This is a genomic window from Streptomyces sp. NBC_00316, from assembly GCF_036158715.1.
In the GTDB taxonomy this organism is placed as follows: domain Bacteria; phylum Actinomycetota; class Actinomycetes; order Streptomycetales; family Streptomycetaceae; genus Streptomyces.
On record NZ_CP108023.1, the window covers coordinates 8,210,099 to 8,666,252 of the forward strand.

The window sequence follows — 456,154 nt, forward strand, 5'->3', positions numbered from 1 at the left end:
CCATCGCCTCCACACAGGTCCGGGTGACGTTGTTGAACACGTCCTGCGCGGTCAGCGACCATCCCGATGTCTGCGAATGGGTCCGCAGCGAAAGGGACTTGGGGTTCTTCGGCTCGAACTCCCGGACCAGCTTCGCCCAGAGCAGGCGGGCCGCCCGCATCTTCGCGATCTCCATGAAGAAGTTCATGCCGATCGCCCAGAAGAACGACAACCGCGGTGCGAACGCGTCCACATCGAGACCCGCGTCCCTGCCTGCCCGCAGATACTCCACCCCGTCGGCGAGGGTGTACGCCAGCTCCAGATCGGCCGTCGCACCCGCCTCCTGGATGTGGTAGCCGGAGATGGAGATCGAGTTGTAGCGCGGCATCTTCTGCGAGGTGTACGCGAAGATGTCGGAGATGATCCGCATCGAGGGCTTCGGCGGATAGATGTAGGTGTTGCGGACCATGAACTCCTTGAGGATGTCGTTCTGGATGGTCCCGGCCAGCTTCTCGGGCGGTACGCCCTGTTCCTCGGCGGCCACGATGTACAGCGCGAGTACGGGAAGCACCGCGCCGTTCATCGTCATCGACACCGTCATGCGGTCCAGCGGGATGCCGTCGAACAGCTGGCGCATGTCGTAGATCGAGTCGATCGCCACACCGGCCATGCCGACGTCGCCGGTCACCCGCGGGTGGTCGCTGTCGTAGCCGCGGTGGGTCGGCAGGTCGAAGGCGACGGAGAGGCCCTTCTGCCCGGCCGCGAGATTGCGCCGGTAGAAGGCGTTGGACTCCTCGGCCGTGGAGAACCCCGCGTACTGACGGATCGTCCAGGGCTGGTTGACGTACATCGTCGGATAGGGGCCACGCAGATACGGGGCCATGCCCGGATACGTACCGAGGAAGTCGAGCCCTTCCAGGTCACGCCCGGTGTACAGCGGCTTGACCGCGATGCCCTCCGGGGTCTCCCACAGCAGCTCGCCGTCCGAGCCGCCGGTGGACTCCTTCACCGCTGTGCGCCACTGGTCCTCGGATCCCTCGGCGCCGGTTCCCGGCCCGAGTTCGATGTCGGAGAAGTCGGGGATCCGCATTACGCCACACCCATACGGTCGAGAACGGAGGAGAGCACGGCCACCACGTCGCAGCCCGCGAAGACGTACGCGTCGACGTCGGGGTACTCGGCGGGCCGGCCCGCGAGGAACACCCGCTGCGCGCCGGCCGCTTGCAGCGCCGAGGCGACGGCCCCGGCCTGCTCGGCGTAGAGCGCGTCAGCGGAACAAAGGCACGCCACCGTGGCGCCACTGGCCGCGAAGGCTTCGGCGGCCGTCGACGCGTCCACCGACAGCGGGTCGTGCACGGGCTCGATGCCGCCCGCCTGGAACAAGTTCGAGGCGAACGTGGCCCGCGCGGTGTGCGCCGACGCGGGGCCGAGCGCCGCAAGGAACACCCGCGGCCGTCGGCCCGTCTCCGCCAGATGGGCGTCCGAACGGGCACGCAGCGCCTCGAACGCCTCGTCACGACGGACCACGGGCAGACCGCCCGACGCGCCACCGGCGCCGGGCACCGCCTCGCGCTCCACCGGGCGCTCCGCAAGGTGTGGGAACTCGCTGACGCCGGTGACCGGCTCCTTGCGCCGCGCCAGATCCTTGCTGCGCGCCGCCCAGACCGTCGCCAGCCGCTCACCGATCAGGCCGGAGCCGAGCGCCGCGGCCTGGCCTCCCGCCCGCTCGATCTCCTGGAAGAACGCCCAGGCGGCGTCGGCGAGTTCGGTGGTCAGCCGCTCCACGTACCAGGAGCCGCCCGCCGGGTCGATCACCCGGGCCAGATGCGACTCCTCCAGCAGGATCGTCGACGTGTTACGGGCGATGCGGCGGGCGAACGCGTCCGGCAGCCCCAGCGCGTGGTCGAACGGGAGCACGGTGACGGAGTCGGCGCCGCCGACCCCCGCACCCAGACACGCCAGCGTCGTCCGCAGCATGTTCACCCACGGATCGCGCCGCGTCATCATCACCGACGACGTCACCGCGTGCTGGCGCTGCGCACCGGCGCCCGCGGCGCCGCACACCTCGGCGATCCGCGCCCACAGCCGGCGCGCCGCCCGCAGTTTGGCGATGGTCAGGAACTGGTCGGCGGTGGCCGCGTACCGGAACTCCAGTTGGGCGCAGGCCGCCTCGACCGAGAGCCCTGCCCCGGTCAGTGCCCGCAGATAGGCCACACCCGTGGCCAGCGAACTGCCCAGCTCCTGGGCGGCCGAGCCACCGGCCTCGTGGTACGGCAGCGCATCCACGGTCAGCGCCCGCAGCCCGGGATACTCCTTCGCGCACAGCTCGGCCCAGTGCACCGCGGCCGTCAGGTCCGGTGCACCGCCGGTGCGGGCCGCTCGTCCCAGTGGATCCGCGCCGAGAGTGCCGCGCGCCGATGCGGCGGCGACGCCGCGCTCCTCGTACAGTCGCAGCAACTCCGCGGCGGCGGCGTCGAGTTCACCGCCCGCGTCGAGCACGACCGGGGCCAGATCGAGAAAGACTCCGTTCAGCGCCCGCGCCAGACCTGAGACCGGTACGCCCGCGTCGCCGCCGACGGTCAGCCACAACGAGGTGGCACCGTTCTCCAGATCGGCGAGCACGGCCTCGTTCAGCCGGGCCGGGTCCGTCAGGCTGTGCCGCTGCCGTACGTCCCAGCCGCCCGCCGCATTCCCCTCGGCCCTGGAGCCGCGGGTGAACGGGGCGAAGCCCGGGAAACCGGCATCGGGCGCGTCATCGCGCGAGGTGTACAGAGGCCGGGTGATGAGCCCGTCCTCCACTGTGGTGGACAGCGCTTCCTCGGCGGCCGAACCCGTCACTTCCTTGCCCGACTTGCGCAGCACGCCTTCGACAAGGCTCTGCCACTGCTCGTGGGCTGGGTGAGGGAAATCGGCGGCCAACGAAAGCCCGTCAGCAGGCAGGACCGTCATGCCTGGATGCTAGGCCACGGCTCAGATGAGCAGCAGGGGCGCTGCCTGTGACCTTGCCCTCTCCGGGTGCACTTGATCCAGTACGGACGGTGGCGTAGCAGGGAGGGCGATCGGCGTTTCGGCGTTTCGTCCAGCCGGTCCGGCCTGGCGGGATGAAGGCCCGGCGAGATTCTTGCGTCACTCGATCGGACCAGCCGCAGCCCCGCCGCGGCGGGGGCGGTCGGCGAAGTCGGTGCGGGGCGGCCTCGCACCTCGTCGTTTACGGGTGAATTGCCACAGTGCAGCAGCAAATGACCAAAGTTATGCTGCAGACAATTCCATTCCCTCAGGAGAGGACGCAGCCGTGGCTGTGGGACCTGTGGAGTACCTCGTCGTCGCCTTTCCCGGCAGCCGTTTCACCGGGGCGATCGCGCCGGCGCTGGCCGAAGCGGTCGCCTCGCATGCGGTGCGGATCCTCGACCTGACATTTGTGTACCGCGCCGAGGACGGCACGCTCGAGTCCGTCGAACTGGAAGACCTCGATCCCGATGACCTGGTGTCGTTCGAGCCGGTCGAGGGCGTGGTCAGCGGCCTGCTGAACAGCGAGGACATCCGAACTCTCGGCGAGAGCGTGCCGCCGGGCAGCTCCGCCGCGCTGATCGTGTGGGAGGACCTGTGGGCGGTGCCGCTCACGGCGGCGGTACGTGCCTCGGGCGGCCAGGTGGTCGCGCACGAGCGGATCCCCGCCGACGTCGCGGAAGCGGCCGTGGCCGCCACCGGGGCCTCCGGCTGACCGCGCCCGGCCTGCAGGGCCGTCATCGCAGCGCACGCACCGCACAGGAAGGGGCGCACATCATGCCGATTTTCCGAGGACCGGGCATGAACCGTCGAGGACCGGGACTGCTGGGCGCCGTGGCGCGCACGGCTGTCGTCGCCGGAACCGCATCGGCGGTCAGTGGCCGGGTCCAACAGCGCCAGCAGCAGAAGTGGGGAGCCCAGCAGGAGGCCGCTCAGCAACAGGCAGCCCCCGTGCAGGCAGCGCCTCCCGCGCCGCCGGCGGACGACCTCATCGACCGGCTGGAGCGACTGGCCGAACTCAAAAAACAGGGAATTCTGACCGACGCCGAATTCGAGGTGCAGAAGGCGAAGATTCTGGGCGGCTGATCCGGCCGAACGAACCGCATCGATTCATCACTCGTCCGGGTTTCGTCGTGTCCGGAGCTCAGCCGCGTCCGGAATGAGGGGAAGAGCATCGTGCAAACCGCCAGGCCCGTTCCCGCTGCCACCGTTGTCAATCTGCGCGACCTGGGGGGTATTTCGCTGGGCCGCGACCGCTGCGTCCGGCCCGGCGCGGTACTGCGTTCCGGTCAGCTCAGCGGACTCGACGCGGCGCGCGACGCCGCGGTGACGGCCCTTGGTATCCGTACGGTCGTCGACCTGCGCACCGCCGACGAGCGTTCCGCGGCGCCCGACCGGCTGCCGCCCGGGGCCAGGCTGTTCGTCGCCGACGTCCTCGGCGACAACCCGGGCGTGGCACCCGCCCGGCTGCGCGCGCTGCTCGCCGATCCGCCGGCCGCGCAGCAGTTGCTCGGCGGCGGCAAGGCTGAGGAACTGTTCGCGCAGACCTACCGGAAAATCGTGCTCTCGCCGGGCGCATCCGCCGCGTACCGGGCCTTCATCGAGACGGCCGCGGACGACCGCGCCCGTCCGATGCTCTTCCACTGCACGACGGGTAAGGGCCGCGCCGGTTGGGCCACCGCACTGCTCCTGCTGATCGTCGGGGCGTCGCGCGAGGTGGTACAGGCGGAGTTCCTCGCCGTGAATCCGGTGGTGCGGACCACCTTCCGCCCCTCTGTCCAGGGCTTCCTCGACGCGGGCGGCGACCCGGAGATCGCCGCCGCGATCATCGAGGTCCGCCCCCGCTATCTCGCCATGGCGCTGGACGCGATGGACGAGCGATGGGGTGGGCTCGACGGGTATGTGCGCGACGGACTCCGGATTCCCGAGCCCGTCTTGGAGCGGTTGAGAAGCCAACTCGTGGTTGCGGCCCGTCCCGAGCCGGTCACGGGCGGCCGTTGACCGGCGCATCGGTCATCGGCGGGGACTCATGAGTCCTTCGGGCTCCGTCTGCGGCCGGCCGCCTGACCCCCGGAGTGCTTGCGGAGTGCCGGAGAGGAACGACGGACCGGTACCCCCAGGGCAGTCGCCTCCGGGTGCCTGGAGTGCCGCCCCTCGAGCGGGAACGCAGCCTCGGTCGGCTCCGCACTTCCGCGCGCCGAGGCCGTTTCCATCCCGGTTCGGCGAGCGAAGAGGCCCCCCGGGTCGCTCACTTGCGACGGCCGTGAGAGCCGGTCAGGCGTTCGTGTGTGACAGGTGCTCGGGGAGGTCGGTGAGCCGTTCGATGCGGAGCACCGTCTCGTCTGCCGTCGGCGATGGTCCACCGGTGACGAAGTCGACGCCGCGGTCAAGCCAGATGCCGGTGAGCCCGGCGAGGGTGGCTGCGTGTACATCGCTTTCCAGCATGTCGCCCACGTTGACCGCCTGCGCGGGGTCCGTTCCCATCCGCCGGCAGGCGGTGGCGTAGGCGACGGGCTTGGCCGCGCCGAGCTCGGTCGGGGTCAGGACGTCTTCGAAGTATTCGAGGAGGCCGAAGCGAGCGAGCTTGGCGCGCTGCATCTCGGGGTCCCCGTTGGTGAGAACAGCCAGACGTGGTCCTCGGGGAAGCCGTTTCAGGGTCTCCAGGCACGGCTGGACATCGGGATAGCACCGCCAGGAGTCCTCGAACACGGTGAGGTAGCGCTCGGCGATCCAGGCGTCCAGATGACTGGGACTTTCAGGAACCGGCTCGCCGAGCATCGGCAGGAAGGAACGGAGCCTGCGTCGGTGGTGCTCAGCGAAGGAGCACTGACCGGCCAGGTATTCCCGCATATGGCGCGCCTCCAGCGTCCACCACCACGCGACCAGCTCCTCCGGCGGAGCCGTCGCGTTCGGCGCGGCCCGGACGATCTGGCCGATCGTGTCCAAGACCGCGCTTCGATGATCGACAAGGGTGCCGTCCAGGTCGAAGAAGATCACATCTGTCACAGGATGATCATCTCGTGGTGCCTGTCCCTGACGCCAGAAGGCAGGTATCGCAGGGTGGTTGTCCAGGTCGCATGGCGGGGGACATGGAAGGTGTGAGCGCGGTTCGCGATCCTGCGGGCTGAGCAGGGAGTCCGCGGGCGACGTTCATCCACGTACTCGGGCGAAGCAGCGCTCCAGGTGTTCCTCGATCAGGTGCGTGGTCTTGTGGGGTGCTTCGGCCTGGGGGAAGTGCTTGACGTCGCGCCGTACCTCCAGGCGGGAGTCGGGCAGAAGCGCCTCGGCTGCTGTGGCACACGGTTCGACCGGGGTGGCCACGTCGCCTTTGCCGTGCACGATGAGGGTCGGGACGGTGATGTCGGGGTAGCGCTCGCTGATGTCGTAGGACACGTGGGCCTGTGTGTTCGCGGCGAGCGCGTACAGCGGCCACTCGCATGTCCCGTGGACCGGGCGACGCCCCTGCCCAAGCAGCCCACGATTCCCTTCCCGAACCCCCGTGGGCCATATGGCGGTACATCCCGCTTGTCGGGCAGCGGTCCAGCCCGCAGCAGGGAGAGACATCGGGACCACCGCCCGTCCCACGATTTTCCTCCCCGGCCAGGCTCGTCGCACGCCGGCCAGGTGCACTTGCGGTCGCCCCGGGGCACCCTGAACAGATGAAAGCCCCGATAGTCGTGCACTGCACTGCGCCGACCGGTGGACGGGCGGTCACGATCAACGATGAGCTTGCCGGCCTCATCCACGATGACCGCGACCTGATCAAACTTCTCCGGCAGGCCGGAATCTACGACGCCGAGCATTGCCTCGACGACCCACACTGGATCGAATGGCGCGGCAGCCCGGCCCACCGGTACGAAGCGGCTTGACGAGCGGGCGTCAGGCGGGTTCCGCGGGCCTGAACGTCGGCGTATTCTTCGCCAGCCAGGGACGGCGGGGGCGCTACCAGCCCCTAAGTGTTCTGGGTCTCACGGAACCGGTCCCGGGACCGCATGGCGACGAGCCCGCACGTCGGGGCGGCCCGGCAGTTCGGCGCCGTGGGCGTCCGCCCCTTCACCAATAGTGGCGCCGCCCGCCGACGGAGCGGCCGACGGCACCGAGGATCCAGAGGATCGCACCAATCACAACAAGGGCGACGCCGATGGTCCACAAGATGGAAATGCCGAACAGCAGCCCGAGCACAAGCAGGATGACACCGAGGACGATCATTGCATCCTCCAATCTTTCAAGGGCATTTCCGAGTATGCCCTTGTGCGCTGCTCCCGGCATTCGCCGGAACGCACGGATGTCCCTCTTCGGAGCCGTGGATCTTGAGGGAGCCGAACACGCATCGAGGGGTCTCGGAAGAGGGCGGTCCGCGCTCGCGTCGAGCACATCCCGCATGAAGATCTGGAAAACGCCCGCCTGTGCCCCCTCAACTCACAGGATGAGCCAGGGCCGCCCGTCCTGATGGCGTCCACCGTCGGCATGTTCAAGACTGGGTTGATCAAGCCCCCAGCGATCCTCCGGAAGACCCTCGCCCCTCTACTCCTCGGGAGCTCGCGTCGACGGACGGACAGGCGGCGAGCAGACGTCACCGCAGCGGATCCCCTCGCTCGGTGCGTGCCACCTCGGGCCGTCGAAGTCGTGGATGCGGTCTTTGACCAGGGCCCGGCTCGCCGATTGGAACGAACACCGTCGACTCTTCGTCGGATCTCGGATCGCAGGGCCGGGACGGGTCCGCTGGGCCCCGCGCCTGAGGTCCTCACACGAGGTGGGTAAACCGTGCTCGGCGAGGTTCAGGCCGGGGAGTAGTCCAGAGGAATCAGTGCATCACTGCATCAGTGTGCAATAGATGCCTAAATGTTCGATTTGGCTAACCTTGGAGGTGGCTCGTTACGCATCCGCGAGGGATCGCGGAGACATGAAAGGAAGGCCGATCATGCCGAAGAACGAGAGGTCGTCCCAGCCCTCGCACGGCGAGGGGCCGAGTCGCCACAAGGGCACCCACCAGCATGGCTGGTCGTCCGACGTGGACGAGTCCCACCAGGAGCCCAACGACAGTGCGCGCCGGTCCTTCCATCCGGACGAGTACGCGCCGAAGTCCGGGCCCGGCAGGAAGATCTCCAAGGAGGAAACCGAAGAGGTCCCCGGCGACGCAGTCAAGAGCACACATCGCCGGGGTGAGGAACAGGCCAAGAAGTCCAGCGATAGCGGAATGCACGACACCGGCCCCAGAGGCCGGTCCCAGCGCCCCAGCGGTACCAGGGACGCCTCGGCATCCACAGGAGTCGACCCTCAGGACCCGCCCTCCAACTCCAGCTGACACCGATCCCGAACGGCGGCGTCCGTCCCAAGCCGAGGAGCCGGCGCCAACCGTGCGACACACCAAGCGCGAAGGAGCCATGTTGGTGCGCAGTTGCCTCTGATGACGATTCTTGAAAATTCAGGGAGCGTCATCAACTCCGGTTGCGAGCCGGTCGCGGATCGTGGCGATGTCATCGGTCCCGCACCACCCGCTCTATACAGGGGGCAACAGTCTTCTGCCGCCACAACGGCGCAGGTGGTTGCACCGGGCCGCAGACATCGCATGCGCAATCGGCCTCATCGTGATCGACGTCATCTCCCCCTTCATCGCGTTGGTATGCGGACTCGACGCTGCCGGGTACCAGAAACTCGTCGTCTTCGACAACCACCGCCTCGGCATGGTCGAGTTGGAGCAGGAACAGGCGGGACTGCCTGAGTACGGCACTGTGCTGGACAACCCGGATTTCGCCGCGGTGGCCACCGGCATGGGCATCACCGGCATCCGTGTCACGGACCCCGCCGAACTGGAGGAGTCGGTACGACGCACTTTCACCACACCTGTACCGGTCCTGCTCGACGTACTGACGAACCCTGACGAAGTCGCCATCCCGGCCAGACCGACGGTCGGACAGGGTTGGGGGATCGCCGTCGCCAAGGTGAAGGAGGCCGTACGGAGTCACCGCAGGACCGGCTCGCACTGATCCGGGCACCGCCGGCTCCGTCATTCCGTGTCAGGAGTTGCCGGCACCGCGGTGCACGCCCCATCATCAGCGACGCCGGGGTGACGGCTGGGCCGACGAGGTGCTGCCACAGCGCTCAGCGGTCAGTGACGGCGGCGGGGTGGAGCGTGATTCGATCGCATCGACCGCATCACCATGTGATCGATGCGAAACGGTCTAACGTGCGCGGGCGCCGGTGTGAGTGGTGAAACGGTACTCGACGGTGACGGGGAGGGTGTCGAGGTCGAGTGCTTGACGGAGCCGGGGCAGCCCACGGGTGTTGAGTTGATGGTTGATGGTGGTCAGATCACCGCCTTGTTCGGCGCTGATCACCATTGCGAGGGTGGGTTTTTGGCGGGTTCCGGCGAGCGTGGCGCGAGCGTGGTGGACGCCGGAGTAGGCATTGACTTCATCGAGGAAGGGGGCGGTGGCAGTGTTCGCGGCCAGTTCGGTGCTGCCCTGCCCGGCGTTCTGCTCAAGGTGCCAGGTGTGGGTTTTGGGGCGCCGGGCGAGTTGGGCGGCGATCCAGCGCAGGACGAGCAGCCCCAGACAGATGGCGGTGGCGGCGGCAATCCAAAGTGCCCAGGTGGGAAGGTCGACGGTGGTGGGAGTGAGTGTGGCGTCCGAATCCATGAAGGTGAGTTGGCGGAAGTGGGCTGCCAGGGCGACGGAACCGGAGCCGAGCAGGAGCACGCCGAACATGGCGAGCAGGGTGCGGTTGAGGCGGGCTGGGCGGTTAAGGCTCGTCATGGTGTGTCCCTGGCGGCGCGGAGCTTGATCTTCATGGCCGGACGGGTGAGCGGGGCGACCTGGTCGAGGCGCTGATCCAGGGCGGCGCGGACGGCATCGGTAAGCCCCGCGGTGTTGGTCCTGTGGGTTCGGATGCGGGCGACGATCTTGCGGCGGCCCAGTTTCAGCTTCACCCTGCTGACCCCGTCGACACTCGCGGCTGTGTGCTGCAGGGTGTGGCGCAGGCTACGCCTGGCGACGCCGGCGTCCACGTCACCGGTCAACGGCAGAACGGTCGGTTTCCCCGGAAGGAGTGCCGCGAGCAGCAGGAGCAGCCCGAGCAGGACGAGTGTGCCGCCGGCGATGAGGACGATGGTGTCGTTCCAGTGGGTGCTGTGCAGGGTGTCGGTGACGGAGCGGTAGGTGATGAGCGGGCTCTGACCAATGATCAACTGAATGGCGACGACGGCGAGCAGGACGCAGGCGGCGAGCAGGACCAGCGCGGTGAGAGCGGCGGGAAGGGTGCGGCGGGGCCGGCGTTTCATCGGACTCTCCTGGTGGGTGAGTCGGGAGCGCGCAGTGAAGTGACGGTGATGTCGACACGGGTCACGGTCAGACCGGTCAGGTCCGCAACGCGGCGCATCAAGCGTGCGCGGGCGTCCTCGGTGGTGTGGGCGACGGAGTTCGGATAGGCGACGGACAGACGAACATCGAGCGCCGCAACTGAGTCGCTGCTGACCTTCGCGGTGACCCGGGCCGAGTCGTCTGGGTGCCCCCCTGGGACCGCTATGCCGAGCACCCGGCCTGCTGCTCCGCCGATGTGCTCGACTTCGGTCAGTACCCGAGCGGCGATGCGTTCCACGGTGCGGTCGGAGATCGTTGTGCTGCCTCGCTGCGTCGCGCCGGTCTCTGCTTCAGCTGACGTGGTGGTCGCGGTGTCCATGGAAGTTGTCCCTGTCCCGGCCGGTAAGTTGGGCGAGGTCGAGTTTGCCGTCGAGGTAGCGCCCTGCCAGCAGCCCGACCGTCCCGAGAACGAGGACGATGAGGAAGGCGTCGAAACCGCCGAATGCGGCGGCGAGGCCGAGGACGAGCCCTGTCAGGAGTCCCGTCTGAGTGGACGTCATGTCACTTCTCCTTGGTGGCGTCAGTTGCCCTCACAGTGACCGTGCGGCATTGAGTCGGGGTGTGCGAGGCCGCAGAGATGGACCCTTCAGCTGTATGGATCCCGTGGTGAGCTCTCGTACGCACTGCGGTTGATGTACGGCTCGTGCAGGCGCCGGAACCCGGGAGCGGCTACTGGACACGGTCGCCCGTGCCTCGGTCGTCGGTGTCACTGTCGTCAGCGGGGATGTGTACGTCATTGACGCCGATGTTGACCTCGACGACTTCCAGGCCGGTCATCTGCTCGACGGAGTCGATGACGTTGTTGCGGACGTCCTTGGCCAGCTCGGGTATGGATACTCCGTACTCGACCTGCATCTGCAGGTCCACGGCCGCCTGCTTCTGACCGACCTCGACGGAGACGCCTTGTCCGGCGCTGGCGGAGGCTCCGGGGATCCGCCCCTTGACTGCGCCGAACGCCCGTGCCGCTCCTCCACCCAGCTCATATACGCCGGGCACCTCACGTGCAGCGAGGCCGGCGATCTTCTGGACGACGACGTCGGCGATGGTGGTGGAGCCCTGGCCTGAGGCTTGTGCAGGGGAGGCTTCCGGTGTGCTGGTGGCGTTCTTGTCCGCGTCACCTGCGGCGAAAGTGGAGTGCTCGGCAATATGCGTGGTGGCTGGATTGGTCATGGTGCTCTCCTCGGTTTCCTGGCTCCGGACGAGGCGGCTTCACGCTCGTCACACCTGAACGACCCGTGCCAGGGGAGAACGTCATGGCCTCTCAGGCACCCGCGTCACTCGCATGATCGACAGGGGTGAAGGCGGCCGCATCGATGTCGGTGACGATCAGGCGCAGCCGAGCGTCCTTCCAGCGGGTCTCTTCGAGCGCCGTGTGCAGGGCGGTCTCGGCTTCGCGCAGGATCGGAGGAAGGGGGAGGGCGAGGGCGACGACGCGGATCTCGATGAGTTCGTCGTCGATGCCGACGGCCAGGGTGTCGAGGTTCCACGGCACGCGTGATCCGACGTGGGTGGTGGAGGGGCTCGCCGGACGCAGACCGGGGATTCTTCCTAGAACAGCGAGGAGCGAGCGCGTCAGCTCTGATCTCGGAGTCACCACGCACCGGTCCCGTACGAGTCGATGTCCATGATCGACACCACGACGGCCTGCGGCGTGAGGCCCGTGGCATCGGCGACTGCACGCGTGACCTCGCGCTGAACGGCCCGTCCCACGGCCCCGGCCTGGTCATGCCCGGAGGCGACCATGTCGACGGACACGTGCAGGCTCGATGGCACGGCTGAGCAGTCGACCGTGACTCTCACACCCTCGCTCGGGGCCGGGGCAAGGCCGTTGATCTTCTGGCGTACCGAACGCGCCACCTGGGAGGCGAGCCCGGTCAGGCCGGGTTCGAGCCGCACAACACCAGGGACTCCGACAGCGGCTCGGGCGGCAACTGCGGCAATCACGGGCTCGGCGATCACCGACTGGGCGCGGGGAACCCGTATCTCGTCGTCCGGCACGGGCGTTGCCATTGCGGGCACCGTGTCCATGTGCTTCAGCCTCTCTCAGCGGTCTGCTGCCCGATGCTGGGGGTGTCATGCGTCGTAGAGGTCTTCCACGGTCAGGTCCAGACGCACCAGGAGTATCCCGACCCGTGCTGCGGCAGCTGCCCGGACCCTCTCGCGCACCTCGTCGACAGCGTCGGCGGAAAACCTGCGGTAGGCCACCGCGAGGCTCATTTCCACCTCCACCGCGCCCTCCCTCTCCGTGCGGGCGATCCGGCAGCGCCGTGCGCGCACACCGTCGACGGAATCGGCAGCGCATCGCAGCACCGCAGCGACCACTTGTTCGCTGATCTGCACCCCTCCCGGCTCCGCACTGGGCAGCGCGAGCATGTGGTGACGGCGAACCTCTGCTCGCACCGCGGACATGATCCGTCCGGTCAAGCCCCACGGAGGTCCGGTCTCTTCCGAGACGAGCTTGCCGGTCACCTCCTGCAGGACCACCAGGCTTCGCCGAGCCGCAGAGCAGTACTCGCAGGTGAGCTCATGAGTGTCACCCAGGTCAGTGTCGACCGGATCGAGCCGCTCCCACACCGTCTCCATATCGCGGCCGCAAGGCGGCATGTAGCGCTGAGTGTCGCTCATTTCCATGGAGCCATCGCCTCCGCCAATTGCGCTCGAGCGCGCGCTATGCGTCCACGCACCGCAGTACAGGTCGTGCCCGTGGCCCCGGCGATCTCCTGATAGGAGCGCCCGTGAACCTCCCGCAACAGCCAGCATGCCCGCTGCTCGGGCGTCAGCCGCTTCAAAGCGGCCGCGAGCGCCATCAGCTGCTCGCTGACCTGTGCCGCCCGCTCCGGGGATCCAGCCCCCGCGGCGGATTCGCGACAGTCCAGGTCAGCCTCCGCGACGGGTCTGCGTGCCCGGATGATGTTCAGGCACCGGTTGGTCGTCGTCCGGTAGAGCCAGCCCACGAACGCTGCGTCGTCCCGCAACTGACCCAGCCGCCGCCAGGCAGTCAGGAACACCTCTTGCACCACGTCCTCGGCGTCGCCACGGCTGGCGAGCATATGCAGTGCCAAGCGGTACATCGGCCCCTGATAGCGGCGTACCAGCACCTCGAAGGCGCGCATGTCCCCGTCACGGGCGCGGACCACCAAGGTGGCGTCATCCAGTACCACCTCCCGGGCGGGGGAGGCAGGCTGTGAACCGGCACCGGCAGACGACGTCACCTGCACAACCTTCCTGCGCCAGGCATACTCTCGGGCCAATCCGGCATACCGGCCGAACCTGCCATGCAGTAGAAGGACACAACAGCCGCGCCCTCGTCACGGCACATCAAGTATCTGCCGCTTGCGGGGCCGCCGAGTGTTCGGTGCTGAAGCCGGTGACCGGCAACCGCGGATCCCATAGCGGCCCGCCTCCGCAGCACGAGGCAGAGCCTCTCAAGATGCGGCTGACACGATTCGGGCGAGACTGGTGGCAAGCAGAACCGGCATCGAGCGATGACTTTGGTGCCGAGACGACCGTGCCACGTGCCGGAATCGCCGGGCGCGGGCCGGTCCGCCCGAAGGTAAATGGAATATCCATCGAGTTCGAAGAAGAGGGATGTGAGTGTCGTGGCCAAGGATGAGAAGGCCAAGGCCAAAGTGGAACAGATCAAGGGCAAGGCGAAGGAGGCCGCCGGCCGCACGGTGGGTAACGAGGGTTTGACGACCAAGGGTCGCGCCGAGAAGGCAAAGGGTGACATGCGTCAGGCAAAGGAGAAGACGAAGGACGCCTTCAAGCACTGATATGGCTCCTCAGGCTGGACGTGGCGGCAAACTCCGCCGGTATTCATGCCTGGCCGTCCACCAGGTTCTCGGTGTCCCTCGAAGGATGCTCGGCCTGCAAGGCCGAACAGGTCAGGACGCCGTGCCCGGCCTTGCTGGCCGGGATCCCAGGGCAGAAGGGTGAGGAGCCGTTCGCCGGTTCCCATGCCGGCGAGTCCGCGCGTAGTCCAGGAAGATTGCGGCGCGCCTTGCCTGCTCAAGCCGCAGCGCTTCCGCCCCGCAGCCAGCCGTACCCGAGCGAAGCGGTGAGGTCAGGGCTGTGTGCCGGTGGGGAAATCCAGATGGTCTTCGCGCAGTATCTGGGTAGAGTCAGGCCGTGCCTGAGCTGAAGCGGCTGCATGCCGGCGATTCCCCTGCGGTACTGGCCTTCGAGGTGGCGAACCGCGCCTACTTCGCTGCCTCGATCTCCGACCGCGGCGACGAGTTCTTCGAGCAGTTTGCCGACCGGTACAGCGCCTTGCTGGCCGAGCAAGAGGCGGGCATCGGGGCTTTCTACGTGCTCGTCGCAGAGGATGGCTCGGTTCTGGGCCGGTTCAACCTGTACGACTTCGAGGACGGCACTGCTGTGCTCGGGTACCGGGTCGCGCAGCACGTCGCCGGCCGCGGCATGGCGACCGCGGCCGTCCGGGAACTGTGCCGGCTGGCGGCGGCGCGGCACGGGCTACGCAGTTTGCGGGCGGCCTCCTCCCACGACAATGCCGCGTCCCAGAGGGTCCTGACCAAGTCCGGATTCATTCCGGTCGGCCCGGCTGCCCCGGCGGACCTTGGCGGTAAGCAGGGCACCTGGTATCAGCGCGACCTGGTGCTCCAGCCGTAAGACGCGACCTTGCCGGTGGATCGGCCGCGGAAAGGCTGCGACCATCGCTGATCATCGTGAGCGCGTCGGCCGCCCCACGGGCGACGGACCAGGAGCGGTCGAAGCCCGAAGCCACTGGTCAGCTACGGTGACGGGATGACCGGGAACCTGCCCGCCGACATAGCCGACGTGCTTGCGTTCGTACTGAACACGGACGAGCCGGTTCACGTCGCGCTCCGAAAGCAGATCCCACACCTCAGCGTGCGATCCCGCTGCGCATGCGGGTGCGGCACCGCCTACTTCGAACTCTCCACCAGCGAGGTGGAGCCCGCGCCCATCGGCCCCGGCACTGTCGTGGCCGCCGATGCACAGCTCGTCACCGAAACCGGCGAGTGCCCTGGTGAGGTCCTGGTCTTCGCGCAGGGCGGCTACCTGTCGTGGCTGGAAGTCTGCTCATGGAGCGACGACATGGAGGTGAACCTGGCCGCCGCCCGTCAATGGCTGCACCCACCTTCTTGATCACGAACCGTCGGCGCCGGGCGATCTCTGATCCGGACGTCACCACGATCCGACCGGCCGCACGAGTTGAGCTTCAGCAGCCGTCCACGGAGCTGTGCCTGCCGTCCCCCGGGTGCCCGTGGAGCGAGGACCACGGTGCAAAAGGGGCGCGGCTGAGAGAAGGTGGAGGTATGGCCATAGCACTGAATCCCCCAGGGGAGACACCACCTGCCGAGGGCTCCATCAGTGAAGCCCATCAGGAACGCGCGGACGGAGGCATCTGGGAACACCCCGCCCTTTGGGCAGGACTGGTCCTGCTCGGATCGGTCATCTTTGCCGCGTACTTCATCGCGCGGATTTTCGGATACGGATGACCAACCGGACCCGGCGATGACCGGTGACCAGTCCGCCGCCGGAGCCGACGGCGATGAGCGTTGGACAAGTGGCACCGGTTGTCCCGTGGGCACACCCGGGCGGCCCGGATGCGAGCCGCCCGGTCCGGCGTCAGGATCGGTGTACGGGCGGTGGTCCGGGTGCCCCGGCTCTGCCGGTACTCCCTGGCTGGCGGCCGGACCGCCTCCCGACAGTCTGGGTCTCCTGAGTGGTACGCATGCCCGCCACCGTCCGGGCCGGTGCGATTTCGTCGGGCCCGGTCACCCTCGCTGAACCAGTGCCCGCCGATGGCGGTCGCGCTCGGTGGTCACGGGGCGTTGACCCTGCATCCCGCGAGCCGATGGCCCTCCTCTCGACGGCAGGGGTCAATCGGAACCGGCGGAGCAGCTCCGAGTTCGCGCCGCCAGCTGTTGACGTTCACGCGCGGCCGGTGAGCTGCGCGCCGTCCAGCAAACCGTGCTGCACCACTTCGCCGTCACCGCCGGCGCCCCCTCCGGCGATCGACATACAGGTCTCGGTACGGTCGTTCGAGCCGCTGGACGCGTTCCGGGTGCCGCTCGAGGCCATCGGTTTCGTGTACCGGGCGGAGAGTCCGGAACGGACGAAGCGCTACTTCCGGGAGGCTCCCGGCCGACGCCGGACCCACGTGCACGTGCGTCGTCTCGGCAGCTTCTCGCAGCAGTTCTCGCTGTTGTTTCGCGACTACCTTCGGTGCCATTCCGCTGCCATAGCCGAGTACGCCGCGGTCAAGCGGCGGTGGGAAGCCGAGTTCCACGACGACAGCTACGGCACCTCGCCGCGTTGTCGGAACGCCCGTATACGCCCAGTATGCGGATGTCCCTCCGCCTTGCGATGCACCGCATCTGACGCCGCGCGCTGATCCACCAGGGATTACGGGACAGCCCTTAGGCTGTCACCGCTACAGAAAGGCGGTGCCATGGATGCTGACTCCCGGACCAGGACCGCGATCGAGGAGCATTGGCGGGCATCGGAACGCGGAGACACCGAAGCCGAGCACGCCATCTACGCCACGGACGCGATCCTGGACTACCCGCAGTCAGGTGAGCGGTTCCGGGGCCGCACGACGATTTCGGCCCAACGCGGCGGGCACCCGGCCGACCGGCACTTCAGCGTCCAGCGGATCACCGGCCATGCGCATCTGTGGGTGAGCGAATGCGTGATCACCTACGACGGTGTGCCGTCGTACTCGGTGAGCATCATGGAATTCGCTGACCAGCAGGTGGTACACGAGACGCAGTACTTCGCCGAACCCTTCGGTGCGCCGACTTGGCGGGCCGCGCTCGGGGAGGCGATGCCGGGCCGAACCATCGCCGGAGCCTGATTCTTGGCCTGATTCGGGTCAGCCGGCTGACCCGCCTGTCACTGTGACGGAAGTTCTGAGAGCTGCCCCGTAGTCCTGGTCCCGGAGCTGGTCAGCGTGCGGAAACTCTGTAGCTGAACTCCAACGCGGCAGGCGCACAACACGCCCCACCGGCAGGTCCGTGCCGGTCGGGGCTCACGGTTCCTGAGGGGTGCTCCCGCGGGAACCCCACGGCGGGCTGAAGCGCCTCAGAGCCGGCCGGGACGGGTGGTTACGGGCCCACAGCGCTGAGCGTTCGCGCAGGTCGGAGGCGAACTGCGGGTCAGGCCGCGGTGAGGTGCTCTGCCGCACTGATCGCCGGGACCGGCCCTCGGTATCGTGGGAGCACGGAACCAGAGGACTTCCGAGAGGGGTGCACGTTGACCGAACGCAAACCCGCCGGCGTCAGCTTCGAATCATGGGTCGACAAGCAGATCCGTGAATCCGAGCAGCGTGGCGACGTCTCGCAGCTTCCGGGTTTCGGCAAGCCGCTGCCCGATATCGACCGTCCGTACGACGAAACCTGGTGGATCAAGAAGAAGATGCAGGCCGAAGGGGTGTCGATGCTCCCGCCGGCGCTGGCCCTGCGCAAGGAGGCGGAAGACGTCCGCGCGGCCGTCTCCGAGGCCCGTTCGGAGGCCGAGGTGCGCCGGATGCTCTCCGAGGTCAACGAGAAGATCGAGGCGGCGATCCGGCGGCCGCCGCCGGGACCGCTGCTGAATCTGCGGCCGTTCGACATCGACACGGTGGTCGAGGACTGGCGAGCAGGGCGTCATTCGGCATAAGCGGGGCGTCGTCCGACATGGGCGGGGCGGCGGGCAGCGGGAAGGCCGGGCGGATGCCCGGCCTTCCGATGCGTAATACTCCCTGTATGACATCGAGTGTTACGGATCCGGCGGGTGGGGCCGGTCGCCGGACCGTACTGATCCGACGGGCGACCGCGCGTGACGCCAAGCGTCTCACCCGGCTGGTCAGGAACTCCCGCGCGTACGAAGGCCCGTACGCTCCCATGGTCGCCGGATACCGGGTGGGGCCCGACTACATCGAGACCCACCGGGTCTTCGCGGCCGTCGAGAGCGACACCGGCCGGCTGCTCGGCTTCTATGCGCTGATCCTCGACCCGCCGGAACTGGACCTGATGTTCGTCGCCGACAGTGCCCAGGGGCTCGGCATCGGGCGACTGCTGATCGCGCATCTGCGCGACGAGGCGCAGCGAGCCGGGCTCTCCGGTGTCCGCATCGTCTCGCATCCGCCCGCCGAGGGCTTCTACCGCAGTGTCGGAGCCCTGCGGACGGGGACCGCCGCGGCGTACCCGCCGGCGGTGATGTGGGACCGGCCTGAACTGGTGCTTCCGATCGCCTGACGGCCGCACGAGGTGTCGGGCCGGGACCCGGTGACCCGGATCCCGGCCTCTGGGTACTCCTACGGAACCTGCCGGGCGGCCTGATCCGACCGAAGGCCCGAACCCCTCGTGCGAGGGGTCCCGCTACGAGGTGAAGCCGCCGTACGGGCGCGTGATGATCTCCATGGCGTGGCCCGCGGGATCGAGGAAGTAGATGCCCCGGCCGCCGTCATTGTGGTTGATCTCGCCCGGATGCTTCTGATGCGGATCGGCCCAGTAGGTGATCCCGAGCTCCTTGATGCGCGCATATGACGTATCGAATTCCGCCTCCGAGACCAGGAAGGCGTAATGCTGCCCGACGATCGACTCGTCGGGGATGGTCGCGAAATCCAGTGTGACCCCGTTCGCGGTGGCGACCGCGATGAACGGGCCCCATTCCGCGCCGATCTCGAGACCCAGGATGTGCGCCAGGAATTCGGCGGATGCCCGGTTGTCCCGGGCGTGAATGATGGTGTGGTTCAACTCGACTGACACTGTGGAATGCCTCCAACAGGCATCTCACGGGCACCTCCACGCCTCACCCGGCCGGTGACCGACGCGCGATGCCGTACTCAAGATCGTAGGCGCGCCGGGCACCGGACGTCGAGGGCATGGCCGACGAGGTTCCGGCTGCCGGCCCGCCGGGCGGTCCCTACGGTGGGGGAGAGGGTGACGCGACGTACGGAGCGGCTACCGCGGACGGAGGCTCACGGTGAACCCGACGCACGGCGGGGACGGCGGCGCGGACAGGTGTCAGGAGGGCGACGGCGACACGGGCCGCCACGAGACGGCGGAGGAACGGGCGGACCGGCTGTGGTCCGATCTGCTCCAGGAACTGCGCGTCGCCCAGACCGGTGTCCAGATCCTGTTCGGCTTTCTGCTCGCCGTCGTCTTCCAGCCGCGGTTCGTCGATCTGTCGGCAGCCGACCGCACCATCTACGTCGTCACCGTCATGCTGGGATCGGCCACGGCCGCTGCGCTGATCGGGCCTGTCTCCATCCACCGGCTCCTCACCGGGCGCCGGCTGAAGGTGCAGACCGTCGCATGGGCATCACGTCTGACGATGCTCGGACTCGTTCTGCTGTTCTGCACGATGTGCTCCACACTGCTGCTCATCCTGCGGGTGGCCCTGCAGAATGCGCTCGCCCTGTGGCTGGTCGGCGCGATGGCGCTGTGGTTCCTCGTCTGCTGGTTCGTGGTCCCGGCCTGGGTGCTGGCCCGCTCGTCGTCGGAACGCGGCAGGTGAGCCCGGGCCCGCAGCCCTGACGCGGCGGGCGGACCGGGCGGCTCGGACCCGTGGCCTCACAGGGCTTCGGCGATCGGGCTCCGGATGTCCGTGACGGTGAACAGCCCGCCGTCCGGATCGAGCAGCGTCGCCTCGGCTCCCTGCCCCTGGGCCCGCTGCTCGACGACCGAGCCCCCGTGCTGCCGAGCCGCCGAGACGGCTGCCGCCACATCGACCACCGGGAAGTGGACCTGCCAGTGCGGGCGGACCAGCGGATCCGGTGCGGCCTCGACCGCACCGGAACTGATCCGGGCCAGTCGCCGCCCACTGCAGTGCACGACGACCTCGTCCGTCTCGTACGACACCTCGCAGCCACCCGGGTGTCCGCTCGCCCAGTCGAGCACCTCGCCGTAGAAGATCGCAGCTTCGAAAGCGTCCCTGGTGCGCAGCCGGAGCCAGGCGGTCGAGCGGTCGTCCGGCGCAGGGGGCGACGTGGCCGGCTCGGTGCGCTCCCAGATGCCGAACACCGCGCCGTCCCGGTCCGCCGCCAGGGCGCCGCGCCCCTTGCCGAGGGCCAGCGGCCCCACCGCCACCGTGCCGCTGCGCTCGCGGATGCGGGACGCCGCCACATTGGCGTCCTGGACGGCGAAGTACGGAGTCCACCCCACGGCGACGCGGAAGTCCTTCGCCACCGCGGCGATGCCGGCCACCGGCACGCCCTCGCATCGGGCGACGGAGAACTCCTGGCCCAGCTTGCCGGGCCGGAACGTCCAGCCGAGCGTGGCGTTGTAGAACGCCTGCGCCGACTCCAGGTCCCGGGTCATGAGATTGACCCAGCAGGGCGCCGACGGTCCGGTCAGCGGTGCCGAGAGGGGCGCTGCCTTGGGTCTGCTTCCCGTCATGATGCTGCTGCCTTCATCGGTTCTGCGGCACATTCATGCCGTGGCCGTCGGGCCTCTCCCAGCCTCACGTCGGTCGGCCGCTCCCGCAACACGCGCCGGTGCGGACGGCTCACCTGCTCAGTCGCGCGTCTCGTCGGTCTCGTGGCGGATGGGCTCGTTCCCGTGGTCACCGAGTTCGTAGGGGGACAGTCCCCGCCCGTCGGCCGGGAAGCTGTCGTCGCCGTGGACGTCGCGCTCCTCGACGTGGGCCCGGTGGTCCGGCTGGTGCGGCTGCTCGTCCGGCCGGGGTGGCGGCAGCTCCTGGGCCCGGCGCAGCCGTCCCAGCCAGACGGCGCCGATCAGCACGCCCACCAGGGCCACGCCGACGATCGCCATCACCACTCCGAGCGCGCCCCGCCCGTCCGCGAGAGTGACGGCCAGGGGATTGAGGGCTCCGTTCGATACGTCCATGCATGCCGGATACCCCGAGGAGAGGCCATCACTCGGTTATGACCGTCAATTCATGTTTTAAGTGGATATAAGGAGAAAAGCGTTTCATTACCAGTGGCCCCCTTCATGTCGCCGACACCCGGCGGTGGGGTGAGCCTGGAGAGGGAGCAGTGCGAGCGGAAGGAATCCCGGTGAACAGCGCACAGGTGCAGACGGAGGAGAACCGGTACGGCCGGGAGGTGACGGTCGCGATCAGTGGATGCGCGAAGGGCGATGCACGGATGGTCTTCGACGTGCTGCGGGCCGCCTTCACCACCGACCGGGCCTCGGTGGACGTACCGCAGGACGTGGCGGGCAAGCGGCCCACCGTATGGACCGCGACCGTCGACGTGTCCGAGGCGAGGGTGGTCTCGGGGCCCGTCACGCTCGACGCGCCCGTGACGGTCGATGTGCAGGGTGGCTACTGGGCGGTCGACGAGCTCAGGAAGCACCTGGCGGACGCCTTCACGGTGCGGGTCGTCGGAACGGTCTCCGGTGACCAGGAGGAGGAGGTGCGGCTGCGGCTGGAGAGCCGATGAGGTGCGGACGCGTATCCGTGGTGGGCGAAATGAGCCGGAAGAATCGCGAATATCTGGTACAAAACAGCCCGAAGCCATAGCTCTGGACGTCACAGCTCCGAGAGGTGCGAACGAGTGGACCACGCGAGCCGGCGGGAGGACGGTGCCGGGGAGCCGGCCCTTCACCGTTCCACCCTGACGTTGCACATCAACGGGACCGAACGGACCCTGTCGCTCGACCACCGCACGACTCTCCTGGACGCGCTGCGCGAGCACCTCGGCCTCGCCGGGACGAAGAAGGGCTGCGACCACGGCCAGTGCGGGGCGTGCACCGTCATCGTCGACGGCCGGCGCGCCAACAGCTGTCTGCTGCTCGCCGTCGCACACGACGGGGCCGCCGTGACGACCGTCGAGGGTCTCGCCGACGGTGACCGGCTGCACCCGGTTCAGGAGGCATTCCTGGACCGGGACGCCCTGCAGTGCGGCTACTGCACCCCGGGCCAGATCTGCTCTGCCGTCGGCATGCTCGGTGAAGCGGCGGACGGCTTCCCGTCCCACGTCACCGAATCCGGCGCCGCCCTGGCCGCGCTCACCGCGCCCGAGGTCCGTGAGCGGATGAGCGGCAATCTGTGCCGGTGCGGCGCCTACCCCCGCATCGTCGAGGCGATTTTGGACGTGGCACCGTGAAACCGTTCGGATATCTGCGCGCCCGCACCACCTCCGAGGCGGTCCGCGCGAGCGCCGGCCGACCGGGGGCCGTGTTCCTCGCGGGTGGCACCAACCTGGTCGACCTGATGAAACTCGGTGTGACCGCCCCGGATCTGCTCATCGATGTCAGCCGGCTGCCGCTGGACCGTGTGACGGAGACCGCGGACGGGGGACTGCGTATCGGGGCAACCGTACGCAACAGCGACCTCGCCGCCCATCACGCGGTGCGCACCCGCTACCCCGCGCTGTCGCAGGCCCTGCTCTCCGGAGCGTCCGGGCAGCTCCGCAACACCGCCACGACCGGCGGAAACCTGCTGCAGCGCACCCGCTGCCCGTACTTCCAGGACATCTCCAAGCCGTGCAACAAACGGGCACCGGGCACCGGATGCCCCGCCCGGGAAGGTGCCCACCGCGAGCTCGCCGTCCTCGGCCACTCCGACGGCTGCGTCGCTACCCATCCGTCGGACATGGCCGTCGCCCTGGCCGCCCTCGACGCCACGGTCCAGCTGCACGGACCGGACGGCGAACGCTCCGTGTCCGTCACCGACTTCCACCGGCTGCCGGGGGACACGCCCGACCGTGACACCGAGATCAGGCCGGGCGAGCTCATCACGGAGGTGGTGCTGCCGCCGCGTCCCGACGGCGCCGTCTCCCTCTACCGCAAGGCGCGCGACCGTGCGTCGTACGCTTTCGCCCTCGCCTCCGTCGCCGCGGCCGTCACCGTCCGCGACGGCCGGATCGAGCACGCCGCACTGGCCTTCGGCGGGCTCGCCCACCGTCCTTGGCGCGCCCGCGCCGCGGACGAGATCCTGCGCGGCGCGACCGCCACCCACGACACCTTCACCCGGGCCGTGGACGCCGAACTCGCGGCCGCCCGGCCGCTGCGCGACAACGCCTTCAAGGTGGACCTCGCCCGCAGCCTCGCCGTCGACACGCTGGCCGAACTCACCGCCCGCACCTGATGACGTGAGGACTCCCGCCATGAGCCAGACCCCCCAGCCGCTGGGCGCCCCCGTGGTCCGCCGCGAGGGCCGGGACAAGGTCACCGGCGCCGCCCGCTACGCCGCCGAGCACACCCCGCCGGGCTGCCTGTACGCCTGGCCCGTCCCCGCCACCGTCGTACGCGGCCGGATCACAGCGGTCCACACCGCCGAGGCGCTGGCCCTGCCCGGCGTGCACACCGTCCTCACCCACGAGAACGCCCCGAAGCTGAACCGGCCCGACGACCCGGTCCTCGCCGTCCTCCAGGACGACCGGGTCCCGCACCGGGGCCGGCAGGTGGCCCTCGTCGTGGCCGACACCCTCGAGTCGGCCCGCGCGGGAGCCGAGGCCGTCACCGTCGAGTACGAGAGCGCCGGACACGACGTCCTGCTCACCGAGGACCACCCGGGCCTGTACACACCGGAGACCGTGAACGGCGGCTATCCCGCGGTCCGCGAACGCGGCGACTTCGACCGGGCCTTCGCCGAGGCGCCCGTACAGGTCGACGCCACGTACACCCTCGGCGCCCTGCACAACCACCCCATGGAGCCGCACGCCTCCACGGCCCTCTGGACCGACGACGAGCGGCTCACCGTGTACGACTCCAGCCAGGGCGCCGGCGCGGTCCGCGACGTGCTCGCCGCGATGTTCGGACTGAGGCCCGAACAGGTCACGGTCATCTCCGAACACGTCGGCGGCGGCTTCGGCTCCAAGGGCACCACACGCCCGCAGGCCGTCCTCGCCGCCATGGCCGCACGCCACACCGGACGCCCCGTCAAACTCGCCCTGCCGCGACGCGAGATGCCCGCCGTCGTGGGCCACCGCGCTCCCACGGTCCAACGCGTCAGACTGGGTGCGGAACTCGACGGCACCCTCACCTCGATCGCCCACGAGATCATCACCCACACCTCCACGGTCAAGGAGTTCGTGGAACAGGCGGCCGTGCCGGCCCGCGTGATGTACGCGTCCCCGCACAGCCGTACCACCCACCGGGTGGCCGCGCTGGACGTGCCCAGCCCTTCCTGGATGCGCGCACCGGGTGAGGCCCCCGGCATGTACGCACTGGAATCGGCCATGGACGAGCTGGCCCTGGCTCTCGGTGTCGACCCCGTCGAACTGCGCCTGCGCAACGATCCGGCCCACGAACCCGACACCGGTCACCCGTTCAGCAGCCGCGGCCTCGCCGCCTGCCTGGAGGACGGTGCCGCACGGTTCGGCTGGTACGACCGCGATCCGCGCCCGGCTGCGCGCCGGGAAGGCCCCCTGCTGCTCGGTACGGGCGTCGCCTCCGCCACATACCCCGTGTACATCACCGGCTCCAGTGCATCCGCCCATGCCGCCGCCGACGGCACCTACCGCATCAGGATCAACGCGACCGACATCGGCACCGGCGCCCGCACCGTCCTCGCCCAGATCGCCGCGTCCGTGCTGGACACCCCCGTGGCCGGCGTCCGGATCGACATCGGCTGCAGCGCCCTGCCCGAGGCGCCCCTGGCCGGCGGTTCGACGGGGACCGCCTCCTGGGGCTGGTCCGTGCACAAGGCGTCCACCGCCCTGGCGCAGGAGCTGCGCAAGCACACCAGTCCGCTGCCCGACGCCGGCATCACGGTCACCGCCGACACCGCGGAGGAGACGGCCGCGACCTCCCCGTACGCACGGCACGCGTTCGGCGCGCACTTCGCCGAAGTCGCCGTCGACACCCGCACCGGTGAGGTCCGGGTGCGCCGGATGCTCGGCGTCTTCGCCGCCGGACACATCCTCAACTCCCGTACAGCACGCTCCCAGTTCATCGGCGGCATGATCATGGGGCTCGGCATGGCACTGACCGAGGGCAGCACGATCGACCCCGTCTTCGGCGACTTCACCCAGAACGATCTCGCCTCCTACCATGTGCCGGTCTGCGCCGACGTCCCGCAGATCGAGGCGTACTCGATCGACGAGGACGACGCGCATCTCAACCCGATGGGCAGCAAGGGCATCGGCGAGATCGGCATCGTCGGCGCCGCTGCCGCCCTCGGCAACGCGGTGCGGCACGCCACCGGTGCCCGGCTGCGGAGCCTCCCGCTCACGCCCGACAAGCTGCTGCCCTATCTGCCCTGACGACCGGTGGGGATGGGTGTACTGGCCCACGTGTTGCGCACCCGGTCCTGCGGGGTCACCCTTTGGAGTGACCTAACAGTGACATCTGCTCACACTTCGTATTCGGGGGTCGTTGGTTCAGCAAGGTGAAGCAGGTGGGCCTCGATGTGAGGAGCCTCGACGATGACCGTTCCAATCGACCGGCACTATCTGGTCGAACTCCAGGTGTCGGAAGAGCGCATATCGCAGCTGCGACGAATCGTCGCCGCGCATCTGCGCCACTGGAGTCTCGAACTCCACATCCGGCCTGTGTGCCGGGGTGTGGAGGAGCTGCTGACCAATGTCCACCGGCATGTCGGTGACGACAACAAGAGCGTCGTCGAACTCCGCTGGTCCGGACGGCACCTCACGGTCTCCGTCGCCGACAACAGCCCCCAGATGCCGCGGCTGCTCAGCACGGGGGGCGGTGGCCTCAGCCGGGTCATGGCCCTGAGCCACAGCTGGGGTACCTGTCGCACCCTCGACGGCAAGGTCGTCTGGTTCACCCGCTACGCGGAGGCCCCGCGGAGCACCGATCTGCTGCCGCGCGCCCCGCTGCCCGGCGCGCGCGAGTTCCTGAAGTCGCCGGTCTCCGAGCCCGTCCTCGTCTGACGGGGCCCCCGCCGTCGGACCGGCGGCCGGCTTCGGCCACAGGGGCGGCGGGGATCCCTATCCGGACCGGCACCCGAGTCCGTACGCGAAGAAGTCTGCCCTGCCCACCGGCGCGGACGGCGTGCACACCGCACGCGTCGTCCGCGCCGGTCGGGTGTTGCACCGGGCCCGCGTTGCGCGGCACGGCGTGGCGCGGCACGGTCGAAGAATCCGAGGCAAGGAGAGCACAGTCATGCCCATCGCGACGGTCAACCCCGCGAACGGCGAGACCATCAGGACGTTCGACGCCCTGGGGGCGGCGGAGATCGAGCAACGGCTCGCGGCCGCGGAAGCCGCCTTCCGGGAGTACCGCACCACCGCGTTCGGTGAACGGGCCCAGCTGATGAACCGGGCCGCCGACCTCCTCGACGAGGACCAGGAGGACATCGCCCGCACCATGACCACCGAAATGGGCAAGCCCGTCAAGGCGGCCCGCGCGGAGGCCGCCAAGTGCGCCAAGGGCATGCGGTGGTACGCGGCCAACGCCGAGGAACTTCTCGCGGACGAGCACCCGCCGGCCGACGACGTGCGCGACACCGGAGCATCCCGTGCCTATGTCCACTACCGGCCGCTGGGCCCGGTCCTCGCCGTGATGCCCTGGAACTTCCCGCTCTGGCAGGTCGTACGGTTCGCGGCCCCCGCGCTCATGGCGGGCAACGTCGGGCTGCTCAAGCACGCGTCGAACGTCCCGCAGACCGCGCTGTACCTCGACGGCCTGTTCCGCCGGGCCGGCTTCCCGCCCGGTTGCTTCCAGACGCTCCTGGTGGGATCGGGGGCGGTCGAGTCGATCCTGCGTGACCCCCGCGTCGTCGCCGCCACCCTGACCGGCAGCGAGCCGGCCGGTCGCTCGGTCGCGTCTATCGCGGGCGACGAGGTGAAGCACACCGTGCTGGAACTGGGCGGCAGCGACCCCTTCCTGGTCCTGTCCTCGGCCGACGTACCGCGGGCCGCCCGTACGGCGGTGACCGCCCGGGTGCAGAACAACGGGCAGTCCTGCATCGCCGCCAAGCGGTTCATCGTGCACACCGATGTGTACGAAGAGTTCGCCGAGCGGTTCACCGCGGGAATGCGCGATCTGACGGTCGGCGATCCGCAGCAGGAGTCCACCGACGTCGGCCCGCTCTCCAGCGAACAGGGCCGCACCGACCTGGAGGAACTGGTGGACGACGCCGTGCGGCAGGGCGCGACCGCGTTGTGCGGGGGCAGCCGGCCCACGGGGCTGGGTGCGGAGCTGGAGGGCGGCTGGTTCTACGCCCCCACCGTCCTTACCGGGATCACCCCCGACATGCGGATCCATCGCGAGGAGACATTCGGACCGGTTGCCACGCTGTACCGCGTCGCCGACCTGGACGAGGCCCTGGCCCTCGCCAACGACAGCCCGTTCGGCCTCAGCTCCAACGTATGGACGCGCGACGCCGACGAGGGACGCCGGTGCGTGCGTGACCTGCAGGCCGGTGGCGTCTTCTTCAACGGCATGACCGCATCCCACCCCGCGCTGCCGTTCGGCGGCGTGAAGCGCTCCGGCTACGGGCGCGAGCTCGCCGGGCACGGCATCCGTGAATTCTGCAACGCCACCACGGTCTGGTACGGCCGGGACGGAGACGGCCCTGCGTAGCCGCCCCACCGGGCGCGGAACGCGCCCGGTGGGGCGGGGGCTCAGCGGCCGACTGCCTTGGCCAGCTCGGCCTTTGTCATGGTCGAGCGGCCCTTGACGTTCTTCTTCCTGGCCTCTTCGTAGAGCTGGTCGCGCGTGGGACCTTCGGCCCCGCTGTGGGAGCGCAGTCCGCCGCGCCGTGAGGACGACATGTCGTGGATCGACGTACGGCTCGCCGTCATCGACTCTCCGGAGCGGGCGCGTTCCTTGTTCACCGTACGCGCCGCGATCTCCTCGGCCCGTTCCTCGCTCACTCCACGCTCCTGCGCGCTCTCCTTGATGTGCTCGTACTGCCGTTCGCGCTTGGCACTGAATCCGCGTGGCATGGTGCGGTCACTCCCTCTCCCTGGGCTCCGTGCCCGTGAGGGACGGTCCGGGGTGCTCTCCCCATTTTCCCAGCAGCTCCCGGCACCCGCATCGGGCACGGCGGCTGGCGGGCGCCGGGGCAGGGCATCCGCGCCCCTCGTTCCCTCCCGGGCGTACGCGCCCACCCTCGTGCAGAGCGGGCGATGCGATGTGAATCGGTGTGATTCGACAGGTAAATTCATACCGTTTGATCCTAATATGGGCGAGCTGATGAGTTCCGGAGTCCGGAGGTATGCGCGATGTCCACGCTCACCGTGTGGAAGTTCCAGTCCGCCGAGGGTGCGGAGGACGTGGAGAACACGCTGAAGGCCCTTCAGAAGGAGGGGCTGGTCAAGATCCTCGACGCCGCGGTGGTCAGCTGGCCGGCCGACAGGACGAAGCCGAAGACGAAGCAGTTGCTCAATCTGGTCGGTGCAGGCGCCCTGAGCGGCACGTTCTGGGGAATGCTCTTCGGGCTGATCTTTCTGATGCCGCTGCTGGGTGCGGCCATCGGCGCGGCGGCCGGGGCGCTGGGCGGAAAGCTGGCCGACGTCGGCATCGACGACGACTTCATCGCGGAGGTCAAGAAGCAGGTGACGCCCGGAACTTCGGCTCTGTTCCTGCTCACCACGAACGAGGTGCCCGACCGGATCAGCGAAGCGCTTCCGGGCGACGGCGCCGAGCTCCTCCACAGCAACCTGGACACCCTCAGCGAGGCGCGTCTGCGCGAGATCTTCGGCGAGGACGCCGAGTGACGCGGTGTGTCGCGCCGGTACAGCCGTATCCCCTTGACTCACTTTCCCGAACAGACCCGGAGTGTCCGTGAACCAGCCCAGCCCTCAGCGGCGCGCCCTCGGCGGCCGCACAGTCCGCCGTCTGACCCCCGCCGTGCTGGCCGCGGTCATCGTGGCGGGAGCCGCCGCCTGCGACAACGACACCTCGTCGCCGGGAACGGCCAGGAGCACCCGGACGGTGTCCGCGGAGCCCACCGAGTCGCCGTCCCAGAGCGCGTCGCCGCGCACCCAACGGGACTTCGAGGCCTCGGTCAACGCCGCTGTCGAGCGCAACCGGCAGATGGCCGTCAAACAGCTCGCAGGGGTCCAGGGGAAGGGCAACGCGGTCAAGGACGTCTCGGTGAGCGGGGTGCCGGTCGCCCAGGGCGAACAGTTCCGCAGCGCTCTGGTCCGCGTCACCAACCCCACCGACAAAGCCGCCTTCTACGCTGTCCGGGTGGAGTTCGTCGATGCGTCGGGGAAGGTGCTCGACTCGGTGGTGCTCGGCATCGCGGACGCCCCGCCCGGCCGGACGATCAGCGAACACGCGAACAGCCGCAAGGCGGCGGGCGTCAAGTCGTTCCCCCGGATCGCCCAGGCAGAGCGCAGCTGACGGCCGGAGGGACGAGGTGAGCGCCGCGGCCGATGCGGTGACGGATGCGCTGCGCGAACTGCGCTCCCGATTCGCCGGGGTGCGTGACGGCGCACTCGCCGACTACATCCCGCAACTGGCCGTGGCCGACCCGGAAGCCTTCGGGCTGGCCCTGATCAGCATGGACGGCCATCGCTACAGCACGGGCGAGGCCGACGTCCCGTTCACCATGCAGTCCGTGTCCAAACCGTTCGTCTACGCCCTCGCGCTGTCCGTCCTCGGTGTCGACGAGGTGAGCCGGTGGGTGAACGCCGAGCCCAGCGGCGAGGCCTTCAACGCCATCAGTCTGGAACCCGGCACCGGGCGGCCGGACAACGCCATGGTCAACGCCGGTGCGATCGTCACCACCGCGCTGATCCCCGACGCTGCCGACGCCCCGAGGTTCGACCGCATCCTCGACTGCCTGGGCCGCTTCGCCGGCCGGCAGCTGGACGTCGACGAGGCGGTGTACGCCTCCGAGGTCGCGACCGGCGACCGCAACCGTGCCCTCGCGTATCTGATCCGCAGCGCCGGACCGCTGCCGGTCGACCCGGTGGGAGCGGTGGAGACCTACTTCCGGCAGTGTTCGGTACGCGTCACCGCGCTGGATCTCGCCGCCATGGCCGCGACACTCGCGAACGGCGGTGTGAACCCGCTCAACGGTGACGTGGTCGTCGACGAGCCCGTGGCGGCGCAGGTGCTCGCCGTGATGGCGACCTGCGGCATGTACGACGGCTCGGGCGACTGGCTGCTGCGGGTGGGGCTGCCCGCCAAGAGCGGGGTGTCGGGCGGGCTGATCGCCGCGGGACCGGCCAGATTCGGGCTGGCAGCGTACAGCCCGCTCCTCGATCCGTCCGGTACATCGGTCCGCGGGCGCATCGCTCTGGGGGCGCTGTCGGAGCGGCTCGGTCTGCATCTGATGCACAACCCGGCCCTGGCCGCTTCGACCGTCACCCTGGTCACCACGGCCGACGACCTGCCGTCCGCCCCGACGGGCGAGCAGGAGCGCGCCCTGCGCGAACGGGTGGCGGTCGTCGCCGCGCAGGGCGCCATCGACTTCACCGCGGCGGAACGCGTGCTGTACGCGCTCGACGAGTCACGGCCGGACGAGACGGCGTCCGTGGTGCTGGATCTGCGGCAGGTGACCGGCATCGACACGGTGGCCCGGGCGATGCTCCGCTCCGGACTGGCCCGGCTCACCGAGGGCGGCCGGCGTACCGCCGTGGTCGACCCGGCCGGCCACCTCGGGGTTCGGGGCGGCGATCCGGCGGCGCCACGGCGCTTCTCCTCGCGCGAGGAGGCCGTCGATCGCTCCGCACGGGACGCGGAACGCCCGACGACCTGACCGGCACGGGACCGCGCCGCTACCAAATGGCCTCGACCCATTCGGGGTGGTCGATGAACGGGTTCCTGTTGTGCTGGTACTGGTTGTATATGACGTCGTTGCGCCGCTTCTCGAAGGTGTCCGGCGGGTCCTCCTGGCTCCACTGCTTCAGTACCGAGAGCCTGCCGATGTGCGGCGCGGAACCGTTGTCCACCTCGTCGTTCGGTTCGAGGTCCGCGAAGGCGTCGTCGCCCTCGTACCGCACCGCCATGTAGAGGATCATGCGGGCGACGTCACCCTTCACCGCGTCGCGCGGTTCGAAGGAATCGCTGTCGGTGTAGTTGCCCGGAGCGCCGCTCACCGCGCTGCCGCCGTTGTCGAAGTCCTTGTTGTCCCGCACGGAGTTGACCGTGACGTCCTCCGGGCGCAGATGGTGGATGTCGGTGCCGGGGCCGGTGACCGTGCCGAAGTCGCCGTGGGACTTGGCCCAGACGTGTTCGCGGTTCCACTGGCCGACCGATCCGCCGTTGTCGCTCTTGGGCTCGGACCGCCCGGTGTACAGGAGGATCACGTTGGAGGAGTTGGCCGGGTCCTGGTCGGTGTCCTTGAGTGCGTTCCAGACCTGGCTGTACGAGATCTTCGTCTGCACGCTGATGATCGAGTGGAGGGTGCTCTTGAGCTGCGTTCCGGTCTTTCCGAGCGCGTTCCGGTAGTACGTGTCGTCGAGCGTGGCGAGCGGTGTCGCGGCCACCGGGGAGGTCCGGGGCGCGGCCGGCGCCGCCGGTGCGGCGGCCCCGGTACCGGCGAGCACCGCGAACGCGGCAAGGGTGGCCGGCAGGAGTCGCCGGTGGTGAAGGTGACGACGGGACATGTGGGGTGTCCTCTCCGGAAAAGCAGCCACCGCGGCGCCGTCACGGGGGTGGGAGCCGGCTCCGCGGTGTCCGTGTGGGTACGTGGTCAGCGGGAGCCTTCCACACGCACGGTGACCGAGGTGTGAACGCTGCGTACCTATCATGTGCAGGTCAAGTGGCGCCTCGGATGCGGTCCCGGAGCCACCGGGCGAGAATTGCCGCAAGGACGAGGAGGCGGCATGAGCGAAGAGCCCGAATCCGTACCCGTATCCACGGCTCGGGGCGTGACCCCGGACAGCCTGTTGCACACCGGCGGGAGCGATCATCCGTCGGCCGAAGATCTGGTGCTCGCCTCCGGGCGGGACCTGACTCCGCAGAATCTTGAGTGGGCGCAACGCCGGCTGGCACGAGAGGGCCGGGCGGCCATGGAGAAGCAGCTGCCGTAGGCGACCGGCGCGGCGGGGAGTGTGTGGGCGCCCCCCGCCGCTCGGCTAGCCTGAGTGCACAATGAACCGTTTGACGACGTCACAGGGCGGGTTCGAGCTCGCCCGCTTCCCCGAGAACCCGCGCGACGCGTTCCGCGCCTGGGACGCTGCCGACGAATATCTGCTGCGGCAGCTGGAGGGGACCGAGGAGGCCGCGCCGGTCGACCTCTCCGGCGCCGTGGTCGTGGTGGGCGACCGCTGGGGTGCGCTGAGCACCGTGCTGGCCGAACACCGCCCCGTACAGATCACCGACTCGTACCTCGCGCAGCGCGCGACCCTGGCGAACCTCGCCCGCAACGGTCGCGACGAGGATGCCGTACGTCTGCTGTCGGCCAGGGACACGCCGCCGGATCGCATCGATGTCCTGCTCGTACGCGTTCCCAAGAGCCTGGCGCTCCTGGAGGACCAGCTGCACCGGCTCGCCCCCGCCGTGCACGCCGGCACCGTCGTCATCGGCGTCGGCATGGTGAAGGAGATCCACACCTCCACCCTCAGGCTGTTCGAGCGGATCATCGGCCCGACCCGCACCTCCCTCGCGGTGAAGAAGGCCCGGCTGATCTTCTGCACCCCCGACCCGGCGCTGCCCCGCACCCCCAGCCCCTGGCCGCACCGGTACGAGCTGCCCGACGGCATCGGCGCCGTATCCGGCCGGACTGTCGTCAACCACGCCGGGATCTTCTGCGCCGAGCGGCTCGACATCGGTACCCGCTTCTTCCTGAACCATCTGCCCGAGCGCAGTGGCCAGGACCACGTCGTCGACCTGGGCTGCGGAAACGGCGTCGTCGGCACCTGCGCCGCGCTCGCCAACCCCGAGTCGACGGTCACCTTCATCGACGAGTCGTACCAGGCGGTCGCCTCCGCCGAGGCGACGTTCCGCGCCGGCCTCGGGGCGGACGCCGAGGCCCGCTTCCTGGTGGGCGACGGGATGGCGGACGTGCCCCCGGGAAGTGTCGACCTGGTACTCAACAACCCGCCGTTCCACTCGCACCAGGCGATCACCGACGCCACGTCCCGCACCATGTTCCAAGGGGCGCGCACGGCGCTTCGCCAGGGCGGCGAGCTGTGGGTCGTCGGCAACCGGCATCTCGGGTACCACACCCAGCTGCGCCGCACGTTCGGTAACTGCACCACCGTCGCCGGTGACCCCAAGTTCGTCGTGCTGCGCGCGGTCAAGCGCTGACCGACGGCCGGTGTCTCACGGCCCTTCCGGATTCTTGCAACACGTTCTACTGTGTGCGCCGCCGCACACGGGCGACGCGACCGCGAGACTCCGGGAGGGGCCGTGCACCTCGAATACACGCCTGAGCAACAGCAGTTGCGCGCCGAGCTGCGCACGTACTTCGCCGGACTCGTCCCCGACAACGCCTACGCCAGGTACGGCGACCCGGCCGCCCAGAAACGCTTCTACCGCGAGACGATCCGCCGTCTCGGCGCCGACGGTTGGCTCGGCGTCGGCTGGCCGACCCGGTACGGTGGACGGGGCCTGTCCCCGGTGGAGCAGTTCATCTTCTTCGACGAGGCCGCCCAGGCAGGCGTCCCCCTGCCACTGATGGCCCTCAACACCGTAGGCCCGACGATCATGCAGTTCGGCACCGAGGAACAGAAGGCGTACTTCCTGCCGAAGATCCTGTCCGGCGAGATCGACTTCGCGATCGGCTACAGCGAACCCGACGCGGGCACCGACCTCGCCGCGCTCAAGACCCGTGCGGTACGCGACGGCGACACCTACACCGTCAACGGGCAGAAGATCTGGACGACCAACGGGGACACCGCCGACTGGGTCTGGCTCGCCGTCCGCACCGACCCGGACGCCCCGCCCCACAAGGGCATCACCATGCTGCTCGTCCCCACGAGCGACCCCGGCTACTCCTGCACGCTGATCAACACCCTCGCGTCGCACGACACCACCGCCAGCTACTACGAGAACATCCGTGTGCCCGTCTCCCGCCGCGTGGGCGACGAGAACAAGGGATGGCGGCTCATCACCAACCAGCTCAACCACGAACGCGTCACCCTCGCCGCCCACGGCACCATGGCCATCCGCGCCCTCCACAACGTCCAGCGCTGGGCCACCGGCACCGAGCTCGCCGACGGGCGCCGGGTCATCGACCTCGGCTGGGTGCGCACGCGCCTCGCCCGCACCCACACCCGGCTCGACGCCATGAAGCTGCTCAACTGGCAGATGGTCTCCGCCGTCCAGCAGGGAACCCTCACGCCGCAGGACGCCTCCGCCGTCAAGGTCTACGGTTCGGAGGCACGCCGCGACGCCTACGCCTGGCTGATGGAGATCGTCGGTTCGGCAGGACCGCTCAAGGAGGGCTCGGCGGGCGCCGTCCTGCACGGCGAACTCGAACGCGGCTACCGGTCAGCTGTCATCTTCACCTTCGGCGGCGGCAACAACGAGATCCAGCGGGAGATCATCTCGTGGATCGGCCTCGGGATGCCGCGCGTGCGGCGCTGAGCGTCTGTGACGAGCAATTGTAGTTGGCACAAAACAGGGATACTTGGCGCCATGATCGCTGGCTGTCTCCGGCATGCCGCAAGCCGGCGTCAGGCCGCAAACAGTGAGTTTGGCGGAGTGTGACCAGGCTGGTGAGTCCCTACCTGTCGCTGCCGCGTCGCACAGCATGGGCGTCGCGTCCCGCCGGCGGCCGACGCAGCACTGTGAGCAGGGGCGCCTGCCCGGGGCCGTAACGAGCAGGCCCCGGTCAGCGGGGGCACTCGATGAGCTGCTCGGACCAGATCGTCTTGCGGTTCTGGCCATGGCGGCAGCCCCAGCGCCGGCCGAGTTGGGCGACGAGGAACAAACCGCGTCCTCCCTCGTCGGTGGTGTGGGCGCGCCGCAGGCGAGGCTGGGTGCCGCTGGAGTCGGTGACCTCGCACACCAGGACGTCGTGGCGAATCAGACGGAGGCCCATCGGCGCACGACCGTAGCGGATGGCGTTGGTGACCAGTTCGCTGACGATGAGTTCGGTGGTGAAGAGGAGGTCCTCGAGGCCCCACGCGGTGAGTTGGTGGGTTGTCCATTCTCGGGCTTTGGAGACAGCGGCAGGGTCGGCCGGGATTTCCCAGTGAGCCGTGTCCTCCGCCGGGATGGCGCGGGTACGGGCCAGGAGCAGCGTCGCGTCGTCGCGCGGCGCTTGGTCTGTCAGGTCGGCGAGGAGAGCCCGGGCGGTTTCGTCCAGAGCGCGATCCGGACGGCAGGACGCGGCGAGGGCATCCGTCAGGCGTCGCAGGCCTTGGTCGATGTCGCGGTCGCGCTGTTCGACCAGGCCGTCGGTGTAGAGGGCGAGGACACTGCCCGGCTCGAGGTCGATCACGGTGGTCTCGTACGGCATGCCGGACACGGCGAGTGGTGGCCCCGGGGAGATCGCGACGACTTCGGCGGTTCCGTCGGGCCGGACCAGGACGGGTGGCGGGTGCCCGGCACTGGCTATGGCGCATCGTTGGGTGACCGGGTCGTAGACCGCGTACAGGCATGTGCCGCCGATGATGTCGTGGTCGCCGAGTGGGGCTTCGGCCGCGAGGCGCTGGACCAGGTCCGCGATCCGGGTGAGCAGCTCGTCCGGTTCGAGTTCCAGGTCCGCGAGCGTCTGGATGGCGGCGCGCAGGCGGCCCATCGTGGCGCTTGCAGACATGCCGTGGCCGACGACGTCCCCGGCGACAAGAGCCAGCCGGAGCGAGGGAAGAGCAATGGCGTCGTACCAGTCGCCGCTGATTTCGGCTCCGCCGCCTGCGGGCAGGTAGGCGCTGGCGGTCTCGGCTGCAGGGCTGTCGGTCGTGGCCGGGGGGAGGAGGCGCTGCTGCAGCACGACGGCCGCCCTGTGCTCGCGCGTGTAACGGCGGGCATTGTCGATGGCGAGCGCACCCCGTGAGGCGATCTGTCTCATGAGATCCGCCTCGTCCTCGGTGAAGGGGTCGGATCGGTCGCATCGCCAGGCCGATATGGCGCCGAGCGTGAGCCCGCGGGCATGCAACGGCGCCACCATCACCGAATGGGCGTCCTTCGGGACGAGATACTCGACCAGCTGCGGGTCGCTGACCATGGCGATGAAGTCGTCACGGCCGAAGACGACCGTCTCGCCGTGTCGGAAGCTGCGCAGGAGGGGGTGGTCGGGAAGGGGCGGGACGGGGTCGCCGCGATTGATGCCAGCGGGCCACACTGCGGTGGCCGGCGCAAGGGCCGCGTTGTCCATGTCTCCGCCTCTCAGCTGCTTCGAGGGCTCTTCCCCGTCGAATACGGAGTGCGCAAGGTCGACTGCGGCGAGATCTCCGAACGCGGGTACGAGAACGTCTGCAAGGTCCTGCGCAGTGCGCACGACGTCCAGAGAGCCTCCCACCTGCTCGGCCACCTCGCGGGCGAGATCCAGATGACGGCGGGCACGCAGATCGTCGGCACTGTCGATGTACAGCGCTGCGACCCCCGTGGGGCGTCGTCGAGCGTCCTCCAGACGGAAGGCGGACAGAGACAGCACGTGCTGCCGCGCCGGATCGTGCCGCCAGCTCACTTGCAGGTTTCTGCGGACCGCCGGGACACCGATCTCGAGTACCTGGCGCAGTACTGCCTCGAGGTTCTCGGCGTCCTCGGCACGTAGCACGTCGCACAGCCGAGTGCCGGGTGCCACTGGACGGCCGTCGAGAGTGCCCGGCGTGGCGTTCGTTTGCACAGTGGTGAGATCCGTGTCGTGCAGAGCGATCGTGATGCGGTTCTGTGCGGACAGTGCGCGCAGGAGCGTTGCGCCCTGCTCGTGGGCGGCGACGTGGTGTGTAGGTGCGACCAGGACGAGGACCTCCGCCGAGCCCTCCACCCTTGTGGTTCGGAACGTGACATCGATGGTGTTGCCGCACTGGTGCCACAGCCGTACCCGGCCGGATTCCGGTATCTCCGTGGCGCCGCGCAGGTTCCCGGGAAGGTCGACCACCAGTTCCTGCACGGGGCGGCCGCAGACCTCCTCTGCGCGGAACCCCGTCAGGTCCTCTGCCGTCGCGGTCCACCCCACCACCGCGCCTCGATCGTCGAGCACGGCGGCTGCCAGGCCGTCAAAGGCGTATCCACTGCGGCCGGGACCGGTACCGGAGACGCTCGCCGCTCCTTGGGAAACGCCTGTCGAGTCGATGTTTTCAACATTGGCTGCATTCATTCTTCGACTTCCTTTGCGAGGGCCTGTGGTTACGAGAGATCGACATCCTGTGGCGGCCGCACCCTGGGCAGGCGGCGCGTCACACGGCTCCGGCCGTGAAGGGCAGGTCTTGCTCGGCCGGACGACCTTGCCGTCCGCCCCGAGCGGGCCCCACCTGCGCGGCAGCTGAGCGGATGACCGTCGGGGTGGCGGACGGCCACGGTGCCGGGCCAGTCACCCTGGGCACGGGCCTCCTCGCCGTACGCCGAAGCCCGCGGGGCGTCGTCGGAGGCCCGCCCCCTCGGCATCGATCATTGCTATCGCCGCGTCGGGCATCTCCCTGGGCTCACCGGCTCGGCGAGTGGCGTGTGATCGGTGTTCGTCATCCGGTTCATCCCATCGGGGTGCAGAGGGGCTGAGAGCGTCGAACCTGGCGCGGCAGGTGCACTTCCTTCATTCCTGATGAAATCATCAAATACGAGACCTTCATCGGTCAAGTGCCCTGAAGGGTGATGAAACCCTCAAATCTGAACAAATAGGACATACGTTCTTACGTCGCGCGTCGGTCAGGGCCGCGTCGAACAGGTCCGGCTTTGGACGTGGGGTGGTTGTAGAAGGAGCTGGCGGCTCAGCGCAAACGTCCACGAGTCGAACCTTGAGATGGCATCTGGGGACGCGACCGTGAGGCAAGGGACTGGCTCAGGTCCCCCTCACCGCCGACGAACTGCGCCGCCTCGTTCCTCCCGAAACACACTGGCTGGAGGACTGCTCGGAACCGGCGCCACCTCGACACTGCGGCTGGACTCGCAGGCCGAAACACGCGGGGAATGGCCGCGCTCACGCAGCACCGAGAAGGTGCCGGGATCTCCGGTGCGATCCCGACGAGCCAGGACCTCGCATCACAGCTGGACGGGCAGGTGGCGCGGCCCGCGGAGCATGGCGTTCTGCCGGTAAGGCGGCGGGTCCTGGACCGGGCGTGCCGTGCCGAGGTGGGGGAGCAGCGCGCCCAGTGCGGCCTGAGCTTCGAGGCGGGCGAGGGGTGCGCCGTAGCAGAAGTGGATGCCGCTGCCGAAGCCGAGATGCTGGTTGTCCGGGCGGGTGGGGTCGAACCGGTCGGGCTCGTGGAACCGCCTGGGATCGCGGTTGCCCGAGGCCAGCGCCAGAACGACGGGGGTACCTTGGGCGACCGTCGTGCCGGCGATGTCGATGTCGGCGAGTGGGATGCGCTCGCGCATGTGGACCGGGGGTTCGTAGCGCAGTAGTTCCTCCACCGCTTGCGGCAGCAGGTCGGGGTCGCGGCGCAGCTGGTCCAGCTGCTCGGGTTGGCGCAGCAGTGTGAGGACTCCGTTGGCGATCAGGTTGACCGTGGTCTCGTGTCCCGCGATGAGGAGCAGTACGGCCGTTTCCGCGAGTTCCTCCTGGGTGAGCCGCAGGGCCGGGTCCAGCTCGTTGACGAAGGCGGAGAGCAGGTCGTCGCTCGGCTTGCCGCGGCGCTGCTCGGCGAGGTTCACCAGGTACCCGCCCATCTCGATCCGCGCCTGGTCACCGGTTTTGTCCGTCTCGGTGGTGTCTTCTCCGGGTCTGACGTCGGCGGCTGCGACCAGAGCGTCGGACCAGGCCCGGAACAGCGGCTCGTCCTCGCGGGGTATGCCGAGCAGGCGGCAGATCACCGTGACGGGCAGCGGGTAGGCGAAATCGTCGACGACGTCGAGCTGCTGGCCCGCCTCGAAGGGCTCCATCAGTTCCTTGGTGATCTGGTCGATCTCGCCGCGCATGGCATCGACCCGGCCCGGGCTGTGCGGCGGGCCGAAGGGCCGCATGGCCAAGGTGCGCAGCCTGTGGTGCTCGGGGTCGTCGAGTCGCAGGAACGGCGGCTTGTGTGTCACCTCGCCACGGGTGCGGGGATAGACACTCATCCGCGGGTCGTGGAGCAGAGCGGCGACCTCGTGGTAGTTGCCGACCAGGTAGCTGCCGTCTGCCTGCCGCACCACGGGACCGGCCTCGCGCAGTTCCGCGTACAGCGGGTAGGGGTTGGGGCGGTTCTCGTAGTCGGTGATCCGTGCCAGCAAAGTCTCGGAGTCCATGGTGGCTCCTCGTGTTCGGGCGGGACGTGGGTCAGCCGGTGGGTTGCACCACGGTCAGTCGGCGATCGGGCAGGTAACCGGTGAGCGCCACAGTGGGGCCGTGGGACAGCCCCTTCGGATCCGGCACGTCTGAGGGAAGCGTGATGTCGGCCGCGATCGCACGGTCTGCCGAGCCGGGCGGGGGTGGGAACGGAGCGGCTGTCTCGATCAGGTGCTTGTAGTAGTCGAGCGACTTGGCCATGTCGACCGTGACCGCGGCGGTGACCCGTCCTTGGAAGCCGTAGACCATCGCCAGACGGCGCGCCTCCAGAGAGCCCTGGGCGATGACCACGTGGTCGGAATAGGTGGGTACGCCCACCGACTTGATGTTGAGCCCGAACTGGGTCGACCAGAACGACGGGACGGCCAGGTGCGGGCGCTGCAGGGGCCCCGGGTTGACCATGTTGTGTGCCGCCACCTCGGCCTGCTCGACCGCGTTTCCCCAGTGTTCCAGGGAGAGCAGCTGGTAGCCGAACAGCGGGTGGGGGAAGCGGGAGACGTCCCCGGCCACGAATATGTCGTCGGTGACGATCCCGTACATGTTGAAGGCCCGGCAGCCGGCGTCGCAGGCGATCCCGCGCGGGCCTGCCGCCAGCCCGGACTCCGCCAGCCACTCGACGTTGCGGACCGCCCCCAACGCCACGACGCACACGTCCGCGTCGACACGGCTACCGTCGGACAACTCCGCACCGGTGAAGCTACCGTTCCCGAGCAGGGCGGTGACCGTCACCCCGCAGCGCAGGTCCACGCCGTGGTTGCGTTGCATGACAGCCGCGAGCTTGGACAGGGTGCCACCGAGCGCGCCCACCAGGGGTGCGGGGCCGCGTTCGGCGACCGTGACCTCCAGTCCCCGTTCCCGGCAGGCCGAGGCGATCTCCGAGCCCGTGAAGCCGCCGCCGATCACCAGCACGCGCTCCGGCCCGGCGGCCAGCCGCTGGGCCAGCCCCCCGGCGTCCTCTCGGGTGCGCAGGGTGAACACCCCGTTCAGGGCGGCTTCCTCCGGGTTGGGCCAGGGCCGCGCGCGGGTCCCGGTGGCGATCAGTAGCCGGTCGTACGGCAGTGACTCGCCATCCTCCAGCAGCACCTGTTTCGCGAGCTGGTCCACGCCGGTGGCGCGCACGCCCAGCCGCCAGTCGGCGTTCGGGTCCTGGCGCATCGGCAGCCCGGTGGTGTCCGCCGTCGCCTGGCCGAGCAGTACCTGTTTGGACAGTGGTGGGCGGTCGTAGGGCGGGTGGGGCTCGTCCCCGACCACGGTGAGTGATCCGGTGAAGCCCTCCTCGCGCAGCGTCTCCGCGGCCCTGAGTCCGGCCAGCGACGCGCCGACGATGACGATGCGGCCGTCCTTGAGGTCACCGGGCACCGGCGCTCACCTCCTCACCGAGGAGGATCGCCTGCACCGGGCACGCCGCCGCGGCCTGGCGCACGCGCTCGACCTGGTCGTCGGGGACGGCCGTGGCGTACAGCAATCCCTCTTCACCGTGCAGCTCGAATACCTCTGGCGCGAGGAATGCGCATTGCGCATAGCCCTGGCAGCGCGTGAGGTCCACAACGGTCTGCATCCCCACCACTCCCTCCGTTGTCCCACCCCCTCGTTTCCAGCATGGGGCCGGACCCGGGCGCCCGCATGCCACCGCTCCGGAGACGGAAATCCCGGGCAGCTCGTCCCTCAGGGGCGAGGGTTCAGCCCACGACGTGGTCGAGTCCGAAGGCCGCGCCGATGCGGAGAAGACGAATGAACGCCGGGGGTGGCTGGCAAGTGGTTCGCCGGTGTGGCTGATCTCCTCGGTGCAGAGCCCGAGACAGTCGGTTCGGGTGAGCATCTTCTCGAAGGCCGGGCGGACTTCGTCCAGGCGGCAGGCGCGGTCTGGGCGAGGACGGCGACCTGTCCATGCCCCTGTCGGCCGTGCGGGCCACTTTCGCCGTCTCGACAGTTCCATACGTCGTATGGTAAACCTGGGAGGGTACTTCCGTACGTCGTATGGAAGGGATTGCTCGGATCGTGCCAGGCGCCGCACATCGCCTAGATGTAGCCGATGGCACCAATCAGGAAGGAAAGGTCATGAAAAATCTCACGAGGTGTGTTGCTGCCGTCACCGCTTCCTCCGTGGCGTTCGTGAGTGCCGCTGTTCTTGGCGCCGGGATCACCACGTCGGTCGAGACTTCTGCATCCGCGCACGTCCAGCGCCCGACCGCCGGCGTCAGCGCCGGCGACTACCGCCGAGTCGGCTACCTGCTCGAGCAGCGCTACTCCCGGGACGAGATCCGTGGCTCGCGCCACGACGGCCGGGATGAGATGAGCCGCGCAGTCGAGGTGGAGACACCTTGGAGTGAGAAGGTGATGGAGTCTTTGGAGACCGTGATATAGGCGTTGGCTGTGGAGCCTGTCATCTCGTGCACCAACTCGCTGTCCAGGTGCATGAGTCTGCGTTACGAGCCCACCGATCCCCACGTCGTCCGTGCCGTCTTTCTCACCGTCACTGAGGAGCCGGCCGATTGGGTCCTGAGGCCTGATCTTCTGGCCGATGGCCTGAGAGGTTCCGCAAGCAGTGGGGACAGCCGGATCTGGCCGGCCGTTGGTCGTGGTGGCGAAGCGATGTGCATCGCCCTCGGGTCTCCCGCGGACGCCGCCTTGCTCGAGTTTCCCGTGCGGGACATCAGGACCTTCCTGGAGCACACGGAGGCGCTGGTGCCGCGGGGTACCGAGTCCGGACACATCGACTGGAACCTCGAACTGGCGAACCCGTTCGCGAAAGGCTGAGAGAAGCTTCCCAACTGGCTTGCGGATGGGGGACTTTTTCCCGCGCCACGGAAGAGAAGGATTGAGAGTTCATGTCCCGGTACCAGCTTCGTGTCCACACACTGCGCAGCCCTGAGGCGCTCGTCGCCTACGAGACCATCTGGGCCAAACGCATTCCCGGTGTGGCCAAACACAGGGTCTCCACACACGGCGTCTGGACCGTGCCCGCGGGTTCCGAGAGTGTGACGCCCCAGCTGTACGCCCTCGTTTCCTTACCGGGACGCCGACGACGTTCTGGAGCGGCTGGGGGCGTACCTGTCCAGCCCCGAATTCCGCGCGGACATGGAGGGTTTCGATATCAGCCAGATTGTCGGCGTCGCCGAGTCCGTGCTGACGCCCACTGCCGCCTCACCCTTGCGGTGACAGGTACTGAGCCGCTCGAAGTCTGCGACGACCTTCTCGTACGTGTCAGAACGCTGCGTAACTCCGCCGAGGCGCTCGCCGGACGGCAACGGGCATGGACGAGATCGGCGAGGTCGGGGGACGGCTGCAGTTGCCGAAGACCCGGTTGAGTGCCCGTCATTACGGGTGGCCGACGCCCGGTGACATGGAGGCCCGGCCGACCCGGGGGTGAACACGTACCGGCGGCACCGTGCGCCAGGCCGCTGCCGCATCTGCAGCTCGGCCCACCCAGTCATGCGCAGGGTCGTCGTCCGCAGTGCGAGCGAGCCGCACGGCAGCGTCCAGGCCCTGGCCACTGCCGGACGCTGCGGTTCCTCGGACCGCACGAGATCAGGGACCACGCACACCATCCAGGCGCGAACCAGCAGCAAGACTGAGCGCGAGGTGGCGTGGGGCAGGGTGGGCCGTGGAGCGCGCACGCGGATCCGCCGACGGTGTAGCCATCAGGTCGCCGCCCACGGTGCGGTCTGCAGCAGCCGCGTGAAGAAGGCCATCTCGGTATCTGATGGGCGCCTCCTCATGCGCGGCAGCCTGCGGCCGCCCGACCACGGGCCGGCCCCAGGCTGCAACGCTTCAGGACTGCAAATCAATGGCCGGCGCCCCGGCGCCGTCACCAGCGGCAGCGAGTCGGCTCTCCAGACCCGTGATGATCGTGTCCAGCGCCAGGCGGAAGATGCGGTTCTCGTCATGGTCCGGGTGGGTGAGCCCGTCGTCGCCGACAATGGGGGGTTTGAGGCTCGACCACTGGTGGAGCGCGCCGTTGAGCTCGGCGGTGAGGACACCGGTGATGACGGCGCATACGAGAGCGGCGACCTGCGGGAGCTCGGAGTGCGGCACCCCAGCGGCGTCCAGGATGGCTGCGAGCGAAACCCAGAACGGGTCTTCGGGCTGGATGAAGTCCGCCTGGTGGCTGAACGAGTAGGCCATGAGCTTCGGGTGGCGGTGCGCCAGCGTCCGGAAATCCGTGGCGAGTAGGCGCATGCGCTCCTGCCAGGGAGCGTCCTCCAGTGTCACGGTGCGGAACTGGGTGCCGACCATTCTCGCCACGCCGCGCAGTACGGCGTCCTTGTTCGGCACGTGGTGGTAGAGCGACATCGGGTTCGCATCAAGCACGGTCGCGAGTTTGCGCATGGTGAGCGCATCGACCCCGTCCGCGTCGATGAGCCGCAGGGCGGCGACATAGATCCCGGCCTCGGTCAGAGGCACCTCTCTCTTCCTGGTTCCCCGCGGGGGACGCTTCGCCTTTTCCATGCGCCCTACGGTATCAGTTTCGTACAGCGTATGGAAGCGAACTCGGCCACGCGGTGGTGTGGCGGTCGCTCTCGCGGGTTGGCTGCAGTCGACGTTCCATACGTCGTATGGTACTACTTTCATACGGCGTATGTTTCGGTGATGCACCGCGGCATCGATTGGCGCCCTTGCCCATCCCCTCCCTGCCCTAAGGAGCAAGCCATGAGCACACAGTCCAAGAACGACCTGCGACCCATTCGGTCTCCGCGCGGGGTTCCCTTCCTCGGCCACACGCCGCAGATCCCGAGCACCAACCCGGTGGAGTACTTCGGCGAGCTGTCCAAGCAGTTCCCCGAGGGCCTCTACGGCATGGAGATCGCCGGCATCGAGCAGGTCTTCGTCTGGGACCCGGACCTGGTGGCCGAGGTCTGCGACGAGACGCGGTTCTACAAGCAGATCGACAAGACGCCGCTGGCCCATGTCCGGGACTACGCGGGAGCCGCCCTGTTCACGGCCCACCAGCACGAAGAGGAATGGGGCATGGCGCACCGGGTCCTCCTCCCGGCCTTCAGCCAGCGGGCGATGAAGGGCTACTACGGGCAGATGCTGGAGATCGCCCAGAATCTGGTGGGTAAGTGGGAGCGCAGGGAGGGCCAGCCAGTCAATATCACCGATGACTACACCCGGCTGACCCTGGACACCATCGCCCTGTCGGGGTTCGGTTACCGGTTCGACTCCTTCGCCAAGGAGGATCTGCACCCCTTCCTCAACGCGCTGCTGGAGGCCCTGATCGAGTCGCTGCGGCGCTCGCAGGAGCTGCCGATGATGACCAAGATGCGCAAGGCCGATGACAAGAAGTACCGCGCGAACATCCAGCTGATGCGGGACCTGGTCGAGAGTGTGATCAAGGAGCGACATGAGGGGAAGGGCACCGGTGAGGATGACCTGCTGGGTCTGATGCTGGATGCCACCGACCCGGAGACCGGCAAGGGGCTGGAGGACGACAACGTCCGTGACCAGGTGCTGACGTTTCTGATCGCCGGTCACGAGACCACCAGTGGTCTGCTGTCGTTCGCCACGTACTCGCTGATGCGTAACCCGCAGGTGCTGGCCCAGGCCTACGCCGAGGTGGACCGGCTGCTGCCGGGCGACACGGTCCCGGACTACGACACGATCATGCAGATGGACGTGATCCCGCGGATCCTGGAGGAGACCCTGCGCCTGTGGGCTCCCATCCCGATGATCGGCAAGTCGCCGATCGAGGACACCGTCATCGGCGGCTGCTACGAGCTGAAGAAGGGAGCGCGGGTCAACCTCCTCGAGGGCCCGCTGCACACCCACCCCAAGGCGTGGGACCGGCCGGAGGAGTTCGACATCGAGCGGTGGCTGCCGGAGAACCGGGTCAACCACCACCCGCACGCCTACAAGCCGTTCGGTAACGGCGTGCGTGCCTGCATCGGCCGGCAGTTCGCGCTCACCGAGGCCCGTCTGGCCCTCGCGCTGGTCCTGCAGAAGTTCAAGTTCGCCGACCCCAACGACTACAAGATGGACGTCAAGGAGGCGCTGACGCGCAAGCCCGGTGGCTTCGAGCTGAAGGTGCGGGCCCGTCGGGAGCACGAGCGGACCGTGTTCGGTGCCGTGGACCTGCAGACGGACGACACGCAGATGCAGGCCGCGGTCAGTGGTGTGGGTGTGAACCTGACCGTCGCGTACGGCTCCAGCCTGGGCTCGTGTGAGGACCTGGCGCGCACCATCGCCGACCGCAGTGAGCGCTCCGGGTTCGGCACCACCTTGGTCGGCCTGGACGAGCTGGGTGACAACCTGCCCACCGAGGGCCTGCTCGTGGTCGTGGCTTCCAGCTACAACGGCAAGGCCCCGGACAACGCGCAGCGGTTCGACGAGCTGCTCGCCGCGGGTCTGCCGGAGGGTTCGCTGTCGAACGTGCGGTTCGCGCTGCTGGGTGCCGGCAACACCCAGTGGGTGGCGACCTACCAGGGCTTCCCCAAGCGGATCGAGGCAGGCCTGCTGGCGGCCGGGGCCACCCCGGTGGTCGAGCGGGGCATCGCGGATGCGGCCGGTGACTTCGACGGCATGGCGTCTCGCTGGATGGACACCCTGTGGACCACCCTGGCCGAGGAGTACGCCGCCGACACCTCCCAGGCGAGCGGCCCGCGCTACCAGGTGCAGCTGCTGACCGAGGCAGACGTGCGCCCCGCGATCGTCTCCGAGCAGGCCTACTCGCTGACCGTCGTCGCCAACGAGGAACTCGTCAGCGACGCGACCGGGCTGTGGGACTTCAGCATCGAGCCGCCGCGCCCGGCCGCGAAGTCCATCACCATCGAGCTCCCCGACGGCGTCACCTACGACACCGGCAACCACCTGGCCGTCTTCGCCAAGAACGAACCGGCCCTGGTCAACCGCGCCCTCGCCCGCCTCGGCGTCGACCGCGACCAGGTCCTGCGCCTGGACCTGCCGGCCGGCGGCCGCACGCACCTCCCGGTGGGCACCCCCGTGACCGCAGGCCTGCTGCTCACCGAGTTCCTGGAGCTGCAGGACGTGGCTACCCGCTCCCAGATACAGACGCTGGCCGAGCACACCGAGTGCCCGTGGACCCGGCCGCAGCTGCAGGCCTACACGGCCGACACCACCGAATCCGAGGAGCGCTACCAGACTGAGATCCTGGGCAAGCGGGTCTCCGTGCTGGGCCTGCTGGAGCGCTTCCCCGCGGTCGAGCTACCGCTGGCGGTCTTCCTGGAGATGATGGGCCCGATCCGTCCCCGCTTCTACTCCATCTCCTCCGCCCCGCTGGCCAACCCGCGCCAGGTGCGGCTGACCGTCGGCCTGCTGGAAGGCCCGGCCCTGTCCGGCGACGGCCAGTACCGCGGCACCTGCTCCTCCTACATCGCAGGCCTCAAGCCCGGAGACGTCTTCTACGGCTACGTGCGCGTGCCCTCCCCGACCTTCGCCCCGCCGGCCGACCCCGCCACGCCGCTGATCCTCATCGGCCCCGGCACCGGCATCGCGCCCCTGCGCGGCTTCCTGGAGGAGCGCGCCTCGCAGCAGGGGAACGGCATCGAGGTGGGCCTGTCGCAGGTCTTCGTCGGCTGCCGTCACCCGGAGCACGACTACTTCTACCGGCAGGAGATGCAGGACTGGGAGCAGACCGGGATCGCCCAGGTCCACACCGCCTACTCCGCGGTGACCGGCCACCTGGCCCGGTTCGTCCAGAACGCCATCGCCAACGCCGCCGACACCGTGTGGCAGGCCATCCAGGACGGCGCGTACCTCTACGTCTGCGGTGACGGCCGCCGCATGGCACCCGCGGTGCGCGAGGCGCTCTCCGCGATCTACCGCGAGCGGACCGGCAGCGACGACGAGGCCGCCCAGCAGTGGCTCGCCCAGCTCGAAGCCGACGAGCGCTACCAGCAGGACGTCTTCGCCTGATCCCCCGAACTCCGGGAGGCGTGCGGCGGACCTGTTGCCCCGCGCGCCTCCCGGCCACCCCTCACCCCGAGTCACCACATGGCACCCATCGGCCCTACCTGCCGGGATGCCGCTCTCAGAAAGCAGATCCTCATGGACACCATGCTCGCCGGACGCTTCCACCTGGACAGCAAGAAGTTCGCCGTGGAGGAGGTCCCCGTCCCCGTTCCGGGCCCGGGTGAAATCCTGATCGAGGTGAAGGCCGCAGGCGTCTGCCTGTCGGACGTTCACCTGCTCGACGGCTCCCTCGTCCCGCTGTTCGCCACCTCCGACACGGTCACCGTCGGCCACGAGGTCGCCGGTGTGATCCACACCCTCGGCCCCGACCTCAAGCGCGGCCTGACCGTCGGCACCCGCGTCACCCTGGAGGCCGGCAAGACCTGCGGCCAGTGCGCCGGCTGCGTGCGCAGCCGCCCCTGCACCCAGATGCGCACCGCCGGCATCGACTACGACGGCGGCTGGGCCCAGTACACCGTCGCCCGCGAGGACACCCTCATCCCCATCCCCGACAACCTCCCCTTCGATCAGGCCGCGATCATCCCCGACGCGGTCTCCACCCCCTACGCCGCCGTTGTCACCACCGCGGGCGTACGCCCCGCCCAGTCCGTCGGCGTCTGGGGCGTGGGCGGTGTCGGCGCGCACAACGTACGCCTCGCCCGCCTGGTCGGCGCCGCGCCGATCATCGCCGTCGACCCGCTGCCCAGCGCCCGCGAACGTGCCCTGGCCTTCGGCGCGGACTTCGCCCTCGACCCGGCCGCCGACGACTTCGCCGACCAGGTCCGCGCGGCCACCGCCGGACGAGGCCTCGACTTCGCCTTCGACTGCGCCGGCGTGCCCGCCGTCCGCGAGCAGGCCGCCGCCGCACTCGGCCTGGGCGGCTCCCTCATCCTGGTCGGCATCAGCCCCAGCCCCCTCACCATCACCGAGGGCCTGACCTTCAACTACCTGGGCAAGCAGGTGCGCGGCCACTACGGCGGCAGCCCCGAGTCCGTCACCGAGCTGGTCCGGCTGGCCGGGGTCGGCCGTCTCGACCTGGCCCCCTCCATCACCGACCACATCCCGCTCGCCGAGGCCGCCGACGCGGTCAACCGGCTGGAGAACAAGATCGGCGACCCGATCCGCCTCATCCTCGTCCCCTGATAACTGAACAGAAAGTTCATCAAGATCACCTCGGGCAGGGGTGAGTGGGCGCCGGTGCCTGAGGGGGCACCGGCGCCCACGGCTTCCCGGTATCCAGGTCTGGCGCATACCGACTCCGGGGCAGGTGAAGTCGGGCAACGCGAGCCACCTCTGGGCGGGCCGCACCGATGTACGGGCCGCCGCGGGAGGAACGGAACGCGAGGTTTCCCGGTGAGCGCCACGCCGAAGTGGAGATTCAGGTGACTCCTTCCGCTGCGGACTGCGGGGCCGCTGCTGACGACCCGTACCCGGGTGTCAGAACCGGCTTCTCTGAAGCAGAACGGAGCACGTGAGCAGGACAAGGTCATGTGGAACGACCAGGCCTCCGGGATCCCGATGTGGGCGAGGATCTTCCCTCCCCCGGTCGACCGGGGCCTGTGCCCCGGGGACGACTCGAGCCTGCGGTGAGGCCGGCCACCGGGACTGATGCCCAGCTTCTCAGCGATGCGGGGCCGGGCCTCGTGCGATCAGCGGCGCGACCTCATTCACCATCGGCCGAGGGCCAGGTCCGCACGGCCCGGGCGGGGCAAAAAACCTCGCGATCGTCTCGGCGGGCCGGGGGAGTTGATGCTCATACGACCTGAGGAAGACCCTCCACGTCCAGTGCTGCCGCGTTCGAGAAGAGCTCCGGCGTGCCCGGGGCGCACTCCGCCCAGACCGTCTTGCCACGGCGGGCATGGCGCGTTCCCCAGTGCTCGGCGAGTTGGGCGACGAGGAACAGACCTCGCCCGCCCTCGTCGAAAACACGGGCCCGGCGCAGGTGCGGCGTCGTGCTGCCGGCATCCGCGACCTCGCACATGAGGGTGCGATCGTGGATGAGACGCAGCTGGATGGGAGGCCGGCCGTAACGGATGGCGTTGGTGACCAGTTCACTGACGACCAGTTCGGTGGTGAAGTCGAGTTCCTCCAGTCCCCAGGTGGTCAGCTGTTCGGAGACGCTCGCTCTGACCCGGGCGACCTCGGCCGGGTCGGCATCCACGTCCCAGGTGGCGACCTGGCTGTCCCCGAGGGTGTGGGTGCGGGCCAGGAGGAGTGCCACGTCGTCGTGCGGTCGGTCTGCGGGCAGCAGCGTTTCGAGGACGGTGTCGCAGGTCGCTTCCAGGGAGGTGGAGGACTGCGCGAGGGCGTGGCGCAGTCGGGTGAGGCCCGCCTCGATGTCGTGGTCGAGGGCCTCGATCAGGCCATCGGTGTAGAGGGCGATGAGGCTGCCCTCGGGCAGGTCGATCTCCGCCGACTCGAACGGCAGGCCGCCCAGGCCGAGTGGCGGGCCGGCGGGCAGCTCGAGGATGTCGGCGGTGCCGTCCCGGGTCATCACGGTGGGCAGCACGTGGCCCGCGCGGGCGAGGGTGCAGCAGCCGGCGACGGGATCGTATATGGCATACAGGCAGGTGGCCCCGATGTCACCCGCGGATTCGGTGTCCGTCTGGTCAGAGACTTCGGAAGAGACTTCGGCGGACAGGCGGATGACGACGTCGTCCAGGTGGGTGAGGAGTTCGTCGGGCGGCAGGTCGATGTCGGCGAGGGTGCGCACGGCGGTCCGCAGCCGGCCCATGGTGGCGGAGGCGTGGATGCCGTGGCCGACCACGTCGCCCACCACGAGTGCGACCCGGGCACCGGACAGCTGGATGACGTCGTACCAGTCGCCGCCCACGCCGAGCTCGGCGGCGGCAGGCAGGTAGCGGCAGGCGACCTCCACCGCGGACTGCACAGGTGTACTACGCGGGAGCAGACTGCACTGGAGGGCGAGGGCGGTGGCGCGCGCGTGCGTGTATCGGCGGGCGTTGTCGATGGCCACCGCTGCCCTGGCTGCGATCTCCTGGGCGAGGAGCAGGTCCTCGTCCCCGTACGCGTCGGGCTTGTGGTGACGGAAGAACTGAGCGACACCCAGCGTGGCGCCACGGGCGCACAGCGGTACCAGCAGCATTGATGCGGACGGGCCGAGGTGGTGCCGTGAGGGCCGGCCGGTGACCAGGGCGCGAGCCGTTGGGGATCCGTCCGGATACCTGTGGAGCTGCTGCGGCGGAACTGACGATTCCCCGTAGATCGCTTCCGGGTAGGCCGTCTCCGGGAAACCGACCATCACCGACCGCTGGGCGACCCGGTGGACCACGAGTGCGCCCTTCGCAGGAGGCTCCTCACCGGAAGACGTGTCGAGGAGGTCGACCGTGACGGCGTCGGCGAGGTGCTCGGTGGCCAGGTCCGCCAACTCCTGGGCGGTGCGGGCGATGTCCAGGGTCGTTCCGACGCGTACGCTCGCCTCGTTCACCACCGACAGCCGCCACTGCACCTGGCGATCCCGCTGCTCCTGGAAAGCCAGGACGCCCGTCTCCGATGTGTGGTCCGTGTACTCGGTCGACAGTGCGATCAGCTTGCGTGTCGCCGCGGTGATCGGCTCTGCATCGCTGGTGAGCCGGGGCAGCTCTTCGAGTAGCCGATCGAGGATATGGCCCTGCGCGAGCCGGAAGGCGCGCAGCATCGCTGTGACCGGCTTCCCGCGCTGAGCCAGCCGACGCACGCGCTCTGCGTCGCCGGCCGGCGGATCGATCCGCCTTGGCTCGATGTCGTGCTCGATACCGAAAAGCATGGTGATGACGTGCTCGGCGACGTTCTCACGCGTCATCCGTGCGATGTCCGGTTCGTCCCACAGCTCGGGGACCTCGCGCCGCAGGCATTGCTCTACGTCGTGGATCACCTCGTCCGCTCGCGGGCTGAGTTCATGCGCAGCGCGGGACAGGAGACTGTCCGCGGTGAAGTCCACAGTGACGACGTTACGCCGTCCTGGTGGACCGCGAAGCCTCAGCCGGCCGCATCTGGCCGCGCGGTGTCCGGGAGGAGCCCGGCCTCACGGGCTGGTCGAGGTCGAGGACGACGGTCCGCGCGGCCACCGGCGGACGGGGTGGCGCCCGGCGCTTTCCGGTGTCCACGGTCCTGGCGCAGCCGGTGCTCCGGGTCAACTGAGGTCGGGCAGCGGCCGCCGGGTCACCTGGTGGGCGTCGTCCGGCGGGACGCCGAGCATGCGCAGGACCATCTCGGCCAGGTCCGAGGCGGCCTCGTCGCCATCGACGTCGGGGCGGGCCAGCCGCAGCGCCACGAGGGACAGCAGGGTCCCGCCGAGGGCGGACAGGGCGGTGGTCGGGTTGGTGCAGGTGAAGCGGCCCGAGGCGATGCCGGTCTCCAGGTCGCGCAGGGCTCGAGGGGCGAGGCCGCGGTCGGTGTGGATCTGGGCCAGACCGCGGTCACGCAGGATCCGCATGAGCTCAGGGTGGGAGTCGGCCATCTGGGCGGTGAGCCGGAAGCCCGCCGCGACGAGCTCGGCCGGGTCGTCGATTCCTTGTACGCGCTCGTCGATGACCTGCCCGAACTCGTCCAGGGCGTCTGTCACCGCGGCGTCGAACAGCTCCGTCTTGGACTCGAAGTGGTTGTAGAAGGAGCCGAAACCGACGTCCGCGCGCTCGGCGATGGCTTGGATGCTGGCGCTGGTGTCCCCGGTCTCCGCGAGGATCTGCCGGGCCGCACGGACGAGCGCCTGACGGGTCTCGGCACGGCGCCGCTCGAAGCGGTTCTTTGACGGGGCTGACGTCGGCATACGGCGAGTGTAACAACCGCCGCGATGAGTCTGCCATTACTGATGAGATCATCAATTATTTGACTCCACTCTATTGACGATGGTTCCGGCAAAGTTGATGATTTCCTCATTACAGCAATGTTGCTTGGAGGACACCATGTCCCACACCCCCGTTAACAGGGCCGCCCCCCAGACGCCCCACCAAGACCTCCACAGTGAGCTGGGCGCCCTGCGCGGAGAGCGCCCCGGACGTTCTCGGAATCCCGTGATCAAGGTGGCGGATCTGGCGTGGCTGGAGTTCGAGAAGCCCGCCCTGGACCGGGCCGAGGTCTTCGCCCGTGACTTCGGCTTCGCGATCGCCGCCCGCACCGAGCACGAGCTGTGGTTGCGGGGCACGTTCGCCGGCTCACCGTGCATGGTGATCCGCAAGGGGTCCACGTCCCGCTTCATCGGACCGGCGTTCCGCGCGACCGAGCGGGCCGACCTCGACCGGCTGGCCCGCGCTACCGGCAGTACCGTCCGGGACATCGAAGTACCGGGCGGTGGGCAGTCGGTCGCTCTGCTTGATCCCTCGGGTCTGCCGGTCCGGGTCGTGCACTGCACCGAGCAGCTGCCCGCGCTGCCCGAGCAGGAGCCGCTGATCCTCAACTTCGGTACCGATCACCGCCGTACGAACGCCACCCAGCGTCCGCCCCGTGAGCCGTCCCGTATCCAGCGGCTGGGCCATGTGGTGCTGGAGACAAGCCTTTTCGCCCGCACCCTGGACTGGTACCTGGACACCCTCGGGATGATCGTGTCCGACTTCCTGTTCCTGGACGGGCAGCGCGGGCGCGGGCCGACGATGGCGTTCATCCGGTGCGACCAGGGGAGCGTGGCCGTGGATCACCACACGCTGGCCCTGCACCTGGGGCCCGGAGCCGGCTACGTCCACTCCGCCTACCAGGTCACCGACCTGGACGCGATCGGCGCCGGCGGAGAGTACTTGGCCGAGCGCGGCTACAAGCGCAGCTGGGGCATCGGCCGGCACATCCAGGGCAGCCAGCTGTTCGACTACTGGCGCGACCCCGACCACTTCATGCTGGAGCACTTCGCCGACGGCGACCTGTTCTCATGCGACCTGGAGCCCGGCTGGGCCCCGATGTCGGCGAGCGGCCTGGCCCAGTGGGGCCCGCCGGTCACCCGCGACTTCCTGGGCGCCACCCCGTCCCCCGCCAAGCTGCGCGAGGTCATGACGGCCCTGCGTGGCGACAACGAACTCGATCCCGCACGCCTGCTGGGCCTGATGAAAGCGATGAGCTCATGAGCACCAATGTTCTGCGCACCACCGACGGCTGGTGGGTCGTCCGGGACGAACGCGCCGTCCGCGTCGAGACCAAGGCGGCCACCACCGCCGAGCTGCTCGCCGACCGGGACGCGGTCCGCGAGGCCGCCGCCTCCGCCGAGAGCGGCACGCCCGTCGCCGACCTGGTGGCGCTGCCTCCGGTAACCACCCCCTGCCGGGTGGTCGCCCAGATGGTCAACTACCGCAGCCACGCCAAGGATTCGGGCTTCACCGGCGACATCCCGCCCACCTTCTTCCGCAAGGCGTCCGGCTCGGTCAACGGCCCCCATGACGCGATCATCCGTCCCGTGCACGTGAAGTTCCTCGACTACGAGGTGGAACTCGGCCTCGTCATGGGCGCCACCCTGCCCGTGGGCACCGTCGTCGACGAGCAGGACCTGCCGCGCTACGTCGCCGGCCTTGTCCTGACCAACGACGTCAGCGCCCGCGACGTCCAGCTGACCAAGACCCAGTTCTACGAGAGCAAGTCCTATCCGACCTTCACGCCGACGGGGCCGTACCTGGCCCTGCTGGAGCCCGAGGACTTCGCCCATCTGCTGAACCTGCGGCTGCGGCTGTCGGTCAACGGCGTGTCGCGCCAGGACCGCACGCTGGCCGACATGATCGTACGGCCCGCAGAGGCGCTCACCCTGCTCGCCCGCTTCCAGACCCTCGACCCGGGCGACCTGCTGCTGACCGGCACTCCCGGCGGCACGGCCCTGAAGGCCCCGCCCAAGGCGGCCGAGAAGATCGCTGCGCTGCTGCCGCCCGCACTGAAGTGGAAGGCGTTCTTCAAGGGCCAGGCCAAGAACCCCCGTTACCTGCGCAACGGTGACCTCATCACCGCCACGATCGCCGCCCCGGACGGGCGGATCGACCTCGGCGAGCAGCGGACCCCCGTTACGGACGCATCATGAAGGCCGCATCCCGGCGACCGGTGGTGATCATCGGTGCGGGACCCGTGGGGGTCATGGCCGGCCTGCTGCTCGCCCAGCACGGAGTGCGCAGCTTGATCCTCGAACGCCACCGGGACATCTACCCCCTGCCGCGCGCCGTCGTCGTGGACGACGAGATCCGCCGGATCCTGCAGAGCGTCGGTGTCCACGAGGAATTCGCCGCCCTCGCCCGCCCGGCGCCCGGGCTGCGGCTGCTGGACGCCCAGCGCCGCGTGATCACCGAATTCCCGCGGTCCATGCACGGACTCCACGGCTTCCCACAGCTGAGCATGTTCAACCAGCCCGAGCTGGAACGCCTGCTGCGTGACGCCTTGGCGCGTCGCCCGGAGTGCGAGCTGTGGAGCGGGGTGGAGGCCGTGTCCGTCACCCAGGACGCGGACGGAGCGAACGATCCGCCGGGTCCGGTCCGGGTCACCTTCCGTCGCGACGGCAGCGACGAGGAGGAACACCTGTGGGCCGATGCCGTCCTCGGCTGCGACGGTGCGGGCAGTCTCACCCGTGACGCCATCGGCACCGACTGGGAGGACCTGCACTTCGAGGAGAGCTGGCGGGTCATCGACGTGCGCACCAGCCTCCCGGTGCGCACCTGGGAAGGCGCCGAGCAGATCTGCTCCCCTACCCGGCCGGCCACCTTCATGCGCGTCGGCGAGGACCGCTACCGCTGGGAGTTCCGGCTGGCCGACGACCAGAACCTGGACGGCCCGGACGGATGGGAGCGCCTGCGCGAGCTGGTCGCCCCCTGGGTGGACCTGCCGGCCTCGCAGGGCGACGACTTCGAGGTGGTACGGCAGGCGCAGTACACCTTCCGGGCCCGTCTCGCCGACCGGTGGCGCAGGGGGCGTGTCTTCCTGCTGGGCGACGCCGCCCACCTCACCCCGCCCTTCGTCGGGCAGGGGCTGTGCGCGGGCCTGCGCGATGCCTACAACCTCACCTGGAAGCTCGCCGGCGTTCTCCAACAGGGCGCACCCGAGGGGCTGCTGGACACCTATGAACGCGAGCGCAAGCCGCACGCGCGCCATGTGATCCGCGTGGCGGTCGCCGTTGGCTGGGCCATGACCGGCGGGCAGGACCGCGCTGCGGCGTTCCGCCGGGCCGTGGTGGGCGCGGTCTGTCGCATCCCTGGCGTGACCGAGGCGGTGAGCCGTGACCTCAGCCCCGCCCTGACCGCCGGTCCACTCGTACGGCGCCGCCCCAGGCTGACCGGCCGCGTGCTGGCCGGCACCTTCTGCCCGCAGCCCTGGGTACGGCACGACGGCAGGCGAGTGCGCCTCGATGACGTCCTCGGGGGCTCCTTCGCCGTCCTGACCGCTGTGCCGCCCACGGCGCAGATGACTGCCGTGGCCACGGCACTGGGTGCCCAGACGATCCACGTCGACGACCTGGGCGACGACGGCACCGTGGCCGGCTGGCTGGCACGCGGCCGTGCCGGCGCCGTCCTGCTGCGCCCCGACCGCGTCGTGATGGACACCGTCCCGGCCGGCACCGGCGACTTCACGGACACCGTCGCCTGGGCCCCCCTGCTGCACACGGCCCGCCGCAGCGCCGACGTCCCGCCCGTCCCCTGACGAGGAGCACCACACCATGACGAGCCAGCACCTCGCGCCGTACCCGGAACCCTTCTTCACTCCCGACCCGCACGTGGCCGCCCGCAGCCGCATTGCGGACTTCGCCGGATGGGCCGCCCGGCACAAGAGCGCCGACGGCGTTCCCGACCCCACCGACTACCAGGCCCTGCACCGCTGGTCCGTCACCGACCTGGAAGGTTTCTGGGCGGCGGTGTGGGAATACTTCGACATCCACGCGGCGACTCCGTACGAGCGGGTGCTGGACGAGGAAACCATGCCCGGGGCCCGCTGGTTTCCCGGCGCCACCCTCAACTACGCCCACCACGCGCTACGCAACCTGCAGCCGGATGCTCCCGCCATCACCGCGCTGGACGAGACCGGAGCCGGCTACGAGATCACGGGCCGGAAACTGGGCTCCCGGGTCGCCTCCGTCGCCGCCACCCTGCGCGACCTGGGCGTCGGACAGGGCGACCGGGTGGTGGGCTATCTGCCCAACACCCCCCACGCCGTCATCGCCTTCCTCGCCACCGCCAGCCTGGGCGCGGTGTGGTCGGTGTGCGGCCAGGACTACGCACCCAAGGCCGCCGCCGACCGGTTTGCCCAGCTCGAACCCACGGTGCTGATCACGGCGGACGGCTACCTCTTCAACGGAATCACACACGACCGCCGTGCCGCCTCGTCCGAACTGGCCACCGCCCTGCCGACGTTGAAGGCCACGGTGATCGTGGAGCACGTGGGCCTTGCCTGGCCCGAGGGCGGGCACCCGGGTCTGACGGTGTCCTGGGAGGACGCGGCCACCCGCACCGAGGACCTCTCTTTTGCCCCGGTGCCGTTCGACCACCCTCTGTGGGTGGTGTTCTCCTCCGGCACCACCGGCCTGCCGAAGGGCATCGTCCACGGGCACGGAGGGGTCCTGCTCGAACACCTCAAGATGCTCGGCCTGCACACCGATCTGGGCACCGGGGACCGCCTGCTGTGGTACACCACCACCCACTGGATGATGTGGAACCTGGTCGTCTCCACCCTGCTGACCGGTGCCACCACCTGCACCTACGACGGCAGCCCGGCACCGCAGGCGCGTCCGGACGTCCTGTGGGAGCTGGCGGCCCGTCACAAGGTCACCGTCTTCGGCACCAGTCCTCAGTACCTGCTGGCCATGGCCAAGCTGGGCATCGAACCCTCCGTGCACGACCTGTCGGCCGTCCGCGTCATCGGCTGCACCGGCTCCGCTCTGCCTGCTTCCGCCTACCCCTGGGTCCGCGACCATGTGGGCGCAGGCATCCAACTGGCCTCCACCAGCGGCGGCACGGACATCGTCTCCGGCTTCGCCGGCAGTGCCGCCACGACCCCGGTCCGGGCGGGGGAGTTGTCCGCCCCCGGCCTGGGAGTGGCGCTGGCCGCCTACGATGCGACGGGCACCCCAGTCCTCGACCAGGTCGGTGAACTGGTCGTCACCCGTCCCATGCCGTCCATGCCGCTGTACTTCTGGAACGACCGCGACGGCAGCCGCTACCGTGACGCCTACTTCGGCGCCTACCCCGGTGTGTGGCGGCACGGCGACTGGATCACGCTCACCGCGCACGGCTCGGTGATCGTCCACGGCCGCTCCGACGCCACCCTCAACCGCAACGGCGTGCGCCTGGGCAGTGCCGACATCCACGACGTCGTCGAACGCCTCCCCGAGATCGGCGAGGCCCTCGTCATCGGTGCGGAGGAACCCGACGGCGGCTACTGGATGCCGCTCTTCGTGGTCCTCGCCGACGGGGTCGGCCTGGACGACTCCCTGCGCGACCGGATCCGAGACGCGATTCGCGCCGGCGTCTCACCCCGCCACGTCCCCGACGAGATCATCGCCGTACCGGCTCTCCCGCACACGAAGACCGGCAAGAAGCTCGAGGTTCCCGTCAAGCGCCTGCTCCAGGGGGCCCCCGCCGAGCAGGTCCTGAACCCCGCGGCGGTCGACAACCCCGACCTGATCGCCTACTTCGCCCGCCTGGGCGCGGAGCGGAACAAGCGGTCGACACACCACCCATGACGTCGGACAGGGGGCCACAGGCCCACGTGACAGCAACGGGTCCTTGTGCCCCGCCCGGCTCCGCAAACCCCGTCCCCACGGGGTGGTGCCGGGGCGGTCAATCCGCCCCGGCACCACATACAACCGAAGTAAGAGAGTAATGATGAGCATGACCGACCGCGAACCGCAGGCCCTCGATGTCCTCGACGACGCCGGACGAAAGGTGCTGTTCACCGAGGCCCGCACCGCGAACACCTTCGCCGAGGTGGCCGTTGCCGACGACGAACTCGCCATGATCTGGGAACTCGCCCGCTGGTCGCCGAGTGCCGCCAACGGCCAGCCTCTGCGCGTGCTCTTCGTGCGTACCCACGAGGGCAAGGAGCGACTCGCCCGGCATCTCGACGAGGGCAACAGGGCCAAGACGCTCAGTGCGCCCGCCGTGGCGATTCTGGCGTACGACGTCGACTTCCATGAGCAGATGCCGACGGTCTTCCCGGCCCGTGGCGACATGCTGCGAACGGCGTTCGCCGGCCAGATCGACGCACGCGAGAGCATCGCCGTATACAACTCGGCACTGCAGACCGGGGTCTTCCTACTCGCGGTGCGCGCAGCGGGGCTTGCGGCTGGTCCCATGGCGGGCTTCAACAAGGCCGGCGTGGACGAGGAGTTCTTCGCCGGTACCAGCTGGCGTTCGCATCTGGTGGTCAACATCGGTCACCCCGGTGCCGACCCGTGGTTCCCGCGGCTGCCCCGCGTGCCCGTCGAGGATGCCGTCGCCTATGCCTGACCGCACTGCCGCCGCCTGGTCGCGCGGGATCCGAAGTCCGGTCACCCGTGAGCAGGCGGCGTGTAGGTGAGAGGTGCCATGCCGTGGGCGCCGGTGCTCTCCTGAGTACCGGCGCCCACCTCTTTCACCCCTGCCGAGGTGGTGAAACCGACGAACTGCGGCTCGCGAACGGACGGAATGCGGGACCGTTGGTACCGCTACTGCCGCCACCGCCCGGATACTCGGCGTCCGGCAGATGTGGTGCCCGTACCTCACATGTGTGGCCGTCATCCTCGGCGAACCGCCGCCGGCCGGTCCCTGCAGGTGCGCCGCGCCTGTGCTCCGAGTGTCTGACCGGCGACGTCTTCGGCTCGGCCCAGTGCGACGGCGGCCCCCAGTTGTGCGAAGCGGTCGAACGCATCGTCGGCCGTGGGGGTGTCCTGCTCTATCTCCGCCAGGGGGGGCGTGGCATCGGCCCCCCCTGGCCATGCGGAGTGTCGGCCGGCCCGGGGCCGGATTTCCGGCGCCGCGTCGCCGTCATCGCGAGTGACAGGTAGGTCTCCTCCTGTAGCACCCTTCGACTTTCCATGCGACGTATGGTATCAATGAAGAGGGTTCCGTACGTCGTATGGAATCTCGGGGTATCGGCGCAACGGCACCTCTCTCGCGTCCGGTGACGCGGCACGGAGTCGACCGACGCCCAGGAAGCAGAGCGGCCCGTCCTGCTCCGTTCGAATTCCGCCCCACGAATTGCATCCGTGATCTGAGCGCCCGTTGCGCTGACGAGCGCTCTGAGCCGAAGGGAAAACCTGTGAGTAACTTTTCGAAGCGCATGCCTGTCGCCATCGCCTCCCTGGCGGTGGCCGGTGGAGCCGTTCTTGGTGCCGGGAGTACTGCGTCGGCCGCGACGGCGACGCCAGAACATGCCCAGCGCCCGGCCGTCGGCTTCGAGACCGACGACCACCGCTGGGGCGGCGACCGTGATCACCGCTGGAGCGGCGACCACGACTACGGCTGGTACCGCCTCAACGACTACCGCTGGGACTACGGCATCAGCTACCTGTGGGAGGGGCGCCGGTACAGCGATGACTGCTGCAGCGTCGGTCGGACACGAAGGTTGCCTTCGTCTGGCAACTGATGCTGGTGGCATCCAGCACTGGGCGTCGCAGTACCGCTTCTCCGTTCATGCCTCGCTCGTTCGGACGACAGAACTTCCGATGGCGCTTGCCCCTCCCTTGTGACTCAGCACCTCGAGTGAGAGCAATGAAGTCGTTGAAACCCGTGATTCGGGGGCTACCTGTACAGCTCGTCGTTTCGCACGAGATGTCCTTGTCCGTGAGCACGAGGTGCGGTACGAGCCCAGCGATCCCCATGCTGTCCGCGCGTATTCGACGTTGTCGGCAGCGACGAGACGGTGGCACATCGACTTGGACGATTTGCCGGCGCACCTCGTCGCCGAAGGACGAAGGAACCCAGCTGCTCCGCACCGAGAGGCCGGGCTGCTCAAGGGCCCCGCGTCACCGAGTTCTGTTAGCGTGCGCACCCTGGGGCTGGCACACTGAAATTGTGCTTCCCTTGATGGTCGCTGCAGTTCAGGATGCGTCTCCATCGATTCCTGGCGCTGGCTTCGTGTCGGTTTGCGCGTTGATCTTTACCGTCGCGTCCTTCTGGTGGATCAACGCCAGGCAAGGGCACCTGAAGTCCTGGGAGCCTCATTCCTTTGCTGCGATTGTCCACCGCTCCATGGCTCGCCTGCGGCTTCCGCTCGTCCTTCACAATACTGGTGCCAAGCCGATAGTCGTGCAGGATCTCAGGTTGTCCTTCCCTGATGAGCCCGCCTCCCATCTGCCGCTCCTGTGGATGTCTTCACCGTCTCGTCTCCAACCCGGGCCGGAGGACGAGCCGAAGTTGCCAGCCGGATTCGCCGTGGCCGGCAGAGAAGCGCAACAACTCCTCATCGAGTTCGAGGCACCGTTTTCCGGATTCGTTCCGGAGCCCCGCGATTACAAGGTCCAGCTCCAGGCGAGGGTCGGCCACCGCAAGGGGTGGCGCACCCTTCTGACGTTCACCTTGAGGGCCGCCAACATCAGCGATCCCGACCGGTACACCGTCTACAGCAACGCAACTCTCGAACTGACGAAAGAGGACAAGCAGAGGGCAGACGCCGCGCTCCTGAAGTTGCTGGACGAGCAAGAGGATCTTTCTGCTCCGGGTGAGGGGAAGCAGCGGGACTCTTCGGATGACGACGGCAACACCGGCACAAATCTCTAGACTCGCGCTTTCGCGGGTGTGAGTGTCCCAGCCTCGGGCTTTCACGAGTCGCTGTCCGGTAGAAGGTTGCGGTAGCTGCTGCTGCCCATGGTCGTGGCGTCGGCCGGGCGCTGACCGCTGCCTTGATCGCGGACGCCCGGGAGGAGGGTATCGAGGTCCTCACCCTGGACGCCCGTGGCGACAACACCAATGCCCTGCTCCTCTACCGGTCGCTCGGCTTCACCGAATACGGCCGTCTGCACGGCTTCGTCGCCGTCTGCGAACGCCGGTACGACAAGGTCTTCTACATGCTGGACCTCCGCCGGCAAGGCTGACCCCTGCCGCACACGAAGGCCCAGCGGCGATCCGCCGGCGCTTCACGATCTTTCATGCCGTCGACCCGCACCAGGTCCTGCTGCTGCCTCCGTCGCTGGACGACCGGCTGCCCGAGGACCACCTCGTCCTATGCGCCGCCGACCTGTCGATGAGGTGCTCGAGGACGTCTTCTTCGGGTCTAACCTGGCTCCGTGACGCAGCAATTGAGCACGGTGGTGCTGATGTGTGGTCCTCCGGGGGCGGGCAAGACCACCTACGCGATGGAGCTGGTGCGACGCGGGTACGTTCGGCTCTCGATCGACGAGGTGGTCTGGCAACGACTGGGGCAGCGCGATGCCGGCCTGGTGCTGGAGGCGGAGGCGTTCGACCGGTTCAAGGAAGAGGTCCGCCGCGAGCAGCGGCAGGAACTGGTCGAGCTGATGTCGGCCGGGCGCGATGTGGTGGTGGACTACAGCTTCTGGAGTCGTGCCGCCCGCGATGATTACAAGGCGCTGATCGAGTGCCACGGCTGCCGTTGGGAACTGGTCCACCTCAAGGCCGATCGGACGACGCTGGAGCGGCGCCTCGAAGTACGGAATGGCGAGGAAGGCGCCGACTCCGTCACCGTGGACGAGACGCTGTTCCACCGCTACCTGGCCAACTTCGAGGAACCGAACGGTGAGGGTGAGCACGTCATCATGCAGCCCTCGACGTGAGGACCTGAAACCGTTCGGCGGGGAGGGGACGCCCGCCCCGGCGGATGCCTTTCTCGCTGCGGATCCGCGCACGCTCACGGCGTTGGGCTGCCGGCACGTCGTGGTGGTGTGCGTTGACGTCGCGCCGCGTGGGTAGGCGTGCAGTGCGCGGGTCTGCACGGTGTGGTTGCGGTGTGTGGGTCCACCTCGACCACACCCAGCAGGGCATCGGTTCGCAGTCCTGCGGGCCCGGGGACGCTGCGGCGATACCGGCTGAAGGTCGCACCGGCCGAGTTCACGTTCACGTGCACGTTCCGCGAGACGACGTGACGGTTACCGGTAATCGCGAGGTGGGCGGCCCGGCCGTCCTCGACGCGGAGCCGCGTCTCATCACCAGGTGAGATGCGTGCCCCTCGCACCGACTGTCCTACGGCCCAGTGCTATACCTGCCTCAGCTCATGAAGAATCGGTGGAGGGGGCCGGCGATGGCAGAGCGGGCGTGGGCCACGGCGGGCAGGAAGGGCAGTCCCGACCGGAAGTCGCCGGGCCGGGCGCGGCTCACGGGCGTGGCGCTGATCGCGCTGTCTCTGATCTGGGCCGTGCTGAGCTACCTGGCGTTCACGGTGTGGATGCCAGGCCAACAGGAGCGCTACGAGGACTACCGGGCGGCCGCGCCATGCTCCGAGCAGGCGACCCCGCAGGAGGTGACTGCGAAGGACTGCCTCACCACCTGGCACACCACCGTCACGAGGACCGAGTCCGCGATCAGAGGAAAGGTCAGGGTCTACGAGGCGACCCTCAAGGACAAGGGCGACGACTCCTCGCAGAGGGTCGTGCCGTTCAGCGACTCCGGGCCGCTCTTCGACAAGCTGCATCGGGGCGACGAGGTCACCGCCACCGGGTGGCGCGGCGACATCGTCGTCCTCAGCAAGGACGGCGTCCGCCAGAACACCTCCGATGCACCCCGCGACGAGCACCAGGGAAACGCCGCCATAGGCGTCCTCGTCGCACTCCTCGCGGCCGAGTCGCTCGTGTTCGGCGCGGTCCGCCTGGCCAGGCCGACCGCCTACGAACACTTCGTCTGGGAGCCGTACGGCAGGTGGCTGGCCTTCACCAGCATCGGCGTCGGCGTGGGCGTGGGGGTCGCGTCGACGTGGCTCGGCATCCCGTGGTGGACGGTGCTCGTGACCGTGCCGGTCGTGGTGTGCGCGGTGATGGTATGTCTCCTGCGCCAGCGGCGGCGCGCGGCGGCGTCCTCGGCGAAGGTGCGGCGGCCGAGGCGGCAACAGGACTCGCGAGTGAGTTCGCGATAGGACGCAGCGGGGGCACCCACCGCCGTCGATCCGGTGTGCGCCGCCGGTAGTGACGGGCGACGCGCGTGCGGTTGCCGCCGGCCGCTGTTGTGTTGCGCCCACGCTCTCCGAGTCCGGGGCCGGGACGCCGTGGAGGGAGGCGTGGGCACTGCAGCCGGGCCGCTGATCGAAGGGGCTCGTCCCATGCAGCGGGTCACCGGGCCTGGAGAGCCTGCCGGCGGAGGCCGATGAACTGGAGCGTGTGCGGCGCCTGGAGTTTCTCGCCGACCTGATCGCGGCGGTGCCGGAGAAACCGGTCGACGTCACCCGAGCGTCCAAGCCGGCTCTGACCAGCGAGAACCTCATCCAGCCGTGGGTCGGAGGAGAAACCGCTCGTGTTTCGCCGCAGCTGGAGCCCGGACGCGGGCCTCCAGGCTCATCGTTCACTGGAAAGCCTGGTCACAGCGTTCGGTGCGCGATCACGCGCGCCCTCAGCCGGAGGCCGTCCGGACCTTGTCGCTGTCCTCGCCGTCTCGCTTTCGGCGCACGCACATCTGTCCCGGTTGCGCCGTCGCGGATCGGCGAAACCCTGGAAGAGTCCGCCGTCGGACCTGAGGCGCCGGGACCGTCATCCGCCCAAGCCCGGGTGGACCGTACGGCCGCTGGGCGCGCTGCTCGTGCCGGGTCGGCCCGACGGTGAGCCCTACCGGAAAAGAGACAGGAAGAAGGCCGACGCCATGAAGGCACTCGTCTTCCAGGGACCGGGGCAGACCGCGTGGACGGACGTGCCGGATCCGAGCATCAAGGATGCCGCCGACGCGATCGTCCGTGTCGACACCGTCACCATCTGCGGTACCGACCTGCACATCGTCAAGGGGGACGTACCCGAGGTCACCCCGGGCCGCGTGCTGGGCCATGAAGCCGTGGGCACGGTGGTGGAGACCGGCGGAGATGTGCGCACCGTCCGGCCCGGTGACCGCGTGCTGATCTCCTGCATCTCGGCGTGCGGCCGGTGCCGGTTCTGTCGCGAGGGCCGCTACGGCCAGTGCCTCGGGGGCGGAGGCTGGGTTCTGGGCCATACCGTCGACGGAACGCAGGCCGAGTACGTACGGGTGCCTTTCGCCGACCTGTCCGTCCACCCGCTGCCCAGCACGGTCGACACCTACGACGCGCTCCTTCTCGCCGACATCTTCCCCACCGCGTACGAGGTGGGCGTGGTCAACGGCAGGGTGCGCCCCGGCGACACGGTCGTCGTGGTCGGTGCGGGTCCGATCGGTCTGGCGGCGATCGTGACCGCGCAGCTGTACAGCCCCGGCCGGATCATCGCCGTGGACCTCGCCGAACCACGGCTGACCGCGGCGCGCTCGCTGGGAGCGGACGCGACCGTTCGTGCGGACGAGGGACCGGAACGCCTGGTCGCCGACCTGACCGAGGAGCTCGGCGCCGACGTCGTCATCGAGGCGGTGGGGGTACCGGAGAGCTTCGAGATGTGCACACGCATGGTCCGCCCCGGCGGCCGTGTCGCCAATGTGGGAGTCCACGGCGAGCCGGTGACCCTTCACCTGGAAGACCTGTGGATCAAGGACGTCACGATCACCACCGGACTGGTCGACGCGTACTCGACGCCGATGCTGCTGCGGATGATGGCCGACGGGCGGTTGCCGGCCGCCTCGCTGATCACCCACCGCTTCGAGCTCCGGCAGATGGAGGAGGCGTACGACGTCTTCTCCCACGCCGGCGAGACCAGCGCCCTCAAAGTGGCCCTCGGCGGCCCGCAGCACAACGCCGTCACGGTCGCATCCCAGGTGTGAACGCGAAGATGGGGAGCATCATGACCAGGATCACCGGGCGGACAACGCCCCCCGAGGTGTCGACCGGCCGTACGGACCTCGGCCGGCGGCTGGCGACGCGGCGTGTGGAACTCGGGCTCACCCGCGAGGCAGTGGGCCGGCGCTGCGGGGCGGAGGCCTCGTACATCGCCTACCTCGAAGAACACGCTGCGGCGCCCGAGATCGGAACCCTTGTCCGTCTCGCCGACGCGTTGGGGACGACCGTTTCCGAGCTGACCGGCGCGACCGCCGACACTCCCCCCGGCAGGGCCACGGCCCGGCGCGACACGGACCTCGTGGCGCTCACCGACGAGGAGTGCAGGGAGCTGCTGTCCACCCATGGAATCGGCAGAATCGCGGTCGTCACCCCTGACGGCCCCGCGATCGTCCCGGTCAACTATGTGGTCGCAGGGGACGAGATCGCGTTCCGGACCCATGGAGAGGGGCTGCTGGCCCGGGCCGCCGGCACCGAGGTCGCCTTCGAGACCGATCGCATCGACGACGCCGTGCGGCGGGGCTGGAGCGTCCTCGCGGTCGGGGAGGCCGCGGGCGTCACCGACGCAGCGGCCGTCCAGCGGCTGGACGCCGTGGCCCGTTCCCTGCCCTGGGCAGGCGGTTCCCGCAGGTACTGGATGACGATCACACCCACCCGGATCACAGGCCGCCGCGTGGTGCATCAGTGAGCATGCTGCGGGCCGTCGTCCTCGACACCGACGGAGTGCTGCTCGACTCGGCGGCGCTCCACGCAGCCGCCTGGAAGCGCGCCTTCGACGGATGCCTGGACGCATGGGCCGAAGGCGGTGGAAAGCAGCAGCCCTTCGACACCGACCGTGAGTACCGGGAACTGATCGACGGGAAGCCACGCCACGACGGAGCGCTGGCCTTCGTGTCCGCTCGGGGCGTACGCCTGCCGCCGGGCGCACCCGGAGATCTGCCGGGCTGTGACACCGTGTGGGCGGTCGCCGCCCGCAAGGAGGAGGCGTTCACGGAAGTCCTCAGGACGAGGGCTGTCGACGTCTTCGCGGATGTGCGGCCCGCCGTGCGTGCTCTGCGGGCGGCGGGCGCGCGGTGCGCCGCCGCATCGGCGTCCCGGCATGCCGGGCCGCTGCTGGAAGCGGCGGGAATCCACGGGCTGTTCGACGCCGTGGTGGACGGAACGGACGCGGCCAGGCTGGCACTTCCAGGGAAGCCGGACCCTGCGCTGTTCCTGGAAGCTGCCGTCCGGCTGGGTGTCGTGCCCGCCGCCGCGGCGGTCGTGGAGGACGCCCTCGCGGGGGTGGAGGCGGGGCGGCGGGGGAACTTCGGTCTGGTCGTGGGCATCGACCGGACGGGCGACCCGGCCATCGCGCCGGCTCTGCTGGCTCACGGCGCCGACGTCGTGGCGGCAGACCTGACCGCACTGCCCGGGCTGGTCCGCGGAACGCGGCCATGATCTCCCCCTGGACATGGTCGTACGACAGGTACGAACCGAGGACGGAGCGGGTCGTCGAATCCCTGTGCACCCTCGGCAACGGCAGGTTCGCGACCCGGGGAGCGGCGCCCGAGACCGCGGCCGATGCGGTCCACTACCCGGGCACGTACGTGGCGGGCTGTTACGACCTGCTCGTCTCGGACGTCGCCGGAAAGCGGGTCGGCAACGAGGACATGGTCAATCTGCCCAACTGGCTCCGGCTGCGCTACCGCTGTCTGCCGGACGACGGTCCGCCGGGGGACTGGCTGACCCCGGACTCGCGGTGCCTGCGCCATTACCGTGTCGTACTCGACCTGCGTGCCGGCACACTCGACCGGCGCATGGAGTTCCAGGACGGACACGGCCGCCGCCTCGGAGTCACCCACACCCGCATCGTGCACATGGCCGACCCGTATCTCGCCGCCCAGCGGAGCACGTTCCGCGCGTACGGCTGGACGGGTACGGTCGAGGTGGAGTCGCGCCTCGATGCAGCGGTCACCAACGCCGGCGTCGAGAGGTACCAGGACCTCGACGGACGCCACCTCACCGGCCACCACTGCGGTGTCGAGCCGGACGGTGTGGCATGGCTGTCGTGCCGGACTTCCTCGTCGCGGATCGGGATCGGCCTCGCCGTCAGGACGGTGACCCGGCCTCTCGTCGTCACCCGGGCAAGCTGCACGGACACCGGCACCGTCCAGAGCTACCGGCTGCCGCTCGGTCCGGACCACCGCGCCACGGTGGTGAAGACAGCTGCCCTGTACACCTCCCGGGACCGCCCGGTCGGCGACCCGATGCCCCTTGCCGTCGCACACGCGCAAGGCGCTCCGGCCTTTCCGGTCCTTCTCGCCTCCCACCGCGCCGCCTGGGAACGGCTCTGGAGTCAGGGTGAGTTGCACGTCGTCAACGGCGACATGGGCCGCCTCCTGCGGCTCCACCTCTTCCACGTGATGCAGACGCTCTCCCCGCAGACCGCGGAGCTCGACGTGGGCGTGCCCGCGCGGGGGCTGCACGGGGAGGCGTACCGCGGCCACGTCTTCTGGGACGAGCTGTTCGTGCTGCCGTACGTCACCCTGCACTTCCCGGAGGTGGCACGGGCCCTGCTCCTGTACCGCCACCGGCGCCTGCCCGCCGCCCGGGCCGCGGCCCGGGAAGCCGGTGTGCGCGGAGCGATGTTCCCGTGGCAGAGCGGCAGTTCGGGCCACGAGGAGACGCAGTCGCTGCACCTCAACCCCCGCTCGGGCCGATGGCTGCCCGACCACTCGCACCTGCAGCGGCACGTCGGATCGGCCATTGCCCTGAACGTCTGGCGCTACGGGCAGACCACCGGGGACACCGGTTTCATGCACGGTCAGGGAGCGGAGCTGCTGCTGGAGGTCGCCCGCTACTGGGCCGGTGCCGCGACGTACGATCCCGCGCACGAGCGCTACCGCATCCGTGGCGTCCTGGGCCCGGACGAGTACCACGACGCCTACCCCGAGGCGGCCGTTCCCGGTATCGACGACAACGCGTACACCAACGCGACCGCGGCATGGGTCATGGCCCGCGGCCTCGAACTGCTCGACGACCTGCCGGCTGCGCGGCGCCGGGAACTCTGCGTCCGGCTGGAACTCGACAGCGAGGCGCTCGACCGCTGGGACGCCATCTCCCGCCGCCTGTACGTGCCCTTCCACGCGGGCGTCATCAGCCAGTTCGAGGGGTACGGCCACCTGGCCGAGCTGGACTGGGAGTCGTATCGCGCCCGCTACCACGACATCCGCAGGCTCGACCGGATCCTGGAGGCGGAGGACGACACGGTCAACCGTTATCAGGCCTCGAAGCAGGCCGACGCCCTCATGCTGGGCTATCTGTTCGGCCCCGCCGAGCTGCACGCCCTCTTCGCCCGGCTCGACTACCGGCTCGACGACGACCTGTGGCGTGCCACCGTCGCGTACTACCTGGGGCGGACCAGTCACGGTTCGACGCTCAGCAGCCTTGTGCACGGCTGGGTCCTCGCCCGCCAGAACGCGAAGGACGCCTGGCGTTACTACGAGGAGGCCCTGCTCAGCGACGTGACCGACATCCAGGGCGGCACCACCGGCGAAGGGATCCACCTCGGGGCCATGGCAGGCACCGTCGACCTCGTCGAGCGCGGCATCACGGGGCTGGAAGCGGGAGCGGAGGGGCTACGGATCGCCCCCTTCGTGCTGCCGGAGATCGCGCACTCCTCGTTCACGTTCTGCTACCGGGGTCACTACGGAGTCCGCATCCGGCTGGTTGAGGGGAGGCTGGGCGTGAGCCTGCCCCCCTGCCAGGACGGCGATGTGACCCTGATCCTGCCCGGAGAGCGGCGGGTCACCGTGGCCGCGGGCGAGGAGCACTGGTTCCGCATCGCCTCTTGCTGACCGTCGCCAGGAGCGGCGGCCGGCCGGTGCACCGGCCACGCACCGTGAACGACGTGTCCGTGTCCGACGGGAAGCCGGGCGGGGGCGACGGCTACCGTGGAAGTGCGACTGCGCGTCGCGTCCCGCACGGCCGCCGGAGGTGTTCATGGGCGGAGACGGCCCGGAAGCCGCAGGGAGCAGCGTCCCGCGGCTGCGGCTGGACGAGCTGCTGGACGAGCTCCAGGTCCGCATCGACGAGGTGCGTGGCACCCGGGACCGGCTGAACGGACTTTTCGAGGCGGTCATGTCCGTGGGGCGGGGGCTGGACCTGCCCCAGGTGCTCCGTGGCATCGTCGAGGCAGCGGTCGTGCTCGTAGACGCCGAGTACGGAGCCCTCGGCGTCATCGGCGACGACAAGAAGCTCGCCGAGTTCCTTCCCGTGGGCATCAGCGACGAGCTGCGTGCACGGATCGGAGACCTCCCCTCGGGGCACGGCATCCTCGGCGAGCTGATCCGTCATCCCGAGCCGCTGAGGCTGTCCGAGCTGTCCGAGCACCCCGCCTCGTACGGATTCCCGGCCAACCACCCTCCGATGCACTCCTTCCTCGGTGTTCCCATCCGGGTCGGGGACGAGGTGTTCGGCAACCTCTACCTGACGGAGAAGCGGGACCGTGCGGACTTCGACGCCGAGGACGAGGCCGTTCTGTCGACGCTGGCGGTCGCGGCCGGCATCGCCATCGAGAACGCCCGCCTCTTCGAAGAGGTCCGCCTGCGCGAGCGCTGGCTGGCCGCGAGCACGGACTTCACCCGTGCCCTGCTCTCCGGCTCGGCCGAGACGCAGGTGCTGGAAGGGATGCTGGAGCGGGCCCGCGCCATCATCCGGGCCGACCTGGGCGTCTTCTGCCCGGTCGGCCGCAACGGTGAGCTGTGCGGATCCCTGGCCGCGGGGGAAGGATCCGAGGCGCACCGCGGGATCGTGCTGCCCAGCGGCGAAGGAACGCTCGTCGCCGCCGCGATCACCGAGGACGGGCTGGTCACCGTCCAGGACGTCGGGACCGACGAGCGGGTCACCGTACAGCCGCAGGGCTGGCAGGGCTTCGGGCCCGCGGTGGCCGTGACCGTCGGCACCAAGGAGAAGCTGAGCGGTGTGCTGATCGTGGCACGGCGGCGCGGCAGGCCGCCGTTCGGGGCCGCGGAGGTCGCCGCACTGCCGGGCTTCGCCGGACAGGCCGCCCTCGCGCTGGAACTCGCCGACCGCAGGCGGGACGCCGAACAGATGAGCCTGCTGGAAGACCACGAGCGCATCGCCCGCGACCTGCACGATCTGGCGATCCAGCGGCTCTTCGCCATCGGGATGACCCTCCAGAGCGCTCAGCGCTTCGTCGAGCACCCGCAGGCGTCCGAGCGGTTGGCGCGGGCCATCGACGACCTGGACTCCACCATCAAGATCATCCGGTCCACCATCTTCGGTCTTCGCGCACACGGGACGACGGGAGCGGCGCCGAAGCTCAGACTCCGGGTCGTGCAGGCGATGGACGAGGCGGCCTGCGCACTCGGCTTCGCACCGGCCCTGCGGATGGAGGGCCTGATCGAGACCGATGTCCCGGCGTCGACGGCCGACGAGGTGCTCGCCGTCCTCGGCGAAGCCCTGACCAACGTGGCCCGCCACGCCCGGGCCACATCCGCCGAGGTCGCCATCACCGCTCTCGATGGTGTACTGACGGTGTCGGTGAGCGACGACGGGACCGGAATCACGGAAGGGGGCCGTCGCAGCGGGCTGCGCAATCTCGCGGAACGGGCAGCACGGCTGGGCGGCGAGCTCACGGTATCGGCGCGCGGCGGGGCAGGCGAGGGAACGCGGCTGGAGTGGCGGGTTCCGCTGCCCGCGGCGACCGCCTGATCGGGGGCGCCGACAGGCGGGTCAGTGATCACCTCTGTCGTGCTCGCGGACCTCGGCGGCGATGACCGCCGCCTGGACCCTGCGCTCCACGCCCAGCTTTCCGAGCAGCCGGGAGATGTGGTTCTTGACCGTCTTCTCGGACAGGTACAGCTCCTCCGCGATCTGCCGGTTGGTGAGCCCCTCCCCGATGAGCTCCAGGACCGACCGTTCCCGCTCGGAGAGAACGGCCAGCCGTGCGTCCTGCGGAGCCGCCGCCTCCGGATCCCGCAGCGAGTGCAGCAGCCGGGCCGTGGTCGCGGGGTCCAGCATCGACTGACCGGTCGCGACCGTCCGGACGGCGGACACGAGATCGGCCCCCTTGATCTGTTTGAGCACGTAGCCGACGGCACCCGCCATGATCGCGTCGAGCAGGGCGTCCTCGTCGTCGAACGACGTCAGCATCAGGCACGCCAGCTCCGGCATGCGCGAGCGCAGTTCGCGGCACACGGTGATGCCGTCGCCGTCGGGCAGCCGGATGTCGAGCACGGCCACGTCCGGGCGCAGAGCCGGCCCGCGGGCCACTGCCTGTGCGGCGGTCGAGGCCTCGCCCACCACCTCGATGCCGGGCTCGGCGTCGAGCAGGTCGCGCAACCCCCGGCGGACGACCTCGTGGTCGTCCAGGAGAAAGACCCTGATGGGCGCCTCCGCGGAGGCAGCCGCTGCATCGGTCATCCACGCCTCTGGGGTCGGTCCGGGTCCACTGTTCGCGCGTCTCCTGTGAATTATCTCAGGGAGGCGGCGGACACACCCGACGGCACGGGGAGCCGGACCTCGGAGAGCGACGGCCCGGAGGGGCTCCGCTGCCGTGGGGCAGGGACCACCGGCCCCTTTCCGTGCCCCGTCCGGCTCCGTGCACAGGGCGCTCGTGAGGTCTCGCTGCGGTACGAGAGCGCCAAGTAGAGTTTCTGGCGGGAGGGTTTCCGTGGGCCCGCAGGGCGTCCTGGCCGGCGCATCCTGTGTGCGCGCGGGTACGTACACCGCCGAGCGGGAGGTACGAGCAGACATGGCGCACGCCGACCCCGGGCTCTTCGGGCCCGAGAGCGTCACCTGGCAGCTGCACGGCGACCCGATGATGTGGGTCGGCGGCGTGCGCGCCCTCTACCTCCAGGCGCTGCACCCGCGCGCCGTCCGCGGCGTCATGCAGAACTCCGACTTTCGCAAGGACGCCTGGGGGAGGCTGATGCGTACTGCCGGCTTCGTCGGCACCGTCACCTACGGCACCACGGAAGCCGCCGAGAAGGCGGGCGCCCGGGTCCGCAGGATCCACCGGCTCCTCAAGGCCACCGACCCGGCGACCGGCGAGACGTACGGCATCGACGAACCCGAGCTGCTGCTGTGGGTGCACTGCGCCGAGGTCGACTCCTATCTGCAGGTGCAGATCCGCTCCGGTCAGCCCCTCACGGCCGCCCAGGCCGACCGTTACATCGACGAACACCGCACCGGCGCCCGCCTGGTGGGCCTCGACCCCGACAGCGTGCCCGCGAACACCGCACAGCTCGCCGCCTACTTCGCACGGGTGCGGCCCGAACTCGCCGCGGGCGCAGAGGCACTCGACGTCGACGCCTTTCTCCGCCGACCACCCGTCCCTGCCCTGCTGGTCCCGGCGCGCGAACTGCTGTGGCGGCGCGTCGCGGCACTCGCCTACCAGTCACTGCCCCCGTACGCCCACGAGCTCTACGGCAGGGCCGCACCGCCTCCGCGCACCGTCGACCGGCGCCTGCGCGCCACCGGAACCGCCCTGCGCTGCATCCCTTCGCGGCTGCGCTGGCGACTCCCGCCCGGTCACATCGTGCAGGCGATGGAACGACTCGGCCCCGGCAGCCGCCCCACCCCCTCCAAACTCCGCGGCAGGACAGCCATACTGGACGCGCCGGGGAGGGCGCAGCAGTAGGCGAAACAACGGGGGCGACAGCACGCGATGGCGGAGACCAGGCTGATCCAGAGCCGGTACCGGCTGCTCGATCTGATCGGGCGCGGAGGCATGGGTGAGGTGTGGCGCGCCCGCGACGAGTCGCTCGGCCGCCAGGTGGCCGTCAAGTGCCTCAAGCCGATGGGCCCGCAGCACGATCAGTCGTTCACCCGGATCCTGCGCGAGCGCTTCCGCCGCGAGGCCCGGGTGGCCGCCGGCCTCCAGCACCGCGGCGTCACCGTCGTCCACGACTTCGGCGAGCACGACGGCGCCCTCTACCTCGTGATGGAACTCCTCGATGGCCGCAACCTCAGCCAGCTCCTGGAGGACAACGAACAGCATCCGCTGCCGGTACCCGACATCGTGGACATCGCCGAGCAGGTCGCCGACGCCCTCGGCTACACCCACCAGCAGGGCATCGTGCACCGCGACCTCAAGCCCGCCAACATCATGCGGCTGGCCGACGGCACGGTGAAGATCTGTGACTTCGGCATCGCCAGGCTCGGCCACGACATCGGCTTCACCTCCCGCCTCACCGGTACGGGCATCGCCATGGGCACCCCGCACTACATGTCGCCCGAGCAGATCAGCGGCGGCCATGTCGACCACCGCAGCGACCTCTACTCACTGGGCTGTGTGCTGTACGAGATCGCCACCGGAGTCCCCCCGTTCGACCTCGAGGACGCCTGGGCGGTCCTCGTCGGGCACCGCGACACCCAGCCCGAACCGTTGCGCACCCACCGCGCCGAACTCCCCGGTTTCTTCGAGCGGATCGTCCTGGAGCTGCTTGCCAAGACCCCGGAGGGGCGACCCGTCGACGCGGGGGACCTGCGGCGGCGGATCGCCGTCGGACGCACCGGCGAACAGCCGCACCTCCCAGCCGCCGTGGACGGCCGGACGGCCGGGCATCCTCAGCCGTCGGGGCAGGTCCGGCTCGCCCCACCGGTCCCGGTCCTGCACCCCGGCCGGCAGCCGTCCGGGCCCGGGCCGCAGCTGCCCTCATGGACCCGCGGCATGACCATCGGACATAAGGTGTCCGGGGCCGCGCACCTCGGCCTCGCCCCGCCCGACCACTCCGCGGGCCTGACCGGGGAGTGGACCACCGGTACCGACCTGCGGGCCCCGAGCGCAGGCGTTCCGCTCGTCCGGCCCGAGCGGCCCACACCGTCGCCGGAGCTGCTCTCCACCCTCGCCAACCGGCACAGCGCAGGCCTCAACCTCGGCCGGCTCGGCCACTGGGAGGAGGCCGGCGAGGTGCATCGCGCGGTCGCCGCCGAGCGTGAACACGCCCTCGGTCCCGACCACGCCGACACCCTCTCCAGCCGTTTCGAGGTCGCGTTCACCCTCAGCCGCACCGGACGCGCCGCGGACGCCCTGCGCGCGTTCGACCGCGTCGCCCAGGGCCGCGAACGCACCCTGGGCCCCGACCACCCGGAGACGCTCGCCGCCCGGCAGGAGATGGCCTTCGTGCTCGGCCAGCTCGGCCGCCACTTCGAGGCCCACCAGGTCTACGCCGCCGTGCTCGCCTCCCGGGAACGCTCGATGGGCCCCGAACACCCCGACACCCTGCGCTGCCGGCACAACCTCGCGTTCAACCTCAGCAGGCTCGGCCGGCTGGAGGACTCGTACCGGATGGCCCGCGACGTGGCGCACGCCCGCACCCGGGTGCTCGGCGCAGGCCACCCCGACACCCTGGTCACCCTCTACGAAGTCGCCTACGCCCTGGGTCAGTTGGGACGGTGGCCGGACGCCCTGCAGACCTACCGGCACGTCGCCCAGGCCCGCGCCGCCACGCTCGGCCCCGACCATCCCGACACGCTTGCCGCCCGGTACGAGGTCGGCATCAGCCTCGGCAGGCTGGGCCGCAGCGCGGAGGCCCTGGAGCTGTACCGCGCCCTCGTCGACGACCGGACCAGGGTGAGCGGCCCCGCCGACCCCGAGACGCTCCGTGCCCGCCACGGACTCGGCGTCAACCTGGGGCGGCTGGCCCGCTGGGAGGAAGCCCTCGTCGAGTCGCGCGACGTGTGCACGATCCGGGAGCGCGTCCTCGGCCCTGACCACCCCGACACCCTCGTCAGCCGCCGCGAGGTCGCGGTCGGGCTCGGCTGGCTGGGCCGCTGGGCCGACGCCCTCACCGTCTACCGGACGGTGGCCGAGGCCCGTGAACGCATCCTCGGCGCCGACCACCCCGACGCACTCGCGAGCCGGAACGACGAGGCGCACTGTCTCGAGCAGCTCGGGCGCGGCACGGAGGCGGTCGAGCTGTACCGCAAGGTCGCTGCGCTGCGCGGGCAGCGTGGCGCGGAGCCGCCGCACTGACCTGGAACTTTCGCCCCGCCGCCTCTGGCCAGGGGCGATGGCCACGTGCTACCAAGGGCCATGCCCGCACCTGACACGTATGACGCAGTGATCGTGGGCGGCGGCCACAACGGACTGGTCGCCGCCGCCTACCTCGCCCGCGCAGGACAGTCCGTCCTCGTCCTCGAACGCCTCGGCACCACCGGGGGAGCGGCCGTCTCGACCCACCCCTTCGACGGGATCGACGCCCGGCTGTCGCGCTACTCGTATCTGGTGTCCCTGCTGCCACAGAAGATCGTCCGCGACCTCGGACTGAACTTCGCCGTACGCAAACGGACCGTCTCCTCGTACACCCCGACCGTGCGCGACGGCCGGCCCACCGGACTGCTCGTCGGCCCGGACACCACCCGGGAGTCCTTCGCGGCGCTCACCGGCGGCGAGCGCGAGTACGCGGCCTGGCAGCGCTTCTACGGCATGACACAACAGGTCGCCGAGCGGGTCTTCCCGACCCTCACCGAACCCCTGCCCAGCCGGGACGCGCTCCGTGACCGGATCGGTGACGCGGACGCCTGGCGGATGCTCTTCGAGGAACCGATCGGCGTGGCCGTGGAGGAGAACTTCGCCGACGATCTCGTACGCGGCGTGGTGCTGACCGACGCCCTGATCGGCACGTTCGCCGACGCACACGACCCGTCCCTGCTCCAGAACCGCTGCTTCCTCTACCACGTCATCGGTGGCGGCACGGGCGACTGGGACGTCCCCGTCGGTGGCATGGGCGCGCTCACCGACGCCCTCGCACAGGCCGCCCGGTCGGCGGGCGCCGAGATCCGGGTGCGGCACGAGGCGACCCGGATCGAGACCGACGGGACACGGGCCGAGGTCACGGTGGTCTCACCCGACGGCGAACACCGGGTCGCCGCCCGGCGGGTCCTCGTCAACGCATCGCCGCAGGCCCTCGCCGCACTCCTCGGCGACGAGCCGCCGGCCCCTGCCGAGGGAGCACAGCTGAAGGTGAACATGCTGCTGCGCCGGCTGCCCCGGCTGCGCGACCGCTCCGCCGACCCGCGTCAGGCGTTCGCCGGCACCTTCCACATCGCGGAGGGGTACGGGCAGCTGGCCGATGCCTACCGGGACGCGGCAGCAGGCAGGCTGCCCACGGCGCCCCCGTCCGAGATCTACTGCCACTCGCTGACCGACCCGTCGATCCTCGGCCCCGACCTCGCCGCCCGCGGTTACCAGACCCTCACCCTCTTCGGCCTGCACACGCCTGCCCGGCTCTTCGCGGCGGACAACGAAGCGACGCGCGCCGCTCTGCTGAAGGCGACGCTCGCCGAACTCGACGCACACCTGGACGAGCCGATCGCCGACTGCCTGGCCGTCGACGCGAACGGCGAGCCGTGCATCGAGGCGAAGACCCCGCTCGACCTCGAACGGGATCTGCGGCTGCCCGGCGGCCACATCTTCCATCGCGACCTCGCATTCCCGTACGCCACAGCGGACACCGGCCGCTGGGGCGTCGAGACGGCGCACGCCAACGTCCTGCTGTGCGGGGCGGGCGCGGTGCGCGGCGGCGGGGTCAGCGGCGTTCCCGGCCACAACGCCGCGATGGCGGCGCTGGGCCGGTGACCCGGCACCCGTACACACAAGGGTGACCCGGAGCCCGTACGGACACAGAGGAGCGGGGCGCGGCGATCGGGTGATCGCCGCGCCCCGCTCGTCATCGACGAACGTGGTTCAGGAGGCGGTGCAGGCGCCGACGGAAGGCGTCGCCGAGCTGCCGTTCGCCGTGACGGTGAACCCGAAGGTCGTGGATGCACCTGCAGCCAGGCTGCCGTTGTACGTCGGCTTCACGGTCATCACGTTGCCGCTGGAGTCCCAGCTGGGAGTGCCGTTCCAGGTCGCCGAGACCTTCTGCGGCGAGCTCAGCGTCACCGGCACCGACCAGCTGCTGATCGCGGAGCCGCCGGCCTTCACCGTCACCTGGCCGTTGTAACCGCCGTTCCAGGAGGCGGTGGTGGTGTAGGTGGCCGTGCAGGTGGCACCGCCCGTGCCGCCGCCGGGCGGTGTGGTGCCACCGTCGCTGGTACCACCGAGCGCCGCGAGCACCGCGTCGTAGGCGGGCTTCTTGTTGTAGTTGCTGTCGAACAGCAGCGGGGTGCCGCCGCTGCGCCACGAGTACTTGTCGGGGATGCCCCACACGGTGATGCCGGTGCAACGTGAGACGGCGAGACAGGCCTTGACCACGTTGCTGTAGTTGGTGGCCTGGGCCGAACCCGAGCCCTCGATGTCCAGCTCGGTGATCTGCACGTCGACGCCGAGGTCGGCGAAGCGCTGCAGATTGGCCTGGTAGTCGCTGGGGACGGGGGAGTTGCTGTTGAAGTGCGACTGGAAGCCCACGCAGTCGATCGGCACGCCGCGCTGCTTGAAGTCCTTCACCATGTTGTAGACCGCGTTGCTCTTCGCGTTCTGGCCATCGGTGTTGTAGTCGTTGTAACAGAGCTTGGCGCCCGAATCGGCGGCGCGAGCGGTGCGGAACGCCTCCTCGATGAATCCGTCGCCGAGCTTGTCCTGGAACGGCGAACTGCGCCGGGCGCCGCTGCCGCCGTCCTGGTACGCCTCGTTGACCACGTCCCAGGCGTAGATCTTGCCCTTGTAGTGCGTCATGACCTGGGTGATGTGGTTGTTCATCGCCGTGCGCAGGTCGGCCGCGGCGAGGCCGCCGACCCAGCCGGGGAGCTGGGAGTGCCAGACCAGCGTGTGCCCACGGACCTTCATGCCCTTGCCCTGGGCATGGCTGACGATCTGGTCGGCGGCGGAGTAGTTGAACGAGTTGCGGGTGCCTTCGACGGCGTCCCACTTCATCTCGTTCTCCGGCGTCGCCGCATTGAACTCGGTGTCCAGCGTGGAGGCGTACTGCGCCTCACCGAGGTGGTTCGCGGCCACCGCCGTGCCGAAGTATCTGCCCTTGGCGGCGGCCGAGGCTCCGAGCGTGCCGGCGGCGTCCGCGGTACCGGCGAGCGAGAGGACGCCGGCGGCGGCCAGGACGCCGGCCGATCCCATGACGAGTGCCTTGCGGAACCGGGCAGTTGCACGGTCATGGAACCGGGGGCGTACGGATACGCCGTTGCGGGGGGAATTGTCGATCACTTGTCAACCTCTACTTCCGATTGCCGGACGGAATGAACGGGCCACCCGGACACAGGTGGGCGGACCGCTCCGGGCTGTGCGTCCCACCTCGGGGCATGCCGACGAAACGCGTTTCTCCGGTGGGGAGTTGATCGGTGAAGCAAGGGAGCGAGGGAGAGTATGCGCCGGATGGTGGTCGGCGTCAACGGAGTGTTTCCGAAACATTTCGAAGCAGTTAAGTGTGCGGGGCGTTCTTCATGGTGCTCTGACCTGCAGATATTCGGTCCCTGCGGTGATGGTCAGGGCCTCTGCTTGGAATAGTGCATGCAGGTACATCCGATGGTTACGAAAGTCTTCCGAAATGAGAGGTGTGATCCGGGCGGTGAAGGCGCTGTGGTCTGTGGATCTCTCCGGTCAACCGTGACGCAGTCCGGGACATTGTGTGTCTTTCGGTGAATTGCGGCCCGATCTCGGCACGAAAGCGGGCCTTGATGGAGTCGAAATATTTCGAGATCGATAGGGCTCGATCGAATCGAAAGCTGCTCCGGGTCCGTGACCGAGGCGGGAAGGTCTTCAGTAATGCTCGTTTCGTGGCGGCGCAAAAGCCCGAGATCTGAAATGCGGGGAGCTTGGAGTGCGCGCTGGCGTGGCAGCTCGAGCCCTACTTCGGGTGCTGTCAGGTGGCCGCTGGGCGCCTGATGTGCCCGTTACCGAGATGTAACGAGCGTTACAGTAGAGCGAATCAACGAGTGATGTGTAACGTGCGGGAAGTTCGTCGGCGGTGAACCAACCGCACGGCGGTTCCGCGAGAAGGGGTCCGTGTTGCACACTCACCCATGCCGCCGCACAGTTGCGGCCGCTGCACTGTTGATCACAACGGCCACGGCGCTGTCCGGCTGCGGAGGCGACCCCGGTGCCGGTGGCCCCGCTGCTCCCGCGGCCGACGTCACCGTTGCCGGTGTACACATCCACCGTGATGCGAAGCTCCATGCGGCCCTTCCTGCCGCCGTGAGATCCGCAGCTGTGGTCAGGGTGGCCACGGACGTCCCGTATGCCCCGTTCGTGATGTTCGTGGCCGAGGGCAAGCCCGAGTTGACCGGCCTCGACTACGACCTGGGGCAGGCGCTGGGAGCCAAGCTGGGGGTGCGATTCGCCTTCACCGCGCAGAAGTTCGACGGCATCGTGCCGGCGATTCAGGCCGGCAGGTTCGACGCGGTGATGTCGGCCATGACCGACACCGAGGAGCGTCAGCAGGTCCTGGACTTCGTCGACTACTCCGTGTCCGGTTCGGGCATCCTCGTCGCCAAGGGGAACCCGGATCACATCACCCGACTCGACGATCTGTGCGGCAAGCAGGTGGGTGCGGAGGCCGCCACCCATCAGTTGGACGTACTCAAGGCCCATCAGACCGCATGCACGGACGCCGGCAGGAAGCCCGTCTCCATCCAGACGTTCCCGAAGGACTCGGATGCGCAACTGGCCCTGCGGTCGCGGAAAGTCGTAGCCGATCTGTTGACCAAACCCGCAGCAGGCTGGACCGCCAAGACCGCCGACGGCGGACGGGCCTTCGAAGTCGTCGATGACCCCGAGGCGGCCGGCGGCTACGAGGCCACCCCCAACGGGATCGGCGTCACCAAACGCCTGCCCGGCCTCACCGGCGCGATCCAGAAGGCCGTGCAGGCGCTCATCGACGACGGGACGCTCCGCAAGATCTGCGCCAAGTACGGTGTCGCGTCCATCGCGGTGCAGGAAGCCACCAAGAACGCGGCGGTGTCCTGACATGACAGCCACGACCCCCGCCGGGACCATGAAGAGCCCGCCCGCACCGGCCGCGCCCGCACCGGACACCCTCACCGCCGTGCCGGTCCGTCACTGGGGCCGCTGGATTGCTGCAGCGGCAGCCGCCACCGCCCTTGTCGGGCTCATCGGCTCCCTGGCCGGCAACAGGAATCTGCACTGGGACATCGTCGGGCGCTACGTCTTCGCCGACCTCGTGTTCAGCGGGCTGGTCACGACTCTGTGGCTGACTGCGGCCGCCATGGCGATCGGGCTCGGACTCGGTGTCCTCGTAGCGGTGATGCGGCTGTCGTCCAACCCCGTCCTCCGCGCTCTGGGCACCGCATTCGTCTGGATCTTTCGCTCCACACCCCTGCTGGTACAGATCATCTTCTGGGGATACGCGGGAGCGCTCTACCAACACGTGCTGATCGGCGTCCCGTTCACCCACATCACCTTCCTGCGGGCCGACACCAACGCCCTGCTCACCCCCACGGTCGCCGCGCTGCTGGCGCTGGGGCTGAACGAGGCGGCGTACGCGAGCGAGATCGTCCGTGCCGGGATCCAGTCCGTCGACCCGGGCCAGACGGAGGCAGCGCACTCGCTCGGCATGCGTCCCTCGCTCACCACCCGGCGCATCGTGCTGCCCCAGGCCATGCGGGTCATCATCCCGCCACTGGGCAACGAGACCATCAACATGCTGAAGATGACCGCACTGGTGTCCGTGATCTCCGCCCACGACCTGATGTCCAACATCCAGGACGTGTACGCGCAGAACTACCAGGTCATCCCCATGCTCGTGGTCGCCTCCATCTGGTACCTGATCCTCGTCACGGCACTGAGCCTGCCGCAGTCCTGGCTGGAGCGCCGGTACGGGCGCGGCCTGGCCCCCTCCGCTGCCGCCGGACCGCTGCAGCGCCTCGTCGCCGGGGCCCGGCTGAGCCTGTCCCGTACCGCCCCCGCCGCGACCGGCCCGAAGGGATGACCCCTGTGGAGACACCGATGGTGCACGCCGTGGGCGTGCGCAAACACTTCGGGAAGGTCGCCGTGCTCCAGGGCATCGACCTGACCGTGGAACGTGGCCAGGTCTGCTGCCTGCTTGGTCCTTCCGGTTCCGGGAAGTCCACGTTCCTGCGCTGCATCAACCACCTGGAGAAGCTCGACGGGGGCAGTCTCTCGGTCGACGGTGCGCCGGTGGGCTATCGGCAGCAGGGCAACCGGCTGTACGAGCTGAAGGAGCGCGAGATCGCCCGCAGTCGCCGCGACATCGGGATGGTGTTCCAGCGGTTCAATCTCTTCCCGCACATGACCGCGGAACAGAACGTCATGGAGGCGCCCATGAAGGTCGCCGGCGTCGCCAGGCACGAGGCCCGCGCGGACGCCCGGCGCCTGCTGGACCGCGTCGGCCTCGCGGATCGGGCCGACCGTTACCCGGCTCAGCTGTCCGGCGGTCAGCAGCAGCGTGTCGCCATCGCACGGGCCCTGGCGATGAAGCCCAAACTCATGCTCTTCGACGAACCGACGTCCGCCCTCGATCCCGAGCTGGTCGGGGAAGTACTGGACGTCATGCGACAACTGGCCTCGGAAGGAATGACGATGGTGGTCGTCACCCACGAAATCGGGTTCGCCCGCGAAGTCGCGGACACGGCCGTCTTCATGGACGGCGGCGTAGTGGTCGAAGCGGGCGCCCCGCTGCGGGTACTCGGCGACCCCCAGCAGGAACGCACCCGCACTTTCCTGTCTAAGGTCCTGTGAGCGCCCCCGCACGGGCCCGGGGCACGGCGGCACGCACCGCGGCCCTGCTGCTCCCGGACGCCGTCGCCCTGCACGACCGCTATCTGTCGGACCTGCAGCACCTCGTCTCGATCGACTCCGGCTCGTACAGCCCCGACGGGGTCAACAGGGTGGCTGCATGGACCGTGCAGCGACTGACCTCCCTTGGCTTCGCCGTCGAGCGGAAAGCCGTCACCGCCGAGGGCAGCGACAACCGGTTCGGCGACGTGGTGGTGGGAAGGCTGCGCGGCCGGCTGCCTGTGGAGCGCGGTGGCCGGCGCATCCTGCTCGCGGGGCACATGGACACGGTGTTCGACGACGGGACCGCGGCGGACCGGCCTTTCGGTCTGAACGGCCCACTCGCGCACGGCCCCGGAGTCAGCGACGACAAGGGCGGGCTCCTGGCCGGGCTGACCGCAGTGGAACTGCTGCTGCACCGGCGGATGCTGGACTTCGCGGAGATCGTCTTCCTCGCCACCCCCGACGAGGAGATCGGCTCACCGGCCAGCCGCCCGGTGACCGCTGCACTTACCGATGGCATCCATTACGCGCTGGGGCTGGAGTGTGCCCGGGAGAACGGCGACCTCGTCGTCGCCCGTAAGGGCGTGGCGGACTTCGTGATCACGGTGACGGGAAGGGCCGCGCACGCCGGAATCGAACCGGAGCGCGGAGCGAACGCCGCACTGGCCGCCGCGCATCTGCTCATCGACTGTCAGAAGATGAACGGGCGTTGGGGAGACGTCACCGTCAACGTGGGCATGGTCAGAGCGGGCAGCCGCATCAACATCGTCTGCCCCGAGGCGGAGCTCCACGTAGAGGTCCGGTCATCGACCGAAGCCGGCATCCAGCACGCCCGAACGGCCATCGAGACAGCCGCCGCGCATCTCCGCGTACCCGGCACCACCGCCACCGTGCGGCGGACCGAAACATGTCCGGCGATGGAGGACACCCCGGCTGCCCGCGCGATGCTCGCCCACGCCGTGGAGGCCGGCAGGGAACTCGCGGTCGAACTGGGCGCCGCGGCGACCGGGGGCGTAGGAGACGCCAACACCATCGCCGGAGCCGGTGTCCCCACCCTGGACGGGCTCGGCCCGGTCGGCGGCGGCGACCATGGCCCGGACGAGTGGCTGGACGTCACGACCGTGCCATCGCGCGTGGCCCTGCTGGCCGCCCTGATCGCGGCGCTCGGGTCCGCGGGCGGCAGCTGACCGGCCCCGGCATGACCCGTCGACGACGAGGGCCGGGCCCCGCGTAATCTGAACCCTTTGGAAAGGTGGCCCGGCCCATGTCCTCACTCGCCGAAGAGATCCGGCACCGCATCGGTGACCTCAGCCCCGCCGAACGCAAGGTGGCGCGGGTGCTCCTCGCGGGCTATCCGTCGGCAGGTTTCGAGACGGTGGCCACGCTCGCCGAACGGGCCGGGGTGAGCGCCCCCACGGTGATCCGCTTCGTCAACAGACTCGGCTACAAAGGGTTCCCCGACTTCCAGGCGGCGCTGCGCGAGGAACTCGACGAACGCAGCGCCTCGCCGCTGGAGCTGTACAGCACGCGCGGCTACGGCACTGCTTCGACACGACCGCAGGACGAGGACGGGGCCGGATCCGGACGAGCCGAAGGGGGCCAGGACGTGTTCAGCGCCGAGGTCGCCCGTACCCTGCGCGAACTGCCTCCGCACGACGTGGAGGTGGCCGTGGCTCTGCTCTGCCACCCCAAACGCCGGATCGTGCTGGTCGGCGGCCGCTTCACCCACCTGCTGGCGCAGTATCTGGGCCTGCATCTCATGCAGCTGCGGGGTGACGTGATGGTTCTGCCCGACCGGGACGTCGAGCGGACCGCGGTGCTCGCGGGGCTGGGCAGGCAGGACGTCCTCGTGGTGTTCGACTACCGCCGCTACGAACCGGACAAGGTCGTCATCACCGAGATGGCCAGGCAGTGCGGCAGCAAGATCGTGCTGTTCACCGATGCCTGGCTCTCGCCGGTGACCAATCTCGCCGACGTCGTCCTGCCCAGCCGGGTGGCCGCGCCGTCGCCGTACGACAGCATGGTGCCGACGCTGGCCACGGTCGAGACGGTCCTCGCAGGCGTACTGGGACGGCTCGGCGAACAGGGACGTGTCCACCTGGAGCACAGCGAGGACGTCGCCCGCCGTGCCGGGATCCAGCCCACCGACCGGGCGCCGGACGTTCCGTAACCGTCGGGTCCGGTCCCGGCCCGCCGGCTACGGGTTCGCCGGCCTCCGGGCCATGAGGCAGGCCTGAGGGCCGGCCTCGTTCGTGCCCGCCTCGCGTACGAGCCGGGCGTCGACGACCAGCCCGGCCCGGTTCAGCAGCTCCGCCACCCGCGCGGGTTCCAGCCAGTAGACATCGAGCGCCAGGGGATGTCCGTACGCGTGCTCCAGGTGCCGGATCTCGTCACCGGCCTTGAAGGCGAGCAGTAGATGGCCGCCAGGGGCCAGTACCCGGTGGAACTCGGCGAACACCTCCGGCAGCAGCTCCGGCGGGGTGTGGATGATGGAGTACCAGGCGACGATGCCACCGAGGCTGCCGTCGGCCAGATCCAGGGCATTCATCGAACCCACATCGAACCGCAGGTCCGGGTAGGTCCGGCGGGCCACCGCGACCATCTGCGGCGACAGGTCGATGCCACGGGCGGTCAGGCCCATGGACCGAAGGTGCCCCGTCACCCGTCCGGGGCCGCAACCGATATCGGCAACGGGTCCGGCATCGGCGGCCCGTACGAGCTCGACGAACGCGGCGAGCATCGCCCGGTCCAGCGGCTTCTGCCCGAGCTCCGTCCTCAGGAGCTCTGCGTAGTCCTCGGCGACGGTGTCGTAGGACGCCCTGGTGGTGCGTACGTAGGTGGGTTCGGTCATGAGCGACGAGCGTACTGACTGGTGCGCGTCGCATGACAGGCGGCGGGACCTTCGCGCAGGCACAGGGCGGGTCCGTACCCAACGGGGCTCCTCTCACCGGCAGTTGGTCCGCATCATCGCAGGCCGGAACGACCGCAGGCTTCCGCGACCCGCGCGAGCGCGATGCCGCCGGCCCCGGCCCGCGAACGGGTCGGTCCGAGCGGCCGCCACCGGCTGCGCTCGAATTGCCTTGCCCGCGCACCCCCGGTGCCCCCACCATCTGCTCATGAACTCGATCAACGCCTCCATGCCGCTGTCCCCTGCCACCCGACCGGCGCGGCTCCAGCAGCAGCCCGGCAGGCCGCGGAGGCCAGCGCTTCTGCCCGCATGACCGCCGCCCTGGTCGCGGGGCTCCTGGCCGGCTTCGGTATCGCCATGCCGATCGGGGCCGTCGGGGCCTATCTGGTGACCCTCACGGCACGGACGTCCCTGAGGACCGGTTCTGCAGCCGCGCTCGGCGTGGCGACGGCGGACGGCCTCTACGCGCTGATCGCGGTCGTCGGAGGTGCGTCGCTCGCACATGTCATCGAACCCGTCGCGCTGCCCCTGCGCTGGGCCTCCGCGCTGGTGCTCGTCGCGCTGGCGGCCCGGGGCGGAGTCACGGCCGTCGGCCAGTACCGCGCGCGGCATGCGGAGCGCCGGACCGACGCGACCCCCCTCGGCCCCACACGGGCCTACCTGGGGCTGCTCGGGATGACGATGCTGAACCCCGCCACCGTGATCTACTTTGCGGCGCTCGTGCTCGGCAGCCGGACGGCCGACGCGGATCCGGACCACATGGCGCAGTCGGTGTTCGTCCTCGCCGCTTTCGCCGCATCGGCCGGCTGGCAGCTTCTGCTCGCAGGCGGGGGAGCGCTGCTCGGCCGGATGCTGATCAGCAGCCGCGGGCGGCTCGTCACCGCACTGGCGTCCTCCGCCCTGATCACCGGGCTCGCCGTCCATCTGCTCGTCACGGCGTCCTGACCGTGCAGCGCTCCGCCGAACCGGCTGCTGCCGGCCGGTCGCACCGGCCGGCAGCAGCGCTCAGTCCGCGGAAACCGTCCACCCGTTGGCCTCGATGCGCCCGGCGTCGCCGGACCTGCTGTCGTCGAAGACCGCGCGGCCGTCGTCCTCGACCCGGATGCCGTCCACGTACGCCCCGCGCCCGACATACAGCTGGTCGGTGGTGTACCGCCACCGCAGCCGTATCTCCGTGTCCCGCCAGGAGGCAAGGTCCGCGTCCAGCCGGTGCCAGACCCGGCCGGACCAGCCCGTGACGGAGCCCGCCGGATGCGGTTCGGGCTCCGGCCGGTGCTGCCCGGCCGTCGTCGGTACGGTGGTGAACGGCACGGGCTGCCAGGTCGCCCCGGCGTCCGACGAGGCCTCCAGGAACAGGAAGTCGGAGCCCGGCTCGGTGTCCCACCACAGGGCACAGCTCAGCGCGGCGCGCGACGACACCGGACGCAGCGCAGGCAGTGTGAGCGTGGCGGAGGCGGCGCTCGCCATGCCGGAGAACCAGGCGGTACGGCCCCGGGCCGGGCGCACCGCCACCGCTCGCGCCAGCTGGTTCGCGGTGGCGACCCGCGGTGCACTGCCGGAACGCCAATTGCGCACCGGGTGGACCGAGTTGCCCAGCACGATCAGGAACGAGTCGGTCGTCGGATCGAGGACCAGGCTCGTGCCCGTGAAACCGGTGTGGCCCGCGGTGCGCGGGGTGGCCATCGCTCCCATGTACCAGTGCTGGTAGAGCTCGAAGCCGAGCCCGTGCGCATCCCCCGGGAACGCGGTGTTGAAGTCGGTGAACAGGAGGTCCACCGACTCGTCGGAGAGGATCCGCGCGTGCCCGTACGCGCCGCCGTTGAGCAGCGTTCGGGCGAGGATCGCCAGGTCCCAGGCGCAGGAGAAGACCCCGGCGTGGCCCGCCACGCCGTCCAGGCTGTAGGCGTTCTCGTCGTGCACCTCGCCCCAGACGAGGCCGCGGTTCAGGCCGGACCACGGCAGCCGGGAGTCCTCCGTCGCCGCGATCTTCGGCTTCCAGGCCGCGGGCGGGTTGTAGCGAGTGCGGTGCATGCCGAGTGGAGCGGTGATCTCCTCACGGAGCAGGACATCCTCGGTGCGGCCGGTGATCTTCTCCAGGACCAGCTGCAACGAGATCAGATTGAGGTCGGAGTAGAGATAGACGGTGCCGGGCGGATTGGCCGGGACTTCCTTCCACAGCAGCCCCAGCTTCCCCTCCCGCGTCGGCTCCTTGTAGAGCGGGATCCAGGCGCGGAAACCCGAGGTGTGCGTCAGCAGCTGACGGATCGTGATGTCCTGCTTGCCGCCACCCGCGAAGTCGGGCAGATACGAGGCGACTTTCGCCTCCAGCTCCAGCGTCCCGCGCTCGATCTGCTGCACGGCCAGGATCGAGGTGAACAGCTTCGACACCGACGCCAGGTCGAAGACCGTGTCCTCGGCCATCGCGATCTGCTGGTCCGCGGGGAACTCCACCCCGGTGTCGGTCTTCTCGTCGTATGCCGCGTACCGCACGGCCTTGCCGATCGGCCGGTGCAGCGCCACTGTGCCGCCGCGTCCGGCGAGCAGCACCGCGCCCGCGTACCACGGGTGTTTGGGGGAGGCGGCCAGGAACTTCTCGGCATCGGTGACCAGTTGGTCCAGTGGGCCCTGCAGGAGCCCGGCGCGGGCGGCGGAGCCGCGGCGCAGCGTCGGCCGCCCGTGTGCTCCGGGCGCCCCCGGGGAATCGGCCCCGGCCGGTCCCGTGCCCGATGTCCCTGCTCCCGACGATCCCGTCCCCGACTCCATGGCCGACGCCGCCTCCGCGAACGGAATCGGCGCCAGTGCCAGCGCGCCGCCCAGTGCCAGCATCCCGCCGCTCAGCCTGCGGCGGCTGATCCCTCTGCCGGTCGCGTCCTCGGTCATCCGGAACCCCTTCCTCGCGGGTGAAAGTTACTTTCGTCATCCAGTCCTGCGATGAAACTTCCTGCCGCGGCAGAGATTACTGTCACGCCTGCCGTCGCGGAGGCCCCTGGCGTCACAAAGAATCTGACACGGCATCAGAAAATCTCTTCCTTCGTATGTCCGACTGCGGCATCCTGCCGCCCATGGAGACGGAGCTGAGCAAGAAACTGGGAGTCGAGCACGCCATCTTCGGTTTCACGCCGTTCCCGGCGGTGGCCGCGGCCATCACCCGGGCCGGCGGGTTCGGCGTACTCGGCGCGGTCCGTTACACCGCCCCCGACGACCTCGCGCGCGACCTCGACTGGATGCAGGAGCACACCGACGGAAAGCCGTACGGTCTCGATGTCGTCATGCCCGCCAGAAAGGTGGAGGGGGTGACCGAGGCCGATGTCGAGGCGATGATCCCGGCCGGACACCGCCAGTTCGTCCAGGACACCCTCGCCAAGCACGGCGTCCCCGAACTCGCCGAGGGCGAGGCCTCCGGATGGCGGATCACCGGGTGGATGGAGGAGGTCGCCCGCAGCCAGCTCGATGTCGCCTTCGAATACCCCATCAAGCTGCTGGCCAACGCCCTCGGTTCGCCACCCGCCGACGTCGTGCAACGCGCCCATGACGGGGATGTTCTTGTCGCCGCACTGGCCGGAAGCGCCAGACACGCCCGGCACCACGCCGACGCGGGCATCGACATCGTCGTCGCCCAGGGGTACGAAGCGGGCGGCCACACCGGGGAGATCGCCTCCATGGTGCTCGTCCCCGACGTCGTCGACGCCGTGGGGCCGCTCCCCGTTCTCGCCGCCGGCGGCATCGGCAGCGGGGAGCAGATCGCCGCCGGACTCGCGCTCGGCGCCCAGGGCGTCTGGCTCGGCTCGCTCTGGCTGACCACCGAGGAGGCCGACCTCCACTCCCGCGCGCTGACCCGCAAACTCCTTGCCGCTGGCTCCGGTGACACCGTCCGCTCCCGCGCCCTCACCGGCAAACCCGCACGCCAGCTCCGTACCGAATGGACCGATGCCTGGGACGACCCGTCGGGGCCCGGCACGCTCCCCATGCCGCTCCAGGGGCTGCTGGTCGCCGAGGCCGTCTCCCGCATCCAGAAGTACGAGACGGGCGCACTGCTCGGCACCCCCGTCGGGCAGATCGTCGGCAGGATGAACACCGAACGCAGCGTGCAGGCCGTCTTCGACGACCTGACAAGCGGCTTCGAACGCGCCGTGGACCGGATCAACCGCATCGCCGGACGGAGCGTCGAATGAACCAGCCGCCGAACGGTTTCTGGGCCCAGGCCACCGCCGACCCCGACCGTAAGGTCCTCGTCGCGCCCGACGGGGACACCTGGACGGCGGGACGGCTGCACGCCGCGGCCAACCGTCTGGTCCACGGGCTGCGCGCCGCCGGGCTCCGGCAGGGCGACGCGTTCGCGGTCGTCCTCCCCAACGGCGTCGAATTCTTCACCGCCTACCTGGCCGCCTCCCAGGCCGGCTTCTACCTCGTCCCCGTCAACCACCATCTCGTCGGCCCCGAGATCGCCTGGATCGTCTCCGACTCCGGCTCCAAGGTGCTGATCGCGCACGAGCGGTTCGCCGACGCGGCGACGGCCGCGGCCGACGAGGCGGAGCTGCCCGCGAGCCATCGGTACGCCGTCGGCGCGGTCGACGGCTTCCGGCCGTACACCGAACTGCTCGACGGGCAGCCGGACACCCCGCCCGAGGACCGCACGCTCGGCTGGGTCATGAACTACACCTCGGGCACCACCGGCCGCCCGCGCGGCATCCGCCGCCCGCTGCCCGGCAGGCTCCCGGAGGAGAGCCATCTCGGCGGCTTCCTCGGCATCTTCGGCATCCGACCGTTCGACGACAACGTCCATCTGGTCTGCTCGCCGCTCTACCACACCGCCGTGCTCCAGTTCGCGGGCGCCGCCCTGCACATCGGGCACCCCCTGGTGGTGATGGACAAGTGGACTCCGCAAGAGATGCTGCGGGTCATCGACGCCCACCGATGCACGCACACGCACATGGTCCCCACCCAGTTCCACCGCCTGCTGGCCCTGCCCGACGAGGTGAAGGAGCGATACGACGTCAGCTCGATGCGGCATGCCATCCATGGCGCGGCCCCCTGTCCCGACCACGTCAAGCGCGCCATGATCGACTGGTGGGGGCAGTGCGTCGAGGAGTACTACGCGGCCAGCGAGGGCGGCGGGGCGTTCGCCACCGCCGAGGACTGGCTGAAGAGACCCGGAACCGTCGGGAAGGCCTGGCCGATCAGCGAACTCGCCATCTTCGACGACGAAGGCATCCGCCTCCCGCCGGGCGAACTGGGCACCGTGTACATGAAGATGAGCACCGGCGGCTTCAGCTACCACAAGGACGAGACGAAGACGAAGAAGAACCGCATCGGTGACTTCTTCACCGTCGGCGACCTGGGCATCCTCGACGAGGACGGCTTCCTCTTCCTCCGTGACCGAAAGATCGACATGATCATCTCGGGCGGGGTGAACATCTACCCCGCCGAGATCGAGGCCGCCCTCCTCACCCACCCCGCGGTCGCCGACGCCGCCGTCTTCGGCATTCCGCACACCGACTGGGGCGAGGAGGTCAAGGCCGTCGTCGAACCGGCCGAGGGGCACGAGCCGGGCGACGGCCTCGCCGCCCGGATCCTCGCCCACTGCGCAGGGCTGCTCGCCGGATACAAACGGCCCAGGAGCATCGGCTTCATCCAGGCGATGCCGCGTGACCCCAACGGCAAGCTGTACAAGCGGCGGCTGCGCGAGCCGTACTGGGAGAGCCACCATCGGCCCCTGTGACCGGCCGGACCGGTACCCCGCCTCGGGCGGACGGGGTACCGGCGCGGACTACCGGTGTTCGTGCACCCGCACCACCCGCAGCGCCGGCGAGCGCGCGATGTCCTTCTCGCAGAACCGGGACGTCACCCAGCGCTCACCCGAGTACAGCTCGGTCTGGTCGCTGAAATGCGATGACGTGGGGTTCGAGGACTGGGAGTATGTCAGCAGCGTACGGGCCACCGGGCATTTGGACCCGTCCCAGCCGACCGCCTGGATATAGCTGGAGCCGGCCGAGACCTCTGTGTAGCCGCCGCCCGCCGCGTCCCACACCGGCTCCGTCTTGTTCCAGATGCCGAGGGACTCCGTACCGCCGCCGACCGGGATGCGCTTCCCGTTCCGAACGACCCCCTGGTACGCACCCAGCGGTGCGTCCAGGGCGATGCCGGCCGCCCGCAGTTCGGCGACCGCATCGGCGAGCGCCGTGAGGACGCCCGGCGCCGAGGTGTCGAGTGTGTTCGGGGTACGGACCGGGTCCGCGGGGGAGAACGGCACCTTCCACAGCTGGGCTGCGGGCACCGCCGTGGCCCTGCGCCAGAACCGGTCGAAGAGCAGCGCACCCCGGCTGCCGGTGTCGACCTTCCGGTCCCAGCGTGCCAGTACACCGCACGCCGCCGACACGTCGACCGCAGTCCCGGTACTGCCGACGGCGTGTCCGCCGGGCAACGCGGCGCAGGCGCGCGCGAGGTCGGCCGCGGCCAGGTCTCCGGCCGGGGCGCGGTCCGCGTACTGCTGGTCCTGCAGGTCGCCGACGGTCAGCCGGCCCTTCGCCGCCATCGCCGACACATCCTCGATCGCGCCGCGGGTCCGCATCGAGCGCGGTGTCGCGACCGTACCGAAGACCCGCTCGAAGCCGCTCAGCGGCGCGGCGGCGTTGGTCAGCCAGGCGCTGTCGTTGGAGTTCTCGACGTACGGCGCGTCCTTGACGGTCGGCATCCGGCCAGGCCCGAAGATGCCGGGCTGCACAGCGTCCGGGTCCGAACCCAGCGCACAGTCGCTCTTCGACCCGTCCAGCACCGCGAGCCCCGACGACGGGTACGTCGCCCGGCCGAGCGGGGTGGAGCACCGCTGCGCGAGCTCGTCCGTGATCCTCGGCAGCACCTGCGACTGGGAGAAGAACGAATGCCCCGACGAGTCGGCGGCGATGGTGTTCACCCACGGCAGGCCCTGGGTACGGCGCAGCGCGGCCTGGATGTCCGCGGTGCTGCGCGCCCTGCTGAACCCGAGTCCGGTGTCCGAGGACCGCAGATTCGTGGCGTTCGGGTCGTTGAGCGCGTACGCGGTCGTCGCCGTCCAGGGCAGCGGCAGCCCGGCACCGAGCGAGGTGACGACCGGCCCGTACCGGGTCCACCACTGGGCGCGGGTCACCGCGGGACCGCCCTTCACCGCCACCGAGACGGTCCGCTTCACCATCCGCTCCGGCTTGCCGTCCACCAGGTACACGGTCGGATCCGCCGGATCGAGGGTCAGCTGATGCAGATTCAGGGTGACACCGGTGGCGACCGTGTGGCTCCACGCGATGTCCGAGTTGTGCCCGATCGACACCGTCGCCGAGCCGAGCAGCGAACCGCCCGCCACGTTCAGCTCGCCGGGGATGGTCTGCTGCGACTGCCAGAACCGCCGCCCGCCCTGCCAGGGATAGTGCGGATTGCCGAGCAGCAGGCCACGCCCGTTCGCCGTCGTACTGCCCCGGAACGCGACCGCGTTGGAGCCCATGTCCGCGTTCTGCGTGGACAGCAGCTGCTGTGCCGCGTGCGCCGCTTCGCTAGGCGGCACACCGGGCGAGGCCGATGTGCCGGTGGGCGGCTGCGCCGCTGTGATGCCGTCGATACCGCGGCCCTGACCGCCCAGCACGGAGAGCGCGAAGGCGCGCGTCGCGACATCAACGGTTGTCACCGGTCGCACCCAGTCGGCGCCCCGGCAGGCCGGATCCGTGATCCGGTTCTGGGCCAGCCACGCGTTGTACCCGGCCGCCCAGCCGCGCTCCAGCTCCTTCACTTCATGGCTCTGCCCCATGGGGGCAGGCACCTTCAGCAGCTTCTCCACGGTGCCGCTGTCACGTATCCCGCGGAAGTAGAGATCGCTGGAGAGATTCTTCGTCGCGGAGGACAGCGAGCCGTCCGGCGCCGCGTCCGGACCGAAGTACCTGGAACGGTCGCCGCGCAGCGTCACGAAGCCGTCGGCGAGCGTGCACACCTGGTCGGCAGCCTGCGCCCAGCCGTTGCCGAAGCCGAGGTTCGCATAGTCCCTGGCCACGATGTGCGGGATGCCGAATTCGGTGTAGCGGATCACGGCGGACAGACCGCCGCCCGACGGATGCCGGGGGTGCGACGCCCCGGCCGCGGCCGAGGGCAGGGACGCCGATACGGTGAGCAGCGCGAGACCGGATACCGCGAGAAGTCTCAGACGGTTTCGGAGGGGCAACGGTCCTCCCAACTGTGCGGGTGCGAAAGGCGGTTGCTCGGACGTCCCGAGACACCACGCGCAACTCAGCCAGCACCCGCGTACCCCTGTCAACAGCGAGGCCGGTATCCGGACCCTTGACCACCGGGCCCCGGCCGCCCAGGATCACGCCATGACAGGTGTACGCAGCTCCACAGTCGACGGTGTCGTGACGCGCAGCGCCCGGCGCACCCCCGAGCGCACCGCCGTGCGGTACGCCGACCGGTCCTGGTCCTACCGGGAGCTCGACACGGCCGTCGGCACCGCGGCCGCCGTCCTCGTCGCCGAACACGGCCTGCGCCCCGGCGACCGGGTCGCCTCCTACGCGCACAACTCCGACGCGTACCTGATCGCCTACCTCGCCTGCGCCCGCGCCGGTCTCGTCCATGTGCCGGTCAATCAGAATCTCACCGGCGACGACCTGACGTACATCCTCCAGCAGTCCGGCAGCGCCCTCGTCCTCACCGACCCGGACCTTGCCGACCGCATCCCGGACGGGTTCGCCGTGCGTCCGCTGCGCGACGCACCGCAGTCCCTCCTCGGCGAACTCGCAACCCCGCGCCCCTTCACGCCCGAGCGCGAACCCGCTGCCGGGGACCTGGTGCAGCTGCTGTACACCTCGGGCACCACCGCGCTGCCCAAGGGCGCGATGATGACGCACGGCGCCCTCGTCCACGAATACGTCAGCGCCGTCACCGCCCTCGATCTGCGCCCCACCGACCGGCCTGTCCACTCGCTGCCGCTCTACCACTCCGCGCAGATGCATGTGTTCCTGCTGCCCTACCTCGCGGTCGGCGCGGAGAACACCATCCTCGACGCGCCCGACGCGGGCCGGATCTTCGACCTCGTCGAGGCCGGGCAGGCGGACAGCCTGTTCGCGCCGCCGACCGTCTGGATCGGCCTGGCCAACCACCCGGAGTTCGCCACCCGCGACCTCGGCGGACTGCGCAAGGCGTACTACGGCGCGTCGATCATGCCGGTCCCGGTGCTGGAGCGCCTGCGCGAGCGGCTGCCCGCGCTCGCCTTCTACAACTGCTTCGGGCAGAGCGAGATCGGACCACTCGCCACCGTCCTCGGTCCCGACGAGCACGAGGGCCGGATGGACTCCTGCGGCCGGCCGGTGCTCTTCGTCGAGGCACGGGTCGTCGACGAGAACGGCAAGGAGGTGCCGGACGGGACTTCGGGCGAAGTCGTCTACCGCTCCCCGCAGCTCTGCGAGGGCTACTGGGACAAGCCGGAAGAGACCGCCGAGGCGTTCCGCGACGGCTGGTTCCACTCCGGCGATCTCGCGGTCCGTGACCCGGAGGGCTTCTTCACCGTCGTCGACCGGGTGAAGGACGTCATCAACTCCGGCGGCGTCCTCGTCGCCTCCCGACAGGTCGAGGACGCCCTCTACACCCACCCGTCCGTCGCCGAGACCGCTGTCGTGGGGCTGCCCGACGAGCGCTGGATCGAGGCGGTCACCGCCGTCGTGGTGCTGCGTGAGGCCGCGACCGAGCAGCAGCTGCTCGACCATGTACGGGAAAGGCTTGCCCACTTCAAGGCGCCGAAGAAGATCCTCTTCGTGGACGAGCTGCCGCGCAACGCCAGCGGGAAGATCCTCAAGCGAGAGCTACGGGACCGGTTCGCCTGAGATCTCTCCCGCAGGTCGTTCTCCGGATCAGGGAAAGGGCCGACGGGGTGGGCCGCCGGGCGGTGCAACAGTCCGGCGGCCAGGAAGCCCCATGACCGGAGCGAGAGCCGCGGATCCCCGGCCGGCACTCAGCGTTCGCCGCGGTCGTCCACGATCCGCCTGAACTTGCCGACCGACCGCTCCAGCGTCTCCGGGTCCACGATCTCGACGCCCACCGAAACCCCTATCCCGTCCTTGACGGCGGCGGCGATCGCGAGCGCGGCGGCCGCGCGCTGGTCCGGCGTCGACTCCGCGCGTGCCTCGGCCCGCACCGTCAGCGCGTCCAGCCGTCCCTCGCGGGTCAGCCGGAGCTGGAAGTGCGGCGCCACCCCCGGCGTACGCAGCACGATCTCCTCGATCTGTGTCGGGAAGAGATTCACCCCGCGCAGGATCACCAGGTCGTCGCTGCGCCCGGTGACCTTCTCCATCCGCCGGAACACCCGGGCCGTGCCGGGCAGCAGCCGGGTCAGATCCCGGGTCCGGTAACGGATCACGGGCATGGCCTCCTTGGTGAGCGAGGTGAAGACGAGCTCACCCTCCTCACCGTCCGGCAGTACCTCACCGGTCAGCGGATCGACGACCTCCGGGTAGAAGTGGTCCTCCCAGATGTGCAGCCCGTCCTTCGTCTCGACGCACTCCTGGGCGACACCCGGGCCGATCACCTCCGACAGCCCGTAGATGTCGACCGCGTCGATCGCGAACCGCTCCTCGATCTCCCGGCGCATCTCCTGCGTCCACGGCTCGGCACCGAAGATCCCGGCCTTCAGCGATGTCGTACGCGGATCGATGCCCTGGCGCTCGAACTCGTCGAGCAGAGTGAGCATGTACGACGGAGTGATCATGATGATGTCGGGCCGGAAGTCCTGGATCAGCTGTACCTGGCGGGCGGTCATGCCGCCCGACGCGGGAATGACCGTGCAGCCGAGCCGTTCCGCGCCGTAGTGCGCCCCGAGGCCGCCGGTGAACAGTCCGTACCCGTACGCCACATGGACCTTCTGGCCCGGGCGGCCGCCGGCGGCCCGGATCGAGCGGGCGACCACATCCGCCCAGGTGTCCAGGTCCGCCTGGGTGTAACCGACGACGGTGGGGCGGCCCGTCGTCCCGCTGGACGCATGGATGCGCCGCACCTGGTCCTCGGGTACCGCGAACATGCCGAACGGGTAGTTGTCCCGCAGGTCGGCCTTGGTCGTGAACGGGAATCGGGCCAGGTCGGCGAGCGTACGGCAGTCGTCCGGGTGCAGCCCCGCAGCATCGAACGCCGCACGGTAGAAGCCGACATGGTCGTAGGCATGGTGCAGGGTGGCGCGCAGCCGCTCCAGCTGCAGCGCCTCCAGCTCCTTGCGGCTGAGCCGTTCCGCCGCGTCCAGCAGAGCCGTCATCCCGATCTCCCTCGTCCCGAGCGGACGACCGATCATTCGGTCGATTCCTGTGGGAGCAGTAATTCAGGATGATCCACGGCCTGGCAAGGGGCGCGACGCAATCGCGCGTCCCACCTCGTCCAGCAGCGCGGATACGCTCACACCGAACACCGCTGCAACCCGGTGCGGGCCCTGTTTGTATGGCGTGCATGCCGATTTTCCACGCATACGACGGGACCGAACTCGCCTATCGACTCCATGGCCGGGGCGAGCCGCTGATCTGCGTCCCGGGAGGGCCGATGCGGGCCGCTTCCTACCTCGGTGACCTGGGCGGACTCTCCGACCACCGGCAGTTGGTACTGCTCGATCCGCGGGGTACCGGCGGCTCCGCGGTGCCCGACGACCCCGCGACGTACCGCTGCGAGCGCCTCGTCGACGACATCGAGGCGCTGCGCGCACACCTGGGCCTGGAGAGCATCGATCTGCTGGGCCACTCCGCCTCCGCCGACCTCGCCGCACTTTATGCCGCCCGGCACCCGCAGCGGCTGCGTTCGCTCACGCTCGTCTCTCCGGCCACCCGGGCCGTCGGGGTGGAGACGACCGACCAGGACCGGCGCGGCGCCTTCGCGCTGCGCAGCGGCGAACCCTGGTACGCCGCCGCAGCCGCCGCGCTCGAGGAGATCCGGGCCGGGCGCGGCGGGCGCGAGCAGTGGGCGGCGATCGAGCCGTTCGCCTACGGCCGGTGGGACGCCGCCGCACAGGCGCACGCTGCCGCGGCTCCGGCTCAGCGGAACGCCGCGGCAGCGGCCGTCTTCCACCGGGACAGCGCCTTCGGCACGGCGGCCACGGTGACCGCGCTGCGCAGTCTGGCGGTGCCGGTGCTGGTCCTCGCGGGGGAGTACGACGCGGGACCGACCCCGGACCGCGCCGCCGAACTGGCCGCGCTGTTCCCGCAGGGCGAATTCGTCGTGCAGCGCGGTGGCGCCCACTACCCGTGGCTCGACGACCCCGGCGCGTTCACGCGCACCGTCCGCGCGTTCCTCGATCCCGAGGTGCACAGCGTGCAGGCCGGCGGCATACGGCTCGCGTACCGCGTCTGGGGCGACCCGTCCGCGCCGCCCGTCGTCCTCGCCCATGGGCGCGGCGGCGACAGCCGTACCTGGACATGGATCGCCGGACGACTCGCCGCCGACCACCGGGTGTACGCACTCGACTTCCGTGGCCACGGCCTCAGCGACTGGCCCGGCCGGTACTCCTTCGAGCTGTTCCGCGACGATCTGCACGCGTTCATGGAGGCCCGCAATCTGTCCGGCGCCACCGTCGTCGGACATTCGCTGGGCGGCGCCGCCGCATGTCTGCTGGCCGAGCAGGAACCCGGGCTGATCGGCAGACTCGTCATCGAGGAGGCCCCGCCGCTCATCCCGCTCGACCCCCCGCGCGGGCCCGCCGAACGTCCGGACGGGGAGCTCGACTTCGACTGGCCGGTCGTCCCGTCGATCGACGCCCAGCTCAACGACCCCGACCCGGCGGCCCGCGAGCGTCTCGGCGAGATCACCGCTCCGACCCTGGTCATCGGCGGAGGCCACAGCAGCCAGATCGCACAGGACCAGCTCGCCTCGATGGCGGAGCGCATTCCCGACTGCCGGTTCGTCACCATCGAGGCGGGACATCTCGTCCACACCGCCCGACCGGAGGAATTCCTCTCGGCCCTGCGGTCGTTCGGCATGGACTGAGACATCAGCAGGGCCAGGGCCCCTGTGACCCGGCCGTCAGTTCCGGCTGAGCACGGTGGCCAGTACCTCGTGCAGGGTGGCCTCCGGGTCGGCCACGGAACCCGTGGACCGCCAGGCGACGAAGCCGTCGGGGCGCACCAGCACCGCGCCCTCGGCGCTCGTGCCGTGGGCCTCGGCCCAGTCCGCCCCGTTCTCCGGCTCCAGATCGGAGCCGGGGCCGACACCGAAGGCGTCGAGCCGCACCGACAGCCGGTCGGCGACGCGCGCCGCAGCCCGGCGCCAGGCCACATCCGCACCGTCGCAGAGCAGCACGAACGACCGCTCGTACAGATCCAGTGTCGACCTGCGCTCGCCCGACCGGCGGACCCACAGATGCGGGGCGCGCGAGCCGGGTTCCCCGTTCAGCTGCATCCCGTGCGGCACCACGGGCTGTTCGGTGTCCGCGCCCATCACGGCACCACGGAGATAGCGGTAGCCCAGCGCCACCGGCAGCATGCCGCCCTGCTTCCCGCCGCCCACACCCGGAGCCGGGACATAGCCGGGGTGGCTGTGCTCGGAGGAGCGAGCCGAGGCCCGCGCACTCGTCGCCCTCGCCACGGGCAGCCGCTCCGCCTCGTACGTGTCCAGCAGCCCCGGACCCGCCTCGCCGCGCAGCACCGCGGCGAGCTTCCAGGCGAGGTTGTGTGCGTCCTGGATTCCGGTGTTGGAGCCGAACGCCCCGGTGGGGGACATCTCGTGGACCGAGTCGCCGACGAGGAACACCCGCCCGGATCCGTACCGTTCGGCGACCCGCTCCGCGGCGTGCCACGGGGCCTTGCCGGTGATCTCCACATCGATGTCCGGCGCACCGGTCGCCCGCCGGATGTGCTCCGCGCACCGCTCGTCGGTGAAGTCGTCGAGAGTCTCGCCCTGTTCGGGCTTCCACGGCGCGTGGAACACCCAGTCCTGCTTGTTGTCCACCGGCAACAGGGCGCCGTCCGCAGCCGGGTTGGTCAGGTAGCACACGATGAAGCGCCGGTCGCCCACCACATCGGCAAGCTTACGGGACCGGAAGGTGATGCTCACGTTGTGGAACAGGTCGCCGGGTCCCGACTGGCCGATCCGCAGCTGCTCCCGGACCGGACTGCGCGGACCGTCGGCGGCGACGAGATAGTCGGCGCGGACGGTCAGGTGCTCCCCGGTCTCCCGGTTCTTCAGTACCGCGTCCACCGCTGACCCGTTCGGGTCAAAACTCAGCAGCTCGGTGGAGAACCGCAGATCGCCGCCCTGCTCGCGGGCCTGGGCCAGCAGCACCGGCTCCAGATCGTTCTGGCTGCACAGGCACCAGCCGCTCGGGCTGAACCGGGCGAGCCCGCCGCCCGGGTCGATCTCCTTGAACAGCCACTCCTGGTCGTCGCCGGTCAGCGACCCCGCCTGCAGGATGCCGTGGTTGTCCGCGAGGACCGAGGCGGCCGCCCGGATCCGCTGCTCCACCCCCGCCGTGCGGAACACCTCCATCGTCCGCACGTTGTTGCCGCGCCCCCTCGGGTGCGTGGAGGTGGCGGCGTGTTTCTCGACCAGCAGATGCCCGATGCCGAGCCGGCCGAGGAAAAGTGACGTGGACAGGCCCACCAGGGAGCCGCCCACGATGAGGACTGGTACGTGGTGGTCGACGTTCTCGTTCATCAGTTGCTCCAGTAGGACGCCGTACAGATGCACTGTCCATGCCCTTGCGGGAGCCGATCGGACGGCAGCCGGAGTCCTGCTCACCTGAACGGTTCATAAATCTCGCGTCAGGCGGACCAGCGTTTCACGATCGGTCACGGAGAGATGCCCGCGCTCCGGGGGCGGACCGTACACATCCGCCGGGAGAAGCCCCGCTCCGATTCCACTCGACAACCGACGGCCGGCGGTCGGCCCACCGGTCCGGTCACCCCACCGTCTCGAAGGAGAGCGCAACATGACCACCCTCTCGGAACGGATCTCGCAGTCCGCCTTCGACGGCTCCAGGCTGCGGATCGTTCTGCTGCTCGATCTGTACGACGGAGCCCAGAAGCAATTCCTGGAGGCGTACGAGGACATGCGCAACCAGGTGGCATCCGTCCCCGGCCACATCAGCGACCAGCTGTGCCAGTCGATCGAGAACCCCTCCCAGTGGCTCATCACCAGCGAGTGGGAGAGCGCCCCGCCCTTCCTCGCCTGGGTCAACAGCGAGGAACACGTCAGGACGGTCCAGCCCCTGCACAGCTGCGTACGCGACACCCGTTCGCTGCGCTACAGCATCCTGCGCGAGACCGGCAAGGCCTTCGAGAACCGGCCGGCGCCGGCCAAGGGCGGCCTCCAGTCCTCACCACGCCTCGGCGACGGCGTTGTGCGCCACGCGCTCACGTTCACCGTCCGGCCGGGCACCGAGGAGATCGTCGCCAAGATCCTCGCCGACTACGACGCACCGCAGTCACGGGTCGACGAGCACACCCGGCTGCGCCGCACCTCGCTGTTCATGCACGGCAACCGGGTCGTACGGGCGGTGGAGGTCGAGGGAGACCTCCTCGCGGCGCTGCGCCACGTATCCCGGCAGCCCGAGATCAGGGCCGTCGAGGAAGCCATCAACCCGTACCTGGAGCAGGACCGGGATCTCAGCGACCCCGACTCCGCCCGGATGTTCTTCACCCGGGCCGCGCTGCCCACGGTCCACCACGTGACGACGGGCCGGCACGAAGCCGCCGAGATCCGCCGCCACGCGCTCTTCTACCAGGCCAAGGAGGGCTGCGGCATGGCGCTCGCCCGGCTCCTCGCCGGGCACGACGAGGAGGCCGCCGACGACCGGACGAGCCAGATCGCCAGCAGCACCATCTTCCAGCGCGACGACATCGTCGTCCGGCTCCTCGAGGCCGTCGGCCCGCTCGACGCACAGGCCGCGCAGGCAGTCGGGGTCGACGGTCCCGGCAAGGTGGCCAGGCTCGGCCGTCTCCTCGACGAGGACGCCAACGCCGTCCCCACGAACGACCGGGAGATCTCGCGCTTCATCAAGCACGCCGAGATGACGCTGATCACCGATCGGCGGGCCGCGGAGTCCTGAGCCGCGCGTCAGCACCCTGGGGGGTTCTCGCTCAACCCGTCAACATCACGCGCACTGCGCCAGGAGGAAAGCAGTCATGACCACGCACCGGCCACGCATCGTGGACCTCAGTGAGACTCAGCCCAACCGCAGGCGCGGAGGCGATCTGCGCGCCATGCTCACGCCGACGGCAGTGGGAGCCACCAGCGGCTTCATGGGGCTGGCCATCGTGCAGCCCGGCGACCGCATCGGCGAGCACTACCACCCGTACTCCGAGGAATTCGTCTACGTGGTGAACGGTCTCCTGGAGGTGGACCTGGACGGTGAGGCACACGCCCTGCGACCCGACCAGGGTCTGCTGATCCCTCCGCATGTACGTCACCGGTTCCGCAACGTGGGCGACGTGGAAGCGCGCATGGTCTTCCACCTCGGCCCGCTCGCCCCGCGCCCGGAGCTCGGCCATGTGGACACCGAGCACACCGAAACCGCCGACCGGGCGGCGCCGCCAGAACGAGCCGAGGCCGCTTCATGACCCGGCGCGTGGCGGTCACCGGGGTGGGTGTAGTGGCCCCGGGCGGAATCGGAGCACCGGCCTTCTGGGACCTCCTGGCGAGCGGGCGCACCGCGACACGCGGCATCACCCTGTTCGACCCGGCCGGGTTCCGTTCCCGGATCGCGGCCGAGTGCGACTTCGATCCGGCGGCGCACGGCTTCGACGAGGAGGAGATCGCACGCGCGGACCGGTACGTCCAGTTCGCGCTGGTCGCCGCCCGCGAAGCGATCGGCGACGCCGGTCTCGATGTGGAGAAGACGGATCCCTGGCGGATCGGCGTGTCCCTCGGCACGGCTGTCGGGGGCACGACCCGGCTGGAGCACGACTACGTGGCCGTGAGCGGCAGCGGGGCCCGCTGGGACGTCGACCCCCGGCCTGCCGGTCGCCACCTGGAGCGGGCCTTCTCACCCAGCGCCCTTGCCTCGGCGGTGGCCGAGGAGGTCGGCGCGCACGGCCCGGTGCAGACCGTCTCGACGGGCTGCACCTCCGGGCTCGACGCGATCGGGTACGCCTTCCAGTCCATCGAGGAGGGCCACGTCGACGTCTGCATCGCCGGCGCGTCCGACTCGCCGATCACCCCCATCACGGTGGCCTGCTTCGACGCGATCAAGGCGACCTCGGCGAACAACGACGACCCGGAGCACGCCTCCCGGCCGTTCGACGCCCGCCGGGACGGTTTCGTCATGGGCGAGGGCGGAGCCGTGCTCGTCCTGGAGGAGCTGGAACACGCCCGCGCCCGCGGCGCGACCGTCTACTGCGAGATCGCCGGCTACGCCACCTTCGGCAACGCCTACCACATGACCGGGCTGACCCCCGAAGGACTGGAGATGGCCGAGGCCATCAACCGGGCTCTGGCCCATGGCCGGATAGATGGCTCGCAGATCGACTACGTCAACGCGCACGGTTCCGGCACCAAGCAGAACGACCGGCACGAGACGGCCGCGGTGAAACGGGCGCTGGGGCAGCACGCCTACAAGGTGCCCATGAGCTCCATCAAGTCCATGGTCGGTCACTCGCTCGGAGCCATCGGCGCCATCGAGATCGCCGCGTGTGTGCTCGCGCTGGTCAATCAGACGGTGCCGCCGACGGCGAACTACGAGACACCCGATCCCGAGTGCGACCTCGACTACGTGCCGCGTACCGCACGGCCCCTGAAACTGCGCAGCGTCCTGTCGGTCGGCAGCGGCTTCGGAGGATTCCAGTCCGCGGTGGCCCTGACCAGAACAGGCGGGAGGACACGATGAGCACCCGAGAGACCCGGCGCACCGTCGTCACGGGCATTGGTGTCGTTGCCCCCAACGGCACGACCACGGAATCGTTCTGGAAGAGGACGCTGGAGGGCCAGAACTTCCTCGGCCGCGTCACCCGCGAGGGCTGCGAACATCTGCCGCTGCGGGTCGCGGGCGAGGTCAGAGGCTTCGACCCGGTGGACCTCGTCGAAGAGCGCTACCTCGTACAGACCGACCGGTTCACCCACTTCGCCATGGCCGCTGCGGACCTCGCCCTCGACGACGCCCGGCTCGGCCGGGCCGACTACGAGAGCGCCCCGTTCGGCGTGGGAGTGGTGACCGCCGCCGGGTCCGGCGGCGGCGAGTTCGGCCAGCGCGAACTGCAACGGCTGTGGGGGCAGGGGTCCAAGTTCGTGGGCCCCTACCAGTCCATCGCCTGGTTCTACGCCGCCAGCACCGGCCAGATCTCCATTCGGGGCGGCTTCAAGGGGCCGTGCGCCGTCGTCGCCAGCGACGAGGCGGGTGGCCTGGACGCGCTGGCGCACGCCGCGCGGACCATCCGCCGAGGCGCCGACGCGGTGGTCGTCGGCGCGGCCGAGGCGCCGCTGGCCCCGTACTCGGTCGTCTGCCAACTCGGATACCAGGACCTGAGTGTCTGCGACGACCCCGCTCGGGCGTACCGCCCCTTCACCGCCGAAGCCTGCGGCTTCGTGCCGGCCGAGGGCGGCGCCATGCTCGTGGTCGAGGAAGAGGGAGCGGTACTGCGCCGCGGCGCCAAGGTCCGGGCCGAACTGGCGGGCCATGCCGCGACGTTCACCGGCGCGTCCCGGTGGGCGGAGTCCCGGGAGGGCCTGTCCCGGGCGATCAGCGCCGCGCTGCGGGAGGCCGGCTGCGCGCCGGAGGAGATCGACGTGATCTTCGCCGACGGGCTCGGCGTGCCCGCGGCCGACCGCGCCGAGGCGCTGGCCATCGTCGACGCGCTCGGTGCGCACGGCCGGCGCGTACCGGTGACCGCGCCCAAGAGCGGTATCGGCAGGGCCTACTGCGGTGCGCCGGTGATGGACGTGGCCTCTGCCGTACTGGCCATGGAGGACGGTCTCATACCGCCCACGCCCAATGTGGTCGACGTGTGCCACGACCTCGACGTGGTCACAGGCCCGGCGCGCCCCGCGGAGCTGCGGACGGCGCTCGTTCTGAGCCGCGGCCTCATGGGCTCGAACGCGGCAATGGTGCTCCGGCACCCCACCGACACCCACGCCTGACAAGGAGAAGCCTCTCATGACCGATCCACTGACCTACAACGAGCTGGCCGCACTGATGAAGAAGGGCGCGGGAGTCTCCGTCGACCCGATGGAGATGGAGAACCGGCCCGCGTCCGGCTTCGACGAGTTCGGCCTGGACTCGCTCGGTCTCCTCGGCATCGTCGGCGTGCTGGAGAACCGGCACGGCCAGGCGCTCCCCGCCGACGCGGACCGCTGCAAGACGCCTCGCGAATTCCTCGACCTGGTCAACAACACCCTCATGACAGGAGCCTGAAGTGTCCGGACACACCGAGAACGAGATCACCATTGCCGCACCCCTGGACCTGGTCTGGGACGTGACGAACGACCTCGAGAACTGGCCGCGGCTGTTCAGCGAGTACGCGGCCGTCGAAGTCATCGAGCGCGACGGCGAGCGGACGACGTTCCGGCTGACGATGCACCCCGACGAGAACGGCAAGGTCTGGAGCTGGGTCTCCGAGCGCACCCCCGACCGCGCCGCACGCACCGTCGTCGCCCGCCGCGTCGAGCCCGGCCCGTTCCAGCACATGGACATCCGGTGGACGTACTCGGAGGTCCCCGGTGGCACCAAGCTGCACTGGGTCCAGGACTTCGCGATGCGGCCCGACGCGCCCGTCGACGACGCGTGGATGACCGACAACATCAACCGCAACTCCCGCGTCCAGATGGAACTCATCCGGGACAAGATCGAGCAGCGCGACCGTGAGCGCCGTACGGCCCCGGTCAGCGCCCGCTGACGCTCCGCCCGACCACGCCCGGCCACCTCGCCGCACGGCGGGTACCAGAAAGGCATCCTCCCGATGCACCATGCTCTGATCGTCGCACGTATGGCGCCGGATTCCGCGCCCGACATCGCCGAATTGTTCGCGGCCTCGGACGGCAGCGAACTGCCGCACCTGGTCGGCGTGAACCGGCGCAAACTGTTCCAGTTCGGCGACGTCTATCTGCATCTGATCGAGTCCGACCGCCCGCCGGGCCCGGAGATCGCGAAGGTGCACCAGCACCCGGAGTTCCAGGACCTCAGCCAGAAGCTCACCGCGTACATCAGTCCGTACGACCCGGAGACCTGGCGTGGTCCGAAGGACGCGATGGCGCACGAGTTCTACAAGTGGGAGCGCGACTCCACCGCCTGAGCGAGCAAACGATCGCCCCGGGTGCGGCCCAACGGCCGGACCCGGGGCGATTTCACGGACCGGAGGAGGGAACGGGTCAGCTCGGCACGACGCATTCGAACGCGTGCAGATAGGAGTTGACCGGACTCATGTCCCCGACGATCAGCCCGGCCTCCGTCATCCGGTCGACCAGGCTCTGCTTGGTGTGCTTCGCGCCGCCGACATTGAGGAGCAGCAGCAGGTCCATGGCGGTGGTGAACCGCATCGAGGGGGTGTCGTCGACCAGGTTCTCGATGATCACGACCCGGGCGCCCGGGCGGGCGGCCGCAATGACATTGCGCAGCGTCCGGCGGGTGCTCTCGTCGTCCCATTCCAGGATGTTCTTGATGATGTAGAGGTCGGCCTCGACCGGGATCGCCTCGCGGCAGTCCCCGGCAACGATGCGGGCCCGTGCGGCGAGCGGACCGGCGTCGCGCAGCCGGGCATCCGCCCGGGCCACCACGCCCGGCAGATCCATCAGCGTGCCGCGGACCGCCGGGTGCTTCTCGAGCAGGCTGGCGAGCACATGTCCCTGACCGCCGCCGATGTCGGCGACCTCGGACACCCCGGTGAGGTCGAGGAGTTCGGCGACATCCAGTGCGGACTGCATGCTGGAGGTGGTCATGGCCCGGTTGAAGACATGGGCGGACTCGTGCGCGTCCTCGTGGAGGTAGTCGAAGAACTCCTTGCCGAACACCTCGGGGAAGACGCTCGCGCCCGAGCGCACCGCGTCGTCCAGGCGCGGCCAGACCTCCCAGGTCCAGGGCTCGGTGCACCACAGGGAGATGTACCGCAGGCTGTTCGGGTCGTCCTCACGCAGCAGCCGGGACATGTCGGTGTGGGTGAAGTCGCCGTCTGCGGTCTCGGCGAAGATCCCGTAGCAGGACAGGGCGCGCAGCAGGCGCTTCAGCGGCTGCGGCTCGGTGTTCAGCTTCGCCGCGAGCTCCGCCGCGCCGGCGGGCGTCTCGCCGAGCGCGTCGGCGACGCCCAGCCGGGCCGCCGCGCGCACGGCGGCGGCGCAGGCCGCGCCGAAGACGATCTCACGCAGCCGCATCCCCGGCTGCGGGGTCTGCAGGGGAGTGGTGGCGATGGGGGTGGTGGTGGGGGTGGTGCTCACGGTGGTCATAGCGTCTCGCTTCTCCTAGTGCGGGGGGACTTCGGTCAGCACATCCCGGCCGGTGCGGACGTCGCGCATACGTTGCCGGTGAACTTGTTGCCGTTTCCGGTTTCCTGGTTGGTCAGGTCCGCGGGCCGGTTGCCCGATGCCCGGTTGTCGCTGACGGTGTTACCCGTGTTGTGCGCGCCCACGAAGCTCTTGAAGAGCACGATCCCGCCCGAGAGCGGCGTGGCGCCCACGTTGTTGTCGACGGTGTTCGAGCGCACGATGGTGTCCACGGTGCCGGTGAGGATGATTCCGGATCCTTGGATGGCGGGCAGTCGCTCGGTCTTGACGCAGAACTTGTTGTTCTTGGTGACCCGGTTGTGCTGGATGGTCATCGCACCGGCCTGCGGCTTGCCCTCGTCGCCCACGACGAACACACCGCTGCAGTTGCCGGTGAGGGTGTTGTCGTGGATCGAGAGGTTGCGGAGCCGGCGGACGGTGAGGCCGATCCGGTTGTCCGTCATCGTGTTGTCGCGCACTTCGGTGCCCCGGGTGTCGGTGGCGCCGCCCTCCTCGCTCACGGTGTTGGCGACGAAGATGCCGGCGTCGCCGTTCGCGCGGGCGGTGTTGCCCCGGAATTCGCCGCGGGTGGACCGCTCCTGGGCGATGCCCCAGATGCCGTTCGAGCGGGAGGTCACCTTCCGGACCGACAGCTTGTCGGTCCAGGTGGCCCAGACCCCGTTCTTCTTGAATCCGGAGACGGTCAGCGATTCGAGGCGCACACCGTCGACGGTGTGGCCCTTCTTGCCCTGGACACAGATGCCGTTGCCGGCCTTCGCGCAGGCGTTGGCCGCCTTGGTCCCGGCCGCGGCAGGCATGATCACTGTGCGGTCCGGGGTGCCGCGCAGGGTCAGGCGCGCCTTCGTGATCAGGACGCTCTCGTGGTAAGTGCCGGGCTTGACGACGATGGTGTCACCCGGCCGGGCGGCGTCCACCGCGGCCTGGATCGACTTGCCCGCGTGTACTTCGCGTACGACAGGGGAATCCGCGGAGCCCGAGGAAGCCTTCGAGCCCGAGGAAGCTGCGGTACAGGCCGGCACAGTGACGCCCACCGCGGCCGTCGAGACGGCCGCGAGGCAGATGAGCTGTTTGTAGCTTCGTTTCTTCATGAGCCGAAGCTATGGGCGATACCCCCCTTGTGCCACGCAGGGTGAGCGGTTGGACACATCACGTGCCCGAATGGCTTACGCGCGGACAGTCGTCCCGCGCAAGTGGTGGATGCGCGGCGGCGCACTCGGGTGAGACCTGACGGCTCGGTCCGGTGCGCGCACCGGGGCCGGTGCGGGGCAGGGGACGGCGGTCAGCCCTGCGGTCATCCGCGGTCCGGCGCGACGACCGACCGGGCCCACCGGTAGTCGGCCTTGCCGCTCGGCGAGCGCTGGATCCGGGGGGTGATCACCAGCTGCCGGGGGATCTTGTAGCCGGCGAGACGGCTCCGGCAGTGGGCCTGGATGTCCGCGAGCGAGGGTTCGGCAGCACTTTCGCGCAGCTGTACGACCGCTGCGACATGGTTGCCCCACCGTTCGTCGGGCACGCCGGTGACCAGGGCGTCGTACACGTCCGGATGGGCCTTGAGCGCCTGCTCGACCTCCTCCGGGTACACCTTCTCGCCCCCGGTGTTGATGCACTGCGAGCCCCTGCCGAGGACGGTGACGACGCCGTCCTCGTCGACGGTGGCCATGTCGCCGAGCAGTACCCACCGCTCCTCGCCCCTGCGGAAGAACGTCTCCGCGGTCTTCCGGGGGTCGTTGTAGTAGCCGAGCGGTACATGGCCCCGCTGCGCGATCCTGCCGGTCCGGCCCGGTGCCACCGGTTCGTACGTCGCCGGGTCGACGACCGCCGTACGGGAGTTGACCTGGATGCGGAACCCGTTCCCCGGCCCGGAGTCGGCCGTCGCCGTGCCGTTGAAACCGGACTCGGACGAGCCGAAGTTGTTGAGCAGCATCACGGTGGGCACCAGGGCCTGGAACTCCGCGCGCACCGAGTCGGACATGACCGCGCCCGAGCTGGAGACGGAGAACAGCGAGGAGCAGTCGGTGCCCGTCAGCGGCCCGTTCAGCGCGTCGATCAGCGGTCGCAGCATCGCGTCGCCCACCAGCGACACGCTGGTGACCTTCTCCTTCTCGATCGTACGGAGCACCTCCTCGGGCACGAACTTGCGGTGGATGACGACCCGCTGCCCGAAGTTGAAGCCGATGAACGCGGTCAGTGTCGAGGTGCCGTGCATCAGCGGGGGAGTGGGGAAGAACGTGATGCCGTCGCCGCCCGCCGCCACCCGCTCCGCCAGCTCCTGCGGGGTCTTCACCGGCTCACCGGTCGGGGCGCCGCCACCGAGGCCGGAGAAGAAGAGGTCCTCCTGGCGCCACATCACGCCTTTGGGCATGCCCGTGGTGCCGCCGGTGTAGATGATGAACTGGTCGTCGGCCGTTCGGGGTGCGAACCCGCGTCCGGGGTCCCCGGCCGCCTCGGCGTCGGCGAACGCCACGGCGTCCGGACCAGGGGCGCCCGCCACCGGCGTTCCGACCCGCAGGAGATGGCGGAGTGCCGGCGCCTTCGGTGCGGCAGTCGCGACCCGCTCGTCGAACTCGGCGTCGAAGACCAGGGCAGCCAGATCCGCGTCCCGGTAGAGGTAGACCAATTCATCTTCCACATACCGGTAGTTGACATTGACCGGGACAATGCGCGCCTTGAGGCAGGCCAGTACGGTCTGGAGGTACTCGATGCCGTTGTAGAGGTGGAGCCCGAGGTGCTCGCCGGGGGTCAGACCCGCGTCGATCAGATGGTGGGCGATCCGGTTGGCGGCGCCGTCCAGCTCTGCATAGGTGAGCCGCCGCTCGGCACCCGTACCGGGATGGTCGAGATACACGAGCGCCTCGCGATCCGGGACCGCGTCGACGACCGACTCGAACAGGTCGGCAAGGTTGTACTCCACCGTTCCTCCTGACCCCGGATGCTGAGTGGTCCGGCGGTCATTAGAGCGCCGACCGGTAGAACTGGGAAGAGGCGCCGTAGAAGAAATCTGACTGCCTGTCAGAAAACTATTGAACTGGACACCCGCCTACTGCAACCTGTTCTAGATCTGGAGACGGGAGGCAGGCAATGGGTGGTACGGAACACCTCACCGTGCAGCGCGAAGGCGCCACACTGGTGCTCACCCTGAATAGGCCGGAGGCGAAGAACGCGCTCTCGCTGCCGATGCTGGTCGGGCTGTACGACGGCTGGCTGGCCGCGGACGAGGACGACGGGATCCGCTCCGTCGTCCTCACCGGCGCAGGGGGCTCCTTCTGCGCCGGCATGGACCTCAAGGCCCTCGCGGGCAAGGGGATGGAGGGCGAGCAGTACCGGGACCGGATGACGGCCGACCCCGATCTGCACTGGAAGGCGATGCTGCGCCACCACAGGCCCCGCAAGCCGGTGATCGCCGCCGTCGAGGGGTACTGCGTGGCGGGCGGAACCGAAATCCTGCAGGGCACCGACATCCGTATCGCCGGATCGAGCGCCACCTTCGGGCTCTTCGAGGTCAAGCGCGGCCTGTTCCCCATCGGAGGCTCGACGGTACGGCTGCCCCGGCAGATCGCCCGCACCCACGCCCTCGAAATGCTCCTGACCGGACGTCCCTACAGCGCCGACGAAGCGGCCGGTATCGGACTGATCGGCCGGGTCGTCCCCGACGGCACCGCACTGGAGCACGCCCTCGACATCGCGGAGCGGATCAACGCCTGCGGCCCGCTCGCCGTCGAGGCCGTCAAGGCCTCCGTGTACGAGACCGCCGAGATGACCGAGACCGACGGGCTCGCCGCCGAACTCAAGCGCGGCTGGCCGCTGTTCGCGACCGCCGACGCCAAGGAAGGCGCCCGCGCCTTCGCCGAGAAGCGCCCGCCCGTCTACCGGCGCGCCTGAGCCAAGGAGACAACCGTGCCCGACGTCCTCAGCGCCCCGCTGGTGGTCGAGTTCCCCTTCACCCGCTCCCTCGGCCCGGTCCAGAGCGCCTTCCTGACCGGGCTGCGCGAACGGACCGTGCTCGGCGTGCGGACCGCCGACGGAAAAATCCTGGTCCCGCCCGTCGAGTACGACCCCGTCACCGCGGAGGAACTGCGCGAACTGGCCGAGGTCGCCACCACCGGCACCATCACCACCTGGGCCTGGAACCCGGCTCCGCGCCGCGATCAGCCGCTGGCCACCCCGTTCGCCTGGGTGCTGGTGAAGCTGGACGGGGCCGACACCGCCCTGCTCCATGTCCTCGACGCGCCGGGACCCGAAGCCGTGCACACCGGTCTGCGGGTCCGGATCCGCTGGGCCCGGCAACGGACCGGTGCCATCACGGACATCGCCTGCTTCGAACCGTACGAGAGCGAGGACACGGCCGAAAGTACCCCGCACAGCGGCGAGTTCGCCGACCCCGTCACCGGCATCGTCACCCCGGCCCGCCTCGACTACACGTACACCCCCGGCCGCGCCCAGAGCGCGTACCTCAACGCCCTCTCCGAGCAGCGCACCGTCGGCGAGCGCTGCCCGTCCTGCCGCAAGGTGTACGTCCCGCCCCGCGGCGTCTGCCCCACCTGCGGCGTCGCCACCGCCGAACAGGTCGAGGTCGGCCCGCGCGGCACCGTGACCACGTACTGCATCGTCAACATCAAGGCGAGGAACCTCGACATCGAAGTCCCGTACGTCTACGCCCACATCGCCCTCGACGGCGCCGACCTCGCCCTGCACGGGCGGATCGGGGGCATCCCGTACGACCAGGTGCGCATGGGTCTGCGGGTCGAGCCCGTCTGGACCGAGGGCGGCCGCCACCCCGACCACTACCGGCCCACCGGCGAGCCGGACGCCGACTACGACGCGTACAAGGAGCTGCTCTAGATGCGAGACGTAGCGATCGTCGCCTTCGCGCAGACGGACCATCTGCGGCGCACCGACGACCTCTCCGAAGTCGAGATGCTCATGCCGGTCCTGCACCAGGTCCTCGACACGACCGGCCTGAGGGCGAGCGACCACGGCTTCACCTGCTCGGGATCCAGCGACTACCTCGGCGGCCGCGCCTTCTCCTTCACCATGGCCCTCGACGGCGTCGGTGCCCACCCGCCGATCTCCGAGTCCCATGTAGAGATGGACGGCGCCTGGGCGCTGTACGAGGCCTGGGTGAAACTCCGCACCGGCGAGGCGGACACCGCACTCGTCTACGCCTACGGGAAATCGTCGCCCGGCGAACTGCGCGACGTCCTCACCCGCCAGCTCGACCCGTACTACGTCGGTCCGCTGTGGCCCGATTCCGTCGCGCTTGCCGCACTCCAGGCCCAGGCGCTGATCGACGCGGGCGACACCGACGAGACCGCCCTCGCCGCAATCGCCGCCCGCAACCGCACCGCCGCCGCGGACAACCCGCACGCACAGCTCACAGGTCCCGTCCCGGCCGGCGACCATCTCGTCCTGCCGCTGCGCGTGGGTGACTGCCCGCCGGTCGGCGACGGCGCAGCCGCCGTCGTCCTCGCCGCCGGTGACACCGCGCGCTCCCTGTGCACCCGCCCCGCCTGGATCCGCGGCATCGACCATCGCATCGAGGCCCACAGCCTCGGGGTGCGCGATCTGACCGACTCGCCCTCGGCCAGGCTCGCCGCCGAACGTGCCGGCGCCTTCGAACGACCGGTCGACACCGCAGAGCTGCACGCCCCGTTCACCTCCCAGGAGGTCGTGCTGCGCAAGGCCCTCGGGCTCGACGACAGCGTCCGTGTCAACCCGTCCGGCGGGGCGCTCGCCGCCAACCCCGTCATGGCCGCCGGGCTGATCCGGCTCGGCGAGGCCGCGGCCCGCATCCACCGCGGTGCGTCGGACCGCGCACTCGCGCACGCCACCTCGGGACCCTGCCTGCAACAGAACCTGGTCGCCGTCCTCGAAGGGGAGACCGCCCATGCCTAAGGAGCCCGTCGCCGTCGTCGGCATCGGCCAGACCAAACACGTCTCCGCCCGCCGGGACGTCTCCCTCGCCGGCCTCGTCCGCGAGGCCGCCGTACGCGCGCTGGAGGACGCCGCACTGACCTGGGCGGACATCGATGCGGTCGTCATAGGCAAGGCCCCCGACTTCTTCGAGGGCCTGATGATGCCCGAGCTCTATCTCGCCGACGCCCTCGGAGCGGTCGGCAAACCGATGCTCCGCGTGCACACCGCGGGCTCGGTGGGCGGCTCCACCGCGCTCGTCGCCGCCGATCTCGTCGCCGCGCGGGTGCACCGCACGGTGCTCACCCTGGCCTTCGAGAAGCAGTCCGAGTCCAACGCCATGTGGGGCCTGTCGCTGCCCATCCCGTTCCAGCAGCCGCTGCTCGCGGGCGCCGGCGGCTTCTTCGCCCCGCACGTGCGCGCGTACATGCGCCGCACCGGGGCGCCCGATACGGTCGGTTCCCTCGTCGCCTACAAGGACCGGCGCAACGCCCTCAAGAACCCCTACGCGCACATCCACGACCCGGACATCACCCTGGAGAAGGTGCAGGCCGCCCCGATGCTCTGGGACCCGATCCGTTACTCCGAGACCTGCCCGTCCTCGGACGGCGCGTGCGCGATGATCCTCACCGACCGGGCCGGCGCGGACCGTTCACCGCATCCGCCCGCCTGGGTGCACGGCGGCGCGATGCGCAGCGAACCGACCCTGTTCGCCGGCAAGGACTTCGTCTCACCGCAGGCGGGCAAGGACTGCGCGGCCGATGTGTACCGGCAGTCCGGGATCACCGATCCGCGCCGGGAGATCGACGCCGCCGAGATGTACGTCCCGTTCTCCTGGTACGAGCCGATGTGGCTGGAGAACCTCGGCTTCGCCGACGAGGGGGAGGGCTGGAAGCTCACCGAGTCCGGCGTCACCGAACTCGACGGGGACCTGCCGGTGAACCCCTCGGGCGGTGTGCTCTCCACCAACCCCATCGGTGCCTCCGGCATGATCCGCTTCGCCGAGGCGGCGCTGCAGGTACGCGGGCAGGCGGGCGAACACCAGGTGCCGGACGCACGCAAGGCGCTGGGCCACGCGTACGGCGGTGGGGCGCAGTTCTTCTCCATGTGGCTGGTCGGAGCCGAGCCTCCCCGCACCTGAGGCGAGCCCCGTCCCGGACCGGCCGAGCAAGCCTAGCCACCGCGGCCTGTCCGGGACCGCCCGCGGTGGCTAGGCTTTGGCCGGGACGACTAGTGGGAGGAGCCGACGTGGCGGAGAGCACCACCACCCGACAGCCCTTTGCCGGCTGGGACAAGCCGGACCTCGACCTCAGCAACGCCGACTGGCAGTCGGGCACACAGGGGGCCGGGGACGTCCAGATCGCCTTCGTCGAGGGATTCATCGCGATGCGCAACGCCGGGAAGCCCGGCAGCCCTTCGCTGATCTTCACCCCGGCCGAATGGCGGGCCTTCGTGGTGAACGCCCGCGACGGCGAGTTCGACCTCACGTGAGGCGCGGGCCCGCGCGGAACGGACTCAGCGCCACAGCAGCTCGCGCACCCAACCGGGCTCCGTGACACGGTAGTTGAGCCGGGTGTGATTGCGCCGTCCGCCGCCCTGTCGGAACTCCACGGCGGTGTGCGGCCGCACCGAGTGCAGCGTCCATCCCGACGCTACGGGATCCGGCTCCCGCTCCACCCGGGCCGGCGACTCCCGCACCGCCGCGTCACGCACCGCGCGATCCGTCAGCGGGCTGGCCTGCCGTCCGAGCAGCGTCTGCGCCCCGGCCTCCGCGCGACCTGGGCGCCCCGGAGGGACTGACCGCCCGGGTGCGCGAGCGGCCCGGCCTGCTCGGGCACGTCCCGGGAGCCGACGGCCGGGCGGCCGGCTCCGCGCCCGCCGCTGCCCGGACGGCGGATGCCTGGGTGGCCGACGAGGCGAGCCTCGCTGCCATACGGTCCCGGCGCGCCGCCGTCCGGGCGCGCATCGCCCACGCCGTACGCCCTGACGAGCCGAGCCCCGCCGAGGCCCGGAACCTGATGTCCGCACCCGGGGCACCCGAACGGCTCAATGCCGCGGCCGCAGCTGTCCCGACCGTTCCCCGTCCGGGCCGGCCGGACGACGGCGCCCCATCGCCTGCACACCGGGCGACCGGCGCGGCTCATGGATGCCCTGCCCGCCGCCCTGGTGCCTGCCGCGATCGGCTTCGTAGTGCTGTGACCGGAAGGGTTCACCGGCTCGCGGCGTCCGGCACGGCACCTCGCCGCGTTGTCGCATCACCCGAGTACATCCAGTACGCGGGCGATGCTCCGCCTTGCGATGCACCGCACCGGACGCCGCGAGCTTCCCGGCAAACCCTTCCGGTCACAGCACTAGCCGGACCGGAAGGCGCTGCACCGCGCGCCTGCCACGCCCCGCGGTGCGTGCGCTGCTTCATCGAGGAGCACCCCCGCCAGGAGGGGTGCAGGCCGTGCTGCGGACGCGCACGGGTGGCCCGCCACCACGAGCGGCACCGCTCATCGCTCCCGTGGCCGGGGGAACCGCCGGTAGCGTGGTGATCATGACTGGCGAGCGCGACCTGCGAACCCTGCTGAGCGGCATGCGGCCGGAGCTGAACGCCGGCCGGTACGTCTTCACCACGGTGCCCGACGGCGTGGCGCCCACCGGTGTCGCACCCGTGGTGACGGTCACCGAGCGCGAAGGGCTGACCCTGGTGGTCCCGGAGGAGGAAGCCGTTGCCGCAGGGCTGACGTACGACTTCGTAGCGGCTTGGATCACCCTCCGCGTCCACTCTGCGCTGGACGCCGTGGGGCTCACCGCCGCCGTGGCACTCGCCCTCACCGACGTGGGGATGAGCTGCAACGTGGTGGCGGGCTACCACCACGACCATCTGTTCGTCCCGCACGGGCGCGGCGCCGAGGCGGTGCGCGTGCTCGAGGCGCTGGCCATGGAGTCCGGCCAGGACTGACCGGACACGCTTCGGCGCGGAGGCCCGGTGGCCCGGCCTGCGCGGGCCCGGCTCCGCAACGTGAGCCGGCACACGTAACATGGCTGCATGTCCTTCCTCCGCCGCCGTAGCGCCGCCACACCAGCGGGCCCGGATTTCGACGTCCTGGCCATGGACCCGGGGGACTGGCCCGGAAACCTCGGCGCCGGTCTGCTGCCCGCTCCCGACGGGAGCTGCCAGGGTGTCTTCCTGCGGTACGACCTGTTCGGCGGCCGCGGGCCCGCGATGATCATCGGCAATCTCCCGGAGGGCTCGCCCGCGCGCGACACCGAGGAGGGCCAGGTGCCCTTCGAGGTGGCCCAGCTGCTGCTCGCCCTGGAGAACGACGAGCCGGTCGAGGTGACCGGTACCGACGACATGCCGGTGATGCAGGGCGACAACCTGCTGATCGTCCGCCGCGTGAAGCTTTCCGAGACCCGGATCTCCTGCGTTCAGTTCGACCGCAGCGACGGGGTGCTCGTCACCATCGCCAGCTGGGACCGGCCGATCACCGACGATCTGTACACCTTGCTGAAGCCGCTGCCCGCCGAGCTGTTCCAGCAGGGCTGAATCGCCCCTGCCGCGGCCGTCCGCACCGATCCGGACGGCCTCGGGACACTTTTGTCCAACCCTGCGCAGCCTCTGCCCAAAGAGGCTGCTTTGTCATGTACCTGATCCGACCAGCCGTCGGATCTTTGGCGTCGTGCGCCACGACACCCGGACGGCTCGACGCACCACAGTGAAGACAGCCGTCGGCGCAACAGGTGCCCTGGCGCTGGGAGTTCCGACACTGGCTGGACGAGTGGCTGCCGCAAGTAGCTCCGATGAATCGCCCGGATTGCCGGGCCCGGAGGGGGCCAGGCCCCTGGTGGACCCGGTGCTCCGGTACCACACCCCCGCCGCCGGCTGGGAGCGCGAATCACTGCCCACCGGCGGTGGCGCTCTGGATGCGGGTGTCTACGGAACGCTCGCTTCCGAACGGCTCACCTTCAACGAGAAGACGCTGCGGACCGGCGGTCCGGGCTCCATCCGGGCGTACGACTTCGGCAACTGGACCGCCCCCGGACCGGGTGTGTTCACCGCGGCGCAGCAACGCCTCGACCACAAGGGCGCGCTCGACCCCGACACGGTCGCCGCCGAGCTCGGCCAGGCGCGCCGCGGCTACGGCGCCTATCAGGTCTTCGGCGACCTGCTGCTCGACCTGCCGAACGCGCCGGCCGCCCCCGGCTCCTCCTGCCGACGGGCCCTCGGCCTGCGACCGCGACCGCCGCCGTCGCCTGCACGCACCAGGACGCCCACCACACCCGGGAGTTCTTCGTCTCGCACCCCGGGGACGTCATGGCCGGCCGTCTTGGCGCGGACCGCCCGGGCCAGGTACGGCCGGCTGGATGGTGCACAACGACACCGACCCGTACGGCTTCACCGGTGTGCACGACTGGTCTGCGCGGCGACGGCGGCACCGGCTGGTCCAAGGCATGGAAGATCAACTTCTGGGCGTGGCTGCGCGACGGCGACCACTCCCACAGGATGCTTGCGGAACACCTGAAGAGCTCCACCCTCCCCAACCTCTGGGACACCCACCCGCCGTTCCAGATCGACGGCACCTTCGGTGTCACGTCGGGCATCGCCGAAATGCTGCTGCAGAGCCAGTACGACATGATCGAGATCCTTCCCGCCCTCCCGACCGGCTGGCCGGAGGGATCGGTCCGCGGGCTGCGGGCCCGTGGAGGCTTCACCGTCGACATCGAGTGGGCCGCGGGGCAGGCCCGCCGTGTGGTGATCACGGCGGGCCTCAGCCGCGAAGTGACCGTCCGCAGCTCACTGTTCGCACGCGGCGAGAGGACCTTCAAGGCCCGTGCGGGCGGCCGCTACACGCGGGTGGCGGAGGGCTGAGCGAACAGCGCGGTGATCCGCGCCGCCGAGACGCCGGGCCCCGTGGGACCACTGAGGTGCCACGGGGTGCCGGCACCCCGCCGCAGATCCTCTTCGCGATAGCGGCGGCAGCCCCGGTGCCAGATCAGGATGCCGGCGAGCCAGTCCCTGAGCTCCTCCACGTAACCCTCCATGATCTCCCTGGCCTCGGCGTCCAGCCCGAAGTCGTCGTACAGGACCGGGAGTTCCTGCTCGGCGACATGGAGGAACTGGCGCAGCCGCGAGTTCATCAGGTCGTGCACGATCGACACCGCGGTCGGATAGTCCACCCCGAAGAAGTTCTCCACGACCAGGACGCCGTTGTGCACCTCACCCTCGTACTCGATCTCCTTCTGGTACGAGAACAGGTCGTTGAGCAGCGCGGCATAGTCCGACGCCGCGTTCTCCAGGGAGCGCAGCGGGCCGCTGCGGTAGATCTCCTCCGGCACCTTCTTGCCGTGACCGAGCCGGCACAGACTCATCGTGAGGTCCGAACCGAACGTCAGCCGCCGCATCTCGATGTAGTCCACCGGGTCCGGGATCCGGTTCTGCGCCTGGTTGGCCAGCTCCCAGAGCCAGCTCGCCGTCATCGACTCGATGGCCGTGCGCAACGCGCGCCGTGCGCGGTCGTCCATCGGGGCCGTCGTGCGCTGCCAGAGATCGGACAGACCGCGCTCCAGCGCATTGACCGGCTCCGGAGCGGCGGTGCCGTCCAGTGGCATGAACAGCGAGAGACGCGCATCGGCCAGCCGCGCCCCGGCCAGGTCCCTTGCCCGCCCGTGCACCACCGGGAACCAGTCGTCGCCGTAGGTACCCCAGGCCAGCCACCCCGAGGAGAGATCCAGCTCGTCCGCCGTCGCGTCCGGGTGCAGACCCGCCGCGCACAAGGGCAGGTCGATCGCGACGAGCCGCTCCTCGTCCCAGATGTGCGAGCCCGGCACCCCCGGCTGCGCCTCCAGGATCCCCATCCGGCGCGCCCAGTCGACGAGCCTGACCCGCGCCCCGTCCAGATGCGGACTGAGTGTGGTACCGAACGGCAGGTCGAATGCGGGCAGCAGCGACGGGCCGACGTGCCGGTAGGGCACGTGGGTGTGGCTGCGCAGCCTGGCCCGCTCCGAGCGTGGGGTGAAGCGGATCGACGCGGCGGACATACCGAAGCCGAGGGCGGCCTCGCCCGCCCCGCCGTCGTTCATGTAGCGGCTGGAGCGCATGTGCCACTCATGGCCGCCGGACTGCCAGTCCTGCAAACCCTTGACGTACGTGAGAACCGCCGCGGTCTCCGTCGGATCGAGTCCCTTCTCCAAGCACAGTGGCCCGAGTTCGGTGAGCGCGGTGTTCTCGAACTGCTGGAGCCGCGAGGTCAGCAGATCGTTCACCGCCTCGGCGGCCTCCTGGGTGGAGCAGTTCAGAAACCTCTCCAGTACCAGCACACCGTTGCTGTTCTCGCCCTCCTCCTCGACCTCCCGCTGGTACGAGAACAGGTCGTTGCGCAGATGCACACCATCGGAGAAGGCGTCCCGCAGCACCCGCAGCGCCCGCTCGTCGGCCACCGAATCGGGGACCTCGGCGCCCGCCGCGTACTCCACGAGCCCGGCCGACCAGGGCGCGCCGCCTACCTTGCGGCGCATCTCGATGTACTCCACGGGGTTCGCGATGCGGCCCTCGTTGATATTGGCGAGTTCCCACAGCGACTCGTTGAGCAGGTTCTCGGTCGCCTCCGCGAACCGGGCCCGCCAGGCGTCGGACATGTTCGGAACCGTCCGCGCCCACAGATCGGCCAGCCCGGCCTCGACCGGGTTGGCCGGCTCGGGCGTCTTCGCTCCGCGCTCCATCGGCATGAACGCGGGCAACCGGTCGAGGTACTGCTTGGCGCCCTCCCGGTCGGGGGTGCGCTTGAACAGCTCCAGGAAGTGGTCGTCGAAGAAGAACACCCACACGTACCAGTCCGTGACCAGCGACAGAGCCTCTGCCGAGCAGTCGGGGTGGGTGTACGCACACAGCAGCGCGTAGTCATGGGAGTCGAGGTCCTCCTCCTCCCAGATGCCGGAGCCTTCCACCATCCCTATGCCGCGGGCCCAGCTCTTGGTGTGCTGCCGCGCCTGCTCGACATGGGGGTTGAGCCGCGCCGGATACGGAACGTAGAAGTCCGGCAGGGTGAAGGGCTGTGCCATGTGCGTCCGGCCTTTCCGAGAGCTTCCGCGCGGTCGCGCGGACCGGTGGTGTCCGGCCGAGCACTACCCTTCGGCCGTCCGGGGCACGCACACCAGGAATTAGTCACACAAAAGGTGCGGGTGAGGGGGTGCCGCCGCGTCGAGGTGCATACCCGGCCGTTCCGTAAAACTCAGGTAACAGACCACCGCCACGGAGACGTTGCTTCTTTCTCATCGCAGGTCAGAGCCGCTGCCAGTGGTCTGGTCCAGTGGCTCGTCCGGCCATCCCCTTTGTGCCCTTGACGCGCTATCACCTCAGGTCACAGAGTGTGCGCCCATAGCCGAACAGTGATATCGGGCCGTTTACCACTTTCGAAGCACACAGCTCCAAGAAGGGTTGTCATGACGTCCAAGCAGAGGACCAGACTCACGCTCGCCCTGACCACCGTCAGCGCCCTGAGTCTCGCGCTGCTCGCTCCCGCGGCACAGGCCGGCGCGGACGGGGTGCGACCGGAGTGTCCGCGTGGCCTCGACTGCGACTGGGTCCCTGCGGCCTACCAGCAGACCGGCGACCCGGCCGACAAGGAGACGTACGGCAACTACGACACCGCGGACCGGCCGCACAGCAACAAGATCAGGTTCATTGTTCTGCATGACACCGAAGAAGACTTCGACACCACCCTGAACATTTTCAAGAACCCCCTGAAGCAGACCTCCGCCCACTATGTGGTGCGCTCGGGCGACGGTCATGTCACCCAGATGGTCAAGAACAAGGACGTCGCCTGGCAGGCGGGCAACTGGTACGTCAACACCCACTCCATAGGCATCGAGCAGGAGGGGGTCGCCGTCGAGGGCGCCAAGTGGTACACGCCCGAGCTGTACAACTCGACGGCGGAGCTGGTGCGTTATCTCGCCGCCAAGTACGACATCCCGCTCGACCGGCAGCACATCATCGGCCACGACGGCGTGCCGCCCACCAGCGCCGCCGGTACCAAGAACATGCACTGGGATCCCGGAACCTACTGGGACTGGAACTACTTCATGTCCCTGCTCGGCAAGCGGACGACCGAGCCCAGCGCCCCCAAGAGCAGCCCGCTCATCACCGTCAGCCCTCGGTTCAAGGACAACAAGCAGGCGTTCCGCGACTGCGAGAAGGGCGTCGACCTGCCGGTGCAGGGCAGCAGCGCAGTCCCGCTCCACACCGAACCGTCCACCGAAGCACCGCTGTTCTCCGACCCCGGCCTGCACACCGACGGTTCGCCCGGCACGAACTGCGCGGCCGACTGGGGCAGCAAGATCAGCGCGACTCAGCAGGCGGTCGTCGCGGACCACGCGCCCGGCTGGACGGCGATCTGGTGGTACGGCAAGAAGGCTTGGTTCCAGACTCCGGCGCACACCCGGACCACCGTGCCGACCGCCGGCTACGTCGTACGGCCCAAGGCGGGCCGCACCGAGGTGCCGGTGTACGGGGTGGCCTACCCGGAGGCGTCCGAGTACCCGGCGGACTTCGCCGACAAGCGGGTGGGCACGGCGCTGCCGTACACCATCAAGGCCGGGCAGTCCTACCCCGGCGGGGGCGAGGCGCCGACCGGGTTCTTCTACGCGCCGACGATCGACGCGTCGCTTCCGCTGGACCACACGTACTTCCGCGGTGGGGAGAAGTACGTGACGGTGCAGATCGGGCACCGGATCGCGTTCGTGAAGACGTCGGACGTGGACGTGGTGCGGGTGCGTTGACGGCTCGGGGGCGGGGTCCTGCGGGGCTTCGCCCCCGAACCTCCGCTCCTCGATCGCCGGAGGGGCCGAGCATGTCGCAACAGCGCGCTGCGGACCCGGTGTGTCGGCACCGGGCCCGCAGCGCGCATCCCTCGGAGCCGCGTCAGCGAGTGCCGACCGCAGCACGCACGGCCCGCCGGGCCATGGAGCAGTCGTCGTGCAGGCGGCGCAGCAACAGCCGCTGTTCCTCGCCCGACGACAGCACACCCGGACGGTCCTGAACGCCGCCCGCAGGTGCGGTCTCCCGCATCGCCCGCTGCACAGCCGTCTCGTACGTACGGATCTCCCGCGTCAGTACGAGCATCAGGTTCACCAGAAACGCGTCCCGTGCCGCGGTACCCGAGGCCTGCGCGAGCTGGCTGATCTGGCGCCGCGCCACCGGCGCGTCCCCCAGCACCGTCCACAGCGTCGCCAGGTCGTACCCCGGGAGGTACCAGCCGGCGTGCTCCCAGTCGACCAGCACCGGACCCGTCGGCGAGAGCAGGATGTTGGAGAGCAGGGCGTCACCGTGACAGAACTGCCCCATGCCCTGCCGGCCACCCGCGTGCGCCAGGCCGTGGAGCAGCTTCTGCAGATCGCCGAGATCACGGTCGGTGAAGAGCCCCAGCTCGTGATAGCGGGCGATGCGCGAGGCGTAGTCCAGCGGGGCGTCGAACAGTCCGGCGGCCGGCCGCCAGGCGTTGATCCGGCTGATCGCGCCGAGTGCCGCCCGCAGATCGGCCCGGGGCGGAGCCTCCGACGGGTGTCTCGTCAGCGACGCCACCCGGCCGGGCATCCGCTCGATGACGAGCGTGCAGTTCTCCGGATCCGCCGCGATGAGCCGTGGCACCCGCACCGGCGGACGGTGCCGGACGAACGTCCGGTATGCCGCTATCTCATGACGGAACCGCTCGGACCACACGGGGGAGTGGTCCAGTAAACACTTCGCGACCGCTGTCGTGCGTCCGGTCGAGCCGACGAGCAGCACCGAACGCCCGCTGCGGCGCAGCACCTGGACCGGATTGAACTCCGGGCAGATCCGGTGGACCGAGGCGATCACCATTCTCAGCTGTGCACCCTGCGGGCCGGAAAGGTCCAGTCGCCCGCTGAGCGGTGGGGTACCCAGCCCCACCGGCCGCCGGGACCGGACCGTGCCGGGCGCCGACGGGGCGGCGTGCGGGGCGAGATACGGTCCGGCGCCCGCCCCCATGGGACGCAGCGGCCGGGGCGGGGCGGACACGGAGGACGATGCTGTGTACATGGGCGAGACAGATCCCTTCGTGCGCCGACAAGTTGCGTGCGCCGCCCCGGCCGGCGGCCGTTCGGCACCCTGGGGAGTACCTAGGGCTGCCGGGCGGGGTGGCGCTTTCCTACCTGACACCGTCGCGCGGGTGGCAGACCATCTGGCGGACCCTGGCGAACCCTGGCGAATAGTCGCAAGGCATCTGACAGGGGGTTACTGTCAACACAGCCGAGAACCTGGGGGCTTGACGTGACCGGAGAACCCAACACCCGCCTGTCGGATCTGTTCGGCCTTGCCGGATGGTCCAAGGGCGAACTCGCGAGAATGGTGAACAGGCAGGCGGCGGCCATGGGCCATCCGCAACTGGCCACCGACACCTCGCGCGTGAGGCGCTGGATCGACATGGGGGAGTCCCCCCGCGATCCCGTGCCCGAAGTGCTGGCAGCCCTGTTCACCGAGCGGCTCGGTCGTGTCGTGACCATCGAGGACCTCGGGTTCGGCCGGCGCGGGCGTGTGGGGAATCGGCAGGAAGTCGGGAAGGAACACAATCCCGACGGACTGCCGTGGGCGCCCGAACGGACGGCAGCGGTCCTCACCGAATTCACGGGAATGGACCTCATGCTCAACCGACGCGGCTTGGTGAGCGCGGGCGCCGCGCTCGCCGCAGGATCTACCATCACCGGCCCCATGCACGACTGGCTGCACTCCGACCCTGTGCTGGCGGCCGACGCTCCACGGATCGACGATCCCCTCCATTCGGACCCGGCCGGCTTCGACCGGTACGAGGCCGCCCCCATCGGGTCGGAGGAGATCGAGGCGCTCGAACGGTCCGTCGAGGTGTTCCGCGCCTGGGACGCCTCCCGGGGCGGCGGCCTCCAGCGCAAGGCAGTCGTGGGCCAGCTCAACGAGGTGGGCGGCATGCTCGCCTACCGCCACCCCGACCATCTGCAGCGCCGCCTCTGGGGCGTCGCCGCCAACCTCGCCGTACTCGCGGGATGGATGTCCCACGACATCGGCCTGGAACCCACCGCCCAGAAGTACTTCGTCATCGCAGCCCATGCGGCGCGTGAGGGCGGCGACCGGCCTCGCGCCGGCGAGGCGCTCTCCAGGGCGGCCCGTCAGATGGTCCATCTGGGCCGTCCCGACGACGCGCTGGACCTGATGAAGCTCGCCAAGTCCGGTTCCGGGGACATGGTGCTGCCCCGCACCCAGGCGATGCTGCACACCATCGAGGCCTGGGCGCAGGCGTCCATGGGCCGTGGCCAGGCCATGCGCCGCACCCTCGGCAAGGCCGAAGAGCTCTTCGTGTCCGACAAGAGCGATGTGCCGCCACCCAGCTGGATGCAGCTGTTCGACGAGGCGGATCTGCACGGCATGCAGGCCCTGGCCTTCCGAACGCTCGCCGAGCACGAACCGTCGGCGGCCGTCATCGCCCAGCGCCACGCCAAGCAGGCTCTGGAACTGCGCGCCAACGGGCGTCAGCGCTCCAAGATCTTCGACTACATCTCACTCGCCTCGGCCTGCTTCATCGCCGACGACCCGGAACAGGCCGACCGTTACGCACGGCTCGCCCTGGTGACGATGGGGGAGACCTCCTCGCACCGCACCTGGGACCGGTTGCGTGAAATGTACCGGCTGACAGGTCAGTTCGCCGGATATGCGAAGATCGAGGACCTGCGCGAGGAGATCAATCTCGCCATGCCGCAGAGCCAGGTCATCAGGCGGCCGAGGAGCTCGGAGATCTGATTCCTTGGCGCCGCGACGACGGGGCGCCGACATCCATCGTCCGGCTGTTCACCGACACGACCACTGCATGAGCAGCGGGCGGTCTCCACCGGTGTTCCTGGGCTGTTCAGCGCTGTGCTGCGCTGTGCCCGCGTGCCGCCTCGTTCCGCCCCGGGCTCACACCCCGACACGGGCGATCAGCACGCATGCGTCGTCCAGGCGCTCGGTGTCACCGAACTCCTCGACGACCGTCCGTACGCAGTCCTGTGCCGTGCGCGCCCCGGCGAAGCGGGGTGCCAGCGCCAGCAGTGGGTCCGGGCCCGCACCCCGGTCGCTGCGACGGGTCAGCCCGTCGGTGTGCAGTACCAGCACGTCGCCGGGGAGCAGGTGCACGGCGTCCTGCTCGTACGTGACCGCGGACGCGGCGCCGAGCAGCACTCCGTCCGGTGGTGGCAGGGGGCGTCCCGCTCCGTCGCGGAACAGCAGGGGGGCGGGGTGGCCGGCCTGCGCCCATGCGAGCGTGCCGGTCGAGGGGTCGAAACGGCAGCACACCGCACTGCCGAGGGCGGGCTGCACCGACGATTCGAGTAACTGGTTGAGGTGGCCCATCAGGGCGCCCGGCTCGATACCGGCCACGGCCATCCCGCGCAACGCTCCCAGCAGCATCGCCATGGCCGAGGTGGCAGGGATGCCGTGGCCGGTCAGGTCTCCGACCGAGAGGAGCGTCCTGCCGTCGGGCAGTTCCAGCGCGTCGTACCAGTCGCCGCCGATCAGATCGCTGGACTGCGACGGCAGATAGTGGGCAGCGACGTCCAGCGCGCCGGGTCCCCGCCGAGGGAGTCGCAGCGAGCCGCGCCACGGGGGAAGCACGGCCTCCTGCAGCTCGACCGCCATGCGGTGCTCGGTCTGTGCCATGTGCTGCTGACGCCGGAACGAGTCACTGGTCCGGCGCACCACGCGCTGGCTGCGCCGCAGTTCACTGACGTCCCGCAGCACCGCCCACATCGAGGCGGTGCAGCCGTCGGCGTCGAGAACGGGCTCACCCATCATGTGTAGGGTGCGCGTCCGGCCGTCGGTCCGCAGGATGCGGAACTCGCCGTCTATCGGTTTGCCGTCGACAAGACAGTCCGTCACCAGCGAGGTGAGCAACGGCTGATCCTCGGGAAGCAGCACGGACGGAAGCTCGTCCAGGGACAACGGACCTGCCTCCAGGGGCCGTCCGAAGATCTGAAACAGCTCCTCGGACCAGGTGACCTCGTCGGTCAGCAGATCCCACTCGGCGCTGCCCACCCGGCTCAGCAGCGAACCGCTCCGCGGCTCGCCGGAGTTCTCGGGGGCGAGGTCCTGCTGCGGTCCTTCCGTGCCTTCCCGGGCCTGCTCCGCAGTCCTGGGCGGCAGGCCTTCCCTCAGCTGTCCCAGATGCGTGCCGAGGTTGTCGAGGTGATGGACGGCCAGCTCGCAGAGCGCACGCTGCCAGCGCAGCTGGGGATCGTCCTCGTCGACCAGCACGGCGTCCCGCCGCACTGCCTCCACATCTCCGCGCAGCCGACGGGTCCGGTTGATCAACACGTCGACGGCATCGCGCTCGGGCGGCTGTGGGGCGGGGCGGTCCGCGGACAGATGGGACGGCATGTCGTACTCCGATACAGGCGCGGTACAACCAGGTCTGAAAGGTGGACCGAAGACGACTGTTGCACAGGCTGCGCAAGCCTGTAAGTGGTTTGGCAACACTCGATACGGTGTTGCTTCTGGCATATGCCACCGGCTGCTCGAGGTGTCGTCCCCTCGAACAGCCTTGCTTGCCACGGCTGTTGATGCAAGTCACCCGGCGTGCGCGACCTTCCGCGCGCCCGTGCGGGGTGTTTCTGCGCGGGCCCGTGCATCCGGGCCGGTGTGCAGGCGTCGGAACCTTGCTGCCGGGTCCATCGACCGGCGCATCGCCGCGGCTGTGCGGTAGGGGCGCCCGTGCGGCGCCGGGTGCTCCTCACGCCCGCGACGCGCTCCTCGGAGTGCGACTCCGTCCTTGATTCCGGTCGCTCCGCGCTCGTGTCCGGGACGGGAATGCGGTCGGACCGCCTCGTGTTACAGGACCAGAACGAAAACGACACCCATTCCCATAACGGGTACGGGGTCGCCGGAAAGCCACGGAGATGCCCATGGCACGCAGTGAAGCCCGCCCTGTCGTCACTCTGCGTTCGACTGCCGGAACCGGATCGGCATACGTGACGCGCAAGAGTCGCCGCAACAACCCCGACCGGCTGGTCCTGCGCAAGTTCGACCCGGCCGCCGGTCAGCACGTCCTCTTCCGCGAGGAACGCTGACCTGCCGGAACGGGCAGCCCGCACCCATGGCGGGCGCGCCTCCCCACCACGAGGAAGGAACGCACATGAAGCCCCGAATCCACCCCGTCTCCCGTCCGGTGGTCTTCCGAGACCGTGCCGCGGGGGTCGCCTTCCTGACCCGGTCGACCGCTGACGCGGATCAGCGCGTGGAGTGGGAGGACGGCAACAGCTACCCGGTCATCGATGTCGAGACCTCGTCGGCGAGTCACCCGTTCTACACCGGCACCAACCGGGTGCTGGACACGGCCGGGCGGGTGGAACGGTTCCGGCGCCGTTACGGCACCACGTCGCCCGCCGGGCGTTGAAGCTCCGTGCGACACATCACAGTGGACCGTACGGATTCGAGGGAACAGAGCCCGATGGTTTACGGTTCACCTATGTGTGGATGACGCGCTCAGCGCCCACGCAGTGAGACCGCCCCGGTTGGATTCCCCCGATCCGGCCGGGGCATCCTCCTGACCGCCCGTCCCTCACCCCCGTCGGGACGGGCGGTCGGGCATCACCTCGATGAGCAGGGCACCCGCCACAAGGACCGCTGCGACCACGGCAGCGGCGTCGGGCCGGAGCCGTAGCGTCAGCGCCGTCGCCGTCGCACCGGCCGCGACGGCAATCAGCCGCCCGGCCACCCAGCCGTCCTTGTTTCGCAGCGACCGCAGTGCGACCCGCCCGACGAACGCGGTCAGTGTGCCGGTGAAGTAGTTGGTCGGCGTCGCGCAGATCCGGCCCTGAATTCCTATGGCCAGGGCGATGACCGCCAGCAGACCCAGCCGGTTGCCGTCGGACGGGATCAGGTCCAGACCCCACAGCGCGGCGCCGGTCGCGAGCAGCACCACCTCGACGAGCAGTTGCACCGGCAGTCGCCACCGCAACCGCTCGCCCATCCACGCACCGAGCGCGACCCCGCAGCTGTACGCGGCGAGCGCGGTGACCACGCGAGACGCCACTCCGTGCTCCCCGACACCGGCGGCGGAACCACCCAGCAGCACCAGATTGCCGGTCATCACCCCGGCGAAGACCTGGCCGACGCAGAGGAAGGCGAACGCGTCCGCAGCACCGGACGCGGCGGAGAGAAGTATCAGCGCCCATTCGCTGCACGGATCGTGCGCGGAGTCCGCGCTGAGCCGGCCGGTGGGCACGGTGGGAGTGGACACGTCCGCCACCCTAAGGGCTGTGCCGTCGTCCCCTGACGGGACAGCCCTTAGGGTTTCGAAGGGTCAGCCCGTCGCGCGCGGTACGACCGTCGCGAGCACCTGAGTCAACGCATGCCAGTCCGCGGTGATGATGCTCGCGTTCCGTCCCGCCAACAGGGTGAGACGGTCGAGTGCCTGAGTCTGCGTCGGATTGGTGCCGTCGATGGCGGGCGCCACGTTGTGCGCGTCCGTCATGACGACGAGGTACTGGTTCCGGGCGTACCACCCCGTGTCGATGGACTCTCCGGCGTACGCGGAGGCGTCGCCGTCGAAGACCACGAACCAGGGCCGGATGCCCGCATCGGTGTATCGCCCCCGTGGGTCACCGGCCTCGGCCCGGTGGACCGCGGGGAAGGCGGCCGCGTCGCCCAGCCGCCCGGCCGCCGCGAGGTCGCGCAGATGGCCGGCGTACTCCCGGTCGGTCCACAACGAGTCGACCGGATTGCCCTCCTCGACGGTGCCGGGGATCAGTTCCACGATGAAGCGCCCGGCCAGCGCGGAGCGGGCGGGCCAGCCGTCGGCCCGCACCGCTTCGTCGAGTGTGGCGTGCCCACCGGCCAGATCCGCGGGGCGGAACAGCGCACCGCCGAGCTTCTCGGACAGCAGCGTGTCCAACTGCGCGGGGCCCCGGCCGTTGTTGGCCTGGAAACCGTCCTTGAGCTCGAGCTTCAGCACCACCGGCCGGTGCCCCGGATGCGCGTCGTGCCAGGTCCTGATGTCCGCGAGGCAACCCGCCAGATTCTGGTTGCGTGACTTGGTGCGCAGTTCGCCGGCGGTCGACGCGTTCACGCAGTTGTTGTCGTTGCCGATCGGGTTGCTGTGCGAGACCCGCCAGGAACTGCCGAAGACATTGGTCCACACGTCGAGTTCGAGGAGCGCCGCACCGGAGTCGAGTGCATCGGCGAAGTAGGGGTACGTGGCCTTCTCGTAGGCATTGTGCACACCGACGCCGGTGGTCGCGGAGTAGGCGGACTCATCCGTGCCGGCCGAGCGGGCGGTTCCCGCGGTCAGACCCACGGCGAGCAGACCGGCTGCCCCGGCCGTCAGCCCTCGACGCCATCCGCGTCCCGTGCGGTTCATGTATTTCACGGAGCCTCCCCCTCATCGTTGATGCGCACGCGTCAAACGACAAGCACGATAGGAGAGTTGGATGACGGGCGGGGGTACGGAATCCGGCCGTTCGGGTGCGACGGCGACGCCGGATCGTCATGCCCGCGGGGACGGCCGGGGCACGGGTGGCGAGGACCGTGCGTCCCGCCCCCATCCGGACGGGCCCGAATCGCAGCGGGGGCGCGTTCAGCCCGGTCGGGCGCGGCCCGGACGCGGGCACGACGACCCGATCGGCCCGCGGCCGATTGCGGGCCGGTCCGCGCGGCGCCAGCGTGGGGTGACGGTCGTATGTGCCGATGGCGTACGCGTCACCTGCCGAGGAGGAGCGAGATGGCCGGCGCCCAGTGGACAGGCCCCAGGGGAGCGGACATGGGTGAGTGGCTGCCCGTCCTGGACCTGATCGAACCGCCGAGACAGCGGCGGCTCACCGTCCTGCTGCGGCTCCTCCTGCTGATCCCCCACTTCGTCGTGCTGTTCTTCCTCCATATCGCAGCCTTCTTCACCGCCATCGCCGGCTGGTTCGCCGCACTGGTCATGGGGCGGCTGCCCGAACCGGTCTTCCGCTTCCTCGCCGGGTACCTGGGCTACCACGTGCGGGTGAACGCGAGCATGATGATGCTGATCGACCGCTATCCGCCGTTCGCCCTGACCCCGCCATCGGACTACCCGGTCCTGATCGAGGTACGGCCGACCGCGCTCAACCGGCTCGCCGTCTTCTTCCGGCTGATCCTGATGATTCCGGCGGCCGTCGTGCAGGGCCTCGCCTCGACAGGGTGGTGGGCGCTGTCCTTCGTCTGGTGGCTGATCACACTGATCCTCGGGCGGATGCCCGAACCCCTCTTCGAGGCCACGGCTGCCACGCTCCGCTACCACATGCGGTTCTACGCCTACTTCATGATGCTCACGCCGGCGTACCCCAAGGGATTCTTCGGCGACGAGGCCCTGTCCGTACCGGAGCACCAGACACGTTCCGCCACCCGGCCGCTTGTCATGAGCGGTGCGGGGAAGGCCCTGCTGGTCCTCTTCCTGATCCTGGGAGTGGCCGCCGACATCACCACCTCCACCACGACCGACTGGTCCTCGGACAGTGCCGACAACTGGTGAAACGCCTGGCGCACTCCAATGAACAACAGGCATGATCATGCGATGACATGGACAGCTCCTGAAGCCACCCGCACCCCCGGCTCCCTCGTCGCCGACGAGCGGGAGATGCTCACGGGATATCTCGCCTGGTTCCGCAGTACGTTGCTGCAGAAGTGCGCCGGCCTCACCGGCGAACAGCTCGCCGAACAGACGGTACCGCCGTCCAACCTCACCCTCCTCGGGCTGCTCCGCCACATGGCGAAGGTCGAACGCACCTGGTTCCGGGAGCGATTCGCCGGACAGAAGTTCGAGCCGATGTACGACCCGGCGAAGGGCAAGGATGCCGACTTCGAGGACCTGGACCCGGCTCGCGCGGCCGACGACCATGCGCGCCTGGTCGAGGAGTGCCGCCTCGCGGACGCCGTCGTGGCCGGTGCGTCGTTCGACGACACCTTCATCCACGGTGGCGAGGTCTACTCACTGCGCCTGGTACTTGTCCACATGATCGGGGAGTACGCGCGTCACATCGGCCACGCGGACCTCGTGCGCGAACGCCTGGACGGGGAGACGGGGGCCTGAGGCGCCGCAGCGTCGCCCGTTCCTCCCCCTCGCGTTCATCGTTCGCCACCGTGCCTCTCGAGCAGCCGCTCGACGCGGTCGAACCGTTCGTGCAGCGCATGCAGTTCCGCGTCGAACGCCTCCTCGCCCTGCCGGGCGCGGCGGCGCACGGCCCTGCCCAGATGCTCCGCATCCTGCTCCGCCTTGCTGACGAACCACGTCGCCATGGATGCGGTGACCATGCCGAACGTGGTGATCCCGGCCAGCATCATCACCGAGGCGATGACCCGCCCCCAGGCGGTCACGGGGTACAGATCCCCGTACCCGACCGTCGTCGCGGTCTCGATGGACCACCAGATGGCCTTGGGGAACGAGGTGATGTTCGCCCCGGGCGCGTCCTCCTCGGCAGGAACGACCAGCGCTGCTCCGGTCAGCAGCACCGCGACGGTGGCCAAGGACACCGACAGAGCGGCCCGGGCGTGAAACGTGCGCCACCGCCGGTCGCCCAGCAGACGACAGAGCAGGAACGCGAAGAACGATTGCTGCACAGGCAGAAACCCCCGGCTACCGGCAAACAGGAAGAGTGAGGGCGACGCTACCGTCGTACGGGCAGGCCGAACGGCCTGACACACGCCGGTCCCGGCCGGCGATGGCGTGGCGCGTGCCCGTAGGGCTCGCGCCTCCAAGCCGGGCGGCGGGGGCCACGTCCCCGTCGTCCCCGAGACCGCGCGTCCGGCGAAGTCCCGGCCGGCCGCTCAGCACGATCTCGCCCTCGGCCACGAACCACCCCGCCCTCACTGGAGCATTGGCTCGGCGAGGAGTTCACACAGCCATCGGGCCATGTCGGCGTCGCCCACCGCACCCACCTCACCGGGGTCCCCGTACACCCCGGGAAAGCGCCGGCCCCAGGAACACGCACGTCCGATCGCCCCGAGCCGGCAGGCCAGGCTCACCGCGCTCCGCAGCTCCACCGCCGAATGCCCCTCTCCCGTCCACGGCTCCAGATAGGCGTCCCGCAAGTGGGGGAGCACCTCGGGCCCGTACCGGGCACGCGCCGTCCGGGCTGTGACCAGCAGACTGGTGAAGGGGTGCGCGACGGTCGAGTCGCCCCAGTCGAAGAACGTGAAACGGCCCGCCTCCCGTGCGAAGAGCTGTCCCTCGTGCAGATCGGAATGGTCGAGTGAGTCACGGATGCCGGAGTCCGAGAGCTCCGTGCACCACTCCACGAACCGCGGCCGCAGGGCACGCAACGCCGCACGTTCGGCAGGTTCGAGAGCGGTGTTCGTGTCGACGAGCCGGTCGAAGGCGGCGGGCAGCGCGGCCGTACGCGCACTGGGCACGCCGAGCATGTCGAGCTTCTCCGCGTACGGGATCAACTCACGTTGCATGACGGCGTACTGGCGCAACGGCTCCTCCCAGGCGCGGGGGTCGGACGGGCCGTTGTGCAGTACGTCCCTGAACACCGTGCCGCCGTCCGGCAGGAGTGACCAGCCCCGGTCGGCGTCGACAGCGAGCGGCTGCAGCACGTGTTCCGGCACCCAGCCGGCCAGGGCCTCCCCGAGCGCCGCCTCGAAGGAACTGGCGGGCGGATTGGCCTTGAACCACACAGGGCCGTGACCCTGGACGGACAACCGCACCAGCACCGACCACGGCCGCACCCGCACCTTCCGCCGGCCCGTCGCGCGCAAGCCGTGGGCGGCCAGCCCCTGTTCGGCCCAGACGAGCGCGGCCTCCCGCCACGCCGGCTGCTCCCAGGGCGTCACCGCACCCTCGTACTGCCCCCGGTCCACGTCATCCGTCGAGTCCTGTTGCATCCGCCCATCTCAGCACCGCGCCCGGCCGCACCTCCACCGGATTTCGCCCCCAAGGGGTGACACGAGGTGCGGCCCGGTCCGGGCGGAATTCCGGTACTGGGGTACGGCGTGCGACGGCGCCGCACTCGCATCGGACACCACAGGAAGTAGTACATGTCACGTCCGGTCACCATCGTCACCGGGGGAAGCCGGGGTATCAGGGCCGCGACATGCCTCCGACTGGCCGCCGACGGTCACGATCTGGCGCTGGGGCACGTCGCGAACGAGGCGGCAGCCGAGGAGACCGCGACACCGGTGCGCGCGGCCCCGGCCGGCACAGCTGTCATCGACACGAGCAACCGATCCGTCGCCGACACGGCGGCACATCTCATCAGCGTATGGCTCGGCAGTACGGTCCTTCAGCCGTAGTGCCGTGGCCGGAAACGATCACGGGTCGGTGCCGGGCGAGTACCGGAAAGCGCGAGTGCCCGTACCCCTTCCCGCGGCGGCCCGACCGCTCTCACACCGTCAGATGTCTCCCTGAACGAGAGCGTGCAGATGCTGGTCGTGCCATCCGTCCGCGTGCAGCAGCGCGCTGCGCATGGTGCCTTCGAGGGAGTATCCGGCCTTGTCCGCCACACGGCAGGACGCCGGGTTGGCCACCGAGTGGCACAGGCGCAGACGATGCAGGCCGAGGTCGCTCAGCGCCCACCGGCTCACGCGCCTCGTGGCCTCGACCACGACACCGCCGCCGCGTGCCGGGGGCAGGATCCAATAGCCGATTTCGGCGCTGCCGCCCTTGAGATCGATGTCGCTCAACCCGGTGAGCCCAACGGGGGCGCCGCCCGGTGGCGCGATGGCCCAGACTGCGCCGAGCTCGGCCTGCCAGCGCTCGTGCATGCGCTCGATCCGCATGCGTGCGTCGTCGAGGGTCTCCACCCGCAGCAGGTTCCACTGGTGAATGGCCGGATCCTGGCCGGCGGACACCAGCACGCCGGCTTCGTCGAGGCGCCAGGGACGCAGCTCGAGGCCGCAGGGCAGGCTGAGTACTGGCTGGGCGTTGCGGGCCATCCGGCCTGCGGGAACGACCACTGGTATGGGCGAGCCGGAGATCATCGCGGCATCGTGCCACATCCTTCAGGCGTACGGAACCGGCTGTCCAGGACCGCGACAGACTCACTCCACGCCCTGTCGAGGGAGGTTGCGCCTGGGTGCCTGCGGCACCGCCCTGCTGAACGGCGGGCACCACCACCCGCCGGCAGGGGTCGCGCCAGGATCGACCGGCGGACACCCGCTCCCGGACCCACCGGACGAGCCTGCCCCTGAGCGCACTGTCTGCGCCGTCAACCGACCCGAAGCGCCAACACCTGTCCCGGCCAGGCGCCGGACAGAAAACGCTCGGTGGGAGTGAAACCGTTGCGCTCGTAGAACGCGACCAGTTCGCCCCCGCCGCCCGCCCAGCAGTCGACCCGCAGCAGCTCCACGCCGGCCCGCCGGGTCTCTTCGACGGCATGGGCCAGCAGCGCCGCCCCTATTCCCCGACCGGCGTACCGTCGGTCGGAGACCAGCAGCCGAACGTACCGCTCGTGTTCCTCGGCCGGGGCGATCGGCATCTGAGGACTGGGTCCGGAGTCCATCACCAGGGCTCCGACAGGTGTGCCGCCCAACTCCGCGATGTGTGGAGCGTTCTCGGTCAAGTACCCTTCGACCCTCGCCACCCCGCCGGGCTTCTTCGAGTACGGTGTCGTGCCCCACTGCTCGGTGTTGCCGCGATCGTTCATCCAGGCCACCGCGGAGTCGAGCATGTCCAGCACGGCCGGCGCGTCGGCCAGGTTGCCCGGTCTGATCCGTATGCCATGTGTGGTGTCGTTCACGGCGGAAGCTTAGTGGTCGGCTCCGTAAGCCCTTCGGGGGTTGACTCCAGAGCCGGTGTCGTGTCCCGCCTGCCGGAGCCGGTTGGGGGAGAGGCCGCCCGCGTCGCGCACCGGCACCTGCGCGGGGACGGCTGGCGGGGACCGAAATTCGGTAGAGGTCAGGGGATGCGAACCGGCACGGTGGGCTCATGGATGTCGAACTGATTGCCGTCTCTGCTGAGGACAAGCTCGTGCTGGCGAATCTCATGCAGTTGTACCTGCATGATTTCTCCGAGCTGGATGCCAGGGACCTGTCGCCGCACGGGACCTTCGACTATCCCTGGCTGGATTCCTACTTCACCAGCTCGGACCGCGAGGCGTACCTGATCCGCATCGGCGCTCGACCGGCCGGATTCGCCCTGGCGCGCTGTGATGTCGAGGGCGACGATGGTGCGTGGAATGTCAGCGAGTTCTTCGTCGTGCGGCGGCACCGCCGCCGAGGCGTGGCCCGAGATGCCGCTCGCCTGCTCTTCCAACAGCATCCGGGAACCTGGACGCTCTCCTATCTCCACCACAACGCACCTGCGGCTCGCCTGTGGCCTGCAGTGGCCGTTGCGGTGTCCGGCGGAGCCGTGCACCGCGTCGAAGAGCACCCGCCGACGGTCCCGGCTCCGAAGTCCCGCCTGCGCTTCGAGGTTCTGCCGAGCAAGTGAGCCGCTGCTCCAGGAAGGGCCTTTCGCGTCGCAGGGCGCGGATCGCAGGCGGCGGCCGCCTCACGCTCTTCGACTGTACCGGGGCACCGGACAGCGGCCCGCCGCGTCAGTCCAGCAGCAGCCCGGGATCGTACAGATCGAGCCAGACGGCCAGATCCAGGGTGCGCTCCAGTCCACGTCGCGATGCATGTGTGATCTGAGGGAGTTCACGGTGCGCGACCCGCTTCAGGCGGTCCCGGTCCACGAGTTCGAAGACCCGGTGAGAGGGCTGCGCCAGCAGGTCCTTGGCGTGTTCCTGCAGGGCGACGGCGTACTGCGGATCCTGTGTCGACGGATACGGGCTCTTCGCCCGGTCGTACACCGACTGGGGGAGTACGTCGCGGGTGGCCTCCCGTAGCAGGCTCTTCTCGCGGCCGTCGAACGACTTCATCGACCAGGGCGTGTTGTACACGTACTCGACGAGCCGGTGGTCGCAGTACGGCACGCGAACCTCCAGGCCGACGGCCATGCTCATCCTGTCCTTCCGGTCCAGGAGCACCCGTACGAAGCGGGTCAGGTGCAGATGGCAGATGCGCCGCATCCGGTACTCGAAGTCGGACTCGCCGTCCAGGCGGCGGATCCCGGCGGTGGCGACCGCGTAGCTGTCGCGGACGTACCCGGGCAGGTCGAGCGCGTCCGTCAGGTCGCTGCGCAGCATGTCGGCGTCGTTCCCGAAGTGCTCCGCCAACTTCACGAGCCACGGGAAGGTATCGGCGGCGCGGGCCTCCTCGTCGAAGAACTGGAGGTAGCCGCCGAACACCTCGTCGGCGGACTCGCCGGACAGGGCCACCGTGGAATGCTCACGAATCGCCTTGAACAGCAGGTACAACGACGCGTCCATGTCGCCCAGGCCCATCGGCAGGTCACGGGCCCGGATCACCCGTGCCCGTACGTCGGGATCGGCGAGGGCCTGGGAGTCCAGAACGATGTCGAGGTGCTCGGTACCGGCCGCCCGGGCCACATCGTGCACATACGGCGTGTCGGGCGTGGCGCGCAGCTCGTCCGCGACGAAGTTGTCGGTCTGCCCCACGAAGTCGACGGCGAAGCTGCGTACCGTTTCACCGTTTTCCGCGAGATCACGGGCGGCGATGGCGGTCATCGCGGACGAATCCAGACCGCCCGACAGCAGTGTGCAGCGCGGTACGTCGGAGACCAGCTGGCGGCGCACGATGTCGTCGAGGAGCGTGCGCACGCCGGCGATCGAGGTGGCCAGGTCGGCGGTGTGCGGCCGCGTCTCCAGCGCCCAGTAGGTGCGCCGGTGCAGCCCGTCGCGGTCGACGGTGACGACCGTCCCGGGTTCGACCTCGTGCATCCCGTCCCAGACGGCGTGCCCCGGTGTCTTCACGAAGGCGAACAGCTCACGCAGTCCGTCCAGGGTGACCGCACGCCGGGCGAGGGGGTTGGCGAGGATCGCCTTCGGCTCGGATCCGAACAGCACGCCGTCCGCGGTGGCGGCGTAGTAGAAGGGCTTGATGCCCATGCGATCACGGATCATCACCAGTTTCTGGGTGCGGGCGTCCCACACGGCGAATGCGTACATCCCGTTGAGCCGCTCGGCCACGGCGTCCTCCCACTCGAGGTAGCCGTGCAGCACGACCTCGGTGTCGGAGTCGGTGGTGAACCGGTGCCCGAGGCCGGCCAGTTCGGCTCTGAGCTCGGGGTAGTTGTACGCCTCGCCGGAGTACACCATGGCCACGGCGCCCTGCGAGGTGTGGACCGTCATCGGCTGGCGGCCGCCCGGCAGGTCGATGATGGCGAGCCTGCGGTGCCCCAGGCCGGCCGGGCCGTCGAAGAACGTGCCGCTGTCGTCGGGGCCCCGGCAGGCCATCGTCGCGGTCATCCGGTCAAGTACGGCGGACTCGGACCGCAGATCGCGATCGAAGGAGATCCAGCCGGTGATGCCGCACATAGACGCCTCCTGCTTCTGGCCCGACCTCGCGACGCCTTGCCGCGGATCTTCGCGTGCGCACCCTCACGGCAGCCGAACAACATGCATCCCACACTTACATATCGAGCGTGCGCCACACCGTTGCAATCGTCAACGCGACGACACCTGCCCGCCTCAGGAACCCCGCCCCCCGGCCCGCTCGGGCGAGCGGCGATCGGAATCATCGCCGGCGGTGGGCCGTGCTGCGCACAGATCGGGCGCGACCGGGTCGAGGTACCGGACGCGGCGATTCGGCCAGGCGGGAGAGCCTTGATCAGCTCTGACGCCCGCCATGTCCCTCGCGGAGCACCTGCTGAAGTTCGCCGGTGTGCTGCTCCACGAGTTCCGGGCGGTGGTGATAGGCCGCTGGAGTGTTCTGGAACAGCGCCACTCGCCACGATCCGGAACCGTATTCGGCGACCAGGGTCTGCACCGCGTTCACCGCCGGATTCGGTTCCGCCCGGCCCGGCGGCACCATCCCCGCGATGGCGCGCAGCATGGCCGCGCTGCCGCCCAGCGGCCGTACCTCCCGCACCTTCCACACGTATGCCGCGGTCGGATGGTCGGCAAAGATCGGCGCGAGATGGCCTTCCACCTCCGAGCCGCGCACCTGGCTTCCGTCGAACCCGATCATGGCGGCATCAGGGGCGAACAGCGCTGCATAGGCGTGGGCATCGCGTCGGTTCCAAGCACGGAGCAGCTCTTCGTAAAGGTCCTGCACGGCGCGTGCCAAGGACTCCTCGTCGGGGCTCTCGTTCATGGCGCCGATCCTGCCACGGCCCGCGCGGCTGGGGGACCGCGTCGACGGCTTGGCGCGCCGCGGCCGACCAGCCGCCCAAGATGCCGACGTCGGCCGGCGAGCCGTCCGGCCGACCGGGGCGCCAGTCGACGTCCCGCGGCCCGATTCTCTGAACTGCACGGGATTTCATGCACTGTTGCCCGTGTCCCGGGAGCCGCGCACCTCAAGTGGTCGGCCCTTGACGAAGCCCGCGATCGGCTGAGGCGGTCCCCGCCGACGCCTCTCGCCTGCCCTCGTGCAGTCGCATGTGTGCGCCAACTCCCACCGCATCAACGAACGATGAGAGTCCGTCAGCATCCGACACGGCGGCCGGTCGCGGGCAGGCCGTGCCCCGCCACGTCCCCGCATCTCGGTCGGGCAAATCTCCGAAACTTTCGACAATGCCGCCCGAATCCTGATCTCCGATCTGAGCCATTAGCTGGCCACTTTTCGACTCGGTGGGCAAGAAAGGGGCATTGAGCTGTGCCGATGCCTTCTCGGGAAGTGTATGTCCGGGACGAGACTTTCGTAGTCCTTGCCGAAACTGTTGACATCCCGATGGTGTCGGACCAACCTTTCGGCGTCGGCAGACCCCCACCACTGTCGATCCGGGTCGCCCGCACGGCCTGGTCCTCCGGTCGTCGACCGCATGTCGAGCGGCCAACCCCCTGCTGCGTTGCACGACGCCGACGCGTGGTCGGCGTCACCCCGGTCACCGACAGGTCGGTCGGGTCGGATCACGCTGCCTGGCCCCCACTGCCAGCCTTCACGAGGAGGAAGCATGAACATGGACAACGCCCCCGCCCAACCGATGAGCCGCCGAGGCTTCGTCGGCCGCGCCGGCGCTGTGGCGCTGGCCGCCACGTCCGGGCTGATGCTGCCCGGCACCGCCCACGCCGCCACGACCATCACCACGAACCAGACCGGCACCAACAACGGCTACTACTACTCGTTCTGGACCGATGGTGGTGGATCGGTCTCCATGAACCTGGGATCCGGCGGGAACTACAGCACCTCATGGAGCAACGTCGGAAATTTCGTCTGCGGTAAGGGCTGGAGCAACGGCGGGCGCAGGACCGTCAACTACTCGGGCAGCTTCAATCCGTCCGGCAACGCATATCTGGCTCTCTACGGGTGGACGGCAAACCCGCTCGTGGAGTACTACATCGTTGACAACTGGGGCACTTACCGGCCCACGGGAACGTACAAGGGCACCGTCACCAGCGACGGCGGTACGTACGACATCTACCAGACGACGCGCACCAACGCCCCTTCCGTCGAAGGCACCAAGACGTTCAACCAGTACTGGAGCGTCCGGCAGTCGAAGAGGACGGGCGGATCCATCACCACCGGCAACCACTTCAACGCGTGGGCCAGTCATGGAATGCCCATGGGCAGCTTCAACTACTACATGATCCTCGCGACCGAGGGATATCAGAGCAGCGGGAACTCCAACATAACGGTGAGCTGATGAACAACGGCGGCAACCGGGGCGTCCGGACCGATGGCTCCTCGATCTGACCGACGGTCCCCTGCCGCGCGAGCTGACCGTTGAAGACCCGAAGCACCGCACCTGTGGCGCGGCGGCCCATGGCCGCCGCGCCGTACTGCTGCCCGACCGCAGGTGCGGCACGAAGGACGCCGGACAACGTCAGGTCCAGCACCGCGCCGAGCGGGACCTGAACGCGGAGGCTGATATAGCCATGTGCGTTCGCAGGCCGGGAATCACCGCTCAGGCCGTTGCGAGAACCTCATCGATGACCCGCCACGAAGCCTCCACGATCACCGGGTTGGTCTCCAGGTAGTAGGGCAACGCTATGAGAGCGATGGACAGCGCCCAGCCGCGCCCGCGCTGCCAGGTCGGTTCGTCGATCGCGAGCGCGCCACGGAACGCGTCGCGGGCCTCTCCGGAGAAGAGGTTCCACGCCACGATCAGGTCGCAGGCGGGATCGCCGACACCCAGCGCGCCGAAGTCGATGACGGCGCGCAGCCGGCCGTTGCCGGCCAGGAGGTTCCCGGCGGTGAGGTCACCGTGGATCCAGACAGGAGGCCCGTCCCAGGCCGGGGCGTCGAGTGCTGCTTCCCACACGGTGGTGACCGCCCGGACGTCGATCCTTCCGCCCAGGGCGGCGATCGCCTCGCGGGTGGGGCGGTCCCGGGTGGACAGCGGCACACCACGGCCGGCGACCGGCCCGTCCGTGGGGTCGATCCGCTGCAGGGCTGTGACGAACCGGCCCAGGTCGGCTGCCGCCTCGTTCGGATCGGCGATGCGGTCGATGGTCGCGGGCTCGCCGTCGAGCCACCGGTAGACGGACCACTCGAAGGGATAGCCCTCGGCAGGCCGCCCCATGGCCAGCGGGACGGGGAGGGAGAGCGGCAGGTGCGGAGCGAGCCGTGGCAGCCAGCGATGCTCCTTCTCCACCTGCCCGACGGCCGAGGCGATGCGAGGCAGCCGCACCGCCAGATCCTTGCCGAGCCGGTAGACGGCGTTGTCCGTTCCCCACGGAAGGACAGGTTCAACCGGAAGACCCGCCCACTCCGGAAACTGCGCAGCAACCAATCTGCTGACGAGGAGCACATCCGTATCCACCTCGTCGGCGTGCATCTTCACCACAGCCACAGGCACCTTCTCCGCTCGGGACTACCGCCAGTCCTTGGTCTCTCCGTCCGGGGACAGGTTACGGATCTTCGTGCGGGGCCGGGGTGCGGAAACCGCAAGACGGAGAGCACACGCTCGCAGTGCAGTCCAGAATTCCCGGCACCGGCGCAACCGGGTGAGGTACAGTTCGAGGGTCCTGTTGTCTCTGATAGAGGTGGACGTTGCGCATCTGAGGTTCGCGATCATCACGCGGTACGGCCCGTCGGTCGTGCGCCTGTCACGCTGCAGCCGGCTTTCTTGCCGCCCGTGACCCCGCGTGGATGCGACCTCGGTGCATGAGCCGTCCTCCATTCCTCGGAATGCCGCACCCCCTTTTTCGTTCTCGGTTGGTCGCCGCGTGGTGCTCGCATACGAAGCCCCTGCCCACAGCGCTTGCGACTGCGAGATTCATCATGACCAACCCCACTGCGCCCAGCGCCTCCGTGACCTGCTCCGCCCTGTCCTTCCAGTGGCCTGACGGCACGACCGTCTTCGACGGGCTCTCCCTCAACATCGGCCGTGGCCGCACCGGCCTCGCCGGGGCCAATGGCACGGGCAAGTCCACCCTGCTGCGCCTGATGGCGGGCCGGCTGCGCCCCTCCCAGGGGTCGGTGACCGTGGCGGGCACCCTTGCCTACCTTCCTCAGGACATCACCCTCGACACGACACTCCGCGTCGACCAGGCCCTGGGCATCGCCGGGCGGCGTACCGCCCTGCGCGCCATCGAGGCCGGAGACGTGAGCGAGGAGCACTTCGACACGATCGGCGACGACTGGGACGTCGAAGAGCGGGCTCTGGCGACACTGGGTTCACTCGGACTCGGAGACGTCGAACTCGACCGGACCGTGGGCCGGATGTCCGGTGGCGAGACCGTTCTGCTGCGTCTGGCCGCGCTGCTGCTGGAGCGGCCCGACGTTCTGCTGCTCGACGAACCGACCAACAACCTCGACCTGTTCGCGCGCCGCCGGCTCCATGAGGCCGTCGACTCCTGGCGCTCCGGTGTGCTGGTCGTCGTCAGTCACGACCGTGACCTGCTGGAGCGTGTGGACCGCATTGCGGACCTGCGGTCCGGATCGGTGAGCTGGTACGGGGGCGGCTGGTCCGCCTACGAGGAGGCTGTGGCCACGCAGCAGGAAGCGGCCGGGCGGATGCTGCGGGCGGCCGAGGCGGACGTACGCCGACAGAAGCGTGAACTGGAGGAGACCCGGATCAAAGTGGCGCGCCGTCAGCGGCACAGCAAGAAGATGGACGCCGAGCGGCGGGCACCGAGAATCGTCGCCGGTGAACGCAAGCGGTCCGCGCAGGAATCGGCGGACAAGCTCCGCGGCTTGCAGGAGGACCGTCTCCATGAGGCGCGCGAACGGCGTGAGGAGGCCGCCGACGCCATCCACGACGATGCCGAGATCAAGGTGAGCCTTCCCCATACCGCCGTCCCCGCCGGCCGCACTGTCCTCGGTCTGCACGAGGTGAGCCTGCGGTTCGGCAAGCTGAGGGAAGGCAGTCTCCATGTGCAAGGACCCGAACGCATTGCCCTGGTCGGGCGCAACGGATCCGGGAAGACCACTCTGCTGCGCACCCTCACCGGGGAGCTCGCACCGCTGTCCGGCGAGGTCAGGACGTTCGTACCTCTGCGGTTCCTTCCGCAGCGGCTCGATGTGCTCGACGAGGAGCTGAGCGTCGCAGCGAACGTGAAACGCCTGGCTCCCGGCGTCACCGACAACCACATCCGCTCCCAGCTTGCGCGGTTCCTGTTCAAGGGGGCGCGGGCCGAACAACCGGCAGGCACGCTCTCGGGCGGAGAACGCTTCCGGGCCGCCCTGGCAGCGACCATGCTGGCTGCACCTGCCCCGCAGCTGCTGATGCTCGACGAGCCGACCAACAACCTCGACATGGCCAGCGTGCGGCAGCTGACGAGCGCGCTCGACTCCTACCAGGGGGCACTGGTGATCGCCAGCCATGACCTGCCGTTCCTCGAATCGGCCGGCATCACCCGCTGGCTGCTCCTCTCAGAGGAACTCCGGGAGACCAGCGCCGAGGAGGTCCGCGACCTGCTCCAAGCGCCCGAGGCCGACTGAGGGCCCGGTGAGCGGGGCCGCACTTCACCGGCCCTGTGACGGTACGGACGTGCCGCCGGTGTCCCCGCTCAGGTCGGGACGGACAGCTGCCGGTTCCGGCGGGCGCCGTGCCGGTGCCGCGGCCCGGTGCGCGCGCATCCGAAGCCGTTCCTGCGGTGGAGGAGCCGGGCTCCGCGTCGTACGCGACCCTGCGGGCGGTCTGCAGAGGCACACCGCCGCTGCAGACTTCCGCAGGGTCGCCCCGTAGGCGCTCGATGCCGGTGACGCGGAGCGACGGTCGGACACCCCGACGTAACTCCTTGCGCGGCGCCCGGCCCGCCCGATGCCCCGGTGTGACAACCGTCAGTTCCAGAGCTCGTATGTCACTTCTCTCGGCATGTGCGGGGGCTTGTGGTGAGTAAAGACGACATGGAGCTCGGTGTAGTGCTGTTGCCCAGGATGCTTCTGCCACGGCTTCGGGTGGTCGAGCCTGACCGTCACGGGGTAGGAGTGGAACGTGCCTGCGGCGCAGTAGGGGCGGCAGTCGTTCAGCACATTGAGTCCGCTGCCGACAGCGAACTTCGGCTTCCACTCTGTCCACCGCAGTGCGGTGAGAATGCTGTTTCCGTCCCCACAGGCAATCAGGAAATGGTTCGTGCGTACCTGAGGATGCGAAAAGCAGTCGACGACCACCACGTCGGCGGGTGACCGTGCCCCCGTGGCGGCGGACGCCGGGACGACTGTTGCTGCGAGCGATGTCGCGGCACAGATCAGGACCATTGCCTTCAGCTTGCGTCTCTGCATGTCCGCTCCCAGCCGTCGCTCAGCGGTCGTTTCAGTATCGACGCTACGACCGCGATCAGTGACGCACCACCCATACAGGTAACAAGTTAGCAAAGTAGTAAAAATACTCCCAGAGCGCCTCTTTCTGTCAGCCGTTGGCCACCGCCGACGGAGGCCTGCCGATGACCTCTTCCGTCCCGCGCGTGTGCTGCGCCCGCGACCGATGACGACCGGATTCGGGAACATGGATCCGGTTCTGATCACCGTGGTCACACGGATGGGCGGTCCCTCGCGTATGCAGCTTCACCAGGCGCCCAACTCGCTAACCTGAGCGCACAGTTGTTGTGCCGACTGGCCACGGCCTGGCCCGGGGGATCGGATGGGGGACCCGGAGTGCCGATGTACCTGCACCGCTCCAACCAGACCAAGCTGCTGCGCCGAAAAGGCTCGAGCACGTGCAAATACTGCGGTACCCCCATCGAGTGGTTCGACCGGTACGACGCGCTGACGATTCCCCTGACCCCGGAGTTCCCCAGCCGACGCATCCCCGCCGCACTGCGATGGCACGTCAACAGAGGGGTGGCCTACCCCGGTACCGATACCGACACCGGGTACTGCCGCATCCCGCACCCGTCGGTATGCCCGGCCGCGGACCATCCGGACCTGCCGAGCGAGCTTCAGGAAGTTGTACTCGTCCTGGCCGTCCGGATGCGTACGCTGATCGAGCAGGGCGAATTCGTGCCGTACACCGAGTCGCCCAGCGAGGAGGAAGTCAGCGGCCCGGACCCCGATGAGACCGAGGGGGCTCGGCACGTCATCAGTTACCACGGAGCTCTCCGCATCGCGCCGTGCGAGATCGACCAACTGCAATGCGTCGCAACCGACTCGAAGACCCGGCTGCGCTGCGAGAACGGCGTTTTCGACCTTGGCGAAGGCCATTGGGACGTCGTCGCCGTTCCGTACGTCCCCGGTCGGCAGGGGCAGTCGATCCTCTCGGTCACTGGCGGCCAGATGTGGGCCTGGGCCATCCCGGACTTCAACGTTCTCAGACGCTGGTGGGTGCAGCGCTGCCACGATCACTACGCGTCGCCGCAGCCGGACCACGTCAAGAACGAGCTCGTGCTCTTCAACCCGCTGCGCCACGGCGACTTCATCCTCACCGAGAAGCCGGACGGATACGAACGGCCGAAGCCCGAAGGCGGCGTCGTCGTCCACGACGGGCCGGGGAAGCGCACCACGTGCGCGACCCCCGACTGCTCGAATGCGACGCTGGCCAGCGTGCCGCATGGCTGGCTGTGCTGGCGCTGCGACAAGCTGGAGAAGCGCCGAGAGCAGGTGCGCCGGCGCTGGCAGCAGCCCGGCGACGGCGACGCCGTGCGCTGACGCCCGTGACGCAGTCCAAGCCCCTGACCCCGAGGCGGTGCTTCTCGCGTGAGGACAGTCATGGAAGCAGTCGGAGACGGCGATGACGAACGGGCGGACCTGTTTCCCTGCCTCTCCACTCCCTGGCCCCAGCTCGAGCCGCTGCTGCACTTTCGCCTCGGACAGCTCATCGGCATCGGAATGCCCGACGGCAGCGCGGAGGCGGCGATGGGCTTCGCTCTCGCACGGCACGTCGCTGCCGAGGGCACCAACGTCCTGGTCTATGCGCCCCACCTGCCGGCAGGTGATCCGACGCCGGGCCTGTCGCACCTACGGCGCCCGCTGACGACTGCTCAGCGCATCACGGACGACGTGATCTCGTTCGCCCACACCTCTCGGCCCGTCGGCCTGGTCGTCGTGGACGGCTTCAGCCAACTGCACGCCGAGGAAGGAGTTCGCCTGTCCGAGCCGGAGCAGGCCGAGGACGCCGGCCGACGGTTGAAGAGGCTCGCGGACGACCTCACGGTTCTGGTGACGGTGGGGCTGAAGCGACCGCAACCCGCCTCTCGGGCGCTGCAGCTGTCCGATCTGGGGCTCGCCGCCGAGCTCATTTACCACGCGGACGTGCTGGCCCTCCTGGAACGCACGTCCCCGTGCAACGTGGACGTCCTCATTGCCAAGGACCGCCTCGGTCCCGCTCCGTACAAGACCTCCGTGCCGTGGTGACCGCACCCCATGCCGCCCCCAGGAAATCCCCACCCCCGGCCCGCCGCGCCTGAGCGGTGGAGCGCAGTGGGGTTCCCGGACGGCTCCGGTTCCGCCGCCGTCCTCAGATGGCCGACGCCTTGGCGCGTGCTTCGAGCACGCGCTGCGCCGTCTTGCCCCAGCGGATGTTCTCCTCCTCGAAGGCGATGCCTCGTAGGAGGGTGAGGTAGGGGCCCACCCGGTGCGCCTGGGAGAAGAATTCGTCTTCGCCGCGCCCTTGCAGGAGCCGTTCGCGCAGTCGCTCGTAGCGTGCCAGCTTTGCCTGGGCCCACTCCACGCGCTCGGCGATCTGAGCGTGTACGGCGGTGATGTCGCCCATGTCTGCGCATTGAACCTTGACCAGGAGTCCGTCCCGGATCGCGGTGGGCCGGCCGTCCGGCTCGGCGGTGTAGACACGCAGTGCTGCGTGCCCCGATTCGGTGAGCGAGAAGACACGCTTGTCCGGGCGGCGTTCCTGTCGCACCACCCGGGCGGTGACGAGGCCCTCCCGTTCCATGCGGTCGAGTTCCCTGTAGAGCTGCTGGGGGGTGGCCGTCCAGAAGTTGGCCAACGAGGCGTCGAAGCCCTTGGCCAGGTCGTATCCGGATGCCTCCCCATCCAGAAGGGCGGCCATCACCGCGTTGCGCAGAGCCATCTCCCCACCTTGCCCCTCTCGTGAGTACTCGACGAGTTGCCTGTGCGGCATTCGCTGCGGCCCTGGACAGCCGCCTCGGCGAATCGTAGTCTCCGATGCACCTAGTCAACTTGTTGAGTAATGGAGTGACGGTTCATGCATCCCTTCCGCAAGGCTGTCGAGACCCGCGACGCCGACGCCATCGAGTCGCTCCTGGCCGAGAACGTCGTCTTCACCAGCCCCGTCGCTTTCAGGCCCTACCCCGGGAAGGCGATCACCGCCGCGATCCTGCGCGGTGTGATGCGCGTCTTCGAGGACTTCGCGTACGTCAGGGAGATCGCCGATCCGGACGGCAGCAACCATGCGCTCGTGTTCACTGCGACGGTGAATGGTCGGAAGATCCAGGGTTGCGATTTCCTCCACTTCGACGAGGACGGGAAGATCGACGACTTCACCGTGATGGTCCGCCCGCTCTCCGCCGCGCAGGCGCTGTCCGAGGCGATGGGCGCGCAGTTCGAGCGGATCTCGCGAGAGGCGTCCGCGGCGTGACGGACGTCGACATCGGCGTCCCCGGCGCGGGACGGGGGACCTCCTCGAGCCGGTGGACGACCATCGTCCGGCCGGCGTCGTGAGGACCTCGGCCCGCTGAGAGCGGCTGGCCGCCGAAGGCCCCGTGGTCCTCCGCTCCGTCCCACTGGTCACCTGCGCGGAGGGCCTGCCGCCTGATTGAACCTCTTGAACAGGTGATCTCCCTCCCCTCCCGCCCGCAGTCGATGCTGCCCGTGACGCCGTCTCACCACCTGCGGGCGCTCTGCAGCAGTTGGTTGCGCACGACCCGCCCGCCGTCCGGGTCCGCGGCGCCGAACCGAGGCCTTCGGTGGCCGGCGGTCCTCGCACTGCTGCTCGATCAGATGGCGGAGGCTGAGCGGCGGACCGTGGACACGGCGTGGATCCCGGATACGAACGCACGGCTGAGCTCTGCGGCGAGGCTGCGAGGTTCTTCGCCGACCCGGACATGCAGCTGGCCGCCTCCCGGTACGGCGAGGTGGCCCACCGCCGGGGCCGGCTGCGTCCGGATCGCGCCCTGACTCCTGCGGACCACGCTGTGCTCGTCGATGGCGCGCCCATGTGGTCGAGGGCCGATCGCACCGTGCACGACCTCGTCGCCGGGTTCGGCCCGGCATCGGTTGTCGTCGGCGGCCCGGACCCGCGTCGCCGCAAGACCCTCGGCTGCGCCGGCCGCGATCGTCGCGCACCCGTCGCGTCCTTCCACCCCGGCTCTGCACGAGCTGCAACCAGCTCAAGTTCCGTACAAGCGAGGCCACTTGGTGCGTCCCTGCTCGGACTCCGGGGCAGCGACGTGCTTTCGGCGGCCGGGAGATCACGCCGCACGGCGAAGCATTCCTGGTCGCCGGACCGGTGGAGGAATGTGCGGCCCACCGGTGTCGGGCGCGAGGGGGCGCCGCCCACCCCGGGATGACGGCCGAGGTGCAGTGGGCCCGGTCTCCGGCGGCCGCCCGGCGGGCCTGCCCGGCATCACCGGAGCCGCCCACCGCCGGCCGGCTGGGTCGGTCGAGGCGCGGAGCCCTCTCCGGGAGCGGTGAAGGCGGCGCGGTGGACGTCGCGATGACGGTCTGACAGGGCGGCGCGGGCCGCGCATGCGTCCGATCGGCCCTCTGTCGTCACTCCTTCGGTATGCCCGATATGACAGTTAAAAGAGGGATAAGTAGGTTCATCACATGTCGGCTTCCCGGCCGACGTCTCAGAGACAGGGAGAACACCATGACGACACGTACAGTCGCCCTGACCGCCGCCGCAGTGGGTGCCGCGGTCCTGGCCACGGGAGGCATCACCTACGCCTCGGCCGCCGGATCCACTTCGTCGGCCCAGCAGGCTCCTGCAGCTGTTGCACAGGCCACGGCGCCTCCTCAGCCGGGCGCCCCCGCGGCCGCGCCTGCCGAAAACGGTGGTCGCGACAACGGCGGCGGTGGCTTCGGCGGCGACAACGGCGGCCGTGACAACGGCGGCGACGGTGGCTTCGGCGGCGACAACGGCGGCGGCTTCGGCGGCGACGGTGGCTTCGGCGGCGACAACGGCGGCGGCGGTGGCTTCGGCGGCGGCGGCGGTGGCTTCGGCGGCGGCGGCGGTGGCAAGGGCGGCGGTGGCAAGGGCGGCGGTGGCTTCGGCGGCGGCGGTGGCGGTGGCTACGGCGGCGGCGGTGGCTACGACGACTACGGCTACGGACGGATCCAGATCAACGAGCGTTCGTACTCCGCCCGCTCCGAGGACGGCTGCATCACGGTGGTCAGCGGTCTCGGCTCCAGGACGTTCAACGTCCGTAACGACAGCCGCAGGACTGTTGAGCTCTTCCGCGGGGCCACCTGCGACAACGGCTCCCCGGTCGCCACGGTCGGACCGTGGAGCACCAGCAATGGCATCCATTCCCGCAATGTCCACGGTGGTGTCTTCGTTCACCACGGCGTCGTGGGCAGCTTCCGGGTAGTCAGGGACCACCACGGCGGGTGGTAACAGCGCGGCCCGCACAACACGGAAACTCCGGCCCGTCGGAATGGGGCCGGGGTTTCCGGCGTGTGTGCGTACCTCGCGCGGGACGTTCGGCTCCAGGCAGTTGTACGCCTGCAAGCCGGCACCACAACCCCGGTACGCGCTTCGTCGGGCCTGGTGCGCACGGCGGTGCCCCCGGTGTCGCCGTGGCCGGTCCCCTGCGGCTCCCACGCCGTTCGGCAGGCTGTGGGGGATGCTGCACGATCCGGCCGCACGGGCCGGTTCCCGGTGGGGGCGTGGCGATCCTCGGCGCACGCAACGTTGCTGTTGCCGTGCCGGCTACCACCCGACGCCGCGGCTCGGAAATGGCGGCCCGCCCGGTCGACGTGCGAAGGGCTCCCGGGCGGGCTCCACGTCCACGGTGCACCGACTGCCGGTGCCGGCGGCGTTGACGGGGCCGGTAGGTGAGCTGAACGGGTAAGCGGATGTCGGCTATTGGGCGCACACGCATACGCGCCGACGGCCGCCGGCGGCGACCGCAGGCCCCCGTCGGGACTCGGTCACCGCGAGGACGGCCCGGTCGGCGACAGGCGGGTCGGGGCGGACCGGCCGGACGCAGGCCCGCGTCGGGCTCCGGCCACGAGGATCTCTACGCGGGGTGGCCGGCCTCTTCTGCGGCGGAGGTGTTCGGGCACCGTACGGCGAGGGCCGAGATGTCGTCGTTGAGTTTCCCACTGCTGTGGCGGAGAAGGTCCCGGTGGAGCCGGTCGAGCAACTCGCGGGGCGGCTGGGGGCCCTGCCGTTGCATCCAGTCCGGCAGCGGGAAGAACGCGCCGGTACGGTCCCGGGTCTCCGTGACGCCGTCGGTGTAGAGCAGCAACTGGTCGCCCGGGGCGAAAGCGACGGACTCGATGCTGTAGTGGCCTCCGAGGAGCGCCGCGAGGTTGAGGGGCGGCGAAGGGGCGGACGGTTCCAGGGCGCGGATCTTCCCGTGGCGCATGAGCAGCGGCGGCGGGTGCCCGCAGTTGAGGAGGCTGACGCGGCCGGCGCCGTGCGGGATCTCGGCGAGAAGGGCGGTGGCGAACCGCTCCGGCAGATCCTGGGCGGGGAACGCGGCGCTGTGGCGGACGGTACTGGTCTCCAGCCGATGGATGACGCCTCTCAGATCGGGCTCGTCGTACGCCGCCTCCCGGAACGTGCTGACCACCGCCGAGGCCGCCCCTACCGCCGACAGGCCCTTGCCGCGTACGTCACCGATGAGAAGCCGGACCCCGTACGGTGTGTCGGCCGCCTCGTAGAAGTCGCCGCCGATCCGGGCCTGTGCCTGGGCCGCCAGATAGAGCGACTCGATCTCGACGCCCCCGATACTGCGCGGCAGGGGGCGCAGCAGCACCTTCTGGGCCGTGTCGGCGACGAGCCGGATCTGGACGAGGGCCTCCTCCCGCTGGATTCGGACGTGGCTCGAGTACACGGCCGCCGCGGTGACCGCGACGATCGCAGCCGCTGTGTAGGGCGTCCCCAGGTCGGCGTAGACGAGATTGAGGCCGACCATGATCATGAGACAGAACACCCCCAGCAGGGCGGTGGGGATCACGGGCCAGATGGAGGCGGCGAGGGCGGGGGCGGCGGGCAGCAGGCGGCTGAAGGCGACCTCTCTCGGTGTGGTGAACGCCAGGCAGGCGATGAGGGCAGTCAGGATCACTGGCGACAGCAGCGCAGATTGCCACGGGCCCCGGTAGCGAGGAGGACGGCGTCGCAGCCGTTGGAACGTGATCACAAAAGGCAGCATATCCGGGCATTCTTGCGCCGACTTCCGACTGCGGAGGCCGGCCGTTGCGTCGGCGGCCGACCGTTGTGCGAGGCCGATGTCTCCGGGCCGCCCGGCGGGCCCCCACTGTCCCTGCGCGCCTACTCGGGAAAGGGCTGCTCGGCCCAGATGGTCTTGCCTGTGCCGGTATGCCGCATACCCCAGCGCTCCGTGAGCTGGGCGACCAGCATGAGGCCGCGTCCGCCCTCGTCGAAGATGCGGGCACGGCGCAGGTGCGGTGCGGTGCTGCTGGCGTCGGAGACCTCGCAGATCAGTGTCCTTTCCTTGATCAGCCGCAACTGAAGGGGCGCGGAGGCGTAGCGGATCGCGTTGGTCACCAGCTCACTGACCACGAGTTCGGTGACATAGACCAGTTCGTCCAGCCCCCAGGCGTGGAGCTGGGCCGTCGTCAGAGAGCGGGCCTCGGCCACAATGGCCGGATCGGTGGGAAGATCCCAGACGGCGACATGCCCGCAGTCCAGGGCACGCGTACGGGCGATGAGCAGCGCGACGTCATCGGCAGGCTGTTCGGTGAGCAGTGCATCGAGCACGCGGTCGCAGGTGGTCTCCAACGACGGAACGGCGTGGGTCAGCGCCGTACGCAGAGCGTGCAGGCCGGCGTTGAAATCGTGATTGCGTGCCTCGACGAGGCCGTCGGTGTAGAGGGTCAGGAGGCTGCCTTCGGGCAGTTCGCGCTCAACGGATTCGAACGGCAGCCCGCCCAGGCCGAGCGGTGGGCCGGTGGGCAGTTCCAAGAAGTCCACCGTGCCGTCAGGGGTCACCAGAGCGGGCCAGGGGTGGCCGGCGCTGGCGAGCGAGCACTTGCGGGAGATGGGGTCGTAGACCGCGTACAGGCAGGTGGCTCCGAGTTCTCCGAAGGGCGTCTCTCCTCCGGACTCGGGCCCGGCACTGAGCCGGACGACGAGGTCGTCCAGATGTGCGAGGAGTTCGTCCGGGGCCAGATCGACGTCGGCGAGGGCGCGTACGGCAGTGCGCAGGCGCCCCATGGCGGCGGAGGCATGGATCCCGTGACCGACCACATCGCCGACCACGAGGGCGACGCGGGCACCGGAGAGCGGGATCACGTCGAACCAGTCACCGCCGACACCGACCTGCGAGTCGGCGGGCAAGTAGCGGCAGGCCACGTCGACGGCGGCCTGCTCCGGGATCCCCTGCGGCAGAAGGCTGTGCTGGAGGGCCAGAGTCGTGGCGTGTTCGCGTGTGTAGCGGCGGGCGTTGTCGAGGCAGACCGCGGCGCGCGCCGCGATCTCCTCGGCGATCTGCAGGTCGGCCTGGTCGTAGGGCACGGCGCACCCGCCCAGGCGGACGTAGAGCACGACGCCGAGGTTGCTGCCGCGGCCGCGCAGCGGCACCACCATCAGCGAGCGCGCGCGGTGCCGGCTCACCCAGTCGGTCCGGTCCGGGTCCTGGGCCAGCCACCGGGTGATCTCGGGGTCGCCGACCTGGTGCACGGTGCCGCGACCGGTGGCCAGGCAGCGGGCAACCGGTGAGAACTCCGGAAAGTGGGAAAACTCTCCGGCGGCGACGACGGCCTTTGCGCCGGGGCACACGGCCGTGCGCCGCAGCAGCAGGGGGCCGCCGTCGAGGTGGACCGGCGGAGCCTCGTCGCCGTGCAGTACGGCGTCGAGAAGATCGACCGAGACGAAGTCCGCGAGGGCGGGCACCGCGACGTCGGCCAGTTCCCGGGCGGTGCGGGTCACGTCCAGGCTGCTGCCGATACGCCTGCTGGCCTCATCGAGCAGCGCAAGACGTTCGCGGGCCGCGTACTGATCGGAGAAGTCGAGGGCGGCCAACTGCACGCCGTGCACGAGCCCGCCGGAGTCCTTGAGCGGCGTGAAGTGGACGATCCAGGCGTGCGCTCGGGGCTCTCCCGGTACCTTTCCGTAGTTCTCCATGTGTTCGGACTCGCCGGTGTGCAGCACGCGATCGACGGACTGCTCGGGGCCCTGGAAGGCGGGATCAGGCATGTGCTCGCTGATCCGGAGCCCGCGAAGATCCCGCTCCGAGGCATCGAGCTGCTTGGTCATGGGCTCGTTGACCCGCAGGAACCGGCCCCCGGTGTCGTAGATCGCCAGGGCGAACGGGGACTGGTCGAACGACCAGCGGAGCAGAGGGTCCATGTCGCGGTCGACCTCTTCCCACTCCCGGACGCCCTCCAGCAACCAGCCGGCCCGCTCGTCGCCCGTGGTCAGCGAACGCGCCCGCACCCGGCACTCGACCGCGCCGCCGTTCCGGTGCCGGAGCACCACCCGGCCGGTCCAGTCCTCCTGCCGGTGGAGACGCTCACGGACGTCAGCGGGGAGCGGTGCGGCAAGCAGCGCAGCCGCGAGCCGGCCGACGGCCTCACCGGCGGAGTAGCCGAGCAACTTTTCCGCACCGGTGCTCCAGCTGGTCAGCGTCCCATCCGGAGCCACCACGGCCAGAGCCGCGGCGGAGGTGAGGGAGTCACCGGGCAGGCCCGCCGGTGTGTCCATGGCCGATCTCCTCGCCTTAGAGCCCACTGCTGATTCAAGGATCTCTCGGTCCTGCCGCCAGATCGCGTCCAACGGGATCGCGCGTGCCGGGAGCAGGGAATCCGGCTCCAGCGGCACCGGTGAGGCAGCCGACGGTGACCATCCGTAGCGACTGCTCGCCGGGACGGTGCGACGACTGCCCTGCGCCGGATGTGCCGGACTCGAGGCGTGGGGCGGGACGTCACCTTCAGATCATCCGTCCTCGACGGTGTGGTGGCTCGGTGGCCCGAGGCCGGTGAGCGGACGCAGCTGTGTGGCCACCTCGGTGGGGGAGCTCATCGACGGGCTGTGCTGCGTCGACCGTGAGGACGCCACCGGCGACGTGCGCCGGTCTGCATGCGCGGTGACGCATATCGTTCCACGCATGCGAATGTCACCCAATGTGTATCACTCGTCCCATTGCGTGGTGGCGTTGGTGTCGCTCATGGCGCTGCTCGCGAGCATGGCGACGATCTCGCCGTACCCGGCCGACACCGAGCGCGCCCCGGTCGAGCGGGTGATCTACACCTACCGGTTCAGCCTCGGTTTTCACCCTTTCACCAGCCCCGGCGCGGTGCGCGAGCAACTGACCGACCACTTCTGGCTGTTTCCCGTGAGTGGTGACTGCCGCGGTCCACTGGAGCAGGGCAGGGAGTGCACGCTGACGGGCGGCAACCCGGTACGTGTCGAGTCGGTGGGCACGGACTGGTTTCAGATCGTCTCGTTGCGCGGCCACGCGGTCGGCGAGGGGCTGCACATCCGTTTCATGTTCGCGCGGATCCTGGGTCTGCATGTCCTGGCCGTCACAGCCTGGGCGTCGGCACGGACGGCGGACGAGGCCGGAGGTCTCGGCAACAAGGTGCTGGCCTGGACGCTCTGGCAGATTCTGGCCTGGACGCTCTCCGTCTCCGCCTATCTGTCCTGAGGACCTCGTTCGGGCATATCCGCATTCAGCTCTCCGCCGTGGGGTCCAGGCCCTTGATGACGCCGACGGTGACCAGCGCGTACGCCACGTGCGGAACGATGTCGGCGATCCAGTCCGACCCGGACCAGGTGCGCGGGTCGGTCACGCGCAGAACGGTCATGGGGCCATTGGTACCGATCAGCGCACCCACGGTTGCCGTAAGGGTCAGGACGGCGTTGCTCGGCCGCCATCCGCAGGAGAGGGCCAGGCCGAGCACGGCGCCCATGCCCACGCCCGCGGCCACGCCGGTGAGCGGACCGAGGCCCGCGATGCGGTTGCGGCGCACCTGCTCGTCGCCGGGGACCGGCACATGCAGGGTGTCCGAGAGGCGCTCCACGGTGACTTCCGGGGTGGTGCTCGCGGCGCGGCCCCGGAGGACCATGTCCAGGTACCCGACGGCGTCGAGGACCGTGGTCCCTGCAGCGCCTGCGGCCGCCCCGCACAGGAGGCCGCGCAGGGGGTGAGGTGCGTTGGCGTGGCCGGTCACGGGGCGCTATCCCTCCAGCAGGACGCGTTGCTGTTTCTCCCACGAGTGTCCGTCGAGCGGGTAGCCGTGGATCAGCACGATGGGCTGTCCACTGCCGTGGTCCTCGTAGTAGATGTCGATCGGTGTGCCGTTTTCCTGGCCCACATTGACGGTGGCCATGCGGTGCCTCACTTCTCCGTGCGGACGGCAGTGCGTTGTGGAGGCCTGGCCTCCTGAGCGCTCGTGTGCCGGCAGGAGGCGTGTGCTGTTCCAGTGAATACACCGGAGGGCGTACCTCGCCACCTGGGCGATACCAGGGGTGAGCGGATATCCCCGGCCTTCACGAACGCCGCCGACATGTGCCGGCCGGTTCCGTCAGGGCGACCCGGTCGACCTCACCGGAGCCGGCGAGGACGGCTGTCACCGGCACTTGAGGGGTGGCGCACAGCGGGCCAGGGGGAGCCGGTCCGACATCGCAGACCGGCCGGGCGGCGGGCAGGGAGAGCACCCGGACGGGTCGGGAGCGAGAACGCCGCGGCCTGCCGAGCACGTCGCCGACCGAAGAAGCTCGGCCTGCTCAGGCCTGATCGCCCTCGGGGCCGATCGGCAGGCAGACCAGGAAGCGGGTGTCGCCCGGTTCGGAGGAGACCCGAATGTCCCCATGGTGCTTGTTGACGACGATGCGGTAGGAGATGTCCAGCCCCAGTCCGGTGCCCTCACCGACGGGCTTGGTGGTGAAGAACGGCTCGAAGATCCGCGGTCTGATGTCAGCCGCGATTCCCGCACCCGTGTCGGCCACCTCCACGAACAGGGTCTCGTTCTCACGTCCCGTCCGGACGGTCAGCGTGCCCCCGCCGCGCATCGCGTCGACGGCGTTGACGATCAGGTTGGTCCACACCTGGTTGAGTTCGGCCCCGAACGCAGGAATCGGCGGCAGTTCGCGGTCGTAGTCCCTGACCACCCGTACACCGGACGGGATCTTCGCCTGCAGCATCGTCAGCGTGGCGTCGAGCAACGTGTGCACGTCCACGGTCTGCTGCGGCGCCCGGTCCAGCTGCGCGTACTGCTGTGCGGCGCCGACCAGTCCCGAGATGCGGGTCACGGCGTCATCGATCTCACCCATCAGGAGTTCCGCGTCGATGGTGTACGCCAGCCACCGCACCGTGGAGCCGAGATTGTCCTCTCCGATGGTGTCGGCCGCCGTGGTCAGCCACGGCACGCCGATGTTCGCGGCGACCAGAGTCGGTGCGAGATCCCAGGCCTCGGTGACCCCGTGCTCCTCGAGCCAGTCGCCGACGGCATCCTCCGCGTCCGCAGCGGCCAGCGCGGGCAGAGCGGAGGCCGCTGCGGCCTGTTGGACCGCATCGTCCTGCAGTTCCACGAGACGATGCAGCTCGGTTCCGTCCAGCCGGCCGTCAGCGATCATGGCGAGCTTGTGGCGCATGGCGGTCACCCGCTCCCGCAGCGCCGCGGTGGCCCGTACAGCAGCGGCCGCAGGATTGTTCAGCTCGTGCGTGAGGCCTGCCGACAGCGATGCCAGGGCCAGCAGCCGCTCGCGCTCATTGACGATGGCATTGGCCGCCCGCGTACCGATGAACAGGCCCTCCAGCAGGTGGAGTGCCATCGGGAACCACGTGCCCACCGCGCTCGCGAAGTCGTCGGCGGGCAGCACGAAGAACTCGGCATCGGTGACCGCCCGCAGGGTGTGGGGGTACCGCTGCTCGACGCGGTCACCGAGGTACGCGCGAGTCGCCCCGCTGTACACACCGCGCTGATCGGTGCGGGTGACCTCCACGTCGTCGCCGTGCAGCACACGGCTGAGCGCGATCGCCCCGCCGAGCAGCACGAAGAAACACGTGGCCGTCTCGCCCTCGCTGTACACCACGCTTCCGGCAGCCCATTGCTCCGTACGGCCGCGTTCGGCCAGCCAGTCGAGCTGCTCATCGCTGAGCTTGTCGAACAGGAACAGGGTCCGCAATTGCTCCGGTGACAGATGCGTTGACGTGGTCACTGCGCCTCCAGATAGCGGTGCACCAGCGCGACGGCCATGGCTCCCTCACCGACGGCCGATGCGACTCGCTTGACCGAGGAGGAACGCACGTCCCCCGCGGCGAAGACGCCGGGCACGCTCGACTCCAGGTGGTACGGATCGCGCGGCAGCCGCCATCCGGCCGGACGCTCTCCCTCGGCCACCAGGTCGGGTCCGGTCACCACGAATCCGCGCTGATCGCGGATGACCACCCCCGACAGCCATTCCGTATGCGGCTCGGCCCCGATGAAGATGAACAGCCACGACGCGGCAACGGTGCGCTCGGTGCCGGACCGGTTCTCACGGAGGGTCAGCTGCTGCAGGTGCCCCTCGCCGTCGGCACCGATCACCTCGGTGCACGGGTGGATGTCGATGTTGGCGATCGCGTTGATCTGGTCGATCAGATAGCTGGACATCGAACGGCTCAGATCACCCTGGCGGATCAGGACGTGCACACGCCGTGCGTAGCGTGAGAAATACACCGCCGCCTGCCCGGCGGAGTTGGCACCGCCGACGATGTACACGTCCTCCCCGGAGCAGCTGGGTGCCTCGGTGACGGCGGACCCGTAGAAGACCCCCGCCCCCGTGAACTCGTCCAGCCCGGTGGCGGCCAGCCGCCGGTAGGACACCCCGGTGGCCAGGACCACGGTGTGCGCGGCAATGGAGCTCTCCGGCCCCAGGTGCAGCACCCGGCCCGATCCCGCCACCTCCAGTGCGGCAGCCCGCTGCGCGCTGAGGATCTCCGCCCCGAACTTCAGCGCCTGGCGGCGGGCCCGCTCGGTCAGCTGGGAACCGGAGACGCCGTCGGGGAAGCCGAGGTAGTTCTCGATACGGCTGCTCTGACCGGCCTGCCCGCCGGTCGCCTGCTGTTCGACCAGGACGGTACGCAGCCCCTCCGAGGCACCGTAGACGGCGGCTCCCAGACCGGCCGGCCCTCCACCGACCACCACCAGGTCGTAGAAGTCCGATGCCGGAACGGTGCTGAGTCCGACCTGCTGGGCGAGCTCCTGCTCGGTGGGGCAGACCAGAGGCTTTCCGTCCGGGGTGATGACCAGCGGCACGTCGGCCGCGGACAGCCCCGCGGCCGCCAGCAGGCGCTCCCCCTCCGGCTCGTCGGACAACAGCCAGCGATAGGGCACGAGATTGCGGGTGAGGAAGTCACGGACCGCGAAGGATGGCGCGGACCAGCGGTGCCCGACCACGCGGGTCTGCAGGTCGGCCGGATCGGGTGTGTCGCGCCACAGGTCCAGCAGCATGTCGATCACCGGATAGAGGTGCTCCTCCGGCGGACTCCAGGGCTTGAGGAGGTAGTGGTCGAGGTCCACGACATTGATGGCGTCGATGGCCGCTTCCGTGTCCGAGTAGGCGGTCAGCAGCACCCGGCGGGCGCGCGGGTAGAGATCCATGGCCGCCTCGAGGAACTCGATGCCGTTCATCTGGGGCATGCGGTAGTCGGCGAGCATGAGCGCGAGCGGATCACCACGGAGCTTGAGCTCGCGCAGTGCCTCAAGGGCGTCGTGGCCGGAGAGCGCGCGCACGATGCGGTAGCGATCGCCGTACTGGCGCCGGATGTCGCGGGCGACCGCCCGGGAGACTGCCGGGTCGTCGTCGACCGTGAGGATCGTCGGGTTCGCCATGGTTCCATCATTCCCGCACGGGCGAGAAAACGGCGGCTGAAGAACCGAGCCCGCACTGCGGTGCCCGAGGCGGGCACGGCATGCTCACGGCCGGGCTCGGCGAGAGGCACGGGGCCCCGCCGAGCCCGCCGCAACACGCTGTGACGTCAGAGCGCGGTGCTGGTCGTCCGCTCGGCGGAGCGCACCGCAACCCCATGGCCCGGCAATGGCCGGCCCGCTCCGGCCTGCGGACCTCGGCGCCCGGAGAGCAGCGCCACGGCGCTCACCAGAGTGATCAGCTGCGTGACCACCAGGAGGGAGAGGCCCACGGTGAAGCCGTGTCCGCCGTCCATGGCGATCGCCGTTCCCATGAGCGTCGGCATGAACGCCGACACCAGGTTGCCGACCCCGTTGACCACGCCGTAGGCACTGCCGACACTGTCCGCCGGGGCGTGGCGCTGCACCAGGGTCGGGATGGCGGGCCCCTGCAGTCCCCAGAACCCACCGGCGAGGATCAGAGCGGCCGCCGCGACGGCGGCCGAGCTCGCGGACACGGCGAGCGCTGCGCACGCCCCCGCCCCGACACTCCCGACCACCAGCACCAGCGGGAGGCGCCGCTGGGGAACGCGGTCGATGAAGAGGCCTCCGAGCAGCCCCGAGCCGAGGCTGACAGCGAACGGGAGCGCGGCCAGCCAACCGGTCTGCGTCGCGGAGAAGTGGCGTGCCTGGAGCAGATACGAGGGAAGCCAGGATGCGGTGCCCCACAAGAAGGCCAGGGTGGCGATCTCGATGAGCAGGATCCAGCCGAGACGCGGTGTCCTCAGGGCGCGGACCAGGGTGGACAGCAGGATCCCGGGACCACGCGGGCGTTCAGCGGAGGCGATCGGTCCGCCCTCCGGCCCCCGGCCCGCGGTCCGCTCCTGTGCACGGTTCCGGCCCGACCGGCGATGGCCTGCACCCGGGGGACGGATGAACAACAGCACCAGCGGGATCCCGAGAACGGCGTTGAGCGCACCGAGGGCGTGGAAGGACGTGGCCCAGTCGGAATGCACGATCAGCAAGGTGACCAGCGGCATGCCCACGGCGGTGCCGAGGGAGACGCCCATCGAGCTGACCGCGTTCGGGCGGCCCAGCTCCGCGTCGGCGAACCGGTTCTTGACGTACATCGTCTTGAGCGAGAACAGCGGACCTTCCGCCGCGCCGAGCAGGCAGCGCACCGCCAGCAGCAGAAACAGGCTGCCGATCCACGGCGAGACGAAGGTGAGCACCGCCCAGGCGGCCACGCTCACCAGGAGTCCGCGCCGCACCCCGAGCAGGGTCTCGTACACCGGTGTGAGCACGAAGGCCGCGAGTCCGTAGCCGAGCAGGAAGACCGTCATGAGAGCGCCCTGCGCCACCCGGTCGCCGGCCAGCCCGAACCTGTCCAGGAAGGCGTCGTCGGTAATGAGCACCGACATGTTGACCCGGTCGACGTAGGAGATGGCCACGACGAGGGTGAAGGTGAGGACGCCGTACCAGCGCCCCGCCCGGGATCTGACGTCCGTGAGCTCCTGGTCGAGACCTCCCGGCCGCCCGAATGCCATGCGCCGCATGGGCACCGTCCCTTCACCGCGCGGGCATGACGCCCACTTATTTACCTTAGGGCTTAAATAATTGTGTCGCGGCTTTTTTAGCAGTGCGAGCGCGGCGCGGCAAGCGGCGGCCGAAGGCCCTCGACGGAGGCCGAACCGCACGTGCCGGGAACGTCACTACTGACTGAGTGTCAATTGGACATGCTGAAGCGCGAGTTGCTGATCCCGCCTCGGGCGGCCGTCGAGAGCGCAGGTCCGGTGCGGGTGGCCGCGCGGAAGCAGCGTGGCCACCCGCACCGCGTCGCACCACGGTGGGCCGCACCGGCACCATGCCCTCGGCAGCCGCGACCCGTCGGCGATCAGCCGACGGAGCAGGCATCGCCTCCGACGGTGAAGGCCGTCGGCTTGCCGTTGGTGCCCGGCGAGGTGCCGGTGAAGCCGAAGCCGACCGAGGAACCCGCCGCGACGTTGCCGTTCCAGTCGACGTTGGTCGCCGTGACCTTCGCCCCCACCTGCTGCGAGGTGGCGTTCCACATCTGGGTGACCTTCTGCCCGTCGGGGAACGACCAGCCCAACTGCCAGCCGCTGAAGGGCGTGTGGCCCGAGTTGGTGACCGTCACATCCGCCTGGAAGCCCCCGGACCACTCATTGGTGACCTTGTACGTCACCGAGCATGCGGCGTCCGCCGGCGGTTCCCCCGGATCGGGATCCGGATCGGGATCCGGGTCGGTGCTCCCGCCGTCGCCCTCGGGGGAGTTGCCGTACATGATTCCGCGTCCGTTGGTGGAGACGTACACCCGGCCGAAGACCCGCGGGTCCCCGGTGATCGCTGCGCCCGTCCAACCCCACTGGTGTGCATCGTCGTTGATCCTCGTCCAGCTCACTCCGGCGTCGGTGGAGCGGAAGATCCCGCGCACCCCGCCGATCTTCGCGCTGACGAAGAGCGTCTGGTACGGGGCACCCGTGGCGGCCTTGCCGAAGCCGACGCTGTCCGCCTGCTCCACGCCGGAGATCTTGCTGAACGTCGCACCCGAGTCGGTGGAGTGCCACAGACCGTACGCTCCCGTCGAGGCGCCGCCCGCCAGCCATACGTCGCCCTCGGCCCCGGGCAACGCCTTGAAGCGGACGTTCCCTTCAGCGGGCAGGCCGTTTGCCGCCGTCGCGGTGAAGGTGGCGCCACCGTCCGTGGAGACGTAGAAGGTGCCTTCCTTGAACCCGTAGAACTTCTTCGGGTTCCTGCGGTCGGACTCGACCGTCGCCCCGGCCGGGATCCCGGTGGAGGCGGTCCAGGAATTGCCGTACCCGGTCGTGCGGTGCACGCCCGCGCCCTCGGGGCTCCAGACGAAGCCGCTGCCGTCCGCGGCGGCGGCGACCGTCCCGCCACCGGTCACCCCGGAAGGCTCGGAAGCCTGGAACCAGTTGGCCCCGTTGTCCGTGGAGAAGCCGATGTGCGGGGCCGTATCGGCGTTGCCGACCCGTACGACCGTGCCGGGACTGGTCTCCGCGAAGTCCAGGCTGGTGGTCGAGTCGAGGTTCGGCGAGGTGAACATCAGAGGCGGTACGGCATCGAGATCGGTGTGCCGGAAGCCCCCGATGTCACCGAGGGCGCTCAGCAGCGGCGCGCCCGACGGCGGGCTCGCCAGATCGTTGACGGCCGTTTCCTCCAGCCCCTTCACCATGGGCGTGATCTTGATCTGGCCGCCCGAGTCCCAGGTCCTGAGGTTCTCTGTGCCGTAGACCGTCGCACCCGTGCCGTACATCATCCGGTTCGAGTCGAACGGGTCGATCTCCAGCGCCTCGGTCATCCAGCCGAGCTTGGGGGTGGTCTCTGGAGGGGAGGGGTTGGCGCCCCAGGACAGCCAGGGCACGGAGGAGATGTCCTGGGTGTAGCGGTTCGAGCGGTTCGGATAGCTCGTGTAGTCCCAGGCCTTCGTCCAGGTCGCCCCACTGTCCGTGGAACGGAAGATCTGCGTGTCGGGCCACCAGGAGCTGTAGGCCGTGGCCATCAGGGTGCCGGGCTGCTGCCGGTCGACGGACAGCCCGCTGAAGCCGTAGTACGTATCGGCCTCCGCGACCGGGCTGACGTCCGTCCACTCGCCGGAGGCCGTGTCGTAGCGCCAGATCCTGCCCTTGCCTCCGTCGTACGGGCCACCCGTATCACTGAGCGTCACATACAGGTAGCCGGTGGCGGAGTCGAGAACACCCTTGTGCGCCAGATAGCCGGTCGGCTGCCCCGCCAGCCGCGACCAGGTGGCACCGCCGTCGGTCGAGCGGTAGACGGAGTTCTGCTTGTCGGCCACCCCGACATAGATGTCCTGGGTGGCACTGCCCGCGCTGCCGCTGCGCTCGTCGAAGGTGACCCACACGATGCCCTGGTTGTCATTGGCGTAGCCCGTGGTGTCGGACGGGTCCTGTGCATAGTTCCCGGGGTTCGGGAACGCCGTCACCTCCGACCAGTTCGCGCCCGAATCGGTCGAGCGCCACAGCCCGTTGCCACTGGGCGCGCCCAGGTACAGCACCGAGTTCTTGTTCGGATCGACCGCGAGCCGCTCGCCCATGCCGCGCCCCGGCATGTTGCCGCCGAGCTTGAACGGAAGCGTGGACGTCTTCCAGGTGGCGCCACGGTCGGAGGAACGCAGGACCGCGCCGTTGGTGGGGTCCCAGCTGTTGGTGTACGTGCCGACCGCCGCGTACACGTTGTCCGGGTCGACCGTGTCGGAGGCGAGGCTGACCACCCCGGACCAGCCCCATCTGTCCCAGTCCACCCAGTCGAGCAGAGGGGTCCACTGCTTGCCGGTCTGGTCCCAGCGATACGCGCCGCCGATGTCGGTCCGGGCGTAGGCGAGGTTCTTCTCGGACCGGTTGAAGACGATGCCCGGCACGAAGCCGCCACCGTCGATCCGGACGTTCTTCCAGGTATAGGTGTCCGCTGCGATGGACACATCGGATGCTTCGGCGGCACTGGGGGAGTTGCCGGAGCGTGCTGCGGCGGGGGTGCCGGTGGCGAATAACCCGGCGGTCAGAGTGAGTGCCGCCAGCAGGGCGGCGAAGGGTCTTGCGCTTGAGCGCACGGAAAGGTCCTCTCCGAACGGGACCGCCACAGGTGGCGGTGCGGGGCCGATACAAAGATGGGAGCGCTCCCATGCGCAGGATGATGGTAGCGGCGCACCCCTTCGGGGAGAAGGGGTGGTGCACACGGTCATCGGATGACTTCCCGTGCTGGCTCTGTGACTCCTGCCGATCTGCGACGCACACCCGAAGCAGTGGCTTCGTGGGGTCCACCGAACCTCCCGCGGGAAAAAACCGGTTTCCCGCCCGGCCACGGGTTCCTACACTCCAGGAATCGCGCGCCGTCACGACGACGCAGCGCGCGCCGTGACGAGTGAGGGGAGACCAGCCGTGTGCCACCGCACCGCTGTTGTCGTTCCCCGGTCACGGTATGAGGTGATTCTGGTGTCTTCGTGCGCCCGGTGCCGGCTGCGCGGCCGGAACCGGATGTCCGTGACGAACACCTGACCCCTGTCTGCCCGGTGCCGAGATCAACCGGTCGGGACCATCCCGATGAGGTTGCGCCGGACCGGGGTCCCCCCGTGGCCTGACCGCAGGCCCGTTCGTCCGGGAATCGCGCTGCCCCGCTCCGGATCACCCCGAAAGGCCATGGGCCATGCGCACCGACCTGAACCGACATCTCACAAGTCCGCTGACCGGCGTCCGAAACCTCGGCGTCCTCGCTCACGTCGATGCCGGCAAGACCACGCTCACCGAGCGGATCCTGTACGCCACCGGGACCACGTACAAGCGTGGCGAGGTCCATGACGGGACGACCGTCACCGACTTCGACTCCCAGGAACGCGACCGTGGGATCACCATCTTCGCCGCCGCGGTGAGTTGTGTCTGGGCCGGTCACCGGATCAACCTGATCGACACCCCGGGCCACGTCGACTTCTCCGACGAGGTGGAACGCTCACTGCGGGTGCTGGACGGCGCGATCGCGGTGTTCGACGCCGTTGGGGGAGTCGAGCCGCAGAGCGAGTCGGTGTGGCGGCAGGCCGACCGGCACGGGGTGCCGCGGATTGCCTTCGTCAACAAGCTGGACCGTGCCGGTGCCGACCTCGACACGGCGGTCGAGTCGATCCGGACGCGGTTGCATCCGGCCCCGCTGGTGGTCCAGTTGCCGATCGGAGCGGAGGACGCGTTCACCGGTGTGGTGGATCTGCTGCGTATGCGGGCGCTGGTCTGGGCCCGCGACACGGTCGAGGAGGGCCCGGTGCCCGAAGTGCTGCGCGAGGAGGCGAACAGACGCCGCCGGCTGCTGGAGGAGGCGGTGGCGGAACTCCATCCGCTTGCGCTGGAGGAGTTCTGCGCGGAGTCGAAGGTCTCCGCGCAGACCCTGGCCTCCGCGCTGCGCGACCTGACCCGTACCGGTGACGGCGTGGTGGTGTTGTGCGGTTCGGCGTACCGCAACCGCGGGATCGAGCCGTTGCTGGATGCCGCCGTGGCCTATCTGCCGTCGCCGCTGGACGTGCCGGCGGTACGCGGCACCCACGACGGCGCGGTGCAGGAGCGGGCCGCCGACCCGGCGGCTCCGTTCGCGGCGCTGGTGTTCAAGGTGAGTTCGACCGCCACGGGGCGGCTGACGTACCTGCGTGTGTATTCCGGAACGGTCGAGAGGGGGGAAGCGGTGCTGGACGTCGGCGCGCGGCGCATTGAGCGCATCGGCAGGATTCTGCGCGTCCAGGCCGACCACCACGCGGAGACGGACCGGGCGGTGGCCGGAGACATCGTCGCGGTGATCGGGCTGAGGTCGGCCCGTGCCGGGGCCACTCTGTGCGTACCCGGAGCCCCTCTGGTTCTGGAGCCGCCGAGCGTCGCCGATCCGGTGGTTTCCGTGGCGGTCGAGGCCCGCAGGAGCACCGATGCGGACCGGCTCGTCTCGGCGCTGGCGCGACTGGTCGAGGAGGATCCCTCGCTTGTGGTCAGGACCGACTGCGAGACGGGCCAGACGGTGCTGTCGGGGATGGGTGAGCTGCATCTGGAGGTGGCGGTGGAGAAGATCCGGCGCGCCCATGGCCTGGACGTCGGCACCGGCCGGCCGAGGGTGGCCTACCGGGAGACCGTCGCGCGCGGCGTGTCGGGGCTGGTGTACCGGCATGTCAAGCAGGACGGAGGCGCCGGTCAGTTCGCCCATGTCGTGCTCGACACGGAGCCGTTGGAGTCCGCTCCGGACACTTCCGGTGACAACGGCACTGGCAGCGCGGTGGACTTCGTGTTCCGCTCGACCGTCGTCGGTGGCAGGGTGCCGCAGGAGTTCGTCCGGGCGGTGGAGGCCGGCTGCCGGGATGCTCTTGCCGAGGGGCCCCTCGGTGGTCACCCGGTGACCGGGCTGCGGGTCACGCTCACCGACGGAGCCACCCATGCGAAGGACTCGTCGGAGATGGCGTTCCGGACGGCCGGCAGGCTCGCACTGCGCGAGGCCCTGCGCGCCGGCGTCATGGTGCTGCTGGAACCGGTGGCCGAAGTCACGGTCACCGTCCCCGACGACGCCGTGGGCGGGGTGCTCGGCGATCTGGCGGCGCGGCGCGGACGGGTCTCGGGGTCGGTCGCGCGGGCAGGCACGGCGGTCATCACCGCGACCGTGCCGCTGGCCGAACTGTTCGGCTACGCGACCCGGTTGCGCAGCCGGACCCGGGGCCGGGGAACGTTCACCACCCGTCCCACCGGCTTCGCCCCGGCGCCCGCCGGGATTCCGTCCCGGTGACGTGACGGCCTGCCCCGCCCGGGACCGGGCGGGGCAGGCCGGACGGGAACATCCCCGAGGGCCGGTTTCTGTGCCGGACGGGGTGGCCGCGGCGCTGTCCGGGCTGTGGCAGGGCCGTTGCGGCGAGCCGAGGGCCAGGTGATCGCCCCTCGCCGCGATGGCGTTGCCTCACGTGCCGAAGACGGCAGGCGGCTCGGTTCCGTGATCGTTCAGATTCCTGTGCGGCCGTCGCCCTGTGCTGTGGCCGCCCGCCTCGCGCGCAGCGTCCGGGTGCGGGAGGCGAGGGGCACGGCCGACGCGAGGAGCCCGAGCGCAAGCGCGGCAGCCCCCCACGCGTAGCCGGACAGCCGGTCCATACCGAGGGCGGCGTCGAGCGACCAGGGCCCCGGCCCGGTGAAACCGAGCACCGCGGCGACGGCGCCGTACCAGAACGGAACCTCGCAGCCACCCCGTTGTGCCCAGAAGCCGTTGCCCGCCGTCGCGACGGTGGCCACCGCCATCGTGCCGATGACGATCGCGCAGCCACCGGGCGTCAGCAGCCCTGCGGCGATCGAGACCGCACCCGCGAGCTCCACCAGGCCGGCTGCCAGCGCCATCCGCGCACCGGGTGCGAACCCCCACTGTTCGAAGACGGCGCCGGTGCCGGCAAGACCGGCGCCGCCGAACCAGCCACGCAGCTTCTGTGTCGCATGGCCGAACAACAGGGCGGCGAGCAGCACCCGCAGCAGCAGCAGTCCCACGCTCATCGAAGTCACCTTCCGTTTTCACGACGGCCCGAGCCGCACCGAGATGTGCGAAGTCCCCCCAGCACCCGGCGTCCTCGGTGGCGCAGCACGCATGGACGACCGGAAGTACCTCCGGCAGACGTCGGTTCAGCGGCCGTGCGTCGTGGTGCTGCGGTAGTCGGTGTAGGTGTAGGGGTTGTCGAGGATCTTCGTCGCGGGGATGTCCGGGTTCATGCCCTTGCGCCACTCCTCCTCACCCATGGCCGACCGCAGGTGCTCGACGGTCTGCTCGACCTCGCGCCGTACCGCGGCGAGGTCGACTCCGAGCAGGCGATGCTCGTGCTTGACCACCCGCCCGTTGACGACCACGGTGTGCACGTCGCCGCGCTGCGCCTGGAACGCCACGTGGCCGTAGGGATTGAGCACCGGGAAGGAGACCGGCGAGTGGTCGTTCTTCAGCAGCACGAGGTCGGCCTTCTTGCCCGCCTCGATGCTGCCCAGGTCGTTCTCGCGGCCCAGTGCCCGGGCGCCGCCGAGAGTGGCCCATTCCACCACCTGATCGGCGCGCAGCGCGCAGTGCGTGACGGTTTCCCCTTGGGCGTGTGCCTCCAGATGCCCGCGCGCCCGGTCGGCACCCAGCGTGGTGCGCATGGCGGAGAACAGGTCCCCGCTCCACCAGACACTGGTGTCCATCGACAGCGAGACGGGGATGTCGTGGGACCGGATCGCCCACGTCGTCGGGTAGCCCTGTCCGGCGCTCTGCTCGCTCTCCGTGGACACCGAGATCGAACCGCCCGTCGCCGCGATGCGGTGGTACGAGTCGGCCGACAGGGTGGAGGCGTGCACGTAGACCGTCTCCGGCGTCATGAAGCCGTTCTCGTACATCAGCCGGATGCCGTCGTCGTTGGTGGCGCCCCAGACTCCGGCATGGGTGGTGACGGCGACGCCCAGGTCGCGCGCCACCTCGAAGGCCGGCTTCTCGGGGAACGCCGGGTCGCCCGTGACGTCGAAGGCGATCTGGAAGCCGAGCATGTCGTCACCGGTGATGCGGCGCCGCACGAAATCCCGGAACTGCGGGGCCGCGGTCCATTCCGCAGGAGCCTGCTGGATGTTGCCGTAGGCGAGGACGAACCGTCCGGGCACCGACTGCAGCGCGTCGACGGCGGCGTCCGCGTGATCGACCGTCTGGAGCCCGTGCGACCAGTCGACGACGGTGGTCACCCCCGCGTCGAGTGCCTCCACGGCGGCCAGCAGGTTCCCGGCGTGCACGTCCTCCGGCCGGAACGCCGTGCCGTGCTCGAGGTAGTACCAGACGAAGTACTGGCTGAGCGTCCAGTCGGCGCCGTAGCCACGCATCGCCGTCTGCCACATGTGCCGGTGCGTGTCGATCATGCCCGGCATCACGATCCCGCCGGAGGCGTCGATCTCGACCGTCCCGTCCGGAACCGCGAGCTGCGGACCGACCGCGGCGATCCGGTCGTCGACCACGAGCACATCCGTGTCGGTGAGCACCTGACGCGCACGGTCCATGGGCAGCACCGTGCCGCCACGGAAGACGACGGACCGTCCCGGCGGGAATGCGGTGGGTCGACTCATCACTGTTCTCCTTTGTGCTGTCGGTTCGGGGCGGCGAATTCGTGCTGTCGGTTCGGGGCGGCGAACGGCAGGCGACGCCGGATCGCGGTGCGGAGCGTGATCCGCTGCTCGTCGAGCCGGCCCGGACGAGACGCCTGCTGCGGACCCGGTGGAAGTCGCCGTTCTGCGCTGCGCGTGCGACCACGGCGTCCTCGGCCGACCGGGCCCACGGGAACCGGGGCGGGCGCAAGCACGATGCACTGGAGGAGCCGGGCGACGACTACGTCGTAGGAGTCCATCTCGCTCACTTTCGGACCAGCGTCCGCATGGCGGTCGTCTGCTGCCGAGTGATGATGATTCAGCCAAAAGGGGTTGTCAATACTCTGGTATCGAGAGCGCCGATGGTCGGCTGAGGGACCGGCTGTCCGCAGTGCGGTCGAGTTCGACGCCGACCGTGGGACCCTGCGTGCCATGACGCCCTCTGCTGCGTAAAGTGCCACCCTCAGGCTGTCCGCAGAACGGACGATCGTCGCGACTTCCTGATCATCGCCGCCACAACACACCCCGAGGAGAACCCATGCCCCGCGAAGGAACAGGGCCCGATTTCATCGAGGCGCTGGCCCGAGGACTGGAGGTGATCACCGCGTTCCAGCCCGGGCGACCGGTGATGTCGCTGACCGACGTGGCGAACGCGACGGGGCTGGCCAGGCCGACCGCGCGCCGCATCCTGCTCACCCTGGCCGAGCTGGGATACGTACGGCAGCAGGCGGGCGGGTTCGCGCTCACCCCCCGGGTGCTCGACCTGGGCGTCGCCTACGTCCGCTCGATGGGGCTGTGGGACGTCGCGCGGCCGCACCTGGAGTGGCTGGTCGAGCGCACGAACGAGTCCTGCTCGATCGCGCAGCTCGACGGCTCGGACATCGTCTACGTCTCCCGGGTGTCCGTGCCCAAGATCGTCGCGCTCGCCGTGCAGATCGGTACCAGGTTCCCCGCGCTGCAGACGTCTTTGGGCAAGGTTCTGCTGGCTGCACTTCCGCCGGACGAGGTCGCCCGGATCCTTGCCGAACCCAGCCGGTCCGGCCTGGCGACCGTGTGGCGGCCCGACCGTGCGGAATGGGAGGCGGAGCTGCGGGAGGTCCGTGCGCGCGGCTGGGCGATGACCGACGAGCAACTGGCGAGGGGCATCCGGTCGGTGGCGGCGCCGCTGCGCGACGGATCGGGGCGTGTCATCGCGAGCGTCAACGTCAACGCGCATGCCGCGGAGACTTCGGTGGAGGTGCTGCTCCACGACCATCTGCCCCTTCTGCTGCAGGCTGCGGGCGAAATCAGCGTGGACTTCGCCCGGCTCGAGTCCGCGCCGCACGTGATCCGGCCGGCGAGCGCGACTGCGACACCTTGACGCCCGAGCCGTCCGCGACTCAGAATCGCTGCAGCGGACACTTGTCCGCTGAACGGACGGGAAGAGGCAGGGTCGATGTCACAGAGCGCCACGCCCGCTCGCTCGGGTACTGCGGGGCCACTGTCCGGAGTGCTGGTGGCGGACTTTTCGCGCATACTCGCCGGGCCGTACGCCACGATGCTGCTGGCGGACCTCGGGGCCGATGTCGTCAAGGTCGAGGGACCCCACGGTGACGACACACGGACCTGGACGCCTCCCGTGCGGGACGAGGTCTCCACCTACTACCTCGGGATCAATCGCGGGAAGCGCTCGATGGCGCTGGATCTCCGTGACGAGGCCGACGCCCGGATCGCACGCGAACTGGCCCGCCGCGCGGACGTCGTGATCGAGAACTTCAAACCCGGCGGGATGGCGAAGTACGGGCTGGACTTCGACGCGGTCCGCCGCGACAACCCTGGCGTGGTCTACACGTCGATCACGGGTTTCGGCTCCGGTCCGGGGCGCCACGTGCCCGGTTACGACCTCATGGTGCAGGCCATCTCGGGGCTGATGAGCCTTACCGGCGACCCGGACGGGCCGCCCTACCGGGCCGGCATCTCCGTCTTCGACGTGATGGCCGGTAACCACGCCACGATCGGCATCCTGGCGGCTCTGCGCCACCGGGACACGACCGGGGAGGGGCAGCTCGTCGAGGTGAATCTGCTGTCCTCGGCTCTCACCGGACTGGTCAATCACAGTTCGGCCTTCGTCGCAGGCGGAACGGTGCCGTACCGGATGGGCAACGCGCACCCCAGTGTGTTCCCCTACGAACCACTGCCCACCGCGGACAACGACCTCATCGTGACCGCCGCCAACGACGGGCAGTTCCGCAAGCTGTGCGAGGTGCTCGGCATTCCTCGGGTCGCCGACGACCCGCGCTTCGCACGCAACGCCGACCGCACGGCCCACCGCGAGCAGCTACGGCCTCTCCTGGTCGAGCAGCTGGCCGAACGCGGTGCCGGCGAATGGTTCGAGTTGCTGGTCGAGGCCGGCGTGCCGAGCGGGCCGATCAACACCATCGACGGTGGGTTCGCCATGGCCGAGCGGTTCGGGCTGGAACCGGTGATCACCGTGGGGGAGGGCGAACGCGCGGTACCCACCACACGTCACCCGATCCGCTTCTCCGCCACCCCGGCCACCTATCTGCTGCCGCCACCGGAACTCGACGAACACGGCGACGTGCTCCGCACGTGGCTGTCCGGCCCCGAGGAGAAGAACCGTGACTGAGCCGCAGGCCCGCGCCGTGTATCCCACTGCCCTGGGCGCGTCCGACCTGAAGAACATCACCCTGCTCGGTCATGACCTGGCCGAGGACATCATGGGCTCGGTGGGCTTCGGCGAGCTGGCGTTCTGGCTGGCCACCCAGCGGCGGCCGAGCCCCGGCGAGACACGGGTGTTCGAGGCGGTGCTCGCTGCCTTGGCGGACCACGGGTTCACCCCGACGGCCATCGTCACCCGGCTGACGTACCTGTCCGCACCGGACTCCGTCCAGGGCGCCCTTGCCGCCGGCCTGCTCGGGGGCGGTTCGCGATTCCTCGGAGTCACCGAGGACACCGGCAGGTTTCTGCACGACGTCCTGCAGTCGCTGGGCGGCGCCGTCCCATCCGACGAGGCGGGCTGGGACGAGGTGGCGCTGCGCACGGTGCAGCAGCAGCGTGCGGCCGGGAAATTCGTTCCCGGGCTGGGCCATCACGTCCACAAGGCGGGAGATCCGCGGACGCCGAGACTGATGCAGATCGCGACGGAGGAGGGCCTGGTCGGTCCGCACCTGTCGCTGTTCGCGGCCATCGGCCGGGTGCATCCGGTCGTGCTGGGCAAGACACTGCCGCTCAACGGCGCGGGCGTCTGCGGCGCCGCGCTCGCCGACCTAGGACTGCCCCTGCCGCTGCTTCGCGGGTTCGCGCTGCTCGCCCGCACCGCCGGACTGATCGGGCAGCTCGCCGAGGAACTTCGCCATCCGGTCGCGCGTGACGTGTTCCTCTCCGTCGACCTCAACAACACTTCCGTCCCGGCGGACCCCTTCGTCCCCGAGTCGTTCCCGGAGGAAGGCCGCGACGGCTGACGGCGGCGTCCTGCGGCGGTGGGCCCCGGAACGGGCGCCTCACCTGCGCGTGTCGCCCGGCACCACCTGATCCGCGACGCGCCCACGGGCCGGCCCCGACGGCCGGCGAGAGGCGTGCACACCCGGATCGGCGCCAGCCATGCCCACCAGCCGCTCGACGGCAACGTGCAGGAACCAGCACCACAACGGCCGTCACCACACCCGCAAGGCACACCGAGGAGCAACCATGTTTGTCGACGAGGACAACATCACCGACCTTGCCGTCCAGCGCTGGGGCACTGCCCACCCGAAGCGCCTGTCGGAGCTGATGACCGCACTGGTACGGCACCTGCACGCGTTCGCCCGGGACGTTCAACTGACCGAGGACGAATGGATGGCCGCGATCGAATGGCTGACCGCGGCCGGTCAGATCAGCAACGAGAAGCGTCAGGAGCTGATCCTGACCTCCGACGTGCTCGGGCTGAGCATGCTTGTGGTGCAGCTGAACAACCGGTACGCGCCGGAGGCGACCCCCGCCACCGTACTCGGGCCGTTCCACATCGACGGATCGCCCGCTGCGCCGTACGGCTTCGACATGTCGGACGGCATTGCGGGCACTCCGCTGTTCTTCACCGGCAAGGTCACCGACGTCGAGGGCGAGCCCATTGCCCACGCCGTACTCGACGCATGGCAGGCCGACGCCGACGGCAATTACGAGTCCCAGATGCCCGACGTCGATGAGGCCCGGCTGCGGGCGAAGTACCGGACCCGGGAGGACGGCACCTACTGCATCCGCACCATCGCGCCGCGCGGATACGCCATTCCGATGGACGGCCCGGTCGGTGACCTGATCCGCAAAACCGACATCAGCTACTTCCGTCCCGCTCACGTGCATTTCCTCATCGACGAGCCCGGGCACCAGAAGCTGATCACCCACCTGTTCCAGGAAGGCAGCGAGTATCTCGACAGCGACGTGGTCTTCGGTACGAAGGACGCGCTGGTCGTACGGTTCACCGAACGGCCGGCGGGAGTCGCGCCCGACGGGAGCACTCTCGACGAGCCCTACCTGCATGCCGAGTACGACTTCGTCCTCCAGCCCGACTGACGCGGCCGTTCGGGAGCGGCAGCCACGAGCAGAGCGGTGCCCGCCGCACGAACGGCCCCGGCGGCATGGACCGCTTCGGCGCTGGAACCCGCGGGCGCAGACGTACCCGCGGTGCGGGCCGCTGCGGATCAGCGTGCGCGTGCGTCGTCGCCGGTGAAGGCCGCGGACCGGGCCCGTACGAAGTCGCTGAAGCGCAGCGGGGAGTGTCCGGTGATCAGCTCCACGTCGTCCGTCGCCCGGTCGTATCTGTTCTCGGCGTGGAGGCGCGCCATCTTGGCGAGGTGCTCGCCGATGTGATCCGGCAGGCCCAGCGGGGTGAGCCTGGTGCGCACCCACTCCTCGTGGGGGACATCGACGTAGGTGATGGTCCTGCCCAGCGCGTCGGTGAGCTCCTGCGCGATGGCTGTCATGTCGCGGGAGCGGTCTCCGGTCAGGCCGTAGGTGCGGCCCGCGTGGGTCTCCGGCGCGGCGAGGATGGTGGCCACGACCTCGGCCACGTCCTGGGTGGCGACCGGGGAGGTACGGCCCGATCCGAAGGGAAGCCGGATCGTGCTGTCCCGCGCGATGTCGGCGGCCATGATCATCTGGAAAATCGGGTTCTCCATGAACACCGTGGGCCTGATGTGGGTCACCGGGAGGCCGGACCAGTTGAGCGCCTGCTCGGCGAGCCAGTGCTGACGCTGTTGCCTGGACTCGCCGGAGCCGGCCAGTGTCATCTGGGAGACCGTCAACTGGGACATGTTGACGAAGATCTCGAGACGCCCTTGGTCCAGGGCCGCGGCTGCCGCGGTCATGGTCGCCTCCAGATAGTGCGAGGAGACGCCCAGTCCGAAATACATGCGGCGACAGCCGTCGAGTGCCCGGACCAGGTCGGCCGCCCGGGTCAGATCGCCCACGGCGATGTCCGCCCCCAGGGCGCGGAGCTCGGCGGCGCGTTCGTCGTCCCGGTGGACGAAGGCGCGCACCGGTAGACCATCGCCGCGCAGGCGTTCCACCACCATCCTGCCGACTCCGCCGGCGGCGCCGGTCACGAGAGTGAGGGCAGTGTGGGGAGAGGGGGTCGAGTGTCGGTGCGCCATGGGTGCGATCCTTCCCGATGGCGGCGCCCGGCTGTGGGATGCGCTGCCGGGCAGACCGGGATGGCGCAGTGGCGCAGGACGTCCGGCGCGCGATGCCGCGGTGCCCTGCGAGGAGGCCGGAAGGGGCCCTTTCGCGCAAGCCGGGCAGGTGAAGCTCGTCGCTGCCTTGCCGGCCACCGCGATGACGAGGGCCTCCGTGCAGAGGCTCCCACGGCGGTCCCGACTCGCCTGCGCGACAACACCCGTGCCCGCGTCATGTGTGAGAGGTGCCCGGCGCAGCGGCTTCCAGGTCGGCGACACTGCCCGACATGATCGTCCGCACGTGCTCGGTGATGTGCTCCGCAGGCCAGTCCCACCACGCCACCGCCAGCAGTCGGGCGACGTCCGGGTCGCTGTAACGGGTGCGGATGGGGCGGGCCGGGTTGCCGCCCACCACCCCGTAGTCGGGCACGTCCGCGGTGACCACGGAGCCCGATCCGATGATCGCGCCGTGTCCGATCCGAACGCCCGGCATCACCGTCGCTCCGTAGCCGAACCAGACGTCGTTGCCCACGACGGTGTCCCCGCGGTTCGGCAGGCCGGTGAGCAGATCGAAGTGCTCGGACCACGAGCCGCCCATCGTGGGGAAGGGGAAGGTCGACGGGCCGTCCATACGATGGTTGGCGCCGTTCATGATGAACCGCACTCCCGTGCCCAGCGCGCAGAACTTGCCTATGATCAGCTTCTCCGGCCCGTAGTGGTAGAGCACGTTGCGCGTCTCGAACGCGGCCGGATCGTCCGGGTCGTCGTAGTAGGAGTACTCCCCGACCTCGATCAACGGGGACTTCACCAGCGGCCTGAGCAGTACCACCCGGGGCTGCTCGGGCATGGGATGGAGCACTGTCGGGTCGGCAGGTACGGGCATGGCGAGCGATTCCTCGTGATCTCGGTGTCAGTCTCCCGAATCATGATCACGGTAATGCGCCTGCCGGAACACCGATTTACCACTTGCGAGAACACACACCCGCAGCCCGCGATCCCGGGGCAGTGCGCGATCGCGTCCTCCAGGAACACCCCGAGACAGCGGACCGGGCGGCGCCGGGACGCCTGACGGCCCGCCTGCCCGAGCGCTCTGCGGCGCGCCGACGCCCGGGCATGCACGGCACGCCGCTCAGGGGCGGGGCCAGGGGCGTCCGTCGAGGTGCTCGATGCTGGTGTTGAAGCGTCGCAAGTAGGCCGCGAAGTCCGTGATGTCATCGTCCGACCACTCGGCCATGACCTTGTCCAGGGCGCGCGTGATCACATCGCGCTCCTCGTCGAGCAGACGCGCACCCTTGTCGGTGATGCGGAATTTACGGGCCATGCCTCCCTCGGGGTCGGGGATGCGTTCGACCAGGCCGGTGCGCATGGCTGCGGCGGTCTGCCGATTGAGGGTCGACGCGTCGAGACCGAAGGCGTCACTCAGCTCGCTGATCGACATGGGGCCCTGGATGCGGATCCGGGAGAGCAGGACGTAGGCGCTGCGCTCCATCACACTGTCCTCGCTGCGGCCGCGCCGATGGCTGAGGACGTGGCGGCTGAGCAGCATCTGCTCGTATTCGACCTGGTGTGTCGGCCTGTCCATCCTGCTGCCTCCCGGTTACCGCTTGCTTCCGTCCGCCGGTCCTTCGAGGGGCGGACGCTGCCCCCATTCTGCTACGTCGCTGATGACGGCATGCACGGCGCATGGAACGTGCATGATGCATTGGGCATGTACGATGCACAAAATCATTCTGAGCAGATAGCCGAGGAAATCCCCTCATGGACGTCCCACAGCCTTCATCCCGCGCAGGCGGTGTAGTCGCCACGCTGGCACTTGCCGGCATCACGGCGGCGATCATGCAGACCCTGGTCACCCCGCTCCTCGCGGACCTCCCGAAGATCCTGCACACGTCGTCGTCCAACGCCGCATGGGTCATCACCGCCACCTTGCTGGTGGCAGCCGTGTGCGTACCGGTCTTCGGCCGCCTCGGCGACCTGGTCGGCAAACGCCGGATGCTGCTGGTGTGCTCCGTCCCGCTGGTGGCGGGCTCCGTGGTGTGTGCCCTCTCCTCCTCCGTCATCCCGATGATCATCGGACGGGGCCTTCAGGGCATGGGCATGGGCATGGTGCCGCTCGGCATCGCCCTGCTGCGTGACGTGGTCCCTGCGGAGAAGGTGAGTTCCTCCATCGCGCTGGTCAGCGCCTCCATGGGCATCGGCGGCGGGCTCGGCCTTCCGATCGCCGCAGCCATCGCCCAGTACGCCGACTGGCGCGTGCTGTTCTGGGGGTCCGCCGTACTCGCCGCGGCCGTCGCCGTGCTGATCTGGTTCCTGATCCCCGAGGTGCCGGCCGGCGCCAAGGGGCAGCGTTTCGACGCCGTCGGCGCGCTGGGACTGGGCATCGGACTGGTGAGCCTGCTGCTCGCCGTGTCCAAGGGGGCCGACTGGGGCTGGGCCTCGGCCACCACGCTCGGGTTGTTCGCCACCGCGGTCGTTGTGCTTGGCGCATGGGGCTGGTGGGAGCTGCGCACGAAGGACCCGCTGATCGACCTGCGCACCACGGCACGTCCCCGTGTACTCCTGACCAACGTCGCCTCGGTCTTCGTCGGCCTGGCCATGTACGCGAGCATGCTGGTCGTTCCGCAGCTGCTTCAGTTCCCCGAAGCCACCGGTTACGGTCTCGGGCAGTCCATGCTGGCGGCCGGTATGTGGCTGCTGCCCGGCGGAATCATGATGATGATCGTCTCCCCGCTCGGTGGCATGCTCACCAACGCCCGCGGGCCCAAGACCACCCTGATCTGCGGTGTTCTGGTGATCGCTGCCGGATACGCCGCCTCTCTGGCGCTCATGGGCACCGCATGGGGCCTGATGCTCTCCATCATGATCATCAACAGCGGTGTCGGTCTCGCCTACGGCGCGATGCCCGCCCTGATCATGAGCGCCGTCCCGCTCTCCGAGACCTCGGCCGCCAACGGGTTCAACGCCCTCATGCGCTCGCTGGGCACGTCGATCGGTGCCGCCGTGATCGGTGTCGTTCTCTCCCAGATGACCACCACCATGGGTGGCCACACCCTCATCTCCGAGGACGGCTTTCGCACCGGCCTGATGATCGGCTGCGGCATAGCTCTGACCGCCGCGGTGATCGCAGCCGCCATCCCGGCCGTACGGCGCACCGCGGACCCGGACACCGGGCAGACGACGCCCGCACCCGTCGCGGCCGAGCGCTGACGCTCTCGACGTTCCGTCCGCCGCGGGGCCCTGCGGCGGACGGACCTCGGGGCCCGGGTGTCTCGCACGCACCTCTCGATGACCGGCGTGGGCTTCGGTGAGCACCTGGCACGGCTCGCCGGGAAGGACCGATGACGGGAGGGAGACGCCCGCAGCACCTGCTCCGGACGAGCCGCACTTCTCCAAAAGATTTTCTTTCGCCGATGTAGAGATCCGCGGCCCCGTTCCGTCCCTAGGGTGAGTGCGTCGCACAGGACGCAGCGAACACGGGAGTCGGCATGCCGAAGTTCTTGCTCATGGTCAACCACGACGGTGGAGTCGTCGAGGAGCCCATGGACGAATGGGAGCCGGGCGACATCGCAGCGCACTTCAACTACTACGAGGTGCTGACCAAGGAGCTGACCGCCAGCGGGGAGATGGTCCAGTTCATGGCGCTGGCCGACCCCCGGCTGGCCAAGATCGTACGGTCCGACGGTGGTGCGGCGCCCCTGGTGACCGACGGCCCGTTCGCCGAGTCGAAGGAAGTCCTGGCCGGGTTCAACGTCTTCGACGTCGAGTCCGAGGCCCGCGCTCTGGAAATTGCCGCGCGGATCTCCGCCGTGCCCGGCCCCGGCGGGGTGCCGACCCAGCAGCCGGTCGAAGTACGGCAGGTGATGAGCGACTCCCAGGGCGAGCTGTGACCGGACACCCCGGCTTCGAGGACCTGCTGCGCTCTCTGGCGCCGCAGGTCCTGGGCGTGCTGGTGCGGCGGACGGGGGACCTCGACGCGTGCGAGGACGCCGTGCAGGAAGCCCTCATCGCCGCCGTCCGGCACTGGCCCGCGGACGGCGTACCGAGCAATCCCCGCGGCTGGTTGCTGCAGACCGCGACGCGGCGGTACGTCGATCAGGTACGCAGCGAGCAGGCACGGCAACGACGCGAGGAGCGCATGGCCCGGGAACCGGCTGCCGGCAGTGCCCCCGCCGGCGACGACACGCTCATGCTTCTGTTCATGTGCTGCCACCCCGCGCTCACGCCCGCTTCGGCGATCGCGCTGACGCTGCGTGCGGTCGGTGGACTGGCCACCACCGAGATCGCAGCCGCCTACCTGGTGCCGGAGGCGACCATGGCGCAGCGCATCAGCCGGGCGAAGCAGCGCGTCAAGGCATCGGGCCGTGGATTCGACGTGCCAGAGCCGGGGGTGAAGGACTGGGCGCCGCGACTGCGTTCCGTCCTGCATGTGCTGTACCTGATGTTCAGCGAGGGTTACACCACGACCCAGGGCCCCGCGCTGCACCGTGCCGACCTGTCGGGCGAGGCGATCCGACTGGCCGGACAGGTGCACCGGATCCTGCCGCTCGAGGCCGAGGCGACCGCTCTGCTGGCCCTGATGCTGCTGACCGAGGCGCGCCGCCCCGCCCGCACCGGCCCGGACGGGGAGCTGGTTCCCCTGGCCGAGCAGGACCGCACCCGCTGGGACCGCCGCCTGATCGGCGAGGGCGCCGCACTGCTCGCTGCCACGATCGGCAGCGGACCGCCCGGTGAATACCGGCTGCAGGCGGCCATCGCCGCCGTCCATGACGACGCGGCCCACGCCGCGGACACCGACTGGTCGCAGATCCTCGGCCTGTACGGGCTCCTCGACCACGTGGCGGGCAGCCCTGTCGTCACCCTCAACCGGGCGGTCGCACTCGCGATGGTCGAAGGCCCCGCCGCCGCACTTGCGCTGCTCGACGGACTCGACACGGAGGACGGGCCGCTCCACGGCCACCACCGTGTGCACGCCGTGCGGGCACACCTGCGCGAAATGGCAGGCGACACCGCGTCCGCACTCGTCCACTACCGTGCCGCAGCGGCCCGCACCACCAGCACACCCGAACAGCGCTACCTGACCACGAGAGCCGCCCGGCTGCATTATTCCGCACGCAGCTGAGCGAGCGTTCGGCTGAGCCGAAGGCCCGGTACGAGCGGGCGGTCCGCCGGTTCGGGCGGTCCGCCCGGTCGACGTGCGAAGGACTTCCGGGCGGACTCCGCTGTCCACGGTGCCCCGGCCACCGGCTCCGTCGCGGATGACGGGGCCGGTACGTGGGCCGGACAGGTCAGCCATTGCACCCTCCGCCCGGATGGCAGCATCACGAACCGAAAGCAAATGATTTAAGCTTCAACGAAGTGTGATGATGCAAGCGAGGGGCTCATCGGCTCCTCAAGCCGCGGAACGGCTGGGGCGCAGGTAGCCCGGGCCGCTGAACGATTGCTCGGGCAGGGAAAGGGAGAACGTGATGGCCGGTATGCAGGGAGTGAACTGGAACGAGCGGCGGCAGTATGCGCGCAGTCTCTTCGCATCCCAGCAGTACCGCGCGGCCTCACGGGTGCTCGCGGACCTGGTTGCCGCCACACCCCGCAACCTGGACCTCCGGGTACTCCTCGCCCGGTCGTACTACTACACGGCGCAGCTCGCCCCGGCCGAGGCGGAGCTGCGCGCAGTCCTGCGCGCCGAGCCCGACCACCCCTCGGCCCACCTCACCCTCGCCCGCGTCCTGGAACGCCAGCACCGCTGCTCCGAGGCCGCTCCGCACATGAGGTTCGCGGACAGGATGAACGCACGGGACCTCCTTGCCCTGCGGCACCCCGACGGTTCGTATCCCCGAGTGGCTGCCTGAGGTACGGGTCGCTTCTCCCGTCGGAGTTCCTGGGTCGTCGCAACGGGCAGCCGACTGCCGTGTGCCGGCCAACCGAATCAGGGGCAAATGACTGACGTGTCACAAAGTGCGGGCATGGTCGGTCGTACTGGGAAAGCCCGTAACCACAGAACGTCGATTCTCGATGGTTCTCGTGATCGACACGGGAGGGACCGGTGTTCGCGCCACCCTCACGTCGGCCATGGCAGGTCGTCTCCGAGTCCGGTCCGACAGCGATCATCAACCCCTGATCCGGGAATGCTCCTGATCATGATCGGCTCGGAAGTGAGTGGCGTACCCCATCCGCCAGTTCCTCACACGCTGTCATCCCTGCATCTGCGAGGAGACGCGACCGGGATCGTTCGTCATCCGGCCCTGGGCCCACGGAAGCGGGTACCGAGCAGCAGGAGAGGTGAGTCCGATGGCCCCGTACTCCCACAACCAGTCCGCGACCCCGTGCCCTTGCTCCGACGTGCCCGGTGCTCTGCCGAACACGTCCTCGGGTAGCAGGCCGTTCGGTATCCACGTCACGCGTATGCACGGCAGTGGCGTCGTCATTGCGGTGACGGGCGCCGTCGACTCGACTACCGTCGACGCGCTGAGAGCCGCCGCTCTGGAGGAAATCGCTGCAGGCGCCCGGAGATTGGTACTGGACCTCTCATCCCTGGACTTCTGGAACCTCAACGGCATGGGAGCTGTCGCCGCCGCGTACCGCAGCGCGACCCACGTCGGCGCGTCGGTCGCCCTTGCGGGTCTCTCACCGACGTTGGAGAAAAGGTATCGGCTGACGGGGATGGACAAAGTGGTGCCGCTCCACCGTGACGTGTGCGCGGCCCTTGCTCCATAGGACGGTTCGCGCTGCATCGGCCGGCGGCCCGGCACCTGAACCGCCCCACGAGCAGACCGTCGGCCACGAGTCGATTCCGACAGGCCACGCAACGGCCCCGAAGTCCGCCGTGAGAAGCAATGACCTCTTCTGCGCCCACGCGCAACCCTCTTGTGCCTCGAGGCTCGCCGACGCTGGAAGATCGGCCCTGACCCGACGGACGGATCGGGGCCGTCGCGACCGCTGCGAGTGCCTGCGGGGAGACGGCCGTTGCTTCCGGCGGCTCATGGAGGTCAGCCCCGGATCGCCGCCGGTGCGGCGTGGAAGCGTGGCGGAACGGGCAACGGATGTCACAACAAGGGCTCGTGCTCTGTCTCTACTGGTGGGACCAAGAGAACAGAGGACACCGTGCGTGAGATTTTGATAGTTGGTGGCGGCTACGCGGGCTTCTACACCGCCCGGGGCCTGGAAAGGAAGTTGCGCCGGGACAAGGTGCGCGTCACCGTCATCGACCCGCGCCCGTACATGACGTACCAGCCGTTCCTGCCGGAGGTCTTGGCAGGGTCGGTGGAGGCTCGTCACGCCGCGGTGTCACTCCGACGGCACCTGCACCGCACCCGGCTGATCTCGGGGACGGTGACGGAGATCCGCGACAGCGACCGCAGCGTCACCGTCCGGCCGGAAAGCGGACCGGACTATCGACTGAACTACGACATCCTTGTGGTCACGGCGGGGGCGGTCACCCGTACGTTTCCCATAGCGGGACTGAGCGAGCACGCCTTCGGCCTGAAGCACGTCGAGGAGGCCGTAGCCATCCGCGACCGGCTGCTGACCTCGTTCGACCGTGCGGCAACACTGCCTCGTGGCCCCGAACGTCGAAAGCTCCTCACCGTCACCTTCGTCGGGGGCGGCTTCTCCGGTGTGGAGGGTTTCGGTGAGTTGCTGTCGCTGTCATCCGCACTGCTGAAGCACTACCCGGAACTCGATGAGGGAGAAGTCCAGTTCCACTTGGTCGAGGCACGCGACCGGATTCTCCCCGAGGTCAGCGACCGGCCCGGCGCATGGGTGGTCCGCTCCCTGGAGAAGCGCGGGGCGCACGTGCACCTGAACGCCCAACTCGTCTCCGCCGAGGGCGGCCATGTCGTGCTGTCGAGCGGCGAGGAATTCGATTCGGAGTTGATCGTGTGGGCTGCCGGCAACGCGTCCAATCCCATCGTTCACAACCACACGGACCTTCCGGTCGACCAACGTGGTTTGCTCGTCGTACGTGCGGACCTGCGTGTGGGTACCGAGACGGACGTGGTGGCGGACGTGTGGGCGGCAGGCGACGATGCGGCCGTGCCTGACCTGGCGGCAGGGCGGCCCGGGGCGTACACGGTGCCGAACGCCCAGCACGCGGTGCGTCAGGGCAAGCGCCTGGCGAAGAACATTGTGGCGACGCTGCGGGGCCGGCCTGCCAAGAACTATGTCCACCACAGCCTCGGAGTGGTGGCTACGCTGGGCCTGGGGCGAGGCATCTTCCAGTACCGGGGCCTGGTCATCAAGGGCTTTCCGGCCTGGCTCATGCACCGCGGTTACCACGTGCTCGCCATACCGACGTGGGAACGAAAGGTCCGCGTGCTCGCCGTGTGGATCACCGCGGCACTGTACGGACGGGACGTCGTCTCCCTCGCCTCGGTGCAGCACCCCCGCGAAGCTTTCGTGTCCCGGGGAAACCCCCGTCACGGCGAGCAGCCGACCGACGCTCCGTCCCGTGAGTCGGTCCCTTCGTCCCCGCACGCCGTGGTGGGCGACGCGTGAACACAGACGGGGTCTGATCACGACGAGTGTTGCCTCGCACGACCGCCGCAGCGTCGGGGCGGCACCGTCTCGTTGCGGCGGCTCCTCAGGACTTCTTGGCGCGGTAGAGGCCTCGTCCGGTGCGGCGGATACGGGAGGCGCCGACCAGGCGGTCCAGGGTGCTCCTGACCGTGTTGATGGTGCCGCTGTCGGTGTCACGGCCGAGAAAGGCCGCCACGTCGCGGGCGCGGACGTCGACGTTGCCGACTCCGGCGAAGTACTCCAGGATCTGCTCGGTCAGTTTGCCGTAGCTCGTGTCACCGTCGGTGGCGGTCCGGGAACCGGTCGTTGCGCCGGCGCCGGCGCGGCCGGCTGGGGGAGCGGGCTTTCGGGCATCGGGCCGGCGCTCCGGCTGCCGGGCCCGGAGTGCGGGCGCGGCGTCCGGCCGATTCGTGGGCAGTGCGTCCGCCTGCGCCTCCGCGGGTGAGGGAGCCGTGCCGTGGTCGGCCTCTGCGGTGCCGGCCGATACCGCCTCACCCGTCTCGGACATCAACGCCTGGAGGGCGCCGAGGGCGCGCTGGACGGAACCGAGATGGGCGACGACCGCGGCCAGTTCCCTTTCCAGCGCCTGCCTTTGGACTTCCAGGCGGGCCAGGTCCTCCTGGAGACTCTCGGCGGTGATCTCGATGTTATGTGCCGTGCGGGCTGCGGAGACCATGTGTTCCTCTCGTCCTCAACCTTTCGCGTTCCCGCCTGGCTCACCTGCGATGTCACTCGAGCCGAACGCCGGGACGGGTCCCCCGAACATCATATGTCGGCGTGCTCGGCCCGTAGGCAGGTCACGCGCCGACCACACGTAGTTGTCCAGGTCTGCCGACCACGACACTGTGGCGATGCTTGGGACCATGCACAACGAGCATGGACGGTGTCTCGTTCCCTTGTGACTGTTGTCCCTCGGGAAGCGCAACGGGTTCGAGTCGGGCCGAAGGGAGCGAAGGAACGCTGCCCCCTGTGGCGGGCCGTCGGCAGGTGGGTGATTGACACCGTCTACCGGTCCCCGGGTGCCGATGGTCTCGTCGTCGGCACGGGTGGGACACTCGACTTGTCAGGGGTGGCTCGGTGGCATGTCAGGGGTGGCACGACGGGGAAGTGTCGAGCCACCCGAGGCCGGCGTCGTCCGCGTGGGGAACAGCACTGTTCCGGCCGGGGAATTCGTCCTGCTCTGCTTGCTCCTCGGCCCTGGCGGGGGACGTCGAGCCGTGCAGCCGGCGCAGTTCTTCGGAGACCGCCTCGATGCGTGCGTCGACCGTGTCGAGTGCCTCTTGGAGCATCCGCAGACGAGCCTCGAGCAGGGCGGCCTCCGCTGCCAGCGACACGCTGGCGGCGGCGGGATCGGAGTGGTGGTCACGGTCTTGAGGCATCTCGTGTCTTTTCTTCGGCTCGATCCGGGAGTCTTGCGAAACCCGTGATGTTCCATGCGGACCCTGGCTCTTCATCAGGCCCAGGGGACGCACCCGGTCGTGCGCCGCCCCCGCCTCGATACCGCACGTCGTTCTTCATTCCCCGGGTGCCGCGGGCGGGCCGGGCGGGTTCCACGAGCGCAGCTTGTCGGGGTTGAGGATGACCCAGACCTGGACGACCTGGTCGCCGGCGATGTCCAGGCTGATGACGGCTGCGACCTGGCGGTCGTAGCGGATGACGAGGCCGGTGCGTCCGTTGACGGAGTGGGTGTGCAGGGTGGTGCGTGGGCACCGGGCCATCAGAGTCAGCATGCTGCGGGCGACCTGCTGGTTGCCGTGGACGGGTTTGACGAGGGCCCGGACCTTGCCCCCGCCGTCGAAGAAGGCGGTGGCGTCGAGCGCCAGGAGGGCCGCCAGTCGTTCGGTGTCCTCGGCCGTGCAGGCCTGCTGTACCGCGCAGGCCACCACGTCGTGCTGAAGCGGCGTGGTGGACCGTGAGCGCCGGGCACGCAGACTGCGGCGGGCGCGGTCGGCCAGTTCGGCGCACTCCGGCTCCGGTCGGCCGACGATGTCGGCCACCGTACCCGGGGCCATTCCGAAGACGTCGTTGAGCACGAACGCCGCCCGCTCGGCTGGAGACAGGGAGTTCAGGGCCCTCAGCAGAACTTCACTGGTCTCCTGCTCGAGCATCCTGTATCGCTCAGCCCCGACCTCGCCGGTGTGTTCCTCGGCCGCACGGGAGCTCCTACGATCGGGCAGGCGCAGCCGGGTCAGGCAGATACTGCCCGCGACCCGCGCCAGCCAGGCACGCGGTACCGCGATCCGGGCCCGCTCCGCGTCGGACAGCCCGTACCACCGCCGGTAGGTCTCCTCAACGACGCCCTCGGCCTCACCGCGACTGCCCAGCATCCAGTAGGCGACATCCAGCAGATGGCGCCGCTCCTCCAGCAGCTCCGCGATGGGCACCGCGTCATCGGCACGGTCCATACGGCATCCTCCCTCTCGAACGGCACCCCGCGACACGGCCGTCGCACCGAGCGGCCCTGCCGGGGACCACACGGCTCCGGCGGATGCGTCGGCCGCGGGCAGACGTCCGCTCCGCCTCGGTCCACTCGATCATCAGACCGGACAGGCCCGGTACTTGTGACATCAGCGCGTCCGTGTCTGGAGAGGTGCGGTCCTCCTGGGCCGGCCTTGGCGCTGCACTGCCGTGGACCTGGCCTCTGCCCCCGCCTGTCGGCGAACGTCGAAGCCCTCGCACGGCCGCCCCTGGACCGGTCTCCGGAAGGCTGTGCCGCACTGAAGCCGGACGCGTACTCGGCGGGTGCGGCCAATCATCATGCGCACATCCCGTTCGGTGTCACATACGTGCGGGTCGCTCGGTCTTCTGTGCAAGAGACCGTGTCTCGCTTCATACGGCACCAGGAAAGATCGTGGGCGCAGTGCGCGGAGCCTTCGGACACTGCGGTCGTGAACAGCCACCGTGTACCGGTGCAATCACCGGTGACATGAATCGGCTTTCACGGGAGATGGGGGATCGGGCTCTTCGCGCGTGAGGATTCTTCCGCGCAGCGATCCGAGCCGTTGAATTCTTGTCCATCACTCATTGCAGGAGGTACTCCATGGACTGGCGTGAGATGGCGATCTGTCAATACGAGGATCCTGATCTCTTCTTTCCCATCGGAAACGTCACCAGTGGTCCGACGCTCATTCAGATAGATGAGGCGAAGGCCGTGTGCCATCGGTGCCCCGTGCTGAAGCAGTGCCTGAACTGGGCCATCAAGGTCGATCCGCTGGAGGGGATCTGGGGCGGCACCACCGAAGCGGAGCGCCGAGCGATGAGGGGCCGCACGGTGCGCGCGTCCCGGAACTCGAAGGAAGCAGCGGCCTGACCACCCCGCCATCCGCTCCGGTACGTCACATCTCCACGGTCCGGTCGGTCATATGAGGGAGAGCAGTTCGCGAATCCTGCCCAGGAGTTGCCGCGGCCATACGGAGGGTGACGGACACCCGTCACGCCGTGGTGCGCGTGCGACGCCTCATGTCGCGCATCGACCGTGCACGGCGACCATCGACCCGAGCCCATGGGGCTCGGCATTGCACCACACGGACGGCACCCCAGTACCTCAACCCGTCAGAGATCAACCCCGGTGCGCCGGTTCCGCACCTTCGCATGCCCGCGTGCGCTCAGTCCGGCGCGAAGACGTGGGCTGCGGTCGAGCGTGCAGATTGCGCGGCCTGCGAACTCGTTCGGTAGCGAGGCGCTGACAGCGATTCAGAATGAGTGAGGTAAATGGGAAACGAGAGCCGGCAGACCGAATCACGGCACATACGTAAAGGGGACCGGATAGCCGAGTGGGCCGATGCCCGGCTGGGCACCCGCGGCCTGGCCAAGACCACCATGCGGAGGGTCTTCCCCGACCACTGGTCCTTCTTGCTGGGAGAGATCTGTCTCTACAGTTTCCTCATTCTTGTCCTCACGGGCGTATATCTTTCGTTCTACTTCCACCCCTCGTCGGAACAGATGGTGTACCAGGGCGGCTATGAGCCCTTGCAGGGGCGGACGGTGTCGGCGGCGTTCGACTCGACCATGCACATCTCCTTCGACGTCCGTGGCGGCCTGCTGATCCGACAGGCCCACCACTGGGCGGCGCTGATCTTCGTCGCCGCCTTGTTCGTGCACATGATGCGGGTCTTCTTCACGGGGGCGTTCCGCAAGCCGCGCGAGCTCAACTGGGTCCTCGGCTTCCTGCTGCTGATCGTGGCCATGTTCGGAGGCCTGACCGGATACGACCTGCCCGACGATCTCCTGTCCGGCACCGGGTTGGCCGTCGTGAACGGCACCCTCCTGTCCGTGCCGATCATCGGCACCTACCTGTCGATGTTCCTCTTCGGCGGTGAGTTCCCGGGCGATGACCTGGTGGCTCGTTTCAACACGCTCCACGTTCTGGTGATCCCGGCCGCCATGGTGGTATTGATCGCTCTCCAGGTGGCTCTGTCCCTGCGGCACAAGCACATGCAGTACGCCGGCCCCGGACGCACGAACAAGAACGTCGTCGGCCTGCCGTTCCAGGTGTACGTGGTCAAGTCGGCGGGATTTCTCTTCATGGTCGCCGGAGCCGTCTTCGTCATGGCGGCGATCGCGCAGATCAACCCCGTCTGGCGGTACGGGCCCTACCGTGCCGATCAAGTGGCAGCAGGATCGCAGCCCGACTGGTACATGGGAGTGGCCGACGGGCTACTGCGCGTCATGCCCGGCTGGGAGATCAGCGCCTGGGGTCATACGCTCGCCCTCGACAACATCATCCCGCTGGTAGTGGGCCTCGGCCTCTTCCTCGTACTGGGCGTATATCCCTTCGTCGAGGCATGGGTGACCGGTGACGACGGTGAGCACCATCTCCTGGACAGGCCGCGCAACAGGCCGGTGCGTACGGCCTTCGGTGCCGCATGGCTGAGCTTCTACCTCATGGCGCTCGTCGGCGCCGCGAACGACCTGATCGCCACCCACTTCCACGTCTCCGTCAACACAGTGACGTGGGCGGTCCGCATCGGCCTGTTCGTCGCGCCCCTCGTCGTCTTCGTCGTGGTGAAACGGCTGGCCCTCGCTCTCCAGCGGAGTGACCGCGACAAGGTGCTGCACGGCCGCGAGACGGGCGTCATCAAGCGTCTCCCGCACGGTGAATTCGTCGAGGTGCACGAACCGCTCAGTCAAGAGCGACTGCACGCACTCACGGCGCACGAGCAGTACCAGCCCCTCACGCTCACCCAGGTGGGAAGTGCGAACGGCAGGCCCACCCGGACCCAGCGGTTGCGGGTCAGGATGAGCCGTGGCTTCTACGGGCAGGGGACGCAGATCGCCAAGCCCACCGAGCGGGAGTACCGGGAGATCACGGGCGGTTCGCGGTCACGATCTCATCAGTGATGCATCACTACATGTCACATCTTTGGTCGATGAATGGTCATAAGAGTGAAAGCTTCACTTGGGATCGCTACACGCTAGGAGAACGAAGTGGTGAACAAGCCGGTGCTTGAGTCTGCGGCTGGGGAGCTCGCGCGGGCGACGGCCAGTCCGCCGTTCTTGTACGAGTTGGGTCCGGAGGGTGCCCGGAAGGTCCTCGATGATCTGCAGGCGGCGCCCGTCGAGAAGCCCGAGGTGTGGGAGAAGTGGGTCACGGTGCCGGCGGAGGTCGGTGAGGTGGCGGTGCGGATCGTCAAGCCGGCCGGTGCCCGGGGTGTGCTGCCGGTGGTCCTGTACGTCCATGGCGGTGGGTGGGTGATCGGGAACGCGGGTACCCACGATCGTCTGGTGTGCGAGCTGGCGGTCGGTGCGAATGCGGCGGTGGTGTTCGTCGAGTACGACCGCTCCCCGGAGGCCAGGTACCCGGTGGCCATCGAGCAGGCGTTCGCGACCGCTCGGTGGATCACGGAGAACGGTGCCGAAGAGGGGCTGGACGTGTCCCGGCTGGCCGTGGCCGGTGATTCGGTGGGCGGCAACATGACCGCGGCGCTGACCTTGATGGCCAAGCAGCGCGGTGATGTGTCCTTCGTGCACCAGTCGCTGTACTACCCCGTCACGGACGCGGCCCAGGACACCGCGAGCTACCGGGAGTTCGCCGACGGCCCGTACCTCACCGCGAAGGCCATGGCCTGGTTCTGGGACTGCTACACCACGGACCCGGCCCAGCGGGCCGAGATCACCGCGTCGCCCCTGCGGGCGGGTCTGGAGGACCTGGAGGGTCTGCCGCCCGCGCTCGTCCTGGTCGACGAGAACGACGTCCTGCGCGACGAGGGCGAGGCATACGCCCGCAAGCTCACGGAAGCCGGCGTCCCGACCACCAGCATCCGCTACAACGGCACCCTGCACGACTTCATGATGCTCAACCCCATCCGGCCCACGAACGCGGCCACCGCCGCGATGCACCAGGCCATCACCACCCTGCGCAGCGCCCTGCACACCGACTGAGACCGAGCCCCTGCGGCAGCGTGCGAGCGATTCGCCCTGCCGGGCCGTGTACGAACCAGCCGCGCAGAACACCATCCACGCTGCAGCTTTCACCGTGCCCACGGGCGCGTTCCCGTCGGACTCGGTACGCGACAGCGTGCTGGCGCACAACTCCTGCCGTTCCGTCCCTGTGGACCCGGCTGTATCAATCCGCCTCGAAAGGCCCTGACATGAAACGACCCTCGTTCCTCCGGCGTGCCCGTACGCCCCTGTCCCTGGTGGCCACGGTGGGCGTCGCCGGCGCTCTGCTCGCCGTGTCGGTCGCTCCGGCGACCGCCGGCAAGGGACCGTCCTCGTCCGGCCCCAAGCCGACGGTGGTCCTCGTCCACGGCGCGTTCGCCGACTCCACCAGCTGGAACGCCGTCGTCAAGCGGCTCAAGCAGGACGGCTACCCGGTGGTCGCCGCGGCCAACCCGCTGCGCGGGCTGAGCAGCGACGCCGCCTACCTCAAGGACCTCCTCGCGGGCATCGACGGGCCCGTCGTGCTCGCCGGCCACTCCTACGGCGGATCGGTCATCAGCAACGCCGCCACCGGCACCGGGAACGTCAAGGCACTGGTGTACATCGCCGCCTTCCTGCCCGACAAGGGAGAGAGCGCGATCGACCTGTCCGGCAAATTCCCCGGCAGCACACTCGGCGAGGCCCTGCGCCCGGTCCCGATCACCCTGCCCGACGGCTCCCAGGACGCGGACCTCTACATCGAACAGGCCAAGTTCCACCACCAGTTCGCCGCCGACGTCCCGAACGACACCACCGACCTCATGGCGGTCACTCAGCGACCGGTGACCAACTCCGCCCTGCAGGAAGGCGCCTCCGAGCCCGCCTGGAAAACCATTCCGTCCTGGTCCCTCGTGGCCACCCAGGACCTCAACATCCCCCCGCAGGTCCAGAGGTTCATGGCCGAGCGCGCCCACGCGCACACGGTCGAAGTCCGCGCATCGCACGCCGTGAGCGTCTCGCGTCCCAACGACGTCGCCCACATCATCGAGGAGGCCGCGCGGACGGTCCACTGACCGACCGGCAGCCCGTCGAGGGCGGGGTGGCTCCCATGTGCCACCCCGCCCTCGACGCGTGCGTGCGGGACCGATGGGACTGCGTCCCGTTGTTGTTCATGCGCGTCCTGTTCGCCGTCGCGGGGCATCCAGGGTGTTGGTGCGGCCCTCACGCAAAATGGGTGACCGGCACGTCGGACGCCGGTCGTGGGGCCCGTGGGCCCACGACCGGCGTCCGACGTGCCGGTCTGCGTCCCGGCGTCAGGTGCCGGCGGGACGGTGGAAGACCTGCACCGCCGAGATGTTCAGGACCAACGTCACCACGTCGCCGACGAGGACGCCGCCCGTCTCCAGCGACGCATTCCAGGTGAGTCCCCAGTCGGAGCGCCTCAGGGCGGCCCTGCCCTCGAAGCCGACCCGGTTCTGCCCGTCGGTATCCCGGCAGGCGCCGCCGAACTCCACGTCGATGCCGATGGGGAGCTCGACGTCCTTGATCCTGAGGTTTCCGAGCACACGGAATGCGTCGTCTCCGGCCGGGACGATGCCGGTCGAGTGGAACGTCATCAGGGGAAACGTCGCGGAGTCGAGGAAGGAGGGGCCTCTGAGGTGCATGTCACGTTCCTGAGCGCCCGTGTCCAGACTCAGAGTCTGAACACTCATATACGCCTCGGACCGGGACGGCTGGGACTGGTCGAGCTTCAGCAGGCCTTCGAAGGTGTCGAATTTCCCGTGCACTTTCGAGATCATGGCGTGCCGGACGGAGAAACCCACCGTGCTGTGGACCGGATCGATGATGTAGAAACCGGTCAGGTCGTCGTACGGGTCGGCACTGGAGTTGATGGACCGATCGCGGATTTCGAGCATGACGAACCGCATTCCTCGCGCTGGTGACATCGGGTGAGGGCAGAATTCGGCGCGGCTCGGACGGGCCGTCGCACATCGACGGCCCTGCTTGTCCAGAGCGCTGCCGGCGAGGGGCGTCGGCATTACGACGCCCGGTACTCGGAGCGAAACCGGCGCGTCGTTCCGCCGTGCGGACCACTGGGCCACGTTCCGTGCGGTCAGGATGACCGGCTGGAGAGGTCCCGTGCGGTCAGGGACGAGCGGCCGGAGAGGTCCCGTGCGTTCAGGGGTGACCGGCCGGAGCGTGTGGGTGGCCCCTCGCGGGGCCACCCACGAGGACTCACTGCTGCTGTGCGAGCCAGTCGGCGAACCGGGTCTCAGCGATGGTGGCGCCGGACCCGGGGAGAAGGGTGGTCTCCTGCAGCACGGCATCGAAGTACGGAGCCTGCGAGTCCGTGACGACCGTGCGCGGGTCGTTCTTGGCGGCGAGGCCCTTGCGGATCAGTTCGTCCAGCTGGAACGTGTCGGGGCCGGCCACCTCCACCACGCCGTTGACGGGCGTGCCCACCGCCGTGCGCCCCACGGCGGCGGCCACGTCGTCGGAGTGGATGGGCTGAATCTTGGCGGGGGCCAGACGCACGGTGTCGCCGTCGGTCGCCGCGGCCGCGATGCCCTTCATGAACTCGAAGAACTGCGTGGCGTGGACGATGGAGTACGGAATTCCGGAGTCCTTGATCAGTTCCTCCTGCGCCTGCTTGGCACGGAAGTAGCCGCTGTCCTGGAGCCGCTCCGTGCCGACCACGGAGAGCGCGACATGGTGATTCACACCGGCGTCCGCCTCCGCCTTGAGCAGGTTGGCGGTCGAGGTACGGAAGAACTCCATGACGGCGTCGTCCTCGAACGAGGGAGAGTTGGACACGTCGACCACCACGGAAGCCCCCTGCAGTACCTCGTCCAGGCCCTCACCGGTGAGCGTGTTGACGCCGGTGTTGGGCGCGGCCGGCACCGCCTCGTGGCCGTGTTCGTTGAGCTTGCCGACCAGCTTCGAGCCGATGAGGCCGGTACCACCGATTACTACGACCTTCATTAAAGGGATCCTCTCGGAGGTTCTCCGAATGCGTGGCGGGCGGCCCCGGAACAGCCGCCCGCCGGCACCGGTTATTTTTGCTTGTACTAGAAAAGACAGGAAGGCGACTGTATTTGTGACAGGGCGCCCGGGCGGATCTCAGAGTTTCCGTCCATGAGCGTGGCGATCTCCCGCACAACGCAAGGCGTTGCACCATGCGTTGTGCGAGGTGATCGAGCGCACGCGGGCATCGCCGGGCACACGGCCGCGGGCGGTGTCACCGGAAAGCGGTGCTCAGGAGGTCACTCGGCGAGCTTGCCGTCGGTCGAGACGTCCTCCATCAGTGAGGAGATCTCGTCCGGGACGGGGGGAATGTTCTCGCGGGTGATTCCCGCGCTCGGGGACCACACGAGGTTGACCTGCAGAGCCGGGTCCATGTCGGGGTAGTCGCTGCGGTTGTGGCAGCCGCGGGTCTCACGGCGTTCGAGTGCCGCTTCGAGTGTGGCCCGGGCGGCCAGGGCGGCGGACTTGAGGTCGAAGGCGTGCGCGAGATCCTGGTAGCCGGCGATGTCGGGATGGACACCGACGTCCTGCATCCGCTTCTCGATTGCGTCGAGTTCCGCCAGTCCGGCGCGCAGCCCTTCCTCGTTGCGTACGACGCCCGCGTGTTCGGTCATGGTGGTGCGAATGGCGCGTTGCAGTGCGCGCACGTTCTCCGGCCCGTCCGCGGCGAGCAGGCCGTCGACCTCCGCCCGGGCCTCGGCCACCGCGTAGGCCGACCGCGGCTGCGCGGTCAGGGACTCGGAGTAGGCGGCGGCCGCCTGTCCGGTGATGCGACCGTAGACCAGCAGCTCGATGAGGCTGTTGCCGCCGAGCCGGTTGGCGCCGTGCAGGCCGCTGGACGCCTCGCCGATGGCATAGAGGCCGCGGACGTCGGTGCTGTGGTCCTCGGGCCGGACCCAGACCCCGCCCATCGAGTAGTGCGCCGTGGGCGCGACCTCGATCGGCTCGCGGGTGATGTCCAGCATCTGCAGGTCCAGGAGCGTCTGGTAGACCCGGGGGAGCCGGGTCATGATCGTCTGCCGGGGGAGGTGCGAGACATCGAGCCATACCCCGCCGTTGGGTGTGCCGCGTCCTTCCTTGATCTCCGTGAAGGAGGCCAGGGCCACACGGTCGCGGGTGGACAGTTCCATCCGCTCGGGGTCGTAGCGGTTCATGTAGCGCTCGCCGAGCGCGTTGCGCAGGATGCCGCCCTCACCGCGTGCGGCCTCGCTGACGAGGGTGCCGGCCGCGTTCTCCGGCTCGATGATTCCCGAGGGGTGGAACTGGACCAGCTCCGGGTCGCGCAGGCGGGCCCCGGCCTCCACGGCCAGCCGGAACGAGTCACCGGTGTTCTCGTCGCGGCGTGAGGAGGTGCGCCGCCAGATGCGGGTGTGGCCGCCGGCCGCGAGGATGACGGCGTCGGCGTGGATGAGGTAGCGGGTTCCGTTCGTGAGGTCGAAGCCGTAGGCCCCGAACACGGCACCGTCGTGGACCAGCAGCCGGGTGATGTAGACGCTGTCGAGCATGGGAATGTTCAGCTGGCCTGCGCGCCTGATGAGTGTGCGCTGGATCTCCAGGCCGGTGTAGTCGCCGGCGAAGGCGGTGCGCCGGAACTTGTGCGCGCCGAAGAACCGCTGGGAGATGCGGCCGTCCTGCTCCCGGGCGAAGGCCATGCCGTAGCGCTCCAGGTCGTCGATGCCCAGGGCGGCGCCCTGGGTGACGATCTCGGTGGTGCGGGGGTCGGCGAGCAGGTAGCTCTCCTTGAGGGTGTCGGCGGCGTGCTGCTGCCAGCTGTCCTCGGGGTCCATCGTGGCCAGGGCCGCGTTGATCCCGCCGGCGGCGAGGGCCGTGTGGGCGTCCTCCTTGGCGCGCTTGCCGACGGTGAGGACATCGATACCGGCCTCGGCCAGCTCGATCGCCGCCCGCAGGCCGGCACCGCCGGTACCGATCACCAGCACCATGGTGGAAAGACGTTGTTCGGTGGCTGCCACGATTGCTCCGATCGTTTGGTTGGTCATTGAGTACGACCGCGGCCTCGGGGTGTTTGTGACACCCGCTCCACGGACCTGACCTGCCCGGGCCGCACGCGCACCCACGTGTTCAGCCCGGCGGCAGGCAGGCCCGGGTGTCAGGGGAGAAGGCTGTCGAGGGCGACGGCGGGATCGGCGAGGAGGGTGTCGTCGACGTCCGAACCGGATTCGATCAGGGCACGGATCGAGTCGATGACGTCCCACACGTTGACACTCATCCCCGCCAGGACGCGGTTCCCCGACATCCAGAAGGCGATGAACCGCCGTTCGGCAACCTGGCCGCGGAAGACGACACGGTCGTAGCCGCCCGGTTCCGTGTACCCCGTGTACTCCATCCCGAGGTCGTACTGATCGGTGTAGAAGTACGGCAGCCGGTCGAACACGGCGTCCTCGCCGAGCATGCCCAGCGCGGCTGTGCGCGGCTGGTGCAGGGCATTGGCCCAGTGCTCGACGCGGAGGTGGCGTCCGAGCCGCGGGTGGTAGGCGTTGGCGACGTCACCCGCGGCATAGATGTCGGCCACCGAGGTCCGCAGGTGCTCGTCGGTGACGATGCCGTTCCGCACCTCCAGGCCCGCTTCCTGGGCAAGGTGCACATTGGGCGTGATGCCCACGCCCACGACCACGGCGTCCGCGGGCAGATGGGTGCCGTCGGCGAGCAGCACACCGTCCGCGTGGCCGTCGCTGCCGGTGATGCGTTCGACTTCGGCGCGGGGGTGGAGCCGCACGCCGTGGTCCTGGTGAAGACCGGCGAACACTTCGGCCGCCTCCCGCCCGAGGACCTTGAGCAGCGGCAGCTCGGAGTGCTCGAGCACCGTCACCTCGGCGCCGGCCGTTCGGGCGGCCGCGGCGGTCTCGAGGCCGATCCATCCGCCCCCGATGACAACGATCCGCGCTCCCTCGGTGAAGGCTGTCTTGAGCCGCTGGCTGTCCCCGACGCGGCGCAGGTACAGGACGTTGTCGAATTCCGCTCCGGGAACGGACAGCCGGCGCGGGGACGAACCGGTGGCCAGAAGCAGCTTGGCGTAGGGCACACGACGTCCGCCGTCCAGTTCGACCTGCCTGGCCCGTGCGTCGACAGCCGTCACGCTCGTGCCCAGGAGCAGGTCGACGTCGTGCTCGCGGTACCAGTCCGCGGGGTGCACGTAGATCGAGTCCCGTTCCTCCTTGCCGAGCAGGTAGCCCTTGGAGAGCGGCGGCCGGACGTACGGCCGATCCTGCTCGTCGCCGATGAGGAGGATCGGGCCGCGGTGGCCGTGCTCCCGCAGCGCCTCCGCCGCCCTGCCGGCGGCCAGGCCGCCACCGACGATGACAAAATTATTCACAGGGGACACGGCGTTCCTCGTCTCGATGTCGCGTGCTGCGAGCCATGGTGGGGCAGTCACTTCAACAGACCGTGTGCTCACACGGTCTGTGACACCTGAGGGCGAACCCGGACACACCGGCGGCGGGGCGCGGCACCCTGCCGGGCGCGCGGACTCCACGATGGTTTGTTGTCACAACATCACCGGTTCGCCGGTCATACGGCTGGCAGGACGAACTGCACCGGTCGGTCCCGCGGACGTCTCCGTGGATGGCGAAGGAGGAGAAGATGACGTACGTCATTGCGCAGCCCTGCGTCGATGTCAAGGACAGGGCCTGCGTGTTGGAATGCCCGGTGGACTGCATCTACGAGGGCGAGCGGACGCTCTACATCAACCCCGCGGAGTGCGTCGACTGCCACGCCTGTGAGCCGGCCTGTCCTGTGGAGGCCATATTCCACGAGGACGAACTCCCGCAGTACTGGGCGCATTACCTGACCGTCAACGCCGAGTACTTCGACCCGCCTTCCGGCGCGGACGGCGAGCCGCCGGCCACCCATGGAGACCACCCGCTGGTCGCCGGGCTGCCCCCGCAGAGTTCGTCCCACAAGAAGGACATCGCCGTGTTCACCATCCGCAAGGAAGAGGCCGCCGACGCCGACCTGTGGTTCCCGTCCTGACGGGCGGCGTCGCGTCAGACATCACCAGGAGCGAACAGGGGGTCGCTTCCCGCCGCCTGGAGTGTGAATCCAGGTGCGGTGCCCCCGATTGCCGGGTTGGGGCCGGTCGCGGTCGATGTCGAGGGTCAGGACATTTTCCAGACCGAGGGGATTCCCGGACTGTGCCCCGGTGACGAACGCGTTCCCCATCCGCCGATGGTCCGCCATGCGCGTTCCGTGGAGTTCAGCCCTTCCGAGGGCAGGCCGAACGAGCCGGCCGCCCCCCGAGCGGATACTCAGCCGCTCAAGGACGCCACGTAGGGCGCCAGCTTGGCCGGATTCAGCACCCACAGGATCCGGTCGATCCCATCCACGGACACGTCGACGCACAGCAGAGCCACGGCGTCTGCGCCGGCCGAGACGAGGACGGCAGGCTGCGCGTTGGCCTCCACCCACCGGATCTCGAGCGGGGGCCAGAAGCGTGGGGCGAAGGCCGCAAGGTACTTGGACACATGCAGACGTCCGACGACCGGGAACTTCGACGCTCCGCGCATTCCTCCGCCGTCGGTGTAACTGACGACGTCCGCCGCGAGCACACTCTCGAGCGCCGCCAGATCGCCCGTCCGCGCGGCGGCGAGAAAGACCTCCATCAGGCGCCGGTGGTCGGCGCGGCTGACGCGCTCCCTGCGCTCGGCGGCCACATGCTTGCGCGCGCGGCTCACGAGCTGGCGGGTGTTGGCCTCGCTCGTCTCCAGGATGCCCGCGACCTCCTTGTAGGGGTAGTCGACGGCCTCCCGCAGCACGTAGGCGGCTCGCTCCACCGGGTTCAGCTTCTCCAGGAGGAAGAGGACCGCCAGTCCCAGTGCTTCGGCCCGTTCCGCGCCCAGTTGCGGGTCCGGGCCGGTGTCAACCGGCTCGGGAAGCCATGGCCCGACGTACGACTCCCGCCGCATCCTGGCGGACTGGGCGAAGTTGATGGCCAGACGGGTGGTGACCGTGGTCAGGAAGGCCGTCGGCTCGACGATGTTCGCGCGGTCCGCGTTCTGCCACCGGAGCCACGCCTCCTGCACGATGTCCTCGGCTTCCACCGCACTGCCGAGCACGCGGTACGCCATGCCGAAGAGTTGCGGGCGTGCCGCGAGGAAGTCGCGTGTGGCCTCGTCGTGGGCGCCGCCTTCGGCCTCCGAGTGCATGGGTGTCCCCTTCAGGCGTCGTCGCCACCATGCTACAAGCCGCTGGAACGGCGTGCGTCTGCGGCCGGGCAGCGAGTCACACCGGTCACCGTCCACCGGACACAGTGTCACTCATTGTGCGCTCGGGGGACACGGGACGCGGACAGGTGCCCCGACCCGTGCCCGACGAGGCCCACGGCGAGCACCGTAGGATCGTCCCGTCCGGGCAGCGGAACGAATCCGTGCGCCTTCAGACCATCGATCACCTCGGCGCGGGACGTCGGCCACACCCAGAATGTCTCGGTGTGCTCACGCAGCACACCCTCCGCCCCGCACACCCAATAGTCGAAACGTGAGCGGATCCGGTTTCCGTCCGCCGACATCACCATGCGCCCGCCGTACTCGTGCCGGCCGACCCTCTGCGCCGGGAAGACCCTGACGATTTCCTCACCGGGAAGGCCGGCGGGCGGCAGCTGAAGGAGCAGTGAACCGCCGGGAACGAGCGCGCGGGCGATCGCCGGCCACAGGGCGCTCCGCGCGGCGGGATCCAGACAGGCGACCGTGTTGTGGCAGACGGCCACGTCCGCGACCTTGTGCAGCTCCGCCTCGTCCAGCGTCCCGGCGTGGATGGTGACCCGGGCCCGCAACTCCGGGGGCAGAGAGGCGAGGCGCGTCATCAACGGGGCACGCATGGCGCGGGCGGGCTCGACGGCGTGTACCCCGACTCGCGATTCGGCGAGGCTCATCAGCGTCACACGTCCGGTACCCGCTCCGACATCCAGCACCCCCGATCGGGCATTGCGTACGTCGTGGCCGTAGAGGTGACGGACCCTTGCCGCGTCCAGCGGGGCCTGCAGGACGTCGTAGAACTCGGCGCTGACCGCGTAGCCGGTCCGAGGCAGTCGCACCGTTTGCGATCCGGACATGACAGTGTGCATACCCGGTAAGACAGGTCATGCGTCGTTTCTGTGACAGACGTGCCGGGCTCGTTCGGCCTGCCCCAGGCGGTCTGCGTGTCACACGACGCACCCCTGATCTGTCTCTCTGTCTGCGGCCGTTGGGCGGTGCCCGGCGTTGTCCGCGACAGGAACACAGATCAGGAAGGGTGCGACAACGTGCCGAGAACTTGCCTCATAGTCGACTTCGGCGGTGTGCTCACGACGTCGCTCGGCCAAGCCGCGCGTGGTTTCGAAGCGCGCGAAGGACTTCCGGACGGCGCGGTCGATCAGACCTGGTACGCGAATCCCGCGATGGTCCGGCTCACCGGCGACCTCGAATGCGGCAGGATCACCCAGGGCGGGTGGAACCGTCGGGCGGCCCGAGTGCTGGGCGTGGACGACGACAATCTCCTCGGCCGGATCTTCGCCGACCTTCGCCCCGACGAACGCATGGTGGCCGTCGTGGCCAGGGCACGCGCCGCGGGGCTGAAAGTCGGCCTCCTGTCGAACAGTGTGGGCCTGGCGCCCTGGGACATGTACCGGGGAGTCGACCTCGGGACGGCGTTCGACGCTGCTCTCCTGTCCGAGCAGTGCGGTCTGCGCAAGCCGGAGCCGGAGATCTACGAAATCCTGCTCAAGATGCTCGGTGTCCCCGGCGAGGAGTGCGTCTTCGTCGATGACAACGAAGGCAACCTGCCGCCTGCCGAGGCACTCGGTATGGGAACCGTCCTGCACCGGGAGGCGGCACGGACGATCCCGCGGCTCGAAGAACTGCTCGGGGTGTCGCTCGGCGCCGGCCGTCGCCCGGGCGGGCCTCCCCCGGCCGCCCGTCGACGCATCTGACGGCGGTACGACGGAACCCCACCACCTCGTGCCGCGATGCGTCGCGGAAGTGCCGCGAACGGTACCGAACTGCGTGACCAGACCCGTCGGCCCCGGCGCGCAGACGCGATCAGGGCCGACGAACAGGTCCTTCTCCAGGGTGAATCCGGTGCGGCGCCGGACCGACTGTGTGACGGCGCCGCACCGACGCCCTCAGGAATCCCCGGCGGGCAACAGGTCGTTGGCGAATGCCGCGGTCTCCAGCAGCGCCTTGACCGCGGTCAGATAGCGGGCGGCGTCGGCGCCGTCCACCAGGCGGTGGTCGTACGACAGCGACAGGTGAACCAGGTCGCGGATACCGATCACCGTCTCCCCGCCGGCCTCGACGACCGCCGGGCGCTTGACCGTGGCGCCGATGCCCAGAATGGCGACTTGACCCAGCGGCACGATGACCGTGTCGAACAAGGCGCCACGGGAACCAGTGTTGGAGATCGTGAAGGTGGCGCCCACCACGTCGTCAGGGGTGAGACGGCCACCGCGGGCCCTGTCCGCCAGTTCCATGGTCGCCCGTGCGATGCCCGCGATGCTCAGGTCGCCCGCGTGCTTGATGACCGGCGTCATCAGCCCCTTCTCGGTGTCCACCGCGATGCCGATGTTCTCTTCGTCGAAGTACGTGATGGTGCCTTCGTCGTCGTTGATCCGGGCGTTGACGGCGGGGTGCGCCTTGAGGGCCTGGGCCGCCGCCTTGACGAAGAACGGCAGGGGCGACAACTTGACGCCTTCACGGGCCGCGAAGTCCTCTCTCGCCCCGGCGCGCAGCCGCATCAGCCTGGTGACGTCGACCTCGACGACGGTGGTCAGCTGGGCCTGCTCGAGGAGGGCCTTCTTCAGCTTGTCGCCGATGACCTTGCGGATGCGGGTCATCGTGACCGTCCGGCCCCGCAGCGACGACGCCTCCACCGGAACCTGCCGGCCGGAATCAGTGACGCCGGGACCTGGGGTGGCCGAGCCTCGCGTGGCGAGAACCGGTGGGGCTCCGAGGGGCTGAGGGGGCGCCACGGGGGCCGGAGCATCGTTCACGGGCGACTGGACCACCGGTTCGGACGGCGGCGCAGCGGCGTCGGGTACACCGATGACGGCGAGCGCGGCGCCGATCTCGGCGGTCTCGTCCTCGGCGACGGTGATCTCCAGCAGGACGCCGGCGACGGGGGAGGGGATCTCGGTGTCCACCTTGTCGGTGGAGACCTCCAGCAGGGGCTCGTCGACCTCGACGGTGTCGCCGATCTGTTTCAGCCAGCGGGTGACCGTGCCTTCGGTGACGCTCTCGCCGAGGGCCGGCAGGGTTACGGGAATTGCCATGATCTGGGGTTGCTCCTCACGAATCCGCAGGGCACCGCGGCGCCCTTGTCTCTGTCTGTGCGCAGGGGCTCTCCAGCGCACCGGGGGCTCCGCTCACCCCTGCCAGCCGTAGCGCTCGCGGGCCTGCCGGACCGTGTCCGGGCCGACCTCCCCGGCCCGGGCCAGCTGATCCAGGGCCGCCACGACGATCGACTCCGGGTCCACACGGAAATAGCGGCGTACCGCGTCCCGGGTGTCCGACAGACCGAAACCGTCCGTTCCCAGGGACGAGTAGTCCTGCTCGACCCACTGGCTGATCTGGTCCGGTACCTGCCGCATCCAGTCGCTGACGGCCAGCACGGGCCCGGGTGCTCCGGCCAGCGCGCGGGTGACGAACGGCACGCGTTCCTCGCCGTGCAACTGCGCCCGGTCGGCATCCAATGCGTCACGGCGCAGTTCCGTCCAGGACGTGACCGACCAGACGTCCGCGTGCACACCCCACTCGGAGGCGAGGAGGTCCTGGGCCTCCAGAGCCCAGTGGATCGCCGTGCCGGACGCCAACAGCTGGATCCGCGGCCCCGGTTCCCGGGGCTCCGCCCGGCGGAAGCGGTATATGCCCCGCAGGATTCCCTCTTCCACCTCCGGCCCTGAGGGCATCGCCGGCTGCCGCTTCGGCTCGTTGTACACCGTCAGGTAGTAGAAGATGTCCTGGGGCTGATCGCCGAACATCCGGCGGAGCCCCTCCCTGACGATCACCGCGATCTCGTAGGCGAAGGCCGGGTCGTAGCTCACCGCCGCCGGGTTGGTGGATGCCAGCAGATGAGAATGCCCGTCGGCGTGCTGCAGCCCCTCGCCGGTCATCGTCGTGCGGCCTGCTGTCGCCCCGATCACGAATCCGCGTCCCATCTGATCGGCGAGTGCCCAGAACTGGTCGCCGGTCCGCTGGAACCCGAACATCGCGTAGAAGATGTAGAAGGGGATCATGGGTTCGCCGTGTGTGGCGTACGAGGTCGCCGCCGCCGTGAACTCGGCCAGGGAACCGGCCTCGGTGATGCCCTCGTCGATGAGCTGGCCGTTCTTGGCCTCCCGGTAGTAGAGCAGTTGGTCGGCGTCGACCGGTTCGTACGTCTGCCCCTCGGGCGAGTAGATCCCGGCCGTCGGGAAGAGCGACTCCAAGCCGAACGTCCGGGCCTCGTCGGGGATGATCGGCACCCAGCGCTGCCCCGTCTCCTTGTCCCGCATCAGGTCCTTGACCAGACGGACGAGCGCCATGGTGGTGGCCACCTCCTGCTTGCCGAAGCCCTTCTGCAGGGCTTCGAAAGGCCGGGACGGCGGCTGTTGCAGCGGCTTGGCGACGACCCTGCGTGCCGGGGCGGGGCCTCCCAGGGCGGTACGCCGCTCCCGCAGATACTGCACCTCCGGCGAATCCTCACCGGGGTGCCAGTACGGCACCTGGTCCCCGCTCAGCGCGCTGTCCGGGACGGGAAGCTCCAGCGCGTCGCGCATCTGACGGAACTGCTCCGTCGTGAGCTTCTTCATCTGATGGTTGGCGTTGCGCGACTCGAAGTCCCGTCCCAGCGTGTGGCCCTTCACGGTCTGGGCCAGGATGACGGTCGGTTCCCCGCGGTGTTCCACGGCGGCCCGGTACGCGGCGTAGACCTTGAGCGGCTCGTGCCCCCCGCGCGAGTTGCTGAACATGTCGGTGAGCCGGGCGTCGCTCAGCCCCGCGGCGATGCCGGAGAGCGCGTCGCCGGTGAAGAAGTGCTTGCGTATGTAGGCGGCGTCCCGCGCAGCGTACGTCTGCATCTGGGCATCGGGCACTTCACCGAGGCGGTGGACGAGGGCCCCGGTGGTGTCCTCCCGCAGCACCGGGTCCCATGCCTCGCCCCACAGGGACTTCACGACGTTCCAGCCCGCCCCGCGGAACCGCGCCTCCAGTTCCTGCACGATCTTGGAATTGGACCGCACCGGACCGTCCAGGCGCTGCAGGTTGCAGTTGACGACGAAGGTGAGGTTGTCCAGGCCCTCACGTGCGGCGAGCGCCAGCGCAGCGGTCGACTCCGGCTCGTCCATCTCCCCGTCACCGAGGAACGCCCACACGCGGGAGCCGGAGGTGTCCTTGATACCCCGGTCGCGCAGGTAGCGGTTGAACCGGGCCTGGTAGATGGCGGCGAGCGGGCCGAGGCCCATGGAAACGGTCGGGAACTCCCACAGCCAGGGCAGACGCCGGGGGTGGGGGTACGACGGCAGTCCATGGCCGTCGGCCTCCCGCCGGAAGCCGTCCAACTGCCCCTCCGTCAGGCGCCCCTCGAGGAACACACGCGCGTAGATGCCGGGCGAGGCATGCCCCTGCATGTACAGCTGATCCCCGGAGCCGTCCCCGTCCTTGCCCTTGAAGAAGTGGTTGAACCCGATCTCATAGAGCCATGCCGCCGAGGCGTAGGTGGAGATATGGCCGCCGAGGCCCAGCCGGGAGCCTCGGGTCACCATCACCGCCGCGTTCCACCTGTTCACAGCGGTGATCCGGGACTCCATGGCCATGTCGCCGGGGAATGCCGGCTGGACCGAAGCGGGGATCGTGTTGACGTAGTCGGTGGACAGGAGCCGGGGCAGGGCAATTCCCGACCTGGCCGCGTACTCGTGCACGCGCCGCAGCAGGTACACCGCCCGTTCCGGCCCCGCGTTCCGCACGACGGCGTCGAGCGAAGCCTGCCATTCGGCGGTCTCCTCGGTGTCCGGGTCGGGCAGCTGGTCGAGTTCGCTTGTCGCAGGGGATTCGGTGGGTCGGGCCGGGTCACTCATGGCAGTCTTCCTGTTTACGGCATGAAATAGGGGAAACGCCGGCCGCGGAGGACGAACTCCGGTGCCGGACGGCAAAGGGTGGGTGTGGCGGCGGGCGATCGCCGGGACGCGGTCAGCGCCGCTCGAGCCACCGGGCGAGGGTTCTGTCACCCAGGTGGGCGGCCGGCCCGGGAAGCAGCGCCCGCTCCCCGAGTACCGCGCCGAAGAAAGGGGCGCGTGGGTCGGCGATCACTCCCCGCAGGTCGCCGCGGGCGGCCAGCAGCTTCGCGGTGAGAACGTCGAGACGGTACTCCTCGGGGCCCGCGACCTCGAGAGCGCCGAACAGCGGTACTCCCACGGCGACATGGGCGACCGAAGCGGCGACGTCGTCCGCCGACACGGGGCGTAGCAGCACCGGTGCGACGTGTACGCCGTCCGCATGCGCGTCCGAGCGCGACATGGCCTCCACGGACTCGAAGAACGGCGTGGCACGCACGAGGGAGTGGGGCATCGGCGAGCGCCGTGCCTGCTCCTCCTGATGCGCCTTGGCACGGAAGTAGCCCGCCGGTACGCGGTTGGCTCCCACGATGGACAGGGCCACGTAGTGTTCGGCGCCTGCCGCGGTTGCCGCCTGGAGGAGGTTGGCGGTCGTGGCGCCGAAGAACTCCGCACTCGTCCTCTCCGCGCGGGAGGGCGCGTCGGTGACATCCACGACCACCTCGGCGCCGCGCAGGGCCTTGGAGAGTCCTTCCCCGGTGACGACGTCGACGCCCGCGCTGCGTGATATCGGTACGACCTCCACTCCGTGGTCCCGCAGCCTCGCGACAGTCCTGGAACCGATCAGGCCGGTGGCGCCTGCAACAACGACTCTCATCCGGGTCTCTTCCTGTCGAGGGGGCACTGACCCCGTGGTGTCCGTGTGCGGGTGACGACAGCCGCTCACAACACTTAGGACAGAGCTCATGCCGTTGTTGTGACACGGCTCGGTGACATCCACCGGATCCCGGTGACGACGCAAGCGCGGCGGTGACCGCGTGTGTCACAGATCCACGTGGCACCCGGTCTTCACTACCAAACGGTCATGGAAGCGGGGACGCGCGACCACGCCACCGGTGCACGGTGTGCCGCCCGCCCCATGACGTCATGGACCTACGGAAGGTGCGACACAGTGTCGGACAAGGACTCAGCGCACGTGCACGGGACCGGCGGGCACGAGGCGTCGGCGGGCTGGATGACGGCGGCGACGATGCTCCAGGACGCTTCGCCCATCACCGTCCCCGAGGGGGCCTCGGCGATGACCATTCACGTCGAGTGGGAGCCGGGCGACCCCGGCACCCCGCCCCACCGCCACTCGGGGCCGGCCTTCGGGTACGTCATCGAGGGTGCGGTCCGTTTCGAGCTGGAGGGCGAGCCCGAGCGGGTGGTGGAGGCCGGCGGGACGTTCTGGGAGCCGGGCGGTGACGCGATCCACTACCAGGACGGCAACGCACTGGCGGACGCTCGTACGCGGTTCGTGGTGACGATGATGTGCGCGCCGGGCAAGCCCATGCTTGAGCTGGTCGACGAGAAGGAGCTGGCTCAGCGGGCCCACCTGCGCGCCCCACGGTCCACCGACTGATCCGTCCGCCCGATTGCACACGCCGGTTCCGGCCGGAGCCGGCCGGTTCCATGGGAGGTCGCGACACGGCATGAGTGCCCGCGATGTCGTGTACTGCCTGCTGACAGTGTTGTTCGCGGCCGCGGCGGTGCGCGGGCTGCGGCAGGGAGTCCTGTCACGAAGCCCGGGGCGGCGCCGGCGCGTCGACCAACTCCTGCACGCCGCCATGGCCCTGGCCATGGCGGCGATGCCCTGGACCTGGGGCGGGGTCCTGCCGGATGTGGCGCAGACGGTCCTCTTCGCGGCTGCCGCACTGTGGTTCCCGCTGACAGCCGTCCGCCGCCGCCAAGAGTCCGGACTGCTCGCGACGGCAAGAAGGATGCCCCACGCGGCCGGCATGGCCGCGATGGCCTGGATGGGCTGGATGGGCCATGCCACGATGGGCCGGTCGCACGAGAACCTGGCCGGAGTACTTCCGGCAACGCCGCACGCGGGGCATCTCGCGCATGCCGCGGGGGAACCGGCGGCCCGCGAAGCGGTCACCGCGGTGCTGGCGCTGTACCTGCTGGCGTGCGGGCTCCGGTCGCTGACCCGCCAGATGCTGCGCTCGGCCGCCGGGTTTGCGGAACCGGTGGACAGGCCCGCCCTTCGGGAGTCATACGGCCTCTTCTGGGACGGATTGATGTTCCTGGGAACGGCCGTCACGCTGCTCATGCCTCACTGAGCGCGTGCGGGCCGCCCTGCGGCACACGCAGGAAGTCGCTTCGTACGCATCGATCCACTCGGCGCCGTCGAAAGGACGAACGGGACCGTCGAGGATGCGGCTGAATCCGAAATCGATTGCTGGAAGCGGGACTTGGCGCCGTCCGCCGTCGCCTTCCGCTCGACTCCGCAGCGCCCGGACCCACCCCGGGTCGTCTCTGTGGTCGCCGGACGGTGAATGGCGTTCTCTCCGGCCTCACCGTTACCGGGTGGTGTGTTCACCGGACGGGAGACAGCGGTGAGGCCGCTGCTGTCTCCCGGCATACCTGTTGCGGGTACGACGTGTTCGACGTCCGTGGCCATGCGATCCACGTGCGCTCCCCCGGATGACCGGGGGAGCGCGGCTGCCTGTGACATTCGATGCCGGGCCGGAGAGGCGGCGGCGCTCATTTCCGGTCCCGTCCGCAATCGCGGACGGGACCGGTTGCTATGCCTGGGTCTCGGGCCGGCCGGTCCGAGACCAGTGGGTGTGAAAGCTGCCGGGACGGTCGGTGCGCCGATAGGTGTGGGCACCGAAGTAGTCGCGCTGTCCCTGGATGAGAGCGGTCGGCAGGTGCGCGGTGCGCAGCGTGTCGTACGAGGCCAGCGCCGCGGCGAAGGCCGGGACGGGAATGCCCCACCGCGCGGCGGAGGCGACCGTCTCGCGCCATGGCACCTGTGCGTCGGACATCTCCTCGGCGAAGTCCTTCTCGGCGAGCAGGCTGCTCATGCCCGGGTCGGCCGAGTACGCGGCCCGGACGCGGTCGAGGAAGGCGGCGCGGATGATGCAGCCGGCCCGCCAGATACGGGCGACGTCGGCGAGGTCGATGTCCCAGCCGAACTCGGTTGCCGCACGCTGGATCATCGCCCAGCCCTGGTCGTAGGCGATGAGCTTCGACGCGTACAGGGCGTGCTCGACCTGGGAGGCGAACCGGGCGGCATCGGTGCGGCTGAGCGCCGGCGTGGTGCCGCCCGGCAGTCCCCGGTAGGCGTCGCGCAGGTTGTGGCGGCCCGAGGCGGTGCGGGCGAAGGTGGCCTCGGCGATCGCGGTCACCGGCGAGGCCAGGTCCAGCGCGGTCTGCACGGTCCAGCGGCCGGTGCCCTTCTGGCCCGCGGCGTCATCGACCACGTCGACGAACGGTGCGCCGGTCTGCGCGTCGGTGTGGGCGAGGACCTCGGCGCTGACCTCGATCAGATAGGAGTTGAGCCGGCCCTGGTTCCACGTGCGGCAGATCTCCGATATCTCGGCGGGGGTGTATCCGGCCGCCCCGCGGAGCAGGTGGTAGGCCTCGGCCAGTAGTTGCATGTCGGCGTACTCGATGCCGTTGTGCACCATCTTGACGAAGTGCCCGGCACCGTCGCTGCCGAGGTGCGCGCAACACGGTTCGCCGTCGGCCTTGGCGCTGATGTCCTCCAGCATGGGGCCGAGGAGGGCATAGGCCTCCGCCGATCCGCCGACCATGATCGACGGCCCGTTGAGTGCACCTTCCTCTCCACCGGAGATCCCGGCTCCGACGAAGTGGATACCCCGTGCGCGAAGGGAGGCCTCGCGGCGGCGGGTGTCGGCGAAGTGTGCGTTGCCACCGTCGATGATCATGTCGCCCGGCTCCAGGAGTGGAGCAAGTTCGCCGATGACGGAGTCGACGGCCGCACCCGCCTGAACCATGATCAGTAGTTTGCGGGGGCGGTCGAGGGCCGCCACGAACTCCTCGGCGGTCAGCGTGGGCAGGAAGGTGCCCTCATGGCCGAACTCCTCCACGAGCGCGCGGGAGCGGTGCGCGGTGCGGTTGTGCACGGCGACGGTGTATCCGTGCCGTGCGAAATTGCGGGCCAGATTACGGCCCATGACGCCGAGTCCCGTGACTCCGATGTGTGCGGTTTCCTGCATGGTGATGCCGACTCCTAGGGCCGTGGGTGAAGGATGGCGGCGGATCCCGCCGAGCGTGCGAAGCGGCACCGCCCCGCGAAGGGAGCGGTACCGCCCCCCACCGGGAGGGAGAGGCGGGCCGGTCCGCCGGGAGGGCGAGCGAGCGCGGTGACTTTCGAACGACGTGTCACCTTGCGCGCACCGTCCGGATCCGGCGGCTCGGGCAGCCTCGACCCCCGTCATGATCAGGAGAGTTCGAGTCCTCCGTCGATCGTGAGGATCTGTCCGGTGACGTGGCTGCCCTGCGGGTCGGCGATCCGCAGGATCCAGTCCGCGACGTCCCTGGGATGGCCGAGCCGGCCCGTGGGGATGCGTTCGCGTTCGTTGGTGCGGATTTCGGTGACGGCGTCTTCGTCGAGCCCGGCCGCAGCGAGGACGTCGGTCTCGGTGGGACCGGGCGCGATGGCGTTCACCCGTACCCCCTCGGGGGCGAGTTCGAGTGCCCAGCTTCGGGTCAGCTGTTCCAGGGCGCTCTTGCTGGCGGCGTAGTGCGCTCCACCGGCCAGGGGTCGGTGGCCGTACGTGCTCGACACGTTGACGATAGAACCGGACGACTTCCGCAGGTGCGGCAGAGCCGCGTGAGCGAGCAGGCTCGGTGCCGTCACATTGACGTCGAACAGGTCGGTGATCACCGCGCGGTCCGTCTCCGCCAGCGGCATCAGGGCGGCGACACCGGCGTTGTTCACCAGGAGGTCGAGCCGGCCCCATCGATCCACGGCGGCGGTGACGATCCTGTCGGCGGCACCCTCCGCGCAGATGTCGGACGACAGGACCGCGATGTTGGAGTGCGCGCGAGCGGTCTCCTCCAGTGCCTCCTGCCGCCGTCCCACGCCGAGGACGCGTGCTCCTGAGGCTGCCAGGGCGACCGCGGTGGCCTGGCCGATGCCGGATCCCGCTCCTGTGACGATGGCGACGTGGTCCGTGAAGCGCAGGGCTGTAGAGCTGGGCATTGCATCCCTTTGTTCGATGTCCGTCCGAAATCGAGCAATGTGGTGGGCGCCTGAGTGACTTTGTGGCTGTGGAGCCTGTTCCACCGTGTTCGGGGATCGGAACGGTGTGTTTTCCGTCGGATGGGCAGCCGGCGGCGGCGACCGGCGCCGGTGCCGTCCTCGGGACGGGGAGTGACGCAGCGAAAGTGTGCGACCGGTTGGGGCCGGAGGTCCGTCTCCCCGTCGTTGGTCGGGGCGACGTGGAGACGGACGGCAGGTGTCCGGTGGCGGTGCCGGTGTGTCAGCCGAACTGGCCGGGCTGGTAGGCGCCGGCGGGCTGCTGGGTGAGGACGTTGATGCGGTTGTAGGCGTTGATGATGGCGAGGAGGGAGATGAGCGCGACGAGCTGGTCCTCGTCGTAGTACTTGGCGGCGTTCGCCCAGGCCTCGTCCGTGACTCCACCGGCCGCGTCGGCGATGCGCGTGGCCTGCTCGGCCACTTCCAGCGCGGCGCGCTCGGCGTCGGTGAAGACCGTGGCCTCCCGCCAGGCCGCCACCAGGTTCAGGCGCTGCTGGGTCTCTCCCGCCTGGGCGGCGTCCTTGGTGTGCATGTCGGTGCAGAAGCCGCAGCCGTTGATCTGGCTGGCGCGGATCTTCACCAGTTCCTGCGTCGCATGCGGCAGCGTCGAGTCCGACGCGACCTTGGTGGCGGAATTGATGTGCTTCAGCACCTTGGCTCCGAGCGCATTGCCGAAGTAGTCGAGTCGCGCATCCATGGTGTGATCTCCTTGCGGTAGTGCGGATACACAGTACTGACCGGGAGGGTCGGCGAACTGTGACAGGTCGGGGAGTGTGACGTGCTTCTCCGCTTGGTCTGCCGAGAGGTCCGACGAGAGGGCCACGCAATGTGAATACGATGTGACACGGTGTTGCTTTTCGGTGATGCGGCCACGAATGCGCTCCGCACACGGTTGCACGCGTTCTCGCTCCACGCGCCGAAGCCGACGGGACGCTGAACACCGGAAGCCGGTGGGTCGTTCACGGCCGGCTCCGCCCGGACGGTGCCATCGGGAGTTCCGCCGTCCACGACTCCGTACGGGTCAATCCTCCTGCGAAGGGCCGCTGATCAGGCCCGCGATTCTGATTCACGGCGTCCCGGCCTCCCGCATGTGTGGGCGGCGTTCGTCGGCACGTGTCCCGGTGACCGCTCGCGTCGCGTCCCTTCAGCAGGACCTGGTCCGTACGTGGGCCGGCGACAACGGACCGATCAGCGCCGAGCACGTCCGGCATCCTCTCGCCCGGGCCTGGCAGGACCCGGTCGCCGGCGACCGCTCGATGAGCGAACTGGAGCCGGAGACGTTCGACCATGGGCGCCGCGTGGGAACCGGCGCTGTGTGTCCGCGCCGTGCCTGGTGTGCTTGGGTGCGCTCGATCCCGCCTGCCGGATCGAGTTCGGTGAGAGGCTCGGTGCCACCCTGCGCGCTAGCGAGATCGTCAGGCTCGAATGCAATCACTGGACGGTCCTGCAACGGCCCGCCGAGGTCGCCACGGTCCTCGAGGCGCACTGGGGCAGGCACGCGGGCAGGTGGTGTGCGGCCGTCGCACGGGCAGATAGTGTCCGGGCCGTCGCGCGGGCGGCCGGGGCGTGCGGGACCGCTGCCCCTGCCGGATGTGCGTGGTGACGCCGTGCCCGACCAGGGTGGCCACGGCATGACCACGTACCACCACGCAGTCCCCACGGGGTTTCACGGGCGCGATCGGCTGCCCCCCTGCGCGACGTTGGCTGGAGTCACATCTCAGACCACCGACCCAGGCAACAGAGGAGCCGATTGTGTACACATATCTGGTCGAATCCGGACGGGCTTCGCGGGCAGCGGGAGCGACGGCCACATCGACGATGGGCGAACAGGAGGACGCGACGTCAGTGTTCCTCCGTGCCCGACCCGTACTGTTCAATATCGCCAACCAGATCCTTGGAGACGCGAGCGAAGCCGAAGATGTCATCCAAGAGGCGTGGCTCCGGTGGCATGGCACAGACCGCACGGTCGTCCTGAGCCCGCCGGCCCTGCTCAGGACGGCAACCGTCCGGCTGGCCATCAACGTGGTCCAGTCCGCCCGGAGACGTCGAGAATGCAGCGCCACGCCGTGGCTGCCGGAACTGGTCGATACCGCCACGACCCCGGAGGTGGCGGCCGAACAGCAGGATTCCGTCGAACGAGCGGTTCTCCGGCTGATGGAAACACTGACGCCGAGACAACGTGCCGCGTACGTGCTGCGGGAGGGGTTCGGCTACCCGTACGACCGGATCGCCGAGCTCCTGAGCCTGAGCGTCGCCAACGCGAGGCAGCAGGTCGCACGCGCCCAGGGGCGTCTCGCCACACCCCGTCACAGTCAGCCGACGGACTCGATCGCCCATCGCCGGCTTGTTCAGGCGTTCTCTGCGGCAGCCCGCTCAGGTGACCTCGCCCGCCTCGAAGAGGTCCTGTGCACGGACGCCGGCCACCGTCCCGAACGAGTGCCGCTGCCGCGGCAGGGCGCGCGAGCGACCCTGAGCAGGCCATCCCCGGGGTCTCCTTGATCATCGGACCCGCTGTGGCTCGGATCCTCTTCCGCGCCCCGGACCGCCGGGGCAGGAGCGCGTCTGCAGCGCAGGGACCGTGGTGTACGCGGGTGCTGGGCCGTAGAAGTGAGCGCCGGGCGCCGGACCGGTTTGCGGCTGACGTGCGGTGCCGGCGACGCCCCGGAACGAGGTCCCGGATCGCCTTCCGTGCCTGTCCGTGCGGGAAGCAACCGTGTGAGTGCCGGAGGACGGAGGGCTCCGTCGCTGAACACTGCTTTCTTCATGTCCCAACGTGTGTCGCCGGATGCAAACATTTGGTAGTGTCCTGGCAGTGTTCCGGAAGCCGGGCGTACTACCCCTACGAACGGTTATCGGAACGTGCCGCCTGCGAACAGTCGTTGCAGTCGGTGTTCCGGGTGCCCTGTAGTCCCACAGGCGAGTGGTGCCCGGGACCTCCCGTCGCTCGGCATCCGAATAGTGCACCACAACGTTGCCCGAAGGTTGTCTTTCCCACAGCATGAGCGGGACAGCCCGCAGGGCCCGTGGCGGCGTACCACTCGGTCACGTCCGTCGGGACGGTGTGTCGAAGGCACTCAGAACGTTGTTGTCTCAGGCAAGGGCTGTGGTGGGCGGTTGGTCGGGGAGCGTGGTGCGGAGTTGTTTTCGAGAGCTGATGCCGAGTTTGGCGTACACCTTCCGCAGGTGCCATTCGATGGTGTGCGGGCTGAGGAACAGTTGCGCGCCGATCTCGGGATTCGTCAGCCCGTCGCCGGCCAGGCGTGCTATCTGCGTTTCCTGAGGCGTCAGTTTCGCCCGGGTCTCGACCACGGGTTTGCGAACCGTCTCTCCGGTCGCCTGAAGCTCGCGACGAGCGCGTTCCGCGAACGCGTCGGCGCCCATCCGACTGAGCATCCGGTGGGCGGTACCCAGTTGGTTGCGTGCGTCAAGACTTCGGTTCTCGCGACGCAGCCACTCACCGTAAAGGAGCCGGGCCCGGGCAAGAACCGCGCGGACCTCGGTCCGGCCGAGCAGCTCGATCCCCTCCTGGTACAGGGCGTCGGCGGCCTCCCCGTCGCTCACCAACGCTCGCGCGCCCGCCAAGGTGCCCATGGCCCAGTCGGTGCCGCTGGCCTGTGCCAGCTCACTGAGACTCTGGACGGCCTCGGTGGCGCGCGCCAGCCTTCCGGTCCGCACCGCCGCCTCGACGAGCTCGACCAGCGACGAGAACGACAAGCCCATTTCCTGCGGGTTCTTGTACCCCTGCTCGGCCGCGATGTACGCCTCCTCGTACCGGCCGAGGCCGTTGTGGAGCACCGCGGTCGCCCACTGGGTAGCGGTCAGAACCTTTCCTTCGCTTCGAAGGAGCCTGTCTCTCGTGACTGCTTCGATCGCATGACGCGTTGCGGACTCGCGCCCCCTCCATGGTTCGAGTACCAAGGCTCCGTACTGCGCGAAGAAGCGGCTGCCTGTCGCCTCACCGATCGTCACCGCTTCGACGGCGAGCGAGTCCGCGCCGGCGAGATCGCCGGCGAAGACCCGGTTCGACAGGCGCAGGAGGAGGGACGGTGGCAGCACCGACAGGGTCCCCGTCTCGCGTGCCAGGTCGACCAACCGCGCGGAGAGCACGCTCCAGCTGTCGAAATCCCAGACATTGTGGGCCATGCGACATGCGAGCGGGAGCCAGCCGAGACCCTCTTCCCGGGAAACTCCTTCGGTTCGGAAGGCGGTCACCGCCCGTCTCAGCATCGGCGCTCCGGCGGCGTAGCCATCGGTCGCGACCACGGCGAGGCCCTCCAGGAGCTTGTCGGCGTGCCCCGGCTGGGGCGTCGGCGGTGCGGCAAGCACTGCCTGGGCAACCTCCACGACTCCACCGCTCGGCAATCGGCCCGCGGTGAGAGCCGCGTACAACGCGTCGCGATAGGTCTGGCGGGAAAGCCCGGGGTCGAGCGCCTCCAGGCGCCCGGCGGCTTCGATCAGCAGCGGCAAGCCCACGGCGGCGCCTCGGACGGCGAACGTGATCTGACCGCGCAACAGGATCGACCGGGCAAGCCCGAGTTCGTCGAGAGTGCTGAGTTCCGCCGCGTCCAGCAGTGCGAGCGCGGTGTCGAACGCGCCGGCCTGGTACTTGGCCCAGGCCGCGGCCAACGTCCGGACACCGCGACGTGTCGCGTCGGGGGTCAGTTCGGCTGCCCGGCCGAGGAACGCGGCTGCCGCCGCGACACCTCCGCGCGCCTGCGCACGGTTGGCCGAGTGTTCCAGTTCGGCCACGACCTCGTCGGGTCCCGCCGCGGCACGCGCGAGGTGCCACGCTCGACGATCAGGATCCGCCTGCCGGTCAGTGGCCTCGGCCAGGGCGCGGTGCACCTCGGTGAGCTCGGACGAGGTCGCGGTGCGGTAGGAGGCCGAGCGCACCAGCGGATGGCGGAACCGCACCCGCGTGCGCAACTCGACCAATCCCGCCGACAACGCAGGGGACGCCGCCTCCATACCGACCCCGAGGCTCTGCGCCGCACGTCTCAGCAGGACCAGGTCCCCGACCGGCTCGGCGGCTGCGACCAGCAACAGTTTCTGTGTCGACGGCGGAAGCGACTGAACCTGCCTGACGAAGCTCTGCTCGATCCGACTCGTCAGCGGCCGCGCATCCGGCGCGGCGAAACCGCCGGCCAAGTCGGCGGCAGTCAGCCCGAGGGGCAACTCCAGGAGGGCGAGCGGGTTCCCGCGTGCTTCGGCCAGGATTCTGCTCCGGACATGGTCGTCGAGCCTGCCCGGCAGCACCGAATCCAGGAGGGCCTCTGCGTCCCGATCGTCCAAACCCTCAACGGTCAGCTGTCGGAGTCCCTTGAGATCGCGCTCCTCGACCGGCTCGCGCACCGCAAACACCAAGCCGACCGACTCGGCGCGCAGTCGCCGTGAGACGAAGCCGAGAATCTGTGCCGAAGCGCGATCGAGCCACTGCGCGTCATCTATGAGGCATATCAGAGGACGCGCCGCAGCTGTTTCGGCCAGCCGGTTGAGAATTGCCAGCCCGAGCAGGAAACGATTCGGTGGATCCCCTTCCGACAGCCCGAATGCCACGCCCAGTGCTTCGCGCTGCGGAACAGGAAGGTGATCGATATCGTCGAGGGTCGGCCTCGACCCCGGCCGATCGGACGATTCGGCAATGGGTGGCGCGCGCCGACAGATAGTCCAACAGCGCGGTCTTGCCCACGCCTGCCTCACCACGCACGACAAGGACGCCGCTCTGACCGGCTCGAACGCCTGCCGCGAGCTGATCCAAAGCCTTGCACTCGTCCCGCCGGCCTCGCAGCTCCACCTCGGAACCCTTGCTCACAGTGACTACCCCCGGTATGAGCCTATGTCTCCCGTTGCACGCCATGCCACGCGTGATCGACATGCGGACACCGGCCGAAGATGTGACCTGGGCAGTCGTACGGTGCCTGCAGCAAGAGGGCCGTAGTCGTGGCGCTTGCCGGCCTGGAGCCTGTCCTGACTCCGGCGACGGGAGCAGGCGTTTTCGGTGACCGGCCCGGGGTGGGCCAGCGCGACGCAGCGGCGGCCATGTCTACGGCTGTGCGGCCGGCAGGGGGATGCCGCCGAGCGGCAGGACGATGTCCGTTCCTGTGAAGCCGCGGCGGACGGCGCGCTGTGCACGTGCCCGGGCCGTGAGTGCCTCGGCGACATCGCAGAGGTGGTGGATCGCGTCCCGGACCTCAGAATGTCGCATGCTGGCCAGGTGCGGCATCGACGGGCCTCCGATACCGGCGAGGGGCGCCACGTGTGCCTTGATGAGACGGTTCGGTCCGACGTGCCGCCGAACGTGCTCGCGGGCCGAGTCGCCGCAGCAGGTGAAGACCTTCTCTTCCTTGGTCATTTCTGCGTTCACCGCCCGTCGCGGGAGAGGACCCCCGCCTTGGTCGATTCGAGCGGCCGGAACCAAGCGGGAATTTCTGAGAGACCGCACTGAGCGACAATTCTTCGGAGACCGCTTCCGGATGGTGTGGGCGGAATCACGAATTGCGTCGCGCAGCTGTTACGTGGGACATAGCTATTTCATCGATTTCCTTTTTATCCTCGCGCCATGCCTCGAAATTCGTTCGCTCCGCTGGCCGTCGCATTCGTCCGGCGCCACCCGTCGCACTACGCCCTGGCGGCGCTCGCGCTCGCCATGACCGGCTGGGCGGCGTCGGGCGGCCTCGCCGACCCGGCCAGGGCCGACGAGCCGAGGACCGCCCCGCGGTCGGGCGCGATGGCCGGGCCGCTGCCCGGGATCGTCCAGCCCCGCGTGGTCCCTGCACTGTCGTCCGCGTCCGCCACGGGTGCAGCCTCGCCGTCGGTGACCGAGACGGGCCTGCGGACCGCCGGGACCGGTGTGGCTCCTGATCAGATACTGTCCCGGCAGCTCGCGCCGGTCGTGGCGGCCACCCCCGCCTCGCTCTCGGTGGCGGTGCTCGACCCGGCCGACGGGCGCGCGGCACGGTACGGCGTGCGGGCGGGGACGACATACGACACGGCGAGCATCGTGAAGGTCGACATCCTGGCGGCCCTGTTGCTCCAGGCCCAGGATCAGCACCGTGAGCTCACGGCGCAGGAGAAGGAGTCCGCCTCGCTGATGATCAGGATCAGCGACAACGCGTCCGCCAACGCGCTGTGGCGCGTGATCGGCGAGGCGCCCGGCCTGAACGCCGCCAACCGCAGGCTCGGCCTGACCGGCACCACCGGCGGCAGTGACGGGCACTGGGGGCTCACCCAGACCACCGCGACGGATCAGCTCGCCCTGCTGACTTCCGTCTTCGGCACCGACTCCCCACTGGACGCGGCGTCCCGGACCTACCTGCGCAGCCTCATGGGTGGCATAGAGGCAGGCCAGGACTGGGGGGTTTCAGCGGCCGGCCCCGCCACCGGACTGAAGAACGGCTGGCTGCAGCGGACCGCGACCGGTCGCTGGGACGTCAACAGCATCGGTCTCGTCCGGGTGGACGGTCACGACCGCCTGGTGGCGGTGCTGTCGCGGGGCAACGTCACCATGGCGGACGGCGTCACGCTGGTGGAGAAGGCGGCCAAGGCAGCGGTACAGGCCCTGGGGACGACCGCCTGACCCCGCACCGTCACCGCAGCCGCGCTTCCGTCGCGCGCCACGGCTTCGGCCCGGCCCCGGTCATGGCGGAGCAAGTCCCCCTCGTCCTGCTCCGAACCTTCCGGCTTCCCCATGGCGAGTACCTCGACTGCGAGGTCGCCGGCCGTCCCGCAGCGGAACCCGCTCTGTGGTTCACCGGCCATCCGCTGCCGGTTACGGCACCGTTCCGGTCTGCCCACGAGTCGCATATTGCCCGCGCGGGGCTGTGGCCGCCGGCCGACAGGACGAGGCCGGCCCGAGTCGGTGGGGGACTACTGGTACCAGTCGTCTCCGCCCTCGGCGAGCGAGCGTCCGAGGTAGTCCCGGAGGTCGCGGGCCACCCAGCGGCGGCTGTCGTTCTCGTGTTCCCAGACGAAGACGTCCGGCCTCCGGGGCGTCTGCACGAAGGCGAACTGGTCGCCGCCACCGTTGTCCCCGAAGAACAGGAGAGCGTCGAACGGCATGTACAACTGGGCGAAGGAGCTGTCCGACCGGAAGGAGAGGTTCCGATCGATGATCTGCTCGATGGTCCAGACCGTGTCGACGCTGGTCCACCCCATGATTCCGTTGCTCTCCAGCAGCAACTGCGCCAGCTCGGCCGGCAGCTCGCTTCCGAGCCTCCGCTCCGCCTCCGCCAGCATCGAACCGTCGGAGGGATCCCTGAAACCGGCATTCCGGTACGCGTCGAGCGCTACCTGTTTCCACATGCTCCGGAAGCGTAGCGATCTCCGTACGGGAAGCCCACGCAGGGTGAGTCGCGCTCAGTGACAACACGCGGAAGCATCTGGCCGGTGATCGTTGTCGGTCCGACCGGCATGGATCAGCATCACCCCGATATTCTGCACGGCATGATCAACTCCCTTGCAAGCGCTGACGATGCCGAGGTTGCGGTAGCTGCGGCACACGCCGGCGCTGACGTGGTGCGCACCATGTACGGCCGGCGGCTCACCCGCTTCGACAAGGGCGCCGGGGACTTCGCCACCGCCGCCGACGTGGAGGCCGAGAAGACGATCCTCGGCGTCATCCGAGCTGCTCGGCCCGATGACGCGGTGCTCGGCGAGGAAGGGGGGCAGCAGGGTGCGGCCGACGCTGTGCGCCAGTGGTTGGTGGATCCCTTGTGCGGGACGCTGAACTACGCCGTGGGGAACATGCTGGTGGCCGTCAACGTGGCGCTGCGCAACGGGGCGGCGGCGGTGGCCGACCCGTTCAGCGGCGAAATCTTCTTCACCGACGGTGACACCGCCTGGGTGCGGCAGGACGGGGTCGATGCGCAGCTGGCTCCCACGCCCGCCACCCAGCTGGTGGACGTCAACCTCGATCCGCCGTTCCCGAGCGCGCCCGGAGTGCGGCCCGTGGACCTGCTGGCCCACCCCGAATTCGGCGGGCGGTTCCGGCCGAGGGTCGTCTCCACGACGCTGGCGTTGGCCTGGGTCGCGGCCGGCAAGCGCGCCGCATACGTCACCGACGGCGGTGACCTGTCCGGGAGTGTGCATTTTGCCGCGGGCATCGCTGTGTGCCGAGCAGCCGGCTGTGTGGTCACCGGGATCGATGGTTTCCCGATCGGGCAGGCAGGCCGCGGGCTTGTGGTGGCTGCCGACGCCGAGACCCACGTTCTGCTGATGTCGATGATCCGCGGCCGAAGCCGGTGACTGCACTGCCGATCAAGGGTTGGGGACCCGGGCTCCCAGAAGTCGGGCCATTGCCGGAAGTTGCAGGTGGCCGGCCCACGGATGCGCCTGATGATGGGGGATAACCTGCCTTCATGGATACGGGCGAGGGGGCCGGGGCCACCGGTACAGATCGTGAGGGCCAGGGCTGGGGTGCTATGCGCGCCTGGGTGGAGAAGGGGCTGTCCGAGGCAGAGCGCGTCGAAGAGGTTGCGCGGTTGCGTGGCGGCTGGACGTCCGAGATGCGCCGTCTGGGCATCTGCGGTCCGGGCGGCCGACGTTCACTGGTCCTGCGGTCCTTCGTCAAGCCCTTCTTCGTTCGACACGCGGAAGGGCTGCTGACCCGCGAGGCGGCCGTTCTGCGTCTGCTCGGCGACACGGACGTGCCCGCGGCCACGCTGGTTGCTCTGGACGCAACGGCACAGTTCTGCGACCACCCCTCCTTGCTGATGTCCCTGCTGCCGGGAACCGTGCGCCTGGGGGATGAAGGGGCGGACCGGCGTGCCGAACTGCTGGCGCGTCAACTGCTCCGTATCCACCGGATGCCGGTGACCGCAAAGACGCGACCGCGCGCCTATCAGGCGTGGACATCTCCCGAGCGGGTGAGCCCGCCGGAGGACACGAAACGGCCCGACCTGTGGCAGCGGGCCGTGGACGTGATCCGCCGGGAGCCTCCCGACCACCAAGCCTGCTTCCTGCACCGGGACTTCCATCCCGGCAATGTCCTCTTCACGGGCAACGGCGACGCACTGCAGATCACTGGCGTCGTCGACTGGGTGGAGACCTCCTGGGGGCCGGCCGACCTGGACGTGGCCCACTGCTCGACCGCCCTGGCTCTGCTGCACGGGGTTCCCGCGGGTATGCACTTCGCCGACCGTTACGTCGCGGCGGGAGGAGTCCTGGCCGAGGACCGCGCCGCCCATCTCTACTGGCGTCTGCTGGACGCATTGGCCTTCGCTCCGGACGCCGAGAAGGTTGCCGTCCCCTGGCGTGAACTGGACCGTGGCGATCTGACCCGCGCCGTACTGACCCGGAGGTTGGAGGGATACGTCCAAGCGCTGTTCGACCGCTACGCCTGAAATCCGATCGGCGGCCTGTCGGCAGGAGCCCGGGAGAATGTGGCCTGCCCACAGATCGGACAAGGCCGTGCAAGCCGTTTGAACCACCGTCGCCGACGAGCTTCCGGCGAGGGCGCCGAGCGGACGTCCGGCCTCTCGGATCAGGCCGCGCAGACCCGCGACATCGCGCACGGGAGCTCAGCAGTCCGGCAGGCCGCCAGTGCTGTGACCGGAAAGGTTCACCGGCTCGCGCCGCCCGGCACGGCACCTCGCCGCGTTGTCGCATCACCCGAGTACATCCGGTACGCGGGCGATGCTCCGCCTTGCGATGCACCGCACCGGACGCCGCGAGCTTCCCGGCAAACCCTTCCGGTCACAGCACTAGCGTTTCGGGTGCTCGACGCCGTCCACCCCCACCGTGAGCTCCGCGAAGCGCATGATGGCGTCGGTGACGGAGTGGAATCGCATGGAGTGGAACTGGTCGAAGTTGTGCTGGGTTCCGGGTAGTTCGGCGTAGGCGACCGGCTGTTGGGAGACCGCGCGGAGCCGGTCGGCGAACCTCCGGGCGTCTTCGCGCAGGACCAGGGTGTCGAGTGCGCCGTGGACGATCAGGAAGGCAGGGGCGTCGGCATTGACGTAGGCATGCGGCGAGGTCGGCTCGGGGCCGGTGCGCTCGGCGTCCCCGTAGTAGCCGTAGAGCGCGATGACGCCGCTGACCTCGGCACCGGAGAGTGCGGCGGTCGCCGCCAGATGAGCGCCCGCCGAACCGCCGGCCATGAAGACGGTGCTCGCATTGCCGCCGTAGGTCGCCGCATGCGCGCCGACCCAGGCGAGGACGGCTCGGGTGTCGGCGAGCTGCTCCGCGTAACGCACCCCGAAGAGGCGATAGTCGGCGCTCACGCAGACCCAGCCCCGGGCGGCCAGCCGGTAGATCAGCGAGCGGGAGCCGAGCATCTTGCTGCCCGTGCTGAAGCCGCCTCCGTGCAGATACACCAGCACGGGGGCATCGGGGCGGCGAGGCCGGCGCGAGACATACACATCGAGGCGGTGTCCGCGCCGGGCCGGGCCGTACCGTCGGCTCCGGATCCGGCGTACGTCGGGCCGCCAGGCGACGAACGGCAGCAGTGCTGTCCGCCACCACGGCGGTCGGGTGTATCGGGGAGCTGCGCCGGCTCCGAAGGCGTCCTCGAGCGCGGCCGACAGCACCGGTCGGGCGGATCGGGCGCGTGACGCGATCAGCGCCAGTCCGAGCGCGGCGAGGGTGCTGAACCCGGTGGCAAGCCACCACAGCAGGCTGGTGAACTCCGGTCGGAGCCACGTCGCCGTCGTTCCCGACAGAAGCCACCACAGGGCCAGGAACGGCTGTTCGTTGATGAGGAACCCGAGAGTGAACTGGATGTTCCACGGCTCGCTGTGACGGGGGCGCGGTGGGCGCAGTGCGACCAGAGCGCACAGCGCCACCAGCAGCGAGGTGCTCAGCGCGCCGATCACGCGTCCGTCTCCGGAGCGGTCTCGCCGCGCAGCGGGAACGCCGACTGCCAGACCGACGCACGGCGGCCCCGGTCCCGATCCGGCTGTACAGCGCGCTGACCGTGGGCCGGTGCCCTGCTGCTGCCGACCACCGGTCCGACGCCGGCCGGACGGCCGAGGCGGTAACCGGCGGCCACACCCGTGTTGGAGTCGAGCTCAGCCACAAGCTCGCTCGCCGTCGCCGGGCCACCCCGACGCAACGCCCTCGGCAGCCAGGTTCGCAACGGGTGCGCAAGGCCCCTGACGGAGTCCGGCGTGAGCACCAGCACGGAGTCCGGCCCATCGGATGCCATGCATGCACATTATCTGTGCACAACTCCTGTGCACAGTGGCCCGCCGGGGGCGACCCTCGGTCCAGGAACCAGGGGTGGGTTGCACGCTCCGGGTACAAGCCGGGCCCGGTCCGTGCACGCAGTGCGCAAGTGCCGAGGCGCAAGGTCGAGCCGGAAGGCCTCGGCCGACGCGACGTCCGCCATCTGATCGTCCGCGTCCGCACCGAGCTCGGCGGACCGATCGTGCCGGTCGGGGATGACATCCACCTTCACCTGAGCTCCGGGACATACGAGTTGATCGCCGTGAGCGCGGGATGGCTGGGGCACCGTCGGCCACTGGGCCGCTCTCGGAAGCGGTGATCACAGCAGGTGGCTCCGCCAGTGGGCGCGGGATCGAGCAGGGCAGCAGCACGCAGGCGTGTCGGGCCAGGGGTCTCTCACGACCAGCTCCTGGAGCGCAGTAAGGTCCGTTCCGGGGAAAGGGGGGCGGCACATGGGGCGGGTGCGAGTCCTGCTGCTGGACGCGGCTCCTGGCCAGCTGCTCGACCGGGAGCTGGAGCGTCTGCTCTGCCACGGGCTGGCCGTCACGCTGAATCTCCGGCGGGTGGCCGACAAGGCCGGTGCACGGGCCACCTGGGCCGGCCGGGTGGACTTCACCGATTTCGATGCCTTCGACGAGTCGGCGCTGATCGCCGAGACCGTCCGGGACGGGCTCGGCTACCAGGCGGTCAAGTCCCGTGCGGGTGTCCCGCTGCGCGCCGTGTTCCTCGCGGCGGCGACGGACCACGCACTGGCCGACCGGCTCCGGGTGGTCGGCCGGGCCGGGGCGGGCACCGACCATGTCGAACTGGCCGCCGCGGCGCGTCATGGCGTTGCCGTCACCCACACCCCGGGCTCGAATGCGAACGCCGTCGCGGAGTTCACCCTGGCCCAGCTGCTCGCCCTGATCCGGCATCTTCCGATGCACAACGAGGCTGCGCACCAGGGCCGTTGGATCGCTCCGGTCGCCCCCGCGGTGGAGTTGTCGGAACTGTCCCTGGGGATCATCGGGTTGGGCCGGATCGGTCTGGCGCTGGCCGAGCGGGCGGCCGCCCTGGGCATGGGCGTCCAGGGTCTCTCGCGGCGCCCGGCCGAGACCCCGGTGCCGCAGGCGAAGTCCCTCACCGCTCTGCTGGCGACCAGCGACGTGGTCTCCTTGCACGTTCCGCTCACCCCGCAGACCCGTGGGCTGATCGGTCGGACGGAGCTGGCGCTGATGCGACCGGGGTCGATCCTGCTGAACACCGCCCGGGGTGGGATCGTCGACGAGCAGGCGCTGGCCGACGCACTGAGCGACCCGGCACATCCGCTCGCGGCGACCGCCGTCGACACCTTCGAGCACGAGCACGCCACCTTCGCCTCACCGCTCTTCGGCCTGCCGAACGCGCTGCTCACCCCGCATGTCGCCGGGATGACCAGGGGGGCCATGGCCACGGCGGCCATCCGCTGCGCGGACCACATCGCGGCCTTGCTCACCGGCCGCCCGGGCGGTGTGCCGGTAGTGACCGTCTGAGGCCCCGGTGCGCCCCGTTCGAGCCGCTCGATCGCGCGTTCCGCCGCGTGGCGCGGTCGGCGGACCTACTGGTCCGACGGGTACTCGCGCCGGCCGCGCACACCACGCCTGCGCCGCACAGGAGCTGTCCGGGCGAAAGTCAGGGCCACACGGAAACGGGTGCCTGTGTCTGGTCACCGGAGGGCCCGGCCGTGCAGGGAGGCCCTCACCCGCCGGGGGCCATGTTCGACGCCGCTCAGAGGTCGAGGACGACTTCCGTGGTGGGTGCGCTGCGGCAGACGAGGATGCTGCCGGGCTCGGGCGGTTCGAGGGGTTGGGTGGTGTAGGTGATGCCGCCTGAGACGAGGTGGGTGATGCAGGTGTGGCAGACGCCGGTGCGGCAGGACCAGCGGGTGGGGACGTCGCAGGCCTCGGCGAGGTCGAGGAGTGACGCATGGGCCGGTGACCAGGGGGTGGTGATGCCGCTGCGGGCGAAGGTGATGAGCGGGCCGGTGCCGGTGGGACCGGGTGGTTGGTGCGGGCGTACCGTGGCGGCCGGCGTGACGCCGGGGTTGATGGCGGGGAGGGCGCTGAATTGTTCCGTATGGATCCGCTCGGGGCGCAGACCGAGATCGCGCAGGTAGCCGCCGAGGTCGTCCATGAAGGCGGGCGGTCCGCAGATGTAGGCGTCGGCGGCGGCAGGGATGTCCATGGCCATGAGCGATCGGGCGGTCGGGCGGCCCTGGCAGATGTGGGACTCGCCGGGATGTGAGGCCGGTTCGTCGGATGCGGTGTAGTAGATCTGCTCATGGGCGTCGGGGAGCTGTGCCAGGAGTGAGTGGGTCTCGTCCGCGAAGGCGTGGTGGGCGCGGTCGTGGGCGGTGTGGATCCACCAGACGGGGCGTGGGTCCGGTGCGGCGGCGAGTCGGTGGAGCATGGCCAGCACGGGGGTGGCGCCGATCCCCGCGGAGATGAGGACGACCGGTGCAGTGCCTTCTTCGAGGACGAAGGTCCCGCGCGGGCTGGCGATCTCCACGAGATCCCCGGAGTGGAGGCTGGTGTGCAGGTAGCTGCTGACCTGTCCGTGGGGTTCGCGCTTCACGCTGATGCGGTAGGTGCTTCCTCCGGGTGCGGAGGACAGGGAGTAGCTGCGCACTGCGGGGCCGGCAGCGCCGACGTCGAGGCGGATGGACAGGTACTGGCCGGGCCTCGGTTCGGGCAGCGGTGTGCCGTCGGTGCTGTCGAAGTAGATCGAGGAGACGGCGGGGGCCTCGGGGACGATGCGGGCGACACGCATGCTCTTGAAGCCGGGCCACCCCGGTTCCTGGGTGGGCTGCTGGGCGCCGGCGAGTTCGCGGAAGGACTGTTGCCACCCGGGGCTGAGGGCGGGAATGTTCAGCGCTTTGTGCAGCTTCGCGGGGTCCCGGCCGGGGAGGTAGAGCAGCGCGTCGATGTCGGCGACGCTGAGTTGTTCCGGGCCCTTGCGGGTCAGGATGATGTCGTCGCCGGCTTGGACGTGTCCCTCGGTGATGACGCGCAGGTAGAAGCCGGGGCGGTGATGGGCGACCAGGAAAGAGGCCATGGCGGGTTCGCCCAGGCGCATGCCGACGCGGTAGCAGGTGACGCGGGGCTGGGTGACTTCGAATTCGGCTTCGCCGATGCGGTAACGGTCGCCGATGCACACTTCGTCGTCGGGCAGGCCGTCGACGGTGAAGTTCTCTCCGAAGATCCCGAAGGTCAGGTCGTCGCGGCCGAGTTATTTCTGCCAGTACTGATAGGACTGCAGTTGGTATACGAGGACGGCGCGCATTTTGCCGCCGTGTCCGGCGAGATCTCCTTGGCCGTCTCCGTCGATGTTGAGCCGGCGCACCATGCGGGGGCCCTGTACGGGGGCCTTCCAGGCTCCGGTGTGGACGGTCCTTCCCTGCCAGGAGACATCCTTGGGCATCCCCGCGTTGAGGGACAGCAGCGTCGCCATTAGGTTCTCCTGCACAGGTGGCCGACCGGGGCAGGCTTGGGGCGGCCGTGGTGGTCGCGGCCCCACGAGCCCTCTGTCGCAGCCGGCAAAGGACCTGTCATGCAACGTCTCACGCAACACGTCTTCAGCCTCGGTCCTCAGACCGTGCGCACCGCCCGCACCCTCGCGATGCAGGTTCTCGACTCCTGGGGCGGATGCCGACGCTGCCGGCACGAGGCCCACGCCTCCCGCCGCTCCCGCAAGCCCTGACCGGTCAACAACCCCCACTCGCCCCGGGGTTGCAGCTCTCACGCCGCACTCCGCATCCGGAAGGAACACGCCATGGGACTGTCCTGGCAGCAAGGGCCCCTTTCCGCAGGCGCGATCGGACACTTCCTCACCCCCGAACCCCTGCCCCAGCGCCTGCTGTTCGCCGAGTGGCTGCGTCGCCGCATGCGCGTGAAGTTCAACGACACCTGGATCGCCGACAGCGAGAACGTGATCGTGCTGCACGAGCCGGGCCGCTACCGGGACAGCCCTTACTTCCCGCGCGAGGACGTGGACGAGACGGCCCTGGTCCCAAGCGGCAAGATCACCCATCACAAGGACCTCGGCGACACTGCCTGGTACACGGTGCACGCCGGCGACCGCGCCACCGAACGCGCCGCCTGGGAGTTCACCTCACTGCCCGGGCACGCCGCCGAACTCGATGGCCGCATCGACTTCGCATGGCGCGCGATGGACGCCTTCTACGAGGAAGCCGATCGCATCCTGGGACACGCCGCCGACGCGTACCACCGCATCGACATCCGCAACACCGACCGCACACTGGAAGTCCGCGTCGACGACACCGTGGTGGCCCGCTCCGAGCATCCGGTCGTGCTCTACGAGTCCGGATTCGCCCCCCGCTGGTACGTCCCGCGCGCCGACATCGACGAGAAGCAACTGCGCCCCGTCGAGGACAGACCTTCTGTCCCTACAAGGGCCTGTGCGACTACTACGACATCGGCGACGCGCACCACGCCGCATGGACCTACCGCAACGCCTACGGCGAGGTCGCCCGGATCGAGGACATGGTGTCGTTCGAGCCGGACCGGGTCGAGGTGCTTCTCGACGGCAAGCGCCTGGAACCCGAGCCCGGGCAGCAGGTGATCGCCCACGGCGTCGATCGCGGTCTGAACGCCGAAGAGGTCAGGGCGCGCTGACCTGCCGAGCACCGCGTGTGCGCGGTGCTCACCGGCGCATCGGCCGTGCTGTCGCGCATGCCGGTGTGGGATCCACCGTGTCGTTCCCGGTGGCGTGCCGGTGGGCTCGGCGGGCGGCCCGCCGCGTTGTGGAGCTGCGGGTGCTCCCGGTGCCCTGCGCGCGGTCGTGTGCGCCGATCGGGGCGCGGTGGACCGTGCTCGAGGCCGGCCCCGACCGCGTCGTCGTGTTCACCGACGCGGACGCGGTCGGACACGTGGAGGCTCATCGACGTCTCGTTCACCGCGGTGCAGAAGGTGACTGCGGTGCGCGGGAGGCCAGTTGCAGCAGTTCGTCCACTGTCCATTGGTCGTAGGCGTGTTCGCCGTACTTCGCGGCCAGGACGGTGCCGTCGGAGGCGAGGAGGAAGTCCGCGGGGAGGCCGAGGCGGCCGTGCGGCTGGCGCCGGGAGGGCAGGCCTTCGCGTCCGCGGACGAGCATGGCTGTGCTGCGCAGGACCGCCCGCAGCACGTGGAGCCACACACGGGGGTCGAGCAGCGCACGGGGCGCCGACTCGACGCCGAACTCGGCGTACAGGCGCTTGCCGGGGTCGGCGACAAGGGCGAACGGGAGCGTGTCCGCGTACTGCCGCAGTTCGCCGGCGGGGGAGTGGAAGACAGCGATCTCGAGGATGCCCGCCGCCTGGATCTCCGGGTGCCGGACCGCCACCGACCGCAGATGCAGATTGCAGACGGGGCAGCCCGCGAATCGGCGGAACTGCAGATGGGTGAGGCCCTCGTCGGGCGCGGGGACGGTGAGCGGGATTCCGGTGACGGGGCTCAGCTCACGGGCGGTGATGCGGTCGCCCGGGCGCAGGACGGCGTGTTTTCGAGGCGTGCGGGACTGGGGCACAGGGTTCCCCCTCTGGTAGGCGTATGTCGTACACCTACGAGCGTAGGCGTATGCCCTACGCTGTCAACCCTCATGCCACGTCCACGTTCCCTCACCCCCGGGCGGATCTCCGCCGCCGCGCTGACCGTCATCGACCGCGACGGACTCGCCGGGCTGTCGATGCGCACGGTCGCCAAGGAACTGGGGCTGAGCACGATGGCGCTCTACCGGTACGTCCACGACCGCGAGGAACTCGAACGGCTCGTCGTCGAACTCGTGTTGGGTGCCGTCGACATCGAGCCGCCGTCCTCGGACGCGTCATGGCGCGAGCGTGTCGAGGTCATGGTGCGGCGCCTGCGCGACACCGTGGGTGCCCACCCGTCGGTCGTCCCGCTGACGCTCACCCACCGCCACCGGTCCCCCGGCGTGCTGCGCTGGTCGGAGACGGTGCTCGCCATCCTCACCGAGGCGGGCTTCGAAGGCGAGCAGCGGGTCATCGCGCTGCGCTGCCTGCTCGGCTACGTCATCGGGGCGATCCAGCTGGAGCACCTCGGGCCGCTGTCCGGCGAGGGGACGGTCGCCGTCGCCGCCCTGCCGCAGGACGAGTTCCCGTACATGGCCGAGACCGCGCGGCATGCGCGGAACGTCAGCGCCGACCAGGAGTTCCTCGGTGGGCTCGCCGTGCTGCTGCGCGGCCTGCGTGCATGACCTGCAGGTCACCGGACGTCCGTCCGCGACCGTGGGGCCCGGGCGCCGGGTGGGACGCGTCACCGGCGACCGGGCGGTATCCGTGGTGCGGGTGTGAGTCAGGGGGCTAACGACCCTGGTCCGCACCCACGTTCGGTGGGGTGGGGATCCGGTTGCCGAAGTAGTCGCGAGTGATTCCGTCGGCGATCGGGACTCCCGTGCCGCGTGCCGGGGAGCCCGCGAGCAGGCGGACGTCGCGCGCTGCGGTGGGGGAGGCCGAGGCGAAGAGCGGGTCGGCGGAGAGGGCGGAGGCGTCGCGGGGCTGGGCCGTGCGCCAGTAGAGGTTGTTCCCGTAGACGCTCTGGGTGTCGCTGATCGGGGAACCGCCGGCCGCCCCGACGAAGATGTTGTTGCGGAAGGTGACTCCCGTCGGGCCGTTGTCGGAGACCAGGGCCGTGTTCGCCCGGTCGGTGACGACGGTGTTGCCGTAGACCCGGGTGTCGGTGGTGGCGGCGCAGACGACCGAGATCACACCGTACGGGGACATCGTGTTGCGGTCGTTGACGCTGATGTTGTGACGGACGCGATTGCCGTTGGTGGTCATCCCGGCGCCGTTGCAGATCAGCAGGAAGCCGCCCTCGTTGTCGTGGCTGTAGTTGTACTGGTAGACGTTGCGGTTGTTGCCGCCGTCGATGTCGTACGCCATCGAGTCGAGTGTGCCGTGGCCACCGGTCACCTCGTTGTACTGGTAGAGCACGTCGTCCGAATTCCAGGCCCAGATACCGGCGTTGTAGCCGGCCGAGCGCATGTTGAAGCCGTTCACGTAATTGTGCTCGACCAGCGCGCCCTTCGCGGTCTGCACGACGATGCCGTCGCCGCCCACGTCGTACACCTTGTTGCGCTGGATCCGCAGACCGGTGATCGCCTCCCAACTGGTGCCTGGGCCGTTCGGGTGCTCGGCCCTCCGGCCCCAGGTGGAGCTGGTTCCGATGCCGGTCCGGTCGGTGTGGCGGACGGTCGAGTCCTCGATCCGTACGCCGTCGAAGCGGGTCGGAACGGCCGAGCCGGTGACGGAGAAGAGGATGCCGCCGCTGGGATCGGGGTCCTTGAAGTCGGCGCCGTCGACGTCGTGCACATCCACCCCGTCGACGACGTAGTGGCGGCCCACGCCGTGATCGGTGAGCCGCACGAGCAGTCCCGCGCGGCGGTCCGTCGTGGTGTGCGCGCCGGTGTTGGAGATGTCGAGGTTCCGCAGCTCCCAGCCCTCGACGTTGAGCAGGAACACGGCGGCCCGGGCGCCCCCGCCCTCGATGCGCGGCTTCGCCCCCTTCCCGTACGCGTCGATGGAGATCGGCTCCGCGGCCGTTCCGGAACCGGTCGGGGCGAGCACCCCGGCGCAGGTGCGGCCACGCCGCAGCAGCAGCCGGTCGCCCGGCTCGTACGCGCGCGAGGCCTTGGCGAGGGTGCGCCACGCCGTGCCGCTGTTCGTGCCGGAGGCCCGGTCGCTGCCGCGCAGACAGTCCACGTAGTGCGTGGTGCCCGACGTGCTGTGGGGTCTTTCGTGTGCGGAAGCGGCCGCCGGGAGGAGACCGGCCACGCTCACGGCGGCCGCGAGCGCGGTCGCGGCCGCCGTGCTGCGTATCAGGGAGATCGACATGGCCGGCAAACTAGCCAGGCCGTCGACACCCCAGCCATGGACGTACGCAGTCGGCACTTGGATCTCTTGCCGGATCTGCCGCCACGGGTGCCGCACCGGCCGAGTGCGTCCCCCTTGCCTCGTCCGCGCCGAGACACAGCTGCTCGGTAGCTCGCCGGACGGCGCTGAGCGCCCCGTGCGCCGATCGACGGGTGCCGCTTTCGGGCCGTCTGCGTGTCGTTCGGCCTTGATCGATACAACATCCGCAGATCAGCAGAGCGTGGGCGGCGAAAACAGGTGGAGGGGCTGCACGGGACGTTCCGGGTGAGGACGCCGTGCTGGGGCACGGCGTCCTGACGGTCCTGAGCTGGAACTGCTCCTATTCCGTGAGCGTTTCCCCGCCACGGGCGATTGCCGAACAGAGTCAGCTCGGGGTAGGGAGATCTGCCATCGATTGTCTGCGTTCGAGGCCGCGGGCGATGCGCTGTTCAAGCCCTGCCCGGCAGTTCGGCCACTCAGCCACGGTGATCGAAAAGATCGCGGAGTCACGGAGTCGACCGTCCTCGCCCGGAGCCCATGACCGGGACCAGTTCCGCAACACGCCCTCGAAGCGCGCACCCACCGCTTCGATCGCCGCCCGCGAACGGCTGTTGCGCGCGTCCGTCTTCAGGTCGAGGCGTGCCACCCCCCAGTTCTCGAATGCGTGCCGGAACAACAAGTACTTGGCCTCGGTGTTCAGCCCTGTGCCCTGGGCCGACGCGGCGAGCCAGGTGAAACCGACCTCGATGGCGTACAGACCGTCTCCTGTCGGCCACAGCCGCGGATCCCAGTAGGCCGTGACGCCCACCGCCCGCCCCGACGCCCGCTCCACCTGCGCGAACGGGAGCAGCTTGCCGGCGGCCGCACGGGCGAGTTGAGCGGCGATGTAGTCATCGACCTCGGCCGCCGCGGGTACCCACGTGAACCCGTACGAGCTCCGGTCCTCCTCCGCCGCCAGGACCAGGTCCACCGCGTGACGTTGAGCCAGTGGCTCCAGGCGTACGAGCGCGCCTTCCAACGGTGGCGCCTCAAGCGTGAAACTCATCGATCCCCATTCAACTGCCGGTACGGACTGTTCGTATCGGGCCGTAGGTCCGAGTCCGCAGCGTTCCAGAGCCGTCGCGTCATTGCGCGCGAATTCCACGGAGCGGGATACCGCGCGGCCAGGTGCGAACAACTCAGGACGTTCATCCGTGTGCGGCTGGGGAGCCAAGGCTGTGCGGCGACACCCGCATTCGGCAGGTCCACTGCTCGCACGACTGCCGTCGCGCGTCGGAGAAACAGCGCAACCGGATACGCGACGAAGTACGCGTACCGGGGACACTGCGGCTCAGGGGACGACCCTTTGTCCTCATGCGTCACTGCGGGCCGAGGTTGGCGTGCTCCCACCGCCCGGCTCTGACAGTGGTCCCGCGGGGGACGGCGTGGGAAAGGACGGCGAGGCGACGGCGGCAGGACCGATGCCGGGCGATGTCCCACCACCTGCGGTAGCCGGTACGTGGGCGTGACGCCGCCCGATGAGCAGGCGGTGGACCGCGGCCCCGAGAGCCGCTCCCAGGATCGGAGCGACCAGATAGATCGCGAGGTCGGTGGTCTGCCCGGAGAAGGTCGCAGGACCGAACTGGCGGGCCGGGTTGACCGAACCCCCGCTGAGGGGGCCGAAGAAAGCGATCACCAGCCCTACGGACAGTCCGATGACATACGGCAGCCGGCGGATGAACCCGGGATGGGCCACGAAGAACCCGACGACAAGGGTCAGGGCCACCATGCCTCCCACCTCGGCGAGAAAGACGGACGCGGGCTGCCAGGTGGGAGCGGGCCTGATCGCCGCGTGTGCGACCGACGGGAGGGACACCGCACGACCCCACGCCAGGCGCGCGAGACACGTTCCTGACGCGGATCCCGCGAGTTGGGCGAGCACGTAGGGCAGCACGTGACGGCCGGGGAAGGCGTCCATCAGCCACAGGCCGACCGTCACGGCGGGGTTCGTGTGTCCCCCGCTGCGTCGTCCGGGAGGGCTGAGGATCAGGCCGGTGAGGATGGTCCCGCTGAGAACGCCTATGACGCAGAGTGCGACGTTCAGGTCGGCGATGTAGAGGGCGGAGTCCGGGTCGCGCAGCCATCGGACGACCGTCACCGCCAGGAACAACAGGACGGTGGTGAGCACGAACTCGTCGGCGGCATGCGCCAGAGGCAGCCGACGGGCCAGAGAGGAAACGGTAGTCAACTTGATCTCCCAGTGTTGACGCCCCGGCCGTCGGGGCGATGCAGGGGTGCTCTCGAACACCGGATTGCTCTTGAACACCGGACGCAGGGGGTTGGCTCGTTCCCCGACGCGGGGACGGCTCGGACGATCCGTGCGGCGAACACCTCGTCAGGCGGGGTCGAGCCGTCCTCGTGACCGAAGGAGGCGACGCTCCCGGCGCTCGGAAGGGCGAGCGCCGGGAAGCCGGTGTCGCGGAAGACCGGGGCGCCGACCGCGTCCCAGGGCCCCGGCACGACGAGCGGGTCGCGTGCGGCCCTGGCGCAGGGCGCGGCAAGTGATTGCGCTCAGGCCACACACCCCGGAGTGCGGGGAAGGAGGCGCACGGCCCGGTCGGGACAGCCCTCAGGCGCTCGGTGTGTAGTGGCCGGGGACCATACGGGTGGTCACTCCGATGCGGTTGAACGCGTTGATCGTCACGATCGCGGCGATGAGGTGGGCGAGCTCGGTCTCGTCGAACTCCTCGGCGGCCTTCGCATACACCGTGTCGGGTACGAATCCGCTCGTGACGGCGGTGACCGCCTCGGTCAGCTCGATCGCCGCGATCTCCCTGGCCGTGTAGAAGTGCCTCGACTCCGTCCACGCGCCGAGCTGGATGATCCGATCCGCCGACTCCCCTGCGGCCAGAGCGTCCTTGCTGTGCATGTCCAGACAGAACGCGCAGTGGTTGATCTGGGATGCACGGATCTTGACCAGGTTCAGCAGAGCCGGGTCGACGCCCTGCCGCGCGGCCGTGTCAAGACGGATCATGGCCTTGAAGGCCTCAGGGGCGAACTTCGCCCAGTCCAGGCGCGGTGTGTGCTCCGGGAGACGTGTGGTGCTTTCGTGTGCTTCGTTCATCGTCATGCCGCCAACGCTACGTTCCCAGTGGTACCGGAGTAGGGTCCATTTACATGACAGATTCCCGGACCAATTCTGCGGCCGATCCGCCCCCGGCGTCCGGGGCCGACCTCCATCTGGAACTGCGCGGACCCGGGTTGCGCGCAGGGCTCGCCGGCGCCTTGAGGGAGGCCATGCGCACGGGGCGCCTGGCGCCCGGCACCCGCCTGCCGGCCTCCCGCTCGCTTGCCGCGGATCTCGGCGTCTCCCGCAACACCGTGGTCGAGGCCTACGCCGAACTGGTCGCCGAGGGCTGGCTCACCGCCCAGCAGGGCTCCGGGACCCGGGTGGCCACCCGGGTCGAGCCGCACAGGGCCGCGCCCGACGCACCCCCCACGAGGCCGACCCGGCATCGCCCGAGGTACGGCCTGCTCACGGGCTCGCCGGACCTCGCGGGCTTTCCCCGCACGCAGTGGGTCACCGCGGCCCGCAGGGCTCTGGCCGCCGCGCCGCACGATGCCTTCGGCTACGGCGACGCCCGGGGACGGGTGGAGTTGCGCACCGCACTCGCGGACTACCTTGCGCGGGCCCGCGGGGTGTACGCCGAGCCGGAGCGGGTCGTCATCTGTTCCGGTTTCCATCACGGTCTGGCGCTGATGGCGCAGGTGCTCAGGGCGCGGCGGGTGCGGGCGGTGGCCGTCGAGGCCTTCGGCCTCGACCTGTATCGCGACCTGCTGACGAACGCCGGTCTGCACACCCCGCCCCTCTACGTCGACGAACATGGCGCGCGTACCGACGACCTGGCGCGACTGCGCGCAGTGGGTGCGGTGCTGATGACACCGGCGCACCAGTACCCGACGGGGGTCGCGCTCTGCCCGGAGCGGCGCACGGCGGCCGTGGACTGGGCACGTGCCACCGGCGGCCTGATCCTCGAGGACGACTACGACGGGGAATTCCGGTACGACCGTCAGCCGGTGGGTGCCCTGCAGGGCCTCGATCCGCAGCGGGTGGTGTACTTCGGTTCCGTGAGCAAGTCCCTGGCGCCGGGGGTGCGGCTCGGATGGATGGTACTGCCGGAGGAACTCGTCCCGGAGATCGTGACGGCCAAAGGACACGGCGACTACATGACGAGCGCGCTGGAGCAGCTGACGCTCGCGGAATTCATCGCCTCGGGCGCGTACGACCGTCATGTGCGTGCGATGCGGCTGCGCTACGGGCGTCGCCGCGACCAGCTGGTCGCGGTCCTGCGGCAGAGGGCTCCCGGTATTCGTGTGGCCGGCATGGCGGCAGGACTGCAGACGGTCCTCGAACTCCCTCGTGGAACCGAGAGCTCGGTGCTCCGGGCGGCGGCACGGCAAGGGCTGGCGGTCAGTGGGCTGGCGCAGTTCGGCTACGAAGTGGCGGACTGCGGTTGGCAGTTGCCCGAGCGGGACGCCTTGGTGGTCAACTACGCGGCGCCCTCGGACAGTGCGTGGGCGGGTGCACTGGACGCGCTGTGCAGGGTGATGCCCTAAGGGCTGTCCCGTCATCCCTGGCGGGCGCGCCACGACAGTTGCGGCACCTCGCTGCGTTGTCGGAACACCGAATACGCCCCGTACGAGGACGCTCCGCCGCCTTGCGATGCACCACATCCGACGCCGCGCGCTGATCCACCAGGGATGACGGGACAGCCCTTGGCCGGGGCTCCGAGGCCGGAGCGGGCGCGCCTTCGTCCGGGGCGGGAGCCTATCCGCCGGGTGTCGAGGCACCGGGGCCGTCGGCCTCGAGTGCCCGCCACCCGCGACGGAGTACGCGCGCTCCCTCACGCGGACAGTCGTGCTGTCACGGTCCCGTCATTCGCCCCGACGGACTTCTGCAGGTAGGCGAGTGCGCCGGCGCCCGTGTCGGCGACGAAGACCAGTTCTGCAAAGGGCATCGGCAGGAATCCCTGCTCGTCCATGCGTCGGAGCTGGAGTATCAAACCGTCGTAGAAGCCCGCGGTGTTCAGCAGCACCACGGGCTTGTCGTACAGCCCGTGCTTCCTCAACTCCAGGACCTCGGCCGCTTCGTCCAGCGTGCCCAAGCCGCCGGGCAGCACCACGACGGCGTCGGATGCGGCGAGCAGCAGCGTCTTCCGTTCGGCGAGGTCCTTGGCGAACGTCATCTCGTCGGCGTCCTTCCTGGCCCACTTCCGGAGAAAGCCGACCGAGACTCCGGCGAGCCGCCCTCCCGACGCCCGTACTTCCTCGGCGACGACCTTCATCAGCCCGGTATCGGATCCTCCCCACACCAGGGTGTGGCCGCCCCTGCCGATGAGCTCCGCGAACTCGCGGGCCGGCCGGGTGTAGTGCTCGTCGAGGTCGCTGGCGGAGAGGAAGACACAGAGGTTCATCGGGTTGGGTGGTGTTGCTGTCATGACTCGACCGTATGCGCGCGCCCGCCCATGTGTGTGGACCATTGTCCGGGCAAAAGACCGGACCAATTCGCGCCGAACGGTCAGGTGGGCCCCTGGGCCCCGCGCAACTGATCGAGTTCGCTGCTGATCGCATCCCGCAACACATCGTGCTGCGGGCCGAGCCTGAACTGCTCGTCGTTCCACCGGTCACGCGGATAGAGCCACACCGGCGCACCCACCAGATCGGCCGGCTCCCACTCGAACCGCGGCCAGACGTGCGCATGCAGGAACGGGTCCGTGTTTCCCAGGATCTCCAGATTGACCCGACGGAAGGCAGGGTCCAGCCTTCGGCATGCCCGCTCGACCGCTTCGCCCAGCCGGTCCATGTCGGACAGGAACGACAGGCGCTTGGCCTTCGGCAGGTCGGACAGCCGTTGGACATCCGGTTCATCCACGAGGAGAACCGAATAACCCGGCAGGAACTGTACGTCGCCGATCACCGCGAACCCCGACTCGAGCCGTCGCAGCACGGTCGGGTTCCCGCCTCGCAGGGCAGTCCCTATGCGATCCATTCGCCAATCACCAGTCATGGCCGAGAACTTACCCGCAGTCGATCAAGGATTGCTCTGCGCGCCTCACTCTCCTCGCGCGGTGACGCGCACCCTACGCGTCTGCAGTGCGCAGTCGCGCGGCTGTTACCCGGCGGTCGGGCTGCCGAACGGTTGCGTCCCGGGTGGCGCACCAGGGCGCGGGGGAGCGGGCGGAGGCTTGCTCCCGGCTGCGGGGCGGATGCGTGCATAGGGCACTCGTTGTCCGGGGCATGTGTGAATGGGATGCGGGGTGTGCTAACCCCCAGAATGGCGCGTTACGGATATGTCCGGATTCGGTAACGTGGGTCGGTGCCTTCGCCGGTGGTGGGGGGAGTTGTTCCAGTCTGTGGTTCTCGGCCTCTGGGGCCGGGACTCGCATAGCGCAGTGTGGCCCTGACGGGGTCCTGTGCGCCTTACTTGAGGGGACGTCCATGTCTGCTTCTCGTATTGTCCGCCGTATTGCCGCTACTGCTCTGGCGGCCGGTTCCGTTGTCGCTGTGGTGGCGATGCCGGCGTCCGCCGACGGTGGTCATGGTCACGGCCGTCAGCACCAGACGTACGCGAAGGTCGTGCTCGGCCATGTCCAGTACGACAGCCCGGGTCGTGACAACCGTTCGGACCGGTCGCTGAACGGCGAGTGGGTCTCGGTCACCAACACCGGGCGGAGCTCGGTGAACCTGAGCGGATGGACGCTCTCGGGCCAGGACGGCAGCCGCTTCCGCTTCGGTTACCTGCGTCTGCCGGCACACGCCACGGTCCGGGTCCACACCGGACACGGGCGCAACACCAGCCGGGACGTCTACCAGGACCGCCGCAACCACGTCTGGAGCAACTACGCGGGCAAGGCGACCCTGCGCGACAACCGCGGCCGCACCGTGGACACCGAGTCCTGGGGCCACCGCCGCTGACCCCACCCAGCCCCACCACTGAGCTTTCTGACCAGGCGTGCTGCCACCCATCCAGGGTGGCAGCACGCCGCACTTATGTGGCGACCCGCCAGCCTCGTGTGTCCGCCCCCCGGCGCCGGTTCGACGGCGAGGGCCCTCGGAACGCGCGAGGGGCTGCTACCCGTAAGCTTCCCTGGCTGCGTGCCTTCTTCGGACAGATCTGGTGGTGGGTGTCACTTACTTCCTTGGTGACGCATTCCAGCGGGAAGGCGAGGCCTGTCGGCTCGACGGTCATGTGGACGCAGGTGCCGGCTTCGAGAACGGCGTCCTCGTCGAGCGCCACGCGCGGGTGGCGTGGTGAGTGGCCCCGACTCAGGTCACCGGGCGATCGACGTGGAACTCCAGATCGACCGGATCCGCACCACGGACACCGCCGAAGCAAACCTCATCGTGAGCTGCATCCGCGGACCGGTCTGCCGCGGCGCCCGCTTTCGCCAGATCCCCGGCGCAGTGGAAGCGATCGACGTGGAGCTGATACAGATCGCTATCTGCTGCCGCCCGGTTCAGGAACTCGATCCCGTCCATACCGCGCTGGTAACCCTTCCGGGAACGGGAACGCACCACCTCATGCCGGGCGGCTCGGCCGTCGGGTGGCAGATCATCGAGGGGACCAACCCGCCACTGTGACCGCGCCATCCACGGGAGTTGACACTTGCTCGCTGGATGGCAACCACGGTGACCTCAGGGAAGACGGGGCGCATGGATTCCGGTTCCAGCGCGCGGACGGGCGCCGAGTCTCCACGCCCGGAAGCGACGCCGGGGGTCAGAGGCGGACCACGACCACGGCTGTGTCATCGGTGGCGGCGCTCAGGGTGATCAGCGTTTCCGCCAGGTCCTCGGCCTCGTCCTTGCAGTGGCGGGCGAGGTGGTCGGCGAGACGCTGCAGGCCTTGATCGATGTCCTCTCCGCGGCGCTCGATCAGCCCGTCGGTGTAGAGGACGAGCGAAGCGCCATCGCGGTAGGTGGTGGTGACCTGCGGGCGGGGGACATGTTCGAGGCTGGCCCCCAGCGGCGGGTCGGTGGCCTGGTCCAGGAACTGCACGGTGCCGTCGGGATGGGCCAGGGCCGGCGGCGGGTGGCCTGCGCTGCTGTAGGTGATGCGGTGGTCGCCCGAGGAGATGACGGTTTGCACGGCGGTGGTGGACAGAGCGCCGTCAAGAGATCGTGCGTACATGTCGAGCCCGTCGAGTGCGGCTGCGGGTCCGTCCACGACGCGAATGGCGGCGCTGAGGGCGCTGCGAAGCTGGCCCATGACGCCGGCTGCCGCCAGGCCGTGTCCCACGACGTCGCCAACCGCAACGGCAGAGTCCCCGTCGGGAAGCTGCGTCACCTCGTACCAGTCGCCACAGACGTTGAGGGCGTTGACGGCGGGACGATAGCGCACCGCGGCCTGGTGATCGGCAAGCGGCTGAGGCGCAGGCAGCATCGCATCCTGGAGTGCAAGGGCCACCTGCCGCTCGCGGGCGTTGGCCTGACGTAGCCGTTCGTTGACCTGCTGCAACTCGCGGGACCGCGCGTACAGCTCGAGATCCATCCGCTGGTGCCGCTGATCGGAGCCGGAACTGCCGGCGCGGACGAGATCGGTGATTTCCTCGAGACGGTGCACGACCAGCACGACGTGTCCGTCGGAGTCCAGGACGGGGGCGTTGATCGAGCTCCAGTAACGCTCCGCGAGCACACCTGGCCGGTCCGATTCCTCCACGTCGTGGCGGATCGGGCCCGCGACGTCCTGGGCCCGCGTCTCCAGCACCCGTCGCAGCGACGCCTGTTGGTCGTCCGTGCCGTCGGGACCCTCCGGGAAGGCGTCGAATACGTACCGGTTGACGATCTGATGTCGTCTGCGGCCGATCAGGTCCTGATAGGACGCGTTGGCGTCCAGAATGACGAGTTCGGGAGTGAGCACCAGCATCGCACTGGGTGACGCCTCGAAGATGCTTTTGTAGTCGATCTCCGGTTCTTTCACGGCGCTTCCCACGCATGCCGGCGAGCAGTCATGTTTCGGCACTCCCTGTCTCTCAGTATGCACTTGGGCCGGTGTACTTGCCTGCCGGGGACGAGGCGCCGGACACCGGCAAGGACGCGCGTGCGGACGGCGCGTCGAAGCTCGGTCGCCTCGCCTCGCCTTGCTCTGCCGCCCGAGGGTCGCCGCGCCGCGCAAGGTCGTCCGGCCTCGACCTCGTCCCCGGCAGCCGCCCACTGCTGTTCCGCAGAGGCCGCGCCACGGGCGAACTCGCGTTCCACCGTTGCTGCTCGCTCGCCCCGCCGCGCTGACCACGCCGGTGAAGGTCGCCTGCAGCGGATGGCGCGTGGAAGCGACCTCGAGCTCTCTGAGAAGGGCGCCTTATGCCCGTGATGATGCCGTTGCGTGAGGCGACGGCCGACCGCGTCAAGCAGGTCTTCGACAGGACCGTTGTCGCCCCCGGTGTGTTCCCGTGCTGTCTTGAGTGGCGGGCGGGGAGTTGTGGGCGTAAGGGTAGGAGTGCACGCGGTGGCCCGGTGGGGGTGGTGCGCGGGGCGCGGGAATCGCCTTCCGGGCGGCCGCGCGCAGAGTGGGATGAGAGGGATTCGAGCAGCGACATCAAGGGAGGCGCCCGATGTCGTCAGGAATTGTCATTGCGATCATTGTCGCGGTCGTCGTCATCGTCCTTGTGATCGGTGTGTGGATGGCACTTCGTCGCCGCCACCTGCGGGACCGCTTCGGGCCTGAGTACGAACGCACGGTGGAAGCCGAGGGTAGTCGCACGGTGGCAGAACGCGATCTGCGCGCTCGCGAGGAACGGCACGACGACCTCGATCTGAAGCCGCTGGCTTCGACTGCCCGTCGGCAGTACACGCAGGATTGGAACAGTGTGCAGGAGCACTTCGTGGACCGGCCGCAAGAGGCGGTCGGTGAGGCGGACCAGTTGGTGACCCGGCTCATGAAAGAACGTGGCTACCCGACCGAGGGCTACGAGCAGCAGCTGAAGGACCTGTCGGTCGAACACGGACGCACGCTGGAGCACTACCGCTCCGCCCACGCAGTCAATGCACGCAGTGGTGGTCAGCAGACGACCACCGAGGAACTGCGGGGAGCGATGGTGCACTATCGCGCGCTCTTCGACGACCTGCTCACCAACGGCGACAGGCCGGGGCAGCAACGGGCCTGACCCTGCGCCCGCCTGTGCGGGCGGGCCGCCGATCGAGAGCCCGTCGAAAAACCTATTCGGACGAGGTGAACAAGCATGCAGCGCGAACACAGTGCAGCGGGCGACGCGGGCCTGAGCACCGAGGATTTCGCCCGGCCCCGGGAGGACCGGGACGCAGATCGTGGGACGCCGACTGCAGCGGCGGATGACGCTCCCCCGTCCGCAGAGGATGCCACTGAGGACGCGGCGCCCCCGGAGCGGGCGGCAGGCGCACCGCATGCATCGGCGCCGGAGGACACTCAGGAGTACGAGCCGCTTCTCGGGCCCGAGGAGGCCGAGGCCTTCAAGTCCAAATGGACGGCCGTCCAGACGGCCTTCGTCGACGATCCGCAGGATGCCGTCCGTGCGGCCGACGCCTTGGTCGCCGAGGTCATGCAGACGCTGGCCGGGTCGTTCGCGTCTCGCAAGGATGGGCTCGAAAGCCAGTGGGGCCGGGGCGAGGAGGTCCTCACCGAGGATCTGCGCATAGCACTTCAGCGCTACCGCTCGTTCTTCAACCGCCTGCTCAGCACCTGACCATCCGGCCTTTCCACGACCCGCGGAAAGGCCGGGCCCGGGATGCACGCGCGCATCCCGATCGGAGGCGGTCGAGTCCGGCCGGCGTCGTAGGACAGTCCCTTCACGGGTCGGCAGGATGTTCCTCGGACAGGCCGAGATGATCGTGGAGCGCTTCCCGTCCGGCGGCTGTGACGGTCACGGCGCGCGTGGTGCCGACGGGAACGATCCACCCCGAGTCGAACGCGTGGCGGCAGAGCGCGGCCCCCACGGCGCCCGCGAGATGGGGGCGGCGCTCGGTCCAGTCCAGGCAGGGGCGCACCGCCGGCCGACGATTGCCGGCCGGAACAGCGATCCCCAGTCCGCCGAGCCAGGCCGTCCCGTCGCCCGTGAGCTGCAGTCCCCGTTCCCAGTCCAGCAGCCCTCGGCCGGTCATCGCGTCGGTGATCGCGACCCCGAGGGTTCCGGCGAGATGGTCGTAGCACGTCCGCGCATGGGAGAGGGCCTTTCGGCGGCCGTCGGCCGACAGCGATGCGGCGGGACGCGGGCGCCCAGGGGCGAGTGCTGCGAGACTCTCGATCAGCTCGGCGACGTGGGGATCGGACAGTCTCACGTAACGGTGGCGTCCCTGCCGCTCCTCGGCGAGCAGATTGCCGCGGACGAGCGCGTTCAAGTGCTCGGTCGCGGTCGAGGCCGCCACGCCCGCATGCCGCGCCAGTTCTGTTGCCGTCCACGCCCGGCCGTCGAGCAACGCCATGCAGAAACTCGCCCGTGTGCCGTCGGCCAGAAGACCGGCCACGGCGGCCAGATCCGGGCCGGTACCGCGTGTCCGTCGCGTGTCCATGGTTCGATTCTCGCCCCGGGATCGTTCGGCCGCCGCCGAAGTGTCCGGAACCTACGCTCCCCAGCATGAACACCGCACCGCTCAGCACCATGCCCGCCCATGCGCCCGCCGACCACCTCGTCATCGAGCCGAGCATCCTGTACTTCGGAACGCCGGTCGTGCTCCTGTCGACGGAGAACCGGGACGGCTCGTTCAACCTCGCCCCGATGTCCTCCGCGTGGGCACTCGGACAGACGGTGGTCCTGGGTGTGGGCGCGGACGGACAGACCGCGCACAACCTCCGAAGCCGCCCCGATCTGGTGATCAATCTGCCCGAACCCACCCAGTGGGCCGCGGTGGAACGGCTGGCACCGCTCACGGGCCGCAATCCTGTTCCCGCGACCAAGGCGCACGGCTGCCGGTTCGAGCCGGACAAGTTCACCGCAGCCGGCCTGCGCGCAGAGCCCTCCCACCTGGTCCGGCCGCCACGCGTCGCCGAATGCCCCATCCAGTTGGAGGCCAGTGCCCAGCGGGTCCGGACGGATGTCTCGGGGGCGTTCGTCATCGTCGAGGCCGCCGTACGGAAGGTGCACGCAGCGCCGCAGATCGTCGTCCCAGGCACCCATCATGTCGACCCCACCGCCTGGAGCCCCTTGATCTACAACTTCCGCCACTACTTCGGCCTCGGCCCGGAACTCGGCCATTCCTACCGCACCGAGACACCCAGCGGCACCGTGTGATTCCGACTCCGACCGCTGAACCCGCCGGCGTCCTGACGGCAGTCTTCGCGCTGTCCAGGACCGGTGCCGCGCGTGTGAGTGCTTCGATCCGCGGATCGTCGAACCGGCCTGCCATCTCGTCGCCGAGCGCCACACGGGCGGTCGCCCTGGAGAGTGTCTCGCTCGATCCAGGTGCTCAGGACCCGGTAGGGGGTGGCCGTCGCGAACCCGTGAGTCGGGACCCCGCAGGTACGCGGCCCGTTCCGCCGTCGGGTCGTCCGGACCGCGGTCGGCTCGGGTGTGCAGTCGTCGTCGGTGCAGATCGTGGTCCTGTCGTTCACCGCAGCGACGCAGTCCGCACATGCAGCGGTCGGACCAGCGCGTACGTGATGAATCGACGAGGAGCCGCCGATGCGCTCCTGAAGCGCGGAGTGTTAACGTAACGAGTGTTGCGTAACCGACGTTACGTAATGCCGCCGGCCCGGCCGTCATCAAGGCGGTGCGGGCGGGGTGCCGTACCGATCGCCGGCTCGGTGCCGCATCCGATCGCCACGAAACATCCGTTGTGCACAAGGGGGAGTCATGCCCAGACAGGTCGACCACGCGCGGCGCCGTGAGGAGATCTCCCGCGCGGTGTGGCAGGTCGTTCGTGAACGCGGGCTGGACGGGCTGACCCTGCGCGCGGTCGCGGCTGCCGCCGGCTGCACCACCGGCATGGTCACCCATTACTTCAGCGGGAAGAGCGCGCTGCTGGCCCACGTCCGGTCGGACATGCACTGTCGGATGGCCGCCCGCATCGAAGCCCTCCCCGCTCAGCCGACCCCCCGCGAGACGCTGTACGCCGTTGCCGAGCAGGCGCTTCCGCTGGACGACGAGCGGCAGCTGGAGGCCGTCGTCTGGTCCCACTTCCAGCTTTCCACCCGTACGGACCCTGCCCTGCTCACCGAGCACACGGCCAGCCACGCCTCCTGGGTGCAGCGCCTCACCGTGCTGGTCCGTGCCGCGTGCCGGCAGCCGATCGCGCCCGGCGAACTGCGCTGGCGGACCCGGGCCCTGGTCGCCTGCCTGGACGGCCTGGCCCTCAATGCCGTGACCGACCCCGACGCCTACCCGCCCGACCTCCAACGGCGGGTCCTGAACGCCCAGCTCGACCTCGTCCTCGAAGGAGGCTGCGCCTCGTGACCATCGCCGCCCTGACCATCACCGACGCCGAGACCGATGACCCCAGGATCGGACAGCTCGTCCGCGAGCTCGACGCCGACCTCACCGCCCGCTACCCCGACGAGCCCTGCACCGGCGGCGCCCACATCGACCCCGCCATCCGCTTTCTTCTCGCCGAAGCCGACGGACGCCCCATCGGCTGCTGCGCCATCCAGCCCTGCTCCGACGGAGCCGCAGAACTCAAGCGCATGTACGTCATCCCCGAGGCCCGCGGCCGAGGTGCCGCCGCCCGCCTCCTGGCGGAAGCGGAGCGGACTGCCGCCGCTCTCGGCCACCCGCGGATCCGTCTGGAAACCGCAGTCCATCAGCCCGAAGCCATCGCCCTCTACACCCGCGCCGGCTACACGCCGATCCCCAACTACCCGCCCTACCGGCACAAACAGCTCAGCCGTTGCTACGCAAAGGCATTGCCGGGCCACGACGGAACTGCCTGAACGGCCGCCGGGGCGTTGCCGCGCCGGTCGACATGAGCACCTCGCTTCGGCGGCTGCGCGAGGCCGGGCGTCCAAGGCGCCGCCGTCCTTGCTGCGGCGCGCCCGGACGCCCGCGCCCGTACGCCGGCAACCGCATCGGCGGCCGGATGGTCGTCCCCCCCCGGCGCCTCGTCGAGGAGGCACCGGGGGGACGGCCACCGGTCGGGTGGTCCGTGTCAGCGGTGGGTGGCGTCTGCGATCACACTGTCCGTTTTCGCACCGTCGGTGGTTTCTACCGCCGCCGCGGCCCGGGACAGCTCGTTGCCCGTCAGGGCAATGTCCGAGGAGAGGGCCCCGCTGACCTTGAGATAGACATCGGTGCCGTGCGGGGCCCGTGAGCCGCTGAGGAAGGCGTCCCGGGTGTCGCGCAGATCCAGCAGGGAGGTGCCGGGGCCGGGGCCGGTACCGCCCAGCGTGTCCACCGAAAGATCCTCCACGTCGTCCGCGACCAGCAGCGGGCGCGGATCGGGCACCGTGGAGCGGATCTCGGTGCCGGAGATCCGTATGCCGCGGGCGTGGCGGACGTAGAGGCCGTAGGCGGGCAGGCGGCCGAACATCCGGGCCTCCGGATACTCGGCAACCTCCTCGGGGATGTCCCGCTCCACCCACTCGCGCCGGCCGCCCTCGTCCGTGTCGATGCGGATCCCCGAGAGGACGACGTCCTCGACGGGCTGCTCGGCGAGCCCGGTGATGGAGGAGGTGAGGATCGCTCCGGTGGCGTCGATCCCCGAGATGCGGACCCTCCGCAGCCGGCCCGGTACCGGGTCCGGCTGCCCCCATCCCCGGTTGCCCAGCCGAATGAAGAAGGGGGTGCGGGTGTTGCGCATCCGGATGCCGGAGACACTGACACCGTCGACCCAGCCTCCGTCGACCATCTCGATGGCGATGCCCGAGATGACGCGCTCGTTCAGTGGCACATCTCGGTTGTAGATCACCGAGTTGGTGAATGTGATGTCCTCGAAACCGCCCCGGGTCGCGGTGCCCAGCTTGAAGGCGTTGCAGCAGCAGGACAGTACGCAGTTGGTGACGACGACGTTCCGGGTGACGCGGAGGTCGCCGTAGGGGTTCTCGCTCTTCAGACAGATCGCGTCGTCACCGGTCTCGATGTCGCAGTCGGCGATGAACACGTTCTGGCAGGCGGTCGGGTCGATGCCGTCGGTGTTGATGCCGTCGATCGGATTGCGGATGACGATGCCGCGGATCATGACGGTGTCACAGGCGATCGGACGCAGCGTCCAGCCCGGGGAGTTGCGCAGGGTGACGCCTTCGATGCGCACGTTCCGGCATTCGGCGAGCTCGACCATGGGCGAGGGGCGGTCGTTGTTGCCGACCGGCTTCCAGTTGTGGGTGACGACATCGGCCCAGAACCGATCCGGTGGGGTGGGCGGCCGTCCGGACGGCTCCCAGAACGCCGGGCCCTGACCGTCGATGGTGCCTGCACCGGTGATGGCGATGTCGGTGGCGCCCCGGGCGAACACCAGGTGCCGCTGACCCGCGTCGCAGTCTGCGGGCGGTCCCTCGTGCGGCGGGTAGTCCGCGAGGTCCGTGCTGCCGAGGAGGACCGCCCCGGCCTCCAGGTGCAGGGTGACCCGGCTCCTGAGTTCGATGCCACCGGACAGATAGGTGCCGGGCGGCAGGTGGGCGACGCCGCCGCCCGCGGCGTAGGCCGCGTCGATTGCCGCCTGGATCGCCGCGGTGTCCTTCGTACGACCGTCGGCCACCGCCCCGAAGCGGTCCACGGAGAACACCGGCGGTCCCCCCGCCTGCCGGTGTTCCCGGACCGGCGGATGCGCCGTAGCGGCAGCTTGCTGGGACACGGTCATGCTGTTACCACCCTTGCCACCGCGGCCCCGAACGGTTCGAGCACGATCTGCTCGGTGAGATCCCGGCCGTCCAGAACGGCCTCCAGACGGAAGCCGGCCCCGTCCTGATCCGGATGGGCGGTGACCGTGTCGCCTGACACGTTGACCAGCCATGCGTACCGCTGCCCCGAGGAGTGGAGCAGTCCGTCGACGTGGACCCGGGCGTCGTCCACGGTGAGGAAGGGGCGCACGCCCGCCTGCGCCGCCAGGGCGCGGTAGAGGCGGTGTACGTCGTCGTCGCGGTGCGCGTCCGGTGTCGCGGAGCCGAAGAACTCCACGGGGTACGTGGCGAGATACACCGCGCCACTGCCGTGGTCGCGCCGCACCAGCGCCGGGCGGCCCCGTCCGTCGCGGGCGACCACGACGCAGTCGGCGCTCTCCTCGTCCAAGGGCAGCATGGCCCGGGCGTCGGCCGGTCCGGAGACCGGGAAGCGCAGTGTGTCACCGGCCTTGAGATTGCCCAGCGGCTCGGTGAACTCCCAGGCGACGACCGGATCGACCGGCTCGTTCAGACCGTACCGAAGTGTGTGCGAAGCGCCGATCAGCCGCTCGATGGGAGGCCACCAGGCACCGCGGTGGGAACCGCCGGCGCCGGCGAACCAGGACAGGTAGACGTGGCTGCCCTGGTTCGCCCATTCCAGCAGCAGGTCGAAGGTCGGAGCGGTCAGCAGCTTGTTGGACGGGACGAGTACCAGCCCGGTTCGACGCGGCGTGTCCAGTTCGCGGCTCAGGGCCGGGGCGAGATCGGCGGCCTTCGCCGAAAGGTACGCGTGGTGGCTGACCGTCGTGATCGCGGTCCGCTCCGCGACTGAGACCCGGGGATGCTCCTCCAGGTGGGACGGGATCAGGATCGAGGTCTCGGTGTCCGGGCGGGCGCAGTTGTCGAAGTCGACTGCGTCGAGGAGGCGCCGGAAGGTGTCGATCTCGGCAAGGGCGGGCTTCGGCGTGCCGTCGGAGCGGGTGATGCCGAAGCCCAGCTCGAAGGGGCGGTGCCGGTACGGGTCGACCGACTCCAGGGAGAAGTCGGTGTTGTTCCAGGCGAGCCAGCCGGTGGCTCCGGCGAGCAGCGTGTGGTGCAGCACCTGCCGGTAGTAGTGGGCGGCGTTGCGCTCCGAGGAGAGCGCCGCGGAGACGCCGAACTCCTCCATCACCACCGGCTTGCCGAAGTGACTCATCTCGCAGGCCCATGCCGCCGCGGTGTGCACCCGTACCTGGTCGTCGCCCATCGGGTAGGTGTGCGGGCCGACGAAGTCGACCAGGTCGTCCTGGCGCCGGATCCGGAAGCCGTTGTCCTTGCCGGTGGTCTCCATCGTCCAGGCGCCGTCGCCCAGCGACACCGGCAGCCGGGAGCCGCCGGCCCGTACGGCCTGGGTGCAGATCAGGCCCCAGGCCCGGACCTCGTCGGGAGTGGCCGGTCCCGCGAAGATCGGGAACTCGTTGCTGATCAGCCAGCCGGCGACCGCGGGGTCCGCGCCGATCCGCCGGACGATCTCCCGGATGAAGAACGCCTGCTGGCCCAGCATGAAACCGTTCGTGTAGAGGTTGCGGCCCTCCCGCCACGGCACGTCCCAGTCCTCGCCGGACATGTGTCCGACCAGGAAGGTGGGAATGGTGGGCATCCCCATCTCCGCGCTGGTCCGCAGGAATTGCCGGTATCGCTCGACGAAGTCCTCGTCGATCCGGTCGGGTTCAGGGTGGAAGTCCGGCCAGAACAGGAACGACCGGGTCACGTTGGTTCCGTGCTCGCGCAGGGTGCGCAGTTCCTCGCGGACGACCTCGTCGTCGTAGTCCCGCCACATGAAGAGGCTGCCGTGCCGTGACCAGTAGTTCGCTCCGAGCCAGAGGCCGGCATCGAGCCTGGGAGCCGGCCGTGGCACAGCGGTGCTGCTGCCGGCCTGGGGGGTGGGGCGGGAACTGGAGTCGGTCATCTGCTCTCCGTTTCGTTCACTGGGTGCCCGGCCCGGGGCCGTGGCGGAGGCGGCCGCCACGGCCCCGGGCGCCGGGTGATCGGGGTCGGGATCAGGCGGGCGGCGCCTGGAGGTGGACCGCCTCGATGCCGCGGTTCACCTCCCGCATGATGTCGGTCATGTCGTAGTAGGGCTGGTCCTGTTGGTTGGTCAGGCCGACGTTGAACGCTTCGGTGGCGCCCGGCTTGTGGGTCACCGCCTGGTCGTAGGCGGAGAACCAGGCGAAGCCGACGAAGGCCCGGCTCCCGGCCTGTGCCTCGACGAAGGCCCGGTACTTCTCCCCGCGGTCCCGCTGGCTGGTCGCCGTGGTCGCCGCGTTGGCCGCGGTCATTCCCCTCTCGGGGAACATGAAGGAGAACTCCAGGGTCAGGATCGGCTTGCCGTAACTCTCGTACTGCCGCAGATAGTCGACGCTGGTCGAGTACCAGTCGAAGGAGATGGCGTCGAGGTACTCGCGCCCGCCGACGTTCCACTCCGGACTGGTGCGCCAGGTGGGTACCAGGGAGCCGCCGAGGAACAGATGGTGCGGGTCCTGCTTGTGGATCGCCTTGCGTACCTTCTTGAAGTACGTCTTCGAGGCCAGCGTGATGAACGCCGTGACGTCCGCCGCGGGCACCCGGGCGATGCTGATCGGGACGTCCCCCAGGGAGTGGAAGGAATCCGCGTCGGTGCCGAGAATGACGTTGACCCGGTCGATGTCGTCCCCGTAGGTGTCGGCCAGGTACCGGACGAAGGCGGTCTTCGCCGCGAGAGTGGAGTCGCGCTTGACCACCTCGGCGACGACGTCACGGCTCCAGCCGCGCTCGTTCTCGAAGAAATACCCGATGAGCCACGGGTTTTTGCGGTTCCCGTGCAGATCGAAGGTGCGGTCCAGCTTGGCCGAGAAGTCGGGGTCGAACGGGTCGATTCCCCACAGCACCCGGATCACGTCGGGAGGTGTCGGCGCCTGAGCGAGGTATGGCATGACGACTTCGGTGTCGAGCGTCCACTTTCCCTGGGCGTTGAACCCCCAGTCGATCATGCGTTTAGCGACCGTCCTGCGCCACTTGGGCCGGTAGTCGTCCCCATACTTCCGCGCGAGGTTGGCCCTGAGGAAGCTTACGACGTGTCCCTTGTCGTCCTCGGTGTAGCAGGACGCGAACTGCACGGGGTCCGGCAGTTCCTCGAAGAGGTCGACGAGTGTGCCGTCCGGGTTCTTCCACCAGGTGCCGTACCCCCACTCCTCGGGGGAGAAGGCGTCCACGGCCTTGAGGATGAACAGATGGCCGTCCGGGGTGACGAACCACCACCGGCCGTCGATCTGCTCCAGCCGGAAGTAACCGGTGGCTCTGTGTCGTCCGAGCTCCTTCAGGCCGCCGTACCGGTCGTACCGGACCCGGTCCGGAGCGACGTGGGCCAGCCTGGCGGCCTCCTGCGCGTACTCACTGCGCAGTTGCTCGTCCGAAACGACCTTTCCGGGCCAGTCCTGGTGGAGGTACTGCCCGTAGCGGTCGACCAGCCAGGTGGCGCCTGCGAGTTGAGCCGGCGCGTCCGCGTGCGCGGGCGAGGCGAACTGGGACAGTGCGAGCGCGGAGGGAACGCCGCGTATCAGGGTGCGTCGCGAGATCATGAATCGAACTCCTTTGCTCAGTCCGGGCACACGGACTGGGTACCGGCGATGGGGAGGGGCGCATCCTGGTGTCGCTGTTCCAGCTCCTGGTGGGTCTGCGTCATGACGTTGGTCATGGCGGTGTAGGGCTGGTCCTGCTGGTTGACCAGGCCGAAGTTGAAGTTCTCACCGTCGGACGCGCGACCGGTGATGGCCTGGTCGTAGTAGCTGAACCAGCCGGACCCGACGAAGACCGGGCTCTCGGCCTGTCCCCAGCTGAACTGCTGGTGCATGGTGCCGCGGTCGGCGATGTCGTCGGCGCTGACGGAGCCGTTGATGCTGCGAAGGCCCCGGTCGTGGACGTTGAACGAGTGCTCCAGGTTGAGCACGGGCTTGTCGTACGGCTCGTACTTGTCCAGGTAGGTCGCGCTGTTGCTGTAGACGTCGACGGAGATGGCGTCCACGAACTCGCGCCCGCAGACCTCCCACGCCAGGGTGGAACGCCAGCCCGGCACCAGGGCGGAGCCGAGGAACAGGTGATTTCCGTCGTACTTGCTGAGCGCCGTCCGGACGGTCGAGTAGTAGGTCTTGGACGCCTCGCCGATGAATTCGGTGCGCAGGGTGCTGCCAGTGGGCACCTTCGCGGAGAGGTTCGTGATCTCCAGGGTCTCCTGTGTGGTGCCCGGGGGCATCCCCAGCTTGTTGTTGGTCTCCGTCAGGCCGTAGGTGTTGATCATGTAGGCGACGAAAGCTGCCTTGGCCGGAGACTGGCCGCCGGCGTCCGCCAGTACCTTGGTCATCACGTCGTCGTCCCAGCCCCGTTCGTTGTCGAAGAAGTAGCCGATCAGCCAAGGACTGTTGACGTTTGTCTGGACGATTCCGGTTGGGGAACCGAGCTGCTTGTCGAGCGCCGTGGCGAATGCCGGGTCGAACGGGTCGATGGCGTATGAGGTGATGTATTTCACCGTCTTCGAGTCCGGTGCCGTGATCTGGCCTATCCAGGGCATCTGGAGGCCCCCGTCGCGGGACCACTTGGACTGCGCGTTGAAGCCCCACTTGGTCAGGCGCTTCTTGGTGATGTCGCGCCACGGCGTCTCCCAGTCCGTGACTGGGTACTTGCGCATCAGGTTCGCCTTGACGAAGCTCATCTCCTTGCGGTCACTGCTGTAAGCAGCGGCGTAGGTTGCCTCGTCGGGCAGGGATGAGAATTTCCCGAGCTGCAGGCCACCGGAGTCCTTCACGACCGTGGCGTAGCCCCAGTCGGTGGCAGAGGTGGCGTCGATTCCCTTGAGAATGAACTTGTTGCCGTCGGGGGTGATGAACCACCACTTGCCCGTTTTGGCGTCCTTCTTCAGGCTGAAGTAGCTGGGGTGGTCTTCGGTAGTGCCGAGCGCCTTGACGCCTCCGTACTGGTCGTACTTGGCCGGGTCCAGCGTGACGCCGGCCAGCGCCGCGGTTTCGTCCGTGGCGTCCTGCTGCAGTTGCTGGTCGGAGGTCAGCTTTCCGGGCCAGGTCCCGTACAGGTACTGGCCGTAGATGTCTGCCAGCCGGGTGGGGACGGACACCTCCGCAGCCAGCTGTGACTGGTTGTACGGGGCGGGAGTCGGGTCGACGGTGCCGCTGCCGGCCGTGAAGATGACTTCGGAGAGCGGGAGGTGCAGGAACTGGTTGACGCGCGTCAGCTTGATGCGTACGAACCGGGCCTGCGTGTTGTTCATCGCGACGGTGCGCTGGTAGTCCAGCTGGCTGCGGTCCCAGGCTTCGCTGTGCGCGACGCGGTAGGCAGTGCCCGCTTCGGTCCGGTAGGTGACCTCGATCTCGTCGAAGCCCCAGAATGTGTTGTCCGCCGTACTCGTGATCGAGATGCTGCTGAGCGGGCGGTCGTACAGCAGGTCGAAGACGAGGGTCACGCTCTTGGGTGCGCCCGAGGAACCCTCCCATCCGACGCAGTCGGTGGTGCTGCCGTTGAAGAGCTTGCTGTCCTGGAACGCAACCACAGGATCGCTGCCCGCTTCCGGGTGCATCGACGTGGATGGGCTGCTGGCGTAGTAGTTCCCGTCGGTGACCGTTTCGGCCCGGGCGCGCTGAGCGCCCAGCAGCTGTACGGAGAGGAGCGTCAGCAGCAGCGCCAGCACCATGCGCAGCAGCCGGTGCCGCCGCAAGGTCATGCGTACGGTCATGGGGTCATCCCTTCAGACCGGTGAAATTGATTCCGCGGACGATGTGGCGCTGGAACACCAGGTAGAGCAGCAGCGGAGGGATGATTGTGATGAGCATCCCGGCGATGACCTGGTTCTGTTGCGTCGTCTCGGCGAGCCGTGGCAGCGCGACCGACAGTGGCTGTGCGTCGGGGTCGGAGATGACGATCATGGGCCAGAGGAATTCCTTCCAGGCGCTCATGACCGCCAGCAGGGACACCACCGCGACGATCGGACCGGACATCGGCATGACGATCTGCCAGAACAGCCGCCAGGGTCCGGCTCCGTCGACCTGCGCCGCCTCGTGGAGTTCGCGGGGCAGACTGTCGAAGAACTGCTTCATGATCAGTACGTTGAAGGCGTGCGCTCCGGCCGGCAGCCACACCGCCCAGGGGGTGTTGGCGATCGACACACCCGTGAGCGGTAGGTGGAGCACCACCAGGTAGAGCGCGACCAGCGAGGTGGTGCCGGGTATGAAGAGCGTGGCGAGCACGGCGTAGTAGACGACACGGCCGTACCGGGGGCGCAGCACCGACAGGGCGTATGCGCCGCAGGTCGCCACGAGCAGCTGGAAGAACCAGGAACCGCCCACCAGGACCGCCGTGTTGAGCAGGTAACGGCCGAGTCTCAGATTCTCCCAGGCGGTGGGGAGGTTGCCCCACTGCAGAACGGAGGGCCACAGCCGCAGTGGGTCCTTGAGGATCTCCTGAGTGGGGGACAGGGCGCCCTTGACCGTCCACAGGATCGGCCCGAGGCCGGCGAGCGCGACCGCCGCCAGAATGACGGGCTGGGAGATCCTCAGGGTCCAGCGCACGGAGGGGCGGCGCCGGTCGGCCGGTGAGATCACGCCGCGGGATCCGTCGTCGTCGCTCATGAAGTGCTCCACTTGCGGGTCAGGCGCAGGTAGACGGCGGACAGTACGGCGAGCGCCAGGGCGAGCAGCACGCTGAGCGCGGCGGCGGTCCCGTAGTCACCGTTGAGGAACGCGTACCGGTAGATCAGCAGCAGGATGCTCACGGTCGAGTCCTCCGGTCCGCCGTCGGTGAGGATGAATGGCTCGGTGAAGACCTGGAAGGTGCCGATGATCTGGAGGAGCAGCATGATCAGGATGACGCCGCGCAGTTGCGGGAGCGTCACGTGCCATATGCGCCGCCGGATCGACGCGCCGTCCAGCTCGGCGGCCTCGTACAGATCGGCCGGCACGCTGGACAGCGCAGCCATGTAGATCAGAGTGGTGCTGCCCGCGTGTGCCCACGTGGCTGACAGCACCAGGCTCGGCATCGCGGAGGCCGTCGACTGCAGCCAGGGGTACGGGCCGAGGCCGATGGAGCCGAGGACCTGGTTGAAGAGCCCGAAATCCGGGTCGTAGAACCAGCGCCAGAGCATCAGCGCGACCACCGGCGGGACCACCACGGGCAGATAGACCAGCACCCGGAAGATCCCGCCCAGCCGTCTCAGCTCCGTGACCAGCATCGCCAGCATGATGGGGACCGGGAACCCGATGACCAGGGACAGGAGGACGAACCAGGCGGTGTTGCGGAGTGTGGTCCACAACAGCGGGTCGGCGAACAGGAAGTGGAAGTTGTCCAGCCCGACCCAGGTGGGCTCGTTGACCAGATCGGTCTCCTGGAAGCCGAGGATGACGCTCTGGCCGATCGGCCACCATGCGAAGCAGCCGAAGAGCAGCAGCAGTGGCAGCAGGAAGAGCAGCGAGGCGAGGCCGAACCCCCGGCGGCCCGGCCTGCGCAACGAGGCAAGGCCCAAGGGGCGGCGGCCCGGCCGGGTGGTGCCCGGCTGCTTCGCCTGCGGGGGCGCGGGGGCGCCACGGGCCGGCTGGACGATGGTCATCGCTGGGCCCGCTCCAGTGCGGGGACGGCCTTCTTCTCCGCCTTGTCCAACTCGGCCTGGGGGTCGGCGCTCTTGCGGGTGAGCACGGCCGCCACGGCGGTGTCCAGGGCGGCGTACACGTCCTGGGCGGCCACCGCGGGCTCGACGACGAACTCCTGCTGCTTCACCCCGTTGATGAAGGGCTCGAAGTTCTCGAGCGGGACGGTGGCGTGCTCGTTTCTGGCCTCGTCGACGGGTCCGCTGACGGCGGGCTGGTAGAGAGGAACGGTCGGCGTGCCCACCGGGATGCCGTCGGCGGCCTCCGCCTTCGCCCGCGTGCCGGCTTCCGCCGCGTCGTGCTTCGCCCTGAGGTAGTAGTAGTCGATCCACTTCACCGCGGCTTCGCGCTGCGCGGCACTCGCCTTCGGATTGATCACGGCCATCTTGCCGCCCAGCATGGTGGCCGACCGGCTCGCCGAAGGCAGCGCGGCGACACCGTAGATCTTCGGGTCGCCGTTGTACTTGGTGATGTGGTCGACGTAGGTGCTCGGCGTGGCCATCATCATGCCGATACGGCCGGCCGAGAACGACTTCTGGATCTCGCCCGCGTCCCGGAGCTGCTGGGTGCCCATGGAATTGTCCTGCCAGCGCAGTGCCTTGAGCCAGTCCAGGGCCTGTCGCACCGGTGTGTCGTTGAAGGCCGCGACCTGCTTGCCTCCCTCTTCCTTCTCGATGCGGCCGCCGTACGTGTACGTCATGGCGGTCAGCGTCCAGCCGCCCGTGTTGTTCGTCGTCGGCTGCGCGTAACCGGGCAGGCCTGTCTTCTCCGAGATGGCCTTCGCGTCCTGCCGGACCTCGTCCCAGGTCTTCGGCGGGTTGTCCGGATCGAGTCCGGCCTTCTTGAACAGTTCCCGGTTGTAGACCAGGGAGAGGGCGAACTCGCTGGTGGGCAGACCGTAGTTGTGCCCCTTCGCGTCCGTGCCCGGTGCCAGCGCGCGCTTGTCGAACTGGTCGGCGCCCGGCAACGACTTCACCTGGTCGGTGATGTCCGCGATCTGATGGCGGTTGATCAGTCCCTGGGGCTCGGTGAGCGGCACGATGAACGCCGTCTCGAGCTGGCCGCCGGCCAGCCGGGCGGCGAAGGTCTTCGCATCCCACACCGCTTCACTCGGCTTGACAACGATGTCCGGATGCGCACGCTCGAAGGCGGCCACCTGGTCGGTGAACTGCTTGCGCAATGTCCCCTGGGTGGTCGGGGGCATGTCCGTCACCGTGATGGTCACCTTGCCGTCGGCGGCATCGCTGCTGGAGTCCGAGGACGAGCAGGCCCCTGCGGTGATCGCGAGCATCCCCGCGGTACAGCAGGCGGCAAGTCTGGACCATGGTGTTCTCATCTTGTTGACTCCCTGTCCTCGGCGCGCGGAATTTCGCAAGGGGATGCCCGCGGCGCGGGTGCGCAGCGGGTGTGGTGAAGGAGTGATGAGGCGGTCGCGACCGCGAGTACGTCGGACACGACTCCTTGCCCGTCTGCCTGGTGGCCGACCGGGCGTTGCCAGTGGTGCGGCTCCAACTCACACCGAAGTAAATCGGTTGAGCTGGGACAGTAGTAAGCGGGTTGCTGAGGGTCAAGACTTCCATCACCACGAATCCACACGCCCGTTGATGGGGTGTTATGACCGGGGTTCGGTGCAATCGGCGTACCCCACAGTCCACTTGACGGGGCATCAATTCACGTCGAATTCGGAAACCGGTATACCTGTTGGGGTCACTTGCGTGCGTCGGGCGCTAGCCTGAGACGCGTGACCGAAGAGCAGCAGGAGCTACGCCGGCGGCCGACGATCTCCGATGTCGCCACCCTTGCCGGGGTGTCCAAGGGCGCCGTGTCCCGGACGTTCAACGGGGGCAAGGGCATCAGCACCGCCACCATGGCAAGAATCCGGGCGGCCGCCGCCGAGCTCAACTGGACGCCGAGCACCGCGGCCCGCGCCGTCGGTGGCGGCCCCGCGCACGCCGTGGGGATGGTGCTGCGGCGGCCTACGGAACTCCTCGAACTCGACCCGTTCTTCCCCGCGTTCCTGTCCGGCGCGGAGAGCGCGCTCACCTCGGTGGGGTACGCGGCGGTGCTGCGGTTCGTCGACGACTCCCACACCGAGCGCGAGTGCTACGAGCAGATGGTCGGCGAACGCCGGGTCGACGGCTTTCTGCTGACCGACCTGCGCCACCGCGACCCCCGCTTCGAGTGGCTCAGCCGGCTGGGCACCCGGGCCGTGGTCGCCGGATCACCGGGCCGTACCTGCCCGTTCCCCTGGGTCAGTACCGGCGGCGCCGACCAGGTCCGCGAGCTGACCCGCCACCTCATCGCCCAGGGCCACCGCAACATTGCCCATGTCTCGGGACTCCCGAGCCTGCGCCACGCCCGCAGCCGTCGTCAGCTGTGGGAGGACACCCTGGTCGAAGCGGGTCTCCAGCCCGGCCCCGTGGTCACGGGCGACTTCACCACCGAGGGCGGCGCGCAGGCGACCCGCGAACTGCTCGACCGGTCACCGCGTCCCACGGCGATCTTCTACGCCAACGACCTCATGGCGATCGCCGGGCTGTCCGTGCTCGCAGAGAACGGAGTGAAGGTCCCCGACGAGATGGCCGTGGCCGGGTTCGACGACATCAGCCTGGCCAGCTACGTCACCCCGGCCCTGACCACGGTCCGGTGCGACTACCGCCGGATGGGGCAGATCGCCGCCCACACGCTGCTGGCGCAACTGCGGAACGAGGACGTGGCGCCCCAGATCACCATCGGCGGCGAACTGCGGCTGCGGCGCTCCACCGGCGCGTGACCGCTCCGGTCCTGGGCCCGTCCCACTCCGCTCTCCCATCCGGCTCGGCAGAGGAGCAACACCTCATGCACACAGGAACCACGGGCTTGGACCGATCCGTCGAGGAGGGACCGCGATGACCGGTGCCGGCCACCCCGTCGCACCGTGGCCGGCCCGGCGGCCGACCGTCGACGTGCCCTTGTCCCTCGGCGTCACGGGCCGAGTCACCGATGCTCCGGACAGCAGGCGCGGCGCCGTGGGCGCCGCAGGACCTCTGCCGTCCCCCGACGAGGAGATCGGCCGGCTCCCACGGCCGAAGACGGCACTGCGGTGGCGGGCCCGATGAACCACAACAGCACTGCCGATGAGCCCGCCGCCCCGGACGTTCACGCACCGTGCGCCCCCGCTCCCGATCCCGGCGGGCCCGGGCACCAGATCCCAGGCGGGCGGCATACCACCGACCTCGGGGGCATCTGGGAATTCACGACCGACCCCGACGCGGCCGTGTGGGACAGGCTGCCCGTGCCGGGCAGTTGGGACGTGCACGACAGGTACGCCGACCACCAGGGAGACGCCTGGTACCGGCGGACCTTCGACACACCCCGACTCGGCGCCGTGCAGGTCGCCCGGCTCCACTTCGAAGCCGTCTGCCACACCGCGACGGTCTGGCTGGGGGACACCCGGCTCGGCACGCACATCGGTGGATACACGCCCTTCGAGTACGACGTGACCGGGCTGTTGGCGACCGACGGCAGTCCCAACACCCTCACCGTCAGGGCCAACAACGACGAGGCTGTCGGCGCCGGCTGGCTCTGGGGAGGAATCTCCCGCCCCGTCACCCTCACCGTCGACCCGGCCGTGCGCATCGAACGGCAGCAGGTCATCGCCCACCCCCGACTGGCGGACGGCACCGCCGAGGTGACCACGGAGGTCACCGTGTCCAACGCCCTCGATCACGACCGGACCGTACGCCTCGGTGCCACGCTCACCTGCACGGAGGGCCGCGCCCTGCACTGCGGAGCGATGCGCCCCGAGCCACCCGCCGGCCGGGACCTCACCGTGCCGGCCCGCTCCACGAAGACCGTCCGCCTGACGACCGTCCTGCCCGCGGGTTCGTACGAACTGTGGTCCCTGGACCACCCGACGCTCTACCGTTCCACCGTCACCCTCAGCGAGGGCGACGAGCTTTCCTACGCCCTCTCCGACCGCTTCGGCATCCGCAGGATCGACATACTGCCGGACGGCCTGATGCTCAATGGCGAACGCGTCCGCACTGTGGGCTTCAACCGCGTCCCCGGCGACCGCGTGCACGGCGGCACCGAGCCGCCGTCGGTCATCCGCGCCGAGATCGGCCACATGAAGCGGGCCGGGGCGGACATGACCCGCATCCACCACGTCCCGCAGTCGCCCGATCTCCTCGACCACCTCGACGAGGTCGGGATGCTCAACATCGCCGAGATCTCCGTCTGGGGGCCGGAAGTCCGCCTCGACCCCGAGCGCTGGATACCCGAGCTGCGTGAGATGGTGCACCGGGACGCCAACCACCCCTCCATATGCGCGTGGTCCGTGGCGAACGAGATCAAGGGCACCGAGGAAGCGGGCCGGAACTTCGTCAGGGCGTTGATCGACCACACCCGCGCCGAGCTCGACGACTCGCGCCCCCTGACGTATGTCAGCAACACCTTCAGTGAGATCGAGGGCCCGCAGGACGAGGCCCTCCAGTACACCGACTTCATCGCGGTCAACATGTACCGGGACTACGCGGAGCGGCTGCAGCAGCTGCGCATCCACTACCCGGACAAGCCGGTCTTCGTCAGCGAGTTCAGCAGCGACGGTTACACCTTCACCCCCGACCGGGAGAGCCTCGAGCACACCTCACGCCATGACGGCGGAATCCCGGCGGAACTGTCCCGCCTGCCGTGGGTGATCGGTGCCTCCCGATGGACCTTCGACGACTACCGCAGCCGCTTCCGGGGGACCTCCGTCAACCAGCTGCGCGGGTGGGGCGTGCAGACCGAATGGGGTGGGCTCAAGCGCAGCTACGACCAGATGCGCGTCGCCTTCGCCCCGGTCGGAGGACTGTTCCTGACGTCAATGGGCGACGGCACCCGGATCACGGTCGTCCCACGGACCGCGGGCGAGCTGCCCAGCCGCGTTCTGCGCGACCACCGGCTGCACTGGCGTGCGGTGGATGCCTGCGGCGCCACCGTCGCCGAGCGGTGTCTCGCGCTGCCGGACATCGCCCCGGGCGCCGCGGCTTTCAGCCGGGACGTCGCATGGCGGACGGGCGGGTGGCAGGGCAAGGAGGCCATCTCCGAGCACGTGGGGCTGGTCGATCCGCAGGGGTACGAAGTCGCCGCCGCCGACCACGCTCTGGCCGCGCCGGCCACTCCCCGCGTCGCCCGGACCGTTGCGGCTGACGGCGCCCTGCGAGTGGTCTTCGACCATGTGACGGGAGCCGACCACTACCGTGCCGAGGCGGCGCAGGAAGGAACCGGCACGGCGTCCCTCTTCCGTACCGTCCACAAGGACGGCCACGCAGACATCACGGGACTGCTGAACCGAACTCCGTACCGGGTGCGTGTCGTCGCCGTCTGCGCGGCGGGCGAGACCCCCTCCGAGTGGAGGACCGGGCTCACCCCCCGGGCGGACGCCGGGCCGCTGCCGCCGGATGCGCAGGCACTGAAGCCGGTGCCGGGCGGCGCTGTTCTCCACTGGCGCGGCGCGGGCGCGGACCGGGCCTACGACATCGAGGCCGCCGATGCCCGCAGCGGTGAACCGATCCGCTCCTGGACCACCACGCTGCGCGGCTTCAGCCGAATCGAGGACCTGGGTTCCGGGCGCCAGGTGCGGGTCCGTATCCGTGCCCTGCGCGCCGACGGTGTGGCCAGCGCCTGGTCGGAGTGGATGGAGACAAGGACCTCGTAGGAAAGGGCTCGCCCGTGTGCCGTGCCCTGAGAACCCTCCGGGCACGGCACACGGGCGAGCCCGACCGGCCTGCGCCCGACCGGCCTGCGCCCGACCGGCCTGCGCCCGACCGGCCTGCGCGCGGCCGGCCTGTGCCCGAGCGGCTGCAGGCCGGCGACGGATCAGGCATAGGCGCGCAGCGCCACGATGCGCGCCTCCGGTGCGCCGTTCGTCGCCTCCACCACCACCCGCAGCGCGGTGGTCCGGAACGGGGCGAACCGGTGTATCCGGTGCCGGCGGCGGTTGCCGGTCTCCCGTGCGACCGGCGTCCAGCCGCCGCCGTCCTCCAGTGCCTCGATGCGGTAGTCGCGGACCAGCTCAGGCATGATCTCGAACTCCGTTCGATGCCGGTGGAGATTGTTGAGGTACTCGTCCACGTCGTCGTCGAGCACGAGGTGCACCGTGCCGATCTCCACCGGGGCGTCCCAGTCGAGCCGCAGCCACGCCTCGCCCCGCTCGCCCGCGTGCCACATCTGCGGTCCGCCGAAGGGCCGCTGGTAGCCGCCGACGGTCTTGTCCGGGCCGTACGCCCGGGTCGGTCCGGCGCGGAAGCAGAAGCTGCGCCGGCGCAACCCCCGGGCGACCCACTCGGCGACCGCCTGGCCGTTCTCCTCGGGGATGTCGTGGTCGACGCCCGACTCACCGGCGAGCTTGCGGGCCAGGCAGAGCACGCCCGTACGCCGCTGGTCGACGAGGTGCAGATACGCGTGCGGATCGGCCCGTACGATCACGACGGCGTTGCGCGGCACGTCCGGGTGCCAGGGCAGATGGGCGGACACCCACTGCTCCTTGCCTTCGGGGACGGACACCGTGCGGGAGATCAGATGGCGGGCGGGTACGGCGTTCTCGCCGCGCAGCGTGTCCCAGAGCTCGACGGTCAGCTCGGTGGCGGTGCGTACGTCGACAAGCAGTTCCACGTCGTCCAGGCGCGGATCGACGGGGAGCACAAAGGCGAGGTCACGGTCCAGCGGCAACGGCGTGGTGGTGGTGTCGGGCCCCGGCTCCACGGCGAGCCGGGTGAGCGTGCTGGAGGCGCAGGCGCGTGCCGCACGGGCCAGGTCGTCCGGGTCGGTGTTGCACACGCCCATCAGCGAGGCGTCCTGCCGGAGCAGGGTCTGCTGAAGGAGCGTCAGCCGTCCGTCGTGCAGCTCGCGGGGTGTCACGCCGAGTGCGGCACAGAGAGCCGCGCCCGTGCCTGCGGCCTCGCCGAGCGTGGCGCAGGTGGCCATGACCCGGGTGGATCCGAAGGCGATGTGGGTGGCGGAGATGTTGCGCCCGGCGAAGAGGAGGTTTCCGACGTTCCGCGAATAGATGCTACGGAAGGGGATGTGGTAGACGCCGTCGGAGTAGCGCTGACGGGCACCGGGTTCCTCTGCATACATGCCCTCGACCGGATGCAGGTCCACCGACCAGCCGCCGAACGCGATCCGGTCGTCGAAGGGATGCTGCGCCATCACTTCGGTCTGGGTCAGCACGTGGTCGCCTAGGAAGCGCCGGTACTCACGCTTGCCGGGAATGGCTCCGACCCACTCCAGCGTGAGATTGCCGGCGTCGAACCTGCCGCTGTTCTTGATGTGGTCCCAGATGCCGTGGACGACGGACCACAGCTCGTCGCGGATGCGCTCGTTGTCGTCCACCGTGTCGAGTTGGCCGCCCCACTCCACCCACCAGTAGTCGCAGCCGTTGTCGCCGGTACGGATCAACCGGTGCTCGGGAATGGGCGTGTCCAGGATGTTCTTGGCGAAGGACGGAGCCACGTACTTCACCGGGTGTCCGGCGTCCTTCGTATAGAACAGGATGGTGCTGCCCAGCAGTTGGCGGTCGGGCTCCGCCGGCGCCCACTCCTCGCCGTGCTCCGCGCGGGACTCGCGTCCGATGCGATGGTCGGCCCCCGCGAGATGGCCGATGAGGCCGTCGCCGGTGCAGTCGACGAAGACCGGCGAGAAGAACGTGGTCAGCCTCTCGGATCCCATGGTCCAACCGGTGACCGAATCGATCCGTTTCCCGTGTTCCGCGGTGATGTCACGGACATCCGTGTTGAGGAAGAGCTGCAGATTCGGCTCGGCGAGCACCGCGTCCAGCACGACCTGGTCCCAGTAATAGGGATTGCCCTCCGGATTGCGGTACTGGTTCTCCACGTACAACTCACCCATGATGCCGGTCTCGCGGGCCCAGCGGTGCACCCCGTGGGCAGTCGCCCCGCACACCCACACCCGCACCTCGCTGCTCGAATTGCCGCCCAGTACCGGTCGGTTGTGCACCAGGGCGACGGTGCGGCCCAGCCGTGCGGCGGCGATCGCGGCGCACACTCCGGCCAGGCCGCCGCCCACGACGGTGACATCGCTGTGGACGCTCTCCTTACGCATGAGGCGCTGGTTCCCTTCTGTCCGGAAAACGCACCCGCGGACCCGGGCACAGCCGGGCGGCGCGGGAGGAGACACTGAGCCCGCTGCCGGTGGTCGGCACTGCTCCGGGCGTGAACGAGGCCGCCCGAGTGGCGGAAGAGGCCACCGCTGCCGCGGCCCCCGCACTGCCGAGGCGCTGCCACGGACAGACGTGCCCCGCGGCCGTCACCACCGGGGGACCTTCCTTTCGTAACCGGGGTCGATGCGTTGCATGTAGCCGGTGTCGTCCCGGGTGCGCAGTCCGCAGGCCAGATATCGCTCGTGCAGCCGGGCCAGTGCGTCACGGTCGAGTTCGACGCCCAGCCCCGGGCCCTTGGGTACCTGCACCGATCCGTCCGCGAACGACAGGGCCCCGGCCTGGACGACGTCCTCGGACTTCCACGGCCAGTGGGTGTCGCAGGCGTATGTGAGGTGCGGCGTGGCTGCTGCCAGATGAGTCATTGCCGCAAGACTGACGCCCAGATGCGAGTTGGAGTGCATGGACAGACCCATGCCGAATGTCCGACAGATGCCGGACAGCAGCTTCGTGCGGTGCAGTCCGCCCCAGTAGTGGTGGTCGGAGAGCACCACCTGGACCGCATCCCGCTCGACGGCCGGAGCGAGGTGCTCGAACGCGACGACGCACATGTTGGTCGCCAGCGGCATGGGCACCTCCCTGGCCACCCTGGCCATGCCCTCGATTCCCGGGGTGGGATCTTCCAGGTACTCCAGAACGCCTTCGAGTCTGCGTCCGACGTCGATCGAGGTCTCCACGCTCCACGCCGCGTTCGGGTCCAGCCGCAGCGGTCGATCGGGGAACTCCTCGCGCAGCGCCCGGATCGCTGCGATCTCCTGCTCCGGAGGGAAGACCCCACCCTTGAGCTTGAGCGCCTGGAAGCCGTACTCGTCAACCATGCGCCGGGCCTGGGCGACGATCCCTTCTGGGTCCAGCGCCTCCCCCCAGGAGTCCGGCTCCCCGCCCGGGTGAGACCCCCATTTGTAGAAGAGATAGGCGCTGTACGGCACGTACTCGCGTACCGCGCCGCCGAGTAGGTCCGACACCGGTCGCCCGGCCGCCTTGCCCTGAACGTCCAGGCAGGCCACTTCGAAGGGGGAGAAGACGCGGTCCACCGTACCGTCGGCAGTGATCGTCCCGGTGAGTCCGTGCCCGTCCGAACCGGTGCTCGCGCCCAGCACCTTGGCCACCCGCTGGTGCATCGCTCCCAGCGCATGGACGTCCATGCCCACGATCGCGCCGGCGGCCGACCGCAGCCGACGCAGGTGGTCCTCATCCGCGTAGGTCTCACCGAGTCCGCAGAGACCCTGGTCGGTGGAGACTTCGACGATCGCACGCAACGCGTAGGGCTCATGCACGCCCACCGCGTTCAGCAGCGCCGGGTCACGGAACGCCACCGGCGTGATGGTCACCTCTTTGATCCGGATGGCGCCGCCCATCAGGCGGTCACCGCCGCATACGGCGGGGGACCGGCATCGATGGTGGGCCCCGGTGCATCCAGGTGCTCTGGGGCGCACGCTCGCGGAGGGAAGAGTGGTTCACGTCCATGAATCGAGAACACACTTAAGAACATGTCAAGAATGTATGACTCGTTGGGAGTTGAGGTCAAGGGCGTCGCGGAGACCGAGCGTGTGCCGTCCAGGACATTCAGGCGGGAGGGCGTTGGGTCCGGTGCAATTCCCCGTTGTCCGAATCGAGTTGCGGGAGCCGTACAGTCATATCTGCGATGAGGGAGACGGCCTGACATCGGGCTTGGGGGATCGCGAACCCGCGCGAGCGGTGGGCTTCCCGGAGGCACGCGACGCTCCGAGCCCACACCGCCTGGGCCGATCACGCCCCGAGGCTCCTCACTCAGCGCAGGACCGGTGGACCGGAGCCAAGATCTCGGAGAGGATCCATCGAGCGCATCGGAACGGATGGCCAGGAGACACCCTGTGATCACTCAAGGAGTAAAGGTCACAGGGCGGTGCAACGTCTGCGGTGGCACGACGATCTGCGACATCGGGCGATCGCCGGACGCCCCGGTTGGGATGTGACCCGGCCCCCCGGTACGCCCCAGCCGGCCGCTCGCTGGGGGAACGCGAACCGGCCGAGGCGGCTCTCACAGCGCCTCACTCGCCCGTTTCGCAACCGCGCAGACCTCGGTCGCGAGCTCCCGGACACGGGAGCGTGGGCAACGGGTGCTCGGCAGAGCGACGGCCAGGGCCGCGACGGACTCCCCCTGGGAGTTCCGGACGCAGGCACCGACCGCGGCGATGCCCCGGCCGCTCTCGCCGAAGTTGGTGGCGTAGCCGAGGCGCCGGACGGCGGCCAGCTTCCTTTGCAGCATGACCCGTTCGGTGGTGGCGGCGCCGGGGGCGTTCGGCAGGTCTCGGGGGTAGAGAGCGCGGAGCCGGTCGGCGGGCAGCTCCGCCAGCAGTGCTTTGCCGCCGGCCGTGGCGTGCGCGGGCAGCAGCATGCCCACGCGGGAGCCGACACGCAGCACCTGGGTGGTCTCCACACAGTCGATGAACCGTGCGCCGTTTCCTTCCAGCACCATCAGGTGACAGGTTTCGCCGAGCGTGCCGTGCAGCTCCTCCGCGTACGGGTGCAGTGCCGCACGCAGGTCCGGGGCGGCATGGGCGGTGAGGCCGAGGAGCTGCCCGAAGGCGGGCCCCTGGCAATACGCCTTGCTCTCGTCCTGCACGGCGAAATTGCGGTACCGCAGCGTGTTCAGCAGCCGGTACGCCGTGGACGGTGCCACCCCCAGGGACTCTGCGGCGTCGGTCACCCGTAGCTGCCGCTTCTCGCTGAGCAGCAACAACAGCCGCAACGCGGAATCGACGGACTCGACGGGACGCGCATTCGTTTTTCGCACAGCGAAATATGTAACAGCTGCGATTCCGCAGAGGAACCCTCCCGGCCTAACGTCCGATGCACCGCCGCCGCACCGTCGCATCGGCGGCCCCCTTTTTTTGGAGGTGTCATGTCACGTACGCAGCTGGATGTGCGCGCAGAACTGGGAGAGGCGCCACTGAGGCCCTTCCACTGGTTCCTCACCGGGCTGGTCGTTCTGGCCACCCTCTTCGACGGCTACGACACCTTCATCCCCTCATACATGATCGGTTTTGTGGAGGAACCCTGGCACCTGTCCTCCGGACAGGCCGGCTTCCTCATGTCGTCGGGCCTCATCGGCTTCGCCGTGGGTTCCCTGACCCACGGCATCGTCGCCGACCGGCTGGGCCGCCGCCCCACCCTCATCGCAGGGCTGCTGATCGCCGGCGTCTTCAGCGTGCTGACCGGCGCGCTGGCCCACTCCTTCACGACGTTCGTGATCCTGCGCGTCCTCACCGGGCTGGGGCTCGGCGTCCTGCTCCCGCTCGGCACGGCGTACATCAACGAGTACCTGCCGGACCGTGTGCACAACCGGATGGCCGTCATCGGCGGCACCGGATTCGGGCTCGGTGGGGTGCTCGCCGCGCTGCTCGGCATCGCAGTGGCGGGGCCGGACACCTGGAACCCGCTGTACTACATCGGCGGCGGCGCGCTCGTCCTCGGCCTGGTGTACCTCGTGGTGTTCCCCGAATCCGTGGAGTACGCGGTGGCCCACGGGCGGCACCAGGAGGCGGCGAAGCTCCTGTCGCGCGTGCGTCCGGACCGTGCGGAGCTCTACCGTTCGGCCGAACTGACCGTCCCGGCGCGCCCGGAGGGCCACGACTGGCGGCTGATCTTCTCCTCCACGTACCGAGGTCGCACCCTGGCGCTGTGGGCCACCGCCTTCCTGCTGCTGTTCAACGTGTACGGCCTGTCCACCTGGACACCGAGGCTGATGATGCAGCGCGGCGAGGGCTTCGCGACCGGGTACACCTTCGGGGCGGTCCTCCAAGGCATGTCGATCGCCGGTGCGATCCTCGGCGGTTTCGTCGCCGACCGCCGCCTCGGGGCACGACGCAGCTTGATGCTGTGGTGCGGTCTGGGCTCCGGGGCCGCCCTGGTGGTGGCCTTCACCGACACCACGGCGAGCAACATGATCGCGGTCGGTGGTGCCGGGATGTTCATCATCGGCGGGCAGTTCCTGCTGAACAACGTGTGCGCCGGTACGTATCCGGTGCAGGCACGCGGTACCGGCGAGGGACTGATGCTCGGGATCGGCCGCGTCGGCGGCATCCTCGGACCGTACATCGGAGGGGCGCTGATCGACGCGTTCGGAGGAACCGCGCCGTTGTTCGTCGTGGTCGCCTCGGCCGCCGCGCTGGCGATCATCAGCGCGTCCTTCGTCACCACCCGCCGGCAGCGGACCGGTCTGCCGACCGCCACCCCCGGCCAGGTGCCGGCCGTCTGAAGGCCGCCCTTCTCTGCCGGGCCCGCTTCCCGGGTCCCCTCTCTGCGCCTTTCGGGCGCGAACCGGCAGGACGGCAGCCGCCCCGTGACCGCACCGGGGCGGCCCCGCCCTCGCCTGCACAGTGAAAGGAACACACCATGTCCGCACGCCCTCGTGTCCTGATCGTCGGGGCCGGAATAGGCGGGCTCACCCTCGCCCTCGAACTCCACAAGGCCGGGTTCGAATGCCGGATCTTCGAGGCAGCCGCCGAACTGAAGCCGATCGGTGTCGGCATCAACATCCTTCCGCACGCCAGCCGCGTGCTCTCGGGCCTCGGCCTGGAGGCGGAGCTGTCCCGGGTCGGAGTGACAACCCAGGAGTCCGTCTACTACAACCGATTCGGTCAGCACATCTTCACCGAGCCCGCCGGCCGGAACGCCGGATACGAGTGGCCGCAGTACTCGATCCACCGTGGTGACCTCCAGACCGTGCTGGCCCGCGCGGTCGTCGACCGGCTGGGCCCGGACGCGCTGGTCACCGGCCACCGCTGTACATCGGCCGAACAGGACGAGCACGGTGTGACGGTGCACTTCCGCCTCGGCTCCGATGAGGGCGCGCCCACCGTGTCCGAACGCGCCGACGCCGTCGTGGCCTGCGACGGTGTGCACTCGGCGATCCGCAAGCAGCTCCACCCCGGAGAGGGCGCGCCGCGCTACTCGGGCTACAACATGTGGCGCGGAGTGGCCCCCTGGGAGCCGGTGCTCAGCGGCGCCAGCATGATCCGGGCCGGTTGGCTCGCCACCGGCAAGATGGTCATCTACCCGATCCGCGACCGCGTGGACGAGCACGGCCGTCAGTTGGTCAACTGGGTCGCGGAGATCGAGACGCCGCGTCACATCGACCGCGACTGGAACCGTTCCGGCCAGGTCGAGGACTTCGTCCACGCCTTCGCCGACTGGCACTTCGACTGGCTGGACGTGCCCGCCCTCATCCGGTCCTCGCAGGACATCCTGGAGTACCCCATGGTCGACCAGGACCCGCTGGACAGCTGGGGGGAGGGCCGGATCACCCTGCTCGGCGACGCCGCCCACCCCATGGTCCCGCGCGGTTCGAACGGTGCCGGCCAGGCCATCCTGGACGCCCGGGCCCTGGTCGAGGCGCTGACCGCGCACGCCGACGACGTGCGTGAGTCGTTCACCGCCTACGAGAACGAGCGCAGGCCGGCGACGGCCGCAGTGGTGCAGGCCAACCGGACGAACCCGCCGGACGCGATCCTGCGCGAGGTGTACGAGCGGACGGGTGACCAGCCGTTCGAGGACATCGAGGATGTGATCCCGGCCGCCGATCTGGAGTCGCTGATCGGTCGCTACAAGACGGTCGCCGGGTACTCGCAGGAGGCCCTGGCGCGCAGCTGAGGAAGGCCCTCCGTGTTGTCTCCGGACGGGAAGTACCGCGTGTGGAGTATGCCGCGGCCGGGCGCCGTCGTACCGGCCGCGGCAACGTCGTCGCAGACATGACGGGGACCCAGGACCGGGTACGGCTCGGGAACCCCGGAAGGCGCGCTGCTCCTTCCCGGGCGTTCCACCGACCGGGAGCCCCCGCGCTGCACGGCCGCCATTTCGGTGTGGGGGTCGCCCTGCCCGGCACCGACGCCGGCCGGTGGCGCCGTGTGCGGCCGGACCCGGCCACTCGTCAGGCGCCAGGACGCCGGATCGGGGCCCGCCGGCGCAGACGGCCCCTGCACCACGACGCGCAGGCTGCGTTCCCACTGCCTCGGTGGAAGTGGGAACGTAGCCTGCGATCGGTTCGTGCCTTTCGGTTTGGTCAGGTGTCCCGGCTCCGGTGCCGGCCGGTGCGCCCGGTCCGGCCTGTGGCCGGCTCCCTCCGGCGCGGTCGTCCGGCCGGTGTCTCCTGCTGCCGGCCCGGGGACGTACCGCAGGGCCCGACGGCGAGCGTGATCGTGCCCTCGTCCGCCGGACGGTGCCGGGTTCGGGTCACAGCCATTTCGGAAGGGACACCGAGGTGGACGAGGAGACCTTGCGGGCCGAGGCGGTGTCCCGGCCGAGGAGCCAGGCGCACAGTGCCGCCGCCGGGCCGCGCACTTCCTCGGCGAGCTGCTCCGGCCCACTCAGCAGCCAACTGCGGTCGCGGTCGGCCGGGCGCAGCACCAGGACGGGGCAGCCCTCCTTGCCACCGACCGTCGCGCAGGCATCGGTGAGCAGCGCGTCGACCAGGTCCGGGGGGAAGGCATCGAAGTCGCCAGGGGCGTCGGTGGCGAGGTCAACGGCGTGGACCCACAGTTCGCGGGTGCGCATCCAGGGAACTTCGGACGCGGGGATGGTACGGCCCAGTGCGCTGCGTACGGTGGCCTGCCAGGCAGCCGCGGGCAGTGCGTCGAGCGCGTTCAGCAGGCGGTCATCCGCTGAGAGAACGTCCTTCACCACATCCGTGGCCGGACGCCGGGCGCCCCGCTCGATGTCGTCCAGGCGGACCGCCGGGTCGGGATACATCGGTGTCTCGACGCCGGTGCGGGCCCAGGTGAGCAGATTGGCCAGGGCGTCGGCGTTGCGGGCGAGGTGGGTCAGCACATGGGCGCGGGTCCAGCCGGGCAGCGGCGAGGGGGTGTGCACCGCTTGAGCGGACAGGCCGACGACGGCTCCGCGCAGCAGCGCGGAACCGTCGCGGACCCAGGCCAGGCTACGGGCGAAGCCGAACTCAGGCACCGGTGGTCTTCTCCTTGCGGGTGGCGTTGCGGCACTCGCCGATGCCCTCGATACGGGTGGTCAGCACCTGGCCCTCGGTCAGGTAGCGCTGGGGGGTGCGGGCGTGGCCGACACCGCCGGGGGTGCCGGTGGCAATCACGTCGCCGGGGCGCAGGGTGACCATCGTGGAGATGTAGGCGACCAGCGTCGCCGCGTCGAAGACCAGGTCGGAGGTGTCGGCCTGCTGGACGGTCTCCCCGTCCACCTCCCCGGCCAGCCGCAGGCCGGCTCCGGCGTCCACCTCGTCCGGGGTGACCATGACCGGGCCGAAGGGGGTGGTGGCCTCGAAACTCTTGCCCTGGTGCCACTGGGTGGTGCGGTACTGCCAGTCACGGATGGTGACGTCGTTGAGGATGGAGTAGCCGGCGATGGCTGCGGTGGCGGCCTCCTGGTCGGCGTGGCGCACGGTGGTCCCGATCACGACGGCGAGCTCTGCCTCCCAGTCGACGGCGTCGGAGACCGCAGGGAGCACGATGTCGTCGTGGGCGCCGACCAGCGCCTCGGGGAACTTGGTGAACAGCGTCGGGTACTGGGGGATCTCACGCCCCATCTCCTGGATGTGGTTGCGGTAGTTGAGGCCGACGCAGACCACCTTGCCGGGCCGGGGGACGACGGGCGCGTAGTCCAGATCCGCCACGGCGTGAACGGGTCCGTCGGCGGCCTCGGCGATCTCCCGCCAGCCCGGCTCGGACAACAGGGCCCCGAGGTCGGCGTAACCGGTCTCGGTTGCCGTCGCGGTGTCGACGCGGACGCAGGCGGTGCCGTCGGTCGTGCGGATGGTGGCGAGCTTCATCGGGTGGTTCCTTCGCTGGTTGCGGGGTTGGTGCGGTCGGTCAGGTAGAGGTTCAGCCGTTCCATCACCGGGTGGTCGCCGAAGCGGAACAGGTCGAGCTGCCCGCGCGCCTCGATCCGGACCTCGGCCCAGGACGGGACGGCGAGCAGGTCGCCTCGGGCGACCTCGACGGCCTTGCCGTCGAGGTGGAACACTCCGTCGCCCTCGAAGACCTGCCAGACGGAGCTGGCGGACTCGCGGGCGGCCCTGGTCGAGGCTCCGGCGCGCAGCCGGTGCATCTCGGTACGGATCGTGGGCAGGGCGTCGTTGCCGGAGGTCGGGTTGGTGAACCGGACTGCGGCGTGTCCGGGGGCCGTCACGCCGGGGTGGCCCTCGTCCTCGAGTTCCAGCTGGGCCCTCAGCGCGGCGTCGGTGTGCTCCCAGCGGTAGGCGGCCAGCGGCGACTTGGGCAGGTCGGTGGCGGCCGCGGAGACCGGCCGGAGGCCGGGGTGGCCCCACAGCCGTTCGGCGCGGGAGCGCTCCGGGGTGGAGCGGTCGTCCAGCGAGTCGGGGCCGAACTGGAAGAACTCGGTGTTCAGCGCGTTCGACAGCGGGATGTCCAGGCCGTCGAGCCAAGCCATCGGCTGCTCGGTGGTGTTGTGGTGGCCGTGCCAGGCCCAGCCGGGGGTGAGCAGCAGGTCACCACGGCGCATCGCGACCGGGTCGCCGTTCACCAGGGTCCACACGCCTTCGCCCTCCAGCACGAAACGGAAGGCGTTCTGGGAGTGACGGTGCACGGGGGCGACCTCGTTCGGGCCGAGGTACTGCACCGCGGCCCACAGCGTCGGGGTGGCGTGGGGCAGCCCGGGCAGGCCGGGGTTGGCCAGCGAGATGGCCCGGCGCTCACCGCCTCGACCCACTGGAACGAGATCGCCGGCGCGCACCGCGAGGTCATAGACCTCCTTCCAGCGCCAGCGGTGCGGTACCGCCGCCGGACGCGGGGTGACCGGCATCAGGTCCTCGCGCTGGGTCCACAGGGGGAGTAGGCCGTAAGCGTCGAAGTCGCGGTAGAGCTCGGTCAGTCGGGCATCGTGGCCGGACATGGTGGGTGTCCTCTCCTGGACGTGGAGCAGCTGCGGCTCCGGCTCCGGGAAGCCGTGGTTGCCGCTGTCAGCGCGACGCTAGAACGCTGCTTCCGCAGAGAGAACAGTTATTGATCTAAAGTTCCCCTGTGAGGAATTCCAAGGGACTTGAGTCCGTCGACAATGCACTGCACCTACTGCTCCTCCTCCGCGAACACGGTCGCATCCGGCTCTCGGAGGCAGCCGACTCGCTGGGCGTGGCGCGATCGACTGCCCACCGCCTTCTTTCCACTCTGAGGAACCGTGGTTTCGCGGTACAGGGAGTGGACAAGGCATACCGCCCCGGTCCGGCCCTGTACCGGCTGGGTCTCTCCGCGCGTACCGACTACGAGCTTGTCGAGGCGGCCCGTGCGCCGATGCTGCAACTCAACGAGGCGGTGGGCGAGACCGTGCACCTCATGGTGCGGACCGGGGTCCAGGTGCGCTTCCTGCACAGCGTCGAGGGTGCCCACGCGCTGCGGGTCAGCAGCCGCGCCGGGGCGCTGCTTCCCGCGCACCTGGCTTCGGGCGGGAAGGCGCTGCTGGCCGAGCTCACCGAGGGCGAGCTGGGCGAGCTGTACGCGGCCGACGGTTCGGCCGGCGAGGGCGACTCCCCGGAAGCGGCGGTGGAGGCCGGGGCGCTGCACCGGCGGCTGGACGGCGTCCGTCGGGCCGGATTCGCCGTCAACACCGAGGGCACGGAGCGGGGCATCACGGCGGTCGGGGCAGCCGTGCATGACGCCGGTGGCCGGGCCGTCGCCGCTCTCGCGATCTCCGCACCGAGCCTGCGCCTGCCGCGCAGTCGCCTGCCGGAGGCCGCGACGGCTCTCCGCGAGGCGGTGCGGCACCTGGAGGAGTGCCTTTGAGTCGAGGTGCCGCCCGGCGGGCCGACGGCCGCCGATGCACCCGGACCGCAGGGCCCCGACCCAGCGCGGCGTACGCGTGCGCGCATCAGCCGTACGCGGGACGGCATCGTCGCCCTCGAATGTGTGCTGTGCCCGTGTCCGGGGACGAGCAGGAACCGGCCGTTCGCGCGATCAGGGAGGCGACGGTCAGGGCGTCCCTTCTGCGCATCGGCTTCGTGGTCGGCCGGGAGGCCGAGTCGGCGGCGATCTGCTCACGCAGTCCGACGCCGGCCGCTCGGAGTGTGCGCAGAACGGACCTTTCCTCCTGAAGGCGCATGCGAGTCGCATCCTGGCCGAGCTCTCGCGATCGCATGCAGTCGTAGCCCGCGGCGCACGAGTCGGGTCCGAACGTGCTGCGTGAGGTGGGGCTGACCGGACTCGGAGCACCTGAGACTGTCGGATCCGGGCAATCAGGCACAGGCGCGACATTGCCGCACCCTGGCCTGCCGGCTGATCAGTGGCGTGTGGCTCAATGCTCGCGGAGCGAAAGGGGGTGACGGAGGTGGCTGTGCGGACGGCAAAGCAGGTGGGGCCGGCCCGGTCCGGGAAGGTGTGGCTGCGTGCGGTGGCCTGGTCGCTGCTCGGACTGGTGCTCCTGGCGGTCTCGGCGGCCCTGAGCCTTCCGGTCCCCGAGCGGATCGCCGATGAGAAAGCCTTCCTGGCTGCACGGCCGTGCGGTCGGGAGGAGGCAGCCACGGGCACGGCAGACTGCATGCGCACGATCCGTGGGACGGCTCTCTCCGCCGAGCATGCCAAGAACGGAAAGACGGCAGTCTTCCGCGTGCAGCTGCAGGCCCCTGTTCCGGCCCCTGCCGATCAGCCGATGGACCTCGATTCGCACGGCGAATTGTCGGATCTCATCAAGCCGGGGGACGAGGTGGAAGTCACCACCTGGCGGAACATCCAGGTCGCCGTCAGCCACGACGGGGTCAGCGAGACGCTCCCCGGACTGCCGGACGAGCAGGCCACCATGTTCGTCGGGCTCACCCTGGCCGGTGTCTGGCTGGCGATCCTTGCCTTCATCGCCGCGCTCGGCAGCACCCGGAGGGCCCGCGGCCTTGCCACCGGCCGCCCCTTCCCGAACTCGGTCCGATTCAGTCTGGCGAAGTGCGTAGGCGTGGTGGCCGCACCGCTGGCCGCGGGGTTCGTCGCCGGCGGTATCTGGGATGGCTGGACGGCAGTGGTGATGACGGTGGTCATCTGGGCACTGATAGCGCTCCCGGCCACGATTGCCGCCCTGCTGTGGAACCGCGACCGGTCCCGCACCTCGTCGCCCGTCGCCCGGCTTGACGCTGAGGACAGCCGGACCGAGTGAACCGACTCGTCGCCGGTGGTCGGTCATCGCGGCACTGACCGCGTAGCCGCCACCTGCGCAGATGCCCAGCGCACCGATGCGCTCCGCGGCTTCGTCGGTCTGCTCGACGCCGCCGTCCTCTGCCGGCCACCGGCTGTTGGAACAGTTCGTGCACGCCCGAGACATCGCTGTAGTCCTTGAGCGGCAGTACCTACCGCCGAGACAGTTCCGCTGTGGGAGCGGATCGACCTCCTGGTCGGCGGTTCAACGACGCGGACACCAGGAACCGCCCCGCAACACAACGGATTCGGATCACGCTCACCGACATCCACGGGTCGCCGTTCCCGACATCGACGACGAAGTGCACATCTATCCCCCGGAGCCCGGCCGGCCCAGCCGAGGCGGCCCCGCGTCCGGCCTGCAGCCGCACCCTCCCCAGGCCCACCGACCACGGACGGCCCAGTCATCGGCGACGACCTGCGCACCCTCTGCCCAGGCCTTTGAGCCGTGATCGCAGCAGCTCTTCCCTGATGCCGCTCCCGCCCCGAACCGCGCCCGCCGGTCAGAGCGCTGCCCGGTGTCAGGCAATCCCCATGAACGAATGAGCTATCAGCCCGATCGTGATAGGAAAAATCATGAGCAAAGCAGATGAACCGCAGGGAAACGGCACCTATGACGTGGTCGTGGTCGGCGCCGGCCCGGTCGGCCAGAACGTCGCGGAGCACGCCCGCGCGGGCGCTCTCAGCGTGGCCGTGGTGGAGCGGGAACTCGTCGGCGGGGAATGTTCCTACTGGGCGTGCGTACCCAGCAAGGCGCTGCTGCGGCCGGTCATCGCCGTTGCCGACGCCCGCCGCGTGGACGGCGCCCGGCAGGCCGTCACCGGCCGGCTCGACACGGACCAGGTCTTTGCCCGCCGCAATCGCTACGTCACCGACTGGGACGACAGCGGACAGGCCCGGTGGGTGAAGTCCATCGGCGCCGATCTGTTCCGCGGTCACGGCCGGATCGACGGTGCCCGCCGCGTCACCGTCACCCAGGACGACGGTGGGCGCCAGACACTCACGGCCCGGCACGCGGTGGCCATCGCCACCGGCAGCCGGCCCGCGCTGCCCGACATCCCGGGCATCAAACAGGCCCGGCCCTGGACCAACCGGCACGGCACCGACTCCAGCACCGTGCCCGCACGGCTCGCCGTCGTCGGCGGCGGCGGGGTCGGGGTGGAGATGGCCACCCTCTGGCAGGGCCTGGGCTCCCAGGTCACCCTGCTCGCGCGCCGCGCCCTCCTGCCCCGCATGGAACCGTTCACGGGCGAGCTGCTCGAACGCGGTCTCACCGAGGCCGGCGTCGACGTGCGGATCGGCGTACAGGTGACGGCCCTGCGACGCCCGGACCCGAAGGGACCCGTCACTCTCACCCTCGACGACGGCAGTGAACTCGAGGCCGATGAAGCCATGTTCGCCACCGGCCGGGCTCCCGCCACCGACGACATCGGCCTCGACACGGTCGGCCTCGCAACCGGCTCCTGGCTGGACGTGGACACCACCTGCCTGGTCGAGGGTGTCGAAGGCGAATGGCTGTATGCGTTGGGTGATGTCAACCACCGTGCGCTCCTCACTCACCAGGGCAAGTACCAGGCCCGGACCGCGGGCGACGCCATCGCCGCCCGCGCCGCAGGCCGCCCGCTGGACGACGCCCCCTGGGGCGACCACGCCACCACCGCCGACCAGCACGCCGTACCCCAGGTTTTCTTCACCGATCCCGAAGCGGCCGCCGTGGGCCTGAACGCCGAGCAGGCGGCCCGCGCCGGCTACCGCGTCAAGACCGTCGACGTCGACTTCAATGCCGCCCAGGGTGCCAACCTCTACGCCGACGGCTACCAGGGCCATGCCCGGATGGTCGTCGATATGGACCGGGAAGTCCTGCTCGGGGTCACCTTCGTCGGCCCCGGCGTCAGCGAACTCCTGCACTCGGCGACCGTGGCCGTCGCGGGGGAGGTCCCACTCAAGCGGCTGAGGCACGCGGTCGCCTGCTTCCCGACGGTCAGCGAGATCTGGTTCTTCCTCCTCGCCGCCTACCAGCGTGACTGACCGAAGGAACGTCTTGATCGCAGCGAGCACCGGGGAGCGGACATCGCGGGGGGCGGGCCGGTCGACACCAGGGGCGCACCTGCCCGGGACGGGCCGACACCCACGACCCCGGCGGCCTCGCGGCCCCGGAACGGGTCCTGCGGCCGGCCGTCAGGCCGCGTGCCCTGCCCGTGGTCGGTGACGCGGAACGTGCCGCGTTCCACCGGCCCGCTGTGCCCACGCGACCGCAAGCCGCTACCCGACGATTTACACAGGCTGGACTGCGCAAGTTAACCTGTACGTATGAACGAGATCGCTGAGACCACCGGCGTGTCCGAGTCGGCCGTACGCGCGGCACGCGAGTTCCGCGTGGTGTTCAGCCGACTCCGGCGCCGCATGCGTGAGAGCTATGACCCCGGCGACCTCACACCGTCCCAGACCTCCGTCCTCAGCCGCTTGGACAAGGACGGCGAGGCGTCGGTCAGCGACCTGGCGGCCGCCGAGCGCGTGCGGCACCAGTCAGTGGCCTCCACCGTCGCCGTACTGGAGGAACGCGGCCTGGTCGCCCGGCGCCCGGACCCCGGGGACGGTCGGCGGCAGCTGGTCTTCGTCACAAAGAGCGGGCATGCCTTCCTGGAGGACCGCCGCCGCGCCGGAGAGGGCTGGCTCACCCGCGCCCTGGAGGACCACTGCACGGAAGCCGAACGACAGACCCTCATCGAGGCGGCGGCCCTGCTGGAACGGATCGTCCGGTCATGACCGGCAGGGTGACCTGTGTACTGCGCCGGCTGCGCCCCGGCTCGGCCAAGACGCCGGGCGACAGCTTCGACCGGCGGTTGCTGGCTCCGATGATGCTGGGGTCGGTACTCAACCCGGTCAATTCCTCCGTCATCTCCGTCTCCCTGGTACCGATCGGAACCGCTTTCGGCGCACCGCCCTCCCGGACGGCCTGGCTGATCTCCGCCCTCTACCTGGCCACCTCCATCGGGCAACCCGTGGTGGGACGACTGCGACCTCTTCGGACCGCGTCGCCTGTTCCTGGTCGGGACGGCACTGACCGGCGTCGCCGGCATGGTCGCCCCCAACCTCGGCGTGCTCATCGCCGCACGCGTACTCCTCGGCTTCGGCACCTGCTCCGGTTATCCGGCCGCCATGTACCTCATTCGCAGCGAGGCCGGACGCACCGGACAGAAGAGCCCCGCCGGTGTCCTCACCGCGCTTGCCGTCACCACCCAGACCGTCGCCGTCATCGGCCCCAGCCTCGGCGGCCTGCTGATCGGCGTCGGTGGGTGGCGTGCCACCCTGGCCGTCAACATCCCCCTCGCCGTCGGCGGCCTGTACCTCGGCGCCCGCCGACTGCCCGCAACCCCCACCACCCGCCGCAGCGCGGACCGTCACCCCGCCACCGCCCTCGACCTGCCCGGCATGGCACTCTTCGCCACGGCGCTGGTCTGCCTGCTGCTGTTCCTCATGAACCCCGGCGGCGGCCACCGGTACCTTCCGGCGCTGACCCTCGCCGCGGCAGCCGCCTTCACCTGGCGCGAGCTACGTGCACAGCAACCCTTCATCGACATACGCGTACTCAGCGGCAACCTGCCGCTCGTGGCCACCTACGCACGGGCCCTACTCGCCTACATCGTCAGTTACGCGTTCCTGTACGGATACACCCAGTGGACGGAGGAGGGCCGAGGGCTGTCCGCCTCACAGGCCGGACTGGTCCAACTCCCGCTCTTCGCCACGGCCCTCGTCGTCTCCACTCTCACCGGACGCCACCAGGCGATCCGCGGCAAGCTCCTGGTGGGCGCCGTCGGCCAGATCGCCGCATGCGCCCTGGTGCTGCTCCTGCACGCCGACAGTGCCCTGTGGCTCCTCCTGGCCGTCGTCATCGTCCTCGGCGTCCCGCAGGGACTGAACAGCCTCGCCCTGCAGAACGCCGTCTTCCACCAGGCCGACCCCGACCGCATGGGTTCCTCCGCCGGCCTCCTGCGCACCTTCGGCTACCTCGGAGCCATCATCGCCTCCGCCGCCGACGGCGCCTTCTTCGGGCAGCGTGCCGACACCGGTGGACTCCACCATCTCGGCTGGCTCATGCTCGCCGTCAGCGCCCTCTTCCTGGCGGTGACCGTCGCCGACCGCTCCCTGCGCCGCGTCGGAGCCCCACGCCACGACGACACCACCACCGAGACCCAACCCCAGGACACCGACCGGTGACCGAGACCTCTGGCCTCCGCCCGGCAGGACCCGCCCTGCGGCGTCCCGCCGATGCATCATGTTCCTGATGGTCCGGACAGTATCCAGCCGCCCCAGGTCATGATCGGGCTGGAAACCGGGCTGATCCAAGACCGTCTCTCAGCGCGAGCCGCCCGCACGCGAAAGTGCTCACTGCGGGACCGGGGAGCCGGCCGCATCGTCCGCCGAGGCGCTGGCCTTCAGGCGATCCCAGTGCCGGATCACACTCGGCGGCCACCCCGGCGGCGAATGCGGTCGAAGCCAGCCAGAGGGCGTTCGCACCGGTCCCGAGGAGGATCAGCGGGACGCCGGCCAGGGTCATCAAGGACAGGGCGTGAGTCATCGGCCGCCGGACCGTCAGCTTCACCATCACCATGTGGCGAGCAGTGCTCCGGCGCCGCGGGCGCTCAGCACCAGACCCCAGCCGTCGGCGCCGATCGTGCCGGCGGCGATGACCGGGCCGAGGATCTGCCAGACGCCCATGTTGGCGGCGTCGAAGACGGCGAAGGCCAGTGTCACCGACCAGATCCACGGTCTGGAGCTGAAGTAGCGCCAGCCCTGCCGCAGTTCGCCGCGCATCGTCGGGTCACCCGTGGTTCGGGGTGGCAGGTCGGGCAGCCGATGCTGCCGGCGCGTGCAGAATTCATCAAGCGATTTCCAGGAGGGTGGGCCAGGCAATGCCGGGCCCTACAGACCGTCCGGCTTCGCATCGCCGACGCCTCCTCCCGCGCGAGCGCTTGAGGTGGCCCACCGCCGGAACCGGCGTGGCGGGGCCACCCACGTCAGCGGGAGCAGATGACCGTGACGAGGGTGAACGATGCATAGAACGGCCCCTCGGAGAGGCTGGTGAACCAGCGGCGGCCACGGTCCTGGTCGATGCGGCCCGCGTCGATGGCCTGTTGCATATTGCGGCCCAGTCCCAGCGTGTGGTCCGCGTCCTCGAACTCCCGAAAGACCGGTGTCGTTGCCGCCACCGTCTCGATGCTGAAGCCGGCCTTGTCAGCGAGCCGGGCGAGGCTGCGTCCGATGGTGGCGTGCCGGACCACCTCTTCGGTGGTGTACCGGGTGAAAGCACGGCTGGTCCGAATGTCTTCTGCATCGACCACCAGGGTGTCCCAGTCCGGCTCCACGAGACCGATCACGGCGCCGGGGCGGGTGACGCGGTGCAGTTGCGCGAGTACCTCGGTGGGCTCGGTGACATGCATCAGGACACGGTCGATCTTGGCGCGATCAACCGACCCCGCATCCATGGGCAAGGCGTGCACGTCACCTTCCCGGACCTCCACCTCACGCAGGGCGTGGGTACGTTCCCGGGCCCGGGCCAGCATGGCAGGATCACGGTCGACGCCGATCACGGTACCCTGCTCGCCGACCCGTTCTGCCAGCGCCGGAAGGTCCGTACCCGGACCGCATCCCGCATCCAGCACGGTCTGACCCGGCTCAAGGCCCAGTAGATCGATCAACTGCTGTTTGTACGCGCGCCCGGATCCGCTCGCAGCAGCGCGCAGCATGTAGGCAGCCTGATCCGGCCGAGAGACACCGAAAGTCGTCGACATGCCGCAAGTCAAGCACGCCACAGCCGGCGACAGCGCCGTGAATGGGCCTTCTCCGCAGCGGAGTCAAGTCATCGACCACTGAAAAGCAACTGCTCCGCCACGCGCGGATCGACCTCACCCGTCGCACACTCACCTGAGCCTGGACGTCCGCGCCTCGCCGGCGTTGCCCGTCCCGTCGACTCTTCTCTGCCTTCTCTGCCACTTGATCGCTGAATGCTGCAGGCGGATGACAGGCGTTGTGCGCTGCCACCCGGGAACCACGCGTGCACGTCCTGAGCCGGCCGGACCGGGTCGACGAGGCCGCCGTCGAGGTCGGACGGCCCACATTCGAGTACGACGACTGCACCTGTCCGGGCGGCTGTTTCCGCCCGGGGCAACCAACGGCACCGGCCGGTAGTCTGCTCGGGCATGACCTTCCAGCGGATCGCCCACGCCTGCGCACAGTTCTGGCGCTTCGGGCTCGACCAGGTGCGGGCCGTCGCCTTCGCCGTGGTTCTCGTCGGCGGCATCGGCGCCTCGCGGCTGCTGCCCGCCGATCTGCCGGTCCCGCGGTACGACCTGCTCCTGCTCTTCGGTGTGGCGCTGACCGTGCTGGCCCGCAAGGTCGGCTGGGACGGGCCCCGGGACACCGCCGTGATCTTGGGCTGCCATTTCGTGGGGTTGCTCTTCGAGCTGGTCAAGGTACGGATGGGCTCGTGGAGCTATCCGGAGGAGGCTGTGTCCAAGATCGCGGGCGTGCCGCTCTACGGAGGGTTCCTCTACAGCGCTATCGGCAGTTACTGCTGCCGCGCCTGGAAGATCATGGATCTGTCGCTGTCCAGGTATCGGCCGCGGACGATGGCCGTGCTCGCGACCGCCGTGTACCTGAACTTCTTCTCGCACCACTGGCTGCCGGACGTCCGGCTGTTGCTCGCCGTGTTGCTGCTCGCCGCAATGGCCGGCACCTGGGTCCACTTCACGGTGGGCCGTTCCCGTTACCGGATTCCCCTGGCCCTGGCCTTCGCGCTGATCGGCTTCTTCCTCTGGGTCGCGGAGAACGTGGCCACGTACGTCGGCGCCTGGAGCTACCCCCACCAACTCGACGGCTGGCAGCCGGTCCCGTTGGACAAGTTCGGCGCCTGGGCACTGCTGATCAGCGTCACCTTCGTACTGGTCGCCCGTACGCGCAACGTCTCGGGCACCGGTGATCGTGCGTTTCCGGACCAGGCGATGCGGTCCAGCAAGAGCGGCGTGGCGGAGCACGCAGTGCCTGTCGATGGGGCGTCGACGAGCACGACGCGCGATCCCGACGACGTGCGTCGGTCCGACGCCGGAGTGATGGGTGGCGTCACCCGCTCCACCGCCTGACCGGCGTCATGCCAGGGGGACACGCCCTGGAACCAGGGGTCCGGCGTCCAGATGAGCTGCGATGCGCGTGATGGTCCGGGCGTTGTCCTCGAACAGATGCGCCTGCATGCCCGTCACCCGGGCGGCATGGACATTGGCTGCGACATCGTCGATGAAGAGACAGTTCTCCGGACGCACCTCCAGGCTGGTGCATGCGGCCTCGAAGGCACGCCGGTCCGGCTTCTCGATGCCGATCTCGTGCGAGTAGACGATCTGGTCCACCAATGCGTCGAAGTGGTACAGCGCCGTTTCCCGTTCCCGGGCACCTACGAAGCTGTTGCTCAGGATGCCCAGCCTGCAGCGTTCCCGCAGCCCTCGCACATAGGTGATGAGTTCCTCGTTCGGCGTACCCAGATACTCCGCCCACAGATCGGCCGTGAAGGCCTCGGTCCGGAGGGCGTCGAGACCCAAGCGGGTTGCCACCTGCTCATGCACCTCTTGCTCGCTGATGCTCCCGACGCTCCCCGCATGCCAGACGTCGCGCATGCGCTCGTTCACCGTGCCCGGCGGCAGCTCCAGCCGCTCTTCCCACCGTTGAACCCACCCCGTTTGCGGCGTGATCTCCAGCACGCCGCCGATATCAAGAATGACGCAGGTCGCGGTCACGCGAACTCCCCCTCTTCGCCCTGGCCGGCCGACGAGCACACGCCGCCCGCCGATGTGATCCATGACGGCACTGTTGTCCTTCCCCCGGGGGCAAGGTCAAGCCATCGTGGAACCTCGTGAGAGCTCTGTCGCGAGCGGCTGGCACGACTCGGCCGAAGCAGCAGGTGCCGTCAGGACTCGTGACGAAGACGTACGGGTGCCTCAACCAGCCGCATCGCTCCGACCGGCAGATCGTTCCGGTGCCGGCTGGAGTCGCTCGCAGCCGTGGTTGGCGCTGTCCGCCCCCCTGCTGCCTCGTGGCGCTCGAACGGGAGCGCCGGTGCGCTTCCGTTCGAGCGCCACGACAGTGCTCGACGGCGGGGGCTCTACTTGGCAGGGGCTTGGTAGAGGCCACGGCCGGCACGATGGGCCTTTGACGTGGCGACGAGCCGGTCGAGTGTGCTGCGCACGGTGTTGATGCTGCCGACCGTGAGCTCGCGCCCCAGGGCCTCGGTCACTTCGCGGGCCCGGACGGGCGCGCCGCCTGCCGCGGACACCACGTGCATGACCTGCTCGATGAGGCTGCCCCCGTCCTTGGCCGGCACGGCAGGCGCTGCCTTCTGAGCGGCCTGTGCCTTCTCGGACTTCACAGGGATGCTCTTCTTCGCCGGGCGTCCCTGCTTCGGCTTTGCCAGCGCCTTGGGAGCTGCCTTGCTGCTCTTGGCGGCAGGGGTCCTGCGGGCCTTGCGGGGGGCGGGGACGGCTGCCGCATCCGATTCCGCTGCATCTTCAGGTGCAGTGGACGTACTGGGTTCCTGCTGACTCTCCGAGGGAGCGACCTGCGGTTCGGACGCGGCCTCTGCCTCGCTGTCGGGCAGCGCAACGGGCGAGTCGCTAGGGCCCGCTTCAGCCGATTCCGCTGCGGCTGCCGGTACGAAGGGTGCGGCGGTCAATGCCTGCAGAGCGGTCAGGGCAGTGCGCACCGACTCCAGGCGTTCGGTGACCGTGACGAGTTCCGTCTTCAGGGCCTGCTGGTGTTCTTCCAGACGTGGAAGTTCCTCCTGCAGGAGGGTTGTTGTGGCTTCGACGCTGCCCGGGGTGCTGGTTGCGGAGGTCATGTTGCCGCCTTTCTGTTCCGGTCGACCATCGGTGACCGCTGCTTGCAGCGTAGGGGGTGTTGTGTTGTGCTGCGTCCGGCTCCGCCAAATTTCCCGCTATCAGTTGACTTGTATGCAGACATTCGTCCGGAGATCCCTCCGGTCCTGCCTCGATTCCGTCCGCGATGGCCGTCGGTGCTGTGCGGCAGCATGCATGAAGACCCGGACCTCGCCGGACGCCCGGACCCGGTCGAGGTCAACGGTGCCCGCCCGCGCAACCGCCGCGGTGGCGCCCGTCGACGGCATCGTCGTGGCGACCGCCTACTGGGGCGCCGGGACCGCCCGTCCCTCGCCCCGCCTGCTCAAGGGCCGTGCGCGGGTGCCGGTGTTCGTCACCCACTGGCCGGCCCGGACCCGGCAAAATGGTCATCCCGCGTGCGACGTGTGCCCGGACACCGGCTTCGCCCGGTGATCGCCGACGTCGCCGGCCGCCTCGTCCCCCGGCAACAGCCGGTGGATGACCGGGCTGCTCTGCGGGGCATTGTTCACGTGCTACGGCAAGAGCGCGTACTTTCGCCTGGCTTCACCAGTTCAACCGGTGCCGTGACCAGTCCGCGCCGATGGACTCATGTTCTGTTCCATGCAGTTCACGCCGCACCGGGCTGGTTCTGCATTCCGCAGCCGCGGTCGGTCACCTGCGAGACCGTGCCGGGCCCGGCCCGCCGACGGGCAGGCCCAGCCCTTCCGACGCCGGTCGAGGTCGGGGTTCGCTCAGTGCTCACCGCGTCCCGATGTCGTGAGCGGTGCCGTCGGCGATGGCTTGGAGTTTGTCCGGGTTGGCCACGTTGTGGATGGAGGCAATGCGGCCGTCGGCGTCGAAGTCGAAGGTGACAGTGGCGATCACGCGGCCCGATCCGCTGAACAGCACGCCCGGCCCTCCGTTGATCTCGACGAGTTCGGCGTTCATGTCGGCGGGCTCGATGCCCTGGTAGGTGACCGTGCCGATGGCCGCGAACCAGGCTGCCACCGTTGGTGCGCCCACGAACGGGCGCAGGGCCTGGCGGACCTTGCCGCCGCCGTCGGTCCACAGGGTGACGTCCGGGGACAGCAACTCCATCAGGGCGTTGACGTCACCACCGGTCGCGGCGGCGAAGAACCGTTCGGTGACCTCGCGCTGCCGCGACCGGTCGGTGGTGAAGCGCGGCCGTCGGGCCCGTACATGCTCACGAGCACGGTGTGCGGCCTGCCTCACCGCGGCTTCGGAACGCTCCACCGCCTCCGCGATTTCGGCATGGCTGAAGCCGAAAACCTCCTTCAGTACGAACACTGCGCGCTCGAGCGGGCTCAGCGTCTCCAATACCACCAGCATCGCCATCGACACGGACTCGGCGTCCGCGACGGCTTCGGCGGTGTCGCGGCTGGTGAGGATGGGCTCCGGAAGCCACGGCCCCACATAGGTTTCCCGCTTGTGGCGGGTGGAGCGCAGCCGTTCCAGTGCCAGATTCGACACGATCCGCGTCAAGTACGCCTTGGGGTCGGCCACCTGCGAGCGGTCGGCGGAAGACCACTTGATCCAGGCGTCCTGGACCGCGTCCTCGGCATCGGCCGCGGTGGAGAGGAGCCGGTAGGCCACCGAGAACAGCAGGTTTCGATGCTGGTGGAACACCTGCTGGTCGAGGTCCTCGGACAGGTCGGTCACTGCGTCCCCCGAACCTTGGTGAAGTGGCCACCGCGGGGCCAGAACGCGCCCGAGGCCGGCATCTTCTTCATGCGGCCGTAGGTCGGCCAGGGCGAGGCGGTCACCGTCTCCTTATACCGGACCGCCATACGGCCAGTCAGATGAATTGATCGCGGGCTGTCGTCGGGGCGAGTGAACTGCACCACCGCGTCGTGGCGCCCCAGGCTCACCGGTGTGTGGTAGTAGCCGAAACGGAACGGCTTGGGCCGCCTGCCCTTCAACGCGCGGACGATCGAGACCGCGACGTGCACACCGGTCGGCATGCCGCTCTGGCAGGTGCCGTGCATGACGCCGTAGCCCTGGCGGATCGCGGCCGCGTCGCCGATGGCGTACACCTCCGGGTGCGACACCGACCGCAACGCGTCGTCGGTGACGATGCGGCCGCGCTCGTCGACGGTCAACCCGGCGGCGGCCGCCATCGGCGACACCCGCGTACCGCTGGTCCACAGGACCACATCGGCGGCGATGCTCTCCCCGCCCGCCAGCTCGACCGAATCGGGCAGCACCTTCACCACCTCGACCCCGCTGCGCACCGCCACCCCCAACCGGTCCAGCGCGCCCTGCAGATAGGCCTTGGCCTTCACGTTCATGGCCGCACCGGGCTCCTGTCGGCCCAGCAGCACCACGGTCGATTCCGGGTACCGCTCGGCGATTTCCGCGGCCGACTCGACGCCGGTCAGCCCGCTGCCGCCGACGACCACCGTGCCGCTTCCGAGCCGCTCCAGCCGGTCGGCCAGCACCTCGGCGTCCTGGGCGCTGTTCAGGGTGTACGCATGGTCGTCGACACCCGGTACCGCCGCTGTGTCGGCCGCACCGCCCAACCCGTACACGAGCGTGTCGTAGCGCAGGACCCGGCCGTCGTCGATCCGCACCGTCTTCGCGTCCGCGTCCACCGCTGTCACCCAGCCGCGCACGAACTGCGTGCCCGTACCGTCCAGCAGCTCCGGGATGCTCAGTTCGGCGAGCTGCTGGCCGGTCGCCGTCATGTGCAGCCGCAGCCGTTCGGTGAACCGCTCCTGCGCATTCACCAGGGTCACCTGCACGCCCTCGCGCCGCTTGACGCGAGCCGCGAGCTGGATGGCCGCGGACATGCCCGCGTAACCCGCCCCAAGGATCAGAACCTGGTGGGTGGTTGTCCTGTCGGCCTCATGCTGTGCGCTCATCGCTTCGCCTTCCTCCGCCCGCTGTTGACGACCACCAGATGCAAGCCGGCCCCCCGTCCGTGACATGAGACCGATGTGATGCGCGACACACCCGAGGTCGGTGGGCCCAGGCCGCGGGCTGCCCAAGGGGTCCGCGAAGCCGCACCGGCCCGGAGGACCTGGCGGGGGCCCGTTACCCCCTCCGGGACACTGACCAACAGGTTGGCTCCGGCCACGAATGCGGCGACGCCACCATGTCTTCCCGTGGCCGTTCCTGTCGGACACCCGCCCCTGGCCGTCGGCCCGTCGGGAGCTCACCCGAGCAGCTCTACGAGGTGACGGGCGCTGGGAAACGGCAGACCGGAACCACGGGAAACTACTGGCCGGCGGGGCTCCGGCGCCGATGACGGGCCTCTGCCGTCGTGGCGAGTCGGGCAGTCCGTGTGCGAGGCGCGCGCCGGCCGGTGCTGAAGGCGACATCGGCCGTGGCGTCCTCGCCGCCCACGTCGATCGGGCAGACCGGATCGCGCGCCGGGTGCGGAAGGTGACGATCGCGTGCCTCACCTCTGGTAGGCCGGGGCTCCTACAGCACGTAGCATGGCCGGTATGGAGTTGCGTCAGTTGCGGTACTTCGTCGCGGTCGCCGAAGAGCTGAACTTCGGGCGTGCCGCGGAGCGGCTCCTCATCGCAGGCCCCTCCCTGTCCCAGCAGATCAAGGCGCTGGAGCGCGACCTCGGCGTGCGGCTCTTCGACCGTGACCGCCGCTCGGTGGCGCTCACCCCCGCCGGAGCGGCTCTGCTTCCGCACACCCGAGCGCTTCTGGACCGCGCCGACGACCTGCAGAACCGCGCGGCCAGGATCGCCGGCTCCGAACCGGTGCGGCTCGGCTACGTCAACTGGCTGCCCGCGGATCTGACCGCCCGCACCTCGTCCTCGGCGCGCCTGCACATGGACGCCTGGGTGGCGCCGTCGCACACCCAGGCCGCCCGGGTGGCGGACGGCAGCCTGGACCTGGCGGTGTGCTGGGTGCACCAGGAGGAGCTGGAGAAGCGCGGACTCAATGCCCGGCTGATCGGCGCCGACCGGCTCTACGCCGTGTCCACCGGGCCCGACTCCGGTGAGGTGCGTGCGCGGGACACCGCCGTCCTGCTGGACGACGACGCGACGACGTGGTCGTCCTGGAACGACTACGCCGAGCAGATGGCCCGGGCGACCGGTGCCCACGCGTTGCGCATCTCCGACGGCGGCATCACCGGCCCCGCGTTCTTCGACCACGTGCGCCGTTCCAGGCGCCCGATCGTCAACTCGCCCAAGGGCCAGACCACTCCGCTACCGCCCGACCTGGTCGCGCGTGCCGTGGGCGAGCCGAAGATGTACTGGACCTGGTCCGTTGTGTGGCGCCGGAGCGAAACCCGCCCGGCCGTGCTGAACACCGTCGATGCCCTGACCGAAGGCGTCGGCGACTTCGGCATCCATGAGCCGGATGCCTGGCTCCCCGACGGGGACCCGCACAAGCAGTAGGCCGTTCCTCATGAGCGCCCGGTCCTTGGAGCAGTCGCCGCATCAAGCGCGTGGTGGCTCCAGGCTCCTGTCCCGCTCGGCTGACACCAGGAGCGCTCGCCTTCGAATGGCGCGACGACCACTTCGCCTGTCGTCGGAGGCCGCGTCTACCAGATGGGAGGAACCCGGTCCTGGCGTCCGCCCTGATGGCGGGCGCAGTGTTGGGTCATGGGAACCCGGCAGAGCGTCACCTCCAAGGGTCCCGCCGGCGCCCGGAAGTGGCTCATGGTGCGGCTGGTCGGCGGGCCGACCGTATGCGACATCGGTGGACTGGGGTTGCCGAACGCCCCGACGTTCGATGCACTCGGACCGGTCACCTGCGGCTCCCATGCCCTCGCCTGCGCTGGCGGGCCGGCAGCGGCCGTCGAGAACGTCGGCACGATTCACGCCGCACTGCTCGCCCACGACCAGCACGCCGGCAACGTGGACGGCGCGGGTCCGCGGCTGCTCGCGAACGTCTCCGTAACGCTCACCACCTCCGCGACCGTCGATCGCCCGGGCCGTAATGCCACCGCTCTGCCCGCCCTGGCACCACCTGACGGCGGGCTGCCCGGACGGCGGCTGAGTGAAGCTCACCGGCGCACCGGCCAGGCATCGTCCGGAGGGCTCCGAAAACATCACCGGCTGGGTCATGGGATTCGTGCGGACCGGTCCGGACGCGCCGACAATCTGCATCAGCGCCCCGCAGTACCGCCCTGGAGAGCGTCACCGAGGTGGCCGGCGCTTCGTCCCGATACGGACGCCCCGGTGGTTGCCGCCCTGAGCGCCCACCCCAACGCCCCGGGCACTGCCGGCAACCCCACGTGATGCCTCTGTCGGTGTCCGTGCGGGCCACCCCCAACCCCGGGGCCGTGGCGGCGTACGGCGGCGCCCCACCAAGTCTTTCGCACTGCCCTGTCGAAACCCGTGAAGGACCACAACGTGAGCGCAACACCCCCGAGCCCCCACGACGTCGATCCCGGAGGCGCACTTCACTCACCGTGGGCCCATGTGGCACAGGCGGCCGCTGCCCTGGCGGCAGGCATGGGCGTCGGCCGTTTCGTGTACACGCCGATCCTTCCCCTGATGCACGCGCAGGTCGGCCTGTCGGCCGGGGCAGGCGCGGACCTGGCCACCGCCAACTATGTCGGCTACCTGGTCGGCGCCATCGCCGGCATCCTCCTGCCGCAACTGGTGCGCTCGTCGGCCGTCCTGCGCGGCTGCCTGGTGGTGCTGACCGTGTCCCTGGCAGCGATGCCCATGACCCACGCGACCGCCGTGTGGCTGCTGCTGAGGCTGTGTGCGGGTGTGGCGAGCGCGCTGATTTTCGTCTTTGCCGCCGGCTCCCTTCTCAGCCACCTGCGCGACCATCCCGCCCATCTGCCCGGCTGGGCGTTCGGCGGAGTCGGCGCCGGTATCGCCCTGTCCGGTCTGCTCGTTCTCGTCGTGCGCTCCACCGCCGACTGGCAGGCAGCCTGGTGGGCCTCCGCCGGCCTGGCCGCACTGCTCGCGATCCCCTCGTGGTTCCTGCGGCCGGAACCCGCGCCCCAAGCGGTGGCCTCCACGCCCGGGGCACAGCGACAGACGACCGGCCCGCGCCCCTATCGCTGGTTCACCGCGCTGTTCGCCTCCTACACACTCGAGGGCATCGGCTACATCATCGCCGGTACCTTCCTGGTCGCTGCCATCGAGCAGAGCTCTCCGGGCTGGATCGGCAGCGGTGCCTGGGTACTGGTCGGCCTGGCGGCCATTCCGTCGTCTGCGCTGTGGGCGGGACTGGGCCGCCGCTGGTCCCGCCCCGACCTCCTGCTGGCCGCACTGGCCGTCCAGGCCGTCGGCATCGCCCTGCCCGCACTGATCGGTGGAGTCGCAGCGGCACTGCTGTCCGCGCTGCTCTTCGGCGCCACCTTCATCGGAGTGAGCACCCTGGCACTCGCGACCGGCGCGCACCTGCGCTTCCCCCGCGCCGTCGCCCTGTTGACGGCGGGATACTCCGTCGGCCAGATCCTCGGCCCGCTGGTCGCCACCCCCCTGCTGCGGCACGGCTACCACCAGGCCCTGATCCTCGCGGCCGTCGTCGTCCTGGTGGCCGCCCTCGCAGCAGCCCTGCTCCGCATCGGATTCCCGCACCACATGCCCACGCCCGGCCACCCGGTCCTGCGTTCAGAACCCGCGTCGGGCGCCCAGTTGGCGTCCGTCGACACCACCGAGGCCCAGGCAGACTGACCGAGGTCGTCTCGACCCGCGGCCAAGAAGCCGTCGCGCAGGTCTGCGGCTGCACCAGCGAGTACCCACGCGAGTGATCACGTAGGGGATGGCGTTCGAGACCTCAGGGTCAAAGATCAAACCGGTTCGGGAAGTTGCCGTCCGCAGCCGGCCGGCCGGGCGAACCCGGCTCAGCGGATCAACGGCCGCGGCCGACTGGGTCGTCCCTGCAGCGTTGCCGCACAGGGCGGTTGCTCGATATGTGCCAGGGGCCCCTCACATCGGGACATGATCGACAGTGCGCCACCAACCCCAACATAGTGTTTGGGTCATGAATTTTTCCTTGTGCGCCCGTCCGTTGTCGTCTACGGCAAACAGGACGACGCGTCCGCCGTTCGGCCCCAGCTGGTTTGCGGCCGTCATGGGCACCGGCATCGTCGCCAACGCGGCGGTCACCCTGCCGTGGAGCTTCCGCGGGCTGCGGACCGCTGCCATGGGGGTCTGGCTGGGCGCCGCGCTGCTGCTGATCCTGATGGCTGTCGGTTACCTGCGGCAGCGGGCGCTGCGTCTGCACGCCGCTGATCCGGTGATGGCCCAGTTCTTCGGCGCGCCGCCGATGGCGCTGCTCACGGTGGGCGCCGGGGCGCTGCTGCTCGGCCGACGGCTGATCGGGCTCGAGGGGGCGCTGGCCGTGGACTGGGTGCTCTGGTCGCTCGGTACCGTGCTCGGCCTTGCCACAGCCTGCACGGTGCCCTATCTGATGGTCACCCGGCACCGCTTCGCGCCGGACGCGGCGTTCGGCGGCTGGCTGATGCCGGTGGTGCCGCCGATGGTCTCCGCCGCGACGGGCGCGCTGCTCGTCCCCTACACACCGGCCGGCCAGCTGCGGCTCGCCCTGCTGCTGGGCTGCTACGCGATGCTCGGGCTCGGGCTGGTCGCGGCCCTGCTGGTGCTGGCCATGATCTACGGCCGCCTGGTGCACCACGACGCACCCACCGGAACGGTGGTGCCCACGGTGTGGATCGGCCTGGGGGCGTTGGGCCAGTCGGTGACGGCACTCGGCGCGCTGGCCGCGGTGGCGCCGAGCGCGCTGCCCGCGCCCTACGCACGGGGCACCGCGGTCTTCGCGCTGCTGGGCGGAGTCGTGATGTGGGGCTTCGCCATGCTGTGGCTGGCGCTCGCCGTAGGGCTGACCGTACGGACGATACGGGCCGGGCTGCCCTTCGCGCCCACGTGGTGGTCCTTCATCTTCCCGGTCGGCGCCTGTGTGACTGCCACCGGCACCCTCGCGGCGAGGACCGGCTCGGAGCCGTTCATCTGGACTGCCGTCGTGCTGTACGCGCTGCTCGTCATCGCCTGGGTGGTGGTGGCCGGACACTCCGTTCGCCACGCCGCCGGCCTCGTGTGCCGGCGGGCCGTCGCCGGCCACGGGCGTCGGCGGCGCGTCGAGCCGGACCTGCGGCTCGACGTGGCGACCGGGCTCAGTGGCACCGTCCGCACCACCACCGACGGCCGCCCGATCCCCGAGGCGCGGGTCACCCTCCTCGACCCGGCAGGAGACGTCGTCGGCGTCACACTCACCGACGAGGACGGCTCCTACGCCTTCACCGACCTCGAAGGCGCGCACTACACCCTCGTAGCTGCGGGGTACCCGGCCCAAGCCACACCCCTGACCCTCGACGGCACCGGCCAGGACGCCTTCCACCTCACGCTGGCACACGACGAGGCCTGAAGCACTTCTTTCACGGACGAGCCTGCTCCGCGCGTTCGGAGCGGGCCCCTCGTGCGTTTCGTGTGATCGCAGGCGCGGCGCTCCCTGTCGAGGTCATCCGCCGCGGCATACGCCGTTCGGCACTGAAGCGGACGTTGTTCCGCGGCGCGGTCGAGGCCATCGCCGACCGCGCCGCGCAAGTGCCCGCCGGCACACCTCCGGCCGCCGCTGATGAGCCCCGGCAGACACGGGCGGCCATAGTGCGCGGCCTGGCAGCCTTCCTCGCACGGCAGGCAGCCGCACGCGACGTCAGGTCAGGTGCGCATCCCGTCCGGTACGCAATTGCGCGAGTCGGGCCATCTGCTCACCCATGCCGCGTGTGCCGGCCAGCGGCGTGCGGGCGTGCGGCCAGATGGTGCGGACGAGCCCGACGTGCCGTGCTCCGCCGAGGGCCACGACGGGGTCGAGGAACAGGATGTCACGCAGAGTTGCCTGCTCCCGGAGAGCGTGGGCGGTTATGGCGTCGGCTGCGCCATGGGGCGTGTCGTACGGCTCGATGACGTCGTCGAGGCCGAGCAGGCCGTAGCGGGCGGAGAGGATCAGTAGCCGGTCGGGCTGCAGCGCGTCAGCCGCCTTGCGGCACGCACGGTGATAGGAGCCGACATACATGTCTGCCGCCCGTGCGGGACGGTCCAGTTTGCGGCTACCGCACGGGATGATGACGAGTTCCGGTGTGAAGCAGTCGAGATGGTCGTTGGCGGTCATGCCTGTTGTCCTGCCTGTTCGCGTGAGACGTGGGCGGTACCAGTGGTCTGCGCACCTGGTAGGCGTTTCCTCCCGGGCCGGTGTCACCGGCCCGCCGACCGGGCGGACCGATGGCACCGGACCGGGAGGACTCGAAGCCGCCTGGACGGTCGCTCGATACCGAGCGCATGGGGCACTGAGGCGTGGACCGGCCCGGTCCAGGCCCCCTTGGGCGTCGACTCGGCGGCCCTGAGGTCGCGCCCGATCACGTACAAGCAGGCTCCGGACCGCAGCGACCTCGAGCCGCGTGGACTCCTAGCCCGCGGATCAGGACCTGCGGCACTCCGTATTCCGGCGTCAGCACCACGCCGGAAGCATTCCACGCGCAGGCCGGCTGTCCGGCGCGATGTCCTGATGTGACGCCGTTGTGGCATATCCGAGTGTCCCTCTCGGCTCCCGCGATGCCATAGCGTCGATGGCGTGACACAGTCGGATGGGATTGCCTCCACGACAGATGCGAAGCGGAAGCGAAATCCTTGAGCGCGATTGGGGATGAACAGGCAGTCCGGCCGCGTCCGCCATCAGTCGTTCCGAATGAGGAAAGAAGGCGATCCACACAGTGGCGTCGCAATCACGCACCGGGGAGCCGGTGCTCTATGGGCTGGAATTCGGCCTCAACGAATGGCTCGTGGACGAACAGCACGAGCGATACCTGCACGACCCCGGATCGGTCGACCAGACGTGGAGGGATTTCTTCACCTCTCCGACCCCTGTGGCCGGCAGGCAGGCGCGCAACGGCACGAGTGTGCATGAGAGCGCCGAACAGGCGGCGGTCAAGGCGGTACGCGTTGCCGCGCTCATCCACGCCTATCGAGTGCGCGGACACTTGGTGGCGGACACCGACCCGCTCACGACGGAGCGTGGAGTCGCACACCCGGAGCTGGACATCACGGCATTCGGACTGCGAGACGACGACCTGGAAAGAGAGTTCGTCGTCGACGGATTCACCGGGCAGACCACCATGACGCTTCACAGCGTGCTGAATGCCCTGCAGGAATCCTACTGCCGCACCGTCGGCACCGAGTACATGCACATCCAGACGTCACAGGAACGTCGCTGGATCCAGCAGCGGATCGAATCGCCTCAGCCCCGGCCGGACCGTGCCGAGCAATTGCAGATTCTCTACCGGCTGGGCGCGGCAGAGGCCTTCGAGACGTTCCTGCAGACCAAGTACGTGGGCCAGAAACGGTATTCGCTCGAAGGCGGCGAGTCGGCGATCGTGCTCCTCGACGGCCTGCTGCTCCGCTCCATCAGGCAAGGTGTGGGGGAAGCCGTCATCGGTATGGCACACCGAGGCCGACTCAACGTTCTGGCCAACATCATCGGCAAGTCCTACGCCGAGATGTTCCATGAATTCGAGGACTCGGTGGACGTTCGGTCCGCCCAGGGGTCCGGCGATGTGAAGTACCACCTCGGTGCAGAAGGGACGTACCGTGCCCTGGACGGCGGAACGATCGCCGTCTCCGTCGTGGCGAACCCCTCGCATCTGGAGATCGTGGGGCCGGTGGCCCAGGGAGTCGTGCGCGCCAAGCAGGACCGGGCCGCAGACGGTGGCGAAACCTTCCCTGTACTGCCGATCGTGGTCCACGGTGATGCAGCATTCGCCGGTCAGGGCGTGGTCTCCGAGACACTGAACATGTCACAGCTGCCCGGCTACCGCACCGGCGGGACGGTCCACATCGTCATCAACAACCAGCTCGGCTTCACGACCTCGCCCGCCAGCGGCCGTTCGAGCACATATGCCACCGATGTGGCCAGGACGATCGAGGCCCCGATCTTCCACGTCAACGGAGACGACCCCGAGGCCGTCGTCCGGGTCGCGCGGCTGGCCTTCGACTATCGTCAGGAGTTCCACAAGGATGTCGTCGTCGACCTGATCTGCTACCGGCGCCACGGGCACAGCGAGGTCGATGATCCGTCCATCACACAGCCGGCGATGTACGACCGCATCGACGCCAGGGCTTCGGTGCGCAAACTGTACGCCGAGGCGCTGGTCCGCCGGGGGGACATCGGCGAGCAGCAGGTGGAAGGCGCCCTGCAGGACTATCGGGGCCACCTCGAGCGGGCCTTCGTCGAGACCCAGGCGTTGTCGGTGCCCGACTTCCCGAAGCCCGTCGTTCCCATGGACGTTGAGGATGAAGCGGCTCCTCGGGCGGCGACAGCGATCACGGAGGCGACGGCCCGGCACGTCATCGCTTCCCAGACCGGTCTGCCGCAAGGCTTCACCCCGCACTCGCGCGTTCTGCCGCAGCTCCAGAGGCGTACCACGATGCTGGATGCGGGAACGATCGACTGGGCCACCGCAGAAACCCTGGCCCTCGGGTCCCTGTTGCTGGACGGGGTTCCGGTGCGGCTGGCCGGCCAGGATTCCCGCCGCGGCACGTTCGGCCAACGGCATGCCGTGCTCACCGACCGGCGCACCGGTGTGGAACACACGCCGCTGAGTTCCCTCGGCTCGCGGGCCGCAGGCTTCGCACTCTACGACTCGATGTTGTCCGAACTGGCGGCGCTGGCCTTCGAGTACGGGTACTCGGTGGCACGGCCCGACACTCTGGTGCTGTGGGAGGCCCAGTTCGGAGACTTCGCCAACGGCGCGCAGACAGTCGTCGACGAGTACATCTCGTCGTCGGAACAGAAGTGGGGGCAGCGCTCCGGGGTGACGCTGTTGCTGCCGCACGGCTTGGAGGGACAGGGGCCGGACCATTCCTCCGGCAGGATCGAGCGATTCCTCCAGTTGTGCGCGCAGGGGAACATGACCGTCGCCATGCCCTCCCTGCCGGGCAACTACTTCCATCTGCTCAGGCAGCAGGCACTCGATGAGCGCAGAAGGCCGCTGGTCGTCTTCACTCCGAAGTCGATGCTGCGGTTGAAGGCAGCCACCTCCAGGCTGACGGAGCTCACCACGGGCGGGTTCCGTACGGTCATCCCGGATGAGACGACGGACACCGCCCGGATCAGGCGCGTGCTGGTGTGCTCGGGCAAGGTCTTCTACGACCTGGACGCCTGCCGGCGAAGCTCGGACCTGTCGGACACCGCGATCGTCCGCCTGGAGCGTCTCTACCCGTTCCCGGAGGAAGCGCTCGGTGCGGAACTCGCCCGCTACCCCGCCGATGCCGAGGTGCGATGGGTACAGGAGGAGCCCGAGAACCAAGGAGCGTGGTCCTTCGTGGCGCCACATATGAACCGGCTGGCGAGCCGTCCCATCGGATGCATCAGCCGGCCGCAGGCCCCGGCCCCGGCCGTGGGTTCCGCCCGGCGGCACGCCGGCGAGCAGAAGGATCTCGTGGCGTCGGCGTTCCGCTGACCATCCCGCCTGCAGCGGCGTGGAGGACGGGCCCCCGTGCAGTACCGCGTACGACCTGTTGTGCCGGACACCCCTCGGACAGGATCCGAGGGGTGTCCGCTCGCGTTGTGCCCGTACGCCGGCGCCGTGCCCGGACAACGTCGGTGCGGGGCGCCGGACGGCCGTCGAGCAGTCGGGCTGCGGCCGGCGGAGCGGCCCAGGCACGTCGACGCGGTGTACGGGCTTCGGGCATCCCGACAAGTGCGTCCTACCGGGCCGGACTTCGTCGACGACCGGATTCGCCCGGCGCGGGCCGCCCGGAACCACCACGTCTGTGACCCGGTCCACGGCCATGATGGTGACGTCGACGCCGAGCCGGGCGCCGGCGAGCACGTCGACACCGTCCGGGGAGAACATCCGCACGGGAAAGCAGCCACCGAAGACGTTCGCCTGGGCGAACACCTCGACCGAGCGGGCCGCGTCGAGTAGCCGCACGCGTGGGAAGACCGGCGGCGCACCGCGATCGGCAGGGGACCGGATGGCCCGGGGACCACTGCGCGCCCTGTACGGACCGGTGTTGTGCTGTCGGTGTGGGCGTACCGCTTTCGGGGGCCAGGGGGCAACGGATGACGCGGACGGTGCGGGAAGTCCCCTCGCCGCCCGCGACCCGTACCGCAGCATGCCGTCCATGACATGCGACGCAGCGACGGTCGGCCCGGTCGACAGTGACTGCGTGGTCTTCGCAGATCCGAAACCGCCGGCGAACAGACCGGCAGTGCCTCATGCACGGCATCACCGTCTCCGCACGGGACACCTTCACCCGCTCATCGGGCGTCTCCGTGCGGGCCGCACCACCGCCTTTGCGCGCAGCAGACCGGCCGTCGCCGGGAGTCGAGTGCACGGGAGCCTGCCGGAACCGGCGGAGGCCTGCGCGCACCGGCGTCTGCCGCGGCCGCAGGCCCACGCTTTCCGGCGGCGCGTCAGGTCGCGCGCTGCCCGGCGTTCTCCTGCACTGTCCGGCCCTCGCCTGCCATCGGGCGGATCCCGGCGAAGCCGAGCAGCGCGCCGAAGGCGGTCACACCAGCGGCGATGGCGAAACTGAACGCGTAGCCGCGCGCGGTAGCGGTCATCGGGTCGGCGCCTGCATGCTGCAGGACGGTGGCGTGGCTGCTGCCCAAGGAGACCAGGGCGGCGAGACCGATGGCGCTGCCGATCTGCATGGACGCGTTGTTCATGCTGGTGGCGATGCCCGCGTCCTCACCCGTTGCGCCGTCCACTCCGGCGACGGTGGATCCGACGAGAACCAGGCCGCCGCCCAGCGGCACGAGGATCATGCCGGGCAGCACATCGGTCACATAGGTGCCGTGGGTGCTCAGTCCGGCAAGGAGAACGTAGCCGACCGTGGAGATCGCAAGGCCTCCTCCGTTCAGCGTCCGTACCCCGAACCGGGTGAGGAGGCGTGGCGCCATCACGGTGGCGCTGAACAGAATGACCAACCCGAACGGGACGAAGGCGAATCCGGTCGCCAGCGCGGAGAAATGCAGTGTGTGCTGCACATACAGGCTCAGTGAGAAGAAGAACGTGGCGAATCCGACGTAGTAGCAGATGCGGACCATGTTGGCGATGCTCCGGTTGCGCGAGCGCAGGAACGCGAGGGGTACCAGGGGCTGTGCCGCCCGGGCCTCGACCAGCACGAAACCGATCAAGAGGACCACACCGATCCCCACGCAGCCCAGCACGGAGAACGAGAACCACGCGTGGTTGCTCTTCTCCAGCAGTCCGAACACGACCAGGAGCAGGCCGACGGTGACCAGAACGGCTCCGAGGACGTCAGGCCTGCCGCGCTTGGCGGCCCGGCTCTCGGAGACGAGCTTGGGAGTGGCGAGAAACGCGAAAGCGGCGATGGGCAGGTTGATGAAAAATATCAACCGCCAGGAGGCGAGGTCGGTCAGGATGCCTGAGAGCACGACGCCCAGGGCCACGCCAACTCCTGCCAGGCCGCTCCAGATGGCCATCGCCCGCGCCCTTTCCTGCGGCCGGGTGAACAGTAGCGTGACCAGGGACAGCGCTGCCGGGCTGACGAGTGCCGCGCCGATGCCCTGGAGGAAGCGGCTGGCGACGAGTACCCCGGCTTGCTGGGCCACTGCGGCGCTCGCCGACGAGAGCGCGAAGATCGCCAGACCGATCAGGAACAGGCGTCGGCGGCCAAGCAGATCGCCCAGGCGCCCACCGAGCATCAGCAGTCCGCCGTAGGTGACGGTGTAACCGTTGACGACCCACGCCAGGCCGGTGGTCGTAAGGCCGAGATCCCGCTGGATGGGGGGAAGCGCGACATTGACCACGGTCACGTCGAGCAGCAGCATCACCTGCACGAGGCAGATGATCCCGAGCGCACGCCACCTGCGCGGATCGGGTTCGGGAGTCGGACTGATCGAAGCCATCGTTGATCGCCTTCAGTTCGGTCGGGCCGCCGCCGCGCGCCTCGGCCGCCTTCGTAAGGGGCGAGGCTTCGTGCCGGTTCGGTCCTCGGGCATTTCCTGATCCCTTCAACACGCAGAGGACGCGCGCGCCTGGCCGCACTTGCGGACAGCAATGGCGCACATTCAGCCCTCCAAGCGACGGGCTCGTCCGAGGGCCACCCACAGTCCGGTGACCGGCACGCTTCGGCTTGCATCAAGGTGCAGGGCAAGGAGGGGGCCTCCATGTCCTCAGGAAGCCACCGGGAGCGGCAGCCGACCCTGGCAGGAATCCCCGCCCTTCAGGACTCCGTTGGAAAATGCGTAAACCGGGCTCGTCGGCTTGCTGAGGTTGACATGATCGTTCTGTTCGTCGGAGCGAGGGGGGCTGGGTGTCGCTGGAGTCTCGGGACGACCGTGGGGTGCCGGAGCTGACTGCTCGGGTCGTGCGGGCATCGTTCCCGAAGGGGACACTGGCTGTCCGCGTGCGTGAAGTGCTGGGCCCGCTGTTCGAAGACGATTCCTTCGCTGGGGCGTTTTCGTCACGGGGTCGTCCGGCGGTGTCGCCGGGGGCGCTGGCGCTTGTGTCGGTGCTGCAATACGCAGAGGGGCTGACCGACAGGCAGGCCGCTGACCAGGTGCGGGCCCGCATGGACTGGAAGTTCCTCCTTGGTCTGGAGCTGGACGATTCGGGGTTCGACTTCTCCGTGCTGAGCGACTTCCGCGCCCGGCTGATCGAGCACGGCCTGGAGGAAAAGGTCCTGGACCTGATCCTGGAGCGGATATCTGACCTCGGGCTGCTGCGTTCCGGGGGGCGTCAGCGCACCGACTCCACCCATGTTCTCGCGGCCGTGCGGACGTTGAACCGGATGGAGTTCGTCGGCGAGACCCTGCGCGCGGCGCTGGAAGCCCTGGCCGCCGCCGCCCCAGCATGGCTGTCGCCGCTGGTCACCGCCGACTGGGCCAAACGCTACGGCGCCCGGATCGACTCCTACCGCTTCCCCAAGGGCGACAACGTCCGCGCCGAGTGGGCCGGGCAGGTCGGCAGGGACGGCCTCACCATCCTGGAGGCCGTCTACGCACCCCAGGCTCCCGCGTGGTTACGGGAAGTCCCCGCTGTCCAGGTCCTGCGCCGGGCCTGGGTGGAGCAGTACCACCGCGACGGCGAGGAGGTGCGCTGGCGGGAGGGCAAAGACCTCCCGCCGGGCAGACGCCGCCTCGCCTCGCCCTACGACCCCGACGCCCGCTACGCGACCAAGCGCGGATCGGGCTGGTGCGGCTACAAGACCCACCTCAGCGAGACCTGCGAACCCCACGCCCCGCACCTGATCACCCATGTCGTCACCACGGACGCCACCGTCGCCGACACCGAGGTCACCGCAGCAGTCCACCAGGGCCTGGCCACACGTGAACTGCTACCCGATGAGCACGACGTCGATGCCGGCTACGTCACCGCCGCCCACATCGTGGCCGCGCGCGACGCACATGGGATCGAGCTGCTGGGGCCGGTCGGGCTGGATACGTGCCACGAGAACTACGAGGGTGAGCACTTCACGCAGAGCGCGTTCACGATCGACTGGGAAGCCAAGAACGCCGTCTGTCCCCAGGGCAAGATCAGTGCCAGCTGGTCCGACCAGCGCAAGAGCAGTGGCACTCCCGTCTCACGGGTGCACTTCACCGCCCAGGACTGCGCGGCCTGCCCGGTGCAGGACAAGTGCACCAAGGCGGCGAACGGCAAGTGGGGCCGAAGCCTGACCCTGCTGCCCCAAGACCAGCAGGCAGCACTGGAAGACCGACGCCGCGAACAGCTCACCGACCAGTGGCAGCAGCGCTACAACATCCGCGCCGGAGTGGAGGGCACCATCTCCCAGGCAATCCGGCGCACCCGCATCCGCCGGACCCGTTACACGGGCCTGCCCAAAACCCACCTCGGACACATCTTCGCCGCCACCGCCATCAACATCATCAGACTCGACGCCTGGCTCAGCGAAACACCCCTAGGCCAAACCCGCACCTCATACCTCGCCCGACTCCAACTCGCCGCCTGACGACAAGATCACACCCGCCGGTTTACGCATTTTCCAACGGAGTCCTTCAGGGCGGCGGAGCACGTCAGCAGAGAGCCGCCGCACGTGTGACGGCGGCCGCGGCCGGAAGACGGGGCCGGTCGAGGTGGAACGCCCGGGGCGGGTGCCCGCCTGCCGGCGGCGGGCGGCCGAGCCTCAGGCCAGGACCGCCGTGCCTTCGAGCAGTGTGCCGCTGATCTGCTTGCGGGAGGCGATACCGAGCTTCGTGAAAACCTTGCGGAGGTGCCACTCCACGGTGTGCGGGCTGATGAAGAGCTGGGCCCCGATCTCGGGGTTCGTCATCCCGTCACCGGCCAGGCGCGCGATCTGTGCTTCCTGGGCGGTGAGAGCGGTACGCGTCTCGAGGGTGCGCTTGCGCACGGTCGCGCCGGTGGCGCGCAATTCGTGCCAGGCGCGCTCCGCGAACGCCTCGACGCCGATCCGGCTGAGGACCTTGTACGCGATACCCAGGTGCTCGCGCGCGTCGACGCGGCGGTCCTCCCGGCGCAGCCATTCTCCGTAGATCAGATGGGCGCGGGCGTACGTGATCTGGACCTCGGTACGGCCGAGTCGCTCGATCGCCTCCCGGTACAGAGCGTCGGCAGCAGTCCCCTCGCTCACCTGGGCACGCACCATGGCCGAGGTGCCGAGGGCCCAGTCGGTGCCACTGGCCCGTGCCATCGCGTCGAGTTGCCGGGCGGCTTCGGCGGCTCGGGCCGGCCTACCGCTCCGTGCGGCCGCCTCGACGAGTTCGACCATCGATCTGATCGCCAGTCCGAGTTCCTGCAGGTTCTCGGCGCCCTGCTCGGCCGCGGTGTACGCCTCCTCGTAGCGGCCGAGTCCGTTGTAGAGCACCGCCTTCGCCCACTGACTCGAGCTGAGTATCTTGGCCTGCTCCCCCTGGTTCACATCCGCGTCCCGGGTCATCGCGTCGATCGCCTGGAGCGTCGCGGCCTCCCGGCCTCTCCACGGCTCGGTCACCATCGACACGTAGTGGGCGAGATAGCGGCTGCTGGTGGCCTCACCGATGGTCTGCGCCTCCGCGATCAGTGTGTCCGCGTGGTCGAGCTCACCGACCAGCACCCGGTTCGACACCAGCTGCAGGAGAGCGGACGGCAGCACCGACAGGGCCCCCACCTCCCGGGCGAGGTCGACCAGCTTCGTCGAGAGCACCGTATTGCTGTGGAAATCCCAGACGTTGAAGGCCATGCGGGCGGCGAGCGGAAACCAGCCGAGGCCTTCCTCTCTGGACGTCTCTTCGGTGCAGAAGGCGTCCAGGGCCTGCAGCACCATGGGCATCCCCGCCGCGTAACCGTCGACGGTCATCACGGCCAGGCCCCGCAGGAGCAGATCGTTGCGCTCCGGTGGCGGCCCCGGCGGTGCGGCGAGCGTCGCCCTGGCGATGTCCTGCAATTGAACGCCGCTCGGCAGACGGTCGACGATGAGAGCGGCGTTGAGTGCGTCGCGGTAGGTCTCCTGGGCCAGCCCCGCGTCCAGCGTCTCCAGGCGCTTGGCTGCTTTGAGGAGCATCGGCAGGGCGCTGCCGGCGCTCTTGGAGGCGAACATGATCTGACCGCGCAGCAAGTCGGCCTGGGCGAGCTGGCGCTCGTCCAGGGGGCTGAGGGCGGCGGCGTCCAGGAGATCGCGCGCCGTGTCGTACCCGCCGGCCTGGTACTTGGCCCGGGCTGCCGCCAGCGCTCTGGCACCCCGTACAGCCGGGTCGGGGGTCAGCTCGGCGGCCCGCTCCAGGAACGCGGCCGCCGCAGCGACCCCGCCGCGCGCCTGTGCCCGGCCGGCGGAGCGCCCCAGCTCCGCGGCCACCGTCTCGTCGGAACCGGCCGTGGCGTTCGCCAGATGCCATGCCCGGCGGTCGGGGTCCGTGTCCGGGTCGGTGGCGTCGGCCAGCGCCCGGTGCACTTGCTGACGGGCCTCGGTGGTCGCCACCCGGTAGGCAGCCGAGCGCACCACGGGATGCCGGAACCGGACCCGGGTCCCGATGGTGATCAGCCCGGCGGCTTCGGCCGACGAGGCTGCGGAAGCTTCGATTCCCAGCAGCTCGGCCGCCTTGGCCAGCAGGGTCACGTCACCCACCGGCTCGGCCGCCGCGATGAGCAGCAACTGCTGTGTCTCGGACGGCAGCGCCTGGACGCGCCGCAGGAAACTCTGCTCGATCTGGCTTGCCAGCGGCCGCGCGTCGGGACGTCCGAACCCGCCCGCCAACTCCGCAGGGGTCAGTCCGCGGGGCAGTTCGAGCAGGGCCAGTGGGTTTCCCTGCGTCTCGGCGACGATGCGGTTCCGGACCCGTTCGTCGAGCCGGCCCGGGATCACGGAGTCCAGCAGGGCGCGGGCGTCGCAGTCGTTCAACCGTTCCACCGTGAGCTGTGGCAGCCCTGCCAACTCGGTTTCGAGTGAGGGCTCGCGTACGGCGAGCACCAGTCCGATCCGTTCGGCGAGGAGGCGCCGCGCAACGAAGGCGAGCGTCTGCGCGGAGACCTTGTCCAGCCACTGGGCGTCATCGATGACGCAGAGCAGCGGCTCCTTCGCGGCCACGTCGGCGAGCAGGCTGAGCACCGCGAGCCCGACGAGGAAGCGGTCCGGTGGAGTCCCCGTGCTCAGGCCGAATGCCGTCCCGAGCGCATCGCGCTGCGGCCCGGGCAGCCGACCGAGATGGTCCAGGAAAGGCGCGCACAGCTGGTGCAGGCCGCCGAAGGCCAGCTCCATCTCGGACTCGACGCCCACCGCCCTGGCTATCCGGAAGCCGTCCGCACCGTTGCGCACATGGTCGAGCAGCGCGGTCTTGCCGATGCCGACCTCGCCGCGCAGGACCAGGACCGAGCTGTGGCCGCCCTGCACCCTCGCCACGAGCTGGTCCAGCTTCTCGCACTCGTCCTGCCGCCCGCGGAGTGGCACCCCGGGAATTTCGCTTGCCATGGGCACCGCCCCTGCCGACTGTTCGTCCGTTGACCGCTGACCACCGAATGACAGGGGTTACCGGTGCTGGGTCCTGGATCAACAGGCATCCTACCTTTCCTCCCGACGCCGACCCCGGCGGTTCGCCGCAGACGTGGAATCCACTGCTTCCGGTCATCACAGCCGCAGCGCCCCATGCCGTATGTGAACGGAGCCGAGACCATGACCCGAGCTGTTGGAGTCGCACACGGACCGCCCGAACCGGACCGGGGCCCGGTCGGTCATGAGGATGGGACGGCGCCTGCTCGATGTCCGTCGGCGCAACGCCCCGGCTCTTCGGCATGGGGATGCGCGTCCTGCAAGGCGTGGGTGAGGACGTGGCGCAGGCTCGTTGTGCCTCGGCTACGCGGAGATCGCCTCGGACACGGCATCGTTCGTGCTCACGCCCGTCGTCCGGAAACTGGCCCGGAACGCACCGGGCGTCACACCGAGGCGTCGCACAAACGCTCTGCGGAGCGACTCGGGTGAGCCGAACCCTGTGCGCCGTGCCACTACCGGCATGGCGTCATCACCCGTCTCCAGCAGCACCTGGGCGGCTTCCAGCCGGACCTGCTCCACATACCGGGCCGGAGTGGTTCCTACCTCTTCGCAGAAGAGCCTGGTCACGTGACGGACGCTGACGCCTGCCGTGCGGGCCATGGCCGTCAGCGTGTGGTTGGCCCCGGGGTTCTCGGCGACTGCGTCCAGGATCCGGCGGAGCATCTCCTGGCGGGTGTGCGGGGCCCGGGAGTGGACGCTGAACTGGGACTGGCCTCCCGGTCGCTGCATGAAGACGACCATGTCCTTGGCGACGGCCCGAGCGACTTCCGCACCGTAGTGTTCTTCGACGAGCGCCAAGGACAGGTCGATGCCGGCGCTGACACCTGCTGAGGTCATCATCTTCCCGTCGCGGACGAAGATGGCGTCCGGTTCGACCTGCACGGACGGGAAACGCAGGGCCAGTTGCCGTGAGTGACGCCAGTGCGTCGCGGCGCGGCGGCCATTGAGAAGTCCGGCCGCGGCCAGCAGAAACGCTCCCGTGCACACCGATGCGGTGCAGCGGGCCTTCTCGTTCAGTTGCCGGACGACATCCAGGAGCGCCTCGTCCTTGATCAGCGTCTCCCATTCCGGACCGCCCGGGACCACCAGGACATCGGACGGCTCGCGTACCTCGCTGAGGGAAAGGTCGGCGCTGAGGCGGGTCCCGGCGGAGGTGACCACCTCCGCCCCGTCCTCGGACGCGATCTGTACCTGATAGTGGCCGCCGAACTCGTTCGCCGACGCGAACACCTCGATGGGACCGGTCACATCGAGCAGCCGCACCCCTGGGAAGACGAACACTGTCACGGTGAGCGGGCCTGTTCCAGGGCGCTTGCGGTTCATCGGATGCCTCCGGGCCGGTGTGGACACTAGATCGATAGGACGCGAGCGACAGCAGGTTCACCAGCGCGCCGCCGCCGTCTCGCCGTTTTCCCGGCCCCGGCAAAGGGGCCGCCGCCTGCTCCCACGGGCGAAGCCCGGGTCAGCGTCCCCACAGGCGGGGTCCGACGGCTCTGCCGCGGGCCGCGCGAACCCAGCCCAAGGGCCGTAACCGGCCCGTCGAGACGCTCGTCGGCGAATGCCCCAGGAGAGATCGGGGAGCAGATCACGGCCGGGGGCGGACCGCCGTTCGCCGGATTCCCGTGCGTTCATCATGCGCCTGTGACCAGCACCGATGCCACGACTGATTGACTCCCTGCTGGGAGGAAAAGCCTCCCAGCCCGCCCGTGGGGAGTGGTGTGAAGCTGCTCCTTCGGTCCCTCCTCGCAGTCGGCGAGCAGGGAAATCATGGCCGCGTAGCCGAACGGCTGTTGCCTACCGGAAGGGGCCGACGGCGGCAGCGTCGGGGAATCCCGTCGGCCACGTCCTCCGCACCGGGCGCTGTCAATTTTCGTGGCCCGGGCTGCAGACCCGGACCGCCTCCCGGTAGCCCTACCAGGCAGTGGCGCCACCGTCGACGGGGTAGTTGGCGCCAGTGATGTACGCCGCTCGGTCCGAGGCGAGGAAGGCGGCCAGCTCGACGATTTCCTCGGGTTGAGCGAAGCGCTTGAGGAGCGTCTTGTCGGTGATCGCATCGCGGGCCGCCTGGTTGTCGCCGAGGTCGCGGGCACTGGCCGGGGTCAGGACGGGCCCGGGACTGATGGCCACCGCACGGATCCCATGGCGTGCACCTTCGAGCGCCAGTTGTCGTGTCATCGCGATGACGCCGGCGTTCGCGGCAGTGTGCGCGACCATCGGGGGAACCTCGCCGGCGATCATGCCGGCTTCGGACGCGACGTTGATGATGACGCCGCCACCACGCCGGACCAGGTGCGGCCATGCGAACTTCGTGACGAAGAAGGGGATATCGAGCTCGCCGGCTATCGTCGTACGCCAGTCATCGACGGAGAAATCGGGCATCGGGCCGAAGCGTTGCATGGCCGCGTTGTTGTACACCACGTCCAGCCCGCCGTAGGCGGCCACTGCGTCCTCAACGACCTGTCGTGCCTGTTCCGGGTCGGTGAGATCGATCGGCGCGATGCCGGTCATCTCACCGCCGGCGCGACGTACGAGTTCGACCGTCTCGTTGTTGGCATCAGCTTGGATGTCGCACCCGATGATCTTTGCGCCTTCACGCGCAAAGATCAGCGATGCTACGCGGCCCTGCCCTCCTCCGGTGCCGGTGATGAGCACTACCCTCTCGTCGAGCGTTGCCATGGAACTCCTCCTGGTCCGTGATGTTTTCGGGCGGGGTCACTGCGGCCTGCCTCGTCGACGACGGAAAGCCGAAGGCACGGTCCGTCAGCAATGACAGGTCGTCGATCCCGATCAGCGCGGTCGCTCCACGGGCCGGCCGAACCGCGTTCCACCGTGAGGCGCTTCGGCGAGATCGTCCGCGCTGACGTCGGGCCGCGCTTCCATGACTCGAGGCTGCGCCGCGGGCAGGGAAGACGCCAGGATCGGTTTCCTCCCGGTTGGTAGGCGCAGCCTCTCATCGGAGACAGCAGGGCGATCGGGGAGCTGTGTCCGCTGCGGTGCCCTCTCGGCGTGGCGGGCGCAGTCTGCGGGATCTGCACGATCGCTGGGGCTGTCCGGTAATCCCCGGACGGCATCCCCTCTGCTCAGAAGCAGGGACCGACGGACAGGGGCTGCCGAGGCGTCCTGAAGAACCACACCGGGCCCCGCACCTGCCTCGCAGCCGTCAACCTCCGACGACCGACCGGCCTCGGCCTCACCCGCACAGGTCACACCTGGACCCTCGCCTCCATCCCCGGACAACGGTGGAGGGGCATCCCTCAACCGGGACGCCCCTCCACCAACAAGATCTTCAGCAGACTTCTGGCTAGTGCTGTGACCGAAAAGGTTCACCGGCTCGCGGCGTCCGGTGCGGCACCGCGCCGCGTTGTCGCATCACCCGAGTACATCCAGTACGCGGGCGATGCTCCGCCTTGCGATGCACCGCACCGGACGCCGCGAGCTTCCCGGCAGACCTTTCCGGTCACAGCCCTTAGACGGTGCCGTTCTCCCACCACCAGGCCCGGCCGAGATCCGCCCGGCTGTCGACGTGCTGGTGGTCCGCGGTGTAGGTCTCCAGGCCGGAGAAGCCGGAGGTCTCCGCCTTCTGGTAGACGGTCTTGTTGGGCACTCCGGGGACGGCGAGGTCAGCTGCCGTGCCGTACAGGTGCATGCTGTCGCTGGCGCCTCCGACGTCGGCGTTGTGCGCGATGCTGCGGAAACCGGAATTGACCGTGATGGGGACGTTGCCGAGCTTCTTGCGCAGCGCCTCCAGCTTGTACATCGCGCGGCGGACGTTCTCCTTGACGTCGGTCGCGTTCAGCTTGCCGCCGGAGAAGGTGCCGCTGATCCGGTCGGTGAACTCGCTGAAGTTGAAGTGCACGGTCGAACCGTCCGACTGCTCCAGGGCGTTGAGCTGCGCCTGGGTCGTGGGTCCGGCGCTGCCGTCGACGGCGAGTCCGTAGGCTGCCTGGAACCGGCGCACCGCCGCCGCGGTGCCGGGACCGAAGTTGCCGTCGATGGCCACGCGGGTCTGGCCGGCGCTGTCCGCGGCCCACCCGGCGACTCTGATCTGCAGTTCGGTCACGTCGGCGCCGGTGGCCCCCTGGTTCAGGGTGCGCGACCAGGAGTACGCCTGCGCGGTCCCCGTCAGCAGAACGGGCCCGAGCACGGCACCGATACCGGCGGCCAGCGTCCCGCGCAGCGCCGTACGGCGGTCGAACGAGTGCGGAAAGCGGGATGAGGAGCGGGAAGGAGCCATCTTCGTCCTTTCACGGACCTGTCGCAGTGCAGTGGATGACACGTACTGCGACAGTGTCATGGACATGCGAGACGGGCGGAAGACCGCCGCTGCCGGCATCGTTCGATCCGGCGTCCGTCGCCGCGTCCGCGACCGAGTCACCGCGGGCAGCAGCTCCGCGCCGGGCACAGGGTCGGTGCAGCCGGACGGCTCATGGTGTCGCCGCCACCCGGCCACGGCGTGGTTGCGTCGGGTTTCACTGCTCCACCGGGGCGGGGCCGGCCGTCGGGGCGGGACGCTGCTGGTCGGCCAGGGTTCGGCGGGCGGTGAGAGCGACCCACAGCTCCGCGATGTCTCGCGACTTCTTCAGGTCCCGATGGGTGGCAGCCTCGATCCGCTGCAGGCGGTAACCGAGGCTCTGGCGGTGGATGTTGAGCCGCTGCGCGGTGGCCGCCCAGCTGCGGTCGTTGGCCAGGTACGCCTCCAGCGTCTGCGCAACTGATCGTGCTGCGCCTGATCATCGGGCTGGCCGTCGGAGCCGACTATCCCATTGCCTCTTCCCTGCTGGCGGAGTTCACGCCCGCCCGCAGCCGCGGTGCGATGATCGGCCTGACCGGACCGGCCTGGTCCGTCGGCGCCATGGCAGCCTTCCTCGTCGGCTACATGGTCACCAGCATCTCGGGCGACCACCACCTGTGGCGGTGGCTGCTGTTCAGCGGCGCCGTCGCCGGCCTCCTCGTCGTCCTCATGCGCCGAGGGATCCCGGAATCCCCGCGATGGCTGCTCAGCAAGGGCCGAACCGAACAGGCACGACAGGTCATGCGCACTGTCTACGGCGTCGACCTCGACCCCGATGCGCTTCTCGGTGACGCCTCAGCCCACCCCGCCACCGACTTCACGCGGCCCCTCGCGGACATTGTCCGGGGCGGCTACCTCAAACGCATCATCATGTGCGGAACCCTGTACTTCGCGCAGATCACCCCGCAGTACGCCCTCTACACCTTCGGTGCGACCATCCTCGCCGCCGACGGAATCAACGGAGCCAGCGCCGCCACGCTCGGCGAACTCTTCATCGCCGCACTCTTCGCCCTCGGCGTCCTGCCCGCCGTACGCCTGGTGGAGCGGTGGGGACGGCGCCCCATGACGGTCGTCCCCTTCGCCCTGATGGCGCTGCCTCTGCTCGCCCCGGGCCTGGGGAGCTCGGGACCGACCTGGTTCGTCGTGGGTTCCTTCGCCGTGTACGCCATCGTCTCCGGCGGCCCGAGCATCCTCGAACGGATCTACCCCAATGAGCTCTTCCCGACCGAGGTACGGGCCACCGCCGTCGGAATCGCCGTCGGCATCAGCCGGCTGGGCGCCGCCACCGGCACATACCTGCTGCCCGTCGGGCTGGACCGCATCGGACTCGGCCCCACCCTGCTGATCGCGGCCGCCGTCACTCTGATCGCCTTCGTGGTCTGCCTGGCCCGGGCCCCGAGACCAAGGGCGTGGAACACCGCTTCTGGAACTGGACGGCCACGGACGCCGCAGGCACCGTCGCCCCCGTTCTCCATTCCTTCATCGGAACCCACGCCGCCATCGACCGCCTCGACCTGCGCAACAGCTCGTAGCAATGGGCCGACGCCACACGGCGGATGAGGCCCGGACTCGATTTCGTTGACGCAGAGCCCCTCGCCACCGTCTGGACCAACGACCCCTGGGCGCGCGGCTCCTACGCGGCCCTCGACGCTGCGGCGACTCCCCAGGACATCGCAGACCTCGAAAGCGAGGACACCCACCTCCACCTCGCCGGTGAGTACACCGAACCAGCCTTCACCGGCCTGATGGAAGGCGCCCTGTGCAGCGGCCGTCGCGCTGCCGACCGCATCATCGGCATGGCGCGACGCAGCGGCACGTGATCAACGGGCTGACAACGGACCCGGCGAGGAGGCACAGGCCGACACCCCGCGCCGCCGCTCGGCCGTGAGCGTCAGCTCGACCCGAAACCTGGAGAACGACGGGCACCGGACCGTCATGGCGTGCACCGAGGACACCGTGCAGCCCGCCGCCCTGTCGAAGCTCCTGGGACGGTCCGGTTGCCGTCGAGCGCGGTCTTTCCCACCGGAGAACCACCCGACGCGGACGATGCGCGCCCGGGCGGCCATGACCCTGGCCGCCCGGGCGCCGCTCCCGCTCGTGGGTGAGTGGCTGTGGGGACAGGGCGTACGACGGAGTCTTCGGGACGGACCGCGGGGTGCCGTTGCCCTACCTCGTGAGGGAGTACGTCGAGGGCATGACCCTGCGCGACGGCGCGTCTGCGCAGACGAACGTTCCGTGCGCGGGACTCAGCGGTCGGCGATGTCCTCGCGGAGACCGTCGGAGAACTCCCACCACGACAGCGGTAGCCAGTCGCCATTGACGAATGCGTCGACCGTAGCGCCGCGACCGCGGACAGTCACCGTCGTTCCGGGCGGATACGTGGTACCGGACAGGCCGGGTACCGGGACGAGCAGGGTCCCGAGCCGTTGTGCTGCCACTCCTCGCCCTCCTTTTCCGTTTCTCGGTGCGACACCTGGGTGGGTATTTCTCCCGAGATTACCGGGTTGTCTGTCGGTGCAGGCGGGAGAATCATGAGATATGGGTCACGCGGAACAGTGCGGGGCTGCGGTGGAAATCGTGCGTGCATCGCCGACCGGAGGTGGCAGCCATGAAGGCCGTCGTATACAAGGAGCCGTTCACCGTGGCGGTCGAAGAAGTCGAAAAGCCGAGGATCCAGCATCCGAACGATGTGATCGTACGGATCACCTCCACCGCGATCTGCGGCTCTGACCTGCACATGTACGAGGGGCGTACCGCGGCCGAGCCCGGCATCGTCTTCGGTCACGAAAACATGGGAATCATCGAGGAAATCGGCGAGGGCGTCACCTCGCTCAATGAGGGCGACCGCGTGGTCATGCCCTTCAATGTCGCCTGCGGATTCTGCACCAATTGCGTCGAGGGATTCACCGGATTCTGTCAGACCGTCAACCCCGGCTTCGCGGGAGGCGCTTACGGCTATGTCGCCATGGGGCCCTGGCCGGGCGGTCAGGCGGAGTACCTGCGTGTTCCCTACGCCGACTTCAACTGCCTGAAGCTGCCACCGGGAAACGAGCACGAGACCGACTTCATGATGCTCGCCGACATCTTCCCCACCGGCTACCACGGCTGTGAACTCGCCCAGGTCCGCCCGGGCGAGAGCGTCGCCGTGTACGGCGGAGGACCGGTCGGGCTCATGGCCGCCTACTCCGCCCTGCTGCGCGGCGCGAAGAAGGTGTTCGTCGTGGACCGGGTCCCCGAGCGACTGGAGAAGGCCCGAGAGATCGGTGCGGTTCCGATCAACTTCGCCGAGGGTGATCCGGTGGAGCAGATCAAGGAGCAGACCGAGGGCATCGGTACGGACAAGGGCGTGGACGCCGTCGGCTACCAGGCGACGGCGCACGGCACGGACCGCGAGGAACCGGCGACCGTGCTGAACTCGCTCGTCAGCACGGTCCGGGCCACCGGAGCGCTGGGCGTACCAGGCCTCTACGTCCCAGCCGACCCCGGAGGCCCTGACGAGCAGTCCAAGCACGGCATGCTCCTGGTCGCGATCGGCAAACTCTTCGAGAAGGGCCTGCGGATCGGTACGGGGCAGTGCAACGTGAAGCGCTACAACCGGTATCTGCGCGACATGATCATCGAAGGCCGGGCGACGCCGAGCTTCGTCGTCTCGCATGAACTGCCGCTGGACCAGGCGTCGTCGGCGTACGACAAGTTCGACAAGCGGATCGAGGGTTACACGAAGGTCGTGCTGCACCCGTAGCGAAAGGCCCCCGGTGCTGTGTGGGATTCGGATCCAGGTGGAGTCAAGCGTTTCCCGTTGTTTGGTTTGACCACCTGTTAGCGTGCACGGATGGAAGATCTGGGAACCGTGGCTTGGCCGCCTGAGCCGATCAGGACCGAGAGGCTCGTGCTCCGCGAGCCCGAGACCCGGGACCGTGCGGCGTTCATCGAGCTGCTCGCCTCGCCGGAGGTGCACACCTACCTCGGCGGCCCCCGGCCGCGTGACGAGCTTGAGCGCGAGATGTCCGGGACGCCCGAGCGGTGGCCCGGGAGCTTCGTCGTCGATCTCGACGGGTCGATGATCGGCCAGATCCTGCTCAGGAGAGCAAAGGGGCACCGTTCCCCGGCTGCCGCGGGGAAGGCTGACCTCGGCTACCTGTTCCTGCCACGGGCGTGGGGATTCGGGTACGCCGCCGAGGCGTGCGCGGCGGCACTCGGCTGGCTCGCCGGCGCGCTTCCCGGCGAGCCGGTGGTGCTCACCACCCAGACCGCCAACGTCGGCTCGATGCGTCTCGCGGCGAAGCTGGGGTTCACCGAGGTGGAGCGGTTCGAGGCCTGGGGCGCCGAGCAGTGGCTCGGCATGTGGTCCCCGGTCACGCCGTCCAGGTGAGTTTGCGACGGAACCGCCGGGGAGTACCCGCCCAGCCACGAGACCGATCCTCAGCCGCCAGTCGGCCTTGGCTGGTTCTTGGGTTCGGAGTCGGGTATCGGGATCGACTTCTGTCCTTGGCGCGGACAGTGGCTCCCGGACTCACAGCGGGATCGATGGTTCGACGAACTGGAAAGCCGCGGGATCCGTCCGTGCGAAGACGAGGTACCTGCCGAGTTCCGGGACGACGGCCGGCTCGCCTCACTGCCCCCGGCCCGACACACCCACTCAACCACCGCCGATACACGCCCGGGAGGACGAGTGGGGGTGAGGAACCAGACAGGCGCCGGCCGATCAGCCCAGCAGTGGCGCGGTGATGTTCCGCAGTTGGCCGACATGCTGATAGTGATGCCCCGACAGCCCTGCTGCCCGTGCAGCCGCGACATGGCCGAGGGTGTCGTCGATGACCAGGCACCTGCATAGATCCGCTCCCACCCGCCGGGCCGCGGCTTCGAATACCCGGGGAGCCGGCTTGGCGAGGCCGAGACGGGCGGTGTTGACCCCCGCGTCGAACGCGTCGGACAAATCCAGCGCGGCGAGATCGTCCTCCAGCCGCGTAGTGGCGTTGGAAACCAGGACCACGGGCACCCGGCTGCGGAGGCCGGCCAGGAGGGTCAGGACGTCGGGGTCGATACGGCCGGTCAAGGCACTCCAACTCTCCACGAGATCCCGGGCCCGGCCGGCCGACCCGCAGGTACGGGTGAGGTCCTCCGCCACCTGGGCTCGCCACTGATCGTCACTGATCGCCCCGGTGACCGCCGCATCATGCAGGTCGGTTCGGAAGGCCGCAGCCGCCAGTGTCCCCTCGGGCAACCCCGCCGCACGGTCAAGCGCGGTCATCCGTCCGGGTCCCACAGACGCAGCACGCCGTCGGAGTCGCAGAGCACGGCATCAAAGGGCAAGTCACTCATGGCCCTGCTCCTGCCAGGTCACCGCTGGACAGCGGAGCCGTCCCGGGGAGGAACACCACTGGCTGAGCGTCGAAGTGGCCAACCGAAGGCTGTGCGGAGGTGCCTGTCAGGGCCGAAGCTGAGGATCTGTGGGTCCCCTCAGGTCTGCGAGGACAGCGGCGTGGTCGGATGGCCAGACGCCATCCACAGGCTCGTCGCCGACACGTTGGACAGAGCTGACGGATCCAAGACCTTCAGGGCCTGGTGGGCCTACGTAGATGTAGTCGACGCGGGCACTTGGTTCGAATCCAGCTGCGACATACGGGTTGGCCGCGGACCAGGTGGCTGATGGCTGAGCAGGGTCTGCGTATTCCCAGGCGTCGAGGAAGACCTGGCCGGGGACGGCAGGGGCCGCCTTGTAACCGGCGAACTGCCGTACCTCGTCGGAGTCCGGCCATGCATTGAAGTCGCCCGTGACGACAGGCGGGAAGCTGGTTCCAGGTCGATGCGCCCTTACGAACTCGGCAAGGACTCCGACCTGCTGGCAACGCACAGCAGAGGCGTCCAAGGCTGCGGTGAGGTGCGTGGTGAAGAACGGCACCTGGTACGTGGGAGCGTCGATGCGTGCGTACAGAGCCAGGCGGCCGTCTTCGTCCCCCTGACGGGTCGGCAGCTCCACCATGTCGTGCTTCGCGATGGGCCAGCGGCTCAGCACGGCGTTGCCGATGTCGACCGTTGAGTCCCCAAGCCGTCTTTGCCACCCCTGCGGTGCACGGGACGGTGCCAAGATCCAGTGCATGCCAAGGCGGGACGCGAGCCATTCCGCAAGGTTCTCCCCGCCGCAGGCCCACACCTCCTGCAGACCGATGACATCGGGTTGGAGTTCGTCCAGCACCGTGAGGATGGCCTTCCGCCGTTCCTCCCAGGGGCCGAAGCGCCACCATAGGTTCCATGTCAGCACGCGCATCACTGTCACCCTTTCTCTCCGCCTCGCCTGAGCATCCTGGAGCATGCCAGGCGTCAGGCACCAGGCGTCAGCTGTCCGGAGCGGGCAAGGTGGTGCAAGCGGGCGATGTTGCACATGAGTTGATGAACGCCGTCGCCCTTGAGAGGAAGCCGCGCAGGAGTGTGGGCCACCCTGGCCTTCGTCACTCAGGCAGCCGCTCTCTCCCAAGACAGCACACGGAGCGTGGCAGGTCCCTTCAGGGGGAGCCGCCGCAGCGGTCCAGTGTGGCCGGTCGGAGCCTCGTGCAAGGTGCAGGTGGAATGCTGGGAATCGGGGGGCTCGCTCGAGCAGGAGACGGCCGACGTGACGTCGTCACTTGTGGAACGGACGTCGTCAGGCGGCCAGGTCCGAGACCTCCTGAACGCTGATGGTCTGACCGTCACGTAGGCAGCGTTGTTGCAGACCAGCCTCGGTCAGATGCCCGGCGGCTTGGTCCGCGCCGGCTGCGTCGGGGTGATCGGATCGCCAGTGCGGAACGACGCGGAAGGGCACCAGGCCGAGGCAGTCCGGTTCGATGCCGCTCGGATAGCCGTCGGGTCGGACAGCCGGATCGTCGATGAGGTCGATGCCACGGAGATCAGGGCCGGTGAACACAGGCACCGGCCGAACAGCCGCCGTAGACGAACTCGGCCGGTTCAGTCGCTCCTTCACCGCATCAGCGAAGCGGGACCGCGTCATCGCACGAGCCAGGACGAAGGCGTTGCCGCCCAGTGCCCGGACCAGGTCGAAATCCGCCACGCGGTTTCGCAGGTCCTCGGGGGCGGAGAAGTGGTCGCGAAGGTCGAGTTCTTCGCAGGTGTACCCGAAGGTCTCCCAGGTGTGCACCTCACGCGGCAGGTCGCGGTCCCGTGAATGGCCGTACTGATCGAGCGCATTCAGCACGATGCCTGCTCGCCCTGTACTGGTTGGAGGTGGCAGAACGGCAGGGCGATCATCCGGCTTGAGATACCAGGAGCTGAGAAGAAGTCGCATGTCGGTCTCCAGCGGTCACAGCACTAGACATGCCTGGATTCTGCTTGAACCCCTCATGACTCGCCAGGACCAGCAGACGGAGCGGTACGCCAGCCCGCTCCCGGGAGCAGCAGGTGCCCGCCCGGTCCGTGAGTCTGCCCGCCTCACCCATCGGCCACCACGTGGCCGATGAGCACCCCGCGGCCGTGGTCCCGTCCCCGGTGCCGGGCGGATGCAGGCACTGCCGGGAGCTCCGGGCACACCGAGCGGCAGGCGTTGCTCACTCGGAGGGGAGCGTGTCCAGAAGCTTCTGCGCGGTCTTCAGGGCTTCGGGGTCTGCCGCGTCGTCGTCGAGGGCGAGGGCCTGAGAGACGCAGGAGCGTGCTTCCTCGAATTCTCCCAGTTCAATCAGGGCCTTTCCCAGATACACCAGCGACTGACTCTCTCTGCGGGTCAGGCCGATGCGCCTGGACTGGACCACAGCATTGCGATAGTGGCCGGCTGCTTCGCACCACCGCCCCAGAGCGGCGTGGTCGCGACCAAGTGCGTAGGTGGTGGTGGCACGGAAGATGTCGGCGACGTGCCCGCTCACCGGGCAGTCGGATGCATCGAGGAAGGCGATGATGCGCTTGTTCTGGATCAGGGCCTCCTCGGCACGGTCGAGCAGGCGCAGGGAGGCTCCGTAGTTCGTCATGGCTTGGATCCAGCGCTCGTGATCACCGGCGCCTTCCGACACGTCGATGGAGGCGAGCGACTTGTCGGCGGCCGCCTGGGCCTCGCCGAGTTGCAGGTGCGTGAATGCCGCGTGCAGCAGTGCCGAGGCTTGTTGGGAGGTGTCCTGTGCGCGGCGGGCGTATTCCAGCGCTTCGTCGGCCCGCTCGACGGCCTCCCGGTGGCGGCGTTCGCAGTTGTTCAGGGCCCAGGAGTAGCAGTTGAGGTGGAAGGCTTGCAGGTACGGGTCGTCGAGTGCGGCGGCGGCCTGGCTGGACAGGCGGTAGACCTCGGGCCAGTGGCCCCAGAAGACCCACAGGTCGCAGAACCATTCCATGGCATCGGCGGTCTCAACGACCCGGGTGTGCTCTCCCCGATGGGCCGCGCTGCGCAGCGCGGCGAGCCAGGCCGGGGCTTCGCTCTGGAGCCAGGCCCGGGCCTGTTCGGCGCTCTCCAGCGGGACCAGGCCCTGCCAGGAGGACGGCGGCGCCCCGTACCCGGGCTTGTACCAGCGGCCGGCGACCACAGCCGTCTCCAGCAGCCAGGTCCGCAGCCGGTCCTCGGCCGCCTCCCGCTCACCAGGCTCCCCCACGCGCGAGAGGTGGGTGCGGGCGAACAGCCGCAGCAGGTCGTGCAGTTGGTAGCGGCCGGTGAAGGTGGCCTGGAGCAGCCCGGCCTCGACCAGCTCCTCCATCACGTCCTCAGCCTCGAAGACCCCGGTCGCAGTCAAAGCCGCGCCGTAGGCGGCGGTCATGTCCGGCCCCGGGACCAGGCTGAGCAGCCGCAGCATCTGCGCGGCCGGAGGATCCAGCTGCCGGTAGGACAGCTCGAACGCCGCCTCCACCCGCACATCCCCGGCAGCCAGCGCGCCCAGGCGGCGCTCCTCGTCGGCCAGGCGGCGGACCAGGTGGTCCACGCTCCATCCAGAGCGGACCGTCAGCCAGTTCCCCGCCACCCGCAAAGCCAACGGCAGACACCCGCACAGCTCTGCCACCCGCGCCACGGCCTCGGTTTCTGCCTCGGCCCGTTCCTTGCCCAGGATTCGGCTCAGCAGCTCGACCGCCTCGGCCTGTGCCATCTCCGACAGCGCCAGCCGTTCGACATCCTCCAGCCCGGTCAACGGCCTCCGACTGGTTATCAGCACCAGGCTTCGCCCGCCCGCGGGCAGCAGCGCACGCACCTGCCCCTCGTCGCGCGCGTTGTCCAACACCACCAGGCACCCACGCTCACCGAGCAACGCGCGCAACAACCCCGCACGCCCGGCCGAGTCCTCCTGCGCCAGCCGGAGGTCCGACACTCCCAGGGCCTTCAGCAGCTTCAGCAGCGCCTCGCCCGGGTCCACAGGACCATCGACCCCGTGCAGGTCCACCACAAAACACCCGTCAGGGAACTCCCCTGCCAGGTCCGCCGCCGCCCTCAGCGCCAGCGTCGTCTTCCCGCACCCCGGAGGACCCGAGACAACGCACACCGCCGCCCCCACGTCCGAACCTGCCCGTTCCGCAGCCTTCCGCAGCCAGGCCAACTCCGCACCGCGCCCCGTGAAGTCCCCCACGGACCTCGGCGGCACCGCAGCCCCCGCCCCCGCCACTGCCGCCGCACTCACCGGACGCGCCGCCCGCGCGGCCGCCAGCAAGACTTCCCGCTCCTGGTCCTCCAGTCCCAGCCCCTCCGCGAGTGCCGCCACTGTGCGCCACCGCGGAACCCGGCTACGCCCCCGCTCCATATCGCCGATCGCCCGGGCACTCACCCCCGAGGACTCAGCGAGATCCTCCATGGTCCAACCGACTTGCTGCCGCAGGCCACGCAGCACAACCCCGAACGGCCTCTCCCCGGACACAACCCCTCCTCCTTCTCCACCCCGCCGCGGTTGTGGACGGTCGGCCGGGTACTGAACTCCCTCGGTGTCTCCCGCCCCTGCCCGCCCGTCCTGAACAGTCAGATCGCGGCGTCGAGCGGCTGCCGGAGACGCTCGGGGGTACGAATCGATGAACTGCCGCTCCCGTCGCCCAGTTGCGCAACCACGCCGTTCAAGGCGACCCGATCAGGACCCACCATGAAGGCGAACTTCACAGATTGATCACGACTCGACATGCTCCCTAAGGGCTGCACGTGATGGAGCCGTGGAGCCACGTGAGGCATGGGTCGTCCGAGTCGGAAGCGGCACCGTCGTGGGCGGTCAGACCACCGTGGTCCTCACTCTTGTCCGGCTCGGCGGAGGCCGCCGAGCGGCGCAGCTGCCGCAGGGCGTCGGAGACGGCCTCGATGCGCGCGTCAACCGTGTCGAGTTCCTCGCGAAGCATGCGCAGACGAGCTTCGAGCAGGGCGGCCTCTGCCGCCAGGGAGACGCCGGCAGCGGGACCGGAGTCGTGGTGGAGGTCTCGGGGCACTTTCCATCTCCCTTGGGCTCAATCCTGGAGTCTTGCGAATCCCGAGCGGTGCGGCGCGGAAGAGCTTGCATGGCACGGCCCCGCATCCGGTTTGACCGAGTAGCCGGGGAAGCTGTGACAGCACCTACCGGTGGGGCACAAGCGTGCACCGGACGTGGCCGGACAGCACGGCGGTCGCTCTCCACCGAAGAGCAGCCGTGGAGGCTGCGGCTGCCGCGGCGTCGGCCCCGCTCGGAACCGACGCCGTGGCAGGCAGGCGTGACTCCTGGACCCCGGGGATGGGCGGTGATCTCGGGAGCGCGATCTGCCCGGCCGTTCGGTGCCCGTGCCGGCGAGAACGCAGCAGCAGAGCAGCGACGATGGAACGTGCAAGGCCTCGTCCTGCTCGTCCCCCACAGCACTTCGTCCCCTCACGATGGTGTGACACAGCGCACGGGAACGGGGCCGGGCCTGCGGAGAGTAAAAGGTGTGAGGCATACAGAACCCAATGAGTCGTTGCGGGCGCGAGTACGGGCGGGGGACCGTGCGGCGTTCGCCGAGCTGTACGACCAGAACGCTCGCGGTCTACAGCCATGCCCTGCGGCTGACCGGCAACTGGTCGGAGGCCGAGGAAGTGATGTCCGAGACCTTTCTCGCCGTCTGGCGTACCCGGGAGACGGTGGATCCGGAGGGCTGGTCACTCACACCGTGGCTGCTCGGCATCGCGACGCACAAGGCGCACAACGCCAACCGCGGTCTGCGCCGACGGCGCGCCTTCCTGGCGCGCAGCCCGGAGCCCCGGTCGGTGGAGGACTTCGCGGACGAGACGGTCGGCCGGAACGCGGCGTCGTCGACCGGCACGGCGAGACACCTGCGAAGACCGCCGGCTGAATCCGGCCGTGAACGGGGACAGCTGAGCTGTGGGTCCTGCTGCCCGGCCAGGCAGCAGGACCCCGGACTTTCGAGCTGCAGCAGCTTCCGGCACCGGGACCTGCGCGACTGCCCTGCGACGAGGGCGGGCCGAGTGCACTTCCCCGAGCCGTCCCTCGTGAGGGAGGGCCCCGAGCCGGGTCCGGTTGTTTCGCCCGCTACGGCGTTCCCTTCCCGACGCGCTCTCGCAGCGCACCGCAGAACGCGGGACGGCGACGCTCGCCTTGACCGACCGGGCTCGCACCGTCGCGTGAGTCGGCCGGTGAGCGAAATACGGCCAGCCGCGAACGCACGACCAGATCGCCGGCTGGGGCCCCAAGTACCCAGCCGGTAGGTCCCGATGGACTTGACGCCGCCCGTTTCCCGGTGCTGGGGTGCCTCGTTGGGGTGTCCCGGGTCACGGGGCTTTGTGCTTACCGCTGTCGGCGTGGACGTCGAGGCCCTGGTGTACGCCACCCGCATGCTCGCGTCAGCGCTGCGACAGCACACGAGTTGGCGCCCGGCTGGGGCGGACGTGCAGGGTGAAGTCGGCCTGGACGGCCACACCGGACTGCAGCAGCTTCTGGTGCACCACCGGATTCCGGCCGGGGTACGAGACCACAACGGCGATGTGTCCCTCGGGCAGACCGGTCACGGCGTACGCGCCCTGCGCGTTCGTCGTGGTCCGCACCAACTGCTGGCCGCGGGTGTCCATGACGGTCACGGCGGCGTGGCGGACGGGCTGCTGCTCGTCGTCGCGGACGGTGCCCTCCAGCATCGGCAGCGGCTCGCCGAAGTGGTGGTGGCGGTGGACGGGAAGCGCGGTCGGCGTGGGCACCTCCACGGACGGGTCCTCCACCGGTGGCTCCGGAATGTCCTCCTGCTCGTCCTCCGCGTCCCCTTGTGCGGTCTCGCGGTGGTGCCGCCACGCGTCGAGGCCCAGCAGGGCGATGCCCACCGCGATCCAGGCGCAGAGCACGAGGACCGGCCTGAGCACGCCCGCATCGTCGAAGTACAGGACGCCCTTCAGGGCGTCCACCGCGTTGCCCAGCGGCATGACGGCATGCAGGTCCTGGAAGAACGTCGGCAGCAGCGGAATGGGAGCCACGCCACTGGTGGGAACGCTCAGCACGATGAACAGGCCCATACCCACCATGGGGAAGAACTGCTTCGTGAACGGCGCCACGCCGGCGGAGAACGTGGCCACCGCGGTGGTGAGCAGGAAGCCGATCGCCAGGGCCGAGGGCTCGTTGGGGAGGTAGTTCAGCCATACGCCGACGAGAAAGCCCACGATGCTGAAGAGTGCGGCGACGCCCGCGATCGTCATCAGTTTCCTGCGGCGGTTGAAGGTCACCGCCCGCAGCAGGGTCGTCGCGAGGATGTAGCCGGGGACGCTCCAGGCGACTCCGAGGTAGACCAGGGTCGTGCCGTTCTGGTCCTTGCTCACGGTAGGTGCCACGTCCGTGACTGTGAGCTTCTGGTGGTTGTGCGCCGCAAGCTGGGTGAAGCCCTGGGTCAGCGCCTGCTCCAGGGACATCCCGTTGGCCTTGGCCACGTACAGCACGCTGTTTTTGCCCTCGGCGGCGTAACCCGCCACGGCGTCCCGGTCCAGCACCGCCCGGCGGGCCTGCCGGGCGTCTGCCACGGCGGTGACGTCGAACCCGTCGGAATGCGCCCGCTGCAGAGCGGTGTCGACCTGGCGTTCCAGTGCGCGGTGAGCGACCACGATCTTCGTGTGGTGCGGCTGGGGCGCGTGAAACGCCGAGGAGAAGCAGAACAGAAGGCCGAGGAAGAGTATCGCCGGGAACATCAGGGTCTCGGCCAAGGTCCTGGCCCACGGTATGCCCCGAGGACGCTCCATCCGGTGCTTCACAGGCCCGCCCCTCGGACGCCACGAGCCGACGTGCGGCCGGACCTCCGCCGGGAGACCGCGGGCTCACGCCCTCCGGGCCTGCCCTCCGTGATCGTCACCTGCAGTGCAGCCAGTTCCATGGCGCCCCTCTACGTTCTTCGCGCCTGGCCGTCGCCATTGCACGCTCCGTTAATGTACCGATTGGCACATCTACGCCCCGCGGACCCTACGCGTACCGACCGGTACAGTCAAAGCCATGCCTCGCCCCATCAATGTGGAAAAGCGCGCCGAGCTGCTGCAGCAGGTCGTGTCACACCTCCAGCAACACGGTCTCGCGCAGATGTCGCTGAGCCCGCTCGCCGAGGCAATCGGAACCACCAAACGCATGCTTCTGTACTACTTCGGCAGCCGCCAGAATCTGTTGGCGCAGGCACTGATCGCCAACCGCCCCGACGCCCACGCGATGTTCGACGACGTCCACGACACCGCCGGCCTACGCCGGGCCGCCCATGCCCTGTGGGACGCGATGACCGCCGGGGAGCAGTCCGGGCCGATCCGCATGCTGCTGCAGCTGCTGAGCCTGGCCCCCACGGATCCGCAGCAGTACGGCAACCTCGCCGCCGACACCGTCGAGGTCATGATCGGTCCGATCGCCGCCGCTTACGTTCGGCTGGGCCACCCGCCGGAGCAGGCGCGGGCCGGGGCCACGCTGATCGTCTCCGGTCTGCGCGGGTTGTGCCAGGACCGACTGGTGACCCATGACGCCGCCCGCACCGACGCGGCGGCCCGCCGCCTCATCGACGGCGCGATCGCAGCGACCGGCTGACACGTGCCGCGTACCACCGCGCCGCCTTCCGGGGGACCGTTCTCTCCGCGCTCAGACAGCGGCGTCCACGGAAACACCCTTCTCGGGTCGGATGGATGGGTGTGCCGGTCAGTCTTTTCGCAGCACTTCTGCGATCGACGCCCAGTCGTGGTCGGCCATGCCGCGGCTGATCGCGGTCCCGAACGTCTGCCGCAGGGCGGACATGGTGGGCAGTTCCAGTACGGCCGATTCGGCGGCGGCCTCGGCCAGACCGAGGTCCTTGCTGCCCAACGTGGTGCGGAAGCCGGCCGGCAGATACTCACGGTCCGCCATGCCCTGCCGTAGCCCTGGTACACCGCGCCCGGGAACACGGTCCCCGCGATCAGCGCGTGCAGGTCGTGGGCGTCGACGCCATACCGCTCCGCCAGGGTGAAGCCCTCCGCCATCGCCTCCAGTGCGTGGATGATCAGAAGGTTCATGGTGATCTTCACGACGTTGGCCTGCCATGGCTGTTCACCCACCCTCCAGGTCCGTCGGCCAAGTACCGAGAACACGGGCTCCAGGGACTCGATCAACCCGCTGTCGCCGGCGGCGAGCAGGTTGAGCTGCCCCGCCTCCGCGACCGACGGACGCCCCAGCACCGGGACCGCCAGCTACCCCACTCCGGCGGCTCTGTGCCGTTCCGTCAGGGCGCGCCCGGCCTCGACCGAGATCGTCGACATGCTGACGTGGACGGCGTCCGGCCCCGCCTCGGCGAGCACCGCCTCGTCGAAGACCGCGGCCACGGCGGCATCGTCGGCCAGCGACGACAGCGGCCCGGCAGCGAACAGTTCGGGGACGGAGCCGGCGCGCCCAGCGCGACGAGTTCGTCCACGGCCTCGGGCGACGAGTTAGCCGACGGTCTTGGCGTTGAGTGCCTCGCTCACGGCTGCCTCGTCGGCCTCGGCCAGCGGGCTGACGGTCAGCAGCGGTGCGGCGCAGTTGATCACGATGTCCAGCCGGCCCTGCCACTCGTGCACCTGACGCAGCGCGGCCGTCCGGCTGCCCGCCGTCGCTGAATTCGGACACCAGGGCCCGTCCCCTGTCCGCCGGCGGTGGGTGCCGGTACGTCGGAGCCGCAGCACGTTCGCCTTCGCGCCGCTCGATACGACGGTGGAGGAACTGGTGCGGGTCGCCGGGATGGGCTGGGCGGTCCACCGCACGGTGGGTGGAGCGGCCGCCGGCCGTGAAGGTGGCCGGCGGGCCGGGGAGTGCCACCCCAACGCTCAGGTGGCACGGATCAGGTCGTGCGCCGCGGCCCGCACTGCGTTGAAGGCCTGCTCCAGCACCTCGGGCGAGGTCGTGACGTGGGGCAGGTCGTCCGGGGAGTGGAACTCGCGGAAGTTGCCGGCCAGCGAGAGCAGCGGGACAGAGGGCCCGAGGGCCTGGTTCCACACCGCGCCCTCACCGGGGAACTTGGCGGCCGGATTGAACCGCGCGCCGGCGAGGTGGGCTGCGAGGCCGGGAACCCCGTCGAAGCCAGGGTTGCTGGCAGCACCCCGGGGTGCCAGTTCGAAGCGCCCGTCGGGGCCGGGGGCGGCCGCCGCGAGAGCGGAGCCCAGGTGGAAGACCGCGCGTGGCCGGAGGTCGAACTCGTCGGTCAGGTAGGCGCGTACACCGTAGTTGTTGAGCTCGTGGCCGGTGTTGCCGAGGAAGAACACCGGGTGCTCGCGGGAGAGCTCGACGGCCAGCGCCAGGGCCAGCGCGAGGCCGGTTCCGCGCTCGGCCGCGCAGGTGAACCATCCGCTCAGGGGGGTGGTGACGATGACGGGGTCGGAGACCGGCGTACGCGTGCCGAACCAGCCGGTCAGGCAGTACGTACGCGCCGGAACGGTCCGCGCCCTGAAGTCGACGTCGGCTCCGTACCGCTGGATCCGATCCGCGAACCGTCCGGGGACGAGCAGGGTGGGGATGCCGCTCTTCGGTGCGTCGGGGTCGCTGTTGTAGGCCACCAGCCCGTCGTACGCCGGGTAGGTGGCGGTCGTGCTGGTCGTGGGCAGGACCGCCACCGAGGCTCCGGCCTGGGCGGCCTCGGCCACCGCCGCAAGCACGGCGGGGTCGCTCCCGTCCTTGCTGGTCGTCACGGGCCGCACGAAGTCCGCGCGGCCCTTCACCCGGCCGACTCCCTCGTAGTACAGCGGGACGGTCGGCACGCTGACGTTGCCGACCCGGACCTGTGCCTTCCACTCGTAGTGCGGGTAGTCGTAGTTCCAGCGGCCGGTGACCGCGCCCAGATCCCGTAGCTCGCGCTCGAGCCACCGGAGCGCGGCGGCCTCGTCACCGGTTCCGGTGCGGTGGTGCCACTTGCTGTAGGCCTCGACCACGGAGTAGAGCGAGCCACCGGACCCGAGGCGGCTGCCCGCGGCGCCGACCGGCCGACGGACGCTGCCGGCATGAGCCGGGGTGGCGCCGAAGGCCGTGAGGCCGCCAACGGCGGCTCCGGCGGCGAGCACGGCGCGGCGTGACGGGCGGCCGGGAAGGTTCGATCGCTGCGAAGTCATTCACTGCTCCAGGAAGTGCGTGATCATTTCTTGCTACGCCTCCGGCGCCCACAGGTGAGGCCGGAGATCTCCACGGGCTGGTCATCGTCAGCCCAGGGCTGGTCGAAGAAGGGCTCACCGGTGCGCCACGACGCCCACGAGTTCTACGGCGTACCGCCGTTGGCGTTCCGCACCACCAGCCGGATCCGTATTCGATCAGGTGGGTGCACGATCTTCCATGGATCGGCGGGAGATGACATATGAACGACACAAGACCGACATACCCGCTGGTCGGGCGGCGCCGATGCGAGAGGTGACGGAAGGCGGTCGGGCCTCGTCCTCTCCGCGACCCGGCCGGTGCCGGTGCAGGGTTCGGCTGCGAAGCCCGGCTCGCTCGACCGCGTCGAAACTGCACACGCGACGGCCTCGCCACCGGAACAGCAGCGCGTCCCACCCGTCAGCCTGCCGTTTGCCGACCGATTGTCCACGGCCATGACCGATACCTTGAAGAGGAAGGCAGCCTCTACCCGATCCCGGCCCTCGACCAGGGCGGACACCGCCGGCGCATGCACCGCCTCCAGCGGGTCCGGCGACCACGTCCGCGCATCCTCCACCAGCTCACTCACAGGCCGTCAACGCGCCTGAATCCAAAGCCTTTCGGACCGGCTGGAAGAGCGCCCAGGCCGGATCAGGCGTGCGGCTTGCGGGGGTCCCCACGGACGGGGGTGCGGGTGCGCGCACTCCCGTCCACGGGTCCCGGCCCCCGTCCGGTGGTTCAGCTGATCTTGTCGACCGGGCCGACTTCCAGGTAGGTGGCGCGGGAGTCCGCCATGCCCTTGGCCGTGTCGTACGACTCCAGGAGCTTGCCCGACTGCGGGTCGATCACGAGTCGGGTGGTGCGGGAAGGAAGTGTGGTCCTCTTGCCTGTGGCGGGGTCCTCCATCCATCCCGCCCGACCGGTGAACTCCACAGCCGTCCCCTTGCGGCCCTTGGTGTCCTCGACCTGGCCGATGAGCTTCACACCCTCGGTCCTTGCCATGATCTTGAAGAGTGCCGCGCGCACCTCCGGGGCGAGCGGGGCGTCCTCGAGCAGGGCCGACGCCTTGCCGAAGGCATCGTCACCGAGCCGCGTCTCCAGCGCGTCCGGGTCCGTCGGCAGGCTCTCCAGCTGCGTCCAGGTGAGGAACTCGTCGCCCACCGGCCAGGCCTTCAACTTGCCGCCGGGAACCGGCTTCTCGATGTTCCCGTTCGCGTTCCGGAACCAGAGGTGCCCCTCACGGTCGAACCACGAAGTCGACCGACGCTGCCCGTCGTCCTGGTTGTCGACCTCGACGTGCACCTTCCAGTACGGTGCATCCGTCTCGGCCGCGCCCGCGGCCGTCGCCGCCATCCTGTTCAGGAACTCCGCCGCGGACGCGGACGCCGGCGGCTTGCTCTCGCCGACCCCGATCACCGGATACGCCACCGCGCCTGCGGCGATCGCCGCGACCGCTGCCGCCGCGACGAGCAGACGCCGACTGCGGGACTGCTTCCGCCGAGGCGCTTCGAGGGGTACGACGACGGGGCGCGCCGAAATCCGGGCGCGGGCCGCTTCCACCACCCGGGCCGAGGGCGGTTCGACGACTCCCGCCGCGATCAGGTCGTCCGCGCCGGGGAAGTCGAGCACGCCGAGGGAGCCGTGGGACTGTGCGTTGTCGGTCATGTCAGTTCTCCAGTCAGCCGGATGCGGGTCTTGGCCGGGGCGAGCGCCGCGTGCGCCCGCAGTCGGCTGCGGGCGCGGTGCAGCCGCGACCGTGCGGTGCCCGCAGGGATGCCGACCACTGCGGCCGCTTCCGTCGGGGTGAGCTGCTCCCAGGCGATCAGCAGCAACAACTCCTTCTCCTCGTCGGGGAGTTCGCTGATGACGCGGCGGAGCTCGGGCGCGAGAGCGGATGCGTCGAGCCGGTCGTCGACGGCTGCCCAGTCCATGACGTCCGCGTCGCCTGGCGGCAGCCCAGGACGGTCCTGAGCGAGCCTGCGCCAGTGTGCGGACAGCACGTTCCTGGCCACACCGAACAGCCAGGCACGGGCCGAGCCGCGCGCCGGATCGAAGTTGCGTCTGGCGGCGTACGCCTGGAGCCACAGCTCGGCGAGCAGGTCGTCGGCAGCGACGGGTGCGCGGCGGGCGAAGTAGCCGTGCAGGGCGGTGGAGTGCTGCGTCACCAGCGGCTCGAACGCGGCCGGGTCGCGCACGGAGCGTGCCAGCGAGTCGTCGTCCCGCGCCCCGGTCAAGTCCCGGGTTCCCCCGGTGTCCCCGTTCTTGTTCACGGGCCCTCCCTCTCGACCACCGGTCGGCGGTCTCACCCGGTACTTGTCGCCGGCGCGCCGGAGCGTTCGGGCTGCTCCTCGCCTCGCCCATTTCACCGATTCTCGCGCGGAGCCCGGAATTTCCCACTGAGCCGGCAGCGGCCGCATCTCGCTGATCGCTCGGGCGTGTTTCCCGGGGCCTTTGATGCGGCGTGGCGAGACCATGGAGTCGCGGCTGGTGCGCACGCCGTGCGGACAACGGTACGGCCCGTTCTGCTGGGCTCCGACGGCCAACGGCGTCGGCGGAATTCACGTCAGCTTGCGCACCGACACCGCGGAGCCGTGGCCGGCGCCGAAGCAGAACTTCGCACCCGACGCCTACGTCCGCGACTGCAGCCGGAGGAGACCGTCGCGGTGGCCTGCGCCCGTCTCGAGCCCCGCGCTTCCGTGATGACTGCGCCAGAGGGACGGGCCCCGTCCGGGCCCGACAGAGCCCCGCACCACCGCGTGGGCGGTGCAGGGCTCTGTCGGGGTAAGGGACTCGGGGCCGGCGGAAGGCGGGGCCTTCATGGCAGCGCGGTCAGAACCGACCACGCTGCCGGCCGCGCCCGGGAGGAGCTCAGCCCACGACCCGCTGCACCGACTCACACCAGTTCGGGCTGCGGTTCGCGTCGTGGTTCCGGCAGATGGGCCGACGCGGCATTCCGTTCCCACAGCTTGGTGGTCCGTACGCAGCCGTAGATCATCGAGGTCATCGCCAGAATGAGCAGCGGCCCGAACACCCACGGATGTTCGGCCATCTCCATGGACAGATAGCGATACGACGCCAAGAGGGCGGCGAAGACCGCGGCGCCGTAGACGACCAGCTGGATTCCCGACCGGTCCCAACCGCGGTCGAGCGAGCGCAGCGCCGCCTCGATCGTCAGCGTGAACACCACACCGGCGATGATGTCCGCTCCGTAGTGGTAGCCGAAACCCAGCGTTGCACCGAGCGTGGCGATCAGCCAGAACGTGCCGGCGGATCGTAGAGCCCACGGGCCCTTGCGGGAATGAATGAAGATCGCGGTGGCCCACGCCGTGTGCAGACTGGGCATGCAATTGCGCGGGGTGATCTCGTCGAAGGGCATCGGGTGCGGGGTGCTGACCGGCTGCGGCGTGTCCGGCCACAGGTCGGCCACCGCCCAGTGCCCCCCGTCGGCACCGTAGGCGAGAATCGGTCCGACCACCGGGAAGATCATGTAGATGGCCGGCCCGAGCAGGCCGATGGCGAGGAAGGTCCGCACCAGATGATGGCCCGGGAAGCGGCGCTCGACCGCCACGTTACGCAGCTGGTACAGCGCGACGGCGACCGCTGCCACCGCGAGCTGAATGTAGACCCAGTCGAGAACGTGGGCGCCGACCGTGCCGGTGGCCGCGACGATCCGGCCCGCCAGCCACGACGGGTTCCCCAACGCATGATCAGCGGTTGCCACGTACTGGTCGAGCACCACAGGGCGGGTCTTCGACGTGATCAGCAGCCAGGCGTAGCCGGTCTTGCGGCCGGTCACCAGCAGCAGGGCCAGTCCGACGCCTTTCAGCAGCAGGACGCGGTCCTGGCCGGTGCGGCGCGTGACGGCGATGACGGCACAGGCCAACGTCACCCACAATGCGCCGTTGCCGAACATCATCTCGGCACCGGCAGCCCACCGAACGAGCCAGAAGACGACGTCGATACCGACCGCGGCGCCGACCGCGATGAACCGCTGCCGCCAGGTGAGCACCACCAGCATCAACGCCATGCTGACGTACAGCACCGTCCCCGATCTGGGGGCGAATATCACTTCTCGCGCCTGGTCGGTGATCGGCCCCCGCTCGCCGTACCGACGCGCGGCGATCTCCAGGGCAATGAGGAATGCGAGGCCCACCACACTCACCGCGATCCACAGCATGACGCGTGGTTGACGCCATGCAGCCAACCGGCGGCTGCCGTCTGTTCGCGAAGGCACTCGCGTTACCGTAGATATCAATTTTTCAGCCGATTTGTAATATTTCAATGTGATCATTGCGAGCTCGAACATGTTAGCGGAGCGGGTGGTTTTTCGCTGATCACAAGTACGTCGAATTCGGCGATCGTCTTCCTTTCCCCGCGGCCACGGCAGACATGAAGTGCCGCGCGGCCCCGGATGGGGGCCGCGCGGGCGGCCGGGTGGACGGGGGTGTCCCCGGTGCGAGCATCCCGGCGCGCGCATGCACAGCCGGTACCGGCGTCAAGCGACCGGGTTGCCCGTCGACGGCCGGAACAGGGTCGCTCTGATCTCGATCGTGGGTCAGGCCGTCAGCCGGCCGGAACCAGCCGGACCTGGGCGGGGCGGCCGTCCACCGTGATGAACTCCACGCAGGTTGCGTTCCCGTGCGGCCTTGTACGGCAAGGCTGTTCGGTGTCCGCAGGGCGCCACCGGCCTTCGAGGACGACCGTCAGACGGTGCTCCTCACTGGGGTTCGCGATCCACTCGCGTGAGAACGAGGTGTAGTTGCCGACGTACACGTTGCCGCGGTACTGATCGCGATCCTTGCCCAGGTAGAGCCGGAGGTCGGGATCGCAGGCCGAGACGATCAGGCCTTCCGCGTCGGTTCTGGTGAGCAGCAGGCAGGCGGTGTCCACCTCGCGTACCGGGCCCACACGGAGACGGCGGGTGGCCTAGAAGACTGCGTAGCCGGTGATCCCGGTGGTCCGGTCCGTCACCACGTGGGCCACGGAGTGGGCGCGCCGGACCGTGTAGGGGGCGGTGTCCGGCGCCCCCATGGCGCGGGTGAAGGCGGTCATCGTCTCGGCGTCGGCGTCCACCAGCATGGCGTACTCGTAGGCTGCGTTCCGGGGAGCCTTTCCGTAGCGGATCCAGGCCGTCGCGAAGTCACCGCTCGTGGGCAGGTCCGTCCCCTGGTCGCGGGACTGCTGGGTGGTTCGGCGGAGGACGACGCGCTGCCCGGCCGGCACGTAGTAGCCGGTGCCGGAGCCGTCGAGCATCCAGCACGCGGAGGAGAGCCGCAGGTCGGGCCGCTCGTTAGGGGAACGTGGTGACGGGGATGGCGTCGATGCAGGTGGGGACGGACCGGTCGCTCAGGGCGCTCTGGAACAGGGTGGTCTCGGTCTCGTGGTGTGGTCGGTGTTCTCGATGCCGGAGCCGAGGGCGATGATCCGATTGTCGAAGCAGAAACACCGATTTCAGTGCGCGGTGCGACGCGTCGTACCTGGGTTCTCGTGCAGCCTCATTGCGAACGTGCCGTCGCGGCCGTCGATGGTGTGCCCGCCGGCGAACGCGGAGTCGGTGAGCAGCATCTCCTCGATGGTGCCGGTGAGGTCGGCCTTCAGCCGGGGGAGCGGCACGTTGATCGCGGTGGTGCCGGCCACCCCAGGGTCCGGCCCTCGAAGTGGGCCGGGCCCAGGGCCCGCTTCATCTCCCGGTGGAGGTGCCCGCCGCCATCGGCGGCAAGTCGGCTGTCAGCACGCAGGGTTGGCCGCACCACCTGCCACGCAGCCGAGACCACGCGGCAAGGACGCCGACCGCCCACGGCAACCGGCGGCGCCCGGACGTCGTGGGCGGCGCCGGCACGGGCGTCCGTCAGGACCGCCCGGCGGGCCTGCGGGGCCCTTCGCCGGAGGCCAGGCCCCCGTCCAGCCAGCCCCGCTCCGCTGCAAGAAGGGCGATCTGGAAGCGCGTTCTGGCGCCGAGCACGCTGCCCGCCTCGCTGACGTGCTTCTGCACGGTCCGGCGGCTGACACCGAGCACTCTGGCGATGGCGTCGTCCTTCATGCCGGTCGCCATCAGGTGGAGGATCTCCCGGGTCCGCTCGTCGGTCTCCGCCGTGCCGTGAACCTGGCGCGGGACGGGCCAGTCCTGCCGGCTTTCCAGGGACATCGGCACTGCACGTTCCCAGATGGACTCGAACAGTGCGGCGAACACGTCCATGAGCGCCAAGGAGTGCACCACCAGTGACCCCGCCGAAGGCCGGTCGCCGTGCAGCGGCAACAAGGCGGTGGTCCGGTCGAAGAGCACCAGTTTGACCGGAAGTCGCGAGCTGAGCCGGAATTCACCGCCTCCGGCGGTGCCCCGCAACGCCGTCTCCAAGGACACCTCGTCGGTGAAGCCCTCGGTGTCGTAGACGGACCGCAACCGCACTCCTTCGTGGACGGCGAACTCGGCCGGATGCCGGTGGGCGGAGCCGTCGGCGGGCTCGGTCACATAGGGCGGCTTCGCCAGGTGCAGCACTTCGTGTCTGCTGCCCTTCAGCAGATACGCATAGCGCGCGGACACCTCTTCGCCGTGTTCCAGGACCTCCACCAGATGCGGGGCGTCCGGGCGTGACACGGCGCGGTAGATCCCGTGGAGCTGCTCCATGTACAGCTCCGTCTGGGCCAGTTCGCTCCGCCTACGGGCCAGCAGGGACCCCAGGGACGAGCGTGGCGGCCCGGCCTCCCATCGCGGGGGCCGGCCGTCGATCCGGATGACCAGGAGCTCGTCCTCCAGGGTCCGCAGCGCGCGGCCGATCTCGTCGGCCGACGCGCCGACCGCCGCCGCCACCGTGGGGGAGTCGGCGGCGGGGTGGCCCACCAGGTACTCCAGGACCCGGCCGCTGAGGGGTGCCAGCCCGGTTCCCGCCCACGGGCCGCCCGATGAGACATCCATACAGCCTGTCACCCCTGTGCGTCGCGGATCTGCGGCCGGCCTCACGCCTGAACCAGCCGGTCGCGAGCGGACGCGCATGTGAGCAACTGCGCGAACCCGCGACAACCGGATCTTGTCCAGCGTGACCTGGCGCCGTCAAGGTGAGCACCGTCCCGCCAGTTCCGAAGACGTAGTCGGTCACTTCCGCACGATCCTCGAAGGGCGTTGCATGTCCCTACGTTTCAGACGAGCCCGGTTGATGACGCTCGCCGCTCTCCTTCTCGCAGCCGGCGCAACTCCCATGGCCCAAGCTGCCGATGCGCACCCGTCGGCGCCGCCGACCTCCGCTGCCACCGCGCACACCCTCACCCTCGCCGACGGCTCGGTGGTGCACTGGTCCGATGACGGAACGGGAACCCTGACCCGCAAGGACGGTACCACCAGGGCATTTCCCGTGCCCGGGACCAAGGGGCGCAGCGGATTCGGCACCGCTCTCTCCCCGTCCGCCGAGATCATCCAGCGCCGCGCGAACGCCTCCGCGCTGACGCCGTACAGCGTGGGCACCGCCTCCGGAGGGACCCGCTCCGCGGTCCGGCCGCAGACCATGAACTCCGGGGCCGTGCCGCTCCCGGAGGGGGTACGCGCGGCCATCGACAACCTCGGCCCGCGTGCCGCGGCCCGCACCGCCGGACCGGCCGCCCTCGACGGCCTGCCCACCAACGAGGGCCTGACGACGTCGTTCCAGTCGTACCTCAACTCCGGCGGCGTCAACGCGGTCGGCGCCTTCCAGGACAGCGCGAAGTATCTCCACGCGCTGCCCGGCGACGGCCAGATCGTCACCAACGTGTCGCTGGGCGACCTCACCGACCAGTCCATGGCGGACGCGGGCGACGACTATGTGCGCGCCTACGGTCCCACCACCGTCGTCCAGCACGGCCAGCGGTACCTGGACTATCCGTCCTTGCCGCTCATTCCCACCTACACCAGCGACAACGCGGGCCGTCTCGATCCGACCGGATCCATAGAGGGCCAGGACCCCAACCTTGCCGAGGTGCTGCTCGACTTCTCGATGATGGCCCCGCTGCCCCACGACCGGCAGCGCCCGGATGCCACCGGAAGCGGCGCCACCGATCTGCTGGGCATCGCACCGGGTGCGCAGTACCGGCTCGTCATTCCGGAGGAGCCGTCAGCCGTGGGCATCGCGACGGCCCTCCGGGCCGCGGCGGCCCAGAAGCCACGCCCCGACGTGATCACCGCCAGCCTCGGCTTCGGCACCGACGGGTCGATCGGCTTCCCCTCGCGGTGGCTGGAGGACGACCCCGAGATCAGGGACACCCTGCGCTCGATCGTTGACTCGGGCATCGTGGTGGTCGTGTCGTCGAATGACGGCACCCGCCTCGGTCTGCCGGTGTCGGTGGGCCCGGACGGCGGCAGCACACCTACCGACCTGACGTCGAACACCCACGCCCAGACCCACATCGACGACGTCGCCCCCACCACCACCCCGACGCTGGTCCGTGACACCGGGGTGATAGCGGCGGGAGGAACCACCGTCGACGACACCCTCACCTCGGACGACGTCCGCACGGCCGCCTACCCGACGACCCGCTACAACGGCTCCGCGGGCTACTCATCGGGCTTCGGCACCCGGATCGACATCGCGGCCCCGGGCGACAACCTGCCCTCGCTGATGCACACATCCGACGGCACGAGTGTGGTGCTCAACGGCGGCACGTCTGCCTCCGCACCGATGATCGCCGCAGCGGCGGCCGACGTGCTGGCGGCCGCCGAGGAGACCGGGCAGAAACTCACCCCGCGCAAGGTCCGGGACCTGCTGGTCGCCACCGGCCGGCCGCTCGCCCAACCGCCGCAGGCCGACCAGAAGTTGCGCATGGGCCCGCAACTGGATGTGACCGCGGCCGTGGAGAAGGTGCTCGCCGAGCGCCGTGACGTCGCCCGATCCGCGGTGCGTCTGTCCGTTGCCGAGCGTCAGATCCTGTCGGTCAGCCCCACCACATCGTTCGTCGAGGCCACCGACCCGTCCGCCATCGACCTGGCCGGGCCCGCGGTCGCCGTGGACACCCCGTCCGGTCAGAACACCGTCTCGCCCATCACGTTCGGACTCGACCTCACCGGTGCCCACGACGGACTGACGTACCGTCTGCGCGTGGGCAAGAAGGGGACCATCCCCTCCGACGGGCCCAGCCTGCGCGTCCTGCCGCGCGAACTGCTCGGCGCGGCGGGCCTGCCGCTGGCCTCGTCCGGTCCGCGGAGCGTGCAGGTGACGTTCGAGGCGCTCGACCGCGGCAGGGTGGTGGCCTCCGCCGCCCGCAGGCTCACCTTCGGTGCCACCGACGGGACCTACCTGCAACCGCAGGCCCCCCGCGCGCCCGGCTCGTCCCCGCTGGGCAGGGCCGTCACCGTGCACTACGACCTCACCGGCCTCCGCGACACGACCGGCCCGGAACTGGTGCTCTCCTCGGTCGGCCACTGGACGCCCTTCACCACCAGCGACAAGTGGCGTGCCGCATGGCGCACGAAGCTCACCGGCACCAAGGGCTCCGTGACCATCCCCGCCTCCGCGTTCGAAGCCGGCGGCGCCGGACTCTACGGCGTCGGCATCACCCTGTACGGAGGTCAGGTCTTCGGCGACTTCCGGGCGCTGCGTGTCGGGCCCGACGCGGACCAGCGGCCCGAGGCCCCGCTGCTGAGCCACGGGGCCACCGTCAAGGCGCACGCCGCGGAGCTGTCCCTCGCCGAGCCGCGGTTGACGGTCTCGTGGGATGCCGGCTCGGTCAAGCACGCCGACGGCGCCGTGATCGAGTTCCTGACCCCGGCACCGACCCTGTACGGGGCGCTGAACACCGCCACCAACCAGAACGGAAGCGGCCGCGACGACAACGGGGTCGACCACGCCTCCACCCTCTTCCGGCCCCTGCCGTCGGTCAGGGGCAGAACGGTCCTCGACCTCGAGGCTCTGGGCCTGCCCACCGGCCTGCAGTACCCGGTCCGTATCCTCGCCACGCGCGCGGGCAAGCCCGTCGGGCAGGCGTCACCCACGTCGTTCGTGCAGTATCTCGACGGCGACACGGTTTCCGGGACCCTGGAGAACTTCGAAGTCAGCAACGGCACCGCGCTGCTGGCCGTCGACGACTTCGCCCAGGGGGACGACGGCTGGACGCACCTGCGCGGCTCGGCCACCACCGCGTACTCCCTGGCCGACGGAGAGCTCGGCACCCAGATCTCGCACGACACCGGCACGTCGATGATGCAGGAGGTGGTGGGGGGCGATCCGGCGACGGGGCACACCCTCATCGCGCACCAGTCCTTCGACGGCGCCGCGCCTCCGCAGGTCGACCTGCGCGACACCGCGACCGGGGCCGAGGTGAAGCTGAGCCCGCTGGTCCAGGGAGGCGGCTCCCCATCGGTCTCCTACCAGGGCGGGGTCGTCGATCCGGCCCGTCACCGGGCAGCCGTGATGACGTTCGACGGGCTGTCCGGCGTGGCCAGCCTGTGGACGGTCGACATGGCCACGGGCCGGGTCTCCGACCCGGTTCCGGTCAACGAGACCAATCCGGGACGGAGTTTCAGCAACGTCTCGGTGGACGCCTCGACGGGCACCTTCTTCGTCGCCACCACCGGCACCATGGGACCGTGCCTGTCCGGACGCGTCCCTTACTGGGCCGTGGCGGTCGACCCCGTCACCCGGGTGGTCTCGCCGCTCACCACGATGCCGGCCTGCACCGCCGGTCTGCTGCCGGACGGCAAGGGGGACCGGCTGTACGTCGTCGCCGGCCCCGCGACACCGAACTACTCGAGCGGTGCGTTCCCCACGAGTACCTGGCGGTCCGCGGACCAGAAGACCCTGACCACCTCCGCGCCGGGCGACCTGGGGACCAGGGGCGTCATGTGGCCGGCGCTCGACACCGAGCACCACCTTGCCCTCGTCGCCCACCTGTACGAGGAGGCCACCACGGACGACAACAACGCCCTGAGCGAGATCACCGCCCTGGACCCGGACACCGGGAAGGTGCTGGCCCGGCACCCCATCGCCAACCTTGTGAGCTCCACGCTCACGACGTCCAATTTCGACTTCACCAGTCGCCGCGGCCTGTTCATCGACCCCGGCACGCGCACCGGCTACCTGGTAAATCCCTGGGCGAACGGCCTGGAGCGATTCCACTACTGATCCGCTGATCCGGTCGGAGGCGGGCCTGCCACCCCTCGGGGTGGCAGGCCCGCCTCCGTCGCGCCGAATGCCTCCGAGGCCAAGCTCTGCCGTTCGAGCGGAGGGTATGGACCCGCACTCGGGACCACAGGCTTGTGACCGGTGGCGAAGGCATTCTCTGGTCACGCAAACCTGGATGAGGACCACTCTCAGGTGCGGCGCGTTTCAGCGATCTCCATGCCATTTTCGACGTTCAGTGGACGGGGCCCGGCAATGGGCCGGAACCGCAGGCCGTGAACCCGCCGCCCTCGGAGTTGAGGACCCGTCCCTTCCGAGGCCGGTCTGTGCACCCCATGCGGCGGCCGGAGATCCCAAGGCCGACGGGGTCCGGACCGGTGAACGCCGGTCCGGACCCCGTCGGATGGTCGTGCAGGAGGTGCTCAGGCGCACGTGCCTGCCGGGTGGTCCCTGGTCACCAGGTCGGTGTCCGTGGTGGTGGTGTCCATCCAGAGCACACGGCTGCCGGTGTCGGCCGCCGCATTGGACTGCTGGCCGTGGCTGCAGGAGACGCGGCCGAGCGGGGCGCCCTTCGGGGTGAACTGCTGGAGCTTCGCGAGGGAGTCGTTGTAGTCGTCGAACACCTCGCGGTACGAGGCGTAGACCGTCAGGGTGACCGCGGTGTTCGAGGCGGTGAGGCCGTAGGCGCGGACCGGATTCGGCCCCTTCTCCGCGATGAGGTCGGTGACATCGGTACCGTCGACGTCCGCCCGGCGCAGGGTGGTGAAGTCGTCGTCGGTGTAGTCGGTGTCGATGAGCCAGTACACGCCGGACGCCGTGACGACCGGCGAGCTGATCCACTCCGGCTGCGAGGGCGCGCCCAGCGGTGTGGTCGTGCCCGTCGCGATGTCGTAGACCTCGACGACGACACCGTAGCCGCCCTCGAACAGCCCGTCCTGGATGTACGCGATGCGTCCGTCCTTCACGGCCGGCTTGACCGCCTGGTTGTAGTCCCGGCCGACCGGAACCACCTGCGGGGTGGTGCTGCCACCCGTCAGGAAGGAGACCCGCTGCAGCCCGGTTTCCTCATCCCGCTTGGACCACGCCACTGTGTCACCGTCGACGCTGAGGCCGCTGATTTCGCCGGTGGTGCTGAAGAGCGTCTTCGGCGCGCCCCCGCCGACCGGCGCGGACATGATGTCGTAGGTGTGGGAGTAGGGGTCGTCGGGGGAGACGTCGCCCACGGCCACCCAGACCACGCGCTTGCCGTCGGTGACCGGGCTGAGGTGGGACCGGCCGTCGTTCGGGGAGATCTGCCGGGCCTTGCGCCTGCCGTCGGTACGGCCGACCCACACGGCGTACGGAGCGGTGCTGTCCGCGCTGGACTTGGGGACCGCCCACCACCCGTTGCCGGCGCTGGGGCTGTTGCCGGTGCCGACGAACGACATCAGGGTGCCGAGTCTGCCGACCAGGACGTCACTGTCCAGTCCCAGGTTGTTCTCCCAGCCCGGGACGACGCCGTGGGCTTCGAAGGCCTTCTTCACCGCGGTCAGCTGACCGCCCTTCACCCCGAGCGACTTGGCCGCGGCGACGACCGCGTCCCGGCCCTCGTCGAAGCCGTCGAGCGGGGCGACGTACGAGGACAGCGCCCGGTAGACGATGCGGTCGGCCAGCGGGCCGCCGAGGCTTTCACGGATGTCCCACAGCGCGCCGCTGAAGATGGTGGAGTTTACGTGCACACCACCGTTGTCGTAGGCCGAGCCGAGGGGCAGGCCGAGGAACTTCGCCGTGGTGGCACCGTCGTTCAGGTCGCGGAACGCGCATTCCCGGGGCGTCCGGTTCCGGCACAGGTCGCCGCCGATCAGGCCCGCGTCGGGGTCGCTCATCGGGGTGCGGTTGGCGGTGACGTCGATGACGTTGCCGAAGTAGTCGGCCATCGCCTCGTTCATGGCACCGGACTGGCCGGCATAGACGAGGTTTGCGGTGTGTTCGACCACGCCGTGGGTCATCTCGTGGCCCACCACGTCGAGGTCGGAGGCCAGCGATCGGTACTCGTCGTCGCCGGTGCCGTACACCATCTTGGTGTGGTCCCAGAAGGCGTTGACGAACGGAGAGCCGTAGTCGGTCACGCCGACCAGGGAGTTGATCGCCATGCCCTCGTCGTCGAGGCTGTCGCGCTTGAAGGTGTCACGGTAGTACTCGTACACCTTCCCGGCAGCCCAGTGCGCGTCGACCGCACCGGACGCGGTCAGCTCCGGGCCGGTCTTCGGGGTGGGCGAGGTGAACGGTACGACGCCCTCCGGCCATACGCCGGAGACATCCTGGTACCAGAGACTGGAAGCGTCCCAGGTCTGGATGACGCCGCCCCGCTGCTTGCTGCCGGCCATGTGCGCGGTGTCGCGCAGCAGATACTGGCCGGTGGCAACGTCCTTGGTCAGGTACAGCGGCACAGTGGTGCCGTTGAGAAGGGTGCCCTGTCCGGTGACACCGGCCGACCCGTTGCCGGGCTGGGCAGGATCACCCGGCTTCGTCGGCTTGCCGGGCTTGCCGTCCTGGTGGCCTGGGGCCTGCCGTGGCGCCGTGAAGGTCGGCAGCCCGCCGGCCTCGAAGAGCGCGACGCCGGTGGCGGCATCGACGTAGACCTCCTGCACCACCGGCGCGCCGGTGGCGGGGTCGGTGCCGCGTACGGTGACGTGGCGGGCCAGCACGCCCTTGCCGGCCGGCAGAACGGTCAGCCCGCGGTCGGTGCCGGAGAGGGTGTCAGCCCCGCGCCTCGCATGGGTGGGACGGTATCCGCCCTTGGCCAGCTCGGCCTGCACCTGCCGCACCGCGCCGTCCACGGCGGTGCCGACGGGCAGGGTCGCCTTGTCGGTGTCGACGTCGAGGGCGGTGAAGTAGGAGCCGGAGGTTCCGGTGACGGTCCGCTTGCCGTTCCGGTTCGTCATCCGGACCACGTACTGGGCGCCCAGGACCGGGACTCCGCGGTACTTCTGGTCCAGGCGTACCGTGTCGAGACCGTCGGGGTCCGTGGTGACGATGTCGGTGCTCAAATCCCGGTCGGGCGAGGGAATCCGGTAGCGGTCCTTGTGCCCGGCCAGATGGGTCCGGGCCGCGGTCGCGGCCGGGACGGACGCGTCCACCGCGTCTGCGAGCCCGTCCACCAGGGCGGGTGTCTCCGTACCCGGCGGGGTGTCCCCGCTCGGTACGGCCGGCCCGGTCGCCTGTGCGGGAGAGGCCAGGCCGGTGACGCTCAGGGCCGCTGTGACGGCGAGCAGGGCCGACAGACCGGCGCGGCCGGGTCTGCGAGCAGGCCGCCGCCGTATGTGTGATGACATGTGCAAGTGCCTCCGACGGCCCGGTGCAGCCCGGGCCCGGTAGTGGGACATCAGATGATCGGGGCCCATCGCGCCCCCGCGGCTCGGACTGCACCTTTGTCGTCCCGCACACGAACCACAAGAGGATCTTCGGGGCCAGTAAGCGCAGTTGCGCAGGTGCGAAGCAGCAGGCCCGGTCCCGGTGCGGCCGACATCCCCGGCCCGTGGGTTCATCTGCCCAGCAGAAATCGAGGCCTCTGCCTGCCGCCCGGCCACGGGGCCGACTCGCCGGTGGGGTGACGGTCGCACCGATGGTGACCTGCCCGGACACGCCGGATATGACCGTGTCGATTCTCAAGCGTGGAGCGGTCCGCCGGCGACCTGCTCAAGCGCAACGGGCTGCGCAGCACGCAACAGCGCAGGGCCGTTCTGACGTCGGTTCGAGACCCCGACGCGGGCACGACAATGCCATGTACATCACCGTGGCCGACCGCGAGTTCGGGGATACGCCGGCATCCAGGAGTCACCGGCGGCGGGGTCTCCGCCGCCGGATCCCGGTGCAGTCGTTCGTGTCGTTCGCCGCCTCTCGGCTCGCCGAACCGCCGGGGGCCGTACCGTGCGCGGCGAATCTCCGCCGTCAGATCGCGGGCTGCCGCAGCACGGCGACGTCCCTGGAGGACAGGACGAGGGCGCCGTCATCGCCTGCCCGGCCGATCAGCAGTTCCCCGGTGAGTCCGGGCAGCGACACCGTGTCGTCGGTCCGGTTGACCAGGAAGAGGTAGCGGCTGTCGGTGTCGCGGCGCACGATCAGCTCGACGATTCCCCTTGCCTGCGCAGGCAGTTCACTTCCGACATCGGCAGGGCCGAGCAGCTTCGGCAGCAGGGCGGTGAGGCCCTCCACGTCCAGCCGGGTGGAGACGTAGGCAGCCGAACCCTGGCCCACGGCGCGGCGGGTGATGGCGGGGCGGCCGGCATACGCACCGCTGCGGTACTCGGCCAGCACCTCCACCTCGGGGTCGGTGACGGTGATCCGGTCGGTCCACAGGGTGCCCATCGTGGGGCCTTCCAGAGCGACTTCGACCGCGTCGCCGTCGAGCAGGGGGCCGAACTCCTCGATGCGGATACCGAGCAGGTCGCGCAGGGCTCCCGGGTAGCCGCCGAGCCAGATGTGGTCGTTCTCGTCGACGACGCCGGAGAAGTACGTGGTGACCAGGTGGCCGCCGTTCTCGGTGTACCGGGTGAGTTCCTTGGCCAGCGCGGCGGGCATGACGTGCAGCACCGGCGCGATCAGGAGCTGGTACCGGTCGAGATCGCCCTGTGCGGTGACGACGTCTGCCCGTACGCCGAGGGTGAGGAGGGCGGAGTACCAGTCGAGTGCCTCCTTGCGGTAGTCGAGGAGGGAAGTGGGATGGGAGTCCTGCTCACTCGCCCACCACGACTCCCAGTCGAAGATGATCCCGACGCGTGCTGCTTCGCGTTCGGATCCCGCGACCGGAGCCAGCGCCCTGAGGGTCCGGCCGAGGTCGGTCACCGCGCGGAAGGCGTCACTGTCGGGCCCGGTGTGTGGCAGCATCGCCGAGTGGTATTTCTCGGCGCCGGCCGCCGACTGTCGCCACTGGAAGAAGCACACGGCGTCGGCGCCGTGCGCGACGTGTAGCAGTGAGTCGCGGGCGAGGTCGCCGGGGCGTTTGGCCAGGTTGACGGCCTGCCAGTTGACGGCGCTGGTGGAGTGCTCCATGAGGAACCACGGCCGTCCGCCCGAGATTCCGCTGACGAGGTTGGCGGAGAAGGACAGTTCGTCGCGGTCCTGAGGGCCGGGCGTGACGTAGTGGTCGTTGGAGACGAAGTCGATCTCGTCAGCCCAGTCGGCGTAGTTCATTCCCTTGGTGCCGCCCATGACCATGAAGTTCGTGGTGACGGGAACATCGGGCGTGATCGCGCGCAGCACGTCCCGCTCCGCGCGCAGATACTCCTTCAGCGCGTCGGAGGAGAAGCGCTTGAAGTCCAGCTGCTGCGTCGGGTTCGGGTGGGATGCGGCCAGCCGGGGCGGCAGGATCTGCTCCCAGCCGCTGTACCTCTGGGACCAGAACGCGGTGCCCCAGGCGTGGTTGAGTCCGTCGAGCGTGGTGTACCGGGCGCGCAGCCAGTCGCGGAAGGCGTGGGCGGCGTCGTCGGAGTAGTCGTAGATGTTGTGGCAGCCCAGCTCGTTGGAGACGTGCCAGGCCACCAGCGCGGGATGGTTCGCGTACCGCTCGGCCATCGTCCGCACCAGGCGCAGCGCGTGCTCGCGGAAGACGGGCGAGGTGGGACGCCAGTGCTGCCGCGCCCCCGGCCACACCGTCTCACCGGAGGCGGTCACCGGGAGGATCTCCGGGTGCGCCGTGGTGAGCCAGGGTGGCGGGGACGCGGTGGCGGTGGCCAGGTCGACTCCGATGCCTCCCGCGTACAGCAGGTCCATGACCTCGTCGAGCCAGGAGAAGTCCCACTCGTGCTCGGCCGGCTGGATGCGGGCCCAGGAGAAGATCCCCACGGAGACGATGTTGACGCCGGCCTTGCGCATCAGCCGTACGTCCTCCTCCCACACCTCGCGTGGCCACTGCTCCGGGTTGTAGTCGGCTCCGTAGGCGAGGCGCGGAGTGGGATCACCGTCCGGCCCGTGCTGCAACTGGGACAGGAGGGTGGAGATCATGGTGGTCCTTCCGGTGTACCGCACGGGGTGGTGCGAGGTGATGCGTGGTTGCTTTCGGGAGGCTGTCGCTGCGAGCTCGCTCCTCAGCGGCAGCCTCCGGGCGGGTGCTTCCGAGCGGTTACTTCTGAACGGTGAAGCCCTGCTCGTTTCCGTACTTGACGGAGGCGTCCTGCCAGCTCTTCAGACCGTCGGTCAGCTTGGTGCCGGATATGTAGGCCTTGCCGACGGTGTCGTTGAAGATCGAGTTGGCGTAGACCTGGTACGGCAGGTACGACCAGTCGGAGGCGACGTTCGCGGCCGACTCGGCGAAGACCTTGTTGGCCTGCTGTCCGCCGAAGTACGGAAACGCGGTGTTCTGGAACGAGCTGGACTGCAGATCCGCGGTGGTCGCCGGGAAGGCGCCCGCCGTGAGTCGGGTCTGCACGCCCTTGCCGGCGTTCGCGTACTCGGTGAAGGCGTAGGCGAGTTCCTTGTTCTTGCCCAGTGTGGGCAGGGCCAGGGAGCTGCCGCCGTTCTCCGCGCTGGCCTTGTCACCGGCGGTCCACGCGGGCAGCGGTGCGGCGCGCCAGTCGCCGGAGGCACCCTTCACGCCCGTGGCGAAGTTGGCGGGCATCCACGCTCCGGTGGCCAGGGTCGCGATGGTGCCGTCGCCCAGCCCCTTGTACCAGTCGTCGCTCCAGCCGGTGATCGGCGCGAGCAGCTTCTCGTCGAGGAGCTTCTGCCAGACGGCGGTGTACTTCTGGGCGCCGGCGTCGGAGAAGTCGATCTTCACGTTCGTGCCGTCGACCTTGTAGGGTCGCGAACCGGCCTGCCACAGCAGGCTGGTGGTCTCACCGGCGTCGCCGGTGTCATTGGCGATGTACACCTTGGGGTCGGCCTTGTGCAGGGCGCGGGCCGCCGTGAGGTACTCGTCCCACGTCGTCGGCACCTTGATCTTGTACGTGTCGAAGACCTTCTTGTTGTAGAAGAGGGCCATGGGCCCGGAGTCCATCGGAAGCGCGTACACGTTCTTGGTGCCGGATTTCACGGAGTTCCACGGGCCGGGGGAGTACTTGCTCGCGAGCTTGTCGGCGCCGTACGGCGTCAGGTCGTCCAGACCCTTCGTCAGCGCGTACTGCCCCAGTGCGTAGTACTCGATCTGCGCGACGTCGGGGACGCCCTTCTTCGCGGAGATGGCGTTCTGCAGGGCCTTGTACTGGTCGTTGCCGGTGCCCGAGTTGACGAGCTTGACGTGGACGGCCGGGTGTTCCTTCTGGAAGTCTGCGGCGACCTGCTTCAGTGTGGGCTCCCAGGCCCAGACCGTGAGGGTGCCGCCCTTCTTCAGGGCCGCGTCGATGTCCTTGGCGGAGACCGGCTTCGTGCTGGAGCTGTTGTCGCCGGAGCTGCCGCAGGCGGTCGCCCCCAAGGCGAGGGCCGAGACCAGGGCGAGGCCGCGCAGCAGGCGGCGGGGGTTCATGTGCATGGGCGTGTTTCCACTTCGTCGTGGCCGAAACCGTGCCTGATGAGGGTTGAGAATCTGTGGGGGAGACCGGGTGAGGTGCTGCGGTCCGGTGCTCCGGGGTTACTCCTTGACGCTTCCGGCGGCGAGCCCGGACTGCCAGTACTTCTGCAGCATGAGGAACGCGGCGATCAGCGGCAGGATGGTGACCAGCGAGCCGGTGATCACGAGGTTGAAGACGGGCGTGCCGCCGGCGGTGGCGGCCTGGGCGTTCCAGCTGTTCAGGCCCAGGGTCAGCGGATACCAGTCCGGGTCCTTGAGCATGATCAGCGGCAGGAAGTAGTTGTTCCAGGTCGCGACCATCGTGAACAGCGCGACGGTCACGATGCCGGGTGCGAGCAGCGGCAGGACGACCTGGAAAAAGGTGCGCAGTTCCCCCGCGCCGTCGATGCGGGCGGCCTCCAGCAGTTCGTCGGGGACGGCCTCGGAGGCGAAGACCCACATCAGATAGAGGCCGAACGGCGAGATGAGGGACGGGATGATCACCGACCACGGGGTGTCGGTCAGCCCCATCTTGCTGAACATCAGGAAGATGGGGACGGCCAGGGCGGTGCCCGGCACCGCGACGGCACCGATGACGACGGCGAAGACGGCGCGTTTGCCGGGGAACGTGAATTTCGCCAGGGCGTAGCCGCCCAGGACCGCCAGCAAGGTGGCGCCCCCGGCCCCGACCACGACGTACAGCACGGTGTTCAGCAGCCAGCGGGTGAAGACGCCGTCGTTGTAGGTGAACGTCTCACGGATGTTGTCCCACAGGGCGAAGTCTCCGTTGAACCACAGCCCGAAGGAATGGGCCAGCCCCTCCTGCGTCTTGGTGGCGCTGATGATCAGCCATGCCAGCGGCACCAGGGAGTAGAGGAGGACAAGACCGGTGAGCACGGTCAGCAGCACGCTGCGCCGCGGTCGCCCGGGGCTGTGCCGGCGCGGTGTGCGCAGGCGGGGTGCGGCGCCGGCCGAAGGAACCGGCGGCTGGGCGAGGGTGGTGACGGGGCTGCTCATCGCTTCACGCTCCCTTGCGCATGCCGCGCAGCTGGACGGCGTAGGCGATGACCATGGTGATCAGGCCCATGACGATGGCGACCGTCGCGGAGTAGTTGTGCTCCTGGCCCGAGAAGGACAGCGAGTACGTGTAGAAGTTCGGGGTGTAGTCGGTGGTGATGGAGTTCGGCGCCAGCTTCTGCAGGATGCTCGGCTCGTTGAACAGCTGGAAGGTGCCGATGATCGAGAAGATCGTCGCGATGACCAGGGCGCCGCGGATGGCGGGGAGTTTGATGGCGGCGATCACGCGGATCTGCCCGGCTCCGTCGATCTGCGCGGCCTCGTACAGCGCGGCCGGGATGACGCGGAGTGCGGAGTAGAAGATCAGCATGTTGTAGCCGACGAACTCCCACGTCACGATGTTGCCGATCGACGCCAGGATCAGGTCGGGCCCGAGCGGGTTGGGCAGCGATACGCCGAGGGCGTCGTTGATGTCGCTCACCAGACCGAAGCGGGTGCCGTACATGAAGCCCCACATGAGCGTGGCGACCACGGCGGGCACCGCATACGGCAGGAAGATCGAGATCCGGAAGAAGTCCCTGCCGTACAGCCGCCCGCTGTCCAGGGCGAGCGCCACGAGCAGGGCGATGCCCAGCATGATCGGCACCTGAGTCAGCAGGAACAGCGACACACGTTCCAAGGAGTCCCAGAACTGGCTGTCGTGCAGCGCCTGTTGGTAGTTGTCCAGGCCCACGAAGGACGTGCCGCCGATGAGTTTGCTGCGGAAGAGGCTGAGGTAGATCGAGTAGGTGATCGGAGCCAGGAACACGAAGGCGAAGACCACTGCGAAGGGTCCGATGAACCCCCACCCCGTCCAGGAACGGCGGTCCCGTCTCGCCGCAGGCCGGGCGGCGCGCCGGGTCACGGCCGCAGGGGGTTGTAGCGTCGTCATGTCGTTCCTCGCTCGTCCATCTCGGAACCGGCGTCGCCCGCCGTCGCGATGTTTACGTAAACATGCCGCGCTGAAGAGGGCCGCGTCCTGTTATGTTTACGTAAACATCCAGTGGCGGCATGTCTACACTGCGCCAATGTTGGTGGTCAAGGGTCGCCGGCTGAAACTGCGATCACGTAACAAGGGAGACGGGTGGACACCGCGGACAGCGCCTCGAGGAGCATGGATCGGGCACGCACGGGCGAGCGGACCTTGCGTCGCGCGCAGAGCGCGTCCATGGCGGATGTCGCCCGCCTGGCCGGCGTCTCCTCGCAGACCGTCTCCCGGGTGTCCAACGGATATGCGGGCGTCACCGAAGAGACCCGGCAGCAGGTGCTGGCGGCCATGAAGGAGTTGGGCTACCGGCCCAACAGTGCCGCCCGGGCACTCAAGCGCGGCGAATTCCGCACCATCGGAGTCATCACCTTCAACCTCTCCACCACGGGCAATATGCGCACCCTGGAAGCGATCGCCACTTCCGCGGCGCAGGAGGGCTACGCCGTCACGCTCCTGCCCGTCGCCGTCCCCACCCAGGACGAGGTGCGCGGCGCCTTCTCCCGGCTGGGAGAGCTCGCCGTCGACGCGGTCATCGTCATCATGGAAGTGCACCTGCTCGATGCGGCGACCATCTCCCTGCCGCCTCATGTCCAGGTCGTTGTCGCCGACTCGGACGCGGGCGACCGTTACACCGTGGTCGACACCGACCAGGCCGGGGGCGCCCGGGCCGCTGTGCGGCACCTGCTGGACCTCGGTCATCGCACGGTCTGGCATCTGGCCGGTCCCGAGGAGTCCTTCGCTGCACAACGCCGTGCCGATGCCTGGCGCGCCGAACTCACCGGGGCGGGCTGCGTCCTGCCACGCGTCGTACGAGGTGACTGGTCGGCGGAGTCCGGCTATCACGCAGGTCTGCAACTTGCCGACGAGAAGGACTGTACGGCGGTGTTCGCTGCCAACGACCAGATGGCGCTGGGTCTTTTGCGGGCCCTGCACGAGCGCGGCCGGAGAATTCCCGACGACGTCAGCGTCATCGGCTTCGACGACATCCCCGAGGCCGGCTCCTTCCTGCCTCCGCTGACCACGGTTCACCAGGACTTCGCCGGAGTGGGACGCCTGTGCGTCGAGGGCGTCCTGCGGCGGATGCGCCATGGTGGGGGAGAACACGGCACCACGCTCGTACCCACGCGGCTCGTGGTACGCGACAGCACCGCCCGGCCGCCTCTTCGTGCGGACGCGTAGGTCAGCCGGGGCGTGACCGCCACAGGGAGGACGGTGACCGGACTTCTGTCGGACCATGCGCCCGTGAGCCGGCACTACGACGTGGTCGTCGGGTGAACGACCGGCGCGTGGACGAGGCCGAACCTGAACCCGAACCTGGATCCGAGCCGAGGCGATCACCGGAACCCCGACTCGAGGACGTTCCGACGCCCGACAACTCGGGGCCCCCGTAATCGGCGTAATCGGCATGGACCACTCCGGCGCCTTCGGCATGCCCGGAATGATCGACATCCGACCACCACAAGGGCGCCGTCACCGGTGTGGGCGTTCGGCCTCCCCGGTCCCGCAACGCGGGGCCCGGGCCGTCAGTGGGAGGGGCGCAGGCCGTCCACCGTGACCTGGACGAGTCTGCGCACCGCGGCCTGTGACGGCAGACCGCCGGCCGCGCCGAGGGCGTGCAGACAGTAGGCGGCGAGCTCGACGGGTGACACGTCATCGCGCACCTCACCGGCCTCCACGCCCTCGGCGAGCATCTCACTGGTGAACCGGAGCAGATGCTGTTCGGCGTGGGCGACGTGCTCCCCCCGGTGCAGCACGGCAGCGATCTCCGCATCGTGACCGTGACGGCGCTGCTGGATGAAGGCATAGGCGGCGAGGACCGTTGTCAGCCGCTCGCCGGGGCTGCCGGGCCGCTCACGCAGCGCCGTCAGCTCCTGCAGATGGCCGGCGACCTGACGCTCGTGCCAGGCCGTGACGATCGATTCGACGTCCGGGAAGTACTTGTACAGCGTGGCCCGGCCGATGCCGGTCCCCTCTGCGATCCGCGACATGGTCACGCCACGTAGCCCGTGCTCGGCCACGAGGGCTGCCGTCACCTCCAGCACCGTGTCCCGTACCGCGCGGCGGTGCTCCTCGATCGTCTCGTTCCACAGCTTCGGCACATCAGTAGTGTACGAGGCGACCTATTGCATACATGATGACTTGACATAGACACTCTGTATCGATAAATCTGGAGTGTCACCCGGAGCCGGAACCCGGCACGAACGATCCGGCGGCCCGCAAAGGGAGGACCTCATGTCCGTCTCACCGCATCACCAGGACGCGGCGGTTCCCCGGGAGGCCGACGACCTGTACGCCACCCCACCGCCCTGGGACATCGGCCGGCCCCAGCCCGCTCTCCTCGCCCTCGCCGAGGCAGGTGCGATCCGGGGCCGGGTACTGGATGCCGGCTGCGGTACCGGGGAGCACGTGCAGATGGCCGCACGGCTGGGGCTCGACGCCACGGGCATCGACCTCGCCGCGCGAGCCCTGCGCAGCGTAGAGGAGACGACGCGCGCCCGCGGCCTGGCGGTGCGGTTCCTGCGCCACGATGCCCGGCAACTGGCCGACATCGGTGAGCACTTCGACACCGTGCTCGACTGCGGTCTCTTCCACGTCCTCGACGGCGAGGACCGCACCGCGTACGTGGACGGACTGCGCTCCGTGGTGTCGCCGGGCGGGCGCTGCTTCATGCTCTGCATCAGTGACCGGGAGCACGGCGCCCGGGGCCCCGTGCACAAGGTGACGCGTGGCGACGCCGAAGCGGCGTTCGCCACGGCTGGCAGGTCGACGCCATCGAACCCTCCGCCATCGAACTCCGCGTCGACCCGGGCCACGTCGAGGCGTGGCTCGACACATTGACCAGGACCTGAACCTCCCTTTGACCGCCACCGACTTGAGGATCGCCATGCCCATCGCCGAAGCCCGCATCCCCACAGACCGGCCCGGCCGGTATCTCGTGCAGTTGTGCAAGCACTTCAGCAACAAGGGCCGCCATCTCGGCCCCGGTGCACGGTCTCACCACGGCGGCGACGTCACGCCGCCGGCCGGGACGCACACGCCGCCCGAGCTCACGCCGGACCGGATCGACGTCGAGTGGTCCGACACCCGCGGCGTCGTGAGCCTGCCGTGGGGCCGGTGCACCTTGGACGCCGCGCCGGAGGTGCTGATGCTGCGCGCCGAGGCCGACGACGAACAGGGGCTGCGGCGGCTTCAGGACCTCCTGGAAACGCACATCGGCAGGTTCGGCAGACGCGACGAACTGCGGGTGGACTGGCGACAGTCAGAAGGGCCGGCCGGCAGCTGAGTGCCCAGAGACTGCCGATCCTCCCGCGAAGACAGGGACTGCAGGGGGAGCCATGCCTGGTGACGAATGCGAAAAACGGTCAGGCCGCAGGACCGGTCGAGGAGAGATTCCGGTCGCTGCAGCGACGTGCCTGAGGGCTGCTCTTCGGGCGGCTGGGAAACGCGCTACAGCGCCGTCATCCGTCAGGGCGCCTCGGGACCGTCAGCGCTGGAGGATCTCGACGAGCCGCGGGCCGGTCGCGGTCATCCCCTTCCGGACGTAGTGCGTGAGGTCCTCCAGCGACTCCGCGCGGTGGACGTCGAGGCCGTAGCCGCGGGCGATGTCCAGGACGCCCAGGCCCGAGATGTCGAGGTAGTCGCCCTCGGGGACGTGCAGGATCTCGGAGAACGCCTGCAGCGCACGGTACGTGGTGTTCGTGCAGACCACGAACGTCACGGGGACGCGGTAGCGCACGGCGCTCCACAGTCCGGACGTGGTGTACTGCATGGCGCCGTCCCCGATGAGGGCGACGACGGGTCGCTCCGGGCACCCGAGCCGCAGCCCGATGGCCGCCGGCAGGCCCCAGCCGAGGCCCCCGGCGGCGGGGTAGAACAGCGACTTCGGGCGGGTGATGGTCAGTCGGTCGCGCACCATGTCCGCGGAGGTCCACTCCAGCGCGATGACGGTGTCGTCGCTCTTCCCCGCGTCGATCGCGTCGAGAATCGCCTCCGCCGTGAAGGGCGGCCCGCTCGTGTCGGCCTCGGGAAGGGTACGGGCGGGCGGCCACGGGCGATCGCTCGCGGCGGCCGTGGCGGCGACGCGTACGAGCGCGTCGGACGGGTCGCCCACGCAGATGCGTCCGAAGGGCGCGCGGGCCGCTTCGTCCGGGTCGTCGGTGACCGCGTACACGCTGACGCCCGGCTGCAGGAAGTCCTGGTCGCTGGGTGCGTGGTAGCGGAAGAGGGGCGCTCCGAAGCACACCACGACGTCGTACTGCGCGAGGATGTCAGCGACCGCGCCCGCGGCAGAGGGCAACTGCCCCTGGTAGCAGCGGTGCCGCGTCGGGAAGGGCGCGCGGGGCGGGCTGGGCGCGATCCAGACGGGCAGGCGCGCCCGCTCGGCCAGTGCGACGGCGGCCTGGAAGCCCTCCTCGGTGTCGGCGCCGGGCCCCAGCACCAGGGCCGGCGCCGAGGCGCGGTCCAGCGCGCCGACGAGGAGATCCAGGGCCCGCTGCGGTACCACGGGGGCGCCGTCCACCGCGCGTTCGAGTAGAAGACCGAGAGCGCCGTCCTCGGCGGGCTCGTTCCAGTCGTCCAGCGGGACGGACAGGTAGACCACGCCCCAGGGCGCGGAGTCGGCGAGCATCAGGCCCTGGATCGAACGAGCTGTCCTTCCTGACCGGGGCACGCCTGCGAGCTGCACCCCCTCGCTTGCGCAGCGACGGGCGGCCTGCCACCGCAGGGCGAGTTCTTCGGGCAACTCACCGCAGTGTGCGGGAGAGACCCCGGACAAGGCAGGGATGGAACAGGCCGCACGGGCCCAGGCAAGCATCACGCCTCACCGGATCCGTGCGGCCCGTCCCACGTCACGGGCCGACCGCACCCATTGTTGTCCCCTCAAGGCCGTAAGTGTGTCGAAGCGGCGGGCAGCCGATCGGCCGTGTACGTCAGAAGCTCTTGTGGAACCCGGCATCGACGGCGAAGTCGGCACCGATCGTGCTGGCCGACCGCGGTGAGGCCAGGAGCAGGATGGTGTCAGCGACCTCCTGCGGATCGATCAGACGGCCTGTCACCTGCCCCATCATCTGCGGGGCGATGGTCTCCAGGACGGTGTCACGGTCGGCGCCGGCCATAGTGGCGATGACATCCGCTGCTCCCCCCTTCTCGGTCCACCACGCGGTGCGTACCGCACCCGGGGAAACCGTGTTGACCCGAATCCCCTGGGGTCCGAACTCCTCCGACAGTGCCTTGGTGAGGTTGGAGAGCCCGGCCTTGGCGGCCCCGTACTCGATGTTGACGCTCGCGGGCTGGCGCGCCATACCGGTGGAGACATTGACGATGGAACCACCACCGCGCTCGATCATCCGGGGAATCGCGGCGCGGATCATACGGACGGCCGAGAACAGGTTGAACTCGAAGACGGCCTGCCACTCGGCGTCGTCACCGTCGAAGAAACCGGTGCGAGGCATGGTGATGCCGGGCGGCGGGCCGCCCGCGTTGTTCACCAGGATGTCCAGCACGCCGAAGTGCTCGATCGTGCGATCGATGACCCGTCCCGGCACATCCGGGTCCATCAAGTCGGCCGATACATGGAGGAGGCAGGCTCCCTCGAGGTCTTTCAGTTCCGGTGTCATCCGGCGAGAGACCGCCACCACCTTGGCGCCTTCTCCCAGAAGAGAACGGGTGACGGCCAGCCCGATGCCCTTGGATGCGCCGGTGACGACGGCAACACGGTCGGTAAGCTTGAGATCCACGATTGTCCCTCTTCTGGAAACCGGATTCGCATCCCGCGGGTACAGGAGAGACTTCAGGTCCTCACACTGTTCCGAGCGGGCTCGAGGATCATGCTGCTCAGTCTCCAAGGGCCGTGCTGGCAAGATTCCGACGTCGCGTTGTGGGCGCAGGACACCTCACTTGATGCACGGAAGAGCCACGGGGTGAGGCCGGGATGGCGGACCTGGACCTCGTGATCGTCAGCCGCGGGGGCTGCTGATCCGCTCCGGTTCGATCACATAGATCACCCGGACTTGGTCGCGGTCGCCGAACCATGGGTAGGGCCCGCCGAGATACTTCTGCGCGAGCGCCTCGATGTGGTCAACCGCCCCCTCGGTGGTCATACGCACCACACGGCCGCGGATCTGGACGTAGGAGGCCGGATCCGAAGGGTCGGACACTGCGACGGCCACCCGCGGGTCGCGCGCGATGTTCCTGGTCTTCTGATGCGACTCGACGCTGTTGATCAGCACATGCTCGCCGTCGGTGTCGACCCATGTCTGGGTGAGCTGGGGCGAGCCGTCGGGCATCGTCGTAGCGATGTAGCAGGTGCTGGGGCGGCGCAGCAGCGCCACCACGTCCTCGCCGAGGGACACGGACACGAGGGTTCTCCAGGGGTCGGTTCGGTGGGGTGCTGGGGCAACGGTAGCCACGGCAGGAAACCCGGCCCTCACCCGCCCCATGAAACCGTCGGTCACCGGCGCGTACGGATCCGCAACGGCCGCGCGGGACGGCAGCTTTTCTGCGTGGCTCCGACCAGGCCGCCACGTGCCTTCCGCACTGCCCCCCCACCCAACATCTTCACGACCGAGCCCCCCAACCTCACACGGCCAAGTGGCGGCCTGTCAGCCGGGTCGAGCGCGAAGCGAAACGCGAGGCGTGGACCATCCCCTCGTGCTGGACACCCGGCTCGCCCTGGCCGGCGTGCGGGTGGAGGCCGGTGATGTGGTCGGGGCCACGGAAGCGTACGAGCACCTGTGGGCCGACATGATGCGGGTGCTCGGCGAGGACCACCGCGGCACCCGGTGGACCCGGCAGAAGCTGGGCCGGTGGTGGGAGAGGCGGCGAAATCGGTGCGGCGCGGGAACTGCTGATATCCAGGGGTGACCCCAGGCAGTGACAGCCCTCTCAAGTGCCCTTGTACGGTGGTCACTTGCTCCGGGAATCCTGGTGTCCGCTATGAAGCGGCCGTCGTCATCGGAGCCGTCAACGAGCGGTTGTGACCCCTTCGCCTCGCCCGCGCGAAGTGGTGGTGGCGAGCAGTTCCTGCAGGAGTTCAACGACGAGATCGGGCTGTCCTACGAACGGGGAGTGACCCGTCTGCCACTCGCGTACCTCGGTGCATCGTGAGGCCATCTTCCGCTGCAGGCCCGGGTCGATGGCCCGGTCCTGTGCGCAGACGACGTAGGTGGAGGGAGTGCGCTTCCAGCTGTGGCGCTCCGGGACTCCTCGCCCGCAGCCGGGGGCTTGAGTACGCAGTAGGGCAACCGCCCAAGCGGCGAGAGGTTCGGGGCAGTCACCATAGAGGATGGCGGCAGCCCGGTCGGGGTGCAGGCTGGTCGAGCCGTCGGGCCCAGGGCTGATCGCTTCGTGGAGCTGGGGTGACGCCCCACCCAGACCGGCCGCGCTCTCTCCGACGTCCGGCACGAAGGCCGCCAGGTAGACCAGGTGTCCTGCGCCGCGCACCCCGGTGATCACCGACCCGCCGTAGGAGTGACCGAGCACGACCGGAGGCTCCTGCAGCGCGTCGATGGCAGCCTGGGCCGCGGCTGTATCAGCGAGCAATGAGCCCCGGTGGAGCTCGGGAACGACAACCTCGGTTCCTGTGGTCCGCAAACGCTCTGCCACCACGGCGAAGTGCTCGGAACGGTGATACAGGCCGGGAACGAGCACCACAGCGGTCAATTGGCGCCTCCTCAAACCGACTTCAGGCTTGAGATCATGGTACGGCAGCCGTAGTTCGTCGTTGGTGCGAGTGGGGTGGCTGGAGAGACGAACTGGAGAGACGAAGCTCGGTTGGGCCGCACCAGGAGAGTTGCCTGTGAGCCGGTTAATGGGTTGCAGACCTCCGGGATGGGGTGTCGGATCCCGGCTATGACGATTGTGCTGGGAACGCCGACTGCAGGCGGGGTGCGCGAGGCTATGGGCGCGCTGCGGGAGTGGCAGTACGACGGAGCGCCGATGCAGCTGCATTCGGGGGACATCGGTTGGAACTGTCGGTTCGGAACGGCTGAGACGGCCGCGGTGGTTCGGACCTGGAGCCGGGGCGGACGGATCGTCGCCGTCGGGATGCTGGACTCGCCGATGGTGTTGCGGATGACGGTCGCTCCCGACGCTTTCCAGGACGAGGACTTGGCGCGGCGGCTTGTCGAGGACTTTTCGCTGCCTGAGCGCGGCGTGCTGCCGGAAGGAGCGGTGTCCATCGAGGCGCCGCTGGGCCTGCTGCTTCACGACCTGCTGACCAAGGAGGGCTGGGGCGTCGACGAGCCGTGGACGCCGCTATTCCGCGACCTCACGGAAGCGGTGGAGGACCCCGGCGTGCGGATCAAGGCGATCGGCCCGGAGCAGGCGCAGGACTTCGCCGACGTTCTGCGGTCGGCGTTCAACACCTCGCGGCCTACGCGCGAGTACTGGCATGCGATGTCGGCGGGGCCGTTCTATGCCGACGCCCGCTGCCTGGGCGTCTACGACGACCAGGGCAACCCGGCGGCGGTGGTGACGGTCTGGTCGGACGGCCCGGGGAAGCCGGGACTGATCGAGCCGATGGGCGTCCACGAGGACCACCGCGGTCGCGGATACGGCCGGGCGATCACCGTCGCCGGGGCGGCCGCGCTGCGGGAGATGGGCTCGTCGAGCGTCCGTGTGTGCACACCGAGCTCCAACGTCGGTGGCGTCGCCACGTACAAGGCGGCCGGGTTCGAGGCGAAGCCGGAGATCGGCGACCGGATCCGCAAGGCCTGACGCTGATAGAGCCCGGGCCCTTCGATCCCGGGGGTCCGCCGAGCGGGCTGACTTGCGGCGTACCTGGAGGCCCAGGCCGTCTTCGCCCGACCGCCCGCACGGTCGCTTGCCGGATGGCGCCCGGCAGCCCGGACGCCCTGCCGGTGAGGTGTTCGAAGCAGCCGGGACCACCGGCGATCGCACTGATCGAGGTCACTGCCTCCGTCGCGGTCCGCACACCGCAACGGGGGTCCTCACGGCGTATGGAGCGTGGCGATCGCCGTGCGGAGGAGAAGGGCCTCCGCACGGTCCCACGGCCACCCGCTGTCCACGACCAGGGCGCGCCAGCCATTTGGGCCGAACCAGAACCACAAGAGGTCCGCCGTTTCCGTGACCGGACACGTGGGGGGTGGCGTCAGCGTGTGCAGATGGTCCGCGGTGGCGCGGAGGGCGTCGCGGTAGTCGGCGGTGGCGCGCTCCCACAGGGCCTCGCCGTCCTCATGGGACGGCAGGGCCCTGTGGATCGCCTCGTGCACGGCGAACTGGCCCTCGTTGCCCGCTCGGGTGCCATGAGCCACTGCCTTCAGTACGGACTCGGGGGTCCGCTCGGCGAGCACGTGCTGCATGGCTTGTTTGTAGCCGGACGCGAGCACGGCCGTGTCGACGATCTCGTTCAGGATGTCGCTCTTGCTCCCGGCGCTCGCGAAGACGGTCTTCGAAGAGACGCCCGCCGCGGCCGCGATGTCCGCGACGGTCACCCGTCCGTAACCGCGCTCGGCGAACAGGTCGACCGCTCTCTGGAGGATCAGCGTGCGCGTCTGCGCGGCAGCCTGCTCTCGCCGGGGTGAGACATACGTGCGCTTGGAGGACATGACGGCATTCTAGCCAAATTGATGCCATCTTTGTCCTATTCAATAGGTCTCATGTAACCTCAATTGATATCGAGCCCGGGCTGCAGACGCGGCCCAGCTCATACGCATGGCCAACTGTCGTACGCAGCAATGGATCGCTCCGTGCGCGAGAGGAATGGAACGCGATGGGAACGGAAGCCAGGAACGTGGCCCGTGGTCTCTTCAAGGTGTTGGAGACGGGAGATCCGGCGCTGGCCGCGGAGGTCGTGAACGACGACTTCTCCAACCGTGAAGCGGCCGTCTCGCCCGCCGCCTGCTCGATCCCCGGACCGGCCGGCGTGCTGGCTTCGGGCGCGTGGATGCGCTCGGCCTTCACCGACCTGCGCTTCCCCATCCTCGACCTGGCCCACGACGGCGATCAGGTGTGGGTACGCCTCCGCATGCAGGGCCGGCACACCGGCCCCTTCGTCCGTTACCGCGACGGCGCCCTCGACCAGGCGATTCCGCCCACCGGACGCGAGATCGACTTCGAGCAGATCCATGTGCTCGGCCTGCGGGACGGCAAGGTGCTGCGACACGAGGCGGTACGCGACGACATCACGATGCTCGGGCAGCTCGGTGTCTTTCCCCCCGCCCCGGCCACGGCCCTGCGCATGCTCGCCTGGAAGGTGACCGGGCGCGCCGCCCGAGCCGCCGCCCACACCGCCGCAGCAGCAGAGCAAGCGGCATCGGCCCTGCGCGACAACGTACGCAGGTGAGCTGAGCGGCGCCCCCGTCAGGTCTCGTGGATCCGGAGATCGGCCGACGTGCCTTTCGTGAAGCCGACCCGGGAGACCTGGCGGTACGCACACCCGGCCCCGACGGTGGCCTGGTGGGGCTCGCTGACAGGCGGAGTGTGCATGGACGCCCCGGCCCAGTCGGTGCGCATGCCGCCCGGTTCCGGGACGGTGACGTTGATGTCCAGGGGGCCGATCTCGGTGGCGAGGACTTCGGAGAAGCCGCCGACGGCCCACATGGCGGACTGGCAGGCGGCCATGGCCGGTCGGCGTGAGGAAAGAACCAGTGGGTCAGGCGGCTGCCGGGCTGCTGCCTGCCAACAGGACGCACGGGCCCGACTGCCGCGCCACGCTCACCGGCGGCGACTCGCCGCTGTCCGCTGTGCGGGCTGCCCACGGCGAGCACCACTCGCCCGGGTTGCCGGCCCGCATGTCCAGCTGACGGTGAGGCTGCCGCCGTCGGGCAGCGCATGCCACTGCTCGGCGTACTCGTCCATGCGCGCCACGATGCGCTCCGTCATCGGGTCCGGGATCCAAACCTCCGGCCACGGCGACAGCACCGCGCGCTGCTCGCGCCGCAGCTCCCACAACATCAGGCAGGCGCCTGCAAGCTCCTCCGAGCGGCCCATGTCCGCGCTCGCTTGCGGTGTCGGCTTCCGCGTCTTCTCACGGCGCCGGGCGCGCCCTCGTTCGGCCGGGTCGGCGGGCCAGAAGAAGCCGAGCTCGCCTGCGTCCAGCCGTCCGTAGACTCCGCCGCGCAGCCCGGCCTCCGCCTCGACCACGAAGTGCACGAGGTCGTGCGGCAGATACGGGTGGTAGCCCGGCCCGCCGCGCGGCGCCAGCTCCGGGCCGCGCTCGCGCCGGACCGCGACGGAGTACGAGCGGCCGGGACCCTTGGTGAAAGTCACGTCCATACCCGCCACGTTACGCAGCCGCCTGCCCCGCCCGCATCCTGGTTTATCGGTGCGGACGTCGGGCTGCGAACGTGCGTCGGTCTCTGCGGCCGCCTGCTCCAACTGGTTCCGACATTCCTCCCATCCGGTCCCCGTCGCCGGGCACGGAGCCAAAGCCGAGGCAGTGATTGCACGGGCCCACCGCAACGCTCAACTGGGCCATGCAGAGAGCCAGAAGGCCAATTGAAGCGCTCAGTCCGTATACCGCCGACGTGCTGTCCTCGGGCGGCGACCTCCGGCTGCGCCAGCACCGACCAATGCTCGCTCACCCGTGCCTGCAGAGTCGGGAAGAGCTCGAGGGTGCGCCGCTCGGCGACCCACCACGCCTCGATGTTCTCCGAGGCCGGGAAGGCCGCTGTGCCGATCGCGTGCACCGTGCCGCCGCGGATCAGGCCGGTCATCCGCGTCACGCGCGCCGACGAGGCCCGCCGCGGATGTCGCTGCGCGGCGACGGAGCGGTTGTGCGGGGACGCGGTACCCATCCCGCCGCAGTTCGTACGCATCCTTTGTGCTCCTCTTACGACCCCAGCCACAACCTCCGGACCCGGGCCGTGCACGCCCGTCTGCGTCGGCGCGACGCCAACGCCCGCCACCCCGTCGTCCTCGCCGCCCGGTGCAAGGAACGCGCCGCATCCGCAGAGAGAAGGGCATCCGCGGGGGGGGTGCCTCTATGTCTTTCGTCAAGCGAGGCGTGGGGTTCGGGGTTCGTAGAAGGTGCCATCGCGGAGCATCGCGAACAGCACGCTGATGCGATGCCGGGCGAGGCGGAGGAGGGCCTGGGTATGGGTCTTGCCGCGGGCCCGGCATCGGTCGTAGTAGGTGCGGGAGGCGGGATCGTGCAGGGCGGCGAAGGCTGAGAGGAACATGGCCCGTTTGAGCTGCCGGTTTCCGCCTCTGGGTGCGTGTTCGCCGTGGATCGAGGTCCCCGACGACTTCGTCGTGGGGGCGAGTCCGGCGTAGGAGGCGAGGTGGGCGGCGCTGGGGAAGCTGGTGCCGTCGCCGACGGTGACCAGCAGGACGGCGGCGGTCCTGACAGCGACCCCTGGCATCGAGGTCAGGACCGTGGAAAGAGGGTGTGCCTCCAGCAGGGCCCGGATCTGGGCTTCCAGAGCCCGGCGCTGGTCGTGGACGGCCGCGAGCGAGCGGGCCAGGGACGGCACCACGACATCCAGGGTGCCGGTCCCGGGCACCACGACGGTCTGCTCGTCGAGCGCGTCGAAGACCTCGTCGATTAACCGGGCGGCCATGCGCGGGGCCTTGGGTCGGATCACTTCAACGAGCCTGTGGCGACCGGCTTTCCGCAGTGCGGCCGGAGAGCCGTATCGCTCGAGGAGCCAGGTGACCGCCTGGTGGTCGAGGCGGGGGCCAAGGACACGTTCGAGGCTGGGGTGGAACTGGGTGAGCAGGCCGCGTATGCGATTGCTGGTGCGGGTGGCCTCGGCCGCGAGGTCCTGGTCGAAGCCGACGAGGACCGTGAGCTCGGCGGTGATCTCGTCGGTCAGCTCCAGCGAGCGCAGGGTGTGTGGCATGGTGCGGGCGGCGTCCGCGATCACCGCCGCATCCTTGGCGTCGGTCTTGGCCTCGCCCGGGTAGAGGTCGGCGATGCGCCGCATCGCCAGGCCGGGCAGATAGGCGACCTTGCAGCCGGCGTCCCGGGCCACGGTCAGGGGCAAGGCTCCGATCGAGGCGGGCTGGTCCACGATCACCAGCACGGTGCCGAACTTTGCGGCCAGCTTGTCAAACACGGCCCGCAGTTTCGGCTCGCTGTTGGGCAGTTGCTTATCGAAGACCTTCTTGCCGGCCGGGGTCAGCCCGTGGCCGTGGTGGGCACTCTTGCCGACGTCCAGGCCGAGGAAAACGCCCACGTCACCGATGTCGTACAACCCATCCTCCCGAGCGGGGTTCGTGCGGTGCTGGCCAAGGCGTTGGCGCCGTACGCGCGCATCCACGTTATGCAGACCTGCCGCCCGCAAACGGCCGGGCATTGCACCCGGCCAGGCGGTAGTCGGACCTCTCATCAGCGTCTCCAACGGCGCCTCTCGGGCCCGGTGACACCACCCCCCAGGTCATCGCTCGACAGGGGGACACAGTCATGCCGGGCCCGGAGGCCAGTGGCCCTCTTGCAGGACCGCGAAGAACATAACGGGGGGGGACCGGCCCCAGCACCGCCGCAGCGTGAGCGGCCTGCGGCTGCCGGCCGGGAGCCGATCCGGCGATCAGCTGACGTGGGCGGCGATGGTTCGCGCACACACCAGGGACTCGGTACGAGTCGTGTCCACCTCCAGGTCGTAGAACACCCCCTCGTGAACTGCATCCGCCTGTGACGCGGCCATTCCCTGGATGCGATCTCCTCGTGCGACCTCACGGCCTGCGGCGACCGCACTCTCACACCTGACGCCGACCCACAACACAGCCAGGCCGCCCAGAGCCTTCTGCCACCGCTTCTGGGACGCTGCGCCCCCGAGGAAGACGTCATCGATGATGACTCTGGCGTTTGCACGGGCCATCGCCACGACGCCGTCCATCCAGGCCGCCTCCAGCGCCCGGAAGTCCGCCCCGACGCTCACCCCGCCATCCGCCGCGAACACGATTCCCTCGTCCGACGCCTGCATCTTCGCGGGCATGGCGTCGACGAACGAGTCGCACCCGAACGCCAGCCACGGATCCGGCAGTACGGCCTGGAGACACCGTACGATTCCGGACTTCCCCGAGCTGGAACCGCCGTTGAGAATGATCATCTGAGTCGTCACCGCGCCACAGTAAGGCGCTTCCTGCACGGCACGAAACGAATATCGGCACATACTGCTCTGCTGCAACAACCCGGTGACTGTTCCGAGTGGCTCCAGGGCGCAGATCGCATCGTGATCAATCTGCGGGAGTCGCGCTCGCGTCGGAGCCCGGACCGGTAGGTCTTCTTTGCGTGACACGAGTGCAACTGGCGGACGAGGGGGGAGTTCATCGAGCGCGCGGAGCCCGTCCGCACCCCGCTCTCCGCCATCCGGACGGATCCCGGACCGCGACGTTGGATGTCGACGGCCCCCCAGGTGAACGCCCGTGCGGGGCACCAGCCATGACCAGATAGACGCCCCCTCGCCCACGTGCGAGGGGGCGTCGACACATCCGGACGAGCTACGTCGACGGGTACCGCGTCACCTTGGTGACCTTGCACTTGGTGTCGCTCGGCGCTTTCCCCAATCCCTGCGCCGTCGTCCTCACCTTCTGCCCCTTCGCCACCTCGTCGGACGCCGCCAGCCCCTCAGCCACCCGCGTGCCGCCCGCATCCACGAACTCCACGTTCACCACGTAGGTCGCCGCTCCGTCACCGTGGTTGACGATCTCCACCACGACGGACGGCCACGTCGTCAACGGATCCACCACGCACTTCGACAGCTTCACGTCCGCCTCCGGACCGTTCTCGATCGCAGGCTCCTCGGCCGGCGCCGACTCCACTGGGGCACTGGAGGACGACCGTGCCGGAACAGGCGGGCTCGACTTCGCCGCCTTGCTGATCTCGGAGCCCAGCATGGCGAGCAGCCCGATGACGGCGCCGATCACCAGCAGCCCACCCACGATGGACAACGTGACGATCAGCCCGGTGTTCGACTTACGGGGTGGTGGCGCGCCCCACCCCGGGGCCTGCTGCGGCCACTGCTGATAGGGCTGCTGTGGGGGCTGCGGGCCCCACTGCGGCGGCTGCTGCGGCTCCTGGCCAGGTGGCGTCGGAAAAGACATGTGATCCCCCCATGGGATGTACGGGTGTGCGAGGACACGGTAAGGCCCGCACGCTTCTCGGCCGGGGAGGCGCCGCGTCCTTGCCGGAGTCTGCCGAGCAGCGAAGCCGGGTCTCCGGGGCGCGATCGCGCTACCGGCCCGTGCCGGCCCATATGAGGGGCATATACACGCAACGTAGTGGCACGAGTTCGAACAGTGGGTGTTCCTCTCCGAGTGATGCAAACACACCTGTCACCCCCTTGACGGGTGACAGGGGATGGATGCAGCCTTGTGTCCATCGAGCCCGACGGATCGGTTCGCTGCGAGAAGGGAAGCCACTGTGGAAACTGAGCCTGCACTGGACGCGGCAGCGGCGGCGCGGCATGCGCGATTCGGCACGTTGCCGGAGCGCATCCAATTTCACGAAATGGTGGAGGAGAAGGAAGCCGAGCCGAACAATGCGGCGATCGCGTCCTACAACCCCGAGGGCTCCTGGAACCACTTCTCGTGCCTCGCCTTCGACTTGGGCCTGTGAGGTCGCCGACAGGGATGGGGCGCGGTATGCGACTCGTGGTGATGCCTTCAATGCCCCCTTCGCCACGGGCGGCATTCTGCGTGTGGACGGCGATGCGTGGGATGCCTTCCCCCGGGCGCTGGTAGCGGGACGGACCTGGGCGAGGTTTCTCGCCCGGCTCCAGGCCGAAGAAGACGCGGAGGGCCTGATCGCCTGGGAGGCCAACGTCGACTCACGTACGACTCCCGACGCAAGCGCACCCACCTGCGTAGACGCGGTATCAAGGCCACCATCCCGGTTCCGGCGGACCGGGTCCGCAACCGGCAGTAGCGCGGTTCGTGCGGTGGCAGGTCGCTGAAGTTCGACAGGGACGACTACACGCAGCGGCGTGCTGTCGAGTGCGGCATCAACCGCCTCGAGCGCCATCGAACTGTCGCCACCCGGTACGACATACTCGCCGTCCGCTACGAAGCGGCCGTGCTGGTCGCAGCGATCAACGAATGGCTCTGAACGACACAGGAGAGCGGTGAGTGAGAGCTCAGGCGGCAGCCATTCGGTCCTCCGCGGAAGCGGAGCACTTGCCCAGGTTGCGCCAGGCGATGGCGCCCAAAATCGGGAACAGGACCATGATGATCAGCCAGCCGGTCTTGGGCAACATGCGAATGCGCGGCACAGGCGTCCTGATGCAGTCGACCAGGGCATAGACGTACAACGCCGCGACCATGAGGTAAATCGCGTAGACCAGCGCTGATGTCATTGGATCACCTCGTGTGCCAGGGGCGCCTGCCGGCTTGTGTGCGGCACCGCCTGGCCCCACTGCACACCCATGCTAGTGTCCTGAGTCAGTAATTCGTTTGCAGTACGTGGCGAGTGATTCGAGGATCTGGTCGGCTGTCTTGGTCCAGATGAATGGCTTGGGGTCTTCGTTCCAGGTGGTGATCCAGTTGCGGATGTCCTTCTCCAGGGCCTGGACGGATTTGTGGACGCCGCGGCGTATCTGTTTGGCCGTCAGCTCTGCGAACCATCGCTCTACGAGGTTCAGCCAGGAAGAGCTCGTGGGCGTGAAGTGCATGTGGAATCTGGGATGGGCCAGGAGCCATTTCTTGATGGCGGCGGTCTTGTGGGTCGCGTAGTTGTCGCAGACGAGATGGACCTCGAGGTCGTCGGGGATCTCTTTGTCGAGCTTGGTGAGGAACTTCTTGAACTCCGTCGCGCGGTGGCGGCGGTGGAGGGAGCCGATGACTTTGCCGGATGCGGCGTCGAACGCGGCGAAGAGGGTGGTGGTGCCGGCGCGGACGTAATCGTGGGTGGCCCGCTCCGGCACCCCCGGCATCATCGGCAGGACTGGCTGAGACCGGTCCAGGGCCTGGATCTGCGACTTCTCGTCCACACACAGCACCAACGCCCGTTCAGGCGGGTCGAGATACAGGCCGACGACGTCGTGGACCTTGTCGACGAAGAACGGATCCGTCGACAGCTTGAACGACTCGAAGCGGTGCGGCTGCAGCCCGAAAGCCCGCCACACACGTGAAACCGTCGACTGGGACAGACCCGTCTTCTTCGCCATCGAGCGCGTCGACCAATGCGTGGCGTTCTCCGGCTTCGACTCCAGAGTCCGTGCGATCAGATCCGCGACCTGCTCGTCCAAAACCGTGCGAGGCCGGCCAGGACGCGGCTCGTCCTGCAGACCAGCGAGCCTGTCGACCAGGAAACGCTTCCGCCACTTCGACGCCGTCTCCCGCGTCACACCGATCTCGCCCGCGACTGCCTTCGTCGAGACCGGAAACCCGTCCTCACCCACCGCTTCACACGCCAGGATCAAGCGGGCTCGAAGAGCCATGTCCTGGGCACCCTTGCGCCGCCGCACCCACCGCTCCAACTCCCCGCGTTCCGCAGCAGTTAGATCCAACGGCACAAGCTTCGGTCCCGGACGAGTCATCCCCAAACCATAGACGAATTATTGACTCAGGACACTAGTGTCCCGAGTCTTAGGAGCACTACATATCTAGGATTTGGGGTTCGGCAGGCGGTTCAGGTAGCCGGCGAGGCGTTCGAAGATCTCGTCGGCGGATCTGGTCCAGGTGAACGGCTTGGGGTCTTCGTTCCAGTGGGCGATCCAGTCGCGGATGTCCTTCTCCAGCGCTTGTACGTTCTTGTGGACGCCGCGGCGTATCTGCTTGTCCGTCAGCAGTCCGAACCAGCGCTCGACTTGGTTGAGCCAGGACGAACTGGTGGGCGTGAAGTGCATGTGGAAGCGCGGGTGCGCGAGCAGCCATTTCTGGATGGCGGGGGTCTTGTGGGTGGCGTAGTTGTCGCAGATCAGGTGGACGTCGAGCTCGGCGGGGACCTCCTTGTCGAGCTTGGCGAGGAACTTCTTGAACTCGGCGGCGCGGTGGCGGCGGTGCAGGGAGCCGATGACCTCGCCGGTGGCGGTGTTGAGCGCCGCGAACAAGGTGGTGACGCCTCCGCGCAGGTAGTCGTGGGTGCGGCGCTCGGGCATGCCGGGCATCATCGGCAGCACCGGGGCCGAGCGGTCCAGCGCCTGGATTTGCGATTTCTCGTCGACGCAGAGCACGATGGCGCGCTCGGGCGGATCGAGGTACAGGCCCACAACGTCGCGGACCTTCTCGACGAACTGTGGGTCCTTGCTCAGCTTGAAGGTGTCGACCTGGTGCGGCTTGAGGCCGAAGGTGCGCCATATCCGTGAGACCGTCGACTGGCTCAGCCCGCTCTGCTTCGCCATCTCGCGCGTGGACCAGTGCGTGGCGCCCTTCGGCGTCGCCTCCAGGGTCCGCACGATCACGTCCTCGACCTGCTCGTCGGTCACCGTGCGCGCCGGGCCCGGCCGCTTCTCGTCGGCCAGGCCCTCCAGCCGGTTGGCCGCGAACCGCTTCCGCCATGTGGCCACCGTGGTCGGGTGGATCCCGAGGTCCGCGCCCACCGCAGTGTTCGACAACCCGTCAGCGCACGCGAGGACGATCCGGCAGCGCAAGGCCAGAGCCTGCGCGGACGTCGCCCGCCGTGACCAGCGCAGCAACGTCTCCCGCTCGTCATCCGTCAGGACCACTTCGACCGTCGGCCGACCCATGCGCGCCATGAGCCAAGCATACTTCTAAAGCTTTCCTAAGACTCGGGACACTAGCGGGCGTCACACAGCGAGGTAGCGCGCCCCTTTCATCCCTACGGCCAGGAAGGGGGCAGGGAGCGTACGGCCATCTCACAACGACCGCAGCAGCGTGAGCGCCCGCTGCCGAGATCCTTTCGCAACAGGCCCTTGGGGCGACCGCGCATGGCGGTGCGTGGTCGGCCATCGGCATCGCCCGCGTTGGCGAGAGCCTCCCGTGGCCGCCGGGGCACGGTTAGAGCGATGTCGGGTGAGCGGCCCGTTCCAGGGATCGCCCATCCCACCCGGAGCCGGCCGGGCCCGAGGGCGGATGTTGTCAGGCGAGGGGGGATGGAGCGTGTGACCTGTTGTGTTTCAGTTGTTCGGCGACGGTCCGCAGGAGTTCGTCGGAGAGGTCCTTGTCGGAGACGGCTCGGGAGATGAGTACGGCGCCGACGAGGGCGCTGAGGGTGAGCATTGCTTCGGCTCGGGTGTTCTCGTTGTCGTCGTTGAGGCCTGCGATGAGTTCCAGGTAGGTGCGTACCTGCTTTTCGTAGGCGTCTTTGAACTGTTGGTCGCCGCGTGCGGCGGCGGCGCCGAGGGTGACGAGTGCGCAGCCGGTGGCGGGTGTGTCCCGGTGCTGTTTGGCGAGGTAGGCGTCGATGAGGCCGGCGCGTGCGTCCTGGTCGTTCTTGCGTGTGGCGCGTTCCATCTTTGCCGTGCCTTCGGCCAGGGCCACGGCCGAAGCCTGCGCGATCAGGTCGTCGCGTGAGGCGAAGTGTTTGTAGAAGCCGCCGTGTGTCAGTCCGGCCTCGTTCATGAGGTCTGCGACGCCGGGGCGGGTGACGCCTTCGGTGCGGACCTTGCGTGACGCCAGCCGCAGGACCCGTGCGCGGGTTGCCGCTTTCTCTGCCTGTGAGTGGCCCATGTCCGTCCCTGCTTTCCGTGGGCGGCGTGGTGGGACCGCCGTGCGACTGGATGATGGTCATCATACACCTGTGCCCCGTACGGGCGTTTTGCAGTGGCTTGCCTTTGACTTTCAGGATGACGTACGTAATCTTGAATGTGGATGATGACAAAAATCCAGATTGGAGCGGAAACCGTGTCTCAGACCTACGACCCCGCGCACACGGCCGTCCTGCTGGTCGACCCCTTCAACGACTTCCTGTCCGAGGGCGGCAAGATCTGGCCGCGCCTGGAGCCCTTGGCCGAGGAGGTGGGACTGCTGGCACACCTGCGTTCCGTGGTCGCCTCCGCCCGTGAGGCCGGCATACGTGTGGTGTTCGTTCCGCATCGCCGCTGGGAGCCGGGTGACTACGAGACGTGGGACCACCCCAACCCCACCCAGCGCGGCATCATGGAGCGCCACAGCTTCGCCCGCGGGACCTGGGGCGGGGAGTTCCATCCGGACTTCCAGCCGCAGCCCGGGGACATCGTCGCCCAGGAACACTGGGCGCAGAGCGGCTTCGCCAACACCGACCTCGATTTTCAGCTCAAGCAGCACGGCATCACCCACGTCACGCTCGTCGGCCTGCTGGCGAACACGTGCATCGAGTCCACCGGCCGCTTCGCCATGGAACTCGGCTACCACGTCACCCTGGTTCGTGACGCCACCGCGGCATTCCTCCCCGAGATGATGCACGCCGCGCATGAGCTGAACGGCCCCACCTACGCCCACGCCATCACCACCACGGACGAACTCACCACCGCATTCAAGGGAGCACGCGCATGACACTGACCGGCAACCTGCTGATCGGAGCGGCCGGCGTGCCCACCGCCACAGGAACCATGAAGGCGCTCAACCCCGCCACCGGCGAACTCATCGAACCCGAATTCGCCTTCGCAGGCCCGACCGAGATCGACCACGCCGTCCGTCTGGCCGACGAGGCCTTCGACAGCTACAGCCACAGCGGGCCGGCGGAGCGGGCCGCTTTCCTCGACTCCATCGCGGACAAGCTCGAGGCGGTCAAGGACGAGCTCGCTGCACGCCTTGCCCTGGAGACGGGCCTGCCCGCTGCCCAGTTCGAGGGCGAGGCCATACGGACAGCCGACGTATTCCGTAAGTTCGCCACGGTCGTCCGTCAGGGCCGTTTCCTCCAGGCGACCATCGACCCCGCGCAACCGGACCGGCAGCCCGCGCCGCGCATGGACCACCGGCTGCAGAAGGTGGCCCTTGGCCCCGTGGTGATCTTCGGTGCCAGCAACTTCCCGATCTCCTACTCCGTCGCAGGTGGCGACACCGCCTCCGCCCTGGCCGCCGGCTGCCCCGTCGTCCTCAAGGCCCACAACGCCCACCCCGGTGCCTCGGAGATCCAGGGCCGCGTCATCCAGCAGGCCGTCGGCGAGGCGGGACTGCACGAAGGCGTTTTCTCACTCGTCCGGGGCGCCGGCAACGAGATCGGTGAGGCACTCGTGGACCACCCCCTGGTCCGGGCGGTCACCTTCACCGGTTCCGAGGGCGGCGGCATGGCCCTGTACCGACGGGCCCAGCAGCGTCCCGACCCCATCCCGGTGTTCACCGAGATGACCAGCGTGAACCCGACCTTCGCCCTGCCCGCCGCCCTGGCGGCCCGCGGTGCCGAGATCGGCGGCGGCCTGGTCCAGCGCGCCATGTACAACGTCGGGCAGGCGTGCCTGAAGCCCGCCGTCCTCCTCGCCGTCGATGGACCCGGCTTCCAGGAGATGCGGGACGCGGCGAGCGCCGCGGTGGAGAAGGCCGCCGCACGCACCATGCTCACGCCCGGCATCCACGACGCCTACACCCGCAACGCGCAGCGCATGGAGAACGACGGCGCCACCCGGATCGCCGCAGGACCGGCTCCGGCCCAGGCATGGGACGGCCAGTCCCTGCTGTACGAAGTCAGCGGGGAACAACTGCTGGCCGAGCCCACCCTGCGAGAGGAGGTCTTCGGCCCGGCCGTTCTGCTGGTGAGGCTGACCGGACTCGACCAACTGTTCGACGTGGCCTGTGCTTTCCGCGGCCAGCTCTCGGCCACTCTGCACGCCGAGGCCGCCGACCGCGCCGCCGCCGAGCGGCTCCTGCCGATCCTGGAGCGCCGCACCGGCCGGATCGTGTTCAACGCCTTCTCGATCCCGCAGGAGGTCTCGTACGCCTCCACTCACGGCGGCCCGTTCCCGGCCACTTCCGACAGCCGCTTCACCTCCGTGGGGATGGGCGCGATCGAGAGGTTCGTACGTCCGGTCACCTACCAGAACTTCCCGGACGAGCTGCTTCCCGAGTCACTGCGCGAAGCCAACCCCCATCACCTGTGGCGAGTCGTCGACGGCGAACTCACCCGGAACTGAACCGTCGTCATCGGGCCCCGTTCGCGCCCACGGACGGGGCCGGTCCGCTCACATGCGACGAGCGGCGTCCGGAGCGCGCCGGACCACGTCACCGTCTCTTCCCGCTGTGGGCGCATGAAGAGTGCGAGTTTCTCCTCGAACAACTCCTCGTAGTCGGCGAGGTCGTAGCCGAACAGGGGGAAGGACTCGGTGGCCGAGGCGCGCCCGAGGACGAGTTGGGCCCGACCGTTCGACACGGCGTCCAGGGTCGAGAAGTCGTGGTACAGCCGCACGGGATCATTGGTGCTCAGGACAGTCACCGATGTTCCGAGGCGGATGCGCTTCGTGGCGGTGGCGATGGCGGAGAGCAGCACGGGGGCGGCACTGTCGACATAGCCCGGTCGGTAGTGCTCGCCGACGCTGAAGACGTCCAATCCCGAGGATTCGGCGAGTGCGGCCTCCTCGACGAGCAGGCGGACGGTCTCGGCGTCGCTGAGCGTCCAGCCGTCGTCCGTGGCGACCTCCCCGAACGAGTTGAGGCCAATTTTGAAGGGCAGGGGCGTCATGGTCTCCTCCACCGGTGGTCCCGCACGCAGCTGACCACTCGGAAATCATTTGATTGACGAAGCAAATATCTTCATGCATGCTTGACGCGTCAATCAGCAGGGTGCGGGGCCCGACGCGCGGGTGTGCCTTCGCCGGCGAGCGGGGGCCGTGCGCCCGTCCGCGGGGGCGGAAGCCGGGGGTGCTCCCCGGTCTGCTCGCTCCGGATCCGACTGACGCCGGGTTCGCGGTGCTTCGCACCCGCGCGGGACCGCCGCCCGGCGTGCGAGGTCGGTGGATTCGGCATCCGTCCCCGCCTGATTCATAAAACACATATTTGATTCATCAACCCAGTGAGGTGACCAGACGTGGGCCATGCCACGCAGATGCCGCACGCCGCCGTCCTGGCATCCGGCAGACCAGAAGGAAGCCGTCCTCGCGACGTTCGGCCGGCGCGACAAGTGATCGTGCGCAGGACCTTGCGGCACACGGCGACGGGCGCGGCGGCGATCGCGATGCTCCACGCGGCCCTGCTCGGCGTCTCCTCCGGTGCCGACCCCTATCCCGATTTCGCCTGGACGGACACGACGCAGGTGATGGCCTCCGTCCACGCCTTGACCCCCTGGCCCCTGACGGCACTGATCCTGCTCTGGCTGGCGCACCAGCGGCAGGCGGCCTACACCCGCGCTGCCTTCGCGCTGCTGCTGTCCAGCGCGGCCGGGCTGGTCTACACCTGGTCGGTTCCCCTGAATCACCTTCCGGAGCACGAGAGTTCGCTCTTCCGTGAGTACCTGGCGATGCCCGGTGCGCTCACGGGCTGGTACCTGCTGATGGCCCTGGCGGTGGTCACCGCCATCTCGTCGGTCCCAGCACGCATCGCCGTCATGATGACGGCGGTGTGCGGCGTGACGACGTCCGTGCTGACGTCCCCTCACCCTGCCTTCGCCGGTGCTCTGGGCGCGGCAGTGCCGCTCCTTTCCTGGTGCGTCGCGGGGCGTCTTCCGCGGAGGGAATCATGGAGCCGAGGCCCTGCGGATGCCTGGGGCCGGAAGGACAGGTCGTAGAGCTGCGGCCGCGCGCCGAGGAGCCGGGTGGCGGCGGCCGCCACCCGGGGGCGAACGGCGCGGGCGCCGGTCCGGCCGGCCCACGTCCTTTCCTCCGACCCCGTGCCGTTGGGGCGCGCGGGCTGACCGCCATGCATCTAACGGTGTGATCGAAGCGGCCGGATGGTGGCCGTACGCCGTGGTGTTCGTCCTGACGACCAGTGAGACGAGCACCTTCATCGGGCTGCTGGCCCGGTTAGACGGCCATTCTTCTCGCCTCCGCGATCGCCGGCCGAGGCGAACTGAACGCCTTCCTCGGCTACTTCGCCGACGCGGCCGCGACCGCGTTCCTGCATTCGGCCGGTCTTGACGGCGCCCCGATGCTCGCCACCGTGACCGTGCCTGCCCTCATCGTCGTGAAGATCCGCGCGCCACCGACGCCGGCGGCTGCCCACCAGGTCCGCAGTCGTGGCATCGGGCGAGCCCCGGAGGCCCTCGGTGCGAAGAGCAGCACACGAGTTCACCCATCCACAGCGCCATCCTCCATCGACGCCCGGCAGTCCGCGCCGACCGGACGGCGCGGCTGCCGGATCAGCGGCATGGAGAGGATCACACGGTCGCCTGCGACACCAGCTCGCCCCAAGGCAGACGACGAGGAACAGAATCCTTGCTTCAGGAAACCGGCGTCTACGCCGTGAAGTCCGCAACGTGGTCCCGGGCCCAGTGGGCGAAGGCCCGGGCTGGGCTGCCGGTGAGATCCTCGACCGCGCCGGTGATCTCCGGGGGTACACCGACGGTTTGCGCGAAGGACTCCAGCATCCGTCGGAGCATCTGGGGCGGCACGTGCGGGAACAGTTCCGCACCCGCCTTGCGCGGGTCCACCTCGACGAACGTCAGTCCTCTGCCGACTGCCGCACCGATCGCCGCGACCTGCTCGGCGTTGGTGGTCGCCTCGGGTCCGGTCAGCCGGTGCACGGCACCCTCGTGCCCGTCATCGAGCAGAGCCCGCTCGGCGACGGCCGCGATGTCGTCCTCGTGGACAGGCGCGAAGAGAGCGCCCGCGAACACGCCCCGGACGGTGTTCCCGGCACGGATCTGAGGCGCCCATTGGAGGGCATTGGTGGCGAACGCGTTGGGCCGCAGGAAGGTCCAGGCGAGACCGCTGTCCCGGATCTGCCGTTCGGCAGTGGCGTGCATGACGTGGATGGGGTGGGTTTCGTCGACGCCCTTCTGGATGATGCCGCTGGAGAGCAGGACGACATGACGGATTCCGTGTGCACGGGCCGCATCCAGCAGGGAGACGGTGCTCGCCTGGGCATAGAGGAAGAGGCTTGTCGCCCCGGCGAACTGGGCGGCTGGGTCCTCCGCCCGGAACCGCACCACCTCGGCCCTTTCGGGCAACGACGCCCGCCCGGGGTCGCGGGTCAGCGCCCGTACTGGCTGACCCGCGGCGAGGAGTCGGTCGACAAGTGCACGGCCGACGTTGCCCGTCGCGCCGGTCACTACGATCACGATGCTGCCTCCCAAGGTTCGATTGATCGCTTTTGACCGCCCGAGCCTGAAGGCCCGGTGTCCGCTTCAATTTCACGACCGGCCGACTGGGCAAGGGCCCGAGGACGGGCGCCGTCACCCTGGTCAACGTCGGCCGGTCGGAGCCCAGGTGTCTTCGGCGTGTGGTGGGCGGAGCCGTCGTCACCGGCCGGGGAGACGGGTCGTCACTTCCTGCAGTACCCAGCCGTTGCCGTCAGGGTCGCTGAATGCGGCGAAGGAACCGTAGCTGGCGCGCTGCGGGTTCGGGCCGCTGACGCGTCCCTCTTCTGTACCGCGGTGGAACACCCCGCCCGCGTCGTGGAAGATCTCGCCCATCTCGATGCCACGGTCGACGAGTTCGGCGTGGGCTGCCTCGATGTCCGAGACGATGAGGTGCAGGCCCTGCACCGAACCCGGTGCGGCCGTGGTGACTCCAGTGCCCAAGAGGATCGAGCACTGCGATCCGGGGGGCGTCAGATGCACCACGCGGTAGCTGTCGTCGGCGACGTAGTCGACGTCGAGACGGAAGCCCGCCTTCTCGTAGAAGGCCTTGGCCCGGTCGACGTCGGAGACGGGCAGCACCACAACTTCGAGTTTCAGATCCATCTTCGCTTCTCTGTTCACGGACGGCGGTTTCGCATGTTGTGCGTCACCGATTGAACCGGTGAGATCATGGCATCTCCTCGCGTAACTGGTCAAGGAGGTGACGCAGTCGTTCGCCCACTTGGCCGTGAGGGCTGTCGGGGTCGAGCTTCTCAGGCCCCGCGGCCGTACGGTCTTATCCAGAATCCAGGTCGTGGGCTGGCCGCATTGCGCGCCCAGGCGATCAGCGGCGTCACTCGTGGTCAGGCCGTGGACCGGCGCCGGTACACACGTGCGGAGCACGAACCGGCCCGGCGCGAGAGTGATTCCCGCGCGGGAGCCGACTCCGTCGAGGCCCGGTGCGGCGGCGCGTGCGCGGTCATCGTGAGCGTGGGGCACACGCCGGGGCTGTGAAACCGGGTCGTCTGGTCAAGCTGGGGAGCCGCGGTGGCAACGCCCAGGGTGACCGGTCCGTACAGGTCGTTGGCTCCCCACATCGGCGTATCGCTCGGCCGCGGGCCTACGGGGCGCTCGGCACTCGGCGGAGCCGGCGCACCCGCGCCTGCCGTGCAGCGGTGTGCCGGATCCACCCACGGTGGCGTCCTGCGCTCCGACCAGTCCTCTGCGTCTGCCGTCGCGATCGCCGGTCTTGCAGCGGTCGGGCCCGGGTACCGCCGCGGCGAAGGCTGGGTACCGGGGCGGCTCGATGCCGGCCTGGTTCACATGCCGTCCAGCAACTGCTCGAACGGCACGGGGTCGCGATAGGGATCCGCTGGGGTCAGCGGCTCACTCCGGTGTACCCCGACGGCGAGTTCCCGAGCCGCTCGCGCTACTCGCCGCAGGAGTGGCCCCTGGGAGCCGCCACCGCTGCCCCAGTCCTCCGTCGCGGCGTACACCGCCGTGGGCACGGCCACGGCGTGCAGGTAGGTGAACATCGGCCGCAATGCGTGTTCCAGCACGAGTGAATGTCGGCCGGTGCCACCCGTGGCCGCAATCAGCACCGGCTTGTCAGCCAGCGCGGCGTCCTCGATGCAGTCGAAGAACAGCTTGAAGAGACCGCTGCAGGACGCGTTGAAGATGGGTGTCACGGCGATCAGGCCGTCAGCCCCCGCGACGGCGTCGAACGCGCGCCGCAGTTCCGGTGACGGGTAGCCCGCCATCAGACAGTTGACCAGGTCGTGAGCAAGGTCTCTTGCTTCGACGACGTCGATGTCGACCTGCGAGCCAAGTTCCTCCAGCTCGTCCCGGGCGGCGCCGGTGAGCCGGTCCGCCAGCAGGCGAGTGGAGGACGGCAGTCGTACTCCGGCCGAGACGACGGCGAGGGTGCGTTTCATCGCGGACCTTCCTCCGGTCGCGCGGCCTGCTCCCGCGCCGCCACGGTGAGAGAGGCGTGTGTGGGGGCGTCCCGAACGTGGGCCGCGCGGCCCACGGCGAACTCCTTGCGCAGGACGGGCACGATCTCGCCCAGCAACTCGATCTGTTCGAGGACGGTCCTGTGCGGAACGCCGATGCCGTCCACGTTGAACAGCTGGCGTTGGTAGTCGCCACCCGCGTGCTCGCGGTAGGCCAGCACACGCTCGATCACCTCCTGCGGACTCCCGACCAGCATTGCGGTCCGGGCCATGGTGTCCTCCAGAGACGGACCGTTTCCGTACGTGGGGGAGGCGTCGAAGTAAGGGCGGAACTCCCTTATGGCGTCCTGCGAGTTCTTCTGCACGAACAGGTGCGCGGCCAGGCCGACGACTGCCTGGTCGGCGCGGCCGTGTCCGTAGTGCTCGAAGCGCCTCCGGTAGAGATCGACCAGCTGCCTGACGTGTTCCTTGGGCCAGAAGAGGTTGTTGTGGAAGAAGCCGTCACCGTAGTAGGCGGCCTGTTCGGCGATTTCCGGGCTGCGGATGGACGCGTGCCAGACGAACGGCGGTATGCCGTCCAGCGGACGCGGGGTAGAGGTGAAGCCCTGCAGCGGAGTTCGGAACCGTCCGTCCCAGTCGACGACATCCTCGCGCCACAGTCGGCGCAGCAGGGCGTAATTCTCCACCGCCAGTGCGATGCTGTCGCGGATGTCCTGGCCGAACCACGGGAAGACCGGTCCGGTGTTGCCCCGGCCCATCATCAAGTCGACCCGGCCGTCTGCGAGATGCTGCAGCGTCGCGTAGTCCTCGGCGATCTTCACCGGATCGTTGGTGGTGATCAGTGTGGTCGACGTGGACAGCAGGATCTTCTCCGTCCGCGCCGCGATGTACCCGAGCAGTGTGGTGGGCGAGGATGTGACGAAAGGGCGGTTGTGGTGCTCGCCGGTCGCGAAGACGTCCAGACCGACGTCTTCGGCGAGCTTCGCGTACTCCACGAGTGCCTTGAGCCGGTCGTGTTCCGTGGGCGTCCGTCCGGACAACGGGTCGCGTGCCACGTCTCCTACGCCGAAGATTCCGAATTGCATCCTGTCCGTCCTGTTCGCTGTATCGATGACGCTGTCCACCGTTGCCGCCAGTGACGAGGCAGACGGGTTTCCGGAGCGCAGAGGGGCCGCGTGGTCCGGTGACGCGCGATGCTCCGGCCGCTCGTCAGAGATATTGCGCGCGGTCGGTCTGCGCGGTCTTGTGCTGCAGTATCAGCGCCTTGAGAGCCGCCAGGCCGTCGGCGACGCGGTGCTCCCGGCCGAGGCCCACGCTCCCGTCCCGGACGGGGGAGTGGGCAGCGTCGTGGTCGGTGCCCTCGGTGCCCTCGGTGCCCTCGGCGCCGTCCGCCGGCAGCAGCCAGGCAGTGCGGGCCATTCCGCGGTGACGGCCGTGCCCCGCGAAGTCGCCTTCGGGTACCCGGCCGTCCTCATCGGCACGCGTGCCCCGGTGCCGCCCGGTGCCCGTGCCTTTGACAGCGCTCCCGGGCAGGGGGAGGCCGGTCCGTACGTCGGTGATGGTGAGAGTCATGTGTTTCCTTGCCCAGGGTCGGTTGCGCACCGACTCGCGAAATCGGAAGTCGGCTGCGCGGCGTGCGACGAGTGGCTCACCCGAGTGGTCCGGTTCGCTGGAGCACTGCGGAGGACAGGCACACCGGGCGCAGATTTAATTGCTGCGCGAAGCAAATATAATCAGATCCGGCAGCGGCCATACGCATCAATCCTGTGCCTTGCGTCACGCCGAAGTGGAACCGGGTCCACACCGCACTGGGTGGCGACCGCGACGAGTAAGAGGCTGCTCCGGGTCGCCGCCGCGCCCCGGAGCGTGCTGCGTTGCCTGGCGAGCGTGAGGACCGGCGACTGCCGCACACCAGTTGCCCGTGCCGGTCGGATCGGGGCCGGTGTGGGCTCGCGCGGACGTGACTCGATGGCGCTGCGGAGTGCCGCGCACCGTCGCTCAGGCGGCTCCCCTCATGCCAGGAGGAAGCGCGCCGTAGCGGCGTGCGGCGCTCAAGTGGCGACGTTTCGCAGGGCGGCCGCGAGTTTCTTGAGGTCCAGTTCCTTGAGATGGTCGAGGAAGTACCGGCGTGTCGCGGCGAGATTGGTGGGCCAGGCCTCTTCGAGGCGGGTGAGGCCGGCGTCGGTCAGGGAGGCGTGCCAGCCGCGACCGTCCCTTTCGCACTGCACCCGCTCGATGAAACCGTCGCTCTCCAGCCGGCCCACGATACGAGTCGTGCCGCTGAGTGACATCTCAACGGCGCGGGCGAGCTCGTGCATGCGCAGCCGCCGACCGGGTGCCTCCGACAGATGCATCAGGGACAGGTATTCCGTGTTCGACAACCCCTGCACTCGCGTCATCTCGGCGTCGATGGCGCGTGGCAGGGCGTAGAGGAGAGCGGGAAGGGCCCGGACGACGGCCTCTTCGTCGGCGGTGAGCGGTTGCAACGCGTCTCCGGGTGGGGTGGGCTTCGGTGTCATGGGGCGTACCTCACATGTGTGCGGTAGAAGGTGCATCGGCCGACCGGTGGCCCGGCTTCGGTTTCCACTGCGGTTCTCGTTCGAGCCCTGCGCTTCCCTCGCGTGCGGGACGGATCGGCCGGGCGAACGGCAATGACCTCTTTCGCCCCGCGCCGGACTTGCCCGACGTGTCGGCCGACAAGGGCTGGGTCCGGCCTGCGGGCAGGATTTGTCACTCCGCGAACCCGCCGCACCTACGTGACGGAACGATCTCTGCCTTAGCTTGCTTGTCGAAGCAATTATATCCCGAACCGGTTGCCGGGAGTACATCCACGCCCGGAACGGTTGCGGGGCCACCTCGGTTCAGTGCCCGGACGGTCATGGTGACCGAGGTGTCGGAGACGACCGCAGAGGGCTGCAGACGAGCCGTGCCCCGGCCGACGCGCTGCCGCCGGTCGCGCACCGGTCGGGCCTCAACGCGCGTGAGGAGAAGGCCATAGCGGCCAAGATGCACCCGCATCGGGAGCGTGAGAGCGTGGTGATCGACGGCTGTATAACCGACTGCAGAACCAGTCCTACCCCTCCAGCGGCCAGGCTACGGTGCGAGCTGGAGTGACGACGGCGGCCGCCCGATGTCGAGTGACGCGGAGACGGTTGGCGGCGCTTTCCTCATGCATGTCCCGGGCTCATCGCCGAAAAGGGCGGCGGATGCGCCCACGAGAAAGCCTTCCGCCGTACCGGAGTCGCGGAAGAACAGAGGTGCGATGAATGCCCAGGAAGTGACATATCCTCCCGCAGATACCGCCCTGCTGATCATAGATCCGTACAACGACTTCCTGTCCGAGGGCGGAAAGCTGTGGTCGCAGGTCAAGGAGGTCGCGGAGGAGATAAGACTCCTCGACCACATGCGAGCCGTGCTGTCTGCCGCCCGTGAACAGGGCTTCCACGTCTTCATCGTGCCTCACCACCAGACGGCGCCGGGAGACTACGAGACGTGGGACCACCTGTCCCCGACCCAGCGGCATGTCCTCGAAGGGCGGACCTTCGCGGCCGGCAGCTGGGGTGCCGAATGGCACCCGGACTTCGTGCCGCGGGAGAACGAGCTGGTCATGCGGCAGCACTGGGCATCGAGTGGCTTCGCGAACACGGACCTGGACATGATGCTGAAGCAGCACCGGGTGCAAAAGATCGTGATCATCGGTATGAAAGCCAACACGTGTGTCGACACCACTGCCCGCTTCGGACAGGAGCTGGGGTACCACGTGACGCTCATACGCGATGCCATCGCCGCCTTCTCCTGGGACGAGATGAGGGCGACGTTCGACATCAATGCACCCGCGTATGCCCATGCGATCTTCACGACGGATGAATTTCTGAAGGCCCTTCAGAAAGCCGCACCGTAGGCCTACTCCGCACATTCCTCGTCGGCGGAGGCGGGGGCGGAGTACGTCGCCCTGTCCTCAGGGCCGCCATCGGGAGCCGCCGCTGCTCACCGTGAGCGTCAGAGGTGACACTGTTCCTCACTGATCCGTTGAACGCTGGCAACTTCCCGTTCCTCGGTCTGAGTTATCGCGTTCGTGCAGCGGCCATCCGGGGTCCCTCGAAGGCCGTCTTGTGCTCCACTGGCCCTGAACGGCCCCGGACCGAGCCGGTTCGACGCGTTCGCCGACGCTCACCACGTGGGACGGGAGCGGCCGGAACCGCTGCCTGGTCGCCGCGCGCGAACGCCTACGCACCTTCGGGTTGGAACGGCGCCGCGCCCGACAGGAGGCCTGGAACACGGCTCGGTGCGAGATGTGACCCCGCCAAATCGCGCGGATGTGCCCGGACTCGGTCGGCATCCTGAGAGCGAGGACGGCGAACCCGAAGTCATCTTCGGCATGGATGAGTTCGGGCCGCTCAACCTGATGCCCCACCCGGGCCGGCAGTGGGCCGAGCACGGCGGCAAGCAGAGGGATCTTGATCGCGAACCGCGCCGACGGCGGCGAGCGACCTACAACCGTTACGGCGGGGTGCGACACCTTTCGCCGCCCTGGATCTATCCAAGGACAAGCTCAACGGCCACATGAAACCGGTAAAGCGGCGCACCCAGTTCCTGGAGTTCTGCCGTTACCTGCGCAGCCCCTACCCGGCCGACGTCAGAATCGCGATCGTGGCCGACAACTGCTCCCCGCACCTGACCACGAAGAAGTGCCAGCGTGTCGGCAACTGGGTTGCGGCGAACAACGTCGAGATGGCCCACACACCGGCCAACAGTTCCTGGCTCAACCACATCGAGGCCCATTTCACGGCCCTGCGCTACTTCACCCTGGACGGCACGGACGACATCGGCCACAAGGAACAGGGGGCAGCATGATCCGCCGCTACATCATCTGGCGAAACCGCCCTGCCGACGACCAGCACCTACAAGCCGTCGTCGACAGGGTAAACGTTGCCTGAGGCGGCGCTAGCTGAGTACCTTGGCGTACCAGTGATCCGCCTTGCCATGGCTTTCGTACGGCGTGGTCTCCTCGTAACCGTGCCTTGTGTACAAAGCCCGTGCCTCAGTGAGTTGGGTGTTGGTCTCGCACACGATCCGGGCAGCACCCAGCCTCTTGGCAGATTCCTCGACGGCGAGAAGTAGACCCCGGCCCAACCCTGCTCCCCGCCCAGTGGGGCGCACATACATTCGCTTGAGCTCCGCAGTCTCAGGATCGCCCCTCAGTAGCTGCAAACCTGCGCAGCCCAGGAACTCGCCCTCACCGCTGCGTGCAACAAGAAACTTGCCGTCGGGCGGGCTGAGGGCCTGGTGAGGGTCCTCAGCCAGCACTGCCCGAAGTTCTGCCTGCGTAGGCGGACGGCCCAGCACCCGCCGGCCCATCTCGGTGAAGTACTCCCGCATCACCTCGTCGACACCCGTGCCAGTGACAGGCTCGTCCTTGATAGTCCAGGTTGGCATGCAGGCCATGGTGCCGGACCCACCCGTGGCCGTCCACGGTCCTACCGACAGGCTTCCAATAACCAGCCCAGACCACAGAGATCATTACGGGACAGCCTTTAGGCATCCTTGGGCGGCAGCGAGAGGTCGACGATTCCCGCGCAACATCAGCAACCTGCCGCCGCCGACCTCGGCCAGATGACCGGGGCCGTCAAGTGTCGGCTCAGGAGAGGCCCGGAGCCCACAGGCTCAGTGATCGTCGACCGTGTGAGTAAGGGCGACTTCTGGTCGGCAGTTTACTTTCCTGCACTTCTCTGGGAGTTGCGCAGTGACGTGAATGCGGCCCGGAGTTCGGTCGTGAAGATGTCCGGGACTTCCCAGGCTGCGAAGTGGCCGCCGTTGCGGACCTTGTGGTAATAGAAGAGGTTGTGGTAGGCGCGGGACGCCCAACTGCGCGGTGCCTGGTAGATCTCGCCGGGGAACACCGTGATGGCGGCCGGGATGGAGACCGACACGGCGTTGAAGTTGTTGGCGTTGTTCTCCCAGTAAAGACGTGACGAGGAGACCGCGGTGTTCGTCACCCAGTAGAGGGTGATGTCGTTGAGCATCTCGTCCTTGGTGAGTACGCGCTCGGGGTGGCCGCCGCTGTACGTCCATGCCGCGAACTTGTCGTACATCCAGGCGGCCAGTCCGACGGGCGAGTCCGTCAGTCCGTACCCCTCCGTCTGCGGACGGGTGACCATCATCGCCGAGTAGCCGGATCCTGCCTTGTAGAAGGTGGCCAGCTTGTTGTAGGCGTCCTTCTCGTCGAGGCTGAGATCGGTAGGTACCGGGTCACCGCAGGCGAGTTTCTTTGCGATGTCCGGCGGGACGGTGGCCGGAAAGTTGACGTGGATTCCGAGCAGCCCTGCGGGTCTCTGTACAGCCATCTTGTCTGAAATCACAGCACCCCAGTCGCCGCCCTGGGAAACGTAATGCTTGTAACCCAGACGCTCCATCAGCACGGCCCAAGCGCGCGCAATGCGGTCGGGACCCCACCCGGTAGTAGTCGGTCGCTCCGAGAAGCCGTAGCCGGGCATCGACGGTATGACGAGGTGAAAGGCGTCCTCGGCGCGGCCTCCGTGCGCCGTGGGGTTGCTGAGCGGCTCGATGACCTTCAAAAACTCCAGAATGGAGCCGGGCCAGCCATGGGTCAAGATAATCGGCAAGGCGTTCGCGTGGCGCGAGCGGACGTGGATGAAATGTATGTCGAGTCCGTCGATCTCTGTTATGTATTGCGGCAGAGAGTTGAGTTTCTCCTCGATGTTCCGCCAGTCGTACGTTGTTCCCCAGTATTGAGCGAGTTCCTTCATCGTGGCCAACTGGACACCTTGGGACTGATCGGGGACCGTTTCCCGGTCGGGCCATCGTGTCGCCTTGATACGTCGACGCAGATCAGTCAGGTCCTGCTCCGGAACATTCACGCGGAAGGGGCGGATGCTTTGCCTCTCGCTCGCTGAGACCGGCTTACTGATGTCTTCCCAGGCCCGTAGGCTGAGAGCCCCTGTTGCCGCCACGCTCACAGCGGTGGCTGATGTGAAGATGAACTTCCGACGGGAGTACGAACGGAGAAACTCGGGCATGACGGATCTCCCTGAATTATTCCTGCGGTCCGGATGTGCAGAGGTGACGCTTTCTCGATGAGCGTTCCACTCACTGGCGCGAACATGAATTCTGCGCACACCGAGTTACTGCACTTCAGGTGAACCGAATCAACCGTGGAGTTGCGGGGGCCCTAAGGGCCGTCCCGTCATCCCTGGCGGGCGCGCGACGACAGATGCGGCACCTCGCCGCGTTGTCGGCACCCCCGAATACGCCCAGTATGAGGACGCCCCTCCGCCTTGCGATGCACCACATCTGACGCCGCGCGCTGATCCACCAGGGATGACGGGACAGCCCTCAGGCGGTCGTGCGACGTGACAGACTTATTACTTCCCGTAACTTTATGTTCCTCTCTGTGGGCCCGCAACTCGGTCGAGGGCTGACGCCGGCGCCGACAATGCACCGGCGTGCAAGGGTTCTTGCGCGCTATGTACGCGCCGCTTCCGCCGAGAATGCGTGCAGATCACCGATGCCTATTCCATGATTGGGAGTTGCGCCGAACGATTTACAGTCCTTGGGCATGAAAGGGCAAGGACGCCGGGCACCCGCCACGGATGCCCGGCCTGTGACGCGGCGTGTCAGGTGTCGCACAGTGGGCTGTACTGGACTGGTGGGCGTCGATCGCGGCGTTCCTGGATGCCGCCTCGCTCGAGGGTCAGGCAGCCTGGCCCTCGCCGCCTACCCGGTAGCGTGAGGCGGTGTGCTCCGCCGTGCGGACTCAGTGCGGCTCGGCGCGTTCCCAGGTCAGGATGCCTGTGCGCTGTCTCCCTCCGACGCTCAGGGGCGCGGGCGGTGCCAGCTGGAGCGTCCTTCCGTCCAGCCGCGCCACCCGGGTCTGCCCGTTGCCCATCCAGTTCGGGTACAGGCACAAGGCGACCTCGTGCACGACGGTGTCGCCGTCCGGCACCCGGAAGGAGTCGGCGTAGGCCAGGTAGTGGCGGGCCGCTTCGGCCAGTTCCTCGGGACTTCCGTACTCCTGCCGCTCCTCCTCGAACAGCGGCCGGTCCGGGGTCGTGAGCTGGGCGGACATGTACCCGACCCGGGCGATGAGGATGAGCACGACGATAGCCAGGAGTGTGAAGACCAGGGTTGCGCGGGGCGCGAAGGAGCCGGCCGCTCCAGAGTTTCGGAAGGCGGTGAAGGTCACCGCACCGCCCAGCGGGCGCCTGGGTTCATGGCCCTCAACGAGAACCGCGGCGATCGCCTTCGTGATCTGGTCCATGGCGAATCCTGCCGCCGCAATCTTCCACAGCAGATACATCCGACGCACCGCCCACCTCCTGATCGCCGGCCGCCTTCACCGAGCGTACGTGCCAGGGCCGCATGATCCGCCTACATCATCCGGCGAAATCAACATGCTGACGATCAGTAAGCTGAGCGGGCCGGGGAAGGCGCCGACCCACTGATCGATCCTTGGGCTGCTGAGGCCGGTCATCGTCAGCTACGGAGCACAATTGCGTTGTGCTGCACGGGCACGTTGGAGATGCTCCGAGCATGGAACCGAATGCTCTGGAGCCCGCGCTCGGCCCAGGCGACGTGCCCGTGCGGATCGAGGCCGAGGGCCTGGTGTTGCGCCGCTGGGAACCTGATGATCTCGACGATCGGTATCGCGCGATCACAGCTTCGTTTCATCACCTGCATCCGTGGATGGAGTGGGCGACCGAACCGCCGACCGAACAGGAGCACCGTGAGGGCTTCCAGCATGCTCTTCGTTGGCCAAGCGACGGAAGCTACGACTTCGGCATCTTCGATCTGCGCAGTGGAGCAATTCTCGGAATGGCCGCAGTCCATGACCAGCTCGGGCCGGGCGGGGTCGAGATCGGCTATTGGTGCCACGTCGACCACATCGGACGAGGCGTCATTTCCAGGTCAGCCCGCGCGCTGACCCGCATTCTCCTCAGCCTGCCACACGTGAAGCGTGTCGAAATCCATTGCGACGAGGCCAACCTCCGCAGCGCCGCCGTCCCCGAGCGTCTCGGATACCGCCTCGACCGTGTCGAGGACGACGGGATCGAAGCACCAGCGGAGTCAGGCCGGGGCATGGTCTGGATCAAGGAGCGCTGACATCGCTCCGCCGATGCGGACAAAGGAGATGCCCAGTTGCCGAGCGGCCTCGTCTGCGAGGGCCATGCATCGACCGTGACGCGGGGAACGCACATGAACTACGGAATATCCGCGTCCTTTTGATGGCATCACGCGGCCTTCGCTTCGGACTGCTCGGCCAGGATGCCGCGTTCGAAGTGGGCTCCGGCGCGGACGGGGGCGACGAGGTGGCGCGCGTTCACGGCCCTCCAGCGGGCCTGTGTGGACTCGAGCGGTGTGAAGCCATGGCCAGTCCCGCGGCGCGGGAGCCGGCGCCATCGGCGACCTTGGTCTGTAGGCGCACGGTGGCGTAGGTCGACTCGACCGGGTTGGTGGTCCGCAGGTGGATCCGGTGCTCGGCGGGAAGTCGAAGGAGCCGGCAGTTCGTCCCGTTGTCCGTGCTCCGTTTGGTCACCTCGGGGTACTTCGCCCCGTAGGTCCGCTCCAAGTCGCGGACCCCCCTGGTCGCGTGTTCCTTGTCTTCGGCGTTGCAGATCTCCTGGAGTGCGCGCTTGGCGGCCGGCTGGGCAAACTTCGGGTGCTCGTCTCGCGGTTGCTGTGCGAAACAGTAGAGACAGAGCCGGCACCAAGTGCCGCCCGGCCTTCGGCTCAGGCAGCCGTCCGGTCGCGACGAGTCCTTACTTGAGGATCTCCAGCATCCGCTTTCCGAGAACGGCCGCGGAGCGTGGGTTCTGGCCGGTGACGAGGTTGCGGTCCTCGACCATGTACGGCTCCCAGATCGGGCCGCGGCTGTACTGGACGCCGACTTTCTCCTTCAGGTCCGTCTCCAGCAGCCACGTCGCCCGGGACGCCAGCCCGACGGCTTCCTCCTCCTCGTTGGTGAAGCCGGTGACCTTGTAGCCCTTGAAGGGAGACACGCCGTGGATTCTGGTGGCCAGCATTGCGGCGGGCGCGTGGCACACGATGAAGAGAGGGTTGCCCGATTCGAGCTGGGCGGTCAGCAGCCGGCCTGCGTCGGCGTCGAACGCCAGGTCCGACATCGGTCCGTGGCCGCCGGGCAGGTAGACCGCGTCGTAGTCCTCCAGACGGATGTCCGACAGCTTGAGCGGCCGCCGCAGCACCTCGGCGTCGCGGATGATGGCCTCCAGATCGAGGGCTCCCTGCTCACCGCCCGCCATCGCAGGGCGCAGGCTCATCATGTCGACGTTCGGCGTGGTTCCGCCCGGCGTCGCCACCACGACCTCATGACCCGCGTCCGTCAGTATCTTGTACGGGTTCGCGAACTCCTCGGCCCAGTAACCGGTCGCATACCTGGTGCCGTCCTTGAGTACCCAGTACGTCGCCCCGCTCACGATGAAAAGCACCTTCGCCATCACTCAATCGCCTCCTCATCCCCTTTTGGATCATTTGAAGAGATTCGAACACTTCCCAGGTTAGGCACGCCGTCCCGCTGCACGCGATGGCCGCTCGGCGCCGGCACCCCCGGCTTGCGTGCGCGACGGGCCGCATACGTCGTCGCGCGAACGCAAACGTGATCCTGCCGAGTGCCTGGGGGAGCGTGCGCGCAGCAGGGTGTGCGGGGCCCTCTCGCAGTTGCGGAACGTGCCGTTTCGGACCCCTCTCGCAGCCGGCCCCGGTCTCGCTGTCGATGACGGCCATTCTCAGTCGGAACGTGCGCTTGGCCAGCGAGGCCGGGTACTGCGGGCAGGGGCGTTCGGGGACCGCTTCTCTCCTGGTGTCGAGGTCAGCGGCATGTCGGGCGGTCGATTGGCGGGTCTGCGCTTGCAGCGCCTGGGCGCCGCTCCTGCCGACGGCCTCCCGTTCACGGCCACCGACCGGCGTCCGCACTGGGGTCGCCCGAGCGGGAGGCCGGGCCGGGCTGGGACTTTCAAGGCCGCGTCAAGCCGGTGCCGTCCGTGTTCCGTGTCGACGCGCCGGTGTGGAAAGCTGCCGACGTTGTCACGGATGTGCGCAAGATGCTGCGTGAGATGGAGACCGGAGAGCCCGTTCAGGTCACCAGCGGCATGTCGTCCATAGACAAGATCGCCGGACTCGGCGTTGTCGCCGAGCAGTTCGGGTACCAGTACGCCGACGTACGGCCCGACGGGTACGTGATGTCCCTCGTGGCCGACCCGCGCCCGCAGGCCCGCGAGCGGGCCGCGCAGAACTGGGCGCAGTACCCTAACGCCGTTGGCGGGGGCGCGTTGCAGCCCTTCGTGCCCCACGCGTTCCAGCTCCTCAAGGCCCGCACCACGTTCGACCTCACCACCGAGTACTCCGACAGGCAGCGGCTGATCATCGCGAGTCCCGGCATCACCGTGATGGTCGTGAGTGTCGTCGCCTGGCTCGGCGCGGACACCACCTCCGTCGTCTGGGTCGTACTGATGTCCCTCATACCCGTCGTGAACGTCTCTGGCCGGCGCTACAAAGCCAAGTACGCCGGCCGACTGGCGGCCGCCGGGTTCACGCCGGTGACCGACCGGAGCGGCCGGCTGTGGTACCTGCCGGGCGGAGAGCTTCCCGGGCACGGCAATCCTTTCGCCGGAGGAGCGGACACGCCTCCTCAGCCGTACCCCCCGCAGCGCTGACCCACGGCGGGCACCCGAGGTGACGGCCGTGGGAGGGGCCAAGGCGGTCACCGCCGGCGCACGTACGGGCCCGGGGAGAGTCTTCTGCTACAGGCTGTGCGCCGGGACAGCCTGATCCGCCCGGCGCACACGCACACGCACACGCACACGCACAGCGGTGCCTCGGCAAGCTGGCACCGCTGCGCAGCACGCACGGCACGGAGGAGCCACGGCAGCGCGGTACGCAGGGGCGCATCAGTTCACGTAATCCCCCAGGCACTGGGTTGGGTGTCGGGGTTCCTGGGTGACCGAGGAGCCCCGACGGTTCAGTCCTGCCAGTCGAGCTGTGCTTCGGGGATGCCGATCGATCGTGCGTGGGACTTCGCCTTCTCGCGGCCGTCCGCATCCCCGCGCGGGTAGCGGAAGACATTCTCGGGGAAGACGACGAATGCCTCGGAGGCGGTGTTGTAGTTGACGTACCAACCTCCGGTCGGTGCGAGGCAGGCGGCCAGCTGATCGGCCAGGTTCTCGGCATCTCGTTCGTCGGCGGTGAAGTCCATCAGGGTCCACTGCCGGGGCTGTTCGGGTGCCGCGTTGGCCACCTCGATCCGCGCGATCTTGATGACCTGCAGCGGGATGCCGGACAGCTCGGCCCCGACGCGCAGGCTCTCGGCGATGAGCACGCCTTCAAGCACTGGATCCTCCTTCGGTTCGTGTGCGGCGAGATGGAGAGCGGTGGAAGTGCGCGGATCGCTATCCGGTGAAGGGTTTGTCGGGCTTGCCGGTGGGGTTCCTCGGGCGCTTGTTGGGGCGGTAGTTGGGGCCGTTCATGATGACCTGGTGGCTGGTGTTCTTCAGCCGTCGAGGAGGGATTCGGCGACGACGGGGTTGGGGAAGAGGGGGATACCAGTCGCTGGGCGCTCGGTTGCTGGTGATGATCAGGGATCGGCCTTGCCGTTCGGAGACGAGTTCGTAGAGGTCGTCGGCCTGGGTGGCGGGTCAGCTGGCGCATCGCGAAGTCGTCGAGGACCAGCAGGCCGGGGCGGCTGACGTCGACGACGTGTGCGGCAATCCCCTGTGAAGGCCGCAGGCCGCACCGCTGAGGCAGAGTATGGACGGGCAGGAATGACGAGGGCCGGATGCAGGACTGTGTCCTGCACGCCTTCGTCGGCTGTCGGCCCTTGCCGTGCCGCTCGGCAGCGACCGTGACGATGTCAGCCAGGTTTTCCGAGCGCGTGGTGGTACCAGCGCCGGTGCACCGCGGGTTCGACGCACAGCACGGCGACGCCTGCGATCACACCGACCAGCAGGGCGGACTCACCGCCGCCGTTGAGGACCGCACCAAGACAGGCGGCGGCGACGGCGAGCGGGCGCAGCAGGGTCAGCGGGCCGAGGCCGATGACCATCGCGAGGGTGCTGACGCGGAACGGCAGGACGAAGTACGCGGCGAGCGAGAGCAGTACGGCGGTGGCGTAGACGGCAAGCGGGAGCAGGTAGCCGAGACCGCCGGCAGCCAGGACGTTGTAGGTCCGGGTCCGGTCCGGTGCAGTCAGCAGCAGGAGGGCGGTAATCAGCACGGGGGCGAGCAGCAACGTGGCCCCAACGGCCAGCCCACGCAGAGCGGCTCGGGCGATGGCCCGGTGTTTACGGATGCGGGCGTCGCGGCCGGCGTATGCGCGAAAGCCGCTGAACGCCGCGTCGACCAGACCGAGGAGCACGAGCGGTACGGCGGGCGTCATCGGTTGGCCTCAGCGAGGTACTCCGGGCCGACCAGTCGGCGCGCAGCCCGTCCGAGGGCCAGGCGAAACGGCGCCTCCAGCTGCGGTCGCACTCCGATGACCGGGCGCAACGTGGTGCAGAACGGATTCGCCGCGCCGCGCGGAGACGACGCCGTCGTGGCGGCCGAGCGGGTGGCGCATCCGGGCACGGTGGAAGATCCAGGAACCGATGGGAGCGAGGCTGGTCGCGGCGATGTCGAAGTGGCAGAAGGCATGCGCCGGCGAGGCGGCCTGGACCTGGAAGAACTTGGCCAGGGCGGGACCACGGAAATGGTGCAGCACACCGGTGGAGACGTAGACGGTCGCCGCCTTCGGCAGGGCGAAGGCATCTCCGTGGATGAAGCGGCAGTTGAGCCCCTCGGCGCGGGCGAGCCGGTCCGCTTCGCCGACCAGCGTGGCGTCGAGGTCGACCCCGACCAGCTCGACGTCCGCGCCGAGGGCGTTGGTAGCCGCCAGCCAGCGGACCAGGTAGCCCAGACCGCAACCGACGTCGACCAGGCGGTACGGCTCAGGCTGCCCAGTCGTTGCCCGGATCGCGGTGAAGAGCGGGCCGAGCACGTGGACCAGGCGTTCGCCCATCCGGAGCTCCTCGCTGAGGCGTTGGAGCTCGGTGTGCACGCTGACGAGGAGGCGGTCCACTGCGTGTGGGTCGAGAATGTCTTCCTGGTCAGCGGGCAACCCGGCGACGATCCTCGCCGCGTGCTCGTCACCGCTTGCGCGGAGCTGCCGGATCACCTCGGCGCGCCGGACCGGGAGCCGGTGGCCGTTGTCTGGATCCACCACCGTGATCAGGTCGGAAATCTCAAGTTGCTGCACGGGGCAGAACCCTACGGTCTCCTCTGCCCAGCGCGATGGGCCGGCCGCCCCGCCTGCGAGAGAACGTCAGTGAACTGCGCGCGGGGGCCGTTCGCATCGTTCGCAGGCTCCGCCCGGCATCTGACACCTCTTGCCGCCGCCGTCGACGAAGGCGCGTCAGTGGTGGTGGCCGTGCCGGCCGAGGGTCTCCACGGGGGTCGCGCCGTGGCGGGCCCACTGCGGCACGGGGCGGCTGGTCGGGCCCCAGGTGGCGTCACCGTCCGCGTCCGAGCGCCAGAACCAGCACGCGCTGTGCCCCTCGGGCCAGCCCTCGGGGTTGACCTCCCATGCCTCGCCGCGGCCGTAGGGCGTCATGTCGAGCAGGGCGAGGGACCCGTTGACCGGCTCGTTGCCACGGCCCGTCGTGGAGTAGGCGAGGAACACGCGGTCGCCGTCGCGCAGGAAGCAGGTGAGGTAACCCATGGGGCCGCCGACCGGGGCGTCCACGTCGCGCACCGAGTACCAGGGCTGGGTGTAGCCCATGAACTCGACGTAGGAGGCCACCTCGTCCCAACGGCCCGTGGTCAGGACGGCGAACGATACGCCGCGGGCGTTGAGGTAGACGGCGTCCTTCAGATGCCAGGCCGTGGTGGTGCAGCCCTCGCACTGCCCCTGGTGCGGCGCGCCGTCATACCACATGTGCTTGTAGACCACGAGCTCGTCGCGGCCCTGGAACAGGTCCAGGAACGGGACCGGGCCGCCGGGTCCGACGACCTCGGCCGTCCCATCGAGCTCAACCATCGGCAGCCGGCGGCGGGCCGCCGCGAGGGTGTCGCCCTCGCGGGTGTGGGCCTTCTCGCGGATCAGAAGCGCGTCACGGGCGGTCTGCCAGGTGGCCAGGTCGACGATGGGCGGGCGGCCCGGCAGCGCGGTGGTCGGATCACTCGGTGTGGTCGTCATGGTGTCCTCCGTGGTGTCTCGTGCAGGGCAGCGTCGTACGACGTTCTACGACGGTCACCACAACAGACTTGCGACCCGGTCGAAACTCATCGCGGCAGGGGCGCCCTCGGCCGATCCTGCACCGACCACGTCGGGCTCACAAGTTCACGGATGGCGAGCGTCGTCGGTGTCTCCGTCAGCCGCAGCACCGTGCCACGGCTGATCCACGCCTTGCCCTGCCCGCAACCTCCGGCCCGGTGCTGGTCAGCCGCTTGATCGCTCCCGCGGGACGGCGGGGCCGGGGCGAGGGTTGACACGTGCCATGCTGGAACTTCCGTTTTATGGTGGCGAGCGGGGAAAGCGGCAGGGTGAGGACAGTGACACGGGCGAGTCGGACGAGGATCTGGGACCGGTTCTCGGCCTCCGACCCCGGACTGTTGCGGCTGATGGCCGGCCTGCGGACAGTCGGCGCCATCGCGCTCACACTCGCGGTCCTGGCGGTGTTCAAGGCCGATGTGAGCCACCTGGTGGCCGGTGCCATCGCGGCCATGGTCGCGACCTTCGCCATCAAGGAGAAGCAGCGGCGCGAACAGGCCATCACGCTCGCGCTCGGTCTGCCCGTGGCGCTCGCGGCGATGTCACTGGGAGCGTTGTTGAGCACCGAGGTCGTCGCGGGCGACCTGGTCTTCCTCGCCTTGATCTTCGCCGCGGTCTACAGCCGCCGGTTCGGTGATCGCGGCACGGCCCTGGGACTCATCGGGTTTCAGATCTACTTCGTATCCCTGTTCGTCAGGGCCTCGGTCTCCGTGCTGCCGGGGCTGTGCGGAACGCTGGTCGTCGCGTTCGTGTGCAGCGGGGTCGTGCGGTTCGGCCTGGTCGTCGAGACGCCCGAACGCATTCTGCTGCGACTGCGCGAGGCCTTTCGCGCCCGCCTCGCCCAATTGGTGTCCGCCCAAATCGAGTTGCTCGACGCCGGGCCGCACCACGTCGAGAAGGCGCTGGAGGACGTACGCCGGCACACCGCGCGCCTCCACCAGAGCGCGATGATGATCCAGGGGCGGCTGGAGGAAGGCACCAGCGACAGCGCCACCGCCCTGCTCGTCCAGCGCCGAGTCGCCGACGCCGAGATCGCCGCCGAGCGGCTCGGCGTACTCATCCTCACCGCGCGCAGCTCCGAGCGCGCCGACACCCTCACACTCCATCTGCCGCACGCACCCGCGCCGACGCCCGGCAACCACCTGCGGACACAGGACGACATCACCTCGACGCTGCGCCGTGATCTCAACGCGTTGCGCCTGCTCGTCGCCCGCCCGGCCACGAACAATCGCGGCGCCGCGGTCGCACACCTGCGCAACCGGCTGCTCGGCTACCGGGACGAGGAGAATCTGCCGCGCGCCTCGGCCCCCGTCCAGGACGTCTTCCGCGGCATCGGGGAGGCGGCGCGCGCCGTCATGGGCCTGCGGCTGGCCCTCGACGGACCCCAGGACGAATCCCACGACACACCTGAGACGACGCGTTCCCGCGAGGAGCTGGAGGCCGAGGACGTCGCCATCGCGCAGGCCGAGAAGACCGAGCCTGCCGAGGACGTCCGCAAGGGACTGAAGCGTCCCACGACCCGTGCCGCGGTCCAGGTGTCGGTGGGTTCGGCACTGGCCATCGTGGGCGGGGAGTTCCTCTCCAGTCAGCGCTGGTACTGGGCGGTCCTGACCTGCTGGGTCGTCTTCCTGAACACGGCGTCCACCGGGGAGATCCTGGTCAAGGGCTACCGTCGGCTGGTGGGCACGGTTCTCGGCGTCGTCGCCGGTGTCGGCCTGGCCGGTCTGGTGGGCCACCACACCTGGACGGCGTTCGCACTCGTGCTGCTGTTCGTCTTCGCCATGTTCTTCACCGCCCCGCTGTCGTACGCCCTGATGTCCTTCTTCGTCACGGCGGCACTGGGGCTGCTGTACACCCTGCTCAACACCTACAGCCCCGCGGTGCTCGTCCTGCGCATCGAGGAGACGGCGCTCGGCGCCGCGTGCGGCGTGATCGCGGCGGCCGTGATCCTGCCGGTGCACACTGATCGCCGTACCGACGAACTCCTCGGCACGGTGCTGACCCGGCTCGGTGACGTCACCGATGCCGCGGTGGAGCAGCTGAGCGGTGGGCCCGCGCTCGATCTGCTGGACATGGCCCGGGAGCTCGATACGGCACTGGAGGAGCTGCGGTCCTCCACGCAGCCGCTGACCCACCCGATCACCCCGCTGCGGACCCGCCGCCAGACCGCCCGCTATGTCGTGGCGCTGCTGGAGACGTGCGCCTACCACGCGCGTTCGCTGGCGGCGACGGCCGAACTCCTCCCGAACAGCAAGAGCGTCGCCGCGGACCCCCTCCTGAAGGGAGCAGGGCGGCGCATCGCCCACAACATCGACGTCCTCATCGCGCGTGTCGAGGACGACGACACCGACGGCGTGGTGGAGACGGGCGCGAGCCTGGCCTCCATGCTGGAGACGGACAAGCCCGGCTCGCCTCGGCACGACCGTGTCACGGACCGTGTGCTGCGGCATCTGCAGCGCCTGGACGAAGGGTTGATCGGTCTGGCCCGCCCCCTCGGGGTGGAGAAGCGCCGTTCGTCTACGTCGTGACGGCGTTCGACAAGGCAACCGACGTCTTCTGTCCGGCTCGGGCCGATACCCTTGACGCCTTCGACTGCACTTTCCGGCCGACGTCCGGTCTTCGTGTCGGGGCGGGACAAGGCCGAGACGCCGAGCCCGTTTGATCTGCCACCTGGCCAACTGCACACGTTTCGGCGAACAGGACTGCCACGGCGACCACTTCACTCCGGGTCAGCCACGGTGTTGCCGGTATCGAGATGCAAGTACCGGCGGTCGCAGGGGCAGTCGCGTGGGGCGGTGATGGTGAAGTGGCCGCGCAGGCAGGCCCTCCGCCGTGGCTGTGTCGGCGCGAATATATGCGGCCCGGCCCGGGTGATGCGGTGCGTGTCATCGGGCCCTGTCCGGGTCGGCCGAGGAGTGGCCGACCCGGACTTCGTTCTCAGGCGAGGTCGAACCGGTCGAGGTTCATCACCTTGTCCCACGCGGCCACGAAGTCATCCACGAGCTTCTCCCTCGCGTCCTCGCACGCGTAGACCTCCGAGACGGCTCGGAGCTGGGAGTGCGAACCGAAGACGAGGTCGACGGGGGTGGCAGTCCACTTGACCTCGCCCGTGGCACGATCCCGGCCTTCGAACACGTTCTCGGTCGATGTGGATGTCTTCCATTCCGTGCCCATGTCGAGCAGGTTGACGAAGAAGTCGTTCGTCAACATTCCCGGCCGATCGGTGAGGACCCCATGGGGGGACTGCCCGACGTTGGCGTTCAGGGCCCGCATACCGCCGATCAGAACCGTCATCTCCGGTGCGGTCAGAGTCAACAGGTTGGCCCGGTCCAGGAGAAGCGTCTCCGCCGGCAACTTCTCTCCCGCTCGCAGATAGTTGCGGAACCCGTCCGCACTCGGTTCGAGCACAGAGAACGACTCGACGTCGGTCTGTTCCTGCGACGCGTCCGTGCGTCCGGGCACGAACGGGACTGTGATCTCGTGGCCGGCGTTCCGCGCCGCCTGTTCGACGGCCGCGCACCCGCCCAGCACGATCATGTCGGCGAGCGAGACCTTCGTTCCGCCGGACTGTGAGGCATTGAAGTCCTGCCGGAGCTGCTCGAGGGTTTGCAACACCTCGGCCAGTTCGGGCTGGTCGTTGATCTCCCAGTCCCGTTGCGGCGCGAGCCGAATCCGCGCCCCGTTGGCTCCGCCACGCTTGTCGGTGCCACGGAAGCTTGCCGCCGACGCCCAAGCGGCGGCGACCAGTTGGGAGATGGACAGCCCCGAGGCGAGGATCCTGCTCTTGAGGGCGGCGACATCCTGGTCCGTGACCAGTTCATGGTCGACCTCGGGGACGGGGTCCTGCCACAGTTGCGGCTCGGGAACCCACGGGCCGAGGTAGCGCGATACGGGTCCCATGTCGCGGTGCAAGAGCTTGTACCACGCCTTGGCGAACGCTTTCGCGAGCTGGTCCGGATTCTCGTGGAAACGCTTCGCGATCGGCGCGTAGATCGGATCCACCTTCAGCGCGATGTCCGTCGTCAGCATCATGGGGGCGTGCCGCTGCGACGGATCATGAGCGTCAGGCACGGTTCCCTGCGCCGAGGCGTCCTTGGGAGTCCACTGATGCGCACCGGCGGGGCTCGTCGTCAGCTCCCAGTCGTACCCGAACAGATTGTCCAGGTACCCGTTGTCCCACTTCGTCGGTTCGGTGGTCCATGCGCCCTCAAGCCCACTGGTGAGCGTGTCGGCCCCCTTGCCGCTGCCGTACGTGTTCCGCCAGCCGAGACCTTGCTGCTCGATAGGGCAGCCCTCGGGTTCCGGGCCGACGTACTGGGCATCGACCGCACCGTGGCACTTGCCGAACGTGTGGCCGCCGATGATGAGCGCAAGCGTCTCCTCATCATTCATCGCCATACGCCCGAACGTCTCGCGAATGTCCCTGGCGGCGGCAATGGGATCCGGGTTGCCGTTGGGCCCCTCCGGATTGACGTAGATCAGGCCCATCTGCACGGCTCCGAAAGGACCGGTGAGTTCCCTGTCGCCGCTGTAGCGCTCATCCCCGAGCCATGTGTCCTCGGGTCCCCAGAAGACCTCCTCGGGCTCCCAGATGTCCTCTCGCCCGAAGCCGAACCCGAACGTCTTGAGCCCCATCGACTCGATGGCACAGTTGCCGGCAAAGACCAGAAGGTCGGCCCAGGAAATTTTCCGGCCGTACTTCTGCTTGACCGGCCAGAGCAAACGGCGCGCCTTGTCGAGGCTCGCGTTGTCCGGCCAACTGTTGAGGGGGGCGAAGCGCTGCGCGCCGGAGCCTCCACCGCCCCGGCCGTCGGCGGTGCGGTATGTACCTGCCGCATGCCAGCTCATCCGGATGAAGAGCGGCCCGTAGTGGCCGTAGTCGGCAGGCCACCAGTCCTGCGACGTCGTCATCACCTCGAAGACGTCCTGCTTGAGCGCGTCGACGTCGAGGGTCGTGAACTCTTTCGCGTAGTCGAACTTCTCGCCCAGCGGATTGGACTCGGCCGATTGCTGGTGGAGAACCTGAAGGTCCAGCTGATTCGGCCACCAGTCCCGGTTCGTCTTGGGGCGAGTCGGCTTGGGGGCCGGTGAGGGGATTACCGGGTTCTCGGATTCGCTGCCGGACACGTCTGTCCTTCTTCCTGTCTCGGTGTTTCCTTCTGCTGTCTGCCTGCTCTTGACGTTGCCTGCCCTGCTGGTATCGAGCCCTGCGACCGTGCTCCAGCGCGCCGTGGAGCCCGTCGGCCGAAAATGCGACGCCGATGATCGAGCCTGGTGTCGGCGTCCGTATGTTTGCGTACCGCGGACCGCATCGCTATGAGAACACGCGGAGCAACCCCGCGTAACAAGCACTCACATTCAAATTCGCTTGGGGGCCGCCGAGCCGACCCGATGGTCGACGACTTTCCCGGCCTCCGATAGGTGGGAGAACGGGCTACCTGTTTCCGAGCATAATGATCACCCGTTTACGTGAGAAACGGAACGAATAATTATATGCTGGCGCGGCGCCTAATGGGGCTGTGCATCTTTGACCAGGGTTCCTGCCCGGGAACTCCCACGTCTTTCCGGCCCGTGACAGCGCGCCCGCGCCGCCGCTTGTGCGGTGGAAAGAGTCCAGGTCCCGAAGCTCGCCCGATCCGCTTCCCCTCGGAAACGGGCGTCACCGCTAAACTCCGGATATCCACCGAGCCTGAACAGGTGAATCGATATGAGCGACCTGTTGGAACGACTACGGGGATGTGGCCGGCGGATGACCTCCCAGCGGCGCGTCGTTGCGGAGGTCCTCGACGGCGACCACGTGCACCTCACAGCCGACGAGGTGCACGCCCGGGCGGCGCAGCGGCTGCCCGAGATCTCCCGGGCGACGGTCTACAACGCTCTGGGCGAGATGGTCTCCCTCGGTGAGGTCATCGAAGTCTCCACCGACGGCCGCGCCAAGCGCTACGACCCCAACGCACACCGCCCGCACCAGCACCTGGTGTGCTCCGGCTGCGGCACCATCCGCGATGTCCACCCGACCGGCAGTCCGCTGGCCGACCTCCCGACGGAGGAACGGTTCGGCTTCACGGTGTCCGAGGTCGAGGTCACCTACCGCGGACTGTGCCCATCCTGCGCCCCCGGCTCCTCGGCAGGGTGATCTCGGTCGGTGGATTACCGTAGGTGAAGCGCTCGACGCCATTGGCGTCGCTGCAAGGGAGTCGATCAGGCCACACCTGTACACGGGATGTGACCAGCCGCAGCTTCCGGTACCCCTTTCCATCCCGCGGCCGGTCACTGCGGCAGGGCAAGCAGTTGCCTGTGCCTGACGACGCGCGTCCTGCTGTCACTGCTTGTAGCATGACGATGCAGAATTGGAGGAGCCTATGCGCGCCGGTAATGACGCAGACTCCCTTGATCAGGCAACGAGGGATTTCATAGCGGCGCGCCCCCAGCTCTTTGGCATCGCGTACCGCGTACTCGGCAGTGTTGTGGAAGCCGAGGATATTGTTCAGGACGCATGGCTGCGGTGGCAGAACGCGGATCGCTCCGATATCCACGAGCCGGCAGCCTTTCTGTCCACGATCACCACCCGTCTGGCGCTCAACTCCGCCCAGTCCGCGAGGACGCGGCGTGAGTCGTACATCGGAACGTGGCTTCCGGAGCCGGTCGACACCAGCATGGATCCGCAATTGGGCGCGGAACGGGCCGAGGCACTCGACCTTGCGGTTCTCCATCTTCTGGAGAAGTTGAATCCTGTGGAGCGCGCCGCCTACGTGCTGAGGGAAGCCTTCAATTACCCGTACAAGCAGATCGCGGACATGCTGGAGACGAGCGAAGCCAATACGCGTCAGTTGGTAAGCCGCGCCCGGAAGCATCTGTCGGCGGAACGCACGGAGCCGGTCAACTCCACTGCTCACCGGCGCCTGCTGGAGGCATTCGTCGCCGCTGCGCAGACCGGTGATCTGTCGGCGCTTGAGGAGCTCCTCACGGCGGAGGTGGTCAGTTACTCCGACGGCGGAGGGGTGCGCGGGGCGAGCAGGATCCCGATCATCGGGCGTCCGCACGTCTCCAGGACCCTTGTCGCCTACGCCCCGCGTTTCTGGCCTCATACAGACGTTCGCTGGGTCGAGGCCAACGGCAAGCCGGCTGCCCTTGTTGTCTCGGCCGATGGAGACGCGGTGGCCCTGCTGACCGCCGACGTGTCGGCACGAGGTATCGAACGCGTTATGTGGGTGGTAAATCCGGCAAAACTGGCTCCCTATGTGGCCTCACTGGACAAAAGCTGACCGGGCTCGCCGTAGCGGATGCGCGAATGCCCACACCATGGACCCTTGCGGCGATCTGTGACATCTCCGGGGACCAAGAGGCCGTCCTCCTCAACGGTCGCGTAAGTACTCGACTGTCCCGGACCGTGGGAGGGAGTCGAGGGCCTCGTGGCTGAGGATGCTGTCACCAGTGGTCACTCCCCGGCGGAGATCAGGCAGGCGTCGGTTCACGTGTCGGTGAGGCGGACGGCCGCGTGCTGGAGCAGACGTGTACGAAGGTCCCGGCGCCTGCGAAGACCGACGGGACATGGCCTGGTCAGGGCGTACCCCTCGCCACGTCGACCGGCGCGCCTCCCCAGCAGGGCATCGGTTCATGATGCTGTTTATCCGCGTGGACCCGGGATACCCGGCCTCGGCGCCAAGGACGGCGAAGAAGGCCGTCCTTTCAGGAAGCAGAGTTGCATGAGCCGAGGCGGAGAAGCAGTCACCGGAACGGTCACGACGAAGGTCCCCGCGAGACTGGACCGCCTCCCGTGGTCGCGATGGCACTGGATGATCGTGATCGGCCTGGGCACCGTCTGGATCCTCGACGGCCTGGAAGTCACCGTTGTCGGGAACATCGCCGGCCGGCTCTCCGAAGCCGGCAGCGGTCTGCCGATCAGCAGCGCCCAGGTCACGGGCGTCGCGGCAGCGCTCTACGTGGCGGGCGCCTGCTCGGGCGCTCTCTTCTTCGGCTGGCTCACGGACCGTCACGGCCGCAAGAAGCTCTTCCTGATCACTCTGACCGTCTACCTCGCGGCGACGGCGCTCACCGCCATCTCCTTCTCCGTCTGGTGGTTCTTCCTCTTCCGCTTCCTGACCGGGTTCGGCATCGGCGGCGAGTACGCGGCCATCAACTCCGCCATCGACGAGCTGATCCCCAGCAGGTTCCGGGGCCGCGTCGACCTGATCATCAACGGCAGTTACTGGTTGGGAGCGATGGGTGGTGCTCTCCTGTCGGTCCTCGCACTCGATACCGACATCTTCCCCAAGGACGTCGGCTGGCGGCTGACGTTCGGCCTCGGCGTCGTTCTGGGACTGGTCATCCTTCTCGTACGCCGTCATGTGCCGGAAAGCCCGCGGTGGATGTTCATCCACGGACAGACCGAGGAAGCGGAGAAGCTCGTCGACGAGGTGGAACGGGAGATCGAGGAGGAGACGGGTCTCCTGCTCCCCGAGGCGGAGAGGGAGATCACTGTCGAACAGCGACGCAGCGTCGGCTTCATCGAGATCGGGAAGACGGTCTTCCGTGACTATCCCAAGCGTGCGACCCTCGGCTTCGCGCTCTTCGTCGGACAGGCGTTCCTCTACAACGCGATCACCTTCGGCTTCGGTTCGATCCTGGTCACGTTCTTCGACGTCTCCACCGGAACAACCGGCTATTTCTTCGCCGCCATCGCGTTCTGCAACTTCCTGGGCCCCCTGTTCCTGGGCCGTCTCTTCGACACCTGGGGCCGCCGGCCGATGATCGCGGGGACCTACATCCTCTCCGGTGTGCTGCTGTTTCTCACGGCCTGGCTGTTCGATGCCGGACGGCTCGACGCCGTCACGATGACGCTGTGCTGGTGCGTCGTCCTCTTCTTCGCGTCGGCGGGTGCGAGTTCGGCGTACCTCACGGTCAGTGAGATCTTCCCGATGGAGACGCGAGCGATGGCGATCGCCTTCTTCTACGCGATCGGGACGGCGACCGGCGGTATCTCCGGCCCCCTCCTCTTCGCGGGCCTGACGCAGAGCGGTGTCGTCGCGGACGCCGCTCTCGCGTTCTGTGTGGGGGCGGCCCTGATGGTGATCGCGGGCCTGGTGGCCGTCTTCTTCGCGGTGGCCGCAGAACAGAAGTCGCTGGAGGACATCGCTGCGCCGCTTTCGGCGGTCACGCCACAGGACCGCGGTCTGCGGCGCGGGGCCGACGAGAAGAAGCCGGGGTCCCCGCCAGGTGCGCCATCGGTGTGACGCCCCCTCAGGGTGCATGCACATGCCGCGGAGAATCCACCGGGCAGCCGGACGCTCCCTGGTTGTCGCCGCGCAGGGCGCATTGCAGGGCCCGTCACTGCAGGGCCGCCCGCCGTCCGTGGCAGCTTCTTCAAGCCTGCTCTTCTTCAAGTCTCCTCGATGATCGAGCAGATGATGAAACGCTGTGCAGGGGCGGACGCCCCTCACCGCAGGAGCCTGCCCGAACCGCGCAAGCCCCACAGGCCGGAACACCGGGGAGCCCCATTTCTGACCGTCGCGGACGCAGCGATGAGTTTGTCCGGCCCGGAGAGTCTCACCACCGTCATCGTCATCACAGGAGGAACACGTGGCTCAGCTATTGCGAGTCCAGAACTTCAACGTCTCGAGTGACGGAATCGGTGCTGGTGAGGACCAGACCCTCGAGAGGCCGTTCGGTCATGTCGATCCCGCGAGGCTGTTCGCCTGGGCCGGCGCCACGGCGAGCTGGCCCATGCGTACAGATCCCGGGGGGAGCCGGGGCCTTGACGACTACTTCACGCGGGACTACGCCCGCAACATCGGCGCTGAGATCATGGGCCGCAACAAGTTCGGGCCCCAGCGCGGGCCCTGGCACAACCACGAGTGGCGCGGCTGGTGGGGTGACGAGCCCCCGTTCCGTACTCCGGTGTTCGTCATGACCCACCACAAGCGTCCTTCGTTCGCACTCTCCGACACCACGTTCCACTTCGTCGACGGCGACCCGGCCACGGTCCTCGAGCAGGCGCGGGAGGCGGCGCAGGGCCAGGATGTCCGCCTCGGCGGGGGAGCCACGACCATCCGGGAGTTCCTCGACGCCGACCTCGTCGACACCATGCATGTGGCGGTCTCGCCGGTGAAGCTCGGGTCCGGAGTACGACTCTGGGAGTCACCCGACGAGCTGCTCGACCGGTTCCACCTGGAGGTCGTGCCCAGCCCGAGCGGGGTGACGCACCATCTGTTCTGGCGAAAGTGACCGGTCCTCGGGGCGGCCCCGGCCGGCTGTTCTGCCTCCGGGGCTGCCCTGAGGCGGGCCGCAGAGTCGCGTCTCGGGTCACGTAGGTGCTGTCAGACGACGAAATGCGGTGCTCGGGGTGGCGTAATGCATGGGGCGCAAAGGCAGTCGGCTGCGCGGCTGCCGCGTGTCCGTCCGCAGGACGTCCTCCCGACGCGGTACTCGATTGAGCGGTCGTGCCGTTGCGCACTGCCTTCGCGACGCAGACAGCCGAAGGTGTTGCATTCCGAGACCAGCGCTGTGATGCGTGTCACTGTCTGGGTACTTCGGGCCGAGTCTGCACGATCATGACCGGATGGACGCTCGTTTCCTCGGCATTACTCAGTTGGTCGAAACCCCTTCCGTGGCGGTCGTAGTCGACGTCATGCGTGCTTTCACGGTGGCTGCTTGGGCCTTTGCCCAGGGGGCGGAAAAGATCGTTCTTGCTGAGTCGCTGGACGAAGCCCTGGCGCTCAAGGCTCGCCACCCGGATTGGGTGGCGCTCAAAGACGGTCCGGCCGCGCCCGGTTTCGATGCCGTCAACTCGCCGGGCCTGCTGCGGTCTCTTGACCTCGGCGGACGGACTGTCGTGCAGAAAACCACGGCAGGGACGGTCGGCGCCCTTGCGGTCAAGGAAGCGTCGCTGGTGATGTGCGCCGGCTTCGTGGTGGCGGAGGCAACGGCCCGGCTCCTGCGGACACGCGACTGCGACGGTGTCACGTTCGTGGTCACTGGCGAGGACGGGCGCGCCGACGAAGATCTGGCGTGCGCCCAATACATCGCTCGGAGGGCCACCGAGGCCGTGACGGATGCAGCTGAGTTCCTCCGCCGCGCCGGCGAGTCGCGCGCCGCCTTCGAGTTGGCGGAAGGTGTGCGTGAAGGAGTCCATCCTGATGACGTCGCACTCTGTCTTGAGCTCGACCGGTTCCCGTTCGCCATGGTGGCGACCTTGGAAGACTCGCTGATGGTCCTCCGTCCGAGCGCCGTGCCTTCGCTGACCGACGAGGCTTCGATCTGATCGCTGGTGAGGTCCCACTCCCGCCACCGGTTCGATGGTGGTGGCCGGGTACGGAAGGCCAACCGCACGCCGGAGGGCTGGACTTCGGCCACGGCCAGTCGGTTGTCAGGGATCTGCTGGCGAGCCCGTGCGGGCAGCCGATGTGGAAGCAACCGCGCGCGGTTGCTTCCCTGTCGAGGAAACCGCGCAGCATGTCCGCAGTGATGGGCGTGGTGATTCAGTTGTGCGCGGTGTTCATTGCCTCAGCCCGGCGATCAAGATTTTCCGGACTGTTCGGATGCGCCGATGCGCGGCGTGGCCCTCATCCGTCAGGGAGCGGCCCGGTTCCGTAGCAGGGCGTCGAGGGAATCCACGATCCAGACCCAGGATTCCTGCGCGTCGGGGGCGCTGTGCTCGAAGCCTCCGGCCAGCTCCAGGCTGACGTAGCCGTGGAAGACGCTGCCCAGCATCCGGACCGCGTGCGTCTGGTCCGGCTCCGTCAGGTCGTACCCGCGCAGGATGGCCCGCGTCATCTGCGCGTGCCGGACGCCGGCGCTGGCAGCCGCCGTCTCGGGGTCGAGCCGGAGCCGGGCGGCGGCGTAGCGACCGGGGTGCTCCCGGGCGTAGTCGCGGTAGGCGTCCGCAAAGGCGGCCAGGGCGTCCTTGCCCGCACGCCCGGCCAGGGCGGCGGCGACCCGGTCGGCGAGTTCCTCCAGCGCGAACAGGGCGATCCTGGTCTTGAGGTCCTGGGAGTTCTTCAGGTGCGAGTACAGACTCGCGACCTTGACGTCGAACCGCCGGGCGAGCGCCGAGACGGTCACCTGGTCGAAGCCGACCTCGTCGGCCAGCTCCGCCCCTGCCCGGGTCAGACGCTCCGGGGTCAGCCCTGCTCTCACCATGACCTTGCTCCCATTCGACGATAGTCATTATGCGTTTGCCTAATAGCTTTAGGCAAATTAGCCTGCCACGCATGAAACCGCTGACTGAGCAAGAGATCCGCACCGCCTTTGTGAACTGCACCAAGGGCGAGGCCAAGCGCCTGTCCGTCCCTCATGACCTGAGCGAGCGGCCCTGGGACGACCTGGACTTCTTCGGCTGGCGCGACCCCCAGGCGCCCGACCGGGCCTACCTCGCCACCGAGCTGGACGGCCGCCTGGTGGCGCTCGCCCTGCGGAGCCCGAGCGCCGCCTCCTGGGGGATGCGGCCCAGTATGTGCTCGATGTGCATGACGACCCACACCGGAGGTGTCTCGCTCATGGTCGCCGCGAAAGCCGGCAAGGCCGGGCAGCAGGGAAACACCGTGGGCGCCTACATATGCAGCGACCTCGCCTGCCCGCTGTACGTGCGGGGCAAGAAGGCCGCGGGCATCGGCGCACGGCTTGCCGAGACCCTCACCCTGGAGGAGAAGATCCAGCGGACCGTCACGAACCTCGCGGCGTTCATCGTCAAGGTCACTGAATGAAGCATCGCGAGGAGGGCGCCTTGCGTGGCCCGTCGATCCAGCCGGGAGGCTCGGCCGAGGCGTACGCCGTACTGGGTCCGATGGTTGAGGACATCAGCACCAGGGTCGACGGGGAGCCGTGCATCACCCACATCAGCACGGACGGGGCAGCCATTTCGTCAAGATGGTGCACAACGGCATCGAGCATGCCGACATGCAGCCCGTCGCCGAGACCCGCGACCTGCTGCGGCAGGCAGCGGGCTGCACCCCCGCAGCGATCGCGGACGTCTTCCGCGCCTGGAGCCATGGACGGCTCACCTCGTTCCTGACCGAGATCACGGCCGAGGCGGTCGCTCACACCGGCGTGACCGGCGGCCTGCCGTTCGTCGACGTCGTCCGCGATTTCCCTGTCCAGTGGGCCCACGTCAGCCGTCCTCAGGTGACGGCCTGACAGCCGCCTCGACCCCGCTCACCCAGGCCGGCCCCCGCTGCCTGCCCGGACGAGAGGGGTTCGTCGTGCAAGCGGTTGCCGATGGCGCCGGCGATGAGGCCAAGAACATGAAATCGGGAGGGCGATCCCGCTCTCTCAGCCCGCGCGGTGATGGTGCGTCGTAAAGACCGAGGGCAGCGATGCCCTTGAGTCAGCCGATCGCGATCTGGCCGCCGCCGGCCTCAAGAACCGTGCCGGTGATGTAGCTGGCGCGGGAGGAGACAAGGAACAGGACTGCTTCGGCGATCTCTTCAGGTTCTGCAGCCCGTCCCAGCACGGTGGTGCGTGCGATCATCTGGAGGGTTTCGTCTCCCAACTCCTTGGTCCCGGGGGTATGGACGGGGCCGGGGGACACGGCGTTCACGCGGACGCCCTGGGCGCCGAACTCGTCGGCCCACACACGGGTGAGGAGTTCGAGCGCGGCCTTGGAGGCTCCATAGGCTGCCGCACCCCGGGCGGGTGTCGTGGCTGCCACGGTGCTCAGACTCACGATGGTGCCGTGCCCTCGCGCGGCCATTCCTGGTGCGAGTGCGCCGACCAGGAGCAGCGGCGCGCGCGTGTTGATGGCCATATGCGTGTCGAACAGCGCGGTTGTTGTCTCCGGGGTGCTGGCGAACCGATAGATGCCCGCGTTGTTGATCAGAACGTCCACCTCGCCTGCTGCGGCGGCAAGACGCAGCACGTCCTCGGCGTCGCTCAGATCCGCGGCGACGAACCGGGCGTTTCCGCCGGCGACGGTGACTTCGTCGACGATCTCGGCACCGCGCTGCTGATCACGCCCATGAACGACGACCGAGGCGCCCAGAGCGGCCAGGCGAAGCGCGATGACTCGCCCGATGCCGGCGGTGGCGCCGGTGACGAGAGCGGTGGATCCGGTCAGTTCCGCAGTCACGGGGGCTCCTCGGAGACGAGACGTGCCACGTGCCAGCGGCCGTCCTGCGTGTAGTTGGTAGCATCCGAGTTCGATGTCTATCTCACGATTCCGGCTCCTCGACTTCGGGCTCACCGCAAAGGGGCCAAAAGGGGACCGTCGTCCCGGGATGGCGGATCCAGAACGCTCGGCCCGCCGGCTGTCGCCCATCTGTTGACGCGCCGGCACATGGAGTCTCAGCTGCGAACCCCCGCTTCCGGCGATCGAGCGGTTGTCGATGCCGCATGGCGTCGTCACAGGGAGCGGCCCGGCCGCGCGAGCCGGTCACACCACCCCCTGGACGACGTCCTGGGGCGGAGCCTGTTTCTGTTGTAGGGCGTCCTCGAAGAAGACGCTGTCAGCGCTCCCGGGGGGGAGTCAAGACGCTCTGGCCCGGGTGCCGACGCGTGCCCAGATCGCCTCACTCCGGCCGAAGCGCTGCATTTCGGCCGGACGGCCGAGCAGCTCCACGTGTCCACCGCTCGGATCAGCCGGACCGTCGCCAAGCTGGAGCGCAGGTTGTCTCGCTGTTCAATCGCACCCGCCGCGGGGTGGAGTTGTCGGCGGTGGGCCACCAGCCGTACGAGGAGATCTGCCCGGCCTGGCAGCAGATCTCCGCACGGGGTCCGACGTGCTCAGAGGTCGCCGGCGGTCATCCACAGTTCCATGTCGGAGATGATCAGCCGGCCGGGTCGCTGAGTGGCGGTGTCCGGGACGACCGCTCGCACCACAGGCTGGTCGCCCTTCTCCACGGTCACCTTCGTGCCGTCGAACTTCGGTGACTCGGTACGGACGACCGATCGCAGCTTGGCCTCCAGCCGCTGGGCCGTTGCGTCGTCCTTGACCACGAAACACAGCACCTCGGCGTTCTGCGCGGCGGAGGCCGCCTGCTGGCCGAGAGCGGCCAGGGGCACCGGATTGGGGGAGCTGAGCGGGCTGAAGTCCGCGCGGTAGACGTCTCCCAGGCACTCGGCCGCGCGCCGGTACTCCTTGTTGTCGGCCAGGGAGGAATTCTCCTTCGGAGTGACGGCCGACATGGGGTCGGAGTCCCTGGAGGAGTAGGAGATCTCGTCCTCCGAGACCTCGAACGACACCCCCGTGCTCCCAGGATGCTTCCAGACTTCCTCGCCATCCCTTTCGCTCCGCGTGTAGCCGTGGGACTTCAGCGATTTGATGATCGCCGGTGCGTCGAACGAGCCCTCCCAGTGGCCTGCCTCATTCGTGTCGACGGCGGTGTCGATCTGGGTCACCTTGAGGTGCTCCCCCCATGGTCCCGGCCGGTACGAGTTCAGCAGGGAACTGCCCGGCTGCGTGACGAAGCTGAACCGCTTCGAGTCGCCCTTGCTCAGCTTCCGCACCCTGGCAGCGTCGAGAAAGGTCACCTGCTTCGCGCTGTTGTCGCCGGCCAGGGTTCCGAGCCCTCCGAGCAACTTGGAACCGCTGTCACCCTCGTTGGAGCCGGACGAACAACCGGTGACCGCAGCCAGAAGGACAGTGGCGAGAGCGACGGCGCCAACGACCGATCCGCGTGCTGTTATGTACATGCCCGGGAAGCCTATACCAGGGCCCGACGGATGATGTGGCGGCCGAAGAGGCCGCTCGCCCATGGGTGTCGGGAGACCTGCGCGTCGCATGGGCTGCTGCATGAAAGCAGGCAGGGCCACCGGACCCGGGCGACCTCGTGAACGCACTCGCCGACGAACTGCTGCACCGCGGCAGGTCGCCGCGGAGGGGTGTCGCCGCCCGAGCCCTGGCCGAGCCCGGTTCTGCTGCTGTACTGCGAGCGGCTCGGGCGCCGCCGGGTTGGTGTCCCGGCGACGCCCGGAGGCTGGTGTCAGTGGGCGGCTACGGGGCTCTCCGACGGCTGGAGGTGGGCTGCCATGGCCGGGTCGCTGATGCCGTCCCCGCCCGTTTCCACGCGGCCCGCGAAGCGGCGCTCGAGCGAGGTGCCGTCCATCGTGACGGTGAAGTCGTACCAGTGACCGCTCGGGTTCAGCGACCAGCGCCGCTCGACTTCCTTGCGGGACGGCACATGGATCGTCCGGGGCTCGGTGAAGCGGTAGGCGTGGGGTTCGACGTGCAGCGTGACCGCCTTGGGGCCGGGATTGTGCACGGTGAGGACGACGGACTTGCCGTGACGGTCGTACCGAACCCGGAGCTCCGGGTTGGCCTTGGAGTCCGTATTCCCGGTGAAGGAACGGAAGAAGCCGCCCGGACCGTGGACCTCGAGGTCGTACGCGCCCGAGTCCGTCGCCATGGCGTCCCACACGTCAGTGAGCTTCTTCCCGGCCTCGACGGTGTAACGCCGCGGGATCCGGTCGAGGTGCAGCCGGTCGTACACGTGGAAGACGGCACCCTTGTGACCGGAGTTGAGGAACCGGAGGGTGACCGTGCCCGCGCCGTGGTCGGTGGAGGCGTCGGTGTGGAGTTCGTACGGCAGTGCGCGGGAGTAACGTGTCCCGCGCTCCTGGAACAGCGGCTCCGGTGCCGTCGGCGCCTTCGGAGCCGGCAGGGTGCGCTGGTGGGCGTCGGAGGTGGCCCAGTCGCTCTGGTCGGGGAGTTCCGGGAACCGCTGCTTGTTGGGGTGCTTGAAGTCGAACGCCGAGGTGAGGTCACCGGAGACAGCGCGGTGCCACGGGCTGATGGCGTCTATCTGGACGCCGAAGCGCTGCTCGAGGAACATGCCGACCGAGGTGTGGTCGAACACCTCGGAGTCGACCCAGCCGCCCCGGCTCCACGGGGAGACGACGTAGAGCGGCACGCGCGGGCCCATACCCCACGGGCGGGTCGTCCCGGTGACCGTGTCGTCGGCCTTGAGCCACGACGACGGCTTGCCGGACGCGTCGAAGTACTCGCCGTCCACCGGGACCGTCGACTTGCCGGCGAGGGTGCCGTCGAGGTTGTACGACGGGACGGCCGGTGCGGGGACGTGGTCGAAGAGGCCGTCGTTCTCGTCGAAGGTGAGCAGGAAGACGGTCTTGCTCCACACCTCCGGGTTGGCGGTCAGCGCGTCCAGCACGTCGGCGGTGAAGTTGCCGCCGTGCGTCGGGCTGGAACCGGCGCCGGGGTGCTCGGAGTTGGAGGCGGTCGTCAGAACCCAGGAGACCTGCGGCAGAGTGTCCTCGAGCACGTCCTGGCGGAGCCGGTCCAGGAAGTCCGGGCCACCGGTCATGCCGTGCTCGTACACCGGTGTGCCCGGCTGGGCGTTGCGGAAGCTCTCGAACGCCAGGCAGCCGTTCATCGCGCCGGTCCAGTTGTCGTTCATGTCCTGGTAGATGTGCCAGCTGATGCCGGCGCGCTCCAGTACATCCGGGATGGTGTCCCAGGCGAACGCGTTGCTCGCGTACTTGTAGGTCTGCGGCCATGCGTCGGGCACCCACTTGCCGGTGATCCAGCACCGGAGGTTGTTGGGCTCGGACCGGTCGGGGCCGGAGTTGACGCCCTGGCGGCCGAGTTCGGGATCGAAGTTGGAACCCGACCAGAACGTGATGCGGTTGGGGTCGGTGCCGGTGGTGATGGAGCAGTGATAGGAGTCGCAGATGGTGAACGCCTCGGCGAGGGCGAACTGGAAAGGGATGTCGTCGCGCTGGTAGTACCCCATGGAGTACTCGGTCTTGTACTTCGGCCAGTGGCCTAGCTTGCCCTGGTTCCACGCAGCCTGGGCGTCGGCGAAGGAGTGCGGCGTCGAGGGGATGAGCAGGGCGCTGGAGCGCTCGGGGTCGAGGTGGTACGGCGGGATCTCCCGCGCACCATCGGACTGGTACCAGACCGGCTTGCCGCTCTCGAGCGGAATCGGGAACCGGTCACCGAAGCCGCGCACGCCGCGCATCGTGCCGAAGTAGTGGTTGAAGCCGCGGTTCTCCTGCATCAGGATCACGACGTGCTCGACGTCCTTGACAGTTCCCGTGCGGACGGCCGCGTCGACGGCGAGGGCCCGGCTGATGGATCCGGGGAGCACGGACGCGGCGGCCGCCGCCCCCAGAGTCGTCGCCGACCTCCGGAGAAAATCGCGTCGGCTGGTTGGTGAGGACATGACACATTCCTTCGTTCGGCGGACGGGGCTGCGCGCGGACAGGGACCGTCTCCGGAAACATGTCGGCCTCCGGGGCCGGATGTTTCCCGTGTGGTGACTGCTGCAGCCAGCACAACCTAGGAAGGCATGATGAACCTGGGCTGACCGTGCGGAAGTTCGGCATGAACGCGTTGGACACGGCGCCAGATTCGCGGCGTTTTCCTGCCCCCGCCAACGGATACGGCACTGTCGAGGAAGCATGGGCCTGATTGATCCATGGCCCCGGGCATCGCCCATCACGCGGCTCACGCGGTGGTGGACGTCAGGCTGCGCGTGGATCCGCAGCCCACACAATGGCCCTCGAGGCTCCGCGCTCGAACGAGTGCGGAGCCCATCGTTTCAGTGCCGACCCCGACACCACGCACCCGCGGCTTCTGCGCTCCGGAACTGCCGGTCAGACGGTGCCGAAGCACAGTACCGCCACGGATCCACCGCCACCAAGCACACGCACTCGTGTTTCGCGCGGCGAGCGCGAGCTCAGCCGCGTGGTCCCGGTGTGCGTAGTCGTCGGGGCCGGGGTGGCCGTCGGCGGAGTGTCTGCGTCGGGTGAGTCGGCCGAAAGACAGTGGCCTGCAGGCGGCGGCGTCGCCGTGGTCCCGGACGTCTCCTGGAGGGTCTCGCGTTTCAGGGAGGCGTGGAAACTCTCGCAGGCCGCGTCGTCCGCCGGTCAGCCCGCCACGCGGGCCTGACGAACCCAGTCGTGCAGGACGGGAACGCACGACTCGGCGAAGCGGTCGTAGTCGGCCGGGGTGTTGTAGACGTGGGCCGAAAGACGGAGGTAGCCGGTTCCGTCGAAGCTGGTGAAAGCTGCCTCCACGCCCAATTCGGCGGTGGCCCGGTCGCGTAGCGCGTCCGCTTCGACGCGGCTCTGCCCCAATCCCTCGGGAAGGCGGACCAGGCGCATGCCCGGCACGGGCATGCCGACGTTCACGCTCTCCACCGAGCCTGCCGAGCCGGCGATCGCGGAGCCGATCACGCGGGCGCCGTAGTCGGCCAGTTCGTCCATGTAGCTGCGGGCCGTCTCCCAGCCCCAGGTGCGTTCCACGAAGTCCAGTGCCGCGGGCGCCGCCAGGGGGCCGGTGGCGTCCAGGGTGCCCTGCTGGTCGAAGCGGTGGGGAAACGGCTCGGCCGCGCTCCAGGAGTCGATCAGCGGATGAAGGTGCTCGCGCAGCGGGCCGCGGGCCACGAGGGCCGCTGTGCCGCGTGGTGCGCAGCCCCACTTGTGGAGGTTGCCGACCCAGGCATCGCAGACCAGTCCCGCGAGCGGGGCGGCGAGGATGCCGGGGGCATGCGCACCGTCCACGAGCAGGGTGATGTCGCGCCGGGCCAGTTCGGCCCCGATCCGTTCGACCGGCAGTCGGCGGGCGGTCGCCGAGGTGACCTGGTCGAGCACCACGAGCGCGACCCGGTCGTCCACCTCGGCCATCACCGCCCGATACGCCTGGTCCGCGTCGGCCGCCAGCGGCACCCGGGCAGTGCGCACCCGGCCGCCCCAGCGCCGGGCGAGGCGCTCCGCTCCCATGGTGACCGCGCCGTAACCGTGATCGGTGACGACGATGTCACCGCCGGGACGCGCGGTCAGGGCGGCGTACACGGTGCTGGCGCCCGCGCTGGCATTCGGCACGAGTGCCAGGTCTCCGGCGTCGACCTGCAGGTAGCCGGCGATCTCGGCGCGCGTGGCGGCGATCCGGGCCGGCAGCTCCGGGAACCAGACGACGGGAGCACGCTCCATCTCGGCCTGCAGTTCGTGCTGCCGCTGCTGTGCGATCAACGGGACGGCACCGAAGGAGCCGTGGTTGAGGTGCAGCATCCCGGGGTCGAGCGACCAGGCCGCGGCGGCGGACCGGCCGTCGTTCAGCAGCAGCGGGCGGGGCACGGTGACGACCTCGGTCTCGCTCACGTGACTCCTCGTTCCTCGGAGCTTGCGGAGTTCCGAGACTGCTCGGAGTCCAGCTGCTCGGCATGGCTTGATCGGCGGATCGGCCACACGATACAGAGGAGGGCTCGGGGTACTCCCACCCCGGCCCACGGACTTCGACACACCGTCCGCGGCCGGCCGCAGGGCGGGAGCGAGGTGGTGCTGCACCGTGGCCGAGGGACCGGCCCAGCCTCCTCCGACCAGCCGGGCATGCCTGCACACGAGGGCCGGCCTGTACAAGCCGGTGGGCAGCCACACGCACGTGCGCCTGCCTGCCGGCCGGCGTGAGCCAAGGGCGCCTGGCCTCGGTCAGATGTCCGTCGGCCCGGTGCTGTCGCTGGTTTCCACGCCGACGATGGGCTCCCCGCTCCCTGTGGCTGGGTCTGTCTGTCGGGCGGTTCGTTCTCCATCCCCGGACGGGCTGATCCAGGTCAGGACTCCTCGCTGTACGCGAGTTCGCTCGCGAGGAACGCCGCGCCCACGACCCCTGCGCGGGGGCCGAGTTCGGACATGACGATCGGCAGGTTGCCCGTGGCGAGGGGCAGCGAGCGCTTGTACACGACGCTGCGGATCTCGGCGAGCAGCGGATAGCCGAGCCCGGTCAGGCCGCCTCCGATCACGATCATCGAAGGGTTCATGAAGTTGACCAGGGTGGCGAGGACCTGTCCGACCCGGTGGCCGCCGGCCCGGACCAGGTTCACGCTCGTGTTGTCGCCGCCGGAGGCGCATTCTGCGACGTCCAGGGCGGTCAATGTTCCTCGTTCGGCGAGTCGTTCGGCGAGGGCGGGCGACTGGCCGGACTCTGCGGCCTTGGTGGCATCCCTGGCCAGGGCCACTCCGCCGAAGTATGCCTCCAGGCAGCCGGTGTTCCCGCAGGAGCAGACGGGGCCGTTGGTTTCGGCCTCCACCTGGACGTGTCCGATGTCTCCGGCGCAGCCCTCCGCGCCCCGGTAGATACGGCCGTGGTGCTGCATGCCGGAGCCGATTCCGCTTCCGATCTTGACAAAGAGCAGGTGGTCGACGGTTTTGGCGACCCCGCTGTGCCGTTCCCCGAGGGACATGACGTTGACGTCGTTGTCCACGACGACGGGACAGCCATGCGCGCGGGCGAGAGTGTCGCGTACGGGGAAGCGGTTCCAGCCGGCCATGATCGGCGGTGAGACGGGTATGCCCTCCCGGAAGCTGACCGGCCCCGGCAGGCCGATGCCGATGGCGTTGAGCCGCGTGTAGTGTCCCTGGTCGGCCATTGCGCGCAGGAGTTCGCTGATGCGGCCGAGCACGGCGACCGGTCCGGAGCGGATGTCGGCGGGCTCGGAGCAGGACGCCACCGGCGTGAGCGCGCCGTCGGTGATCTCGATGTCGACCGAGCTGGCGCCCAGATCGACGGCGGCGAACCGCAGACCGGGATCGAGCTGGACGAGGGTGGAGCGCCGCCCGCCGCGCGACGCGGCGGGACCCGCCTCACTGACCCGCCCGGCGGCGACCATGCGGTCGAGTTCGCCGAGCAGCCGCGGGCGCGGAACCTCCAGCCGGTCCGCGAGTTGAGCGCGGGACAGCGGGCCGTTTTCACGCAGCAGACTCAACACGCGGTACTGGATGTTCACGGACTCACTTCCTCTGGGCGCCTTCGGACGGCTATCGGGAGGTGTCGCGAGGCGAAAACGCGGGTGGCACGGGGCCGGGTATCCTACCGCCCGGCAGGACCCGTGCCCGCGGGGCGGCGGGATCGCAGGGGCGCAGGCGACTTCCGGTAACTTTTTCACAGATCGACGAAAGTTGCCGCCCTGTTGACGGAACATGACCTGGCGGGGACGCCACGGCCCGGAAACAGGCCCCGGGACGGGGTCGGGTCAGATGTCGGCAGCCGTGTTCACCGGTCCACAGGCCACCCCCCGCGTTCTCCAACAGATTGGTCAGGGGCTCGAGGTCGTGGGCGGCCACAAAGGCGGCGACGCGGCCTTCGATCTCCCCGCGGTGCTCGATCCGAGCCGTCATGGAGTCGTAGGCCGCAAGGTCCGGCGCCTCCATCGCGACGAGCAACCGGCGCCACATCTGCTCGGTCGACGCCGGCAGAGCCAACCAGCGCCCGTCGCGGGTCCGGTAGAGGTTGTTGGGACTGATGTGCGGGTTCTCGTTGCCCTGGCGTTCCCGGACCTCGCCGGTCGCGTCGTAGTCGACGACGAAGTCCTCCATCATCCGCAGCAGGGGTTCGTACAAGCCGATGTCGGCCAGTTGAGGCTCACCGGTCAGGTCGCGCTGGCGCAGTGCGAGCATCGCGGCGAAGGCGGCGTAGATCCCGGTGACACCGTCCGCGACCGGATAGCCGGCGAACACCGGCGGACCGTCGGGGAACCCCGTCCGATGGGTCAGTCCGGCAAAGGCTTCGGCGACGCGGGCGAAGCCGGGACGGTCGGCGTAGGGACCGGTGCGGCCGAAGGCACTCACGTGCACCATGACGAGGTCGGGCCGATAGGAGACAAGATCGTCGAAGTCGATGGAGAACCGACGCAGGGTCGCCGGCCGGAAGTTGGTGACCACGACATCGGCCGTCGCGGCAAGTTGCCCGACGAGGGCTGCGGCGTCCGGGTGGTGCAGGTCGACGGTCACGCTGGACTTGTTGCGACCGACGACTGCCCAGCCGGCAGACACCCCGTCATCCAGCGGCGGGTAACTGCGCGCAGGATCCCCGATACCGGGCTGTTCGACCTTGATCACCTCCGCGCCGAACTCGCCGAGCAAGGAGGAAGCGAGGGGGCCGGCGAGAACCGTCGAGATATCGAGGACACGCACACCATTGAGGGGACCGGACACGGTCCTCCTTTCACAGGTATCGGAAGGGCACGGCAAAAGCGTGACCGGCGTCACGATGTCGCGTCGCGATCACTGCGGGAAGATGCCGATGACTGGAACCGGTGAAAGTTGATGGCAATAACATGGGCTGATGCGAGTCGAACGAGCCCGGTACTTGCTCGCCGCGGTACGCACCGGATCTCTTCGGTCGGCAGCGGCTGCCTGCGGCGTCAGCCAGCCCACGATCGGACAGCAGCTCACCACGCTCGAGGAGGAGCTCGACGTCGTTCTGCCCGGAGCCGGGGAGGTGTTCGTGCGACGCCGGCCGGCGAGGCACTCGTCGGTCCGCTCACCCGTCTCGTGGCAGCCGAAGAAGCCGTGCGTGAGACGGCGCTGGCATCCAACGGGACGTATCAGGGTCGGGTGTCCATCGGCGGTGGGTCGGTGACTGTCGAAACCATCATCGCTCCTGTTGTGGGGCGGCTCCTCACCGACCACCCGGGTTTGCGTTTCTCCGTGCGTGAGGGCTCCTCGGACGACATCGAACGCGCAGTGATGGGCGGCGACCTGGACCTCGCCGTGGTCACCACGCCGAGCGAGCCCGCTCCGAACGGTCTCGCCCGACGACGGCTCATGGCGGCGCCACTCGGAATCTGCACCAGGCCGAGCCACCCGCTCGCCCACCGACGTGAGGTCACATGGGACGACCTCGGCCAGTGGCCGATCGTCACCATGAGGCCGGGTACCGTTCTCCACCAGTGGCTACGCGAGTACCTCCCGGATGCCGAGGCGGTGGTCGAGGCCATGTCGGCCCGAACGGTTCAGACCATGGTCGCCCAAGGCGCCGGGGTCGGGCTGCTCGCACGCTTCGACACCCTGCAGCCTGCGACCGACCTGGTGTGTGGCTCCCCCTGGTGGACGCGGAGCCGATCGAGGTCAGCCTGGTCCAGCGTGCGGACAGCCAACCGTCGCGATCCTCCGTCATCGTCCGTCGGCTGATCAGTGCTCGTGCCGATGAGCTGTCAGGCCGCTCTGGCTGACGGCGGTGCTGTGCGTTGGCCGGTCGGACCGGATCGTCGCCTTCGGTAGGCAGGACTGCCCCTGCTGGTCCGGGGGAGGCCGGCCGGGGCAGTCGGTGTGCAGTACGGAGGGTGGTCGCCTTTCGGCGGAGGTCAGCCGAACGGTCTTCCCCATGGGCTATAGGTGAGAAGCTGTTGTGTTTCCGGGTGTGATTGGCGTGTTCCGCTGGTTGCGGATAGGTGCGTAAGACCCGTGGGAGTAGTGGCCTGTCAGGTCGTCGTTCCCCGGGAGGTCTCGAATGCCGTCAGTCGTTGGACTACTGGAACAGCACGGGCTCTTTGCTCGGCGTCGGGTCGATGGCCTGCGTGAGGAGGCCGACCGTATTCAGGCCGAGTTGGCCGCGGCCGAGGAGGAATGGCAGGAGTGGGCGATCGCCCGGCGGCGGGTCGATACGGTTCTGGCTCCGGACAGCGCCGCTGACGCCGGCCCCCGAGCTGCCGCCGGGCCTCGGGAGGCGGACAAGCAGCCGGCGTCCCGTGATGCGGCCAACCCGAAATCGCAAGTGCCGGTGTGGCGTGAGGAGGTCGCCTCTTCGGTGCTGTCGGTCGACTACCAGCGCATCCTTCAAGCCGTCGCGGACCGTGTCCGTCTCGGCCAGGGGCCGCTGACCTGCCAGGAAATGGCCGCAGTGTTCGGCATGGACGTGGTGCCGGCGCGGGTGGAGGCATTGCGGTCGAAGGCGAAACGCCTGGTCGCCCGAGGCTGGCTGGCCGAGCCCGCACCCGGCCTCGCATGCGCCGAGCACCCGACGACCACCCAATCGAGACGGCCGTTCGAGCACCAAGTCCCCAGAGCATTACGACAAAAGCTACTTACGCGTCGGGGTGCTCCGGCAGGGCGAGCCAGTCCGACCAGGAGATCTCGCGGCCGAGGAAGCGCGGCTGCTCGAACGGCCAGTCGGCGGCGATCCACTGCGGCACCAGCTCGTCGAGGGCCTGCTCGACCTTGCTGCCCACCAGCTCGTCCACTACCCACCAGGAGATCTCGCCGTCCGCGCCGGCCCTCTCCGGTGGGTCGATGTAGACGCAGCCGAGCAGAGCTGTCTCCGCCGCGTCGAACAGCGCGTAGTTGAAAGACTGGTGTGCGGCGATCTCCTTCTCGTGCCGCAACAGGTCGGCCTGGTCGGCCTCGTAGGTCATGGTGGCCGCGGGCCAGCCCCAGGCTGGGCCGAAGATGGTCCACAGCCGCTCGCGCGAACCCATCACAGCCGGATAGTCGAGCGGGGTGTCCGCCTCCCGGATCGGCCGCAGGTGATGACCACTGCCCGGCAGCGGTACCAGGACGGGATGGACGAAGTCATCGGGGAGCCAGCTCATAGCGCCCGACCGTAGCAGCGCGCGGCCGTCCGCTCCCCTGGATTTTCCCCGTATACCGCCAGCCCTGCTCTCATGCCGGGCAGTGCCCCTCCCTCGACCTGGTCAAGGAGATCGCCCAGCGTTTCGCCCCCGTGGACATCGCCATCCTGTTCGCCGGGGCTCCGCGCTTCCCCGTCGTCTTCGACGGCGAACTGATCGTCCTGGACAGCGCACAGGCCGCCGAAGCCACCAAGATCCTCGGCGCCCGCCGGGTGGTCCCCGTCCACTACGACGGCTGGGCCCACTTCACCGAGGGCCGTGACGAACTGGTAGCCGCTTTCACCACCGCCGGTCTTGCCGACCGCCTTCAGATCAGCTGAGCAGGCCCGACCGGCCGCCTGGCAAGGGGCTTCACCCCCTCCCGGCGAGATCTTCCGGACCGTCACGCCCGTGAGGACCGCCGACCCGGCGGCCCTCACGGGGCGGGAAGACGTCTTCCGCGCCACCCCCGCAGCCGACTGCCATTGAGGGGCGGCGACACTGTGCCGGCGGGGGCCGGTGGCAACGGTCCAAGGGCCGTCCCGTAACCGTCGGTCGCAGGTGAGATCTGGGGTGACTGCGGGGTCAGGCATTGGTGGGCAGGATCTGGACCAGGCCGACCCAGTTCTCCTCGTCCGCCTTGGTGTGGGTGGCGCGGACCCTCCAGCGGCCGGCGGGGAGCGGGACCGCTGCCTGCGCGGGCATTCCGCCGCCGGGATACACGACGCTCAGGTCGGCGCCTGCCTCGGCGGAGTCCATGAGCACGGCCGGCCCGTCGGACACCCGCGTGCCGCACTCCTTCCACGGGGTGGCGCGGTCCGCCAGGACAGTCTGTGCTGCGGCCATCAACCCGGTCGCGGAGTCGGCGGCGAGCCGGCGGAGGAAGACGCCGTGCTCGGGCAGATAGCAGCTGGTGGCTGGCTCGTCCGCCGGCACCAGCGCCTGCGCGGTGCTCTCGCCCACGGTGATCACGCCGGCCAGATCGTCCACCGTGCAGGCCCGGTCGTAGTCGTCGGGAGCGGTCGAGTCTCCCGTCATGACTCCGGTCTCCGTGCACCGGCGCCATGCAGCCAGCGTGGAGAGGGGGATGACGATCAAAGGGTCGCCCATCGATTCCACCCAGACAGGGGAGACATGGGATGCATCGGCTGCGAGAGTCGAAGAGGCGCTCATGCTGCGAGTGTGCCCTCACCCGGTGACAGCGCCTGCCAGGGGTACTTAAGGGCTGTCCCGTAACCCCTGGCGGGCGCACGACGACAGCTACGGCACCTCGCCGCGTTGTCGGAACGCCCGTATACGCCCAGTATGCGGACGTCCCTCCGCCTGCGATGCACCGCATCTGACGCCGCGCGCTGATCCACCAGGGATTACGGGACAGCCCTTAGCCGCGCAGGGCAGGCACGACTCTCCGCCTGCAGCAATCAGCCAGAGCACAAGATCAAATCTGCGGGAAGCGTCGGCGGTCAGCTGCTGAACCTGTCGCGACTTTGTTGTTCGGCGAAGGCGCGGGTGGTGGCGAGGCGGTAGAAGTCGTTCGACCCTGTACCGGTCCCGGCCGCCGATGGCTCCTGCGCGGGGGAGTTGCTACCCGTCCGTCTTGCGGCGAACGCGGCGGCGCTCGGCATGCGTGTGAACCGCGCCACCGCAGTACGGGACCTGAGTGAGGCACTTCGGGCCCCGAGCCTTCCATCTGCTCCTACGTGGAGTTCAGAACAGTAGGTTCCAAGTCAGGAGCCCCGGCCGCGAAGGCGTGGTGGCTCGTGCCCGTGACTGAGAACGAGGCCGCGTCCGGCCGCAGTCAAGGCCTGTGAGGTGTAACGACAGGAACCTCGCAGTTCGCCGCCGTCATCTGTGAAGGAGTTCTGCCGATGAAGACCGTCACCCACTGGATCGGTGGCAAGCCCTTCGGAGACGCTTCGGGCGCCTCCGGCACCTGGGGCCCCGTGACCGACCCTGCGACCGGAGAGGTCACCACACAGGTGGCGATGGCCGGCGCCGACGAGGTCGATGCCGCGGTCGCCGCGGCGAAGGAGGCCTACGCCACCTGGCGCACGTCCCCGCTCACTCAGCGGATCGCGATTCTCTTCCGGTACCGCGCCCTGTTGGATGCGCGCCGTGACGACATCGCGGCGCTGATCACCGCGGAGCAGGGCAAGGTCCATGCGGACGCGCTGGGCGAGGTGGCGCGGGGCCTGGAGATCGTCGAACTGGCCTGCGGACTCGGTATGGCGCTCAAAGGCGACACGTCCACCGGGGTGTCGAGCGATGTCGACGTGGCGTCGATCCGGCAGCCGCTCGGCGTGGTCGTGGGCATCTCGCCGTTCAACTTCCCCGCGATGATCGGCATGTGGATGTTCCCCATGGCGATCGCCTGCGGGAACACCTTCGTCCACAAGCCGAGCAGCAAGGCCCCGTCCGCGTCCATGCTCCTCGCGGAGCTCGCGGCCGAGGCGGGCGTGCCCGACGGCGTGCTCAACATCGTGCACGGCGACGAGGTCGCGGTGAACGCGCTGCTCGACCACCCGGACGTGGCGGCCGTTTCGTTCGTGGGCTCCACGCCGGTCGCCCGCCACGTCTACAGCAGGGCGTCCGCGAGCGGCAAGCGTGTCCAGGCCCTCGGCGGCGCCAAGAACCACATGCTGGTACTGCCCGACGCCGACCTCGACGCGGCGGCCGAGGCCGCCGTGTCCGCCGCCTACGGCTCCGCGGGCCAGCGCTGCATGGCCGTCTCCGTGGTGGTCGCGGTCGGTTCGGCGGGCGACGCGCTGGTCTCCCGGATCGCCGAGCGCGCCGCGAAGGTCAAGATAGGACCGGGCAACGACCCGGCGTCCGAGATGGGCCCGCTCGTCACCAAGGCGCACCGCGACGAGGTCGCGAACTACGTCGCGGGCGCGGCCGCCCAGGGAGCCGACGTGGTGCTCGACGGCAGGGGCTTCACTGTCGAGGGCCTGGAGAACGGGCACTGGATGGGGATCTCCCTCCTCGACGAGGTGAGCACGGACTCGGATGCCTACCGGATCGAGATCTTCGGTCCCGTCCTGTGCGTGGTCCGCGCGGAGACCTACGAGGAGGCCATGAAAATCATCAACGGTTCCCCGTACGGCAACGCCGGCTCGATCTTCACGCGTGACGGCGGCGCGGCCCGCCGGTTCCAGTTGGAGGTCGAGGCCGGCATGGTCGGTGTGAACGTCCCGATGCCGGTGCCGGTGGGCTACCACTCCTTCGGCGGCTGGAAGGATTCGGCCTTCGGCGACCACCGCATGTACGGCAGCGAGGCCGTGCACTTCTACACGCGCGGCAAGGTCATCACGAGCCGCTGGCCGGACCCGGCTGAGACGGCGACCGGTCCGGACCTGGGCTTCCCAGCGTCCCGCTGACCCCCGCACGCCGCACACACGGCCGGACCGGCTCCCCTGGGGTGCCGGTGCGGCCGCGGGCGTCCCGGAGGCTGGCCTGGCGGCCGGGGCGATCGGATTCCCGGCAACGGCACCCCTGCCCGATCACGTGTCGGGGTGGCACCGAGACCGCGGCCTCGATCACCCGAAGTGCGAGGCCGCCGATGTGGGTAGGTGGGAGTCTTCAGACGGCAGGGCCGGCTCTGGCGGGCGTCGGTCGCTGGTGCAGTGCAGCAGCAACTGTGCGCCCTGAGGCGCGATTTCACGAGCAGTTCGTTGCTGTCGCATACGTAGTCGGCCAGGGGCAGCAGGGCCGGGGTCAGGGGGTCGACCAGGTCCCTGGCGCAGTCGGTCTCGCCTTGGTGGCGAGGCCGAAAGGCGCCGCGATTGATCGAGGCGCACACCGCCGAACGTGCCCTGCGCGACGTCAACGCCGCCTCTTGCCCTGGTACGACCTGGCTGGTGGTCTCGCCGTAGGCGGGGAAGAAGTCGGCGACGCCGACGCTGACATGACCGCGTGGCTGCGCCGCCTTGGCCCGCGAGGAAGCGCTCAGTGGGTATGTGTGGCCAGGGCGTCGATGATCTCGGGCCAGAGTTCTCGGGGGCGGTCGTGCCCCATGTCGGGGATCAGCAAGAGCTTTGCTGCGGGTACCAGTTCGGCGGTTCGCTTGCCGCCGCTGGGGTCGATGAGTGTGTCATCCAGACCATGAATCACCAGGGTCGGCACTCGAAGCGTGCGGAGTGCGTCAGCGCGTGAGCCACCGAGGATCATTGCTCCGAGTTGCCGCCCGACTCCGGCCGGGTAGTGAGCGCGGTCGTAGCTTGCGGCAGCCAGTTCACGAAGGAGCGCGGGGTTGCCATAGCGGTGAGAGGACCACACCAGATCTCTTTCCGCCGCTGCGATGTACCCCTCGCGCTCCGGTGGCTTCGGGCTGAAGAGCACTGCTTGGGCCTCGGCGCTGGGCCGGCCGTAGTCGGGCTCGCCGGTCGAGGACATCATCGACGTCAGGGTCAGCACTCGCGCCGGCTGGCTGATGGCCATCGTCTGGGCGATCATGCCGCCCATCGAGGATCCGACCACGTGAGCTCGTTCGATTCCGAGCGCGGTGAGCAGGCCGAGGCCGTCGTCGGCCATGTCCTGCAGGGTGTAGGGCACCATCGCGAGGGCGGACGCGATGTCTCCCGAGCTCACAGTGCCGATGAATCGGCCCATGTCGACGGGGTGATCGTCGAACGTGGTGGACAGCCCGCAGTCGCGGTTGTCGTACCGGATCACAAAGCGTCCACGTTCAGCGAGTGCGCGGCAGAAGTCCTCGTGCCAGGCGATCATCTGAGCACTGAAACCCATCACGAGCAGGACCGCTGGATCAGAGGGATCACCGAAGGTCTCGTACGCGATGGACACTCCGGGCGTGGCTTCAGTGATCGGCATGCTGGGAGTGTCCCAGCATCGCCCGTCTGTGCGCACCCGGGTATCAGCGACGTCTGGCCTGTGTGTTGTGTTCCGTGGCGGCGACTGCGACCCGGGACAGCTGAGCCCTGGTCTTGTGGTGCGAGCGCAGGAACTGTACTCAAGGACCGCGGCCGCCCCCGATGCGAACGCTTGGCCTTCCTGCCGGTGAGGGCGGACAGGTGAGCGTTGAGGAGGATGCGTCGTCCGCCGTCAGTCGTCCGGGCTGGTGGTTGCTGTCCGGGGCTTCGCATGCGGTGGGTCGGTGCGGGGGCTGCCGGGGTAGGTCAGGCGCGGAGGTTGGTGGTGAGGTCTTCGAGCAGGGTTTTGACCTCTTCGGTTTCTCGGGGGGTGAACCTCACGGCTTCTGCCATGGCGGTGGGGATGGTGCGTGCGCGTTCGCGGAGCTCGGTGCCCTGTTCGGTGAGGGTGATGTGTACGGAGCGTTCGTCCTGGATCTGGCGTTCGCGGCGGATCAGTCCGTGGGTCTGCAGGCGTTTGAGTAGCGGTGTCAGGGTGCCGTAGTCGAGTTGCAGGAGGGTGCCCAGGGTCTTGATGGGGAGGGTGCCGTGTTCCCACAGCACCAGCATGACCAGGTACTGGGGGTAGGTGAGGTTGAACTCGTCGAGCAGCGGACGGTAGCGGTTGGTCATCGCGCGTTGTGCCGCGTACAGGGCGAAGCACATCTGATCTTCGAGGAGCAGGCTGACTGCGCCGTCCTTGTCGGGCTCCGCCTCGGTCTTGTTCATCACCGCTCCTCTCGGGGGCCTTTTCGCCCGTTAACAGCATGGACCCAAACTTTAACGTACAACATTATATTGTGCACACTTAAAAGTTGATCCTGGGCCGTTCCGCGTACGACCTCGGGTAGGTGGCGGTGGTCGGCCGGGTCAGGGTGTGCGGCTCGTTTTCGCGCTGTTCCTCCTGGCGCTGCTCGGCCTCGTCGTGTGCTGCGTTCAGGCCGTGCCTGCGGTCACGGGCACCCTGGGCTCGGGGGTGTGGGCATCCCGGGTTTGGGGGTCATGGGCATCTCGGGTGCGGGGTGTGGGGTGTGGGGTGCGTGTTGTGGTTGGGGTCTTTGTGTTGGTGGGTTTGTTGGTGGTGGGGTGTTGGTGGGGGTCGTGGCAGGAGTGCGGGGTGGGTGGCCGGGTGGGTGGGTGGGTGGGTGGGTGGGTGGGTGGGTGGAATTAGTGTGGGGTGTCTGGTCGTTTTCGGGTTGTTGTCCGGTGTGGGTGACGGCTTGTTTGTGTGTTTTCGAGTGTGGGATGAGGGTTGAGTGGGTATGAGTGATTTTCGGCAGAGGGCTTGGCTGGCGGGTGGTTGTTTCTGGGGTATGCAGGATTTGCTGCGGGTGCTTCCGGGTGTTGTGGGTACGCGGGTGGGATACAGCGGTGGTGATGTGCCGCATCCGACGTATCGCAATCATGGAAGCCATGCGGAGTCGATCGAGATCGCGTTTGATCCGGCGGTCACCGACTATCGGACCATTCTGGAGTATTTTTTCCAGATTCATGACCCGACGACGAGGGACCGGCAGGGTAACGATGTCGGTGCCAGTTACCGTTCCGCGATTTTCTATCTCGACGACGAGCAGCGGCGGGTTGCCGAGGACACCATTGCCGATGTCGAGGCATCGGGGCTGTGGCCGGGGAGTGTGGTGACCGAGGTCGTGCCGGCGGGCACGTTCTGGGAGGCTGAGCCGGAGCATCAGGATTACCTGGTCCGCTATCCGGAGGGCTATACCTGTCACTTTCCGCGTCCGAACTGGCGGCTGCCGAAAAGGGCGGGTGCCTGATCCTGCGGGTTCACCGGCCTCGGTGAAGGCCTCACCGCCCGCGAGGCGTTGACGGCACGCGCCCGCACCGGGGAATCTTTGGGTGGCGGGTGCCGGGGAGTTTTTGGGTGGCGGGTGCTGCCTTCCTCGGGTCTGTGCCGCCGCTGTTTCCCGTGCTTTGGGCCGGTGGCGTGTCCGGGTGTCGCCGGCCGGCACCCGCGGTGCATCAACGCACCGGGGGTGCACCGGTTGCCGTGGTCGCGCCCTGCAGTTCCATCTGGGGGTCGACGCCGAGGCTTTCGGTGGGCTGTGGCATCTGCTGTCCGACCATGCGTATGAGGTGGGGGGTGTTGCTGCTGTCGGGCGCGCCGTTGTGCCTCGGTTGTTGCTTCGGCTGAATGCCTGGGGAGGTACCGGGCCTGTCCGCCTGCGCGCCTGTGCGCCTGTCCGCTTGTCCGCTTGTCCGCTTGTTTGGCGGGGGAGGGGGCTGGCTGCCGCGGTGCCCGGGAGAGGGTCCGTAGTGAACACGCCGGGCGGGTCCTGCAACACCCCGCGGTGCGGCGGAGTGTGGGCCGCCGTCACCCTTGAGTGGCGTGTGGGGTGCCGTCACCCCTGGGGGGTGTGTGGGCCGCTGTCACCCTCTGGGTGGTGTGTGGGCCGCTGTCACCCTGGTGTGTGGGCCGCCGTCGCCCTTGAGTGGTGTGTGGGGTGCCGTCACCCCTGGGGGGTGTTGTTCGGTGTCTGCTTGGTGGATCCAGGACGCGAAGGCGCGGATGGCGGTGACGGCGAGGGGCGACGTGCCGGAGCCGTAGGGGCCGGTGAGCAGCATGACGCGGGTCGGAATCGGTTGGGAATGCCGGGGGTGGGTGCTCGGGGTGTGTGCGGGGGTGGTGGGTGGCCCGGTCCGGGTGGGTGTCTTGTTTGGGGGGCTGGCCGTTGTGGTGGCTGCTGCCGTGCACCGGGGTGCGGTACCGCGGCCCGGCCCGGCCCGGCCCGGCCCGTCCTGGCCCGGCCCGTCCTGGCCCGGCCCGTCCTGGCCCGGTCCTGGCCGACGGCCCGTCCGTGTTTTTGCCGCCTCGCCTCCCTGCGGGCGGTGGGCGGCGGGCGTGGGCGGCCCGGCCTTGGTCGGTGTCTTCGGGTGGGGTGTGTTGCTGTCCGTCGTGGTGACGGCCGCCGTGCATCGGCTGTTGTACCGCGTCCTGTACTGAGGTCACAGCGCTGCTCCCGCCCGGGCGTGACGTGGCGGGTATGGCGTCCCGGCGGTCTTGGTCCATCCCGGGCGTGACGTGGCGGGTATGGCGTCCCGGCGGTCTTGGTCCATCCCGGGCGTGACGTGGCGGGTATGGCGCTGTGGTGGTTTTGGTCTGTCTGGGCGTGGCGTGGCGGGTATGGCGCTGTGGTGGTTTTGGTCTGTCCCTGGGTGGGGTGTGGTTGGTGTTGGTTGGTGGTGTTGGGTTTGTGTGGGTCGGGAGCCTCTCGGGAACATCAGGAACTTTGTGTGCAATGTAATTGCGTGCGTTGAAGTTTTGGGGTATGTTACTAGCAATGCGGGAGATCTGTGAGGTGGGAGAGGGGTTGTGATGGGCGGGATCGAGACGGATGGGGTGCGGGCTGATGCCTCTGTGGCCAGTCTGCTTCTTGAGGATCAGATGTGTTTCGCTTTGTATGCGGCGCAGCGTGCGATGACCAACCGCTACCGGCCGTTGCTCGACGAGTTCGATCTGACTTATCCCCAGTATTTGGTGTTGTTGGTGTTGTGGGAGCACCGTGCTGTCCCTATCAAGACTTTGGGTGCGCTTTTGCAGCTCGATTATGGGACGTTGACGCCGTTGTTGAAGCGGATGGAGACGCATGGGTTGATCCGTCGTGAGCGTCAGGTCGAGGATGAGCGTTCGGTGCTGGTCACTCTTACCGAGCAGGGGGCCGGGCTGCGTGAGCGTGCTCGTGCGATTCCTGCCGCGATGGGGGAGGCTGTCGGTTTCAGTCCTCAGCAGTTCGAGGACACCAAGTCGCTCCTGGAGCGTTTGACGGTCAACCTTCGCACCTGACTTCGCACCTGAGCGATCCCGGCTGCCGCCCGTCGGTGATGTGCCGTGCGCGGGTTTCTCGGACGGATCGTCACCCCCTGCCTGTGCCCCTGTCCCTGCTTGTGCCTGTGCCTGTGCCCTTGCCTGTGCTGCTGCCCCTGCTTGTGTCGTTGCCTGTGCTGCTGCCCTTGCTTGTGTCGTTGCCTGTGCTGCTGCCCTTGCTTGTGCCTGTGTCTCTGTCGTTGCTTGTGCCCTTGCTTGTGTTTGGGTGTCTGGCGTGTTGCTCTTCATGTTCAGCCCGTCCTGTCACTCCTGCTTGTCGCTGGTGTGAGCGGAAAGGAACACGATGCTGGAAGCAGCGGGTCTGACCTCGGCCGAGGAGGCTGTGTACAGGCTTTTGGTGATGGTGCCTGCCGCGTCGGCGGACGAGATTGCGCGGCAGTGTGCTCTGGTGCCGGCCGATGTCGGGCAGGCGTTGGCCTCGCTCGAAGCCAAGGGGCTGGCCAGTGCGACGGATCGCAGTCCGCGTAGTTTCGCGGCTGCGCCTCCGGACGTGGCTTTGCTGCCGCATCTGCAGCGGCAGACCGATGCTTTGGACCGTGCCCGGGTGGCGGTCACCGGTCTGGTGGAGACGTACCGGCATACCAGGCGTCGTAGTGATCCTGATCAGCTCATCGAGGTGATCACGGGTGCCGAGGCGTTGCGCCAGAATCTGCGCCGGATCCAGGACGGTGCGCGTCACGAGATGTTGTGGTTCTGCAAGGCGCATTACGTGGCGATGCCTTCGGGCAGTAACCAGGCGGAGTTCGATGCGCTTGACCGGGGGGTGCGCTATCGCGTGGTGTATGAGCGGGCGTTCTTCGATGATCCTGGTGCTGTCGACAATGTGGCGCAGGGTGTACGGGCGGGAGAGACGGCGCGTGCGGTCCCGCATCTTCCTCTGCGGCTGGCCGTTGCCGACCGGACCATCGCCATCTGCCCTCTCGTGCCCGGTGGTCCCGGTGGCAGTTCCGAAGAGCCCACTACCGCTCTGGTCCGTGACAGCAATCTGCTCGAGGCTCTGGTTGCTTTGTTCGAGCGCTACTGGGAGGACGCGGTCCCCCTGCACGTGAACGAGTCCGGAACGGTCAACGGCACCGACGGGGACAGCGGCGGCCACGAGTTGTCGGCGATGGACCGTCAGCTGCTGTCCCTCCTTGTCGCGGGTGTGGCCGACAAGGCCATAGCCAGCCAGATGGGGCTCAGCCGCCGCACCGTGCAGCGACGTATCCAGGCCATGATGGCCAGCGCGGGCGCGACCACACGCATGCAACTGGCGTGGCACGCCGCCCGCCGGAACTGGATGTAGCAGCACCGGCCTTCGGGCACCGGCACACACCCGCGGCCCTCACCCCACCGCTGCTGCTGTGCTGTGTTCCTGAGAGCCCGTTCACCGCTCCTCACCCACAACACGCGTGCCCTTACCGGCGCACCGCACCGCTGCTGCCCCGCCCGGCGCACGGTCACGGCCGTCGTGTCGCATGTGCGTGGGACGGGGTGTTCCGGCCCGCTTGCCCCCGGCCCTCCCGCCCGGCGCGCGGTCACGGCCCTCGTGTCGCATGTGCGTGGGACGGGGTGTTCCGGCCCGCTTGCCCCCGGCCCTCCCGCCCGGCGCACGGTCACGGCCGTCGTGTCGCATGTGCATGGGACTGGGGTGTTTCGGCTGTTCTGCCCGGGCAGTGGGGTGGTCTGGTGCTGGTGGTACGGGCTGAGCTGCCCCGTGACGGGCCGGGGGTGCGGGGGGAGCGGGTGGGGGTGGTGCTGTCTGTCGTGTGTGGTCGGGGTGTGATGGTGCGCGCGAAGACCTCCGTGTGCGGGGGAGAGGGATGTCTCCACCGCACCGGAGGTCTTCGCGGGCGTGCAGGACCGGGCTCTGCCGGTATCGCGTGTGCAGGACCGGGCTCTGCCGGTATCGCGTGTGCAGGACCGGGCTCTGCCGGTATCGCGTGTGCAGGACCGGGCTCTGCCGTGGCATGAGCGCCCCGCTGTGCAACCGGTGCGGCTGCCACGGTTTTTGACGGGTCATCACCGCACGGTGGCGTAGGAGGAGCGCTCGACGAGCCGGGAGGCGGTGTCGGAGTGGGAGACAGCCACGGGGTGGGTGACGGTGACGGGGTGGGACGTCTTGATCTCGACGGTGTGCGAGTGTGCCTGCCTGGCCGTGAAGCGCTGGGCGGCGGCCGGGATGTTCGTGTCGTCAAGGGTGATCAGGTTCCATGACGGGATGTGCTTCCAGGACGTCGCGGCGGCCTTCTGGTCCAGGGCCGGGGCGGCGACGGGACGCTGCGTGGCGGCCGTGAGTGCGGTGGCACGACGGGGGGTGTCGGCGGCGGACCGGTCGTCGAACGTGCCGGCCCCGGTGGACGGGCCGGTGCCCGCCTTGCTGTTCTCCAGGGCGAAGGGGGCCTTGTTCAGGGCCGGACCGAGGGCGTGGCCCGGGAACTTGCCGGCGAGTTCGGTGGTGCTCTCGCTCTTGCCGGGGCAGAACGCGGCGATGTGGACGAGTGCCCTGGCGTTCTTCTTGTGGGCTGTGGCCTGAGCGATGACAGAGCCGCCGTAGGGGTACCCGGCGAGCGCGCCGGGGCCCTTGACGCTGGTGGGGGCGCCGGCCGGGTGGGTGTCGCCGGTGAGGCCGCGCAGCGGGTTCGCGGGTGTGACGACCGGGCGGCCCTCGTGCTGCGAACGCTTGACGGCGCCGTGCCAGCCGGCGGACTCGGAGAAGGCGCCATGGATGAGGACCACGGTCGGCTTGCTGCCGGCACGGCTCGCAGGGGTGGCGGTGGCAGCCACCGCACCGGTCGCGGCTGCCATGACCGCGGCGACACCGGCCACGCCGAACACGGAGGCGTAGACGCGGGGCGAGCGGCGTGCGGACAGTCGGTTCATGGTGGTTCTCCTCGAGCGTGTGGACGGACCGGTCGGGCAGGGGGCCCCGGATGGGCCCCGGCTTTCCGCCTTCCTGAAAAAGGTAGCGAGCATTTACCACGCATACAAGTTAATTGTGAGTTATGCGACGGTGAGCTGACTAATCGTGCACAAGTTGATGAGGTCGGTGAGGACACGGCGGACGGCGGCGGCGGTTCTCGTCGGCCACGGGCCGCTCGTCCTGACACGTATCCCGCCGGTGTCCTGCCCCAGGACGGCGCAGCGCCCCTGGGGTCCAGGGCGTCCCGGGCTCAGGGCGCTGCGGGGTCCTCCTCGTGTGAGCGCCACCGCGGCGCGCCCCGCCGCGCCCGCCGGCATCTGTCGCTGCGGCACCTGCGCTGCTGGCAGGGGCGGGCGTCGGGGCGGCCGTCATCCGTCCCGGCCCACCGGTGCTCGCGGTACTCGGCTCCGGTCCACACCGGCGTGGACGGTCCGTGAGCGTGAGGCGATCGTGATCAGCACGCCGGTCCGGTGGCACCCCTGCCGCGACCCGTCCGGCACTGAAGGGGACGGTGCGCACGGTGTGCCACCTGCCGGGGACGGACCGGCCGCAGCCTTGGTACCGGGCGCGGGTGACACCGGGCGCGGGTGACACCGGGCGGGGCGGCCTCGAGGCGCGCCGGCCCGACGGTGTACCCGGCGATGCTCGGCGTGTGCTGCGACGGATCGTGGCCGGGTCGTCCTCGTGGACGCGGACCGGGCCGGTGCAACGTGAGCGGGATCGTGCGGGCCTTCACCGTGCCGCCCGTCCGCGTGGCGCGCACGCGACCGCCGTTTGGGCGGGAGCACGCAGGGGCGCCGCCGGGGGAGGCGACGGCCATTCTCGCCCGGGAGCATCGGGCGGCGGACCTTCCCTTCCCGCCGTGGGCTCAGGACCCGCAGGGGCGGTCCCCGGACCGGGGGGTGCGGACGGCGCACGCGAGCAGCAGATGGCCCGCCTGATCGGTCCCCTCCTCACAAGAGGAGCTCACCCCCCGGGGTTGACCTGGTGGTGGATGGCCGGGCTCTGGGCGCTGCTGCAGCGCACGCAGTGTCCGCCGTCACGGTCGCGCACGAGTCGGCGGACGACGTCCGTGGGGCCGGTGCGGCGACGCCGAGGGGCCACGCCGGGATTCTTCGCCCTGCTCCCGCGCGCCGGATCGACGGCACCGGGGAGCGGCGGGAGCGAGAACGAGAACATGCATACCGCGACGCTCCCGTTCCGGGGTGCGTCAGGGCCGGACGGTCTCCTCGTGCACGGCGAAGAAGAGGTTCTGCATCGCTTCCCGCGACGCTGTGGCGTTGCCGTGATCGAGCGCGGCGAGAGCCGCGGCCGCCGCCCTGCGCACCGGGTGCGGCAGCGCCTCCTCCGCCGCGACCGCATACGAGCGGGTGCGGCGCGCTTGACGCTCCTGGGGTGTGACGGCGCCCGGACCCGAGACGGGGAACACCGCAGCTTCGTAGGCGGCCGTGTGGGCAAGGACCATGTGCGCGATGCCGTCGGCGTAGCCCCGCAGCGCTGCTTCCTGCCGAGCCTGACGGCCGCGGACCAGGAAGGTGCCCAGCAGGGCGCCGCACCCCGTCGAGACACCCGCGCCGGCAGCGGCGACAGGGCCATCCAGAAGGTAGCCGCCTGCAGCGCCCAGGACTGTCATCAAAGTGACCGCGAACGCCGCGATGAGTATGCGGGCCTGCTGCGGCGTGGGGGTCGTCATGGAGGAAGTGTGTCACCCGAATGGCCGAGAGCGGGCCGCCGGTGCCGGCCGGCCGTCGAGCACCCGGCGGGCCCGCCGGGTGCTCGACGGCTCCCTGCTCCTGGCGGCGGAGTCGGGGCGGGTGGCCGGGCAGGGTGTCGGGGAGTTCCACGGCGCAGCCGACGGGAACGCAGGCCGCGCAGACGCGGGCCGGCGCCCTGCCGGCCGGCCGAGCCGGGGCACCGGCGGCACTCCTCAAGGCCGAGGACGCGGCGGGCCTGGGTGAGGCCACGGCCTCCCTCGGCCTCGGGGAACCGGCCGACGACGAGGACGACCGTGACGGGCCGAAGCCCTCCCGGCCCGCCCTCCCGCACGGCGTGCAGCGGGCACCGGTCGGGGCCGAGCAGCCGCGCACCTGATCCGAGGCGGCGGACGCCCGCAGAGCCGGTCCGGGGCGCTACAGGGCCGGACGCCCACAGGGTCGGTCCGGGGCGCTGCAGGGCCGGACGCCCACAGGGCCGGTCCGGGGCGCTACAGGGCCGGACGCCCACAGGGCCGGTCCGGGGCGCTACAGGGCCAGCAGAGCCTGTTCGACCACTTCGGTCAGGGCCGGGTGGATGTACAGCACGTCCCGGGCGACCTGGTCCACCGTCAGGCCCAGTGTCATCGCCTGGATCAAGGGCTGGATGAGCGTCGAGGCCTGCGGGCCGATGATGTGCGCGCCAAGGACCGTACGGTCGACAGGGTTCGCCAGGACTTTCACGAAGCTGGTGGTGTCCTCCAGCGCCCATCCGTACGCGGCCTCCGCGTAGGGGCGGGTACTGACCAGGTACTCGATCCCGCGACGGCGCGCCTCCTGCTCGGTCAGTCCGACACTTGCGATCTGCGGGCTCGTGAAGACCGCATGCGGCGCAACGGTGTTGGCCAGCGTGCGCAGGTCCTGGGGGTGGAGCAGGTTGTGCTGCACGAGCCGCGACTCGGCATTGGCCATGTGCTTGAGCTGGAAGTGGTTCACCACGTCGCCGAGTGCCCAGACGCCCGGTACCGAGGTGCGGTAGGTGTTGTCGGTCGCAATGTGGCCGTGCTCGTCGAGGTCCAGCCCGCCGGCGGCCGCGTCCAGCCGGTCGGTGTTGGGCCGGCGGCCGACGCACACCAGCAGCGTCGCGGCCCGCACGACATGCTCGCCGTCCGGGCAGGTCACGGTGACCGCGACGCCGTCGGCATGCCGTTCGACGCAGGTGACGGCGGCCTCGAGAAGTACGCGATGTCGCTGCGATACGAGTTCGGTGAACCGCGCCGACACCTGCTCGTCCTCCGCCATCAGCAGGCGCGGCCCCCGCTGCACGATCGTGATATCCGTACCGAACGCGCCGAATACATGACTGAACTCGGCCGCGATGAAACCCCCACCGATGACGACCATGGACGCGGGCACCTCGTCGATCCGCATGATGGTGTCCGAGGTGTGGTACGGCACGGTGTCCAGGCCGGGGATGTCCGGCACCACGGGCCGTGACCCGACCGCGACGACGAACGTGTCGGCGCTGATCCGCTCGGTTCCGGCCTGCAGCACCTTCGGCGCGACGAACCGCCCCTCCTCGGTGTACACGTCGACGCCGTTTTCCCTGCGGTAGTCCAGCGCGCTGTCGTGCAGCGGATCGATCCGGTGGAACACCCGGTCACGGATGGCCCTCCAGTCGACGCGCTCGACGCTCGCATGGACACCGAGCCGCGCTGCCGCCCGCACCCCCTCGACCGCGTCGGCGGTGACGACGAACATCTTGCTCGGAATGCAGCCCCGGTTCAGACACGTGCCACCGAAGCGGTCCGGTTCCACGACAGCGGTACGCAGATGAGCGAATTCGTCGGTGAGCAGCATGTTGCCGCTGCCCATCCCCAGGACCACGAGATCGTAATGCCGCACGCCCGTACACCTTCCGCCGGCGAAATGTTCGGCCCTGCAGCGCATGGCCGCCCCACGAGGCCCCGAACCCGTTTCACCCGGACTTCGGCCCCACGGCCCCTTTCCACACCCATTCCCTCCAGGTACTTATCACGACAAACAGCACATCAGCGGGCAACGCCGATACGGGAGCGCGGCGTCCACACGGACAGGGCGCACCCCGGCCGTGCCCGCACGACGCCGGCACCCGCCGCGCCCGTCCGGCCGCGCGACGGCCCGGCCGCCACCCCGGACGCCCCCTCGGCCGGTGGCGCCGCCCGGGCTCGGAGCGCCGTCGGGCCCATCGCGCGTACGCGGCGCCCCACGGCCGACGCCCGAGCCCGGCGGCCCGCCCGCCGGGCGCCCCGGTGGATGCGACCCCTTCCCCGCCCACCGGCACCTCCCGCGCCCGCGGGAGGGCATGACGGTTCATGGCGTCCCCTGCGCCAGGTGCGCCCCTGTGATGCCCGCCGGGCTCCCCGCCTGCGCCACAGGCTTCCGCCCCCTGCCGCGAACCTGCCCGGGCCGAACAGTCAGACCGATCGGTGGAGCCGCGTGACCTGAGTCATCAACCCCTCACTTGACCGGACTAGACAGGTCTGTCTAATCTCTTCCCTGTACTAGACAGACCTGTCTAACCATGAGAGTGACCCATGAGCCTCACCCCCACTGCGCGCTCCGCCGCCCGTACGAACAACCCCGTACGACGGTCCGCCGCGCCCGCCGCCCACCGGCGACGACGGGACCTGGGACCCATCGCCTCCCTTGCCCTGCTCGCCTCGATCGTCGTGTCGCTGCTGGCCGCATCCAGCGCCCCGACCCCGCTCTACGCGATCTACCAGCAGCGCTGGGGCTTCTCGCCGATCACCACCACCATCGTCTTCGGCGTCTACGCGCTCGCCGTGCTGGTCTCGCTCCTGGTCTTCGGCAAGATCTCCGACCACGTCGGCCGCCGGCCGGTCCTGCTGGCGGCGCTGACCGGACAGGTCGCGGCCATGGTCGTCTTCGCCACCGCCGGCGGGGTGGACGCACTGCTGGCCGCCCGTGTCGTCCAGGGCGTGGGCACCGGCGCCGCGCTCGGCGCGATCGGCGCCGGCATGCTCGACATCGACCCCCGCAGGGGCGGCTTCCTGAACTCCTTCGCGCCCGCGGTGGGCACCGCCGGCGGCGCCCTGGTCTCCGGGCTGATCGTGCAGTACCTGCCCGTGCCCACCCGCCTCGTCTACTTCGTACTGCTCGGCATGTTCGTCCTGCAGGCACTCGGCGTGCTCGCTCTGCGCGAGACGGTGAGCCGCAAGCCGGGCGCGCTGGCCAGCCTGGCCCCCGAGATCAAGCTGCCCAGGGCCGCCCGCACCCCGGTGGCGATCGCCGCCCCCGTCCTGTTCGCGGTGTGGGCACTGGCCGGCTTCTACGGCTCGCTGGGCCCGGCCATCGTCCGGACCCTGGTGCACTCCACCTCCCTCGTGTGGGGCGGGCTGCCGCTGTTCGTGCTCGCCGCTTTTGCGGGCCTGGCCGTCCTGGTGCTGCGCGGGACCTCGACGCGCACGGTGATGCTGATCGGCGCCGGCGCACTGGTTGCCGGTGTGACGATCACCCTGGTGTCCATCGGCTCGGGCACCGGCGGCCCGGCCGCCGCGACCGGGTTCTTCGCGGGCAGCGCGATCGCCGGCTTCGGCTTCGGCAGCGGGTTCCAGGGCGGCATCCGGATGGTGATGCCGCAGACGCGACCGCACGAGCGGGCCGGTGTGCTGTCCCTGCTGTACGTGGTGTCCTACCTGGGCCTGGGCGTCCCCGCGGTGATCGGCGGCGTCCTGGTCGTGCACGGAGGCGGGCTGCTGCAGACCGCCCGGGAGTACGGCATCGCCGTCATCGTGCTGACGGTCGCCGCGCTGGCCGGGCTGCTCCTCAGCGGCCGCCGCGCGGAACCGGTGGCAGTGCTCCGGCCGGAAGCCGCCGACGAGACGGCACCCGCACCGCAGAGCGCACAGGTGCCGCAGACCGTCTCCGGCTGAAGACCAAGGCTAGAATAGACTGATCTGTCTGAAAGGGTGATCGTCATGGTGACCAGGACCGCAACGAAGCCGTCCGCACGGGAGCGCCTGCTCGAGGCCGCCAACGAGCTCTTCTACAGCGAAGGCGTGCAGACCGTCGGCATCGACCGCATCATCGAGCACGCCGGCGTCGCCAAGGCATCCCTCTACAACACCTTCGGGAACAAGGAGAGCCTGGTCTGCGCCTACCTGGAATCCCGCAAGACGCGCATCCAGGACCGGATCCTGCGGACCCTGACCCGCTTCAGGACCCCCCGCGAACGCCTGCTCGGCGTCTTCGACGCACAGGGCGAGCTTTTCACCACCCCCCGGTACAACGGCTGCGCGTTCGTGCGGGCCACCGCCGAAGCACCCGACGACAGCTCGATCAGCCGCGCGGCCGACGACTACCGGACCTGGGTACGCGGCCTGTTCACCGAACTGGCCACCGAGGCCGGGTACGCCGACCCCGAAGGGCTCGCCCGCCGGCTGCACCTGCTCTACGACGGCGCCGCACTTTCCGCACGGATGGACCGCGACCCCTCGGCCTCCACCACCGCCCGCGCCGCCGCGGCCGTCCTGCTCGACGCGGCGCCGCTCACGGAACCCGCGGCCACCGCCCCGGGAAACTGACGGCCCACGACGACCGCTCCCGCCCCGGCCGCCGCCGGCCGGACGCCCCGGCCCGCGCGCGAGCCGCGGACGGGACGCGCACATCCCGCCGGCCGCCCGCCGACACGGCCCGGTGCTCCCGCGGCTTCAGGGCGCCGGCCCGGCTTCCATGTGCGAGCACATGCTCTTATCCTGGGAGGGGAAGCTTTGGAGGAGACGATGACCCCTGCGCCGACGAACCCCGACGATGCGTGCAACAACCTGACCCTGCGCAAGGCGGCCCGGTATCTCGGCGCGACGTACGACAAGGCGCTGGCCCCGGTCGGTCTTCGTGCGACGCAGTTCAGCATCCTGCAGAAGCTGGGTGCGCACGGAGAAACGACGATCACCGGCCTCGCCGACATGATCGCCATGGACCGTACGACGCTGGCCTCGAACCTCAAGCCGCTCGCGCGGGAGGGCCTGGTGACCGTCGAGCCGTCGGCGGCCGACCGCCGGGCACGGATCGTCACGATCACGCCGGACGGCCTCTCCCGGGTGAAGGCGGCACTGCCGCTGTGGAAAGCCGTGCAGGACCGGTTCGAGGGGAGCTTCGGAGCCGACAAGGCGGCCCGGCTGCGCGCATCACTGAGAGCCGTCCTCGACACCGGCTTCGATCCCTGGGCCGAGTAGGGCGCGACGGTTCCGGCGCTGCCGGCGGGCCGCCCCCGCACGCCCGGACGCCGCCGGCATCCCGTGCACCCGCCGGCCGCGGCGGACTTCGGCCCTCGTGACGCGGCCGCCGCCCCGGCCCGGGCGCAGGGGCGGGGAGGCGGCCGAGGGCGTCGGCGGGATCGATGCGGACCAACCGGGCCGGGCGCCGGCGTGCGGGGAGTGCGGACGGCGGCGGCCGGCATGTCGTGCTCGGGCAGCACGGATGGGCATGCCCGGCGAGACCGCCTCGCCCCGGCCGGCGAACTGTTCCCGCGCACTGGTCACGGCCGCCACGGCGAGGAGACCCCGGCCGTACCGGCGTTCTTGGCTCTGCGTCGGGCGGGGGCCGGCGCCGTCCTTGCCGTCCCGCAAATGCGAGCATATACTCCTAGTGGGTGGTGCATATCCACCCACGCTCCGGGAGGGTCCCTGCTCCCGGCCCCCTACCGGCGCCGGCAGCAGCTTCAGGGCCGCACGTCGCGCACATCCTCCACGCGCCACACCCGCGTGTGATCACATCCGGATGCATCAGTCACCGGAAGGAGACCGACCGATGGTTGCCGGCACCCCTGTTCCTGTCCGCCGGCGCCGGCGCCGGTGGCACGGGCCGCACCCGGTGTTCCGTGCGGACGTACCGCTGGACCGCGCGTTCGACGACGTCGAACACGTGACGGGCGTACCTGCCCGGTCGGTCGAGACGTTCGTCGCCGCGCGCAAGGACTTACCTCTGGGCCGACTTGCACCGTGCGGGCCGTATCGGCCCGCCACCGACCAGGAACCATCACGGATCTCTCAAGGAGACGATGCAATGCAATCTGTGCAGGAGAGCCCCGACCCTGCCGAAACGGCGCGCCGCGCCCGGTTCGGCAGCCTGCCGAAGCGAATCCGCCCCGAGGAGATGGTCGAAGAACGGGCGGCCACGGTGCCGGACCCGGCGAAGAACACCTACAGCCCCGACGAGTGGCTCGTTCGCTACTGCCTGTGACCCACATCGGCCCGACAACGAAGGACTCCCATGCGCATACCCAAACCCCTCATGGCAGTGTCAGTGGCCATGCTCTCGGCCGCCGTTGCCGTGGGCTGCTTCGTCCAGGTCTTCTGACGCCCCCGGTGCCGATCGCTCGCGCCCCGGCGACGGGCACCGTGACGACCGCCCGCCGGCTCGCCCCCTGAGCCGGCGGGCGGACGGCCGACGGGGCACCGGAGCGGCTGCCGGGTCCGCCTGACCGAGACTGCGGCACCGTCCGGTTCGAGGCGGCCGGCCGGGTGATCACCGCGATCGCCCCGTCCAGGACGTCGACATCACCGAACGGATCCACGACGACCTCGTCGACGCCCACCCGGCCCCGGCCGGACACCTCGCCGCCCGCATCACCCGGCGAGGACCGAGTGCGCCCGCCGGACGAGGCATCACCCTGCCGGGCACGGCGGCGCCCGACCGCAGCCGTCAGGCCAACAGCGGTCGCGGCTCGACAAGTCCGCCTCGCCGTGGACGCGTCGCCGACCGGATGGGGACGACGACCGCCGCTTTCACCGCCGCCTCGCGCCGGGGAGACCCCCCTGACGCCCCTGGTCTGCGCCCGCCCACACACCCGATGGCACGGGCACAGGATCCGGCAGGCAGCGGCAGGCAGCGGCAGGCAGCGGGCAGGCAGCCCGGTGGGGCCGAGCGGCTCGTGGTTCAGCCACTCGGCCCCACCGGGCAAACGCATGCCCGGACGCCCGGGCGGTGTCGGCCAGCGAAGCGGACGGGACGCGGCGGCAGCACGGTACGGCGCCAGGAACGCGGTCAGCGCCGTCAGCATCTCCTTGGGGGCCTCCTCGGCGACCCAGTGACCGCAGCCGGGAATGACCAGGCTCTGCACGTTGTCCGCGGCGAGCTTCATCGTGCTCGCACCGAACCCCTTCGCCCTGCGCGTGGGAGCGGCGACAGCCAGGCAGCGCCGCCGACGAAGGCGCGTCGGGACAACCCGTGCCGGGCCCCGCGCGGCAACGGCTTCGGGCCGGGGCCGGACGGGACCGACCCCGCTTGGAGGCTGCTCGTATGTGGGGTGCGGCAAGGGCGCCCCCTCGCGACAGCCGCATACTCATCCGGTCACCTGGCCGTCACGGCCGGCTGGTGGTGACACGGTCGGGCGGTTCGACGGGGGCCGGAGTCAGGTCCACGGGGGATGCTTCGGTGTCCTGCGGGTTCTTGTCCGGCCCGGCCCCGCCGGTGCGCTCTCGGCGGCGGTCGTTGCACCAGGAGATCGCGCATGCCGCCAGGTACAGCAGGCTGATGGGGGTGGCGAGCAGCAGCATGCTGAGCGGGTCCGTGCTGGGAGTGGTGACCGCGGCGAAGACGGCGATACCCATGAGCATGCCGCGCCACCAGCCGATCATCCGGCGCGCGGTGATCAGGCCGCCGAGGTTCAGCAGCACGAGGAGGACCGGGAGTTCGAAGGAGAGACCGAAGACGACGACCATGCGGGTGGCCAGGTCGAGGAAGTCGTCGACGGGCAGGAGGTTGGTGGCGTTGTCCGGGGTGAAGGAGATCAGCACCCGTGTCGTGGTCGGCAGACTCCAGTACGCCACGGCGGCGCCCGACAGGAACAGGGGGATACCTGCCCCGAGAAAGACCAGCGTGTACTTCTTCTCGTTGCGGTGCAGTCCTGGCGCGACGAAAGCCCACAGCTGATACAGCCACACCGGGCTCGCGGCGACGATTCCCGCGGTGGCCGATACTTTCAGCGCGAGGGTGAACGGGGAGAGCAGGCCGTTGAGGGCGATCACGCCGCAGTGCCCCGCGTCGCTCCGGCCGGCCGGCCGGCCCGGGGCGCAGCCGGGCAGCGGATCGATGAGGAACCCGATCAGCTGCTTGTAGAACAGGGCTGCCACGACCGTGACGAGCAGGATCGCTCCGACGGCCTTGACCAGACGGTTTCGCAGCTCGCGAAGATGCTCTCCAAGGGGCATCTGCGCAGCGTCATGCGGTGTACGGGTGGGCATGGGCGGTCCCGGTCCCTTCCTGTGCAGCACCGGCCGCACACCTGTCGGTCAGTGGTTCGGGCGCTTCAGCGCCGGTGAGGGATGTCTGCCTCGGCCGTTTCGGGGGCCGTGTGCCGGCCGGCGGGCACGGGCTGAAGGGCGGCGACGGCGTCCACGCCGGCCGGGGGTTCGCCCGCGTCGTCCTTCTGCATGGCCTTGGTCTCGCTCTTGAGGATCCGCAGCGACTGCCCGAAGGAGCGGGCCATATCGGGGAGCCGCTTGGCGCCGAAGAGCAGCAGGACGACGACGAGGATGAGGATGATCTCGGGTGCTCCGAGCCTTCCGAACATGGGCGTTTCCTTTCCGAGGGACTGCGGCACGGGAGCGGTGCTCCGGTGCGGTCGGCCTGGCTGCCCGCGGATGCGGGAGCCCTGCCCTGTGTGCGGATCGGTGGGTGGACTCACCGGGCCGACGGCGACCGCGGCGAACGGTGGGTGGGCCGCCGGCACGGCGGCGCGCAAAGGCCGGTGTCACGGGGGTGTTCCTGCCGCGGCCGCAAGGGGCCCACCGGTCCCCGGCGCCGGTGATTCCTCAAGGCCGGTGGCCGGCGGCCGTGGACTTCGAGCCGGGTCCGGCGGACTTTCCGGGGTGCTTTAAGGCCTGCGCCGCGGCACCGGCGGGCGGTTCCTCCTCGAGGTCGAAGCCCGTGGTCAGCCCGGTCAGGTCCAGGCTCTCGGCACTCAGCAGGTTCTTGGCCACGAAGGCCTTCGGGTTGAGGTCCTCAAGCGTCAGATCCCCCAGCTCAGGGGGGAGTTCGTTGAGAATGCCCGCCTGAGCGCTCTGGGAGAGCTCGCGGATCCTGCGCAGGGTCCGCGCGGTGTCGGACACCATCTTGGGGAGCTTGTCGGGCCCGACCAGAATGACGGCCAGCACAATGAGTGTGACAACTTCGAGCGGGCCGATGTCGGAGAACATCTACGACTCCCGTCTGGGGTGGTGAAGGCTCCGTCGCCTCCCGGGCAGGAGGGGAAGCAGGGTGGGCCGGCTGCACGGACCCGGCAGCCGCCCCGCAGGGGGACGGCCGCACAACGGTGTGAGGACGTCTAGGCCTACCGCCCCGGGGCGAGCGTCCTCCGGCCGTGCTTTCGCCCGGCTCTACCCATGGCACCGATCGCCGCATCCACATGACGAAGAGTCTCCCGGCCTGTGGAAAGTCGGTGGTCAAGCCTCTGATCGGCGGTCAGTCAGTGCCTCCGGGCCCGGTGACACCACCCCGGATCATGGTTGACAGGGGGAAGTCATGCCGGGCCCGAAGGCCGGGAGCCCCATTGCGGAGCCACCGAAGACGGTAATGAGGGGCGACCTCCGGTTGCGGTGCCAATCGTTGGCTCGGCAGCCGGGGCGGTGGGTGGTCAGCGGTTCAGGTGGACGGTGAAGTGCCGTTCGGTGTCTCCGGCGGGGACGGTGCGGACGAAGCCCCGGGCGTTGTGGTAGTCGCCTGATCCGCCGGTGATGGCGACGTCGACGTAGGAGGGGGCGGGCAGATGGAGGAGTGCCTGTGCGGCAATCTGTCCTTCGGGCAGAGAGAAGGTGCCCAGGCACTGGAGCGCGGCCGGGTCGACGTGGGTGTAGGTGCAGACGACGCTGTGATCGCCGGCCTTCTTGCCGTCGCGGTAGAGGTCTTCGTGGATGACGCGCTGGTCACCCGGGCTGATTCCCGCCCGGCCCAGGTCGAGGTCTTCGAGGGAGGTCTGTTTGCCGGTCAGCTCGAAGGTCTCCATGTGGTGTCCGGCGGCGTGCGCACTGATGGAGGCGGGCGAGGCAGGTGTGGCGGCCGACACCGTCGGGGCGGTGGCTGCGCCGGCGGCGAGGGCTGTGGCGATACCGGCCGCTGCGGTGAGGTATCGCACCTTGTTGAGCTTCAGCGTGTTCGGCAATTTTCTCTCCGTTTCGTGATGGGTCGATCCGTTGGCGGCACAAAGGTGCAGGACCCGGTCCGGATGCACGGGCCGGCCCTTTCGAGCCGAGTCCCTGTCGGGTTGGTGATCGGGCACTCGCACCATTACTTCGTCACCTGCTTGTGAGGTGATGAGGGTGATTCGTGGAAGTGCCCTGGGTGCCGGGTCTGGCAACGTCTGCGCAAATCCCGCAAACAGGCACAATACGAGCATAAGCTCCTATTGTGATGACAGCAAGGGGGTTCGGGTCACACTGAGCCCATTCCAACCTCGGGCCGACGCCGTCCGGCGCCTTGTCCGGGGTAGCTGGTAGACCCTGTCCATGACGTTCCTGGCGTTGGTCGAGGTGATGCGGGCGGATGGCATGTCGGCCGGACGGCGCTGACGGAGGCGATCTGCGCGCGGTGGACAGAGATCGAGATCGACTCGAGTCACCCCAGCGAAGTGCAAAGCCTCCTCTGGGAGTTCGAGACGGCGCATGGTCCGGCTGAGGCGTATCTGCACCAGGACGGCACCTGCCTGTACAGGGACGTCCGGCAAGAAGACGCTGTCCGGTTGGCGACGCGTTCCGCGAGCCGGCCCCGGCAAGGCAGACCTTGACTTGGTGTTCTGCGATGAGGGCTACACCTTCGACGTACAGCTGCGTGCCGGCGCCACCGAGGCCGAACTGACCGATCTGGTGAATGCCGCTGCCTGACTGCGCCCGGCCGCCGTTGGGCCGCTCGCCGCCCGTCCCGGGCCCGGTGACCCCCCCGGATCATGGTTGGTTGACAGGGGAGTCATGCCGGGCCCGAAGGCCGGGAGCCCCATTGCGGGGCCAACGAAGACGGTAATGCGGGCGAGCGTGGCGATGGAGTGGCGACGGCCCCGGTCCTGCCCGCCGGGACACCGGCGGGCAGGACCGGGGCCTGAGATCAGCACAGGAGACGGGCAAGCCATCGAGCTCTTCGGTGAAGAGCCGTTACCACCCCGGTCGAGCCCCATCCCGCTCTCGTCGAGGGCCTGCCCGGACGCCCGGACGCCCGGGCGGTGTCGGCCGGCGCAGCGGGCGGGACGCGGCGGCAGCGCGGTACGGGGCCAGGAACGCGGTCAGCGCCGTCAGCATCTCCTTGGGAGCCTGCTCGGCGACCCAGTGGGCGGCGCCGGGGATGACCACGCTCTGCACGGATTGTGCGAGGTCCTTCATCGCCTTCCCGACGCCCGCGCCCCAGCTGTCCGCTCCGCCGATCGCCAGGACCGGCATCGCAAGCTTCGTCCCCGCGCGCTCGGCGTTCTGCGCAAGGGTGGCGTCCCACGCACGATAGAGCCCGAAACTGCCGTGCAGGGACTCGGGGTTGGAGAAGAGGCGCACGTAGTAGTCGATCGCCCTTTGGGGCAGCTCGCCGCCCTGAATGGCGAACTCGTAGCCGAAGAAGATCTCTTCCCGTCCGCTGACGAGCTGCTCGGTCAGCTGGTGGTCGACCCGGTTGAAGGGGATGTGCCAGAGCCTGTTGTTGTGCGCCTCGTCGATGAACAGCGGCGGCGAGGCCTCCAGCGTCGGGGGACCGGGGACCGGGGACCTCGGCGAGGGCCACGCGTTCCACCCGGTCCGGGTGGTCCGCGGCCAGCGCGTAGCCGATCAGCATTCCGGTGTCGTGGCCGGCCACGGCGAACCGCTGGTGGCCGAGCGCGTCCATGAGCGCGATCAGGTCATTGGCGAAGGTGCGGGTGTCGTACCCGTCGTGGGGCTTGTCGGTCAGTCCGATGCCACGCTGGTCGACGGCGATGACCGTGTGGTTGCGGGCCAGTTCCGGCATCACCATGCGCCACGCGTACCGGTTCTGCGGCCAGCCGTGCACCAGCAGCAGCGGCGGACCTTCGCCTCCGGTGACCACGTGCTGGCGCAGTCCGCCGGCGTGGACGAACCGGCTGGTGAACGTCTTGGCGAACCCGGCAGGCAGCCCCGGAGCCGTGGCGAGCGAACCGAACCCCTTCGGCCTGCGCACGGCGGGGGAGGCAAGGGCGGACGGCGCACCCACCAGCGAGAGGCCGGCCGCCGCAGCAGCAGAAGCAGCCGCACCACCGACGAAGACGCGTCGGGACAACCCCCGCCGGGCACCGTGTGACACCGGCTCCGAGCCGGGGCCTTCCTGCGCGGGCGGCTCCATGGGAGACATGGTCATGAGAATTCACCATGTTGCTCGAGCATCAGGGCACAGCCAGGACACCCGACAATCAAGAGCATATGCTCGTATTTGGCGGTGCTTTGATGCTCGCCCGGCATCGGATCCGCCGGACGGCTGACGAGATGTCAGCGGCCGGGGAACCGCTGCGTGATCTCCTGGAGCACCCAGCCGTTGCCGTCCGGGTCGCTGAAGTCGGCGAAGGAGCCGTAGGAGGCGCGGTCGGGGTGCGGGCCGGCAAGCCGGCCTTGGCCCTCGACCCGGTGGGTGACCTCTCCGGCCTCGTGGCCGTGGTAGAGCAGTCCTGCGGCGTCGTGGAAGACCTCGCTCACCTCGATGCCGCGACCGACGAGCTCCGCGCGGGCCTCCTCGATGTCGGAGACGGCGAGGTACAGACCCTGGGCCGAGCCGGGTGCGGCGGAGGTGATCCCCGTGCCGAACATGATCGAGCACGCGGAGCCGGGCGGCGTGAAGTGCACCGCGCGCCAGTTCTCGCCGGCGGCCTTGTCGAGGTCCAGACGGAAGCCGGCCGCCTCGTAGAAGGCCTTGGCCCGATCGACGTCGGAGACGGGCAGCACGATGACTTCGAGCTTCAGATCCATGTGAGGGTCTCTCTTTTCTGAGTCGGTGAATCTCGCGCCCGCGAGTCACCGGTTCGATGGGTGTCCGAGGCCGGCAGGGCGATACCTGCCGCCCATCGGCTCGGTGAGGCAATCCGGATGATGCTGATCATTCAGATGTGAGGAAGCCGCGCCGGGATCTGCGCCCCGCGTCGCGCGGCGGTCCTTGTGGCCGGTCCCTTCGAAGCCACGGTGATGCGCCTGTGCCGTCGGCCGGCGCAGGCGGCGCCGACCGTGAAGCACTTGTCCACGGATCGGCTCCCGAGCGGACTCGGTCCGGTCGTCGAGGCTCTTGAGCCGTGCTTTCAGAGCGCCGAAGCGGCGGGCCGTCGGCGACCGCCACCGTGAGAAGAAGTGCCCGCTCGGTACGGGAGAAGGGCTCGGGCGAGGATCCGCCGAGGCCTCTCCGTACGGCCCGGTGCGTTCTTCATGGTTATGACCATAAGCGGTTAGCTCGCAACATGCAATGTCTTCTTTCGTGCCCGGTGCGAAGAAGGCATCGCATGGTGCGAGCAGCGGGGCAGCCCCCGTCAGGCACAAGAAGCACGGCGCGACCGCCCAGGTCCCCGCCGGTCCGCCGGGAGGCCCGTGGTGGGCCCGGCCCGCGCCGCCCGGCGCGGTGCACACCATCCGCGCCGCCCGCGCCCACGGCGCCACCGGCGCCCTGGCACGGCCGGGCCTGGGCACGCCGCCGGCCGACCTGGGCTGTCAAGGCGCCGGTGCCACCATGCGCGCTCCCCGCCACGGCCACGGCCACGGCCACGGGAACGGGCCACCCACAGGCCGGCGGGCCGCCGGCATCTGCGCGGGAGCCTTCGGGTTCTGAGCGCGGCCATGGCCCGCTTCGCCGGGCGCACGGATCGTGGCGTGGGACATCACCGCCCTGCCACGCGCCGGGACGGCGGCCGGCCGGGCCGTCACCGCACCGGGACATCCGCTGCCGTGCCCGCCGGTGACCTCCCCCTTCGGCCTGGCCACCCGCACCGGCGCACCGTGTCGCCCCGACCGTCGCGACGGGCGGGACGACCGCCTGCGCCGCCCTCGCGGCCGTGCGCACGCCGGGGCGCGCCGCCCCTGATCGGGACCGTCCTGCCGCGCACCCCGACGAAAACGGCGCCCCGGCCGCCCGGGCGGCGCCCCGGCCGGTTCGCAGCAGCACTGCGCCACGATCACCCGCACCATCACCGGGGCGTCCCCGCAGGCTCCGCGCCACTGCGTCACCCCCCGGTGCGGCGGCGCGGCACCGCCGGGTCACCCGGCGAACATCCCCGGGTTCCGCTCCGTGTCCGGGGGAGGGGCACCTCGCCTCACGGGAAGAAAATTGCCACCGTAACGGTTTCAGGCCTAACGCCGGATGGTTTAGCCTTCCTTCGATCAAGGAGGCCGACGATGCTCTCGCGCGAGACCGAGCGCAGCCCGCTGACCCAGCCGCCGGAGGCTGATGTCGTCCTGCAATTCGTCAACACCCACCCCGCGGGCCCCCACCGGCTGCCGGAGCACTTCAAGAGCGCCCAGGACATGCACGCATGGCTGCTGGAAAACGCCATGGGCTCGCAGGCCACACGCGTCACGGAGGCCGACGCGGCCCGCGCACGCGAACTGCGCGACGCCTTGATCACCGTGCTGCTCGCTCATTCCGGCGACAAGGACATCACGCCCGAGGTGCTCGCCCAGGCGGAGGGACGCCTGCGCCGTATCGCGTCCCGGTATCCGCTGGTCACGGTCGTCACCGCCTCGGGGGCCTCGCTGGCGACCACGCGGACCGGTGTCCCCGGGCTGTTCGCCACCGTACTGGCGAGCGCGACCGAACTCGCCCAGGCGGGCGTGTGGGACAGGGTGCGGGCGTGCCGGAACCAGCCGTGCCACTTCTGCTTTTTCGACCGGACGCGGAACAGCTCCTCCGTCTACTGCGGTCCGAAATGCGGCTCGCAGGCGTCCATGCGCGCCTACCGGCAGAGGAGGAAGGAGCTGACTGCCGCACCGCCGACCTGACGGCGCCGCGGGGGAGAGGCCCGCTGCCTCGGGGGATGCGGTGACCGTCGGCGCCCGCCCGTGTACGCGGCAGGGACCGCGCCGTCCCGCTCGCCTTCAGGGCGTGCCGGGGAAGCCCATCCGCGGCGGTGACGGTTGCGGCGTCCACCGGGCCCGCCGGTGAGCACCATGCGGGGCCGGCCTGCACGAAGGGCGCAGAGGTACCGGCCTGCACGGAGAGCGCAGAGGTGCCGCTGCTCAGCCAGGTGCCGTACGTACGCCTTCACTGCTCCGCCTCGGCCCGCGGCACGGTTGCCGCCCGCGCGCGGGCGCGGCAGTGAGAGGTGGGCCCGGCAGCCCCGGCCCGGGGGTCCGTCCTTGCCTCCACGCAGATAGGAGCGTATGCTCGTATCTGCGTGAGGGTTTTCCCTCGCCGGCGTTTGCCGCTTCTGCCGCCGCCCCGTTCCCGGTGCATCGCCCCGCATCCTGCCGGGCCCCCGGGCGGTCCCGGCTCTTTTCCCGCTTCGTGCCTGCCTGCGGACGGGCACAGCGCCACAGGCTTGATCCACCAGGCATTTTTTTGAAGGAGACACCCCTATGACCGTCGTGAAGGCCGCTGCAGTCCAGATCAGTCCCGTGCTCTACAGCCGTGCCGGCACCGTCGAGAAAGTCGTGAAGAAGATCCGTGAACTGGGAGAGAAGGGCGTTCAGTTCGCGGTCTTCCCCGAGACCGTCGTTCCCTACTACCCCTACTTCTCCTTCGTGCAGCCGCCCTACACCATGGCCAAGGAACACCTGCGCCTGCTCGAGCAGGCGGTCACCGTGCCGTCCGCGGAGACCGACGCGATCGCCGAAGCGGCCCGGGAGGCCCGCATGGTCGTCTCGATCGGCGTCAACGAGCGTGACGGCGGCACCATCTACAACACGCAGCTGCTGTTCGACGCGGACGGCACACTGATTCAGCGCCGCCGGAAGATCACGCCGACCTATCACGAGCGGATGGTCTGGGGCCAGGGCGACGGTTCGGGCCTGCATGCGGTGGACAGTGCCGTCGGCCGCATCGGCCAGCTCGCATGCTGGGAGCACTACCTGCCGCTGGCGCGTTATGCCCTGATCGCCGACGGCGAGCAGATCCACGCCGCGATGTACCCCGGCTCCTTCGGCGGCCAGCAGTTCGCCGACCAGATGGAGGTCAGCATCCGCCAGCATGCGCTGGAGTCGGCCTGCTTCGTGGTCAACGCCACCGCCTGGCTCGATGCCGGCCAGCAGGCACAGATCGCCAAGGACACCGGCGGCCCCGTCGGTGCGATGTCCGGCGGCTTCTTCACCGCCATCGTCGATCCCGAGGGCCGCATCATCGGCGAGCCGCTCACGTCCGGGGAAGGCGAAGTGATCGCCGACCTGGACTTCGCACAGATCGACCTGCGCAAGCGCCTGATGGATGCGCGCGGCCACTACAGCCGCCCGGAACTGCTCAGCCTGCAGATCGAACGCACGCCGACGGCCAACCTCCACGAGCGCGGCACCCACCTGCCGGTCCGCACCGCCCCGGCCGCTGACGAGGACCGCACCCTCGAGGCCCGGTGAGCTTTTCTCCCACCCGCCCCGCCCGCACGGCCGCCGAGCTGACGAAGTGACAACTCCCCTCGGCGGACGGGCTGTCGGCCGGGGCCGACCTGCCCCGTCAGGGAAGACGCGTCGCAGGGGGCCGGCCGGTGGCTCATCGAGCCTCGGATGACGCAGAACAGGGCCTTTGGCAGATGTGTCGCGCCGACCATGACGATCACGGGGCGGGGGTCCCGCCGGCAGGAGAGGTCCCCCTCGTGCCGGGCCCACCCCGAAGAGTCTCAGTCTGCCTCCGGGGCGTTGAGGAGCGCCAGGCCGAGAGGGGTGAGGCTGTGCAGCACGGAGTTCCGGTGGCGAAGGGAGCGGATCAGTCCGGCCTCGCGAAGAACGGTCGCGTGTTCGCTGGCGCTCGCGGACGCGATACCCGCACGGGCGGCCAATTCCTTGGTGGAACAGCCTTGGTGCTCTGCGATGGTGGTGAGCACTGCGGTGCGCGTGCGGCCCAGAAGCATCGACACGCCGGGGGAGTGCACCCGGCCGGGCGAAACAGGGGTGGTGAGCTCACAGGGGCACTGGTCCGGGCAGGCGGGATAGCTCACGGCGACCGGCCGGCCGTCGGTGACGACGGTGCGCGTGCAGAACATCGACGGAATGAGCAAGAAGCCTTCCCCCTCCAGATAGAGGTCACGATCGGCTCCGTTCATCATCCGGATTTCCAGAACCGGCGGGTTCCACCGCATCCACTGGGGGTTGGCCCGGGTCAGCAGCTGCTCGACACCGCCGGTGAGCAGGTGCTGCAGGCGCAGAGTCCGATCGACCGCCAGGTGTTCGGTGAACTGGTCCCAGTGCGGAGCGAGCAGGCATGCGTGGAGATGGCTGAGCCCTGTACACAGCTCGGCGAACAGTGAGGCATCGTCTGCCAGGCGGCGGGTCCACGCGGGCAAGGACGGACGACGGTGCGCCGTTTCGAGCAGATTCGTCCTCACGCGTTCGCGAGGTGTACTGCGTACCTGTTCCAGGAGCTCCTCGACAGCGCCCGCTCTGGCAGGACTGAGGAAGCCCGGCGAATGCCCCACTGCGGGCATGAGGGCCAGGGCCATGCGCGCCTGGGCGGACAGCTGCGTGCGGGCGCGGTGGCGCCAGGCGTCGAGCCGTGCGGGCTGGCTGCGGCTCTGCAGGGCTCGCGCTGCAAGTTCCAGCTCATGCAGCGGCATCGGCGCCTCGGCCACACGTGTCCGGGCCAGATCCTGAACCGTGAAGTGTATGCGGTAGACCATGGCAGCCTGAGGTGATCCTTCCGGAATGTCGTTCTTCGGGTCAGGCCGAAGCAGGTCGAGATCATATCGATCGAAGAGGAAGCTGGACCCGTCAGCCGATGCGGAAAAGCTGTCGGCCCGTCAGAAATCGGGTCGACGGGCCGGCCCGTCGTGAGTCACTCATCCGGGTCTGCGCGAATATTGCGGACCCGGAGCGAAATCGGCGCGGCCTGGCGGTGAGACGGAGGGGGCTTCGGATGAATGGGCGCGGATCGATGACGAGGCAGAGTACTTTCTTGCCCTCACCGGAATTGTCTGCACCTTCATCTGCTGTCCGGACTCGCCCAATGAGGTGACCGGCGGGGCGGTTCGAGGAACACGGCTCCCGCCGCCTCCGCCGGGGTGTCGTCAATGCCTGCCCGCGGCAACCGCTTTCCGCTGCCGTTCACGGGTCCGGAAAAGTCACCGGTCCAGGCGCAGGGCGACGCGAGCGGTTCGGTGGCACCTCCGCGCGTACCAACATGCAAGGTGACGTGCGCGGATGGGGTTCTCGGCAGGGATTCTGGTGGTTCACTGCGGCGCGGTGCCGCGACGATCGGCATAAGGGTGCCGATCAATTCCGGCCTGTCGGGCATGCGGAGGTGTCCCGGGCCGGAAATCTGAAGTGGGCGAGCCCGGTGGGCAATTGGCCGCCGGGGTCGTGCAGACCTGGCATCACTGTCCCGATTCTTCCCGCCAATGTGCCTGATTGTTAAGGCCGTTGCATGGGGAAAACGCCCGCGCCGTGCGGCCGCAGCGGTCAACGTATTGACGCGGAATCACATCGCACTCGTAATTGATCACCGGCGGATGCACGAAATCCGCTGTCACCGGGCCCGTTTTTCGGGCCCTTTACGGATTGGTGAGCAGCAACAGTGTCGATATCCCCATCCGCGAGAAGTTCCGCCACGGGCTTGCGCATACTGGGCCGCGGCGTCGCAGCCATGGGCGCCGCCGCGGCCCTCGCGCTGCTAGGGGTCCAGCCGGCCGCGCAGGCCGCCCCGGCCCCCGACTCCGCCCCCGTCCGGACGGCGCCGGCCACGACGCAACCGGCAGGGCAGGACGCCCCGGCGCACCTGGAGCCCGTCTGCGGGGCGCCCGGCAAGGGCCAGGCCACCTGTTACGCGATGCGCGCCACCGGTGAGTCTGCCGTGATGCGGCTCAGCGGCGCGGCCACTCCCGCCGGGCTGGGCCCGGCGGACATCCAGAGCGCCTACAGCCTGCCCCCGAACGGCGGTGCGGGCCAGACGATCGCGATCGTCGATGCGTACGACAACCCCAACGCCGAGGCCGATCTGGCCGTGTACCGCGAGCAGTACGGCCTGCCGCCCTGCACGACCGCCAACGGCTGCTTCAAGAAGGTCGACCAGCGCGGCGGCACCAACTACCCGACACCCAGTGAGGGGTGGGCGGGCGAGATCGCACTCGACCTGGACATGGTCTCCGCGGCGGCCCCGGCCGCGCACATCCTGCTCGTCGAGACGGACAACGCCGGCCTGGAGAACCTCGCCGCCGGTGTCGACAGGGCCGTCGCCCTCGGTGCCAAGTACGTCTCGAACTCCTACGGCAGGCCGGGCGACGACTCCTCGGACCTGGCGAACTACGGCGCCTCCTACAACCATCCCGGTGTCGCCGTGGTGGCGGCCAGCGGCGACTTCCGGTACGGGGTCTCCTACCCCTCGACGCTGCCGTTCGTGACCGCCGTCGGCGGCACTGATCTCACCCCGGCCCCGGACACCGCCCGCGGCTGGACCGAGACGGTCTGGGCGCGTGACAACTACGGGCCCGGCTCCGGCTGCGCGCAGTACCAGACCAAGCCCGACTACCAGAAGGACACCGGCTGCACCGGGCGCAGCGTCGCGGACGTCTCCGCTGTCGCTGACAACGTCGCCGTCTACCACACGTTCAGCACCAAGGCCGGCTGGCAGCGCTTCGGCGGCACCAGCGTCGCCACCCCGGTGATTGCCGCGGTGTACGCCCTCGCGGGCACCCCCCGCCCCGGCACCTACCCGGCCGCCTACCCGTACGCGGCCGGCGCCACCGGACTCAACGACGTCACCACCGGCACCAACGGCACCTGCGCCGCCGCGTACCTGTGCAACGCCGGCCCCGGCTACGACGGCCCGACGGGCCTGGGCACCCCCGCGGGCCTGGGCGCGTTCCGCAGCGGCCCGCACGGCACCCTCTCCGGCACGGTCACGGACGCCGCGACCGGCAAGCCGGTCAGTCAGGCGACCGTCTCCTCGGGCGTGGACACCGCCACCACCGACAGCCGGGGCGCGTACAAGCTGGACCTGCCCGCAGGCACCGTCGAGGACCTGACGGTCCGTGCGTTCGGCTACACCTCCCCGGCCCCCGCCCACCTCACCATCGCCGACGGACAGTCCCTGGACCGGGACTTCGAGCTCGCCGCGATCCCCCGCCAGAAGGTCCGCGGCACCGTCGAGGACGGCTCCGGCCACGGCTGGCCGCTCTACGCGAAGGTCACGGTGGACGGTTCCCCCGAAGCCCCCGTCTGGACCGACCCCGCCACCGGAGCCTACGAGCTCTCCCTGCCCAGGGGCGCCGACTACACCCTGGGCGTCACCGCCGAGCTGCCCGGCTACGAACCCGCCGAGCAGAGCGTGACCGTCGGCAAGCGCCCGGTCGGCAAGGACTTCGCGCTGACCGCGGATCCCGACGCCGCCACGGCCGTCGGCTACACGCTCAGGCGCGACGGCGCGACGCAGACGTTCGACTCCACCGCCACCGCTCCGCAGGGCTGGACCGTGGTCAACGCTCCCGGTACCGACAACGGCTGGCAGTTCGACGACCCGATCCAGCGCGGCAACGCGACCGGCGGCAGCGGCGCCTTCGCCGTCGTCGAGAGCGACAGCTGGCCGTTCGGCCCGCACCAGGACACCCAGCTGATCAGCCCGGTGTACGACTTCTCCGGCGGCCAGTCGGCGGAACTCGACTTCAAGACGGCCTACACCTTCAACCCGGCCAACCAGCGGATGAGCGTGGACGTCACCACCGACGGCGGCGCCACCTGGGAGCCGGCCTGGGCCACCTCCCTCACCTCGGTGAGAAGCGCCGACCGCCTGACCGTCCACGTCCCGCTGCGCACGTACGCAGGTGACAAGGCGGTGCAGCTGCGCTTCCACTTCGTCGCCGACTGGGGCTACTCCTGGTCCGTCGACGACGTGTACGTCGGGATGCGCAGCCTCGTGCCGGTCTCCGGCGGCCTGACCGTCGGCACCGTCCGCGACAGCACCACCGGCGCGGGCCTGGTCGGCGCCGGCGTCAGCGACCTGCAGCACCCGGACACCATGGCGCTCACCGTCGCGACACCGGACGACCCGGCGGTCGGCGACGGCCTCTTCACCCTGTTCGTCGCGGACCCGGGCAAGCACACCCTGCGTGCCGGCGCACCGGGCCACGCCACCACGGACAAGAAGACCAGGGTGCGCGCGGACAGGGCGGTCCATGCGGACTTCCTCCTGAAGAGCGCACCGGCGACGTCGGGCTGACCGCCCCGTCGCAAGCGGGCGTCCCGCCCGGCCGTGCACCACGTGGGGCCGGGCGGGACGCCGTCCGCCGGTACGGCCCGCCGCGAACCGGCCGGGAGCGTCACGCGCCTGCCCCGCACAGGCGGCCGGGGGACGAGCACCGGCCCCTGCGCGGGCAGCCCGAAGGGCGTGAACGACGTCGGGCCGCACCGGTACCTTCCGGTGCGGCCCGACGACCTGCCCAGCCTCCGCACCCTCGCCGCCGGCATCGGCCGCGACGCCGTCATCGCCGCCCTGGAACTTCGGCGTCGTCGAAGGACACGCGAACCGCATCAAGACGCGCAAGCGCCGGATGTCCGGGCGCGCCGGCCCCGTCCCGCTGCAGACGCGTCCTGCCGTCATGACAGCGCCCCGGCCGTCAGCCGACGGCCGGCAGATCGGGACGCAGTGTCGTCCGGAGCCGCTCGAACGCGGTGGGAAGCGGTCGTTGCGGCAGGAAGGCGCTGATCTGCCGGGCGCATTCCAGAGCACTGGTGCTGGTCGTATCGCACTCGACGTCGTACAGGCCGTGCGCGTGCACACGGGGGAACTGCCGGGCTGCGAGGCCCGCCGGGCGGTCGCCGCGCACGTGCTCGCGCCGTTGCAGTTCCTCCAGCGAACACCGCACGCCGACCAGAACGACATCCCTGGCCCTGAAGAGCTCCAGGCAGTCCAGGAGACGCCACTGCTCACTCAGCACATGGTCCACCACCACGTCGTTGCCGGCCGCGGCCATACCGGCGACCGCCCGGTGAAAGCCCATCCACGTCCGCCGCAGCACACCGGGCAGTTCCTCGGGGCTGACCTCCCGACGGGATCGCATCGCGTGGAAGGCGTCCACGGGCATATGAAAGCAGGGCCCGTCCAGGACCTGCAGCAGTTCCCCGGCAATGCTGGACTTGCCTGAACTGGACGTCCCGTTCAAGAAGATGATCCGACCCCGGCGGGCCGGAGCGGAGCAGGTGCCGCTCCCGGCCGACTCGGGCACACCGTGGTCGCCGTCCCTGGGCATGTCAGTCTCCTTCGCTGCCACCGGTGGAGTCTGATCATCATCGCCGGTCTGCGAAAGCCTCGGCAGACCACCGTCCGCTCCCGGCCCCCCTTTTGCCGCCCCGGCCCTTCGGCAGGACCGGTACGGCGCGGGCCGGTGCGACCCCGGCCGGGAACGGCACGCCCCGGCCTGCGAACACCGTCCGGGCACAAGCACCCGGAACCGTCCGTACGATCCTGCGTCAGGCCTCTGCGCGGGCTGCGGACCCGGCACGCCCCGATGCCCGGACGGTGCGGGCCGGCGCATGGGTCACTTGGTGACGAAGGCCAGGAGCACTTCGTTGACCTCGGCGGCGTGCGTCCAGAGCAGGCCGTGCGGAGCGCCCTCGATCTCGACGTACTCGGCCTCCGGGAACGCCTTGTGGAAGGGGCGTCCGGTGGAGTCGATGGGGAGGATGTTGTCGTTGGTGCCGTGGAGGATCAGCGCCGGCTTGCCGGCCGCACGGACCGCGGCCACATCCTTGCGGAAGTCCTCGGTCCAGGCGGGCACGACCGCGTGGGCGGCGACCGGGGCGGACGTGGTGGCGGTGTTCCAGTTGGCCGTGACGACTTCCTGGCTGATCCTGCTGCCGAGGTTCTCGTCCAGGTTGTAGAAGTCCTTGTAGAACTGGGTGAACCAGGCGTAGCGGTCGCTCCGGGCGGCGTCGGCGATGCCGTCGAACACCGACTGCGGGACGCCGGTGGGGTTGTCGTCGGCGGCCACCAGGAACGGCTCCAGCGATGCGAGGAAGGCCAGCTTGGCGACCCGCTCGTGGCCGTGGTTCTTCACGTAACGGGCCAGCTCCCCGGTGCCCATGGAGAACCCGACGAGGATGACGTCGCGCAGATCCAGGGTCTCCAGGACGGTGTTCAGGTCGGCGGCGAAGGTGTCGTAGTCGTAACCGCTGCCGACCTTGCTGGACTGCCCGAAGCCGCGGCGGTCGTAGGTGATGACGCGGTGGCCGGCCGCGATCAGCTCGCGGGTCTGACGCTCCCAGCTGTGCCCGTTCAGCGGGTAGCCGTGGATGAGGACGACCGGCTGCCCGGATCCCTGGTCCTCGTAGTACAGCTCGACATCGGTGCTGTTCTCGGTCCCGACCGTGATGTGGCCCATGGCGGACATTCCTTCCCAGACGTGGAGAACGATCGTTCTCCGCTTGTGTGGTTTAGAGTAGAGAACGTTGGTTCTCCGTGCAAGGGGGTTCTCGTGATTGACGAAAAGACGGCACGTGAACACGTCGTGTCCGCCGCGGACCGGCTGTTCTACGCCCACGGTGTCCAGGCCGTCGGCATGGACACCGTCCGCACCGAGTCCGGCGTCTCGCTCAAACGCATCTACGCGCTGTTCCCCTCCAAGGAGGACCTGATCGTCGCCGTGCTGCGGCACCGCACGGACCAGTGGAACAGCGGTCTCGCCACCGCCGTGGACGGCGCCGGCACGCCGCGCGAGAAGCTGCTCGCCGTCTTCGACTTCCTCGCCCACTGGTTTCGCGACGACGACTTCCGCGGCTGCGCCTTCATCAACGTGTTCGGTGAACTGGGCGCCGACAGCAGCAGGGTCGCCGAGGTGGTACGCGAACAGAAGGCGTCCTTCCGGCGTGACGTCGCCGCACTGGCCCGCGCTGCCGGCGGCCCCGACCGGCTCGCCCCGCAGCTGGTCCTCCTTGCCGAGGGCGCCCAGACCACGGCCGCCATCTCAGGGGATCCCGATACCGCGGCACATGCCCGCGCCGCCGCCGACACCCTCATCCGGTGCGCACTGGAAGGCACGGACACGGCCGGGTCCTGAGCCCGCTTGGGTCACGACGGCGCAGCCCCGGACCCGCCCGGTGCGGTCTGCAAGGCCCCTGGGCCCGTGGAAATGACGACCGCTCCCGGCCGGCCGTGCATGGCACGGGCGCCGCGCACGGATCCCGGCGGATCAATCGCCCGGCGGGGGAGTGCCTGCCGTGGCCTGTGTCTTGGACCCAGGTGATCCACCGGTACGGACCGGCACACGAGGCCGCGCTGCCCGGGCAGCCGGCGGCTGCGCCCAATGCCTGACACACCGCCATGCGGTCCCGGGCTTCGCCGGCAGGGACTTCGAAGAGCTCCGCACAGCCCTGGGGGAGGCGGGCTGCGCCGATCGGTGCAGCTGTCGGGCGAGCGGGCCTGCCGTCGGCACGGGGCGGGCAGGGATGGGGGCGGAGGTGTTGTCGAATGCCCAGCGGTGACGTGCTCGTCCTCGTCGATGAGGGTGGCCGGGTGGTCGAGTGGAGGCGTCCGGCTGAGGAGTTGTTCGGGTGGTCCGCCGAGGAGGCCGTCGGCCGGTCCGTGACCGCTCTCATGCATGAGGCCGCCGCCGACGGCGAAGGGCAGCGGGAAAAGTTCTCGGACACGGCCGCGGTGCTGGTCAAGCCGGCGCTGCGAGGTACATCCGTGGTGTGGCAGGTGCTCGCGGCGGGGAACACCGTGTCGGGGCAGGACATGGCGGTCCTGAAAGCCATGTTCACCCGGTCCCCGGTGGCACTGCACGTCCTGGACGACCAGCTGCGCGTGGTCCGCATGAGCACCGCCACCCGCGGGCTGCATGACACACCGGTGGGGCACCTGCTGGGCAGGCATTTCACCGAGGCATGTGAACTCGAGGACCCCGAGACGCAAGCCGCCGTGGCGCAGGGGGTCCTGGACAGCGGAGAACCGGTACTGAACCGGCTCGTCCGGGGTGCCGAGGTACCACGCCGGCTCTACTCCGTCTCCTGCTTCCGCTTGGAGGACTCCCACGGCCGGGTGCTCGGACTGGTGATCTCCGCGGCCGACGTCACCGAGTGGGAGAACGCACGGAGCCGCCTGGCCCTCCTGGACACGGTCCGCACACGGGTGGGGCACCGGCTGAACGTGGGCGTTGTCTGCCAGGAGCTGGTGGAAGCGGTCGTGCCCGCCTTCGCGGGCATCGCCGTCGTCGAGGTGGTCGAAGACGTCGTCCGCGGAGAGGAGCCTCCGGCGGTGCCCGTCCACCGGGACGTTCCCCTGCGCCTGACAGCCCTCGGGGGAATCCCGGCCCGCCCGGTCGAAGAGGTGCACCCCCTGCCGGCCGGCACCCCCTTCTCGAACGTCCTGTCCGACCTTCGGCCGTGCCTCGTACCGATCGACGAGGACAGCTCGTGGCTGGCCGCCGACCCCGCCCGGGCCGACGCCATCAGGCAATCCGGCGCCCACTCCCTGATCGTGGCCCCCCTGGCACTGCGAGGCCAGGCCCTGGGCGTGGCCAGCTTCTACCGCCACCAGCAGGAAGACCCCTTCGAGGAGGAGGACGTCGCGGTGGCGGCCGCCATGTGCGCGCACGCTGCGCTCTGCATCGACAACGCCCGCCGCTACATGCGCGAGTGGATCATCGCGTCGACCGTCCAGCGCAGGCTGCTTCCCCGACAACCGGCCACACAGACCACCCTGGAGATCTCCCAGCTGCACCTTCCCGGCCCGGAGGGCGGCGGCGCGTGGTCCGACGCGATCGCCCTTCCCGGCGCACGGACCGCGCTGATCGTCGGCGACGTGGCAGGGCAAGGCGTTGTCGCGGCCCTCACGATGGGACTCCTGCGCACAGCCACCCACACACTGGCCGCCCTCGACCTGCCGCCCGACGAACTGCTGGCCCGCCTGAGCGACACCGCGGCCCGTCTCGCCGCCGCGTACGCCGCACTGCCTCCCACGGATCCCCTGCAGGAAGGGCCCCTCACCGCCGGATGCGCCATCGCGATCTACGACCCGGTCGAACTCACCTGCACCATCGCCCGCGCCGGCCTCCCGGAACCGGTCGTGGTCCATGCCGACGGCACCTCGGCCGACCTGCCCGTCCCCCCGGGCCCCCTGCTCGCCGGAACGGACAGCGCCCCCTTCCCCGCGACCACCGTCCACCTCCCCGAAGGAAGCATCCTGGCGATGGGCACGGCCGCGCTCACGAACGAGGTCCTGGCACCGTCCGGCCCGCTGCGCCCGCTCCTGGACGGCGCCGGCACGAGGCCCCTGCCGGACGTGCGCGACACCATCGCGCACGCACTCACACAAGGCCACCGGACCGGCGAACCCCTGATGCTGCTCGCCCGTACGAAGACACTGCCCCAGGACCGGGTACTGACCTGCGCCCTGCCCGCGGGCCCCGAGGCCGCACCGGCCGCCCGCGCAGCGGCCCGCCGCCGGCTGGACGAGTGGGGGATCGACGAGGAGACGGCGTTCACCACCGAACTCATCGTCAGCGAACTCGTCGGCAACGCGGTCCGCTACGGTGCTCCGCCCCTGCAACTGCGCCTGATCTTCGAGCGGATGCTGACCTGCGAGGTCAGCGACGCCGCAACCAGCGCTCCGCACGTGAAACACGCCCGCACCATCGACGAGACGGGCCGGGGACTGTTCATCATCGCGAGCCTCGCGAACCAGTGGGGCACCCGCTACCACACACAGGGAAAGACCATCTGGGCAGAGCAGCCGACACAGCCGTCAACGACCTCTGAATGACCCCGATCACCCACGAGCAGCCGGCTTCGCCCACGGGCCCCGGCAGCAGTTGTCCACCTCGCCGGGAGGCACTCGTCAAGGACCGAAGCCGCTGTCCAGGAGAAGGGACAGCGGCCCCGGACCGCTGCCGGGACAGGGACGCCTTCCTCGATGCGCCGGTCCCTGCGCCGGCGAACCCGCAGCAGGGCCGCCGCCGGTCCGCCCCGCAGCGGCCCTGCCGCGGCTCAGCCGAGCCTGGACGCGGCGTACGCCTCGATGGCGTCGTGCTGATAGGCGGCCAGGCCCGGGGCGATCGCCTCGTACGCGGTGTACCAGGCCTCGTTGTCCACGCAAGAACGCCCCATCGCGCGATACTCGTCGGTGGAGACGGTGCGCAGTGCGGTCAGCGCCCGGTACTGGGTGTCGATCTCGGCCTGGACGGGTTCGGCGTCGGCGGGGATGCCGGCGGCCATCAGCTCGGCCAGCCGGATCATCCACGCCGTGCGCTCCCGCTGCCCAGCCTGGACCTCGGCCGGGCTCATCTCCGCGGTCCGCCGGGTGACTTCCTGCGCGTGCTCGGGAAAGTCACGCAGGCTCTCCGCGTACTGGGAGGGCTGCACGCCCTCGAACAGGTTCTCCGGTCGGTTGATGGCAGTCATGGGTTGTCCGTCCTTCCTGGACTGTTCCAGTTCGGCGATCGTGCGGGAGACGGTGGCGGCCAGGGCGTCGAGCCGGTTCCGCTCGGCGAGCAGCCGCCGGCGGTGGCCACGCAGAGCCTCCACCTCGTCGACCTGCTCGGCCAGGATCCGGCCGATCTCGGGCAGTCCGACGCCCAGGGCCCGCAGGACGAGGATCTGCTGCAGCAGCAGGAGCTGGCGCTCCTCGTAGTAGCGGTGGCCGCCCGCACCGATCCGGGCCGCAGGCAGCAGACCGATCTCGCCGTAGTGCCGCAGGGTCCGGGCGGTCACGCCCGACATACGGGCGACCTCCGCAATCGACCACTCCATCGCCGCTCCCTCACGAGTGCGTCACCGGGCCGGTCTCTCCGGCCCTGGTCAGGACGGTAGACGCTGCCGCAGCGGCAACTTCAACCCCGAATCCAGGCTCACCCGGCTTCGGCCTCTGGACCCCACGCACGTCCCCCACGACCGGCTCGTGCAGGGGCCGGCTGCCGTCGGAACCCGTGAGCATGGCGATCCTCCCCCGGCCGCCCGGTGCCTCGTGAACCACCGTCGAAACGCTGCCTCCTTTCGTGAACAGAGCCACTGGCCGATGGCCATCGAAGCCGGAGCACACGCACGACGCCCCCCGCCGGAGACCTTCGGCGGGGGGCGTCGTGCGTGCGTCGGCGTTTCGGTACGTCGATGATCGGCGTCCCGGAACGACGGGGCTCGGGGGCGTCAGACGAGGCGCTTGCGGCCCCATATGAAGATGAACACCGCAACGGCGGCAGTCAGGGCGAAGAGGATCGAGGCGCCGAACCACTGCATGCTGCTCATCTGCGAGATCGGCAGGTAGTCCACCGACCAGCCCACGAGGTCGTACTTCTGAGTACAGACCTTCTGCGACGTCTCGTGCGCGCAGGTGCCCCAGCCGTAGGTCTGCCCGGAGCTCGAGAGGAGCCAGTGGTCGATCTCCAGGGCGGCTTCAGGAAGCGGCACCCGGGGCGCGCCCGGACCGACTCCCTTGTCCGTGGTGACCGTGATGACGTGGCCGAGGTTCAGCCGCTGAAAGTGCCAGACCACCTGGACGACGACGGCGAAGGCGAAGGTGACGATCATGGAGATCAGGGTGCGGCGCAGGAGCATGCCGATCGCCACACCACTCACGACGGTGAAGAGTGTGAGCGCGACGGGCACGGGGCCGGTGTTGTCGAACGCGGGGCCATCGCTCCACCCCAGAACTGTGGCCTCGTACTTGACCGGCCCCCACCACCGGCCGAACGCGATGGACAGCGCCGCCGTGCACACGATGACCACCAGGGCGCTGACGACCAGCTTGGTGGCCAGCCAGCGGCTGGGGCTGACGGACTGCGAGGCGACGAGTTTGGCGGTGCCGTTTTCCAGGTCGCCGGCGAGCAGCGGGGCGCCGAGGAAGACGCCCAGCACGAGGGGGATGAACCCGAAGCCGTAGCTCACGAATTGGAGCCGTTGGGGGTGTATGCCCGCGAGCCACTCGTCGGACGCTGAGTCGGGCCGGCCATAGCCATGGGCGGTGAGGTGGTCCAGCATGTCGGCACGCTGATGGACGAGCAACGCCACGGTAACGGCGGTGGCGGCCAGGAGGGTCCAGAAGCCGGCCCTGTGCTGGCGCCAGACGAGCCAGGTCACGCCGCTGAGCCGGGGACCGCGGGTGCGGCTGGTGGCGATGGGGGACACGGGGGCCGGAGCGGATGTGAGGGACCCGTCGGGCCCGGCGGAGGTCTGGGTCGGGTTGTTCATGCCGCCGCTCCCCGCGGGCCGTCGCAGCCGTACATCCGGCCCGGCACCTGCGCTCCGGGGCTGATCAAGGGGGGTGCGTCCGGGCAGCGCAGATAGGAGAGCAGGAGTTCCTCCATGTTCGGGGTGTGGGTCTGCCACCGGCCGGTGACCGGGCCGTCGGGGCGGATGAGGGCGGTGGCCTGGCGTCCGCTGGTGCGGTATTCGACGACGGTGTGACCGGCGAGCTCCGCCGGGACGCCCTGGGCATGCCCCTGCCGCCGGCTGTCGCCCTCGCCGCTCGGGACGCCCTGCAGCAGCACGTGGGCGCTGCGGAGTTCGTCCACATCGCCGGCCATGCGCAGTCCGCCCGTGGAGATGACGAGGAGGAAGTCGCAGACGCTCTCCAGCTCGCCGAGCATGTGGGAGGACATCAGCACGGTGGTGCCGTGCTCGGCTGCCTCGGCCAGCAGCATGCTCATGAGCTCGTGGCGTACCAGCGGGTCGAGGTCGGACATCGGCTCGTCGAGCAGCAGCAGGTCGGGACGCTTGCCGAAGGCGAGGGCGAAGGCGACCCGGGTGCGCTGCCCACCGGAGAGGGTGCCGATCTTCGCCTCCATGGGCACATTGCCCGCGCGGACGATGTTCTCGGCGGCCCGCTGGTCCCAGCCGGGATTCAGTTCGCGGCCCAGGCGCAGCGTCTCGGCCACGGTGAAGCGGCGGAACAGCGGCTTCTCCTGGGCGAGGAAAGCCGTCCGCCGTCCGGCCTGCGCGGATTCCGGTGCCGCGCCGAACACCGTGAGGGTGCCGTCCGTCGGCTCCAGCAGATTGGCGGCGATCGCCAGCAGCGTCGTCTTGCCCGCCCCGTTGGGCCCCACCAGCCCGCAGATCCGGCCGGCAGGCAGCCGGAACGAGCAGTTCTGCAGGGCCCAGCCCCGACGGTACTTCCGGCCCACCCCGTAGGCCTCTATCGCCGATTCCTCCGCCGGCCCCCCGACGTCCATGGCATCCCTGGCGCTACTCACTGGCACTCCTCGGCTTTGTACTTTCCGCTGTTCCGGCGGCCGCCGTGGTCTCGGCGTACCGCTCCTGCAGGACGGACGCGACCAGCGCGGTCACGTCCTCCCGCTCCAGGCCCGCCTCGCGTGCCCGCGCCATCCACGCCTCCAGCTCCCCGCGCAACGGGGAGTCGGCGCCCGCCTGGGGGCGGGCCAAGGACCGGCGGATGAAGGTGCCCAGACCAGGCCTCGGCTCGACCAGCCCCTCGCGTTCCAGCTCCCGGTAGGCCTTGAGCGTGGTGTTCGGGTTGACGGCGCAGGTCTCGGCGACCTCCTTGGCGGTGGGCAGCCGGTCTCCCGGCATCAGAACGCCCAGGCGCAGGGCCTGCTTGGTCTGCTGGACGATCTGCTGGTAGGCGGCGATCCCGCTCCGCCTGTCGATGCGGAACTCCACGAACTCACTCACCCTTTAGCTACTCAATTAGTGGAATGACGATGATGATGGGGGCCGGTCCGGGAGATGTCAAACGGACCGCGCTCCCACGGCCTTTGCCGGCCCGCGGCGGGGCAGTCCCTCTGGCCGCCCGGCGGTGGCGCATGCGTTTTGCCGAGGACGCGGGCGGCGGCCGGGCGGACGGCAGGAGTGCCGGGCAGGTTCGGTGGCCGCTTCGTCATCGGGTTCGTCCGGACCCGGCCGGCCCGGGTGCCGGCGCCCGCGCTGCGCTCGGGACGAGGCGGGAGCCGGCGCTGCGCGTTTCCCGCGGTCCGCCGGGAACCGGCCGCCGGACCCCCCGTGGGCCACTTGAGCGGCCGAGCCGGCGCCGGCCGCGGCTTGTCACAGATCGGAGCCCTGCCCGGTCAATCACCCCAAAGGTGCAAAACGGAAGATATCCGGCTTTCTGTATCCCGTACCGTCCCCCCTTGCCACCCACCTGAGGACACCAGCGATGACCACGACCGCAACCGGCACCGCGACACTCGGTAAGCGGATGAACGCAACCGAAATGTCCGACTCGGTGATCGCGATGCTCGACGAGCGCGGGACGGTGGTCGCATGGACGCAGGCCGGTGAGCAGCTTCTCGGATACTTTGCCGGGGACGTGGTGGGCCGGTCCGCCGCACGCGTACTGCCGTCCTCCGAGGAGGCGACAACAGCGTTCGTCGAGCAGTGCCGTGCCCAGAACGGCTGGTTGGGCACGACGGTGGTGCGCCATCAAGACGGCCGCATGCTCGACGTCAACCTGCGGATCTCGATGCTGCGGGGGCAGGGCGGAGCGGTTCGGTGGCTCGTGTCCGTGACCGACATCGGCATCTCCGGGAGAGCGATGGACGGATCGGCGCGGGAGTCGCTTCTCACCCGCGTACCGATCGGCGTCGCCGTTCGCGACCTGGACCTGCGGTGCACCTGGGTGAACGACGCGATGGAGAGCCACGACGGCATGTCCCCCGACCGGCGGCTCGGACGTCGATTCACCGACATGCTGCCCGATTCCAAGGCCGTAGCAGTCGAGGCCGTGATGCGGCAGGTACTGCGGAGCGGCACCACCAAGGTGCACCAGTACCGGATGTGGCCGCCGACGAGTCCGCGCCGGGAGCACACGATGGCGGCCTCGCTCTTCTGCCTCCAGGGCGCCGACGGCCAGGCGCTGGGCCTGTGCACCGTCGTCGTCGACGTCACCGAGAGCCGGCAGGCGCGCGAGCGCCTCACCGTCCTCGGCGAAGCCAGTACGCGCCTGGGCAGCACCCTGGACGTGATGCAGACCAGCCAGGAACTGGCCGACCTTGCCGTGCCCCTTCTCGCCGACTACGCCGTCGTCGACCTGGAGCAGTCGGTCCCGTTCGGCCAAGGGCCCCCGTTCCACATCGGCGCGACGGACAAGCGCCTGCCCATGCTGCGACGTGCCGGGCTGGCCTCGTTCCACCAAGGCGACCCGAAATCCCCATGGCTGCGCGGCGATGCGGTCCCCGTACCGCCCACCTCACCCTTCGCCGACGTGGCGTCCACCGGGAAGTCCCACCTGGAGCCGATCCTGGACACCGCTCCGGGCACGTGGATCGATCAGGCTCCGGCACTGGCACAGAAGTTCGACGAGAACGGCGTGCACTCGCTGATGGTCGTACCCATCCGCGTGCGGCGCGCCCTGCTGGGCGTGGCGATGTTCATCCGCAGCCAGGACCCGATGCCGTTCCAGGAGATCGATCTGCTCCTGGCCGAAGAACTCGTCAGCCGCGCCGCACAGTCGTTGGACAACGCCCGCCAGTACGCCCGCGAACACACCACGTGCCTCGCGCTCCAACGCAACCTGCTCCCCCAACGTCTGAGGGGCGGCGAGGCGGTCGAGGCGGCTTCGCGCTACTTCCCCGCCGACATGGACAACGGCGTCGGGGGCGACTGGTTCGATGTGATCCCGCTGTCCGGCGCCCGGGTGGCCCTGGTCGTCGGCGACGTGGTCGGACACGGCATCAACGCCGCCGCGACCATGGGCCGGCTCCGCACCGCCGTGCACACACTCGCCGACATGGAACTGCCCCCCGAGGAGCTGCTGGCCCGTCTCGACGACACGGTCCAGCGACTGGCCGAGGAAGACGCCGACGCCCCCCACCAGACCTCCACGATGGTGGGCGCCACCTGCCTGTACGCCGTCTACGACCCGGTCACCCGCCGCTGCACCATGGCCCGGGCCGGACACCTCCCGCCCGCGGTCATCGACCCGCAGGGCCGGGTCACCTTCCCCGACCTTCCCACCGGAGCCCCGCTCGGCATCGGGCTGGGGGCCCATTTCGAGTCCGTGGAGCTGGAACTGCCCGAGGGAAGTCTCCTCGCCCTGTACACCGACGGCCTGGTCGAGACCCGCGGCCACGACATCGAGGAGGGAATGGACCGCCTGGCCACCGCCCTCGCGCAACCGGACCGCTCCCTGGAAGAGCTGTGCACCCGCGCGACGGAGTCCTTCCCCGGTCAGGCACCGTGCGACGACGTCACCCTGCTCCTGGTGCGCACCCGCTCACTGAGCCCCACCCGGGTCGCCTCCTGGACGCTGCCGAGTGACCAGACCGCCGTCCGCAGCGCCCGGCACATGGCGGCCCGCCAGCTGACCGAATGGGGCCTGGGAACTCTCGAGGACCCCACCAAGCTGATCGTCAGCGAACTGGTCACCAACGCCGTCCGCCACAGCACCGGCCCGATCGGCCTGCGCCTGATCCAGCACCAGGTCCTGACCTGCGAAGTGTTCGACACCAACGTCTGTGCCCCGCGCCAGCGCCCCGCGCAGACCACCGATGAGAACGGCCGCGGCCTCCTCCTGATCTCCCAGCTGTCCCGCAGATGGGGCACCCGCTCGGTATCGGGCGGCAAGGTCGTCTGGGCCGAAGAAGACCTTGCCCCCCGCAACCTCACCCACACGGGCCTTCGGTAGGCCGCCCGCACCCGACGGGCAGCCGCACCACGCCACGCGAGCATCCGGCATACGTGTCCACCGACCGGACCTGTTTCCAGAGCGCGAAGAACGAGCGCGGCCTGCGACCAGTACGAGGCAGCCGGTACATCCACCCGTACCGGCTGCCACCGGTGCCTTGCCCGCCCACGCCTTCCCCGTCGCCATCGCCGCAACGGAAACGGAGGCCGCGGAAACGGAACAGCCCTCCCATCCGTCGCCCCTCGCGAAAAGCCCTTGGAAGGGACGCCCGAAGGACCATTGTCCGGACCCCGATCAGTCGGTGCCCGGCTCCTCGTAAGGGATGCGGCCCAAGTGCAGGACCTCGCCGAGAGTGCCCCATTCATCGCCGCCGAGCTTGGTGAGCGGGCGCAGCAGCTCGCTGCTGGGACGGCCATTGACGATGCAGTCCTCGTCCACTGCCGCATGGACCACGCGCCCGAAGACGAGGGTGGAGTTGCCCATACGCAAGGTGGTGTGCGAACGGCACTCCAGAACCACACGGGAGGCGGCCACCCTCGGCGGCCGGACGCACCTGCTGGCTTCGCGCTCGATACCTGCGGTGTCGAATTCGCTGACCGACCGGGGGAAGTCGATCGCGGTGGCGTTGATCAGCTCCAACAGCGGTTCGGACGAGAAGTTGACGACGAATTCACCGGTGTCCTCGATGTTGCGCAGAGAGTCCTTACGGCCGATCGAGGTGAACTGGACGATCGGGGGAGCGGTGCTGGCGATGCTGAAAAAGGAGTGCGGGGCGAGGTTTTCGGTATCTCCGTCCGATGTGATCGTCGAGACCCAGGCGATCGGCCGGGGAACGACGACTGACGTCAGGAACTTGTAGAAGGCCGTGCCACTTATCGCCTGAGGGTCGCATTCGACGCGCATGCGCTTCAGTATCGAACCCAGGATGCCGTGATCCCTGCCGTAGGCGCCGCGAGCGTGTGTCGGGCCGAGACCGCGCTCGGACGATCGGCTGCCGCACCGGGCGCGTGCCCGAGCCATGAGCACGTGCACCCGGTGGGGCACCGGTTCGAGCCGGGCGAGCGAGGCCGGCCGGATCCACGGCCGTCCGGGGGGCCGACCGGACCGGGGCTGAACGGATCGCGAGTCGACGATCAGGGCCACGGGACGGAGACGGGCGGCCTCGCACCGACACGCAAACTCAGCCAAACCCTCGGCCCATGACGGCTGCTGTCACAAACACGGCGGCTGCCCGGTCCCTAGCCAGTGGGACAGGCCGGCCACGGCACACCGCGCTCAACACACCCAGAGGAGTTCACATGAGCGAGATCGAAGGCATCCGCGTCGAACACGAGGCCTATGCCTTTGCCTGTATGCGCTGCGGACACGGCTGGGAGCAGGCGTACGAGATAGAGCACCACACGGACGCCACAGGACACGACTTCATCATCTACAAGGCGGACGGGGTGCACGTTCCGTCACCGCTGTCCCGGCCGACGTGCCTGAACTGCGGCGAGCACAAGGTACGCATCATGCGCGCGGGCCAGGTCTCATCGGTGAGCACGGACCGTTCCGAGGAAGGTCCTCAGTGACACCGGCCCTCGGCCGATCCGCTCCGGGTGTGAGCATGGCTGCCCTGGAGCGTTGGTCGCCGATCCAGGCCCCCAGCCTCAGCTGTACGTCGCGCCGGCCCTGACGCACACCGAGACAGCACGAGTTCGGTGCGCTACCGGCACGCGATGAACCCGCCGGCCCCCGGCAGGCGGGAAACGGGGGGCCGGCGATCGCCCAGCTGATGGACACCGTCCGGGACGTGAACCACCGGTTCAACGAGATCGGCCTGGCCCGCCCGGACCCTCGATGGGCGGGAGGCCGTCCCCGCGGCGCCGACGACAAGGCCTTCGTCATCGCAACGGTTCAGCACGGGCCGGGCATCGGGCGGCCCGCACATCTGCGCCGGCAGGGCCGGTACCGGCTGCCGGGGCGCGCACAGCATCGGGCAGCACAGGCGACAGCCCCCGAACGGCACACCACGCACGCGGCACCGGCCCGGCAAAGGCTCCGGCCCATGC

General features: G+C 69.4%; 388 protein-coding genes and 25 pseudogenes (1 of these 413 only partly in view). 199 read left to right on the forward strand and 214 right to left on the reverse strand.

From position 1 onward, the window contains the following. Positions 1–1,069, reverse strand: partial view of a methylmalonyl-CoA mutase gene (gene scpA / locus OG878_RS36650; RefSeq protein ID WP_328890752.1) — the start only. The gene continues 1,133 nt to the left of window position 1, outside the view; the window shows 1,069 of its 2,202 coding nt (coding positions 1–1,069); its start codon is at positions 1,067–1,069; its stop codon lies off the left edge, out of view. Next, positions 1,069–2,928 (reverse strand): methylmalonyl-CoA mutase small subunit, encoded by a 1,860-nt coding sequence (gene mutA, locus OG878_RS36655; RefSeq protein WP_328890753.1) that lies wholly within the window; start codon positions 2,926–2,928, stop codon positions 1,069–1,071. The genes scpA and mutA overlap by 1 nt, the downstream gene beginning before the upstream one ends. Before the next feature lie 343 nt (positions 2,929–3,271). Here mutA and OG878_RS36660 point away from each other — a divergent pair, with 343 nt between their 5' ends. The 3 genes from OG878_RS36660 to OG878_RS36670 all read left to right on the forward strand — a co-directional run bounded on the left by OG878_RS36660 (position 3,272) and on the right by OG878_RS36670 (position 4,986). Next, a complete protein-coding gene (locus tag OG878_RS36660) occupies positions 3,272–3,700 on the forward strand; it encodes a DUF6325 family protein (protein WP_328890754.1) in 429 nt (142 codons plus the stop codon). A gap of 86 nt (positions 3,701–3,786) precedes the next feature. Beyond that, complete coding sequence (locus OG878_RS36665) at positions 3,787–4,071, forward strand: SHOCT domain-containing protein (RefSeq protein ID WP_328890755.1); 285 nt, start codon at positions 3,787–3,789, stop codon at positions 4,069–4,071. Between the two features lie 90 nt (positions 4,072–4,161). Next, complete coding sequence (locus OG878_RS36670; protein ID WP_328890756.1) at positions 4,162–4,986, forward strand: tyrosine-protein phosphatase; 825 nt, start codon at positions 4,162–4,164, stop codon at positions 4,984–4,986. Between the two features lie 273 nt (positions 4,987–5,259). On the opposite strand, the gene OG878_RS36675 is transcribed toward OG878_RS36670, so the two are convergent. Then, on the reverse strand, positions 5,260–5,991 hold the full coding sequence (locus OG878_RS36675; RefSeq protein ID WP_328890757.1) for an HAD family hydrolase: 732 nt from the start codon (positions 5,989–5,991) through the stop codon (positions 5,260–5,262). 144 nt (positions 5,992–6,135) lie between these two features. Then, entirely contained in the window at positions 6,136–6,378 is a 243-nt protein-coding gene (locus OG878_RS36680; protein ID WP_328890758.1) for an alpha/beta fold hydrolase, read from the reverse strand. Between the two features lie 266 nt (positions 6,379–6,644). Between OG878_RS36680 and OG878_RS36685 the strand changes: the two genes are divergently transcribed. After that, positions 6,645–6,854: a hypothetical protein gene (locus OG878_RS36685; RefSeq protein ID WP_328890759.1), complete on the forward strand. Its 210-nt coding sequence runs from the start codon at positions 6,645–6,647 to the stop codon at positions 6,852–6,854. A 184-nt stretch (positions 6,855–7,038) separates the two neighbouring features. Here OG878_RS36685 and OG878_RS36690 read toward each other — a convergent pair whose 3' ends face one another. Next, on the reverse strand, positions 7,039–7,194 hold the full coding sequence (locus OG878_RS36690) for a DUF6131 family protein (RefSeq protein WP_328890760.1): 156 nt from the start codon (positions 7,192–7,194) through the stop codon (positions 7,039–7,041). Positions 7,195–7,906: 712 nt separating this feature from the next. On the opposite strand from OG878_RS36690, the gene OG878_RS36695 reads away from it, so the two are divergent. Both OG878_RS36695 and OG878_RS36700 read left to right on the forward strand, forming a co-directional pair. Then, a complete protein-coding gene (locus tag OG878_RS36695) occupies positions 7,907–8,290 on the forward strand; it encodes a hypothetical protein (RefSeq protein WP_328890761.1) in 384 nt (127 codons plus the stop codon). Positions 8,291–8,636: 346 nt separating this feature from the next. Continuing rightward, positions 8,637–8,972: pseudogene (locus tag OG878_RS36700) on the forward strand (thiamine pyrophosphate-dependent enzyme); the annotation flags it as partial. 195 nt (positions 8,973–9,167) lie between these two features. On the opposite strand, the gene OG878_RS36705 reads toward OG878_RS36700, so the two are convergent. The 9 genes from OG878_RS36705 to OG878_RS36745 all read right to left on the reverse strand — a co-directional run bounded on the left by OG878_RS36705 (position 9,168) and on the right by OG878_RS36745 (position 13,555). Beyond that, complete coding sequence (locus OG878_RS36705) at positions 9,168–9,740, reverse strand: hypothetical protein (protein WP_328890762.1); 573 nt, start codon at positions 9,738–9,740, stop codon at positions 9,168–9,170. Then, positions 9,737–10,264: a DUF6286 domain-containing protein gene (locus OG878_RS36710; protein ID WP_328890763.1), complete on the reverse strand. Its 528-nt coding sequence runs from the start codon at positions 10,262–10,264 to the stop codon at positions 9,737–9,739. Before OG878_RS36710 ends, OG878_RS36705 begins: the two co-directional genes overlap by 4 nt. Further along, positions 10,261–10,662, reverse strand: coding sequence for an Asp23/Gls24 family envelope stress response protein (locus OG878_RS36715; RefSeq protein WP_328890764.1), 402 nt, complete (start codon positions 10,660–10,662; stop codon positions 10,261–10,263). The genes OG878_RS36710 and OG878_RS36715 overlap by 4 nt, the downstream gene beginning before the upstream one ends. Then, entirely contained in the window at positions 10,634–10,843 is a 210-nt protein-coding gene (locus OG878_RS36720; protein WP_328890765.1) for a hypothetical protein, read from the reverse strand. Before OG878_RS36720 ends, OG878_RS36715 begins: the two co-directional genes overlap by 29 nt. Positions 10,844–11,012: 169 nt before the next feature. Beyond that, a complete protein-coding gene (locus OG878_RS36725) occupies positions 11,013–11,513 on the reverse strand; it encodes an Asp23/Gls24 family envelope stress response protein (RefSeq protein WP_328890766.1) in 501 nt (166 codons plus the stop codon). Positions 11,514–11,604: 91 nt separating this feature from the next. Then, positions 11,605–11,835, reverse strand: coding sequence for a hypothetical protein (locus OG878_RS36730; protein WP_328890767.1), 231 nt, complete (start codon positions 11,833–11,835; stop codon positions 11,605–11,607). A 98-nt stretch (positions 11,836–11,933) separates the two neighbouring features. After that, entirely contained in the window at positions 11,934–12,353 is a 420-nt protein-coding gene (locus tag OG878_RS36735) for an Asp23/Gls24 family envelope stress response protein (protein WP_328890768.1), read from the reverse strand. Between the two features lie 63 nt (positions 12,354–12,416). Beyond that, entirely contained in the window at positions 12,417–12,968 is a 552-nt protein-coding gene (locus tag OG878_RS36740; RefSeq protein WP_328890769.1) for an Asp23/Gls24 family envelope stress response protein, read from the reverse strand. Then, positions 12,965–13,555, reverse strand: coding sequence for an RNA polymerase sigma factor (locus OG878_RS36745; RefSeq protein ID WP_328890770.1), 591 nt, complete (start codon positions 13,553–13,555; stop codon positions 12,965–12,967). The genes OG878_RS36740 and OG878_RS36745 overlap by 4 nt, the downstream gene beginning before the upstream one ends. Positions 13,556–13,942: 387 nt before the next feature. Here OG878_RS36745 and OG878_RS36750 point away from each other — a divergent pair, with 387 nt between their 5' ends. From OG878_RS36750 to OG878_RS36765, 4 genes are all read left to right on the forward strand, one after another. Then, positions 13,943–14,116 (forward strand): CsbD family protein, encoded by a 174-nt coding sequence (locus OG878_RS36750; protein ID WP_328890771.1) that lies wholly within the window; start codon positions 13,943–13,945, stop codon positions 14,114–14,116. Between the two features lie 355 nt (positions 14,117–14,471). Next, entirely contained in the window at positions 14,472–14,972 is a 501-nt protein-coding gene (locus OG878_RS36755) for a GNAT family N-acetyltransferase (RefSeq protein ID WP_328890772.1), read from the forward strand. 135 nt (positions 14,973–15,107) lie between these two features. Beyond that, positions 15,108–15,470 (forward strand): hypothetical protein, encoded by a 363-nt coding sequence (locus OG878_RS36760; RefSeq protein ID WP_328890773.1) that lies wholly within the window; start codon positions 15,108–15,110, stop codon positions 15,468–15,470. A gap of 170 nt (positions 15,471–15,640) precedes the next feature. Further along, on the forward strand, positions 15,641–15,823 hold the full coding sequence (locus OG878_RS36765) for a DUF6480 family protein (protein WP_328890774.1): 183 nt from the start codon (positions 15,641–15,643) through the stop codon (positions 15,821–15,823). Positions 15,824–16,259: 436 nt separating this feature from the next. On the opposite strand, the gene OG878_RS36770 is transcribed toward OG878_RS36765, so the two are convergent. Continuing rightward, complete coding sequence (locus OG878_RS36770) at positions 16,260–16,409, reverse strand: hypothetical protein (RefSeq protein WP_328890775.1); 150 nt, start codon at positions 16,407–16,409, stop codon at positions 16,260–16,262. Between OG878_RS36770 and OG878_RS42425 the strand changes: the two genes are divergently transcribed. From OG878_RS42425 to OG878_RS36785, 4 genes are all read left to right on the forward strand, one after another. Further along, positions 16,393–16,722, forward strand: a complete 330-nt coding sequence (locus OG878_RS42425; protein WP_443049212.1) for a GrpB family protein — start codon at positions 16,393–16,395, stop codon at positions 16,720–16,722. The genes OG878_RS36770 and OG878_RS42425 overlap by 17 nt on opposite strands. A 57-nt stretch (positions 16,723–16,779) precedes the next feature. Continuing rightward, the gene (locus OG878_RS36775; RefSeq protein WP_328890776.1) at positions 16,780–17,184 is read left to right on the forward strand and encodes a nuclear transport factor 2 family protein; all 405 of its coding nucleotides are present in this window, start codon (positions 16,780–16,782) and stop codon (positions 17,182–17,184) included. Between the two features lie 398 nt (positions 17,185–17,582). Next, entirely contained in the window at positions 17,583–17,987 is a 405-nt protein-coding gene (locus tag OG878_RS36780; protein ID WP_328890777.1) for a J-domain-containing protein, read from the forward strand. Between the two features lie 86 nt (positions 17,988–18,073). Next, entirely contained in the window at positions 18,074–18,565 is a 492-nt protein-coding gene (locus OG878_RS36785; RefSeq protein ID WP_328890778.1) for a GNAT family N-acetyltransferase, read from the forward strand. A 123-nt stretch (positions 18,566–18,688) separates the two neighbouring features. Here the strand turns inward: OG878_RS36785 and OG878_RS36790 are convergent, their stop codons facing one another. Next, a complete protein-coding gene (locus OG878_RS36790) occupies positions 18,689–19,078 on the reverse strand; it encodes a VOC family protein (RefSeq protein ID WP_328890779.1) in 390 nt (129 codons plus the stop codon). 217 nt (positions 19,079–19,295) lie between these two features. Between OG878_RS36790 and OG878_RS36795 the strand changes: the two genes are divergently transcribed. Further along, positions 19,296–19,829: a DUF6328 family protein gene (locus tag OG878_RS36795; protein ID WP_328890780.1), complete on the forward strand. Its 534-nt coding sequence runs from the start codon at positions 19,296–19,298 to the stop codon at positions 19,827–19,829. Between the two features lie 56 nt (positions 19,830–19,885). Here OG878_RS36795 and OG878_RS36800 read toward each other — a convergent pair whose 3' ends face one another. Further along, positions 19,886–20,710 (reverse strand): VOC family protein, encoded by an 825-nt coding sequence (locus OG878_RS36800; protein WP_328890781.1) that lies wholly within the window; start codon positions 20,708–20,710, stop codon positions 19,886–19,888. A 117-nt stretch (positions 20,711–20,827) separates the two neighbouring features. Next, positions 20,828–21,160 carry a DUF6479 family protein gene (locus OG878_RS36805; protein ID WP_328890782.1) on the reverse strand — a complete coding sequence of 111 codons (333 nt, stop codon included), beginning with the start codon at positions 21,158–21,160 and terminating at the stop codon, positions 20,828–20,830. A 170-nt stretch (positions 21,161–21,330) separates the two neighbouring features. Here OG878_RS36805 and OG878_RS36810 point away from each other — a divergent pair, with 170 nt between their 5' ends. The 6 genes from OG878_RS36810 (at position 21,331) to OG878_RS36835 (ending at position 27,769) form a co-directional block, all read left to right on the forward strand. Next, entirely contained in the window at positions 21,331–21,717 is a 387-nt protein-coding gene (locus OG878_RS36810) for a hypothetical protein (RefSeq protein ID WP_328890783.1), read from the forward strand. Positions 21,718–21,831: 114 nt separating this feature from the next. Further along, positions 21,832–22,383, forward strand: coding sequence for a 2Fe-2S iron-sulfur cluster-binding protein (locus OG878_RS36815; RefSeq protein WP_328890784.1), 552 nt, complete (start codon positions 21,832–21,834; stop codon positions 22,381–22,383). Next, entirely contained in the window at positions 22,380–23,366 is a 987-nt protein-coding gene (locus OG878_RS36820; protein WP_328890785.1) for an FAD binding domain-containing protein, read from the forward strand. The genes OG878_RS36815 and OG878_RS36820 overlap by 4 nt, the downstream gene beginning before the upstream one ends. Before the next feature lie 19 nt (positions 23,367–23,385). Continuing rightward, positions 23,386–25,485 carry a xanthine dehydrogenase family protein molybdopterin-binding subunit gene (locus OG878_RS36825; RefSeq protein ID WP_328890786.1) on the forward strand — a complete coding sequence of 700 codons (2,100 nt, stop codon included), beginning with the start codon at positions 23,386–23,388 and terminating at the stop codon, positions 25,483–25,485. Between the two features lie 162 nt (positions 25,486–25,647). Beyond that, the gene (locus OG878_RS36830; RefSeq protein ID WP_328890787.1) at positions 25,648–26,115 is read left to right on the forward strand and encodes an ATP-binding protein; all 468 of its coding nucleotides are present in this window, start codon (positions 25,648–25,650) and stop codon (positions 26,113–26,115) included. A 232-nt stretch (positions 26,116–26,347) separates the two neighbouring features. Beyond that, the gene (locus tag OG878_RS36835) at positions 26,348–27,769 is read left to right on the forward strand and encodes an NADP-dependent succinic semialdehyde dehydrogenase (protein ID WP_328890788.1); all 1,422 of its coding nucleotides are present in this window, start codon (positions 26,348–26,350) and stop codon (positions 27,767–27,769) included. Between the two features lie 41 nt (positions 27,770–27,810). Here the strand turns inward: OG878_RS36835 and OG878_RS36840 are convergent, their stop codons facing one another. Beyond that, complete coding sequence (locus OG878_RS36840) at positions 27,811–28,134, reverse strand: plasmid stabilization protein (RefSeq protein ID WP_328890789.1); 324 nt, start codon at positions 28,132–28,134, stop codon at positions 27,811–27,813. 279 nt (positions 28,135–28,413) lie between these two features. Between OG878_RS36840 and OG878_RS36845 the strand changes: the two genes are divergently transcribed. The 3 genes from OG878_RS36845 (at position 28,414) to glsA (ending at position 30,902) form a co-directional block, all read left to right on the forward strand. Beyond that, complete coding sequence (locus tag OG878_RS36845) at positions 28,414–28,908, forward strand: DUF1269 domain-containing protein (RefSeq protein ID WP_328890790.1); 495 nt, start codon at positions 28,414–28,416, stop codon at positions 28,906–28,908. A 67-nt stretch (positions 28,909–28,975) separates the two neighbouring features. After that, positions 28,976–29,539 carry a hypothetical protein gene (locus OG878_RS36850; RefSeq protein ID WP_328890791.1) on the forward strand — a complete coding sequence of 188 codons (564 nt, stop codon included), beginning with the start codon at positions 28,976–28,978 and terminating at the stop codon, positions 29,537–29,539. A 16-nt stretch (positions 29,540–29,555) separates the two neighbouring features. Further along, positions 29,556–30,902, forward strand: coding sequence for a glutaminase A (gene glsA / locus OG878_RS36855; protein WP_328890792.1), 1,347 nt, complete (start codon positions 29,556–29,558; stop codon positions 30,900–30,902). Positions 30,903–30,921: 19 nt separating this feature from the next. Here the strand turns inward: glsA and OG878_RS36860 are convergent, their stop codons facing one another. Next, a complete protein-coding gene (locus tag OG878_RS36860) occupies positions 30,922–31,752 on the reverse strand; it encodes an endonuclease I family protein (protein WP_328890793.1) in 831 nt (276 codons plus the stop codon). 219 nt (positions 31,753–31,971) lie between these two features. On the opposite strand from OG878_RS36860, the gene OG878_RS36865 reads away from it, so the two are divergent. The 3 genes from OG878_RS36865 to OG878_RS36875 all read left to right on the forward strand — a co-directional run bounded on the left by OG878_RS36865 (position 31,972) and on the right by OG878_RS36875 (position 34,678). Then, positions 31,972–32,178 (forward strand): hypothetical protein, encoded by a 207-nt coding sequence (locus OG878_RS36865; protein WP_328890794.1) that lies wholly within the window; start codon positions 31,972–31,974, stop codon positions 32,176–32,178. Between the two features lie 61 nt (positions 32,179–32,239). Next, positions 32,240–33,397, forward strand: coding sequence for a methyltransferase (locus OG878_RS36870; protein ID WP_328890795.1), 1,158 nt, complete (start codon positions 32,240–32,242; stop codon positions 33,395–33,397). A 102-nt stretch (positions 33,398–33,499) separates the two neighbouring features. Further along, positions 33,500–34,678, forward strand: a complete 1,179-nt coding sequence (locus OG878_RS36875) for an acyl-CoA dehydrogenase family protein (RefSeq protein WP_328890796.1) — start codon at positions 33,500–33,502, stop codon at positions 34,676–34,678. A gap of 247 nt (positions 34,679–34,925) precedes the next feature. Here OG878_RS36875 and OG878_RS36880 read toward each other — a convergent pair whose 3' ends face one another. From OG878_RS36880 to OG878_RS36895, 4 genes are all read right to left on the reverse strand, one after another. Continuing rightward, the gene (locus tag OG878_RS36880) at positions 34,926–37,358 is read right to left on the reverse strand and encodes an ATP-binding SpoIIE family protein phosphatase (RefSeq protein ID WP_328890797.1); all 2,433 of its coding nucleotides are present in this window, start codon (positions 37,356–37,358) and stop codon (positions 34,926–34,928) included. 878 nt (positions 37,359–38,236) lie between these two features. Continuing rightward, complete coding sequence (locus OG878_RS36885; protein WP_328890798.1) at positions 38,237–39,421, reverse strand: cytochrome P450; 1,185 nt, start codon at positions 39,419–39,421, stop codon at positions 38,237–38,239. A gap of 31 nt (positions 39,422–39,452) precedes the next feature. Then, positions 39,453–40,820, reverse strand: a complete 1,368-nt coding sequence (locus tag OG878_RS36890; RefSeq protein ID WP_328890799.1) for an NAD(P)/FAD-dependent oxidoreductase — start codon at positions 40,818–40,820, stop codon at positions 39,453–39,455. Then, on the reverse strand, positions 40,810–41,019 hold the full coding sequence (locus OG878_RS36895; protein WP_328890800.1) for a ferredoxin: 210 nt from the start codon (positions 41,017–41,019) through the stop codon (positions 40,810–40,812). The genes OG878_RS36890 and OG878_RS36895 overlap by 11 nt, the downstream gene beginning before the upstream one ends. A gap of 419 nt (positions 41,020–41,438) precedes the next feature. Between OG878_RS36895 and OG878_RS36900 the strand changes: the two genes are divergently transcribed. The 3 genes from OG878_RS36900 (at position 41,439) to OG878_RS42430 (ending at position 42,769) form a co-directional block, all read left to right on the forward strand. Further along, a complete protein-coding gene (locus OG878_RS36900; RefSeq protein ID WP_328890801.1) occupies positions 41,439–41,825 on the forward strand; it encodes a hypothetical protein in 387 nt (128 codons plus the stop codon). A gap of 51 nt (positions 41,826–41,876) precedes the next feature. Next, positions 41,877–42,218 carry an SsgA family sporulation/cell division regulator gene (locus tag OG878_RS36905; protein WP_328890802.1) on the forward strand — a complete coding sequence of 114 codons (342 nt, stop codon included), beginning with the start codon at positions 41,877–41,879 and terminating at the stop codon, positions 42,216–42,218. A 71-nt stretch (positions 42,219–42,289) separates the two neighbouring features. After that, the gene (locus OG878_RS42430) at positions 42,290–42,769 is read left to right on the forward strand and encodes an NIPSNAP family protein (RefSeq protein ID WP_443049213.1); all 480 of its coding nucleotides are present in this window, start codon (positions 42,290–42,292) and stop codon (positions 42,767–42,769) included. Positions 42,770–43,232: 463 nt separating this feature from the next. Here the strand turns inward: OG878_RS42430 and OG878_RS36910 are convergent, their stop codons facing one another. Next, positions 43,233–43,865 (reverse strand): TetR/AcrR family transcriptional regulator, encoded by a 633-nt coding sequence (locus tag OG878_RS36910; RefSeq protein WP_328890803.1) that lies wholly within the window; start codon positions 43,863–43,865, stop codon positions 43,233–43,235. A gap of 246 nt (positions 43,866–44,111) precedes the next feature. Here OG878_RS36910 and OG878_RS36915 point away from each other — a divergent pair, with 246 nt between their 5' ends. Further along, the gene (locus OG878_RS36915) at positions 44,112–47,333 is read left to right on the forward strand and encodes a bifunctional cytochrome P450/NADPH--P450 reductase (RefSeq protein ID WP_328890804.1); all 3,222 of its coding nucleotides are present in this window, start codon (positions 44,112–44,114) and stop codon (positions 47,331–47,333) included. A 132-nt stretch (positions 47,334–47,465) separates the two neighbouring features. Continuing rightward, complete coding sequence (locus tag OG878_RS36920) at positions 47,466–48,512, forward strand: zinc-binding dehydrogenase (protein WP_328890805.1); 1,047 nt, start codon at positions 47,466–47,468, stop codon at positions 48,510–48,512. A gap of 610 nt (positions 48,513–49,122) precedes the next feature. Here OG878_RS36920 and OG878_RS36925 read toward each other — a convergent pair. Both OG878_RS36925 and OG878_RS36930 read right to left on the reverse strand, forming a co-directional pair. Beyond that, positions 49,123–51,309, reverse strand: a complete 2,187-nt coding sequence (locus OG878_RS36925; protein ID WP_328890806.1) for an ATP-binding SpoIIE family protein phosphatase — start codon at positions 51,307–51,309, stop codon at positions 49,123–49,125. A 192-nt stretch (positions 51,310–51,501) separates the two neighbouring features. Further along, complete coding sequence (locus OG878_RS36930) at positions 51,502–52,137, reverse strand: TetR/AcrR family transcriptional regulator (protein ID WP_328890807.1); 636 nt, start codon at positions 52,135–52,137, stop codon at positions 51,502–51,504. A gap of 136 nt (positions 52,138–52,273) precedes the next feature. Here OG878_RS36930 and OG878_RS36935 point away from each other — a divergent pair, with 136 nt between their 5' ends. From OG878_RS36935 to OG878_RS36980, 10 genes and pseudogenes are all read left to right on the forward strand, one after another. Then, positions 52,274–53,419 carry a VOC family protein gene (locus OG878_RS36935; protein WP_328890808.1) on the forward strand — a complete coding sequence of 382 codons (1,146 nt, stop codon included), beginning with the start codon at positions 52,274–52,276 and terminating at the stop codon, positions 53,417–53,419. Beyond that, a complete protein-coding gene (locus OG878_RS36940) occupies positions 53,416–54,354 on the forward strand; it encodes a fumarylacetoacetate hydrolase family protein (RefSeq protein ID WP_328890809.1) in 939 nt (312 codons plus the stop codon). Before OG878_RS36935 ends, OG878_RS36940 begins: the two co-directional genes overlap by 4 nt. Further along, positions 54,351–55,958 (forward strand): bifunctional 3-(3-hydroxy-phenyl)propionate/3-hydroxycinnamic acid hydroxylase MhpA, encoded by a 1,608-nt coding sequence (mhpA, locus tag OG878_RS36945; RefSeq protein WP_328890810.1) that lies wholly within the window; start codon positions 54,351–54,353, stop codon positions 55,956–55,958. Before OG878_RS36940 ends, mhpA begins: the two co-directional genes overlap by 4 nt. A 16-nt stretch (positions 55,959–55,974) precedes the next feature. Then, positions 55,975–57,993: an acetoacetate--CoA ligase gene (locus OG878_RS36950; protein WP_328890811.1), complete on the forward strand. Its 2,019-nt coding sequence runs from the start codon at positions 55,975–55,977 to the stop codon at positions 57,991–57,993. A gap of 148 nt (positions 57,994–58,141) precedes the next feature. Continuing rightward, positions 58,142–58,759: a malonic semialdehyde reductase gene (locus tag OG878_RS36955; RefSeq protein WP_328890812.1), complete on the forward strand. Its 618-nt coding sequence runs from the start codon at positions 58,142–58,144 to the stop codon at positions 58,757–58,759. Between the two features lie 259 nt (positions 58,760–59,018). Next, a pseudogene (locus OG878_RS36960) lies at positions 59,019–59,214 on the forward strand (GTP cyclohydrolase); the annotation flags it as partial. Between the two features lie 335 nt (positions 59,215–59,549). Continuing rightward, positions 59,550–59,876, forward strand: a complete 327-nt coding sequence (locus OG878_RS36965; protein WP_328890813.1) for a hypothetical protein — start codon at positions 59,550–59,552, stop codon at positions 59,874–59,876. A gap of 440 nt (positions 59,877–60,316) precedes the next feature. Next, positions 60,317–61,009, forward strand: a complete 693-nt coding sequence (locus OG878_RS36970) for a hypothetical protein (protein ID WP_328890814.1) — start codon at positions 60,317–60,319, stop codon at positions 61,007–61,009. 62 nt (positions 61,010–61,071) lie between these two features. Next, positions 61,072–61,323: pseudogene (locus OG878_RS36975) on the forward strand (GNAT family N-acetyltransferase); the annotation flags it as partial. Between the two features lie 192 nt (positions 61,324–61,515). Beyond that, a complete protein-coding gene (locus OG878_RS36980) occupies positions 61,516–62,019 on the forward strand; it encodes an AAA family ATPase (protein WP_328890815.1) in 504 nt (167 codons plus the stop codon). On the opposite strand, the pseudogene OG878_RS36985 reads toward OG878_RS36980, so the two are convergent. Beyond that, a pseudogene (locus tag OG878_RS36985) lies at positions 62,000–62,193 on the reverse strand (hypothetical protein); the annotation flags it as partial. The gene OG878_RS36980 and the pseudogene OG878_RS36985 overlap by 20 nt on opposite strands. A gap of 290 nt (positions 62,194–62,483) precedes the next feature. Between OG878_RS36985 and OG878_RS36990 the strand changes: the two are divergent. The 6 genes from OG878_RS36990 to OG878_RS37015 all read left to right on the forward strand — a co-directional run bounded on the left by OG878_RS36990 (position 62,484) and on the right by OG878_RS37015 (position 70,829). Further along, on the forward strand, positions 62,484–63,311 hold the full coding sequence (locus OG878_RS36990; RefSeq protein ID WP_328890816.1) for a hypothetical protein: 828 nt from the start codon (positions 62,484–62,486) through the stop codon (positions 63,309–63,311). 716 nt (positions 63,312–64,027) lie between these two features. Beyond that, complete coding sequence (locus tag OG878_RS36995; protein ID WP_328890817.1) at positions 64,028–65,101, forward strand: zinc-dependent alcohol dehydrogenase family protein; 1,074 nt, start codon at positions 64,028–64,030, stop codon at positions 65,099–65,101. Positions 65,102–65,121: 20 nt separating this feature from the next. Continuing rightward, positions 65,122–65,802, forward strand: a complete 681-nt coding sequence (locus tag OG878_RS37000) for a helix-turn-helix domain-containing protein (RefSeq protein WP_328890818.1) — start codon at positions 65,122–65,124, stop codon at positions 65,800–65,802. 2 nt (positions 65,803–65,804) lie between these two features. Further along, positions 65,805–66,551, forward strand: a complete 747-nt coding sequence (locus tag OG878_RS37005) for an HAD-IA family hydrolase (protein ID WP_328891505.1) — start codon at positions 65,805–65,807, stop codon at positions 66,549–66,551. After that, on the forward strand, positions 66,548–68,950 hold the full coding sequence (locus OG878_RS37010) for a glycoside hydrolase family 65 protein (protein ID WP_328890819.1): 2,403 nt from the start codon (positions 66,548–66,550) through the stop codon (positions 68,948–68,950). Before OG878_RS37005 ends, OG878_RS37010 begins: the two co-directional genes overlap by 4 nt. A 145-nt stretch (positions 68,951–69,095) precedes the next feature. Further along, positions 69,096–70,829: a sensor histidine kinase gene (locus tag OG878_RS37015; protein ID WP_328890820.1), complete on the forward strand. Its 1,734-nt coding sequence runs from the start codon at positions 69,096–69,098 to the stop codon at positions 70,827–70,829. A 21-nt stretch (positions 70,830–70,850) separates the two neighbouring features. Here OG878_RS37015 and OG878_RS37020 read toward each other — a convergent pair whose 3' ends face one another. Continuing rightward, positions 70,851–71,540, reverse strand: coding sequence for a response regulator transcription factor (locus OG878_RS37020; protein WP_328890821.1), 690 nt, complete (start codon positions 71,538–71,540; stop codon positions 70,851–70,853). A gap of 331 nt (positions 71,541–71,871) precedes the next feature. Between OG878_RS37020 and OG878_RS37025 the strand changes: the two genes are divergently transcribed. The 3 genes from OG878_RS37025 to OG878_RS37035 are packed head-to-tail and all read left to right on the forward strand — an operon-like array spanning position 71,872 to position 76,701. Further along, positions 71,872–72,759, forward strand: a complete 888-nt coding sequence (locus tag OG878_RS37025) for an oxygenase MpaB family protein (protein WP_328891506.1) — start codon at positions 71,872–71,874, stop codon at positions 72,757–72,759. A gap of 27 nt (positions 72,760–72,786) precedes the next feature. Beyond that, entirely contained in the window at positions 72,787–75,096 is a 2,310-nt protein-coding gene (locus tag OG878_RS37030; RefSeq protein ID WP_328890822.1) for a serine/threonine-protein kinase, read from the forward strand. Positions 75,097–75,156: 60 nt separating this feature from the next. Further along, positions 75,157–76,701: a phytoene desaturase family protein gene (locus tag OG878_RS37035; RefSeq protein WP_328890823.1), complete on the forward strand. Its 1,545-nt coding sequence runs from the start codon at positions 75,157–75,159 to the stop codon at positions 76,699–76,701. A gap of 108 nt (positions 76,702–76,809) precedes the next feature. Here OG878_RS37035 and OG878_RS37040 read toward each other — a convergent pair whose 3' ends face one another. After that, on the reverse strand, positions 76,810–78,135 hold the full coding sequence (locus OG878_RS37040; protein ID WP_328891507.1) for an endo-1,4-beta-xylanase: 1,326 nt from the start codon (positions 78,133–78,135) through the stop codon (positions 76,810–76,812). Positions 78,136–79,209: 1,074 nt separating this feature from the next. On the opposite strand from OG878_RS37040, the gene OG878_RS37045 reads away from it, so the two are divergent. From OG878_RS37045 to OG878_RS37065, 5 genes are all read left to right on the forward strand, one after another. After that, a complete protein-coding gene (locus tag OG878_RS37045) occupies positions 79,210–79,980 on the forward strand; it encodes an ABC transporter substrate-binding protein (RefSeq protein ID WP_328890824.1) in 771 nt (256 codons plus the stop codon). A gap of 28 nt (positions 79,981–80,008) precedes the next feature. Next, positions 80,009–80,962 (forward strand): amino acid ABC transporter permease, encoded by a 954-nt coding sequence (locus tag OG878_RS37050; RefSeq protein WP_328891508.1) that lies wholly within the window; start codon positions 80,009–80,011, stop codon positions 80,960–80,962. Between the two features lie 17 nt (positions 80,963–80,979). Then, positions 80,980–81,732: an amino acid ABC transporter ATP-binding protein gene (locus OG878_RS37055; RefSeq protein WP_328890825.1), complete on the forward strand. Its 753-nt coding sequence runs from the start codon at positions 80,980–80,982 to the stop codon at positions 81,730–81,732. Beyond that, positions 81,729–82,958, forward strand: coding sequence for a M20/M25/M40 family metallo-hydrolase (locus OG878_RS37060; RefSeq protein ID WP_328890826.1), 1,230 nt, complete (start codon positions 81,729–81,731; stop codon positions 82,956–82,958). Before OG878_RS37055 ends, OG878_RS37060 begins: the two co-directional genes overlap by 4 nt. A gap of 77 nt (positions 82,959–83,035) precedes the next feature. Next, on the forward strand, positions 83,036–83,941 hold the full coding sequence (locus tag OG878_RS37065; protein WP_328890827.1) for a MurR/RpiR family transcriptional regulator: 906 nt from the start codon (positions 83,036–83,038) through the stop codon (positions 83,939–83,941). 27 nt (positions 83,942–83,968) lie between these two features. On the opposite strand, the gene OG878_RS37070 is transcribed toward OG878_RS37065, so the two are convergent. Further along, on the reverse strand, positions 83,969–84,622 hold the full coding sequence (locus OG878_RS37070) for a class I SAM-dependent DNA methyltransferase (RefSeq protein ID WP_328890828.1): 654 nt from the start codon (positions 84,620–84,622) through the stop codon (positions 83,969–83,971). A 366-nt stretch (positions 84,623–84,988) separates the two neighbouring features. Here OG878_RS37070 and OG878_RS37075 point away from each other — a divergent pair, with 366 nt between their 5' ends. After that, positions 84,989–85,624 carry a LysE/ArgO family amino acid transporter gene (locus tag OG878_RS37075; RefSeq protein WP_328890829.1) on the forward strand — a complete coding sequence of 212 codons (636 nt, stop codon included), beginning with the start codon at positions 84,989–84,991 and terminating at the stop codon, positions 85,622–85,624. A 60-nt stretch (positions 85,625–85,684) separates the two neighbouring features. Here OG878_RS37075 and OG878_RS37080 read toward each other — a convergent pair whose 3' ends face one another. Beyond that, positions 85,685–87,559 (reverse strand): serine hydrolase, encoded by a 1,875-nt coding sequence (locus OG878_RS37080; protein ID WP_328890830.1) that lies wholly within the window; start codon positions 87,557–87,559, stop codon positions 85,685–85,687. Between the two features lie 182 nt (positions 87,560–87,741). On the opposite strand from OG878_RS37080, the gene OG878_RS37085 reads away from it, so the two are divergent. After that, the gene (locus tag OG878_RS37085; RefSeq protein WP_328890831.1) at positions 87,742–88,851 is read left to right on the forward strand and encodes an NAD(P)H-dependent flavin oxidoreductase; all 1,110 of its coding nucleotides are present in this window, start codon (positions 87,742–87,744) and stop codon (positions 88,849–88,851) included. Continuing rightward, the gene (locus OG878_RS37090) at positions 88,848–90,398 is read left to right on the forward strand and encodes an acyl-CoA synthetase (protein WP_328890832.1); all 1,551 of its coding nucleotides are present in this window, start codon (positions 88,848–88,850) and stop codon (positions 90,396–90,398) included. The genes OG878_RS37085 and OG878_RS37090 overlap by 4 nt, the downstream gene beginning before the upstream one ends. A 48-nt stretch (positions 90,399–90,446) precedes the next feature. On the opposite strand, the gene OG878_RS37095 is transcribed toward OG878_RS37090, so the two are convergent. Next, the gene (locus OG878_RS37095; protein WP_328890833.1) at positions 90,447–92,858 is read right to left on the reverse strand and encodes a penicillin acylase family protein; all 2,412 of its coding nucleotides are present in this window, start codon (positions 92,856–92,858) and stop codon (positions 90,447–90,449) included. A 151-nt stretch (positions 92,859–93,009) separates the two neighbouring features. Here OG878_RS37095 and OG878_RS37100 point away from each other — a divergent pair, with 151 nt between their 5' ends. Next, the gene (locus tag OG878_RS37100; RefSeq protein ID WP_328890834.1) at positions 93,010–94,509 is read left to right on the forward strand and encodes an acyl-CoA synthetase; all 1,500 of its coding nucleotides are present in this window, start codon (positions 93,010–93,012) and stop codon (positions 94,507–94,509) included. A 128-nt stretch (positions 94,510–94,637) separates the two neighbouring features. On the opposite strand, the gene paaK is transcribed toward OG878_RS37100, so the two are convergent. Beyond that, on the reverse strand, positions 94,638–95,927 hold the full coding sequence (gene paaK / locus OG878_RS37105) for a phenylacetate--CoA ligase PaaK (RefSeq protein ID WP_328890835.1): 1,290 nt from the start codon (positions 95,925–95,927) through the stop codon (positions 94,638–94,640). Between the two features lie 188 nt (positions 95,928–96,115). On the opposite strand from paaK, the gene OG878_RS37110 reads away from it, so the two are divergent. After that, positions 96,116–97,639: an alpha/beta fold hydrolase gene (locus OG878_RS37110; protein ID WP_328890836.1), complete on the forward strand. Its 1,524-nt coding sequence runs from the start codon at positions 96,116–96,118 to the stop codon at positions 97,637–97,639. A 36-nt stretch (positions 97,640–97,675) separates the two neighbouring features. Here the strand turns inward: OG878_RS37110 and OG878_RS37115 are convergent, their stop codons facing one another. After that, the gene (locus OG878_RS37115; RefSeq protein ID WP_328890837.1) at positions 97,676–99,304 is read right to left on the reverse strand and encodes an FAD-dependent oxidoreductase; all 1,629 of its coding nucleotides are present in this window, start codon (positions 99,302–99,304) and stop codon (positions 97,676–97,678) included. Positions 99,305–99,578: 274 nt separating this feature from the next. Here OG878_RS37115 and OG878_RS37120 point away from each other — a divergent pair, with 274 nt between their 5' ends. The 7 genes from OG878_RS37120 (at position 99,579) to OG878_RS37150 (ending at position 104,871) form a co-directional block, all read left to right on the forward strand. Next, positions 99,579–100,697 carry a SchA/CurD-like domain-containing protein gene (locus OG878_RS37120; protein WP_328890838.1) on the forward strand — a complete coding sequence of 373 codons (1,119 nt, stop codon included), beginning with the start codon at positions 99,579–99,581 and terminating at the stop codon, positions 100,695–100,697. A gap of 76 nt (positions 100,698–100,773) precedes the next feature. Beyond that, complete coding sequence (locus OG878_RS37125; protein ID WP_328890839.1) at positions 100,774–101,208, forward strand: cupin domain-containing protein; 435 nt, start codon at positions 100,774–100,776, stop codon at positions 101,206–101,208. Further along, the gene (locus OG878_RS37130) at positions 101,205–102,473 is read left to right on the forward strand and encodes a beta-ketoacyl-[acyl-carrier-protein] synthase family protein (RefSeq protein ID WP_328890840.1); all 1,269 of its coding nucleotides are present in this window, start codon (positions 101,205–101,207) and stop codon (positions 102,471–102,473) included. The genes OG878_RS37125 and OG878_RS37130 overlap by 4 nt, the downstream gene beginning before the upstream one ends. Then, positions 102,470–103,720, forward strand: coding sequence for a ketosynthase chain-length factor (locus OG878_RS37135; protein ID WP_328890841.1), 1,251 nt, complete (start codon positions 102,470–102,472; stop codon positions 103,718–103,720). The genes OG878_RS37130 and OG878_RS37135 overlap by 4 nt, the downstream gene beginning before the upstream one ends. Before the next feature lie 16 nt (positions 103,721–103,736). Further along, entirely contained in the window at positions 103,737–103,994 is a 258-nt protein-coding gene (locus OG878_RS37140) for an acyl carrier protein (protein WP_328890842.1), read from the forward strand. A gap of 1 nt (position 103,995) precedes the next feature. Then, positions 103,996–104,475, forward strand: coding sequence for an SRPBCC family protein (locus OG878_RS37145; protein ID WP_328890843.1), 480 nt, complete (start codon positions 103,996–103,998; stop codon positions 104,473–104,475). Between the two features lie 63 nt (positions 104,476–104,538). Next, positions 104,539–104,871: a TcmI family type II polyketide cyclase gene (locus OG878_RS37150; protein WP_328890844.1), complete on the forward strand. Its 333-nt coding sequence runs from the start codon at positions 104,539–104,541 to the stop codon at positions 104,869–104,871. Between the two features lie 76 nt (positions 104,872–104,947). On the opposite strand, the gene OG878_RS37155 is transcribed toward OG878_RS37150, so the two are convergent. The 3 genes from OG878_RS37155 to OG878_RS37165 all read right to left on the reverse strand — a co-directional run bounded on the left by OG878_RS37155 (position 104,948) and on the right by OG878_RS37165 (position 108,983). Further along, complete coding sequence (locus tag OG878_RS37155) at positions 104,948–106,015, reverse strand: methyltransferase (protein WP_328890845.1); 1,068 nt, start codon at positions 106,013–106,015, stop codon at positions 104,948–104,950. Positions 106,016–106,050: 35 nt separating this feature from the next. Further along, positions 106,051–107,160, reverse strand: coding sequence for a right-handed parallel beta-helix repeat-containing protein (locus tag OG878_RS37160; RefSeq protein WP_328890846.1), 1,110 nt, complete (start codon positions 107,158–107,160; stop codon positions 106,051–106,053). 203 nt (positions 107,161–107,363) lie between these two features. Then, a complete protein-coding gene (locus OG878_RS37165) occupies positions 107,364–108,983 on the reverse strand; it encodes an acyl-CoA synthetase (protein ID WP_328890847.1) in 1,620 nt (539 codons plus the stop codon). 167 nt (positions 108,984–109,150) lie between these two features. Here OG878_RS37165 and OG878_RS37170 point away from each other — a divergent pair, with 167 nt between their 5' ends. From OG878_RS37170 to OG878_RS37190, 5 genes are all read left to right on the forward strand, one after another. Next, positions 109,151–109,951, forward strand: coding sequence for a crotonase/enoyl-CoA hydratase family protein (locus tag OG878_RS37170; protein WP_328890848.1), 801 nt, complete (start codon positions 109,151–109,153; stop codon positions 109,949–109,951). A gap of 15 nt (positions 109,952–109,966) precedes the next feature. After that, positions 109,967–110,911, forward strand: coding sequence for a Zn-ribbon domain-containing OB-fold protein (locus OG878_RS37175; RefSeq protein WP_328890849.1), 945 nt, complete (start codon positions 109,967–109,969; stop codon positions 110,909–110,911). After that, positions 110,912–111,964 carry a thiolase domain-containing protein gene (locus tag OG878_RS37180; protein ID WP_328890850.1) on the forward strand — a complete coding sequence of 351 codons (1,053 nt, stop codon included), beginning with the start codon at positions 110,912–110,914 and terminating at the stop codon, positions 111,962–111,964. Then, positions 111,957–113,123 carry a thiolase domain-containing protein gene (locus tag OG878_RS37185; RefSeq protein WP_328890851.1) on the forward strand — a complete coding sequence of 389 codons (1,167 nt, stop codon included), beginning with the start codon at positions 111,957–111,959 and terminating at the stop codon, positions 113,121–113,123. Before OG878_RS37180 ends, OG878_RS37185 begins: the two co-directional genes overlap by 8 nt. Before the next feature lie 107 nt (positions 113,124–113,230). Beyond that, the gene (locus OG878_RS37190) at positions 113,231–113,473 is read left to right on the forward strand and encodes a DUF397 domain-containing protein (RefSeq protein ID WP_328890852.1); all 243 of its coding nucleotides are present in this window, start codon (positions 113,231–113,233) and stop codon (positions 113,471–113,473) included. 24 nt (positions 113,474–113,497) lie between these two features. On the opposite strand, the gene OG878_RS37195 is transcribed toward OG878_RS37190, so the two are convergent. Next, on the reverse strand, positions 113,498–113,695 hold the full coding sequence (locus OG878_RS37195) for a pyridoxine 5'-phosphate oxidase C-terminal domain-containing protein (RefSeq protein WP_328890853.1): 198 nt from the start codon (positions 113,693–113,695) through the stop codon (positions 113,498–113,500). 826 nt (positions 113,696–114,521) lie between these two features. On the opposite strand from OG878_RS37195, the gene OG878_RS37205 reads away from it, so the two are divergent. The 4 genes and pseudogenes from OG878_RS37205 to OG878_RS37220 form a co-directional block, all read left to right on the forward strand. After that, on the forward strand, positions 114,522–114,929 hold the full coding sequence (locus tag OG878_RS37205; RefSeq protein ID WP_328890854.1) for an ACT domain-containing protein: 408 nt from the start codon (positions 114,522–114,524) through the stop codon (positions 114,927–114,929). 87 nt (positions 114,930–115,016) lie between these two features. Then, on the forward strand, positions 115,017–115,517 hold the full coding sequence (locus OG878_RS37210) for a hypothetical protein (RefSeq protein WP_328890855.1): 501 nt from the start codon (positions 115,017–115,019) through the stop codon (positions 115,515–115,517). Between the two features lie 307 nt (positions 115,518–115,824). Continuing rightward, a pseudogene (locus tag OG878_RS37215) lies at positions 115,825–116,190 on the forward strand (glycoside hydrolase N-terminal domain-containing protein); the annotation flags it as partial. 47 nt (positions 116,191–116,237) lie between these two features. Continuing rightward, positions 116,238–116,840: pseudogene (locus OG878_RS37220) on the forward strand (glycosyl hydrolase family 95 catalytic domain-containing protein); the annotation flags it as partial. On the opposite strand, the gene OG878_RS37225 reads toward OG878_RS37220, so the two are convergent. Next, positions 116,816–119,029 (reverse strand): terpene synthase family protein, encoded by a 2,214-nt coding sequence (locus tag OG878_RS37225; protein ID WP_328890857.1) that lies wholly within the window; start codon positions 119,027–119,029, stop codon positions 116,816–116,818. The pseudogene OG878_RS37220 and the gene OG878_RS37225 overlap by 25 nt on opposite strands. A gap of 381 nt (positions 119,030–119,410) precedes the next feature. Between OG878_RS37225 and OG878_RS37230 the strand changes: the two genes are divergently transcribed. Then, entirely contained in the window at positions 119,411–120,745 is a 1,335-nt protein-coding gene (locus OG878_RS37230) for an N-acetylmuramoyl-L-alanine amidase (protein ID WP_328890858.1), read from the forward strand. 142 nt (positions 120,746–120,887) lie between these two features. Here OG878_RS37230 and OG878_RS37235 read toward each other — a convergent pair whose 3' ends face one another. Beyond that, positions 120,888–122,024, reverse strand: coding sequence for an aminoglycoside phosphotransferase family protein (locus OG878_RS37235; protein ID WP_328890859.1), 1,137 nt, complete (start codon positions 122,022–122,024; stop codon positions 120,888–120,890). A gap of 231 nt (positions 122,025–122,255) precedes the next feature. Here OG878_RS37235 and OG878_RS37240 point away from each other — a divergent pair, with 231 nt between their 5' ends. Beyond that, positions 122,256–123,752 (forward strand): DNA-binding protein NsdB, encoded by a 1,497-nt coding sequence (locus tag OG878_RS37240; RefSeq protein ID WP_328890860.1) that lies wholly within the window; start codon positions 122,256–122,258, stop codon positions 123,750–123,752. Between the two features lie 156 nt (positions 123,753–123,908). Here OG878_RS37240 and OG878_RS37245 read toward each other — a convergent pair whose 3' ends face one another. Beyond that, entirely contained in the window at positions 123,909–125,363 is a 1,455-nt protein-coding gene (locus OG878_RS37245) for a PP2C family protein-serine/threonine phosphatase (RefSeq protein WP_328890861.1), read from the reverse strand. Positions 125,364–125,887: 524 nt separating this feature from the next. On the opposite strand from OG878_RS37245, the gene rpmG reads away from it, so the two are divergent. Next, positions 125,888–126,052, forward strand: a complete 165-nt coding sequence (rpmG, locus tag OG878_RS37250) for a 50S ribosomal protein L33 (protein WP_328890862.1) — start codon at positions 125,888–125,890, stop codon at positions 126,050–126,052. Positions 126,053–126,117: 65 nt separating this feature from the next. Next, positions 126,118–126,378: a type B 50S ribosomal protein L31 gene (locus OG878_RS37255; protein ID WP_328890863.1), complete on the forward strand. Its 261-nt coding sequence runs from the start codon at positions 126,118–126,120 to the stop codon at positions 126,376–126,378. Between the two features lie 165 nt (positions 126,379–126,543). Here the strand turns inward: OG878_RS37255 and OG878_RS37260 are convergent, their stop codons facing one another. Continuing rightward, complete coding sequence (locus OG878_RS37260; protein WP_328890864.1) at positions 126,544–127,224, reverse strand: YoaK family protein; 681 nt, start codon at positions 127,222–127,224, stop codon at positions 126,544–126,546. Positions 127,225–127,287: 63 nt separating this feature from the next. Further along, entirely contained in the window at positions 127,288–128,343 is a 1,056-nt protein-coding gene (locus OG878_RS37265; RefSeq protein WP_328891509.1) for a phosphatidylinositol-specific phospholipase C domain-containing protein, read from the reverse strand. 360 nt (positions 128,344–128,703) lie between these two features. Here OG878_RS37265 and OG878_RS37270 point away from each other — a divergent pair, with 360 nt between their 5' ends. Together OG878_RS37270 and OG878_RS37275 are read left to right on the forward strand one after the other, a co-directional pair. Beyond that, complete coding sequence (locus tag OG878_RS37270) at positions 128,704–129,477, forward strand: DUF4389 domain-containing protein (protein WP_328890865.1); 774 nt, start codon at positions 128,704–128,706, stop codon at positions 129,475–129,477. A gap of 42 nt (positions 129,478–129,519) precedes the next feature. After that, positions 129,520–130,035 (forward strand): DinB family protein, encoded by a 516-nt coding sequence (locus OG878_RS37275; protein WP_328890866.1) that lies wholly within the window; start codon positions 129,520–129,522, stop codon positions 130,033–130,035. Positions 130,036–130,070: 35 nt separating this feature from the next. Here the strand turns inward: OG878_RS37275 and OG878_RS37280 are convergent, their stop codons facing one another. Both OG878_RS37280 and OG878_RS37285 read right to left on the reverse strand, forming a co-directional pair. Continuing rightward, a complete protein-coding gene (locus tag OG878_RS37280; protein WP_328890867.1) occupies positions 130,071–130,562 on the reverse strand; it encodes a potassium channel family protein in 492 nt (163 codons plus the stop codon). 246 nt (positions 130,563–130,808) lie between these two features. Next, the gene (locus OG878_RS37285; RefSeq protein ID WP_328890868.1) at positions 130,809–131,828 is read right to left on the reverse strand and encodes an aminoglycoside phosphotransferase family protein; all 1,020 of its coding nucleotides are present in this window, start codon (positions 131,826–131,828) and stop codon (positions 130,809–130,811) included. A 153-nt stretch (positions 131,829–131,981) separates the two neighbouring features. Between OG878_RS37285 and OG878_RS42435 the strand changes: the two genes are divergently transcribed. Beyond that, entirely contained in the window at positions 131,982–132,236 is a 255-nt protein-coding gene (locus tag OG878_RS42435; protein ID WP_443049214.1) for a hypothetical protein, read from the forward strand. 99 nt (positions 132,237–132,335) lie between these two features. Here the strand turns inward: OG878_RS42435 and OG878_RS37295 are convergent, their stop codons facing one another. Both OG878_RS37295 and OG878_RS37300 read right to left on the reverse strand, forming a co-directional pair. Then, positions 132,336–132,923 carry a GNAT family N-acetyltransferase gene (locus OG878_RS37295; RefSeq protein WP_328890869.1) on the reverse strand — a complete coding sequence of 196 codons (588 nt, stop codon included), beginning with the start codon at positions 132,921–132,923 and terminating at the stop codon, positions 132,336–132,338. Between the two features lie 227 nt (positions 132,924–133,150). Next, on the reverse strand, positions 133,151–133,681 hold the full coding sequence (locus tag OG878_RS37300; protein ID WP_328890870.1) for a GNAT family N-acetyltransferase: 531 nt from the start codon (positions 133,679–133,681) through the stop codon (positions 133,151–133,153). A gap of 188 nt (positions 133,682–133,869) precedes the next feature. Between OG878_RS37300 and OG878_RS37305 the strand changes: the two genes are divergently transcribed. Continuing rightward, positions 133,870–134,373: a GNAT family N-acetyltransferase gene (locus OG878_RS37305; protein ID WP_328890871.1), complete on the forward strand. Its 504-nt coding sequence runs from the start codon at positions 133,870–133,872 to the stop codon at positions 134,371–134,373. A 106-nt stretch (positions 134,374–134,479) separates the two neighbouring features. Here OG878_RS37305 and asnB read toward each other — a convergent pair whose 3' ends face one another. Together asnB and OG878_RS37315 are read right to left on the reverse strand one after the other, a co-directional pair. Beyond that, positions 134,480–136,321 (reverse strand): asparagine synthase (glutamine-hydrolyzing), encoded by a 1,842-nt coding sequence (asnB, locus tag OG878_RS37310; protein WP_328890872.1) that lies wholly within the window; start codon positions 136,319–136,321, stop codon positions 134,480–134,482. A 292-nt stretch (positions 136,322–136,613) separates the two neighbouring features. Next, a complete protein-coding gene (locus tag OG878_RS37315; protein WP_328890873.1) occupies positions 136,614–137,099 on the reverse strand; it encodes an SgcJ/EcaC family oxidoreductase in 486 nt (161 codons plus the stop codon). An 805-nt stretch (positions 137,100–137,904) separates the two neighbouring features. Between OG878_RS37315 and OG878_RS37320 the strand changes: the two genes are divergently transcribed. Continuing rightward, a complete protein-coding gene (locus tag OG878_RS37320; RefSeq protein WP_328891510.1) occupies positions 137,905–138,588 on the forward strand; it encodes a glycoside hydrolase family 11 protein in 684 nt (227 codons plus the stop codon). Positions 138,589–138,849: 261 nt separating this feature from the next. Here the strand turns inward: OG878_RS37320 and OG878_RS37325 are convergent, their stop codons facing one another. Continuing rightward, a complete protein-coding gene (locus OG878_RS37325; RefSeq protein WP_328891511.1) occupies positions 138,850–139,722 on the reverse strand; it encodes an aminoglycoside phosphotransferase family protein in 873 nt (290 codons plus the stop codon). Positions 139,723–140,168: 446 nt separating this feature from the next. On the opposite strand from OG878_RS37325, the gene OG878_RS37330 reads away from it, so the two are divergent. After that, on the forward strand, positions 140,169–141,830 hold the full coding sequence (locus OG878_RS37330) for an ABC-F family ATP-binding cassette domain-containing protein (protein ID WP_328890874.1): 1,662 nt from the start codon (positions 140,169–140,171) through the stop codon (positions 141,828–141,830). Positions 141,831–142,172: 342 nt separating this feature from the next. On the opposite strand, the gene OG878_RS37335 is transcribed toward OG878_RS37330, so the two are convergent. Further along, positions 142,173–142,613, reverse strand: a complete 441-nt coding sequence (locus OG878_RS37335; RefSeq protein ID WP_328890875.1) for a hypothetical protein — start codon at positions 142,611–142,613, stop codon at positions 142,173–142,175. Positions 142,614–142,991: 378 nt separating this feature from the next. Here OG878_RS37335 and OG878_RS37340 point away from each other — a divergent pair, with 378 nt between their 5' ends. Continuing rightward, positions 142,992–143,975, forward strand: a complete 984-nt coding sequence (locus OG878_RS37340) for a DUF6083 domain-containing protein (RefSeq protein WP_328890876.1) — start codon at positions 142,992–142,994, stop codon at positions 143,973–143,975. A 60-nt stretch (positions 143,976–144,035) separates the two neighbouring features. After that, positions 144,036–144,680: a hypothetical protein gene (locus OG878_RS37345; RefSeq protein WP_328890877.1), complete on the forward strand. Its 645-nt coding sequence runs from the start codon at positions 144,036–144,038 to the stop codon at positions 144,678–144,680. A gap of 103 nt (positions 144,681–144,783) precedes the next feature. On the opposite strand, the gene OG878_RS37350 is transcribed toward OG878_RS37345, so the two are convergent. Further along, complete coding sequence (locus tag OG878_RS37350; protein ID WP_328890878.1) at positions 144,784–145,353, reverse strand: PadR family transcriptional regulator; 570 nt, start codon at positions 145,351–145,353, stop codon at positions 144,784–144,786. Between the two features lie 135 nt (positions 145,354–145,488). Between OG878_RS37350 and OG878_RS37355 the strand changes: the two genes are divergently transcribed. Then, the gene (locus tag OG878_RS37355; protein ID WP_328890879.1) at positions 145,489–145,881 is read left to right on the forward strand and encodes a nuclear transport factor 2 family protein; all 393 of its coding nucleotides are present in this window, start codon (positions 145,489–145,491) and stop codon (positions 145,879–145,881) included. Positions 145,882–146,239: 358 nt separating this feature from the next. On the opposite strand, the gene OG878_RS37360 is transcribed toward OG878_RS37355, so the two are convergent. Then, on the reverse strand, positions 146,240–146,605 hold the full coding sequence (locus OG878_RS37360) for a hypothetical protein (RefSeq protein ID WP_328890880.1): 366 nt from the start codon (positions 146,603–146,605) through the stop codon (positions 146,240–146,242). A 509-nt stretch (positions 146,606–147,114) separates the two neighbouring features. Here OG878_RS37360 and OG878_RS37365 point away from each other — a divergent pair. Next, positions 147,115–147,861, forward strand: coding sequence for a hypothetical protein (locus tag OG878_RS37365; RefSeq protein ID WP_328890881.1), 747 nt, complete (start codon positions 147,115–147,117; stop codon positions 147,859–147,861). Positions 147,862–148,486: 625 nt separating this feature from the next. Here the strand turns inward: OG878_RS37365 and OG878_RS37370 are convergent. The 3 genes from OG878_RS37370 to OG878_RS37380 form a co-directional block, all read right to left on the reverse strand. Beyond that, positions 148,487–149,539, reverse strand: a complete 1,053-nt coding sequence (locus tag OG878_RS37370) for a PP2C family protein-serine/threonine phosphatase (RefSeq protein ID WP_328890882.1) — start codon at positions 149,537–149,539, stop codon at positions 148,487–148,489. Between the two features lie 206 nt (positions 149,540–149,745). After that, positions 149,746–152,139 carry a SpoIIE family protein phosphatase gene (locus OG878_RS37375; protein WP_328890883.1) on the reverse strand — a complete coding sequence of 798 codons (2,394 nt, stop codon included), beginning with the start codon at positions 152,137–152,139 and terminating at the stop codon, positions 149,746–149,748. Between the two features lie 231 nt (positions 152,140–152,370). Beyond that, on the reverse strand, positions 152,371–152,544 hold the full coding sequence (locus tag OG878_RS37380) for a hypothetical protein (protein ID WP_328890884.1): 174 nt from the start codon (positions 152,542–152,544) through the stop codon (positions 152,371–152,373). On the opposite strand from OG878_RS37380, the gene OG878_RS37385 reads away from it, so the two are divergent. After that, entirely contained in the window at positions 152,543–153,082 is a 540-nt protein-coding gene (locus OG878_RS37385) for a hypothetical protein (protein WP_328890885.1), read from the forward strand. The two genes, OG878_RS37380 and OG878_RS37385, sit on opposite strands and share 2 nt — an antisense overlap. Before the next feature lie 25 nt (positions 153,083–153,107). Here OG878_RS37385 and OG878_RS37390 read toward each other — a convergent pair whose 3' ends face one another. From OG878_RS37390 to OG878_RS37415, 6 genes and pseudogenes are all read right to left on the reverse strand, one after another. Then, a complete protein-coding gene (locus tag OG878_RS37390; protein WP_328890886.1) occupies positions 153,108–153,608 on the reverse strand; it encodes a hypothetical protein in 501 nt (166 codons plus the stop codon). Between the two features lie 12 nt (positions 153,609–153,620). Continuing rightward, positions 153,621–153,767 (reverse strand): annotated as a pseudogene (locus OG878_RS37395) (alpha/beta fold hydrolase); the annotation flags it as partial. Between the two features lie 397 nt (positions 153,768–154,164). After that, a complete protein-coding gene (locus OG878_RS37400; RefSeq protein WP_328890887.1) occupies positions 154,165–155,598 on the reverse strand; it encodes an ATP-binding protein in 1,434 nt (477 codons plus the stop codon). Next, entirely contained in the window at positions 155,595–157,253 is a 1,659-nt protein-coding gene (locus OG878_RS37405) for an FAD-dependent oxidoreductase (protein WP_328890888.1), read from the reverse strand. Before OG878_RS37405 ends, OG878_RS37400 begins: the two co-directional genes overlap by 4 nt. Positions 157,254–157,399: 146 nt before the next feature. Further along, on the reverse strand, positions 157,400–158,824 hold the full coding sequence (locus tag OG878_RS37410; RefSeq protein WP_328890889.1) for an MFS transporter: 1,425 nt from the start codon (positions 158,822–158,824) through the stop codon (positions 157,400–157,402). 338 nt (positions 158,825–159,162) lie between these two features. Beyond that, positions 159,163–161,874, reverse strand: coding sequence for a cellulose binding domain-containing protein (locus OG878_RS37415; protein WP_443049215.1), 2,712 nt, complete (start codon positions 161,872–161,874; stop codon positions 159,163–159,165). A 593-nt stretch (positions 161,875–162,467) separates the two neighbouring features. On the opposite strand from OG878_RS37415, the gene fusA reads away from it, so the two are divergent. Further along, positions 162,468–164,561 (forward strand): elongation factor G, encoded by a 2,094-nt coding sequence (gene fusA / locus OG878_RS37420; RefSeq protein WP_328890890.1) that lies wholly within the window; start codon positions 162,468–162,470, stop codon positions 164,559–164,561. Positions 164,562–164,770: 209 nt separating this feature from the next. Here fusA and OG878_RS37425 read toward each other — a convergent pair whose 3' ends face one another. Together OG878_RS37425 and OG878_RS37430 are read right to left on the reverse strand one after the other, a co-directional pair. Next, a complete protein-coding gene (locus tag OG878_RS37425; protein WP_328890891.1) occupies positions 164,771–165,307 on the reverse strand; it encodes a DoxX family protein in 537 nt (178 codons plus the stop codon). Between the two features lie 126 nt (positions 165,308–165,433). Further along, positions 165,434–166,882, reverse strand: coding sequence for an amidohydrolase family protein (locus OG878_RS37430; protein WP_328890892.1), 1,449 nt, complete (start codon positions 166,880–166,882; stop codon positions 165,434–165,436). A 556-nt stretch (positions 166,883–167,438) separates the two neighbouring features. Between OG878_RS37430 and OG878_RS37435 the strand changes: the two genes are divergently transcribed. The 4 genes from OG878_RS37435 to OG878_RS37450 all read left to right on the forward strand — a co-directional run bounded on the left by OG878_RS37435 (position 167,439) and on the right by OG878_RS37450 (position 171,445). Next, positions 167,439–168,260 carry an IclR family transcriptional regulator domain-containing protein gene (locus tag OG878_RS37435; protein WP_328890893.1) on the forward strand — a complete coding sequence of 274 codons (822 nt, stop codon included), beginning with the start codon at positions 167,439–167,441 and terminating at the stop codon, positions 168,258–168,260. Between the two features lie 75 nt (positions 168,261–168,335). Further along, on the forward strand, positions 168,336–169,526 hold the full coding sequence (locus OG878_RS37440) for a CaiB/BaiF CoA transferase family protein (protein WP_328890894.1): 1,191 nt from the start codon (positions 168,336–168,338) through the stop codon (positions 169,524–169,526). Next, positions 169,519–170,361: a citryl-CoA lyase gene (locus tag OG878_RS37445; RefSeq protein ID WP_328890895.1), complete on the forward strand. Its 843-nt coding sequence runs from the start codon at positions 169,519–169,521 to the stop codon at positions 170,359–170,361. The genes OG878_RS37440 and OG878_RS37445 overlap by 8 nt, the downstream gene beginning before the upstream one ends. 226 nt (positions 170,362–170,587) lie before the next feature. Further along, entirely contained in the window at positions 170,588–171,445 is an 858-nt protein-coding gene (locus tag OG878_RS37450; RefSeq protein WP_328890896.1) for a dioxygenase family protein, read from the forward strand. A 128-nt stretch (positions 171,446–171,573) separates the two neighbouring features. Here the strand turns inward: OG878_RS37450 and OG878_RS37455 are convergent, their stop codons facing one another. The 3 genes from OG878_RS37455 to OG878_RS37465 all read right to left on the reverse strand — a co-directional run bounded on the left by OG878_RS37455 (position 171,574) and on the right by OG878_RS37465 (position 174,127). Continuing rightward, positions 171,574–172,524, reverse strand: a complete 951-nt coding sequence (locus OG878_RS37455) for an NmrA family NAD(P)-binding protein (RefSeq protein WP_328890897.1) — start codon at positions 172,522–172,524, stop codon at positions 171,574–171,576. 253 nt (positions 172,525–172,777) lie between these two features. Then, entirely contained in the window at positions 172,778–173,428 is a 651-nt protein-coding gene (locus OG878_RS37460; RefSeq protein ID WP_328890898.1) for a CatB-related O-acetyltransferase, read from the reverse strand. A 246-nt stretch (positions 173,429–173,674) separates the two neighbouring features. Next, entirely contained in the window at positions 173,675–174,127 is a 453-nt protein-coding gene (locus OG878_RS37465) for a MarR family winged helix-turn-helix transcriptional regulator (protein ID WP_328890899.1), read from the reverse strand. Positions 174,128–174,303: 176 nt separating this feature from the next. Here OG878_RS37465 and OG878_RS37470 point away from each other — a divergent pair, with 176 nt between their 5' ends. From OG878_RS37470 to OG878_RS37495, 6 genes are all read left to right on the forward strand, one after another. After that, the gene (locus OG878_RS37470) at positions 174,304–175,752 is read left to right on the forward strand and encodes an MFS transporter (protein WP_328890900.1); all 1,449 of its coding nucleotides are present in this window, start codon (positions 174,304–174,306) and stop codon (positions 175,750–175,752) included. 278 nt (positions 175,753–176,030) lie between these two features. Then, positions 176,031–176,432 carry a YciI family protein gene (locus OG878_RS37475; RefSeq protein ID WP_328890901.1) on the forward strand — a complete coding sequence of 134 codons (402 nt, stop codon included), beginning with the start codon at positions 176,031–176,033 and terminating at the stop codon, positions 176,430–176,432. Further along, the gene (locus OG878_RS37480; RefSeq protein WP_328890902.1) at positions 176,429–177,664 is read left to right on the forward strand and encodes an RNA polymerase sigma factor; all 1,236 of its coding nucleotides are present in this window, start codon (positions 176,429–176,431) and stop codon (positions 177,662–177,664) included. Before OG878_RS37475 ends, OG878_RS37480 begins: the two co-directional genes overlap by 4 nt. Before the next feature lie 346 nt (positions 177,665–178,010). Continuing rightward, positions 178,011–178,391 (forward strand): tetratricopeptide repeat protein, encoded by a 381-nt coding sequence (locus OG878_RS37485; protein WP_328890903.1) that lies wholly within the window; start codon positions 178,011–178,013, stop codon positions 178,389–178,391. A 439-nt stretch (positions 178,392–178,830) separates the two neighbouring features. After that, positions 178,831–179,256 carry an STAS domain-containing protein gene (locus tag OG878_RS37490; RefSeq protein ID WP_328890904.1) on the forward strand — a complete coding sequence of 142 codons (426 nt, stop codon included), beginning with the start codon at positions 178,831–178,833 and terminating at the stop codon, positions 179,254–179,256. Positions 179,257–179,643: 387 nt separating this feature from the next. Continuing rightward, positions 179,644–181,035 (forward strand): NAD(P)/FAD-dependent oxidoreductase, encoded by a 1,392-nt coding sequence (locus OG878_RS37495; RefSeq protein ID WP_328890905.1) that lies wholly within the window; start codon positions 179,644–179,646, stop codon positions 181,033–181,035. Positions 181,036–181,120: 85 nt separating this feature from the next. Here the strand turns inward: OG878_RS37495 and OG878_RS37500 are convergent, their stop codons facing one another. The 3 genes from OG878_RS37500 to OG878_RS37510 form a co-directional block, all read right to left on the reverse strand. Further along, positions 181,121–181,732: a hypothetical protein gene (locus OG878_RS37500; RefSeq protein WP_328890906.1), complete on the reverse strand. Its 612-nt coding sequence runs from the start codon at positions 181,730–181,732 to the stop codon at positions 181,121–181,123. A 409-nt stretch (positions 181,733–182,141) separates the two neighbouring features. Then, complete coding sequence (locus OG878_RS37505) at positions 182,142–182,435, reverse strand: hypothetical protein (protein WP_328890907.1); 294 nt, start codon at positions 182,433–182,435, stop codon at positions 182,142–182,144. A 135-nt stretch (positions 182,436–182,570) separates the two neighbouring features. Next, positions 182,571–183,461 carry a sigma factor gene (locus tag OG878_RS37510; protein ID WP_328890908.1) on the reverse strand — a complete coding sequence of 297 codons (891 nt, stop codon included), beginning with the start codon at positions 183,459–183,461 and terminating at the stop codon, positions 182,571–182,573. Between the two features lie 635 nt (positions 183,462–184,096). Here OG878_RS37510 and OG878_RS37515 point away from each other — a divergent pair. From OG878_RS37515 to OG878_RS37530, 4 genes are all read left to right on the forward strand, one after another. Then, complete coding sequence (locus OG878_RS37515) at positions 184,097–184,366, forward strand: WhiB family transcriptional regulator (protein ID WP_328890909.1); 270 nt, start codon at positions 184,097–184,099, stop codon at positions 184,364–184,366. Positions 184,367–184,767: 401 nt separating this feature from the next. After that, positions 184,768–186,396 (forward strand): cytochrome bc1 complex cytochrome b subunit, encoded by a 1,629-nt coding sequence (gene qcrB, locus OG878_RS37520; RefSeq protein ID WP_328890910.1) that lies wholly within the window; start codon positions 184,768–184,770, stop codon positions 186,394–186,396. Positions 186,397–186,486: 90 nt separating this feature from the next. After that, complete coding sequence (locus OG878_RS37525; RefSeq protein ID WP_328891513.1) at positions 186,487–187,437, forward strand: alpha/beta hydrolase; 951 nt, start codon at positions 186,487–186,489, stop codon at positions 187,435–187,437. Positions 187,438–187,646: 209 nt separating this feature from the next. Continuing rightward, a complete protein-coding gene (locus OG878_RS37530) occupies positions 187,647–188,489 on the forward strand; it encodes an alpha/beta fold hydrolase (RefSeq protein WP_328890911.1) in 843 nt (280 codons plus the stop codon). Between the two features lie 240 nt (positions 188,490–188,729). Here OG878_RS37530 and OG878_RS37535 read toward each other — a convergent pair whose 3' ends face one another. The 4 genes from OG878_RS37535 to OG878_RS37550 all read right to left on the reverse strand — a co-directional run bounded on the left by OG878_RS37535 (position 188,730) and on the right by OG878_RS37550 (position 193,780). Further along, positions 188,730–189,332, reverse strand: a complete 603-nt coding sequence (locus OG878_RS37535; protein WP_328890912.1) for a YceI family protein — start codon at positions 189,330–189,332, stop codon at positions 188,730–188,732. A gap of 319 nt (positions 189,333–189,651) precedes the next feature. Next, positions 189,652–190,398 (reverse strand): SDR family oxidoreductase, encoded by a 747-nt coding sequence (locus OG878_RS37540; protein ID WP_328890913.1) that lies wholly within the window; start codon positions 190,396–190,398, stop codon positions 189,652–189,654. Between the two features lie 281 nt (positions 190,399–190,679). Further along, positions 190,680–192,380: an L-aspartate oxidase gene (locus OG878_RS37545; RefSeq protein WP_328891514.1), complete on the reverse strand. Its 1,701-nt coding sequence runs from the start codon at positions 192,378–192,380 to the stop codon at positions 190,680–190,682. Between the two features lie 167 nt (positions 192,381–192,547). Further along, positions 192,548–193,780, reverse strand: coding sequence for an NAD(P)/FAD-dependent oxidoreductase (locus tag OG878_RS37550; RefSeq protein WP_328891515.1), 1,233 nt, complete (start codon positions 193,778–193,780; stop codon positions 192,548–192,550). Between the two features lie 257 nt (positions 193,781–194,037). Between OG878_RS37550 and fdxA the strand changes: the two are divergent. Then, a pseudogene (gene fdxA / locus OG878_RS37555) lies at positions 194,038–194,355 on the forward strand (ferredoxin); the annotation flags it as partial. A gap of 347 nt (positions 194,356–194,702) precedes the next feature. Here the strand turns inward: fdxA and OG878_RS37560 are convergent. Both OG878_RS37560 and OG878_RS37565 read right to left on the reverse strand, forming a co-directional pair. Continuing rightward, positions 194,703–195,599 (reverse strand): RNA polymerase sigma-70 factor, encoded by an 897-nt coding sequence (locus OG878_RS37560; protein ID WP_328890915.1) that lies wholly within the window; start codon positions 195,597–195,599, stop codon positions 194,703–194,705. A gap of 107 nt (positions 195,600–195,706) precedes the next feature. Then, positions 195,707–196,504, reverse strand: a complete 798-nt coding sequence (locus OG878_RS37565) for a class I SAM-dependent methyltransferase (protein WP_328890916.1) — start codon at positions 196,502–196,504, stop codon at positions 195,707–195,709. 51 nt (positions 196,505–196,555) lie between these two features. On the opposite strand from OG878_RS37565, the gene OG878_RS37570 reads away from it, so the two are divergent. Then, positions 196,556–197,359, forward strand: a complete 804-nt coding sequence (locus tag OG878_RS37570) for an HAD-IA family hydrolase (RefSeq protein WP_328890917.1) — start codon at positions 196,556–196,558, stop codon at positions 197,357–197,359. 192 nt (positions 197,360–197,551) lie between these two features. Here OG878_RS37570 and OG878_RS37575 read toward each other — a convergent pair. The 3 genes and pseudogenes from OG878_RS37575 to OG878_RS37585 all read right to left on the reverse strand — a co-directional run. Continuing rightward, positions 197,552–198,685 (reverse strand): annotated as a pseudogene (locus OG878_RS37575) (2-oxo acid dehydrogenase subunit E2); the annotation flags it as partial. A 105-nt stretch (positions 198,686–198,790) separates the two neighbouring features. Continuing rightward, positions 198,791–201,478 (reverse strand): pyruvate dehydrogenase (acetyl-transferring), homodimeric type, encoded by a 2,688-nt coding sequence (aceE, locus tag OG878_RS37580; RefSeq protein ID WP_328890919.1) that lies wholly within the window; start codon positions 201,476–201,478, stop codon positions 198,791–198,793. A 112-nt stretch (positions 201,479–201,590) separates the two neighbouring features. Beyond that, positions 201,591–202,331 carry an SDR family oxidoreductase gene (locus OG878_RS37585; RefSeq protein ID WP_328890920.1) on the reverse strand — a complete coding sequence of 247 codons (741 nt, stop codon included), beginning with the start codon at positions 202,329–202,331 and terminating at the stop codon, positions 201,591–201,593. A gap of 357 nt (positions 202,332–202,688) precedes the next feature. Here OG878_RS37585 and OG878_RS37590 point away from each other — a divergent pair, with 357 nt between their 5' ends. Both OG878_RS37590 and OG878_RS37595 read left to right on the forward strand, forming a co-directional pair. Beyond that, entirely contained in the window at positions 202,689–203,075 is a 387-nt protein-coding gene (locus tag OG878_RS37590) for a cupin domain-containing protein (RefSeq protein ID WP_443049290.1), read from the forward strand. Between the two features lie 70 nt (positions 203,076–203,145). After that, complete coding sequence (locus OG878_RS37595) at positions 203,146–203,778, forward strand: DUF5134 domain-containing protein (RefSeq protein WP_328890921.1); 633 nt, start codon at positions 203,146–203,148, stop codon at positions 203,776–203,778. Between the two features lie 465 nt (positions 203,779–204,243). Here the strand turns inward: OG878_RS37595 and gndA are convergent, their stop codons facing one another. The 3 genes from gndA to OG878_RS37610 all read right to left on the reverse strand — a co-directional run bounded on the left by gndA (position 204,244) and on the right by OG878_RS37610 (position 207,426). After that, a complete protein-coding gene (gene gndA, locus OG878_RS37600; protein ID WP_328890922.1) occupies positions 204,244–205,683 on the reverse strand; it encodes an NADP-dependent phosphogluconate dehydrogenase in 1,440 nt (479 codons plus the stop codon). A gap of 224 nt (positions 205,684–205,907) precedes the next feature. Then, positions 205,908–206,672, reverse strand: a complete 765-nt coding sequence (locus OG878_RS37605) for an SDR family NAD(P)-dependent oxidoreductase (RefSeq protein ID WP_328890923.1) — start codon at positions 206,670–206,672, stop codon at positions 205,908–205,910. A gap of 280 nt (positions 206,673–206,952) precedes the next feature. Beyond that, positions 206,953–207,426: a carboxymuconolactone decarboxylase family protein gene (locus OG878_RS37610; protein WP_328885775.1), complete on the reverse strand. Its 474-nt coding sequence runs from the start codon at positions 207,424–207,426 to the stop codon at positions 206,953–206,955. A gap of 1,055 nt (positions 207,427–208,481) precedes the next feature. Between OG878_RS37610 and OG878_RS37615 the strand changes: the two genes are divergently transcribed. Further along, complete coding sequence (locus tag OG878_RS37615) at positions 208,482–209,228, forward strand: sigma-70 family RNA polymerase sigma factor (RefSeq protein WP_328890924.1); 747 nt, start codon at positions 208,482–208,484, stop codon at positions 209,226–209,228. Positions 209,229–209,819: 591 nt separating this feature from the next. Here the strand turns inward: OG878_RS37615 and OG878_RS37620 are convergent. From OG878_RS37620 to OG878_RS37630, 3 genes are all read right to left on the reverse strand, one after another. Then, positions 209,820–212,285 (reverse strand): LuxR C-terminal-related transcriptional regulator, encoded by a 2,466-nt coding sequence (locus OG878_RS37620; protein WP_328890925.1) that lies wholly within the window; start codon positions 212,283–212,285, stop codon positions 209,820–209,822. Next, the gene (locus OG878_RS37625) at positions 212,170–212,604 is read right to left on the reverse strand and encodes an ATP-binding protein (RefSeq protein ID WP_328890926.1); all 435 of its coding nucleotides are present in this window, start codon (positions 212,602–212,604) and stop codon (positions 212,170–212,172) included. The genes OG878_RS37620 and OG878_RS37625 overlap by 116 nt, the downstream gene beginning before the upstream one ends. Before the next feature lie 168 nt (positions 212,605–212,772). Continuing rightward, positions 212,773–213,081 (reverse strand): hypothetical protein, encoded by a 309-nt coding sequence (locus tag OG878_RS37630; RefSeq protein ID WP_328890927.1) that lies wholly within the window; start codon positions 213,079–213,081, stop codon positions 212,773–212,775. A gap of 207 nt (positions 213,082–213,288) precedes the next feature. On the opposite strand from OG878_RS37630, the gene OG878_RS37635 reads away from it, so the two are divergent. Beyond that, positions 213,289–214,305: a serine hydrolase gene (locus OG878_RS37635; protein ID WP_328890928.1), complete on the forward strand. Its 1,017-nt coding sequence runs from the start codon at positions 213,289–213,291 to the stop codon at positions 214,303–214,305. A gap of 290 nt (positions 214,306–214,595) precedes the next feature. On the opposite strand, the gene OG878_RS37640 is transcribed toward OG878_RS37635, so the two are convergent. Beyond that, entirely contained in the window at positions 214,596–215,030 is a 435-nt protein-coding gene (locus OG878_RS37640; RefSeq protein ID WP_328890929.1) for an SMI1/KNR4 family protein, read from the reverse strand. Between the two features lie 141 nt (positions 215,031–215,171). On the opposite strand from OG878_RS37640, the gene OG878_RS37645 reads away from it, so the two are divergent. Then, on the forward strand, positions 215,172–215,972 hold the full coding sequence (locus tag OG878_RS37645) for an inositol monophosphatase family protein (protein ID WP_328890930.1): 801 nt from the start codon (positions 215,172–215,174) through the stop codon (positions 215,970–215,972). 113 nt (positions 215,973–216,085) lie between these two features. Next, the gene (locus OG878_RS37650) at positions 216,086–217,069 is read left to right on the forward strand and encodes a phosphotransferase family protein (RefSeq protein ID WP_328890931.1); all 984 of its coding nucleotides are present in this window, start codon (positions 216,086–216,088) and stop codon (positions 217,067–217,069) included. 360 nt (positions 217,070–217,429) lie between these two features. Here OG878_RS37650 and OG878_RS37655 read toward each other — a convergent pair whose 3' ends face one another. Continuing rightward, a complete protein-coding gene (locus OG878_RS37655; RefSeq protein ID WP_328890932.1) occupies positions 217,430–218,539 on the reverse strand; it encodes an alpha/beta hydrolase in 1,110 nt (369 codons plus the stop codon). Continuing rightward, positions 218,536–218,871 carry a hypothetical protein gene (locus tag OG878_RS42440; protein ID WP_443049216.1) on the reverse strand — a complete coding sequence of 112 codons (336 nt, stop codon included), beginning with the start codon at positions 218,869–218,871 and terminating at the stop codon, positions 218,536–218,538. The genes OG878_RS37655 and OG878_RS42440 overlap by 4 nt, the downstream gene beginning before the upstream one ends. Positions 218,872–219,343: 472 nt before the next feature. Here OG878_RS42440 and OG878_RS37665 point away from each other — a divergent pair, with 472 nt between their 5' ends. After that, on the forward strand, positions 219,344–220,402 hold the full coding sequence (locus OG878_RS37665) for an NAD(P)-dependent oxidoreductase (RefSeq protein ID WP_328890933.1): 1,059 nt from the start codon (positions 219,344–219,346) through the stop codon (positions 220,400–220,402). 235 nt (positions 220,403–220,637) lie between these two features. On the opposite strand, the gene OG878_RS37670 is transcribed toward OG878_RS37665, so the two are convergent. The 3 genes and pseudogenes from OG878_RS37670 to OG878_RS37675 all read right to left on the reverse strand — a co-directional run bounded on the left by OG878_RS37670 (position 220,638) and on the right by OG878_RS37675 (position 222,359). Continuing rightward, positions 220,638–221,678, reverse strand: a complete 1,041-nt coding sequence (locus OG878_RS37670) for a 2Fe-2S iron-sulfur cluster-binding protein (protein ID WP_443049291.1) — start codon at positions 221,676–221,678, stop codon at positions 220,638–220,640. A 66-nt stretch (positions 221,679–221,744) separates the two neighbouring features. Then, positions 221,745–222,125: pseudogene (locus OG878_RS42445) on the reverse strand (MOSC domain-containing protein); the annotation flags it as partial. A gap of 12 nt (positions 222,126–222,137) precedes the next feature. Next, on the reverse strand, positions 222,138–222,359 hold the full coding sequence (locus tag OG878_RS37675) for a hypothetical protein (RefSeq protein ID WP_328890934.1): 222 nt from the start codon (positions 222,357–222,359) through the stop codon (positions 222,138–222,140). A 99-nt stretch (positions 222,360–222,458) separates the two neighbouring features. Here OG878_RS37675 and OG878_RS37680 point away from each other — a divergent pair, with 99 nt between their 5' ends. Beyond that, the gene (locus tag OG878_RS37680; RefSeq protein WP_328890935.1) at positions 222,459–222,608 is read left to right on the forward strand and encodes a hypothetical protein; all 150 of its coding nucleotides are present in this window, start codon (positions 222,459–222,461) and stop codon (positions 222,606–222,608) included. Positions 222,609–222,791: 183 nt separating this feature from the next. Continuing rightward, a pseudogene (locus OG878_RS37685) lies at positions 222,792–223,543 on the forward strand (DUF427 domain-containing protein). 277 nt (positions 223,544–223,820) lie between these two features. On the opposite strand, the gene OG878_RS37690 reads toward OG878_RS37685, so the two are convergent. After that, entirely contained in the window at positions 223,821–224,396 is a 576-nt protein-coding gene (locus OG878_RS37690) for a peroxiredoxin-like family protein (protein ID WP_443049292.1), read from the reverse strand. A 108-nt stretch (positions 224,397–224,504) separates the two neighbouring features. Here OG878_RS37690 and OG878_RS37695 point away from each other — a divergent pair, with 108 nt between their 5' ends. After that, positions 224,505–225,119 carry a TetR/AcrR family transcriptional regulator gene (locus OG878_RS37695; protein ID WP_328890938.1) on the forward strand — a complete coding sequence of 205 codons (615 nt, stop codon included), beginning with the start codon at positions 224,505–224,507 and terminating at the stop codon, positions 225,117–225,119. Positions 225,120–225,225: 106 nt separating this feature from the next. Here OG878_RS37695 and OG878_RS37700 read toward each other — a convergent pair whose 3' ends face one another. The 5 genes and pseudogenes from OG878_RS37700 to OG878_RS37720 form a co-directional block, all read right to left on the reverse strand. Beyond that, the gene (locus OG878_RS37700; RefSeq protein WP_328890939.1) at positions 225,226–226,755 is read right to left on the reverse strand and encodes a right-handed parallel beta-helix repeat-containing protein; all 1,530 of its coding nucleotides are present in this window, start codon (positions 226,753–226,755) and stop codon (positions 225,226–225,228) included. Between the two features lie 403 nt (positions 226,756–227,158). Beyond that, on the reverse strand, positions 227,159–227,818 hold the full coding sequence (locus OG878_RS37705) for a GNAT family N-acetyltransferase (RefSeq protein WP_328890940.1): 660 nt from the start codon (positions 227,816–227,818) through the stop codon (positions 227,159–227,161). A gap of 306 nt (positions 227,819–228,124) precedes the next feature. Then, the gene (locus tag OG878_RS37710) at positions 228,125–229,000 is read right to left on the reverse strand and encodes an MIP/aquaporin family protein (protein ID WP_328890941.1); all 876 of its coding nucleotides are present in this window, start codon (positions 228,998–229,000) and stop codon (positions 228,125–228,127) included. Between the two features lie 113 nt (positions 229,001–229,113). After that, positions 229,114–229,296: pseudogene (locus tag OG878_RS37715) on the reverse strand (isocitrate lyase/phosphoenolpyruvate mutase family protein); the annotation flags it as partial. Positions 229,297–229,381: 85 nt separating this feature from the next. After that, positions 229,382–229,882, reverse strand: coding sequence for a carboxymuconolactone decarboxylase family protein (locus OG878_RS37720; protein WP_328890942.1), 501 nt, complete (start codon positions 229,880–229,882; stop codon positions 229,382–229,384). A 47-nt stretch (positions 229,883–229,929) separates the two neighbouring features. Here OG878_RS37720 and pdxR point away from each other — a divergent pair, with 47 nt between their 5' ends. Continuing rightward, the gene (gene pdxR / locus OG878_RS37725; protein WP_328890943.1) at positions 229,930–231,369 is read left to right on the forward strand and encodes a MocR-like pyridoxine biosynthesis transcription factor PdxR; all 1,440 of its coding nucleotides are present in this window, start codon (positions 229,930–229,932) and stop codon (positions 231,367–231,369) included. A gap of 287 nt (positions 231,370–231,656) precedes the next feature. Here the strand turns inward: pdxR and OG878_RS37730 are convergent, their stop codons facing one another. Next, positions 231,657–232,226: a TIGR00730 family Rossman fold protein gene (locus OG878_RS37730; protein WP_328891518.1), complete on the reverse strand. Its 570-nt coding sequence runs from the start codon at positions 232,224–232,226 to the stop codon at positions 231,657–231,659. Between the two features lie 104 nt (positions 232,227–232,330). Beyond that, entirely contained in the window at positions 232,331–232,819 is a 489-nt protein-coding gene (locus tag OG878_RS37735; RefSeq protein WP_328890944.1) for an HIT family protein, read from the reverse strand. A 431-nt stretch (positions 232,820–233,250) separates the two neighbouring features. On the opposite strand from OG878_RS37735, the gene OG878_RS37740 reads away from it, so the two are divergent. From OG878_RS37740 to OG878_RS37750, 3 genes are all read left to right on the forward strand, one after another. Then, the gene (locus OG878_RS37740; protein WP_328890945.1) at positions 233,251–233,727 is read left to right on the forward strand and encodes a lamin tail domain-containing protein; all 477 of its coding nucleotides are present in this window, start codon (positions 233,251–233,253) and stop codon (positions 233,725–233,727) included. A 205-nt stretch (positions 233,728–233,932) separates the two neighbouring features. Then, complete coding sequence (locus tag OG878_RS37745) at positions 233,933–234,067, forward strand: hypothetical protein (protein WP_328890946.1); 135 nt, start codon at positions 233,933–233,935, stop codon at positions 234,065–234,067. 32 nt (positions 234,068–234,099) lie between these two features. After that, the gene (locus OG878_RS37750; RefSeq protein WP_328890947.1) at positions 234,100–234,393 is read left to right on the forward strand and encodes a hypothetical protein; all 294 of its coding nucleotides are present in this window, start codon (positions 234,100–234,102) and stop codon (positions 234,391–234,393) included. A gap of 136 nt (positions 234,394–234,529) precedes the next feature. On the opposite strand, the gene OG878_RS37755 is transcribed toward OG878_RS37750, so the two are convergent. After that, a complete protein-coding gene (locus OG878_RS37755; protein ID WP_328890948.1) occupies positions 234,530–235,729 on the reverse strand; it encodes a PP2C family protein-serine/threonine phosphatase in 1,200 nt (399 codons plus the stop codon). Between the two features lie 71 nt (positions 235,730–235,800). On the opposite strand from OG878_RS37755, the gene OG878_RS37760 reads away from it, so the two are divergent. The 3 genes from OG878_RS37760 (at position 235,801) to OG878_RS37770 (ending at position 237,467) form a co-directional block, all read left to right on the forward strand. Further along, positions 235,801–236,037 carry a hypothetical protein gene (locus tag OG878_RS37760; RefSeq protein ID WP_328890949.1) on the forward strand — a complete coding sequence of 79 codons (237 nt, stop codon included), beginning with the start codon at positions 235,801–235,803 and terminating at the stop codon, positions 236,035–236,037. A 323-nt stretch (positions 236,038–236,360) separates the two neighbouring features. Then, on the forward strand, positions 236,361–236,912 hold the full coding sequence (locus tag OG878_RS37765; protein WP_328890950.1) for a hypothetical protein: 552 nt from the start codon (positions 236,361–236,363) through the stop codon (positions 236,910–236,912). Positions 236,913–236,987: 75 nt separating this feature from the next. Beyond that, positions 236,988–237,467 (forward strand): hypothetical protein, encoded by a 480-nt coding sequence (locus OG878_RS37770; RefSeq protein ID WP_328890951.1) that lies wholly within the window; start codon positions 236,988–236,990, stop codon positions 237,465–237,467. Between the two features lie 103 nt (positions 237,468–237,570). Here OG878_RS37770 and OG878_RS37775 read toward each other — a convergent pair whose 3' ends face one another. Then, positions 237,571–238,290: an ArsR/SmtB family transcription factor gene (locus tag OG878_RS37775; protein WP_328890952.1), complete on the reverse strand. Its 720-nt coding sequence runs from the start codon at positions 238,288–238,290 to the stop codon at positions 237,571–237,573. Positions 238,291–238,355: 65 nt separating this feature from the next. Between OG878_RS37775 and OG878_RS37780 the strand changes: the two genes are divergently transcribed. The 3 genes from OG878_RS37780 to OG878_RS37790 all read left to right on the forward strand — a co-directional run bounded on the left by OG878_RS37780 (position 238,356) and on the right by OG878_RS37790 (position 240,643). Then, positions 238,356–239,009 (forward strand): flavin reductase family protein, encoded by a 654-nt coding sequence (locus tag OG878_RS37780; protein ID WP_328890953.1) that lies wholly within the window; start codon positions 238,356–238,358, stop codon positions 239,007–239,009. 561 nt (positions 239,010–239,570) lie between these two features. Next, positions 239,571–240,170, forward strand: coding sequence for a TetR/AcrR family transcriptional regulator (locus OG878_RS37785; RefSeq protein WP_328890954.1), 600 nt, complete (start codon positions 239,571–239,573; stop codon positions 240,168–240,170). Next, entirely contained in the window at positions 240,167–240,643 is a 477-nt protein-coding gene (locus OG878_RS37790; protein ID WP_328890955.1) for a GNAT family N-acetyltransferase, read from the forward strand. The genes OG878_RS37785 and OG878_RS37790 overlap by 4 nt, the downstream gene beginning before the upstream one ends. Positions 240,644–240,858: 215 nt before the next feature. Here the strand turns inward: OG878_RS37790 and OG878_RS37795 are convergent, their stop codons facing one another. The 7 genes from OG878_RS37795 to OG878_RS37825 form a co-directional block, all read right to left on the reverse strand. After that, a complete protein-coding gene (locus tag OG878_RS37795; protein ID WP_328890956.1) occupies positions 240,859–242,505 on the reverse strand; it encodes a glycoside hydrolase family 28 protein in 1,647 nt (548 codons plus the stop codon). Continuing rightward, positions 242,502–244,472, reverse strand: coding sequence for a glycoside hydrolase 5 family protein (locus tag OG878_RS37800; protein WP_328890957.1), 1,971 nt, complete (start codon positions 244,470–244,472; stop codon positions 242,502–242,504). Before OG878_RS37800 ends, OG878_RS37795 begins: the two co-directional genes overlap by 4 nt. A 91-nt stretch (positions 244,473–244,563) precedes the next feature. Next, entirely contained in the window at positions 244,564–246,120 is a 1,557-nt protein-coding gene (locus OG878_RS37805) for a hypothetical protein (RefSeq protein WP_328890958.1), read from the reverse strand. Positions 246,121–246,137: 17 nt separating this feature from the next. Then, a complete protein-coding gene (locus OG878_RS37810; RefSeq protein ID WP_328890959.1) occupies positions 246,138–248,279 on the reverse strand; it encodes a hypothetical protein in 2,142 nt (713 codons plus the stop codon). Between the two features lie 4 nt (positions 248,280–248,283). Continuing rightward, positions 248,284–249,171, reverse strand: coding sequence for a carbohydrate ABC transporter permease (locus OG878_RS37815; RefSeq protein WP_328890960.1), 888 nt, complete (start codon positions 249,169–249,171; stop codon positions 248,284–248,286). After that, entirely contained in the window at positions 249,168–250,145 is a 978-nt protein-coding gene (locus OG878_RS37820; protein ID WP_328890961.1) for a carbohydrate ABC transporter permease, read from the reverse strand. Before OG878_RS37820 ends, OG878_RS37815 begins: the two co-directional genes overlap by 4 nt. Further along, positions 250,142–251,518 carry an ABC transporter substrate-binding protein gene (locus OG878_RS37825; RefSeq protein ID WP_328890962.1) on the reverse strand — a complete coding sequence of 459 codons (1,377 nt, stop codon included), beginning with the start codon at positions 251,516–251,518 and terminating at the stop codon, positions 250,142–250,144. The genes OG878_RS37820 and OG878_RS37825 overlap by 4 nt, the downstream gene beginning before the upstream one ends. Before the next feature lie 405 nt (positions 251,519–251,923). On the opposite strand from OG878_RS37825, the gene OG878_RS37830 reads away from it, so the two are divergent. From OG878_RS37830 to OG878_RS37840, 3 genes are all read left to right on the forward strand, one after another. Further along, positions 251,924–252,955 carry a LacI family DNA-binding transcriptional regulator gene (locus tag OG878_RS37830; protein ID WP_328890963.1) on the forward strand — a complete coding sequence of 344 codons (1,032 nt, stop codon included), beginning with the start codon at positions 251,924–251,926 and terminating at the stop codon, positions 252,953–252,955. Between the two features lie 115 nt (positions 252,956–253,070). Next, positions 253,071–253,280, forward strand: a complete 210-nt coding sequence (locus tag OG878_RS37835; protein ID WP_328890964.1) for a hypothetical protein — start codon at positions 253,071–253,073, stop codon at positions 253,278–253,280. Beyond that, positions 253,277–255,862, forward strand: coding sequence for a glycoside hydrolase family 2 protein (locus OG878_RS37840; protein ID WP_328890965.1), 2,586 nt, complete (start codon positions 253,277–253,279; stop codon positions 255,860–255,862). The genes OG878_RS37835 and OG878_RS37840 overlap by 4 nt, the downstream gene beginning before the upstream one ends. Before the next feature lie 161 nt (positions 255,863–256,023). Here the strand turns inward: OG878_RS37840 and OG878_RS37845 are convergent, their stop codons facing one another. From OG878_RS37845 to OG878_RS37855, 3 genes are all read right to left on the reverse strand, one after another. Then, positions 256,024–258,267 (reverse strand): FAD-dependent oxidoreductase, encoded by a 2,244-nt coding sequence (locus OG878_RS37845; protein ID WP_328890966.1) that lies wholly within the window; start codon positions 258,265–258,267, stop codon positions 256,024–256,026. Between the two features lie 204 nt (positions 258,268–258,471). Beyond that, positions 258,472–259,740 carry a glucarate dehydratase family protein gene (locus OG878_RS37850; protein ID WP_328890967.1) on the reverse strand — a complete coding sequence of 423 codons (1,269 nt, stop codon included), beginning with the start codon at positions 259,738–259,740 and terminating at the stop codon, positions 258,472–258,474. Between the two features lie 662 nt (positions 259,741–260,402). After that, entirely contained in the window at positions 260,403–261,158 is a 756-nt protein-coding gene (locus tag OG878_RS37855; protein ID WP_328890968.1) for an IclR family transcriptional regulator, read from the reverse strand. Positions 261,159–261,266: 108 nt separating this feature from the next. Here OG878_RS37855 and OG878_RS37860 point away from each other — a divergent pair, with 108 nt between their 5' ends. Next, a complete protein-coding gene (locus OG878_RS37860; RefSeq protein ID WP_328890969.1) occupies positions 261,267–262,622 on the forward strand; it encodes an MFS transporter in 1,356 nt (451 codons plus the stop codon). A 137-nt stretch (positions 262,623–262,759) separates the two neighbouring features. Then, positions 262,760–264,016, forward strand: coding sequence for a flavin-dependent oxidoreductase (locus OG878_RS37865; protein WP_328890970.1), 1,257 nt, complete (start codon positions 262,760–262,762; stop codon positions 264,014–264,016). A gap of 579 nt (positions 264,017–264,595) precedes the next feature. Here the strand turns inward: OG878_RS37865 and OG878_RS37870 are convergent. From OG878_RS37870 to OG878_RS37880, 3 genes are read right to left on the reverse strand one after another with little or no spacing between them, the layout of a single operon-like run. Next, a complete protein-coding gene (locus OG878_RS37870; protein ID WP_328890971.1) occupies positions 264,596–265,324 on the reverse strand; it encodes a maleylpyruvate isomerase family mycothiol-dependent enzyme in 729 nt (242 codons plus the stop codon). Continuing rightward, entirely contained in the window at positions 265,317–266,156 is an 840-nt protein-coding gene (locus tag OG878_RS37875; RefSeq protein ID WP_328890972.1) for a fumarylacetoacetate hydrolase family protein, read from the reverse strand. The genes OG878_RS37870 and OG878_RS37875 overlap by 8 nt, the downstream gene beginning before the upstream one ends. Continuing rightward, positions 266,153–267,238, reverse strand: a complete 1,086-nt coding sequence (locus OG878_RS37880) for a cupin domain-containing protein (RefSeq protein WP_328890973.1) — start codon at positions 267,236–267,238, stop codon at positions 266,153–266,155. The genes OG878_RS37875 and OG878_RS37880 overlap by 4 nt, the downstream gene beginning before the upstream one ends. Before the next feature lie 128 nt (positions 267,239–267,366). Here OG878_RS37880 and OG878_RS37885 point away from each other — a divergent pair, with 128 nt between their 5' ends. From OG878_RS37885 to OG878_RS37905, 5 genes and pseudogenes are all read left to right on the forward strand, one after another. Then, positions 267,367–268,122, forward strand: coding sequence for an IclR family transcriptional regulator (locus tag OG878_RS37885; RefSeq protein WP_328890974.1), 756 nt, complete (start codon positions 267,367–267,369; stop codon positions 268,120–268,122). 547 nt (positions 268,123–268,669) lie between these two features. Next, on the forward strand, positions 268,670–269,476 hold the full coding sequence (locus OG878_RS37890) for a hypothetical protein (protein WP_328891545.1): 807 nt from the start codon (positions 268,670–268,672) through the stop codon (positions 269,474–269,476). 614 nt (positions 269,477–270,090) lie between these two features. Beyond that, positions 270,091–271,542 (forward strand): dihydrolipoyl dehydrogenase family protein, encoded by a 1,452-nt coding sequence (locus OG878_RS37895; RefSeq protein ID WP_328890975.1) that lies wholly within the window; start codon positions 270,091–270,093, stop codon positions 271,540–271,542. Between the two features lie 282 nt (positions 271,543–271,824). Then, entirely contained in the window at positions 271,825–272,280 is a 456-nt protein-coding gene (locus OG878_RS37900) for a MarR family winged helix-turn-helix transcriptional regulator (RefSeq protein ID WP_328890976.1), read from the forward strand. Then, a pseudogene (locus OG878_RS37905) lies at positions 272,277–273,732 on the forward strand (MFS transporter). The gene OG878_RS37900 and the pseudogene OG878_RS37905 overlap by 4 nt, the downstream one beginning before the upstream one ends. Positions 273,733–274,119: 387 nt before the next feature. Here OG878_RS37905 and OG878_RS37910 read toward each other — a convergent pair. Together OG878_RS37910 and OG878_RS37915 are read right to left on the reverse strand one after the other, a co-directional pair. Continuing rightward, a complete protein-coding gene (locus tag OG878_RS37910) occupies positions 274,120–274,329 on the reverse strand; it encodes a hypothetical protein (protein WP_328890977.1) in 210 nt (69 codons plus the stop codon). 203 nt (positions 274,330–274,532) lie between these two features. Then, the gene (locus OG878_RS37915) at positions 274,533–275,261 is read right to left on the reverse strand and encodes a methyltransferase domain-containing protein (RefSeq protein WP_328890978.1); all 729 of its coding nucleotides are present in this window, start codon (positions 275,259–275,261) and stop codon (positions 274,533–274,535) included. A 453-nt stretch (positions 275,262–275,714) separates the two neighbouring features. Here OG878_RS37915 and OG878_RS37920 point away from each other — a divergent pair. Beyond that, positions 275,715–276,473 (forward strand): annotated as a pseudogene (locus OG878_RS37920) (DUF817 domain-containing protein); the annotation flags it as partial. A gap of 186 nt (positions 276,474–276,659) precedes the next feature. Here OG878_RS37920 and OG878_RS37925 read toward each other — a convergent pair. Together OG878_RS37925 and OG878_RS37930 are read right to left on the reverse strand one after the other, a co-directional pair. Continuing rightward, entirely contained in the window at positions 276,660–277,298 is a 639-nt protein-coding gene (locus OG878_RS37925) for an HAD family hydrolase (protein WP_328890979.1), read from the reverse strand. A 365-nt stretch (positions 277,299–277,663) separates the two neighbouring features. Then, positions 277,664–278,395 (reverse strand): hypothetical protein, encoded by a 732-nt coding sequence (locus tag OG878_RS37930; RefSeq protein ID WP_328890980.1) that lies wholly within the window; start codon positions 278,393–278,395, stop codon positions 277,664–277,666. Between the two features lie 241 nt (positions 278,396–278,636). Here OG878_RS37930 and OG878_RS37935 point away from each other — a divergent pair, with 241 nt between their 5' ends. Further along, the gene (locus OG878_RS37935; RefSeq protein WP_328890981.1) at positions 278,637–278,846 is read left to right on the forward strand and encodes a hypothetical protein; all 210 of its coding nucleotides are present in this window, start codon (positions 278,637–278,639) and stop codon (positions 278,844–278,846) included. A gap of 306 nt (positions 278,847–279,152) precedes the next feature. On the opposite strand, the gene OG878_RS37940 is transcribed toward OG878_RS37935, so the two are convergent. Next, the gene (locus OG878_RS37940; protein WP_328890982.1) at positions 279,153–280,073 is read right to left on the reverse strand and encodes an RNA polymerase sigma-70 factor; all 921 of its coding nucleotides are present in this window, start codon (positions 280,071–280,073) and stop codon (positions 279,153–279,155) included. Further along, positions 280,070–281,275 carry an NAD(P)/FAD-dependent oxidoreductase gene (locus OG878_RS37945; RefSeq protein WP_328890983.1) on the reverse strand — a complete coding sequence of 402 codons (1,206 nt, stop codon included), beginning with the start codon at positions 281,273–281,275 and terminating at the stop codon, positions 280,070–280,072. The genes OG878_RS37940 and OG878_RS37945 overlap by 4 nt, the downstream gene beginning before the upstream one ends. Before the next feature lie 576 nt (positions 281,276–281,851). Between OG878_RS37945 and OG878_RS37950 the strand changes: the two genes are divergently transcribed. From OG878_RS37950 to OG878_RS37965, 4 genes are all read left to right on the forward strand, one after another. Then, a complete protein-coding gene (locus OG878_RS37950) occupies positions 281,852–282,775 on the forward strand; it encodes a LysR family transcriptional regulator (protein ID WP_328890984.1) in 924 nt (307 codons plus the stop codon). A 207-nt stretch (positions 282,776–282,982) separates the two neighbouring features. After that, a complete protein-coding gene (locus OG878_RS37955) occupies positions 282,983–283,621 on the forward strand; it encodes a hypothetical protein (protein WP_328890985.1) in 639 nt (212 codons plus the stop codon). 216 nt (positions 283,622–283,837) lie between these two features. Further along, positions 283,838–285,019, forward strand: a complete 1,182-nt coding sequence (locus OG878_RS37960) for a YbfB/YjiJ family MFS transporter (RefSeq protein WP_328891519.1) — start codon at positions 283,838–283,840, stop codon at positions 285,017–285,019. Between the two features lie 400 nt (positions 285,020–285,419). Beyond that, positions 285,420–286,730, forward strand: a complete 1,311-nt coding sequence (locus tag OG878_RS37965; protein WP_328890986.1) for a carboxypeptidase regulatory-like domain-containing protein — start codon at positions 285,420–285,422, stop codon at positions 286,728–286,730. A gap of 288 nt (positions 286,731–287,018) precedes the next feature. Here the strand turns inward: OG878_RS37965 and OG878_RS37970 are convergent, their stop codons facing one another. Then, positions 287,019–287,474 carry a DUF6884 domain-containing protein gene (locus OG878_RS37970; protein WP_328890987.1) on the reverse strand — a complete coding sequence of 152 codons (456 nt, stop codon included), beginning with the start codon at positions 287,472–287,474 and terminating at the stop codon, positions 287,019–287,021. A gap of 598 nt (positions 287,475–288,072) precedes the next feature. Between OG878_RS37970 and OG878_RS37975 the strand changes: the two genes are divergently transcribed. Continuing rightward, complete coding sequence (locus tag OG878_RS37975) at positions 288,073–290,817, forward strand: multifunctional oxoglutarate decarboxylase/oxoglutarate dehydrogenase thiamine pyrophosphate-binding subunit/dihydrolipoyllysine-residue succinyltransferase subunit (protein ID WP_443049217.1); 2,745 nt, start codon at positions 288,073–288,075, stop codon at positions 290,815–290,817. 959 nt (positions 290,818–291,776) lie between these two features. Here OG878_RS37975 and OG878_RS37980 read toward each other — a convergent pair. Further along, positions 291,777–293,237 (reverse strand): MFS transporter, encoded by a 1,461-nt coding sequence (locus tag OG878_RS37980; protein ID WP_328890988.1) that lies wholly within the window; start codon positions 293,235–293,237, stop codon positions 291,777–291,779. 407 nt (positions 293,238–293,644) lie between these two features. Here OG878_RS37980 and OG878_RS37985 point away from each other — a divergent pair, with 407 nt between their 5' ends. Then, the gene (locus OG878_RS37985; RefSeq protein WP_328886378.1) at positions 293,645–295,300 is read left to right on the forward strand and encodes an IS1182 family transposase; all 1,656 of its coding nucleotides are present in this window, start codon (positions 293,645–293,647) and stop codon (positions 295,298–295,300) included. A gap of 174 nt (positions 295,301–295,474) precedes the next feature. Here OG878_RS37985 and OG878_RS37990 read toward each other — a convergent pair whose 3' ends face one another. The 5 genes from OG878_RS37990 to OG878_RS42450 form a co-directional block, all read right to left on the reverse strand. Beyond that, on the reverse strand, positions 295,475–298,249 hold the full coding sequence (locus OG878_RS37990) for a helix-turn-helix transcriptional regulator (protein WP_328890989.1): 2,775 nt from the start codon (positions 298,247–298,249) through the stop codon (positions 295,475–295,477). A 381-nt stretch (positions 298,250–298,630) separates the two neighbouring features. Next, a complete protein-coding gene (locus OG878_RS37995) occupies positions 298,631–299,650 on the reverse strand; it encodes a GlxA family transcriptional regulator (RefSeq protein ID WP_328890990.1) in 1,020 nt (339 codons plus the stop codon). 588 nt (positions 299,651–300,238) lie between these two features. Continuing rightward, on the reverse strand, positions 300,239–301,003 hold the full coding sequence (locus OG878_RS38000; protein WP_328890991.1) for an SDR family NAD(P)-dependent oxidoreductase: 765 nt from the start codon (positions 301,001–301,003) through the stop codon (positions 300,239–300,241). A gap of 790 nt (positions 301,004–301,793) precedes the next feature. Then, positions 301,794–302,561, reverse strand: a complete 768-nt coding sequence (locus OG878_RS38005) for a D-Ala-D-Ala carboxypeptidase family metallohydrolase (RefSeq protein WP_328890992.1) — start codon at positions 302,559–302,561, stop codon at positions 301,794–301,796. A gap of 235 nt (positions 302,562–302,796) precedes the next feature. Continuing rightward, entirely contained in the window at positions 302,797–303,027 is a 231-nt protein-coding gene (locus tag OG878_RS42450) for a helix-turn-helix domain-containing protein (protein WP_443049293.1), read from the reverse strand. 17 nt (positions 303,028–303,044) lie between these two features. On the opposite strand from OG878_RS42450, the gene OG878_RS38010 reads away from it, so the two are divergent. Then, on the forward strand, positions 303,045–304,178 hold the full coding sequence (locus tag OG878_RS38010; RefSeq protein WP_328890993.1) for an MFS transporter: 1,134 nt from the start codon (positions 303,045–303,047) through the stop codon (positions 304,176–304,178). Further along, positions 304,175–304,438 (forward strand): FAD-dependent oxidoreductase, encoded by a 264-nt coding sequence (locus tag OG878_RS38015; RefSeq protein ID WP_328890994.1) that lies wholly within the window; start codon positions 304,175–304,177, stop codon positions 304,436–304,438. Before OG878_RS38010 ends, OG878_RS38015 begins: the two co-directional genes overlap by 4 nt. Positions 304,439–304,864: 426 nt before the next feature. Here the strand turns inward: OG878_RS38015 and OG878_RS38020 are convergent, their stop codons facing one another. Further along, complete coding sequence (locus tag OG878_RS38020; protein ID WP_030931808.1) at positions 304,865–305,056, reverse strand: hypothetical protein; 192 nt, start codon at positions 305,054–305,056, stop codon at positions 304,865–304,867. A 170-nt stretch (positions 305,057–305,226) separates the two neighbouring features. On the opposite strand from OG878_RS38020, the gene OG878_RS38025 reads away from it, so the two are divergent. The 3 genes and pseudogenes from OG878_RS38025 to OG878_RS42455 form a co-directional block, all read left to right on the forward strand. Further along, entirely contained in the window at positions 305,227–306,360 is a 1,134-nt protein-coding gene (locus tag OG878_RS38025) for a glutathione-independent formaldehyde dehydrogenase (RefSeq protein ID WP_328890995.1), read from the forward strand. A 90-nt stretch (positions 306,361–306,450) separates the two neighbouring features. After that, positions 306,451–306,990: a GNAT family N-acetyltransferase gene (locus OG878_RS38030; RefSeq protein ID WP_328890996.1), complete on the forward strand. Its 540-nt coding sequence runs from the start codon at positions 306,451–306,453 to the stop codon at positions 306,988–306,990. Between the two features lie 78 nt (positions 306,991–307,068). Beyond that, positions 307,069–307,209 (forward strand): annotated as a pseudogene (locus OG878_RS42455) (DUF6980 family protein); the annotation flags it as partial. A 114-nt stretch (positions 307,210–307,323) separates the two neighbouring features. Here OG878_RS42455 and OG878_RS38035 read toward each other — a convergent pair. The 5 genes from OG878_RS38035 to OG878_RS38055 all read right to left on the reverse strand — a co-directional run bounded on the left by OG878_RS38035 (position 307,324) and on the right by OG878_RS38055 (position 312,974). Then, positions 307,324–307,869 (reverse strand): HAD-IA family hydrolase, encoded by a 546-nt coding sequence (locus tag OG878_RS38035; RefSeq protein ID WP_328890997.1) that lies wholly within the window; start codon positions 307,867–307,869, stop codon positions 307,324–307,326. 177 nt (positions 307,870–308,046) lie between these two features. Further along, a complete protein-coding gene (locus tag OG878_RS38040; RefSeq protein WP_328891522.1) occupies positions 308,047–308,886 on the reverse strand; it encodes an endonuclease/exonuclease/phosphatase family protein in 840 nt (279 codons plus the stop codon). Between the two features lie 372 nt (positions 308,887–309,258). Next, a complete protein-coding gene (locus tag OG878_RS38045; RefSeq protein WP_328890998.1) occupies positions 309,259–309,897 on the reverse strand; it encodes a Type 1 glutamine amidotransferase-like domain-containing protein in 639 nt (212 codons plus the stop codon). A gap of 259 nt (positions 309,898–310,156) precedes the next feature. After that, positions 310,157–312,424 carry a helix-turn-helix domain-containing protein gene (locus tag OG878_RS38050; RefSeq protein ID WP_328890999.1) on the reverse strand — a complete coding sequence of 756 codons (2,268 nt, stop codon included), beginning with the start codon at positions 312,422–312,424 and terminating at the stop codon, positions 310,157–310,159. Between the two features lie 259 nt (positions 312,425–312,683). Beyond that, positions 312,684–312,974: a hypothetical protein gene (locus OG878_RS38055; protein WP_328891000.1), complete on the reverse strand. Its 291-nt coding sequence runs from the start codon at positions 312,972–312,974 to the stop codon at positions 312,684–312,686. A gap of 495 nt (positions 312,975–313,469) precedes the next feature. Between OG878_RS38055 and OG878_RS38060 the strand changes: the two are divergent. Next, positions 313,470–313,791 (forward strand): annotated as a pseudogene (locus tag OG878_RS38060) (RNA polymerase sigma factor); the annotation flags it as partial. 561 nt (positions 313,792–314,352) lie between these two features. On the opposite strand, the gene OG878_RS38065 reads toward OG878_RS38060, so the two are convergent. Then, positions 314,353–315,687, reverse strand: coding sequence for a carboxypeptidase regulatory-like domain-containing protein (locus OG878_RS38065; RefSeq protein WP_328891001.1), 1,335 nt, complete (start codon positions 315,685–315,687; stop codon positions 314,353–314,355). A gap of 283 nt (positions 315,688–315,970) precedes the next feature. Here OG878_RS38065 and OG878_RS38070 point away from each other — a divergent pair, with 283 nt between their 5' ends. Further along, positions 315,971–316,540 (forward strand): TetR/AcrR family transcriptional regulator, encoded by a 570-nt coding sequence (locus OG878_RS38070; RefSeq protein WP_328891002.1) that lies wholly within the window; start codon positions 315,971–315,973, stop codon positions 316,538–316,540. Positions 316,541–316,648: 108 nt separating this feature from the next. On the opposite strand, the gene OG878_RS38075 is transcribed toward OG878_RS38070, so the two are convergent. The 11 genes from OG878_RS38075 to OG878_RS38125 all read right to left on the reverse strand — a co-directional run bounded on the left by OG878_RS38075 (position 316,649) and on the right by OG878_RS38125 (position 325,988). Further along, on the reverse strand, positions 316,649–316,852 hold the full coding sequence (locus tag OG878_RS38075) for an NAD-binding protein (protein WP_328891003.1): 204 nt from the start codon (positions 316,850–316,852) through the stop codon (positions 316,649–316,651). 320 nt (positions 316,853–317,172) lie between these two features. Continuing rightward, entirely contained in the window at positions 317,173–317,304 is a 132-nt protein-coding gene (locus OG878_RS38080) for a hypothetical protein (protein ID WP_328891004.1), read from the reverse strand. Between the two features lie 105 nt (positions 317,305–317,409). Continuing rightward, positions 317,410–317,721, reverse strand: a complete 312-nt coding sequence (locus OG878_RS38085) for a hypothetical protein (RefSeq protein WP_328891005.1) — start codon at positions 317,719–317,721, stop codon at positions 317,410–317,412. A 63-nt stretch (positions 317,722–317,784) separates the two neighbouring features. After that, complete coding sequence (locus tag OG878_RS38090) at positions 317,785–319,059, reverse strand: hypothetical protein (protein WP_328891006.1); 1,275 nt, start codon at positions 319,057–319,059, stop codon at positions 317,785–317,787. A gap of 754 nt (positions 319,060–319,813) precedes the next feature. Further along, entirely contained in the window at positions 319,814–320,740 is a 927-nt protein-coding gene (locus tag OG878_RS38095; RefSeq protein WP_328891007.1) for a CU044_5270 family protein, read from the reverse strand. After that, complete coding sequence (locus OG878_RS38100) at positions 320,737–321,345, reverse strand: RNA polymerase sigma factor (protein ID WP_328891008.1); 609 nt, start codon at positions 321,343–321,345, stop codon at positions 320,737–320,739. The genes OG878_RS38095 and OG878_RS38100 overlap by 4 nt, the downstream gene beginning before the upstream one ends. A gap of 623 nt (positions 321,346–321,968) precedes the next feature. After that, complete coding sequence (locus OG878_RS38105; RefSeq protein WP_328891523.1) at positions 321,969–323,252, reverse strand: phosphatase PAP2 family protein; 1,284 nt, start codon at positions 323,250–323,252, stop codon at positions 321,969–321,971. Between the two features lie 386 nt (positions 323,253–323,638). After that, positions 323,639–323,983: a hypothetical protein gene (locus tag OG878_RS38110; protein ID WP_328891009.1), complete on the reverse strand. Its 345-nt coding sequence runs from the start codon at positions 323,981–323,983 to the stop codon at positions 323,639–323,641. Between the two features lie 18 nt (positions 323,984–324,001). Continuing rightward, positions 324,002–324,328: a hypothetical protein gene (locus tag OG878_RS38115; RefSeq protein WP_328891010.1), complete on the reverse strand. Its 327-nt coding sequence runs from the start codon at positions 324,326–324,328 to the stop codon at positions 324,002–324,004. A 198-nt stretch (positions 324,329–324,526) separates the two neighbouring features. Next, positions 324,527–324,712 carry a hypothetical protein gene (locus OG878_RS38120; protein WP_328891011.1) on the reverse strand — a complete coding sequence of 62 codons (186 nt, stop codon included), beginning with the start codon at positions 324,710–324,712 and terminating at the stop codon, positions 324,527–324,529. A gap of 211 nt (positions 324,713–324,923) precedes the next feature. Beyond that, positions 324,924–325,988, reverse strand: coding sequence for a helix-turn-helix transcriptional regulator (locus OG878_RS38125; RefSeq protein ID WP_328891012.1), 1,065 nt, complete (start codon positions 325,986–325,988; stop codon positions 324,924–324,926). A gap of 238 nt (positions 325,989–326,226) precedes the next feature. Here OG878_RS38125 and OG878_RS38130 point away from each other — a divergent pair, with 238 nt between their 5' ends. Next, positions 326,227–330,156, forward strand: a complete 3,930-nt coding sequence (locus OG878_RS38130) for a S8 family serine peptidase (RefSeq protein WP_328891013.1) — start codon at positions 326,227–326,229, stop codon at positions 330,154–330,156. A gap of 419 nt (positions 330,157–330,575) precedes the next feature. Here OG878_RS38130 and OG878_RS38135 read toward each other — a convergent pair whose 3' ends face one another. The 5 genes from OG878_RS38135 to OG878_RS38155 form a co-directional block, all read right to left on the reverse strand. After that, positions 330,576–333,467, reverse strand: a complete 2,892-nt coding sequence (locus OG878_RS38135; RefSeq protein ID WP_328891014.1) for a M4 family metallopeptidase — start codon at positions 333,465–333,467, stop codon at positions 330,576–330,578. Positions 333,468–334,083: 616 nt separating this feature from the next. Beyond that, a complete protein-coding gene (locus OG878_RS38140) occupies positions 334,084–336,135 on the reverse strand; it encodes a beta-galactosidase (protein ID WP_328891015.1) in 2,052 nt (683 codons plus the stop codon). 118 nt (positions 336,136–336,253) lie between these two features. Then, entirely contained in the window at positions 336,254–337,597 is a 1,344-nt protein-coding gene (locus OG878_RS38145) for an ABC transporter substrate-binding protein (protein WP_328891016.1), read from the reverse strand. 99 nt (positions 337,598–337,696) lie between these two features. Then, the gene (locus OG878_RS38150; protein ID WP_328891017.1) at positions 337,697–338,632 is read right to left on the reverse strand and encodes a carbohydrate ABC transporter permease; all 936 of its coding nucleotides are present in this window, start codon (positions 338,630–338,632) and stop codon (positions 337,697–337,699) included. A 4-nt stretch (positions 338,633–338,636) separates the two neighbouring features. Next, positions 338,637–339,563, reverse strand: a complete 927-nt coding sequence (locus tag OG878_RS38155; RefSeq protein ID WP_328891018.1) for a carbohydrate ABC transporter permease — start codon at positions 339,561–339,563, stop codon at positions 338,637–338,639. A 222-nt stretch (positions 339,564–339,785) separates the two neighbouring features. Between OG878_RS38155 and OG878_RS38160 the strand changes: the two genes are divergently transcribed. Beyond that, positions 339,786–340,838 (forward strand): LacI family DNA-binding transcriptional regulator, encoded by a 1,053-nt coding sequence (locus OG878_RS38160; RefSeq protein WP_328891019.1) that lies wholly within the window; start codon positions 339,786–339,788, stop codon positions 340,836–340,838. A 344-nt stretch (positions 340,839–341,182) separates the two neighbouring features. Here OG878_RS38160 and OG878_RS38165 read toward each other — a convergent pair whose 3' ends face one another. Next, entirely contained in the window at positions 341,183–341,758 is a 576-nt protein-coding gene (locus OG878_RS38165; protein WP_328891020.1) for a TetR/AcrR family transcriptional regulator, read from the reverse strand. 133 nt (positions 341,759–341,891) lie between these two features. Between OG878_RS38165 and OG878_RS38170 the strand changes: the two genes are divergently transcribed. Together OG878_RS38170 and OG878_RS38175 are read left to right on the forward strand one after the other, a co-directional pair. After that, entirely contained in the window at positions 341,892–342,497 is a 606-nt protein-coding gene (locus tag OG878_RS38170; protein WP_328891021.1) for a class I SAM-dependent methyltransferase, read from the forward strand. A gap of 46 nt (positions 342,498–342,543) precedes the next feature. Next, positions 342,544–342,942, forward strand: a complete 399-nt coding sequence (locus OG878_RS38175) for a DUF2218 domain-containing protein (protein WP_328891022.1) — start codon at positions 342,544–342,546, stop codon at positions 342,940–342,942. 201 nt (positions 342,943–343,143) lie between these two features. On the opposite strand, the gene OG878_RS38180 is transcribed toward OG878_RS38175, so the two are convergent. The 3 genes from OG878_RS38180 to OG878_RS38190 all read right to left on the reverse strand — a co-directional run bounded on the left by OG878_RS38180 (position 343,144) and on the right by OG878_RS38190 (position 346,015). Continuing rightward, a complete protein-coding gene (locus tag OG878_RS38180) occupies positions 343,144–344,400 on the reverse strand; it encodes a thiamine pyrophosphate-dependent enzyme (RefSeq protein ID WP_328891023.1) in 1,257 nt (418 codons plus the stop codon). A 187-nt stretch (positions 344,401–344,587) separates the two neighbouring features. Then, the gene (locus tag OG878_RS38185) at positions 344,588–345,394 is read right to left on the reverse strand and encodes an SDR family NAD(P)-dependent oxidoreductase (RefSeq protein ID WP_328891024.1); all 807 of its coding nucleotides are present in this window, start codon (positions 345,392–345,394) and stop codon (positions 344,588–344,590) included. Positions 345,395–345,613: 219 nt separating this feature from the next. Beyond that, positions 345,614–346,015, reverse strand: a complete 402-nt coding sequence (locus tag OG878_RS38190) for a PPOX class F420-dependent oxidoreductase (RefSeq protein ID WP_328891025.1) — start codon at positions 346,013–346,015, stop codon at positions 345,614–345,616. Positions 346,016–346,292: 277 nt separating this feature from the next. Between OG878_RS38190 and OG878_RS38195 the strand changes: the two genes are divergently transcribed. Then, positions 346,293–346,520 carry a hypothetical protein gene (locus tag OG878_RS38195; RefSeq protein ID WP_328891026.1) on the forward strand — a complete coding sequence of 76 codons (228 nt, stop codon included), beginning with the start codon at positions 346,293–346,295 and terminating at the stop codon, positions 346,518–346,520. A gap of 99 nt (positions 346,521–346,619) precedes the next feature. Here OG878_RS38195 and OG878_RS38200 read toward each other — a convergent pair whose 3' ends face one another. Continuing rightward, positions 346,620–347,318, reverse strand: a complete 699-nt coding sequence (locus OG878_RS38200) for an alpha/beta hydrolase (RefSeq protein ID WP_328891027.1) — start codon at positions 347,316–347,318, stop codon at positions 346,620–346,622. Positions 347,319–347,507: 189 nt separating this feature from the next. Between OG878_RS38200 and OG878_RS38205 the strand changes: the two genes are divergently transcribed. Continuing rightward, positions 347,508–348,374, forward strand: a complete 867-nt coding sequence (locus tag OG878_RS38205) for a GNAT family N-acetyltransferase (protein WP_328891028.1) — start codon at positions 347,508–347,510, stop codon at positions 348,372–348,374. Between the two features lie 233 nt (positions 348,375–348,607). Here OG878_RS38205 and OG878_RS38210 read toward each other — a convergent pair whose 3' ends face one another. Further along, positions 348,608–349,225, reverse strand: a complete 618-nt coding sequence (locus OG878_RS38210) for a TetR/AcrR family transcriptional regulator (protein ID WP_328891029.1) — start codon at positions 349,223–349,225, stop codon at positions 348,608–348,610. Between the two features lie 164 nt (positions 349,226–349,389). Here OG878_RS38210 and OG878_RS38215 point away from each other — a divergent pair, with 164 nt between their 5' ends. Then, complete coding sequence (locus tag OG878_RS38215) at positions 349,390–349,962, forward strand: ester cyclase (RefSeq protein ID WP_328891030.1); 573 nt, start codon at positions 349,390–349,392, stop codon at positions 349,960–349,962. 17 nt (positions 349,963–349,979) lie between these two features. Here OG878_RS38215 and OG878_RS38220 read toward each other — a convergent pair whose 3' ends face one another. From OG878_RS38220 to OG878_RS38240, 5 genes are all read right to left on the reverse strand, one after another. Next, a complete protein-coding gene (locus OG878_RS38220; protein ID WP_328891031.1) occupies positions 349,980–350,240 on the reverse strand; it encodes a hypothetical protein in 261 nt (86 codons plus the stop codon). A 93-nt stretch (positions 350,241–350,333) separates the two neighbouring features. Next, positions 350,334–350,894, reverse strand: a complete 561-nt coding sequence (locus tag OG878_RS38225; protein ID WP_328891032.1) for a hypothetical protein — start codon at positions 350,892–350,894, stop codon at positions 350,334–350,336. Between the two features lie 719 nt (positions 350,895–351,613). Next, positions 351,614–352,816, reverse strand: coding sequence for an IS110 family transposase (locus OG878_RS38230; protein WP_328887860.1), 1,203 nt, complete (start codon positions 352,814–352,816; stop codon positions 351,614–351,616). A gap of 333 nt (positions 352,817–353,149) precedes the next feature. After that, a complete protein-coding gene (gene cpt / locus OG878_RS38235) occupies positions 353,150–353,683 on the reverse strand; it encodes a chloramphenicol phosphotransferase CPT (RefSeq protein ID WP_328891033.1) in 534 nt (177 codons plus the stop codon). A 379-nt stretch (positions 353,684–354,062) separates the two neighbouring features. Beyond that, on the reverse strand, positions 354,063–354,665 hold the full coding sequence (locus OG878_RS38240; RefSeq protein ID WP_328891034.1) for an FxLYD domain-containing protein: 603 nt from the start codon (positions 354,663–354,665) through the stop codon (positions 354,063–354,065). Positions 354,666–354,984: 319 nt separating this feature from the next. Here OG878_RS38240 and OG878_RS38245 point away from each other — a divergent pair, with 319 nt between their 5' ends. Then, positions 354,985–355,179 carry a hypothetical protein gene (locus OG878_RS38245; protein ID WP_328891035.1) on the forward strand — a complete coding sequence of 65 codons (195 nt, stop codon included), beginning with the start codon at positions 354,985–354,987 and terminating at the stop codon, positions 355,177–355,179. Between the two features lie 517 nt (positions 355,180–355,696). On the opposite strand, the gene OG878_RS38250 is transcribed toward OG878_RS38245, so the two are convergent. The 4 genes from OG878_RS38250 to OG878_RS38265 all read right to left on the reverse strand — a co-directional run bounded on the left by OG878_RS38250 (position 355,697) and on the right by OG878_RS38265 (position 359,189). Then, positions 355,697–355,915 (reverse strand): PLD nuclease N-terminal domain-containing protein, encoded by a 219-nt coding sequence (locus tag OG878_RS38250; RefSeq protein WP_328891036.1) that lies wholly within the window; start codon positions 355,913–355,915, stop codon positions 355,697–355,699. Positions 355,916–355,987: 72 nt separating this feature from the next. Continuing rightward, positions 355,988–357,097 (reverse strand): IS630 family transposase, encoded by a 1,110-nt coding sequence (locus OG878_RS38255; RefSeq protein ID WP_328887582.1) that lies wholly within the window; start codon positions 357,095–357,097, stop codon positions 355,988–355,990. A gap of 66 nt (positions 357,098–357,163) precedes the next feature. Beyond that, a complete protein-coding gene (locus OG878_RS38260; RefSeq protein ID WP_328885146.1) occupies positions 357,164–358,255 on the reverse strand; it encodes an IS630 family transposase in 1,092 nt (363 codons plus the stop codon). A gap of 343 nt (positions 358,256–358,598) precedes the next feature. Next, the gene (locus OG878_RS38265; RefSeq protein ID WP_328891037.1) at positions 358,599–359,189 is read right to left on the reverse strand and encodes a TetR/AcrR family transcriptional regulator; all 591 of its coding nucleotides are present in this window, start codon (positions 359,187–359,189) and stop codon (positions 358,599–358,601) included. 174 nt (positions 359,190–359,363) lie between these two features. Between OG878_RS38265 and OG878_RS38270 the strand changes: the two genes are divergently transcribed. Both OG878_RS38270 and OG878_RS38275 read left to right on the forward strand, forming a co-directional pair. Further along, entirely contained in the window at positions 359,364–359,993 is a 630-nt protein-coding gene (locus OG878_RS38270; protein ID WP_328891038.1) for an isochorismatase family cysteine hydrolase, read from the forward strand. Beyond that, positions 359,990–361,567: an aldehyde dehydrogenase (NADP(+)) gene (locus tag OG878_RS38275; RefSeq protein WP_328891039.1), complete on the forward strand. Its 1,578-nt coding sequence runs from the start codon at positions 359,990–359,992 to the stop codon at positions 361,565–361,567. Before OG878_RS38270 ends, OG878_RS38275 begins: the two co-directional genes overlap by 4 nt. Here OG878_RS38275 and OG878_RS38280 read toward each other — a convergent pair. After that, entirely contained in the window at positions 361,525–362,112 is a 588-nt protein-coding gene (locus tag OG878_RS38280) for an LLM class flavin-dependent oxidoreductase (RefSeq protein WP_328891040.1), read from the reverse strand. The genes OG878_RS38275 and OG878_RS38280 overlap by 43 nt on opposite strands. A gap of 444 nt (positions 362,113–362,556) precedes the next feature. Here OG878_RS38280 and OG878_RS38285 point away from each other — a divergent pair, with 444 nt between their 5' ends. Continuing rightward, complete coding sequence (locus OG878_RS38285; RefSeq protein WP_328891041.1) at positions 362,557–363,153, forward strand: hypothetical protein; 597 nt, start codon at positions 362,557–362,559, stop codon at positions 363,151–363,153. Between the two features lie 666 nt (positions 363,154–363,819). Here the strand turns inward: OG878_RS38285 and OG878_RS38290 are convergent. The 6 genes from OG878_RS38290 to OG878_RS38315 all read right to left on the reverse strand — a co-directional run bounded on the left by OG878_RS38290 (position 363,820) and on the right by OG878_RS38315 (position 369,115). Further along, positions 363,820–364,644, reverse strand: coding sequence for an SDR family oxidoreductase (locus tag OG878_RS38290; RefSeq protein ID WP_328891042.1), 825 nt, complete (start codon positions 364,642–364,644; stop codon positions 363,820–363,822). 180 nt (positions 364,645–364,824) lie between these two features. Continuing rightward, the gene (locus OG878_RS38295) at positions 364,825–365,268 is read right to left on the reverse strand and encodes a VOC family protein (protein ID WP_328891043.1); all 444 of its coding nucleotides are present in this window, start codon (positions 365,266–365,268) and stop codon (positions 364,825–364,827) included. A gap of 695 nt (positions 365,269–365,963) precedes the next feature. Continuing rightward, the gene (locus OG878_RS38300) at positions 365,964–366,578 is read right to left on the reverse strand and encodes an FMN reductase (RefSeq protein WP_328891044.1); all 615 of its coding nucleotides are present in this window, start codon (positions 366,576–366,578) and stop codon (positions 365,964–365,966) included. Further along, complete coding sequence (locus OG878_RS38305) at positions 366,575–367,681, reverse strand: CE1758 family FMN-dependent luciferase-like monooxygenase (protein WP_328891045.1); 1,107 nt, start codon at positions 367,679–367,681, stop codon at positions 366,575–366,577. Before OG878_RS38305 ends, OG878_RS38300 begins: the two co-directional genes overlap by 4 nt. A 124-nt stretch (positions 367,682–367,805) precedes the next feature. Then, positions 367,806–368,168: a hypothetical protein gene (locus OG878_RS38310; RefSeq protein WP_328891046.1), complete on the reverse strand. Its 363-nt coding sequence runs from the start codon at positions 368,166–368,168 to the stop codon at positions 367,806–367,808. A 479-nt stretch (positions 368,169–368,647) separates the two neighbouring features. Next, positions 368,648–369,115, reverse strand: coding sequence for a MarR family winged helix-turn-helix transcriptional regulator (locus OG878_RS38315; protein ID WP_328891047.1), 468 nt, complete (start codon positions 369,113–369,115; stop codon positions 368,648–368,650). Positions 369,116–369,873: 758 nt separating this feature from the next. On the opposite strand from OG878_RS38315, the gene OG878_RS38320 reads away from it, so the two are divergent. Beyond that, positions 369,874–370,497, forward strand: coding sequence for an isochorismatase family cysteine hydrolase (locus OG878_RS38320; RefSeq protein WP_328891048.1), 624 nt, complete (start codon positions 369,874–369,876; stop codon positions 370,495–370,497). Between the two features lie 447 nt (positions 370,498–370,944). Beyond that, positions 370,945–371,533 (forward strand): annotated as a pseudogene (locus tag OG878_RS38325) (transposase); the annotation flags it as partial. A 7-nt stretch (positions 371,534–371,540) separates the two neighbouring features. Here OG878_RS38325 and OG878_RS38330 read toward each other — a convergent pair. The 3 genes from OG878_RS38330 to OG878_RS38340 form a co-directional block, all read right to left on the reverse strand. After that, complete coding sequence (locus OG878_RS38330) at positions 371,541–372,032, reverse strand: GNAT family N-acetyltransferase (protein ID WP_328891049.1); 492 nt, start codon at positions 372,030–372,032, stop codon at positions 371,541–371,543. 275 nt (positions 372,033–372,307) lie between these two features. After that, positions 372,308–373,633 carry an epoxide hydrolase family protein gene (locus OG878_RS38335; RefSeq protein ID WP_328891050.1) on the reverse strand — a complete coding sequence of 442 codons (1,326 nt, stop codon included), beginning with the start codon at positions 373,631–373,633 and terminating at the stop codon, positions 372,308–372,310. Between the two features lie 737 nt (positions 373,634–374,370). After that, positions 374,371–374,913 (reverse strand): lipocalin-like domain-containing protein, encoded by a 543-nt coding sequence (locus OG878_RS38340; protein WP_328891524.1) that lies wholly within the window; start codon positions 374,911–374,913, stop codon positions 374,371–374,373. A 233-nt stretch (positions 374,914–375,146) separates the two neighbouring features. Between OG878_RS38340 and OG878_RS38345 the strand changes: the two genes are divergently transcribed. Further along, entirely contained in the window at positions 375,147–375,716 is a 570-nt protein-coding gene (locus tag OG878_RS38345) for a GNAT family N-acetyltransferase (RefSeq protein WP_328891051.1), read from the forward strand. A 128-nt stretch (positions 375,717–375,844) separates the two neighbouring features. On the opposite strand, the pseudogene OG878_RS38350 reads toward OG878_RS38345, so the two are convergent. Then, positions 375,845–376,272: pseudogene (locus OG878_RS38350) on the reverse strand (transposase); the annotation flags it as partial. Between the two features lie 100 nt (positions 376,273–376,372). Continuing rightward, a complete protein-coding gene (locus OG878_RS38355; protein ID WP_328891052.1) occupies positions 376,373–377,068 on the reverse strand; it encodes a type 1 glutamine amidotransferase domain-containing protein in 696 nt (231 codons plus the stop codon). A gap of 543 nt (positions 377,069–377,611) precedes the next feature. Between OG878_RS38355 and OG878_RS38360 the strand changes: the two genes are divergently transcribed. Further along, a complete protein-coding gene (locus OG878_RS38360; RefSeq protein ID WP_328891053.1) occupies positions 377,612–378,283 on the forward strand; it encodes a hypothetical protein in 672 nt (223 codons plus the stop codon). Positions 378,284–378,588: 305 nt separating this feature from the next. On the opposite strand, the gene OG878_RS38365 is transcribed toward OG878_RS38360, so the two are convergent. The 5 genes and pseudogenes from OG878_RS38365 to OG878_RS38380 form a co-directional block, all read right to left on the reverse strand. Beyond that, entirely contained in the window at positions 378,589–378,957 is a 369-nt protein-coding gene (locus OG878_RS38365) for a hypothetical protein (RefSeq protein WP_328891054.1), read from the reverse strand. A 58-nt stretch (positions 378,958–379,015) separates the two neighbouring features. Beyond that, positions 379,016–379,307 (reverse strand): annotated as a pseudogene (locus OG878_RS42460) (ATP-binding protein); the annotation flags it as partial. Positions 379,308–379,476: 169 nt separating this feature from the next. Then, entirely contained in the window at positions 379,477–380,001 is a 525-nt protein-coding gene (locus OG878_RS38370; RefSeq protein WP_328891055.1) for a hypothetical protein, read from the reverse strand. A gap of 9 nt (positions 380,002–380,010) precedes the next feature. After that, the gene (locus OG878_RS38375) at positions 380,011–380,856 is read right to left on the reverse strand and encodes a class I SAM-dependent methyltransferase (protein ID WP_328891056.1); all 846 of its coding nucleotides are present in this window, start codon (positions 380,854–380,856) and stop codon (positions 380,011–380,013) included. A gap of 156 nt (positions 380,857–381,012) precedes the next feature. Beyond that, positions 381,013–381,795, reverse strand: a complete 783-nt coding sequence (locus tag OG878_RS38380; RefSeq protein WP_328891057.1) for a DUF899 domain-containing protein — start codon at positions 381,793–381,795, stop codon at positions 381,013–381,015. Between the two features lie 320 nt (positions 381,796–382,115). Here OG878_RS38380 and OG878_RS38385 point away from each other — a divergent pair, with 320 nt between their 5' ends. Continuing rightward, positions 382,116–384,398, forward strand: coding sequence for an FUSC family protein (locus OG878_RS38385; RefSeq protein WP_328891058.1), 2,283 nt, complete (start codon positions 382,116–382,118; stop codon positions 384,396–384,398). Between the two features lie 409 nt (positions 384,399–384,807). Here OG878_RS38385 and katG read toward each other — a convergent pair whose 3' ends face one another. Beyond that, on the reverse strand, positions 384,808–386,997 hold the full coding sequence (gene katG, locus OG878_RS38390; RefSeq protein WP_328891526.1) for a catalase/peroxidase HPI: 2,190 nt from the start codon (positions 386,995–386,997) through the stop codon (positions 384,808–384,810). Between the two features lie 580 nt (positions 386,998–387,577). Here katG and OG878_RS38395 point away from each other — a divergent pair. From OG878_RS38395 to OG878_RS38415, 5 genes are all read left to right on the forward strand, one after another. Continuing rightward, positions 387,578–388,006, forward strand: a complete 429-nt coding sequence (locus OG878_RS38395) for a Fur family transcriptional regulator (RefSeq protein WP_328891059.1) — start codon at positions 387,578–387,580, stop codon at positions 388,004–388,006. Between the two features lie 226 nt (positions 388,007–388,232). Further along, the gene (locus OG878_RS38400) at positions 388,233–389,135 is read left to right on the forward strand and encodes an RNA polymerase sigma-70 factor (protein WP_328891527.1); all 903 of its coding nucleotides are present in this window, start codon (positions 388,233–388,235) and stop codon (positions 389,133–389,135) included. A gap of 441 nt (positions 389,136–389,576) precedes the next feature. Beyond that, positions 389,577–391,103, forward strand: coding sequence for an MFS transporter (locus tag OG878_RS38405; protein WP_328891060.1), 1,527 nt, complete (start codon positions 389,577–389,579; stop codon positions 391,101–391,103). Between the two features lie 346 nt (positions 391,104–391,449). Continuing rightward, positions 391,450–392,094 carry a dihydrofolate reductase family protein gene (locus tag OG878_RS38410; RefSeq protein ID WP_328891061.1) on the forward strand — a complete coding sequence of 215 codons (645 nt, stop codon included), beginning with the start codon at positions 391,450–391,452 and terminating at the stop codon, positions 392,092–392,094. A gap of 334 nt (positions 392,095–392,428) precedes the next feature. Further along, positions 392,429–393,130: a 2-phosphosulfolactate phosphatase gene (locus OG878_RS38415; RefSeq protein ID WP_328891062.1), complete on the forward strand. Its 702-nt coding sequence runs from the start codon at positions 392,429–392,431 to the stop codon at positions 393,128–393,130. A gap of 44 nt (positions 393,131–393,174) precedes the next feature. Here OG878_RS38415 and OG878_RS38420 read toward each other — a convergent pair. Both OG878_RS38420 and OG878_RS38425 read right to left on the reverse strand, forming a co-directional pair. Beyond that, positions 393,175–393,323, reverse strand: a pseudogene (locus OG878_RS38420) (lipase); the annotation flags it as partial. A gap of 115 nt (positions 393,324–393,438) precedes the next feature. Continuing rightward, entirely contained in the window at positions 393,439–394,008 is a 570-nt protein-coding gene (locus tag OG878_RS38425) for a TetR/AcrR family transcriptional regulator (RefSeq protein ID WP_328891063.1), read from the reverse strand. 71 nt (positions 394,009–394,079) lie between these two features. Between OG878_RS38425 and OG878_RS38430 the strand changes: the two genes are divergently transcribed. Both OG878_RS38430 and OG878_RS38435 read left to right on the forward strand, forming a co-directional pair. Further along, positions 394,080–394,571: an FBP domain-containing protein gene (locus tag OG878_RS38430; RefSeq protein WP_328891064.1), complete on the forward strand. Its 492-nt coding sequence runs from the start codon at positions 394,080–394,082 to the stop codon at positions 394,569–394,571. An 8-nt stretch (positions 394,572–394,579) separates the two neighbouring features. Continuing rightward, a pseudogene (locus tag OG878_RS38435) lies at positions 394,580–394,953 on the forward strand (NADP-dependent phosphogluconate dehydrogenase); the annotation flags it as partial. Between the two features lie 238 nt (positions 394,954–395,191). Here OG878_RS38435 and OG878_RS38440 read toward each other — a convergent pair. Continuing rightward, entirely contained in the window at positions 395,192–395,932 is a 741-nt protein-coding gene (locus tag OG878_RS38440) for an SDR family NAD(P)-dependent oxidoreductase (protein WP_328891065.1), read from the reverse strand. A 489-nt stretch (positions 395,933–396,421) separates the two neighbouring features. On the opposite strand from OG878_RS38440, the gene OG878_RS38445 reads away from it, so the two are divergent. Continuing rightward, positions 396,422–396,649 carry a hypothetical protein gene (locus tag OG878_RS38445; RefSeq protein WP_328891066.1) on the forward strand — a complete coding sequence of 76 codons (228 nt, stop codon included), beginning with the start codon at positions 396,422–396,424 and terminating at the stop codon, positions 396,647–396,649. Here OG878_RS38445 and OG878_RS38450 read toward each other — a convergent pair. The 5 genes from OG878_RS38450 to OG878_RS38470 all read right to left on the reverse strand — a co-directional run bounded on the left by OG878_RS38450 (position 396,586) and on the right by OG878_RS38470 (position 404,751). Further along, positions 396,586–397,494 (reverse strand): hypothetical protein, encoded by a 909-nt coding sequence (locus OG878_RS38450; RefSeq protein ID WP_328891067.1) that lies wholly within the window; start codon positions 397,492–397,494, stop codon positions 396,586–396,588. The genes OG878_RS38445 and OG878_RS38450 overlap by 64 nt on opposite strands. A 290-nt stretch (positions 397,495–397,784) precedes the next feature. After that, positions 397,785–399,983 (reverse strand): phosphocholine-specific phospholipase C, encoded by a 2,199-nt coding sequence (locus tag OG878_RS38455; RefSeq protein ID WP_328891068.1) that lies wholly within the window; start codon positions 399,981–399,983, stop codon positions 397,785–397,787. A 706-nt stretch (positions 399,984–400,689) separates the two neighbouring features. Further along, positions 400,690–401,922, reverse strand: coding sequence for an aminotransferase class V-fold PLP-dependent enzyme (locus OG878_RS38460; protein ID WP_328891069.1), 1,233 nt, complete (start codon positions 401,920–401,922; stop codon positions 400,690–400,692). A 449-nt stretch (positions 401,923–402,371) separates the two neighbouring features. Beyond that, entirely contained in the window at positions 402,372–403,544 is a 1,173-nt protein-coding gene (locus OG878_RS38465) for an ROK family transcriptional regulator (protein ID WP_328891070.1), read from the reverse strand. 31 nt (positions 403,545–403,575) lie between these two features. Next, positions 403,576–404,751, reverse strand: a complete 1,176-nt coding sequence (locus tag OG878_RS38470) for a CaiB/BaiF CoA transferase family protein (RefSeq protein WP_328891071.1) — start codon at positions 404,749–404,751, stop codon at positions 403,576–403,578. A 130-nt stretch (positions 404,752–404,881) separates the two neighbouring features. Between OG878_RS38470 and OG878_RS42465 the strand changes: the two genes are divergently transcribed. The 3 genes and pseudogenes from OG878_RS42465 to OG878_RS38480 all read left to right on the forward strand — a co-directional run. Further along, positions 404,882–405,178 (forward strand): LysR family transcriptional regulator, encoded by a 297-nt coding sequence (locus OG878_RS42465; protein WP_443049218.1) that lies wholly within the window; start codon positions 404,882–404,884, stop codon positions 405,176–405,178. After that, positions 405,109–405,729 carry a substrate-binding domain-containing protein gene (locus OG878_RS38475; protein ID WP_443049219.1) on the forward strand — a complete coding sequence of 207 codons (621 nt, stop codon included), beginning with the start codon at positions 405,109–405,111 and terminating at the stop codon, positions 405,727–405,729. The genes OG878_RS42465 and OG878_RS38475 overlap by 70 nt, the downstream gene beginning before the upstream one ends. 319 nt (positions 405,730–406,048) lie before the next feature. Then, positions 406,049–406,537: pseudogene (locus tag OG878_RS38480) on the forward strand (hypothetical protein); the annotation flags it as partial. Positions 406,538–406,622: 85 nt separating this feature from the next. Here the strand turns inward: OG878_RS38480 and OG878_RS38485 are convergent. Beyond that, positions 406,623–407,126 carry a GNAT family N-acetyltransferase gene (locus OG878_RS38485; RefSeq protein ID WP_075026644.1) on the reverse strand — a complete coding sequence of 168 codons (504 nt, stop codon included), beginning with the start codon at positions 407,124–407,126 and terminating at the stop codon, positions 406,623–406,625. A 74-nt stretch (positions 407,127–407,200) separates the two neighbouring features. On the opposite strand from OG878_RS38485, the pseudogene OG878_RS38490 reads away from it, so the two are divergent. Continuing rightward, positions 407,201–407,485: pseudogene (locus OG878_RS38490) on the forward strand (MBL fold metallo-hydrolase); the annotation flags it as partial. Positions 407,486–407,729: 244 nt separating this feature from the next. Here OG878_RS38490 and OG878_RS38495 read toward each other — a convergent pair. Then, complete coding sequence (locus OG878_RS38495; RefSeq protein ID WP_328891073.1) at positions 407,730–408,317, reverse strand: Imm21 family immunity protein; 588 nt, start codon at positions 408,315–408,317, stop codon at positions 407,730–407,732. A 695-nt stretch (positions 408,318–409,012) separates the two neighbouring features. On the opposite strand from OG878_RS38495, the gene OG878_RS38505 reads away from it, so the two are divergent. After that, positions 409,013–410,521, forward strand: coding sequence for a CoA-acylating methylmalonate-semialdehyde dehydrogenase (locus OG878_RS38505; protein ID WP_328891074.1), 1,509 nt, complete (start codon positions 409,013–409,015; stop codon positions 410,519–410,521). 568 nt (positions 410,522–411,089) lie between these two features. Here OG878_RS38505 and OG878_RS38510 read toward each other — a convergent pair. Beyond that, positions 411,090–411,971 (reverse strand): alpha/beta fold hydrolase, encoded by an 882-nt coding sequence (locus OG878_RS38510; protein WP_328891075.1) that lies wholly within the window; start codon positions 411,969–411,971, stop codon positions 411,090–411,092. Positions 411,972–412,276: 305 nt separating this feature from the next. After that, positions 412,277–412,738 carry a MarR family winged helix-turn-helix transcriptional regulator gene (locus tag OG878_RS38515; protein ID WP_328891076.1) on the reverse strand — a complete coding sequence of 154 codons (462 nt, stop codon included), beginning with the start codon at positions 412,736–412,738 and terminating at the stop codon, positions 412,277–412,279. A gap of 533 nt (positions 412,739–413,271) precedes the next feature. Here OG878_RS38515 and msrA point away from each other — a divergent pair. From msrA to OG878_RS38530, 3 genes are all read left to right on the forward strand, one after another. Continuing rightward, on the forward strand, positions 413,272–413,784 hold the full coding sequence (msrA, locus tag OG878_RS38520) for a peptide-methionine (S)-S-oxide reductase MsrA (protein ID WP_328884915.1): 513 nt from the start codon (positions 413,272–413,274) through the stop codon (positions 413,782–413,784). Between the two features lie 1,559 nt (positions 413,785–415,343). After that, positions 415,344–415,811, forward strand: coding sequence for a MarR family winged helix-turn-helix transcriptional regulator (locus OG878_RS38525; protein WP_328884914.1), 468 nt, complete (start codon positions 415,344–415,346; stop codon positions 415,809–415,811). Positions 415,812–416,136: 325 nt separating this feature from the next. Further along, on the forward strand, positions 416,137–417,138 hold the full coding sequence (locus tag OG878_RS38530; RefSeq protein WP_328884913.1) for a helix-turn-helix domain-containing protein: 1,002 nt from the start codon (positions 416,137–416,139) through the stop codon (positions 417,136–417,138). A 716-nt stretch (positions 417,139–417,854) separates the two neighbouring features. Here the strand turns inward: OG878_RS38530 and OG878_RS38535 are convergent. Together OG878_RS38535 and OG878_RS38540 are read right to left on the reverse strand one after the other, a co-directional pair. Further along, on the reverse strand, positions 417,855–418,715 hold the full coding sequence (locus tag OG878_RS38535; RefSeq protein ID WP_328884912.1) for an alpha/beta hydrolase: 861 nt from the start codon (positions 418,713–418,715) through the stop codon (positions 417,855–417,857). Between the two features lie 1,250 nt (positions 418,716–419,965). Further along, a complete protein-coding gene (locus tag OG878_RS38540) occupies positions 419,966–420,448 on the reverse strand; it encodes a hypothetical protein (protein WP_328884911.1) in 483 nt (160 codons plus the stop codon). A 134-nt stretch (positions 420,449–420,582) separates the two neighbouring features. On the opposite strand from OG878_RS38540, the gene OG878_RS38545 reads away from it, so the two are divergent. Beyond that, positions 420,583–420,846, forward strand: a complete 264-nt coding sequence (locus OG878_RS38545) for a hypothetical protein (RefSeq protein WP_328884910.1) — start codon at positions 420,583–420,585, stop codon at positions 420,844–420,846. Positions 420,847–420,995: 149 nt separating this feature from the next. Here the strand turns inward: OG878_RS38545 and OG878_RS38550 are convergent, their stop codons facing one another. Beyond that, positions 420,996–422,351, reverse strand: a complete 1,356-nt coding sequence (locus tag OG878_RS38550; protein WP_328884909.1) for a mycothione reductase — start codon at positions 422,349–422,351, stop codon at positions 420,996–420,998. 671 nt (positions 422,352–423,022) lie between these two features. Between OG878_RS38550 and OG878_RS38555 the strand changes: the two genes are divergently transcribed. The 4 genes from OG878_RS38555 to OG878_RS38570 all read left to right on the forward strand — a co-directional run bounded on the left by OG878_RS38555 (position 423,023) and on the right by OG878_RS38570 (position 426,689). Continuing rightward, positions 423,023–424,381 (forward strand): MFS transporter, encoded by a 1,359-nt coding sequence (locus tag OG878_RS38555; RefSeq protein ID WP_328884908.1) that lies wholly within the window; start codon positions 423,023–423,025, stop codon positions 424,379–424,381. Between the two features lie 45 nt (positions 424,382–424,426). Further along, positions 424,427–425,032, forward strand: coding sequence for a TetR/AcrR family transcriptional regulator (locus tag OG878_RS38560; RefSeq protein ID WP_328884907.1), 606 nt, complete (start codon positions 424,427–424,429; stop codon positions 425,030–425,032). A gap of 198 nt (positions 425,033–425,230) precedes the next feature. Then, complete coding sequence (locus tag OG878_RS38565) at positions 425,231–425,683, forward strand: MarR family winged helix-turn-helix transcriptional regulator (protein ID WP_328884906.1); 453 nt, start codon at positions 425,231–425,233, stop codon at positions 425,681–425,683. A 574-nt stretch (positions 425,684–426,257) separates the two neighbouring features. Further along, the gene (locus OG878_RS38570) at positions 426,258–426,689 is read left to right on the forward strand and encodes a hypothetical protein (RefSeq protein ID WP_328891533.1); all 432 of its coding nucleotides are present in this window, start codon (positions 426,258–426,260) and stop codon (positions 426,687–426,689) included. 1,121 nt (positions 426,690–427,810) lie between these two features. On the opposite strand, the gene tatC is transcribed toward OG878_RS38570, so the two are convergent. The 7 genes and pseudogenes from tatC to OG878_RS38605 all read right to left on the reverse strand — a co-directional run bounded on the left by tatC (position 427,811) and on the right by OG878_RS38605 (position 433,393). After that, positions 427,811–428,659, reverse strand: a complete 849-nt coding sequence (gene tatC, locus OG878_RS38575) for a twin-arginine translocase subunit TatC (RefSeq protein WP_328884905.1) — start codon at positions 428,657–428,659, stop codon at positions 427,811–427,813. 98 nt (positions 428,660–428,757) lie between these two features. After that, a complete protein-coding gene (tatA, locus tag OG878_RS38580; RefSeq protein WP_328884904.1) occupies positions 428,758–429,021 on the reverse strand; it encodes a Sec-independent protein translocase subunit TatA in 264 nt (87 codons plus the stop codon). 241 nt (positions 429,022–429,262) lie between these two features. Then, the gene (locus tag OG878_RS38585) at positions 429,263–429,646 is read right to left on the reverse strand and encodes a Sec-independent protein translocase subunit TatB (protein WP_328884903.1); all 384 of its coding nucleotides are present in this window, start codon (positions 429,644–429,646) and stop codon (positions 429,263–429,265) included. Between the two features lie 437 nt (positions 429,647–430,083). After that, positions 430,084–430,608, reverse strand: coding sequence for an allene oxide cyclase barrel-like domain-containing protein (locus OG878_RS38590; protein WP_328884902.1), 525 nt, complete (start codon positions 430,606–430,608; stop codon positions 430,084–430,086). Between the two features lie 982 nt (positions 430,609–431,590). After that, entirely contained in the window at positions 431,591–431,980 is a 390-nt protein-coding gene (locus OG878_RS38595; protein WP_328891532.1) for an alpha/beta fold hydrolase, read from the reverse strand. A gap of 79 nt (positions 431,981–432,059) precedes the next feature. Beyond that, positions 432,060–432,791 (reverse strand): annotated as a pseudogene (locus OG878_RS38600) (alpha/beta fold hydrolase); the annotation flags it as partial. 128 nt (positions 432,792–432,919) lie between these two features. Beyond that, positions 432,920–433,393, reverse strand: a complete 474-nt coding sequence (locus tag OG878_RS38605; protein ID WP_328884901.1) for a VOC family protein — start codon at positions 433,391–433,393, stop codon at positions 432,920–432,922. A gap of 484 nt (positions 433,394–433,877) precedes the next feature. Here OG878_RS38605 and OG878_RS38610 point away from each other — a divergent pair, with 484 nt between their 5' ends. From OG878_RS38610 to OG878_RS38620, 3 genes are all read left to right on the forward strand, one after another. Next, complete coding sequence (locus OG878_RS38610) at positions 433,878–434,237, forward strand: hypothetical protein (RefSeq protein WP_328884900.1); 360 nt, start codon at positions 433,878–433,880, stop codon at positions 434,235–434,237. A 563-nt stretch (positions 434,238–434,800) separates the two neighbouring features. Beyond that, a complete protein-coding gene (locus tag OG878_RS38615) occupies positions 434,801–435,403 on the forward strand; it encodes a CGNR zinc finger domain-containing protein (protein ID WP_328884899.1) in 603 nt (200 codons plus the stop codon). A gap of 576 nt (positions 435,404–435,979) precedes the next feature. After that, complete coding sequence (locus OG878_RS38620) at positions 435,980–436,969, forward strand: nitrilase-related carbon-nitrogen hydrolase (protein ID WP_328884898.1); 990 nt, start codon at positions 435,980–435,982, stop codon at positions 436,967–436,969. Between the two features lie 260 nt (positions 436,970–437,229). Here OG878_RS38620 and OG878_RS38625 read toward each other — a convergent pair whose 3' ends face one another. Beyond that, a complete protein-coding gene (locus OG878_RS38625; RefSeq protein ID WP_328884897.1) occupies positions 437,230–438,225 on the reverse strand; it encodes a winged helix-turn-helix domain-containing protein in 996 nt (331 codons plus the stop codon). Positions 438,226–439,157: 932 nt separating this feature from the next. Between OG878_RS38625 and OG878_RS38630 the strand changes: the two genes are divergently transcribed. After that, positions 439,158–441,755 carry a carboxypeptidase regulatory-like domain-containing protein gene (locus tag OG878_RS38630; protein ID WP_328884896.1) on the forward strand — a complete coding sequence of 866 codons (2,598 nt, stop codon included), beginning with the start codon at positions 439,158–439,160 and terminating at the stop codon, positions 441,753–441,755. 397 nt (positions 441,756–442,152) lie between these two features. On the opposite strand, the gene OG878_RS38635 is transcribed toward OG878_RS38630, so the two are convergent. Beyond that, positions 442,153–442,785, reverse strand: a complete 633-nt coding sequence (locus OG878_RS38635; protein ID WP_328884895.1) for a chloramphenicol phosphotransferase CPT family protein — start codon at positions 442,783–442,785, stop codon at positions 442,153–442,155. Between the two features lie 288 nt (positions 442,786–443,073). Then, positions 443,074–443,916, reverse strand: a complete 843-nt coding sequence (locus tag OG878_RS38640) for an alpha/beta fold hydrolase (protein ID WP_328884894.1) — start codon at positions 443,914–443,916, stop codon at positions 443,074–443,076. 93 nt (positions 443,917–444,009) lie between these two features. On the opposite strand from OG878_RS38640, the gene OG878_RS38645 reads away from it, so the two are divergent. Then, positions 444,010–444,591, forward strand: coding sequence for a TetR/AcrR family transcriptional regulator (locus OG878_RS38645; protein ID WP_328884893.1), 582 nt, complete (start codon positions 444,010–444,012; stop codon positions 444,589–444,591). 410 nt (positions 444,592–445,001) lie between these two features. After that, positions 445,002–447,293: a SpoIIE family protein phosphatase gene (locus OG878_RS38650; protein ID WP_328891077.1), complete on the forward strand. Its 2,292-nt coding sequence runs from the start codon at positions 445,002–445,004 to the stop codon at positions 447,291–447,293. Between the two features lie 224 nt (positions 447,294–447,517). On the opposite strand, the gene OG878_RS38655 is transcribed toward OG878_RS38650, so the two are convergent. The 4 genes from OG878_RS38655 to OG878_RS38670 all read right to left on the reverse strand — a co-directional run bounded on the left by OG878_RS38655 (position 447,518) and on the right by OG878_RS38670 (position 451,153). Further along, a complete protein-coding gene (locus OG878_RS38655; RefSeq protein WP_328884890.1) occupies positions 447,518–448,279 on the reverse strand; it encodes a MerR family transcriptional regulator in 762 nt (253 codons plus the stop codon). A 393-nt stretch (positions 448,280–448,672) separates the two neighbouring features. Continuing rightward, positions 448,673–449,713 (reverse strand): ABC transporter permease subunit, encoded by a 1,041-nt coding sequence (locus tag OG878_RS38660; RefSeq protein ID WP_328884889.1) that lies wholly within the window; start codon positions 449,711–449,713, stop codon positions 448,673–448,675. Beyond that, complete coding sequence (locus OG878_RS38665; RefSeq protein ID WP_328891087.1) at positions 449,710–450,693, reverse strand: ABC transporter ATP-binding protein; 984 nt, start codon at positions 450,691–450,693, stop codon at positions 449,710–449,712. Before OG878_RS38665 ends, OG878_RS38660 begins: the two co-directional genes overlap by 4 nt. Before the next feature lie 13 nt (positions 450,694–450,706). After that, positions 450,707–451,153, reverse strand: coding sequence for a GntR family transcriptional regulator (locus OG878_RS38670; protein WP_328884888.1), 447 nt, complete (start codon positions 451,151–451,153; stop codon positions 450,707–450,709). A 481-nt stretch (positions 451,154–451,634) separates the two neighbouring features. Between OG878_RS38670 and OG878_RS38675 the strand changes: the two genes are divergently transcribed. Continuing rightward, complete coding sequence (locus tag OG878_RS38675; RefSeq protein WP_328884887.1) at positions 451,635–454,103, forward strand: SpoIIE family protein phosphatase; 2,469 nt, start codon at positions 451,635–451,637, stop codon at positions 454,101–454,103. A 294-nt stretch (positions 454,104–454,397) separates the two neighbouring features. Here OG878_RS38675 and OG878_RS38680 read toward each other — a convergent pair whose 3' ends face one another. Next, positions 454,398–455,006 (reverse strand): flavin reductase family protein, encoded by a 609-nt coding sequence (locus tag OG878_RS38680; protein WP_328884886.1) that lies wholly within the window; start codon positions 455,004–455,006, stop codon positions 454,398–454,400. Between the two features lie 395 nt (positions 455,007–455,401). On the opposite strand from OG878_RS38680, the pseudogene OG878_RS38685 reads away from it, so the two are divergent. After that, positions 455,402–455,641 (forward strand): annotated as a pseudogene (locus tag OG878_RS38685) (hypothetical protein); the annotation flags it as partial. Between the last annotated feature and the right edge of the window lie 513 nt (positions 455,642–456,154).

What these genes read in the sequence shown, in the direction of transcription:
- mutA (WP_328890753.1), bottom strand. Translation starts at nt 2,928, where the DNA reads ATGACGGTCCTGCCTGCTGACGGGCTTTCGTTGGCCGCCGATTTCCCT.
- OG878_RS36665 (WP_328890755.1), top strand. Translation starts at nt 3,787, where the DNA reads ATGAACCGTCGAGGACCGGGACTGCTGGGCGCCGTGGCGCGCACGGCT.
- OG878_RS36685 (WP_328890759.1), top strand. Translation starts at nt 6,645, where the DNA reads ATGAAAGCCCCGATAGTCGTGCACTGCACTGCGCCGACCGGTGGACGG.
- OG878_RS36690 (WP_328890760.1), bottom strand. Translation starts at nt 7,194, where the DNA reads ATGATCGTCCTCGGTGTCATCCTGCTTGTGCTCGGGCTGCTGTTCGGC.
- OG878_RS36695 (WP_328890761.1), top strand. Translation starts at nt 7,907, where the DNA reads ATGCCGAAGAACGAGAGGTCGTCCCAGCCCTCGCACGGCGAGGGGCCG.
- OG878_RS36705 (WP_328890762.1), bottom strand. Translation starts at nt 9,740, where the DNA reads ATGACGAGCCTTAACCGCCCAGCCCGCCTCAACCGCACCCTGCTCGCC.
- OG878_RS36710 (WP_328890763.1), bottom strand. Translation starts at nt 10,264, where the DNA reads ATGAAACGCCGGCCCCGCCGCACCCTTCCCGCCGCTCTCACCGCGCTG.
- OG878_RS36715 (WP_328890764.1), bottom strand. Translation starts at nt 10,662, where the DNA reads ATGGACACCGCGACCACCACGTCAGCTGAAGCAGAGACCGGCGCGACG.
- OG878_RS36720 (WP_328890765.1), bottom strand. Translation starts at nt 10,843, where the DNA reads ATGACGTCCACTCAGACGGGACTCCTGACAGGGCTCGTCCTCGGCCTC.
- OG878_RS36725 (WP_328890766.1), bottom strand. Translation starts at nt 11,513, where the DNA reads ATGACCAATCCAGCCACCACGCATATTGCCGAGCACTCCACTTTCGCC.
- OG878_RS36735 (WP_328890768.1), bottom strand. Translation starts at nt 12,353, where the DNA reads ATGGCAACGCCCGTGCCGGACGACGAGATACGGGTTCCCCGCGCCCAG.
- OG878_RS36740 (WP_328890769.1), bottom strand. Translation starts at nt 12,968, where the DNA reads ATGAGCGACACTCAGCGCTACATGCCGCCTTGCGGCCGCGATATGGAG.
- OG878_RS36760 (WP_328890773.1), top strand. Translation starts at nt 15,108, where the DNA reads ATGACCGGGAACCTGCCCGCCGACATAGCCGACGTGCTTGCGTTCGTA.
- OG878_RS36765 (WP_328890774.1), top strand. Translation starts at nt 15,641, where the DNA reads ATGGCCATAGCACTGAATCCCCCAGGGGAGACACCACCTGCCGAGGGC.
- OG878_RS36770 (WP_328890775.1), bottom strand. Translation starts at nt 16,409, where the DNA reads ATGGCCTCGAGCGGCACCCGGAACGCGTCCAGCGGCTCGAACGACCGT.
- OG878_RS36775 (WP_328890776.1), top strand. Translation starts at nt 16,780, where the DNA reads ATGGATGCTGACTCCCGGACCAGGACCGCGATCGAGGAGCATTGGCGG.
- OG878_RS36785 (WP_328890778.1), top strand. Translation starts at nt 18,074, where the DNA reads ATGACATCGAGTGTTACGGATCCGGCGGGTGGGGCCGGTCGCCGGACC.
- OG878_RS36800 (WP_328890781.1), bottom strand. Translation starts at nt 20,710, where the DNA reads ATGACGGGAAGCAGACCCAAGGCAGCGCCCCTCTCGGCACCGCTGACC.
- OG878_RS36805 (WP_328890782.1), bottom strand. Translation starts at nt 21,160, where the DNA reads ATGGACGTATCGAACGGAGCCCTCAATCCCCTGGCCGTCACTCTCGCG.
- OG878_RS36825 (WP_328890786.1), top strand. Translation starts at nt 23,386, where the DNA reads ATGAGCCAGACCCCCCAGCCGCTGGGCGCCCCCGTGGTCCGCCGCGAG.
- OG878_RS36830 (WP_328890787.1), top strand. Translation starts at nt 25,648, where the DNA reads ATGACCGTTCCAATCGACCGGCACTATCTGGTCGAACTCCAGGTGTCG.
- OG878_RS36835 (WP_328890788.1), top strand. Translation starts at nt 26,348, where the DNA reads ATGCCCATCGCGACGGTCAACCCCGCGAACGGCGAGACCATCAGGACG.
- OG878_RS36840 (WP_328890789.1), bottom strand. Translation starts at nt 28,134, where the DNA reads ATGCCACGCGGATTCAGTGCCAAGCGCGAACGGCAGTACGAGCACATC.
- OG878_RS36845 (WP_328890790.1), top strand. Translation starts at nt 28,414, where the DNA reads ATGTCCACGCTCACCGTGTGGAAGTTCCAGTCCGCCGAGGGTGCGGAG.
- OG878_RS36860 (WP_328890793.1), bottom strand. Translation starts at nt 31,752, where the DNA reads ATGTCCCGTCGTCACCTTCACCACCGGCGACTCCTGCCGGCCACCCTT.
- OG878_RS36865 (WP_328890794.1), top strand. Translation starts at nt 31,972, where the DNA reads ATGAGCGAAGAGCCCGAATCCGTACCCGTATCCACGGCTCGGGGCGTG.
- OG878_RS36870 (WP_328890795.1), top strand. Translation starts at nt 32,240, where the DNA reads ATGAACCGTTTGACGACGTCACAGGGCGGGTTCGAGCTCGCCCGCTTC.
- OG878_RS36880 (WP_328890797.1), bottom strand. Translation starts at nt 37,358, where the DNA reads ATGAATGCAGCCAATGTTGAAAACATCGACTCGACAGGCGTTTCCCAA.
- OG878_RS36885 (WP_328890798.1), bottom strand. Translation starts at nt 39,421, where the DNA reads ATGGACTCCGAGACTTTGCTGGCACGGATCACCGACTACGAGAACCGC.
- OG878_RS36895 (WP_328890800.1), bottom strand. Translation starts at nt 41,019, where the DNA reads ATGCAGACCGTTGTGGACCTCACGCGCTGCCAGGGCTATGCGCAATGC.
- OG878_RS36900 (WP_328890801.1), top strand. Translation starts at nt 41,439, where the DNA reads ATGGAAGGGATTGCTCGGATCGTGCCAGGCGCCGCACATCGCCTAGAT.
- OG878_RS36905 (WP_328890802.1), top strand. Translation starts at nt 41,877, where the DNA reads ATGAGTCTGCGTTACGAGCCCACCGATCCCCACGTCGTCCGTGCCGTC.
- OG878_RS42430 (WP_443049213.1), top strand. Translation starts at nt 42,290, where the DNA reads ATGTCCCGGTACCAGCTTCGTGTCCACACACTGCGCAGCCCTGAGGCG.
- OG878_RS36915 (WP_328890804.1), top strand. Translation starts at nt 44,112, where the DNA reads ATGAGCACACAGTCCAAGAACGACCTGCGACCCATTCGGTCTCCGCGC.
- OG878_RS36920 (WP_328890805.1), top strand. Translation starts at nt 47,466, where the DNA reads ATGGACACCATGCTCGCCGGACGCTTCCACCTGGACAGCAAGAAGTTC.
- OG878_RS36930 (WP_328890807.1), bottom strand. Translation starts at nt 52,137, where the DNA reads ATGCCGACGTCAGCCCCGTCAAAGAACCGCTTCGAGCGGCGCCGTGCC.
- OG878_RS36935 (WP_328890808.1), top strand. Translation starts at nt 52,274, where the DNA reads ATGTCCCACACCCCCGTTAACAGGGCCGCCCCCCAGACGCCCCACCAA.
- OG878_RS36940 (WP_328890809.1), top strand. Translation starts at nt 53,416, where the DNA reads ATGAGCACCAATGTTCTGCGCACCACCGACGGCTGGTGGGTCGTCCGG.
- mhpA (WP_328890810.1), top strand. Translation starts at nt 54,351, where the DNA reads ATGAAGGCCGCATCCCGGCGACCGGTGGTGATCATCGGTGCGGGACCC.
- OG878_RS36950 (WP_328890811.1), top strand. Translation starts at nt 55,975, where the DNA reads ATGACGAGCCAGCACCTCGCGCCGTACCCGGAACCCTTCTTCACTCCC.
- OG878_RS36955 (WP_328890812.1), top strand. Translation starts at nt 58,142, where the DNA reads ATGACCGACCGCGAACCGCAGGCCCTCGATGTCCTCGACGACGCCGGA.
- OG878_RS36970 (WP_328890814.1), top strand. Translation starts at nt 60,317, where the DNA reads ATGGTCGCTGCAGTTCAGGATGCGTCTCCATCGATTCCTGGCGCTGGC.
- OG878_RS36990 (WP_328890816.1), top strand. Translation starts at nt 62,484, where the DNA reads ATGGCAGAGCGGGCGTGGGCCACGGCGGGCAGGAAGGGCAGTCCCGAC.
- OG878_RS36995 (WP_328890817.1), top strand. Translation starts at nt 64,028, where the DNA reads ATGAAGGCACTCGTCTTCCAGGGACCGGGGCAGACCGCGTGGACGGAC.
- OG878_RS37000 (WP_328890818.1), top strand. Translation starts at nt 65,122, where the DNA reads ATGACCAGGATCACCGGGCGGACAACGCCCCCCGAGGTGTCGACCGGC.
- OG878_RS37005 (WP_328891505.1), top strand. Translation starts at nt 65,805, where the DNA reads ATGCTGCGGGCCGTCGTCCTCGACACCGACGGAGTGCTGCTCGACTCG.
- OG878_RS37010 (WP_328890819.1), top strand. Translation starts at nt 66,548, where the DNA reads ATGATCTCCCCCTGGACATGGTCGTACGACAGGTACGAACCGAGGACG.
- OG878_RS37015 (WP_328890820.1), top strand. Translation starts at nt 69,096, where the DNA reads ATGGGCGGAGACGGCCCGGAAGCCGCAGGGAGCAGCGTCCCGCGGCTG.
- OG878_RS37020 (WP_328890821.1), bottom strand. Translation starts at nt 71,540, where the DNA reads ATGACCGATGCAGCGGCTGCCTCCGCGGAGGCGCCCATCAGGGTCTTT.
- OG878_RS37025 (WP_328891506.1), top strand. Translation starts at nt 71,872, where the DNA reads ATGGCGCACGCCGACCCCGGGCTCTTCGGGCCCGAGAGCGTCACCTGG.
- OG878_RS37030 (WP_328890822.1), top strand. Translation starts at nt 72,787, where the DNA reads ATGGCGGAGACCAGGCTGATCCAGAGCCGGTACCGGCTGCTCGATCTG.
- OG878_RS37035 (WP_328890823.1), top strand. Translation starts at nt 75,157, where the DNA reads ATGCCCGCACCTGACACGTATGACGCAGTGATCGTGGGCGGCGGCCAC.
- OG878_RS37040 (WP_328891507.1), bottom strand. Translation starts at nt 78,135, where the DNA reads ATGGGATCGGCCGGCGTCCTGGCCGCCGCCGGCGTCCTCTCGCTCGCC.
- OG878_RS37050 (WP_328891508.1), top strand. Translation starts at nt 80,009, where the DNA reads ATGAAGAGCCCGCCCGCACCGGCCGCGCCCGCACCGGACACCCTCACC.
- OG878_RS37055 (WP_328890825.1), top strand. Translation starts at nt 80,980, where the DNA reads ATGGTGCACGCCGTGGGCGTGCGCAAACACTTCGGGAAGGTCGCCGTG.
- OG878_RS37065 (WP_328890827.1), top strand. Translation starts at nt 83,036, where the DNA reads ATGTCCTCACTCGCCGAAGAGATCCGGCACCGCATCGGTGACCTCAGC.
- OG878_RS37070 (WP_328890828.1), bottom strand. Translation starts at nt 84,622, where the DNA reads ATGACCGAACCCACCTACGTACGCACCACCAGGGCGTCCTACGACACC.
- OG878_RS37075 (WP_328890829.1), top strand. Translation starts at nt 84,989, where the DNA reads ATGACCGCCGCCCTGGTCGCGGGGCTCCTGGCCGGCTTCGGTATCGCC.
- OG878_RS37080 (WP_328890830.1), bottom strand. Translation starts at nt 87,559, where the DNA reads ATGACCGAGGACGCGACCGGCAGAGGGATCAGCCGCCGCAGGCTGAGC.
- OG878_RS37085 (WP_328890831.1), top strand. Translation starts at nt 87,742, where the DNA reads ATGGAGACGGAGCTGAGCAAGAAACTGGGAGTCGAGCACGCCATCTTC.
- OG878_RS37090 (WP_328890832.1), top strand. Translation starts at nt 88,848, where the DNA reads ATGAACCAGCCGCCGAACGGTTTCTGGGCCCAGGCCACCGCCGACCCC.
- OG878_RS37100 (WP_328890834.1), top strand. Translation starts at nt 93,010, where the DNA reads ATGACAGGTGTACGCAGCTCCACAGTCGACGGTGTCGTGACGCGCAGC.
- paaK (WP_328890835.1), bottom strand. Translation starts at nt 95,927, where the DNA reads ATGACGGCTCTGCTGGACGCGGCGGAACGGCTCAGCCGCAAGGAGCTG.
- OG878_RS37110 (WP_328890836.1), top strand. Translation starts at nt 96,116, where the DNA reads ATGCCGATTTTCCACGCATACGACGGGACCGAACTCGCCTATCGACTC.
- OG878_RS37115 (WP_328890837.1), bottom strand. Translation starts at nt 99,304, where the DNA reads ATGAACGAGAACGTCGACCACCACGTACCAGTCCTCATCGTGGGCGGC.
- OG878_RS37120 (WP_328890838.1), top strand. Translation starts at nt 99,579, where the DNA reads ATGACCACCCTCTCGGAACGGATCTCGCAGTCCGCCTTCGACGGCTCC.
- OG878_RS37125 (WP_328890839.1), top strand. Translation starts at nt 100,774, where the DNA reads ATGACCACGCACCGGCCACGCATCGTGGACCTCAGTGAGACTCAGCCC.
- OG878_RS37130 (WP_328890840.1), top strand. Translation starts at nt 101,205, where the DNA reads ATGACCCGGCGCGTGGCGGTCACCGGGGTGGGTGTAGTGGCCCCGGGC.
- OG878_RS37135 (WP_328890841.1), top strand. Translation starts at nt 102,470, where the DNA reads ATGAGCACCCGAGAGACCCGGCGCACCGTCGTCACGGGCATTGGTGTC.
- OG878_RS37140 (WP_328890842.1), top strand. Translation starts at nt 103,737, where the DNA reads ATGACCGATCCACTGACCTACAACGAGCTGGCCGCACTGATGAAGAAG.
- OG878_RS37150 (WP_328890844.1), top strand. Translation starts at nt 104,539, where the DNA reads ATGCACCATGCTCTGATCGTCGCACGTATGGCGCCGGATTCCGCGCCC.
- OG878_RS37155 (WP_328890845.1), bottom strand. Translation starts at nt 106,015, where the DNA reads ATGACCACCGTGAGCACCACCCCCACCACCACCCCCATCGCCACCACT.
- OG878_RS37160 (WP_328890846.1), bottom strand. Translation starts at nt 107,160, where the DNA reads ATGAAGAAACGAAGCTACAAACAGCTCATCTGCCTCGCGGCCGTCTCG.
- OG878_RS37170 (WP_328890848.1), top strand. Translation starts at nt 109,151, where the DNA reads ATGGGTGGTACGGAACACCTCACCGTGCAGCGCGAAGGCGCCACACTG.
- OG878_RS37180 (WP_328890850.1), top strand. Translation starts at nt 110,912, where the DNA reads ATGCGAGACGTAGCGATCGTCGCCTTCGCGCAGACGGACCATCTGCGG.
- OG878_RS37185 (WP_328890851.1), top strand. Translation starts at nt 111,957, where the DNA reads ATGCCTAAGGAGCCCGTCGCCGTCGTCGGCATCGGCCAGACCAAACAC.
- OG878_RS37205 (WP_328890854.1), top strand. Translation starts at nt 114,522, where the DNA reads ATGACTGGCGAGCGCGACCTGCGAACCCTGCTGAGCGGCATGCGGCCG.
- OG878_RS37210 (WP_328890855.1), top strand. Translation starts at nt 115,017, where the DNA reads ATGTCCTTCCTCCGCCGCCGTAGCGCCGCCACACCAGCGGGCCCGGAT.
- OG878_RS37225 (WP_328890857.1), bottom strand. Translation starts at nt 119,029, where the DNA reads ATGGCACAGCCCTTCACCCTGCCGGACTTCTACGTTCCGTATCCGGCG.
- OG878_RS37230 (WP_328890858.1), top strand. Translation starts at nt 119,411, where the DNA reads ATGACGTCCAAGCAGAGGACCAGACTCACGCTCGCCCTGACCACCGTC.
- OG878_RS37235 (WP_328890859.1), bottom strand. Translation starts at nt 122,024, where the DNA reads ATGTACACAGCATCGTCCTCCGTGTCCGCCCCGCCCCGGCCGCTGCGT.
- OG878_RS37245 (WP_328890861.1), bottom strand. Translation starts at nt 125,363, where the DNA reads ATGCCGTCCCATCTGTCCGCGGACCGCCCCGCCCCACAGCCGCCCGAG.
- rpmG (WP_328890862.1), top strand. Translation starts at nt 125,888, where the DNA reads ATGGCACGCAGTGAAGCCCGCCCTGTCGTCACTCTGCGTTCGACTGCC.
- OG878_RS37255 (WP_328890863.1), top strand. Translation starts at nt 126,118, where the DNA reads ATGAAGCCCCGAATCCACCCCGTCTCCCGTCCGGTGGTCTTCCGAGAC.
- OG878_RS37265 (WP_328891509.1), bottom strand. Translation starts at nt 128,343, where the DNA reads ATGAACCGCACGGGACGCGGATGGCGTCGAGGGCTGACGGCCGGGGCA.
- OG878_RS37270 (WP_328890865.1), top strand. Translation starts at nt 128,704, where the DNA reads ATGGCCGGCGCCCAGTGGACAGGCCCCAGGGGAGCGGACATGGGTGAG.
- OG878_RS37275 (WP_328890866.1), top strand. Translation starts at nt 129,520, where the DNA reads ATGACATGGACAGCTCCTGAAGCCACCCGCACCCCCGGCTCCCTCGTC.
- OG878_RS37285 (WP_328890868.1), bottom strand. Translation starts at nt 131,828, where the DNA reads ATGCAACAGGACTCGACGGATGACGTGGACCGGGGGCAGTACGAGGGT.
- OG878_RS42435 (WP_443049214.1), top strand. Translation starts at nt 131,982, where the DNA reads ATGTCACGTCCGGTCACCATCGTCACCGGGGGAAGCCGGGGTATCAGG.
- OG878_RS37295 (WP_328890869.1), bottom strand. Translation starts at nt 132,923, where the DNA reads ATGATCTCCGGCTCGCCCATACCAGTGGTCGTTCCCGCAGGCCGGATG.
- OG878_RS37305 (WP_328890871.1), top strand. Translation starts at nt 133,870, where the DNA reads ATGGATGTCGAACTGATTGCCGTCTCTGCTGAGGACAAGCTCGTGCTG.
- asnB (WP_328890872.1), bottom strand. Translation starts at nt 136,321, where the DNA reads ATGTGCGGCATCACCGGCTGGATCTCCTTCGATCGCGATCTGCGGTCC.
- OG878_RS37315 (WP_328890873.1), bottom strand. Translation starts at nt 137,099, where the DNA reads ATGAACGAGAGCCCCGACGAGGAGTCCTTGGCACGCGCCGTGCAGGAC.
- OG878_RS37320 (WP_328891510.1), top strand. Translation starts at nt 137,905, where the DNA reads ATGGACAACGCCCCCGCCCAACCGATGAGCCGCCGAGGCTTCGTCGGC.
- OG878_RS37325 (WP_328891511.1), bottom strand. Translation starts at nt 139,722, where the DNA reads ATGCACGCCGACGAGGTGGATACGGATGTGCTCCTCGTCAGCAGATTG.
- OG878_RS37330 (WP_328890874.1), top strand. Translation starts at nt 140,169, where the DNA reads ATGACCAACCCCACTGCGCCCAGCGCCTCCGTGACCTGCTCCGCCCTG.
- OG878_RS37335 (WP_328890875.1), bottom strand. Translation starts at nt 142,613, where the DNA reads ATGCAGAGACGCAAGCTGAAGGCAATGGTCCTGATCTGTGCCGCGACA.
- OG878_RS37340 (WP_328890876.1), top strand. Translation starts at nt 142,992, where the DNA reads ATGTACCTGCACCGCTCCAACCAGACCAAGCTGCTGCGCCGAAAAGGC.
- OG878_RS37345 (WP_328890877.1), top strand. Translation starts at nt 144,036, where the DNA reads ATGGAAGCAGTCGGAGACGGCGATGACGAACGGGCGGACCTGTTTCCC.
- OG878_RS37350 (WP_328890878.1), bottom strand. Translation starts at nt 145,353, where the DNA reads ATGGCTCTGCGCAACGCGGTGATGGCCGCCCTTCTGGATGGGGAGGCA.
- OG878_RS37355 (WP_328890879.1), top strand. Translation starts at nt 145,489, where the DNA reads ATGCATCCCTTCCGCAAGGCTGTCGAGACCCGCGACGCCGACGCCATC.
- OG878_RS37365 (WP_328890881.1), top strand. Translation starts at nt 147,115, where the DNA reads ATGACGACACGTACAGTCGCCCTGACCGCCGCCGCAGTGGGTGCCGCG.
- OG878_RS37375 (WP_328890883.1), bottom strand. Translation starts at nt 152,139, where the DNA reads ATGGACACACCGGCGGGCCTGCCCGGTGACTCCCTCACCTCCGCCGCG.
- OG878_RS37385 (WP_328890885.1), top strand. Translation starts at nt 152,543, where the DNA reads ATGCGAATGTCACCCAATGTGTATCACTCGTCCCATTGCGTGGTGGCG.
- OG878_RS37380 (WP_328890884.1), bottom strand. Translation starts at nt 152,544, where the DNA reads ATGCGTGGAACGATATGCGTCACCGCGCATGCAGACCGGCGCACGTCG.
- OG878_RS37405 (WP_328890888.1), bottom strand. Translation starts at nt 157,253, where the DNA reads ATGGCGAACCCGACGATCCTCACGGTCGACGACGACCCGGCAGTCTCC.
- OG878_RS37410 (WP_328890889.1), bottom strand. Translation starts at nt 158,824, where the DNA reads ATGCGGCGCATGGCATTCGGGCGGCCGGGAGGTCTCGACCAGGAGCTC.
- fusA (WP_328890890.1), top strand. Translation starts at nt 162,468, where the DNA reads ATGCGCACCGACCTGAACCGACATCTCACAAGTCCGCTGACCGGCGTC.
- OG878_RS37425 (WP_328890891.1), bottom strand. Translation starts at nt 165,307, where the DNA reads ATGAGCGTGGGACTGCTGCTGCTGCGGGTGCTGCTCGCCGCCCTGTTG.
- OG878_RS37430 (WP_328890892.1), bottom strand. Translation starts at nt 166,882, where the DNA reads ATGAGTCGACCCACCGCATTCCCGCCGGGACGGTCCGTCGTCTTCCGT.
- OG878_RS37435 (WP_328890893.1), top strand. Translation starts at nt 167,439, where the DNA reads ATGCCCCGCGAAGGAACAGGGCCCGATTTCATCGAGGCGCTGGCCCGA.
- OG878_RS37440 (WP_328890894.1), top strand. Translation starts at nt 168,336, where the DNA reads ATGTCACAGAGCGCCACGCCCGCTCGCTCGGGTACTGCGGGGCCACTG.
- OG878_RS37450 (WP_328890896.1), top strand. Translation starts at nt 170,588, where the DNA reads ATGTTTGTCGACGAGGACAACATCACCGACCTTGCCGTCCAGCGCTGG.
- OG878_RS37455 (WP_328890897.1), bottom strand. Translation starts at nt 172,524, where the DNA reads ATGGCGCACCGACACTCGACCCCCTCTCCCCACACTGCCCTCACTCTC.
- OG878_RS37460 (WP_328890898.1), bottom strand. Translation starts at nt 173,428, where the DNA reads ATGCCCGTACCTGCCGACCCGACAGTGCTCCATCCCATGCCCGAGCAG.
- OG878_RS37465 (WP_328890899.1), bottom strand. Translation starts at nt 174,127, where the DNA reads ATGGACAGGCCGACACACCAGGTCGAATACGAGCAGATGCTGCTCAGC.
- OG878_RS37470 (WP_328890900.1), top strand. Translation starts at nt 174,304, where the DNA reads ATGGACGTCCCACAGCCTTCATCCCGCGCAGGCGGTGTAGTCGCCACG.
- OG878_RS37475 (WP_328890901.1), top strand. Translation starts at nt 176,031, where the DNA reads ATGCCGAAGTTCTTGCTCATGGTCAACCACGACGGTGGAGTCGTCGAG.
- OG878_RS37485 (WP_328890903.1), top strand. Translation starts at nt 178,011, where the DNA reads ATGGCCGGTATGCAGGGAGTGAACTGGAACGAGCGGCGGCAGTATGCG.
- OG878_RS37490 (WP_328890904.1), top strand. Translation starts at nt 178,831, where the DNA reads ATGGCCCCGTACTCCCACAACCAGTCCGCGACCCCGTGCCCTTGCTCC.
- OG878_RS37500 (WP_328890906.1), bottom strand. Translation starts at nt 181,732, where the DNA reads ATGGTCTCCGCAGCCCGCACGGCACATAACATCGAGATCACCGCCGAG.
- OG878_RS37505 (WP_328890907.1), bottom strand. Translation starts at nt 182,435, where the DNA reads ATGCCTCAAGACCGTGACCACCACTCCGATCCCGCCGCCGCCAGCGTG.
- OG878_RS37510 (WP_328890908.1), bottom strand. Translation starts at nt 183,461, where the DNA reads ATGGACCGTGCCGATGACGCGGTGCCCATCGCGGAGCTGCTGGAGGAG.
- OG878_RS37515 (WP_328890909.1), top strand. Translation starts at nt 184,097, where the DNA reads ATGGACTGGCGTGAGATGGCGATCTGTCAATACGAGGATCCTGATCTC.
- qcrB (WP_328890910.1), top strand. Translation starts at nt 184,768, where the DNA reads ATGGGAAACGAGAGCCGGCAGACCGAATCACGGCACATACGTAAAGGG.
- OG878_RS37530 (WP_328890911.1), top strand. Translation starts at nt 187,647, where the DNA reads ATGAAACGACCCTCGTTCCTCCGGCGTGCCCGTACGCCCCTGTCCCTG.
- OG878_RS37535 (WP_328890912.1), bottom strand. Translation starts at nt 189,332, where the DNA reads ATGCTCGAAATCCGCGATCGGTCCATCAACTCCAGTGCCGACCCGTAC.
- OG878_RS37540 (WP_328890913.1), bottom strand. Translation starts at nt 190,398, where the DNA reads ATGAAGGTCGTAGTAATCGGTGGTACCGGCCTCATCGGCTCGAAGCTG.
- OG878_RS37545 (WP_328891514.1), bottom strand. Translation starts at nt 192,380, where the DNA reads ATGGTGCTGGTGATCGGTACCGGCGGTGCCGGCCTGCGGGCGGCGATC.
- OG878_RS37560 (WP_328890915.1), bottom strand. Translation starts at nt 195,599, where the DNA reads ATGCACTCGGAGGCCGAAGGCGGCGCCCACGACGAGGCCACACGCGAC.
- OG878_RS37565 (WP_328890916.1), bottom strand. Translation starts at nt 196,504, where the DNA reads ATGTCCGGATCGCAAACGGTGCGACTGCCTCGGACCGGCTACGCGGTC.
- aceE (WP_328890919.1), bottom strand. Translation starts at nt 201,478, where the DNA reads ATGAGTGACCCGGCCCGACCCACCGAATCCCCTGCGACAAGCGAACTC.
- OG878_RS37585 (WP_328890920.1), bottom strand. Translation starts at nt 202,331, where the DNA reads ATGAGAGTCGTTGTTGCAGGCGCCACCGGCCTGATCGGTTCCAGGACT.
- OG878_RS37590 (WP_443049290.1), top strand. Translation starts at nt 202,689, where the DNA reads ATGACGGCGGCGACGATGCTCCAGGACGCTTCGCCCATCACCGTCCCC.
- OG878_RS37595 (WP_328890921.1), top strand. Translation starts at nt 203,146, where the DNA reads ATGAGTGCCCGCGATGTCGTGTACTGCCTGCTGACAGTGTTGTTCGCG.
- gndA (WP_328890922.1), bottom strand. Translation starts at nt 205,683, where the DNA reads ATGCAGGAAACCGCACACATCGGAGTCACGGGACTCGGCGTCATGGGC.
- OG878_RS37605 (WP_328890923.1), bottom strand. Translation starts at nt 206,672, where the DNA reads ATGCCCAGCTCTACAGCCCTGCGCTTCACGGACCACGTCGCCATCGTC.
- OG878_RS37610 (WP_328885775.1), bottom strand. Translation starts at nt 207,426, where the DNA reads ATGGATGCGCGACTCGACTACTTCGGCAATGCGCTCGGAGCCAAGGTG.
- OG878_RS37625 (WP_328890926.1), bottom strand. Translation starts at nt 212,604, where the DNA reads ATGTCGATCACGCGTGGCATGGCGTGCAACGGGAGACATAGGCTCATA.
- OG878_RS37630 (WP_328890927.1), bottom strand. Translation starts at nt 213,081, where the DNA reads ATGACCAAGGAAGAGAAGGTCTTCACCTGCTGCGGCGACTCGGCCCGC.
- OG878_RS37635 (WP_328890928.1), top strand. Translation starts at nt 213,289, where the DNA reads ATGCCTCGAAATTCGTTCGCTCCGCTGGCCGTCGCATTCGTCCGGCGC.
- OG878_RS37640 (WP_328890929.1), bottom strand. Translation starts at nt 215,030, where the DNA reads ATGTGGAAACAGGTAGCGCTCGACGCGTACCGGAATGCCGGTTTCAGG.
- OG878_RS37645 (WP_328890930.1), top strand. Translation starts at nt 215,172, where the DNA reads ATGATCAACTCCCTTGCAAGCGCTGACGATGCCGAGGTTGCGGTAGCT.
- OG878_RS37650 (WP_328890931.1), top strand. Translation starts at nt 216,086, where the DNA reads ATGGATACGGGCGAGGGGGCCGGGGCCACCGGTACAGATCGTGAGGGC.
- OG878_RS42440 (WP_443049216.1), bottom strand. Translation starts at nt 218,871, where the DNA reads ATGGCATCCGATGGGCCGGACTCCGTGCTGGTGCTCACGCCGGACTCC.
- OG878_RS37665 (WP_328890933.1), top strand. Translation starts at nt 219,344, where the DNA reads ATGGGGCGGGTGCGAGTCCTGCTGCTGGACGCGGCTCCTGGCCAGCTG.
- OG878_RS37670 (WP_443049291.1), bottom strand. Translation starts at nt 221,678, where the DNA reads ATGCGTGTCGCCCGCATCGTCCCCGAGGCCCCCGCCGTCTCCTCGATC.
- OG878_RS37675 (WP_328890934.1), bottom strand. Translation starts at nt 222,359, where the DNA reads ATGGCGACGCTGCTGTCCCTCAACGCGGGGATGCCCAAGGATGTCTCC.
- OG878_RS37680 (WP_328890935.1), top strand. Translation starts at nt 222,459, where the DNA reads ATGCAACGTCTCACGCAACACGTCTTCAGCCTCGGTCCTCAGACCGTG.
- OG878_RS37695 (WP_328890938.1), top strand. Translation starts at nt 224,505, where the DNA reads ATGCCACGTCCACGTTCCCTCACCCCCGGGCGGATCTCCGCCGCCGCG.
- OG878_RS37700 (WP_328890939.1), bottom strand. Translation starts at nt 226,755, where the DNA reads ATGTCGATCTCCCTGATACGCAGCACGGCGGCCGCGACCGCGCTCGCG.
- OG878_RS37705 (WP_328890940.1), bottom strand. Translation starts at nt 227,818, where the DNA reads ATGAGTTTCACGCTTGAGGCGCCACCGTTGGAAGGCGCGCTCGTACGC.
- OG878_RS37720 (WP_328890942.1), bottom strand. Translation starts at nt 229,882, where the DNA reads ATGACGATGAACGAAGCACACGAAAGCACCACACGTCTCCCGGAGCAC.
- pdxR (WP_328890943.1), top strand. Translation starts at nt 229,930, where the DNA reads ATGACAGATTCCCGGACCAATTCTGCGGCCGATCCGCCCCCGGCGTCC.
- OG878_RS37730 (WP_328891518.1), bottom strand. Translation starts at nt 232,226, where the DNA reads ATGAACCTCTGTGTCTTCCTCTCCGCCAGCGACCTCGACGAGCACTAC.
- OG878_RS37735 (WP_328890944.1), bottom strand. Translation starts at nt 232,819, where the DNA reads ATGACTGGTGATTGGCGAATGGATCGCATAGGGACTGCCCTGCGAGGC.
- OG878_RS37740 (WP_328890945.1), top strand. Translation starts at nt 233,251, where the DNA reads ATGTCTGCTTCTCGTATTGTCCGCCGTATTGCCGCTACTGCTCTGGCG.
- OG878_RS37765 (WP_328890950.1), top strand. Translation starts at nt 236,361, where the DNA reads ATGTCGTCAGGAATTGTCATTGCGATCATTGTCGCGGTCGTCGTCATC.
- OG878_RS37770 (WP_328890951.1), top strand. Translation starts at nt 236,988, where the DNA reads ATGCAGCGCGAACACAGTGCAGCGGGCGACGCGGGCCTGAGCACCGAG.
- OG878_RS37775 (WP_328890952.1), bottom strand. Translation starts at nt 238,290, where the DNA reads ATGGACACGCGACGGACACGCGGTACCGGCCCGGATCTGGCCGCCGTG.
- OG878_RS37780 (WP_328890953.1), top strand. Translation starts at nt 238,356, where the DNA reads ATGAACACCGCACCGCTCAGCACCATGCCCGCCCATGCGCCCGCCGAC.
- OG878_RS37785 (WP_328890954.1), top strand. Translation starts at nt 239,571, where the DNA reads ATGCCCAGACAGGTCGACCACGCGCGGCGCCGTGAGGAGATCTCCCGC.
- OG878_RS37795 (WP_328890956.1), bottom strand. Translation starts at nt 242,505, where the DNA reads ATGACCGTGTCCCAGCAAGCTGCCGCTACGGCGCATCCGCCGGTCCGG.
- OG878_RS37800 (WP_328890957.1), bottom strand. Translation starts at nt 244,472, where the DNA reads ATGACCGACTCCAGTTCCCGCCCCACCCCCCAGGCCGGCAGCAGCACC.
- OG878_RS37805 (WP_328890958.1), bottom strand. Translation starts at nt 246,120, where the DNA reads ATGATCTCGCGACGCACCCTGATACGCGGCGTTCCCTCCGCGCTCGCA.
- OG878_RS37810 (WP_328890959.1), bottom strand. Translation starts at nt 248,279, where the DNA reads ATGACCGTACGCATGACCTTGCGGCGGCACCGGCTGCTGCGCATGGTG.
- OG878_RS37815 (WP_328890960.1), bottom strand. Translation starts at nt 249,171, where the DNA reads ATGAGCGACGACGACGGATCCCGCGGCGTGATCTCACCGGCCGACCGG.
- OG878_RS37820 (WP_328890961.1), bottom strand. Translation starts at nt 250,145, where the DNA reads ATGACCATCGTCCAGCCGGCCCGTGGCGCCCCCGCGCCCCCGCAGGCG.
- OG878_RS37825 (WP_328890962.1), bottom strand. Translation starts at nt 251,518, where the DNA reads ATGAGAACACCATGGTCCAGACTTGCCGCCTGCTGTACCGCGGGGATG.
- OG878_RS37835 (WP_328890964.1), top strand. Translation starts at nt 253,071, where the DNA reads ATGACCGGTGCCGGCCACCCCGTCGCACCGTGGCCGGCCCGGCGGCCG.
- OG878_RS37840 (WP_328890965.1), top strand. Translation starts at nt 253,277, where the DNA reads ATGAACCACAACAGCACTGCCGATGAGCCCGCCGCCCCGGACGTTCAC.
- OG878_RS37845 (WP_328890966.1), bottom strand. Translation starts at nt 258,267, where the DNA reads ATGCGTAAGGAGAGCGTCCACAGCGATGTCACCGTCGTGGGCGGCGGC.
- OG878_RS37850 (WP_328890967.1), bottom strand. Translation starts at nt 259,740, where the DNA reads ATGGGCGGCGCCATCCGGATCAAAGAGGTGACCATCACGCCGGTGGCG.
- OG878_RS37860 (WP_328890969.1), top strand. Translation starts at nt 261,267, where the DNA reads ATGTCACGTACGCAGCTGGATGTGCGCGCAGAACTGGGAGAGGCGCCA.
- OG878_RS37865 (WP_328890970.1), top strand. Translation starts at nt 262,760, where the DNA reads ATGTCCGCACGCCCTCGTGTCCTGATCGTCGGGGCCGGAATAGGCGGG.
- OG878_RS37875 (WP_328890972.1), bottom strand. Translation starts at nt 266,156, where the DNA reads ATGAAGCTCGCCACCATCCGCACGACCGACGGCACCGCCTGCGTCCGC.
- OG878_RS37880 (WP_328890973.1), bottom strand. Translation starts at nt 267,238, where the DNA reads ATGTCCGGCCACGATGCCCGACTGACCGAGCTCTACCGCGACTTCGAC.
- OG878_RS37895 (WP_328890975.1), top strand. Translation starts at nt 270,091, where the DNA reads ATGAGCAAAGCAGATGAACCGCAGGGAAACGGCACCTATGACGTGGTC.
- OG878_RS37900 (WP_328890976.1), top strand. Translation starts at nt 271,825, where the DNA reads ATGAACGAGATCGCTGAGACCACCGGCGTGTCCGAGTCGGCCGTACGC.
- OG878_RS37910 (WP_328890977.1), bottom strand. Translation starts at nt 274,329, where the DNA reads ATGCGCGGCGAACTGCGGCAGGGCTGGCGCTACTTCAGCTCCAGACCG.
- OG878_RS37915 (WP_328890978.1), bottom strand. Translation starts at nt 275,261, where the DNA reads ATGCTGCGCGCTGCTGCGAGCGGATCCGGGCGCGCGTACAAACAGCAG.
- OG878_RS37930 (WP_328890980.1), bottom strand. Translation starts at nt 278,395, where the DNA reads ATGACCTCCGCAACCAGCACCCCGGGCAGCGTCGAAGCCACAACAACC.
- OG878_RS37945 (WP_328890983.1), bottom strand. Translation starts at nt 281,275, where the DNA reads ATGAGCGCACAGCATGAGGCCGACAGGACAACCACCCACCAGGTTCTG.
- OG878_RS37950 (WP_328890984.1), top strand. Translation starts at nt 281,852, where the DNA reads ATGGCCGGTATGGAGTTGCGTCAGTTGCGGTACTTCGTCGCGGTCGCC.
- OG878_RS37955 (WP_328890985.1), top strand. Translation starts at nt 282,983, where the DNA reads ATGGGAACCCGGCAGAGCGTCACCTCCAAGGGTCCCGCCGGCGCCCGG.
- OG878_RS37960 (WP_328891519.1), top strand. Translation starts at nt 283,838, where the DNA reads ATGGGCGTCGGCCGTTTCGTGTACACGCCGATCCTTCCCCTGATGCAC.
- OG878_RS37965 (WP_328890986.1), top strand. Translation starts at nt 285,420, where the DNA reads ATGGGCACCGGCATCGTCGCCAACGCGGCGGTCACCCTGCCGTGGAGC.
- OG878_RS37970 (WP_328890987.1), bottom strand. Translation starts at nt 287,474, where the DNA reads ATGACCGCCAACGACCATCTCGACTGCTTCACACCGGAACTCGTCATC.
- OG878_RS37980 (WP_328890988.1), bottom strand. Translation starts at nt 293,237, where the DNA reads ATGGCTTCGATCAGTCCGACTCCCGAACCCGATCCGCGCAGGTGGCGT.
- OG878_RS37990 (WP_328890989.1), bottom strand. Translation starts at nt 298,249, where the DNA reads ATGGCAAGCGAAATTCCCGGGGTGCCACTCCGCGGGCGGCAGGACGAG.
- OG878_RS37995 (WP_328890990.1), bottom strand. Translation starts at nt 299,650, where the DNA reads ATGAACCGCAAGCGCCCTGGAACAGGCCCGCTCACCGTGACAGTGTTC.
- OG878_RS38000 (WP_328890991.1), bottom strand. Translation starts at nt 301,003, where the DNA reads ATGGCAACGCTCGACGAGAGGGTAGTGCTCATCACCGGCACCGGAGGA.
- OG878_RS38005 (WP_328890992.1), bottom strand. Translation starts at nt 302,561, where the DNA reads ATGGCTCCTTCCCGCTCCTCATCCCGCTTTCCGCACTCGTTCGACCGC.
- OG878_RS38015 (WP_328890994.1), top strand. Translation starts at nt 304,175, where the DNA reads ATGAGGCCCGGACTCGATTTCGTTGACGCAGAGCCCCTCGCCACCGTC.
- OG878_RS38025 (WP_328890995.1), top strand. Translation starts at nt 305,227, where the DNA reads ATGAAGGCCGTCGTATACAAGGAGCCGTTCACCGTGGCGGTCGAAGAA.
- OG878_RS38030 (WP_328890996.1), top strand. Translation starts at nt 306,451, where the DNA reads ATGGAAGATCTGGGAACCGTGGCTTGGCCGCCTGAGCCGATCAGGACC.
- OG878_RS38035 (WP_328890997.1), bottom strand. Translation starts at nt 307,869, where the DNA reads ATGACCGCGCTTGACCGTGCGGCGGGGTTGCCCGAGGGGACACTGGCG.
- OG878_RS38040 (WP_328891522.1), bottom strand. Translation starts at nt 308,886, where the DNA reads ATGCGCGTGCTGACATGGAACCTATGGTGGCGCTTCGGCCCCTGGGAG.
- OG878_RS38045 (WP_328890998.1), bottom strand. Translation starts at nt 309,897, where the DNA reads ATGCGACTTCTTCTCAGCTCCTGGTATCTCAAGCCGGATGATCGCCCT.
- OG878_RS38070 (WP_328891002.1), top strand. Translation starts at nt 315,971, where the DNA reads ATGCCTCGCCCCATCAATGTGGAAAAGCGCGCCGAGCTGCTGCAGCAG.
- OG878_RS38075 (WP_328891003.1), bottom strand. Translation starts at nt 316,852, where the DNA reads ATGGCGGACCGTGAGTATCTGCCGGCCGGCTTCCGCACCACGTTGGGC.
- OG878_RS38090 (WP_328891006.1), bottom strand. Translation starts at nt 319,059, where the DNA reads ATGACTTCGCAGCGATCGAACCTTCCCGGCCGCCCGTCACGCCGCGCC.
- OG878_RS38095 (WP_328891007.1), bottom strand. Translation starts at nt 320,740, where the DNA reads ATGACCGACAACGCACAGTCCCACGGCTCCCTCGGCGTGCTCGACTTC.
- OG878_RS38105 (WP_328891523.1), bottom strand. Translation starts at nt 323,252, where the DNA reads ATGCTGTGGATCGCGGTGAGTGTGGTGGGCCTCGCATTCCTCATTGCC.
- OG878_RS38115 (WP_328891010.1), bottom strand. Translation starts at nt 324,328, where the DNA reads ATGCTCGACGGCTCCGGCACCGGCTACTACGTGCCGGCCGGGCAGCGC.
- OG878_RS38125 (WP_328891012.1), bottom strand. Translation starts at nt 325,988, where the DNA reads ATGGATGTCTCATCGGGCGGCCCGTGGGCGGGAACCGGGCTGGCACCC.
- OG878_RS38130 (WP_328891013.1), top strand. Translation starts at nt 326,227, where the DNA reads ATGACGCTCGCCGCTCTCCTTCTCGCAGCCGGCGCAACTCCCATGGCC.
- OG878_RS38135 (WP_328891014.1), bottom strand. Translation starts at nt 333,467, where the DNA reads ATGTCATCACACATACGGCGGCGGCCTGCTCGCAGACCCGGCCGCGCC.
- OG878_RS38140 (WP_328891015.1), bottom strand. Translation starts at nt 336,135, where the DNA reads ATGATCTCCACCCTCCTGTCCCAGTTGCAGCACGGGCCGGACGGTGAT.
- OG878_RS38145 (WP_328891016.1), bottom strand. Translation starts at nt 337,597, where the DNA reads ATGCACATGAACCCCCGCCGCCTGCTGCGCGGCCTCGCCCTGGTCTCG.
- OG878_RS38150 (WP_328891017.1), bottom strand. Translation starts at nt 338,632, where the DNA reads ATGAGCAGCCCCGTCACCACCCTCGCCCAGCCGCCGGTTCCTTCGGCC.
- OG878_RS38155 (WP_328891018.1), bottom strand. Translation starts at nt 339,563, where the DNA reads ATGACGACGCTACAACCCCCTGCGGCCGTGACCCGGCGCGCCGCCCGG.
- OG878_RS38160 (WP_328891019.1), top strand. Translation starts at nt 339,786, where the DNA reads ATGGATCGGGCACGCACGGGCGAGCGGACCTTGCGTCGCGCGCAGAGC.
- OG878_RS38170 (WP_328891021.1), top strand. Translation starts at nt 341,892, where the DNA reads ATGTCCGTCTCACCGCATCACCAGGACGCGGCGGTTCCCCGGGAGGCC.
- OG878_RS38175 (WP_328891022.1), top strand. Translation starts at nt 342,544, where the DNA reads ATGCCCATCGCCGAAGCCCGCATCCCCACAGACCGGCCCGGCCGGTAT.
- OG878_RS38205 (WP_328891028.1), top strand. Translation starts at nt 347,508, where the DNA reads ATGACGATTGTGCTGGGAACGCCGACTGCAGGCGGGGTGCGCGAGGCT.
- OG878_RS38210 (WP_328891029.1), bottom strand. Translation starts at nt 349,225, where the DNA reads ATGTCCTCCAAGCGCACGTATGTCTCACCCCGGCGAGAGCAGGCTGCC.
- OG878_RS38215 (WP_328891030.1), top strand. Translation starts at nt 349,390, where the DNA reads ATGGGAACGGAAGCCAGGAACGTGGCCCGTGGTCTCTTCAAGGTGTTG.
- OG878_RS38220 (WP_328891031.1), bottom strand. Translation starts at nt 350,240, where the DNA reads ATGGCCGCCTGCCAGTCCGCCATGTGGGCCGTCGGCGGCTTCTCCGAA.
- OG878_RS38225 (WP_328891032.1), bottom strand. Translation starts at nt 350,894, where the DNA reads ATGGACGTGACTTTCACCAAGGGTCCCGGCCGCTCGTACTCCGTCGCG.
- OG878_RS38240 (WP_328891034.1), bottom strand. Translation starts at nt 354,665, where the DNA reads ATGTCTTTTCCGACGCCACCTGGCCAGGAGCCGCAGCAGCCGCCGCAG.
- OG878_RS38250 (WP_328891036.1), bottom strand. Translation starts at nt 355,915, where the DNA reads ATGACATCAGCGCTGGTCTACGCGATTTACCTCATGGTCGCGGCGTTG.
- OG878_RS38255 (WP_328887582.1), bottom strand. Translation starts at nt 357,097, where the DNA reads ATGACTCGTCCGGGACCGAAGCTTGTGCCGTTGGATCTAACTGCTGCG.
- OG878_RS38260 (WP_328885146.1), bottom strand. Translation starts at nt 358,255, where the DNA reads ATGGCGCGCATGGGTCGGCCGACGGTCGAAGTGGTCCTGACGGATGAC.
- OG878_RS38265 (WP_328891037.1), bottom strand. Translation starts at nt 359,189, where the DNA reads ATGGGCCACTCACAGGCAGAGAAAGCGGCAACCCGCGCACGGGTCCTG.
- OG878_RS38275 (WP_328891039.1), top strand. Translation starts at nt 359,990, where the DNA reads ATGACACTGACCGGCAACCTGCTGATCGGAGCGGCCGGCGTGCCCACC.
- OG878_RS38280 (WP_328891040.1), bottom strand. Translation starts at nt 362,112, where the DNA reads ATGACGCCCCTGCCCTTCAAAATTGGCCTCAACTCGTTCGGGGAGGTC.
- OG878_RS38295 (WP_328891043.1), bottom strand. Translation starts at nt 365,268, where the DNA reads ATGGATCTGAAACTCGAAGTTGTGGTGCTGCCCGTCTCCGACGTCGAC.
- OG878_RS38300 (WP_328891044.1), bottom strand. Translation starts at nt 366,578, where the DNA reads ATGAAACGCACCCTCGCCGTCGTCTCGGCCGGAGTACGACTGCCGTCC.
- OG878_RS38305 (WP_328891045.1), bottom strand. Translation starts at nt 367,681, where the DNA reads ATGCAATTCGGAATCTTCGGCGTAGGAGACGTGGCACGCGACCCGTTG.
- OG878_RS38310 (WP_328891046.1), bottom strand. Translation starts at nt 368,168, where the DNA reads ATGACTCTCACCATCACCGACGTACGGACCGGCCTCCCCCTGCCCGGG.
- OG878_RS38315 (WP_328891047.1), bottom strand. Translation starts at nt 369,115, where the DNA reads ATGACACCGAAGCCCACCCCACCCGGAGACGCGTTGCAACCGCTCACC.
- OG878_RS38330 (WP_328891049.1), bottom strand. Translation starts at nt 372,032, where the DNA reads ATGCCAACCTGGACTATCAAGGACGAGCCTGTCACTGGCACGGGTGTC.
- OG878_RS38335 (WP_328891050.1), bottom strand. Translation starts at nt 373,633, where the DNA reads ATGCCCGAGTTTCTCCGTTCGTACTCCCGTCGGAAGTTCATCTTCACA.
- OG878_RS38340 (WP_328891524.1), bottom strand. Translation starts at nt 374,913, where the DNA reads ATGTATCTGCTGTGGAAGATTGCGGCGGCAGGATTCGCCATGGACCAG.
- OG878_RS38345 (WP_328891051.1), top strand. Translation starts at nt 375,147, where the DNA reads ATGGAACCGAATGCTCTGGAGCCCGCGCTCGGCCCAGGCGACGTGCCC.
- OG878_RS38355 (WP_328891052.1), bottom strand. Translation starts at nt 377,068, where the DNA reads ATGGCGAAGGTGCTTTTCATCGTGAGCGGGGCGACGTACTGGGTACTC.
- OG878_RS38370 (WP_328891055.1), bottom strand. Translation starts at nt 380,001, where the DNA reads ATGACGCCCGCCGTACCGCTCGTGCTCCTCGGTCTGGTCGACGCGGCG.
- OG878_RS38380 (WP_328891057.1), bottom strand. Translation starts at nt 381,795, where the DNA reads ATGACGACCACACCGAGTGATCCGACCACCGCGCTGCCGGGCCGCCCG.
- OG878_RS38385 (WP_328891058.1), top strand. Translation starts at nt 382,116, where the DNA reads ATGGTGGCGAGCGGGGAAAGCGGCAGGGTGAGGACAGTGACACGGGCG.
- OG878_RS38395 (WP_328891059.1), top strand. Translation starts at nt 387,578, where the DNA reads ATGAGCGACCTGTTGGAACGACTACGGGGATGTGGCCGGCGGATGACC.
- OG878_RS38400 (WP_328891527.1), top strand. Translation starts at nt 388,233, where the DNA reads ATGCGCGCCGGTAATGACGCAGACTCCCTTGATCAGGCAACGAGGGAT.
- OG878_RS38405 (WP_328891060.1), top strand. Translation starts at nt 389,577, where the DNA reads ATGAGCCGAGGCGGAGAAGCAGTCACCGGAACGGTCACGACGAAGGTC.
- OG878_RS38415 (WP_328891062.1), top strand. Translation starts at nt 392,429, where the DNA reads ATGGACGCTCGTTTCCTCGGCATTACTCAGTTGGTCGAAACCCCTTCC.
- OG878_RS38425 (WP_328891063.1), bottom strand. Translation starts at nt 394,008, where the DNA reads ATGGTGAGAGCAGGGCTGACCCCGGAGCGTCTGACCCGGGCAGGGGCG.
- OG878_RS38430 (WP_328891064.1), top strand. Translation starts at nt 394,080, where the DNA reads ATGAAACCGCTGACTGAGCAAGAGATCCGCACCGCCTTTGTGAACTGC.
- OG878_RS38450 (WP_328891067.1), bottom strand. Translation starts at nt 397,494, where the DNA reads ATGTACATAACAGCACGCGGATCGGTCGTTGGCGCCGTCGCTCTCGCC.
- OG878_RS38455 (WP_328891068.1), bottom strand. Translation starts at nt 399,983, where the DNA reads ATGTCCTCACCAACCAGCCGACGCGATTTTCTCCGGAGGTCGGCGACG.
- OG878_RS42465 (WP_443049218.1), top strand. Translation starts at nt 404,882, where the DNA reads ATGCGAGTCGAACGAGCCCGGTACTTGCTCGCCGCGGTACGCACCGGA.
- OG878_RS38485 (WP_075026644.1), bottom strand. Translation starts at nt 407,126, where the DNA reads ATGAGCTGGCTCCCCGATGACTTCGTCCATCCCGTCCTGGTACCGCTG.
- OG878_RS38495 (WP_328891073.1), bottom strand. Translation starts at nt 408,317, where the DNA reads ATGAGCGCCTCTTCGACTCTCGCAGCCGATGCATCCCATGTCTCCCCT.
- OG878_RS38505 (WP_328891074.1), top strand. Translation starts at nt 409,013, where the DNA reads ATGAAGACCGTCACCCACTGGATCGGTGGCAAGCCCTTCGGAGACGCT.
- OG878_RS38510 (WP_328891075.1), bottom strand. Translation starts at nt 411,971, where the DNA reads ATGCCGATCACTGAAGCCACGCCCGGAGTGTCCATCGCGTACGAGACC.
- OG878_RS38515 (WP_328891076.1), bottom strand. Translation starts at nt 412,738, where the DNA reads ATGAACAAGACCGAGGCGGAGCCCGACAAGGACGGCGCAGTCAGCCTG.
- msrA (WP_328884915.1), top strand. Translation starts at nt 413,272, where the DNA reads ATGAGTGATTTTCGGCAGAGGGCTTGGCTGGCGGGTGGTTGTTTCTGG.
- OG878_RS38525 (WP_328884914.1), top strand. Translation starts at nt 415,344, where the DNA reads ATGGGCGGGATCGAGACGGATGGGGTGCGGGCTGATGCCTCTGTGGCC.
- OG878_RS38530 (WP_328884913.1), top strand. Translation starts at nt 416,137, where the DNA reads ATGCTGGAAGCAGCGGGTCTGACCTCGGCCGAGGAGGCTGTGTACAGG.
- OG878_RS38535 (WP_328884912.1), bottom strand. Translation starts at nt 418,715, where the DNA reads ATGAACCGACTGTCCGCACGCCGCTCGCCCCGCGTCTACGCCTCCGTG.
- OG878_RS38540 (WP_328884911.1), bottom strand. Translation starts at nt 420,448, where the DNA reads ATGACGACCCCCACGCCGCAGCAGGCCCGCATACTCATCGCGGCGTTC.
- OG878_RS38555 (WP_328884908.1), top strand. Translation starts at nt 423,023, where the DNA reads ATGAGCCTCACCCCCACTGCGCGCTCCGCCGCCCGTACGAACAACCCC.
- OG878_RS38560 (WP_328884907.1), top strand. Translation starts at nt 424,427, where the DNA reads ATGGTGACCAGGACCGCAACGAAGCCGTCCGCACGGGAGCGCCTGCTC.
- OG878_RS38565 (WP_328884906.1), top strand. Translation starts at nt 425,231, where the DNA reads ATGACCCCTGCGCCGACGAACCCCGACGATGCGTGCAACAACCTGACC.
- OG878_RS38570 (WP_328891533.1), top strand. Translation starts at nt 426,258, where the DNA reads ATGGTTGCCGGCACCCCTGTTCCTGTCCGCCGGCGCCGGCGCCGGTGG.
- tatC (WP_328884905.1), bottom strand. Translation starts at nt 428,659, where the DNA reads ATGCCCCTTGGAGAGCATCTTCGCGAGCTGCGAAACCGTCTGGTCAAG.
- tatA (WP_328884904.1), bottom strand. Translation starts at nt 429,021, where the DNA reads ATGTTCGGAAGGCTCGGAGCACCCGAGATCATCCTCATCCTCGTCGTC.
- OG878_RS38585 (WP_328884903.1), bottom strand. Translation starts at nt 429,646, where the DNA reads ATGTTCTCCGACATCGGCCCGCTCGAAGTTGTCACACTCATTGTGCTG.
- OG878_RS38605 (WP_328884901.1), bottom strand. Translation starts at nt 433,393, where the DNA reads ATGGATCTGAAGCTCGAAGTCATCGTGCTGCCCGTCTCCGACGTCGAT.
- OG878_RS38610 (WP_328884900.1), top strand. Translation starts at nt 433,878, where the DNA reads ATGTCTTCTTTCGTGCCCGGTGCGAAGAAGGCATCGCATGGTGCGAGC.
- OG878_RS38615 (WP_328884899.1), top strand. Translation starts at nt 434,801, where the DNA reads ATGCTCTCGCGCGAGACCGAGCGCAGCCCGCTGACCCAGCCGCCGGAG.
- OG878_RS38620 (WP_328884898.1), top strand. Translation starts at nt 435,980, where the DNA reads ATGACCGTCGTGAAGGCCGCTGCAGTCCAGATCAGTCCCGTGCTCTAC.
- OG878_RS38625 (WP_328884897.1), bottom strand. Translation starts at nt 438,225, where the DNA reads ATGGTCTACCGCATACACTTCACGGTTCAGGATCTGGCCCGGACACGT.
- OG878_RS38635 (WP_328884895.1), bottom strand. Translation starts at nt 442,785, where the DNA reads ATGCCCAGGGACGGCGACCACGGTGTGCCCGAGTCGGCCGGGAGCGGC.
- OG878_RS38640 (WP_328884894.1), bottom strand. Translation starts at nt 443,916, where the DNA reads ATGGGCCACATCACGGTCGGGACCGAGAACAGCACCGATGTCGAGCTG.
- OG878_RS38650 (WP_328891077.1), top strand. Translation starts at nt 445,002, where the DNA reads ATGCCCAGCGGTGACGTGCTCGTCCTCGTCGATGAGGGTGGCCGGGTG.
- OG878_RS38655 (WP_328884890.1), bottom strand. Translation starts at nt 448,279, where the DNA reads ATGGAGTGGTCGATTGCGGAGGTCGCCCGTATGTCGGGCGTGACCGCC.
- OG878_RS38660 (WP_328884889.1), bottom strand. Translation starts at nt 449,713, where the DNA reads ATGAACAACCCGACCCAGACCTCCGCCGGGCCCGACGGGTCCCTCACA.
- OG878_RS38665 (WP_328891087.1), bottom strand. Translation starts at nt 450,693, where the DNA reads ATGGACGTCGGGGGGCCGGCGGAGGAATCGGCGATAGAGGCCTACGGG.
- OG878_RS38675 (WP_328884887.1), top strand. Translation starts at nt 451,635, where the DNA reads ATGACCACGACCGCAACCGGCACCGCGACACTCGGTAAGCGGATGAAC.
- OG878_RS38680 (WP_328884886.1), bottom strand. Translation starts at nt 455,006, where the DNA reads ATGCGCGTCGAATGCGACCCTCAGGCGATAAGTGGCACGGCCTTCTAC.